Genomic DNA, 413,899 nt, shown 5'->3' on the forward strand with positions numbered 1-413,899 from the left:
AATAGGAGAAAGTTTACCGGGTGCTGCTCGTCCAATGCTGAATAAACTGGGTTTACTGCCCTGGGTTGAAAACTCGGCCTCTTTGACAAACAAAGGGAATTTATCCAGCTGGGGTGATGACAGATTAAGGGAAACTGACTTTATTCATGACCCTTACGGGTGTGGATGGCACCTTGACCGACAGCACTTTGAGCATAACCTGCGTAATGCCGCTGTCGAATCAGGCACGCTGTTGCTAAAAGAACGTTTATCTTCTGTCAGTGACAACGATAAGGGTATAGATATTCAAGCGGGGGCGTTCAAAATCTCAGCGAAGTGGATGATTAATGCCTGTGGTCGTTCACAATTTGTTGCCAGTCAGTTAGGTGTTGTCAGACAAAAAGATCCGCCTTTGTTTGCAATCTATACCTGGTGCCAAAGTGATAGCCCGGATACACGCAGTATGGTAGAAGCAGTGCCTTCCGGGTGGTGGTATACGGCTGGGCTGCCTGATGGTAAGCGAGTTGTGGCATTTTTTACTCTGGCACAACACGCAAAAATCTTGCTACGCGACAATAATCACTTTATATCAGCATTGAAAGAAACAAAACATATTGCCCGACAGGGTGTCTGGGAATATATATCAACAGCACCATTGCATATCATAGAAGCCACGGCAGGATATTTAAAACAGGCAGTCAGTGAGCGCTGGATAGCAGTGGGTGATGCCGCGGTATCATTCGACCCTCTATCATCACAGGGAATATATAATGCAATTTACACAGGACTCCGAGGGGCTGAAGCTGTTAATGCAGTATTAAACGATAATGACTACTCTTTACTCTACCAATATGATGAAAGAATCAAATTAATTCGTGATGCCTATCGTCAGGAAGTTAGTCAATATTATCGGCTGGAACAGCGGTGGTCTAAGCACCGATTCTGGCAAACTCATCAGGCAGAAAGAGCGTAATAGCTTCAAGTCGCGCCAGGGAAATAAATAAAGCAATAATAATTATCCACAATTCGTGAAGTTATATAAAGCTGGATATTAACAAGTGTCGTTATCTTGTTAATATCCAGGCAATCATCTATTTTATTAAAACCTCTACAGGTGACATTATGAGCGATGACAATGCTAAAGATATGGCAAGAAATAATCAGAGTATTCAGCCCGCCTCTGATAGCGCCGCAATAGAAGATATTCGCCGCATGTTTGTTGATGAAATACAGGTTCCACGTATCGTTAATAATAATCAGACGCCCGCCAAACGCGCCGCTTTTGCCAAGACGCATGGTACTGTTTCTGGCTCATTTCAGGTCGTTGATAATCTGCCAGAAAGATACCAGGTGGGTATATTTATACCCGGCAAACGCTATACGGCATGGGTCAGGTACTCAAGCGATATCGCACAAACCGCCGCAGACCTTAATTCTACAGTCGGTATCGGTATCAAACTTTTCGGTATTACAGGCAGAAAATCAATCGACCAGGAAGCAGATGGCAGCACGCTGGATTTTATCTTGCAAAATACCGAAGTGTTTTTTGCCTCCGATGCAGACGATATGGTTAACTTTAAGTCAGCCGCAATGAGTGGAAAACTGGACGCGTTCCTGGTCAATAACCCGGAAATGGCCGCTGTTCTGGATAGTATGGATAAAAAAGTTGATACCCTTTTAGGTGAGCCACTCTGGAGTTGTGTCCCCTTTAAATTTGGCAATGACTATTGCAAATTTAAACTCCATGCAAGAACGCTTCCAAGTTCAAATCATGTAGCCAATTTTGGAGGTATCAATTATCTCGCAGAAGATTTAGCCTATAGATTAAGGAATAGCGAGATTAAACTCGATTTTTACGTGCAACTGCGTAATAACCCGGCGAAACAATCTCTTACTGATGCCCGGAACCTATGGGATGAGCGCGAGGCGGTACCCTATAAGGTCGCCACATTAACGCTTTACCAGCAGGATATAAGAACCCGACAACAGCAAGAATACGGCGAGTCATTATCCTTTAACCTCTGGCGAACCCTACCGGAAATGGAACCTGTGGGAAGTATCGCTGAGGCCAGAAAAGTGATTTATCAATCATCGGCCGAAGTACGCCGAAATGTGAATGGACAAAGTATCGGGGAACCGGATAAACCAAGAGCCTCTCAACTTGCCGGTATGCCTGTTTTTACCCCTACTCTTGACACCCCCTGGCCGATTGGGACATTAGGGAATAGCAGCGAAGATTTCAGCAGCTTTGGCCCGCACACCATACAAAAGAATCACTTCACCACTAAATTTCCAGAAATAACAATAAGCGCTCGCGATACATTATACCCTATATATGTAAATGACAGAGGTAATCTGTCAGGTAATCCTTTGATGCAAAGAGGGATTATCTATGTAAATTATCCCTATGGTTCCAGCACCATAAGGTTACTCTTTGAAAAGCATAATATGAAGAATGTTAGTTTTGATTTAATCGTCGCACGTGGAATCAGTGAGAGTTTAATGACAATATCATCTTACCAGGATACCAAACTTATTGAATCATCCGAAACGGGCGACATTAACGCGCGTGTAACGATACAGCCAGCAAACGGAAGTTATTTTAACGTACTGACATTTAAGATTAATAATGGCGTATTTGCGTTTTCATTAAATAACTTCGTAATGACTTATGCATAATAAGTCACGGTTGTTAAGCTAACTCAATAGAGAAGAAGGTCTTTATATTGAGTAAATTATTATACTGACAGATTACGCCTCCATAAAAATGGAGGCGTAATCATTTCTTGTCCTGATCCGATAAACATGCAGACTCTCTTCTTTACTCATCAGGCTAATTTTCATTTTGATGCCGACTTCAATGCCTTCGGCTGACTCGATTCATGCCATCAAAACTGTGAAGGCGTTCATAACTTCAACGCAAAGGTATTTAAAAGGTATTATCAAGTGGTACTATCCAGACGTACCTTACCTGCCATGAAGGATTTAAAAATGAAAATAACAGCCAAGCTGTCGTTCATGATGTTTGTTGAGTGGTTTATCTGGGGAGCCTGGTTTGTCCCACTGTGGTTATGGCTTAGCAAAAGCGGCTTTACCGCCGGGGAAATCGGCTGGTCTTACGCCTGTACGGCAATTGCGGCTATTTTGTCACCTATTTTGGTGGGTTCACTGACGGACCGTTTTTTTTCGGCTCAAAAGGTTCTCGCTGTCTTAATGTTTGCGGGTGCAATCCTGATGTATTTTGCCGCGCAGCAAACCACTTTTGCAGGGTTCTTCCCACTATTACTGGCATATTCTCTCACCTATATGCCAACCATCGCCCTTACCAACAGCATCGCTTTTGCTAACGTGTCGGATGTCGAGCGTGATTTCCCGCGCATTCGCGTGTTGGGCACCATTGGCTGGATAGCATCCGGCCTGGCCTGCGGCTTTCTGCCACAAATGCTGGGCTATAACGATATATCCCCGACCAATATTCCTTTACTTATTACCGCGGGTAGTTCAGCCGTGCTGGGGGTTTTTGCCTTCTTCTTACCCGACACGCCGCCAAAAAGTACCGGCAAGATGAATTTCAAGGTGATGCTCGGGCTGGACGCACTGATCCTGCTGCGGGATAGAAACTTCCTCGTCTTTTTCTTCTGCTCTTTCCTGTTTGCCATGCCGCTGGCGTTTTACTACATCTTTGCCAACGGGTATCTGACAGAAGTGGGGATGAAAAATGCCACCGGCTGGATGACCCTCGGACAGTTCTCCGAAATCTTCTTTATGCTGGCTCTGCCGTTCTTCACTAAACGCTATGGTATTAAGAAGGTGTTATTACTTGGTCTTATTACCGCGGCTATTCGTTATGCCTTCTTTATCTTCGGTGGAGCGGAAGAGTACTTCACTTATGGTCTGCTGTTCCTGGGTATTTTGCTGCACGGGGTCAGTTACGACTTCTACTACGTTACCGCCTATATCTATGTTGATAAGAAAGCCCCTGTACATATGCGTACTGCAGCCCAGGGCCTGATAACTCTGTGCTGTCAGGGGTTTGGCAGCCTGCTCGGCTATCGTCTTGGCGGAATGATGATGGAAGACATGTTTGCCTATAAAGAACCGGTTAACGGTCTGACCTTCGACTGGGCGGGCATGTGGACTTTCGGGGCAATAATGATAGCCGTGATAGCCGTACTATTTATGATTTTCTTTCGCGAATCGGACAAAGACATCACAGCAATTAACGTCGACGAACGCGATAATGCGCTGACAAAAGGGGAAGTAAAATGAAAGCAGAACGTATCCTTGGTGCCCTCTACGGGCAAGCATTAGGAGATGCGATGGGTATGCCGTCTGAGCTGTGGCCAAGAACGCGCGTTAAGGCACACTTTGGCTGGATTGACCGCTTTCTCCCAGGGCCTGAAGAGAATAATGCGGCCTGCTATTTTCAGCGCGCAGAATTTACTGACGATACCTCAATGGCACTTTGCCTTGCTGATGCACTGCTGGCTCGCGATGGCCAAATCGATCCAGACCTGATTGGCCATAATATCCTCGAGTGGGCGCTGAAGTTTGACGCCTTCAATAAAAATGTCCTTGGACCAACGTCAAAAATTGCGCTGAATGCGATTCGCACCGGAAAACCGGTCGCGGAGCTGGAAAATAATGGTGTGACCAATGGCGCAGCAATGCGTGTCTCACCGCTGGGCTGTCTGTTGCCAGCGCAGGATCTTGATACCTTTATTGATGAGGTAGCCTTGGCGTCAAGCCCGACGCATAAGTCGGATCTGGCCATTGCCGGGGCCGTGGTCGTCGCCTGGGCTATTTCGCGAGCTATCAACGGCGATAAGTGGGCCGATATCGTGACATCTCTGCCCGCCATCGCCCATTACACTCAGCAAAAACGTATTACCACCTTTAGTGCATCCCTTGCGGCACGCCTTGAAATAGCGCTTAAAATTGTACGTGAAGCCAACGGCGTGGAATCCGCCAGCGAACAGCTCTATCAGGTCGTCGGGGCAGGAACCAGCACGATCGAGTCAGTCTCCTGCGCCATTGCCATGGTTGAACTGGCACAAACGGATCCTAACCGCTGCGCCATCCTGTGCGCCAACCTTGGCGGCGATACCGACACCATTGGCGCGATGGCAACCGCTATCTGCGGAGCGCTTCATGGGATCTCGGCGATAGATCCGCAGTTCAAAGCAGAGCTGGATGCGGTAAACCAGCTTGATTTCACGCGCTATGCCACAGCACTGGCTACTTTCCGTCAGCAGCGGGAGGCGTTATGAGCAGTCCCCGTTTACACAATTTGTTACCCACATTAGCCACCCGTCACCCCGTCACCCTGGTGGGGGCGGCTGTGATTGACGTGATTGCCGATGCTTATGCCCTGCCATGGCGGGGTTGCGATATTGAGCTTAAGCAGCAAGGCGTTAATGTGGGAGGTTGTGCGCTAAATATTGCCGTAGCCCTGAAGCGCCTGGGCATAGAGGCCAGTAACGCCCTGCCTCTGGGTCAGGGGGTATGGGCAGAGATTATTCGTAATCGCATGGCGAAGGAAAATCTGCACAGCCTTATCGATAACGCAGATGGCGATAACGGCTGGTGTCTGGCGCTGGTAGAACCCGACGGTGAACGTACCTTTATGTCTTTTAGCGGCGTGGAAAATCAGTGGAATGCCGACTGGCTGGCACAAGTAAACGTACCGCCCGGAAGCTTTATCTATTTTTCCGGTTATCAATTAGCTTCACCTTGCGGTGAATTACTGGTGAGCTGGCTGGAGAGTTTAGAGGAGGTCACGTCCTTTATCGATTTTGGTCCGCGAATTGGCGATATCTCGCCTGCATTGATGACCCGAATTATGGCCTGTCGACCATTGGTATCCCTGAATCGTCAGGAAGCAGACAGTGCCGCGGAACGCTTTAACCTCTCGCCGGATATTGAAACATTTGGCACCGAATGGGTTAACCGTTTTGCATCAAAGCTTATCGTGCGTCACGATAAAGACGGTGCCTGGTATTTCACCCAGACGTCGGCGGGCCAGGTCAACGCCTTTACGACGACCGTGGTTGATACCATTGGCGCAGGTGACAGTCATGCAGGCGGTGTACTGGCAGGGCTGGCATCAGGCTGGTCGCTGGCAGACGCCGTACTATTAGGCAATGCGGTAGCGGCCTGGGTCGTCGGGCAGCGTGGAGGCGATTGCGCCCCCACGCGTGAAGCACTATTCCTCGCACACAAAGACGTATAGGTCGCTGCGGCAATAGCTAATGCTGTATTCAATGGGCCGTTGCTGTTGATCGAGAGCAATCTGTTTGATCACCAGCACCGGTACCGTACTTTCCATTTTTATATGTGACTGAAAGTCGCTATCCGGCATGCGAGCACTGACCCGCGAATGGGTCCTCTGAGGGAAAATGCTCTGACTGCGGAAATAGTCATACAGCGAAACACCAATCGCATCAACATCATGAATTAAATTGACGGGCACCCAGGACTCTTCAATCGAAACGGCATCTTCATCGACATAGCGAATACGCTTAAGCAGAAAGACATCGCTGTTTGCCGCAATGGATAACTGCTGCGCCACATCATCCGGGCACTTCACCACCCGTTTATTAACCCACAGGGTATCCGGTTTTTTACCCCGCAATACCACTTGCTGAGAAAAGCCGCGCGCTTCTTTTAAAGAGTATTCGAAAATATTGTTTATCTGGGTTCCGTATCCTCTGGCGCGGGTCACCACCCCCTCTTCTTCCAGGGCCTGCATGGCTTTGCGTACCGTAATACGCGATACGCCAGTTAACTGACTCAAATCGCGCTCACCGGGCAAAATATTGCCGTGCTCTAAAAGCCCGCTGCGAACGGCATTTTTTACCGTTTCCGCAAACTTTATATACAGCGGGGTGTTATCCACCGCTGCGATCCGCTCGTTCAGTTGTGCAATAAGCCGGGTATGCGCTTGTTCCATTTGTCTTTTTCCGGGCCGGGGGTCAGCGCTTAGTATACTACTATTACCACCACTGATGAAAATGATGTACCGGGCCAATACCCTGCCCCACTTCCAGACTATCGGCTTGCGCCAGCGCCCCGGAAAGCCAGCTTTTGGCCTGCTGGATGGTCGTTATCCAGTCAGGATGGCGTGGCCGTAGGGCGGTCAGGGCGGCAGAAAGCGTACAACCGGTACCGTGGGTGTTTTTTGTCACCACGCGCGGGGCGGTAAACCGCTGCTCTCCGCTGGCCGTAAACAGCCAGTCCGGGCTTTCGCTGTCCGTCAGATGCCCGCCTTTCAGCAGTACCGCCTGACAGCCCAAGGCTAATAATGCTCTGCCCTGCTCTTTCATCTCATATTCATTACGGGCATGAGGAGCATCAAGCAAAGCGGCGGCTTCCGGTAAATTCGGGGTGATCAGTGCGACTTTGGGAATCAAGTGTCGCCGCAGGCTATCCACCGCTTGTGGCGCCAGTAGCGGGTCACCGCTTTTCGCCAGCATCACGGTATCCAGCACGACGTTGGTGATTTGATAGCGGGTGAGTTGAGCGGCAACTGTCTCAACAATATCGGCCTCAGACAGCATACCTATTTTCACCGCATCAATACGTACGTCACTTAATACCGAGTCTAACTGAGCGGCAACAAATGCGGGTTCAATACGATAGAGGGACTGAACGCCCTGAGTATTTTGCGCCACCAGCGCCGTGATAACGCTCGTACCATAAGCGCCCAGGGCAGAAAAAGTCTTCAGATCGGCCTGAATACCGGCACCGCCACTGGGATCGGTACCTGCGATGGTCAGGGCATTAATCCGTTTCATACTTCTTCTCCCATCACTGACAGGGCATCAAGCAGACCAACGGCAAAACTGCCCAGCCCCTTGTTCTGACGAGCGGCCAGTGAACCGGCCTGTTTCATAAAACCGCAGCCTGCGGCAATATTATCCAGCCGGTCTCCGGGTAAAGCACAACAAGCAGCCACCACCGCTGAGAGCGCACATCCCGTTCCGACCACACGGGTCATCAGAATACTGCCCCCGGTTAGGGTTCGGATACGTTCGCCATCGGTCACGTAATCAACTTCTCCCGTCACCACCACAATAGCCCCCGTTTGCCGGGCAAGCGTCTGCGCCGCAGGGAGGGCACTGAGGGCACTATCCGTACTGTCCACACCTCGCCCACCGCCACTTAAACCCGTGAGCGCAATGATTTCCGAAGCATTACCGCGGATAGCAGCAGGTTTTTGCCCAATAATCTGCTGGCAAAATTGGCTCCGGAAGGTCAACCCACCCACAGCAACCGGATCCAGAACCCAGGGAGTCTCTGCCGCCAGCGCGCTATCAATAGCCCGTCGTATCGCCTGCGTCTGAAACGTGGTTAAAGTGCCGACATTAATCAATAAGGCATCAGCGATAGCCGCAAATTCTTCGGCCTCATCAGGGTCAACCACCATCGCGGGTGAAGCGCCCAACGCCAGCAATATATTGGCGGTAAAAGCCTGAACAACATCATTGGTTATGCAGTGAACGAGCGGAGAGTTGCGACGAAAAGTCTGTAAAACAGCTAAGTCGAGCGGGTCAGGTTGCATCATTTAAAGCTCCTGTCCGGCGTGAAAGAAGGGACACCGGACAGGTATCTGACTTCCCTACGCTGGCATTATCCAGATCAGGTGGTACGGGTATTTCTCAGCCTTCACTAGGAAGGGCACCCCGAGTCATTTAAATCAAAATCAAAAACTTGCGATTAATGTTCCTCATTAATCCCTAATCAGGATAATGCCAGCGGAAGGTCAGACAAACAAGCCCTAAAATGCAGATGTGTACCATGTTGTGTGCCAGATTGTGTGACACCAAACGAATATGCCACCGCGGTTCTGGACATAAAAAACCGGGATTGTCCCGGCAGATGTTTACAGTAGAAAAACATTATCAGGTTGCACATCGGTAATAAGACTCACTAATTGAGCGGAACTGTTCAGTGACACGCTCTATTTAGGTCACAAGTCTTGGCGATATCCCAGTGATGAGCATGAAGTTACGTTTTTTTATTCCGAGCACAGTTTTTAAACAAGCTGGTCAGTTCTGGTTTTTGGTCGGGAAATTCAAGGATTGATTTTCTGGGGCTTTCATCTTGTCAGCCGTTACGGTCATCATTCTTCATTTCCCTCAGTATTAAAAAGGTAGATCTTCTTCGTATTCCAGTTATGGCTGAGATGTTGGTATTGTTGTCGATAATAGATGTGAGGGAACATGCCGAGGTTTGGCCTCAGCCATGTACTCGTCATTAGTTCTGACAGTCACACCGTCTCGCATATCCTGTGTATAACGCGCCGCCAAATAGACGTAACGGAAACTATGTAAAGTGCCATCATCGTTGCGGTGAGGGGCGTAGTCTCCTTTCAGGCTGTTAATAAACGCCTCAGTGATGACACCGTGTTCATCAAAGATTTGAACTTCCTGAGCCACCGCATTATTAATATTGGTGCCAGCATTGCCGTTGTCGTCGTTAGACTCAACATCAGCTTGCTGCCCAACAACAGGCGTGTCACTGACAACGGGCAGGCTAGTATTCTGACCAGCGGATTCGTCTGCGGGTTGGTTAGTGGATGCGTCAATAGGTGCCTGCATTTCGGATTTGCCATTCTCCTTTTTCTCCTCGGTTTTGGGTGTGACTTTCTCGCGGGTTTTCATCGCAAGAAACTCCTCTACAGAAGTAGCAGTATAAATATTACTCGTACCTTTGCGCTGTTCGATGGTCAGTAATCCCAAACGTTCGAGTCGGGCAGTACGCCGTGTCACCGTTTTCACATCACAGTCAAAGCGATCTGAAATCGTTTGTCGGGTTTGGTAGCACTTCATTTTTTGGTAACGAAACGTGAAGAAGAAGCCCCACCAGGCCAAATCATCACCATCGATCTTCTCAACCGTCCCAGCAGGAGTACGCACATTTTTACCCAGCATCCCAAGGATCTCATTTGGGATCATGGCAAATTTTCCGCTTACCTCGGATTCGTTGTTATTTTTTTCTGTCTCGTTGCCCATCGTATTCTCCTTCAATGGAATTCTTCATGTTTATTTGGATGCGTTCTGCCTCTGCATCCACGATTTTATTGATAAATGTTGCAATAGGTGTTCCGGTACGGCGGCACTCTTGCATAAGTGCGTCCATTGTTGAGTTGCTAAACGTCAGTTTCATGACGTTCCTCCTGTTCGTCGGATATAGAAAATCAATTCTGCTATAAGAATTGGTAGTCTTGTGACTGTCATTCTTATGTTGTGTTCCCTGTTGAGGCTGTCGGTTCCTCGTCCCGTTCTTGCAGAATTTTTGCCGTGTTTCTACACATGGTTACGATCATACTCGCTAATGGAATTCCACGTTTTCTGGCTTTTTCTTGAAGCGCTAAGTGCATCGGCTCGTCCAAATTAATTTTCATTGCTCATCTCCTTTATAGACAGGCAAAAAAATTCGCCAGCGATCGCAAAAAGCGAACTGGCTTAAGGTATGAGTAATTAATTAAAGGCTGTTGTTCGGTGTGATAACTGCCGAGAAGTTACCCGCGACGTTATAACCGTGTTGTTCCAGGTTCTCTACACCGTGGGTGGCAACCAAAAACATGATCACCTGCTCGGGCGTTACATCTAGATTGAATCTCTCACGGTACAGACTGCGGTATGCCTGCAACACTGGGTTCAGAATCTCGATCAGGGATTGACCATTAGCAAACTGTCGGGATAGGGGGTTGAGGATCATCTTGACCGTGCTGGCACTTTTCGCCTTCTTCTTTTCCCGTTTCAGGATATGAAGTGCAACGGCAAGTTGCGGGTATTTAGCATGAGCTACATCTGCGCCACCATTACGGGAGATGAAACTCCATAACGCTGCTTTGGTGTACATTTCGTACATGATGGAGTCAGCAATCTGTTCGCCAGTCATAGTGGAAGGGGTAACACGTTGGGATGTAGATTTGTTCATTGGGTTCCTCCGTTGGATTGATATTATCGGAGGGTCATTTTGTACCCATTTGGTCAGGAGCCATCACAGGGCTGCGATGAAACCTTAATTTGTTAAGAACAACGTTATCAGTGATCATTGTAAATAGCAAGCACTTATTTTTTAAATAAAAAATTTCGCTATACTAATATCACACATAAATACCTTCAACGTCAATTGTTTTTAAGTGGCGCTAAACGAGCCATATCGCTCTCTGCTGCGTCCTTCCCATACCCACTATCATCTCTATTACCAGAGGTGTTACAGTGCTTCTTAGGTCGCTCTCGTTAAAGATTTTCGGGATGTGTGACATGATTTTCAGGGGGCTTATCTGCCTCCACCCCACCTCGTCGGCGCAACTCGACTCTCGCCTATTGCTCGTGACAGGTTTCCAAAATTACTACCGCGCCGTTGGCTTGCTTCCCAAAAAAGTTAAAGACTCCCCCAAGAGATTCATCATTCTATGATGGAGCGATTGGTTAGGGAGTGTTGCCTAGTGGCTGGCTTGTCCAGACAGTAGGCTTACACACTGGTGTTGGGTGCTTTAGCGGAGCGTTATACAAATCAACAAAACAACAAAAAGAAGAACCTAACACCCTAAAAGATTTTTTCTTTAGTCCTTTGCCTCTCTTCTTTTAAGGTCTATTAAAGAACGTGATGTAGTTGTAGGTTTATTATAGTTCTATTTTAGGGACACCATGCTGCCCCACCACTAGGGGCACAATAGTATCTCACCCCCAAGGACATAATTGTGTCCCACCCAACCTAAGACACTATGCTGTCCCCACTGCAACAGTGATGAAATCTGACAAAGACAACCCCACTTGCTGGTTATAACAGGTATAGGATGCCATCGGTTGGCTGCCCTCTCTCCGTCACCGTTACCATAACTCGTTAGTCAGCCAGTAAACCCAAAAATAAATCAGCTTAAATCCTCTTCAATTGCTCGAAAATTGCCTGTTATTCACCGCGTTAATGTTGATTTCCGTACGGACTATCATATAAATTCTGTGCACTAGATGAGCGATGGATATGCCGAAAATCCAAGAAATACAAGGTGTTGACAAATCTATCGAGTGGTATCAAGTGATGAGTTGTTAGACAGGGTGACATCCCCCCGCTCTCAGTTGATGTAAATTTTGCGACGGAAAAAATTACGTGAGCGCCTCAAGTCCAAAAATAAAAGGCCGCCGAATGTCACCACTCCAATTAACAACTTTGCTTTTGGCTGGGTACGGGAAAAAGAAACAGCTAAGCAGGTTCACTACCATTGTTGGATTGCTCTTCCCCATCGACAGATACAACGATTGGGTGGTCGAACATATGGCATCGGCAACGCGATTATGGAAATTTGGTGCCAACTGACAGGTGGTGAAGATACGCTGGTCGAACTCTTAGGCAAGGATGAACGGTTCCCGACCCACTATGTTATTGAACGAGATAAACCGGAAAGTCTGGAAGGTGTTTATTACTGGGTATCCTATCTGGCAAAGGTGCGGGGTAAATACTAAACAGGAAAAGGAGATCTCGTTCATTCAACTTCACAATTAGGCAACAAAAAAGTCAGCGATCAGAATCCTTAGCCAGACACATCATAAGCAATACAGATGGTTAGATAGTGACTATTATTGCAATTAGCTATTCAGTACTTGCTCTGACCCAGAGCTTAATGGTCGGTTTTATCATTGTTTGAAAATCAAGCTAAAACAAATTCATGCCATACGCTGAATTAATAAATTATGATATGTTATCAATCAAGAATGAAAAAATGTGAAAAATCAGCAAAAATAATGACATACTTAATTAATAAAAAGTTGGGTGTTACTCCCCCCAACTTTATTATTAATAACACAAATTGTTAGTGAACTTTAACGATAAGGCTGCAATTTTTTTCCATGCAATGATTCTTCAGTAAAATAAATCTCAGGAACCAAAATACCCTCTGCATAAAGTGAGAATGGCATGAATGTTTTTCCATAATCACCAAATAAATTCGCCTGATAAACCAGCCCCATATTTTTGAAATTAACTTCAATTTTTTTATCTACTAAATTACGGATTATTTCATCTTGATCTTTTGTATAATGACGATGAATCCATCCTCTTAATTTTATTCTTGTATCAAGATCTAACTCTACCATTACACTATTTAAATGCTCTAGCTTTATAATATTAGTGAAATCTACATCATAACCAGCGAGCATTAAAAAATGATAAAGCCGGAAAGACGATTCATAAAATTGCCGAGAGCTCATATTCCCAGAAAAAATTCCCGCAAACTGACTATGTAAACCACTTTCACTAAGTCTGTACTCGAGGTTGTAATGCCCAGATGGATGACGATGTACTTTAAGACTAATCTTGCTAGCTAAAAATATATTTGTATTAGGGATTTCTTTTCCAAATCGAGATGCAAAGTTCGCATTTAAATTTTCTAAATTTTTTTTAATTACCGACTTGAAATATTCAGGGTATTCCTTGTGTTCTGAAAATTTCAGATCATAACAAAGCGCTGATCCACTTTTATGTCCAAAGGAATAGCTTACTGTATTTTTAACGGCACGCATTCGAGAGTTAGAGTTTAGGTTAACGTCATTTTTATAGTCAAACAAAGGATAGGCTATATCATTAATGACTGCGGATAACATAGTGATATGATCAGGTGATAAGATAGGTTTCATTATATAGCTCCATAACATTATACAATACGCATACATACAGCTCTTGCTGTGACTATGTCTATCTCACGTCTGTATGCACAAAATATGGGCTACAGTATTGAAACGGGGGCACGATAGAGCTCATCCGTGGCTCCATCATATGGCTGCTCATCCAGAAAAACAAGTTTTTTATTTATGTTGTTATTAGAAATCTACGAAGTAAATTTTCACTTTCTATTTATTTTGGTCGAATAGAAATGGTATGTTTTTTGCTTACTCTAAGTTGGAATTTTTAAAATGGGTACTATGATTCACTTACCTCATTGGCATGCCAGTTACGTTTAATTGTCCGTAAACTCAAACATAATTCAAGCGCTGCTTTGGACTGACTCAGCTATTTTGCTTTGGCCTCCTGCACTCGCTTAAGTTTTTCCTTTGCTACCGGATGACCTAACTTCTTATCCTCCGCTTTAGCCAGAAATAAACATCAGTGGCTAAAAACTGATATCGGAAGAACAGTCAAACTTCATTCTTGATATTCATAACAGTTCTTGTACTAATTTTATACAGCTCAGCTACAGCACGAATAGTTAGCCCATCGTTGAGAGACTTTCTAACAGCTTGGCGGTCAATCGATTTACCCTTACCCCGTCCAGTAATGCGCCCCGCTGCCTTGGCAGCCTGATACCCTTCTGCCTGGCGTTCTAGCATCGTCTCTCTTTCCATCTGAGACACAGCCCCAATGATACTGAGCATAAGGTTGCCAAATTTATTCTTAACAAACTCCCGCTTGCCATCCTTCTCTACTACTTCACCAGTGATAAATCCTTCTTTATGGAATTTTACAGCAACCAATTTATTGCTGAGTTCATTAACTGTGTTTAATAGGTCAGCAGTATTTCGGCACAATCGGTCGATAGAATGAATATGGAGTACATCACCATCCCGAACATAGCTCATCATGTCTTTGAATGCTGGGCGGTCAGTATTTTTCCCACTTGCCTGGTCTTCAAAAATCTTATTAAGAGTTACCTCAGCTAACTGACGATCTGAATTTTGTTGTGTTGTACTTACTCGAATGTAGCCAATGTTTTCCATGTTTCAGCCTGTTGTAGTTTGAGCGGCTAAAACAAATTACAACAGCGTATTACTTTAATCAATGCAAATTACAACAAAAAATGGCTGTTTTGGTGCATTTTCCTTGTTGTAAAATAGCAAGGCTTATTGCAACGGCAGGTCGTTAGCAATGTTGGGGATTTTCAAAAAATATGCTCTCCTATCGATGCTCTGTATAAGTTCATATGAGGAGAAATAAAAAGTTGCTGCGCTATAACTCACTTGTACTCTCTCCGCCGGAGGCCATACAGAACGCCCAGAGTGACTTTCTTTGTAGCATCGCACCTATGTTTGGTGGCATGTTCAGGGCTGTGAAAAGAGCGATGGAAGTGTTGATGTAATCTATTAAGATATTTGAAAATAATAAGTGATTTTTTTCAATCGGCGGGATTGTCCGCCAAGCAATTCTGAGAGTTTTACTGCAGATATTTTTTCGGCGGGACATATAAACAGGGGGGTATTACACAATTCCCTCGGGCAGAGGTCAGGGCTAGGGAAAGCTACCCCTAAGAAGTCTTACTTGAATATGGGGTACGTAAATTTTAGTGAGGCCAGCACAACAGTAAAAAATTACATCACGGATGTATTACAACCAACTTAGACCCCACCAATTTAATGGTAATTTGATGCCGAATGAATCAGAACTATTATGCTATAAAAACTCTAAGGTCGTTGCCAGTACTGCTTACCGCTATATTCACAACACCTAATTATATGTAACGGTTAACGGAAAGTCGGCTATAAATTTTTAGCCGACTTTGTTAATGATTGATTTCATATAAACTGGTAGATAGGAAAAAGTCATCCAACATAGCACTATTTTACACTCAAGAGTCTATGTTTTACTGGGTTCAGTCTTTTCAAACAATAATTTCCCAATCCACCAAATTGATTGACCAAAATTGGATATTAGCTGTTCACCTTGCCTCAGGAATGAATTACTGGAGTCAATACCCGCAAGCTCCAAGGCTTCCCCTATTTTCGAGCTAGTAGGATGAGCATCTCCTACTCGCATATCGTACGCCCCTGCTATGGGAGCAAATACTTTTCGAGCTTTCTCGTGTCCAACTTTTTGAGCCAATACGTCTTCAAGAAGTTTATTTGACCCCAGTTTATCCTTATTGGCGTGTGTCGAAAGTTTGCGAAGCTCGCGAACATCTAACCGATCAGAAAAAATACGTACGAGTTCTTTTGCTAACCTTAAAAGGGACGCTTGATCTTTGCTTGCGAAGCGGGAAATGTGCCTCATAGCCTCATTACAATCGATTTCATGTGTGAAAAGCGGAACGTTGAAAACTTCTCTAAAACCACTTTCAAGCAAATCTATGACTTTGAAAAATAGCACTTCCACCGCATAGGTAGATGCAGGGTTAGCTTTCATCTGAGCATCCAAAAGCTCGCTTGAAACCTTCCCATCAGGAACAACATTATGAGCTGCCCATATGTGCTGCTCCCACGCTGGAAGGCGAGCTACATCATAAGCATAGATAGTTATTAAATCGGAAGGATTTATGCCGAAATGAGTTGAATAGCCAGAAGTGGAGACGATCCCTCCAGTTGCTGCTGAATACCATTGAAGTGAAAAGCCTCGAAGATTAAGAAGTTCGTTGATTATGCTGGAGCGAAACCACAACCATCTCCCAACATCTTCATTATTTAGTTCGACTGATGCCAAACGAGTTCCATCTGTTTCAACGATGAAGGCTGGAAGGTTTTTATCAGAATCTCCTCTTACGCGAGTGCTAATCTCATGATGTTCAATCCACTCATCTCGCCAGAACTCGCCCTCGATTCGAACACCTTTATAACTTCCTTCTCGGCCTTGAGATTTTTCATAATCGGTATTTTCGTTAGTTTCAGGTCCCATCACGGGTGCATCTTCATCTTCGTCGACATCAGTTCTCCATGCTCGGAACGTAGCCCAGCTACCACCAAACACGTCATTGATTTCGTCAATCCGTAACTCATATCTTCCACCATCACGCTGCTCTTGGTGGCTTTCCAAATTTGCATATTGGCTAGTTTTAAGAGAAGCTATATTTTCTACTCTTTGACGGTAGTAAGAAAGTCGTAACGATAGATTCCTAGCTGCTAAGTAATCGAGCAAAAATTCTCTTTTAATTTCGATTGAATTTTGTTCACCATCTTTATCGAGAACTTCACGAGCGACAACTACAAAATTTTCTTCCGGTCTGACCCATTGTTCTCCCTCTTTAATGAGGCGGAGTGCTGCAACAAGGTCAGGATTGAGTATCCACTGCCTTCTTCCAACCACTGGCAGAGGCAGTTCCAAAACTAAGTGAATACCAATCGGATCTTTATCATCATATTGATACTCATCAATCGCAGAATAAGACCCATCCTCGTATGCGTAAGGAGCTATCGTTGTGCTAATCCCGATTTCCCCCCAGCTTAAGTCTTCGGCTACTTCTCGATTCTCTGGTGGGAATGCGACTGAGCCACATCCAAAAAACTCACTGGTGTAGCCGATATCCTTGACATTTCTTTGCTCATTATTTGATGATTGCCGCAAAGGTATCCAAGTTGATTTGGAAAACGTACGTCGAGTCTCTTTTTGTTGAAGAATCCAATCTTTATCCATCTGTCGTTAATCCCTCATGAACATAACTGAATAATCAAACGTTCCGCATTCGATATGAGTAGCAAGTTATCCCTAGCTTCCAAATATCGTTGAGTACTGCTTTTTACTAACCAATTGTATCAATTCGGACGCATATAGAAACATAACGCAATAAAAAATCACATGTGCGATTTTTCTTAAGAGCGAGCCTTTGGACGTAAAGTGATTAAACTCTAAAATCTCGATGGCAGTCCTAACATTACGCTAGTGTTTTCTTTTTGCCGAGTGTGATTTTTGAGGGGGATTGCTTGATAGTAGTACCCATGAATTATAATACCGTGCTGGTGGTATGCGGGGATATTTCTATGCTAGCTATGACTAAGATAAGGGGACTGATATCTTTGTTACTGGAGAGGGGACATCCGGTGAACATCATAGAGAATTATTACCAGCATATTGTTTAGTCTTATAATAATATTATGTGAATACACCATATTATTATAAGGCAGCAACATGATTTGGGCAGTGTACATATCTGATAAACCACACTCGAAAATTAATTTTCCCATTGGCATGGAACAAGGCGTTTGGGGTGTAAAGGAAGCGAAGAAGGGGACTGTTCTTAATATTAAAAAAGGTGATCTAGTCGCCTTTGTTTACTCAATTTCTTGGCTAAAAGCGGAAGGTGCACCACCTCCTGGTTTCTCTCGCGTAGGGAAAGAGCAACTGCATAATTTCCGTGGGTTAGTGAAGAAACTCATTATCGGAAGAGTTACAAAGGATTTCTATACTTCCACTGAAATTGTCTGGCCTGATGATGATTATCCATACCGATTCAATTTTGAAATTGTGCAGGATTATGGTGAGAATATCTATTTTGGTACAGAATTCTTCAATGAAGCATTCGTTGAAGCTGTACGTTATTCTGCCTGCACACAGGGTTCTATTACTCTAGCCGATTCGATAGATCAACTGATGGATATTCCCTACGCCGTGGATGAACAATCTGGCGAAGAGTTATCTTCTGAGATCTCAGGGCATGAAGGTAGAGTGATCACGAGGTTGCATCAGTCCCGAGAAAGAAACGCAAAAATTGTTAAACAGAAAAAAGATCAGGTAATTAAAAAAACCGGTAAGCTGGAATGTGAAGTTTGTTCAATGGATTTCAGTAATGTGTACGGTGAATTAGGTTTAGGTTTTGCTGAGTGCCATCATATCAATCCTTTAAGTTTTAGGGATAAAAATGAAGAAACTAAACTTTCTGATCTTGCGATTGTTTGTGCAAACTGTCATCGAATGATCCATAGAAAACGCCCATGGCTAACGCTTGATGACCTCAAGGGGATTTATGAAAAGCAAAAGTCTTGAGGATCTGCAGGAAAAATTAGCTGACTTTGCCAAGGTCAGAAATTGGGATAAATTCCATTCCCCCAAAAACCTTTCAATAGCACTGTCAGTTGAAGCCGCCGAATTAAATGAAATATTCCAATGGCTAACAGAGGAAGAAAGCAAGAATCTCAATCTTAAACAGTCAATGCAGGCCGAGCAAGAAGTGGCTGATGTTTTCTTATACCTGCTTCAACTTTCAGGAAAATTAGGTATAGATGTCATTGATGCTGCTTATAGAAAACTTGAACTGAATAATAAAAAATATCCAGTAGAAGCCTGCTTTGGCTCAGCAAAGAAGTACACTGAGCTTTAATTCATCGAGTGGTTACAGGATACTTTTTGCTTACAGTGACAATTATTATCCACGTTGAGATAGAAATTTTTAAACTTGGCGGGTAAAAGTATTCGGGAGATATCCCCTAGTTCCGTTAGCCAAGTAATCTACTCAAGGATGATAATGTCACGTATGCATACCTACCTTTATCTTCAACGAGGATAGACAAATCAATATCGTTTGATTGCATGGCGTAGGGCTTTGAACGCTTTCGGCTATTTGTCGGATCGGGGGCAAAGAGGCAGAAAAAACTGCCTCTGAGGGATCTTACTTGAAGCTCTTAAGCGTATACTGATATGACATGTCATTATAGTCAGCATGAAGCTCACTGATTTTAAGACCGGAATCATCAACCGTGAATGCAACGTTGAATGGGACATCACCCGTCCCACTCCAGCGATTTGAGGATTGCCCTGATTCTCGCCAAATCACGTAATCATTAGAGAGTTTGCAGTCAAAGGAAAACAGTTGATTGTCCGCTGGGCGACGATACGAAACAGTGTACACGCCAGCAATATCAGTCTTCACTGCTTTCATCGTATTGACTTCGCGCCCAAACAATCCGGCTATTGTTGCCCTACAGATTTGTTAAGCCGTAAAAGGCTTAGTGTCAGCAGAAGCCTTATTTACTGGAGCAGCCCGTTTTACTTTAGGCGTGGCAGGGGAAGTAAACTCCGCACTTGTTGATGCTTCGCTGGTATCAGATAAATAAACCTTAGAGTATGACATCCATACAATCCCACCAAAAATTGCTAAATAAAATAGCCTTTTATACGGTGATATATAAGGATCACTGACTCCACATGAGGGACATTGCTTTGCGCTACTGGAAACATTATGTCCGCATTCCCTGCACGTTTTCATCGCCATGTTCGTCCTTAATCATTCACTTCAACAATCCAGCGACCGCCACGATCTTTAATGATGTACTGATAGGTGTCGTCGCAGAACACTTTAAATGAGTTACTAAAGTGAGCAGGGAAAACCCCAGTTACTACGTCACACTTGTAATCTGCTGATTCAATTACTGCTTTAGCTGCCGCCTTCAATTCAGGTGAGCCAGTATTTGCATATGCATTTCCCACCATCAACCCCACCACTACCAGAAGTATCTTTTTCAAAATCTGTTCCTTACTCAATTTTCAGAAGAAAAGTCGCGCTCATTTTCAGTGGCTTTACCGATCAAATGCACATAATTGATCGATTTTATCGATCAATATAGGGGTAAATAAATCATATGCTCAGGATATTCTTGGGGGGAATTTCAACGAGGAGAAGAAGAATGAGAGGCTACAGACGGGCTTTATTGCTAGGACTACTAGTGTCCTTCAATGCTATGGCAGGAAGAATAACGATGAATGCCCCAGAGCAATCTACCACCGCTAATGGGCAAACCTTGTGTGTGTACAGCAACAGCATCTACACCTTCACTCATGTGAAGAAGTCGAAGAAATGCCCGTATACCAAAACGTTCAAAACGGAGGATGCAGAGTAGTTTTCTAGATTTTAAACACAGTGCCTATGCCTCATTAGCTTCTTTCCAATCCCATACCATTAAAATTTTGTGGCGAGCATCTAACGGAATTGAAGCAACGACATGATTAGCTCATCAAGATGAATGAAAAAAGAAACTGACTGGGGTTACGTTGTTGGACCTCTTTTTCTATTTTTATCCGTGTAATGGACTAAAAAACTTCTTCGTTGAGTTTAAGAAATCAGCACCAAAACAAATTTATCATTTTTTTTCATCTCATTGACAACGCTTCAAGGCCTTATGTGGCGTGGACTTACAGGAACTCACATTCCACGACATGATTTTTTCGCCAAAATCAATACTTGTTCTAAACGGATTCCTTACTAGAATACTCGACATGTAGGGATTTGTGCTTTCATAAAAACTACATGTAGTGCCTACGTTGAAATTATAGACGTAAAAAAACCGGATTCGCTTTCGAGAACCCGGCTTATTAAAAAGCATGACTAATACGAGTTTGCAGACTCATATGAATCTCTGCCTTGCCTTCATTTTTCACGGCTTGATTGTGCCAGGCAAAGAGGATCATGTAAACCTTAAAATGAACGCTCATTAAGGAGCAATACATGACTATTTGTAAACAGTCCCATAGATATGACAGTATTTTCATTAGCTTACCTCATGATCAAGGTGGCGAAGGTCGTCATAAATGCTGTGGATGTGCTTATAACCAAGGTTACCGCGCTGGCTTAACTCGCACAGATCAAATTTGGGTAGATTTGGCTGCTCTACCTGATAGCCAAGCGGGAACCGTTCGCCATAAAAGTCCTCAAGCTGCATATGCTGACGGGTATCGTGATGGTGTGCGTGAATCCTACCGCCACGCTGGTTAAAGTTGAATGAAGGGGCTTCCTGCCCCTTCCTATTTTAAGGAATAGAAATGGATAAGCGTTACCAAGTATTCGTAAGCTCAACTTTTACCGATTTGGAAGAAGAACGGAAACACGTTATACAGACGCTGATGGAAATGGATTGCATCCCAGCTGGAATGGAATTGTTTCCGGCAATCGATGAAGGTCAATGGGAATTCATAAAAAAAGTAATTGACGACTGTGATTATTACTTGCTGATCATTGGTGGTCGTTATGGTTCTGTCGCAGAGGATGGATTAAGTTACACCGAAAAGGAATTCGATTACGCTGTCTCAAAAGGTTTACGTGTCGTTGTTTTAGTACACGAGAATCCTGACAATCTTCCTTTAGCAAAATCGGAAAAGGACTCTAAACTCAGGGAAAAATTAACATCTTTCATCGAAAAGGCTTCTACAGGAAGATTACGAAAATCATGGGCAACTGCTAGCGATCTTCCGGGATTAGTTGCATTAAGTATGAGCAAAACTATTAAAACTTATCCCGCTACAGGCTGGGTTCGAGCAAATCAAACCACAAAAGAATCCGATTTAAGAGCACTAATTCAATTACAAAAAGAAAATGAAAGTATTAAGTTAGAACTCAATCAGTTAAAGACACAGCATACAAAAGTAGAAGATCTTAACCTTGCTGATTTCGAGAGTATCTTCAATTTCAAATGCCAAACTACATATATACAGAATGCTCGTGAAAGGAGCTCAACATGGGATGCTAGGATGTCATGGAAAGAGATTTTTACTATCATATCTCCCTATCTCACACAACATCTTAATGAATCTATTGTATCAAGAAATATAGGTGATGTAGCTAAAGAAAAAGAAAACCAAAGCGGAAGTACACCTAAGATTATATCTCAAGATTTAAAGACGATATCAATCCAATTACAAGCATATGGACTAATCAAGGTTGAAAGTCTTAAGACAACAGCAGGAAGATATGACTTATTTTGGAGTTTAACCAAACGAGGCCACGATGAAATGATGCAGCTCCGTACGATAAAAAATAGATTCAAGTAATATAACCAAAAACTCCCCTATTACGCCCCAATTCTTCGGGGCTAATTTTTAATCAGCATCAAGCGAAACTATGAATAATATTACGGCAAATTAACGTTGTAATATGTAAAATCTATTTCCAGCATAGGCCGTCAACAACATAAGTAACTGCGGATAGTGGGAACGTATGCAAATAGCGACGGGTAATCCCTGTACCGCTCTTTTCATGTCCCACCACCTGCTGCAAGTGCTGCAAATTACTAACCCAGCCAGCTAAGCAGGTCGAAATCATTGTGTGTCTAAAACTATGTACCAACCGCCGCTGCCCATAATCATCCAAATACGGAATGCCAAGCTGGTCACGGACATCAGCCAAAACTTTTCCGATCTTCGGCATGTTCTTGCCCGACACTGGCGAGAAAATTTTCTCCTTCCACTGCCGATTAACAAAATCAAGAAACCCCCACTCTATCAACTTGGGATGTATGGCAACCTGCCGCGTAGCATTTTCGGTTTTCCCTTGCCCATCTTCCGCAATCAGAAGATAGTGTCTCTGACTGTCATCGTCATACCTGATCTGTGACTTCTCGAGCTTTGCTATCTCCCCCCTTCTGGCTCCAGTGTATGCCAACAGCAAGATGACCCACTTCTGCCAACCATCAGGTTGCTCAAGCGCCCATCCAACAAATTTTTTCATCTCCGTTTTGTTGTAAGCACCAAATCTCGTTTTCGATGGTGCAGCAACAACACCGTCAGTTGGTGACTTATCTAAAATGCTTTTATTGTCAGTAAGGAAGGTTTTGAATAACGACTTGTAGATTTTAAGATGCTTATGGATGGCCTCAGCTCCCACTAAGTCATTGGCTGGTACGTCATCACATTCAATTAGTTGCTGAATAGTCATTGAGCGATATGGCTGAACAACACGCTTGGGCAGATTCTCGATGACTTCCATCACCTGCTTAATGTCCTGCTTAGTAATGGTCATGACATCAGTTGATGCGCCTAAGACGACAAGCAACACCTCCATAAATCGCTCATTGGCTTGGGTAATGGCCTTAGCCCAGTTGCGACTCTTTTCTTGTTTATACATACCCCATGCGTCAGCCAGAGTTAGCACTTCCTTGGGTTCGGCTTGTTTCTGGGATTCATGAACAACCGCAGGTACGACACCCTCTCGGTATTCCTGTATTACGCTTGGTGGCGTCCCATTGCACTCACCAATAAAAAATTGTTGTGCCAGCCAATGTGCATTCTGCTGCTTTAAGCTGTCACCAAAATAAGAAAGACGCTTACCAAACTGATCCGGCCTGATAACTCCCCGCTGAACCAACGGAATGACAGGTAGAGCAAAAGACATAAGTAATTGCGCCTGAGCGTGGCTGTCGGTCTCAAGAGATTTACGAAAGTATTTATTATCAGGCAGACGGAAGCTGACGTAGTAGATTCCGTTACGGATGATGGTGTGATTGATAGAAGTGTGTGCCATTTTGTTTGTCTCAGCGAGTGACAACATAACAAAATGAGGATAAAAAAATCGGCAAGCCTTTGATTTATCTCTGGAATAATCGCCAGGACTACGCTGGCATTATCCAGATCAGGTGGTACGGATATTTCTCAGCCTTCACTAGGAAGGGCACCCCGAGTCATTTAAATCAATATGTTGTGACTGAAAATCTGTGAATCACAGAGCGGAATAATGCCAGCGGATAGTCAAAGATACAACCGCTATAAATATTCATTCTACCGCTTTATCAACGAATTAAGTTCTCCGTTCATTTTTGGCTAAATACATGGCCTTGTCGGCATACTCAAGTAACTGACGCTCATCGATACCATGCTGTGGATAGAGCGCGATTCCGATACTGGGGGCAATGTTCAAACTGTGGCCTTTAAGGCTAAAAGGCGAATTGAAAGTATTAGCTATCTTTTCAGCTACCATAGCAGCATGTTCAGGTACCATTATCCCCTGCAGTAAAATCACAAATTCATCGCCTCCGACACGCGCAACGGTATCGGATTCACGTACACATAGCCTCAGGCGCATAGCAGTTTCCTGCAGCAGTAGATCGCCAATACCATGACCCAGCGTATCGTTAACCTGCTTAAATTTATCAAGATCGATGTACAACAGGGACAGATGAGCCTGGTTTCGTCTTGCGGTGGAAAGCGCAACTTTCAGCCTGTCATACAACAAGCCCCGGTTCGGCAGGTCGGTGAGCTGATCGTACTGCGCCATATGCTGCAGCCGGGCCTGTAATTGCTGACGCTCAACGGCTGTGGCAATTTGCGTCGAGACAAACTGCAGTAACTCTCTATCTTGCTCGCTGTAGCACACACCGCCCGGATAGCTTTTAACAACCAGTACGCCAATGATACCTCTATGAGATTTGAGCGGCACGCCCAGCCAGCACAATGGCGGCATACCATAGGAAATGTGCAGATCTTCCTGACGGGCAGTCATCGTTTCTGAGGTATACAGCAGAGGCTGCCCCGTCTCAATCACCTCAGAGTAAAAGGTGCCGGGGATCAGCGTGAAAGAGTCAGGCGTCGCCATAAACTCATCCACATGATAGGGAAAACTCAGTTGCCCGGTTTCATCGTCGTAAAGCGTGACGGAAAAATTGTCGACGGGAAGCAGCGTGCCGACTATCTCATGAATACGCTGGAATAATTTTAGTAAATCTTCGGTCGTGTGTACCGCTTCAGAAATAGAATAAAACGCAGACTGTAACGATTCAGAGCGTTTGCGCTCCGTGATATCACGGGCAACACCAATACGCAGTTGCTGGGCGGCTGACCAGCATGCTGACCACATGATATTGACTATTTGCCCATTTTTATGAACGTAGCGGTTCTCAAAATTAAACTGAGGATTGCCTGACATTACCGCCACGACCGAGTGTCTGGTGAGTTCTCTGTCTTCAGGCAACATCAGGTCAAACATATTTTTGCCAGTCATTTCTTGTGGCGTATAACCGAAAATACGTTCGCATGACGCACTCACATAAACGATATTGGCATTCGCATCGACTGCAAAAACGGCATCCAGCATGATATCAATAAAACTACTCAACGGTGCGTGCGGGTTCGATTCCATAAAGAGATTAAAACCTGAGTATAAGAATGAATACGACTTACTTTTACGCCAGATGTCTGTCGTCCATTAACACACATTGCCATGCCTTGTACTAGTGGTTAGAAGATAGTATATGAACAGGCTAACATTCAATGAAAAACTTAACCGTTCAAGCTGAGGTTGTATCCACTAAACCGATGAGTTGCTCAATAGCTGGCTCATCCATATAATTAGCGCCAATACAAAGAACGTTATCTCCCTTCTTCCGAAGAGACAGCTTCATGGTTTGCACCTATTTCAAGAAATCTGTCACCAGACGCAGCTCCGCGCAATCGAAAGATGAAGCGTTGTTCGGAGCCTAATCAGAAGCGATTCGCTTCTTAAACACTTCATCAGATAGCCAATTCTTTGACGTATACAGCGTCCGTTTTGTGCTACCTGATAGTCAGCGTTTATGGGTTATCCACAGCGGTTTATCCATCACTATTGATGTTTTAAGCATCGATGACGGATTATTGAATGACCCATGAGTATCGAAACATGACGCAGCACTCTCGCTGGAAAAAGGACGTTATCCTTTTCTTTTCCGCCCAAACCACCTCGTTGTTTGGTTCGTCTATCGTACAATATGCCATCATTTGGTATATCACACTGACCACCTCTTCCGGGCTGATGATCACCCTTTCCACTCTGTGCGGCTTTTTACCTCAGCTGCTGATTTCGCTGTTTGCTGGCGTGTGGGTAGACCGCTATAACCGCAAATATGTCAGCATGATTTCCGACGCGGTTATTGCCCTCGTTACCCTGCTGTTAGCCGTTTCATTTATGCTCGGCTACAACCCGCTGTGGCTGCTGTTTGCCGTATTAGTAGTGCGTTCCTTTGGAACAGGGATCCAAACACCAACCGTGAATGCCATTATTGGGCAGATAGTCCCCAAAGCGTATTTACTGAAGGTTAATGGCATTAACAGCACGATTAACTCACTGATTATGCTGTTTTCTCCTGCCGTCAGCGGCGCGCTATATGCCATAACCTCAATCGAAAAAATCTTCTTTATCGATGTGATAACCGCCGCCATTGGTTTAGCTATCATGTCAGTGCTGAAGCTCGCCAGACTCTCAAATGAAAATCTTCACGGCAAATCCAGTATCAGCGCAATAGGAGAGGGTTTTCGCTATTTACGTAATAACCCATTTGTTAGCCATCTGATTTTGTTCCTGATTGTAATGATGATCCTCATCAGTCCTGCGGCCTTTATGACGCCGTTAATGGTAAGCCGCTCATTTGGTCCGGAAGCGTGGCGACTGGCAGTAAATGAGATGTCATTCAGCGGCGGAGCTATCGCAGGCGGTTTACTCATTGCTGCATGGGGGGGATTTGAACGACGCATACTCACCACACTGCTGGCAGGTGCGGCCTATGGCTTGCTGATGATTGCACTCGGCTGTGCACCGATATTTACCGTTTATCTGCTGTTTAACTTTATGATTGGCATCACCATGCCATGCTTCAACGCCCCCGTCACCGCGCTACTACAAGAGAAAGTTGAGCCAGAAATGCACGGACGTATTTTCAGTCTGGTACAGGTTGCCAGCTGCTGTTCACTCCCGTTAGGTATGGCACTGTTTGGCCCTCTGGCCGACCATTTCCGTATTGAGCATCTACTGATTCTGTCCGGTAGCTTAGCGCTGTTGCTCTGTATTCAACTTTTTTTGAAACGCCAGTTAGCTGATTAATTGAGCATCCCCCACAGGGGCGTCTGGATAAACTGACTCATCCAGACGTCCCTGATGGAGCGCTTACCTTTGTATCAAGCACGTTTAAAGAAAGAATAAAGACGCCAGCCTGGTGCCCGGATATGACAAAAAATGAATGTTGAACGATTATCGTTATAGTTTAAACGGTTCATCAACGAAGAAAAAATTCCCCGCTAAAATATTGTACAAAAGTACGAAAATAATATACTTATGGCCTTCGACACTTGGGTAACTCACTCAATTACCACATAAATAGTTGGGTTAAGCAGCATGTCTTTGACCGAAAACATGAGTACAATCCGTATTTCTACTGCCCTGCTGATTCTGTTAGCGCTGCTTACTGCCTTGGATGCAGTCGCAATAGATATGTATCTCCCGGCCATGCCCGCTATTGCGGGATCCTTGCAGGTAGATGCCGGACGTATCCAGCAAACCTTAGTCGTATTTCTCGCCGGGCTGGCCATTGGCCAGGCCTTGTATGGCCCTTTACTCGACAGTTATGGCAGACGCATGCCCTTAATTGCCGGGATGCTACTTTTTATTCTCGGTTCCGCTCTGGCGGCGCTTTCTGACTCACCGGAAATGCTTACCGCTGCACGCTTTATTCAGGCTCTCGGGGCGGCTGCCGGTCTGGTGACGCCTCGTGCCATTGTCAGTGATGTCTGCACCGTCTCCGAATCGGCAAAAATTTACTCCATTCTGATGCAGGTGATGATGGTCGCGCCGATCCTCGCACCCCTGATTGGCGGTCTGGTACTACAGACGGCAAGCTGGCACGCCATTTTTTGGCTATTAGCGCTATTCGGTGTTATTGCCCTGCTCTGGTGTCTGTCTGGTTTACCGGAAACGCTCCCGGTGGAACGTCGTGTCCGACTGGACGGGAGATCGGTATTACGGAGCTACGCGAATATGCTGGCACACCGGGATTTTATGGCATACACGCTGGCGGGCAGTTTTATTCTCGGCTCACTTTTCACCTATATCAGTGCCTCAGCATTTATTTTCACCCATGATTTTTCCCTGAGCCCGGCCACCTTCAGCTATCTGTTTGCTCTGAACTCAGTGATGTTAATTTGCGGAGGTTTTCTCAGCAATAGTCTGTTAACACGCGGATATAGCGAAAAAACACTTACAGTGGCGGGTATTATGGTTCACGGGCTCGCCGCCGCCAGCTTGTTGCTTCTTGTCTTGAGCGGTACAGCCTCACTGATAGCCTATGCCCTGCTCATTGCCCTTGCGATAGGTTCTCTCGGCCTGGTTTTTGGCAACCTGACCGCGCTTACCATGCAACATGCCCAACAGCAGGCAGGCATCGCCTCATCCATCATGGGTTCAGTTCAGTATTTCCTGTCGTCTATTATCGGGCTTATCTATAGCAAATTAGTTTTCGGGCTGGAGAGTTTACCTCTGGTGATGCTGGCCTGCAGCATTATTGCGGTGATTTTTGTCTTAAAAGTAAAAACAAAACAATAAATGCCGGCTGTCATCAATGGCAGCCAGTACGCTCTGTGATTTTGTATTGATCCCCTTTTAGCTGTTTATCAGAACTCATGATTAACCGTTTTTTATTTATTAATTGAAATGCCAATTACTCTCATTGCCATTATCGTTATCAGTAGGGGTTATTATTGTCTCCGATACTGGCGCGTCTTTTTTATTTATTAATGGACTCAGTATGAAAAAAAATAAACTCACTCTCGCAATCCTCTTCTCGGTATCTATGCCAGCACTTGCTCAAAACGAGACGATGGTGGTGACAGCGAGTGGCTACGAGCAAAAATTAACCAATGCACCCGCTTCTATTTCTGTGATTGGTCAGGATGAGCTCACGAGAAAAAACTATAGCGACCTGGGTGAAGCCCTTAGCGGTGTGGAAGGGGTTGATGTGCGTGGTGGTACCGGGAAAACCGGTGGGCTGGATATCTCTATTCGTGGTATGCCCAGCAGCTATACGCTTATTCTGATTGATGGCATACGCCAGAGCGCCAGCTCAGATACCACACCGAATGGTTTTGATACCCTGAATACCGCCATGATGCCGCCACTGTCAGCGATTGATCATATTGAGGTGATTCGTGGCCCAATGTCTACGCTCTATGGATCCGACGCCATGGGTGGTGTTATCAACATTATCACCAAGAAAAATACTCAGGAATGGCACGGTGGTATTAACCTCTCACACTCCGTGCAAGAACATAATAAATGGGGTGATACTTCTACTATCGGTATTTATACCAGCGGCGCGCTTATTCCAGATACACTGGATGCCGTGTTACGCGGCAATTTTGAACACCGCCAGGGTTCAAGCGTCACCAGCCTGAGTGACAGTGGCGCCAATACGCGCGTCCCCTACCCAACCAAAAGTGATAACTACTCTGTTGGTGGGCGTCTGAACTATCACACCAGCGATAGTAATACGCTGTGGATTGACGGTGAAACCTCACAGCAAAAATACGACAATCGCGAGGGCCAGCTAGGCCCTGTCGGTATCAGTGGCGGTGGCTATGATCCCGAATTACGTTTTAAGCGTAATAAAGTCGTCGCGGGTCATGATACTGACTTATCCTTTGGTCGCTGGAGTTCTAATCTCTCTTATACCGTGACAGAAAACAAAGGCCGTCTGTTAACCCCCCGTGTACTCTCTGAGGCAAATAGTGCTCTCGCAGGCCAGGCCCGTGAGTTAAAAAATACCAATACTATTTTTAATACCAGCCTGATTGCTCCCCTTGGCGATAGCCATTTGCTGACACTAGGGGGTGAATACTGGGATTCTCGCCTGAAAGACGGCATCGTACTGGCAGACAACGGGGAAACCTTCAAACAAAAAACCTGGTCCCTGTTTACCGAAGATGACTGGCAGCTCCTTGAGCCTCTTTCCCTGACCTGGGGAGCGCGGTATGAAAAACACGACAGCTTCGGCGGACATATCAGTCCTCGTGCTTATTTAGTCTGGAACGCTTTGGATGACTGGACGATAAAAGGTGGTGTCAGTACGGGCTATAAAACACCCTCCCTCTCTCAGTTACACAGCGGCGTGAGCGGTGTAGGCGGTAACGGATTAGAGACCACCATTGGTAATCCTAATCTGAAACCAGAAACCAGCATTAACTACGAAACCGGGTTATATTATGAGAATGACAGTCAGGTAAAAGCAAATATTACCGGTTTTATCAGTAATTTCCGTAATGCTATTGAAACTGTTCAGCTGAACGACTCAACCAAATCATATCAGAATGTGGGGAAAGCGATAAACCAGGGGATTGAGTTTGCGAGTTCATTCCCGGTGGTTATCCCTGAACTCACCATGAATGTGAATTACACCTGGACTCACAGTAAACAACGTGGCGGAGACAACCCGGGCGCACCTCTGACAAATACTGCCCGTCATGTCGCCAATGCGAAACTATCGTGGCAGATAAATGACGCCTTCACGTCATGGGTTGCGGCGGAATATCATGGTAAAACGCCACGCTATACGACTAATCCCGATAATCTTAGCCCAGTAGAAAAAATCGTCTATGACAATCGTGGCGCCTACCTCAAAGCCTGGACGGTAGTGAATATGGGCGGCGCATACCGTGTTACACCGCAGTTAACCGTTAACGGCACGATTAATAATCTGCTGGATAAAGATTTCTCGAAAGTTGACCTTTATCAGTCAGGCCGCAGTAGTGTTTATGCGGGAGATTACTTCCAGACGCTGGCGTCTACCACCGGCTATGTGATGCCCGGACGTAATTACTGGGTTTCACTGAACTATACGTTCTGATAGAAAACACGCCCGCAGGCCGCTTATTCAGCTTGCGGGCTATGTACGATGGCGTGAAATACCGCGCGGATCAAATCTTCTGCCAGCAATGTTTCCGGCTCATCCAGAATACCACGCACCAGCCAGGCATCAATAAATGAGACGGCTGCGCGCGCTTTATCAGGGGTTAACTGTAAATATTCAACCAGCAACGCTTCATGGACATGTAACCAGCGCATGGCACTCGGCCGTAAAAGTGGGCGAGAGACTGCGGCAACATACAGCTCATATTCGGTATTCAGACGCGAACGCTCACTTAACGTCCACAGTACAAAACGCGTCAGGATCTCCTCAGTCGTTCCCGTTGTGTTTTGCTGCAACCAATTTTGAGTGCTGACGCGAAACTCTTCAACCGCCAGCTCCATCACCGCCATAAGTAAGTCATCTATAGAGCGAAACTGGTAGGTGGTGGTTCCCAGTGAAACCCCCGCTTCTGTCGCTACCGCCCGATGAGTACAGGCCTGTAACCCTTCATTACGGATAACCTCAGTAGCAGCTCGGATGATCCTCTCTTGTGTGACTTCACTTTTGGAATGCGACATAAACCGCCCTTGTTGAATACCATAAAACTACACCAATGATAATACTCTATTTTAAAGATAGCGGGCACGAGCGAAATCATCTGCGCTATCCCCTAATTCTCGCTAAAGAGGACTACGAGTGATAAGTAAACTGAACCATTCTGTACAGTTGCCTTGACAGGGTATCTAAAATATTAGATATTGAGGTTCTCATATACAAGGAGGTAGATATGGCTTTGAAATTCTATGAAAGTCCATTTCATGCGACATTTGATACTGAAGTGGCGAGTAAAATGGCCATGAAAATGGACTTATCCATCATGATTACAAACCTAATCAAAGAAAAAGGTTGGACACAAAAAGAAGCTGCAGAAAAACTCGGTATCAATCAGTCCCGCGTATCAGAGCTGAAAAATGCCAAAATAGAACTGTTCACTATTGATGCAATGTTCGATATGTTAGACGCGTTGGGTTTCAGAGCTAAAATGTCTATACAAAGCTTGCATCAGGCATCGATCGCAATCACCGAATCTGAAACAACGAGTTAGTTTTTTTTACAGCGCTCAGCCTCACGGACATCAGCCATAAGATCTTTAAGTCTCTTTTCAGCAATCTGTTGGGCTTTACGATCAACACCATTGGTCGTTTTTTTAAAGAATGTAAAACAACGACCGTATCAAGATACTTAGCGATATAAATACATCGATAAGCAGGACTACCATTTATTTTTAACTCAATAATACCCATACCAACACTCTCTAAAAAGTCTATTGGTAACTGAGGATCTTGTCCGTACTGAATAAGACGTAAATCTTTACCAAACTGAACCTGTATATCCAGAGGCAGGATTTTATATTCTCTTTCAGCAGCATTGTTCACAAATGCAAACTTTTTCAATGACATCTCCTTGTCAAATTATCCGTTACTTTTTTAGTATAAGATAAAAAGACAGCCTTAATGACTAAAATAACTTTACTAAATACTTCGATTTATTTTATTTAGATAACGACGATATAATTAAAAACATAGTCATAAGAATGTTAATAAAACCCAGTCTTAATTATCACCTGCCTCTGAGTAATGGCTACCTTTAACATGTTTTCGAAACAAGAAACTGACTATTTCTGGAATAAAAAAATGCTTCGACTAAGGTTAACGTTGTACAACGTTTGTATGGAACAGGTCTTCAATATCATCATGACCAACAAAAAACAGCCATAACCAACTGAAAAAAGAGCACTCTTATGACAGCAATAGATATGTTTTGGGTCGGCATCGGCGGAGGAAGTGGCTCACTTCTGCGCTGGTGGGTGGGGAAAATGACCGGTGAGCGTTATCAGGGTAATTTTCCTCTCGGCACCTTTATTATTAATATTTCAGGCGCTTTTATTATTGGTTTTTTAAGTACGCTGTTCGTCATTGACTGGCATGACCGCTTCGGTTCATTTCTTCATGCCGCAATTTTAACCGGTATTCTCGGGGGATATACCACATTCAGTAGTATGCAGCTGGATGCGGCAAAACTGGTGCAGACCAAGCAACAGGCGCTCGCTCTGGGTTACTTATTACTTTCTGTTGTGACCGGTGTTGCCGCTGCGGCAGCAGGCGTCTGGCTGGCAATGTAAGGAGCCCGCATGAATATGGCTATTCTGATTTTTGTCGGCGGCGCGCTGGGCGCAATGTGTCGTGAATTACTGATGCTGGGTGTTCCCTCGCTCAGTGACGGTTTTCCTCTGGATATTTTTGCGGCCAATATCATTGCCTCGTTTTTACTGGGCATCACCGCGGCATTACTACAGCGTAAACGTATCAACCAGTATGTGAATGCGCTGGTAGCAACCGGGATAATGGGCGGATTATCCACATTCAGTAGCTTTGTCTATGGCGCGTTTGAAGTCATGACATCTCCCGGGTTATTACTCATCGGCGTCGGCTATTTAATTATCAGTATTATCGTCGGCTTTCTGGCTGTCATCGCGGGGCTGTATCTGGGAAACTGCGTCAGACCTGGCACCGAGTAACTGCCAGAGCAGTTACTCGGGAGCAGAAACTTAGAACCAGGCTTCCCACATAGCCCCTATATTAAAGGCATCAAGACGCGTATTTTCCGTATCATTGGTGGTGGCTGCGGTATGTTTGTTATCGACTTCGCCACCGGTGACATAGAAGCGTAACATCGGTCTGAAATCCGTGCCCATATCGATAGAGACGTTCTGAGAAAGCGTCAGTTTCCAGCCCTTATTATCCCCGCCTGTTTTGTAGTCCACATGCTGATAACCGGCTTCAAGCCAGGTGGAATAGACATCGTTCCAGAAATGCATTGGACGCACGATCAGACCATAGTTACGGCGGTTCTCATCTTTATGATTACTGCGGTCATAGTCGTGGAAGGCGGCCAGATAGGTGACTGAGGTTTGTGGGGTAAATTTGTAGGTTCCCTCAATGCTGGTATAAACAGTGCGTAAATCACTGGTTTTATAATAGATGCTGTTATCTGACTTGTCCGAATAGCGGGTAACCCATTTATTCTCGATATTTTCCCCGCTATGACCGAGGACCACAGCCGTTTGCCAGGCAGTGAGCCTTTCCTGGCTTTCAATGGCCTTAGAATCAAAACCATAGTTGGTATACAGTTCAAAATCGATAGGCCCCAGCTTGATTCCGTGTAATTTTGAGGTCACCGCATAGTGGCCGTTATCGCCGGTTCCTGAGCTGCCGGTGCAGGTAATACGCGACGGGTTAGACTCGTCGGCAATCACTTGTGGGCTGCAGGACTCGACTGAGCCCACGCCCGCCACGTCTAACTTAACGCCGCCCAGGTCGAGATTTTTGACCCCGGCACCCTGTCCGTCATGCGTCATCCAGAAGTAGTCGTTAATACCCTGCTGAGGCCGCTGATGGAAATCACGCCCTGCCCATAAATATGCATCAGGTTGAGATTCAAACAGATTGGTTACCCCGGCATAGGCTTTTTTCAGGTTAACTTCATCCCCCCAGTGGTCGAGCATCACCACCACATCCCATATCGCCCCGTTATTCCCTTTGAAAGCCTTCGAAAGCTGGAATTCCCCACCGTTGCCCTCATTGCCCAGACGGCCGATAGCGGAAGAACCATTATATGAGCCATCCACACCGACATATTTCATATCACCGGTCTGAATCTGTGCCCCATATCGCGCATAGGCATTAAATTGCAAACCATAGGGAATGGCCGTATCCGGCGTTGGCGGCAGTACGGAAGAGGTATCAACGACATCGATATTTTTAGTTTGCACTAAAGTCGCATCGAGTTTTTCCTGTCGTTCAGCCAGTGCTTTTTCTACCGCCTGAGCGACGATTTTATTTAACTCTTCAGAGCTAATAGTAACTTGTGTGGTTCCTTGAGCAAATACAGATATCGGACATAACGCAGCGATAACCGCCATCGTTAATGGAAGCTGTTTAAATATTTTCATCGCAACCTCTATTGATTAAATTATTATTCAGACAATAGCTATTTCGTTCAGCCGAGCAGAATTATTGCTCCATGGCTAAAATAATTTTTATAATATATAATGCAGGGTATTAAAGTTAAGATTCAGCCGTAATCATCTCTCCATTGATAGTGGATAATAAAAGATTATTTGTATTAGTAATATTAACGCTGATAAAGATGAATAATTTCTTCTGATAACTCTCTGGCTAATAAAGATGTCATTAAATGGTCTTGAGCGTGAACCATAATAAGCGTCATTGGCTGTTTTGCCTCACCTGCATCCTGCTCAATCAGCTTAGTTTGCATATGATGAGCCTGACGAGAAAAGGTATCAGCCTCAAGGAGTAAACTCTTTGCTCGCGCAATATCGCCGGTACGTGCAGCCTGAAGCGCTTCAAAACACAGGCTTCGCGATTGTCCGGCGTTAACGATAATTTCCATTACCGCCTGTTCTAAATCTATCATTGTTTATTCCCGTGTTAGTCAAAACCATTATTCGCTGCGGTACTGGCAAACCAGATACCACTTTGTTTTATTGTTCGTTTCTGGCTGGCCAAATCTAATTGAATAAATCCATAGCGATTCTTATAGCCATTACACCATGACCAGTTATCAATAAATGTCCACATATGATAACCGAGGCAATTTGCGCCTTCACTGATTCCTTTATGCAGCCATTTCAGATGATCGGAAACAAAATCTATCCGGTACTGGTCGTTTATTTTTCCGTCCTGGAGAAATCGATCTTCATTTTCCACGCCCATACCATTTTCAGAAATAAAACAGCGAGGGTTACCATAATTAAGGCGCAAATTAGTCAGAATATCGTAAATACCGGGCTCATAAATTTCCCAGCCACGATAAGGATTCATTTTACGGCCGGGCATTTCATAGCTGTCAAATAACCATTCAGGCATAAAAGGTGACACCGGGTTAACCGCACTATCACGGCATTTCACGCGGCGGGGCTGATAGTAATTAATCCCCAGAAGGTCTATTTTCCCTTCTGCAATCAGCGCCTTATCCCCTTTCTGGCATGCAGGAACCTGGTCATAATCACGTAATAAATCAATCAATTGTGGTGGATACTCACCGCGTAATACCGGGTCAAGGAAGCTACGGTTAAACAATAAATCCGCGTATTCTGCCGCTTTAACATCAGCAGGATTCTGCGACCGTGGGTATGAAGGCGTCAGGTTAAGCACTATCCCTATTTCCCCATCATACTGACCTGCACGATAAGCTTTCACCGCCGTCGCGTGCGCCAGAACCGTATGATAGGCAACCGTTGCTGCACGCCGGAAATCCACCACATTGGGATAATGGAAATCATACAGATAGCCACCTTCCACCGGGACAATAGGCTCATTGAAAGTAAACCAATGCTTTACCCGGTCTCCGAACAGTTCAAAACACACTTCGGCATAATGTTTCCAGGCCTCAATCACCGCGCGGTTTTCCCAGCCGCCAATTTCTTGCATTGCCATCGGCATATCAAAATGGAACAGCGTAATAAAAGGCGTAATATCCTGCGCTAACAGTTCATCAATGACATTGTTATAAAAAGCCACCGCCTCAGGGTTCACCTCGCCAATACCATTCGGAATTAATCGCGCCCAGCTCAGTGAAGTACGGAAACTGTTATGGTTAAGTTGCTTTAGCAAGGCAATATCTTGCTGCCAGTGACGATAAAACGTCGATGTCTCATCCGGACCCACCCGCTTGTGAAAACGTAAGGGTTCGTTAGCGTACCAGGCATCCCAGGTCGTAGGGCTTTTGCCACCTTGCAGACTGGCACCTTCGGTTTGTAGCGCGGAACTCGCACTGCCCCACCAGAAATTATCTGGAAATTGATATTTCATTAACAGAGTCTCTTATCGTTATGGATTAGTACGAACGGCGTCTGAAATCGGCGGTGCATCGCTGACCGGGCTTCCTGCCGTTTTTAACAATGTATGCTCGTAAGCGCGCAGGAATGGCAGATAAATTAGCGCGGAAACCACCATACATATCAGACACATTACTACAGGACTAAAGGCCCAGTTGGCGGCCCAGGAAGCACCTATCGGCGCAGGTGTGGTCCATGGAGTCAAGGATACAACTTGTGCAAGCCAGCCTAATTGCGTTGCGGTGTAAGCCAGGATGGCATTGATTAACGGCACGCAAATAAAGGGAATAAACATAATCGGGTTCATAATGATTGGCGCACCAAACAAAATGGGCTCATTGATGTTGAAGAAGCTAGGAACCACGCCCAATTTACCAATACTGCGTAAATGCGCCACGCGGCTACGTAATAACAAGAACGCCAGCGGCAGAGTCGAGCCGACGCCACCAATTAATAAGTAGTGATCCCAGAAACCTTGTAAATAAACATGCGGTAAGCTTGCTCCAGCGGCCAGTGCCGCCTGATTTGCTGCAAGGTTAGTCATCCAGAATGGACTCATAATACCTGTGACAATCAGTGAACCGTGAATGCCTGAGAACCAGAAAATCTGACATAGCAACACTGAGAGCAATATTGCCGGCAGTGAATCTGATGCAGAAACCAGGGGTTGCAATAAGTGCATAATCGCTTCCGGAATGATCATGCCACTTTGCGATTCAATAAACAGGTTGAGCGGATGCAGCGTTGCCATAATCACCAATACTGGGATCAGAACTTCAAATGACCGTGCAACTCCGGTAGGTACCTCTTTCGGTAACCGAATAGTAATCTTATGTTGTTTCAGTGCTGCATAAACGCGGGTGGAATAAATCGCCGTAATTAAGGCGGTGAAAATCCCCTGACCAGAGAGATACTGGGTGGAGATTTTACCGTCAGCAAAAGGTGCAGCTACCAGTAAAAATGCCATAAATGCCAGTAAACCACACATCACCGGGTCGAGATTAAACTGCTTCCCGAGACTGGCCCCCACCCCCACAGAAATAAAGAAGGTCATGACCCCCATGCTGAGGTTAAAAGGCAGCATCAGCTGTTCACGGTAGGTTTCAGAAAAATCCAGCCAGGCACGTGCAAATCCCCAGGTCGTGTCAGCGGCAAATGGCGGGAAGATAAAAACCAGCATAAACGAGCCGATTATCATAAAAGGGAGAGCCGCAGTAAAACCATCACGGATAGCAATAACGTACTTTTGCTGCCCCAGACGCCCCGCGAGCGGGGTAATAGTCTGCTCAATAGAAGCAACCATCGAATGATAGAGAGAACTCATGTGAATACCTTTTTAGTGGGTCGCGTTAATAAGCGACAGAGCATAGTCCAGCACGTTATCGCCACGCTGCATTCCGTAATCCATCATATCAATGGCCTGGACAGGAATACCGTGGGCAGCCGCCTTTTCTGAAAGCATACCTAGCATATATTTCACCTGCGGCCCGAGCAGAACCACCTGATAGCGCGGGAACTGGCTATCAAACTCTGAGACACCAAAAGCCTCTATCTCAACCGGGATCGCTCTTTCTTCGGCTACAGTCCGCATTTTTCTGACCAGCATGCTGGTGGACATGCCTGCGGAACAACACAACATAATCTTGTACATCTACATCCATCCTTAAAAGGTAAATAATATTGCGAGAAACAAATATGACATCATACGGAAACCGTTTTCCATACGCTGTGAATGGATCTGTGACAGCCATCAAAGTCCATTCTGTATGGGAATTATTTATTTGATGAATGTCGCAACTTTAGGCGATGGACATCTATTTTGGATAGTTACGGAAATTCGGTTTCCATGATAATTGGAAACGACTATACTCAAAGCGTTACTATCAGCGGGCCCGAGCCGTATTGAGGAATGAAAGACCAGGGCTATAGCCTGCCAGGAGAGAATTATGTCTACAATCAACGATGTATCACGTCTGGCTGGGGTGTCTAAAGCCACAGTCTCACGGGTGTTGAGCGGTTCACGTGGCGTTAAAGAAGCCAGTCGTCTGGCGGTACTCAAAGCCGTAGAAGAACTCAATTACCGGCCAAATGTTATCGCCCAGTCCTTGTTAAGCCAGTCAACGGGTTGTATTGGTGTTATTTGTGCACAAGAAAATATCAACCAGACCACCGGTTACCTGTATGCGCTTGAAAAACATCTCAGCCAGCATCAAAAACATCTGTTATTGCGTTTTGCCAATAACAAAACAGAAGTGATGCAAGCCCTGGACGAACTGTCCTGCGGGCTCTGTGATGACGTGTTGATTATCGGCGCTCGTTTCCCACTCAATCTGACTGATGACAGCGTTATTCTGGTCGACTGCATGGATATGGATGCCACCAACAGTATCCATTTTGATCATGCCTTTGCAGCAGAAACAGCCTGTAATTATCTGATTAAAAATGGAAAAAGAAAAATAGCCTTGATCAATACCGCAACCAACGGTTATGTCGAGGACGTACTGCTGGGCTATAAACGCGCGCTGGAAAACAACTTCCTGCCTTTTAACCGGGACCTGATATTTATGGACTCTTCCTCTTCATCCGTCGCATTACAAGAGTTGCTGAATAACAGCGCAACGCGTAATTTTAATGCCCTGTTAGTCGCGGATGAACAAGAAGCCCAGAACGTGATTCCCCAGTTGCAAGCGTTTAATAAATCTGTACCCGATGACATTATGGTATTTAGCCTTGCCGGATCTCTGCATTATCCAGGGATCCCGACTATTCCGGCGATTGAATATTCAATGGATGCGATGGCAGCAAAAATAGTGGCATGGCTCAATCAGAAAACCAAAGACGTACTGGGTTCTTATACTCTGCGTGGGGATTTGATTATTCCTGATATGCCGGGTAGAAAATAGTTATTGAGTGTCCTGGCGCAGTTCTCCCTGCGCCACCCTTCCGGGTTATCAGTCCGATTATCTGCCGCCTCCGTTTCTGTTAAACAAGATGCTAACGTATGCTGTATCACAAAACCATTATCTATTATCAACCACTATAGCGTAAAATATGACGGTTCAGATTAATATGGTTTTCCAGGAGCAAACAGGCAGATTTATCATGAAAAAATATGAAGAGCTGGTTCAGGATATTATCAGTAAAATTTGCCAGGGTGTCATTACGGTAAAACTGTTATCAGAAAGAGAAATTTCTGAAAAATATGAAACCTCGCGTTTTACTGTACGTAAAGCGCTGGCTAAATTAGAAGCCATTGGGGTTATCAAATCTAAAGTGGGTTCGGGTTATTATGTTAACACGGCTATTATTGGCAAATCCCTTATTTATAATTCAATTACTGAGAATAAATTCGGTGAGATTTCATACAAAAAGATCAAGCTGAATAAACGACTGCCTACGCCACATGAAATGCAAGTATTTTCAATCACCGAAAATGATTATCTCTGGCATATAAAAAGACTACGTTTAGTTCACGGAATAGTGACACAAATTGAAGAGACGATTCTGCCAGTCAGTATTTTTTCACATATTTCAAATGAGGTTATTGAAAACTCTCTGCAGAAACATGTGCTGTCGCTGGGATTAGAAATTGAGAGTTATCTGACCACCTACCGAGCAATTAACTTATCAAAAGAAGATGCCATTCTGCTCGACTGTAAACGCTCTGTTGCGGCGATGAATATTACCAACCGTGGTTTTTTGAAAACCGGAGAGGTTTTTGTGGTCAGCGATATTATTGATATCAATTACCAGTGCACTTACCACACTCAATTCAACTCAGAAAGTCTTAATTATCGCGGTGAATAGGGTCGCTAAATTGCGACCCTTTATTTTCTTAAGGCGTATGGATCGTGCCATCAGGAAGTCGGGATTGCGTCCATTCGTGTGGACGATACTCAACCGGATATTCCTTAGCTACTGCTAAATCCATTTCCACACCAATACCGCTGAGCTCTGAAGCGTACAGGTATCCCTTTTTCGGTTCAGCCGCATTTTTAAATACCCGCAAAGTATTAGGCTGATAGGTGACATGCTCCTGGATAGCGGCATTATGCAGATGGACATTAAGATGGGTATTTACCGCAGCACCGATAGGGGTCATATCCGGTGGGCAATGCCAGGCCACACGCACACCAAAGGTTGCACATAGATGCGCTAATTTCAGTGCCGGTGTAATACCGCCAATCTGTGAGACATGGCAGCGAATAAAATCGACTCTGCGATTAATAATCAGCGCCTTCCACTCTTCAGGGTTATTAAATAACTCCCCTAATGCGAGTGACACGCTTGACTGGCTTCGAATATTATCCAGCCATTCTGTTTGATTAGGGGGAAGGATATCTTCGATAAAATAGGGGCTGTACTGCTCGACGCGTTTAGCAAACTGTACTGCCTGATTAGGGAATAATCTTTCATGCACATCATGCAGGATATGGAATGATTTCCCGTATTTTTCACGTAACTGCTTAAACATCTCCAGCGTGTTGTCCATATACTGGTCTTGATCGAAGTAAGAACCTTCTGTCGGCGTTTCAGCGGTATGAATATCTACCGGAACGCCGCCATAGAAACCAAGCTGACAACGAATATGCTTATAGCCTTCCGCCAGATACTTATCCACTTGCTGATACAAACCTTCCATCGTATCGCTGGTGGCATGAGTATAAACCTGGATAGCATCCCGTGATTTCCCACCCCATAGCTGATGCAAAGGCATATTCGCTAATTTCGCCTTAATATCCCAAAGCGCCATATCAACCCCGGACACCGCATTATTGATAACCGGTCCGTTGCGCCAGTAGGCATTAACCATCATCATTTGCCAGAGGTCTTCAATATTATTGGCGTCCCGGCCTAACAGTAATGGTTTTATATATTCATCCACCATTGTTTTTACCGCTAAAGGACGCTGCTGAAAGGTTGCGCAGCCAAATCCAGTGACGCCAGATTCTGTCTCAACCACAACGGTAATCAAGTTATGGCGATCGGGCCGGGTAATGATGCATTGAACGTTTGAAATCGTATTTGGGTTCACTTTTAACCACCTCAAGCTTACTGAATATATGCATGAAACAGTGAAACAATGCAGATTTCAAGCGCTAGTTCTCACTTAAAATTAACTGGTTCGTTCCTATTTAGGATTGCGTCATAAAAACGTACCAATCGTGAAAAATAGTCTGATTTTCTTATTTCGCACGGATTAATGTGATATTCATCACTGTTTTGTCGATTGGATAATTACTGGCAATGGCTAATATGAGCGAATAAACAGAACAGCACCAGGATAACTATGATGGCATTGTCAGAGACCAATACAGCGAAAGCTGATGCGTTTAACGCAAAATTAGTCACACTTACCGCCGCATTAGGCGGTAATCAAAATATTGAAAATATTACTCACTGCATGACGCGACTGAGATTCAAACTGATTGATGAATCACTGACCAACAAAGCAGAGCTTGAAGCTATTGACGGTGTAAAGGGCGTGGTAATTGCTCAGGGGCAGACTCAAGTCATTATTGGTGTTGAGGTAGAGAAGTGGTTCAATGCCCTGTCAGGCATCCACGCAGCAACTGACGAAAAAGTCGAATCTAAGATAGTACAGAGAAAAGGTCAGTTATTTCAGAATGCCATGCGTATTGTTGCCGGTATTTTTGGCCCAGTAGTTCCCGCCATTGCCGGTTCAGGCATGTTAATGGGGCTGCTGTCAGGCCTGATTGCCACCAATGTTATCTCTGAAACGTCCGATACAGTATTCTTTTTCCGGTCTATCTCGGTCGCGGTGTTTTTCTTCTTACCAATGCTGGTTGCCTTCTCGGCCGCAAAAGTCTTTAAGGTCAACGAATATATTGCCCTGGCGGTTGCAGCAGCCATGATGGCACCAAAGTTACTGGATAAAGCGACGCAGCTTAAAGCTGATGGCCTGGCACCGGAGCTTTCAGTATTTGGTTTTGTCCCAGTCGAACTGCTTAACTATGGCGGTGCTATTGTCCCTGCTATTCTGGCCGTGTGGGTGCTATCCAAAATTACGCCCTTTGTGGATAAATTTGTGCCTTCCACTGCAAAGCCCGTATTCACACCTTTACTGGCTTTTACCGTCACTTCGACCGTAGTGCTGTCCTTTGTGGCACCGGCAGGCATCTGGTTCAGTAATGGCGCGGGCTGGGTGGTGAGTTCCCTGCTTGATATCTCCCCGACCCTGACAGGATTTGTCTTTGGTCTGACCCGCCCGATTACCATCGTCTTTGGTATTCACCACAGCATGACGCCTATCAGCCTGAATAACTTTGCGCTCTATGGCAAAGACCTGCTAATGCCGATTATGTGCTTAGGCAATATGGCGATTGCCGGAGCAACGGTTGCCGTCTGGTATAAGCAGCGTAAACTCGCAACCAAAGAACAGTCTTCTATTACGCTCGGTTCCGGAGTGACGGCGATTCTGGGTATCACTGAGCCGGCATTATTTGGTGTTCTGACTAAATATACCAAAGCCTTAGTGATGGCGAGCATCGCGGCGGGAATATTCGGAGCCATCTCGGTGACGCTGGATACGCACTTAACCAGCTATATTTTGTCCTCCGTATTTAGTTTGCCTGCCTATTTAGCCGGTGGCACACAGAACTTTATTCAAGCTATTCTTGGCGTCTGCGGTGTCTTTGCTCTGGCATTTATACTGACCGTTATGTTTGTTAAGGTAGATAATAAATAATCCGTATTACCGCCGTAAATCAATAACCCCTGACATGTAAGAAGTCAGGGGTTATTTTTTAGAGTTAATTTGTTTTACCCAGAGCATAACAACCCAAATAATTAAGGTTCCTTACAGGTGATACATTCACCGGGGTGACTGGCATTATGACAGGTATAAAAATAACATTGATGATAGCCTGTGGCATAATTTCTTAGTTTATTTGAATATTATTATATGAATAAAAATGAAACATAGATTCTGTCTATGTTCATCGACTACGCATGAATTAAATATTCGTAATAACACAAGTCATTTTTGACACTGCATCAATAATACCAATATATTATAATCAACAGGTATCTTATGAACTGTACTAAACCCTCGTCTTTATTTTTACTCTTAACCGTATTACCTTCTGTCAGTTATGCGGTAATTGATGAACCACTTGAAGAGCAAGCCGTAGAAAAAGCGGCTCAGCAACCGCAGAAAGAAACAGCAGAACCATCAAGATTTACTATTTCCAGTAATACCTTTTTAGAAATTGAAGAATTCAAGGGTTATAAAGTTAATGATAAAAAAGTCTTTGATAAAATTAGCCCGGTAGTACAAGTCGCGATTCAACCCACAGACTCAAGATGGAGTTACTTTATGGAATATAAAGTAACCATGCGTAACTACACGACTAATTTTAACTCTGAACAGACATCCTATAACCGGAATCGTTTATTATTACAGGCTAACAGGATTTTATACAAAACGGATGAGGCTAATCTGAATCTGAGCTTCGTTTACCGTAAAGAATCTCATGACGTTAAAAGCGGTATGCCGGCCAAAAACTCGTACCACTCATACTGGTTAATTCCTGGCGGTAGCTATAACTTTACCGAACAATTATCTTTCGTATTCTGGGATGCGGTTTACTACTATGATAATGCCTTCTCAGGCCCCGGTTATAATGACTGGGAATGGGAAAGCGAACATGGTTTCCAGTATAAGTTTAACAGCCAGATCCAGGCCAAGTTAATGTACTACCGTGACCAGACCTGGAACAGTCATGGTGACACAACATGGGAGCAGAGCCAGATCCGTGGCTATTTCCCAACCACAATTAATGAACAGTGGAATATTCAGCCTTACTTCCGCTATTACCTTAATGAAAAGAGTTACAACACGGTGACCGGACAAACTACTAACCGCGCTGATACTGGCGGTCTGCGTTTAGGTCTGATTGTAAACTATAATCTGACGCCTAAAACCACGCTGTGGACTAACCTGGCATGGGAACAGACTCAGTGGGAGCACTCAAAAAATAGCCCGCAGGTTCAGCTCACGCATGGAAATGATAATACCCAGGACCTGCGCCTTTACGCGGTGGGTATTCGTCATACCTGGTAGTCCCTTCAGCAAAGAATAATATTACCCGGGTGTGATTCCCGGGTAATAAAATCACTCTGCGGTTACACCGGCATAGGCTCGCGCCAGTTTCCCCTTTCCGCTGATAATCACAGCCGACTCACTGGCATCAATAAATGCCGACTCTCCTGCCACCAGCTGTATTGTCTGTTCGCCATCACTCAGGCTCGCCTCACCTTCAATACAGAACAGAATCGCAGGATTTCCGGCAGGCAGAACCGTACCGCGCACTTCCAGGGTATATACAGAGAAAGCGAAGTCATCAACCGGAACCGGGAAATGAGCAGTCTGGCCGTCACTCACCGGAGCCGTCAGCCACTGCGCGGCAAGTTTTTCTTTAAAGGCGACATTGGCGATTAATTCAGGGATATCAATATATTTCCCCGTCAATCCAGCACGTAATACATTATCCGAGTTAGCCATAATTTCCAGACCTATACCTTCAAGATAGGCATGGGGGGTTTCAGCAAACAGGAACATCGCTTCGCCAGGCATCAGTTTGATTAAATTTAACAGTAGAGGTGAGAATAACCCGCAGTCGTCCGGATAGTAGGTAGCAATATTACGTAGCTGGTCCCATGGCTCACCCTGAGTATCAGCCATTCGCTGTTTTAATCGTGCCAGAGCATGGGCTTTCTCATCCCCTTCCATGGCCAGCAAGGCGGTGAATAACTGACGAAGGGTATCAGCTTGCGGTTGCGCCAGAAAATCAACAATAGCTGGATGGGCATCAGCCAGTGGCTGGAGTAGATTCGTAATCTCAGTGAAATCACGAAAACCATTCAGCGCAATAAAGGGAGTCAGGGCATAGACCAGTTCAGGTTTATGGTTAGCGTCTTTATAGTTTCTGGTTGCCGCATTACGCGGAATACCGGCAATGTCCTCTCTGGCAAATCCAGCTTGTGCCGCCTCCCGGCTAGGGTGTACCTGAACTGACAGTGGCTGCCCGGCGCACAATACTTTAAATAAAAAGGGTAATTCACCAAAACGCCTGGCAACCGCTTCACCCAGGCTTTTCACTGTATCTTCCGCAATGATTTCCTGGAGTGAACGCGAATATCCCCGGCTGTCGTTAATCATTGAACTGCCGTTGGGGTGTGCTCCCATCCATAGCTCTGCCATCGGCTTATTTCCAGGATTGGGTATACCATACAACACGGTTAATGCCGTTGTGCTGCCCCAGGCGTAATGCTGCACTTTATTAATCAGTTTTAGCATGATTTTGCCTGTGCTCTGAGGGCAAGCCAGGCGGCGCCACGCATACCGCTGCTATCTCCATGCTGTGCTTTGGCGACTGGCGTTGAAAAAGTATCGGTGAAGACGAGGGGTGCAATTTCCTGGTCAATATGTTCAATCAGAATCGACTCATTGGATAAGCCTCCGCCGATGACAATAATGTGTGGGTCGAGGGTATTAACGATAGTGGCCAGTAAGCGCGCCAGTTGATTGCGAAAACGCGTAATCTGCTCCCGCGCCATCACATCACCGGCTTTAGCCAGAGCAATGACTTCAGGCGCGCTGTGCGTAAGACCCGATAACTTGAAATAACGCTCCGCAAGCCCAGTGCCGGAGACAAAAGACTCACTACAGTTGTCTCTGCCGCAGTAGCAAGTTACATCCGGCCCGTCTCGCTGCGGGCTGAAACCTGGCAGAGTAATATGGCCGCATTCAGCAGCATTGCCCCAGGCGCCGGAATAGAGCTGCTGATGGATAGCAATACCCCCGCCGCAACCCGTGCCTAGCGTGATACCAAAAACCACCTCATGCCCCTGCCCTGCGCCATCACAGGCTTCTGACAAGGCAAAACAGTTGGCGTCATTGGCGATAATCACCGACAGTCCCAGGCGAGTTTCTAAATCTGATTTCAGATCCTGCCCGTTAAGTACCAGAATATTGGAATTTTTAATCTTGCCATTAATAGGTGAAATGCTGCCAGGCAGTGCAATTCCAATGGCAAAAGTTGCATTAATCTCCTCAATATCATGCTTAATAACTGCAATAAATTCCTCAAGACCATCAAGAAATGAATAATAGGTCTCTTTTTCTGTTTCTTTGCGATAACGACCGAGTTCGACACCTGTACCATCAATAACGACGGCGGCCATTTTAGTACCACCAATATCCAGCCCCAGATAAAGCATATCATCTCCAGATAATTAAGAAGTAACCCAGATAAAAAAGAGTCTGTTTATTATATTTTATAGTATAAAGGCAAAAGAGAGGCCCTGCATTATCTATGTGCAGTAAACAGACTCAATCACGGGTAATATTAGAAATTATATTTAAATCTTACGCGCATACCATAGCGGTCTTTATCATCATGTGTTTCATCCACATTAATACGCGACCAGTAGGCACCTAAATAAACATCAAAGTTATCCATATCCATCACGTCACGAATACGGTAAGAAGTATGAACGGTATTAATATCATACTTGCCTAACAGGAAATCACTGACATTGCTGGCATCCACATTATTAACGTTGAACTCTTTAATATCATTTTTGGCATAAATATAACCCAGTTCAAAATCATGCCAGAGCGCGTTAATACCGGCACTGAAATCTTTCTCACCGGTGGCATCCATATAGGCGGTGCTTAGATTAACGATCATCCCGTCATCAGGGTTGGTTTTTTGTCCGTTCCAGCTGAAGGTAGCACCGTAACCATTACGTTTAGACTGGTTAACAAACTGACCATTGCTATCGGTATAACCGTAGGCATTATTAACGACGTTACTTTCCATTGCGATGGCTGCGGTGACATTATCCATCATCAGAGCGACAACCGGACGCAGGTAGATAACATTTTTCTTACTTTCAAGCGAATTGCCGTGATAATCGCTATTCTGGAACAGGGTTGTACCATCGCGGGACGAGGCATTCAGCTCAAGATAGAGTGGCCCGGTGGTCTGGCTTAATAATAATGCCCCGCCAGAACTACGGCCCCGGCCTTCTTTCATCATATAGATATAGCCGTAACCATCTTCATACAAATCATTGGCCGTATTGCCAGAATACTGGATATAAGTATCCTGGTTAAGCGGGAACATATCAAAGGCCTCATAGCGGCCGAGTTTAACTTTCCAGTCTTGTTCCTGGCCAAAGAAGAATGCCGCATCATCAAGTTTCATAGTGCCGGACAAGTCGGCCAGCGGCTGAACGGTAAAACCAGCAAACTGGTTATTCGTCGATTTGCGGTAGCCATCAAGCCCCATTAAAATACGGCCATTCACATCCCAGCGCTCGGCATTTCCTGGCTTCCAGTCTTTACCTGAACTGGTTTTTAAAGATGTTAATTGCCCGGTTCTGCTCGCTGCATCGACATTAAACTCAACGTCACCATATAATTTAAGGCTGCCTTGCGGAGTATCGAAGGTAATTCCGGAAATAGCAGGTGCAGAGAGAACCAGTAGGCTACAGAGAGTAAGCTTATATTTCATCATTAATTCCTTTATTATTTTTTAGATATACCAACAGAGATATAAGCGCATCATAAAGATGCAAGCTTATATTTAATAAATACTACATTTTATTTTTAGAGAAAATATTTTTGCGATAATGTAATAAACTCAGAAAAATTCCCGCACTGAGTTAAATTCTCAATGACATCATCATCAAGAATATTCGTCAGATAATCATAAATAACCATGCTGTCGACAAAAGCATCTTCACTTATCGCCAGCATAAAGACCATTTTTACATTCTTACCCGGATCCCATTCAATACCCTCCGGGAATATCGCTACGGTAACCATGGTACTTAAAGCGACCAGTCCTAATGGATGTGGAATAGCAATTTTATCAGCCAGTAAGGTTGTGGCACGCTCTTCACGTTCCAGAACCGATCCTAAATACTGCTTATCCACGCGGCCTTTCGATTCTAATTTTGAGCAAAGAAAATTAATTAATGATTCTTTGGTGTGCTCATTATTGTCAAATACAAAAAAATGCTCTGCTGAAAAATAGTTTACCATCGCTGTCGGAGGCGTATTGTCAGCAGTCAAAAAGTATTTCATATTTTCTAGCTGCCATCTTTCAGGTAGCGGGGGTAAATAGATAACCCGTTTAGTCTTCTCCTCAATCGCACTGACCAGGCTAATGACAATGCTTTCATCGATACAAGGCATCGCTTTGTATTGCTCCACTGAGATACAGCGTGCAATCGCAATATTAGGATACATTCTGATTATTTTTTGACAGACAATACGGGTTGCCGCACCACCCTGATCGCTGACCACCAGCGCACCGATCGTGTTATCTTTATCCAGCAGATGCGTCTCCTCCAGAATCGCACCAATATGCATCACCAGATAACCTATTTCGTCATCACTGATTTTTCCGCTAAATAAATGATCCAGTTCACTGAAAGCCGTCAGGGTCATCTCATACATCAACGGATAATGACGCTTAATTTGTTCAATTAATGGGTTAATAATGGTGATGCCATTATTAACCCGAATGCGCATCGCCTTAATATGGTTAAGCAGATTTTTACGTGACAAGTCGTCGTAGCTGACATTGCAAAACCACGATGAGCTGACATAGCTCAGAAAGTGATTCATGATGGTTCGTTCAATCTCGTACAGCCCTTGCTCAGGTGCATTCTCAAATACCGTTGAGCAAAAAGCAGTCAGATTCATCGACATATAGTCAATTTCACTCTGTGGAACGCCGCTCACCGCGTCCCCCAGCAGTAATGGCAGAATATCCCCTGCTATACGTTTGAGATTGGGTTCACAGGCATCAAATTCATAATCCAGTAACCAGTTTCCCCGGCGAATACGCTCACAGGTAATCCCGCAAATCAGGGTGAAAAAACGTAAATTAACATCGCTCATCACCAGCCCGTGCCCTACCACGTAGTGGCTCAGGATCTGCTTGATATCAGACACTCTGACCGTCGAGTCAAAGATCTCCTGATAATCCTCTTCCGACTCTTTTGCACGTAACAGGTGATCGTAAGCACAGCGACGCAAGGCGATTTCACTGCCGGATAATCTGAATTTATCGGCACCTTCACTGCTGATGCTCAGGTCATAAAGGGCAAAGTGACGCTTCAATAGCTGAATATCATTTCTCAGACTATAGATACTGATAAACCAGGTGGACTCTAGCTCTTCCAGTGAGATCTCCGCATCCTGACGCAGCAATAGCGCCAGTAACGTGCGGCGACGCTCCGTGTTAGAACGGTTCTCTTTCCAGGGACTTTGCGACTTTTCAAGCAGCATTTGATGCCCGCTCAGATTATCAACCTGAATCGAAAATCCTTTTTTACGGCAATAAATGAGACTGTTTCCTGATTCAGCAAGAATATCGTTTAACGCTTTTAAATCGCTGCGGATAGTCCGCGTAGAGACATCCATCTCTTTTGCCAGGGCAGCTTGTGTCACGCTCCCCTGTGCAATCTGGACGAAAATATCTCTGACTCGCTTGTTGGTAAACAGTCTCATGTTTTTCTCTTTACTCGATTTCTACGTACAACGTCTGTATATCGTTCGGTTTGAGCGTCGCTCTCACCTGAGCCGGTGTTGTCTCATCCAGTAAGACATAGCGGGCTTTGCTCAGTGTCGGTATCGCGACCCGGCTATCAAGGCTTGGGTTGTAGAACCGGACGATCAACCCTTCTCCCTGTTCAGCACATTTAACGACACTCACCAGTGCATCCAGAGGTCCGGTAGGAAGCTCTAGCAAACTATATTCCTGCGGATAAGTACGCTCTTCATCACTCAGGCAGAAACGCAAGCGGCCATTAAGGAAATCGCTATCCTGATAAATCGGGAAGGACGTCAGGAACGCTTTAGAAACCCTGGCATGCTGGGCCTCATCAAACGCCCCTTGATAAACGCGCCATCCGAAATTAAAGGATAGTGGCCCTAGTAACTGAGCATCCGGTGTCGCGATAACCGACTCACCCGACGCGCGGCCTGGACGATAGAGCAAGTTCTCTTTACCCATAAAGCCAAACGACCGGAACAGGGTAATGGCGATGGTATCAAAGTTATCACCGACAATTTCATATTCCCGTACGCCATTGGTGTGGAGGGTGAAACCGTGTTCGTCATCATGCAGGTTAACGAAGCTTTGCATCGGTTCGATAGAAATCGGTTTTTCGTGCCAGTTCTCTGCTTCCCAGACCTGCAAGGCATTGCTTAACTGCACCGGACGCGCGATGACACCAAACAGCTGATCGGCGTAGGAAACGTTAGCCATAATATCGGTTGCGAAATGGACGCACAAACGGTGGCTCAGCACCTGGTTATCCACATCAATGGCAAAACGGATCATATCGTCTTGCTGCAATGTGATACGTGCCGTCACCTTCATGGTAGCGGTCGCAATACCTTGCGCTCTCTCTTCCAGATTACCCGGAACCTTAAGCTCATAACCAAGCAATAAGGAATGATTCAGATCGTTACGCTCACAGCTGAAGGATGTCAGGCAATCTTCAGAGGTGATAATCATATCGCCACGCGGTGGCGAGTAGTTATAGGAGTCGCCGTCATCACCATTTTCGACCAGCAACATCTGGCGCGTATAGCGTTTACCAGTAGATTTCTGGGTAATGGAGACTAATCCGTTTTCTTCCAGTTCAATACGGTAGAAATCGTTCTCAATTGCCTGAGCATTATCCTGCACCGACTGACTGGCACCATCTGCATTAAAATCAAGAGACCAGCGGGTGTATCCCAGAGCAGGTAGTAGCCCACTATTCACGGTAATTTTGGTGCGATACACCTTCTCAGGTTTATGGTAAGGCTTGCCCGGATTCAGGCGAATCGTCTGGTTCAGCACATAGCTGGTCAGGTCTGTCTGCTCTTCGATGATATAAGGCAGCGCATTACCCGCCGCATCACGCAGAGTGAACGGGATCCCCGGTAACCAGGCCTCAAAAGTGACCTGCGGTGCAGCCTGGTTAGTCATTGGGTTAAATACCGTGAAGGTATAATCGTGCTCACGCGGGGTACGAATAGCAATCAATCGGGTATGTAACTCCAGCAGGTTGGCCGCCAAATCACGCGCCTGCTTATAACGGAAGAACACATCCTGGTTGGTATCATCGCTATTACAGCCGCCAATACTGTCGTGGGCGGCGTTGTAGAACATCAGTTTCCAGATATCCGCGACAATCCTCGACGGATATTCATGGCCAAGGCTACGGCTGATAGCCAGTACCGGTTCAAGGGTATTCACCAGTAAGGCTTCAATCTCATTGTTCAGCAGCTTCAGATCGGCCCGGCAAGAGAAAATGGTTTTGTGTACCCGGGAGTGTTTGCCTTCGGTTAATTCTCCCTGTAACACACGAACGTCGCCGCCCGTCTCTTTTTCCAGTGCTTCAATAAATGTCAGAGGACTGCTTATTTGGTAGTGGCGTTCGGTATCGCAGGCATTGAACTGCTCGACCAGTGCTGGCAGATTTTCCCGGACCGGCGCCTGGTCAAAACCATGCGGATAAAGCACATGAGTACGGTCGCTACGCGCTTCAATGGGTGCCATTTTTTCATTCAAAAAATTTGCCATAGTCGCAGGCGTTTCATCCAGCGGACCGCCATAGTGATAACCCCAGGGCATCTGTACCGCAAAGACCTGGTCACCGTTATCACCCTGCCAGATAAATTCCGTTTCCCGCAACGTATTATCGGCAATACCGCGCCAGAACAGCGCATGGTTAATACCAAACTGTTTATAAATCTGGGGCATATTTCCACCCTGACCGAAACAGTCAGGAACATAACCCAGTGCCATATTATGGCCGGCATCAGTGGCGACTTTAATTCCGTACCACAGGTTACGTATTACCGACTCCTGATGAATAACCAGTTGGTCGGTCTGTGTATACCACGGACCGGTCAGCAAACGTTTTTCTGCAATAAGCTGATATAGAACTTCTTTATCTTCAGGTGCCCATTGCAGGTAACTTTCAATTAACGCACTTTGCGCATCCAGGAGGTAACAGGGAAAATCATCATTATTCTCCAGTATCCGTATCACATTTTTAATATGATTAAAAAGATAGATACGTGAACGTGATGTCGTGAAATACCACTCCTGATCCCAGTGAGTATGACTGTAAATATGGACGACTTTATTTTTCATACAATTTCTCCCTTCGCGCAAAGTGCAGCGATTAATCAAATTTTATTTCAATTTCTTCAGTGGCTTTATTCTGGCCTGGCTTAGCAGTCGCTTCGTCTTCATTAAAATTCACCAGCATATTTGCGCCAAAGGCAATCACTGCAGCACCGACGAAAGCACCGATAAAATAAGCCCAGGAATTACCCACAGTGAAACCACCGTATAATCCACCCAGTGGCGGCATAACAGGATAAGCTTTTAATAATGCAACAGTGACAGTACCCAGAACACCGGCCAGCACATTCAGCGGAATTAAGCGTGCAGGATTTTTTAGTGTAAAAGGTATCGCCCCTTCAGAGATCCCGAGAATGCCCATAATAACGGAACCATTACCGGCTTCTTTCAGTGTCTGACTGTAGTTTTTCGGACGTAAGAAGCGGGCCGCAGCATAGCCAAGAGGAGGAATAATAATGGCTACGTTGACCAGAATGGCTGGCAGGTAAACGCCGCTTAAGAACAGGACGTTAGCTGTACCCCAGGCCGCTTTGTTAACCGGGCCACCGAGGTCAAAACAGATCATGCCACCGAGAACCGCGGCCAGCACCAGCGTACTGGTACCATCTTCGGTCATCTCTTTAACCCAAGTCATTAAGGCGGCATTTAACCAGCTCAGTACATCGCCCAGCAGCAGCAACATCACCAGGACTTGCAGGCCAACGGTGATAAACGGCAGAATAATCAACGGGACAGAACTGGCCGCTGAACCGGTAATACGAATTTTACGCGATACCCACTCAGCAGAGTAACCCGCCAGTAAGCCACCGACGACAGCACCGAGAAAGCCAGAACCGGTCAGTGAGGCGATTAAACCGGCAGTAAAACCAGCGGAAAGTCCTTTTTTCCCGGCGATAGAATAAGCAACGTAGGCTCCCAGCACATAGTTCATCAGACCGATGATTTTGAATCCAATATCCTGGGTCAGGTACAGCCAGTTTTCCAGACCGGTACTGTTTGCAAAAGCATCAAGGTTAGATTCGCCAATAGCGAGGCCAATAATCTTGGCCACCGCTACCATCAGTGAACCGGCAATAATGACAGGCAAGGCGTAGGAAATACCTGTCATAAGATGATTCTTTATATCTATCATTATTTTTTTCATGAAATCACCTAGTCTATTTACTCTGACGTGCCTCAACGGCCGCCACGCATTTCGTGATAACATCAGAGGCATGGCTTACGCATTGCCCGATCTTTACCCGAATAATAATTTTCCCTGCAAAACGCTCTTCTTCCTCAATTGAACGGTCTGCGGCAATAAGTACAAAATCTGCCGCTTCAATTTCAGCGTCAGATATTTTATTTAAAATACCCATCGCACCTTGTTGCTCCATTTTTACCTGATGACCTAAACGGGCACCTTCTTTTTCCAGCGATTTAGCGGCCATAGGCGTATGTGCTAAACCTGCAATACAGGATGTAACGCCAACAATATTCATGCTTCTTCCTCAATTGCGATACGAGACTTCATATATTGGAATAACTCTTCTTCATCATTAATAGCGAATAATTGTTCTCTAAACTCGTCATCAACAATTTCGCTGGCAAGACTATTAATTATTTGTAAATGCAATACTTTGGCACCGGCTTCCGGAACTAACAGACCAAAAATAATTTGCACGGGCTGGTCATCAAGACTTTCCCAGTCAATCGATTTGGCCAGGCGAATAAAAATCACCCCGGCATGAGAAACATTGGCGGTTTTAGCATGGGGAATGGCAATTTGATTTTCAAAACCAGTGGAATATTGATTTTCACGATCCCAAAGATCCGCTTCTATTTTATCAATATCTTCGGCCCAGCCTTGAGTGACGGCATGCGACGCCAGGAAACGAAAGATCTCCTTTTTATCTTTGAAACTCTGGTTTAAAAAAATATTGTCTCTGGCAATGAGCATATCGGTACCTCTGGTCCATGTATTACTTCAATTAAGTTGATTGAGATACTAAATCTTATTTTGTCGATAAACAGACAGGCGTTTTCCGCCTCAAGGAGGAAACACTTTCTATCAAACAGATAAAAAGAGCGAGCCAGATCATAAAACGACAAAAGAATGTGACGTGAGTCATGCTTTTGAACGGGAAAAGAAGAAATTAAGGAATGAAATATTGGGATCTTTAGCCGGAAAAATAGGTTTTTAAAGGAGGGAGATTCTGAACAGGAACAAGAAATCAGCTCAGATAAACGCAAAACCGGCGATGAATTATCTTCACCGCCGGTTTTGTCAGGTTATAAAATTATCAGGATAGCGGGTGACACGTACTCAGCTTGCCTCAGGTAATTTGCTTCACTTTTCCTAACAGGAAAATATAGTTGAGCATACCCAAACCTAACAATATGGCTGAAAAAATCAGCGCCCAGGTAAAGTTACCCGTAGTGGTAACAATAATACCGGTAATAATCGGACCAAATGCACCGCCGAAATTCGAGATGGTATTTTGTAACCCTGCCACCGTTGAGACCATATTATTAGGTGCAACATCACCCGGTAATGACCAGACTTGCGAGGCAGCAATAGCCGTTCCTGAACGTGCAACACAGAGTAAGATAACCGTGAGAACCACAGAGTCAGTTAAAGGTGCAAAGCCTACGCAGAGCGCTAAAGCCATACCCAGAATTAAAATAGATTTACGGGTAAAAGTCAGCGAGTAGCGGCCGCTGCTGTGCATTCTGTCAGATGCCCATCCTGCAGTTATTTCAGCCACCATGCCGCAGAGCAAAGGTAACGCAGCCACAAAGCCCATGGTCAGCAAATCCATGCCCTTCTCTTTTACCAGATAGGCTGGCAGCCAGGTAATAAAGAAGTAGGAGGTATAGTTAATTGTGAAGAAACCAAGGCACATCGCCCAGATTGATTTATAACGCAGCAGCTGATACCAGCGCATCGCAGGCTCGCCACTGTGTTTTTGCGCCTGGCCCGCACGAATATAATCAATTTCTTCCTGATTGATCATTTTATGTTTTTCTGGCGTGTCGGTATAAAACACCAGCCAGAAAAGCACCCAGATAATGCCCAGAGATCCGAAAATGATAAAGGTAATACGCCAGTCGAACATGACAATCAGCCAAACGATGAGCGGCATTGCCACTGCCCCACCAAATTTTGATGCGCTGTCAAACAGACCTGAAACAAAAGAACGCTCTTTATCCGGGAACCAGCGAGAAGCGATCCCCGCATTACTTGGATAAGCTGCGGCTTCTCCTGCGCCTAAGATAAAACGCATGACCAGTAATGATTTAAACCCTGTCGCAACACCCATCATGGCAGTTGCAACTGACCACCAGCCCACAGCCCAGCCCAGGGTCTTTTTCTGGCCAATTTTGTCTGCCAGCCACCCGGCAGGGATTTGCAATAATGCATAGGTCCAGAAGAACCCGGACATTATCCAGCCCATTTCTTCTGCGGTTAAACTAAATTCAGTGATCAGTGCCGGACTGACAGCAGCAATAATAGCGCGGTCTAAGTAGTTAATCGCAATCGCTGCCCACATCAATGCGGCAACAATCCACCGCACTTTTGACTTTTTACGTAACGTAGTGTTCATTTTACTGGCCTTAGTATTTATTAATATGGCTTTAGCCTGATTAATTCGCGTTATCTGAGGGTGCAGAGTAAATGCTGCCGACAAGCATAAATAAATGCTGTGATTCGGCAGTATTTAATAAAACAGATAACATTAAATCTGACTATGTTATCGCGTCAGACTTTCATGGCGTCCATGTTATTCATTACATAGATAGGTTTTTTATTATGAACCAGTAGATTAATGATATTTTCAACACACTGCTCACCAATAGCTTGTACTGCGCCCTCGGTATAGCCAGCAATATGCGATGTACCAATAAAATTATCGAGCGTAAATAATGGGTGTTGTGTTAATGGCTCTTCAACAAAAACATCTGATGCACCACCTGCAATAAGACCCGTAGATAATACCGTATAGAGGTCACCTTCGTTAACGATGCCACCGCGAGAAAGATTTAATATAAACGCAGATTTCTTCATCTTCGAAAGTGTAGTGATATTAAATAAATTATCCGTATCCTTGGTGAGTGGCATATGAATAGTAATAAAATCACTGCGTGAAATCAGCTCATCAAGCGCGACGAGTTGTACATTATGCTGTTTTGCAAAGTTAACATCCGGGTAAGGATCATAGGCAAGGATATCCATATTGAAGCCTTTCGCTCTCAGAGCAACTTCTTTACCTATATTCCCTAACCCCAGAATACCTATGGTTTTTTTATACACATCGGTTGCAAAAATTCTTGGCCATAGTCCCTGTTTTGTTTTCTCATAAGCCTGAGGCACCTGACGTGCGGCACTCAGCAGCAATGAGAAAGTGAAATCAGCTACTGCATGCTTATTGGCGTTAGGGACATTGGTTACCCAGATATTTCTTTTTTTCGTCGCCTCTAAATTAATATTATCAACACCGACGCCATGTTTACAGACAATCCTTAAATCTGGTGCATATGAAAGAAACTCATCATTGATATCAGTAAAGGCAACGATTAAAGCAACGGTGTCGGATAAATGCGGTTTAAGTTCCTCAAGCGAGATATCTGCCGGGAACGATAAAAATTCAAATCCATTTTTTTCTAACTCGGCTATCGGAGCATTATCATACTTAGCAAATGAGGGTGAGGTAGAAATAACTTTCATGATCATTCCTTTTTACACCTTTATGTAGATGTATAAAATTAATGGGTAACTTGTTTACTCTGGCAATCGACCTGTCAGGAAATATATTTATTAATAACGGCTTTAATATCGTTTAAATTTTCCGGACTGAATCTAATTGGGTAGCGACTCTCACCAACATCATGCCCCATCAGCGTTAAGGCTTTTTTCACCGCCGCAGGAGAGAAGACAATTTTATAAAGATCGGTTCTTAAACCAGTGACACTTTCCTGGGCAAGACGTGAAGCTTCAATATCTCCCAGCTTGAATTGTTTCCAGATCTCATTAATTTCTTTCGGGGCAACGTTTGCCAGGCCAGAGATACAGGCAGAGCAACCATCAACGAATCCTTGATGGATCAGCGAATCAGGGCCATTCAGGACATTAAAATTCTCAATGCCACGCGTCGCTGCCAGAAAACCACTCAGGCTTTCATAGCTACCGGCACTGTCTTTGATACCAATAATATTCGGGTGTAGAGCCAGCTTTGCCGCAGTCTCCGGAAGGATGGTGTTACCCGTACGCGCAGGAATGTTATACATAAATACCGGCACATTCACTTCATCGGCAATTTTTGTATAGTGATAGATAAGCTCACCCTGGCTTAACGGGACAAAAAATGGCGTGATAACCGATACCGCATCGACGCCCAGTTTCGCGACTTCTTTACCAAGGGCGATGGTTTTCTCTGTCGAGATTTCCCCGATATGGGCTACCAGCGATGCGCGCCCCGCCACTTCATTCACACAGGTTTCAGTGACGGCTAATTTTTCTGCCGTTGACAGCACAAAAAATTCGCCATTGGTACCATTACAAAAAATACCATTACCGCTGTCGATTTGACGATTGACCTGTTTTTTCATGCGCTCAGCACAAAATTTACCGTTGTCGTCAAATGTGGTTACGACTGCCGTTAATACACCTTCAATTTTATTTTTCATGGGCTAATTCTCTATGATTAATGTGTAGGATAAAGAGTCTGGTAGATAGCCGCGACATCAGCATGGCTGACGGTGCAAGGAGCATTATTCATTAAACGTTTTACATTCAATGCCGCATCGCTCAGCGCAGGAATGTCGCTTGCCGGAACACCCAGCATTTCAAGATTGTCAGGAAGATTTAATCGCTTAACCAGTGCAGCAAAGTAATCGACCAGTGCGTGTGATTTTTCTTCCTGGCTCAGGGAGGTATCAGCGTTAGGGATCAGATCCCAGACAATCGCAAATTTCTCAACCGCATGGGGGCGAACAACACGCATACATGGCGCAAGTAAAATAGCGTTAGCGATACCGTGCGGCAGATGATAGGTACCACCCAGCGGGTAAGATAAAGCATGAACCAAGTGGGTTCCTGCATGGGCAATAGCTGCCCCACCGTAGTAAGAAGCCCAGAGCATTTCTAATTTGGCATGCATGTTTCCAGGCTCATTCACGGCTGTTTCTAAGTTCCTGAATAGCTTATACATTCCCATTAATGCCACATTATCGCTGACCGGGTTAGCAATAGTCGCTGTGAAGCATTCAATCAGATGACACAGAGCATCAATACCGGTTGAAGATGCAATATGAGCAGGCATGCTGCTGGTGAGTTCAGGCAGCAACAATACATAGTCCGGCAATAAAACCGGAGAAATAATCCCTACTTTGGTCTTTTGCTCTGGAATCGCCAGAATGGCATTAGGGGTAGCTTCAGATCCAGTGCCTGCCGTCGCGGGAACCAACAGTGAAGGAAGACGAACGGTGGGCTTAGTTCCTTCCAGTAATGCGCTTAACTTCGGTGACTCAGGGTGACAAAGGGCTGAAAGTAACTTAGCGACATCCAGTACACTACCGCCACCGACGCCAACCACTAAGTCAAAAGACAAATCTCCAAGTACAGTAAGCAGTTGTTCAACGTCATGCTGGGACGGTTCGGGCGGCACATTATCGATAACAAATAGTTCACGGTTATCTTCTTCCAGAACCTCACGGATCTGTTTTGCCGCTTCCAGCCGGGAAATATTCCCGTCCGTTACCAGTAAAATATGTTGAGTTCCCGCTATCAACGGTCTGATTCCGGGTATGGCACCCATACCGCCGATCACTGTACTGTTTATCGTAACCACATTTTACTCCTGTCTCTTTTACGGGGATGGATTACGCCCTTCATGAATCATTCAGAGCATCCTATGCCTGAATTTATAATTTATTCGTAAATAGAAAAAATTGATCTTGCTCACATATAATCAATGATGATTCAATATAATCATATCCAGACAGTTGAAAGACGGAGTGAGGATGGAAAAGTTTAAACAAGGCAGAGAGGTGGTTATTGTTGCTGATGACTTCACCGGTGCCAATGATGCTGGCGTGAGTCTGGCAATGAAGGGGAAAAAAGTCAGTGTCGCTTTTCATTCATCCTTTAGTGAATCTACCGATGTGCTGGTTATCAATACTGATTCGCGAGCCTTTACAACAGGTGAAGCAAAAGAGGCTATAACGGGTATATCAGCGCGCATAAAAGACGCTAACTGGTTGATTAAAAAAATAGATTCAACACTGCGTGGCAATATCAGCATTGAGGTTGAAACACTGTTAGCGCTGAGCGGAAAGCGCCAGGCAATCATCGCACCTGCCTACCCTGCTGCCGGGCGAATCACCCGTAATGGTCAATGTCTGGTGCACGGAATACCGGTTAATGAAACGGAATTCGCCAGCGACCCAAAGACTCCCGTGTGCCTGGCTGATATTGGCGAAATCCTGGCTGAACACAGCACCAGGAGCCGTAAAATAGTGACACCAGACCAGTTAGCCCAGTCACTGAAGCAGGGAATCGAGCTAATCATTGTCGATGCTGCCAGTGATGATGATCTGGATATGATTGTTTCTGCTGCGTTTAATTGTGAATTTACTCCTCTGCTTGTCGGTTCTGCCGGGCTCTGTGATGCCTTCGCGCGCAGTCAAGCCTCAGTAAAACACCAGCAGCTGCTGGCAGTTATTGGCTCAATGAGCGAAATCGCTCAAAAACAGATTCAGTATGTGGCCAATATACCTGGCGTAACGAGAATTCTGATTGCCACCGATGACATTCTCACCGGGGCGCTTGAGGGTTATATCCGCCAGATAACCGCCGCTATTCACGGGGGTAATCACTGCATCGTCTATACCTGTCCTGACCATGACTCACGTCATCAGATAAGTGTGCTCTGCGAACAGCATCAGCTCTCTGCTATTCAGCTAGGAGAGAAAATCTGTCTGAGATTAGGTGAAATCACCCGCAGCGTACTTGAACAATCGAGCCCTGACGCACTTTACGTATCAGGAGGCGATGTCTCTATGGCCGTCGCCCATGCTCTCGGCGCGACAGGGTTTGAAATTACAGGCTGTATCGCACAATGCGTGCCGACTGGCAGATTCACAGGCTGTAGCTGGCAGAAACCCGTTATGACTAAAGCAGGGGGATTCGGTAAAGAAGAAACCCTGCGTGACGTTTTATATTTTATCGAGGAGAAAGTGAGTGACTAAAATTATCGCTGTAACTATGGGTGATCCTGCAGGCATTGGCCCGGAAATTATTATTAAATCTTTAACCGAAAGTGAGTTATCTGGTTCACCTGTTGTCGTGATTGGTTGTGCAAAAACACTACAGCGTATTCTGGAAAAAGGCGTTACCGGTTCCGCGGAGCTACGGGTCATTAATACCGTCAGTGAGGCGCAGTTCACACCCGGTGTTATTAATATTCTCGATGAACCTCTGGCTGACCCTGATGCGCTTGTACCGGGTGTTGTCCAGCAACAGGCGGGCGATCTGGCATTTCGTTGTGTTCGCCGTGCTACTGAACTTGCTATGGCGGGTGAAGTTAAAGCTATCGCCACTGCCCCGCTGAATAAAGAAGCCTTGCATCTGGCAGGCCACCACTATCCGGGTCATACCGAGTTACTGGCACATCTCACCAATAGCCCTGATTATGCGATGGTGCTCTATACTGATAAGTTAAAAGTGATTCATATCACGACACATATTGCATTGCGCAAATTCCTTGATACTCTCAACCAGCAGAGAATCAAGACCGTTATTAATATCGCCGATACCTTCCTTAAGCGGGTCGGATATACCCAGCCGCGTATTGCGGTAGCGGGTGTTAATCCTCATGCGGGTGAAAATGGTCTGTTTGGTGATGAAGAGATTAAGATTGTCGGTCCTGCAGTGGCGGCCATGAAAGCGGAAGGCTTTAATGTCAGCGGGCCTTGTCCGCCGGATACGGTATTTATGCAATGCCATGAAGGGATGTACGATATAGTAGTTGCCATGTACCACGATCAGGGGCATATTCCGTTGAAACTTCTCGGTTTCTACGATGGCGTGAATATCACCGCAGGATTACCTTTTATACGTACTTCGGCCGATCATGGCACAGCATTCGATATCGCCTGGACCGGTAAAGCGAATCCTGAAAGCATGACGGTCTCTATCCAATTAGCGATGCAGATTTCATAGGAAAAGCATGAAGGGATATAACCGATTAGAGCAGATAATGGATTTCCTTAAGGGACATAATCTGGTCACTGTTGATCAATTAGTGGCAATCACCCAAGCCTCTCCGGCAACGATCCGTCGTGACTTGATTAAACTCGATCAGGAAGGCGTTATCAGCAGAGCACACGGTGGTGTCACGCTCAATCGGTTTATTCCCTCTCAGCCTACCACACATGAAAAAATGCACCGCAGCCTGGCGGAAAAACATGCCATCGCCAGTGCGGCGGCAAGTTTTGTCAAAGCCGGTGATGCCGTAGTCTTAGACGCAGGCACGACCATGATTGAGCTGGCTCGCCAGCTTACTCATCTGCCATTACGTGTTATTACCAGCGATCTGCATATCGCACTGTTTCTTTCTGAGTTTAAGCAGATCGAAGTCACCATTATTGGTGGCCGTATCGATGATTCAAGTCAGTCATGTATTGGTGAGCATGGCAGGCGTCTGTTGCAGAATATCTCACCGGATATTGCTTTTATTAGTTGTAATAGCTGGGACATTTCGCGCGGCGTGACTTCACCTACTGAAGAAAAAGCGGCGCTTAAACGCGATATGATAACTAACGGTAAACGGCGAGTACTGCTGGCAGATAGCTCAAAATATGGGGCATGGTCGTTATTTAACGTCGCTCACCTTAATACCCTGACGGATATTGTCACTGATAATCACCTGGATGAAAGTATTCAGCGTCAGCTTGGCGAACTGGGGATTGGCCTGCGTTTTGCCTGAGTAAGCAGCGAGAACAGGTAATATCTTCCCAGCTCTCGCTTTACTCATAAATCAAAAAGACGGGTAACTTAAGCAGATTGCTCAGGTTTTGCCGGTTTCAGACGCTGGGTTAAACCGCGTAAGAAATAGCGCAGGAACTGGTCACCACATTCGCGGTAATTCTTATGGTCAGGGTTGCGCATCATCGCCGTGATTTCCGGCATAGAAATGCGGAACTCCTGCTCAGTCAGAATGGCCAGCACATCGTCTGATTTCAGCTCGAAAGCAATACGCAGTTTTTTGAACACAATATTATTCGTCATTTTACGTTCAATTTTTGGCGCAGGCTTGCCTTCTTCTTTTCCGCGACGGAAATAGATAAGGCCGTTAAGAAATTGCGCCATAACGATATCCGGACAGTGGCTGAACCCCTCTTCATCTTCTTTCTTTACCCATGTGGCTATCTGGGCAGGCAGCACCTCGGTATCGGTTAACGCCAGAATAGAAACGATTTTATCGTTGTTCAGGTTCAGCATGTAGCGCACATTGCGCAAAACATCATTATTTAGCATGGAGCAAGTTCTCGATATTTAAAACGGGCAGTATATAGATCTGCGATGATATTGTAATGAAAACCGCAGCTGTTTTTCTGTTAGCGTAACGTCACACACAGCAAACTTAGTCGTCTTACAGGATGGAATAGTATTGAAGATCAGGAAGTTTACAGAATCTGACCGCCCCTTTTTACAAGAAATCTATCTCCAGGCACGCCGCAAAACATGGTCCTGGCTGGATGCAAACCAGTGGAAGCTGGAGGATTTTGATAACGTCACACAGGATGAGTCAATCTGGGTGGCCGAGCTGGCAGGCAAGCAGGTAGGATTTGCTTCGGTCTGGACTCCGGATAATTTTCTGCACCATTTATTTGTCAGCCCCGAGGCGCAGGGTCATGGTGTGGGAAGCGCACTATTACAATACGTTCAATGTCAGTTCACTGATACGGGCTCCCTGAAATGTTTGCTCGATAATCGTCATGCTCTGATCTTTTATCAGCGTCATGGCTGGCATGTTGAAGCCCAGGGTGAAAGTCCTGACGGGCGATACTGCTTGATGCATTATTCGCTACCCGCGTGACTTTCCATTGCTGATGTAGAGTGCTAAGCAGCGGGAACCATCGGCTCCCACTGTGATTCTGACGTTTCGTTATACCGCGCGGAAGGCAATCTCACCCGGAATGATTTCACCGTTCCAGTACAAGTCTGCCGCAATACGTCCCGCTAATTGACGATAAAGTTCGGTAAACTCGCTTTCCGGGCGACTGATAACCGTCGGCGTACCGGCATCAAGATCTTCCCGAAGCGAGATATGCAGCGGCAGTTGTCCCAGCAGTTGGGTATGATACTGCTCAGCCAGTTTTTCAGCACCACCGGTACCAAAGATAGCTTCATGGTGCCCGCACTGACTGCAAACGTGCATACTCATATTTTCCACAATACCCAGGACAGGCACTTCAACTTTCTCGAACATCACGATGCCTTTTTTGGCATCAATCAGCGCAATATCCTGTGGTGTTGTGACGACGACGGCCCCGGTAACCGGAATATTTTGCGCCAGCGTTAGCTGAATATCACCGGTGCCTGGCGGCATATCGATAACTAAATAGTCCAGGTCCGGCCACAGGGTTTCCTGGAGCATCTGCATCAGCGCTTTACTGGCCATAGGTCCGCGCCAGACCATGGCGTTTTCGTCAGTGACCAGATAACCGATGGAATTCGTTGCCAGCCCAAAGGCTTCAATCGGCGCCATATGCTTACCGTCGGGCGAACTCGGGCGCTGGTGCTCAGTACCGAGCATATTGGGAATAGACGGGCCGTAAATATCCGCATCGAGGATACCGACTTTTGCGCCTTCAGCCGCCAGTGCCAGCGCAGTATTCACCGCGGTGCTCGACTTACCGACGCCACCTTTACCTGAGGTGATAGCGATAATGTTTTTCACACCATTAATGCCCGGCTGGTTTTTTACTCGCTTCAGGGTGGCTATTTTATGGTGCAGAGACCATTCAATGGTTTTGGCACCCGACAGCGTTAATAAATCATCACTACAACTTTGCTTCAGCGCTTCAAAACCACTGCGCCAGGCAAAAGGTAGCTGCAATTCAATATGCAGCGTGCCATTGAGCATAACGATGTGGTGTAGGGCGTTAAGCGTGGTGAGATTATGCTTTAAGGTCGGGTGTTTAAAATTAGCCAGGGTTCCGGCAACAATAACGTTCAGTTGCTCTGGGGATAAGCTGGATGGTGGTTGCGAATTCATCCCAACTCCTTAGGGTTTTATCAGACATTGCAATCCCCTAATCATACCAGAAAGCGTGACCGCAATTCATATTGACGCTGGATTTTGCTAAACAATTGCCAATCCGGTAATATCAAAACCCCTTTTCTATTCAGAAGATGCAATTCCTACTATGGCTCAAACCGCGAAAAAAATATTGGTAACGTGCGCCCTGCCGTACGCAAACGGCTCAATCCACCTCGGTCACATGCTGGAGCATATTCAGGCTGATGTCTGGGTCCGTTACCAACGAATGCGCGGCCACAAGGTAGACTTCATCTGCGCCGATGATGCTCACGGCACCCCAATTATGCTGAAAGCACAGCAGTCAGGTATCAGCCCTGAGCAGATGATTACCGAAATGAGCGAGGAACATCAGACTGATTTTGCTGGTTTTGATATCAGTTACGATAACTATCACTCCACGCACAGTGAAGAAAACCGTGAGCTTTCTGAGTTAATTTACGGCCGCCTGAAAGAAAACGGTTTTATTAAAAACCGCACTATTTCGCAGCTTTACGATCCGGAAAAAGGCATGTTCCTGCCAGACCGTTTTGTAAAAGGCACCTGCCCTAAATGTAAAGCGCCGGATCAGTATGGTGATAACTGCGAAGTGTGCAGCGCCACTTACAGCCCTACCGAGCTGATTGAACCGAAATCGGTTATTTCTGGCGCCACACCGGTGATGCGTGATTCAGAGCACTTCTTCTTTGACTTGCCTGCATTCAGCGAAATGCTGCAAGCCTGGACCCGCAGCGGTGCCCTGCAAGAGCAGGTGGCGAATAAAATGCAGGAGTGGTTCGAGTCTGGTCTGCAACAGTGGGATATATCCCGCGATGCACCTTACTTTGGCTTTGAAATTCCGGATGCACCGGGCAAGTATTTTTACGTCTGGCTGGATGCCCCTATCGGCTACATGGGCTCATTTAAAAACCTGTGTGATAAACGCGGGGATACCACAAGCTTTGATGAATACTGGAAACAAGGCTCTGATACCGAGCTGTATCACTTTATCGGCAAGGATATCGTCTATTTCCACAGTTTGTTCTGGCCTGCAATGCTGGAAGGAAGTCAGTTCCGTAAGCCGACCAACCTGTTCGTTCACGGTTATGTGACGGTAAATGGCGCGAAGATGTCTAAGTCGCGCGGCACCTTTATTAAAGCCAGCACCTGGCTGAAACACCTGGATGCCGATAGCTTACGTTATTACTACGCCGCCAAACTGACGCCAAATATCGATGATATTGACCTGAATCTGGAGGATTTCGTTCAGCGCGTTAACAGCGATATTGTGAATAAAGTGGTTAACCTTGCGTCACGTAATGCCGGGTTTATCGCTAAACGTTTTGACGGTCAGTTAGCTGCTGAAGTAGCCGATCCTGAGCTGTATAAAACCTTCACTGACGCAGCAGAAAGTATTGGTGAAGCCTGGACTAATCGGGAGTTTGGTCGCGCAATACGTGAAATTATGGCCCTGGCTGACAGCGCTAACCGTTATGTGGATGAACAAGCCCCTTGGGTGGTTGCCAAGCAAGAAGGCCAGGATGCTAAGTTGCAGGCTATCTGCTCAATGGGCATCAACTTATTCCGCGTGTTAATGACCTATCTGAAGCCAGTACTGCCTTCACTTAGCGCACGCACTGAAGCGTTCCTGAATACAGAGCTGGTGTGGGACGGTATCTATAGCCCGTTAATCAATCATAAAGTTAATACGTTCAAAGCACTGTATAACCGTATTGATATGAAACAGATTGAAGCGCTGGTTGAAGCCTCCCAGGAAGAAGTCAAAGCCCTGTCAACGCCTGTAGTCAGTGGTCCGCTGGCCGATGAGCCAATTCAGGAGACTATCAGCTTCGATGACTTTGCCAAAGTCGATCTGCGTATCGCGCTGATTGAAAATGCTGAGTTTGTTGAAGGCTCTGACAAGCTGCTGCGCCTGACGCTGGACCTGGGTGGTGAGAAGCGTAATGTCTTCTCGGGTATCCGTGCCGCTTATCCTGATCCGGACACGCTGAAAGGCCGTTTAACGGTGATGGTTGCCAACCTGGCTCCGCGTAAAATGCGCTTTGGCGTCTCGGAAGGCATGGTTATGGCCGCAGGCCCTGGCGGTTCAGATATCTTCCTGTTAAGCCCGGATAGCGGCGCACAGCCGGGTATGTCAGTTAAATAAGACGCGAACCGGCAGGGTGAAATGCCCTGCTATATAAGACTTGTATCTGATGCCGGTAACCTGAGGGTTACCGGTATTTTTTTAGCGGCCGATATGTTGGAGAATCTCTACAAGCGAATGGTTCTTTTGCAGGAATACTTACAAATGTACTACGGCTATCAATAAGAAAAGTGAAGATCTTTTTATTTCAATAACCTCAAGAAAATTTTAATTTAACAGTGATTAAACACTTTTTTGGAACAGCGCCTCCCGATAACAATTTCATTTTTGGTTTAATGACTTTATTATTTCAGAAGCGAAGTGTGACATTAACTCGTCACTGTGTGATGACAATAACGAAAAACGGGGTAATTCGGAGATAAGACGCTTTCTGGTTGGCTCGAAATAGTCGGGGACATTTGGCCCTGTTTCTGTACAGCAAATGGCAAATCCCCATAAGATATCGAGTATTTCAACCGTAAGTAAATCATCTGCACTATCAAGAATTTCTAATATAAATGGAAGAGCAATAAATCCTGCTGGCGCCATAGAAACATGCTGATGACATAGTCCGCACCAAAGCTTATGACTGGCGATCTTTGCTACCTCCTGATCATCAGATGCTAATTGTATTAATAGTTCAGGAACATCGTTTGCGGGTCCATATGCTGTATAGGATGAATTCCAGTTAATTGCACGAATTCTATCTTCCAGTGATACATTATTCATAGGTAATTTCCTTTACTATTAATTCGGAAGGTTAATTGATTCTGCCTATGATGGTGGTATTATTGCGCCCGAAATCAACGATTCTGATACAAATCCCAGCGATTCCCATAGAGGTCTTCAAACACCACCACGGTTCCGTACTCTTCCTCGCGCGGCTCTTCACAGAAATGGACGCCTGCGGTTTTCATCGCTTTATAATCCCGCCAGAAATCGTCGGTCTGAAGGAACAGAAATACTCGTCCGCCACACTGATTACCGATAAAAGCTTCCTGTCTGTCATTTGAGGCACGGGCGAGTAAGAGATTACAGTCACTTTCCGGATTTGGCGTGACGACAACCCAGCGTTTACCGGGTTGGGGTGTATCTTCAACAAGGGTAAAACCGAGCTTAGTGGTGTAGTAGTCAATCGCCCTGTCGTAATCATCGACGACAATAGCCACATAGCCCATACATTTTTTCTGTGTTCTCACCACCCACTCCTTTCGTTAAGAAAACCCAACCCGTTTGTCCGGCACCTTCATCCTTAACCAGATAATACCACACAGCATATTTATCAGGTGAAAGGGCCTGCCCCACCAGACATCCAGGTTTGAAGACATCGCGAGAAACCGTGAAGATTTTTCTCCGAGGCAGTTAACACTTTTTAACGATGCAACCTGAAAAAGCGTGAGTGAAAGCAACCTCTGGATAACTGCTTTCTACTCGGGAACAAAATTAGTGTAAATGATTTGTTAAACCGATGATGAATGACCCTCATTCCTAACGAGATAAGGTCGCCTGGGTAGACACGGATAGCTCTGCCACATTCAGACAAGGTCATGATTAGGTAACTCACTGTATTGTCGATATAATATCATGGAGGATTTTGATGGTGATTAGTACACGGATGTTAGTGACATTTTGTATCTATATTTTTGGCATGCTGTTGATAGGGGTAATGGCATTACGTTCGACCAAAAATTTTGATGATTATATTCTCGGTGGACGCAGTCTGGGTCCATTCGTAACCGCCCTTTCCGCTGGAGCATCGGATATGAGCGGCTGGCTGCTGATGGTGCTACCGGGCGCAATTTTTCTCTCGGGGATTTCAGAAAGCTGGATAGCCATCGGACTGATATCAGGTGCATAGTTCAACTGGAAGCTGGTTGCCGGACGTTTGCGTGTACACACCGAGTTCAATGATAACGCTCTGACACTGCCAGACTATTTTTCCAGTCGTTTTGAAGATAAAAGCCGCATTCTGCGTATTATCTCCGCCACGGTGATCCTGCTATTTTTCACCATTTATTGTGCTTCAGGGATTGTAGCAGGGGCCCGTCTGTTCGAAAGCACTTTTGGTATGACCTATGCAACGGCCCTGTGGGCAGGTGCGGCAGCGACGATAGTTTACACCTTTATCGGTGGCTTCCTTGCCGTGAGCTGGACCGATACCGTGCAGGCCGGTCTGATGATTTTTGCGCTGATCCTGACACCGGTGATGGTCATTATTGGCGTGGGAGGATTTGAGGAGTCGCTGGAGGTCATCAAACAAAAGAGCATTGAGAATGTGGATATGTTCAAAGGCCTGAATTTTGTGTCCATCGTCTCCTTGCTGGGGTGGGGTCTGGGTTACTTCGGTCAGCCGCACATCCTGGCGCGCTTTATGGCGGCCGAGTCTCACCATAGTATTACTCATGCGCGCCGCATTAGCATAGTCTGGATGATCTTGTGTCTGGCCGGTGCCGTAGCAGTGGGTTTCTTCGGTATCGCTTACTTTAATAGCAACCCGGTACTGGCAGGTACAGTTAACCAAAACGCTGAGCGTGTATTTATTGAACTGGCACAAATCCTGTTTAACCCCTGGATTACCGGTATTCTGCTATCGGCAATCCTTGCCGCGGTCATGTCAACATTGAGCTGCCAGTTGCTGGTGTGCTCCAGCGTCATTACTGAAGACTTATACAAAGCATTCCTGCGTAAAAATGCCAGCCAGAAAGAACTGATATGGGTTGGGCGCATGATGGTGCTGGTTGTGGCGCTTCTCTCTATTGCACTGGCAGCGAATCCAGAAAACCGCGTTCTTGGCCTGGTGAGCTATGCCTGGGCAGGCTTTGGCGCTGCATTTGGCCCGGTAGTTCTGTTCTCTGTGATGTGGTCGCGTATGACGCGTAATGGTGCGCTTGCCGGGATGATTATGGGTGCGGTAACGGTTATTGTCTGGAAAGAATTTGCCGGGTCAGGTCTGTATGAAATTATTCCAGGCTTTCTATTTAGCAGAACTGGCATTGTGGTCTTCAGTTTGCTGGGTAAAACACCGTCAGCCGCAATGCGAAAACGCTTTGCCGAAGCGGATGCACATTATCACTCTGTAGCACCACCACGTATACAGATCGAGTAACCTGCTCATTCTTTCATCGTGACAGCAGTATAAAGCCCCGATCAGTCCAATAAGACTATAGACTCAGAGCGCAATATACCCTGAGCTGAGGGTATATTAGAGGGGAAACATAATTCTGTTTCCCCTCTCTTTTGTCGTCTAAATGTCTATTATCTGAATGATTCAACTTTTACCAGCCCCCACCATTATGCTTAGATACATGACATTTATCACAGAACGTAAATTATATAGGATAACAGATAATCTATGCGTGACAATGAAATGTATATGTGTCATAAAAAACATGCTGAAGTATTATAATACTGCCATAAAACACTATGATTTCATTGCCATCTATTGTCTCAGAAAATACTTGGATCGTTTACCGATTGCCAGAACAGGTACTTAATTTCAGGAAAAAACAATTAATACAGAAGGTAAAACCTTTAGATAAATTACGCCTGAAAACTTTGATTATTTCTATATTATTCATTATATAAAAAACTATAACTAAAAAATTCTCACCATTACTAATACGTGTCGTAAGCCATCACTTATTAAAACCCATCCACTTGAAGTGGTAATCTATTTATATCCCACAATATGGTGAGGTAGGGCTAAGTCTAATAGCTATAAATTATATAAATAACGAAGGGTTGGTAAAAGCATTAAGTATTCAATATGATGGTAATGAAATAATTTATAATTTTGGTGAACAAGAAAGTTCATCAGATACTTATATCGTATCACGAGAAAATTATCAAACTATTGAATTTACCCGAGCATCAGATGGGGCAGTAAACATTGAAATATCATCCAGATGAAGATAAAAATACCTTTAGAAAATGATGTTTATCAAGGCAGAATTTCATTGCAAGCACAATATTGGGTTCAAAGAACGAAAACAGGAATATTTTAGTTAACTATCTCCATCTTAGAATAACGTCTTTGCAATAGCTTTCAGTATATACCGACGTAACGGATAAATATCGCAATTAAGTAAAGAACAATCATCTAAAACCATATACTAAAGGATTTTGAAATGTGTATAGTCAATAATAACTTAAGCGACATTGTCAACATAGATATCATGAGTGATAAAGTAAAAAGAGGAACACACTCATTTTTAGTCGAGAGAGAAAATGCATCTTCATTAACATTTTGTTTTTCAAATATCAATCTACCTGAGGGTGCATATATTGAATTTGAATATGGAAACAAAAATATAAAAAGAGAAATTCCCCACCTACATAAAAATCCTGTGATTAAAATTCCTGGCCCACGTGTTGATATCAAAATTATATTACCCAAAGAGATACATTTAACAGAGAATTTTTCACTGGTTCTCGACACTGTAGAGTACGAAAATAATGTCAGAATGATGACGGCTGAAAATGATCGAAACCTCTATATGTGCCTTCAGGGAACCGGGATGGCTGAATATGCATTGGCTAGTGCAGCAGTGAGAGGTAATGATGCATACACATGCATATTACTCGGTAATTCTAATCTCATATTAACGGGTCGGAATACGCCATACTTAACATCAGGTTTTTTGATTAAGGGTGAAATATGGTTGAACTGGTTTAATCAATCTTGTGATCCTGAATCACCGATCAATGAACCTGTTCGTTTAAGACTAGGTGATATTAAATCAAAGTTTTATTCTGAAGATGATAAAGCGGGTTTCACATTCATATCTCTGGATGATTTTGATTATTTAAACTCTAATGTCAAAATATTATTTGGTGGATTGAAATTAAGTGAACAAGATCCAGTAGAAGGAGAAGCTATTTATATCCCTCAATATGGGGAAAATGGATTATGCCCGATGTATATTACTCATGAACATAATGATGAACCCATAAAAATACTAGAGATTCCTGATTACTGGAGCCCTATAGTATATAATTCAGGAGAACAAGCGATATCATCAGGTTCTCCGATTATATCAAGAGAAAGTAATCAGCTTGTCGGATTACAATATATATCTAAGAACGCAGTGAACATAATTATGCCTGCTCAATATTTACACTGGACATTAAACATTATTATTCACATCGAACCTACTTTAATGACATGGGAAGATAATATTTCAGTTATTGGGTTAGGTAAGGTTTCATCTTTTAATTTTGAGTTAACACCCACTACTACATTCGATATTTCAATACCAATTGATCTGGATCAAAATGGAATGATTATACCTTTCGATACGGTAAAAATAGAAAACTATAATGATTACTCACTAATACAAGTAGAGGCTATCGATTTAATTACTAATGAAATATCTCCATTAACATTCAAGGGCAGCCTGGTCAAAGATGATTATCAAACCAACATTAATGATAATACTATTAATGGAAATGCGTCCCTGAAAATCCATAGTTTTGATCCTGAGATAACAAGATTTTTAAGATGCTGGCTAACGTTCAAAGTATCTGATACAAGATACAATATAAGAAATTACGTTATTAGATTTATTCTTAGCCCTTATGACTTAAATGATATTCCCTTTGATATAGAAAATGCCACTCTTTTAGATTTCAATATTGACAGAAATAATAAAAACTCAATCACCCATAATATCTGTGAATACGATCGATATGGATTTGTTGCATTCGATGGTGATGTAGGTCCCCTATCTCTGGTTTGGGCTGAAAACGGCTATTCGACCGTACGCTCTATATTAAAAAACTCATCAGGTGACGATATATCAGTGCTCTTTAGAGGTACTCGTCAAACAGATTGTGTCACGCACTCAATGAATTCAGCTGCTGCATGCGCATCCCAAGATATATTTTCCAGATTAGTATTGGAATACTATCCGGAAGATAATGAAAATATAATATTTGAAAATGAAATTTATCAAGGCATAATTGCATTACAAGCACAATATTGGGGGGAAGAGCAGGACAGTATAAATATTTTGGTTAACGTTTCCCTATCTTAAAATAAAGTCTTTATGACGGATATATAAATTAGCCGATAAAACGGATAAACAAATAACAGCTCGCTTACCCTAAACAGAACACCTGACAATACATCAGGTGTTCTGCCTTGAATAAATTAATTCGTACCTGGACTCGTTAACACTTTCTCGTGACTAGACTGTCGTGGTTTCTCCGACACGTTTATCCTTAAGGAAGATAAACATCATTCCCAGCCAGATAATCCCCCCCAGCAGGTTAATCAGGTTAAAAGGCCCTGCCCCGCCTGACATATAGGCATGCTTGCTGAGCTCGATACCCACAGTAAAGATAAACATCTGGATCATGCCCATGGCGGCCGCCACGGTTCCTTTACTCATTTCGCTGGAAAACAGCGTCAGGCGAACCAGCCCGGCATTCGCAATACCGATCCCAAAGGCATAGATACTCAAACCGGCGGTCATCCACAGATAAGCATGTGAAGAAATAACCGTTGCTATTGCCGCCACCGCCAGGCCCGGCACAATCCACCAGCCGCCCATAATGACCAGGCTTCGTACGCTACGGCGGGAGGTTAATTTCGCCAGTACCAGGTTGCCGGTAATCAGTGCGCCAAAAATAGGTACCTGTAATAAGCCATATTCATAGGTACTGAGTTGTTCGCCGCTGATAATAATCACTGGCGACTGCGCAATCCAGGTGAGTAGCGGCAGGCTGACAAAACCCAGTCCCAGCGAACCGGCAATAAAGCGGATATTTTTCAGGACTTGCTTATAGTCATGCCATAGCGCAGGAAACGAAAGCTTTTCACCCAGACGGGTTGCGGTTTCCGGCATCGCTTTATTCAGGCCAAAGAACGATATCGCGCCAAGGACAGCGAACAGGATAAACATCGTTTCCCAGGGGGCCACATGCACCCACACCGCACCCACCAGCGGCCCTAACAACGGAGCAATCAGCGCGACGTTAGCCATTAGCGCCGTGATTTTTATGCAAACGGCCTCTTCAAAAGATTCCTGAATAGCGGCATACCCCACAGCGCCAATAAAACAGAGGCTGATGCCTTGCAGAAAACGCAGTACGGTAAACTGTTCAATATTTTGCGCCAGCAGTGTCGCGAGGCACGTGACGATAAACCATACCACGCCCACTAACATCACCGGGCGTCTGCCGATACGGTCCGAAAGAGGCCCTAGCAGCCATTGTAAAAACATCCCCCCTGCCAGATAAGCGGTCATCGAGGTCGGAACCCACTCAATACCCGCCTGATACTGCTCCACGACTGCCAGCATTCCCGGCTGGATCATGTCGTTGGCGATATAGGTCGAAAACTCATAAAGCACCAGGCATAGCGGAAACAGGAGCGCCTGACGCCCCAGGGATTTGTTAGCTGTCTTATTGTTTGGCATTGAAAACTCAGAAGGTAAAAAATATGCAGTGTCGCGAAACGCGCTGCATAGATTATAATGGAAGCCGTTAAAATACATTTTGTGGTTCAGCCAGCAAATGATAACTCATTTCTGTTAAGGTTTTATTAAGCTAATAAGAATATTTTGCTGTTATCATCCTGTCAGGGTAAAAAACCAGGATAATGCTGCTTTATCTTAGCGGGCGACACTTCTATATTCAGTCGTTTTAGCCTGAGTTACCGCCGGACACCTTTGCTGGCCCTTACTAACTGCCAATGTTTATGCGGCTATGGCGCACGTGATGCCATTTGGCCTGCTTGTTTAGGAACAGAATATATTATGATGGAAACTCTCGATCAGTCGCTGTTTTTATGGATCAATGCGACGCCTGATTCGCCCACATGGCTGTTGAAGCTGGCGACATTCACCGCCAAAGACTTGATTCTGATTGTACCAATTCTGAGCGCAATTTTCTGGCTATGGGGCTCAGCAGGCCAGATGAAAGCCCGCCGTCAGCTGGTTATCAAAATCTCGATAGCGATAGCCACAGGCCTGCTGTTGTCATGGTTGATTGGTAAAATTTATCCTCATGACCGTCCTTTTGTCAGCGGCATTGGCTACAACTTCCTCTCCCATAAAGATAACTACTCGTTCCCAAGTAATCATGGCACGATAGTCTTTACCTTTGCCCTCGGCTTTTTATTCTGGCACCGCTTACGTTCCGGTATTGCACTGATGGCTGTCGGCGTGGCTATCGCCTGGTCACGCGTCTATCTCGGTGTCCACTGGCCGCTGGATATGGTAGGTGGATTCCTGGTCGCCCTGCTTTCTTGTGCCCTGACCCAGCTGATTTGGGCTGGATGTGGTTCCTTTATCTATCACCGTCTGCACCAGCTACACCGAATCATCTTTGCCCCTTTTATTCGCAAAGACTGGATACGCGGCTAACTGTCATTAAAAGTCATTGCGGCCAGAATATGCTATCTTCCAGTCTGAATTTGATTTAATCGATTCAGGCTGGAGTCCGATGTCTGTAAAATCACAACGACTCGGCTGTTCATTTTGACCCGGTTTTCCGGGTTTTTTCATGTTTAGAGGGCACTATGGAAACCCGACGCAACGGTCGTATTACTCGTCTGATGCAGGCACTAAAGCAGGCAGATAAAATACATCTGAAAGATGCCGCCGAATTATTGGGGGTATCAGAGATGACCATTCGTCGCGACTTAAGCGATAATGACGGTCCCCTGGTGTTACTGGGTGGCTATATTGTCATTGAACCACGGGGTACCAGCCACTACTTGCTCAACGATCAGCAAGCCTTGAAAACCGCTGAAAAACGCCATGCAGCTAAACTGGCAGCTGACTATGTTCGTCCCCATCAAACACTTTTTTTCGATTGCGGCACCACGATGCCTTACATTATCGAAGAACTTGATGATGCGCTGCCCTTTACCGGCCTGTGCTATTCACTGAATACCTTTCTGGCCCTGCAAAAAAAACCGCTCTGTCGGGTAATTTTAAGCGGCGGAGAGTTTCATTCCAGTAATGCTATTTTTAAGCCGATTAATTTCCAGGAATGTCTTAACAATCTCTGTCCTGACATCGCTTTCCTGTCTGCCGCAGGCGTTCATACCCGCCAGGGAGTGACCTGTTTTAATCTGGATGAGTTGCCGGTTAAGCAATGGGCTCTGGCCATGGCACAGCAGCGAGTGTTGGTGGTGGATGACAGCAAATTTAATCAGGTTCGCGCCGCTTGCATGGGCCCTCTGACGTCATTTGATACTGTCATCACCAATAAAAGACCCGCTGAAGCCTTTGTTGACTATGCTGCAGCGGGAGATCTTAACCTGGTCTGGTAGGGTTATCAGGAAAACCAGCTACCGAACCAGCCATGGAGCTTCATCAATATGAAGTCCCAGATCCGACCAAAGAAACCGGCCTCTTCAACGGATTCCATCACCAGCAACGGACGCTGCTCAACCACATTACCGTTCAGTTGGAAATCAATCGTTCCGACCACTTGTCCGGCTTTCAGAGGAGCTGTCAGTTGCGGTTCACTCAGTGTGTAGCTAGCCCTGAGGTTTTTCAGCTGACCACGCGGAATAGCGACTGAACCACCTTCCCCGGCACCGAGATTAACTTCACTCTTATCGCCAAACCATACGCGTTGAGTCACAAAGGTCGCATTAGGTTTGATGGGTGTTACCGTTTCAAAGAAGCGGAATCCCCAGGTCAGCAGTTTTTCACTTTCATTAAACCTGACACGGTCAGTTTTCGCCCCTAATACCACCGAGATCAGACGCATATCACCTTGAGTGGCTGAAGCCACCAGATTATAACCCGCACCAGCAGTGGTGCCGGTTTTCATGCCGTCGACATTCAGGTTAGTGCTCCACAACAGGCGGTTGCGGTTTGGCTGTTTAATATTATTGAAGGTGAACTCTTTTTCTTTATGTATAGCGTATTCTTCCGGCACATCGTGGATCATGGCTCGAGCCAGAGAAGCCATATCACGTGCGGTACTGAACTGCCCAGGTGAGTCAAGACCATGCACCGTTTTAAAGGTGGTATTAGTCAGTTTCAACTGCTGGGCGTAATTGTTCATCAGGCTGATAAACGAATCCTGACTGCCTGCCACATAGTCAGCGATAGCAATACTGGCATCGTTTCCGGACTGAATGATCACCCCTTTATTGAGGTTTTCTACCGAAACCTGATCGCCCGGTTTCAGAAACATTAAAGAGGAACCACGAAGTTCAGGATTACCCGTCGCCCAGGCATCTTTGCCTACAGTGACGATATCATTGAGATGTATCTTGCCGTTTTTCAGCGCCTGACCAACAACATAGCTGGTCATTATTTTTGTCAGACTGGCCGGATCAAGTTTTTCGTCAGCACCACCTTCTGCTAGCACCTGACCACTTGAGTAATCCAGTAAGATCCATGCCTTTGCTTCAATTTGCGGGGCATCGGCTACCTGAATAGCACTCAATGCCGGAGCTGTGACCAACAGTAAGGTCGTTCCCGCGACAACAGCGCGTATCATTGCGGGCATTTGCAAGCTCTTCATAAAACCACCTGAATATCCATTTTAAATAATGACGGCACGCGCCGCCGCGAAACCTATTCCAGGATGTGAGTAATAACCCAGGTACTCGCTAAAATAAACGGTAGCCTTGGTAAAGTTTATTAAGTTTATGCTATCTCGCGTTCACATGCCCCTGTTGTTGTTTATTTTTTCGCGCTTTATCACCCTGATACGGCATATTGATTGACTGTTACTTTCAGCAGGCTGACATCGGGCAGGAGTTAAGCCATACTCAGACTTCACTCATCCAAAGGAAAGATCATGATTACTGTTTGGGGAAGAGATAATTCTACGAATGTAAAAAAAGTACTCTGGTGCCTGGAAGAATTGAATTTACCCTGCCGTTCCATTCCCGCTGGCGGCCAGTTCGGTCTGACTCATGACGCTGAGTATCTGGCGATGAACCCTAATGGCCTGGTTCCTTGCCTGCATGATGATGCTCACGGACTCACGCTGTGGGAATCCAATACCATTGTTCGTTACCTGGCAGCCGAATACGGTGCGGGTTCACTGTGGCTGAATAGCCCGGCGGCCCGGGCTAAGGGTGAAAAATGGATGGACTGGACTGCGACTACTCTCGCAGGCCCCCATCGCGATGTTTTTATCAGTCTGGTACGTTTTTCGCCTGAGCAGCAAGACCCGAAACTGATTGAAAAGGGTATTGCTGCATGTAATCAACAATTTGCCATTGTTGATGCGGAACTGGCGCGGACAACCTGGCTGGGTGGTGACACTTTCGGACCTGGCGATATTGCTCTCGGCCCTGCCATCTATAACTTATTTAGTCTGAATATTGAATGGGATAGCGTTCCCCATTTACAGCGCTGGTATCAGCAACTGACGCAGCGTCCGGCATTCCAGAAAAAAATCATGATTGGCATTAGTTAATCTTTATTAAAGGCTGATTCAGAGACCTTTTGAGCGATTGAATCAGCTTTTTTTCGCCCCCTCCATGTTTAAAAATCATTTATTTTTATACGGTTAAATCCATCATACAGTCTCACTCTCTTCAAGAGGTACTGGCATATTTTCTACGGATATAGCTGTCAGGTAGAGGGGTATGTATAATCCCCCCCCATTGTGAGCAATGTACAGAATAATAAAATGGCAAAGATTGGATTTTTATCGTTAGGCTGTCCAAAAAACCTGGTGGATTCTGAGCGGATCCTGACGGAACTTCGGACTGAAGGCTATGAAGTTGTCCCGAGTTATGATGATGCCGATATGGTTATCGTCAACACCTGCGGCTTTATTGACAGTGCAGTACAAGAATCTCTGGAAGCTATCGGAGAAGCATTAAAAGAGAACGGTAAAGTGATTGTTACCGGTTGTCTGGGTGCGAAAGAAGATCAGATTCGTGAGGTTCATCCTAAGGTGCTGGAAATTACCGGCCCTCACAGTTATGAGCAAGTACTGGAACATGTCCATCACTATGTTCCTAAACCACAGCACAACCCGTTCCTGAGTCTGGTACCTGAACAAGGTGTGAAACTGACACCCCGTCATTATGCCTACCTGAAAATTTCTGAAGGCTGTGACCACCGTTGTACCTTCTGCATTATCCCATCGATGCGCGGTGATTTAGACAGCCGCCCAATTGGTGATGTGCTGGCAGAAGCGAAACGCTTAGTTGAAGCGGGTGTTAAAGAGTTGCTGGTTATCTCTCAGGATACGTCAGCTTACGGTGTTGATGTTAAACACCGCACCGGGTTCTGGAATGGTGCGCCGGTCAAAACCAGCATGGTCAGTCTGTGCGAGCAGCTGTCTAAACTTGGCGTCTGGACACGTTTACACTATGTCTATCCCTACCCGCATGTTGATGATGTGATTCCGTTGATGGCTGAAGGGAAAATTCTGCCGTATCTGGATATCCCTCTCCAGCATGCAAGCCCGCGTATTCTTAAGTTAATGAAACGCCCGGGTTCAGTCGATCGCCAGTTGCAGCGAATCAAACAATGGCGTGAAATTTGCCCTGAACTGACCCTGCGTTCAACCTTTATTGTTGGCTTCCCGGGTGAAACGGAAGAAGACTTCCAGATGCTGCTCGATTTCCTGAAAGAAGCGCGCCTTGACAGAGTCGGTTGCTTTAAGTACAGCCCGGTTGAAGGTGCAAAAGCCAATGAGCTGCCAGATCCGGTACCGGAAGACGTTAAAGAAGAGCGCTGGAATCGCTTTATGCAGCTTCAGCAGCAGATCTCTGCCGAGCGTTTACAAGAGAAAGTCGGTCGTGAAATTCTGGTGATTATCGATGAAGTCGACGAAGAAGGTGCGATTGGCCGTAGTATGGCTGATGCTCCTGAAATTGACGGCGCAGTCTACTTGAACGGAGCCACTAAAGTGAAACCGGGCGATGTAGTACGCGTTAAAGTCGAAAACGCCGATGAATATGACCTGTGGGGTTCACTGGTCTGATAAATCCCGCTCCTTTCCTGCTGGCAGGAAAGGAGCGTATTAGCCTTTCAGTTTTGGATCAAGAGCATCGCGCAGCCCGTCACCCAATAAATTAAAAGCCAGTACCGTCAAAAATATCGCCAGACTTGGAAAAATAGCCACATGCGGTGCTATAACCATATCGGCTCGTGCTTCATTGAGCATCGCTCCCCATTCTGGTGTCGGGGGCTGCGCGCCGAGTCCTAAGAATGACAGGCTTGCAGCAGAGATAATCGATGTCCCGATACGCATGGTAAAATAAACCACTATCGATGAGACCGTACCAGGTAACAGATGACGGAAGATAATAGTTGCGTCTGAAGCCCCGATACTGCGCGCGGACTCAATATAAGTTTGCTGTTTCAGTACCAGGGTATTACCCCGAACCAGACGGGCAAAGGCAGGTATACTAAAGATGGCAACAGCGATGATAACATTAGTCATACCGCTGCCCATCACTGCCACTACTGCAATCGCTAGCAGAATGCCCGGAAAGGCAAATAATACATCACAGACACGCATGATAACGCGGTCCCACAGCCCTTCATAATACCCCGCCAGTAAGCCAAAAAAAGTCCCAATCATGGCACCAATCAGCACCGAAAAAACGCCCGCGGCTAATGATATACGCGCCCCAACCAGTACACGGCTAAAAATATCTCGCCCTAGCGAGTCGACACCAAACCAGTGGCTTAGCGACGGGCCAGCGTTGAGCTGATCGTAATCGAAATAGTTCTCCGCATTGTAAGGCACAATCCATGGAGCAATCAGGGCGATAATAATCAGGAAGATAATAAATGCCCCTGAACTCATCGCCACCGGCTGGCGGGAGATACGCCGTAAGAAGGTCTGCCAGGGAGTATTCATCCTCCCGGGTTTCACGATGGGCATCGCGTTAAGAATAGCCTGGCGCCGCCAGTTAAACAGTTTCATCCTGAACGATACCTGATGGTCGGGTTAATGGCGGCATAGAGCAGATCCACCACTAAGTTAATCACAATAAACTCCAACGAAAATAGCAGGACTTCGGCCTGAATCACCGGATAGTCACGCATTTCAACTGAGTCCACCAGTAACCGGCCAAGCCCTGGCCAGTTAAATACCTTTTCAATAACTATCGACCCGCCCAGCAAAAAGCCAAACTGCAACCCCATCATAGTCAGTACCGGGATCATGGCATTACGCAGGCCATGCCGAATAATGACCATGGTTTCGCTCAGACCTTTAGCACGAGCGGTACGAATATAATCTTCCTGCAAAACCTCAACAAATGAGGCGCGGGTAAAACGGGCCATCACTGCGGCGACGGCTGCACCCAGTGCCAGGGAAGGCAAAATATAGTGCTGCCAGCTGTCTGCTCCGACTGTCGGCAGCCAGCCTAGCTCAACAGAAAACACCTGCATCAGCAGCATGCCTAAAGCAAAAGCCGGAAAAGAGATACCCGATACAGCAATAATCATACTCAGCTGGTCCGGCCAGCGATTACGCCAGACCGCAGCAACAATACCAATCATCAGCCCAAACAGGGTCGCCCACGCCATGCTGGCAAGCGTCAGCAGTAATGTCGGCATAAAACGACTGGCTATCTCTTCCGTGACCGGACGCTTTGAGACCAATGAAGTACCAAAATCTCCCTGAAGAATATTACCCATATAGTGAAAAAATTGTGACCATAACGGTTTGTTCAGGCCTAACTCTTCACGAACCAGTTCAATAACTGCGGAATCCGCTTCAGGTCCGGCGATAATACGTGCCGGGTCACCCGGTAACATATGAACGAATAAAAACACAATCACGGCTACAATCAGCAGTGTCGGAATCAAGCCAAATAGACGTTTGAGGAAATAGTTAAACAATATCGCCTCTGTAATACAGGGGGCAAAGCAACCTACTTTGCCACAGAAAAAAAATAATGGATGACGCTCCGCATCATCCATCCTGTTACCGCATAACGGTAAAAATTACTTCAAATCAGCTTCATCAAAACTAAAACCGGTATCAGGCATCATATAAAATCCGGTTAAATTTTTGCTATGTGCTGAGACGAGCTTCTCAACCACCAAAGGTACCCAGGGAGCCTCTTTCCAGATAATGTCCTGAGCGTCTTTATAGAGTCTGGCTTTCTCTTCAGGCTGGGTTGTTTTTAACGCCGCCGCCAAATCGCTGTCAACCTGTGGGTTACTATAAAATGCAGTATTAAACAGCGTTGGTGGCCAGTTGGTCGCAGCAAATAACGGTGATAACGCCCAGTCAGCTTCTCCGGTTGATGCCGTCCAGCCGGTATAGAACATTCTGACGCCACTCTCTTTCTGCCCTTTACCTTCAACTTCAGCTGCACGTTGCCCGGCATCCATTGCGGTCAGTTTTACCTTAATACCGACCTGAGCCAGCTGCTGCTGAGTGAACTGTAACACTTTTTGCGCGGTACTGTGATTATGAGAAGACCAAAGTGTTGTTTCAAATCCATTCGGGTAGCCAGCTTCTGCTAATAATTGCTTCGCCTTGGCAGGGTCATAAGGCCAAGGCTTAAACTGAACGGAGTAGGCAATCGCTGGAGGTACAACCCCCTCGGCCGGTGTAGCATAACCTGCGAAGGCAACTTTTACCAAAGCATCACGGTTAATCGCATAGTTAATGGCTTCACGAACTTTCGGATTATCAAAAGGTTTTTGCGTCACATTCATACTGATGTAACGCTGCATAATTGACGGCGATGCCACAAGGTCAATTTTGCTATTTTTCGCTAAGATGCCGGCTTGTTCATAAGGGATCGGGAAGGCAAATTGCGCTTCACCTGTCTGGAGCATCGCTGCACGGGTATTGTTATCAACAACAGGTCGCCAGGTGATGCTATCCAGTTTTGGTAAACCCGGCTGCCAGTAATCGGCAAACTTTTTCACTTTAACAAAGTCAGTCTGATTCCAGGTCTCCAGCTGATACTGCCCTGTTCCTACCGGGTGGAAACCAATATCTTTCCCGTATTTTTGCAGCGCGGCTGGGGAGATCATCGCCGTCGCCGGGTGAGCCAGGACATTAATAAATGCCGAGAAGGGTTGCTTTAAGGTTATTTTCACCTTGTGGGGATCAATAACTTCGGTGCTATCAATCAAACGATAGAGGTTATAACGTTTAAGACGATTATTGGGATCACTGGCACGATCAAGGTTGACCTTCACGGCTTCAGCATTAAAGTCAGTTCCGTCCTGGAATTTGACACCCGATCGCAGGACAATAGTATAGTCGAGGCCATTTTCAGACACGCTATAGCTCTCAGCCAGCACATTGGTAAACTTCATATCTTTATCAAGTCCGAACAGCCCCTGATAAAAAGACTTCGCCACCGCCTGTGACAGCGTATCGTTAGCATCATAAGGATCCAGCGTCGTCAGGTTAGATCCCACCGCCACCACAATGTCTTTAGCAGCAAACGCAGGGGCCGCAATAAATACCGAGGCAAGCCCCGCTGAAATTAACCATTTTTGCGTGTTACGAATTTTCATTATTCTTCTCCAGGGCTCTTTAAACACGATTTTCACTACTACCGATAGTGTGCCGGGCAACAAAATGCCCAGGGGCTATTTCAACTAAGGGAGCGATATAGGGTTCATCTCCGAGATCCCGTGCGGCACTGGGAGTGTCATCTGACACGAGTACGGGTTTACGCCCCCGAAAGGAGGGATCGGCAACCGGTACTGCAGCCATCAGTTTACGGGTATAGGGGTGTTGCGGGTTTTCGAACACCGCTCGGCGAGGGCCTATTTCAACAATTTGCCCAAGATACATCACTGCCACTCGGTGGCTGATTCGTTCCACTACCGCCATATCATGAGAGATAAACAAAAAGGCAATACCAAATTCTTGCTGTAAATCGAGTAATAAATTAATAATCTGGGCACGAATAGAAACATCCAATGCCGAGACTGACTCATCAGCGATAACCACTTGAGGATTCAACGCCAGAGCTCGGGCAATGCAAATACGTTGACGCTGACCACCGGAAAATTCATGTGGATAACGCGAGGCATATTCCGGTAATAAACCGACCCGCTCCAGCAGCCTGGCCACTCGCTGTTCAGCCTGCTCAGGCGACATCACTTTATGCACCAGCAAAGGCTCAGCAATCGAATACCCCACGGTTTGTCGGGGATCGAGAGAGGCATAAGGGTCCTGAAAGATAATCTGAATATTTTTACGCAATGACTGCATATCGGCATTCGAGAGATTATCGATTCGCCTTCCATCAAAGGTAATTGTGCCACTCTGGCTTTTGACCAGGCGTAACAATGAACGTCCGGTCGTCGACTTGCCACAACCTGATTCCCCAACCAGCGCTAAAGTTTCGCCGGGACGTAAGTCGAAACTCACCTTTTCCACCGCATGTACTTCACGCTTGATACGGTTAAAAATTCCGCTATGAATAGGAAAGCGTGTGACTAAGTCCCGAACCTCAAGAATAGGTTTGGCCCCCGCCGGAATCGTATCCTGTGGCGGAAAGGTAATATATTTGTCGGCGTCATCCGGAGAGATTACCGGAAATTTTTGCGGCAGTGAGTGTCCCGTCATCGACCCGAGACGAGGTACCGCAGCCAGTAATGACTGGGTATAACGATGCTTTGGATGACGGAAAATTTGTTCGACCGTACCGCTTTCAACTGCCTGACCCCGATACATAACTAATACGCGATCGGCAATATCCGCGACCACCCCCATATCATGAGTGATAAAAATCACCCCCATCTGCATTTCATCTTGCAAAACGCGGATCAGCTGCAAAATTTTTGCCTGAATGGTGACATCCAGAGCAGTTGTCGGTTCATCCGCAATCAACACCGCCGGACGACATGACAGAGCCATGGCAATCATTACGCGTTGACGCATTCCACCCGAAAGCTGATGTGGATAACGCTTCAGTATCTCTTGAGCATCGGGAATACGAACTCTTTCCAGCATCAGTCTGGCTTCTTCCAGTGCTCTTTTGTGCCCTACTTTCTGATGTAACTGGATTGCCTCTGCTATTTGCACCCCAACAGGAAAGACCGGATTAAGCGAGGTCATCGGTTCCTGAAAGATCATCGCAATATCAGCACCCCTGACATTACGCATCTGGGCGTTACTCATTTTGCGCAAATCGGTCACTTGTTGATTTCTACGGCGCAGCAATAACTGTTCACAGGTCATCTGGCTGCCTGACTCACTCAGAAGGCGCATCAAGGCAAGGCCTGTGACAGATTTACCTGAACCCGATTCTCCGACAATAGCCAGCGTTTCACCACGGCTCAGTGTAAAGGAGAGATTATTTACGGCCGGAGTAAGCTGACCTTGTTGCTCAAAGCTAATCGTTAAATCTCGTACTGAGAGCACGTGCTCTGTAGCAAGGGCATGACTATGCGGCATCCGTTTTCCTTATCACTATAAATATCTGTTTTGCCTCAGCGCCCGCAAGCAAGCTGCCCGTATTAACAGAAACAGAGTGTTTATCCATAAAACCATGCTCAGAGGTTTGTTGCAAACTTAGCAGCATGGATGGCAACCCACCGGATAAATTCATTTCTGTGACCAGGATTAGAATCGATAGCTATAAAAAGACTAAAACCGTGATTCAGATAGAATAAGTGGCTACTGTTTGCAGTGTACTATCACTAAAAGTTGAATCAATGCACATTTATGCATTTGTAATCCTGGATTTGTTGTTTTATTGGACAACGTATCTGGATTCAGTACCTACATGCGAGACAGCATTTCTCGCTTACAGAAACGGCTAAGGAGAGGTATCGTGGCTAAGGTTCTACAACTATCATCGCTGGCTTTATTGATTGCATTCAATGTGAATGCGGCAACGGTTGATTTACGGGTCATGGAAACATCGGATATTCACAGTAACCTGGTTGATTTTGATTACTATAAAGATAAACCGACTGAACAATTTGGCTTAGTCCGTACTGCGACACTGATTAAAAATGCTAAAAATGAAGCTGCCAACGCAGTTTTAGTGGATAACGGTGATTTAATCCAGGGTAGTCCGCTCGCTGATTATATGGCAAACAAAGGCTTGAAAAAGGGCGAGTCTCATCCAGCCCACAGCCTCATGAATACTATGGGCTATACCGTGGGTAACTTTGGTAACCATGAATTTAACTTTGGATTAGATTATCTGCAAAAAGCGATCGCGGGAGCCCATTTTCCCTATGTGAATGCCAATATCGTCGATGCCAAAACCGGTAAAAACTACTTTAAGCCCTATATTATTGTCGACACGCCAGTAAAAGATCGTGACGGTAAAACACATAATCTAAAAATTGGTTATATTGGCTTTGTACCGCCACAAATTCTTATTTGGGATAAACAAAATCTGGAAGGCAAAGTGGTGGTTAATGACATCACAGAGACGGCCAAAAAGTTTGTTCCGCAGATGAAAAAAGAAGGCGCTGATCTCATTGTCGCCATTCCTCATTCAGGTTTTTCACAAGAACCTTATAAAGCAATGGCAGAAAATTCGGTCTATTACCTCAGTGAAGTTCCGGATATTAACGCCATTATGTTTGGCCACTCCCATGGTGTGTTCCCGGGAAAAGAGTTTGCCGGTATTAAGGGCGTTGATGTTGAAAAAGGCACCGTAAATGGTGTTCCTGCGGTGATGCCCGGCCAATGGGGCGATCACCTGGGTGTCGTTGATTTAGTGGTTAATAATGATGACGGTAACTGGAAAGTGGTTGATGCCACAGCCCATACTCGTGCGGTTTACGATAAGGCCAATAAAAAAGCCTTAGTCGAACGCGATGAGGCGCTGGTAAAAATTATTAATGAGCAGCATGAAGGCACCCGTGACTTTGTCGGTAAGCTCATCGGCAAAGCCTCGGAAAATATGTATAGCTATTTAGCGCTGGTTCAGAGCGATCCAACCGTACAAATCGTCAATGATGCTCAGACAGATTATACCCGGAAGTATATTCAGGGTGACCCTGACTTAGCTGACTTGCCTGTATTATCCGCAGCCGCGCCTTTTAAAGCGGGCGGTCGTAAAAATGCACCAGCCGAATTTATTGAAGTTGAAAAAGGTGATTTAACCTTCCGTAACGCGGCAGATCTCTATCTCTATCCGAATACTTTAGTGGTGGTTAAGGCAACCGGTGCCGATGTTGTTGAATGGCTGGAATGTTCTGCGGGTATGTTTAATCAGATAGACCCACAATCCACAGCCACGCAAAGTCTGATTAACTGGGATGGATTCAGAACTTACAACTTCGACACCATCAGCGGCGTGAATTATCAAATCGATTTAACTCAACCAGCAAAATACGACGGTGACTGCCAGACAGTTAATAAAGATGCGAATCGAATTAAAAATGTTACCTGGCAAGGTAAACCTATCGATCCGAAAGCAACATTCCTCGTGGCAACCAATAATTACCGGGGATATGGCGCTAAGTTCGCAGGCACCGGTGATGACCATGTAGTGTTTGCCTCACCGGATGAAAACCGCTCGATTTTAGCGGCTTATATTGCTAAAGAATCAAAAGAAAAAGGTGAAATCAGTTCTAAAGCTGACAATAACTGGTCCTTCACCCCGATTAAAACAGATAAAAAATTAGATGTTCGCTTTGAAACCTCGCCGAGTGAAAAAGCAGCAGCGTTTATTAAAGAACATGCCCAGTATCCTATGAAACAAGTAGGAACGGATGAAACTGGCTTTGCCATTTATCAGGTGTCTCTGGGTGAAAAATAATCATTAAAATCTCTTGTAAGCCTGCAACATTGGCAGGCTTACTACTTATACCAAATGAATTATCTATTTTCAGCCTCCCTTTATTAAAATCGTAATAAAACCAGTTCAAATAAATAAAACAAATATAATATTCATTGTTTTTTATTTCCCGAGAAAATAATCAAATATCTACTGATAGGTATGAGCCTTTCTTGATACCATTAAAGAATAAAATACTTATTATACTGCCAATTGACTCAGTCACCATATGATTCAATTCACATGCTATAATAAAAATCATTACACAGCATATTTTTTCCGCTCGTTAATTATGATTATTTTAATAGCACATGGCATTAATAAATTCAGAGAGTATTTTATGTTGCATAATGACCAGGAATATATATCGAAGACTTCTTCCCTTTATCGCGATTATCAAATCAATGACTCTGTATCAGATAAACAAGCAGAAGTCTCGCCGCTAACATCAAAAATAAAAGGAGCGGCAAACTCAAATGAATCCTTAGCCTCTATGACAGTTCACTTTTCTCCTGAGGAAGGCCAGGTCAGATCTTCACACCGCCCGAAGGGATGGTTGAAGTATCTTATTATAGGTGTGTCCGTTCTTGCCGGTACAGCAGCCCTCGTAGCTGGCGCATTAACTTTTTTATCCAGAAGAGAAGGCAATGGAAATCAGGTAGGATGCATAGCAGATGCAGAATTTCTGCCCCAGATCCTGATAAAGATGCCCTGTTTACCATCATCCGAAAGATTATCCATGCCTGGTACCGATGTTCAGATATCCAGTACAACGGTGGTTCCATTCAATAACACTGAGGTAAAAAATAACTCATCCGAGCCTTATTCATATTACAAAAACATTTATGGAACGAAGGTTCTATCCAATATTACTGAGACAAAAAATAGCTCATCTAACTCTGACTTGGATTACAGGAATCTTAATACAACTGATACTTCAGTCAATAGTATTTTGACAAAAAATAACGTAACTGGTCCTTACGTAGGTATGTTTGCAATGACGACATTCAATAATACTGATGCCACCTCTATTCCTGATGATCAGATCTCCAGTACGACAGAGGTTACATTAAATAGAACTAATCCTGCACTTGAGTATGATGGTAATATCTATATAATTAACGAAAGTGGTGAAGAAATCTCCATTGGAACTTTATTACCAAAACGTTTAGAGGAAAGTCCTGATGAGATATCCAGGGCTGATTTTTTAAAAACCATTCCTAGAGATATATATTATCCACTTGGAAAAAAAATGTATAATAATATGAGTGAATTTTATAAAAATGAAATCGATAATATTATATCATCAGTATTCAATGGCAGCGAGGAAGATAAACATTTTGCTGCCAGACGCTTACTTGATACATTTAAAAATTATTCCATATTAGAATATGAAGTAAAAGAAAGACATAATTTTCAGGAAAAATTATTACCTGATGAACATATTGAAAAGACATTAATACATAGAAAACGTGTCTCTTCACTTTTAGCCGCTGATGTAATCATTAATAATAAGTCCAAATTTCACTATATGGTTAACAGAATGTTAGATGATACAGAATATACTGAGCAGCAACTTCTTGAAATGGAGCATAACACTAACCAATTCATTCGCATGACAATACCTCAATAATCTTTGTTAGTTTCGGCGACAAACATGTCTTGACGATATCGCTTGTCGCTTCTTTCCATAGTACAGAATATAACAATAGGTCATACCGATCCGACCGGATATATGCGCTAAAAAACGCCCCAACAACGAGTATACGGGCTAGCCCTTTATCCAGGTCTGCTGTATTCGCATTATGACTGGTGTGCCGATCTATCTGGTCTCACTGGACGAAAGCGACCATTGATATATGACTATCGGTAGACAGTAAAGCCAAATGGAGCCATGAATTTCAGACTCCGTTTTTTATCAGGACTATTAAATAAATGCAGCGGCAACATTTTTTAACTCAGCCAGTGCTTCTGGCTTATCATTTTGAACGATAACTTTATTAATTCTTAGTATTATGACTTTAATGACATCGGTATTTTTAGTCAGATTCTTTTTTCTATTGCGTCATTGATTTCTGACAATTGATTGACATTTATTTTTATTGATATTCTTTTTGAGGATTTTTCCTTAGCAAAATTATCATTAAGAAATCTTGATAGTCCAGCTTGCTCGTAACCCACGGAATTTAAATCATTTATTAAAAATGAAATGATATCAATATTTCTCCGTACCTTACTCACCCTTGATAATTAATGCTTCTTTATATCCTGAGGAAATATCGAGAAAAACAATCACCCAATGAATTATTTACATAAAAATACCACGCACCATAATAAAAATTTTCATTATTAATTATCTAGCATTTAATAATAGACATTTATGAAGTAATGAAGCTTAATTGATATTATTCCTCAACAACATCATCTATCGTCATGTTTATTGATTATCGACACAACAAATAGACTTCCCGAGAAAACACAGGGTAATCAAAAACACAAATTAATCCATCATCAATAAAACATCAGACATTGATGATAACTTCACCACCAAAATGTCAGTTACATCTGATAACATATCAACCAGGAGTATATTTTATGCCACATAATGCCCTGTCAAATATATCACTAAGTTCTTCTTTGTATTCTATATACCAAGTAGCTCCCCAAGCCTTGGTTAATCTACCCGCTAACCAGTCATTTACATCAAAAATAAACACGGCAGCTCACTCAACTCAAGCCTTCGCCTCAGCGAGAGCCTATTCAGGCTACTCCTCCTACACTTCCCAACAAGCCATTATCGCTAATCCTGTTGATCCTGGTTTCAGCGTTGCTTCAAAGGGGACTCATGAAGCTCAGAAACCACTTTCACCACAAGATTTAGTAAACAATCGTTTTATACTGCAAAGTGTTAACGGTACGCCATTCGTCGCTAAAAATAAGGAAAAAATCCCCGAACTGAGTTTCGATGAAAATCTGCAAATGTCCGGAGTCATGGGCAACTATTTTTCTGGTAAAGCAACACTGAGTGGAGACCAACTTAAAACGGAAGGTTTAGCCATGACCAGAATGTTATCCCATAACCCTCAACTCAATGAACTTGATGTGCAGTTTGATAAAATGCTGAATAAAGGTGCGAAAATCAGTTTTGATGGCTATGAGTTGACGCTAAAAAACAATGAATACACTCTGATCTGGATGCAGGCTGCGCCTCAATACTTCAGCTACTAGTTCCAGCGGCAGGCATATTTTCACAATATCGCCTGCCGTTTGCGATAACGAGCAAATGATTGTTATGCCCGCAATCATTCGTAGTCCACTATTTTCTGTCATAATGACGCTTTGCTTTGTTAGCTACCGAGGAATCAACAATGGAACAGACTACCGGACTTATCCCCCTGGAAACTGCGCTGGAAAAGATGTTATCGGGTATCTCAGCAGTAACCGAAACGCAGACCTTAAGTTTACTCCAGGCAGCAGGACGCATTACTGCTACACCGGTTATCTCCCCTATTGATGTTCCTGGTTTTGATAATTCAGCGATGGACGGTTATGGGGTAAGAATCTCGGATCTTGAATCCGGAGGCGTGTTATCGGTTGCAGGTAAAGCCTTTGCAGGCCAGCCATTTACCGGCCTCTGGCCTGAAAAGAGCTGTATTCGTATTATGACGGGTGCACCTATCCCGCCAGGAACTGAAGCCGTAATTATGCAAGAAGAAGCCGAAGTCACTGAGCATGGTGTACGCTTTCCTGTTTCTGTCCGCCCGGGTCAGAATATCCGCCGTCGTGGGGAAGATATTGTTGAAGGAGCCGCTGTCCTTAATGCCGGAATTAAACTGAGCGCTGCTGAACTGGCGATGATTGCCTCACTCGGCATCAAGGATGTTGAGGTATTTCGCCCGCTCAAAGTCGCCGTTTTCTCGACCGGCGATGAGCTGCGCTTGCCGGGCGAACCCCTTGCGGAAGGGCAGATTTACGATACCAACCGCCTGGCGGTCCATATCATGCTGTCACAACTCGGTTGTGAGGTGACAGACCTCGGCATTATTCCGGATAACGAACAGGCTTTACGCGCTGCCTTCCAGCAGGCTTCTCAGCAAGCGGATGTGGTCATCAGCAGCGGCGGCGTCTCCGTAGGTGAAGCCGATTATACGAAACAGATCCTCGAAGAACTGGGCGAGATAGGCTTCTGGAAACTTGCTATCAAGCCGGGTAAACCCTTTGCCTTTGGCCGTCTGAGTGATAGCTGGTTCTGCGGGTTACCAGGAAATCCGGTTTCAGCCGCAGTCACTTTTTATCAGTTAGTTCAACCACTGCTGGCACGACTCAGCGGACAAACGGGCCTGGCTCTCCCCGCCCGACTACGCGTACGGACAGCAGAAAAACTGAAGAAAAGTCCGGGCCGACTGGATTTCCAGCGCGGTATTCTTAAAACAAATGATCAGGGCAACCTTGAAGTTCACAGCACCGGGCATCAGGGCTCGCATATTTTTAGCTCTTTCAGCCAGGCGAACTGTTTTATCGTACTTGAGCGGGAACGTGGTCATGTCGAAGCCGGTGAATGGGTAGAGGTAGAACCTTTTAATTCACTGTTTGGGGGCTAGGATGGAAGAGCTGACTGATGCTGAAATGCTGCGTTATAACCGCCAGATAGTACTGCGGAATTTTGATTTTGACGGACAGGAAAAATTGAAAGGCTCCCGGGTCTTCGTTGTCGGTCTCGGTGGTTTAGGGTGTGCCGCAACGCAATATCTGGCGGCGGCAGGTGTCGGGCATTTGACTTTGCTCGACTTTGATACCGTGGCTCTGTCCAACCTTCAGCGTCAGACCTTGCATCATGATATCGATATCGGTCAGCCTAAAGTCCTTTCAGCCCGAGAGTCGCTGACGGCGATAAATCCGCATATACAAATTGAGATTATCAATGGCCAGTTAACGGAGCTGCAGCTACACCAGCAAATTTCCGGGCACGATATTGTGCTGGACTGTACCGATAATATTGAAATCCGTCAGCAGCTTAATCGTGGCTGTTTTGCGCATACCGTTCCGCTAGTTTCCGGAGCGGCCATTCGCATGGAAGGGCAGATAAGCGTCTTTACTTATCAACCCGGCACGCCTTGTTACCGCTGCCTGAGCCGGCTGTTTGGTGATGCGACTCTGAGTTGTGTTGAAGCTGGCGTGATGGCGCCTCTGGTGGGCGTAATTGGCTCACTACAAGCGATGGAAACGATTAAAGTTCTCACTCACTTTGGTACCCCGCCAACAGGCAAGATAGTGATGTATGACGCTATGACTTGCCAGTTCAGGGAAATGAAGCTGATGCGCGATCCACAATGTGATGTCTGCGGAAACAACGAGCCTGCCCATTGACTCTGTGAAGAAAAAAGCGTTGTATTTACAACGCTTTTAAGTCGCTATTCGCTGTCCATATCACACAGCTGCCATCTGACAGAACTGACCCCTTTTTCAAGGCTGATCCGACTGACCAGGTTTTCTAGCTGGTCAGTTAATTTAGGGGGTCCGGTGACTTCTGCATTAACCTCCATTTTGGAAGGCGGTACCAGATCTTCACTATGAAGTGACTGCAAACGCAGACCACTGTTTCCCAGGCTGTGTAGCATCAGGCTGCGTACCTGTACCTCATCCTGTGCCTGGCAGATAATACGTACTTTGTAGTGCTGAATAACCTCGCTCGCCGGGATAACCGACTGCCGGTTAAACCCCGCCGCCAAGTCACGTAATAATATATTGGCACACAATACGACCAAACTGCCTATCGCAGCTTCGAGCAATAGTCCCATACTACACAGCACACCAATTGCGGCAGTACACCACAGTGTGGCGGCAGTATTCAGCCCACGCACATTTAGCCCGTCTCGCATAATCACGCCGCCCCCCAGGAAACCAATACCCGAGACCACATAGGCGGCAACTCGAGGTGCATCAGCCGTCATTCCCGGGACAGCCTGTGTCATTAAAACAAATAAACAGGCTCCCGTACTCACCAGGGCATTAGTACGAAGTCCGGTGAGACGCTGACGTAGCTGACGTTCACTGCCAATCAAAGCACCCAGTACCAGTGCAACGGCAACGCGCAGTAAAAATATTTTCCAGTCCATGATAATACTCACTCTACAGAGCAATAATTGCCTGTCCTCGAGGCAATTTAAATGAAGTGACATGGATTACAGCAGGCATGGACATCACCTGATGGCAATATCGCAATTTGACGGAAGGAAACTGAAGACAAGGATCCTGAGCCTTAACACGCAGCTAAGACAGAACCCGAATTAATGAGGTTATCTTAGAGCACGTACCTGTTGTAATCGTCCGGGACTTATGTCCAATGCAGTAACCCTCTAAAGTAAAAAAGCTAATATGAGTCAGGCAGGGATAACTCCCTGCCCTCTGTCATTCACTAAATCGTCAGCATCACTTTGGCAATCTGAAAATAGATAATCAGTCCGGTACCATCGATAAGCGTCGAGATAAAGGGGGCCGAAACCAGTGCTGGGTCGATATTAATACGGCGTAATAGCATCGGAATTATCGAGGAAACCACCGCACTCCAGATAGTAATCGCAATCAGCGTTAAACTGACAACCGTCATCACCTCAAAACCGACACCCAACGTCCATGCCCGAATGAAGCCTGCAGTACCTATCGTCAGGGCGATTAATATCGCAGCGGAGACTTCTTTACGCAGAATCGCACCTAAGTCTTTCAGACCGACCTCACCGAGCGCCATTGCTCTGACCAAGGTTGAGGTAATTTGCGTTCCGGTATTTCCCCCGGTACCAATCAATAACGGAATAAAGAACGCCAGGGCAATCGCCGTCTCCAGCTGATCTTCAAATGATTTAATAACTGTTCCGGTATAAGCTTCTGCCACAAAGAGCAGTAATAACCAGACCGATCGTTTGCGCCACAGGGTAAAAATACTGTTTTCCAGATAAGGAATATCCAGAGGTGATGAAGCCCCCTGGAGCTGACTGTCTTCAGTCCCCTCATCTTCTTTTAGCTCAGCAATTTCCTTTGGCCCTAATATGCCAACAATTTTGCCATTATTAAGTACCGGAATATAACTCACCGCAGTCTGTTTTAAAAAAACGCTGGTTTCATGACGCGGTTTATCTATTAACAGAGAATGCTTAATCCCTGTCATTAAATCGCCGATCAAGGCATCTGTATTCGCGTCCAGTAAACTTTTTACTGTCACCAGACCTAAAAGATAACCGTCATCGTCGACAACAAATATTTGCGGGGCAATATATTCACTGTCAATATCAGAAAAGAATTTTTCACGTGCGGTATTTACATCGGTCACAGCTGAGAGAGCCAGATAATTCTGCGTCATATAGGACGCAATATCGTGGCTTTGCTGTGGGGTATTGTCTGCTGTACAGGCCAGAGACTGAGCGTTGTTGTGCACTACGTCTGGAGTTGAAAAGGTCATGATTAATTTCCCCGATTACTGTTTTATAATAAACAGAACTCATCTGGGGCGAAGCAAGATATGAGAGTGCTAACGCTATCTCCATGTCTCGGTTTTAGCACTGTACAACGTATCCCCTGAATATCAGGAGGAAGTTACCTGGGGTTATACCTTGACTCGATATAACCTGTCCTAATCTTGGGCGTCTCTCGACGTCGTCAGATCAGTAACCTATGTTTGTACAGGAGCCTCGCCTAACGAGATACTGCAAAATCTTCGCGGCAGATTCTATTCCAATCTATTTCCAGTGCAATACAAAAGGTTAGTGTCGTTTAGTATTCATTTATATTTCCCGGGAAATAAATGAATAGATGAAAAACCACAACACAAAATTAACGTTTTCATCCTGAGTTTAACAATTTATTTATCCTGATTAATCAGGAGTATCCTCTGAATAGGGAACATAAATCCTGGAAATGATTATCCAGGATTTATCACCGCCACTCTCAATGGAGAGTGGAATAACCCTCATCACTATTAAATGAAGAAAAATTTGGATCGCTGTAACGCAGGCGATGGGGTTTATCCACCCGACCAAACATATCAGGAAGGCTGGATTTATGTTCAGGTAAGCTGAAAGATGATGGCGGTTGTCGCCATTGATTCTGCCCTTCTCCTGAATGTTGTATTGCGTCCGTTGTCTGATTCTTCTCCGCCTGCCACTTCAGTGCGAAATCGGCTTTCGCACTTGCTCCCAAGCTTGTAGAGCAAAACAGTAGTATCACTATCCATAGTTTATTCATCTGTTATCCCTTACTGGCATTTATCAGCATGCAAAAGCGCTGCCATTCACAACGCATTAACAGCATAATATTTCACCCGTTAAGATAATTTCAAAAAACAATCCACAAAAGAGTCAAATTAATGGCTGAAAGCACTAAATAAGCGGTCATTTATCATCAGATAGCACTTATCATTTATTGGCTGTTGTTGATTTGTTCACATAATGATAGCATCTTCAATCTAGCCATTTAGACGGCTAGATTGATAAATACGCAACAGGAAAGGAAAATCGTTATGTGGCAAGAAAGACTGGCGCAATTAGTCACTACCTGTCATTGGATTGGTGCCAAAGGCTGGGCACCGGCAACGGGCGGAAATATGTCTATTCGTCAGGATGTTGAGTGGTGCTGGCTGAGCGAATCAGGCCGTGATAAAGGCACTCTGACAACGGAAGACTTTCTGCAGGTCGATATCGCCAGTAATCTGGCCCCTTCCGGACGTAAACCCTCGGCGGAAACCGGCTTACATACGCTAATTTATCGTCTGTTTCCTGAGGCGAATGTCGTGCTGCACGTTCATACGGTTAATGCCACCGTTCTGTCACGTATTGAGAAACGCGACGTGCTGAATATTCATGGCTATGAAATGCAGAAATCGCTCGGCGGCCAGACCAATCATCTTGATACTCTGCCGATAGCTATTTTTGAAAACTCTCAGGATATTGATGGCTTGTCGAAACATATTGAACAATATGCACAGCAGCATCCCCTGCAATATGGCTTCCTGTTACGCGGGCACGGTCTGACCTGCTGGGGTAAAGACGTCAGCGAAGCGCGTCGTCATCTTGAAGGACTGGAATTCTTATTTGAGTGTGAGATGCAGCGCCGTCTTTACGAGCGCGATTAGTCCCGACGATTTTTAACCGGTCACTGAATGTGACCGGTTTTCACAATATCAGGCATTAACGGGCGTATTCGCCATAAACTCTTGCAGCTGCTGCCAGTCTACCAGACCTGCATCTGACCCCAGCCCTGTCGCCACCAGTGCCGCAACCGCGGAACCAATCTGACAAGCTTCTTCAACAGAATGGCCTTTTGCCAGAGCGGCGATAAAACCGCCGCAATAGCTATCGCCACAGCCCGTGGTATCGCTCGCCACTATCTGATAAGACGGGATACGCACCACCGATCTCTGTTTAAATAACAGTGAGCCCTGCGCACCATCTTTAAAGATACAACAGCCAGCGCCCAAGTCATGGAAGAAGGCGGCTATCTCAGCCGGATCGGTTAAACCAGAAATATAGGCGGCCTCTTCCAGCGCAGGCATAAAGTAGTCAACGTAGGGCAGTAATGGCCGTAGCAGTTCCAGCGTTCCCGGATTTGGCGCGATTAAATCGAAACTGGTCGTGATGCCACGATCATGAGCTGCTTTAAGCAACTTAGCGCTTTGTCCCTGATCCATCGCGGCCAGTAATCCCGTTCCACCGTGATGGAGAAAACGGCAGTCGAGTATCTCGTCAAAGCTTTCTTCACTGACAAAAAGCTCATCTGAAGCCCCCCGGCAATGCAGTGCCGGACGCTCACCATTGGGTCTGACAGGTAAGATAGTCGCTGAAGTTTCTTTATTTGAAGTCCGCTGAATTAATGAACAGTCGATACCCAGACGCTGATAAGCGCCCAGAATAAACTCGGCTTTTTCATCGTTCCCCAGACAGGCAACGGTTGACGTGCGGATACCCAATTTCGCCGCATTAACCAGTGCCCCGGCAGCGGTTCCAGCCGGATTAAGCCGAATTTGCTCGATAAACTGTACGCCACCACCGGCAGGGATTTCGACCACCGGTCGGCCTGCAATATCCAGAATGGTCAGGCCGACAAAAACCGCATCAAATTTACTCACAGATGACCTCAAACATGTTGCTGACGCAGACGGGCTTGCCAGAACGAGACCGCCAGCGCCACGACTAAAATAATCCCCACCAGAGCATCTTTAACCAGATAGTTAAGGCCCATTAGGTTGAGTCCGTTATTCACGATCGCCAGGAATAATACGCCGCCAAGCGTACCGCTCATACTGACACGTCCCTGCCGGTTAAAGGCAGTTCCAATAAACACCGCGGCAATAGAGTCCATCAAATAGGACTGCCCTGCCAGCGGCGTAAACTGTCGCAGGTTAGCTGAAAGGATAATCCCCCCGACCGCACACAGGGTTGAAGCAATCACCAGCACCCAAAAGAGTGTGCGTTTATCGGCAATACCCGCGATGCGGGACGCTTCACTGTTCTGCCCGACAGCGCGAACTTGTTTACCAAACAGGGTACGCTCGGTTAATAGCCATGCGGCCAGCCATATCACCAGCACGATAATAACCGGGATCGGGATCCCCAGGACATCGCCCACGGCCAGGTTATGGTACTCCGGCGCCATACGTCTCATGGCAATCGCGCCACCACCATCGGTATAGATACGTTCAACGCTGCTGGCGATAAACCATGTTCCCAGGGTCGCAAGGAAGGGTTTAATACGACAGACAATGATTAAAAAGGCGTTGACCAGCCCGATAGTCATGCCCCCGAGTAAGGCAAACATAACCGCCATTTCCCAGGGAAGATGCCAGGTTTTCAAAGCGATTAATGCCATCATGGCACCAAAATCAATCGCGACGCCGACGGATAAATCAATAGCCCCGGCACTGACAATCAGCGTCATCGCCAAGGCAACAATCAGTAAAATGGCACTACCCTGTAGTAAATTGCTCCAGTTATCCAGGGTCAAAAAGACCGGGTTGGACCAGCTAAATAACAGAATAAACGCCAGCGTGACCAGAGCAAAGCACAGGCGCGACAACCAGGCGCGCAGATTGCTCCCCCGCTTATCTGTCGTGACCGTAGAGGTTACTGACAGGACTGAAAGTAACTTCATTATGACTTTCCTCTATGCTGCATTGCCGAGGCGGCTAAGACCACTAAGATAAGCACTCCTTTGATGGCACCCATCCAGAAAATATTGACACCTAACAGACCCAGACCGTTTGATAAGGCATTAACCAGTATCGCGCCCAGCAATGCTCCCCAGATAGTCACCACACGACGACGTGAAAAAGCGCCGCCAAGGAAAGTGGCAAGCACCATCTCCATCAACAGTGGCGTTGCAGTCCCGCTCGAGCTACCCGATCCTTGAGCCAGTAGCGGGAAGACCGCCAGTGCAGCAGCAACCGCGGCTATCAGCCAGGAGGCGAGGATCAGACGGCGGACATTCAGACCCGACATCTGGGCCATATCTTTGCCGCCACCGACAGCCTGCAAATGCTGACCAAAACGGCTGTGATGCAACAGAACCTGGAAGCCAATAAAAACCACGACCAGATAGATAAGCGCATAAGGCACGCCAAACAAACTGCCGTCACGAAAGCCCATCATCAGCGGGTCATCAACGCTAATTCGACGCTGGCCGGTGAGCAAGTTGGTGATACCCGTAAAAGCGACGGAAGTGGACAGTGTTGCCAGGAGTGGCGGCAGCCCGGCGGCCAGCACCAGCAAGGCGTTAATACCACCGCAAACCAGGCACGCGATAACAAGACCGGCTAGCATCAGCGGCCAGGGCAACATCCACTCCATCATGCCAAGGCTCAGTAGTGCGACGCCCAATACCGCGATAGCAGGTAACGAGAGATCGATCCCGCCAGAGACCACATCATCGCCACCTGCGGCAATCACGCATACCAGGCCAAAGCTTAAAATCGCCAGCGGGACACTTTGTACCAGCATACGGCTGATATTTTCCCAGCTTAAGAAGTAAGGCGACTGGATACTGAGCCAGATTATGAGTAAGGCGAACAGCAGCAGTGGAATTTTTTCAAACAGCCCGCGCAAGGAACGCGAGCCGAGTTTTTGGGTTACAGTACTCATTGTGGTTGTTCCTGCCCACCATTGATCGTTGCCAGTAACATATCAAGCGTCAGTCCGGTGGTAGATAAATCAGCGACTAAGGCACCACGCCACATCACCAGAATACGATCGCACAGACCCAGCAGTTCACTGGCGTCGCTGGAAGAAACCAGGACCGAACGTCCTTGCTCTGCCAGCTGGCGAGTACGTTGATAGATATCACTGCGGGCGCCAATATCCACCCCAAGCGTGGGCTCATCGAGAATAAACAGTCGGGCATCGGTTCCCAGCCAGCGCGCCAGAATCACTTTTTGCTGATTCCCGCCGCTCATATGACGAACCGGGATCAGTGGTGAACCCGGGCGGATACTTAAACGTTCAATCCAGTCACGGGCTTTCTGTAACGCTTTACCGCGATGTTCCCAGCCAAGCGTGGCGTTATCTTTCATCGAGGCAAGGTTAATATTGTCGGCAGCAGAAAAAGGAAGTACCAGCCCCTGGTGACGGCGGTCTCGCGGCACCAGCGCCATACCCGCGCGGATCGCCTGGCGAGGAGTGCGTATGCGACAAACCTTACCATCAATGGCAATCTCACCGCTTTTCGCTTTATGCAGACCATAGAGCGAGTCGATAAGGATATCTCGTCCGGCACCTAACAGCCCTGCGACACCGACGATTTCACCGCGCTGAATCACAAAGTTTATATTTTTTAACTGCTGACCATCGTTCAGGGAGCTGACGGACAACAGGGGGTGGTCAGTGACCGCAACATCATGACGCTGTTCACGCACAGCATAGAGCTGCTCTATCTCACGGCCGACCATCATTCTGATCAATGCATCCGTATTCTGTAAGAGCTCACGGTCAGGATAACCGACCACTTCACCGTTACGCAGTACGGTTCCCGCATCACAGAGCAAAGCAATTTCGTTGAGATAGTGAGAAATATAGAGAATGGCAATACCTTGCTCTTTTAAACGCAATATCGCGTCAGACACCAGGCTTGCTTCATGCACTTCAAGGGGGGCAGTAGGTTCATCAAACACCACAAGCTTAGCGGCGCCATCAATCAGCGCACGGGCAATTTGTACCAGCTTACGTTCAGCCAGGCTTAACTGGCTAATAAGACTGTCCGGATCGATGGCAATTTGCCAGGTATCCTGGAAAAACTTGCGGGTGGCTTCGCGCATTTGCTTACGGTTCAGCAGGCCTGCCTGAAGCACCGACTCTTGTCCCAGAAACACCGATTCGGCGACAGTAAAATGAGGGATAAGATTGAGTTCCTGATGGATAACCCGAATACCCTGGGCTTCTATCGCCGCTGGTTTACCAAGAGGAAGTGCCTCGCCGTCAAGGGTTGCGCTCCCGCCATCAGCCTGATAGACCCCGGCAAGGATTTTGATCAGCGTTGACTTGCCTGCGCCATTTTCGCCGATCAGACCGTGGATTTCCCCCGGCTTGATCGTCAACGTGACCGCGTTGAGCGCGGCCACGTTTGCGAAACGTTTACTAATGCGGTCCATAACCAGACCGCGTTGCGTATTTTCGCTATTCACTACTTCAATTCACCATAACCCAGTTTTTCATGTACCGCTTTTGCTTCTTCCGGGCCATTTACAGGAACAACCGGAATAAAGGTTTGAACCGGCAGTTTTTCCCCGGCAAAGTAACGCGCGACGTTTTCAGCAGACGTCTTACCGATAAGGCCTGGCTGCTGTGCGACGTTCGCTACAAACGGGCTGTCTTGCTCTGCCATGATTTCCAGAGTTTCAGGGCCTGCATCGATTGCGGTAACTTTGACATCTTTATCGCGGCCGGTCTCTTCCAGGGCCTGAACAATACCGATGGCTGGCTGATCCCAGCAAGCAACGTGGATAGCATCCAGTTTGCCTTTAGGATACTGACTTAACAGTTCCAGGGTTTTCTTACGGGCATCTTCCGGTGAGTTAGCAAATTGTTCTGCCAGTTCTGGCTGAATAATTTTAATATTCGGGTAATCATTCAGAACATATTTCCACTGATCGTAACGGATACCACAAATACGTAATGCGCTGGAGAAGGCATTAAAAACGGCCACATTCCCTTTACCGCCCAGAGCATCAGCCATATTTCGGCCAATTGTTGAACCCAGGGTGTAGTTATCAGAGGTGGTGTTATTCACAGACTCAGGCGAAACGTGGTCAACGGTAAACACCGGAATACCCGCTTCACGCAGCGCTTTGAATTTTGGTTCAACGGCGCTGTCACCGAGGATACTGATAACCGCATCGACTTTACGCGACAGCAGAATATCGTGGTTATTGGCATGAACCTGATTGTCACGACCGCCATCAACAGCGACAACTTTACCGCCCAGTTTTTCAACTTCCGCGCTGGCACCTTTAAAGGCTTCACGATCCCAGAAGTGCTGAGTCCCCACTACAGCAACACCAATGGTCTTTCCTTGCAAGGACAAAGCATCAGCAGCAAATGTGCTGGCTGAAGTCACAGACAGCAGGCCCACTGCCGCAGCTAATAGCGTATTCTTAAACTTCATTCTGGTAGTTATCCTATATTCATCACGAGTTGAAACACACAATGACAACAACAATGGGCATGCCCAAATAAAAAATAGTTATAACTTATATTCACATAGTCATATCACTAAGTCACCAGAGAATTAACACTTATGACATAAAAAAATCCTGATAAAACAGGTTACAAGGACAAACAGGCAGTAAAAGAAAATGGTTATGCTATTTTTTTTGAAACAAATCTCATTCCTGAGAAATAATATTAAAGCCCGTAAGGAACATCATCTGTCGATAATAAAAACTGCCTTTAAAGATAAATACCAAATCATTCTCTAAAATATTCCTTTTTTGACGTCATATTTCACGCATAAATTTAAGCTATCTTTTCAACACGCCGTGATTATGATGTGCCTTTGGTATTAGAAAACAGAGTATCAGCATGAAAACGGAACATCAGTTGGCGGTAATGCACTGGGGAACCTATCGGGTTACCACCGAAGGTGAACGCATCGCTTCAATTTCACCGGTTGGCTGGGATAAAAACCCTTCGCTTATCGGTCAGTCGCTTACCGAGTCGGTCACCGGTAATTCCCGCATTCGTCGCCCGGCGGTCCGTTCAGGTTATTTAACCGGTGGCCCTGCTTCTCGCGAGGGGCGTGGTAAAGAACCCTTTGTTGAAGTTAGCTGGGAGCAAGCCATTGCCCTGGTCGCGCAAGAAATGCGCTCCGTTCAAAGTCGCTGTGGGAATGAGGCTATTTTTGGCGGTTCTTATGGCTGGGCCAGCGCCGGGCGTTTCCATCATGCTCAAAGTCAGTTGCACCGTTTTCTGAAAGGTTTTGGTGGCTATACTGCCAGTACTAACACCTATAGTAGTGCAGCAGGTGAACGTATCCTGCCGCATATTCTCGGCCCGCTAAGTCCGTTACACCATCAGCATACCCACTGGTCGGTACTGGAAGAGCACTGTGAAGTGTTTGTCGCTATCGGTGGCCTGCCGGTACGCAATGCCCAGGTTAATGGCGGCGGTGCCAATGACCATATGCTTAAGCACTGGCTGGAACGTCTTAACCAGAAAGGGGTTAAGTTTATCAATGTCAGCCCGGTCAAAAACGATCTCAGCGCCGTGCCTGATGCCCAATGGCTAGCCGTTAAACCCGGCACTGATACCGCATTACTGCTCGCTTTGTGCCATACATTGATTAGCGAATCGCGCCATGACCAGGCCTTTGTGGACAGTCATACCGTCGGCTTTGAACCCTTCCGTGCCTATCTTCTGGGTGAAACTGATGGCAAGGCTAAAACGGCTCACTGGGCTGCGGGTATCACCGGGCTTGATGAGCAGGTGATTATCGACCTGGCGCGTACGCTCTCTAAAAAACGCAGCATGGTGAATATCTCCTGGTCGATTCAACGCGCTCGCCAGGGGGAGCAAGCCTACTGGGCGACCGTCGCACTGACTGCTCTGCTCGGGCAAATCGGTACGCCGGGTGGTGGGCTGGCGTTTGGCTATGCCTGTACTAACCTCGCCGGGGCGGGTCGCGTCTCATTTTCAGGCCCACGTTTACCGGCCGGGAAAAATAAGATAAACAGCGTTATTCCTGTTGCGCGCTTGTCCGATATGTTGCTGCATCCGGGTAAAGAGTATGAGTTTGATGGCCAGCACCTGAATTACCCGGATATCCGTCTGGTGTACTGGGCCGGGGGCAATGCGTTCCATCATCATCAGGATCTGAACCGTCTGGTCGAAGCCTGGCGTCGCCCTGAAACTGTGATAGTTCATGAACAATACTGGACCGCTCAGGCAAAATTCTCTGACATCGTATTCCCCGTCACTACCTCACTGGAGCGTAATGATATCGGCAGTGCCGCCCATGATGGCTTTATGATTGCCATGCGTCAGCAGATCCCTGCGGTAGGAGAAGCCCGCGACGATTACAGGATTTTCTCAGACCTCGCACATGCGCTCGGTTTTGGTGAAGAGTTCACTGAAGGTCGTAGCGCTGAAGAGTGGCTGCCGGAACTCTATGAAACCTCCAGAGGCAGAGCAGAGAGCGATGGTATTACACTTCCCGCTTTTGAGGACTTCTGGGATCAAGGTAAGCTGGAGTACGCTGCACCACAAAAACCACAGATTTTTCTGTCTGACTTCCGTGCATCTCCGGAAGATTTCCCGCTCTCCACCCCTTCAGGCAAGATTGAACTTTATTCCAAAACGATAGCAAGCTTTGGTTATCGTGAATGCCCGGGTTATCCGTTCTGGGACGAAGAAGAAGCCAGCTTCCAGGCACAACAGGCACAAGACTGGCCGTTACACCTGTTATCCAGCCAGCCACGAACCCGACTGCATAGCCAGTACGATCACGGGACTGTCAGTCGCCAGACCAAGATAAAGGGACGTGAACCCCTGTGGATGAATCCACAGGATGCCGAGCTCAGGGGCGTCAGTGAAGGAGATGTGGTGCGGGTATTTAATCAACGAGGTGCCATCCTCGCCGGGATCCATATCAGTTCACAGATTATCCCGGGCGTAGTGCAAATATCTACCGGTGCCTGGTACGATCCGTTAGATCCTGCAACCCCAGGATCGCTGGATAAACACGGTAACCCGAATGTCTTGACTGAAGATCAGGGAAGTTCGCGTCTGGGACAAGGCTGTAGTGCGCAAAGTTGCCGGGTCGAGATTGAATTATGGCACGAGGAACTACCGCCAATAACTGCCTTTGATCCACCCGTATTCGTCACTGTTAAATAATATTTATCCGGCAACCGATATTCCTATTATATTAATAGGAATATCTTCCGTAAAAAATACCCAGTACTTAATAACGTACTGGGTATCAAAATTAAATTTCTAAAAAATCAACCACCCCATTGTGCAAATGATACATACTACCGACAATCTTGATTTTGTTCTCCTCCTCTAACTTTTTTAATACCGGGCTATTTTTTCTGATATCCTCAATTGTCATTTGAACATTTGTTTTTGCAACGGCATCAACAAATTCATCATTACTTCCCGAACGTTCCCCCTGATAATCTGTTTCAGATATCGCCGGTTTGATTTTTTCCAGCAATCCGGTGAGATTACCTAACTCAGCATTATCAATAGCGCCCCTGACTGCACCACAAGAAGTATGTCCCATCACTAGCACGACTTTGGCCCCGGCAACGGCGCAGGCAAACTCCATACTTCCCAGTATGTCGTCATTTTGAATATTTCCGGCAATACGCGCATTAAAGATTTCCGCAATACCGGAGTCGAAGATAATTTCTGCTGGCGCCCTTGAGTCAATACAACTTAAAATAACTGCCGCCGGATACTGACCTGTTTTGCTATCCAATTTTTGGGCAACATAATCATGCTGTGCCATTTTTCCTTCACGGAAGCGGATATTCCCTTCTTTGAAGTTTTGGATTATTTCATCCGGTGTCATCTTGTCGCGTTGTTCTTTAGTCAGGGTTGAGGCAAAGCCGATTGAGGGTAAAGTGACACCACTGACGCCTATCACTGCTAATGCTGATAATCCAGCTGAACGTTTTAATAATGAACGGCGTGATAATGTAGACTTATTCATACTCTCACCTTTAATGACATTATTTGGGATTGGATAATCAGGCAATATATGACTTGCAGCAGTCAGGACGGCATTCCTTTGCCTTATTGATTATTCTCCATTAATTTTTACCGAACGCTTTTAGTATTATAAAAACCCTCGCCAGAACGGCGATTTTACAGAACAGCATTGCTGCTATAACAGACTAAGTCACTTGAATAGTTTATATTTAATTCACCTCCTGCTTTAATAAAGCATACCCGAAACGGGCTTGTAGAGTGGAATTAATATAAAGCTAGCACAAATTATTTTATCGATCCATATAATTCAACAGCAATTGAAATTAATATTTATTTCAGGAAGCAACTACCACCATTAATACAATAAACAAACCCAGAAACTTTAATATTATTATTGTGATATATGATACCCAGGAAACAATAATAACTTTTAGCGTGCATTAACAGGAGTGTATTAAATAAAACTTCCCAGAAAGACTGTAGTTTTTACCTTACCAGGTTCACCTTCAACTTGAAAAGGAATAAACTGAAGCCATTAACCGGGAGGAGATAAAATGAAACTGGAAAAAGGGATTGCTGAACTGGTACAAGGGTTTATCCAAAGCGGACGCCCTTCTGTCAGGGGGCAAGCTCTCGAAGACCGTCGTCAAGGCTATATCAGTAGCACCGTCTTAGCGGGCGAAATAGAAAACCAGGTTGAGGTTAAAGACATTGAACTGGAAGGCCTGATATTACGTATTGTTTCACCGCTGAATGCCACCTCACCTCTGCCCGCGGTTGTCTATTTCCATGGCGGGTGCTTTGTCAGCGGAGGGTTTGCAACCCATGATAACCAGTTACGCCAGCTGGCAAAACAGGGTCAGTGTCGGGTCATAGCGGTTCAGTATCGGCTGGCGCCAGAACATCTGTTCCCGGCGGCTCATGATGATGCCGAAAAAGGGGCTAATCTGGTCTGGAAATATGCTGATAAGCTCGCGATTGTTAGGGAAAATATTACCCTTGCCGGTGACAGTGCGGGAGGAAACCTGGCATTAGTCACCGCGCTCAGGCTGAAAGCCGCTCAAGTCTGGCAACCTCGTCAGGTTATCTTACTGTATCCAATGCTTGATACCTCTGCCCGGTTTGCCAGTTACACCCAATATGGTGAAGATTACATTATTACCCGTGACACACTGGTCACAGGATATGAACTTTACCTGGTTCCAGGCGATGAACAGCACCCTGATGCCAGCCCGCTGTGGCGCGATGATTTTAACGGTTTACCTTATGTTCATATTATTACTGCCCAATACGATCCGTTAGCCGATGAAGGCGAAGCCTTATATCAGCGTATGCTGGAACAGAACGTCGAGGTGACCCATCAACGCTGGTCGGGTGTTATTCACGGTTTCTTTCAGCTGGCAGGTGTCAGTCTGGCTGCACGCGAAGTGATGAGAGATGTGGCACGGCGGGTAAACTCCCCGCTTATTTAGTTAACCCAAAGACAGACACGATCGAGGTATTCCCTCGATCGTGTTCAGTATTATTTTAATTTTTGACAGCCGGGCACCACATCAACTGTTCTTTCAGGCTTTGTGTCTTTGCCGGAAACAGCGCCAGCACGCGACGATAGTTTTCTGCATGCTGAGGATAACCGCGAACAGATTGCAACATTACGCGAAGCGCACTGTCCCAGACTATTCCCTGTAAATCACTGTACGGCCAGAGATCTGACTCGCAAATAAAAGGCACCAGGTAATCAATTCCCAGCTTAACGCCTCGCCCATCGCGAACAGTATTCCAGCGATCGAAATCAATATGCTCGGCATAGCGGTTAAGCAGCAAGTGAGCCTCAAGATTAAACAAAGAGTAGTGGAACGGTATAGTACGCTCCAGCTCCATGGTCTGTTTACCATCCTGATCAATCTGGGCTGCCATACGCTGTGTAATACCTTGCTCGATGATCCGGGCCACTAACCCTCTGTCGCCGTAAAATAATGCATTGACTGCACGCTGGGCGTCATACCAGGTTCCGTGATTGTTATGCCAGACATATTCCGAATGCCCTATCTCGCTGTAATACATCCAGTGGTTAAAATCACGAAACCACTGGTGCAAACCAATAATATCATCGGTATCCAGCACCCCTTCACTACTGATAAGCCCGATAGTATCAATGACCATCCACAACAGCCGAGTGTCGATTAATCCCGTGCCGCGCCCGGAAACAATCCCTGGAATAGCCTGGCCATAATTTAAGTGGGGATTCATTCGTGTTTCAGTATTTAAAAACCAGCACCGAATTTGCTCTGCGGCCGCCTGAGCATATTTTTCCTGCCCGGTAAAATATCCGGCCAGTCCCAGGGTAAGACAACGTTCGCACATGCGAATAATACGAGCCGTATCCGTGTCATTATTTTCACACTGTGGGTTCGTATGCCCGTCCCGACGAATATAAGGTAAACCGTTAGGGCGGCGAGGATTAGGCCACCAGTATGTCCCCAGGCTGTAATAATCATTGGCACAACCGCTGACCGGTCTGAGCTTTTTCTCAATCACCGTTTCTGGTGTAACTTGTAACAGCGTATTGGCATCGGTGATAAGCTGATTTAGCGCCATCTTCAACGGGGAAAAAGGCTGTTTAAGGCTCGATCGTGCATTATCGAGACAATTTTCATCAAGTGTATACAACTTCATTGCCACCGTATTTATTCCCCTGCTTTTTTGATACGCATGCCATTATCAGCATTGAAAACATGGATACCTGAAAGCTTCGGTTGCAACCAGATGGTCTCACCTTCACTGACCTCGAGTCGCTGCTTAAACACCGAGGTAAAGGCACCTCCTCCGGTATTACAGAACAACTGCATATCAGAGCCGGTATTTTCGATAGCGGTAATTGTCGCGGCCAGGGCATCCTCACGCGGCTCATTCACCACGTTAACTTGTTCAGGACGAATAGCATAAACAACCTTTTGTCCCTGAGTCACATCCAGCCCCTGTGGCAGCGCCAGTAATGAGCCATCTTTCAGACGTAAATGCGCCTGAGAGCCTTCAAGTTGTACCTCGCCATGAAGCTGATTTATTTCCGGGGACCCGATAAAACCGGCAACAAACAGGTTTGCAGGCTGGTCATAGAGTTCCAGCGGTGTCCCTGCCTGTTCAATATAACCATCGCGCAGCACGACTATCATCTGGCCCATCGTCATAGCTTCAATTTGGTCATGAGTAACATATACAGAAGTCGTTTTCAGTCGACGATGCAATTCACGGATTTCACCGCGCACCTGAGTACGTAACTTGGCATCGAGATTCGACAGTGGTTCATCAAATAAAAATACCTGCGGCTGACGAACAATTGCCCGGCCCATAGCCACACGCTGACGCTGACCACCGGAGAGATCTTTTGGCAATCTTTCCAGCAGCGGTTCCAGTCCCAGCAAAGAGGCGGCATCAGTGACTTTTTTATTAATTTCGGCTTTATTCACCCTGGCCATTTTTAAAGCAAAACCCATATTTTCGCGAACCGTCATTTGCGGATAGAGCGCGTAACTCTGAAAAACCATCGCAATATCACGTAGCTTGGGTTCAACATCCGTGACGTTTTTATCATTGATATGCACCTCTCCCCCGGTTATCTCTTCAAGACCGGCAATCATGCGTAGCAATGTTGACTTACCACAACCACTGGGGCCAACCAGGACACAAAATTCACCATCAGGGATGGTTAATGAAACACCCTTAATGACCTGGGCATCACCATATGATTTACGAACACCGTTCAGTACAACAGATCCCATAATGCGCTCCTTATCCTTTAACCGCGCCGGACATAATTCCGCGGTTAAAATGTTTTTGCAGGCCCAGATAAACGATGATGCTCGGCAGCATCGCCAGTAGGGTAATGGCAATGAAAATATTCGGGGTGATACTCTCATCGGTACGTAAAGTGCCTAAAATCACCGGTATCGTGTTCAGGCTGTCCTGATTAACAACAATCAGTGGTAACAGATACTGGTCCCAAATCATGATGAACCCGAAGGTCACAACCGTACCCAGAGCAGGCTTCACCAGAGGCAAGATAACGTGGAAGAAAATCTGCCATTCGTTACAACCATCGATACGTGCGGCCTCTTCCAGCTCTTTGGGGATAGCTGACATAAACTCGCTCAGCACAAAAATGGAAAAAGCCCAGCCAACAATCGGCAGGATCATGCCGAGATAACTGTTATAGATAGAGACATCAAGCAATGGCAGACGCCAGTTGATAATCATATACAGCGGGATAGCGATAACTTCTTCCGGTAACATCATGGTTGACAGAATCACCAGACTTACCACTGCAACGCCGCGAAATTTCTTACGCGCCAGGGCATAGGCAGCTAGTGCACTCACAGATACCTGTAAAATCGTTCCGAAAAATACGACCACCATGGAGTTCAGCAGATAGCGCCAGACGCCGATGTCCTGCCAGGCAAAGATGAAGTTTTCCAGAGAAAACTCATTCGGCCAGGCGAGCAGTTCACCAGGTTTAACCGGCGCGCCGCTGAAGGCTGTCGCAACGATTCCCCAAAAAGGTCCCACAAAAACAAAAAGCAGTACGGCATAGATGCACCAGCGCCCTGCTATATCCCAACGTTTACCTAACATTTCAGCTCCTTAGTAACGTGCGATACGTTTTTTTAGCGTCAGATGGCAAATAGTCAAAATGACCGTAAAGCTAAACAGCAGGAACGACACCGCAGAAGCGTAGCCATAATCAAACTGTTCGAAACCGAGCTTATAGATATGGGTCATAATCATTTCTGTGGAGTTAGAGGGCCCTCCGCCTGTCGTGGCGTACACTTCGGCAAAGACTCGGAAACCACGAATAAAGGAGAGCATTAATACCACTGATAAAGCGGGGATCATGCCAGGCAAAGTGACATAGAGCAGACGGTTCCACCAGCTGGCACCATCCACGTTTGCAGCGTCATAAAGATCCCGACTAATGCCTGCTAGTCCGGCGATAAAGATAACCATGTCATAAGGTATCGCTTTCCAGATATGCAGCAGCATGATTATCCATATCGCCTGATCGGTACTGGCAAGGAAACCCTGATCCTCTATCCCAAACCAACTCAAAAATTGGTTCACAACGCCATTCGGTGTTGGGTTGAATAAAATCCGCCACATTTCAGCGACGATTGCCGCGCTGGTTACGGCAGGTAAAAAGATGGCGGTACGGATAAAACGTAAGTGCCGTGCCGGGCCTTCCAGTAACATCGCCAGAAAGAAAGCGCAGAATGCGGCAACAAACATGGTGACCACAACATAGAGCAACGTATTCAATACCGCTGCGTGCAGAGCCTGGTCAGCAAAAGCACGGGCAAAATTTTCAAAGCCAACCCACTCATCAGGCTGGTTAAAGTTCACCTTATAGAAGCTCATTACCAGCCCCTGAATCATGGGGATGAATTTGAACCAACTAAAGATAACCAGTGCCGGTGCCAGAAACAGCCATGGGATCAGCGCACGCTTCCGCTTTGGCGTCAGCCAGCCTGTTTTAGCGGAAGATGTGGCTCCGGTAACCGAAGCCGATTTTGTGTCATGCATACTCATGCCTCTTCGCCTCACTTAGCCAGCACGTCTTGCTTTTCCAGCTCGCTATTCACTTTGACATTAAGCGCATCGAGTTCCTGCGCAATATTGCCAGTACAGTTAGCGAGAATACGGTTAAAGCCCTCAGCGGTTATCTGGCGTACCGGTGTCCAGTTCGGAATTTGCGGCACATAGCGGCCCTGGTCGTTATAAAGGCTGGCAAAAGTCGCCCAACGGTCATCCTGATAGACCTCTTTAACGTCGACATCTTTATTTACTGCCAGGCGGACTACGGGAATATTTTTCGATCCTTTACCCATCCCGATTTCCTGGCCTTCTTTCGAAATCATGAATTCGATAAATTTGCGCGCATCTTCTTTCTGTTTACTGCTCTTCATCAGAAAGACGGTGGTACCTTCCGCCAGGGTGGCGGAATTTTTCGGGCCTTCGAGGGTGACAACTTCGTACTGGTCTTTACCCGGGTCTCGGTCAAATACTGCAATATGGTAGGGCCCGGTGAAGAACATGCCGACCTGTCCGGAACGGAATGATGGAATGACATCCGCAGTAGTGGCATTAATCGCCCCGGGCTGGGCGACTTTTTCGCAGATCATGGTACGGATAAAGTTCACCGCCTCTGCGACTTCTGGTGTATTGAGAGTTGCGGTAAATTTACCCTCTTTTTCAGAAACGTAATCACCGCCCGCCTGCCAGATAAACGGGGTCAAAAACCAGCTGGCGTAACCACGGGTTGTTGAGGCCGGAACGTTAAACCCGTAAGTATCATTTTTACCGTTACCGTCAGGATCCTCCTGGGTGAAGGCATGCGCGAGTTTCATGACATCTTCCCAGGTTTTCGGTTGTGGGTAGCCTAATTTTTCGCGCCAGTCTTTACGCACGAACAGAGCAAAGGTTTGCGCAGAGGTCGGTACGCCATAATGTTTACCATCGATATAACGCGTGCTTTCCCAGGCCGTAGGGTAAAGATTATCGCCACCAGCGATAGACTTGGGGTCTATCTCATCAACAATACCTAACTGAATAAATTGCCCGAGTGAGGCAGCATCATTGAAGATAAGGTCAGGTAACGCATTACCCGCGGCGGCACGCGCCAGGCGCTGCTCAAAATCCGTAGTGGCATTAAAATATTCGATTTTTATACCGGTTTTCTTCTCAAAGGCTTCCGCTTCTTGCTGATAAATGTTTTTAGAATCGTTACTGGCTCGGATCCAGACATTGAGCGTGGAAGCAGCAAAACTTTGCCCAACGCCTAATCCCAGTGTCGAAATGAGTAACAGTGAACGTAATCGATTCGTAGACATGGCTCCATATCCTTTATTGTAGGGTAAAAAGGTAAACAAAAAATACTACTTGCCGATATTTTTCGGCAGATAACTAATAAGGGAAATAAAAACATTTATTTTTATTTCCCTTATTCCGCCAATCCTATTTCAGTAGATTTAATTATTTAATAGAAAGGAATCTTGCAATGCAATCAAACAAAAACGAAATAAGATTTTAAAATTAAAAAACTTGATGCACATCACTACAAAAAATATTAAAAAAAATATTAAAAATTAAAATACCAATAAAATCAGCAAGTTGAAATTTAACACAAAGAATGAAAAATAAGGTTGTTTTATTTAAAACAAGCAATTGTGTGATTCAAAGCACAATTATACGGGTGTTTTTTAGCCAAATCAGTAAACAAGACTAGCATCACAAAAAAAAACTTTACGGCACTTAAACTGCCACAATCAAATTTGAAACAACGTTTCCCTTTGATGAAAAATACTATTATTTAAATTCATACAAACATCGAAAAATATATCATTCGTGAATATTAATATGTTCAATATTTATACTTGAGGATCATTTTCATGTCCCGATTATCAAATCGCAGTGCTTTATGTCTGGCTTTCATATTATCCGGAACCAGTGCCGGATTATATGCCGCAGAGGCCGGCCCTTATGTTATTGATAATAAAGATTTAAGCTTGAGCCTTGAACAAATTCGTGCAGGTAACCCGCAGTTTATTAAAGCGGAAAATGCGTTACTCAAAAAAGCGAATGCCGCACTTGATCAACCGTTGCTCTCTGTGATGGATAAAACCTTGCTGGCTGCCAGCGGTGATAAGCATGACTACTACAGTTTCCCTCCTTACTGGTGGCCGGATCCTTCTAAAAAAGATGGTCTGCCTTATATTCGTAAAGATGGACAGACTAATCCCGATGCAAACAGCGACGCCACTGACAAAAAGCGTCTGGTGAAGATGAGTAATAATGTCTATAGCCTTGCTCTGGCCTGGTATTTCACTCAGGACAAACGTTACGCTGAAAAAGCGACTGAGCAAATCCGAGCCTGGTTCCTGGCACCAAAAACTCTGATGAATCCCAATCTGGATTATGCTCAGGCAATTCCGGGCATTAACACCGGACGCGGTATTGGCATTATTGACAGCAGAGCACTGGTCGAGGTGGTTGACGCAATTGAGTTGCTTCGTCCATCAGGTTTAATTAGTGACAGTGAATATAAGCAACTTCAGCAGTGGTTTGGCAATTTTTATAACTGGATGACCACCAGTAAAAATGGCATTGAAGAAGATAACTGGCATAACAACCACGGTACATACTACGACCTGCAGGCCGCCACTTTTGCCCTGTTTAGCGGTAAGACCGAAGAGGCCAGACAACGCTTAAATATTACGCAAAACCGACGGATCCCAAGCCACTTTGATAACCAGGGTCGCCAAATGGGCGAGCTGGAGCGCACACGTCCATGGCACTACAGTAATTTTAATCTCGAGGCTTATAGCCAGTTAGGAAAATTAGGCGAAAAAGCCAAGGTTGATGTCTGGAATCATCAGATTGATAACCGCAGTCTGCTCAAAGGCTATACCTATATCGCTGACTTCGTGAACAGCGATACCCCTTGGCCCTGGAAAGATCTGGATAAAACAGACGATAAAAAAGCGCTGTTTAACCTCTCCAGAGCGGCTAAAGCCTGGCCTGACAACGCCTCGCTCAATGCAAAAGCCCAATATTTACAGGCTAAGTACCCTGAAGATATTACCATTCTGATTGCACCACTACCGGTGAAATCTGCGGGCGGAGATAAAAAATAATGATGCAATTCAACGGGCAATGGCCAAAAATTGCCTATCGTGCTGCGCATAGCGGCACTGTTGAACAGCTGATGACTGAATATGCACCGGTGCTTGATGCGCCGGTACACATTCCGCAAAGCGGCATTGCCAGCTGGAATCTGTACTATTTTTGCCCGCACCACAGCGTGCGACTTATTTGGGACAAAAACGAACCGACCCGTCATTGCTGCCCGGTAGATGGCGAAGTCTTTAGCGGTGAACCTTATGATAGCGCGTGGTGGCGAGTGATGAATGGCCATAATGCCAGCGCTTGCTATCATCTGGGTTTATTGTGGAAGTTAACCGGTGAGCCTCGTTATGCTAAAAAAGTGGCAGAGATATTACTCGGATACGCTGAGTTCTACCCCGACTACCAGGTGCACGGCAATATTCCACATAATGGCCCGGGGAAAATGAATGCCCAAACCCTGTGCGAAGCAAACTGTATTCTTGATTTGGCGCTAGGTTACGATTTTATAGCCGATACCCTAAGTGCTGAACAACAGCAATTTATCACGACCCGGTTACTGCGCAGCGCGGCTGATTTTCTCCGTCAGCACCGCAGCCCGCAAATTCATAATCATGAAGTGAAGATCAACGCGGCCCTGGCGATTCTGGGCTTTATTCTTAAGGATGACTCGCTACTTAATCTCGCAGTCAATGAGATCTATGGACTGCGCTGGCAGCTTGAGAATGGTTTATTAGCAGAAGGATTGTGGTTTGAAGGCTCCGTCCATTACCACTTTTATGCACTTCAGGGCTTTTTTGCGTTTGAAAAAATGGCTTATGGGAGTCCATGGAGTCTGATTGAGGGTCCGTGGTATCAAAAGATGCTGGATTTCCCACTGTCACTATTGCTGGCGGATGGGACGTTCCCGCGCCTGAATGATTGTATTGCCGGACAAGAACAGCTACATCATAACGATATTTACGAGTTTGCCTGGCATATCTGGCAAGATCCTCGGTATGCCGCGGTACTTAACTTTACTGATGCCGGTAAAGACACTCTCGAAGCGTTACTCTGGCGCGATGTTCCATTGCAGACACAAACAGCATCGCTGGTACCGACTGGTTCTTTTTTCGCGCCGGGTGCCGGGCTGACAATGTGGCGCCGCCCTGATAAAGATGAAGTGATTCTGATTAAGCATAGTCCCTATGGTGGAGAGCACGATCATTACGACCGGCTCAGTATGCTGATATGGCAGGACAGCTTTCCACTGCTACCCGACTTAGGGACTACCGGTTATGGGGCCCGAATGCACTATGACTACTACAAAAATAGCGCCACGCATAATACGCTGACGGTGAATCAGAGTAATCAGCCGCCCACGCATCCTGAAGTACTGAACTGGCATCAGGGAGATGACTACCACTGGCTTGACTGTGAAGCGGACTGGCGGAAATCTCCTCCCGCGTTAAACAGCCATACTCGCGTGGAATGGGATACGAAAGCCTGGCGTGATATTCGCTTTCGTCGTCGTTTATTATGGATAGAAGATGTATTAATCGACTTATCGACGGTTGATAACCCTCATGGCCAGCAACTGGACTGGACCCTGCATTTATCGGCAACAGCGCTCGATCAGAGTGGTGTCTCTGCTATTTTTACCGATACAGGACCTCTCAAGGTCATGCGTGATACCACCGTAATGCAATTGCAGCATTGCCAGCCACGTCACTTTTCCCACACACAAGGAACGCTTGCACTCTGGCTTGCTGGCTCTGCAAATACGGAATTATGGCAAGGATATGCGCCGAATAATCCTGCGGTGACTGACCTCAGTTATCTGGTATTACGCAATGACAGTCCGCAGGCCTGGTTTGCCGGTATCTGGGACTTTAATAGCGACAGCCCGCTTATCGAGGTGAACGTACAATATATGCCCGATCACACTACTCTGGATTTTCAACGAGCTGAATATAAACAGCAAATTATCATTTATCACGACCCAAGGTTATTACCGGAAAGTAAGATATCCACTCTTATCAGGCCGCTATAAGTTATATTTTCCTGTTACGTCGGCGCTTCGGCGCCGTTTTCATTTAATTAAATAATTAGAAATAAATTTTGAAATGATGTTTCTTTTTGATACCAATCAGCATTGATTACATTCCCGGAAACACAGTAAGGTAGTTCATCCATAAATCTAATACTGAAGGATGATTATGACCCGATTATCCCCCCGAAGTGCATGGTACCTGGCTCTCATACTATCTGGTGTACATAGTGGATTATATGCTGCTGAGTCAAACCCTTATATTATTGATAATAATGACTTAGCGCTCAGCCTGGAACAAATTCAAGCCGGTAATCCTCATTTCCTGAAAGCCGAAAGTGCTTTGATTCAAAAAGCTAACACCGCACTTAATCAGCCTTTGCTCTCGGTTATGGATAAAACACTGGTAGCCGCGAGCGGCAATAAACATGACTACTACAGCTTCCCGCCATACTGGTGGCCGGATCCGACGAAAAAAGACGGTCTGCCCTATATTCGCAGAGACGGGGAGAACAACCCTGATGCCAGCAACGACGCCACAGATAAAAAGCGTCTGGTGAGAATGAGTAATAATGTCTCTAACCTCGCACTGGCCTGGTATTTTACCAAAGATAAACGCTACAGCGAAAAAGCGGCAGAGCAAATTCGCGCCTGGTTCCTTAACCCTGCTACACGTATGAATCCTAATATGGCTCATGCCCAGGCAACGCCAGGAATGAATACTGGCCGCGGAACGGGCATCATTGATACTCGCGTGCTGGTCAATGTTGTCGATGCTATTCAGTTATTACACTCATCAGGTGCAATTAAAGAGAGTGAATATAAGCAGCTACAACAATGGTTTGGCGATCTGTATTACTGGATGACGGTCAGCCCTAATGGACTCAAAGAAGAGAGCGGAAAGAATAATCACGGAACCTGGTATGATCTGCAAGCCGCCACTTTCGCGCAATTCAGTGGCAAGACTATTAACGCTAAAGAACGCCTGAATATCACGCAAAACCGTCGAATTCCTAATCATTTTGACACTGAAGGCAAGCAGGTGCGTGAAGTCGCCAGAACTCGCTCGTGGCACTACAGTAACTTTAATCTGGACGCCTATAGCCAGATAGCCAAACTCGGTGAAAAAGTCCATGTTGATATCTGGAATCACAACGTCGACAACCATAATCTCCACAACGGCTATCGGTATATCGCAAGCTTTGTAGACAGTAAAACGCCGTGGCCATGGAAAGATATGGATAAAATGGACGATAAAAAAGCCCTGTTAAGTCTGTCCAGAGCGGCAAAAGCCTGGCCGGACGACGTACTACTTAACGAAAAAGCACGCTACTTACAGGCTAAATATCCTGATGATATTACTATTTTGGTCGCTCCCTTACCGATAAAAACTGGTAATAGAGCTAATCACTCATAGAATTGATTCTTAAAAAATACCCAATAAACGCTATGCCCGACGGGCATAGCTGCGATAGCATTTTACCAACATAATGTTTACATTACCTCCCTAAAAACCGTCTTAATATCTGTGCCTTTTCCCCTCTTTTTTTCATGCAAAGGCCATCGTTTTTCTCAAGAAGAAACGTGTCAGCACAAGGTATTTCCTGCCAATAGGATCTAAAAAACCATTATTAATAACTAAATGTAATAGTTATTAATGTTATCAATCACCTTGATTACACTTGTTTACTATCGATTGACGATAGGCTGACAAAAATTGATTGAGATCATCTTAATTTACTCCGTGTTTAGTAATATGCCCTCGGATTTTTCTTGTACAGAATTTCCTCCCCTGTTTAAGGGGAGGCCTTTTTTACTTCAACTGCCTGGGAACGATACTAACAGGTATTAGCACTGATAATTTCGTTTATGTATGGTTTAATATCCTGTAGATGAAATTATTAATATCTTATTTATACTACTCCAGAAAACACTCATCTATTTGATTAATAATGAAATAATCAAATTCTCAGAAATACTCTCAAGACACTAAAAATTGATCGTTTGTCAGATATATTCCCTGTACCGGGCGATATGCCATTGTTAAAAAATTGATCTGGCACCAAAAATGATAAACGCTATTCATTCTCAAACCAGGGTTCCAGTGGGTCTTCAAACGACAACCAGCTTGCCAGGCCCGTAGCCATTTCCGCATCCGTAAGTAAAGCGTCATTGAGCTGCACCCGTAATGACTGTTCATCCATATCAATACCGATAAAAACCAGCTCCTGGCGAGCGTCACCGACGCCATCCAGCCAGTTATCCTGGATCAATGCCAGGGACTCTTCATCACTCGGCCAGCTCGCTCTCGGCACACTGGCCCACCATATTCCACCGTAGCCCTGACGAGCGACGCCTCCTGCCTGGGACCAGGTTCCTGCATATTCAGGGCGACTGGCTAACCAGAAGTAACCTTTAGAACGCACTACATTACGCAGATTTTTTTCCATAACTTCCGAAAAACGCAGTGGATGGAAAGGACGGCGAGCCCGGAAGACAAAACTGGTAATCCCGTATTCTTCGGTTTCTGGTTGATGTTCACCGCGCAATTCCTTTAGCCAGCCGGGAGCTTGGGCTGCCTGCTCAAAATCAAATAGCCGGGTATTGAGCACTGCATCCAGAGGGATCTTGCCAAAATGAGAAAGCAGAATATTTGCCCGGGGGTTCAGAGAGTGGAGAATAGCCATCAGGCGGGTTGTTTGTGACTGTTCGAGTAAATCAACTTTGTTTAATACCAGCACATCACAAAACTCAATTTGTTCAATTAGCAGATCGACAACACTCCGTTCATCTTCTTCTCCCAGTGATTCCCCCCTGGACTGAAGACTGGCATTTGACTCGTAATCGTTCAGAAAATTAAAACCGTCTACGACGGTTACCATGGTATCAAGCCTGGCGATAGCGGACAGGCTATCTCCCAGCTCATCCGCAAAGGTAAAGGTCTCTGCTACCGGAAGCGGTTCTGAAATACCGGTAGACTCAATCACTAGCTGATCAAAGCGCCCTTCTTTGGCCAGACGACTGACTTCCAGCAACAGATCTTCCCGTAAGGTACAGCAGATACAGCCGTTGCTCATTTCTACCAATTTTTCGTCAGTTCGTGATAATTCAGCCCCACCGCCCCTCACCAGGGCAGCATCGATATTGACTTCTGACATATCATTGACTATCACGGCGACACGCCGATTTTCGCGATTATTTAAAATATGATTGAGTAAGGTGGTTTTACCCGCGCCAAGAAAGCCTGACAGTACGGTGACCGGTAAGCGGGTATCCGCTTGAGCATTGATGATGATTTCCGACATTTGCAACTCACTTAATTGTTATAATATAACACTTCACGCATGTGTTATATTATAACAATTACAAAAAGACAATAGCGCGATAGCTCTATTTATCAGAGTCCTGTCGGGTGAGTCTGAGTGAGGGACTGAAGCAGAAGAGCAAAAATGACAGCCAGCGGCTGCCATTTTTACCTGGGGAAATTATTTACGCCCGCTTGCGGGATTTCATACTTTCCAGCATCACCGCAGCAATAATAATCACGCCTTTCACGACTTGCTGGTTGTAGCCAGAAATATTCATCAGGTTCATCAGATTCGAGATAATACTTAAAATAAGTACCCCAATAATGGTGTTGACCACATTGCCGCGACCACCCGCCAGACTCGCGCCCCCCACGACCACAGCAGCAATGACATCCAGTTCAAAGCCCACCGCCAGTACCGGTGAACCCACGCCGGTACGTGTTGAAGCCAGTAAGCCCGCCATGCCTGCGGCAAAACCACTGAGGGCATAGACGGCAAATTTATACCAGCCAACACGAATACCTGCGAAGCGGGTCGCCGTTTCATTAGAGCCGATAGAAATCACCAGGCGCCCAAATGTGGTGTATTTATAAATAAAATGCGCGGCAAGAGCGAAGATGATCAGGATATAAACAGGCTTCGGCAGTCCCAGAAAGTAGCCGGTACCAAAATCGACCAGCGCCATATCATCAATAAAGACCGGCTGACCTTTGGAGACAATCAGGGACAGACCTCGGGCAATCGTCATCATCGCCAGAGTGGCAATAAAAGGAGCGATATTAAACGCAGTGACCAACACCCCAGAACCGGCACCGACCAGTGCGCCAATAAACAGACTGGCAAAAACGGCGGGCCAGAGACCAATTTCCGGGATTAAAATCGCGACCGCAACCGAAATAAGCGCCATGATTGAACCGACGGACAGATCGATTCCCCCGGTGAGAATAACAAACAGCAAACCTAATGCTGCCAGACCCAGTGGCACACTCTGACGCAATACGTTGGTGAGATTATCGCCGCTGTAGAATTTATCTGATAAAAATCCGGCAATCACCAGCATCAGCAGAAAAACCATCAACGTTGAGTTGTTCATTAAAAATGTCAGGATCCCCTTTACGGCTGAAGGGGTGGTTGTCGTTTGTGATGTTGTGACCTTTTCCATTATCTGGGTTCCCCATTCAGACTAAAGCGCGTTTCGGAATTGCGTGTTTCATAATATTTTCTTCCGAGATTTCATCTCCGGTAAGTTCACGGGTGATACTGCCCTCACTCATGACATAGACCCGATGAGAGAGATGAATCACTTCCACCATTTCAGATGAAATCAAAATAATCGCGTAGCCACGTTTGGCCAGCTCATGAATAACGTTATAGATTTCGACTTTAGCGCCGACATCAACACCACGGGTGGGCTCATCAAGGATCAGCACGTCGCAGTCGGTATTAAGCCATTTGGCAATAACCACTTTTTGTTGATTGCCGCCACTGAGACTGGACAAGGGGTCTTCTACAGAACCCAGTTTAATTTTCAGCTTATTGCGATACTCTTCGGCGAGTTTTTTATCTTTACGATGGCTGATGATACCGAGGCGATAACAGACGTCTTTCAGACGGGAAATAGAGATATTCTCGCGAATACTTTGCGCCAGAATAGCTCCTTGCTCTTTACGGCTTTCTGGCACGAGTCCAATACCATGGTTCATTGCATCCACAGGATGATGAACCGTAATCGGCTGACCATTTTTCTTGATAGTGCCAGTGGCCATACGGTCTATACCAAATAAGCAGCGTGCTATTTCAGTACGTCCTGCACCGACGAGTCCGGCTAACCCGATAATTTCACCTTTACGCACATGAAGATTAATATCGCGCAGCAGAGTACGAGTGGATAAGTTTTCTACCCGTAAAATCTCTTCGGTCTGAGGGGTATTAAGTTCAGGGTAGAGATTCTCAAACTTACGCCCTACCATCGCGGCAATAATATCGTCTTCCGTACAGATTTTAGGGTCAAGATCGCCCATCGACTCACCATCTTTAATCACACTGATGGCATCAGCTATCATAAAAATCTCTTCCAGTCGGTGAGAGATATATAGAATCGTCACTCCCTGGCCTTTTAACAGTTTGAGCTGGCTGAACAGAATGCTAATTTCACGTTCGGACAATACCGCGGTCGGTTCATCCAGAATAAGAAACTTAACGTCGCGGGCCAGCGATTTCGCAATTTCAACCATTTGCTGGTAGGCGACACTCAGGTTACCGACTTTCTCTTCCGGTGAAATATCAAACCCCAACTGGCTTAATACTTTGCTCGCTTTATGATTAAGCTCTTTCCAGTTGATGATTTTTTTGCCCAAGGTTAAATCATCAAGAAAGATATTCTCGGCAACCGTCAGATCAGGCGCTAAAGCCAATTCCTGATAAATAATGCCAATTTTATGTTCGCGGCTTTGTCCGGGAGTGGTGAAATGCACCTCCTCGCCATTAATCTGCAACGTTCCGCCGTCTTTGACATAAATACCGGAAAGGATTTTCATTAACGTTGATTTACCCGCGCCATTCTCACCGACAATGGCGTGAACATCCCCGTGTTTAACTTTCAGGCTCACATTTCGCAGGGCATGAACCCCGCCAAACCGCTTTTTTACTTTGTCGATGACAATTGCATATTCTTGCATCTGGCATGCCTCATTGACGCTGTTTTAACATTGCGGGCAGGAGGAATTCCTGCCCGCAATGGCGAATCAGAAAATAGAGTCTTTGTTGTAATATTTACTGACGTTATCTTTGGTTATCAGAATTGACGGGATATAAACGTAGTCAGGGAAATCTTTCGTTCCGGCCTGGTATTTATCAATGACATCCATAACGGTATTCGTCAGCAGATCGGGGTTATTTGAGGCAGTAGCCTGAATATCACCACGCTGAATGGCTTCCAGACCTTTTTTATAGCCATCGTGCGAATAAACGCTGACATTTTGTAATTTATTAGCAGCTTTCAGAGATAATACTGCACCCAGCGCCATATCATCCATTTCGCTGTAAACGCAGTTAATTTTATCGCCATGGGCAACAATCAAGTCTTCCATTGCTTTCAGACCGCCCTGCTGATCCCAGTTACCCCAGCCCTGGCTTAATATATTCACTTGGGTATGGTTATATTTACGCAGCTGGGCTTCCATTACGCCGCGGAAGAAATTAGTACGACGCGCTTCGCCAACCAGGTTCCCCTGGTTACCACTAATCACGACACAGTTCAGCGGCTTATCACCAAACTTGTCGACTGCAAACTCACCGATTAAAATATTGTTTTTCGCATTGTTCGCCTGAACACGCGTTACCACTGGCGCATCGAGAGAAATATCACTGTCCAGTACGATTACCGGAACATTTTTACTTTTGGCAATCTGGGCAATACGCTGACCGGCTTCCGGGTCCTGCGGGTTCAGTACCAGATAGTTAATTCCCTGTGCCAGCATATCTTCCACATCAGAGATCTGCTTATTCAGATCGCCACGGGCATCGGTGGTGATGAGTTCATAGCCGTGATCTTTGGCATGGATTTTCATGTATTCAGTCAAACCATTAAAAAACGCGCCGTTCAGGGTACGGTTGGCAAATCCAATTTTCACTTTGTCTTCAGCCTGTGCGGTAGCCGTTGCTGTGACTGAAACCAGTGCCAGTGTGACGCCCCAAACGAGTTTTTTTATTGTCATCTTGTTTTCCTTATTGTGAGATACAGAGTGTTGCCTGTGATAGAAAAATCGAGATTCAATTCATTAAAATCAGTCGCGTGCCTCAACCTGTTGACGGTAGAGTAAACGCCAGTGCTTTAAGCGGTGTTGTAGTAGTTCAAAACGGGATGCATCGGGTAGATAACGATGTCGCTCTGGCGGTTTCACACACACGGTTTGTTCGTCTGCGCCGGTTGCCAGCTGTGCAAGACGCGCAGCCCCCAGAGCCCCGCCAGCTTCACTCCCTTCATGGGTGATAATCAGCAAATTCAGCACATCAGCAATTAATTGCGCCCAGAAAGGACTGCGCGCTCCGCCGCCGACCAGGGAGCATTGCTTCAGCTCGGTTCCTGCGTCATTGAGTACCCGTAATCCATCCGCCAGGCCAAAGGTCACCCCTTCAATGACGGCATAACCGAGATGAGCCCGGGTTGTTGAATGTTTCAGGCCGCTGAATGCCCCTTCAGCTAACGGATCGTTATGGGGCGTACGTTCACCGGAAAGGTAAGGCAGAAAAAGTGGGGCCTGTTCACGCTGATCTTCACTGAGCTGTTCAACTTCTGCCATCAGCGTGCTTTCGCTACACCCCGTCAGCTGACAGATCCAGCGCAGAGCACTCGCCGCCGTTAGCATGACGCTCATCTGATGCCAGCGATTGGGCAAAGCATGACAAAAAGCATGTACCGCGGACTGTGGATTAGGACGGTAGCAGTCGTTAACCGCAAATAACACGCCAGAGGTACCAAGGGAAATAAAAGCATCCCCGGTATTAACAGCGCCAATACCCACCGCACTTGCCGCGTTATCACCACCGCCACCGGCAATGATGACGCCTTCTTTCAGACCCCATCGTGCGGCGATATCGGCTTTTAAGATGCCGCTAACCTGCGATCCTTCCACCAGAGCTGGCATCATGTCGCGGTTTAAACCACAAGCCGCAAGTAAATCATCTGACCAGTCACGACGCGCAACATCCAGCCACAATGTGCCTGCGGCATCCGACATTTCGCTGACCATTTCACCGGTCATGCACCAGCGTAAATAATCTTTCGGCAACAGCACATGTGCCGTTTGAGCAAATATTTCGGGTTCATTTTCAGCAACCCATAGCAGCTTGGGTGCCGTAAATCCGGGCATTGCCAGATTACCGGCAATGTCATGCAACTGAGGTGCCTTGCGCGTCAGAGCCTCGCACTGCCGGGCGCTACGGGTATCATTCCAGAGAATGCAAGGCCGCAGAACGTCTCCCTGTTTATTCAGTAACACGGCACCGTGCATCTGTCCGGACAGGCCAATAGCGCGGATCTCAGACCAGCGATCGCCAATCTCACCGCGTAACTGCTCTACTGCCTGGTTAAGTGCCAGCCACCAGGCTTCGGGCTGTTGTTCTGACCAGTGAGGATGAGGCCGCTGAACGGTCAATGGCGCACCGGCAATTGCCAGGATGGTGCCATTGTCATCAAGCACCAGCGCTTTTACCTCAGAGGTTCCGGCATCAATGCCCAGATACATAGCCAGCCTCCTCCAATTGGGCGACGGTATCGCGCATTAGTCGGGCAAAACGTGGGTCACTCGCAAGTGGCCCGAATAATGTTTCATCGGAGGTAAAGCGCGCCAGGGCATCATCCGCATCCAGCAAGGCATGCATTGCTTCTTCATTCAGAACTCCATCCTGGTAGGTATAAGGCAGCTCCCCCCGGTGCCAGCGTTGTAAGAACAGGAAGAACAGTGCAGGTAAGACGGCAGTCGCACGCGGCTCGGCACCACGCTGATAGCATTCCACTAGCGTGGGCGTGATAAAACCGGGGATTTTCGATAACCCGTCAGCCGCTACACGCTGGTTGGTATCCTGAATATACGGGTTGCTAAATCGGGACAGAACCACATCCCGGTAGGCTTCCAGGTCCAGCGGACTCGGCGTTAAAGAAGGGATCACATCCTCGGTAACGTAGTCCCATGCCAGCTGGCGAATGGCATCGGTTTGCGTGCTTTCATGAATATAAGACTGCCCTTTTAGCGTACCCGCCCAGGCAATGCAGCTATGGCTGGCATTGAGAATACGAATTTTAGCCTCTTCCCATGGCAGAACCGACGCCACCATTTCAACGCCGACATTTTCCAGTGCCGGACGTCCGGCGATAAAGTCATCCTCAATCACCCACTGAATAAAGGCCTCTCCCATCACCGGCACACGGTCTTCTATGCCCATGTTTTCACGCACCCGGTCAGCAATATCTGCAGTTGGGCGCGGAGTAATACGATCGACCATGGTGTTTGGCGAAGTGGTGTGCTGCTCTACCCACTGGCGGAGTTCGGGATCGTCACTTAACCGCAGGAAGGTCAGAAAACCCGCCCGGAAACGCTCGCCGTTATGACGCAGGTTATCGCAGTTCAGCAAGGTCACGGGCTGACCATGCTGCTGGAGTCGTGCCCGTAATACGCGGGCCAGTGCTCCATAAATAGTACGGGCTTCACCCGTCAGATCTGCCTGAATATCAGGATGACGCGGGTCAAGCTGATGGTCGGTATCAAGGTAGTAACCGCCTTCAGTAACGGTAAAAGCGATCACTTTGGTATTTTCATCAGCCCCCTGAGCCACAATGGCGCTGAGCTCCTTATCCCAGGGCAGCACTTTTTTTACTGAAGTGATGGTTTCATAGCGACGTTCACCTTCCGGGGTCACGGTTTCCAGCTGGTATTGCCCCTGTTGCTCAGCTAAAGCCGTGAGAAGAGGTTCGGCATCATTGCGAATATTACCGAGGGCAATATGCCAGCGGTCATCTCCCTGCTCCAGCAGACGATGCAGATACCAGGCCTGATGAGCGCGGTGAAAAGATCCCGCGCCCAGATGCATCCAGTAATACGGTTTTGATGTTGTCATTCTCTTCCCCTTAACATAAACAAAAGTGAGCAATTATTTAATTGGCGGGCAATTATTCATGCAGGGAAATTTAAATGAATAATTGCCCTGTTACTGAGCAATGGATCACAAAACGAAAGATTACACTGTCGGTGCCAGGGAGTTGATTACGCTATAGTGATGCCAAGGCTGGCACTTAATCAGTAGATTTCATGATGGGCAGATGAGACAGAACCGGGTAAAAAACTTCGCTATTCTTGATATCAGATGCATTACTATGGCGAAAATTAGCTGACCAGCGTGCTGGTAAGAAACGGGGCGAGTGATGACTAAAAATGATAAAAAACAGGACATGGCCGCCAGAGCCGCCTGGATGTATTACATCGGCGGACAAACGCAAAATCAGATTGCGGATGTGCTGGGGGTATCGCGACAGGTCGCGCAACGTCTGGTAGCCGCTGCTTCAGAAATGGAATTAGTACAGGTACGGATCTCTCATACTGTGGCCCAGTGTGCTTCCCTCGCTGAACAGATGAAACAGACTTTTGGTCTTACCCGCTGCCAGGTGGTGCCTTCGGCAGGACTGCCAGCGGAAACGGTTCAGCATATGATAACGGTCTCAGCCGCAGAGGAAATAGAGTGGGCAGTGCAGCCTGAGCAACCACAAATCATCGCCCTCGGTTCAGGGCGAACATTACGCGGCGCGGTGAAAGAGATGTCTGAGATTTCGCGGCCACAGCACAGCTGTCTGTCACGTATTGGCGCTATCGCCAGCGATGGTTCCTGTACGCTATACGACGTATCTCTCAGTCTGGCGGAAAAAACCTCGGGGAAATATTTTATCCTGCCTGCTCCGCTATTCGCTGACAACCAGGAAGACCGGGAAGTCTGGTGTAACCATCGGATCTATAAACTGATTAATGAACAGACCGCCCTGGCGGATGTTACCTTTATCGGTATTGGTCATATCTCTTTTGAATGTCCGTTATATACCGGGGGCTTTATCACCGCTGAAGATGTGCAGCGTCTGCTAAAGGCAGGCGCCGTGGCCGAAATCAACGGCCATTTTATCGATAACCAGGGTAACAGACTGCCCGATGTTCTGGATAGCCGCTGCACCAGTATTGCGCTCCAGCGCTCTCCTGCCCGCCAGCTAACTGCTTTTGCAGGAGGGGAGGATAAATTTGAGGCAGTTCAGGCAGTACTACGCGGGAAATGGATCAATGGTCTGGTGACTGATGAAACAACGGCTGAACGTTTACTGCTGGATAATACTTAGCCTGGAAGTGATAAAGCCATTTTCGGTGGCTTTATCACTTATTTTCCGACCTGTTCAGCTCCCCGTAGTCATCAGTATTTCATCAACAAACTGTTTTGCCCGAGGAATATCAGACTCGTCAACATGCTCAATGATTAACGGAATATTCGGGTGATTTTTTGCCAGCAGCTGTAAATATTTCTCATAATTCAGTGAGCCTAATCCTGCCGCAGGTAGCTCTATCGCCCCGGCCCCACGGAAACTGTTATGTTCTGCCGCACCGTCACCAAATTTTTCAATGATGACATCGGTTCTCTTACAGTCTTTGGCATGAGCAATTTTAACTTTGCCGTCGAGGACATTAAAAATACTCTCTAATGTTTCATCAATCGCATCAATATTATTTTCGTCAAAATAGTTTGTCGGATCGAGTGCCAGGGCAAGTCCCGGATGATCAATATCACGCATCAGACGCGCCACCTGGCTGACGGAGCCAATAATATTATTCACGTAGTTTTCGACTAAAAAGACGGCACCATGCTCCCAGGCAAAGACCGCTAATTCGTGGGCAATAGTCTTAAATTCCTGGTACGCTTCTTCGCTGCTATTTTTTTCATCATATAACCAGTCACTTTCCAGATTATATGTCCCGGTCTCACTGATAACATAAGGCGTGCCAAAGTCCCGGGCGTATTTGAGGATCTCTTTGACTGCAGCTATATTCTCTGCCCGTTTAATCGGGTCGGGGTGAACCAGGTTGGTATACGCCGAAATAGCGACGATCGGTAAATTCGCCCGTCGGAAGGCATTCCGAACCTGATGCGCTTTGGCTTTAGTTATATGGTTACGCCGCAGATCAATATCTTTAAACTCAAGATCAAGTTGAACACAGCCCATCCCCGCCTGCTTAATTTTGCTGATAGTTTCTTCCAGGGTATAAGGATAATAGCCAGTAAAAATGCCGACATTAATCATGTGTATTCTCCTGTATTTCGCTAAGATAGACGGTTCTTTCTTGTTCGATAGAGAGATAACAAGCTTCGATGCACGCCAGGGTGCCAAGATTATCCTGAGCGCTGATTGCCGGAGCGGCACCTTGTTCAATGGCACAAAGTAAATTCGCCATTGTGCCGATGAAGGCATCCGGGAACCACTGGTGATTCCAGTGCGGTGTTAACCATTGTTCCGGATAATCGGGAAGTGCCAGCCTTAAAGTACTGCCGCAGTATTCTGGTGGTCGACGGTGCCAGCCAAAATCTCCCTCCGCCAGACCTGAGGTGCCTTCCACGCGCCAGTTAATATAATTATTTTTGGCGCAGGGCTCTCCGGGCCAGGCCCAGACATCATCCAGGCTGGTGGCAATCAGGCCATTAGCATACTGGAAGGTATACTGGGTAATGCCATCAGTATGCGGAAACGGGGTTCTCGGGTCAGTGCGACAAACTGCCGTCACTTTTACCGGGTCACCAAATAACAGGCGGAAGGCATCAATATGATGGATCCCCATCGCGAACAGTTCGAGTTTATTATATTGCTGCAAAAACTGTTGCCAGTCAGGAATCGCCCGCATATCAATACTGGCAATAACGGTATCGCCGATTAATTGATTATCGATAATATGCTTTAATGCCCTGATTGCCGGGTCATAGCGCATATTTGAATTAACCGCTATCGGTATTCCACTCTCTTCACTCAGACGGACGATTTCTCGCCCTTCAGCCAGAGACATCGCCAGCGGCTTCTGGCATAAAATACCTTTAATATGGCTGAATGCGGATTTATTTGTACAAATAAAACGGACAATATCTAACTGGATATGCGGTGGCACCGCAATATCAATAATCTCTATTTCAGGGCAGCAAACCATCTCCTGCCAGCTGGAATACACCTTATCTATATTAAAATTATCCGCCAGGCGCTGACTTTTTTTATTATCCAGAGAAGTAATTCCCTGAACTGTAAAACCTGCTTTTTGATAGGCCACTAAATGGCAGTGTTCAACAATAAATCCGGTACCAATAATACCGATACGATAATCTTTACGTTGCGGTAATTGCGGCTCTGCCGCCTGCTCTAATACACGAACTAACGACTCCATAATATCCCCCAGCTCTGGTTATTCTGCAATCATGTGCTTCCCGAGGTTAATTTAATTCGGGAACAACCTTATCCTGTATCTGCTGGCGGCGTGCCACATAAGCAGGCAATGGCTTAACACCCGAGTGTTCAGCAAACCAGGCAAAGGGATCTGTGCTGGCCGTCAGGGCAAAATTAGCCCAGGGATTAAAGGAGCCGGAACGGATAATCACTTTGGCTTTATAGGCTAGTTCATGACAGAGTTTTTCATGGCTGGCCTCCGTGAAATCGGCCCCTGAGCCGGTAAAAATGTCCTGTAACTGATGATAAAGCTCCGGGTTACAGTCACGAACTTCCCGGGCAAACTGGATATTTTCGACAAAGACTTCATGCCGAATCGCCCGTAAAATATCGGTCACATCGGGAATACCGGGCCAGAAACCGAGGTCTATACGGTTAGCCTGGGGAGGTATAGGGAATCCTGCATCAGTCACCAGAATAATGTCGGTATGGCCGAGTGTTGCCAGCGCGGCCGCTAATTGAGGGTGTAGGATACGTTCAGGTCTCATTGTTCTCTCCGGGTCTATTTTATTTAATAACAGCGAGAAAATGTTCCACTTCTTGACGGTTTTTATAGGAAGGTACCGTCTCCCAGTCACAGCAACAGAGTGCTGCGGTTGCATTGGCAAAGCAGACAGCCTGTTCAATGGGCAGGCCTTCACTTAAGGCGACGGCTAATCCGGCATTAAAGCTGTCTCCGGCACCGTTACTGTCTACCACCTCAACCTTGCAAGGCGGGATCTCCAGCGTACTGTTGCGCGTAAAAACGGCGCTGCCTGCATCACCCAGGGTCATCACCACATGGCCACAGCCGGTTTCCAGCAACAAATCCGCTATTTCACGGTTACTACGGGTATCATCGGGAGCCAGACCCAGGGCAACACGCGCCTCGGTTTCATTCGGTGTAAGATAATCAATAGTACTGAGATTTTTACCGCGTAAATCACAGGCCGGAGCGGGATTAAGAATAGTAATTTTATTGTGCTGTTTCGCACTTTTCAGCCCGTAAAGCGCAGTTTCAAGTGGGATCTCAAGCTGCGTCAGTACCACGCGACTCTCTAAAAGCTGCTCAAGTGCGGCATCAACCAAGGCAGGGCTAAACAGTTTATTCGCCCCCATATCGACCACAATCACGTTACGCGCTTGCTGGTCTTTAATGATTAACCCGGCCCCCGTAGGGAGTTCATCGCTAACCGTCAGCGCACGGATATCAACCCCTTCCTGCTGCATCAGTTCGATAAATTCACGGCCAAAGACATCGTCACCCACCACACCTGCATAGGCAACCGTCGCTCCGAGGCGTGCAGCCTGTACCGCCATATCGGAACCCTTGCCACCCCAGGTCTGGCGGAAATCACGCCCGATTAAGGTTTCCCCTGCCAGCGGAATACGGTCAGCTGTCATCACCAGGGCTTTGGCATAACTGCCAAGAATAAAAATGCTCATCATGGACTCCTCTTTAAATCTGACAGAAGCCTGACACCCCACCATCAGTGTGGTGGGGCTGTTATCTTACTTAGTAAGCGTTAATATCACCTGTCAGCCCTTTTACTATTTCCGGCCCTGAGCTGGTTCCTACCAGTTCAGCACCCGCTTCAAACATCGCTTTCATTTTTTCCAGCGTGTTGACCTTACCTGATACTTTCACTCGGCAAGGTAACTGAATATTCGCTTTGAGAAGTCGAACATCTTCTACGGTCGCTTCACAGCCACCTTTGCCCCAGCCGCTTGACTGTTTTACCCAGTCAATGCCCGCTTCAAAAGCATATTGGGTCGCTTTAATTTTCATCGCCTCTTCGGTGATAAAACCAAATTCCAGCATCGCTTTCACTTTCATCCCGAGATCATGGGCAATGTGAGTGACTGTTTTTAGTTCTTCAAAATAGTGGTCTTCCATTCCGCCCAGCAGGTAGCCAGGGTTTGGCGGAAAATCGAACTCATCAGCCCCCTCTTTGGCCAGTTCACGTACCACCGCTACTTTCATCGCTAAGGTGTCATTCGCCATCGGGAAATTAAGCGTTGTCGCCACGCGTACGCCGCTACCTTTCAGAACTTCTTTACCCAGTGCTACCCAGCATGGCGCTATCATCGCTGCATCAAACTGATATTCCAGACACATCTCCAGGTGTTTGATAACCCCTTCGCGTGTTAAGTCCGGATTAACATTGGTGAACTGAATTGCCCTGGCGACTTGGCGCGGATCGTTAAAATCAATCATGAATCTCTCCCGTCTGGTAAGTGAATAACCTGTTATGGCTGAATGTCGATGACATGACTTTAGGCGTTTCAGCCCGGGGGAGTGATAGGCAAAAATCCCTTAAACATGGATGAAATTTTCACGCTACTGGAAATGTGAGAAGGCTCAAAAAATCAACAGTCGACCACTTTATAGTGGATGCAGGATCGTCAGGATGCTGCCACGATAAATGCTAAGTCCAAATCATGATAAAGGCGGAAACAGATGTCAAAGCAGATTAAGCGAACCCGGGTGATTGCCAACTGGTATCGGGGTTCTGACGAGTTTTCTGCCCTGATGAACTACCGTATTTTGCGTGCCGGACATATCGATACCGGGGCAGATTTTCATGTTCAGCGCCAGTCAGTTGTCGGACATGAACTGATTTTTTGCCTGCAAGGATCGGGGGTTATTCGCCTTGAAGACCGGCTTTACCCGGTACAAAAGGGCCAGTTAGCCTGGCTCCCGGTACGCTGGCCGCATGAGCATTATGCCGATAAACAGCACCCCTGGGAGATCCTCTGGTTACGCATAGAGGGTTCAAAACTCAATAATATCATGCAGATAATGGATGTTCCTCAACACCCTATTTTTCAGTTTGAGGACCCTGATAAAATTATTGAAATTTATCACCATATCTTTTCACTGATGAACAGCTATACCCTGGTGACGGATGCCCAGTGCGATATGCTGTGTAGCCAGCTGATTTTTACCCTGCTTGAGAACCGCAATAACGAGGTAATTCAGTCACGTATCATTACTCATCGGGGTTTGGGGAAACTGCTTTATCAAATTCATAGTCACTATAACGATGACTGGGATATCGAAAAATTTATGCACTACTGTCAGGTGAGTAAATCGCAGCTATTCCGCCTGTTCCGGACAACATTCGATCAAAGCCCGTTGAAATGGCTGAAAAATTATCGCTTAACCCAGGCCCGACGCTTACTGGTAGAAACGCAGGAAAATATCAGCGCCATTGCGCTCCAGGTGGGGTATCACGATCCGCTGCATTTCTCGCGTGATTTTCATCGGGCTATTGGTATGTCCCCCAGCGCCTTTCGTAAACAGGAACAGTTAGCGCCATCAACAGAGTAGCGGTAGGTTTAAAACCGGCGAGTGTTATACTCCTGTTATTATTTTTAGATTCGAATCACAAGAAAGATGATTAATAAAATTCTGGTCAGTGCCTGCCTGATGGGCTTTAAAATCCGCTATAACGGCAGTGAAAAAGCCCAGGTGATTAAAACCCTGGCACGCTGGGAGCAGGAACAACGTCTGGTGGTTCACTGTCCTGAACTGGCCGCCGGGTTACCCACGCCCAGACCACCCGCAGAAATTTTTTCCGCAGATGGTAATGACGTGATGCAGGAACGCGCGCGGATCATCGAAAATACCGGCCAGGATGTGACCGGGCATTACCAGCTTGCGGCCTGGATGGCACTACGCGCAGCACAAGAGTCCGGTTGCACCGTCGCGTTATTAACTGACGGCAGCCCGACATGCGGCAGCCGGTTTATCTACGATGGTTCTTTCACCGGCCAGCGAAAATCAGGTATGGGTGTGGCAGCCGCCCTGCTCACCAAACACGGAATCACTGTTTTTGCCGATACCCAACTCGAAGAGTTGATTGCCTGGGTTGAGGAGAGAGAACGCTATCTTTGATTAAATATTTTAAGTATTAACCCCAGAAAAAATCTGTTTCCCAGTCCTGTGGAAAGCCCGTTTCAACCCTATAAATCTTCGCCGTATCATTTTCTGCAAAGAGTTTCATGATTTCGGCTTTTAAATTGATACCTTCCATACCGAGCGTCTTTATCATCTTGTGCATCATGCAAACTGTCAGATAAGGACGATTCTGCCGGGCTACCCAGAAGGGAGGAAGATCCGTAAATTGAGGATGAATATTATTATGATACTTACCACGATAATTTTTAGCATACAGTTCCTGTTCTTGATTAAAGGAAAACTGTATTCTCTTTCGTATAGAATCTATAAGATCTGTCCCTTTTTTGGTATAAAAATAGGTATTATCCAGATACCAGAAAGGATTATTTCTGCAGGAAGAAAGGGTATGATCAAGTCGACTTCTGAGTTTTATCTCAAGCCGTGCAATAATACCAAATAACAGCACTCGTAATTTTTCATCAAACCGATATAATTCAAGCCCGTATTCGAAATACTCATCCTTTCTATAGAGTTTCCCATCCCGACTTTCTACATCTAACAGTGGATGAAGATATATTTTAAAACGATAATAACTTATCTGGCTCAGTATATTTTCAGCTTCATCTTCGTCATGAAATCCTAGTTTTTTAAGTTTCAGGTCGTTAACCAAGTCAGCGGGTGTGCGATATGGCTTATTGTAAAGCCTTGTCTGCATTGCATAATCATCCATGAAAAGGCAAAAAAAAGCCCACTAACTCCCCCGAAGGGTAGTTGCAGGCGTTATTAGCGTTAATATGACCCTATTTGCAAGTTGCGTCAACAGGTACCTCCTCTAAAATGATATCCACATCGCCATAATACAAACCAGAATTAAAAAATCGACCCGCCTATATCCTAAAAGATGAAGTGATGACTATTTGGTACTCGTCACACTCTCCAGAGAATGCAATAAATCCGCCAGACGATTATCTAACGCAAGCAGTTTTTCATCTGACAGTGCGGACAGAATCTGTCGTTCGTTCTCAACGTGCTTTTCCACCGCGCGATCAATCAGCGCCAACCCCTCATCCGTTAACTGCACCAGCATGCTACGGGCATCCTCGGCATTCACCTGTCGAACAATAAAACCCCGTGATTCCAGACGCTTAAGACGATGCGTCATGGTACCCGAGGTAACCATCAGGGTTGAAAATAGTTCGGTTGGCGTCAGCATATGAGGTGCACCAGCCCGGCGTAGTGCCGCCAGCATATCGAACTCCCACGAACTCAATTCAAACTCAGAGAAGGTTAACTCGAGCCGCTGTGCAAGGAGGGCTGCACAGCGATTAAGTCGTCCAATCGGCCCCATCGGGCTACAGTCTAAATCCGGGCGCTCGCGTTTCCACTGGGCAAGAATGTTATCTACCGCATCTTGTTGGGACGTGTTTTGATCGCTCATTTATCTTGACTTCAAGTTAATTTATCGACAAGATTATTTTATCTTGAATTAAAGACAAATACAAAATTATGCGCAATTCCTTCTCTCTGACTTACTGGCGTGACGTACTCCTGACGGCAATCGCCCCGGCTATCTGGGGTTCAACCTATATCGTGACGACCCAGTTTTTGCCGCCGGACAGACCTTTTACTGCGGCACTGATTCGGGTCTTACCTGCCGGTATTCTGCTCCTGCTGTTTATCCGCCGCCTGCCGGAACGTCGTGATATCGGGCGCCTGATTATTCTCAGCGCACTCAATATTGGCGTTTTCCAGGCTCTGCTCTTTGTCGCCGCTTATCGATTGCCCGGTGGACTGGCTGCGGTACTCGGTGCGATTCAGCCGCTCCTGATCATGGTATTGATTTGGGTTGTTGATAAGCATGCTCCTAAGCAAATTACCTTGTGGGGGGCACTGGCGGGCGTCGTCGGCATGGCGATGCTCCTGCTATCTCCTCAGACGGTTTTTGAACCTATCGGCATTGCCGCCGCATTACTGGGCGCAATGTGTATGGCATCCGGCGTCTGGCTGACGCGTCGCTGGCAGGTAAAATTACCCGTGATGGCGCTCACCGGATGGCAACTCGTTCTCGGTGGCATAATGCTGGCCCCTGCCGCATGGATTTTTGATGCGCCACTTCCGGTACTGACCCTTCCGCAGTGGGCTGCTTATGCCTATCTCAGCCTGGCGGGTGCCTTTGTCGCTTACGCGCTGTGGTTTCGTGGTATTAGCCGCCTGCCCAGCGTCGCGGTGGCATCATTAGGATTACTCAGCCCGTTAACCGCGGTTGCCCTGGGCTGGATAGTGCTTTCCCAGGAGATGAGCGGAGTAGCATTTATCGGACTTTTCATCGTTCTGGCCAGTGTATTAGTGGTACAGCGTACCTCTGCAAAAACCAAATAACGCTTCACGACTTATCATTTAACAAGGAAAAACAGATGACCCTTTCTGTGCATAACGCCATCACTTCACGTATTTCCATTGACCGTTTTATTCCTGATAGCCCTGTCGATGACAGTACGATTACAGAGCTGATACGGATGGCAACCCTGGCACCTTCAGCCTATAACATGCAGAACTGGCGGTTTATCGCGGTACGCTCAGAGGAAGGAAAGGCGCTGCTAAAAACGGCGGCATACGGCCAGCAAAAAGTCACTGATGCCTCGGTTGCCTTTATCGTTTGTGGTTTGCTCAATGCGCACCAACCCCTGGCGACCTTTTTGCAGCCAAGCGTTGAAGAAAATATCATGGCTCAGCATACCGCTGATGCATGGGTAAAACAGGCCGCCGCCAGCCATGAAAATGATGCAACGTTACAGCGCGATGAAGCTGTACGTTCAGCGTCGCTGGCCGCAATGACCTTAATGCTGGCAGCTCAGGGAATGAATCTGGATTCCTGCCCGATGGTCGGTTTTGATGAACAACAGGTGAGCCGTGATTTTGGTTTAGCAGAACATGAATTACCGCTGATGATTATCGTTGTTGGCCACGCCTTAGAAAGTAATAAGCCGCAAAAAATACGCAGACCGATTGAAACGGTTCTCTCCTTCGCCTGATAGTAGATATACCTCCCGGTAAAAGCGAAAAGTTAATCTGGCAGCCGCCACAGCAGTTTTTTATATCTGCCAGCCTGCCAGATTCACGTCATGACTTAGTTACCGACACCTTTTCAAACTAATGAACGATCTTGACCATTAATAAAATTTTTTAACACTTGGCTGGCAGCTTGAATATGCTGAATGATTTCACTTTCGGCCATTTCTGAATTGCTCTGTCGGCAGGCAGCTAAAATATTTTCATGATCGTCCTGGAATTTATGCGTATTGGCCAGTAATCGCCGCTGAAGGTATTCATATCTTTCTATCTGATTACGCAATTCATCAATCATTATTAATAGGCGTTTGTTTTTACATCCACTGTAGAGAAGGTCATGAAACTCATGGTTATATCGCCCCTGCATTTCAAAGTCAGAGGTATTACCAAGCAGTTTATGGACAAGTTCAGCCCTTGCCAGAATATCGCTATTCAAGTTGGGTACACTCTGGAAGAGCGCTTCTCCTTCTAACAAAGCGCGTAACTGATAGATTTCGTCAATCTCATCTCCTGAAAGCGTCCTGACAACCGCCCCCCGGTTTCTAAAAATCTCAACCATGCCGTCATGTTCTAACTGTTGAATGGCTTCCCGCATTGGGATCCGGCTAACAGAAAAATGACTCGCAAGATCTCTCTCAACCAGCCGTTGGCCATCAGAAAGCGTGCCGTTGTTAATCATTTTTCTCAACTCACCAGCAAGCATATCTGCGGTTGACTGACCTGTCAGACTCATCATTTTCTCCTTTACCTTATGGCATAATGGTATACCATGTGATGAATTAAGTCCAGAATCGATAACTTAAGCAGATTGGGAGTAGCAGATATGGCGCAGCGTGAACATCATTATCAGGTTAATGTTGAGTGGACAGGCAATAAGGGAGACGGAACGAAGTCCTATAAGGCATATAGTCGCGACTATGTCATTTCGGCAGAGAAGAAAAATCCCATTCAGGGCTCATCAGATCCGGCATTTCTCGGGGATGCCACCCGCTGGAATCCAGAGGATCTCCTTGTGGCCTCAGCCTCAGCATGCCATAAACTATGGTATCTGCACTTATGTGCTGAAGCCGGGATCAGTGTTTCTACTTATATTGACCGCGCTACAGGGACGATGGTTGAAGGTAAAAAAGGCTGTTTCACCGGGATAACTTTGAAGCCAGAAATCACTATTCGTTCTGGCGATGATATAAAACTTGCTCAAGAACTTCATCATCGCGCACATGAATTATGCTTTATTGCTAACTCACTTAACTTTCCAATATTATGTGAATCGGTAATCACGCATAGCATCGATTGATCGTTTATTCCGCTATCAATCTTCATCCAGGGATGGAGCTATTGGATCAAATGAAACTCATGGAAAATACCGACAAGATATATTCATTGGTTATCGAAAGTGCTTATGGCTTATCCATCGGGGCAGTATGGCAGCATATTCGCGTCGACTGCTCTGAGATTTCTGATGATTATCTGTTCAGAAAACAGATGTTCTTTGATTTTTTAACGCGTGCATTAACTGAGGGGAAAATTAAGTTAGCGACAAAGGGTGTATTTTTGTCAGGCTCAATTTCGGAGCAATTAAACCTATTTCAAACGGCCTGGCCCCAATATCCTTCTGACGATGAAGATGATGAACTGGATGAGTCCGGCATGTGGTTTTTCGTCAAGGCTCCTGCGGGCTTAGTCTGGTTAACGCCTGATGGTGAAGAAATATGGACCTAGTCAGTCAGACCAGGCCCTACCCGATATTGTTCTTAATGCTGCGCCAGTTGCCGGAAAAAATCAGGGTTATCCTGAATAGTGGCAAGCACTTTTGCGGCCAGCCCGGTTGGGTTACGTCTTTTAGTCTCCCAGCTTTTAATGGTATCGATACTGGTTCCCAGTACTTTTGCCATCTCACTTTGTGAAACATTAAGCTGCTCTCTGATAGCCTTCACGTCAGCAACTTTATAACGCGTCACACGGGAAGGCTCTGTAACCCCCTGCTTAATATCAACAGCTTCTTCAAGAGAGGCCTTCAAATCATCAAAAAAACTCATGCTACACCTCACCTTTCAGTAATATTGTTAGTTTCTTAAGTTCTGCTTTTTCAGCGTCGGTCAGGTTATCTTTGATACTCTTCGGGTATGCCATCATCAGATAGACAATCTCGGTAGTGGCAAGAAAATAGATAACTCTGGCGCCGCCACTTTTTCCTTGAGAACCTATCGCCATTCTTATTTTCCGTAAACCACCGGTTTTCGGTATCAAATCACCTTTATCCGGGCAGGCAATGAGTATTCGCTGGAGCTCCATCAACTCATCATCCGTGGCAATTTGCTTGATTTGACGAGTAAACAATGTTGTTTCAATAAACTCAATTCCATGTTCCGTATTGCCGCTTCCCTGCGTATTGATGTACAAGGTACACCTCCAGTATTGAACTATCCAGTAAAATAAAGTGTGTTATTTGTGTTGATGAAACCTGATATCTCACATTCTGAAGCCATCATGAGCACCGGTTGTTACTGATGACCATCCGGGAATAAAAATAACGCTAAGAAAAATAAGCATAATAATGTGATCCGTTTAAGTACTTGTGACTGAGTTATTCGGCGTAAATATAGGACTACCATTTTGACCAGATAGCATAGCCGCACTTGTTTTTCAGACTTATGCCAGCTCGCGATGATAAGCGCCACAAGCTAAATCCTTTTCTGTACCTGAGACGGCTGTTAATCTGTGTCATCAAGCAACAATGCTTATCACTCCTGACCTCAGGCAGCTTTTATGAAACAGATAACGATTAGCGATATGCAGCAACAAAGCGCGGCAGCAGCAAGTGCACCACGTTTACGCGCTCACCGGAACTTTCACCCTGAACTCAGCGATCCGGTACAACGCCTGGCGATTGCCATGGAACCCGGCACCTATATTCGCCCCCATCGTCATCCTCATACCTTCGAGCTGCTGCTCCCACTCAGCGGGCGCTTTCTGGTATTAAACTTTGACGATCGCGGCACGGTCACACAGCGTGTGATACTGGGTGAGGATTGTATGGCGCTGGAAATGGAGGCAGGCACCTGGCATTCGGTACTGTCACTTGATAACGGTGGCGTGATTTTTGAAGTGAAACACGGTGGCTACCAGCCCGTCGCAGAGCAGGACTCTGCCGTCTGGGCTCCCGCTGAAGGGGAAAAAGGAACGGCTGAGTTAATGGCATGGTACGCACAGGCCCAGGTCGGTGACGGCGGTTTTACTTTATAAGCGCCAGTTATCACTTAGCATCAGCGAGCAGCCGTTCGATATCTGCTCTGGCATTGACCAGAGCAGTCAGCCCCCCTTTCAGCCAGACGCCCTTCCCCGCAACCTCCAGCCTGGCGGCATGATCAAACTGATCAAAATCGACCGGATAAACCAGCGCCGGAATCTTTTTTTGCAGGCAATAGTACATAATTCCCGCACCACCGTGATGGATCACTAAAGCATAATGTGCCAGACAGGTTTCATAGTTGACCCAGGGCAGACGAATCACGTTTTCGGTTTGCTGAAAACGCGTCGACTCAGGGTCCCCCTCAGTAAAATGAAACAGATAGTCGGGTAAAGTGCGGGCCAGCTGCCGGATGGCATCCGCCATCTCATCTTTATGCCAGGCCAGATGGGTTCCTAATGTCACCAGAATATGCCGCCGCCCCGGAACAAAGTGAGGCTCGGGGCCTTCGTCTGGCGGGGTATAGAGCGCCGGGCCAATAAACTGAACGCTGTCGGGCCAGCTACGTGCAAACTCCAGCGATTTATCCCCTAAAGCCAGAATACACTGGGCAGAATAGGCACTTTCCGTTCCGTCAGGCCGGTAAAGCCGGGTTATTCCTGTCTGTCTGATAGTACGGTAAAACAACCAGAATATCGTCTGTTTAAACCAGCGTACTTTTTTACGGGCAATCGCCTGTTTCAGGCGCTGCCAGCGGTGGGTTGCCGGGGTGAGCCCTCCGCAATAAGAGGGTGGGCCATCACGGGTTTCCACTACACAAGGAGAAGGTAAGCTGGTCCACCAGGGAATATTCCATGCGCGTGCGACCTGACCGACGACAGGCAGTGTGAAGTCAGCAATGATTAAGTCAGGTGGCTGTTCCTGCTGGTAAAACGCATCAAGCTGAGCCGAAAAATCGGCCAGTAAGCTGACGGCATGTTTAAACTGCCGGTACAATTTTAGCGGACTACTTTTTACCGCATAGTCCGGGTTAGCTATCGCCTGTAATGGAGCATCAAAATCTCCGGGTAAAGCAAAACCTTGCAAACCTGCGCTGGTAATGCGCAATTGTGCTCCCTGAGTACTGATAATCCGCACCTCATACTCAGCGGCTAAAGCACGTCCCAAAGCAATAACCGGGTGTAAATGCCCGGAAAAAGGCGGTGCCAGCAAATCTATTCGCCGAACAGAGGAAGGGATTAATGCCAGTAAGGCTTTCATAGTCAGACCCAATGATTTCAGCGCGATACAAAGTTATTATTACTGAATACCCGATAACGGCGTGTGCGCCAGACAATGGTGCGGTTACAAACAGCATGAAGAAGATGTAGCGGCTGTAGCAGCTCTGAAATCAGCGATAGTAAGGGCCGGGACTGAATATCTGGCGTCAAGGCTTGCTGTACTTTCCGTAGCGCAAACTGACGAATAATCAGACATGCCAGAACCACTAAAGGATGAGAAACCGCCATCAATAACACGCCCCATAACAACAACGGGTGCAAACCCTGTAGTAGAAAAATCAGCAGATTGATCTTGAGTGATTTCTCACGCAATAGCAGTGTGGCAAACAGGAACCAGCGATGCATCTGTTGCCAGTATTTTTTGCCACTGGCTAAATCAGTATGAATTTTTACCAGGGCAATACTCTGCGTCAGCCGGATCTGGTGCTGGCTCAGCAAAGAAGCCAGAGCCAGATCGTCCGTCAGATGCCGCTGAATACGGGCAAAACCATCGACCTTTGCCAGTGTCTGGCGGCCGATCGCATAACACATACCATTGATGGTTAACGGCGGAAGATAAGGCAGCAAAGGCAAATAGGTCAGAGCTGAACTGTCATTAACAAACTGCGCTAAGAGTGCAGAATAAGGCTTTTTACTGGTTGCATAATAAGGCAAGGCGGTAACCAGATTATCCGTCCCGACTTCACTGATAAGCTGAGTGAATGCCTCAGGGGAGAGTATCGCATCGTCATCCAGCACCAGAATAATGTCATTGCTGACTTCCGGCCAGGCCCGTTCGAGCTTGAAAGCCTTCGGGTTCACGCCTTCTGGCGCAGCAGGACAGGACATGATGATGATGTTTCGCGCAGCTAGCTGCTGCTTTATCTGATTAACGGTCACCCTGGCGACCTCATCGTCATCATCAATCAGCCAGACAAAATCGGCCTGCTCAAGCGCAATCACATTCGCCTTCAACGTCGAACCCAGCGTCGGGTCACCGCTTAAAATAGGTTGTAGAATCGTCACCCGACCAGGTGATGCCTGAACCTCGCACCGGGTCGGGCGGCGAATAACGCGCAGTGTTAATACGACTTTTAGCAGTAAAATCCCAAGCCAGGCAACAAGAATCAACATCGGGTTTGCTCCTGATAGTATTTAACCAATATATCCAGCCCGTCTGATAAAGAACAAGAAGGCGGACCAAAATCCGTCAGCGCTGCGCTCACATCCAGTGTTTTTGAATAACCAAAGACTCCGACACCAAAACGCGTAATCGGTGGCATTTTTTTTATGCCCAGTAACCGGTATCCCCCTTCGATCACCCGGGCAATAAGCATCAACTGTTTAACTGAAAGTTTTTTTGTTGCCGCAGGAAGATTAAAGCGCTTAAGCACTTCCTGTAAGAACTGATTAATCTCGACCGGTTCGGCGTTAGAGAGGTTATAGACGGGGCGTAATTTCGGTAGCATAAGCGCTCTCAGCAGATAATCGCACAGGCTCTCAACAGGCATAATATCCCCCTGAGCCGGCATATCCGGTGAGGTTAATATCGGTAGTTGCTTGTTTCGTGCGGCCTTAAGAAGTGGCGGAAACAGCAGGCTATCTCCGACTCCAAAAACAGCGCAGGGACGCAAGATCGTCTTTTCACCCTGATAAGCCTGCACCCTCTGCTCACCCTCATATTTACTGCGGGCATACTCATTGGCGAAGTCAGGGCCAGGCGTTTGTTGCTCCGTCAGGCTAAACTGGTGCTGGTAGCGGTAGTAAACTGCGGCCGTAGAGATATATATCAGGCGAGGGTGACCGACCTTTTGGCAAAAATGAATAACCTGCTCGGTCGTCAGCACATTATCACGCCAGTACTCCTCGCGGCTTCCCCATGGTCCCGCTTTACCGGCGGCGTGAATCACCGCGTCGGGGGTAAAGTTCAGAGTATCCAGGTCGGCTAAATCAATCTGAGAATAACGAATACCGGTCAGTAGTTTTGGCTGTGGGCGTCGGCCGACCCCCAACAATTCAAGGTTATGATGTCCGGCAAAACGGCGCAGAAAAGCCTGACCAATAAAACCCGATGCCCCTGTAATAACGATTTTTATCATGGAGGGAGAATATCCTCTGCCTGCTGCGGATTAACGCCCATCTGTTTCAGAAACTGTTGCTGTAGCTGCAACAGCTCGGCCAGGCTTATCTTCTGATAGTCGATATTAAATCGCATCGCTACCCGGGCAATCAGATAGCTTAATGCCGGATAATGGCGATGATGCCAGTTGGGAAAAAGATGATGAGTCAGATGTAAATTAGCGCCGCCAAGCCAGTAGCCTAACCAGGCGGGACGAGCCTGCCAGTCAAAGGTGGTGGTGAAAACATGCTGATACCAGGTATGCGGCATATTTCCCACGGCTGGCGCTTCAAAAAAATGTGATTTTGCCCAATGGGTGCCAACAATCAGCATCACAAACAGCAGCGACGACACCATCTGGGATAGCAGATAGATAATCAATAATGTGGAGAAACTGAACTCGGCAGAGAGCACATAAGCGGGAATAACCAAGGCCAGTAAAAAATGCAGACATTTACTGATAAGAAAAATAGTCCACCCTTTCAGGCCTCGCATAGCCATTTTCGGCGTTACTCTGGTCTTACCGGCCCTGTCAAGCCAGTCCACCAGCCAGATATACCAGGGGAAGGTAAAGGCGGCAATTAATGGCCAGTACCAGTGCTGAAGACGCATAAAAGGTTTCCAGCGTTGAAAGGGCGTCTGGCGTAACAGGCCATTTTCATCAATATCCGGGTCATAACCCGAAATATTCGTATGCGTGTGATGAAAAATAACATGACGCACTCGCCAGCAGTCCGGATCTAGCCCCAGCGGAATCGACACTATCCGCCCCGTTAAGGCATTCGCCCGGGCAGACCGAAAGAAGGCATTATGAGAGGTATCGTGTACCACATTGATGACCAGCAGCATGGCACTAAAAATAAATCCCAGATACCAGCCGAACAGCGCCATACCAGAATGTTGTTGCAGGATTAACCCGTAACAGGTCAGACAAATGCCTAAGAGGAAGATCATTTTACCTATAGCCCATTTATCGGCAAAACGATTGTCCTGACGGGTACGCAGATACTGCTGTGCCGCCTGCATCAGCGCTTTATGCAATGCTAAATCATCTGCCTGATAAGCCAGCGGGCGTAAGGGAGTTCGGCTCATTCTTCAGATCTCTTTACGGGAGGCTGTCCCATCTGCCGTAAAAATCGACGCTGTCTAACTAACAGTTCCCGATAACCGATGCAGCGGTAATCCATGCCATAACACGTCGCAAGCTCACCAATAATCTCAGCAAGTGCCGGATAATGGCGATGGTTGAGCTGCGGAAACAGATGATGGGTTAAATGATAGTTAAGACCGCCAGTCAGATGGTGAAGCCAGCGCGGCGAGGCAACCCAGTCACAGGCTGTCGCGAAATTATGATGATACCAGCCATGCGGCATCTGTTTATTTTCAGGTGCCTCGAAAAACTCCGCTTCCGCCCAGTGCGTACCGAGTAATAAAAAGACTACCATCAGGGAAGCACACATCTGACTGAACAGATAAATCAGCATCGCAGTCCAGGGTGAAATACCGTGCTGTAGCCCCACCATCAAGGGGACCACCAGCACCAGTAATAGATGCGCGACTTTACTGCCAATAAATAATGCCCAGCCCTGCTTACCACTTAATAGTTTTTCTTGCCGGAGCGGCGTTTTATTTAACCGGTCTCGCCAGTCAAAAACCCAGGTTATCCAGGGGAGTGACAGCGCTGCAATCAACGGCCAGTACAGATGCTGGTAGCGCATATGACGACGCCATTGCTGGAAAGGGGACTGGCGGAAAATACCATTTTCTTCGGTATCTAAATCGTAAATTTCAATATTTGCATACTGATGATGGAATATCACATGCCGTACTCGCCAGTAATCGGGATCCACTCCCAAAGGGAGAGTCACCAGTCGACCGACAAACCGATTAATACCGGGACGACGGCTGAACGTATTATGGGAAGCATCATGATTGACATTCACATTCAATAGCATTGCCATCATGATGAAAATAAAGTAGCTGCAGGCAAAAAGCCACGACTGAGTGGTCATCAGCGTGATGCCATAACACAAGACTGATAGTCCAAGAAGAAGTAACGCTTTGCTCCACTGCCAGCCATCAGCATAGGCATGATCGTGGCCAAGATATTCTCGTGCCGCCTGCTGCAGGTGTTGATGGAAAGCCTGTTCACTGTCACGGGGATAGTGCAAGGGTTCAAGTTTATCAGACATCAGCGCCCTTCCTTCTTCCCCAGCCACACAACACGCTGATGCCGTGAAGCATTAGTCCCGATAAGGTCACTAACCAAAAAGTATGATTCCAGCCTGACCCTATAATCAGTAAACCCCATAACATCAGCGTGAGCCAAAACCAGCTCAATACTCCCCAGCGCTGCCCTTGGGAAATGCCTCCGAGGGCTACCGATCCAAAAGCCAGCAGAATAAACAGCGCAACCTGAGCAAAAGTGACATTCTGATAACCATAACCATAGAGCTGGATATAGCCTAATACCAGGGCGAACAGCAGCAGAGCACCACTGACTAACATCCATGCTGAGGCATAAAACTGGCGCTTTGCTCCTGTGCCTGAAGCGGCTTTGTGCCATAAGCGCCAGAAGGGACGATTACTGGCAATAAAAGGATTATTACTTGGCTGTTCACCTTTAACACCGTAATCATAGGGTTCGTCGGGTGCGACTTTAAAGGTGCCAAATAGCTTGTCCCAGAAAATAAAGCTTCCGCCATAATTGCTGTCCGAATAAGCACGGTCATTAATATGATGGACTCGATGATGTGTCGGGGTGACAAAGATCTTTTCCAGCCAGCCCAGATTCGGCTTCACCGATATATGATTAAAAAACTGCACGGTGTAGTGCAATATTGAGACGGTCAGAAATACCGTGAGCGGCACGCCCAGCCATGCCAGGACAATAAAGAAAGGTATCGATGTCAGCGAGGAGTACCAGGAGTTTCGCACTCCCAGCGATAAATTATAGTGATGTCCCTGATGATGGACGACGTGCACAGCCCATAAAACCGCCAGGCGATGATGCAGCCGGTGTAGCCAGTAAAACCCAAAGTCCCAGGCCAGAATTGCAAAACACCAGACCCAGACGGGTGAGGTTTCGGCAAATAAATTGAGGCTGAAGTGGCTGAGCACCAGGCTATAACAGAGCACCTCAAGGCCACGAAACAGCCAGAGCATAATATGCCCGGAGTTAAGGTTAAAAATCACCTCATGCCAGTCAACTTTTTGCCGGCTGTTAAATCTCAGTAGTAAGGCCTCGCCCAGTACAAAGAGTAACATCAGAATAACCGGAACAATTAACTCACTCACCAGGCTTCTCCTTTTGCCGATTCATTACCCAGCTCACCAGCATACCCGCCCCAGATGCCAGCACCACACCGCCGATCAGGTCGATAAACAGATGACGTTTTAACTGCAAAATAGAAAACGCGATCACGCCTCCCCAGAGTATAAACGCCAGAGTAAGAAAATGCTTCCGGCTCCTGGCTATCGCCCATACCGCCAGAAGCGTCAGAGCGACATGCAGCGAGGGAAAGCAGTTTTGTGCCGAGTCTACCGAAATTAACTGTTTCAATAGCACAGATTCAATACCCTGCCCGCTGTCCGGCGGGGTAACGAGGGTGGTGGGCCAGAGTAAATAAATCAGCCCGGCACCCAGCGCTGTCAGCTGCATCGATCGGGTCAGCCAGCGAACAGCCGTTAAAGGTGCCAGAAAATAGCCAGCCGGGATAATCAGGAAAAAAGACAAATAGGCCCAGATAGCTGAAGCTGAGAAAGGGATCTTATTATCAATCCATGATGGTGTGATGACCTGACCGGCGCTTTGTAGGTTATCGGTTAAATGATAAATAACACCGACGAATCCCCAACCCAGTAGTAGCTGCCCAGCCCGATAAAATCCATTTTTCATAGGTTAGCCTTGCGAATAATACGTCGCCGTTTGCTATCAAACTGCGGGATCACCGCGGCGCTTTCCAGCTTCCAGCACAACTTTTGCGTATCGACCCCTTGCTTATCGAGCATGGCAACCAGCGCCAGTTTACTGATTTCCAGCGCGTCGGGGGAACAATCTGCAAGCAGGTGCAAGGTCTGAGAGCCCTGCTGAGTCAGCCGATAATCGGCATTAAGCGGTAATGAGATGGCCAGCACACGGCTACAGAGATCGGCGAAGATAGTCTGCGGCTGCCCGTGGATATCGGCGAGTATCAGCTGATCGTCCTGGCGTCCTTCAATATGTTGAATAGCCCGGGCAGGATTACCACAGGGGCACTTTTCTTCCCTGGCCACTAATACGTCATCCAGCCGGTAACGGACTATAGGCTGCGTTTTCCGGGTAAAATCGGTAATAATCGGTGTAAAACGGTGCTCATCCAGCCACTGGGGTTCAATATGCAGAAACTCTTCATTAAGGTGCAAAACGCCATAGCGGCAGGTCGCTGCTAAAAAACCTTCGGTAGCCTGGTAAACCTCCCCCACCTCGCCGAAGACTTCAGTCAGTAACAGACGATCCTGATGTTCAAGTACCTCCGCGACAGAAATGACCTTTTTGACCTGTAGCCTGAGCTCGCCACGTTGCACACTCAAGGCCAGTTCACGTAGTACCTGGGCCGGAGCAACAATAATCGTCGGAGCCTGTTGTTCTAAAGGGTGCAAATGGGAAGAATACGGTTGAAACAAATCATAGTAAGCTAGGCTCAGCCAGCGATTATTGACACTCTGGTAGAGATTATTATTGGCACGTAAAAATAACGCTACTCGTTCCCCGGCAAACAGACCATCGGGCAGCATTTTAGCCAGCATACCACCCGCCCATAATTGCTGCTCTTCCGGGCTGACGACAAATAAACCCCGAACTCCGGAAGTCCCCGAGGATAATCCGACACTGAATTTCCCGACCTGGCGTGAAAAATCGCGATCTTTTTCACTTTGTATCGCGATATCAAGCAATTGCTGGCTACGCAGTCCCTGAGTATTCATCCGATCAAAATTTTTCATCATCAGCGACTTATCCATTAGCGGCCAGTCAGTCATTGGCGTATTCAGATAGCGGCTAAACCACGGGCTTTTCGCCAGTACCCGACGAGAAAAACGTTCTAACTGTCGCTGCTGATAACGTTCCAGGGCATCACGGCTGGTGAAATATTGACGACGGGTACGAAAATAGTGCCACAAGGTGCGGAGTAATGCGGTCATAAATCCCCCTCATGGCAGAGGCGAATCTGACATTTTCCCCCTGACCAGAGCTGATTAAGTCGAGCCAGGGTCTGGTAGTAAGCTTGCGAATCATCCATCAGTAAATTGGCCATACGCGAAGGGCCCCGCAGCGTCTGATAGCTTACCGGTGACCAGGCCGCATCACTGGCCAGTAATACCCAGCCGTCATCCGTTTCAATAAAGGCCCCCCAGTGCCCGGCTGCATGCCCGGGTAACGGTACCAGTAATACTTGCCCCTGGCTGCCGGGTAACTCATAACCCAGTTCAAACGGCATCAATTCTGAAGCCAGGGCAACCTGTCTGAAACTCTCAAAAAACTGCAGCGCCGTGTCGAATGTTTCAGGAATTAACCCCGGAATAAAAGCCTGTTTTAATGCGGCAAACCCACGCAGATGACGCGTTTTCTGCCAGCCCTCCCCGGAACAAATAAACCTGAGAGAAGAGAAATCACGGAGCCCGGCAATATGGTCAGCATGAAAATGCGAGAGGATCATGCCGTCAATATCCCCGCTGAGATAACCCTGTTCCCGGAGCTGAGAGACCAGAGACTCTTGCGGGTCAAAATAAACCGGCGTTACCCGGCGGTAGAGCCAGAATAACCCTGAGCGAGTATATTGCTCAAACCAGTTCGCATAGCCGGTATCCCACAACCAGCGTTTATCGCCTGCTTCCAGCAAATATGCCCGGGCTGGAAACTTACAGACCCGAAAACTGGCACCTTTCAAAGCCATACAGCCTGGATGGGTGCAATACCCCACTTCAAAGGTGGTTATTTTAGCCACGACGTCTCACTCCCTGACTGAGGTACGTAACCAGTCACCAGTACGCAAAATACTCTCTTCGAGAGAATAAAGCGGGCGATAACCCAGTTCATTAATCGCTAGCTGAGAATCAAGGGTCATATCAAAATAGACCGCCCCTACGCTATAGCGGGTTAGCATCGGCTCTTTACCGGTTATTTTCGCTACCTGCTCCATTCCTGCTGCAACCATCGCTAAGAGTCGATAAGGCACTGCCTGCAAGGTAACACCATAATTGAGCTGCTGATTTAAAATAGCTTCAACCATCTCAGCCAGCCGCTGTGGCTGCTGATTAGTGATGTTGTATATCGCTCCGGAAGGCAGGTTTGGCTGCGTAGTCGCCAGGGCCATGGCATGAACCACATTCAGGACGAAAGTCAGGTCAAGCAGTGCCATGCCCCCACCCGGCAAGCGCAGTACGTTATTTTTACCGCGGATATTCTGTAACAGGCGCGGAATAATCACCCGGTCATGGGGACCAAATAATCCGCGTGGTCGCAAGATAATATATTGGGTATCAGGATAAAGTTCTATGGGCTGTTGCAGGGCCTGTTCAGCAGCATACTTACTGGAGGCATAATGACTTGAGAAACGCCTGGCGCGATAGGTTTCGGGTAAATTATGGTGATGCTGAAAATCAAAATACACGGCCGGAGAAGAGATATGGACAAAGCGCCTGACGCCTTCGCGACCGGCAACTCGCGCCAGTTTCTCGGTCACGACTACATTCGTCTGGAAAAATTCTTCCGCCGTTCCCCAGGGAGATGATTTAGCCGCACAATGCCAGACCGCATCACAGCCGATGACCAGCGACAGAAAAGTGTCATCTGAACACTGAGTCAAATCCAGGGGAATAAAGGTCGCGCCAAGCGCCTGTAGTTCTGCGCCTGCCAGCGGGTCACGTCCTGTTGCTATAACGCTATTCCCTTGCTCCAGCAACCATTGTGCGGCATTACGCCCTAACCCACTGGTTGCGCCCGTCACCAGAATTTTCATGGCAGAATCACCATACCCGCTAATGTCAGCCCCGCGGCGGTACCAATCAGCATGACGGGTTTCCCGGGATTAACACGCCCTGTTGTCATGGCTTCATGCAAAGCGAAAGGCAGTGATGCCGCTACCTGATTACCGTGATGGCGATAAATATCAACCAGAACTTCATTCGGTACATGGAGGCGTTTACGCATATGCTCCAGCGCTAAATGGCTGGCCTGATGAGGAACGACGGTAGCAATCTCCGCGAGTGTCAGCTGGCATTGCGCCAGCAGCCGCTGGAAATACCCCTCAATAATCGATGAGGCATGACGGAATAAGGCCTTGCCCTGCATATGAAATAAGAAGTCTTGCTCTTCCATTCCGGCACGAGGATTACGACGAGTGCCTCCCGCACGAATTTCACAGAGTTCACTACCGGAAGGATACATTTCAATCAGGCTACCCAGCACCCGACTATCACCATTCCCCCGCTCAACGATGGCACAGGCCGCACCATCCCCGAAAATTAAAGAAGACTCTTCGTGATTCCAGTCAATACCGCGCGAAGCGATATCAGCGCTAACAATAGCAATGCGCCGATAACTGCCAGCATTCAGCAATCCGGTCGCGACTTGCAGAGCGGAAATAAAGCTGACACAGCTGCTGTTAATGTCAAAGCCCGCGATTCCCGGAGCAAGCCCGGCCGACTTCAGAATATGTATCGCGGTACAGGGCAATGCCTGATAAGGAATCGCCGACGCTGAAATCAGCAGGTCGATTGAGTCGGGATCAATAGCATGGCGCTCCAGCGCATTATGCAAAGCGGCAGCGCCAAGTTCAGCCTGACTCGCACTGTCACTGGCATGAAAACGGTATTCAATACCTGAACGCTGTTCCACGTACCCCGCGGCTTTACCCAGCTTTTTGTCCAGCATCGCTGACTCGACTTTGCCCGGTGGCAATGCGGTGCCAGTGGCAATGATGCTCAATGCCTGCGAGGAATGCGAATAAAGAGGAGTCGACATAGGCAGAAAAGGACCTTGGTTAGAGTAGCTATGGGTAGCATTCTATTTTTCAGCCCCGTGAGTGTCCATTGGTTTGCTCAGTCCCCCAGCAATCCAGGATAATGATTAGACAATTTCCCACCTTTATTTGCCTGTTTTATCCTCCCCGACGATTAACTTGAATTTCAAGGTATCGGATGCCGCTGCCAAAACCAGCGGCGCGTCGGTTTACTACTCTGCTGACCATAATGATGCTGAACCCGGTTGGCTACGAGCTCAAGTAGCAGGCAGAGAATAAAGTAGACCGCGGCAATAAATAAAAATACCTCGGTAGGATGAACCATACTGCGATTATTCACCTGCGTGGCCAGGAAGGTCAGTTCCCCTACACCAATAATATAAGCCAGCGAGGTATCTTTAATCAGGGATATCCACTGATTAATAAACGAGGGAATCATCATCCGCAGGGCCTGAGGAAGCACGATACAGCCCAGCGTTTGCCAGCGGGTCAGCCCCAGCGATAATCCGGCCTGCGTTTGTCCGACACCGATGGCAACAATACCGGCTTTTACAGCATGAGCCAGATACGCTGCGGAGATCAGTGCCAGAGCGCAAACAACGGTGGTAATTTCGGGGATATCAATCCCAAAGAGAATAGGTAACAGAAAATAGGTCCAGAAAATCAGCATGATAACTGGAATTGCTCTGAAAAAACCCAGTACTGAGGCCAGGAGTGCCACAGGTATACCACGAGACATGGCAAGCACAACCCCCAATACCGTTCCCAGTAAGGCAGAAACGATGCCCGCCAGTAAACTGATAACCACCGTCAACGCTGCACCACCAAGCGGACCGTCAGGCCAGGTTCCCAGCAACAGGTAGCGCAGATTATCTTGTATAATACTAAAATCCATCTCTTATCCTCTGGCCACCGAAGACCGCTGCTGACGCCACATACCCCACCCTTCCAGGACTGCAATAGTCAGAACATAGAGTATCGTCGCGACACCAAAAGCCTGAAAGGTGCGTAACGTTTCCGTTTCTACCTGACGAGAGGCATAAGAAAGCTCAGCCACCCCAATAGCCATTGTCAGCGATGAGTTTTTAATCACATTCATGTACTGCCCGAGTAGCGGTGGAAAGGCGATACGCAATGCCTGAGGCAGAATAATATAGCGAAGTGACTGCCAGCCCGTTAACCCTAGCGCCCAGGCAGCATTTTTTTGTCCGCTTGCAACGCCGCGGATACCTGCGCGAATTTCTTCGGCAATAAAGGAGGTAGAATAAAAGGTCAGTCCGATAAAACCGGCCAGAAATTCAAACGATGGCCATGAGAATAGCCCCATCTGATGAGGAGTGTTAAGCCATTGCATTAAGCTTCCAGGCAATAACTGACCGGCAGCAAAATACCAGAAAAAAAGCTGAACCAGCAGCGGTGTATTACGAAATAAAGAGCTGTAACCCGTTGCAATAATACGTAGCAGCCGGACCCGGCTATCGCGCATACCCGCAACCAGAAAACCGAGTAGCGTCGCCGCAATACTGGCACAAGCTGAAAGTGCCAGGGTAAGTAAAAAACCCTGCCATAGCCAGCCCAGGTACATTGGGCTAAGCAAGTCGTCCCAATTCATATGACGTCCTATCAAAAACGACTTGTCCGGATAGCCACTGACTACCCGGACGATATTAAACGATTACGCTTTTGGCTGCTCGGTCAGAGGGGCAATGCGGAAATCACCCCGCGGTTGGGCAGCTTTGGTATCCGGACCAAACCAGCGATCGTAGATAACGGTGGCCTGGCCGTTTTTCTCAAGTTCCAGCAGGGCGGCATCAACCGCCTCAGTCAGAGCAACCTCCCCTTTAGGGATGCCGACACCCTGGTACTCTTTGGTCAGACTGAATGGTGAAATTTCAAATGCTTCACGCTGTTCTGGCGACAAGTTACCTAATAATCCGACCAGTTTGGCATCATCCTGAGTGATCGCCTGCACATTACCATTACGCAGAGCAACAAAGGCCAGCGGAGTATCATCATAAGAGACCACTTTGGTATCCGGATAACGTTCACGCAGGGTGATTTCCTGAACGGTTCCTTTATCGGCACCGATGCGCAGTGGGCGGATGTCGTCCGGGGTTTTCAGTACGCCTTTACGGGCAATAAATTTTTGTCCGGTAGAGAAATAAGGCACGCTGAAATTGACCGCTTTAGCCCTGTCATCGGTAATAGTAAAATTCGCCGCAATCAGGTCAACCTTATTTGAGGATAGCAGTGGGATTCGGTTAGCCGGGTTAGTCGCCCGCAGTTCCACTTTGGTGCCTAATGCTTTACCGATAGCTTCAGCAACATCGACATCGTAGCCAACCAGTTTTTTAGTCTCAGGATCGATATAACCAAAAGGGGGATTACTATCAAAAACAGCAACCCGGACTACGCCTGCTTGCTTAATATCATCTAATTTATCCGCACTTGCAGCGGCTGAAAAGAGACCAGTCAAACTGGCTAACACGGTCAAAGTGGCAATATGCTGCTTCATGTACGGCTCCTGAAAGTGATTTATTCTGTGTTCAATAAACCTATCAGTAGTACATATAGATTTGTAAATAATATTAAAGGCTATGTATATAACAAGATGAGATAAATCCGAGAGGGAGAGGTTCACAGCCTGTTTAGCAGATAAACAATAACAAAAAACCCCAAGTTATTAACTAACTTGGGGTTTATGTTTGGTGGAAGCGTAGAGATTCGAACTCTAGAACCCTTTCGGATCGCCGGTTTTCAAGACCGGTGCCTTCAACCACTCGGCCACGCTTCCGTAATACTTTTTACTGCATCAGCCGCTTTTCAGCCACTGTTTAAATGTTGGTGGAAGCGTAGAGATTCGAACTCTAGAACCCTTTCGGATCGCCGGTTTTCAAGACCGGTGCCTTCAACCACTCGGCCACGCTTCCAACGAGGCGAACTATAAACATAGCCATACCTCATGTAAAGCACCAATTGGTTCAACCGCCTTAATTTTAGCCGTTTTTGTGTTGTTTGGTTGAAAGTGCAACAATGTGGTGAGGTTTGCAACACTTTCCATCCGTATACTGAGAAGTTTCTAAGGCTAAAAAGTATTTTCAGTAGAATTTGAGCATCGCCCTCTTTCCCTGCATGACAGATTTCAGCAAATAATCTGTGCATATTACTTACCAGGCTTACCAATAAAGATATATTTTTCAAAAAACTACCCCAGAATCCCGTCTGATGATTATCTCAGAGCCATAGCAGGTAAAGATGGGTAAAAAGGCTTTTTTGCAATAAAGCAGGGCATTATGCTCATCAACTATATAACACCTGCATAAAGAGAGAGTTTAACAATGGATCGCATTATTACCTCCTCGAATGACCGCGCGTCATTGTTGAGTACGCATAAAGTTTTGCGTAATACCTATTTTCTGCTCAGCCTTACTCTGGCATTTTCAGCCTTGGTTGCGACTGCCAGCACCTTATTACAGTTACCTTCACCGGGGCTGATTCTGACGCTGGTTGGTATGTATGGTCTGATGTTCCTGACCTACCGTCTGGCAGATAAACCATCAGGCCTGATTGCTACCTTCGCCTTTACCGGCTTCCTGGGTTATATCCTCGGTCCGATTCTGAATAGCTATCTGTCCGCAGGCATGGGCGACGTTATCGGAATGGCGCTGGCGGGAACCGCACTGGTATTCGTGGGTTGTTCAGCTTATGTTCTGACCACCCGCAAAGATATGTCCTTCCTCGGCGGAATGCTGATGGCGGGTATCATTGTGGTACTGGTTGCGATGGTCGCCAATATCTTCTTACAGCTGACAGCATTGCACCTTGTCATTAGTTCAGTATTTATTCTGATCTCTTCTGGCGCAATTTTGTATGAGACCAGCAACATCATTCGTGGTGGTGAGACCAACTATGTTCGCGCAACTGTGAGCCTGTATGTCTCTATTTACAATATTTTCATCAGCCTGTTGAGCCTCCTCGGATTTGCCAGCAAGGACTAATTGCTAACAGCACTTGCTGAAAGCATGACAAAACTGCACCCCAAAGGTTGCCGCAGGTAACTGAGTAAGGTGCAGTTTTTTATGGCACCTGAAATTTGTTACACTACTGGCGTTTTCATTAAAAAAACCGAGTTATTATGCTGATTTTTGAAGGGCAAGAAATTGCCACCGATGTCGATGGTTATCTGAAGCACAGCGAGCAGTGGAGCGAAGCGTTAGCAAAGGCGATAGCTGCCCGGGAAGGGATAACCCTTTCGCCGGAGCACTGGGAAGTGGTGCACTTCGTTCGTCATTTTTATCTGGAATTTAATACCTCACCCGCTATCCGTATGCTGGTCAAAGCCATGGCTGGCAAATTTGGTGAGGAAAAAGGGAATAGCCGTTATCTTTATCGCCTGTTTCCCAAAGGCCCGGCCAAGCAGGCAACGAAAATTGCGGGTTTACCGAAGCCGGTAAAGTGCATTTAATAGCGAACCTTAAATTCCGTCCAGTGCTGTTCGGGTTGATGCGTGGCTGAAAAGACATTATCAACCCTGGCGCCTCTTGGTCCCCCGGCATTCAGCCAGCTGAGTAACTTTTCAAGCTGGTCCGAAGAGCCACAAGCGAGGACTTCCACACTGCCATCATCCAGATTACGCGCATAGCCCGTTAAAGCCAGCTGCTGTGCTTCCCGCCATACGCTGTAACGAAACCCGACCCCCTGTACTCGCCCATATACTCGATACTTAACACATTGCTGTTGAGATCCTGTCATGACATTGTCTCCCACTCTGTTCACTGGTGATGTATGTTATACCGCGCTGTTTAATGATTGACTCGGGCAGGTGTGCTAACCTACGCGCCATTTTATTTTAATAGCATCAAGCTGGTTTATTATCCAGCTCGCATCCCTGTTTGTCAGAGGTTTCTCCGTATGACTGAGTCGACTGTTAATCATTATCCCCGTTTAGTGTTAGCCAAAGGACGCGAAAAATCATTATTGCGTCGTCATCCTTGGATCTTCTCAGGGGCAGTAGCCCGCCTTGAAGGGAAAGTCGGTTTGGGTGAAACCATTGATATTATCGATGCTCAGGGCAAATGGCTTGCCCGGGCTGCCTACTCCCCTGCGTCACAAATTTGTGCGCGTGTCTGGAGTTTTGATCGTAACGAAAAAATTGATACCGATTTCTTTATTCGTCGCTTAGAACAGGCACAAATTTGGCGGGAATGGCTCGCTAAACGCGATGGTTTAGACAGCTATCGTCTGATAGCCGGTGAGTCTGATGGCCTTCCGGGCATAACTATCGATCGTTTCTCTCATTTTCTGGTATTACAACTGCTCTCTGCTGGTGCAGACTATCAGCGCCCGTTGCTGGTTGAAGCACTGCAGAAGCTTTATCCGGAATGTTCTATTTATGAGCGTTCTGATGTCGCGGTGCGTAAAAAAGAGGGGCTTCCACTGACACAAGGACCAGTCAGCGGTGAACTCCCCCCTGCTCTGCTAGCGATAGAAGAGCACGGTATGAAACTCCTGGTTGATATCCAGCAGGGTCATAAGACTGGCTATTATCTTGATCAGCGTGACAGTCGCTTTGCTACCCGAGGCTATGTCGAAAATAAACGCGTACTGAACTGCTTCTCTTATACCGGAGGATTTGCTGTCTCCGCTTTGATGGGCAACTGTAGTCAGGTCGTCAGCGTTGACACCTCGCAAGAAGCGCTGGATATTGCCAGACAGAACGTTGAACTTAACCAGCTTGATCTCAGCAAAGCTGAGTTTTTACGCGATGATGTCTTCAAATTATTACGCAAGTATCGGGATAGTGGCGAAAAATTTGACGTTATCATCATGGATCCACCGAAATTTGTTGAAAACAAAAATCAGTTGTCTGGCGCCTGCCGTGGCTATAAAGATATCAATATGCTGGCATGCCAGCTTTTGAATCCAGGCGGTATTTTGATGACTTTCTCGTGTTCAGGGTTAATGACGACGGATTTGTTCCAAAAAATCATTGCGGATGCCGCACTTGATGCCGGCCGCGAACTGCAGTTTATCGAACAGTTCCGTCAGGCAGCAGATCATCCGGTTATTGCAAGCTACCCGGAAGGGCTGTATCTGAAAGGATTTGCTTGTCGCGTCATTTGACTTGAAAAATGGAAAGGATGCCATACATCTATCACAATATGATGTTCCGGGAGGTGAAAATGATTGCCACTAAATTTGGGATTGGCCAGCAAGTAAGACATGCTTTACTGGGTTACTTAGGCGTCGTGGTCGATATCGATCCGGAATACGCTCTGAGTGAGACCTACGAAGACTATCTGGCAATAAACAGCTCGCTACGAAATACCCCCTGGTATCATGTTGTGATGGAAAATGATGACGGGATGGCGGTACATACTTATCTCGCCGAAGCACAGCTCAGCGGTGAAGGTGAGCAGGAACATCCTGAACAAACATCGCTGGACGAACTGGCGGCATCAATACGCAGAAAGTTACAGACTCCCGGCCTGCGTAACTGAAAACCATCATGTCAGAAAATAAGAGATTCAGGTCTGGCTGGCCTGAACCTCTGTAATAAGCTCCGGTGACACCCTTTCATAACACAGTATTACGGCTATTTAGTTAATCCAAGACGCGGTATTTCTATTGCCGGACAATGATCCATCACCACATTCAACCCCGCCTCTTTAGCCAGTTGCGCTGCCTGCTCATTAATCACCCCAATTTGCAGCCACAGGGTTTTCGCCTTAATCGCAATCGCCTCTTGTGCCACACCAAAAGCAGCCTCAGAGTTACGGAAAACATCAACCATATCGACTTTATGCGGAATATCAGCAAGGGTCGCATAGACCTGTTGCCCCAATAAGGTCTGACCGGCCAGTTTCGGTGATACAGGAATCACCTTGTATCCCTGTTCGAGTAAAAAACTCATGACCTCATAAGAAGGACGATTAGCTTTGTCACTGGCACCCACCAAAGCGATGGTGCGTGTCGTACGCAGGATCTCTTCAATACTTAAGTCGCTCATCATGTCTCCTTTAAATGGCGAAACACACCACGCCATTGGTTAAACATCGCTCAGACCTTACAGGTCACTAGCGTTATTTAGTGTATATCATACACCTCAGACCGCTTTTTTAATTTCTTTCTCTTGCAGCATCAATCTCTTCCAGTAATCTATTCAATATTGAATATTCAAAATCAATCAGGAAAAAATCATGCATCTGACCACCCGTACTGTTTCAGAAAAAAAACATGTTGCCTTGGTTGCCCACGATCACTGTAAAAGTGCGTTATTGGCCTGGGTAGAACGTCATAAATCAGTACTTGAAAACCATACTCTGTATGCCACAGGCACCACTGGCAACATGATCCAACGAGCCTCAGGTCTTGATGTGAATGCTATGATGAGCGGCCCGATGGGAGGCGATCAGCAAGTTGGAGCGCTGATTGCTGAGGGCAAAATTGATGTGCTGATTTTCTTCTGGGATCCACTGAATGCGGTGCCTCACGATCCTGATGTCAAGGCGTTACTGCGCCTGGCAACCGTCTGGAATATACCGGTTGCCACTAACCTCTCGACAGCTGACTTTATTATTCAGTCACCAGGTTTTAATCAGCAAGTTGAAATTCAGATCCCCGACTATCAGCGTTACCTGACTGACAGATTATAAGCTTCAAGGACGATTGAGTACCGGCACGCCAAGTCGTTTTAACTCCTCAACAAATGAGGACGGTTGTTGTTTACTGAACAATAACCAGACACGATGGCGTGCCCGGGTTAGAGCGACATAAAGTAAACGACGTTCTTCTGCATCCGGAAAATCCTCTGGCTGAGGTAATAAAACTTGCTCAAAAATAGATTCTCGCACCTCGGCAGGGAACCCTTCTTTTCCGGCCTGTAAGCCAAGAACAATCACATAATCGGCTTCCTGCCCTTTACTGGCATGGATAGTCATAAAATCGATATTGAGTTTTGGCCAGCGAGTCGCCGCGTTACTCAGGCAGCCAGGGCGTAAAAATCGATAGCGTGCCAGAATCAAAATACGCTGTTCCGGTAAGGCATAACCACTCAGTTTATCCAGCAAGTTTTCCAGCTTATCGTCCACCAGCAGATTAACGGATTGTTTATCTCCTTTGGCCTTACTGGTGAGTGCTTTCTTTTGTTGCCAGGGATTCTGTTGCACCCACTGGTTTGCAATCTCACCAATACGACTATTAAAGCGGTAGGTGGTGTCCAGCATACAGGTTTCAGCTGCATTAAAGTGCTGACTAAATTCGCTGGTAAGTGATGTTTGTGCGCCGGCGAATCGATAGATAGCCTGCCAGTCATCTCCAACCGCATACAGCGAGGTATGGCTATTTTGCTTACGCAATGCACTCAGTAATGCAGCACGTTGTGGAGAGATATCCTGAAACTCATCCACCAGAATATGCCTCCACGGGCTGATAAACCGTCCTTTATCCAGTACATTTTGCGCCTGGTGAATCAAACCAGAAAAATCAATCTCACCGGCATTTCGCAGCGTCGTTTTCCAGCATTTAAGTAAGGGGGCCATTAGTTTAATACCGCGTGTAAAACGTGGTTGTAGCTCCTCACTTGCGCTGGCTATCATTTCGGATTGCGAGCCACCTTGCATCCTTATCAGCGATAACCAGCTGTCCAGTTTTCCTGCCAGACGCGTGATTAACTTTTGATCTTGCCAGTACTCGCCTTCAGGGACAGTCCAGTTCAGCTCCTCTTCCAGCCACTGACGCCAGCCTTTTGCCATGGCTTTTTTTTCACGGCACTGTTGCTGCCAGCAATCAGTTAGCAGTTGCTGACGCGCGGCTGTATCGCTCTCAAGCTCACTGACCTGCGGAATTTTTTTACTTCCCTGAGTAATAATATGTAAGGCAAGTGCATGGAAGGTTTTTACACTGAGTGAATCAGTATTGAGTCTGTCTGCAAGACGCTGTTCCATTTCTAAAGCAGCCTTACGTCCGAATGCCAGCATTAATATTTGTTCTTCAGCAACCTCTGAACGCTGTAAAAGCCAGCCAACCCGGGCAACTAATACGGATGTTTTACCGCTTCCGGCACCCGCGAGTACCAGCAATGAATCTTCGTCATTGACTACAGCTTGTGCCTGAGCGTTGTTTAAGGGGGCACTTTCTATATGCTCAAAGAAATCGGCATACTGCTCAAGCATCCGGCCGGTATAATTCGCATTAGATTGCTGGCGAAAAGTGTCGCCTTGCTCCAGCAGTCTCTGGCAGAGGCTTAAAGCCTCACGGCACTGAGCAAATTCATTCAGACGAATAATGGGTAACGGCATAGCGGCAAATGCCTGACGAACGCCCTGCTGTAATATCAGAAGATCCCGATGTTTAAGCCATTTACCCTGGTTTATCACGCGTTGAATATTTTCTTGTTGCTCGCTAAGAACCTCAGCGGCAACATGACTCATCTCTTCACTCCAGTTTTGCCAGGCATGATTGAGATGGGTAAAAAAACGTCGGGTTTCCTGCCATTCAGTACCGTGCAAACGAACAACCTGACTGTCTGGCAGGACAAACTCAAGTTCCCCCCAGACTAAACCTCTCTTACAGTTTATTTCAATTAACTGATTGAAAGGTATCAGGTATTCATGACTATCGCCTTTAACTTCAACTCCCGCTGGTAATAATTTCACCCGATTATAAGGGTGCTGTGCTAAATGTTTACCCAGGGAGGTTGCTCTAAGTTCCATGATTTGTCTTATCCTGAATAATGGGAGGTACTCGCTCAGTTTAACCACTGATGAGGTAACGCTCCAGGGTAAAAACGCGCTACTATTATTGTGGTTTATATACCGTGAATGATTCAAGTCGCAGGTAAGTCATACATTGCCTGCTTGAAGTATGACATGTTCCGTTATAGCAACAGGGAGTAATTATGCGTACTGTTCTTAATGTATTGAATTTTGTACTGGGTGGTTTTGCAACAACGCTGGGCTGGTTATTTGCCACCCTGGTTAGCATGCTGCTGATTATCACGTTACCTCTTACACGTTCCTGCTGGGAAATCACTAAACTGTCGTTTATTCCTTATGGTAACGAAGCGATTCATGTTGATGAACTGTATCCGCAGGATAGAAACGCCTTAGCCAATACTGGCGGTACCTTACTGAATATACTCTGGTTTGTTCTGTTTGGCTGGTGGCTGTGTATTATGCATATTTGTGTTGGTATCACGCAGTGTATTTCTCTGATTGGCATTCCGGTTGGCCTGGCAAACTTTAAAATTGCTGCAATTGCTGTCTGGCCAGTAGGGCGCCGCGTTGTTCCTGTTGAAGTGGCTCAAGCTGCACGAATTGCAAACGCCCGGAATCGAATTTATTAAGGTTTTTTTGTGCTTATTATGACCCCGCTGTTACAGCGCTACACATGGAGCAGTGCCTGGCTTTATAACCTGCGGATTTTTATTGCCCTCACGGGTACCGCAGTACTGCCATGGTGGCTGGGCGATGTACGCCTGACGATTCCTTTGACTCTCGGCGTCGTCGCCGCCGCACTGGCCGATCTTGACGACAGGCTTACTGGGCGTCTGCGTAATTTAGTCATTACCCTGATTTGTTTTTTTATTGCCTCAGCCTCTGTTGAGCTGCTATTCCCTTATCCCTGGTTCTTTGCTTTAGGATTACTTATCTCTACCAGTGGATTTATTCTGCTTGGCGGATTAGGCCAGCGCTACGCAACCATTGCGTTTGGCGCTCTACTAATTGCTATCTATACCATGCTGGGAACCTCCCTTTATACGCACTGGTATCAACAACCGGTTTTATTACTGGCAGGTGCCGTCTGGTACAATATTCTGACACTCGCAGGCCATCTGATTTTCCCTATTCGTCCCTTACAGGACAATCTGGCTCGCTGTTATGACAATCTGGCTCATTACCTGGAAATTAAAGCGACACTGTTTGATCCTGATATTGAACAAGAAAGCCAGACGCCGGTACTCGAACTGGCACTGGCCAGCAGCCAGCTAGTCACCACCCTTGAACAGACAAAAATATCTCTGCTGACCCGTCTGCGTGGCGATCGTGGCCAAAAAGGGACTCGCCGGACACTTCACTATTATTTTGTTGCTCAGGACATTCATGAACGCGCCAGTTCATCTCATGTTCAGTATCAAAAATTGCGCGATAAATTTCGCTATACCGATATCATGTTCCGTTTTCAACGCCTGCTGACCTTGCAGTCTCAGGCCTGCCAGCAGCTATCCCGCTCAATTCTGTTGAACACGCCTTATCAGCATGATGCTCGCTTCGAGAGAGTGTTCAGCCATCTTGATGCCGCATTAGATAAAATCAGGGCAACGCATAGCGCTTCACCTGAGCTCAAAGCACTGGGATATTTACTCACTAATCTTCGGGCGATTGATGCTCAGCTCGCGACTATTGAGTCGGAACAAGCGTTTGAGAAACCGCGCAATGAGAAAGAAAACCGGCTTTCCGACGACAGACTGACCGGGCTGGGCGATACCTGGCAGCGGCTATCTCGGAATTTTACGCCAGAGTCAGCGCTGTTCCGTCACGCCGTACGTATGTCACTGGTGCTGTGTATCGGCTATGCATTTATTCAGTTAACAGGCATGCAGCACGGTTACTGGATCCTGCTAACCAGCCTGTTTGTCTGTCAGCCTAATTACAGCGCAACACGTCACCGGCTGGCTTTACGTATTATTGGTACCCTACTCGGGGTCGCGATAGGACTACCTGTATTATTCTTTGTGCCATCTCTTGAGGGACAATTGCTGTTGATTGTCATTACTGGGGTACTTTTCTTCTCTTTTCGTAATGTTCAGTATGCCCATGCAACGATGTTCATTACCCTGCTGGTATTGCTTTGTTTTAATCTGCTGGGAGAGGGATTTGAAGTGGCATTACCCCGTGTATTCGACACTATTCTGGGGTGTGGGATAGCCTGGGCTGCGGTGAGTTTTATCTGGCCTGACTGGCGTTTTCGTCGCCTGCCACTGGTTATTAAGCGTACGTTTGACGCCAACTGTCGCTATCTTGATGCCATCCTTGAGCAATATCATCAAGGACGGGATAATCGCCTTGAGTATCGTATTGCCAGAAGAGATGCGTACAATAAAGGAGCCGAGCTGGCATCGGTCGTTTCAAATATGTCGAGTGAACCTCACGTAACCCCTGAACTACGTGAGATTGCATTTCGTTTATTATGCCTGAATCACTCACTAAACAGTTATATCTCAGCCCTTGGGGCTCATCGCGAGCAACTGACTAACGAGGCTATTTTACACCTGCTAGATGATGCAGTTTGCTATGTCGATGATGCACTGCATCACCTGCCAACCAACGACGAGCGCTTGCAAACAACGCTGAATGATATTACTACTCGAGTATCACATCTCGAGGCACGTCAGGAAACAAAGGAACCACTTGTGCTACAGCAAATAGGTCTTTTAGTAACGCTGTTACCGGAAATTTCTCGTCTGCAGCAGCAAGTATCTCAGTTATCAGACTAACGGGAGTGGCGTTGTTCATAACGACGCCACCAGTCCATTAATTCCAGACGCACACTGGGCGGTAGCACCGCCTCATGAACCCCACTAATTGCCCCTGCAAGTGCCAGTAATACCTTTACTCCCACGACTTTTTTCTTATGCTTTAACTTGATCCATGAACGCTTGGCGCCAAAAGACTTGAGTGTTTCTGAGTCATTAATCCCTGCTTCCCGCAGCATAATTTCTAGATTCAGACTGATATTCGGCAAATCTTTCAGACGGCTAAGAGACTTACGTTGTGATTTTTCCCGACGAGCACTTCTTAAAGCGCTGGAAGATAGCTGAATAAGCTGGTTAGTATTTCGCCAGAGTTCGTCATCGACACGAAAGTAATTAAGCTGAATAGGAACCCCGCGTTTAAAATATTGTAACGCCGGAGCTGACTTTTTTGTAAAGTAATCAGTACATTGCTCACACGCACGCAGATAAAGCTCACCGTCAGAAACCATCGCAAAAATCACACCATCAACAAAAAGGCTATAACCGCCAAATAATGGACGATAACCAATATCTCCCAAAGTTGAGAGATTCTCCTGAGATTCGCGGATTCTCGTATACGTTAACTCTTTCATTAATTTTCCTTATATATCAATAAGTAAAACAATCCTGATTCTACCTTTAACACTAATACCAAAAAATAATCGGTTCTTCTAACAAAAAATAAGTAACGTTGTAGTTCCAGGCAACGATATTTGGACATCTAACAGGTTTGGATAAAAAAATTGAGAAGCACACCGAAATTTTGGTTGATCTTTGCACTCGCCAGGATTACTGTATATTCATACAGTGACAGTACAGAGTGAGACCTTACTATGCGTTCATATGATTTCCCGACTTTATCCAACTCTGCTACAGCAACATCGACTTTTTCCGAAAGATCACAAACTTCTGTAGATATGCATGGCTTAATCAGTGAAATCGTTTATCGTGAAGACAAGCCTTGGGTAACCCATTGCATTCTGTTACCGCTCCTGCAACAACTGGGTCATCAATCCCGCTGGCAGCTCTGGTTAACACCCCAGCAAAAACTAAGCCGTCAATGGTTACAAGCTGCAGGATTACCCTTGAATAAAGTCATGCAAAGCCGTCAATGCACAGCCCCCTGCACTATCGATGCCATGGAAAGAGCGCTGCAGACAGGGAACTACAGTATCGTAATTAGCTGGTTAAATGAGGACCTGACTGACGAAGAGCATCGTCGACTGAGTGCTGCTGCTGAATCTGGTAATGCGCTAGGTTTTATTATGAGACCACAACATATTTCAGCCACCAGACCACAAAGTGGGATTAAAATTCATTCTAGTTTGTATCATTAAGTAAATTTCGGACAAGTCCTGAAACTTTTTTGTTTTTTATATTCAACAGACACACACAATAACTAATCGATTGAATATAAAGAAAATAATACAAAATAGCATGATACTAATTTGAACATTTAATAACCATAATTATAAATAAATGTGCGAAATTACATTTTTATTTTATTATTCAGGCAGACTTGATGCTTGTAAGTTTTTTACTACGTTGTAGAATTTATCTCGCCAGGGAGCTCTTCCATAATGCCGATACATCGGTTGATGTTACAATTTGAGCTTAACCCGGGCCGAAGGATTTTAACCGCAAGTTCTAAGGTGACTTAGAGCTCGTGGCCATTTTGGATGATAATGAGGCGCATAAAATGAAAAAGACAGCTATCGCAATTGCTGTAGCACTGGCTGGCTTCGCTACCGTAGCGCAGGCCGCTCCGAAAGATGATACTTGGTACGCGGGTGGTAAACTGGGCTGGTCTCAATACCATTCTACTGCTACTAATCCAAGCCTGCAGAACACTGGCTCAACTCAAAACGATCAGCTGGGTGCTGGTGCCTACGGCGGCTACCAGGTTAACCCGTACGTTGGTTTTGAAATGGGTTACGACTGGTTAGGTCGTATGGCTTATAAAGGTAGCAACGCTAATGGCGCATTCAAAGCTCAAGGCGTTCAGCTGACTACTAAACTGAGCTATCCAGTTCTGAACGACTTAGACGTTTATACCCGTCTGGGTGGTATGGTATGGCGTGCAGATTCCAACCTGAATTATGGTGCAGCTGGCCGCGCTAAAAACAACGATACCGGTGTTTCACCTGTATTCGCTGGTGGTGTTGAGTATGCTGTAACTCCAGACATCGCTACCCGTCTGGAATACCAGTGGGTTAACCACATTGGTGATAAAGACACCTTACATGCTCGTCCAGACAACGGTATGCTGAGTGTTGGTGTTTCTTACCGCTTTGGCCAGCAGGAAGCTTATGTTGCTCCAGCTCCAGCTCCAGCACCAGCACCAGCTGCAGAAGTAGAGACCAAACACTTTACTCTGAAGTCTGACGTTCTGTTCACTTTCGGTAAAGCAAGTCTGAAAGCTGAAGGTCAGCAAGCACTGGATCAGCTGTACAGCCAGCTGAGCAGCTTGGATCCAACTGACGGTTCTGTTATCGTTCTTGGCTTCACTGACCGTATCGGTTCAGAGCAGTACAACCTGAAACTGTCTGAGCAACGTGCACAAAGCGTTGTTGATTACCTGATTTCTAAAGGTATCCCAGCTGGCAAGATCTCTGCTCGCGGTATGGGTAAAGCAGATCCAGTTACTGGCAACACCTGTGACAACGTAGCACCACGTGCTAAACTGATCGAATGCCTGGCACCGGATCGTCGTGTAGAGATCCAGGTTAAAGGTATCAAAGACGTTATCGTTCAGCCTGCTGCATAAGCTGAGCTTCGTTTTGAAAAAACCCGCTAACGCGGGTTTTTTTTTATCTGATATTGGGGGAATAACACCCAAGTTTGTCAGTACCGCTACTCTTGTGAGAGCATAGCCTGAAGATCTTGTTTTAATGTTGAGATTTTACTTTCAACCTTTTCTTTGTGTTCAGCATCTTCAATTAATTGCACGATGGTTTCAGATAAAGTTTTATTCCGGCGCTGCGCTAATCCTGCCAGCCTTTGCCAGACGAGATATTCCAGATCGATGGATTTTTTACGTGTGTGCTGATGCTCAGCATTAAAATGACGTTTACGTCGGGCACGAATAGTCTGCTTCATCCGGTTTTCTAATCCCGGATTCATATGAAGTTCAATCCAGTCCTGGACTAAAACCGGGACATTCTCCAGAGCAAGGAGTTTTTCTACAGCCTCATGTGCTGCACTGGTTTCGAGATATCGCGTAATTAGCTCACCTTCACGATGTTTCTTCACCAAATATTTCCACTTCCAGCCGCTCTCGAGATTTTCCAACTGTTGATATTTCATTGTTGTCTCAGTGTGACCGTTTCACTCACATCAGAATAGCAGTTTTTGTCGTATTGTCTGAACTGAAAATAACTGTTCAGTGAAGGATAACGGGATGTTACTGCTTTATCCGTGTGCTCCCTCAGGGATTCTTGTATAATCACGCCTTTAAAATCTCATTGATGAATATATAGCGACTTTGACGACTCATCGACTTGACTGGCGTGCTCTCGTTCCTGATACAGATAGTTATCAGGAGATTTTTGCACAGCCTTATGACAACGACTCTGCACCATTCTCGAGTGTTCAAGCCCGATTAACCTATGGCATTGAACAGTTTCATCTTTCTGACTCATCAGCGATTATGCTGATTAAAGCTGCTGAAGAGACTGAGTACCTCAGCCTCATCGCTGCGGCCATTGAGGAGACTCGCACACAAGAAGATGCCCTTGCCGGTGGTCATTATAGTATAGAGGGAAATCAGGTCACTCTACGCCCTGCCACACAACCCGAAGATAACTTCGCGGCTCGAGGTGAGGTCATCATTGCCGACTGGGTAGAAAACGAGCAAATGTTTGGCTGCGTTCGCCAGTTTGCCGGTGAAATTAGCCTTGAACCCGGTCTGATACATCGTGCTAATGGCGGCGTCCTGGTCTTGTCATTGCGCAGTGTCCTTGCACAACCACTGTTATGGTTACGTCTCAAACAAATGATAGTGCAAGGCCGTTTCGACTGGATGTCACCCGATGAAACTCGCCCTCTGCCTGTTAAGATCCCATCATTACCACTGGATATCAAACTGGTACTGGTAGGGGATCGTGTTTCACTCGCTGACTTCCATGAGATGGAGCCAGAAATGGCTGCGGTGGCGATTTACAGCGAATATGAAGATAGCCTGCAAATTACCGAAGGTGAGGATGTCGCGCAGTGGTGCCAGTGGGTAGCCAGTATCGCGCTGCAAAAATCTCTGCCAGTACCTGCAGCCGATGGCTGGGTCCCTCTGCTCAGAGAAGCGACACGCTTTACCGGTGACCAGGAAATGCTTCCACTCTGCCCTGCCTGGATAACCCGGCAGTTGAGTGAAGTTGCCCCATTCTGTGAACAGACACAATTTAGTGCCGCAGAACTGGAGCAAATGCTGGAGCAGCGCGCCTGGCGAGAAGGCTTCCTGGCTGACCGTATGCAGGATGAAATTTTACAGGAACAAATACGTATTGAGACCGAAGGCGAGATGGTCGGTCAAATTAATGCGTTATCTGTGGTTGAGTTTCCAGGTCATCCGCGCGCCTTTGGCGAGCCGTCCCGTATTAGCTGCGTAGTACATGTGGGTGATGGGGAATTTACCGATGTGGAGCGTAAAGCTGAGTTAGGCGGCAATATCCATGCTAAAGGCATGATGATTATGCAGGCATTTTTAATGTCTGAATTGCAGCTTGAACAGCAAATTCCGTTCTCAGCCTCAATTACCTTTGAACAATCCTACGGTGAAGTTGATGGTGATAGTGCATCAATGGCTGAACTGTGTGCGTTAATCAGTGCACTGGCCAACGTGCCTATTTCTCAGCATATTGCTCTGACAGGTTCGGTGGATCAGTTTGGGCGCATGCAACCCGTGGGTGGCCTTAATGAAAAAATTGAAGGCTTCTTCCGCATTTGCCAGCAACGTAACTTTACTGGTCAGCAAGGTGTGATTATTCCGACCGCTAACGTACGTCACCTCACGCTTCATAAAGAGGTGCTGGAGGCCGTGGAACAAGAAAAATTCTCGGTCTGGGCGATTGACGATGTGGCCGATGCGCTGCCGCTGTTAACGACCTTTCCATGGGATGGCGAAGAGCAAAATACCCTGATGAATGCAGTTCAGGAGCGTATTGCTCAAATAATCGCTCCGGATGTACCACCTCGCCCCTGGCCATTACGCTGGTTAAATTGGTTTAGCCACAACTGATCGGACTTGTTGAGCGTACACCTGTACGCTAATCTGCGGACTTCATTATAAAAAGGCATACTTTAGACATGGTAGATAAACGCGAATCTTATACAAAAGAAGACCTTCTTGCTTCCGGACGCGGTGAGTTATTTGGTGCCGAAGGCCCACAACTCCCAGCACCTAGCATGCTGATGATGGACCGTGTGGTCAAAATGACCGAAGACGGCGGTAACTTCGATAAAGGCTACGTCGAAGCTGAGCTGGATATTAATCCTGACTTATGGTTCTTCGGTTGCCATTTTATTGGCGATCCTGTGATGCCTGGTTGCCTGGGCCTTGATGCCATGTGGCAGTTGGTTGGTTTCTACCTCGGCTGGTTAGGCGGCGAAGGTAAAGGTCGGGCATTAGGTGTAGGTGAAGTGAAATTTACCGGCCAGGTTCTGCCGACAGCGAAAAAAGTGACTTACCGCATTCACTTTAAGCGTATTGTTAATCGTCGTCTGATTATGGGACTGGCGGATGGTGAAGTTCTGGTCGATGGTCGCGTGATTTATACCGCTAACGACCTGAAAGTAGGTCTGTTTAAAGATACCTCTGCTTTCTAATCAATACTCTTTATCGATGAAGGCATTCACTGAATGCCTTCTATTTACTGAGTCTGCTGTTATTACTGAGTACCATAACTGTCTGTTCACTCAGTATACTTCCACATGACAGACATATCTGTTGTTAACGAGATCATTATTAAGCAGTCACTGCCCTGATTTCCATGGCTTCTCGCCAGCCTCCTAACCAATGCGATCGTTGATCGATGATTTGGTAAGGACACATCTCTTTAGAACGTCCGGTGATACCTGCTTGATAACCACGTTGGTGAGCCCGCTCCAGGCGATCTCGTTTTTGTCTCTTCATGCCTCGTTTCCCTCATTTTATTTGCAGGTGGAAATGAAAACAGTAATTGCACTGATTGCAATCACACCTAATGAATAGCGTGAAAAGAGCCCTCAGTCAACGAGTAAAATTCATACAATTGCAATAATCATCCTGTTCTTAGTTTTTTTTGAATTCTCTGTTTCGCTAACACCTGAGAAATTCAGGCAAAAAAAACGTGGCCACTCGGGCCACGTTTTGTATAGCTTTAAAAAGACTACTGACGACGTAAAAGTTCTGAAGCAATGCTCCGGGCTTCTTGCTGCCAGGCCTGAGCCAGAGTCTTAACCATCGCATCATAACCATCATCCTGCTGAGCGAGCTCGATACGGAAAGGACGGTTAATGATCTCATTGTTTTGTTTCAGCAACCACTCACCGCTGACGATAACCTTGCCGTCATAACGCCCATGGAAACCGGTAATATTTACCGTAAGAGCACTCTGCTCACTCGCCAGAGGTTGTGACGCCACAATCCAGCCAGGCATCGCCTGACTGAGGTTATTTATCAGCGAATTGCGTAATTGCTGATCCAGAGGACTTGCCCATAGATTATTTGTCGCAATCACATACTGTACATCCGAGGTCTGATATACCACGCCATCAGCAGCGAGGTAGTCAGCCAGGACTATCTGATCAATCCACAGTAGATTACTGCCTGTCTGACTCACTACCTGACTGGCGGGTTGTGCGTTAGCAGGTAACTGATAATAGACTTTACCGCTATTGCTGCTGCTACAAGCTGCCAGCATTAATGCTGCAATAACCATTAGCCACTTTTTCATTATTTGGCCCTTTTTGGCTGTGGATCGGGTTTATCTTTTGCTTCAAATACCAGCGCATTGCTCTTGTTATTCAATGTCCGCAATACAGGCTGAAGCTCTCGTAAAACCTGATCAAGACGCTGCATATCCGTTACCATCTTGTTATAAGCTGCGGAGCCCGGCTGGAAGCCCTGCATACTGCGGTTCAGCTCCTGTAAGGTCTTTTGCATATCAGCCGGAAGCTGCTGCATTGACTGGCTCGAAGTTAGCTTATTCAGATTATCTAACGTCTTCTGCAAGTTTTTCAGCGTTTGCTGGCTTTCATTAAGCGCCTTAGTCGCCTGCTGGATCATCGGATTCAGCGGCAGGTTATTCACTTTATCCAGCACATCCAGTAATTTTTGCTGTATTTGTGCCAGCCCCACGCTGATAGTTGGGATGACCGGATAACCATCTATCTCATTAGCTTCTTTCTCCAGCTTTTCATTTGGATAAAAATCAAAGTCGATAAACAGTGCGCCTGACAGCAAGTTACCGGTTTTCATTGAACCGCGTAACCCACTCTTAATGAGCCCCTGTATATTCTTCGGAATATTGGTTTCCTGACCGACGATGTTCTTCAGTCGTTCAGGCTCAATACGAATAAGTACCGGTGTGCGGAAATCACTGTCTAATTTTTGCTGCATTTGCTCAGTAAAGAAAGGAACTTGCGCCACGGTGCCTAAACGAATACCGCGGAACTCAACGGGTGCGCCTGGCGACAGGCCACGAATTGAGTCTTTAAACAGCATAATGAATTCAATATTTTCTTTATACAGCGAGTCCTGGATATCCTTTTGATCATCAAATAACTGATAATCTGCGCCAGTCTCTACCGGTGTCCCCCAGTCCAAACCCTCAGGGACATCAAAACTGACGCCACCGCTGAACAAGGTGGTCAGGGAGCCCATCTGAATACTCATACCCTGAGAAGAGAAGTCCACCGCAATGCCACTATCTTTCCAGAAACGAACATTAGTAGTAATGAGCTTGTCATTTGGCGCACCAATAAACAGCTGATAAGTAATCATGCGTTTACTGGCATCAAAATTACTGGTTTCGACTGAGCCGACCCGATAACCGCGGAATAAAACCGGATCGCCAGGATTAAGCTGTCCTGCTTTCTTACTGTCCAGTGTAATACGAATACCTTTCGCATCCGGTGGCGCAAGCGGAGGTGAATCCAGCAGAGAATACTGCTCTAAATGCTCACCGGTTGAACCTGGCTGTAGTTCAATGTAGGCACCTGAAAGCAAGGTTCCCAGTCCCGATACACCATCACGTCCAATTTGCGGTTTAACCACCCAAAATACCGAATCCTGGCGCAATAGTTTTTCCATACCAGAATTAAGCCGCGCGGTAATTCGGACATGATGTAAATCATCACTGAGTACGGCCGTTTCTACTATTCCGACATCAACACTGCGGCTTTTAATTGTCGTTTTCCCTCCCTCAATGCCTTCAGCATTGGTGGTTATCAGGACAACTTGTGGCCCCTGGTGGCTATAATGATAGAAAAGTATCCAAGCGCCTATCAGAGCCGTGACGATGGGGAAGATCCAGACGGGTGACCAGCTTTTGAGCTTGTGAATCTTGGCCTCACCTTTGTTATTCTCCATTTGTGGAGGACTCCTTATTTAAATCGTCGTCTTTGCTATCCCAGGATAAACGTGGGTCAAAGACAGCGGCTGAAAACATGGTTAAAATAACCACCAGTGAAAACATCAATGCACCAATATCCGGGTGAATATTCATGACTCCGCCCATCCTGACCAGCGCGGAAAGCACAGCAATAACGAATACATCAATCATTGACCAGCGGCCAACAAACTCAACCACCTCATAAATAAAATGCATCCTCTCCCGGTCTTTCTTTTGCGGACGTTTCGCATCCCAGCATAGCCAGCCAATAGCGATCATCTTTAAAGTTGGCACCATAATACTGGCGATAAATATCACCATCGCGACCGGATAGGAACCTTCACTCCAGAGCAAAATAACACCTTCCATTATCGTCGAGGCATATTTGCTGCCTAAAAAATCTGTCACCATAATAGGTAATAGATTAGCCGGAAAATAGAGCATGATAGAAGTCAGTAATAGTGCCACAGTCCACTGTAAACTATTTTTACGCCGTGCATGCCCTTTTGACTGGCAGCGCGGACATTCCAGCATATCGGCGGGAATAATCGCGGTGCAGCAGGTACAAGAACGCAGCCCCTGTTTCAAACCGGTTTCACCGATCACCAGTTTTTGACTCAGTACCGGTAACGGTTGAATATCATCCCATAACCAGCGTTTATCAACATACATAAAAGTCATCAGCTGCAAAATACAAAACAAGCACCAGGGAATAAAACTGCTTCCGATACCAATGTTGCCGTAGGCCATCAGTTTAACGAAGCTCACCAATACTCCGGCAAGAAATATCTCTGCCATGCCCCAGCTTTTCAGCTGAAAAAGAACCCGAGCCATCGATTTTTTGAGTACTAAAGGGAGTCTGACGCGGTTAACCAGCAGTAAAATAATGATGAGCAGTAACGTCGGAAATATCTGGACAAAAAGCAGAAAGAACGTGCCGAGGCTTGCATAGTCTTCATCGAATAAGACATTGGGTATTTGCAGTAATGTCACCTGGCTACTGATCCCGGCCACATTCATATTGACGAAGGGAAATAAATTAGCCAGCAATAACATAAATAATGCGACCAACGCATACACCGTTGGTCGTTTACGCGGAACGGACCACTGAGCCGTCAGCATCGTTCCACAACGTGGACAATCGGCTTTATGGCCATCTTCCAGTGCTGGCAGCCGCACCAGCAAATCACATTGGGGGCATAAAATATGTGATTTATGATGGTGCTCTGCACACATGGATACTCTCCTGGTTTTATTCGCCGTCTTTAAGCGATTCGAGATATTCCCAACGCTCAAATGCCTGCTCTAACGACTGCTCTGCGTTCGCAAGATCAGCCAGCACTTTTTGAGTCGTGTCATGAGGCTGATTGAAAAAATCAGCATCGCTCACTTTAGCCTGGAGAGCTTCAAGCTCTGCTTCAAGTTGCTCAAGCTTTTTCGGCAACTGTTCTAATTCACGTTGCAGATTATAGCTGAGTTTACTTGCTGCTCGTTTAACTGTTTCAGGCTTGCTTTCAGGACTACTCTGCGTTTTTGTCGCAGCAGCTGCGCGCAGAGGCTGGAAGGATCCTTGCTGGCCTTTGGCATCGAAATATCCACCGACGTAACGTCCGATTTTTCCTTGACCTTCAAAAATCCAGCACTCTGTGACTGTATTATCGACAAACTGACGATCGTGGCTCACCAGCATTACTGTACCCTGATAACCTTCAATCAGCTCTTCCAGTAGCTCCAGTGTTTCTACATCAAGATCGTTAGTCGGTTCATCAAGAATCAGTAAGTTGCTGGGTTTCAGGAATAAACGAGCCAGTAAAAGACGATTACGCTCTCCACCAGAAAGCGCACGAACCGGTGTCATCGCACGTTTAGGGTGGAACAAGAAGTCCTGAAGATAGCCTAATACATGGCGTGGTTTGCCATTGACCATGACTTCTTGCTTACCTTCTGCCAGGTTGTCCATCACCGTACGGTCCGGGTCAAGCTCGGTACGGTGCTGATCGAAATAGGCAACTTCCAGCTTAGTACCGCAGTGAACGCGGCCGCTATCTGCCTCCAGTTGACTCAACATCAGTTTCAGCAGCGTCGTCTTACCGCAGCCATTTGGCCCGACCAGAGCAATTTTGTCACCACGCATCACTTGTGCGCTAAAATCACTGACCAATGTCTTGCCAGCAACCTGATAACTGACATTTTCCATTTCGAAGACAATCTTACCTGAACGGCTCGCTTCTCCAACCTGCATCTTCGCACTGCCCATGACTTCACGACGTTGACTGCGCTCATTACGCATCGCCTTCAGGGCACGAACTCGACCTTCGTTACGGGTACGGCGAGCCTTGATTCCCTGACGGATCCAGACTTCTTCCTGTGCCAGCTTGCGATCGAACTCTGCATTTTGTAGATCTTCAACACGCAATGCTTCTTCTTTAGCCAGTAAATAAGCGTCGTAATCACCCGGATAAGAAACCAGTTTACCGCGATCCAAGTCGACAATACGGGTTGCCATATTGCGGATGAAAGAACGGTCATGCGAGATAAAAATAATGCTTCCCTGGAAGGTTTTCAAAAAACCTTCCAGCCAATCAATGGACTCAATATCCAGGTGGTTAGTCGGTTCATCCAGCAACAGAATACGCGGCGAACTCACCAATGCCCGACCTAATGCTGCTTTACGCAACCAGCCACCTGAAAGGGCCGATAGCTCAGTATCAGCGTCGAGTCCAAGCTGTTCCAGCACTTCATTGATACGGCTATCGAGCAACCACAGGCCCTGGTGATCGAGGATCTCCTGAATTCGCGCCATTTCATTGAGATTTTTCTCACTCGGGTCGCTCATCACTTTATGAGAAATATCGTGATAGGCTTTCAGATGCTCAGCCTGTTCTTCCACGCCTTCAGCGACGAAATCATAGACCGTACCCGCCACGTTACGTGGAGGATCCTGTTGTAAACGAGCCACAATGAGATCTTGTTCGTAAACCATGCGTCCGTCATCGAGCGGCACTTCACGGTTAAGGATCTTCATTAGCGTTGATTTGCCTGCACCATTACGGCCGACCAGACAAACGCGTTCATTTTCTTCGATATGTAATTCGGTATTATCCAGCAACGGCGCGTCGCTAAATGACAACCAGGCACCGTGCATACTGATTAAAGACATACTATGACTTCCGGGATTCGTGAGTGACTAACCAGCAATTATGGATCTGGCGATTACGTGCAAAGTCCTGCGACTGCGTTTTCTGGGTAATTTCTTGTGCAACTAACCCGAGCTCCGCAAGACCCGTTAAATTCATTTTAAAACCACGCTTATTATTGGAAAACATAATCGTGCCACCAGGACGTAATAAGCGTTTAAGATCTTTCATCAAGTCGAGATAATCGCGTTGTATATCGAAACTATCTTCCATACGTTTGGAGTTCGAAAACGTCGGAGGATCGATAAATATCAGATCAAACTGTTCGTCGCTTTCGCGTAACCAGCTCAGACAGTCTGCCTGAATCAAACGATGCGGACGCCCTGTTAAACCATTAAGCCGTAAGTTACGTTCTGCCCATTCAAGATAGGTACGTGACATATCAACTGTCGTGGTGGTACGTGCACCACCGAGACCGGCATGAACCGTCGCACTGCCGGTATAGGCAAACAGGTTCAGGAAGTCTTTCCCTTTGCTCATTTCACCTAACATACGACGTGCAATACGGTGGTCGAGGAACAGACCAGTATCAAGATAATCTGTAAGATTGACCCATAAGCGCGCGTCATATTCGCTCACTTCCATAAAGTCGCCTTTCTCACCCATTTTTTGATACTGATTTTTGCCCTTCTGACGCTCACGCGTTTTCAGAACTAATTTATTACCCGGCAGTTCCAGTACACTTTGTGTTGCAGCAATCACATCAAACAAACGCTGACGAGCTTTCTGAGGATCCACGGTTTTCGGTGGAGCATATTCTTGTACCACAACCCAGTCACCGTAACGATCGACAGCAACATTGTATTCTGGCAGGTCAGCATCATAGATACGATAGCAGCTGATCCCTTCCTGGCGGGCCCATTTATCGAGTTTTTTGGCATTCTTACGCAAGCGGTTTGCATAATCGTCAGCAATCTGACTGGCCGCTCCCGTGCTTCCTGGAACATGTACGGCAAGCGTATAGTTTTTCTGTACGCAATCAAGCGGGCCATTTTTCGCTTTAAACTGACGATCGGCACGCAGTTGCAGGCAGCTTAACAGTTCTGGTGAGGCGCTGAATAAAGATAAGTGCCAGCCACCAAACTGCTCTTTAAATCGGCGACCCAATAAATTGTGCAACGCAATCAGGGCCGGTTCACTTTCCAGACGTTCCCCATAAGGAGGGTTACTGATGAGTGTTCCGACAGGTCCTTCCGGTAATGGATTGGTCAGTTTAGTGACGTCTTTCATCTCAAACTGGATAAGATCTGCCAGACCTGCACGACGGGCATTAGATCGCGCATGCTCAATCACTCGTCTGTCATTATCAGAACCAAAGAAGCGAGAAGTATACTGACGAGCACCTTCGCGCGCCCGGCGTTGTGCTTCAGTTTTCACTTCTTCCCATAATTCATGATTATGCTTCGCCCAGTTCAGGAAGCCCCAGCGCTGACGCTTCAAGCCAGGTGCACGATCGGTGGCTATCATCGCCCCTTCAATCAGCAAAGTACCTGAACCGCACATTGGATCAAGTAGTGGCGTGCCTGGCTGCCAGCCTGAACGCATGACAATCGCAGCGGCCAGGGTCTCTTTAATCGGTGCTGCGCCAGTCTCATCGCGATAGCCACGCTGATGCAGCCCCTCACCACTTAAATCGAGAGCGATATTGGCCGTTTCTTTATTCAGCCAGACATTAATGCGCAGATCCGGTGCTTCACGATTAACATCAGGACGTGGCAAGTTTTTGCGGGTGAAAGAATCAACAATGGCATCTTTTACTTTCAGCGCGCCGTACTGACTATTACGGATAGTGTCATTCAAGCCACTAAAGTGCACCGCAAAGGTCGCTTCCGGCCCAAATAATGCCGGCCAGTCGATAGCCTGTACCCCGAGATAAAGGTCAAGATCGCTATAGACTTTACATTCCGTCAGCGGTAACAAAATACGTGATGCCAGACGGCTCCACATCAAGCTTTGGTAAAGAAGACGTGAATCTCCCTGGTAATGTACGCCGCCCTGCACAATTCTGCAGTTCAGCGCGCCTAAGCTTTCTAGTTCAGTTTTTAATAGCTCTTCAAGACCACGCGCCGTGCTGGCAAACAGAGAATTCATATCGTCACTTATCAAAAAAAAGAAAATTGTCCCGCATTATAGCTAATCCGCCACGCATGTCATAAAGTTGCCCGGGTTAATTTCTCTATACCCTGATTAATTCAATATTTTGGTGTGTAAACTTACGAAATCCACACCGAACAACTTACAATATGGCGGGTATATTGACAGAGGATCACATGATTAGCTTATCTCAGCTTCATATCTACCCGGTAAAATCGATGCGTGGCCTGGCACTTTCCCATAGCCAGATATCAGCCAGTGGAGCCGCTTTCGACCGCATTTTTATGATAACAGAACCCGATGGTACCTTTATTACTGCGCGCCTTTATCCGCAAATGGTACTGTTTACACCGGCTCTGTTACATGACGGACTTTACCTGAGCGCCCCCGATGGCAGTACAGCGACCATTCGTTTCGCCGACTTTACCTCCGCACCTGCACCCACTGAGGTTTGGGGAAATCACTTTACAGCACAAATAGCCCCGGCAGAAATAAACGACTGGCTAAGCGGATTTTTCCCTCGCCCGGTACAATTGCGTTGGGTTGGTGAGCATTTGACACGCCGTGTACAGCAGCATGAAGAAGTGCCCCTCTCCTTTGCGGACGGTTTTCCTTATTTACTGACTAACGAAGCGTCATTACGCGACTTGCAGAAGCGCTGCCCGGCCAGCGTCGCGATGAATCAGTTTCGCCCAAATCTGGTTGTCACGGGTATTCCCGCCTGGGCTGAAGACGGCTGGCGGGTTATACGTATCGGCGGCGTCACTTTTGATGTCGTGAAACCTTGCAGTCGCTGCGTGTTTACGACCATTAGCCCGGAGCGCGGACGTCGTCATCCAGGCGGTGAACCCTTGACAACGCTGCAAAGTTTCCGTACCGCACAAGGCAACAGCGAGGTTGATTTTGGCCAGAATCTGATTGCACGTCAGAGTGGTGTTATCCGTGTCGGTGATGAGGTGGAAGTGCTCGCCACTAAACCTCCACAAATATACGGTGCGGGTACTGTCGCGGAGACTGTGCCCGAGCGAACTGTCGCCAGTAATCTGGTGACCATTGATTGGGCTGGGAAAACTTTTCAGGGGAATAACCAGCAAATTCTGCTTGAACAACTGGAACAACAAGGGATTAAAGTCCCTTATTCCTGTAGAGCGGGGATCTGTGGTAGCTGCCGAATTCGCGTACTGGACGGTGAACTCCATGCGCTAAAAAAAGGTGCTGTTGCAGCTGACGGGACGGCTTTAAGTTGCAGCTGTGTACCGACAGGAAACTTGTCCCTCGAACCAAACTAAACTGCGTATTCAAGCCCCATATACTGGACGTCAGACTGGGGTTTCAGTCTGTCGTTCATCACTTTAATCACATCACCGAGCTGCATTGTTCGTCCGGCAAGATTCAGTTCGGTCTGAGCCAGTAAGCAAAGTGCTGCATTATCACCGGTTTCAATCACCAGCAGATTAACCTGTTGCCAGTTATCATTCAGCCAGGCACAAGCAGCTGCCCCCACTTCGGGTTGCCAGTCATTGCTATTATGCGTCACAAAATACCAGCTTTTGGGCATCTGTGGTTTTAGAAAACGGATAGCCACCAGGGCATTTAAAACCAGCTCAGCGCGTTGTTCATCACTTAATATTAAGTTACGGCAGGTTTCTTCAAAGGAAAAATATAACGCGGCATCGTCGACACAAAAACCTGATTTTTCAAAAGCATCGGGCGTTAACATTTTGCGGGGGAAACGTGAACGAAAAAGCATTCCATTAGCCAGGTCGAGCATCATTCGATCATGCTCTTCATCAAAATACCATAGCCAGTCATCGTCTGGTTTAATTCGCATTATGCTTTCCTTGTATTAAGCCCATTCCTATTGCTAATTGAATATTCGTCCTTAATAAAAAATTTCAAATATGTCTAAATAAGCACCAACTGATGAATATAAATCAACCAGGACTGAAAATAAAGTCCTGGTTCCTTGGAAGTGGCAATTATTTACAGATGCGTGACAATTTCTTTAATCAGTGACGGACCTTTGTAAATAAATCCTGAGTATATTTGTACTAAAGAGGCACCCGCCGCCATTTTTTCACGCGCCGAAATCACTGAATCAATACCACCTACACCAATTATCGGTAAGCGACCATTTAATTCCTGAGATAAGCGGCGAATAATCTCCGTGCTTTTTAGCTGAACCGGACGACCGCTCAGGCCCCCCGCCTCATCACAATATTTCATCCCCTGAACTAAACTTCTGTCCAGTGTGGTATTGGTTGCGATGACGCCATCAATATTATGTCTGACCAAACTATCAGCAACCTGGACCAGTTCTTCTTCAGTAAGATCCGGTGCAATTTTCACGGCTACCGGGACATATTTATGATGTAGTTCCTGTAACTGCTGCTGTTTAGTTTTAATACTACTTAGCAGCGAATCCAGCGCATCGCCATATTGCAGTGTACGAAGTCCTGGGGTATTCGGTGATGAGATATTGATAGCGATATAACCTGCATAAGGATAAATTTTATCCATGCAAGCCAGATAATCATCTTCCCCCTGCTCTACCGGGGTATCTTTATTTTTACCAATATTGATCCCTAAAATCCCATCAAAATGCGCTTTTTTGACGTTCTCTACCAGGTTGTCCACCCCCTGGTTATTAAAGCCCATACGATTGATCAGACCTTCTGCCTCAGGCAGTCTGAAAATTCGTGGCTTATCATTCCCCGCCTGTGGGCGTGGCGTTACGGTGCCGATTTCGATAAAACCAAAACCCAGAGCACCCAGTACATCGATACACTCACCGTTTTTGTCCAGGCCCGCGGCTAAACCGAGAGGGTTTTTAAAGGTCAACCCCATACAGGTTACAGGCTTTGATGGAAGATTCTGACGAATGATTCTTTCAAAAGGCGTACCACTGATACGACGAAGCTGTTGAAAGGTCAGATTATGAGCGCGTTCAGCATCGAGCTGAAATAGAGCTTTGCGAACGAAGGGGTAGAACATGACTTCTCCTGGATTCCCGGTATGCAGACCGGGGCAGTATTATTCACTATCTCCTGCCTGATTGGAATTGACTGAACGCAAAAAATACAGAATCACTCAATGAGATGCTCTGAATATCTTCTGTATGCACATTTTTGGGTTTTAAATGCTGGAAAAGTCATTTAGATAAAAACCGTCTCTCTGACAGAATTCAGTCATCGAGCTATCTACGGCAAGTATCTTTGCGAATACATCAGTGATTAGGAGACGTTATGCGAGTAATAACCCTGGCCGGAAGCCCCCGTTTTCCGTCACGTTCCAGTGCGTTACTGGAATATGCCCGTAAGCAACTACGCAAGCTGGATGTGGAGGTTTATCACTGGCATCTACAAAATTTTGCTCCTGAAGACCTTCTTTATGCGCGTTTTGATAGCCCGGCACTGCAAACACTGACCGAGCAACTGGCAACAGCGGATGGTGTTATCATCGCGACACCTGTCTATAAAGCTTCATTTTCAGGCGGCCTGAAGACATTGCTTGATTTGCTTCCTGAGCGGGCACTGGACAACAAAGTGGTACTCCCACTCGCCAGCGGTGGTACTATTGCCCATATGTTAGCGGTCGACTACGCTCTGAAGCCGGTCTTGAATGCACTGAAAGCGCAGGAGATTTTACACGGCGTTTTCGCCGACGATAGCCAGGTTACTGACTACCAGCATAAACCGCAATTCACCCCTGACCTGAAACTAAGGCTGGATGGCTCATTAAATCTTTTCTTACAGGCATTGCAGCGAAGAAAGATAAACGTTAGCGACTTATTAATTCAGCAAGTCATTACCAATGCTGAAGTACAAATAGCGTCATAGAGTAAACAGTCTGTGTTAATGACGCCGAATGCTTAAGTGTATGCTCTCTTATTAAGAGAGCCATTAAATTATAATCTGGATGATTGACTCGACTATTTAACAATCATCGAATGTAATCCTCATTATTCTTATACAGACCTATTAGTTGCCACATTAAAAATAACGCTGATTAAGCCGGGCATATAATTACTTTCATTAAATCCCCTTTGTCTGAAAAACTCCCAAATTATACAATAACTTACTCCCTCCACCTTCATAGAAAAACGGTTTAAAATAAAAACACAACTGTTCCAAATTTATTGGACAAATGAAATATTTATTAATTAAATTAAAAAAATAACATCAAGATCATAGTGGCTATCACCTCACATTAATGATAGAAATAAAGGTGTAGGCACTGCTGTTATCCGTACTGATATTAACCATTCAATTACAAGGAGTAATATAAATGCAAAATAAAACCATTATTATCATACCTAAAAAACCTCGTCCTATTCTTCTGCCACACCATCTGTAAGTAACACTATTCAGGCATCATTCGGTGCCTGAATAGTATTTATTAGTCGGTCAAGGTAACTCACCGGGGACAGGTGAAAAATATAAAAAGTTATGGCATATCAGCAGTATAAAATCGATTACTCAAAGCGATAACTGCTCTGACACTCATCAGGGAGGAAACCATGGATTATGGTAATTTGAAGCCAAAACTTTATTGTTCGCTCAGCATACAAGACGAAGTTATTATTGCAGTACGTGGTAATGAAGAATTCACAATAGGGCCACTGCCTTTCGAACATGATCTGACATTAAAAATACTGAACAGATTTAATGGTATGTATACTATTAAAGAGTTAGTAAATAAATATAATATTCAAGATACCGATTATAAGAAACTCCTTGAGTTAGTCGATGGCTTATCAGAATTTGGCCTTCTTTTAAAGAATCAGCAAGTTGATTTTGTTTCAGGAATAGAGTGTCTTCTTGAAGTAGAAGACTTACAAAACAAATTATTATACGAAATTTTATATAAAAATATTTTTTGGACCAAATGCCAGACACCTGAAGAAGTCCCTTTTAATGTATTTATCGGTCTGGCGATTGAAAACTATCATTTCCTCTATCGAGAAAGCTGGTTTGATGCCCCGATACTCTCATGGCAGGGTTCAAAAAATACGCGTGTATTAATGAATGAATTTTTTTGTGAGGAATATGGTCATGATGAACTTATCTTGAAATCACTCAATACCGTTGGAATTACAAGGGAGGAAATATTTAAAACAGTTCCGTTACCTGAATCCTTGGCGTTATGTAATACTCTGGCCTATTGGTCTGCAAATGACCCTTTGTTCTTTTATACCACGTTAGGTATTTTAGAAGGTAAAGATATCAAGCTGGATTCCTATGTTAACGCAATGGAAAATAACAGTATAGTCCCTACTGAGTTCATCTATTATATTAAAGAACATTCAATGATAAACCTGAATGCTGAACATGGAAATTTAGGCAGGGAGTTATTTAAAAATATTCCAGCAGTATCTCGTGCTGATGTAGATAGATTGAAAGCACAAACATATCTGTTTATAGACATTTATAATAAATTTTATTTATCAGTATGGCAGCATTATTCCTCCTGTGAACAACTATTACGTCTGATAAAGTAAAAGGATATCATAATGAACCTATCTCATCGTTTATTCGAAAAGCCGCGATTAAGATCCGGCGTAACATTCTCTGAGGGTGAACAAGAAATATTAATAGAATATCGTGACCAGAGTTGTAGTCTTCTCTATGATGAGATATCCACCTCAGACATGATTTCATTTTTATTAACAATACAGAAAGAAACATTTACCACTGAACAACTGAATCATCAGTATCAGACAACTCTTGGCGATATTAATGATTTACTCCGTGAACTGGACCGCCTCGGACTATTAGACGAAGGAAAAGAACCCTCTACTGATGAATATTGTACAGGGGAGGATTTTTATCATGTAAAACTACTGCCAATGGTTAGAAACTTGCAGTACGAACTAAATAGCTCTCCTTTTTATATAAGAATGCAAGAAGGAAAAATCACTCGTAATGAGTTAATCGGCTTTGCGATGGAGTATTATCACTTAGTAAAAATGGCTCCTGGTTTGATAGCACCGTCATTAAGTCAAATCGTTAATGAGCAAGCAAATAAACAACTTATTAAACTTTTTATTGATGAGTATGATCATGATGTCATGATGCTTGCTTCTCTGGAGGCTATCGGGGTTCCAAGAGAAACTATATTACAACGCCAGCCACTTGCCTCAACTTTTTCATCCTGTATAAGTCTGGGCGTTTATTCAAGACAACATTGTTTAAGCTTTTTTAGTGCTCTTTTTTTATTTGAAACTCCATCCACAGAATTTAATGAATTATTTGTTGATTGTTGTAAAAAACTAGACATTCCATCCGGGTTTTATAAACCCATCATTAAGCATTCTGATATAAATGAACAAGAAAGCCATGATACTATAACCGAGACGCTTTTAAAGACCATTCCCGTGATATCAAATGAAGAGCAGATCACAACACTAATTAATATCCATAGTCTGGTAGAGATGCTACATAAACAGGATCAGGAAATCGTTGATTACTATAGCCATCCTGATGTTGATTTATACCGTATTTTTTCTTAAAAAACTTCCCTTCCTATAAATTCGAATTAATTACAGACGCCATTCACAAGCGTCATGAATATGAAGAATATAGTTTCTGCTCCAAAGTGAGGGTATATTATGTCTAATGGACTAATTAAAAAACGACGTTATTCTGACTATATAAACCCTTACTGGGTCGAGACGTTATCAATAATGGAACTACCTGGAACATGGTCGAAAGCTGAAAATGAATATCTCTACGATAGTAATAATGTTTGCTGGCTTGATTGCGTCGCTGGGTTTGGCACTATTCCATTTGGACACAACAATCCTCATTTTATAAAAATATTAAAAAACCATCTATCGAAAAATATACCGTCAACTTTTCCTTTTGGTGCAAATTATCCCTCTGCAATTCTCGCAGAGAAAATAATAAATAGTTTCCCCCAAAGAGACAGCAAAGCACATTTTTCCTCTAGTGGTAGCGAGGCTGTTGAGACGGCTTTAAAAATGGCTATGTCATATACCAGACGCTCTAAGTTTATCTCTGTTGAGCGAGGGTATCATGGATTAACGCTGCAAAGCATGTTGCTTAATGGGTCTGACATTTGGGCACAGACACTACCTGAAAGAGAAAGTCATGTTTCTCTTGTCAGTCCAGGAGATATTGAATCCATTAGTCTGTTATTGCAAACGGGTGAATATGCTGCATTAGTGCTTGAGATATCTCAAGGGGTAGGAGGTGGATACACATGGGATAGTGAAGATTTAAAGCAACTGCACCACTTATGTCATCAGCATGGAACTCTTCTTATCGTTGATGAGGTTCAGACAGGCTGGGGGCGTAGCGGACATATCAGTACTTATTCACATCTGGCTTTTGGTTTATACCCTGATCTTATTATTTTTTCAAAAGGAATGACAAATGGCTTATTACCTCTGGCTGTAACAATAAGCACCACAGCTGTACATGCCAGCCTGTTTGGTCATAAAGGCTGTGCAAAAATTCATGGCTCTACTTATTCTGGTTACAGTGCAGGTATTGCTCTTGGCATTGCCTCATTCGATTATCTCGCCGATCATAATATATGCCAACAGGTTGTGATAACAAGTCAGTTATTACGTAAAGGGTTTCAAACTTGTGCTACAAAATATAATATCCCATTATCAATTGAAGGCATTGGATTACTTATAACATTAACCTTTAGCCACAATATACCAGACTTAGCCGGTTATTGCTGGGAATGTTACTGCAAAAATAACATTTTGGTTAATTATTCAGCTCATCGAGAGAATACACTGGTGTTAACACCACCGTTAATAATTAGTGAGGAATCAAGCTATTTTATTCTTGATGTATTTAATTCAGCGCTGTTGAATTATAGTGCAACCTATTCGAGGTTACTATGAAAGAAGCTCTCTGGTTTATAAGCCAGTATAGTCATCCCTATATAAACATAAAAAGAAGCGATATCTCGATAGATAATGACGTTATTATCATTGATACTAATTCTGATTTATTCAGAATAAAAACATCATCTTACAATGAAACTTTATTTATTGTTGAGTGTCTGATATCTCTTTCAAATTTTAAAAGCGCTAACTTTATGATTGCTCTCGGTAATAATGCTCTTGAAGAAGTCATTCATACGCTTTATACCCATGGGTACATATTTAACAATGATACAATACTAACCAGTGAAAAAGAAAAGAAATCTTTTCGATTGAAGGTTCACTCTTTATTAAAAAACTATACCACCGCTTTTTTGGAAACGATCTCAGCGAATAAAGAATCAACAAATATTGAAATACTCTTAACCATTAACTTATTAAAAAACATGTCAAATGAAAGAGTAGTCAGTGATGAAACATGGAGATCTGATAATTTTTATTTTATCTCTTTATGTATTCTGATGCAAAATGCAAAGAACAACAACCCTTATGGTTATACATTAATCAATGAATTCATGAATTCAATACTTGCATATTTAAACAGGCAGGACTACTCGCCAAATATTGTTATCAATTCTGATTTTATATATATTTACTCAAATAGAGACATTGAGTCTTGTCTTTATGCTTTTAAATCACTTTTAATATATTCCCTTGATCTGAATGCAAAACGGGCAGGCTATCAACTAAATGATTTTTATGAGACAGTATCAGGGATAAATTTTGCGTTGATGAGCGAAAATTTTATTCGTGAACATTCTATCCACGCAGGTGAATCTAATTTTCTCAAAGAACTTAAAAAACCAGAGAATCATGAGTTATTGGCCCCGGCCTGTTATATTCAGGAATATTTTATAAACTATCGATTTACAGAAACTATCGCCCCGATGATTTCAAAGCGATTAAATGATTCAATAAAAAAATCATTCACCCGATACTATGAAGAAGAGGTCGGACACGAAATTTACGAACTCGAAACCTGTATAAATCTGGGTGTGACAAAAGAGTATTTAGACAACCACCTTCCACTTCCTTTAACACAAGTTTTTTGTGATGCATTTACTTATCTGTCATCTTCAGAACTGTTGTCATATTTTACGTCAGTAATGATCACTGAAGGAATACCTGGAGAGCCTTCGCAAATAAATGATGTTTTAATCAATAGTACTATATTACAAGACTCCTTCAATGTTGCCTCAAGGAAACATGAACAGCTAAATATCGAGTTAGATCATCAATATTTATCACGATTATTCCTCTCTAACATTCATTCAATTGATAATGCCGAACAAAAAAAATCGCTTCATATCCTTGCATGGATGCTTGAATTAAATCATCGCGCATGGGAAGAGTTACATCAGCGTATTTATATTGAGCGTAAAGATTATTTGGAACCAGCTACCTTATGAATCCTGTTATTAATATTAATAAACCAGACATTGAAATTAAAAATGTTACTCAGTCTAAAAAGCGCATTGCTATCATTCTTAGCATTCATACATTTGAGCGTTTTTTATTCTTCTGTATATCTGTCGTGATGCCGCTTAATCTCTTCGGTGAAGGTGTAATTACCTCTTCTGATATGGGTTTATTTTATCTGCTTTTGTTTAGTTTTTATCGTGGAACGCCCGTTTTATTTGGCTATATCTCTTCATTTATACATAAAGAAAAAATTCTTTATGTCTCTTTGGTTTTAGAGGTTTTTTCACTTGTTTATATGAGCCAGACGGTGGAACTATCTCATATCTATTTTTTCTCTTTTTTTACTGGTACTGTCGGCGGTGCAACCACTATGATGATTATCAGTTTACTTGAAGAGGAAGATAAAAAATACAAAATAGAAATGCATAATAAAATTGAGCATGATATTTTCAATATCCATTTTATGTTAATTAATGCTGCAGCTTTTATAACGCCATTTCTTGCTTTGTTGTCGAGGAAAAATTATCAGATAGCAATTTTAATATCTGCGTCAATATCATTCATTTTATTAATAGCATTTATACTATTTAACAACAAGAATAATTTATCAAGTCCATTAAGCTCTGCTCCTCCCAAAATAAATCTTCACCATAAATTTGATTTTAATTTCCTCTACATCTGGCTCGCATGCGTCAGTGTCTGGGCCGCTTGCTCTACCTTTTATGCTATTATCCCCTCACTGGATTCTGTTTTTTTTGGTATGAAAGGCATAAACGTCTGGTTTTCACTGGATGCCGCTGCCGTGGTTTTATTTTTCTTTATTTTTAACCGGATAAAAATATTCACTAAAAACACGGCTCAGAACGCATTTATCGGAATGGCCATACTTGCCGCTGGATTATTTTTAATTCCATTATTCAAAGATAACTTTTTATATTGCTCTGTCGCGATAATAGTCATTTCGTTTGGAGGCTATATCGCATTTCCTCAACTATATGGATTAGCGGTAAAAACAGACTTTCAGGAACGGAAGGTGTTCTATCTTGGATTAATGGCACTTTCAGGAGCTGTCGGTGAAAGCTGTATGCATACATTGTTTTGGATTACGGGTAATGCCAATTTTTGCCTGCTTCTGTCAGCAGTATTCCTTATAACGACAGCAATTTTGATTAAACGCCGCGATATAAAATCTTAATTTTAACTGTCATTACTCTGAGCCCTCACTTATTACTAAGTGAGGGCTATTTTAATCAGGCTAATGCTTTCGTTATTTTCTCAAACAGATCGCCAGATAAATTATCCAGTCCTTTCAGTTGTTCCAGAGCGGCACGCATCATCTGCTGACGTTCAGCATCATAGCGTTTCAGACGAATTAACGGCTCAATCAGCCGGGAAGCGACTTGTGGGTTACGACTATTCAGCTCAGTCAGCATTTCCGTCATAAACTGATAACCACTGCCATCTTTAGCATGGAAAGCCGCCGGGTTATTGAGTGCAAACGCACCAATTAATGCCCGTGTACGGTTCGGATTGCTGAGACTAAATGAACGATGGTTTAACAGCTTACGGATATTTTCCAGGGTATCGCTCGCCGGGCTGGTCGCTTGCAGCATAAACCACTTGTCCATGACCAGACCATCCTGATGCCACTTCTCATCATAATGAGCCAGCAGCTCATCACGGCAAGGTAGCTCCGCTGCAACAGCCGCAGAAAGCGCAGCAATAGCATCGGTCATATTATCCGCTTCCTTGTACTGACGACGTACCAGGTTCAGAGCCAGGTCAGACTCACCAAATGCTAAATAACGCAGACAAGTATTGCGCAGGGCACGCTGACCAATATCACTGTGGTTCACCTGATAATGCTCAAGTTTGTTCGCGTTATATACCGCCAGTAACTCATCTGCCAGTTCGGTTGCCAGAGTGCGGGTCAGTGAACCGTGAACCTGAGCGATAGCCTGCGGGTTGATAACCGGGAACAGCTCAGCAATTTCATTTTGTGATGGAAGGGTCAGGATCTCACTCGCCAGTGCCGGAGAGATATGCTCATCAAGCAAAATAGCCCGGAAAGCATCAACGACATGAAGAGGTAAGGAAAGAGGTTGCCCCTGCTCACAGCGATTAACGTTGATTTTGATATACAGCGTCAGCAAGCTTTGTGCCGCATCCCAGCGAGAAAAGTCATTGCGGGCATGGCGCATCAAAAAGACTAACTGCTCGTCGCTCCATTTATAGTCCAGTTTTACTGGCGCGGAGAATTCACGCAGTAATGACGGCACTGGCTGGAAATAGACATTATCAAAAACAAAGGTCTGTTCTGCCTGAGTTACATTCAGAACATGGTGGACCGGGTGACCGTCCTTCTGCAATGGAATGACCTTTCCTTCGTTATCATAGAGTTCAATATCGAATGGAATATGCAGCGGAACCTTTTCCTGCTGCTCAGCAGTCGGCGGGGTCATCTGACTGATAGTCAGACGATACTGCTCGGTTTGTGGATCATAATCATCACGTACAGTAACAACCGGCGTACCGGCTTGGCTGTACCAGCGGCGGAAGTATGACAAATCAATATTTGAAGCATCTTCCATTGCCTGAACAAAATCATCACAGGTTGCAGCGCTGCCATCATGGCGCTCAAAGTATAACTGCATGCCTTTCTGGAAGTTTTTCTCCCCCAGTAGCGTATGTAGCATACGAATGACTTCTGATCCTTTCTCATAAACAGTCAGGGTATAAAAGTTATTCATCTCAATAACTTTATCCGGACGGATTGGATGAGCCATCGGGCTGGCATCTTCAGCAAACTGCATAGCACGCATGGTACGGACATTCTGGATACGATTCACTGCGCGTGAGCCGAGATCAGAACTGAACTCCTGATCGCGGAATACTGTCAGCCCTTCTTTCAGGCTTAGCTGGAACCAGTCGCGGCAGGTCACACGGTTTCCGGTCCAGTTGTGAAAATACTCATGGCCGATAACGCGCTCAATATCGAGATAGTCTTTATCTGTTGCGGTTTCTGCACGCGCCAGAACAAACTTGGAGTTAAAGACATTCAATCCTTTGTTTTCCATCGCGCCCATATTAAAGAAGTCGACAGCGACAATCATGTAGATATCGAGGTCATACTCAAGTCCGAAACGCTGTTCATCCCATTCCATTGAGGCTTTCAGAGAGGTCATTGCCCAGTCAGCGCGGCACAGATTGCCACGGTCAACAAACAGTTCCAGCGCAACATCACGGCCTGAACGCGTTTTAAAACTATCACGCAAAACATCAAAATCGCCGGCTACCAGCGCAAATAAGTAGCTCGGTTTAGGGAAGGGATCTTGCCACTGTACCCAGTGAAGCCCGCCTTCAAGCTCCCCCTCAGCGATACGGTTACCATTAGACAGCAAATAAGGGTATTTCTGCTTATCGGCAATAATTTTGGTGGTGAAACGCGCCAGTACATCCGGGCGATCCAGATACCAGGTAATATGACGGAACCCTTCAGCTTCACATTGTGTACAGAGGGCTTCACCTGACTGATATAACCCTTCCAGAGCGGTATTGGCTGCAGGGCTAATTTCATTAACAATCGTCAGATTAAAAACATCCGGCAGTGATTCGATAACTAATACACTCGACTCCAGATGATAATCAGTCCAGTCCCGCCCATCGACCTTGATGGACACCAGCGTCAAATCCTCACCATTAAGCCGCAGAGCAGCACTGGCTTCTCCCTGGCGAACAACGCGGCTTATCGCCGTTACTTGAGTCAGGGTGGCATCAAGAGAAAAGGTTAAATCAATATCAGTAATGGTAAAGTCTGGTGCACGATAATCGTGACGATATTTAGCTTGAGGCTGTTGTGTCATAAAAACCTTCTTATTCAGCCGTAGATAAACGGCATTCAGTCTGTTCCTGTTGCACTAATGTTACCACGCAGAATCTTTATCCAGCGAACGAAGAATGCTAAGTCGTTTCCACGCCCTGAAAGCTATTGCAGATATCGATACTCTTTTGCCTGGTAACCCGTAATCTCGCATCACTAAATAAAACGTTAAACTACCGCTACGTTAGCCTGTATCTACCCATTCCAGCCAGTGTGAGCGGGGAACGTATTGCATCACAGACCAGTCATAGCTTGAATTATTTTGGCTATATAACACCATAATAAATATTAAAAGTTTGGCTAAATCCAGCCTGCGGCACGAATTGCCATCGACCCTGTATGCCCGCTGTGTTGTGATCTTACTTCAATAAACAGATAATCAAGGTATACTCCCGGCTCATTATTTGCCTGTACTTGATGGAAACGCTCCTGTGAGAGGATGCTGAAACGCGCCATGACTCGACACGCTTCCCCAATATTACAATCGCTGCTGGATACTGATGCTTATAAGCTTCATATGCAGCAAGCCGTTTTTCACCTCTATGACGAGGTTGTCGTTACAGCGGAATTCCGTTGTCGCGGTGACGACCTGTTAGGCATTTATGCCGACGCCGTTCGTGAGCAAATTGGTTTTATGCAACATCTGGCATTGAGCCCGGAAGAATTTAACTGGCTTAAAGGATTACCTTTCTTTAAAGCGGACTACCTTAACTGGCTTAATCAGTTCCGCTTTGACCCTTCTCAGGTTGAGGTGACGAATAACCAGGGCCATTTGGATATCCGCTTAACCGGCCCCTGGCGTGAGGTGATTTTATGGGAAGTTCCCCTGCTTGCCATGATAAGCGAGGTTGCCCATCGCCATCGTTCGCCTGATGCCAGTATACACCTGGCGCTCGATCATCTGGAAAATAAGCTCAATGATTTTAATCGGTTAACCCAGAATATAGATTTGAGTGCTTTTCGGTTGATGGATTTTGGCACCCGCCGCCGTTTCTCACGTGAGGTACAACAGGCGATAGTCACGCGTTTGCGGGATGAGCCCTGGTTTGTCGGTACCAGTAACTATTCTCTGGCCCGTATCCTGAATCTGACACCTATGGGAACTCAGGCGCATGAATGGTTCCAGGCTCATCAGCAAATCAGCCCGACGCTGGCCAGTAGCCAGCGAGCTGCGCTGCAAGCCTGGCTGGATGAATATCCCGACAGTTTAGGCATCGCCTTAACAGACTGTATTACTATGGATGCCTTCCTGCGCGATTTTGACCATAATTTTGCCACGCGTTACCAGGGGCTACGCCATGATTCAGGCGATCCCTTCGCCTGGGGTGAAAAAGCGATAGCGCACTACCGCTCGCTGGGGATCGACCCAATGAGCAAGGTGCTGGTATTCTCGGATAATCTTGATTTGGCTAAGTCTGTAGAGCTGTACCGTCATTTTTCAGAACGTGTGCAGCTCAGTTTCGGGATCGGTACTCGCCTGACCTGTGATATTCCGCAGGTTAAGCCGCTCAATATTGTGATTAAACTGGTTGAGTGCAACGGTAAACCGGTCGCCAAATTGTCCGACAGTCCGGGTAAAACGATATGCCTGGATAAAGCCTTTGTGCGTGCGCTGCGTGAAGCCTTCAGTCTGCCTGAAGTCAAAAAAGCCAGCTGATTAATGGCAGGTTTTTGCGGTGTAAAATCCCCATAGCCTGCCATAACATGATTTCTTCATAGCAGACAGTGAATTCTTCTTGTCTGCTGACACACGACAAGTAATATAGATAGCCCCTTTCGGGCTAATTTTTTATTGACCATTAAATAGAGAGAAAACTATGAGCGTTGTGCCTGTAGCCGACGTACTCCAGGGCCGTGCAGCCGTTGACAGTGAAGTCACCGTGCGCGGATGGGTGCGTACTCGGAGAGATTCAAAAGCTGGTATCTCCTTCCTTGCCATTTATGATGGCTCCTGCTTTGATCCTGTACAGGCTGTTATTAATAATTCTCTGCCCAATTATAATGACGAGATACTGCACCTGACGACAGGCTGTTCAGTTATCGTTACAGGCACCGTGGTTGCTTCTCCGGGCCAGGGCCAGAGTTTTGAAATACAGGCACTTCAGGTTGAAGTTACAGGCTGGGTTGATGATCCTGATACCTACCCAATGGCCGCTAAACGCCATAGCATTGAGTATCTGCGTGAAGTTGCACACTTACGCCCACGGACTAACCTGATTGGTGCCGTTGCCCGCGTACGTCATACTCTGGCGCAAGCTCTGCATCGTTTCTTTGATGAGCAAGGGTATTTCTGGGTTTCAACGCCACTGATTACCGCTTCTGACACAGAAGGTGCCGGTGAAATGTTCCGCGTATCCACGCTGGACATGGAAAACCTGCCTCGCACCCCAGAAGGAAAAGTCGACTTTGATAAAGATTTCTTTGGAAAAGAGTCCTTCCTGACGGTATCCGGTCAGTTAAATGGCGAAACCTACGCTTGTGCCTTATCTAAAGTGTATACCTTTGGTCCGACTTTCCGTGCTGAGAACTCCAATACCAGTCGTCATCTGGCAGAGTTCTGGATGCTGGAACCTGAAGTGGCTTTTGCTAACCTGGACGATGCCGCGGGTCTGGCAGAAGCAATGCTGAAATACGTCTTTAATGCAGTACTTGAAGAGCGTATGGATGATATGAAGTTCTTCGCCGATCGTGTTGATAAAGAAGCTATTGAGCGTCTGCAGAACTTTATTAAGGCAGATTTCGCTCAGGTTGATTATACCGATGCCGTTGAAATCCTGCTGAATTGTGGTCAGAAATTTGAAAACCCTGTTTTCTGGGGTGTTGATCTCTCTTCCGAACATGAGCGTTATCTGGCAGAGCAGCACTTTAAAGCTCCTGTGGTTGTGAAAAACTATCCAAAAGACATTAAGGCCTTCTATATGCGCCTTAATGAAGACGGTAAGACCGTTGCTGCAATGGATGTTCTGGCCCCGGGTATCGGTGAAATCATCGGTGGTTCCCAGCGTGAAGAGCGTCTGGATGTGTTAGATGCACGTCTGGCAGAAATGGGACTGAATAAAGAAGATTACTGGTGGTACCGCGATCTGCGCCGCTATGGCACCGTACCGCACTCAGGCTTCGGACTTGGCTTTGAGCGTCTGATTGCTTATGTGACCGGTGTTCAGAACGTACGTGACGTGATTCCTTTCCCGCGTACTCCACGTAACGCTAGTTTCTAGTAATCAAACAGCCTGAATCACTCAGGCCTCTTACAGGTGCTCAGACCGTCGATAAAGAATTTATCACTCGGCGTTCTGGGTACCCGTATTCCCCTCTCTTTATTTAATCTCTAAACCGATTCTTTACCCGCTTTCATTCCCACTCTATCTGTAGTCAGACGTGGTACTACTCCTCTTCCTCTTTCTGCCTGCATTAAAAATACGACAAGTGACGGTGTTTTCTTTGCACATATTTTATTAATGATTGATATTTAAATGTCAATTTCAACCGTTTTCATATGTAACCTGGTTACAAGGTATTTCTTACAATTAGGGGGAAATAGACCATTTTGATGAACTGAGGGGCTGAATTTGTTTCACGATAAATACCGCACTTTTTGGCAATCTTTCCCCCTAAGCCACGCGTTCTTTTGCTTTCCGGCAAACCCGGATAGATCAACCTTATTTGATGCAAATCATGCTTATACAAATTAAACATAAGCAATTCATATATATACGTTAAGAAAAAATCCTCTCATTAATTATTAAGCCGAAGTTTGAATTAGTTCACAAAGTTCCATCAAATTCACATATTGTTACACATATTTTCCATCTGTTACTTAGTTTTGATATTTGTAGCACTTTCAGGCTAGCGAAACGATGTCATGGATGGAAAGATGCCTTCAGACACAGAAAGACACCAAACTCTCATCGGCAGTTTTGTAAGAAATTGTTGACGGCAGTGGCAGGTGTTCATAAAACCAATGAGGGTAATAAATAATGATGAAGCGCAACATTCTGGCAGTGATCATCCCTGCTATCCTGGTAGCTGGTTCTGTTAACGCTGCTGAGATCTACAACAAAGACGGCAACAAATTAGACTTCTACGGTAAAGTTGTTGGTGAGCGCGGCTTCAATACCAACGATGAAAACAAAGACAAGGGCACCAAAAAAGGCAGCAGCGATGCTTCCTATGGCCAGATTGGCTTCAAAGGTGAAACTCAGATCAATTCTGACCTGGTCGGTTTTGGTCGTTGGGAATACCGTGCTAAAGCAAGCAAAGAAGAAGGCAACCAGGATAACGTAACCCGTCTGGCATTCGCTGGTCTGAAAGCGGGTGAAGCTGGCTCCCTGAGCTACGGCCGTAACCACGGTATCGTTTATGATGTTGAATCATACACCGATATGGCTCCATCTTACTCAGGTGAAACTTGGGGCGGTAACGTTGATAACTTCATGAACAACCGTACCACGGGTGTTCTGACTTATCGTAACACTGACTTCTTCGGTCACGTTGAAGGTCTGAACTTTGGTATCCAGTACCAGGCTAAAAACGACCGTACTGACCCAACCAAAGCTAACGGCGAAGGTATCGGTTACTCAGCAGAATATAACTTTGCTGAAGGCTTTGCTCTGACTGGCGCATACAGCAACTCTAAGCGTACCGGCAATCAGCAAACAGACCTGGGTAACGGTGCTAAACACGCTGAAGCCTTTGCTTTCGGTGCTAAATACGATGCCAACAATATCTATCTGGCAGCAGCGTATGCAGAAACCCGTAACATGAGCAACGTGGCGAATGGCTTCCTGACAGCAGCTCCAACAGTCGCTGCTGGAAAAACTGAAAACTTAGAAATGATCGCTCAGTATCAATTCGATTTCGGTCTGCGTCCATCTCTGTCCTTCGTTCACTCTAAAGGCAAAGACCTGTATGAAGTTGGTGGTCAGAAAGTTAATGCTGAACTGGCTAAATACATCACTGTTGGTACTTACTACTACTTCAACAAAAACTTCAGCGTTTACGGTGACTACCGTATCAACCTGCTGAGCACCTCAGAAGCTGAGAAAACTGACGGTGGCTGGATTGGTTCTGACAACCAGGGCGTTCTTGGTGTAGCTTACCAGTTCTAATATCCGGCAAAATATTTGTCTGATGTGAATAAAAACAGGACGTAAGTCCTGTTTTTTTATGCCTGAAAAGCACAACAAACCGCTTAATAATTTCCCTTCATTCTTTTTTGTGCAAACGGTTGGCATTTAGTACAACTGCGGGTAACCTGATATTAATTTCTCCCGCTATCTCTATGGAACCCGTTATGTTTGAGAACATTACTGCTGCCCCTGCTGACCCAATTCTGGGCCTGGCTGACCTGTTTCGTGCCGATGACCGTGATAATAAAATTAACCTGGGTATTGGCGTCTATAAAGATGAAACGGGTAATACACCGGTTCTGACCAGCGTTAAAAAAGCTGAGCTTTATTTGCTGGAAAATGAAGTCACAAAAAACTATCTCAGCATTGACGGTATTCCCGCATTTGGTCAATGCACCCAGGAGCTGTTATTTGGTAAAGGCAGCCCGATTAGCGAAGCGAAACGTGCACGTACAGCACAAACCCCTGGCGGCACCGGCGCACTGCGTGTAGCTGCTGATTTTATCGCGCATAACACCTCTGCAAAACGTGTCTGGGTGAGTAATCCTAGCTGGCCAAACCATAAGAACGTTTTCGAGTCTGCGGGTCTGGAAGTTTGCGAGTACAACTATTACGACGCAGCTAACCATAGCCTTAACTTCACAGGTCTGATTGACAGCCTGCAAGCGGCACAAGCTGGTGACGTAGTGCTGTTCCACGGTTGCTGTCATAACCCTACCGGTATCGATCCAACTTTCGAACAGTGGCAGACACTGTGTGAGATGTCGCTGGAAAAAGGCTGGTTACCGCTGTTTGACTTCGCCTACCAGGGCTTTGCGCGTGGTCTGGAAGAAGATGCTGAAGGTCTGCGTCTGTTCGCAGCAAGCCATCAAGAACTGATCGTCGCCAGCTCTTACTCCAAGAACTTTGGTCTGTACAACGAACGTGTTGGTGCCTGTACTCTGGTTGCGGCTGATGCCGAAACCGTTGATCGCGCCTTTAGTCAGGTAAAAGCGACTATTCGTGCCAACTACTCTAACCCACCAGCACACGGTGCTGCGGTTGTCGCAACGATTCTGAGCAATGAAGCACTGCGTACCCTCTGGGAACAAGAACTGACTGAAATGCGTCAGCGTATCCACCGTATGCGTCAGTTGTTTGTGAATACCCTGCAAGAAAAAGGTGCCAGCCGTGACTTCAGCTTTATCATTGATCAGAACGGTATGTTCTCTTTCAGCGGCTTAAGCAAAGAACAGGTACTGCGTCTGCGTGAAGAGTTCGGCATCTATGCGGTGGCTTCAGGTCGCATTAACGTCGCCGGGCTGACGCCGGACAATATGTCTCCGCTGTGTGAAGCTATCGTTGCGGTGCTGTAATTAAATATACTGACATCAGATTGTCAGGACAAACCGCTGGCTACCAAAGGTGCCGGCGGTTTTTTATTAGCGAGGGTTCTACCAGACAGGTAGCTCATCTTGTAAAAAAGGATTATTCCGCCGCTCTTCACCCAGAGTAGACATCGGGCCATGGCCGGGAATAAAAGTAACGTCATCGCCTAAAGGCAGTAATTTACGTTTGATAGCGTCAATTAATGCGCCGTGATCCCCACGCGGGAAGTCGCTACGCCCAACCCCGCCTTTGAAAATAACATCCCCAGAAACCAGTAACCGGGAAACCGGATCAAAAAAGACAATATGACCGGGCGTATGTCCGGGGCAATGCAGCACTTGAAATGTCGTTTCACCAACGTTCACGCTGTCGCCCTCTTCCAGCCATTGGTCTGGAACTAAAGGCTGACATTCTTCAAGACCGAACATCTGACTCTGCTGCGGGAGCCCTGTGAGCCAGAATTCGTCTTCTTTTTGCGGACCAATAACAGGAACATGTAAATAAGCAGCCAGCTCCGCCGCAGCACCGACATGATCCAGATGACCATGAGTTAACAGGATCTGCGTGACCTTCACTCCCGTCTCTGTAATAGCGTGCTTAATCTGTTGCGCATCACCACCAGGATCGACCAGAGCTGCTTGCAGCGTCACCGGACACCAGACTAATGAACAGTTTTGGGCAAACGGGGTGACGGGAATAATATGGTAGTTCATGCTGCTCCATTACCGGCGGGCTAACACCGGCTTGTTGTATTACCAGTTTCTGACCGGTCCGGTATCAATATGTACGAAGTTACTGCGTGGATAATACCCTACTCCGCCTGCTTTCATAGAGAGTGCTGCTTTACGCACCTGACTTAATGCCACGCCGTCAATATGGAAGTCCATTGCCTGACCTTTGGTATGATAGCTCTTTTTCGCGACCCCACGGTGGTGGGCCCGCAGATCGTTATTAGTGTCAAGAGAGCGATAGCCGGAGATTAACTGGACGGGTTTTTTAGTGCCTAACAAGACTTGCAGCCGATACAGCTGATCAAACAACGCGGTATCAATAGTAGTCATTTTATTAGCACGATAGTCGCGGAAAAAATGATTTAACCGGCTCAGTTCATCTTTGATATAACCTTTACCATCAAAGAATTCCGCTTTAAGCGACTCACCAGTATTGAGATTATTAAGAGTCAGGATACGCGGGCGTGGAGTCGAAAGTGTAGCTAGCGCGGGGAACGGCAACAGTGATGCACCGAGAGCTACGCCACCCAGGGCTAATAGCTTGCGACGATAAGCGTCAAATTTATCCATTATTCAAAACCTAAAAAAATTATTGTGTATACCCGTCATACTTCAAGTTACGTGCAGGCTAAAATACCAGCAGTCTGCAAGAAAGCTGAAGTATGAGGAGTACATTTAATGCGCGTTTTTACGCGAGCACAGCAAACCATAACTGTCTGAGGTTTTGACGTCAAGACCGTATATCACGCAGTTTTGCCCGAGGAGCGAAAAGTCACTGGTGACTATTCGGCATCCTGGGCATCAATACCGTTATGACTTCGCCGCTTACTGTATAAGTAACCGAGCGCTGTTCACATTATGAGCGCCAACACGCGCCGCACTGTCATAGTTATAAATGTCAGCCCGGAAAGCAACATGCCCGTCTGCTCCACTAAATGCTGTTAAATAATAAAGCATTACCGGCACATTCTGACGGATAGAGATAAACGTGGTATTGCCTTTATCAACCGTGCCGGAGATACGCGAAGCATTCCAGCCAACATCCTGTAATAGCATGCCTGCCAGCTCTGAGGCTTTATTGACACGCACACACCCAGAACTCAAAGCGCGAGCCTCACGACGGAATAAATTGTGATTAGGTGTGTCATGCAGATAAATCGACTCTGAATTTGGCATATTGAATTTGTAACGACCCAACGCATTATGCTGTCCGGGCTTCTGCTGGAAGCGGAAGGGTAAGTTTCGCTCGGTAATGGTGGACCAGTCCACCATCCAGGGATCGATACTTTCGGCATCCCTGCTCCAGCCCTGATAGATACTGTAACCCTGGCGTTCAAGATAACCCGGATCCTGGCGTACCTTAGGCAGGATATCTTTACGGGCCAAAGATTGCGGTACATTCCACGGAGGGTTCACCACTACATTATTCAATGCACTGCTCATTAACGGCGTTTTACGATCGGGCCGCCCGACAATAACACGTGACTGCAAAGCCTCATTACCGTTGAGATAATAGACTAATGAGTAGTCAGGGATATTGACCATGATCCCGGTATCGACCTTATCGGGTAATAATCGCAAACGCTGAATATTTAAGGCGACAATCCCAGCACGTTGTTCGGGAGTCGCGTTCAACCAGAAGCGCGTCTGCGCACCAATAACGCCATCGGGCTCCAGCCCTTGCTGACGCTGGAACTGTTTGACACTCTCAACCAACTCCGGAGTATAGCCCTGAGTTTCGTCTATAATAAGTCCATTAACGGGGGCACTGACGCTACGCGCCAGGATTTCCCGTAATGCCGGAATATCGCCACTGAATTCACCAGGACGGAGCGTGACTTTACCCTGTAACTGCGGCCAGGCCGCTGTCGGCTGCATCAGGGCATGTAACGACTGCCGCAAAGTCATATATTGCGGGTTTGTAGGGGCTAATAAGGCGATAAATGCAGAAGCATTCCCCAGGCTGATAGCCGTCTGCCATTGAGTCACAATCCCTTGCGGCGGAGCTTTCGGCTTATAGACCGACCCCCCATACAACCAGCGCTCTCCCTCGGCGGGAATGCCCGAAATATAGTCCAGATATCCGAGCATCGCATCGGACAGGACAATATCACGTCCCAGCCCCTGTACGGAGGGATGCGTCAGTTGTTCAACCCAATAGGCAAATTGCGGCTGAATACCGGCAATCGCCACTTCCGCCAGTTGTTGCGAAAAGGCCTGCATTGCGCCCTCTTCCTGCCACATTGGCTGCATATCACGACTGGCGTAAAGTTCAGATAAACTATTGAGATAGAGAGGAGTGTAACCCGCAGGCAGGCTGGCAAGAATTTGCGCCCGACTTTGCTCAACCGTCAACGGTGTCACTACCGCGACCTGAGTATCGGCTGGTACCGGTAAGGTTTGTTCTGTCGTTGTCAGCATTTCGGCAAAGGCCTGTGAAACAGGAGCCAGCCCAAACAGCAGACTACAACCGATAACCATCCATTGAAGACTATTCACTTTTGCTATCAGCATCCAAGACTCCTTTCATTAATATGCCCGTCGTATTGCGCAGGATCTGTAACCTGAATGCTTCGAAGTGCTTACAGGTAGAGATCAGGCAACGGGCCAGTGATTCAGATAAATAAAAGTCGTCAGTACCTGTTCCAGTTAAAGGATATCAGGATTACCTTCAGTATAAGTCAAAGTCATTTAATCGTTCAAAGTAGATGACTAAGAAAACCTATATCTAGCACACTTTGGTTATGGAGTACTGAAAAATAAAGATAAATCAGCCTGTAACAGGTTTAAGCCAGGCGCGAATCATCTCGTAAACCTGCTGTTTATGCTGCCGTTGCCAGTTGGACGCCAGTAAATCGGTCTCAAACATCCAGGATATGGTGAAAGCATTCGATTTATGAAAGACACTCAGACTGACCAGAGTCACGTACAAATGTAATGCATCAATACCCGGACGCAGGGTACCTTTTCGTTCTCCAAGCAGAATAAGTTCGGTTAATAAATCACGTATAGGAAACGACATAGCCTGAATTCTGGCAGAATGCTTCAGGGTTTCGGCTTTGTTGAGATTCTCCCATTGCAGTAAACATTGTAGTTCGCGATGCCGGGAAAAATGACTTTCGATAAAATCATACAGCTGTAATATCCCCTCAACTGAACCTGTCTGATGGATATCCAGTTTCAGTTTAAGCTCTTCACTGCGTAGCTGCCCGAGAACAAACTCCAGTACCTCAATATAGAGATTCTGTTTGCTCTCAAAGTAGTGATAAATCATACGAATATTCACTCCGGCCAGGCCCGCGATGGCCTCAACACGCACACCACTGAATCCCTTATCGGCAAACTCCTGTAGCGCAATATCAAAAATACGTTGTCGGGTATTTTGCATCAACTGCTGCCGCTTAACCGCCACTCGTCGCTCAGTGGCAGTGAGTTCACCCTGATTGCTATCTGGCATAATTATCCTCCGTTTTTAGCGCTGATAAGGCTGCGTCAAAGCAGCGGGTGCGGTTTGTCGCCCGATCAATCCCGCTACCGCTATCAGTGCCAGTAAATAAGGCAGCATAATTAATAGCGCTGTAGGGACCTGGATCCCGAGCAGAGGAAGTTGAAATTGTAATGCACTGGCGGCACCAAATAGCAGACAAGCTAAAGCAGTACGGCCAATTTTCCAGTTGCCAAAAATAATGGCAGCAATCGCCAGATAGCCGGTGCCGTTAGTCATGCCTTCGGTGAAAGTGTGAATATTACCAATTGAAAGCAGACATCCTCCCGCCGCAGCCATCATCCCGGAAAAAATGACCGCACCATAACGCAGCCGAGTAACCGACAAACCAGATTGATCGACGGCACGCGGTGAGACACCAACCGCATTAAGAGAGACGCCTAATGCGGTTCGGCGCATAACCACCGCACACAACAGTAATACCAGTAAGCCAGGATAAAATAGCCATACCTGGTTTAAGACTTCAGTCCCTAATAAGGGAATATCGCGTAGCAACGGCGGCGACCATTTATCCAGACCTGGGATAACTGCATTTGACCGTGCGCCAAACATTTCCCGATAAGCCAGGGTTGTCGCTCCTAATGCCAGGATATTGATACCAATACCGGTGACGATTTGGTTGGCTCGTAATGTCACACTGAGAAAGGCCTGCAACAATGCCAGAGGGATCACTCCCAAGACACCAATCAGCAATCCCCATTCAGCACTGCCTGTCATACTGGCTCCCGCGACCCCAAGAAAAGCGCCAGTGAGCATCATGCCTTCGACGCTCATATTCAATACGCCAGCGCGCTCACTGATAAGCTCACCCGCAGAAGCAATCATTAACGGCGCTGCCAGTCTAATAGATGATGCGGCAAAAATGGCCAGCAGTTCCATACTCATACTTTTTCTCCTTTACGGGAGAGCCACAGAGTACTGCCCGCCAGAATCAGAATAACGATAGCTTGCACCACCAGCACTAACGCTGCGGGAACCTGGGCCACCATTTCCATATTAATGCCACCGGAACGCATAAATCCGAATAACAAGGCGACGATGAATACGCCCGTTATCGAATTACGCGCCAGCAGACCGACAACGAGCCCGTCAAAACCGTAACCCGAGGAGAATCCTGCTTTGAGCGAGTATTGATCCCCCTGTAACATTATCGCGCCTGCCAGCCCGCCTAAAGCCCCCGCAATCGCTAGTGCGGCCACCACAGTCCAGGTAATAGCGATTCCGGCGCGCTTAGCGGCCTGCGGATTATATCCAACAGCCCGGAGTGAAAAACCAAAACGGGTTCGCGAAATTACTGCCGCCACCACAATACCCAGTACCAGAGTGATGGCCAGTCCGAGATGTATTCCCAGTCCACTGTCCGGCCACAGCAGGGGCAATTGTGTGGTTTCGGGAATGGTCAGAGATTCCGGTAGCGTCCCTCCGCTGGTCATTGGCTGGCGCAGAAGGTCAACCGATTGCACACACCAGTAGAGTAGCCAGACGGCAATAAATGAGAGCAGTAACGTACTGATGACTTCATTAGTTCCGAGACGGGCTTTCAGCCAGCCCGGAATAGCCCCCCAGACGCCTCCTGCCAGGGCTGCGCATAGCATCGGCACCATCCAGGCTAAACCATAGGGCAGGCCCTCACAACCGCCGTACAGACTTATCGCGGTGGCGGTGATACCGCCTATGGCGATTTGCCCTTCGCCACCGACGTTAGTTAGTCGGGCTCGATTCGCGAGGACAAAACCGACACCTATCAGGGCAAATACCAGACTACGGTTAACCGACGCCCCGATAGCATAAGGTGAGCCCCAGGCTCCATCGGCAAATGCCTCCAGCGCTTCTGAGACCGGTACACCGAAGCTGAGGATCATGGCTATCGCCACGAATATGGCTGCCACAATAGCACCACTCATCACCAGTAAGGTGCGAATATGCGAGTGAGTGCGCCACTGGGCTGGCACGCGTTTTAGTAACTGATTATTCATGCCGCTTGTCCCGCCATCCATGCACCTATTGCCGCTCGATCGTGCTGTCCCCGCAGACTGGTGCCAATAATTTTTCCCCGATAGAACACCACGACCCGATCCGCCACTGCCAGGACTTCATCCAGCTCGGATGAAATCAGCAAAACACCCACCCCGCGATCGCGGGCATCCTGAATATGGCGATAAACCGCCGCCACGGCCCCAACATCCAGACCGCGTGTTGGCTGGGCAGCCACCAGCAGAACCAGAGACTCCAGCGTTAGCTCTCGCGCCAGTACCGCTTTCTGCTGATTACCTCCCGACAGGCCACCAAAAGAGACATCGATTCCCGCGGCACGGATATCAAAACGAGTTATCAGCGCCCGGGCAGCATCGCGCATTTTACGGCGTTGCAAAAAACCAAAGCAGGAATAGTGGTGCATATGATTAAGTAGCAGGTTTTCCGTCAGGCTCATCCCGGTAATACAACCTACGGCATGCCTGTCTTCCGGTACGATACCCACCCCAGCACGAGTCATTTGCTGCGGGGAAGCACCTGTCACCTCTTTTCCCGCAACATAAACTTGCCCGTCGCTAAGCGGTAGCATACCGGCCAGTACTGCACCCAGCTCACTCTGACCGTTACCCTCCACACCGGCTATCGCTACAATCTCACCGCGATTCACCACCATGGTGCAATTATCGAGTCGGGTAGCGCCCAGCTCATCCCGTACGGTGAGCCCGTTAAGCTGCAATACCTCGTCATTCAATGCATAACGTCTGGTATGCGGAGTCTCCACCACAGGAGTCAGGATCGGCATATTCACCTGCCCCGGACGTTCAATCATGGCGCGTACCAGACGCTCTATCTCCTGTGCAGGACAATCTGACGCCGTCACGACTCTGCCGCTCTGCAATACGGTGGCACGGGAGGCAATACGCTGAATTTCGGCCAGTTTATGGGTCACCAGTACCACCGCACAGCCCAGGCTTGCTACCCGCTCACATACCTTCAGTAACGCACTGATTTCAGCGGGTAGCAGAACTGCAGTAGGTTCATCAAGGATCAATACGCCGGGGTCACGCAGCAGACATTTGACTATCTCCACGCGCTGACGCTCACCGACCGACAAAGCAGAAATTTTGGCCTGCAAATCCAGACTCAGCCCGAGACTTTGCAAGGTTTCCTGAATTCGTCGCTGCTGCTGACCATAGTCAATCCATCCTCGTGCCTGCCCCAGTAGCAGGTTATCGAGTACCGTGGCATTATCGACCAGGCTGAAATGCTGGTGCACCATCGCAATACCCGCCGTCAGTGCATCTTGCGGTTTCAAAGGTTTATAGGACTTGCCTGCGCGAAACATCACGCCACTATCAGGCTGATGTACGCCAAAAATAACGTTACACAGCGTTGATTTACCGGCCCCATTCTCACCTAACAGGCAATGAACCTCTCCAGGTAGCAGATCCAGGCTGATACCGGATAATGCCTGGAAGGCACCAAAAAACTTATCAATACCCTGAAGTGATAGAGCAGGAACTGGCATGCCTTGAGCGTCAGCCATGGGGTTATCCCTCCAGCACTTTAATTTTGCCGCTTTGAATATCTTGTTTGATTTGCTTTAACCTGGCATCTATTTCCGGGGTCGAGCTGCAAACAATCATATCGGACGCCTGAGGTCCCATGCCGAGGCCAAAGACTTTGTACCCTGGTTGCCAGGTCTTGTTCTCCAGCTGTTCAATGGCGTATTGCACCTGATAACCGACACCGGTGACGCTATAGCCAATATAGAGTGGGTCAGTACCACAACGCTCGGTGTAGCTGCCAATAATATGGGTGTTTTTCTCACGGGCGGCCTGCTCCATGCCGCGCAGGCCGAGATTAAGAATATGATAATGAACATCAGCGCCCTGTGAGATAGCCGCAAGTGTTGCTTCATGGGCTTTAGAGACATCATCAAAATCGCCGCTGTAGCTGACAAAATTTTGTACTTTCGGATTGATGTATTGAGCCCCTTTACCGAATTCTTTTCCGGCATTAACAATAGATGGGATCTCCATGCCTCCCACGTAGCTAATTTTATCGGTTTTCGTCATCATCGCCGCCGCAGCGCCGGCAACAAAGGCGATTTCAGCCTGTTTGACGTCATACCCTGCCACGTTGGCTGGCATAGTCTGCATCTCATTGCCGCCGACAATCGAGAACTTCACCTTCGGGAACCGTTTGGCCACCTTCAATACTGCAGCCTGGGTTTGTCCGCCAACGCCAATAACCAACTGGTTTTTGGTCGCCAGGTTGGTGAGTGCCTGTTCCATATCGGCGTAATTGATATTTTCAATGATCTGGGTTTTTAGCTTATCGCCAAACGTCTTTTGTGAAGCAACGACTCCTTCATAACCGGACTCCATCCATCCTTTGTCCATTTTTGAACCCGGGATCAATACGCCCACGCGCATCGCGTCAGAGGCCATGGCCTGCTGGGATACCAGCGCGCCGGTGAGCAGAGTAAAAGAAACAATCATACGAATTGATAAGACAGATGGCATGCTGGAACCCCTGGAGTGTGTAGTGGAGTAAGTAAGTTCTTACTGAATGGATAATGCAAATTCAGTGCCAGCGCTGCGAAGAGTAAATAACCAAACGAATTAAAAAGAAGAGAGGCATCCTGGCATCTTTATTGCCTGTGTCATGAGGTAAGTAAGTTTTTACTGACTGGTTTTCATCAATTGCCCATCAGTTCAGTCAGTCAAAACGACAGGCTTTATTTAACCCCGAGAAAACGGGCCATCGCCCGACCAGGAGAACGCCTTATGACTATACAATCAATACGAGAAACGACGGGCGTTGCCGCGCCACTGGGGACTTTCACCAATACCCGCTGGCATAGCGATGAGACCCAGGTAGATATGGTGGTTCCCAGCCGTGCACCGGTTATTACCACCCTGTCCAGCGAGCCACAAAATCTCAGAATAGACCTGAACCATACGGCTATTATCATTATTGATATGCAAAATGACTTCTGCACAGAGACGGGCTGGGTTGACCATATTGGAGGCAATTTTGCCGCAGATCGTGCGCCAATTGCACCATTACAACGCCTGTTGCCGGTATTGCGCGAACAGCAAGTTCCGGTTATCTGGGTGAACTGGGGTAACCGGCCTGATTTGGCCAATATGCCTGCCAACCAGCATCATCTCTATAAACCGACCGGCACAGGAATTGGACTGGGAGAAGCCTTGCCGGGGCATGGTGCCCAGGTACTGCAAAAAGATTCATGGGCGGCAGCAATAGTGGATGAACTGGCTCCAAGCCCTGAAGATATCCTGGTCGATAAATACCGTATCAGTGGTTTCTGGGATACGCCTCTGGACAGTATTCTGCGTAACCTGGGCGTGCGTACCCTGCTATTTGCAGGCGTTAACACCGATCAGTGCGTACTGCATTCTCTGGCCGATGCGAACTTCCTGGGCTACGGCTGTGTGCTGCTGGAGGATTGCTGCGCGACCTCTTCGCCCGATTTTTGTACCGAGGCGACATTATGGAATGTCAAAAAATGCTTAGGTTTTGTCTCTGATTCAACACGCGTGATGGCGGCCATGCCGGGTGATGAGACGATGAAACTGGCGGTATAACATTGAATAAACAAACGGGCATGGAAGCCTCCATGCCCGTTCTCTTTTACTTAACCAGGATCAGGATGCATCCACTGACTCTGGCAGTGCCTCAGGCGCTACCGGAGGTGCAAAGCCACGAAGACCAACCACGTGAACATGCTCGGTGTTCTGGAACACTTTACGCACCAGTTTATAGGTCGTGCCTTTTTCCGGACTGATGTTCTCTGGTGCCGCAATGATAAGCTGCATCTGCAAGCGTTCACAGAGTTCAAACAGGGTCGCAATTGACTTGGCATCGAGACGCGCCGCTTCATCAAGGAACAGCAGACGACAAGGTGAGATATCTTTACCGCGTAAGCGGCTGGACTCTTCTTCCCAGCTTTGCACGACCATCACCAGAATCGACATCCCGGTACCAATAGCTTCCCCGGTAGACAACGCACCACTTTCCGCACGCAACCAGCCATCGGAGCCACGGTTAACCTCAACTTCCATCTCCAGATAGTTACGGTAGTCCAGTAACTCTTCGCCAATGGTTTGCGGTGTACGCTGGCCCATATCAATCTGCGGGTTAAGGCGCTGATAGAGTTTCGCCAGGGCTTCAGAGAAGGTCAGGCGATTACTGTTAAACAGATCCTGATGCTGCTCATGCTGTTCAGATAACACGTTGAGCAATGTAGAGTGAGCTTCACGCACATTCACATTCAACCGAACGCTATGAACCTGTCCGAAGGAGACACTTTGCAGACCCTGGTTCAGCATGCGAATACGGTTCTGCTCACGCTGGATGGTTTTGCGAATAATATTGGCCACACTTCGGGAACTGATTGCCAGTTTCTGCTCACGACTGGTCAGCTCTTCGGTCAGACGACTCAGCTCAATTTCCATCTGTTCAATGGCTTCAACCGGATCGTCGGTACGAATGATATCCTGACGGATACGCTCCCGGAGATGCTGATATACCGCAACAAAGAACTGAATTTTTCGTTCCGGACGTTTGGGATCTTCAGATAAACGTAAGACGTCACGCAGATGTTCGTTATCGGCAACGGCCAGGCGAAGCGCACCCAGCGCCTTATCCGACATCGAACGCAGTTCATCGGCTGACTGGTAGGCCAGTTCCCGACGATGCAAGCGACGTTCAACGCCGTTATCTTTCACCATCCGCATCACCGCGCACCAGCCGGCTTTGGCCGTCACGACCTGTTCACGAACTTCCAGATAGCTACGTTCCAGCTGCTTGAGCCTGCGGGTCAGGTTATTCATTTCCGCTTCGCAGAAGGTGAGCTGTTTTTCCAGCTGGTTACGGCGGGAACGGTTACTGTTCAGGCTAGCATGGAGTTCATCGCGACGAATACGCGCCCGCTCTTCTGCCCCGCTATCAGCGCGGACGCCAATATCCTGAAGCTCTTTATGCAGTTCTTTCAACAGCTCATTTTTGGTATCGAAAGCACTTTTCAATGACGCCAGTAACTGGTTGTATTGCCCCAGTTGCTGCGTGTGCTGGCGTAAAGTATCACGAGCACGGGCACGGTCACTTTCTGCCTGCGCCAGGCGCTGACGTAATTTTTCATTTAAATCACTGTTACCGTCGAGCATCGCGGCCGAATCACTGTAGCCAAAGTGTGCCCGACGCTGCACTACTTCAGTTAATGAGAAGGCACGCTGGCGCGCATCACGCTGTATTTGCTGGGCATGGGCATAATCGTCTTTCAGTTGCTCAAACTGCTCGGGGTCACTTTGCAGAACACTGACTACAGCTTCCAGTTTTATCAACTGATTACCGTGCTGTTGCATAAAGCGAGCCGCTTCTTCTGCTTCATCAAGGTGCGCCTGTATCTCTTCGCAGCGATCGACTAGCGTTTCATCACTTAGTACGCCAATACGTGGCAACAGGCGATTAAGCTGACTGACGCCTTCTTTCGCTTGTTCAAACTGTACGCGCTGATGCGCCGTTGCATTTTCATGCTGGCTGATAGCACGCTCAAGCTCACCACGACGACTGTTTAGCTGACGCAGTTCGACTTCAGGATCATCGTCAAAAGCCACACCTAAGTGCTGGCCGATAAAACGGCTGAATGAATGATGCAGACGCTGATTTTTCTGAACATCAAACGACAACGTGGCAAAGCGCTCAGCGAGCGTTTCACGTTCGCTATGCAGAGCTTCAATTCGATTCTCACGCGCAGCACGACCAAACAACGGTAACTCAGGCAAGCGAGAATAGCGCCACTGACGATCGCCGCTCTTAACCAGAACCGCGCTAGTTAACTCTTCAACGGTGAAGACGCTGTCATCAAAGGAAGACGGATCGCCTTCAATAAAATAGAGGTCCTCCGGGCAGTCTTCGAGGCTATCAAGATGCTCACGCACCAGTGACAGGTCAGGCACAACAATGGCATGACGAGACGGTCCATAGAGTGCGGAGAAATAAGGTGCGTCATCAAGACTGATATCGTCATAAATTTCCGACAACAGTACGCCACCAAAACGCTCTGCCAGGGCATTAAGACGCGGATCGCCCGCTCCACCTGGCTGGCTAAGCAGCTCAATTTCTTCATCGACCAGACGCTTGCTATTACCCACTTCGTCGCGCTCGACGGTCGACTCACGTTCCAGCTCCAGCAGTTGCTGCATGTACTCAGTCACTTGCTGGCTGGTTTCAAACTCTTCATGACTCTGTTCACACAGCTGATTAAGGCTGGTCTGGGCGGCAATCCATACCGGGGCACGCAAGTTCAGCGTCTTCACTCGCGCCTGGAGCTGTTCCAGTTCCTGACGCAGAGCTGCACGCTGTTCACTGGCTTCAGAAACGGTATGCTGGAGCGTACCTATACGCGCTTCCAGCTCATCATGCAGTGCTTCAAGATCTTGCGGGTCAATCTGCTTACCCTGACGCTTACAGAATTCATTCAGTAAGCGTTCTGCTTCTTGTTGATCGCGACGTCGCTGTTCCAGCTCATTTAAGCGCATACGCAGAGGCTGCACCTGATCTGACAAATGACGCTGGTTATGACTGTCACGAATCAGTTCACGCGCCGTTTCAAAGGCATCACCGCGGCTGACGGGTCCGTTAATTGCGCTAAGCAACTGATAAGCTTGTTCGAACTGGCTGTGTGCCGCCTCAGAAACACGAATTTTCTGTTCCAGAGACAACAGGGTTTCGGTTGCTTCTATCTCTTTTGCCTGGAACGTCTCTAACCATTCATCGGCGCTATGGAGAGTCAGGTCAGGCAGATGACACAGACTACGCGCGCGCTCCAGTGCTTCGAGTGCTTGTTGATATTGAATTGCGCGAGTTTGCTGCACATCCAGAGCTTGCTGGTAATCAGCAAGCTGACTTTTCAGCTCATCCACTTCCAGATCGGTTGCTTCAGTTCGTGCTTCATTCTCTTCTTGCTGTTCAATCGCCTCAGCAACAATCTCATTCTGCTCTTCCAGGCGGATCTGGAGCTCTTCCAGATCGCCTTCATAGCGCTCGATTTTCTCTTGCTGACGAAGGGCTGTTTGCACCAGGTTCAAGTTATCACTGGCTGCCTGATAGGACGCCTCGAGATCTTCTTCTGCGCCACTGTGTTCGCCCAGCTCACGCGCCATATCAACATGCTTATACTGCTCGGCAGCCAACTGCTGACGACTGATAAACAGTTCACGACGCCATTCCAGTGCTTTGTCGAGATGAACGCGTCGCTCATTGGCATGACGCATATAATCTGCGGCAACGTAATGTGTGGCTTCGGTGATTAAATGCTTAAATAAATCGCGGTCAGACTGGGTGACACGAATCGCTTCCAGTGTCAGTCGGTTCTCGCGTAGTGCCGCTTCCATATCCTGGAAAGCTTTGCGTACCCCACTGTTTTCCGGCAATAAATAATCACGCAGTGAACGGGTAATCGCGCTGGAGATCCCGCCATACAGTGAGGCTTCAATCAGTCGGTAATACTTACTACGATCGGAAGCAGTACGCAGACGACGCGCAACAATGCCCAAATCAAACATCAGCGAGTGATATTCGGTTATCGAGTTAAACGCTTTGAACTGAACATTTTCAATCGCCTCAACTCGCTCTTTTAGCTCATTCAGGTTCAGCACCCGAGCCTGACGCTCATTCAGCGTTTCGGTTAACAGCTGGGTCGGCTGAAATGAGTCAGGTAAACCTTGAATAGCAAAAGGTTTGATATCGACTTTACGATCACGACCAGCCACTTGCTGAAGACGCACCCCCACCATGACGCGCTGGTGACGGGAGTTGATCACATCCAGAACCGCATAACAGACTCCGGCTTTTAACTTACCGTGTAGTCCTTTGTCCCGGGAGCCAGAGGTGGCACCCGCTTCCGTGGTATTACGGAAATGCAGCAGCGTCAGGTCAGGGATCAGGGCGGTCACAAATGCCGCCATCGTCGTGGACTTACCCGCACCATTACCACCCGATAGGGTGGTGACCAGCTCATCAAGATCAAAAGTCCGGGCAAAAAAACCGTTCCAGTTAACCAGGGTCAGTGAGCGAAATTTACCGCGTTCAATCATTCCTGTTCATCCTCCGCGCTACCTGAATCGGCAACGACTTCTTCAGTTTCATCGTCGAGTTGTAAGCGATTCTCTATAGGCATCGCCTCGCCATCACGGATCATCCGTAACTGTGCCTCACGTGGATCATCGCCACTACGCACATCGGCACCAAAGCGGAATACGGACTCGGTGATACGAAACTTACTGCTGTCGTGTCCCATAAACCAGATCATACCCAGACGACGCAGACGGGTTAGCGATGCGCGGACTTTTTCCTGGAGTTTTTGACGATCCAGATCAGAGCCAGTAGAACGGTTATTCACAAGCTTAAGTAACTTACTCTCATCAGCCAGGGTCAGTAGTTCATCATACAGTTCAACCTGAGTGAAAATGCCTTCATTGGCCAGTCGTTCCGGGCTCAGATAGAGATAGCAGAGTATTTTTCCGACCATCATATCCAGTTCTGACAAGGTAGAACGGGGAATAAGGGTGCTTGAGCGGGGACGGAGATAGAAAAATCCTTCTGGGGCACGGATTAGTTCAACGCTATAACGAGCATAGAAGGGTTCCAGATAAAGCTGGAAGTCCATTAAAAATGCATGATTATCCAGCTCATCCTGGCTGATATGGCGTCCGGCACGCAATTGGCTATCGAGAGCCGGAAATAAAGAGTTCGCCAGCGCCTGTGCCAGTTTGAGTGGCATCGCTTGTTCAATATTTGTTGATGACATGCGCTTGTACCTTGGCTCCATAATCATTAATTGTTTGCCAGTTCGCTGGCAAACCTGTGAAATCAGCTTCCGCAACCCCTAAACGTACCGCCTGGTCGACCACGATTCGGGCAACATCAAAATGACGCGCTCTTGGGTATTGCACCAGGAACTCCTTCATTACCAGACCTAAATCCAGTGGGATCTGCTGAGTTTTATAGGCCTGGAGTGCGGCTTCAATCAGGGCAGCTAGTTGTTCACGTATTTCATTAAATTCTTCAAACTCCAGGCTATCAGGCAGCTCACCGGTCACCTCTTCATCGCGCAGAGTCATTTCTTCATCACGCATATCAAGCAGGCGTTCGGCACTGGCGTAGGTCAGTGCCCAGGGGGTGTCGAGATAGGTCTGTACTGACTGGCGTAAACGCTGGGCAAAGACGCGGTTTTTATCCATGTCGATGGCTGTACGAATAAATTTATGAACATGGCGGTCATAGCCAATCCATAAATCGATTGACTGCTGGCCCCAGCTGATAATTCGGTCAAGTTTTGCCTGCAGATCAAAAACCAGCCTGTCTATAAACTGTAAATCGTCATGGCCGACGGTAGCATCCTGAATTCGCAACAAATTCGCCTGCATTTTATCGCCAGCTGCTTCCAGAGTATCTTGCAGTTCACGCAGTGTACCTGAGGTTTCTGACAGTAAAAGTTCGCAACTGGAAATAGCGGCACGCCAGTCTTTATTGAGTAACTGAGCAATTTCATCTTTAACCAGCTGCTGTTGCTCATCCATAATCCGCTGTGTTAAATCGATACTGTCAAAAATTTCAGCAACGGAGTATTTCAGTGGCGCATAGACATTACGATGCCAGTGAATTTCATCCCCTTGCTCGTCAGCAGCATCTGCGGCGTGTTTGAGCTCACCTGCAACCACAGAAAGTTGCATCGAAAGTCGTAGGGTGGAGAATTCACGCTGACGGATATAATAGTCAGTGATCCCCATACCTAAGGGCGTAAGGCGATAGATCGCATGGCCATCAGACGCCTCGCTGACAAAGCGGTTAATCAAGCGCTGACGCACCAGATCGTTAATCGCATTGTTTGCCCTGACCGTAATGGTCTCGCTGGTTTGTTCAAAACCTTCACTCACGAAACGAAAGGCATCAACCAGCTCACCTTCACTCAATTCGCCATCCAGCCGCTCACCGTTCAAAGTGGCAATCGCCAGTAAAAATGTCAGGCGTTCGGTGGGCAGCGAGATAGAGAAATCATTCTTCCTGGCCCAGGTCACCAGTTCCGGTACGGTCTGGGAAAAACTACTCATAATTTATCCTTTGCTCTGCGGCTTAAACGCGGTGACATGAATATAGCGGCCAAAGCTGATATAAGGCTCTTGCCGACAATAACGCGTCTCAAGCGTCAGCAAATCATCGAATTTTTCTTTTTGATGCTGTTTATTACGCAGGTAATCATGAAACACCCGCACGCCGGTTTTTCCGGTAATTTCCCAGCCAATTTGCTCCAGCCAGTGGTAAACCTGTTCTGGCTGCAGCGGATTGTTGGGCGACAGTGTGCGCTTTTTCTTCTTCGGCATGCCTAGCTCAACATATTCAAGATTGCCGACCACCATATTATGCATCAGTAATCCGTTGGCATTGAAAAACATCAACGACAGAGTGCCCCCCGGGCGCAAGCAGTGCCAGAGAGACTCCAGTACCGCACGCGGATCGGCAACCCATTCTAATACAGCATGGAAGAGTAACAGATCTACCTGAGCGTCTAAATGCTGCGCCATATCCTGGGCAGGAGCCTGGATAAAATGCATCTGGTCACTGAGCCCCTGCTGCATGGCATGAGCTTTAGCCCGAGCTATCATTTCGCCAGAGACATCGCACAATGTCACTTGATGACCACGTTCGGCAAAACGGAGCGCAGTTTGTCCTTCACCGCCACCGGCATCAAGTACACGAAGACTTGGGGGTTGGGTGGCAAGGAACTTATCCAAGTCCTGCCAGAGAATCGCCTGTCGCAATTGGCCTTTTGTAGTGCCATAGATGTTGCGCGAAAATTTTTCGGCGATATCGTCAAAATTACGATCGGCCATTAATCCAGCTCCGTGGCAAAAAGGGTCACCTGACAAAACACTTATTTTGGCACAGCCCGACAGATAATGAACCCATTTGGTGTAATATCGCCAGAGTTTCCCTGCCAGATGGTTAAAAAAGGAGCCAGAGTTCATGTTTTTCGTGCTAAAAAAAGTGGTTGGTGGCTTACTGCAACCCCTCCCCTTGCTACTATTGCTGATGGGGCTGGCCATTATCCTGCTCTGGTTCACTCGCTGGCAGAAGACAGGTAAAGGTCTGCTTACCGCCAGCTGGCTGGTATTACTGCTGTTAAGCCTGCAACCCGTTGCTGACAGATTACTAAAACCTATTGAAGATACCTATCAGACTCGACTGCAAAATGACGGGGTTGATTACATCGTGGTGCTGGGAGGGGGTTATACCTGGAACCCGGACTGGGCACCAAGCTCGAATCTTTTCGCCAATAGTTTACCGCGGGTTACTGAAGCTGTCCGTTTGTGGAAAACACGCCCGGAAGCCAAATTAATTTTCACCGGTGCTGCGGCTATCGGTAATACCGTCACCACTGCAGGGGCCGGAGCTCGTGTTGCAGAAAGTCTGGGTGTGCCCCGAGCGAATATTATTACCCTTGACACCGCCCGGGATACCGAAGAGGAAGCGCAGGCAGTCTCAGAGATCGTCGGGCAGCAACCCTTTATTCTGCTGACTTCAGCGTCGCACCTGCCTCGCGCAATGATCTTCTTTAACCAGGCAGGTATGCATCCCCTCCCCGCACCGGCTAACCAGCTAGCAATCACTTCCCCGCTTAATCCCTGGGAAAAGATATTCCCCTCACCAACCTGGCTAATGCACAGCCATAGCGCGGTTTATGAAACGCTGGGGAGAATGTGGCAGGCACTGCGTGCTCCAGAAGAGTCTACAGGAAAATAAAGCCATAGTATGACCGGAACCGGCGTTATATGCCGGTTCAAATTTATTTTATTCTAAAAATAAAAGACGAAAACGCCAGGCTCACAAAAAAGTTAATACATCAACTCTGATACCAATATATTATTAATAGCCTCGTTTATTTCATGAAATCTCACCGGTTTTGTTAATAAAGGAACGTTTACAACCGGACTTTCATCACCATAAGCGCTAACAAAGATAAACGGAGTTCTCCTGTTAGGGTTTGGCACCTGACGAACGGCATAAAAAAGTTCAGCCCCGGTCATGACGGGCATCTGTAGGTCACTCAAAACGATATCATAGGTCTTACGTAATAATTTCTCATATGCTCGCTCTGGTGATGTCGCCGAATCAACAATATAACCAAAGTTATCCAGTAAGGTAACGAGCGATGTGCAGGCCATTTCATTATCATCCACAACAAGTAACCTTATATTATTCGTTGCATCACTGGGAGTTTTTATCATAGGTAGCTCAATCAGCATATTATCACCCACTTTGATGGGTAAACGAAGAGTGACAGTGGTACCTGTACCCACCGTACTCTGTATTTGAAGATAACCTTTAAGAACGCGCAGGATACCGTTAACAATGGCTAACCCCATTCCAAAACCAGGCACAGGGGTTTTATTATCACCAAGACGAACAAAAGGTTTGAAAATATACTTTAATTTATCCTTTGGGATCCCTTTGCCCGTATCAGAAACGATAATAACCAGCCATTTATCCTTTTCAATACAGTAATCAATCACCACCGTTCCTGAATCAGTATACTTAATTGCATTACTGACGAGATTCTCAACAAGTTGATTTAACCTTACCGCATCAGTAAATACAATTGCATTTACCTCATTGGTAATACTCACCTGCACGGTTTCTTTATTATATAGAGACATACAGGTTTGGACTGCTTCTGTTATGGCGGGTCCTAGTTGAAAATAGGTATTTTTAATATCAATGTAACCATTATCAATTTTGGCAAATTCCGTTAAATCTTTCATCTGTCGTTCCATTTTCGCTACAGCCATCACTAATCGCTGTAGCGCCCCTTTTCGTATTTTTTCACCTGACATATTTGTTACGACATCAATTGCAGAGATAATAATTTGCAACGAAGTTCGCAGTTCATGACCAACAATACCGAGAAAAGAATTTTTACTCGCAAACGCAGCCTTTTCAGATACCAGAAGTTGATGACTTTTACGTATAAAAAATACCATAATGATTAAAAGTGTAGTTAAAAGTATCGTCGTAACGATGAGCAGCCCCCATAGGTGTTTTATCTTTTTTTTATAATCGAGCAGAGCAGATGTTCTTTGCTCTACTTCAGCATGGTCTGCAATATTAAGTAGATTTTTAGCCATAGGTTTTATCTGCAAAATCACTTTCTTTATCAGGGCAATATCAGGATTTGAAGAAAAAATATTCTCATCGATTACAACTAACTCATTATAGATGACATTAATAGATTCGTCATATCCTCCCTGATAATATAATGGCGCTGTTGACTCGCTTTTATTGCGTATAATATTAATATGTGCAAAAAGTAAATCAAGTGAATACTCAGTATCTTCTGCGGAATATCCATTATTCAATAGAGCATAAAACTCATTAAGCTGAATGGAAAATTTAGCTATCGATAGTGTATAGTTTTCTTGTGCACCAGAGATAGAACATAGAGAATCCTCGGATAATAAATTATTATATTTCATAATACCAAACAGAGAACTCATCAGTGTTATTGATATAACAGAGATAGCAATATAATACCACCGACTCATTTCTTCACCGTTATCTCGTCAACTTGTCGAATAAATTGAGATAAGTATTTAGGTATATTTAACTCTTCATTATACTCATCAACAGGATAAACAATAAAATACGGGCCAAAATCTCTAACCCCAAGTTTTTTTCCATCCATTTCATCAGCCAACAATACGTTGTAGCTTTTAATATCATCCATAGAAATGAGAATTTCATAACCATCTAATGCGCGAATTTTAAATGCACTACCACTGACATCAATATAATTAAGCAAATCAATTATTCTGACTCCGCGAAAAGTTACTGGTTTCCCAGCGGGAGTCCATGGCGTTGTGGTTGTTATTTCACTTTGTGGAAGTCCGGAGAATTCCTCTTTAGTAAAAATGATTTCATTACTATCAATATTATTTTTAAACCTGATATCACCTATCTGTGCAGCAACTACCCCATTGAATAGTACAGTGATAAAAAATACAAATATTTTAACCATCGAAATATCCCTTAAAGAGCCTTGTCAATTAAATTTTTGCTTAAATAAATAAACATCCGAATGTACATATCATTATCAATTTGAAATATCTAAATTAAAAAATACCATTATAGCGGAATATTTTTTATTGTTTAATTCCTGAAGTGTTTATCAATATTTGATATAATAACCCCAGGTTTTATTGGTTTTTCGAATGGCCCAACAATATCATAATCATGAATCGCTTTTGAAATCTCATCATCTTTTATTCCAGCCAATTGGCCTGTCAGCACGATAATCATTGCATTATTTTTTGATGATTTTCGGATTGTTTTGATAAGTTCAAAACTACTTTCACTGCCAATAACCCAGTCGAGTACATAAGCATCATAAGGATTAGTTAAAATATGTTGATGCAGATCATTCAGACATTCAAATGAATCAACGCTATAAAAGTCACCACTGATTAGATTTTTAAGGTTTCTGGTAATGTCAGTATCATCATCAAGCAGTGCAATACGGTACAAGCAGCAGGGAATATTTTTGGGATATACTGTAATACTTTCAATACCTCTTCGGACATCAAACAGGTAATTATATTTGATATCACTGTAAGCCAGCACATGCCACTCTTCATTTATCTTCATAGCTGAAAAATCAGTGACGATTTCACTATTCTCAGGATAAAGTTGAATTTTACACTCATAGTCAAAACCACCAATGCTCCATACTGCCTGCTGAGTTTCTTTCATTCCTTTAGCATAAATATCAAAGAATAAACTCATATTCATACCGAGTGATTCAATAACATTAATTAATTGCTGAACTTCCCATTTTGCAGAACCAGTAAGTTTTTTATAACTTGCTGAAGTCGTTATTTTTAAGATCTGGCTTATATAACTATTGTGCTTTATTTTTGGTATCCCTTTCATTACTAAAACGTTTACTAAGACTTCAATCAATTTTTTATCATCAGCATCGTGCACTTGTTATACCTCACAACTTTTATAGTAGCTTATATTTTATTTCGTCAGTCGCATTCTAAAATTCGCTCAAATTTTTAATATAAAACTCATGGTCTTATTATCATTGTTTTACATAAAACGAAACACGCAATCCTAAAAGTTGGTGTTTTTATTGAATCATCAACCAGAAGTGTGTATTTTCATAAGCAAATTATTACCTGTCTTGTCAGAGGCATAATATTAGGGAGTTAATAGTTATCGCTTTGATACAACCAATAAAATACCAGACACCAACAGATATTATTGTCATATAAAAAATCAGCAAAGGATATATCGTGCGAAGTATAAACTTCAACCATGGATATTCAGAGCCTTACATCAGTTATTGTGCCCTATTAGAAATAATGAAGTCTTGTTTTCTCCATAAAATTAATATTTGCACTATGAATATCTACTCATTTAGGAGGGATTTTTTCTTCTCATACCATTTATTGAAAGGATATGATTATGTATCATGCTAATAATTCAGTTTCAAATTTACTCTGGTGTCTTTTGATAACACTTCGCACAATAGAGCATGAATATCCATTTACATCTGAAGCATTACGTCGAAAATTCATTCTGAACTGGATAAATACGACCAAAAATAACAATAATTTCCTGGATATTCCTTTTGATTTTACCATACTTATAGAACTATTAAAGAAAATAGATAAATCAACGTGCATGCTGGATATATTAAATACTTTATTTGAGCAATCTGATACCAACAAAATATCTTATTTATCAAATTTCCGAGCTGCATTTAATATTTTATTAAATAAGGACTGGCAGTATACTATCTGCCATGACCATGACAATATTATAACAGAAATAATGATTCGACGAAAAGGGTCGCGCAGATACGCATTACAGCTACTCGGCCCTGAAAAAGCATTTAATTCTGAGGGTGAAATGGTGAAACCGATTACATTCTATCTAATTTTCTCTCAAGAAGATTTAGAGCATATTGATGCAGAAAGAATTTTTTATAATGAAGGATATCAGGTGATTCATGTTAGCAAAGATATAGAACTAGCTAATAACAGAATGATCCGTACTCTCCATATTGGTCTGGCAACCCTTCTTGAAAATGACTGGAATCCACTGGATAAGAATATCTGGAAACCTTGCAAAATGTCCTTATCACAAATGCCCGATGACGTATTATTTCGACACAGATAAAAGAGGATTAACTGGCGGTATAGTAAAAATAATTTCTGAATATTTCTTCGACTAACTTCAACAATTCTTCATCTTCACTATTCTGAATCTGGAAAAGACGATCATCACCAATAAAATAAAAATCACAATTTTTGTAATATTTCACTCTCAATTTTTGGTCAATAGCACTGAATATACATGTTGTGGGAATATTAAACCCAGCAGATATATGCAATGCTGAAGAGTCGCAAGTATAAACATGCTGGGCAAAACGGATAATAGAAACAAAATCTATTTCTTGAGAAGAGTATTTTGATATATTCATATAATGTGGATGATCTATATCAGAAAATCCGAAAATTAACATATAAAATTTTTTATAAAGCATATCTACAATATCATAATGAAAGATATGTGGAATAATCCTCACAGAGGTACTGGCAGAGGGTGAAAATAATACATAATCTCTGACAGGTATTTTTTTAATAGCAAGACTATTTAACCATGTATTTGAAAGACAGGGTTTTGTTTCCTCAGATATAAGTAACCCATTCCTTTTATAAAAAATCATGCATTACCATTATATGGAAATCAGGCCAGTATAATTGATTTCGTTTATAATATTATTTGCCAAATGATATATTCCCTCAACATACAAGGGTGCAGTTTTAGGTCATGCAATTTTTATTTTTATATTTGGATTTAATTTTTATTGCATTAAGAAAAGAAATTCCAATAATAGAATTATCCAATGTCACTCCCCTCCCATTAATAACAGTAAGATACTCTACCTCACTATAGTTAACGGAAAATGGATATAATGCGGAATTATATATTTCAGGTGAGTTAGGATATAGCATATCTTTTGGGCATGATTATTACTGAGATCATAAGACGACAGAATCAAACCATCTGAACTCAACAGACTACCATTATAATGTAATAATTCATTCATTTTTTAACCTCAAAAATACTGACCGGCGAGAGAAAACTGCTAATACATAGCAACATCCTGACCTAACATAAAACTGTTAAGCAATAGGCCTCATATTTAAATAGTTGAGATAAAAATTCAGATAAAAAACGCTCATTTATATACGATCACACAAAATGATTTTCTATCTGAAGTCATCGCTATGTAAATAATGACTGCCGCTAATATCAAAATTGCAGAAACTGATTATTTTCTTGAAGTTATAAATTCGATATAGTTCAGTTTAAATAATATGATTAAGTTAGTATAATGTTTAAACCTAACTGTCGAATTGTTAAAATATAGAGGTGCAATTTAAAAAATACCAAATAGATTCAATGACAGAGTCGTGCTAGTTCTTTTTCACTCAGTGAGGTTACTTTCATCACCGTATCGATATCTAAACCATGCTGTAACATATTACGCGCAACGTCTCGTTTACCTTGCTCTAAACCTTGCTCTCGGCCTTCTTCTCGGCCCTCTTCTCGGCCTTGTTCACGGCCTTTTTTTATTCCATTTTGTTCCAGTTGCTGGGCAATGGTCATAAGTTCCTCCTCATGCTGCGGTACTCGTCCTGCAAGATCACGGATAAAAGCCTCCGCATTTGCCGAATCACCTGCATGAATAATGTAATGGATAAGTGAAGCTATCTGGGATGATGAAAGATAACCCGCCAGTAAAATGGTGCTGAGTTTATCTGTTATTTCAGCAAGATCCCTTCGACGAATATGTTTCTGAAGTAGCGTCAGCGCCGCCATACTGCGATGCTGCATAATTTCGTCATCAGGGATCAGTGTGATATCTACTAATGGAAAGTCACTACTGTAGAGTTTTAGTGCCTGAGCGGGGTTGGTAAACTCCTGCAACCAGTTAGTAGAATAGGGGTAAGGCGTTCGTTTACCGGCGTAGAATAATACCGGTATTACCAGCGGTAGCTTTTTATGCCCTGCGTCGAGGTGACGTTGCATCGCCGCCACCGCATAACGTATCAGACGAAATGCCATATGTTTGTCAGGGGTGGACTGGTGTTCAATCAGGATATGCACGTATCCCTCGTCACCATCAGAGGTTCTCATGCTGTAAAGCACATCGCTGAAATACTGCCGCAGGTTATCTTCCACAAAGGAACTGCATTCCAGTTTCAGAGTACTCAGATCGCAAATATCTCGCAGTGCTGCGGGGAGATGAAGTTCAATAAAGTCACGAGCAATTTCCGGCTGTCTCAGGAACTGCTGGAATGTTGCATCATGCGGGGTAGGCGTGCTGTTTTTCCTTTTCATAGACCCTGGCTCGGCATTGATTCACAGGGATGCTATAACAATCAAATTATTACTAATACCAATAAACACTTTTGCTGATGCGTCTATTCCAGTATGCCAGCGGCACAGTATACCAGGCATACCGTTGTTCGATAGCCTGGTTCTGGCACTCAGAGGATACGATGTTACTGTCCCATACTTAAGCGCACTCGCTCCAGATCTTCAGGGGTATCAACCCCGACACCAGGAACTTCTTTAGCGACAGCGACATGGATCTTTTCGCCATGCCAGAGTACGCGGAGTTGTTCGAGCATTTCTATCTGCTCCAGCGGACTGGCAGACCAGCTGACATAGCGGCGGATAAATCCTGCCCGATAGCCGTAAATACCAATGTGGCGTAAAAAATGTGAGCCAATTTGTTCGCGGCTGTGCATAAAACGCTCGCGATCCCAGGGGATAGTCGCCCGGGAAAAATAGAGCGCATAGCCCTGGGCATCCATAACCACTTTTACGGCATTCGGATTAAACGCTTCTTCCGCCGTTGTGATGGGAACGGCCAGGGTAGCCATTCCCGCTTCACTGGCAGCGACGTTATCCGCAACCTGTTTAATGATGACCGGCGGGATCATTGGTTCATCCCCTTGGACGTTTACAATCACGGTATCATCGCTGAAGCCACATTTTTCGATAACTTCAGCCAGACGCTCAGTGCCCGACTGATGATCGGGGCTGGTCAGGCAAACTTCCCCGCCCGCAGCTTCGACGGCATGTGCTACATCGATATTGTCAGTCGCAACGATAATTCTGTCAGCGCCTGACTCACGTGCGCGCTCCAGCACATGAACAATCATCGGCTTACCGTTGATATCTTTAAGCGGTTTGCCCGGTAGACGCGTTGAGGCGAAGCGGGCAGGAATAATAGCGACAAAACTCATGGGTGGATCTCATCAGAAGTTAACGTCCGCGCTTCATTTTCCAGTAATACTGGGATACCGTCACGGACAGGAAAAGCCAGACCGTCAGGCTTACAAATAAGCTCTTGTTTATCGTGACTAAAATGAAGCTTCCCGTTGCATACAGGGCAAGCGATGATTTCAAGTAAACGACTTTCCATAACAACTCCTGAGGGTATTCTCACAATACCCATAAATATACCTAAATAATTCGAATTGCTGGTGAGGACAATTCTAAAATAGCGTTAAGTATGACCGGCATCACTATCCGGGATGATTTCCCAGCCCTGACCCCAGATGTCTCGAAAGGCATCAGGGGCTCCACTCAAACGAATAGATGAAGCTGACTGCCAGAGAGCAAATTCTGTCAGTGCTGCTTGTAACCCTGTTAATAAACCTGTCGTTACCTTTATACCTTCTTCGAGGTAAAGGTTAATGATTTCCAGCTCACCTTGTTTACGATGCATTTTGGCATCGGTTCTGCCAACCAGCAGCCCTTTATACAGTAAGGGTAAAACAAAGTAGCCATATTTACGTTTTTCTGCCGGGGTGTAACACTCCAGCCGATAGGAAAAATTAAATAATATCTCTGCTCTGCGTCTGTCCCAGACCACTGGGTCAAAGGGCGACAGCACCGTACAATGCGTTGCCTTTAACTTATTATTCCGGGCTTTTTCTAATAAAGAATAGGCGCTATGGTGTACCAGCATGGTGCCCAGAGTATCCACATCGACCTGGCATAATTTGTCAGACTCAAGTTGAGCCATGAGCCAGGATTTTAATGGGATATTTTTCAGACGATAGTAATCGGCCAGCCACTCCGGGCGAAAGATGCCTAAACTACGCGCGCTGTTATCCAGCATCAGTTGTTCAGCAGACTGTTGTTCGAGGCCATGCAAAGCATCATCCCACTCCGGCATGACACGCTCAGTCAGGTCATAGACTCGCTGAAAATTACGTCGTTCAATGACCATCAGTTTGCCTGCAGTAAATAAGCCTTCGAGATGTTTTTTTTGCGGCTTCCACGACCACCAGCCACTAACACCTTTACTCTGTGCGCTAAAGTCTGCAGAACGCACGGGCCCATTTTGCTCAATATGTTTCAGTAATTGTTCGATATCTGCGGCATGTTGCTGCATCCATTCCGGTCGATACTTCCAGCCCATTTTTTCTGGATTCAGCATCCGGTGACGAATCAGCTTAAAATCTTGCCTGGGCAAAAAGCAGGCTTCATGCGCCCAGTATTCAATCAATTCACCCTGTGCAAGTGCCTGATTAAGTAATTCTGGCGGGTAACATCCGAGACGGCTAAATAATACCAGGTAGGGGCTGCGCGCAACAATATTAATAGTATCAATCTGCAGCAGTGACATGCGGGAAATGATGTTATTAACGGCCTGAGGCCCGACGGGCAAGCAGGGTTTGTACAGTAACCCTTGAGCTGCAAGATGTATATTTCGAGCAGCTTGAAGCGAAATTGCTGGAATAGTCACCTGCCGCTCCCTGTCATTAGTAGCCCGCTACGCATTACATCAAACCTCACTTGACCAGTTTAACCAGCGAATCAAGTAAAGCGGTGGCTGCAGGTACATCAAGATGAGCATCGACCGGAAGATACCACCAGTCAGACTCGCTATTTGCATATCCACGATATTTGACCGCATCTTTTTCCGTCATCAGTAACGCCTGACCAGGTTGAACCAAAGCGTTAATTTCAGCTTTACTCAGCGCCTGATGATCGGCCAGAGCTACTGTTTTTACCGGCATAATGCCAGCGCTGGCAAGCGTATTAAAAAAGCGCGGTGGATGTCCGATACCGGCCATAGCGACGACATTGGAGAGTTGTTGCAATGGCAGACGCCTGCCACTCAAAAGATGAATAGCCTCACCAGGAATGAGCTGCATTGCTATTTCATTAGCGCCTGCCGTTCCGCCATTAACAATCACGGCATCAACCGTATCAAGACGGGCAGAACGTTCCCGCATCGGACCTGCTGGCAACCACCAGCCATTACCAAACCGCCGGACACCATCAATCACAACAATTTCTTTATCCCTTGCCAGGGCATAATGCTGTAAACCGTCATCGGTGATGATGATCTGCGGTGATGCTGATACGAGTAACGCCTCGACTGCGGCACTACGCTTTGGGGCAACGGCGACACCCGCCCCGGTACGCTGGTAGATAAGAACCGGTTCATCGCCCGCTTCTGCAGGCGAAGTGTCAGAAGTCAGCACCAAGGGATATGAGGCGGCTTTACCGCCATATCCACGTGATACTACACCGACCTTGATTCCACGCTGCTGGAGTTGCTCTACCAGCCAGATAACCACTGGCGTTTTACCATTACCTCCGGCTGTGAGATTACCCACCACTACCACCGGAATCGGTGCCCGCCAGGACTTACGTAGCCCCAGCTTATAAGAAAGGCGAATAACTCCGCTGATCAGGCCGTAAATCCAGGAAAAGGGAAGCAGCAGTAAATAAAGCCGCGACTTCCCCGACCAGATACGTTCAATCATGCGCCGAACTGCATTTTATGAAGCTGAGCATAGATGCCTGGTTGCGCCAGTAACTCTTTGTGAGAACCACGCTCAACGATACAGCCATCTTCCACCACCACAATTTCATCGGCTTTTTCGATAGTCGACAAACGGTGAGCAATCACCAGTGAGGTACGGTTTTTTTGCAATTCATCTAACGCAGCCTGGATCGCACGCTCGGACTCAGTATCCAGTGCAGAGGTGGCTTCGTCGAGAACAAGGATCGGGCTATCACGTAACAGAGCGCGAGCAATAGCAATACGCTGACGTTGTCCACCGGAGAGCATAACGCCATTCTCCCCTATCACGGTATCGAGGCCTTTTTCCATTTTATTGATAAAGTCCATCGCATGTGCCATACGTGCGGCTTTTTCAATATCTTCCCGTGAATACTGTTCAGTACGGGCATAGGCAATATTATTGGCGATAGTGTCATTGAACAGGTAAACATGCTGAGAAACCAGTGCTACCTGATTACGTAGCGAGGCCAGCGTGTAATCATTAATTCTATGACCATCTATCAGAATCTCACCCTGCTGGGCATCATAGAAACGCGTGATCAGACTGGCGATAGTTGATTTTCCTGAACCTGATCGACCAACCAGAGCAACGGTTTTTCCTGCCGGAATCACTAAGTTGACATCGCGCAGCGCTGGAATGTCACGGCCTGAATAGGTGAAGGTTACATTGCGGAACTCGACATCACCTTTAGAACGCTCGATCACAAGTTTACCGCTGTCTTCCTCCTGCTCAGAATCCAGAATAGCAAACAACGTCTGGCAAGCTGCCATTCCGCGCTGGAACTGCGCATTGACGTTAGTCAGTGATTTTAATGGCCGCATTAAAGCAATCATTGAAGAGAAAACAACGGTGATCGTCCCTGCGCTTAGCGTCTCCATCACACTCGGGAAGCTAGCAGCATACAAGACAAATGCCAGCGCCAGGGAAGCAATAAACTGAATCACTGGATCGGCAATTGATGATGCGGAGACCAGTTTCATTCCCTGCTGACGCATGCTATTACTGACTTTATCAAAACGTTTGGTTTCCACTTCCTGACCACCAAAAATCAGTACCTCTTTATGCCCTTTGAGCATCTGTTCCGCACTGGTGGTCACATGACCCATGGTGTTCTGCATATTTTTACTAATATTACGGAACCGCTTTGAAACAAAGCCAATCGCTAAAGAAACTATTGGTGCCAGCACGATGAGGATCAGAGAGAGCTGCCAGCTATACCAGAACATCAAGATAAACAAACCAATAATCGATGCCCCTTCACGTACGACTGTCACCAGCGCACCAGAAGAGGAAGAAGCAACTTGCTCTGAGTCATAGGTTATACGAGATAACAGAGTACCTGTAGATTGCTGGTCAAAGAAAGAGACCGGCATTCCCATCATATGACTAAACAAACGGCGACGCATATGCATCACCACTTTACCGGATACCCAGGAAATGCAGTACGACGAAACATAGCTCGTGATGCCACGTAATACCATCAAACCAATAACCACTAATGGCATCCACTTCAGAACCGCGGACTCCGTTTTACCAAAACCGTCATCCAGTAAAGGTTTAAGCAAAGACAGCATGAACGTATCGCTGGCTGCATTAAGTACTAATGCAACTGCTGCTACAATCAGACCTGTTCTGAAAGGAGAAATCATTGGCCAGAGGCGACGGAAAGTCTGCCATGTGGAAAGATCTTTATCGTTAAGCATTAAATCGAACCAGCCTTATATGAAATAGCCGTACATTCTACTCATTATCACCGATGACGCCAAACCACTGATGATACCAACGGGGCATTATTTGCTCCCGGAACCCAAAAACTTGCCATTTTTCATGGTCTATAGAGAGTGTCAGTTGACCTGAATGGGGCGTATCGTACCACTGGTAGCCGTTGTTTTGGTAACGATTGACTATCTTAGCTGAAGGCAATCGCCACTGATTATAGCGTGAGGTGGAGGCAAATGCCGCCTTACCCGCAACCGCTTTTAACAATGCTTCAGTCGATGATGTTCGGCTTCCATGATGAGGAACCTGGATAAAATCCGCCTTCAAGTCTATATTTTCTCGTCTCAGCATGGCGAATTCTGCACTCGCCTCCAAATCCCCCGTCAATAACAAGCGATGATAACCGTCACTCACGCTGACTACACACGAATTATTATTCCCTCGCAGACCCGCTGAAAGCGGCGGCCAGTGAACTTTAAACTGTAGCCCTTCCCACTCCCAGTTTATACCGCGATAACATGGCAGATGATTATCCCAGCCTAATGAACTCCGTATGCTCACCGGGGGCAACAAACGCTGTAAACTTTTTAATCCGCCGATATGATCCAGATGTTCATGACTCAAGACAATTCCATCCAGTGTCAGGTTGTGCCATTTCAGCCAGGGAATAATAGTTTGAATAGCCGCATCGCCCTTAGCCCATACGCCTCCGGTGTCATAAAGCAATACCCTTTGATTACGAATAAGTGCGACGGCTAAACCGTGCCCAATATCCAGCATGGTCATCTGCCATACAGCAGGCGGCATTACAGAGCGTTGATGGCCAAGAGTGACTGACGTTACGGCGACCAGTAAAGCGGCTTTATAATGCTTCCAGGCTCCAGTACGCCAGCACACTACGCTAATCCAGCCGAAAAAACTTAAGCATAGCATCCGCTTTTCAACCCCAAGCCAGCCATTGGGTAAGGATGCCAACAACTGGAACAGAATAGCCAGTACTCTGTCAGCTACCTGCCAGAGATATTCTCCCGCCATTGAAACATCATTCAGAAATAATGCAGCAATCAGCAAGGGAACAATGATAAAAGAGACCAGTGGAACAGCAAATAAATTCGCCACCAGGGCACTGAGGCTGATGCCATGAAAAATTTGAATCTGTAATGGCAGCAGCAATAACATGATACCTGCCTGCAAATGCAGTAGTTGTACCGGATAGCGCAGATACCAGCCCCACCTTCTGACAACACCAGGCAAAGGTACCCACTGATACCAAAAAATCAGTACTGCTACCGCCAAAGCAGAAAGACAAAAACTGTCCGATAACAGTACCAGTGGATTATGAAAGAGTAGCCCTGCAATACAAAATAACCAGACATCCCATGATGACCATTTTCGGCCACTGATACGTAGTGAAGACCAGATTATCAACGCGAACATCGCACGTAATGCAGGCGGATTACTTCCTGATAACCAAGTATAACCTGCAGCGATGACGAGTGCGAAAAACAGCGGAAAACGAAAACCAATGAGATATGCAGGCATCACTATCTGACAGGCCCTGCCGATTAACCACCCTAGTCCGGCAGCCAGAGAGATATGCATCCCTGAAATGGCCATAAGATGTGCTGTACCGGTCTGATTAAGTAACTGTTTATGTTGTTCAGGCATCTCACTCCTGTCACCAAACAGGAGTGCCATCATAATGGCTTGCATAGGTAAGCGGTCAGTATGGCGTTGTACCGCAGACATCCACTGGGATTGCAGACTACAACTGTCAGAGAGAGTCTGAGCCGTTATTATCCGACCGCTAAATAAAAAACCCTGTGCGAGATAAAACCGCTGACTATCAAAGTTACCTTCATTTAACTGCCCATGCAGTGGGCGCAGTTTAACCGTGACTTGCAGATGCTGGCCTGCACATGCCGGAGCAGGTAACCCTGAACCATAAATACGTACTCCCGGCTGAGGGAACAGCAACCGACCAAACAGGCTTACTATCTTAGCTTCGTGATATTGCCGGCCATCACTTTTGACGATGACTATTTCAGCATTCACGGGGGTTGCCGGTATTTGCTGAAAAAAAGCCAGACTCTGAGCGGCTGACAAACAACCCCAGCAAAAGAAAAGGATAATCAGCCCAGCCTGACGAACAATTACTTTTTGGGCGGAGAGTAAGGCCAAAGCGATACCGAGCAGAGCTACTAACCAGACCAGGGAAGGAATAGCGGGAAGCCACAATAACGGAAGAAGTCCGGTAATGAGCGTCAGACAGACAGTTCTCAGCATAAACACACTCTTTTTACTCGCAGAGTCAAAAGCGTGCACGTTTAATAAACAGAAGTCTGGCGTAAAAAAAACGTTATGCGGCAGGCTGTCAGCAGATATTGATCATTTTCTGTGGGATATCATAGGTACGGATAGCAGTTCGCAATTCTTAACTTACAGGCAAAAAAAAACGACACCCTTGGGTATCGTTTTTCGCTGTAGTTAATACCGAAGCATTAATTACCGTAGAGATTGGCACGGTCGCGTAACTCTTTACCTGGCTTAAAGTGCGGAACATATTTACCTTCCAGCGAAACTTTATCACCTGTTTTTGGGTTACGACCGGTGCGAGGTGCGCGATAGTGTAAGGAAAAACTGCCGAAACCTCGGATTTCAATACGTTCACCTTGGGCGAGCGTAGAGGCCATATGTTCCAGCATCTCTTTAACTGCATCTTCCACAGACTTTGCTGGAATATGCGAGTGCTGGGTTGCAAGTCTTTCGATCAATTCTGACTTGGTCATGATTCCTCCAGTTTTATTAAATAAACTTACAGCTACCAATCGAACCAGGGCGACCAAAGTCGCCCTGTTATCTACTTTGCAAAAATATGCGGTAGATTATTCGCCTTTAGCTGCTTTAAATGCTTCAGCCATAGCGCTAGAGAAGTTGCTTTCTTCTGGTTTGTTATTAACAGAAGCAATAGCATCTTTCTCGTCAGCTTCGTCTTTAGCACGTACAGACAGACTAACGATACGGTTTTTGCGATCAACACCGGTGAATTTAGCTTCAACATCGTCGCCAACATTCAGAACCAGAGTTGCATCTTCAACGCGGTCACGTGACGCTTCGGAAGCACGCAGGTAGCCTTCAACGCCATCAGCCAGTTCAACTGTAGCACCTTTAGCATCAACTGCGGTCACTTTACCGTTAACGATAGTGCCTTTTTTGTTTACTGCAACATAGTTGTTGAACGGATCTTCAGCCAGTTGCTTAACGCCCAGGGAGATACGCTCGCGCTCTGCGTCAACTTGCAGAACAACAGCGGCGATTTCATCACCTTTTTTGTATTCACGTACTGCTTCTTCGCCTGTAACGTTCCAGGAGATATCAGACAGGTGAACCAGGCCGTCGATTCCACCGTCCAGGCCGATGAAGATACCAAAGTCAGTGATTGACTTGATTTTACCTTCAACGCGATCGCCTTTATTGTGGGTCTCAGCAAACAGCTGCCATGGGTTAGATTTACACTGCTTCAGACCCAGGGAGATACGACGACGTTCTTCGTCGATATCCAGAACCATAACTTCCACTACATCACCAACGTTAACAACTTTGGATGGGTGGATGTTTTTGTTGGTCCAATCCATTTCAGACACGTGTACCAGGCCTTCTACGCCTTCTTCGATTTCTACGAAGCAGCCGTAATCAGTCAGGTTAGTCACGCGACCAGTCAGTTTGGTACCCTCTGGATAACGTTTAGCGATAGCAACCCATGGATCTTCGCCCAGCTGTTTCAGGCCGAGGGAAACACGAGTACGCTCACGGTCAAATTTCAGAACTTTAACAGTGATTTCATCGCCAACATTCACGATTTCGCTTGGATGCTTAACGCGTTTCCATGCCATATCAGTGATGTGCAGCAGGCCGTCTACGCCACCCAAGTCAACGAATGCACCGTAGTCAGTAAGGTTCTTAACGATACCTTTAACTTCCATGCCTTCTTGCAGGTTTTCAAGCAGCTGATCACGTTCTGCACTGTTCTCAGACTCGATAACCGCACGACGAGAAACAACAACGTTGTTGCGCTTCTGATCAAGCTTGATAACTTTAAACTCAAGCTCTTTGCCTTCCAAATGCAGAGTGTCACGGACCGGACGAACATCTACCAGTGAACCTGGCAGGAACGCACGAATACCGTTCAGCTCAACAGTGAAGCCGCCCTTGACTTTGCCGTTAATAACACCGGTAACAGTTTCAGCGTCTTCGTAAGCTTTTTCCAGCGTGATCCAAGCTTCATGACGTTTAGCTTTCTCGCGGGACAGCAGGGTTTCACCGAAGCCGTCTTCTACTGCATCCAGAGCAACGTCAACTTCGTCACCAACCTGGATTTCCAGTTCGCCCTGGGCGTTTTTGAACTGCTCAGCCGGAATGGCGGACTCAGATTTCAGACCGGCGTCAACCAGTACGATATCTTTGTCGATAGCAACAACAACACCACGAACGATAGAACCCGGGCGGGTTTCGATTTCTTTCAGGGACTCTTCAAATAGTTGAGCAAAAGATTCAGTCATATTGATAATCTTCAGGATTCTTCAATTTAACGTCCATCTAGCATCATGCCGGATGGGGTTGTTTCACATGCCTGCACACAATCCTTTGCAGCAGGTTATTGGTATTGGTCGTTATTTCAAACGAGCGCCAGTTTACTCCTGGCGTATTCTAGCGATTTTTCAATCACTTGCTCAATGCTCATACCGGTAGAATCCAGTATTAAGGCATCCTGAGCAGGCACTAATGGCGCAACAGGACGGTTACGATCTCTATCGTCCCTGTCCTTTATCTCCACCAAAAGGCGCTCAAAGTTAACACTAATGCCTTGTTCCTGCAACTGTCGCATGCGTCTGTCAGCACGTTCTTCCGCTGAGGCATCGAGAAAAATCTTGACCGGCGCGTCCGGAAATACCACCGTCCCCATGTCCCGGCCGTCTGCAATCAAGCCGGGTAAATCGCGGAATGCGCGCTGGCGACGCAGCAAAGCCTCACGCACTCTTGGGAAGGCGGCTATCTTTGATGCAGCTTCAGCGACATCCTGGGTGCGAATTTCAGCGCTGACATCTTCACCTTCCAGAATCGTCCCCACCTGAGTCTCTGTTGAAACAAAACGAACATCCAGATGGGCGGCAAGCGGAACCAGCGCCTCTTCAGACTGGGTATCGACATGATGATGTAACGCTGCTAATGCCAGCACACGATATATAGCACCAGAGTCGAGCAAATGCCACTGCAGCGCTTTAGCCATAGCCTTACAAAGCGTGCCCTTACCTGCACCACTCGGACCATCAATCGTTATCACTGGGGCAATAGCCGTCATCATTTTTTCCTTTCGCCAGACTTGCAGAATATCAACTCAGGGTATTATAGCGTTGCAATCACCAAAATCGTTACTTTTCCTCGCAAATATCCTGGTAAAGTCAATCACATGCCGAAGAATTACACGATACGGATCAGGATAAAAACGAAAAATACTGAACAGAGTGCAACTTACAGAGGTTCATCGTGAAAAACTAAAAAGGGAAATGGCAAAACGCCATTTCCCTTTGTTCTCTGATTCGGATAACTGACTCACGCCAGAGTGCTGATCCCAGCCAGTTGTTCAAAATAATCCGGGAATGTTTTCGCGGTACATTTCGGGTCAAGAATCGTCACCGGGGTATCTGAAAATGCCACCAGCGAGAAACACATCGCCATGCGGTGGTCATTATAAGTACCAATTTCAGCAAACTTCAGCTGAGCAGGTGGTTTGACGGTAATGTAGTCTTCCCCCTCTTCAACTTCAGCGCCAACTTTACGTAACTCAATGGCCATAGCGCTCAGGCGATCGGTCTCTTTCACCCGCCAGTTATAGATATTGCGCAGTGTGGTGGTGCCTTTAGCGAACAGTGCAGCGGTAGCAATCGTCATAGCGGCATCAGGAATATGGTTCATATCCATATCAATAGCGTTCAGCTCACCACGTTCGCAGGCAATAAAGTCCTCGCCCCAGGTAATTTTAGCACCCATTTTTTCCAGCACATCGGCAAAACGGATATCACCCTGAACGCTGTTACGGCCAATACCTGTTACCGTCACTTTGCCACCTTTAATGGCGCCAGCAGCAAGAAAATAGGACGCAGAAGAGGCATCGCCCTCGACCAGATAAGCGCCAGGTGACTGGTATTGCTGGCCGCCTTTAACCACAAAACTCTGGTAATCACGGTTTTCAATAGTGATACCAAAAGTATTCATCAAATGCAGCGTGATATCGATATAAGGTTTAGAAACCAAGTCACCCTTAATGGTGATTTCGGTATCCTGCGGTGCCAGTGGTGCAGTCATTAACAGTGCGGTGAGGAACTGGCTTGATACGCTGCCATCAACCGTCACTTTTCCACCAATAAAACCACCGCGCAGATGAATTGGCGGGTAGTCAGTTTGTTCCAGGTAGTCAATTTGCGCGCCACCCTGGCGCAGGGCATCCACCAGATGACCAATCGGACGTTCTTTCATCCGCGGTTCACCCGTGAGCACAATATTATTGCTGCCAAGGCACAGAGCCGCCGCTAATGGACGCATTGCGGTACCGGCATTACCTAAGAATAATTCATGTTCGCCCGCAACCTGCAAAGGTCCGCCGACACCGACGACTTCACAACGCGTACGATCGGCGGAAAGCGTATAAGTGACACCCAGTGTGCTTAGCGCATTGAGCATATGTCGGACATCATCGCTGTCCAGCAAATTGGTCAGCACCGTGGTGCCATTCGCCAAGGCTGCCAGCAGCAATGCGCGATTCGAAACGCTCTTTGAACCAGGAAGATTAATGGTTCCGTCAACCAGACTGATAGGTTGTAATGTCAGGGATTCCAGCATGGACAAAATACTCTCAATACAGACAGAATAAAAACCCCGTAGGTCCGTATACGGGGTCAGATGCGATTAGCCTCGACGGCGTTCGAAGTCTACCATGAAGTCGGTCAGGGCTTTTACACCTTCCAGCGGCATCGCGTTATAAATGGATGCGCGCATCCCGCCCGCAACGCGGTGACCTTTCAGAGCATGCAGACCGGCAGCGAAGGACTCTTCAAGGAACAGTTTATCCAGAGAGTTATCTGCCAGCTGGAATGGCACGTTCATACGTGAACGATTGCTCGCAGCCACATCATTACGATAAAAATCGCTGTTATCAATCACGCCGTAGAGTAAGTCTGCTTTGGCCTGGTTGATTTTATCCATCGCAGCAACGCCGCCCTGCTCTTTCAGCCATTTAAAGACCAGACCAGAAAGGTACCAGGCAAAAGTCGGTGGCGTATTGAACATGGAGTCATTCTGATCAAGAACAGAATAATCCAGGATGGAAGGACAGGACTGATGAGCTTTACCCAATAAGTCTTCCCGGACAATCACCAGCGTCAGGCCAGCAGGACCAATGTTCTTCTGGGCTCCGGCATAAATCACACCAAAACGACTGATATCCAGTGGGCGCGAAAGAATAGTGGAAGAAAAGTCTGCCGCTACGACGGTATCACCGAAGTCAGGTGTTTCATCGATAGAAATACCGTCGATGGTTTCATTCGGGCAGTAATGCACAAATGCGCTGTTCTCAGAAACCTGCCAGTCACGCATTGGTTTAATTGCGCGCTTACCGTCAACCAGGATCTTCACATCATGGGCAACCGGCTGACAATATTTCTTCGCCTCTTTAATGGCACTGGCAGCCCAGTAACCGCCATCAAAATAATCTGCGGTGGTTTTATCGCCCAGCAGATTTAACGGAACGCCAGCAAATTGTCCGCGTCCGCCGCCATGACAGAATAGAATTTTATAGTTAGAGGGGATTTGCAACAAATCGCGCAGATCTTGTGCCGACTCTTCGGCAACCTTAATGAACTCTTTACTACGGTGGCTGATTTCCATCACCGAGGTGCCTAAACCTTGCCAGTCACATAATTCCTGCTGTGCACGACGAAGCACTTCGGTTGGTAGCATTGCTGGCCCGGAACTAAAATTGTATATCTGTGTCATTTCCCCTCACTACGCCTCGAACAATAAGTTTCTGTCAACTTATCGGTTTTATCACTCACCGATAGCTGGATGCAACGGTTAATCCGTAGCAAGGACAGAATCCAACAATAACCCAACCATACAATATCCCGACAAGCTAAAAAACGGCCCGATTTATGGCGGCAAAACAGCAACCTGCCCCCCTGAGAACCCTATAACCTCCCGGGATAAAACCGCAATGCCTGTAATACGAAAAAGCGACATTTCTTTACGTTTCAGTTAGCGCTTAACACCGTCCAAGAGGATAGCGTCGTCGCAGTAAAACACGTATTATCGTGCTCCTTGCGTACCACCTATAGTGAAAGTCATGACCCAAACCTTTATTCCTGGCAAAGATGCCGCTCTGGAAGACTCGATTGCCCGTTTCCAGAAACAACTGACTGACCTTGGTTTTAACATTGAAGAAGCCTCATGGCTGAATCCTGTTCCTAATGTCTGGTCAGTACATATTCGCGACAAAGATTGTCCTTTGTGCTTCACCAACGGTAAAGGTGCCACTAAAAAAGCGGCCCTGGCTTCTGCATTGGGTGAGTATTTCGAACGCCTTTCAACTAACTATTTCTTCGCTGATTTCTGGTTAGGTAATGCCATCGCTAACGGTGATTTCGTGCATTATCCAAACGAGAAATGGTTCCCCATTCCGGAAGATGAGCAATTGCCTGCAGGTATTCTCGATGACTACCTGACGGCATTTTACGATCCGGAGCAAGAGTTAACCGCCGGTATGCTGGTTGACCTACAGTCAGGGAATGAAGAGCGCGGTATCTGTGCCCTGCCATTCACCCGTCAGTCAGATCAAAATACCGTTTATATTCCAATGAATATTGTCGGTAACCTGTACGTATCTAACGGTATGTCCGCGGGTAACACGGCAAATGAAGCACGCGTTCAGGGCTTATCTGAAGTCTTCGAGCGCCATATTAAAAATCGTATTATTGCTGAAAGTATCAGCCTGCCAGAGATCCCTGCTGAAGTGCTGGCACGCTATCCGGGTGTGCTGGATGCTATCAACACTCTGGAAGCTGAAGGTTTCCCGATCCTTTCCTATGATGCTTCTCTGGGCGGAAAATATCCGGTTATCTGTGTCGTGTTGTTTAACCCGGCAAACGGAACCTGTTTTGCATCATTTGGTGCTCATCCTGATTTTGGTGTGGCGCTTGAGCGTACCGTTACCGAGTTGCTGCAAGGCCGTGGTCTCAAGGACTTGGATGTGTTTACTCCACCAACCTTTGATGATGAAGAAGTCGCCGAACATACCAACCTGGAAACTCACTTCATTGACTCAAGCGGTTTGATTTCCTGGGATACGTTCAAACAGGATGCCGATTATCCGTTCGTAGACTGGAGCTTCTCTGGTACTACCGAGCAAGAATTTGCCACCCTGATGGCCATCTTCAATGCCGAAGGAAAAGAAGTCTATATCGCGGATTATCAGCACCTTGATGTCTATGCCTGCCGTATTATCGTGCCAGGCATGTCAGATATTTACCCTGCTGAAGATCTGTTGCTGGCCAATAACAATATGGGCAGCCATCTGCGTGAAACTCTGTTGTCTCTGCCAGGCAGCGAAGCCACACCTGAAGAGTATCTCAATCTGATATCGCTGCTGGATGAAGAAGGTCATGATGACTTTACCCGAGTACGTGAGCTGCTGGGTCTGGCAACCGGTAAAGATAATGGCTGGTATACTCTGCGTATCGGCGAGCTAAAAGCCATGCTGGCTCTGGCCGGTGGTGACTTAGAACAAGCCCTGATCTGGACTGAATGGACTATCGAATTTAACTCGTCTATTTTCAGCCCGGAGCGCGCTAACTACTATCGCTGCCTGCAAACCCTGCTGCTGCTGTCTCAGGAAGAAGAACGTGAGCCATTGCAATATCATCACGCCTTCACCCGCATGTACGGGCCCGAAGCAGTAGAGGCCGCCGGTGCAGCTATCAGCGGCGAGGAGCCCTTCTATGGCCTGCAACCCGTTGATGATGAACTGCTTGCCTTCCCAGCACATCAGGCGCTGTTAAAAGCTTATGAGAAGTTACAGCGTGCGAAAGCGCGTTACTGGCAAAAGAACTAACAGGCTGTCGCTTTCAGGCGAGCCTGCCCATATATACTTGGCCAGAGAATCTTGATGAATGCCAGAACGCGCCGCGTTCTGGCATTTTTCTTACCCGCTTACAGATTTTATCCGCCCCGCACCGATCCGCGCCATACGACATCAGCCTGATACAGCAGCGTGTGATGTTCTTGTTCCCTCTGTGGTACTGAGCCTGCTTCACTCTGTCCGACCTCTGTCAGCCATTTCACCGCGTCACGGGCAAAAATATCCACCGGTTGCGCGAAAGTGGTCAGGTTGTAGGAAGCCCATCCCGCCTGCGGAATGTTGTCATACCCTATAACACATAAATCTTCTGGTATCCGCAGCGAAAAACGTAGCCTGGCTTCATCCATAAAACCGCAAGCCACTAAGTCTGTGACACAAAATACCGCATCCGGCCGCTGATGACGGGTAAGTAAACGCTGGGCGAGCAGTTGTCCACTTTCATACGATGTGTTTCCCATACGCTCAACCGTAACGGTTAACCCAGCCCGCTCTGCCGCTGCAACAAATGCCGATTCACGTTTCATCAGGCTCGGTGTGCCAGCCAGAGAGTTGGCAAACGCCAAATGCTGACAACCGGCACGCTGAAACGCCATGACGGCAGTTTCCGCCTCACGCATGGCATCCAGATTAATGCTAAGTGAACCAGGCAGAGTCTCATCGCGATTAATTAAAATAATGCTCTGGCCGTGTTTATAACACTGCTGTGTAATGGCGCTGTCCGGCATTCCGGAAAGAATAATAGAGGCATCAGCACGAAAGTTAATTGCCTGTTGCAGGGCACCAGATACGCTGTTATCGGAGCGATCGGTGTTAATCACCATCGCCACTTTTCCTGCATCCTGCAAAAACTGTGTTAATCGGCTCAGCAGCATTGCGCGATAAGGTGTGGCGATTTCAGACACAATCAGGCAGACAATACCGCTGCGATTACGTACCAATCCTCGCGCCAGATGGTTTACATGATAGCCCAGTTCCTGAGCAGCTTTCATCACCCGAGCCCGGGTCGCTTCCGATACGCTGGCACCCGGCGTATAGGTACGGGACACCGCCGATCGTGACACTCCAGCTCGGTTAGCCACGTCCTGCGCACTCACCACCGTTTTATCATTTTGCATACCACTTTCCTCTGTGCCTTCATGGCGAACAACGAGTTTGCCTCAAATTGCAACGCTGTGCAATTTTATCGGCATCTACAATGTTGCATTTTTGTGACACGCTCTGTCAATTGCATAACAAGGCATTTGACAGTCAATTTATTATTCATTACTAATTTGCACACACGTGCAAAAAGGTGTCGATGAAACACTACCCTACAATCCAAGGAGAACATCATGCGAGTTACATCAATAGCTATCGCGTTATCCCTCTGTTGCACCGCATTACCCTTTGCCGTTAGCGCGGCAGGCAACTTAAATGTCGTCTGCTCGGCAGATGTCGTGGTCTGTGAGCAAATGACGCGCATTTTCAGTGAAACAAATCCGGATATCAATGTCAGCATGGTACGTCTGTCCGCAGGGGAAGCTTATGCCCGTCTGCGCAGTGAATCTCGTAATCCACGGACTGATATCTGGTGGGCAGGTACGGGCGATCCACATATGCAGGCCGCTGAAGAGGGGTTAACGCAGGAGTATAAATCCCCCCTGTTAGCCGAGCAGCATGACTGGGCGCAGAAACAAGCAGAAAACTCAAACTACCGCACTGTAGGCATCTACGCAGGAGCTCTGGGCTGGGGCTATAACACCAAACTGGTGGCCGATAAAAAAATGAAAGAACCTCTGTGCTGGGCCGATCTACTCGACCCGGGCTTTAAAGGTGAAATTCAGATAGCCAACCCGAACTCCTCAGGTACTGCCTACAACACGCTAGCCACACTGGCACAGATCATGGGCGAAGATGAGGCTTTCGAGTACCTCAAGAAACTCAATGCCAATATTTCTCAATACACTAAATCCGGTTCAGCGCCGGTGAAATCAGCTGCCCGGGGAGAAACCGCTGTTGGCATCGTATTTATGCATGATGCAGTGGCTATGGAAGTGGACGGTTTTCCGATTAAGACAGTAGCGCCGTGCGAAGGCACCGGATATGAAATTGGCTCAATGTCTATCGTTAAAGGGGCACGTAACCTTGCTAATGCAAAAATCTGGTACGACTGGGCCCTGAGTGCGAAAGCACAGTCAAATATGAAGGATGCAAAATCCTACCAGCTCCCTTCAAACCGTGAAGCAGCGATTTCCGAATTTGCTCCTCGTTTCGAAAACATAAAACTTATCGACTACGACTTTAAAACCTACGGCGATTCCGCCAAACGTAAAGCCCTGCTGGGACGCTGGGACAAAGAAATAGGCGCAAACGCACAGTAATCCATGTCGATTTGGGACTGAAATGCGGTGGCCACGGCCTGATGTCCGCTTCAGACAGGTTTTCAGCTCGAGGTAACTCATGAATGCAAAAAATCGTCGCCTGCTCTGGGCATTAGCCTGCGGAGTATTAGCGCTCCTGTTATTGCCGTGGTACAGCCTTGAAGCTGGGTTTTTCGATAGCCGCTGGCTTACCCATTTATGGAGCGACAGTGCCAGTGCACCTGCGCTCTGGCAATTAAAAGAACATCCGTGGCTGGGTATTGTGCTGGTGCTGTTCGCGCTTTGTGGATTTTGTGGCTTTTTACCTTCGGCAGTGCGTAGCCGTTTATTACTTTTGTTCAGCGCGCTCGGTGTCCTGTTTTTGATTATTGAAGGTCACGCTATTGGCTACAGTGGCTGGAACTGGCTGTGGCTGGAAAATAACTTTGGTCCTCTGGAACAAGGTCAGCCTGCAATGGGTGCTGGCGCACTATTGATGCTGACAACTTTTCTGCTGTTCTTTTCCTTCGCGCTGGCCGAACGTGGCATTCTCAAAGGTGATGCATTTGTTGTCGCCTCACTCGTATTGTTAACAGCCCTGGTCAGCACATTTGTACTTTACCCGGTTCTGAGTATGTTTGTGATGTCAGTCCAGGATGTGGACGGTCGCTTTATGCCGGATGGTTTAATCAGCAATATGCAGGATCCCTCTATCTGGAGTCTGTCCTGCCTTGCCGGAGGGACTTGCGGTACAGCATGGCGTACATTGTGGCTGGCATTAATGACCGCGAGTGCCTCCACCTTGCTCGGGCTGGTATTTGCGTTAGCGGCTACACGCACTCCGTTGCCCTTTAAAAAAGCCCTGCGCATGCTCACTATTCTGCCGATTATTACCCCTCCTTTTGTTATCGGCCTTGCGCTTATTTTATTGTTTGGTCGTTCCGGCGTTATCACCGAGTCTATGGCGACGCTGTTTGGTATCGAGCCCAGCCGCTGGTTGTATGGTTTAACCGGTATCTGGCTCGCCCAGGTACTTTCATTCACCCCAATCGCCTTTATGGTGCTGATTGGCGTAGTAGAAGGTGTCAGTCCTTCACTGGAAGAAGCCTCACAAACCCTGCGAGCCAACCGCTGGCGTACCTTCCGCCGAGTTTCACTGCCATTAATGGCACCCGGACTCGCCAATGCTTTCCTTATTAGCTTTATCGAAAGTATGGCTGATTTCGGTAACCCAATGGTGCTGGGAGGGAGTCACGGCGTGTTATCGACAGAGATCTTCTTCTCGGTCGTTGGGGCACAAAACGATCCTAGCCGTGCGGCAGTGCTGGCGATGATCCTGCTGTGCTTTACGTTAGGTGCTTTTCTCCTGCAACGTCTCTGGCTGGGAGGGAAAAATTTCGCCACCGTCACCGGCAAAGGTGATGGCGGTAAACATGGACAACTCCCACGCCCGCTGCGCTTTGGTGTCTACGGTATGGTTATCCCCTGGGGCCTGTTTACGCTGGTTATCTACGGCATGATAATTATTGGCGGCTTTGTACAATCATGGGGACTGAACAACACACTCACCGTCGATCATTATATTCGTGCCTTCGGTATCAGTTTCAGCGAAGGCCATCTGATCTGGAGCGGTGTTGCCTGGAACTCATTCTGGACCACGCTTGAGATAGCGCTCCTTGCCGCACCGCTGACAGCAATGGTAGGCATGCTGACCGCCTGGCTGATTGTACGGCAGAAATTTGTCGGTCGTCAGACCTTTGAGTTCATGTTAATGCTCAGTTTCGCGATTCCTGGTACCGTTATTGGTGTCAGTTATGTGATGGCATTTAATCTCCCGCCACTGGAGATAACGGGCACTGCGGCGATTCTGATCGCCTGTTTTGTGTTCCGTAATATGCCGGTTGGCGTGCGCGGTGGAATCGCTGCCATGAGCCAGCTGGATAAAAGCCTCGACGAAGCCTCCTTAACCCTCGGTGCCAGCAGTTTCCGGACTCTGCGCAAAGTTGTCCTTCCGTTACTTAAGCCAGCAATCAGCGCGGCGCTGGTGTATGCCTTTGTCCGGGCGGTGACCTCGATAAGCGCCGTTATTTTTCTGGTTAGCGCGCAATACAACATGGCCACCTCCTACATTGTCGGGCTGGTTGAGAATGGGGAATACGGTGTAGCCATTGCCTATTCTACAGTGCTGATTGTCGTGATGCTGGTCATTATTGGTGTATTCCATTGGCTGGTAGGGGAGCGTCGTTTACGCCGCGCAACGCGTCCGGTAGACGTTGCTACAACGCGCCCTGCTTCTACCTCATTAACTCAGGAGAATGCCGTATGACAACCGTTCATGCAGGTTCCGTTGAATTTGTCCAGGTTTCTAAACGCTTTGCGGGTTTTGATGCTATCCCTGACCTGTCGCTTAAAGTAGAGCCGGGAACATTAGTGACGCTGTTAGGCCCATCCGGCTGCGGTAAAACTACCACGCTTCGGCTACTGGCTGGGCTGGAGCACCCGACTTCCGGGCAGATCCTGATTGGTGGCAAAGACGTGACGCATCAACCCGCCAATGAGCGCGATGTGGCGATGGTTTTTCAGTCCTATGCCCTGTTCCCGCATATGAATGCGCTCGACAACGTGATGTATGGCTTACAGGCTTCAGGTATCAATAAGCAAGAGGTACAGGATCGAGCCCGGGAAGGCCTGAAACTGGTAGGTCTTGAAAACCAGGGCCAGCGCTTACCCTCTGAATTGTCTGGTGGGCAGCAACAGCGTATTGCAGTGGCTCGCGCTTTAGTACTGGAACCGCAAGTGCTACTACTGGATGAGCCGCTCTCTAACCTGGATGAACGCTTACGCCGTCAGGTACGTACAGATATTCGGGATCTGCAACAAAGACTTGGCTTCACTGCCGTTTATGTCACACACGATCAAGAAGAGGCGTTAGCGGTATCGGATAAAATTATTGTCATGAAAGACGGTAATATTGCACAGCAGGGGGCGCCAGAAAGTCTCTACCACTCCCCTAATTCGGTCTTTATCGCGGATTTTATGGGCGAAGCCAATATCCTGCCCTGCGAGGTGGAACAAATAGAAGGTGCAGAAGCTCTGGTCAGACTCGGCAGTCAGCGTTACCGGGTACGCGGTAATGGCCTGCAGACAGGCGCGGCACAGATTTCGGTTCGCCCGCAGTTTATTACTTTACGTGATGGGGATGCTGGCGCATTGCCAGGTGAGGTGACGCACAGTACCTGGCTCGGTAGCCATATCGAATATGAAGTGGTCACTTCTCTGGGTTCGCTCTTTATTATTGATACGCAAATGGAACAGCGACGCCCTTTAACATCCCGTGTTTCTGTTGATTTTAAACCTCAGGGCTTGGCTCTGATTACTCGCTAATGTAAGGGTAGACAATGAGTGATACTGAACTTTATGCGCTAAAAGCACGCCTGAATTTAGCAGAAGAAGTGGCACGCGCAGGCGGAGCCAAAGCACTGGAATACTTTCATCAGCGAGATTCTCTGGTGGTGGAGACTAAATACGATTTACAGGATGTCGTTTCACGCGCCGACAGAGAAGTGGAACAGATGATAGACAAGCTAATCCGGGCGCAATTTCCGGACGATGGCTTTCTTGGCGAAGAATACGGCTTACAGGAAGGAAACTCCGGATATACCTGGGTTGTCGATCCGATTGATGGTACCAGCCCGTTTCTGAACGGTATGCCCAACTGGTGTGTGTCGGTTGCGGTATTGCATGAAGGGATACCCGTTATTGGTGTGATCTATGCGCCTTATTATGAGGAGTGTTATGTCGCGGCACTGGATCATGGGGCTACGCTGAATGGCCGCCGTTTACAGGTTGACCCTGCGCGAACGCTGCAAAACCATGTCACCGGATTTGGTGCCAATAGCCACGTCAGCCCGACAGAAGTCGGGAATATTCTCGCAGCGTTACTTGAGGCGGGCGGTAATTTTATTCGTATTGGTTCAGGTGCCTTAATGCTGGCATGGGTCGCCGCTGGCCGCGTGGTGGGATATTACGAGCCTTATATGCATGCCTGGGATTGCCTGGCGGGTTATTGCCTGGTAAAAGAAGCCGGTGGCTGGTATCACCCGTTTAATACCGAAGGTGAGCGCCTGCTTAAAGGTGCTCAAGTGCTGGCGGTAGCTCCCGGCGCGCAGGCCGATTTAAAACGTATCGCCGGGCTATAATCTCGTTTTCAATAGAGAACTTCAGCGCAGGATAATCCTTTCTGATCGGGGATTATCCGCCCTGTTCTGCCCACTACCGGGCGGGTTATTCCCCATAAAATATTGTCCACTGTAATATTCTTATCTGACTAACATCGTGCACTTTCGCCCCCCATAGTCTACTCTCTTTATTGCTTTGTATTATTATGTAGAGAATTGCTTTTATTCTGTCTATTTTTGGTTAATTTAAAGTGAAATCTTATTTATAAGCACCATCACAGATGTTGCAATAATATTGCATTACCACTCTAGGTTTGCGTTAAGCGCTATTCTTTTCAATTTTAATTGCAAACATTAAAAAATATTTTAACATTATTTATCAGTTACTTACTTGATAAAAATTTAATAACCACAGTGGTGAAGGGCTTATTGGCGGGGCTGGATATGATCTATATCAAACTTTGCACTATAATGCTTTGTTAATATGACCTCGCCGAATAAAAATAAGAGAGAGTTAGTGTGAAAGCTGACAACCCTTTTGACCTGATACTTCCTCCCGAGGTGGCGAAAGTTGCCGAAAATACGGGAGTATATAAAGCCACAAAACATCCATTAACGACGTTTTTCCTGGCGATTACCGCAGGCGTTTTCATTTCAATCGCTTTTGTTTTCTACATCACCTCAACAACCGGCGGAGCCGCTTTGCCTTTTGGTGTTGTAAAGCTGATTGGTGGCGTGTGTTTCTCCCTCGGACTGATTCTCTGCGTTGTCTGTGGGGCTGACCTCTTCACCTCTACCGTGCTTATTGTGGTCGCGAAAGCCAGCGGACGCATAACATGGATGCAGCTGGCTAAGAACTGGCTTAACGTTTATGTCGGTAACTTAGTCGGTGCGCTGGTCTTTGTGGCACTGATATTTTTTGCCGGGATGTATATGACGGCAGAAGGTCAATGGGGGTTAAATCTTTTACAAACCGCTGACCATAAAATGCACCATACTTTTATTGAAGCCGTCTGCCTGGGTATCCTGGCTAACTTATTAGTCTGTCTTGCGGTCTGGATGAGTTACTCAGGTCGCAGTTTGATGGATAAGATGTTTGCGATGATTCTGCCAGTTGCTATGTTTGTATCTAGCGGCTTTGAACACAGTATTGCAAATATGTTCCTGATTCCAATGGCGATTGCGGTACGCGATTTTGCCAGCCCGGAATTCTGGACCGCGGTGGGGTCTTCTCCTGAGAATTTTCCCCACCTGAGCGTTATGAACTTTATCACTGACAATCTGATCCCTGTCACCATCGGCAACATTATCGGCGGTGGTTTACTGGTCGGGTTGACGTACTGGGTAATATATCTGCGTGAGGGTGCTAAGCATTAATCTTAGCGTCGCAGGCAGGATGAAGAACTCCACATTTAGAAGGTAGGTGCTACATGTCCGATCTCAATGAAAAATTGGCCACCGCATGGGAAGGCTTTGCGAAAGGCGACTGGCAGAATGAAGTCAACGTACGTGACTTTATTCAGAAAAACTACACACCGTATGAAGGCGATGAGTCTTTCCTGGAAGGTGCGACAGACGCAACCACTACACTGTGGGATTCCGTAATGGAAGGCGTTAAACAGGAAAACCGTACTCACGCTCCTGTTGACTTTGATACCGACCTTGCTTCAACTATCACCGCCCATGACGCGGGATATATCAATAAAAGCCTCGAAACTATCGTTGGTCTGCAAACTGATGCGCCATTGAAACGTGCGATCATTCCGTTTGGTGGCATCAAAATGGTTGAAGGTTCTTGTAAAGTATACGGTCGTGAACTCGACCCAATGCTGAAAAAAATCTTCACCGAATACCGTAAAACCCATAACCAGGGCGTGTTTGACGTTTATACCCCAGACATCATTCGTTGTCGTAAATCTGGTGTTATCACCGGTCTGCCAGATGCTTACGGCCGTGGTCGTATCATCGGTGACTACCGTCGTGTTGCACTGTACGGTATCGACTTCCTGATGAAAGACAAATTTGCTCAGTTCACTTCTTTACAGAGCAAACTGGAAAACGGCGAAGACCTGGAAGCAACCATCCGTCTGCGTGAGGAAATTTCTGAACAGCACCGTGCTCTGGGCCAAATTAAAGAAATGGCAGCTAAATATGGCTACGACATTTCTGGTCCTGCGACTAATGCTCAGGAAGCGGTTCAGTGGACCTATTTTGGTTACCTGGCAGCAGTAAAATCTCAGAACGGTGCTGCGATGTCCTTCGGACGCGTATCAACCTTCCTGGATGCGTACATTGAACGTGACCTGAAAGCAGGCAAAATCACTGAGCTTGATGCTCAGGAAATGATTGACCACTTGGTTATGAAACTGCGTATGGTACGTTTCCTGCGTACGCCTGAATATGATGAGCTGTTCTCTGGTGACCCAATCTGGGCAACTGAATCCATCGCCGGTATGGGTGTTGATGGCCGTACTCTGGTTACCAAAAGTAGCTTCCGTGTTCTGAACACCCTCTACACTATGGGACCGTCTCCAGAGCCAAACATCACTATTCTGTGGTCTGAAAAACTGCCACTGAACTTCAAAAAATACGCGGCAAAAGTCTCCATCGATACCTCTTCTCTGCAATATGAGAACGATGATTTGATGCGCCCTGACTTCGATAACGATGACTACGCGATTGCTTGTTGCGTGAGCCCAATGGTTATCGGTAAGCAAATGCAGTTCTTCGGTGCGCGTGCTAACCTCGCGAAAACCATGCTGTATGCTATCAACGGCGGTATTGATGAAAAACTGAAAATGCAGGTTGGTCCGAAAGAATTGCCTATCATGGATAGCGTTCTGGACTATGACACTGTACTGGCTCGTCTGGACCACTTTATGGACTGGCTGGCAAAACAGTATGTCACTGCGTTGAATATCATCCACTACATGCATGACAAATACAGCTATGAAGCATCACTGATGGCTCTGCATGACCGTGATGTTGTTCGTACTATGGCATGTGGTATTGCTGGTCTTTCTGTTGCAGCTGACTCCTTGTCTGCGATTAAATATGCAACAGTAAAACCTATTCGTGATGAAGATGGCCTGGCGGTTGACTTCGAAATCGAAGGCGAATATCCACAGTTCGGTAACAACGACTCACGTGTTGATGATATCGCTGTTGACCTGGTTGAACGTTTCATGAAAAAAATTCAGAAACTGACAACTTACCGCAACTCAGTTCCAACTCAGTCAGTACTGACCATTACTTCTAACGTGGTTTACGGTAAGAAAACCGGTAATACCCCAGATGGTCGTCGTGCTGGTACTCCGTTTGGTCCGGGCGCTAACCCAATGCACGGTCGTGACCAGAAAGGTGCTGTTGCCTCTCTGACTTCCGTCGCCAAACTGCCGTTTGCTTACGCGAAAGATGGTATCTCTTATACCTTCTCTATCGTACCAAACGCACTGGGTAAAGATGACGATGTACGTAAAACTAACCTTGCGGGTCTGATGGATGGTTACTTCCATCATGAAGCGTCCATTGAAGGTGGTCAGCACCTGAACGTGAACGTCATGAACCGTGAAATGCTGCTTGATGCGATGGAGCATCCAGAGAAATATCCACAGCTAACCATCCGTGTATCGGGTTATGCAGTGCGCTTTAACTCTCTGACTAAAGAGCAACAGCAAGACGTAATCACTCGTACATTTACTAAGAGCTTCTAAGGTCTTTGCCTGAATAAAAGACCTGGAATAAGGATTTTGCTACAGTAGAGTCCTTAATAACAAAGAGGGAAAAACGTGGTTTTTCCCTCTTTGCATTTTTAAAATCTAACGAATTGATTTATTTATTATTTTTAAATTACTGGTGCTAGTATAAGTCAGTTATCCAACGGCAAGACTGAATAGCCTGCTTTGCCGATTATCTGTCTGACAGGTTATCGGCAAAACAGACTAAACATAAAAAATCGATTGTCGACTCGCAATGGGTCATAGCTGGAGAAACGCCGCAATGTCAGTTATTGGACGAATCCACTCTTTTGAATCCTGTGGCACCGTAGATGGCCCGGGCATCCGTTTTATCACCTTCTTCCAGGGCTGCCTGATGCGCTGCCTCTATTGCCATAACCGCGATACCTGGGATACGCACGGTGGCAAGGAAATCACTGTTGAGGAATTAATGGCTGATGTTGTCAGCTACCGTCATTTTATGAATGCCTCGGGTGGCGGCGTCACGGCATCGGGTGGTGAAGCCATTCTGCAAGCTGAATTTGTACGTGACTGGTTCCGTGCCTGTCATAAAGAAGGCATTCATACTTGTCTCGATACCAATGGCTTTGTCCGCCGTTACGATCCGGTAATTGATGAATTACTGGAGGTCACAGACTTGGTGATGCTCGACCTGAAGCAGATCAATGATGAAATTCACCAGAACCTGGTCGGTGTTTCTAACCAGCGTACTCTGGAATTTGCTCGCTACCTGTCGAAAAAGAATATCAATGTCTGGATCCGCTATGTTGTCGTTCCAGGCTGGTCAGATGATGACGACTCCGCCCATCGTCTGGGTGAATTTACTCGGGATATGGGTAACGTCGAAAAAATCGAACTGCTCCCCTACCATGAACTGGGTAAACATAAATGGGTTGCGATGGGCGAAGAGTACAAACTGGATGGCGTTAATCCGCCGACAAAAGAGACCATGGAACGCGTCAAAGGTATTCTTGAGCAGTACGGGCATAAAGTGATGTACTAACCCTTGAGGTTACTTACAGGCGCTCACAAGAGCGCCTGTTGCTTTTCAGGCATGTGCCACTGGAGTTGAATGCTGGCCTGTTTTGCTCAAGAGCAGCATCAGATACACCAGTGAAACGCCAGCAATAACGATAAATAGCAAGCTATCAGAGTAGCTCTGCATCAAAGCCGCTGTCAGTAAAGGACCTAACAAACTCCCCGCGGTGTAGCTCAACAACAGTGCCTGATTCATGGCAACTAACTGGTGATGAGTGACTTTCTCACAGGCCCAGCCCATGGCTACCGGATACAGAGTAAACCCCGCAGCGCCAAGAATACACAGTGACGGTGCCATAGCTGCGTGACTCAACATGCCAGCGCTGCCGACAACAATCGCGAACACTTGCCCACGTAAGATCAGCAGCCGTCCATATTTATCAGCCAGACGACCAATCGGCCACTGTGCAATTACCCCGGCACTGATCATCATCGCCATCCAAAAACCAATATCGGAATCACTTAATCCCTGATGATTCAGATAAAGCGGCATCAGGGCGTACAGCGACCCCAAAATCACGCCGGAGATAACACAGCCATGAACCCCAAGGCGCGCGTTACGCAAACGCAGCATTAAGCGCACTGTGGTACTTTCCTGCTGTGTCTGGCTGTTATTGATGATATGGGTAAACAACAGCGGTAGAATAGCTGCCAGCACCAATGCAGTGGCCCAGGGCAGTACGCTGACCAGCGCCGTCGGTAACTGACTGACAGCAAACTGTCCCAGCACCGTACCGATATAAGTCACCATCATGTAGGCCGCCAGTAAACGTCCTCTATTTTGAGTCGTACCACTGCACATCAAGGCACTTTCAACAATCACCCAGATCATCGCGCAGCCTACACCGGCAATAAAGCGGAATATCATCCAGCTCCAAGTACCCACGATTAAGCCTAGCCCGGCGCAGGCCAGGGCAAAAAGTAATACAGCCAGATAATAACTACGATTAAAACCAAGATATTTAATGACGCTCCCGGTCACCATCGCGCCCACCAGGTTACCCGTAAAGTAGGCTGAACTCACGATACCCACTTGCCATACAGGCAGGTTTTCATGCGCCAGCCAGAGTGGTACCAGCGTGTTAAGCACGGCTATTACGAGGGTCAATAGCATAAGCCCACAAAGTAATAACTTTATGGGGCGGGTATAGGTTGGCATGGATAAAAAAACCGTGAAGGAGTGAGCAATTGTGCGCATCATGCCACCAGAAAAATGATTGTCAATCCAGTGCTGGCGGGGGCTAAGAGGTTTTTGAGTATATCGATTTAAAAAATTCATCCTGCAACTCAAACTTAGTCCTGCAGGAAAGGTTATCCCTATGTTTTTAATAAAATAACACAAAAAGTATGGTTTTTTTTGAGACGAAAAATTTCATGGATCTTTGTGTGAAATTTTTTCATTTATTGCATTTTTTACTCTGAGATGGGGGGTATCACAAGATCAGTGAAACCAATGAAAGTGATACAAAAAAAGCGCCTACAGGCGCTTTTTTTAACAGGAAATCATCTCCTTTTGATAACTGACCACTGTGAGTGTTCAGCAGTACAAAAGATTAACCGATGTATTCCAGTCCTTTCATATAAGGACGCAGTATTTCAGGGATTTCGATACGACCGTCAGCCTGCTGATAGTTTTCCAGCACCGCCACCAGTGTACGACCTACTGCCAGACCAGAACCGTTCAGGGTATGAACCAGACGGGTTTTCTTGTCGGCTTTACTACGGTAGCGGGCTTGCATGCGGCGCGCCTGGAAATCCCACATATTGGAGCATGAAGAGATTTCACGGTAAGTATCCTGGGCTGGCAACCAAACTTCGAGATCGTAAGTTTTACGTGACCCAAAGCCGATATCACCACTGCACAGCAACACTTTACGGTAAGGCAGTCCCAGCAGTTGCAATACTTTCTCTGCATGGCCGGTCATTTCTTCCAGCGCATCCATTGAGTCTTCCGGACGTACTATCTGTACCATCTCGACTTTATCAAACTGGTGCATACGGATCAGACCACGCGTATCACGACCATATGAACCCGCTTCAGAGCGGAAACATGGGGTGTGAGCCGTCATCTTCAGCGGCAGAGATTCTTCATCGAGGATCTCATCACGTACCAGGTTGGTTAAAGGCACTTCGGAAGTTGGGATCAGCGCATAGTTGCTGGTCTCAGCTTCTTCATCCAGTGGACGGGTATGGAACAGGTCACCGCCAAATTTAGGCAATTGCCCGGTACCGTACAACGTTTCCTGGTTAACCAGATACGGGACATAGTTTTCACTGTAGCCATGCTGTTCAGTATGCAGGTCCAGCATAAACTGGCCCAGTGCACGATGCAGACGAGCAACTTGCCCTTTCATCACCACAAAGCGTGAACCTGTCAGTTTGACGGCACCAGCAAAATCCAGACCTCCCGCTAATTCACCCAACGCCACATGATCGCGAACCTCGAAATCAAATTTACGTGGTTCGCCCCAGCGACTGACTTCAACGTTGTCGCTGTCATCTTTACCCAGCGGAACGCAGTCATCAGGGATATTCGGCAGAGTCAGCGCAATGTCACGGATCTGCACCAGCAGAGTATCGAGTTCGGCTTTAGCTGCATCCAAATCTTCGCCCAGCTGGTTAACTTGCAAACGCAGCGGTTCAATGTCTTCACCGCGTGCTTTCGCCTGCCCGATGGATTTCGATCGTGCGTTACGTTCAGCTTGCAAATTTTCTGTTTGAACCTGCAATACTTTACGACGCTCTTCGAGCGTAGTTAACAGTTCTACATCCAGCTTAAAGCCTCGGCGTGCCAGTTTTTCAGCGACTGCGTCTGGCTCTGTACGCAGCAGATTGGGATCGAGCATGCTTATCCTGTGCTTATCGAATTGAATTATAGGGATGCGGCCACAGCCTGCGACCGCTTGATAATATTACTAACCTTACCGCAACGACTGCCTTAGCGATAGCGTTTTGTGGGGCTTTTCTGATCCAGCTCAGTTAACCAGGCTAGCTTTTCGCCAATCTTACCTTCAAGGCCTCTGTTGCTTGGATAATAATAACGCGTTTGTGCCATTTGTTCGGGAAAATACGTTTCACCGGCCGCATAGGCGTTAGTTTCATCATGGGCATAACGATAGCTCTGTCCGTAGCCCATTTCCTTCATCAGTTTGGTCGGCGCATTGCGCAGATGTACTGGAACCTCATAATCAGGCTGCTCGCGGGCATCCGCCATGGCGGCTTTAAATGCGGTATAGACGGCATTACTTTTTGCCGCACAGGCAAGATAGACTATCGCCTGGGCAATGGCTCTTTCACCTTCGGCCGGGCCCACACGGGTAAAGCAGTCCCAGGCAGCAATAGCTATCTGCATGGCGCGTGGGTCTGCATTTCCTACATCTTCTGAGGCAATCGCCAGTAGTCGCCGGGCAACATACAGCGGATCGCCACCGGCACTGATTATTCTTGCGTACCAGTACAGTGCGGCATCCGGCGCTGAACCACGAACTGATTTATGTAATGCGGAAATAAGGTCGTAAAAACGATCGCCTTTATTATCAAACCGGGCACTGCGTTCGCCGGCAACTTCAGTCAGCAGACTGACGGGCAAAGTGCGCTGGCCTTGAGCGTCAATTTCGGCCATATCAGCCATCATTTCGAGCGTATTCAGGGCGCGTCTGGCATCACCATTAACCAGTTGGGCAATCGCAAGCCGGGTCTCATCAGGTAAGACAAGATTCTGCTCACCATAACCCCGCTGTTTATCATTCATCGCCTGATCAAGCACCTGCTCTATTTCCTGGTCGGTGAGTGACTTGAGTAAATAGACGCGCGCGCGTGATAGCAATGCGGAGTTCAGTTCAAACGAAGGGTTTTCTGTTGTGGCGCCAATAAACGTCACCGTGCCATCTTCAATATGCGGCAGAAAGGCATCCTGCTGGCTTTTATTGAAACGATGCACTTCATCTACAAACAGAATGGTTCGGCGGCCACCATGACGATTCTGACGGGCACGTTCTATCGCCTCGCGGATCTCTTTCACACCCGATGTCACAGCCGAGAGACGTTCAACCTGAGCATCAGCGTAGTGGGCAATAACTTCCGCAAGCGTTGTTTTCCCGGTACCCGGGGGTCCCCAGAGGATCATGGAATGCAAATGACCCGCTTCAATAGCTCGGGGGAAAGGCTTGCCTTCGGCCAGCAGATGCTGCTGGCCAATATACTGTGCAAGATTTTCTGGCCGCATACGTGCGGCCAATGGCTTAAAGCTGTTTTCAGAGAAATCGAGCGACAGATTACTCACTGCAACCTCTACTTACGCTGATCGTCTATCGTTACGCCTGCTGGGGGGGTAAAAGTAAACTTACTCGCATCAACCGTTGCCGTTGGCTGGGCTTTTAATGCGTAGCTGCTACGCTGGTCGTCCTGTTCGATGGCGCTGAAGCTGTTAATCGCACCATTACGACCCACATTAATCGTGAACTGCTTAAGATTGCCCGCACCATTTTTAGGGGTCAGAACAAATTCATCCCCATTTTGCTTGATGTTGTACTGGCTCCAGTCAGAAGCCTGATTACGTGCAATCAGCATGAAAGGGGTATTACTGGTGACATCTTTAAGCCAGCTGGCACTCACCTGTTCAACGAACGGGTTATAGAACCACAATGTTTTACCGTCAGACACCAGAATGCTTTCATCCGGCTGTGTCATATGCCAGTTAAACAGGTTAGGACGTTTTACCCATAAATCGCCCTGTCCTTCCTGCACCGTAGCCCCACTGCCGTCCGTTACTTTTTGAGTAAAGCTGGCATGAAAGGTGCTAACTTTATCAAGACGACTCTGCAAGTCCCCTGCGGCATCGGCCCAGGCTGTACTGCCGATCATCGCGCTAAACAGTACACAGGCAGTAACTACTTTTTTCATTGTCTTCCCTCTGAATCCTTTTTGCCATCCGGTGATGGTATCTCTGTTACTCACTGTAGAGGATCCTTCGTGGCTACAACAGTAGGATACACCTATTTATACCCTTCTTTGCATAGCCACACCGTCACCTCACATTCGCAGCGTTATTCAAACGGTGGAGGTGCCAGAACCTCACGATTACCGTTATGCCCCTGCGGACTGACAATGCCCTGAGCTTCCATCTGTTCGACGATCCGTGCCGCACGGTTATAACCAATACGGAACTGACGCTGTACGCCGGAAATGGAGGCTTTGCGTTTTTCGACCACAAAAGCAACAGCCTGATCGAATAAAGGATCTAACTCTTCATCACCTTCCAGCCCACCGCCACCTTCGGCTCCCTCAGTCGCCGTAATGCCCGTGATATATTGTGGACGTCCGCGTGCTTTCCAATCCTGAACCACAGCATGAACCTCTTCATCACGCACAAAGGCACCATGGACACGGATTGGTGTGGTTGAGTTAGGCGCAGAATAAAGCATATCCCCCATTCCCAGCAGAGACTCCGCCCCTCCTTGATCAAGAATGGTGCGTGAGTCAATTTTACTGGAAACAGTAAAGGCGATACGGGTTGGAATGTTCGCTTTAATCAAACCGGTAATTACATCTACTGAAGGACGCTGGGTGGCCAGCACCAGGTGAATACCTGCGGCACGGGCTTTCTGCGCCAGTCGGGCAATCAGCTCTTCGACTTTTTTACCGACCGTCATCATCAGATCGGCAAATTCATCAACCAGCACCACGATATACGGGAGCTTCTCAAGCATTGGATGGCTAATTTCCATACTGTCACCCGGTTTCCAGAAAGGATCCGGAATTGGCCGTCCCATCTTTTCAGCTTCCAGTACACGCTCGTTATAACCCGCCAGGTTACGTACCCCGAGAGCAGACATTAACTTATAACGACGTTCCATCTCATTGACACTCCAGCGCAGCGCGTTGGCGGCGTCCTTCATGTCCGTGACCACTTCGGTCAACAGATGCGGGATCCCTTCATACACTGACAGTTCGAGCATTTTCGGATCGATCATGATAAAGCGCACTTCTTCAGGCGTCGCTTTATACAGCATACTGAGGATCATGGCGTTAACCCCGACCGACTTACCAGAACCAGTGGTACCCGCGACCAGTAAATGTGGCATTTTTGCTAAATCAGCCACCACGGGTTCGCCGCCAATATCTTTACCCAGCACCACGGTCAAAGGTGAACTGCTATCACGAAATGCCGGGCAGTCCAGGACTTCACGCAGATAAACGGTATGACGTTTTTTATTCGGTAATTCCAGGCCTACATATGGCTTACCGGGAATAACTTCTACCACGCGTACCGCGACCGTCGAAAGTGAACGCGCCAGATCGCGTGAAAGGTTAGAAATACGCGCCGCTTTTACCCCTGGTGCCAGGTCGAGTTCAAAGCGTGTGATGACAGGGCCGGGAGAATAGTCGACCACATCCGCTTTAATGCGGTAATCCGCCAGTCTGGCCTCAACCAGACGCGCCATTTGTTCCATGGCAAACGCATCAACAGGTTCAATGGTCGTTGGCGGTGATGACAACAAATTTAGCGACGGTAACGGTGTGGTTGGCTTTTGTAGCGGTCGGCTGTCACCATTTCGCATCAGGAACGGATGAATCAAACTTTGCTCAGCATCCGGCTTCGCCAGAGCAACCGGTTCTGACTGATATTGCTGTGCAGCAGTCGCCGAATGTACCGCTGCAGGAATATGACTCTGCGGCGCTGCCTGACTCGGCGCATTGTATGGGGTTGCGTGCGAGGTCTGCGGTGAAACAGCAGGCTCAGCAATAGGCGTGAATAATGGCTCCAGCGGGCCATCATCGACCAGCTCTTTCATCGGCGAATGAAAATCAAAGTCATCCAGTGAGAACGGTGTCGCATTCGATGATGCAGGCTGACTATAGCGTTGCTGTTGCTGTTGCTGTTGCTGTTGCTGTTGCCGGGCAGCAAACTGGCGTGATAACTCAGCTTCAACTTCAGCTGCCTCATCTCCTGTATTGTTGCCATAACGTTGCTGCTGCTGGGCAGCAAACTGACGTGAAAGCTCAGCTTCTGCAATTGCCTGTTCGTCTGATATTTCCTCGTCATCAGCATAGTCGCCATAACGCTGCTGTTGCTGGGAGGTAAACTGACGAGCCAGTTCACGTTGCTGTAATTCAAATTCATCATCAACATGGGCATCTTCTTGCACAGACTGCCCTTGTCGCGCCTGCTCTTCCGCCATACGCTGGGACGGCAGTTTAATACCATAGGAGGCCAGTTCACGACGGGTAGGCACACGAACTCGATTCGGCCGTGGAAGCTGTGGACCAATTCCCTCTTTGACCTGAGGACGTGGCGCGTCGCTGGCAATGCTGAATACCGGAGCAAAGCTACTCGCCGCCGCTGCTGTTTTCACCGTTTCAGCGACTGTGCTCGCAGGAACCGAACTCGCGGTAGCAACGGATACCGCCACCGGTGATGGCTCAGGCGTCGTCATGGACTGTTGCGGCTTAGGTGCTGAATAACGATACGGTTCAGGCTCAGGTATCGGTTGATACCAGGCAGCCAGCTGTTCGCGTTCACGCGCACGCTGTTGTTCTACCTCTTCAAAATGATAGAGCGGTGGACGCACATATTTAGCTTCTGCTGGAGGCTCAGGCGGGCTGATTTCAGGCTCGGCCACCACATCCGGAACACGATAATCATGCACTGGCTGCTCATAAACAGGGGGTACTGCCTGCTCAGGCGGCGACACAGCAGGGGCAAATTCAGGTTCAGGAGCTGACCACTGAGGTTCTGGTATCGGTGCTGGCTCTGGTGCATAAGAGCGGATTTCAGGCTCAGGTGCCGCAATAACCGTATCCATCATCGCTGCAGGCGCAAAAAGTGCGCTCTCTGCAGGCTGAGGCTCTGCATCAGGAAATGTTCTGGCGGGCTCAAGAGCGGACTGTCCACTAAACAGGGGATCATCGTCTACCGAGCGACCGCTAAATAACGGATCGTCTTGTGGCGATGAATCAGTGGCTGAATTGCCAGAAAATAGTACATCGTCTGTATCCGCACGGACGGCAGGGGCTGCAGCGACTTCGCCCTCTTCATCATCCATACGCTTGCCTGAAAACAACGCCTCATCAACATTAGTCCCATGGCGTGGCGTAAATTTTTGCGAGAGTTTCTGCTTACGCGATATCGCGCCTCGTAACAGACGTGTTTTACGGGAGGGCTGTTTTTCCGGCTCTGGCTCCTCATACTCGTCATCATCCTGCCAGGTATTGTCCCGACGGGTATGGTGGCTGGCAAAGGTTAAAATTTTAAGAGTAAAGCTGCCTATTTTTTCCGCAATACTGACCCACGACCAACCGGTAAACAATGTCAGACCCGCAGCCCAGATGCATAACAGAACGATAGTTCCACCGCTGCTATTCAGTAGGGGTTGCAGAGCCGTGCTCAGCAAACTTCCGATCACGCCACCAGAGGCAAAATACCAGATATCATCCGCGTTAATAGCCGCCAGTCCACAGGAAGTCAGAACCATGGCAAGTACGCCAATCAGACGGAGTGAAACCGCAAAGTAATCAACGAGATATTCGGCATTCCGCTGTTTCCAGGTAAACCAGCAAGCGCCGATGATAATTACCGGAATAGTATAGGCGATAACACCAAAGATGAAGAACAGCGTATCCGCCAGCCATGCACCGGGTATTCCCCCCAGATTATGGATAGGTTCATGCCATGCCGTTTGTGACCAGCTGGGATCAGAAGGATTAAAGCTGAGTAGTGAAGCCATCAGATAGATAGCAAACAAAGCGACAAGCACCAGCAACGCTTCAAGTAATCGGCGTCCACTGCTCAGTTTTGTTAATGTTACGTCTTTATCTTCAGTATATTCCTGGCTCAAGAAAGGCTCTCCAGGTTATCAAACTCAATGGGAACAACAGAACCGGGCCATACCGGGACTGTTGCTGTACGTATTCCCAGGAGTGTAACCAAAATACGCTAACTTTGCACCTGGCCAGTGTTACCGGGTTTTAATAACCAGACGATTACTCTGTTTCACTTCTTCCATTACGACGTAAGTACGGGTGTCATTTACGCCCGGCAAACGTAGCAGGGTTTCACCCAGCAATTTACGATACGCAGACATATCAGGCACACGTGTTTTGAGAAGATAGTCAAAATCACCCGATACCAGATGGCACTCTTGAATTTCTTCAAGCTTCTGTACCGCTGAGTTAAATTGTTCAAACACATCAGGGGCGCCGCGATTCAGTGTGATTTCAACGAACACCAGAAGTGATGCATCCAGATAGTGAGGATTCAGCAGCGCTGTATAGCCCTGAATGAAACCCTGTCGTTCCAGACGACGCACACGTTCAAGACACGGCGTTGGTGAAAGACCCACACGTTTTGAAAGTTCAACGTTTGAAATGCGTCCGTCTTTTTGTAATTCATTTAAAATATTGCGATCGATACGATCGAGATCTTTGCCAGGGCGCTTTTTACTGTCTACCATTATTATTGTCTCTCTCTAATTCCTTCCTTCACCTGACATAACCCTGATGAGGTTACTGTTCAGGGTGTACGTAAGAAGACCGATGCCTTATGGCTGTATCGCTATCACGCATGGCGTCTGTCCACGCCATGCGTAAATATCAATGACTCGGATAAATATGCATAGGAGGTATGAAAAACGGATAGTCCTTCTCACCCTTATGTATTTTCTTCTTAGAATGTTTTCGCAAATGCTTAGGGGATTGTCAAAGCAAAACATTTATTTTTAGTGAAACGTACCAAGTTATCTATTCTGCTAATGATTATTTGTGTTTTTACCGCCGTAATTCTGTACCAATTACAATGATTGTTTATGCAATAATATCGCCACATTCATAAATCTAATAGCCTTCCACAATGACATAAATTGCGGACAACTGGGTTCAGCACTTTTTTTACCGTCACGAATTCCCTACAATCGAAACTAAATATCGACAAACGTTCAATGAGGTTGTCATGGGCACGGCTAAACACAGTAAGCTCCTTATTCTTGGCTCCGGTCCTGCGGGCTATACCGCAGCGGTGTACGCTGCACGCGCGAATTTAAATCCGGTATTAATTACCGGTCTGGAAAAAGGCGGCCAGTTAACCACCACCACTGACGTCGAAAACTGGCCAGGCGATCCTAACGACCTGACAGGCCCATTGTTGATGGAACGTATGCATGAACATGCAAAGAAATTTGATACTGAAATTATTTTTGACCATATTTCAGCGGTTGATTTGCAGAATCGTCCATTTCGTCTGACCGGAGATAATGCTGAATACACTTGTGATGCATTAATTATTGCGACAGGTGCTTCTGCCCGCTACCTGGGTCTTCCTTCTGAAGATGCCTTTAAAGGCCGTGGAGTCTCCGCTTGTGCCACCTGTGATGGTTTCTTTTACCGGAATCAGAAAGTCGCGGTTATTGGCGGCGGAAATACCGCAGTTGAGGAAGCTCTTTATTTAGCTAACATTGCTTCTGAAGTTCATTTAATTCATCGTCGTGATAGTTTCCGCGCGGAAAAAATCCTTATCAATCGTCTGATGGATAAAGTGCAAAATGGCAATATCGTTCTGCATACCCACAAGGTACTCGATGAAGTACTGGGCGATCAGATGGGCGTCAACTCACTCCGTCTTCGCAGTGTTGAAGAAGACGGTGCTGAAGAAACGCTGGAAGTTGCTGGTCTGTTTGTTGCCATTGGTCATAGCCCGAACACCGCTATCTTTAACGGTCAGCTTGAGCTGGAAAATGGTTATATCAAAGTGCAGTCCGGTACCCAGGGTAATGCCACCCAAACCAGTATTCCTGGTGTTTTTGCCGCCGGTGATGTGATGGACCATATTTATCGTCAGGCCATTACCTCTGCCGGAACAGGCTGTATGGCAGCGCTAGATGCTGAGCGTTATCTCGACGCGTTAGCGACACAAAGTAAATAAATTTAATAATTTACAATAAAAGGCGTCCTTCCGGGTCGCCTTTATTCATCCTGCAATGTAAGATTACGCGTTGAAATTGTCCGGGAATTCCTCCTTTTAACTGCAATCTGGCACGCGATGAATAAGACCCGTCAACAAGAAATTAGCCGCTGGCTAAAACAACAAAGTATCATTTCCCGCCGCTGGCTCGCCCTGTCACGCCTGCTTGGTCTCGTGAGTGGTTTACTGATTATCGCTCAGGCCTGGATTATGGCCAATTTACTGCAATATATGATTATCGAGGGCATTCCTCGTGAAGCATTATTGCTGCCTTTTGTCCAACTGGCAGGGGTCTTTGTTTTGCGAGCCTGGGTCGTCTGGCTGCGTGAGAAGGTCGGTTATTATGCGGGCTTACATATCCGCAGAGTGATTCGTAAAAAAGTGCTCGATCGTCTGCATCAGGCGGGTCCCGCGTGGATCAAAGGTAAACCGGTTGGGAGCTGGGCAACGCTTATCCTTGAGCAAATAGAAGATATGCACGACTACTATGCGCGCTATTTGCCACAAATGACGCTAGCGACCATCGTCCCATTGCTGGTGGTGATTACTATCTTCCCAATCAACTGGGTTGCGGCCTTAATTCTGCTGTGTACTGCGCCATTGATTCCCTTGTTTATGGCGATGGTGGGAATGGGTGCCGCTGATGCTAACCGTCGTAACTTCCAGGCATTAGCCCGTCTGAGCGGGCATTTCCTCGACAGATTACGGGGAATGGAGACATTGCGCGTTTTTGATCGCGGAGCGGCGGAAACAGAAAATATTCGTGTTGCCAGTCGTGATTTTCGTGAACGCACGATGGAAGTGCTGCGCATGGCGTTTCTTTCTTCCGGCGTGCTGGAATTTTTCGCCTCATTGTCTATCGCTCTGGTCGCCGTCTATTTTGGCTTCTCTTATCTCGGCGAACTCAACTTTGGTCACTATGGTACAGGCGTCACCCTCTTTGCCGGGTTCCTGGCCCTGATCCTTGCGCCTGAATTTTTCCAGCCACTGCGAGATATGGGCGCTTTTTATCATGCAAAAGCGCAAGCCGTGGGTGCTGCCGATACGCTGATGACCTTTATGGATGCACCGCTGCAACACCCCGAGCAAGGTCAGCAAACATTACCCCAGGGCGTTGCACTGAGTATTGAGGCCCGGGAACTGGAAATTCTTTCGCCCGAGGGACACCTCCTCGCAGGTCCACTGACCTTTACGCTTGCCGCAGGCAGTCGAGTGGTGCTGGTCGGGCAAAGTGGTGCCGGAAAAAGTTCACTGCTACATGTATTATCCGGCTTTCTGCCTTATCGCGGAAGTTTATCCGTCAATGGTATTGAGCTGTCACAACTGGCTCCGGACGAATGGCGTAAATTACTCAGCTGGGTTGGGCAAAACCCGCAGCTACCGGCAGCGACACTGCGTGAAAATGTATTACTGGGTGCACCAGAAGCTGATAATACCCGACTGCAAACCGCCCTGGATAAAGCCTCTGTCACCGAGTTTTTACCCTTACTCCCTGCCGGAGTGGATACCGTTATTGGGGATGATGCCGCGCGTTTATCGGTAGGTCAGGCACAGCGTGTTGCACTGGCAAGGGCATTAATCAATCCTTGTCGGTTAATGTTACTTGATGAACCCGCTGCCAGTCTTGATGCCCATAGTGAACAACGCGTGATGGCGGCACTAGGGGATGCTTCAACCCAACAAACTACCCTGATGGTGACACACCAGTTAGATTATATCAGCGACTGGGACGAAGTCTGGCTGATGCGTGACGGGAAAATCATTCAGCAAGGCAGTTATGCTCAGTTAGCCACACAGGATGGCCCCTTTGCGGCTCTGCTGGCTCATCGTCTGGAGGAGATTTGATGCGCGCCCTGTTGCCTTATCTTGCTTTATATCGCCGTCATAAATGGCTACTGTCGATTGGTGTACTCCTTGCCATTGTGACTCTGTTAGCCAGTATTGGCCTGCTCACATTATCCGGATGGTTCTTATCTGCCTCCGCCGTAGTTGGCCTGTCCGGCGTTTATTTTAACTATATGCTACCGGCTGCGGGCGTTCGGGCCGGGGCTATCATTCGTACAGCAGGACGTTATTGTGAGCGCCTGGTCAGCCATGACGCCACTTTTCGGGTACTGGAACACTTACGTGTTACCACCTTCAGTAAGTTGATTCCTCTCTCACCTGCCGGGCTTGCGCGTTTTCGCCAGGGGGAATTGCTTAACCGTATGGTGGCAGACGTCGATACTCTGGATCACCTCTACCTGCGTGTTATTTCGCCGCTGGTAGGGGCTTTTGTCGTCATCGTCGTTGTAACGATGGGCCTGAGCATACTGGATGTCGAGCTGGCTTTGACTTTGGGTGGGATTTTATTAGCGACGTTAATTTTGCTTCCTCCGTTGTTCTATCGCGCAGGACGTCCTAGCGGCGAGAAGGTCACGGTACAGCGCGGACAGTACCGTCAGCAACTGACCGCCTGGCTTCAGGGTCATGCTGAATTAACAATTTTTGGAGCCGCTGACAGAGCGCGGGCTCAGTTGGATACGTCAGAACAACGCTGGCAGGAAGCACAGTATCACCAGGCATCGCTGAGTGCCTTGTCTCAGGCCTTGATGCTGTTGATCAGTGGTATCGCGGTGATCACCATCTTGTGGATGGCATCGGCTGGGGTAGGTTCACATGATGTTCCCGGTGCCCTGATTGCCTTATTTGTCTTCTGTTCTCTGGCTGCCTTTGAAGCCTTGGCTCCGGTCACGGGCGCGTTTCAGCACCTTGGCCAGGTGATTGCTTCTGCCTTGCGTGTCAGTCAGATTACCGAGCAAAAAGTCAGTGTTATTTTCCCTGACCAGCCACAAGAAAAACAGCCAGAGGCTGCGCTTGAAATTTGCAAGCTTAGCTTTACCTATCCAGGCCAGCCACAAGCCGTGCTGCAGGACATTAATCTGTCCATTGGTAACGGGCAGCATATTGCGATCCTCGGTAGCACCGGATGCGGTAAATCCACACTGTTGCAGCTGCTCACTCGCGCCTGGGACAGCCAGCAGGGTGAAATTACCCTGAACGGTATTCCACTCAATACTTTTGATGAAAGCACGTTACGTGCGGCTACCAGCATTGTTCCTCAACGCGTCCATCTGTTTAGCGCCACCCTACGTGATAACTTACTGCTGGCGGCGCCTCTTGCCACTGACGAACAACTTAGTGCCATTCTTGAACGTGTGGGTCTGGAAAAACTGTTACAGGATGATGGACTAAACAGCTGGCTGGGTGAAGGCGGACGTCAGTTATCCGGTGGGGAGTTACGTCGTCTGGCGATTGCCCGCGCATTGCTGCACAATGGTCCGTTGATGCTGCTTGACGAACCTACCGAAGGTCTGGATGCCGAAACAGAGCACCAGATGCTCACGTTGCTTGAAGACGTTACCGCAGACAAAACGGTTCTGATGGTGACGCACCGTTTACGTGGGCTGAACCGTTTTGATAGCATCGTTGTGATGGATAATGGCCGTATTGTTGAACAGGGACATCATGATGAACTGATGGCTTCTGGCGGGCGTTATTATCAGTTTCATCAACGTGTCTGACGCTGTCTGCTAGCTGGCCAGCAATACTTACTGCGGTATACGGAGCTATCAGGTTATGCAGCTACTGCAACTCTCTCCAGACTCAACGGCGTTTCCTGCTCCAGAGAAAGCCTTGCGTGAGCCAAATGGCTTATTAGCCTTGGGGGGAGATCTGCATCCGGCACGTTTACTGGCAGCGTATCAGCGCGGTATTTTCCCGTGGTATTCACCGGGTGACCCTATTTTATGGTGGTCTCCTGATCCACGAGCGGTACTTCCTCCGGAACAGTTTCATCTAAGCCGCAGTATGAAACGCTTTCATCGCCATTCCCCCTATCAGGTAACGATGAATACGGCGTTTAATCAGGTTATTGCGGGTTGCACCGACGACCGAACGGATGGCACCTGGATAACACCGGATATTATCGCTGCATACGGGCGTTTGCATCAGCTGGGCCACGCGCATTCTATCGAAGTCTGGCAGGACGATGAACTGGTGGGGGGGATGTATGGCGTTGCTCAGGGGGCATTGTTTTGTGCTGAATCAATGTTTAGTCGCCGTATTAACGCTTCCAAAACGGCTTTACTTGTTTTCTGCCAGCACTTTATTCATTATGGCGGCAAATTAATTGACTGCCAGGTACTGAACGAACATACCGCGTCGCTGGGTGTCAGAGAAATTTCACGCCGCAATTATCTTGACCTGCTGGATTCACTCCGTTCAGTGCCAATTGATTCCGGTTGCTGGCATAAACAAAATCTAGCGTAATATGTTTCGGCACAATTTATTTGAGGGTGTTATAATCAGCGCCGCCAAGTGAATTTTGCCTGGTGTCCCCGCTGCCTTTTAGGATGAGTAATTAAAGGGAATACCCTCGATATTTATCACCTCAAAAATTCAGTACCCCATATGATGTGGTATTTAACGGTTTGCGGGTGGCAGGCAAAATGACTTTGCTGGTGAATTCACCAACAAGACTTTACATGATAAGAGAACTTCGGCATTATCTTGCCGGTTCAAACTATGGTAGCGATACCTCAGAGGATTAGATGGCCAAAGAAGACAATATTGAAATGCAGGGTACCGTTCTTGATACGTTACCTAACACCATGTTCCGCGTAGAGCTGGAAAACGGGCACGTGGTCACCGCTCACATCTCCGGCAAAATGCGTAAAAACTACATTCGTATTCTGACAGGCGACAAAGTCACCGTTGAGCTGACCCCCTACGATTTGAGCAAAGGCCGCATTGTCTTCCGTAGCCGTTGATCGCATTTCCCGTCGCTTAACTTAACCGGACTCAAATATTGTTATTATAAAGTTCGGATTGTCTGTCAGTTAAGCTTCTAAGAATGCCGCAATAGATAATATTGCGGCATTCTTTTTAACGGCTCAGGGGCAGAATATCTGCCCCTGAATCATTAACTGGAAGCTATACTACTCCCTCACCTGTCATTTATTCATGGCTTTTACCTGACAAGCTCGACATCGGCGTCACACGGGTGACCGAAGCATTCTGTCGATTCTCCCAGAGAACCGTAAGCGCTCGTTGTAAGGCAATGAAAATAAATAATAAGATCCCAATGGCTATTTTAGTCCACCATGAGCTTAGCGTGCCATCGAAGTTAATATAGGTCTGAATCAAACCTTGTATAGCCACCCCAAATAGTGTCCCCAGAACGGTACCCACACCACCACTTAATAACGTACCGCCGATCACCACTGACGCAATCGCATCCAGTTCAACACCGATACCTGATAAAGCGTAACCTGCCTGGGTATAAATAGAAAAGACAATTCCGGCAAGCGTCGCCAGCCCGCTGGACAGCATATAAATTCGGATAGTGACACTGCGGGTTGATATTCCCATCAGGCTGGCAGACGTCGCACTGCCCCCAAGGGCATAAACCTGATTACCAAACCGAGTACGATGAGCAAGAAAAATACCGATGACCACCACAGCCAGCATAATTAAAGCGAGAATACTTAAGCGTCCGCCACCAGGAATTTTCCACGCAAGCGTTGAGAGAGTGTCATAGACCGGGCTATCAATCGGGATTGATTCTTCTGACATTAAATAACTTAAACCCCGCAGGAAAAACATCCCTGCCAGAGTAATAATGAATGCCGGAATTTTAAGGGCGTCAATCAATAGCCCCATAAACGCGCCGAACATACAGCCCATCACCAGTATCAGCGGAAAAGCAATGAACGGAGAAATACCCCATAACGTGATAGCTTTGGCTAAAAAAACGCCGGTAAAAGCAATAACTGACCCGACAGAAAGATCAATGCCGCCTGAGATAATCACAAAGGTCATGCCAACCGCAATAATCCCCAGAAACGCATTATCCGTAAGAATATTACAAATGACACGGGTCGACGCAAAAGCAGGGAACTGTGTCAGACAATAGATATAGCCGAGAATAAATACACCTATTGTGATAATCAGCGGTAAATTACGTTTTATCATGATTGTACATTCTCTTGATGAGGGAGATAAAGCGTGGCGACTGGGCAATAAGCACACACAGAACAACAACAGCCTTCACGACCTGATTCAACTCCGGCTGAAATCCTGAGAGCAGGATCCCGGTATTCATCCCCTGGATAATAAGAGCACCAATAACGGAGAGAAACATATTAAACCGCCCTCCCATTAATGCCCCACCGCCGATAACAACCGCTAAGATGGCATCCAGTTCTAACCATAATCCCGCATTATTGGCATCTGCACCGCGAATATCGGCCATCACGATAATACCGGCAATCGCCGCACAGACCCCGCTCAGCACATAGGTTAAACACACCACCGTTTGCGTACGGACACCGGCATTTTTCGCGGCCCGAATATTAATACCGGTTGCTTCGATAAACATACCCAGAGCGGTTTTACGAATAAACAGCCAGAACACAATCAAAGTGACTAACGCGATGATGACCGGGGTGGGAAATAACAAGAAGCTACCGCTTCCCAACCAAGCCAGAGACGGAGAAGTGAAGGTGACGATTTGTCCTGAGGTTATCAGCTGTGCAACACCACGTCCGGCAACCATCAGGATAAGTGTTGCCACAAATGGCTGGATCTTGAGAACAGATACCAGGATACCGTTCCATAATCCCGCCAGAACGCCCGAGCCGATGGCAGCAAGAAGAACCACTGGCAGACTATGTCCTGCCACTGTCATAGAAGCAGCCGTTGCTCCTGCGATGGCCATAATAGCGCCAACTGAAAGGTCAATTCCCCCGGTAGCAATGACCAGCGTCATACCAATTGCCAGCAAAGCAACCGGTGCTGCACGGTTAAGAATATCAATCGGGCTACCAAAAAGCCGTCCATCCTGCAAAGTAATATTAAAAAAGTGGCTTGAAACCAGGCTATCTGCGACTAACACCAATAGCAGAGCTATGACCTGTGGTGTTCCTTTGGGCCAGGTGAACCTTCCTTTTAGCGATGCGGACTGAAAAAGAGATCTCACGTCATTCTCCTTATGCCGCTATGGCATTCATAATGGCCGTAACCGAAAGCTCGGCTAAAGGGATCTCGGCAATCTGTTTGAGATCTCGCATGACAATAACGCGATCGGCATAACCCACCAGCTCTTCAAGCTCTGATGAAATCACCAGCAAGGCGAGTCCGTCTGCGCAGAGGGTTTCAATCAAGCGAATAATTTCCGCGTGTGCGCCTACGTCAATTCCCCTGGTCGGCTCGTCGAGGATCAAGAATTGGGGTTTAGTCAGTAACCAGCGGGACAGTAATACTTTTTGCTGGTTCCCACCCGATAGCAGCTCTATTGGCTGATCTGCATTCGGCGTCCGGATACCCAATTGCCGAATAAACCGCTCGGAGATGGCCTGCTGTTCTTTACGTGAAATGGGTCTCAGCCAGCCACGCTGGGCTTGCAGAGCTAAAATAATATTCTCACTCACGGATGCCGCCCCAATGATGCCATCCGTTTTACGGTCTTCAGGACAGAAGCCCATACCCATACGAGAGGCAGAGGACGGTGATCGGAGACTGACAGGCTTACCTTTTATCCAGGCATTACCGCTATCGGCAGGTTTAATACCAAAAATAACTTCAGCTGTTTCTGTTCGCCCTGACCCTAACAACCCTGCCAGGCCAACGATTTCGCCCGGCCTGACTTGTAGATCGAAGGGATAAATCGTGCCTTTTTTACCAAAGTTTTTGAATTCAGCAATCGGTTTATCACTGAGCAGGGTACGTCCGGCCCGCTGTAATGCTTTGGTATCCAGCTCCTTGCCTAACATCATTTTGACCAGTTCTATCTGCGGTAATTTTTCAGTTTCGTGGCAGCCAACAAATTCTCCATTACGTAGCACCGTAATGCGATCGCTAACCTCATAAACCTGGTCCAAAAAGTGGGTAACAAAAATCAGGCTGATCCCCTGAGCACGCAGCTGGCGCATCAGAGTGAATAGCATTTCGACTTCCTGGCTATCAAGGCTGGCAGTCGGTTCATCAAGGATTAAGACTTTGGCAGAAAGATCGATTGCGCGGCAGATAGCAACAATCTGTTGCATTGCCACCGAAAAGCGGTTGAGTGGCTCGCGAACATCCAGCGAAAAGCCATAATCGGCCATCAGCTGAGTTGCCTGGGCCTCCATTTTTTTTCGGCAAATAAAGCCAAAGCGCCGTGGCTCGCGCCCAATAAAAAGATTATCTGCAATCGACATATTAGGCAGCAGATTCACTTCCTGATATACCGTGCCGATACCTAACTGCTGAGCATGTGCGGTATCACGTGGGGAAATGACGTTACCGTCAAGCCAGATAGTTCCATGACTGGCATGATAGACCCCGGTCAATGTTTTTATCAGGGTTGATTTTCCGGCGCCATTCTCACCCAGCAAGGCCATAATTTCCCCTTTTCTCAGGCTGAAATTAACATTGCTCAGCGCTTTGACGCCGGGAAATATTTTACTGAGTCCTTCGGTACGCAGGATCTCTCCATGCTGCTCCGCAGTCATATTACTCTCCTCGCTACAGCCAGCCCTCTTATAAAAGAGGGCTGTACCGTCACACTTCATGCCACCCGGGGATATTTCAACCATGCTTCAAGTTGCTTGGGCGTTGATTTCAACATCCTGTAAAGTCATCCTTTATCATCAATTAAATAAAATCAGCTTCTACAAGCAACTCGAATTCTTCAGGAGATATATACTTAATATCCCATATTTTTCTTTTTCTCTAACTCTGCTGCTGCGGTATCAGGCAAATAGAGAATTGATTCTGTAATAATAACTTTTTCAGGTGTCACGCCGTCTTTTTTAAATTTCTCCAGCGCATCAAAAGCCGGGCCAGCCATATTAGGTGTCAACTCAACACTGGCGTTTGCATCTTTATCAAGCATTGCTTTATAAATATCAGGAACACCATCTATTGAACCGGTAAGAATATCACTTCCTGGTTTCAGACCAGCCTCTTTGATTGCCTGAATAGCCCCTATAACCATATCGTCATTATGGGCATAGACCATGCAAATATTCTTGCCATTATTTTCTGCTTTAATAAAACTCTCCATGACTTCTTTGCCTTTACTACGCGTGAAGTCACCAGACTGAGAGCGGATTATTTTAATATTAGGTGCGCTGGCGATAGCGTCTGCGAAACCTTTTTTACGATCGATTGCCACGCTGGCACCCACGGTTCCCTGTAATTCGACGACATTACAAGGCTTACCATCCAAGGTTTTGATCAACCATTCACCGATAAGTTTTCCTTCCAGTTCGTTATCTGCTGTGACGGTCGTCATATAGAGTGACTTATCTTTTACGTCAATAGACCTGTCCAGTAAAAACACTGGAATTTCAGATTCTTTTGCTTCTTTTAATACCGGTTCCCAGCCTGTTGCAACAATAGGCGCGATGAAGATAGCATCGACTCCCTGAGCAATAAATGAACGAACGGCTTTGATCTGATTCTCTTGTTTTTGCTGAGCATCGGCGATTTTTAACGTAATACCACGCTTCTCAGCTTCACTTTTCGCTACGCTGGTTTCCGCTGCCCGCCATCCGGACTCAGATCCAACTTGAGAAAACCCGACCGTTAAGGGAGCAGCGATAACCATAGACGACATTGCTGCGGATACTGCAGTAACTAAAACCAGGCGCTTCCACATAATGAATCCTCATGAATGATGATTAATATTGGCTTAAACGTGTTTTACAAATATAAAATAAAACAAAACAACTCATTATGATGTGTCACAAATCGCAAAAATTTAATAACATTTATATAATTAACTAATATTTATTCCGACATTAAAAAAGCAACTGGCCATATGGATTTTTATACCGTCATTTACCGCCTTAGAATTAATCAGATATTAAAAATATATTTCACATTAGTGAACCTAGGCCGATAAATAATAATCAAGATTGACTACGGCCCTAGTTGTCATTTAAACGGTATGTTTTGCTTTCTGTTTATATCTGTCAAAGATAACCGCCGCCAGCAGAATCAAACCGCGAACCACATACTGTGAGAAAGGTGAAATGTTAAGTAAGTTCATGGCATTCTCAACAGTGCCGAGAATAAGTACCCCAGCCACGACATAGGAAATTTTTCCGATACCCCCTTTAAGCGATACGCCACCCAGTACGCAGGCAGAGATAACAATCAGTTCATAGCCGATAGAGGTCATCGGCTGCCCGCTGGTCATACGCGAAGCCAGAATAATTCCCGCCGCCGCCGCCACTAACCCGGAGAGGACAAAAATAATAATCTTGGTACGTACCACCGGCACACCAGCAAGTCTGGCAGCTTCTTCATTACCACCAATCGCCAGGGTATTGCGACCAAAAGTCGTTTTGTTCAGTAAAAAACCAAAGATAATCAGACAACCTATCGTCAGCCAGATAGGAGCTGGAAGTCCAAACCACGTCTCGTAACCTAAGGCGAAGAAACGCTCATCTTCAATCCCAACCGCCTTGCCATCAGAAATAATATAGGCCAGTCCACGGACGATCTGCATAGTGGCAAGCGTCGTAATCAGGGCATTAATCTTCAGACGAGCAATAACAAACCCGTTGACCAGCCCACTCAGCATGCCGAGTAATAGCCCTGCCGAAACGCCCAGCCACAAACTTTCTGTCATATTAATAACGACAGCGGTGGTCACACCGGCACAGGCAATAACGGAAGCGACCGACAGGTCAAAATCACCCGACGCCAGGCAGAATAGCATGCCACATGCCACCATTCCTGACATAGAAACGGCCAGCCCAAGTCCCTTAATATTGACGAAGGAGGCGAAGTTGGGCACAAAAATCGCGCAAACAATAAACAACACGGCAAAGACCACCAGCATGCCGTAGTTATCCCAGATACGACCGAGGCTGAAGACCGATTTGCGGGTAGCAGAGGTCGATAATGTAGACATTTTTTGCTCCTTAATTATACGGGCTCACTCTGTTTCGGCATCGCCAGACTGAGTGCCTGCTGTTCACTGCCCTCGGAATGTAATAATTCCCCGGCTATCTCGCCTTCACGCATAACGATAATTCTGTCAGCCAGGCCAAGGACTTCCGGTAAGTCGCTCGAGGCAAATAGCACTGCGACCCCCTGCTTCGCCAGGGCGTAAATAACGTTATAGATTTCATGTTTTGCTCCAACATCAATACCGCGGGTTGGCTCATCCAGCAAAATCACTTTCATCTCTTCTGATAACCAGCGTCCCAGAATGGCTTTTTGCTGATTCCCTCCCGAGAGATTCATAATCAGTTGCTCAGCTGAGGGAGTTTTAATATTCAGAGCACGGATATGTTTATCCGCGTTGTCCGCTTCCCACTGTTTATTGATATAGAAGCCTGCACCGACAGACTTACGTCTGGCGCTGATGTTGATATTGTCACGTACTGAATGAACCGGAATTATTCCGTCGGCTTTGCGGTCTTCCGGACAGAGCATCATTCCCGCCTGAATTGCATCACCGGGCTGGGTTATATTGATATCTATCCCATCAATAGAAACCTTACCGCCAGTAATACGTGTACCACCAAATAACCCTTTCATTAATTCACTTCGCCCGGCACCCACCAGGCCAAATAACCCGACAATTTCACCCCGGCGAACGGTAAGCGAGATAGGCGTTCGTACTCCGGGTGCTTTAACATTATCGAGTTTCAGACGCACAGCACCCTGCTCACGCGGCTGCCAGCCATAAATATCCCCAAGTTCACGCCCGACCATCGCCTGTACCAGCGAGTCATGATTAACTTGCTCCATATCGGTGAAGGTGGTCACATAGCGCCCATCCTTGAACACAGTGATGGCATCGCTGAGGGCGAAAATCTCTTCCATACGATGGGAAACATAAAGAATAACCCGACCTTCTTTACGCAGTTCACGAATAACGCGGAACAGATTGTCAATTTCGCGGCGTGACAATGAGCTGGTGGGTTCATCAAAGGCAATAACCTTGGCATTGCGCGCCAGTGCCTTGGCAATTTCTACCATCTGCCACTGCCCAATAGATAAATATTTGAGCGGGGTATCAGGGTCAATATCTAACCCTAAATGTTCCAGTTGTAATCTGGCTTCGTAATTGAGCAAAGATCGATTCACAATCCCGCTTTTATGAGGTAACTGACCGAGATAAATATTCTCCGCGACCGTCATTTCAGGGATCAGGTGTAACTCTTGATAAATAATTGCGACCCCGGCATTAAGTGCCGCTGGCGTATCGGCAAACGTCACCTCTTCACCACGCAAAATGATGCTGCCTTGTGTAGGTGAATAGTTACCACTGAGGATTTTTAACAGGGTTGACTTCCCTGCACCATTCTCTCCCATCAGCGCATGTATCTGACCGGAATAACAGTCAAAACTGATATCCTGCAATGCCTTTACACCCGGAAAGGTTTTGCTGATACCCCGAAATGAAAGATAAGGGGTGTGTGGTGTTTGCTGTTGCATACTGTCTCCAAGTTTACGTCATCGGCGGGGAGACTCTCCCCGCCGAGCGGCCATTTATCTGGAAGCTATTTACCACCCAGCCCTTTCTTATCGAGCTCTTCCTTAAAGTTGTCCCTTGTAATCAGTACCACATCCGTTACTTCGGTGAATTTTGGCGGTTCAGCACCTTTAGTTACCCACTCATAGAGCATTTCGCTACTCTTATAACCATGCACATCGGGGCTTGGCAGCAGAGAGCCGTAGAAACCGGTAGCCTGTTTTTTCGAGAGTTCGCTGATAGCATCAACGCCATTAATGCCAATACCGACAACATCTGCGGCTTTAAATCCCTGTCCTTCGGTAGCACGCACACCACCCAGCACCGTGTTATCGTTCATACCGACAATTAACCAGTGTTTCACTTCAGGATGCTGAACCAGCATGGAGTTAGCGGCATCGAAAGCGCCGGGAATATCGTTTGATTTAGTCGGAACTTTATAAATTTGTTTTTCCGGGAAGCCTGCTGTTTTCAGAGCATCCATCGAGCCTGAAGTACGACGACGCGCGGTATCCAGCTCATCCGCAGTAATGGCCATTACTGCCGTATTGTTCACGTCCCAGCCACGTTTTTGCATCTCCTGATATAACTCGAGTCCCTGACGCTCGCCAATTTTAGTGGCAGCCATCATCACCAATGGCACCGTATCCATCGGTTTTCCTTTGGCGGTAACAAACTGGTCATCAACGGCAATAACCTTCATGCCGTAGCTATTCGCTTTCGCTACGATAGCGGAACCCAGTTTTGGATCAGGCGTACAAATTACAAAACCTTTCGCGCCACTGGCTGCCAGACTATCGATGGCATTCAGCGTTTTTTCCCCATCAGGAACCGCGATTTTAATGACTTCAAACCCAAGATCTTTTCCTGCTTTATCGGCGAATTTCCATTCCGTCTGGAACCAGGGTTCCTCAGGTTGTTTCACCAAAAAACCGAGCTTCATTGTTTCTGCGATAGCGGATTGTGACATAACAGCGGTCAGGCCAATAATCGCCAGCGCTTTAGTAAATTTGTGCATGGCATGCTCCAGCTTGCTTGTAGGGTTTTTCAAGTAAGTTCGATTTAAAACAATGCATTAGCACTTATGAGAGAATTCTCAGATGCTGGTAATAGTTTTAACGGAAAATTAATCGTCCATATTTGAGCGGAGTCACATGGCAGAAATACAGTAATTCAGTGCATGAATTCAGCGATTATTACCATAAAAAAAACCGGAATTGTTAATGAACTAATCAGGTAATGGTTGAATTATCCATATGATCAGCAATTTCTCTCGCTGTAATAATTCGAGTTACAGGTAAGAAATTAAATAACGTTAATAATCTTCAGTAATATTTTAAAAATAATAAACCCTACTGGCAGATGACTCTTCAAGTCGCTTTAATTCAACTTACTTATTCCTGTATCCCACAGGAATAAGAGCCTATCCCATTAGGCGTATATTGTTGCAGTCAGTTTGGACACGGACAGCGCGGAAAAACCGGAGCGTACACGAAGTACGTGAGGATTTTGAGCACTGCCCAGGGCCAAAATGACAAATAAAATAGCCTAATGGGATAGGCTCTAAGTAAGAAATAGTCAGGATGATTCATATCCGGCACGGAATTCACTCGGGCTTGCGCCCGTTGACTTTTTAAAAACGCGCGAAAAATAGAGCTGATCTTCAAAACCGATATTTCGCCCGACACTGGCAATCGGCATTCGGGTGGTACTGAGCAGTAGTTTCGCCTGACTGATACGCTGATCTTCACGCCAGCTCAGAATGCTCACTCCCAGCTGATGGCGAAAAAGATGTGAAAGACGCGAAGCGGAAAGACAGACATGCTGAGCAACGCTTGCAATATCAAAATCACTGTCTGCCAGATGCTCACTGATATAATGGCAGGCATCCCGCACCCGGTTATCCAGTGGCGGGTGTAGCGTGGCATTTAACATCTCCATACGTCGCAGCAGCAACTGTTCCAGCAGATTAATCGCCAGTAATTCTGCATAGCGCCCTTCAGTCTGTCCGGCATCGATAATCTGCTGAAAGAGGTCAGAAAAATCAGCAATTCGCTGTTCATCGGGACGATAAAAACCCGTTTGTGCAAAAATAGGCTCCCAGTTTAGCCACTCCTGCCAGTAAGCCCGAGGACGAAAATAGACCCACTGGTGATACCACTCTTTACTCTGTGGAACTCGTCCGTAGTGATGAATTTCACCTGGAGGGAACAGTAACATGTCACCCGGTTTACAGATAAAGCTCTGCCCCTGGTTGTTAATAATCCCCTCACCACGAATGGTTAAATTGAGAATATAACCCTTCATTCCCAGCGGCCTGTCGATGAAAAAATCAAGGGGGCCGTCGGCCTCTATGGGCGTTAGTCCGGCGACAAGATGAGCGTTAAAGGAGTAGCCCGGTAACAGGGGATCATTTTGTATTTCAGCCATCGTGATATTCGCTCCAGTAAGAAAAACAGAAACCATTTGTCCATATCCATTTTTCGCGCTCATGCGGGACACAATGGGAAGTCAGAAAAGCCTGTATTTCTCGATAACGTCGTGTTTCATCTGTGGCTACGCAATGTCCGGCCGCAGAACAGCACCTTTAAAGCATAATTAGTTTTACTATATTTTTGCCAAATAAATCCATATCGAATATTTGCACAGCATCACAGTTTCTCCCTTAACAGCAATTTAGTCCATAAGTTCAGCGGATACAGCCTGACTCTTTTTAGCTACAAAATTTACTGTTCATGCATGTCTGTTTACTGTGCTGGAGTAAAAAATGTCAATTGCATTGGGTCTGGATTTTGGCAGTGATTCTGTAAGGGCATTAGCCGTTGATTGTCAAAACGGGACTGAACTGGCCACCAGCGTCGAGTGGTATCCGCGCTGGAAGGACGGACGCTACTGTAATGCGGCTAAAAATCAATTCCGTCACCATCCTCTGGATTATATCGAATCCATGGAGCGAGCCTTAGTTTCGGTTCTGGCTGAGCTCTCTCACGAACAACGGGCCGCTATTTCAGGTATTGGCGTGGATAGTACAGGCTCAACGCCTGCGCCGATTGATGCCAGCGGTAATGTACTGGCGCTGAATCCAGAATTCACCGATAACCCTAATGCCATGTTTGTGTTGTGGAAAGATCATACCGCTGTTGAAGAGGCCGATGAGATAACTCGTCTATGCCACCAGCCCGATAAGGTTGATTACTCGCGCTATATTGGCGGTACCTACTCCAGTGAGTGGTTCTGGGCAAAAATCTTGCATGTCACCCGGGTGGATGCCGCCGTTGCTGAGGCTGCCGTATCCTGGATTGAACTCTGTGACTGGGTTCCAGCCCTGCTCTCAGGTACCACACGTCCGCAGGATATTCGCCGCGGACGCTGTAGCGCCGGGCATAAAAGTTTATGGCATGAAAGCTGGGGAGGATTACCGCCCGCCTCTTTCTTTGATGAACTGGATCCAATAATTAATCAGCATCTTAGCCAGCCGCTGTTCACTGAAACCTGGACTGCTGATATCCCTGTCGGCCACCTGAGCCCTGAGTGGGCTGCACGCCTTGGGTTATCTGAAAATGTCGTGATTTCTGGCGGAGCATTCGACTGCCATATGGGTGCAGTGGGTGCCGGAGCCCAGCCTAACACGCTGGTGAAAGTTATCGGGACATCCACCTGCGATATTCTGATTGCTGATTATACGACCGTAGGCGAGCGGGCAATCAAGGGGATCTGTGGTCAGGTCGACGGTAGCGTTATCCCTGATTTTGTTGGCCTGGAGGCCGGACAGTCCGCCTTCGGTGATATCTATGCCTGGTTTAGCCGCGTTCTCTGCTGGCCGCTGGACAGACTGGCGCAAGAACATCCTGAACTTAGTGAACAAATTAATGCCAGCAAAAAAGCTTTGCTCCCGGCGCTGACCGAAGACTGGGCAAAGCAGCCTTCACTGGAGCATCTGCCGGTGATCCTCGACTGGTTTAATGGCCGCCGCACACCCGATGCCAACCAGCGTCTGAAAGGTGTTATCACCGATTTAAATCTTGCGACCGATGCGCCCGCTCTCTTCGGTGGACTTATCGCCGCAACAGCATTCGGAGCACGCGCCATTATGGAGTGTTTCACCGAACAGAATATTCCGGTGACAAACGTCATCACGCTGGGCGGTATCGCACGTAAATCACCGGTGATTATGCAGGTCTGCTGCGATGTGCTGAACCGCCCGGTACAGATTGCCGCATCCGATCAGTGTTGTGCTCTGGGCGCCGCTATCTTCGCTGCAGTCGCCGCGGGCTACCACCCCGATATCTCCAGTGCCCAGAAAGCGATGGCCTGTCAAATCGAACGGACATTGCAACCTGTCCCTCAACGCGCTGAACAATTTGAACAGCTCTATCGCCGTTACCAGCAATGGGCCAACAGTGCAGAGCAACATTATCTTCCCCCAGTCCCTGCCCTTTCTGCTCGCGCAGACTAACCGGCTGTGGCCGCCCTTTAAGGATAAAACGATGACTATTTTTAATAATTATGAAGTGTGGTTCGTGATTGGCAGTCAGCATTTATATGGCCCGGAAACGCTGCGTCAGGTCACTCAGCATGCTGAACAGGTAGTGAAGTCCCTGAACACCGACGCAAAGTTACCCTGCAAGCTGGTACTCAAGCCGCTCGGTATCCGTCCGGATGACATCACCGGCATCTGTCGTGATGCCAGCCATGATGAGAGATGTGCCGGGATGATCGTCTGGCTGCATACATTCTCGCCGGCAAAAATGTGGATTAACGGCCTCACTATCCTGAATAAACCGTTATTACAGTTCCATACCCAGTTCAATGCGCAAATTCCGTGGGGCAGCATTGATATGGACTTTATGAACCTGAACCAGACCGCCCATGGCGGCCGTGAATTTGGCTTTATTGGTGCCCGCATGCGTCAGCAGCATAGCGTAGTGACCGGTCACTGGCAGGATCCGCAGGCTCATCAGCGTATTGGTTCATGGATGCGGCAGGCCGTTTCCAGACAGGATACCCGCTTACTTAAAGTAGCCCGATTTGGCGACAATATGCGCGAAGTTGCTGTGACCGATGGCGATAAAGTTGCCGCCCAAATTAAGTTTGGCTTCTCAGTGAATACCTGGGCCGTGGGCGACCTGGTTGCGGTGGTAAATGCCGTCAGCGACGGAGATATCAGTGCCCTGGTCGATGAATATGAACAAAGCTATCGCCTGACACCGGCGGCACAAATTCACGGTGATAAACGCCAGAATGTCATCGATGCGGCACGCATAGAGCTGGGAATGGAACGCTTCCTGAAAGAGGGAGGATTCCATGCTTTTACCACCACATTTGAAGATCTTCATGGCTTAAAGCAACTTCCGGGCCTCGCCGTACAGCGCCTGATGCAGAAGGGGTACGGGTTTGCCGGCGAAGGTGACTGGAAGACCGCTGCGCTGCTACGCATTATGAAGGTCATGGCGACAGGCCTGCCGGGCGGGACTTCGTTTATGGAGGACTACACCTATAACTTTGAGAACGGCAACGATATCGTCCTTGGTTCTCATATGCTGGAAGTGTGCCCGACTATTGCCACGGATGAAAAACCGATTCTCGATGTGCAGTTCCTCGGCATTGGCGGTAAAGAAGATCCTGCTCGTCTTATTTTCGCCTCCAAAACGGGCCCGGCCGTGAATGCCAGCCTGATTGATCTCGGTGACCGTTTCCGCCTGCTGGTGAACTGCGTCGATTCGGTAGAGATGCCTCATGCCTTACCAAAACTGCCGGTCGCCAATGCGTTATGGAAAGCGCAGCCAGACCTGCCAACAGCTTCTGAAGCTTGGATCCTCGCCGGAGGCGCACACCATACGGTATTCAGCCACGCGCTCGATCTTGATGATATGCGTCTTTTTGCCGAGCTGCATGATATTGAAATTGCGGTTATCGACAATGATACACAGCTCCCTGCGTTTAAAGACGCCCTGCGCTGGAACGAAGTGTATTACCACTTTAAACGTTAACTCAGGCAGCCCCTCTCTGAGGGGCTTCTTCTTTTAAGGAGAACATCATGTTTGAACAACTTAAACGCCAGGTTCTCAAAGCTAATCTGGCCCTGCCAGAACATAATCTGGTGACGCTCACCTGGGGTAACGTCAGTGCCGTCGATCGCGAGCAGGGAGTGCTGGTTATCAAACCTTCAGGCGTCGACTATCGCGCCATGAAAGCCGAGGATATGGTGGTTGTCAGTCTGGAAACAGGCAAAGTGGTCGAAGGGTCCAAAAAACCGTCGTCAGATACTCCGACTCATCGCCTGCTTTATCTGCGTTTTCCGAATATTGGCGGTATCGTTCATACCCACTCGCGTCATGCCACTATATGGGCGCAGGCCGGGCAAGCGATTCCGGCAACCGGAACAACACAAGCTGATTATTTCTACGGTGCAATTCCCTGTACCCGCAAAATGACCGATGACGAAATTAACGGTGAGTATGAGTGGCAGACAGGCGAGCTGATCGCCAGTATGTTTGATGAGCGCGGAATCGACCCGATGCAGATACCCGGCGTACTGGTTCATTCTCACGGGCCTTTTGCCTGGGGGAGCAATGCTGAAGATGCGGTACACAATGCCATCGTCATGGAAGAAGTGGCTTATATGGGGATTTTCTGCCGCCAGCTAAACCCTGAGCTACCTGCTATGCAGCAGACATTGCTGGATAAACATTACTTGCGCAAACACGGCGCAAAAGCCTACTACGGGCAATAATCCGGAGGACTGGTTAAGAACCTCAGGAGTATTGAGATTCTTAGCCAGCGTTGCCACCATCACCGCCTTTACCTCCATCACCCCCTTTGCCTCCTTCACCACCTTTGCTTCCTTTGCCACCCTTTCCTCCTAACCAACCATTAGCACCGTCAGCTCCATTAGCTCCGTTAGACCCATTGGTTTGATGTGATGGAACAGGTGTTTTTTGTGCATAAGAAGTCGACACTGTAAAAATTGAGGAAAGCAAAATAATTGCTATAAAACTTTTTTCCCTGTTCATTTCATTAGTCCTTTTTTAATCAAAACAAGATTAATCACCAATATGATTGCATTTTCAGAAGTAAAGTTCATAAACAGCATCCTAAACCAGATCAAAATCACAAAATATCTTCATGGAGATAGTCAAACAACAGGGAGAGAAAAGTGCGTCATAGAATGTAAAAATCGTTTCCGAAAACGAATATCCATGCGAATCAGAGTACTGACACTCCGCATCGTATCTGGCAGACAAAAACAGTTTTTTTGATATATTTCGCTATTCAGGTGGTAAACAATTTATCCGCTGTCGTTCAAGCAATCAGAAACCATAAATACAGTTCAATTTAATACGGTAATACTCAGGGAAGACCGTAGGTGCCACGGAAAAGGTATGTCTGATAAGAAAGCAAAAGGAAGCGCAAAAAGTACTCCAACTCCGCATGATCTGGTTTTTAAACAGTTTTTAACCCACCCCGATACTGCCCGGGATTTTATGCAACTGCATCTGCCAGCAGAGTTGCAAGCTATCTGTGATTTCAGCACGCTGAAACTGGAGTCTGGAAACTTTGTTGAGGAAGATCTGCGACCCTACTTCAGCGACGTACTTTATAGCCTGAAAACAACGGCCGCTGATAATTCGTATATCCATGTCCTTATCGAACACCAGTCCTCACCTGACAGGCATATGGCGTTCCGGTTACTTCGTTACGCAGTTGCTGCCATGCAACGTCATCTGGATGCCGGGCATAAAAAACTGCCGCTGGTGATACCCGTCCTGTTTTACACTGGTAAACGTAGTCCATACCCATATTCAACGCGATGGCTGGATGAGTTTAACCTCCCTGAACAGGCAGAAAGGCTCTACAGCGGCAATTTTCCACTGGTTGATATTACGGTGATACCTGATGAAGATATAATGCGCCACCGAAGTATGGCTGCACTCTCGCTGCTGCAGAAACATATTCATAGACGGGATCTCACAGAGCTGCTGGATAACCTGGCGACCCTGCTCGTGACAGAATACATGACAGGACAGCAGCTAGTTTCACTGATAAACTATTTGGTACAGGCTGGTGAAACACCTGATGCAGAAGCCTTTGTACGTGAACTGGCACAACGCGCGCCACAACATGAGGATGCACTAATGACAATTGCACAACAGCTTGAACAGAGGGGCATTGAGAAAGGCATTGAGAAAGGCATTGAGAAAGGCAAACTTGAAGTTGCCCGAACCATGCTGGATAACGGTCTTGACCATAACACCATCATGAAATTAACAGGGCTGACCGAAGAACACCTTGCGCATCTCCGTCACTGATTGTTCCCTGGTCTGCTCCCTGCCTGAAGAGCAGCTTATACTGATAAGACAGAGCAATATCTAGTTCAGCCTTCCACCCATAGCGATGGAATAACTTCGCCACTGGATAATTTCTGACGGGCTTTGTGCACCTCTACCCGCCAAAAGTTAAAAGCTTTTTATTTTAATTTAAAGAATGCCTGTTGTTTTAGTCTCGTCAATCCAGGTTCTGAATTCCTCGAGTAAATCATCATACAATTTTTCATCGCTGATCGAACCAAAATCGTCCATCGCAAAAAAATGGGTATTATCGACACGTCGGTCGGTGAAATCATCAAGGTTCTTAAGAATACCGTAGTTTGAACCACCCAGCCCCACGAACTTCCAGAAAATAGGATAGTTGGCGGAGCGGCGAATAGCATCCTTGATTGCCCGAGTTTTGCTTATTCCACCATCCGTAATAAAGACGATATAAACTGGAATCGTTGAATCTTTGAAATAATCGATAATTTCTTCCATCACTGGCGGCTCATTATTCGTGCCTCCCAGGCCAGGCAGATTCTCCCATGCTGAGCGCTTTCCCGTACTCTGAATGGTTCTAATATAATCGTCTAAATTATCCAGGGTAACATTAGGGTATTTTTTGTGTTTCTCACCAAAACCCCAGACATCCATTTCGCCATCATCATCAAACTGCGCTGCAAGAACAGCGATACGGTCTAATACGGACTGAACGTTACCCTTTTTAAATTGACCGCTCATTGAGCCGGATGCATCCAGAACAAAAGCCACCGCGGCTTCCAGTGTATCCAGTTTGTTTTTTGCCAGGCTAACAGTCGCCTTTTTCGCCAGGCTTATAAGGCGTGGAGATTTACTTTCAAGTTTTTTCTCCAGACTGATACGCGTTACTTCAGCGGGCTCTGGAGAAGGCTTAGCGACATCTACGCCAAAGCTAATCGCTAAGGGTTCAAGACCCCCATTAAAGCCCTGACCTAGTGCTCGAAGTTTCCAGGCCCCATTATGGCGATATACTTCAGCCAGAATGATCGCTTTTTCACTTCGTCCTTTCGTTTCAGTGTTAAATTCAGCAATGCCTGGTGCCTGTATGCTCAACAAAGTCAGGCCGCTAACCGTATCGTTACCGTCAATGACAACTGTAATGGCTATTTTGGCTATAGTGCCAGGAACACGATCCAGTGCTATTTCGACACTGGATTGTTGATGGCCGGTTACAAGCTTTACTGAACCTTCCGGGGATGACAGGTTATTATAAAAAATAAAATCCGTGTCGCCACTGACTTTCCCCTGAGCATTCAACATAAATAAGCAAGTATCTGGCTCGCCATTAAAACCTGTTGTTGTAGGATACAATAGGTTCAGTTTGATAAAGGAACCCTGCAAAGGAATATTTTGTCCGGATTGTAATTTCATCAATATATACCCTAAGTAATTCCTGAATTAATAACTGTAATCACTGCCACTTTAATTTGGGTGCAAGTCTGACTGCCAACGTGAATATTGATAATATTGCAGGAATAACAGCCTAATTGAACTACCATCCTTCCTCTTTGCCATACCTGACACCCTATAAAAAACCCGGCATCATCGCCGGGCTTTCAATCTTATAGCAAGTGACTTCTGTTAAGAGGCATTGATACCGTACTGGGCACAAACAGATCCCAGTCCACCGGCATAACCCTGACCGACAGCCCTGAATTTCCACTCGGCATTGTGGCGATACAGCTCACCAAACAGCATTGCGGTTTCGGTAGACGCATCTTCTGTCAAATCATAGCGAGCAACCTCGGTCTGATTATCATCATTAACCAGACGAATAAAGGCACCAGAAACCTGGCCAAAACTCTGGCGACGGGTAGTCGCATCATGGATGGTGACAACGAAGATAACCTTATCAACATCAGCCGGTACGGCATCCAGCTTAATTTTCAGCGATTCGTCATCACCATCACCTTCGCCGGTACGGTTATCACCGGTATGGGTTACTGAGCCATCTGAAGATGTCAGGTTGTTATAAAAGATAAAATCGGCGTCACTGCGAACTTTGCCATTTGCGGCCAGCAGAAATGCTGACGCATCAAGGTCAAAGTCCTGACCATCAGTTGAACGTGCATCCCAGCCAAGTCCCACCAGAACATTTTTCATTGTTGGTGCAGCTTTACTCAGGGATACGTTTCCGCCTTTGGAAAGAGAAACACTCATAAAATAACCTCTTCGATTAGTGATGGGTTTAAGTTAACAGTTAGGGGATTATTTCCCCTTGTTCTCTGAATCAGGTTGGCCTGGGAACATAATACTTGCAATGATCCCCAGTGCCAGGACACCCAGTACAACATACAGACTGGTCGTGGCAGCAATGCTGTAACCATGGTGCCAGATATGATCTGTTGCATTAAGACCTAATTTTGCGGCAATAAAGAACAGCAGTACGATAACGGCTTTTTCCAGATGAACCAGATACTGCTTCAGTGCCTCAAGTACAAAATACAACGTACGCAGACCGAGGATAGCAAACATCATTGCGCTGTAGACAATAAGCGGTTCACGACTGACAGCAATGATTGCCGGTACAGAGTCGAATGCAAACATGACATCAGAAAGTTCAACCACCGCCACACACAGGAACAAAGGAGTGGCATACAAAGCGGCTTTTTTACCTCGACCAATAGTCACGTCACTGTTTTCTGGTTTTGCCAGTTCGGCATCCACTTCTTTCTGATTCAACAGAAATGCATGACCTGTCAGTTTCGGCCAGATAGGAAAGAAGCGTTTAACCATGCGGTACGCCAAGTGCTGGGAGTAATCTTCAATTTCGTCGTTGTCATCACCACTTTTCAGCATCATGACCGCAGTCCAGGCAACAATGATAGCGAAAATAACTTCAACGTATGGCCCAAGGCTAAGCAGACTCGTACCAATGGCGACGAAAATACCCCTGAACACAATAGCGCCAATGACCCCCCAGTAAAGAACACGATGACGATAGCGATCCGGTACCGCGAACCAAGAGAAGATAGCCATCATGACAAACAAGTTATCAACGGATAGTACTTTCTCCAGAGCGTAACCTGTCACGAACAGGCTTGCGACTTCGGCACCATGATGGACATAGAGGAAACCGGCAAATGCCATCGCAACTGCAACCCAGAATACAGACCAGAGTGCAGCACTCTTTAGAGAGATTGGCTTGTCATGTCGGTGCATAAACAAGTCAATCAAGATGGCACCGACTGATAAAGCAATAAAAACAATGACGGTTTCAGTCGGGAAACCAATATGTGTTGAAACCATTATTTACCCTTAGGGATTGAGATCAGAGACCAAATTCAGCCGGTTCGAAGCCCAACGCGATAGCGATTTCACGCGCGGCAGTTTTCTCATCCGGATCAAAATTACCGTCACTTTTCGCCACAGCAATACCCACTCGTAGTGCAAGCTGAGCCGCTTCAGGCTGATCTTTTAATGCCAGAATATATTTCATGGTTTCGCCTTTACCAATTTCAACATCGAAATCAAAGCTCGAAACCAGCTTGTTAAAGAATTCGATAACCTCATTGGTATCAAAAACTTTTAGCTCTTCTGAAGAACGCAGAAAGCCCATCATTTTCTGTTTTTCTTCTGCGCTCACCCCGTCACTTGTTACGGCAATACGTGCACAAACGGCCACGGTTCCCTGCAAGAATTTTTTGTTTTTGAAGCGACTAACCTGGCGGGTCAGCTCATCCCGCCCTGAGCTAATGGCATTTTTTACTTTGTCGAAAAAACTCATACTGATTTCCTTGTTTGCTGTGTTATTTAGATCCGGCACTCCAGCGAAATCCCCAGCCGAATGCACGGTCCATTTCATCCTGACCTTTAAAGTACTGGTTAATACGCTCAACTTTAATGGTACCATTTTCATTGACGAGTCTGGCAATAGCACATAATGTGCGGCGATTCTCGCCTTCAGTCAAACGAGTCTCTATAGGTGGCTGCTCGGGAACATGAATGGTGACAACACCATCTGTTTTATCCCAGCTTGGAACCCCTTCATAAATAAAAGCATAAATCAGTACTTCACGGATATGCTTCCATTCACGGCCATTAATATGCAGCCATTCGCCATCAGAATCATCTCCAGTCCGGTCATCGCCCTTCAGTTGAACATAAGGCTCGCCGTGATAATCGCCAAAGGCATTGCCCAATGCCTGAATAACAGACTTATGACCGTCCTGAAGCTTAACAAAAGCCCCCAGGTCAAGATCGATACCTTTGGAACCGAACAGACCCCCAAACCCTGATTTTCCGCTACCACGGTGCCAGTTCAGGTTAATGCGAATTTCACCAAAGTTATCCCGCTTGGTCAGGCTGATAGCCGGCTTCTCTTTCGTCAGAGAGACTTTACTCAAGCTGATTTTCTTCTCAATCGGTGGAGGTGGAACAGCAGGAGTGGGTTCATCGGCAATATCTACGCCGAAATGTTCTGCCAGTGGTTTAAGCCCACCATTAAATCCCTGTGAGACAAAGCGGAACTTCCACTCATTATTACGGCGGTAAAACTCACCCAAAATTAAGGCTGCTTCCTGCCGAGCGCTTAATTCAACAACACCGCTAATCAGGCGCGTTGTACCCTGCTCTACGTCGATTGAAAGATTGCGAAGTCCGGAAACTGTCTGCCCACCGTCACAGGTTACGGTAAAGGCGACTTTCTGGACATCAGGTCTAAGCCGGTTCAATGCAACAGTAAAAGTAGCGTTCTGACCTTCGCTTACCAGACTGACAGAACCATCATTATTGCGAGGCTGACCATAGAAAACCATATCAGCGTCACCCTGCACTTTCCCATCGGCATACAGGCGAAATGCAGAGGCATCAACCGGAGAACCCGAGGCTATCCGCACCCTTAGCTCCTCTGCCGGGACGGGGGCATTTCCCCCTGGTGTCAGGTTCATTTACGGATAACCATTGAAATAATATCAGAGTGCATATCATCGATAGTACGGCCACGGCAGACATCGCCATGGGCAGTAAAGTCCCAATGACCATTATTACGGCGCAGCGATGAAGATTCTTTGCTGAGAGATACCGTCTGGTTCTTACTTAATGAAACCATATTTTGTTCCTTAAAATGGTAATGCCCGAGACAATAAAAATCATATATATTACTGTTAGATAAGAAAATCATATCATGATGATGTTGTCTGGCAAGGGATATTTTAGCTCGTTTTTATCCAGCTAGTTTTTAATTGTTTTACACTAAAAACAATTTATTACTTTAGAATATTAATCAACAAGATAGATAATTTTTATGTGCATAACTAAGAGTTTTCCATATAAATATGGACTCATATTATGATTGACATGTACCAATGGTATTTTTAAAATTAATCAACACTTTACTCATGCATTTCGATTCGAGTAATTATAAATGAAATGAATAAAAAATTTGCTTTATGGAAGGATTTTCGTCACAGCAAGACATAATAGAGAGTATTAAAACGTTCGCTCAAAAGAATAGGTTTAATATTACCGTTGTTGCTTCACACCCTAAGGAACGAAATGAATAAACCCGTTGTTCTCAGCGACCTCGATGACACACTGTTTCAGACGCGTCGAAAAATGGTTGATGAGCTGGCACTTGAGCCGTTTCGTACCGGAGCCATTGACAGGACTCTGAACCCACGAAGTTTTATGACGGAAGAGCAGTCCATAATGGTAGATTGGCTGCTGGAGCATGCCGAACTCATTCCTGTCACCGCCAGAGGAACTGAAGAAATCAGCCGTGTTCAGATCCCATTCCGCTCCTTTGCAGTCACAACCCATGGCGCCGTTATTTTGACACCGGGGGGAGCGCCTGACGAAGAATGGAAAGCCCTGATGCTCGACAAATTATCCCCCTACTGTGAAAGACTGATTTCTATGCAGCGCCTCATCACTGAAATGATGCAAAAAAGAGGGATCAATGCCTGGGCAAGACTTAATTTTGAGTATGGTGAAACACCTGTTTACCTGGTGATGAAACACCGGGACAGCACCCGTCTCAATGAGCTGAATGCTGTTGCTGATGAGATTGAAACCCTCTTCCCGACAGAAGGTTTCTATATCCATCGTAATAGCAATAATGTCGCATGGCTTCCGACGCCTGTAGAGAAAGGACTGGCAGTCAGTTGGTTGCTCGAAAAACTTCGCGCTGAGCGGGGTATTTTTCCTGTGATAGGTCTCGGAGATAGTCTGAGCGATCATCGTTTTATGAAACTGTGTACCTGGTTTGGCATTCCGCGTCAAAGTCAGTTTGCAGAGGCTATTTCACAGCGGATTTTTGGAGAGAAATAAGATGTCGTCACATGAAATATTATCAGGCTCTTACCTGCCCGGTGACGTGGAGTTTCTACTGAAGTCTGTCGAAATGGAAATGACCCCCGTTGAGCAAAAAGAAGAACTGATTCAGTCGGGGAAAAAGCATTACTCTGACATGCTCAGTCAGGAACCAGCCCCTACGCAATGGCACCTTGATTTATTTCATCGGGCACTGGAGCAGGGAGCAGAAAGACTGGCTAAAGAGGTCACGCAAATTGCCGTAGCTCTGGTCGAGCGTTTCACAGATGAACCTGTTGTTCTGACCAGTCTTGTCAGGGCTGGTGTCCCCCTGGGGGTTATGCTACACCAGGCCCTGCGAGATATGGGTAAAACCTCTTACCATTACGGTATCAGTATCATCCGCGATCGTGGAATTGATAGTGCAGCACTCGACATTATTGAAAAACGACATGGCACCAAGGGTATTGTGTTTGTTGACGGCTGGACAGGTAAAGGTGCTATCACCGGTGAGCTGGTACGCGCTCTGAAAGACCGTCCTGGCTATCCTGAACAGCCACGACTCGTAGTACTGGCCGATCCTTGCGGCTGCTCATGGCTTGCTGCCAGTGATGATGACTGGTTGATCCCTTTCGGTATTATGGGAGCCCCGGTATCAGGGTTGATTTCCCGATCCGTCTGGTCTTCCGAAGGATTACATGGTTGTGTAGTTTGCGACCATCTTAGCGAATATGAATGTAGCCAAATGCTGGTAGATACCGTATCTCGTTTTCGTCAGAATTTGCCGGCATCTTCGCTTCCCCCCCTAAACTGGAATTCAGAATCTACCAGCGCTTTATGGCAGACAAGCCGCAAGGTCATCACTTACCTGGCCGATACCTTTAACGTTGACAGTCTCAATCGTATTAAACCGGGTATCGCTGAAGCGACCCGGGCTGTTTTACGTCGAGTGCCCGATCATGTTTTTGTGCGTTCAATTGACGATCCTGACGTTGCACTTCTGGTGGGTCTTGCTCGTGACAAAGGAATAGCGGTTACAGAAATGGGTGATACCCTCGGCCAGTACAGGGCTGTCACTATAATCAAGAAAGTGCTCTGATAGGGTTCAGGCTCATAAAGCAGCTAAAAATAAAAAAAGAGACAGAAAGCGCTAGAATCAGTTGAAGAAGAAATTTGGATCCATTCAATAGAGTTTTAACCTACTTAAGAAGGATTTTCATTTGAGACGTTTACCCGTATATCTTCTACTCGACACCTCCGGCTCCATGCATGGTGAACCTATCGAGGCCGTTAAAAATGGCGTACAAACTCTGCTTACAACGCTAAAACAAGACCCCTATGCACTTGAAACCGCGTATGTATCCGTTATCACCTTTGACTCTCAGGCACGACAAGCCGTTCCCCTGACAGACCTTCTGAGTTTCCAGGTGCCGACATTATCTGCAAGCGGTACCACCTCGCTTGGCGACGCGCTTTCACTTGTAGCCAGCTCTATTGCACAAGAAGTTCAGAAAACAACAGCAGATACCAAAGGTGACTGGCGTCCTCTGGTTTTCTTAATGACAGATGGCGCACCAACCGACGACTGGCGAAAAGGCCTGAACGACTTTAAAAATGCCAGGACCGGTGTCGTAGTCGCCTGCGCCGCCGGGCATGATGCCGATACCAGCGTTCTCAAAGAAATCACTGAAATCGTGCTTCAACTGGATACGGCTGACAGTTCGACTATCAAAGCGTTCTTCAAGTGGGTCAGTGCAAGCATCTCTGTGGGCAGCCAGAAAGTTGAGTCAAATAAAAAAGAGGTGATTGGTCTCGATGACCTGCCGCCGCCGCCACCAGAAGTGAATGTGGTTTTATAATTTTATTGATTAAGGGGATGTTATGTCTGTCAGTCTGAGCAAAGGCCAAGCTGTTAGCCTGAAAAAAAATGAATTCGATCTTTCGTCTGTGACTATCGGCCTCGGCTGGGATATTAACGAGGAAAAGAAAGGTTTTCTGGGCGGTATCTTTGGTAAGAAGGAAGAAGAGTACGACCTTGATGTTATTGCATTTCTTTGCAACTCGGCCGGGAAAGTAAACGATCGCGGTAATGTAGAAAATGGCAAACCCACTCTGGTTAACGGCGATATTATCTTTTTCAACAGCCTTAAACATAAGTCAGGCAATATCTGGCTGACAGGTGATAACCGCACGGGTGCCGGTGATGGTGACGACGAGCAGATTATTGTCCGTTTGAATGCACTTGATGCTCAGTACGAGAAAATTGTATTTATCGTTCAGATATACAATGGAGAGAAGCTCAATCAGCACTTTGGGAAGGTTAATAATGCCTTTATTCGTGCCGTAGATGCGCGAAATATCGAAATGGCCCGATTCGACCTTTCCGGTGGCCCCGCCTTCACTAACCAACGCTCTATGGTATTTGCCGAGTTAATTCGCGAATCAACCGGCTGGAAACTGAAAGCAATTGGTGAGCCTTCTGCTTCCGATTCATTTGTCTCACATCTGAGGAATTACATCTGATGCGCCGCCTGCCTGTATATCTGGTTATCGATACATCCGGATCGATGCGCGGTGAATCTATCCATGCGGTTAACGTTGGTATACAAGCGATGTTAAACGCCCTCAGACAGGATCCTTATGCCCTGGAGAGCGTCCACATTTCCATCATTACCTACGATAATGAAGCCCGTGAGTATATTCCGCTGACACCTCTGGAAAATTTCCAGTTTTCAGACATCGTCGTACCCAGTGCTGGCGGGACATTCACGGGAGCCGCGCTGGAATGCCTGATGAAATGTGTAGACAGAGATGTCCGGCGTTCAGATGGCGATACGAAAGGAGACTGGCGTCCTCTGGTGTTCCTGATGACTGATGGTATGCCTTCCGATGCCTGGGCGTACGGTGAAGCGGTAAAAGCGATTCGCGGCCATTCGTTCGGTTCGATCATTGCCTGTGCTGTTGGCCCTAAAGCTGGCCATGAACACTTAAAACAGCTTACGGATAAGGTCGTCTCTCTGGAGACACTGGATTCCACTGCGTTTGCTGGTTTCTTTAAATGGGTTTCGGCCAGCGTTTCTTCTGGCAGCACAAGTGCGGGAGTCAATACGGGAACAGATACGCTTCCTCCTCCTCCACCTGAAATCCAGCTGGTACTCTGACGTGACTGAAGGTGTTGTTACTCCTGGCAGCACCTTCTTGTATAGCGCTATTTTCCGTTGGCTGTCACCCGCCATGCGAGGATTATTATGAGACGCCTTCCCGTATTTTTTGTTCTGGACTGTTCAGAGTCCATGATTGGCGAAAACCTGAAAAAAATGACTGATGGTCTGCAAATGATTGTCAGCGATTTAAGAAAAGACCCCCATGCGCTTGAAACAGCCTGGATTTCGGTCATCGCATTTGCCGGTATTGCTCGCACGATTGTCCCTCTCCATGAGATTGCCTCATTCTATCCTCCACGACTCCCTGTTGGCGGTGGCACAAGCCTCGGCGCTGCATTACGTGAACTGTCCATACAAATTGACACTCAGGTCAGGAAAACGACTCATGAAGTTAAGGGTGACTGGAAACCCGTGGTCTACCTCCTGACTGACGGTCGTCCGACCGATGATACAAACGCAGAGATAAAACGCTGGAAAGATAATTACGCTGGTAAAGTGAATCTTATTGCTGTTGGTTTAGGACCATCAGCAGACCTTCATATCCTGCGACAGCTGACAGAAAATGTCATGCTGTTCACTGAATCACGGGAAGGTGATTTTACTCGATTTATCAAGTGGATTACGGCATCGGTTACTGCGCACAGCCGGAGCGTCGGTGAAGAAAAACAGCCTGAGTTAAACCAGACAGAATACATCGTTCGCCTGGCGAAAGATGAGGTCATAAGGGCTTACGATGAAAACTGCGTGATGCTTACCGGCCGTTGCAGCAAAACACGTCGCCCTTATCTGATGAAATATGAACGCCCACCGGCAAAAGCGACGGGACTGGATTTCAGTTTGAATCTGAACAGTTTTAATATCGCGGGTTGCTACCCCATTGATGAGGACTATTTCGCCTGGTCTGCTCCTTCAGCGAGCGGGATTCAGGTCAATACCAGTGAACTGCATGGCGTACCGGGATGTCCGCATTGTGGCAATGCCAGTGCATTTGCAATGTGTACATGCGGTAAATTGCTGTGTATTGACGGTCCCGATGATGTGATTTGCCCGTGGTGTGAAAAAGGTCTGTCATTTAGCAATGAAGGCGGAAACTCGAACTTTGACGTAAGCCGGGGGAGAGGCTGATGGAACAGAGTCTATCACTGGAAAAAAAGATCCTTGCATTAATACTGTCAGAACGAAATCACACAGCTGAAGAAGAGCTCCTGAATGCGATTTCACAGGATCCCGGCTTATCTGCCCGGGTTGCAGATATTATTAATTGCATTGAAACCCTGATATCAAATCCAGCGGATCCAGGGCCGCACAATCATCGTTTGCAGGAAATAGTTACTCCGGTCTCAGATAACCCGGATGAGACTGGCCGGGAGAATTCCGACAATCATGCAGAAAAGCAAACTGAGCTTGAATCAAACCATGTTGATTCTCAACTGCCAGCAACATCCGAGGTTCAGCCTGATGAGCCTGTTCGCGAAAATATCATTGTTGAGGCTGAGGCTGAGGCTGAGGCTGACGTAACAGTAACATCAGTCGAGAGTCCACCTGACAGCATAGATACAGAGACTTTAAACACGAATAACGATCAAAAAGAAAAAAATGAATCTCATGAACCGCCGTCATGGGAACCGATGCCCTATTCCGAATTAGATACGCCGCCGACACTCGCGCCCGGGCAAATACCGACCGAACAACAACGCGCTCAGACTCCGGCTAAACGATTAGCTCCCCCTCAGGCAAGAGTTAATATCCTTAATGCACGGGCAGGTGAACCCTACTCTTCACAGGTTGCTATCTCTCTCGATAATGGCCAACAGGCAAAAATTATTGATGTCGCCTTTTCCAGGGATATTGGCCTCTCTTATGATAGAGAACAGCAATCGATCGAAGGTATACCGGGCGAAAGTGGGGATGTCGAAATAACAGTACACTGGTCATGTGATTCCCATGAACAGTGTGAAACCAAATCACTTTTAATCGTGAACCCTGACCCGCGTAGTCTCTGGAAAGTGTTAGAGCCCCCTTCAGATGCCCCCTATCAGAAGGTTCATCTTGATTGCGCCGGACTTATCAGCGGGGATATACGCATAGCGGCCTCAAGTCGAAGGGGACGATCCCACGAACATGCGGGCACTTTCAGAGATGATGATTTTTATATCAACCACAGCGACGAAACGGGATGGGCGATTATGCTCGTCGCAGATGGTGCGGGAAGCGCGATAAATTCTCGTGAAGGATCGCGCATCGCAGTTCAAACAGCGGGCAAGTATCTTTTCAATCAGCTCAGTGGACAGAAAGGATTAACGTTAAAAGACCATATAACGGCCTGGGGCGCGAGCGATCAACAGGCCACTATCAGCGCCATGCTTCATCATTTTAAGCAAGCGGCGACGCTCGCGGTCAATAGCATCCAGAATGAAGCTATTCATGCCGAACAAGCCGTAAAATCCTATTCCACTACCTTGTTAGCCACTATTTCTCTTCGCACTGGCACAGAACTGTTCGCCGCGGCATTCTGGCTTGGCGATGGTGCGATAGCGGCCTGTAGCCCTTCAGGTCGAGTCAGGATCCTCGGGACTCCTGATAGTGGTGAATACGCAGGACAAACGCGGTTTCTCGACCAAAGCATTATTGAGGACACCTCATTTACCGGACGAATCAGCGTGGGTAAATGGAATGATGTTGCGCACTTGATTCTGATGACTGACGGTGTTTCTGATCCCCTATTTGAGACCGATAACGGTCTTCGCAGTGACCAAAAATGGACCCGTCTCGTTGATGAGCTTGCCCCTATGCTTGCTGATGCCGAAACGGCACCTGACAGATTAGGTGACTGGCTGAACTTTTTCTCTCCTGGAAACCATGATGACCGCACTATTGCGGTGTTGTGGTAAGAGACACACTTCACTGGTTATTAAAATGGCAAATATTATTACATGTAAGACTCAGGACGGCCAGACAGTCCAGTATGTGGATGAAGTCATCGGTTCTGGTTCAATGAAAGATGTTTATTTTTCGCCTGACAAATCGTATGTGGTTGCCTTTTACCATAAGCCGCAAAACGATCAGGCCAGGGAAAGGATAGATATGATAACCAGTCGCTACAGGCAAAATATCTTTGAACAGCCTGGCGGTGAATACTGGAAAGACCTCTTTTGCTGGCCAACTCACGTTGTTGAGCATGGAGAAAAAATCGGGATTGTGGTGCCCACTTACCAGAACCATTTTTTCTTTAAGCATGGTTCAAAAAATAACGATTTTCTCGGTATAAAAGGCCGGGAGAAAGAAGGTAAATGGTTCGCCAGTGCAAGCAATCAGAATAAGTTCCTCGACCCGCGTGAACGAGGGAATACACTGACTTACCTTAAAATTTGTCTGCTACTGGCAAGAGCCGTCAGAAGGATGCACGCCGCTGGTCTTTGTCACAGTGACCTGAGCTATAAGAATGTCCTGGTAGACCCAGAAATGGGGCATGCCTGCATTATCGATGTGGACGGATTAGTGGTTCCCGGAAAGTTTCCGCCCGATGTTGTTGGAACGCCGGATTTTATTGCTCCTGAGGTCGTAAAAACCAGTCATCTGGCAAAAGAAGATCCAAATCGAATACTTCCGAGTATCACAACCGACCGACATGCCCTCTCAGTTTTGATCTATATGTATCTGTTTTTCCGGCATCCTCTCCGGGGTGGGAAAATTCATGATATGACAGATGAAATGCGTGACGAAACCCTGGCCATGGGCGAGAAGGCTCTGTTCATTGAACATCCTGGTGATAACAGTAATGCAGTAAAAATAAATCAAATCTCGCCGTTTGCTCTCCCCTGGGCAGACCCGAAAAAAATTCCTTACACCATCATGGGACCTTACCTGAGCCCCTTATTCGACAGAGCATTTATAGAGGGGCTACATGACTCAACAAAACGCCCAACCGCCGATGAATGGGAAAGTGCGTTGGTTAAAACGGTTGACCTGATACAACCCTGTCAGAACTCTGACTGCCAGCAGAAGTGGTATATATTTTCAGGCAAAACAAAACCCGTCTGCCCTTACTGCGGGACAGCCTATGCCGGGAAATTACCTATCCTCAATCTTTACTCCTCGCGAAAAGCAGGCAGTTATCGATCCGATGATCACCGGCTGATGGTATGGAGTGGACAGTCAATTTATGCCTGGCATGTCAATCGCCTCATCGCTCCCAATGAACGAACAACGGCCGACCAGAAAAAACGAGTGGGTTACTTTGTGTATCATAATGATCAGTGGTGGTTAGTAAACGAAGGTATCCAGGGATTAATGTCACTACCCGATAAGCGCCTTATCCCTGTGGGAGAAAAGATAGAGCTGAAAGATAACGCTCAATTTGTTCTCTCTCAGGAAGAAGGTGGCAGACTGGTCGTTGTACAGTTAGTCGATAATTAGCAAGCGAGCCAAACGCTGGACGGGAAAACCAGTGTCAGAAGTCAAAAAAAAGTCCTGACCGGAAGGTCAGGACTCTGTTGCCGCTTTTCAGCCCGTTAACGTCGTTCTGCGTTAGTGGGCAGCTTCCGGTTTAAGTTTCTGGGCACTGATAAAGTTATAGGTTAATTGCTGCTGCGGTTTATCCAGCGCAACGGTCACCTGCCCGCCATCAACCAGGCTACCGAATAGCAGTTCATTAGCCAGCGGTTTTTTCAGGTAATCCTGAACCACACGCGTCATAGGACGAGCTCCCATGGCGCGATCGTAGCCTTTTTCTGCTAACCAGTTACGTGCTTCCTGGCTGACTTCCAGTGAAACCCCTTTCTGATCCAACTGTACCTGGAGTTCAACAATGAACTTATCAACCACTTGCTGAATCACCTCGGTAGAGAGGTGGTTAAACCAGATAATGCCGTCAAGACGGTTACGGAACTCAGGCGTAAAGATCTTTTTGATCTCTTCCATCGCGTCAGTACTGTTGTCCTGGCGGATCAGACCAATCGACTTACGTTCAGTTTCCCGAACTCCGGCGTTGGTGGTCATTGCCAGAATCACATTACGGAAGTCCGCTTTACGGCCGTTGTTATCCGTCAGCGTTCCGTTATCCATCACCTGGAGCAGTAAGTTAAAGACATCCGGGTGCGCTTTTTCTATTTCATCAAGCAACAGAACCGAATGAGGGTGCTTGATCACCGCATCCGTTAACAGCCCACCCTGGTCAAACCCGACATAGCCTGGAGGAGCACCAATCAAGCGACTGACGGTGTGACGTTCCATATACTCAGACATATCGAAACGTAACAGCTGGATACCTAACGACTTGGCAAGCTGAACCGTGACTTCTGTCTTACCGACTCCTGTAGGGCCTGCAAACAAGAATGAACCTACGGGTTTATTCTCATGGCCAAGCCCGGCGCGGCTCATCTTAATCGCCTCAGTCAGAGCTTCAATCGCTTTGTCCTGACCAAATACCAGCATTTTAAGACGATCGCTCAGCCCTTTCAGGGTATCCCGGTCACTGGCAGAGACACTTTTTTCAGGGATGCGAGCAATACGCGCTACCACAGTTTCGATATCAGAGACGTTAACCGTTTTCTTACGCTTACTGGCAGGTAACAGACGGCTACGCGCCCCGGCCTCATCAATGACATCGATGGCCTTATCAGGCAGGTGTCTGTCATTAATATATTTTACCGCCAGTTCCACCGCAGCCCGAATCGCTTTCGCACTATAGCGAACATCATGGTGTGCTTCATATTTCGGTTTCAGACCATTAATTATCTGAACCGTTTCTTCAACTGTCGGTTCGGTAACATCTATTTTCTGGAAACGACGTGCCAGGGCACGATCTTTTTCAAAGATATTACTGAATTCCTGGTAAGTCGTGGAACCCATAACCCGAATCTTGCCGCTGGAAAGCAACGGTTTGATCAGGTTAGCCGCATCGACCTGACCGCCTGATGCTGCACCCGCTCCGATGATCGTATGAATTTCATCGATAAACAGAATACTGTTCTTATCCTGTTCCAGCTGTTTGAGTAACGCTTTGAAACGTTTTTCAAAATCACCACGATATTTGGTGCCAGCCAGCAATGAACCGATATCCAGGGAATAAAGCGTACAGTCTGCAATCACTTCCGGTACGGTACCCTGAACGATTCTCCACGCCAGACCTTCAGCAATCGCAGTTTTACCGACACCAGACTCGCCCACTAACAGCGGGTTATTCTTACGACGGCGACAGAGAACCTGAATCGCGCGCTCAAGTTCTTTGTCACGACCAATAAGCGGGTCGATACCACCTACTCGGGCAAGCTGGTTAAGATTAGTGGTAAAGCTTTCCAGCCGGTCTTCGCCACCAGCGGCTTCTTCACTCGCCGGACTTTCATTACTCGGCGCCTGACCTGGCTCATCTTTGCGCGTACCGTGGGACAAGAAATTAACCACATCCAGGCGGCTAACTTCGTATTTACGCAGTAAGTAGGCCGCCTGTGATTCCTGTTCGCTGAAAATCGCGACCAGTACATTGGCTCCTGATACCTCATTGCGACCAGAAGACTGGACATGGAATACCGCACGTTGTAACACGCGCTGGAAGCTGAGCGTCGGTTGTGTTTCACGCTCGTCCTGGCTTTCTGGTAAAACCGGGGTCGTTTGCTCGATAAAGGTTTCAAGTTCTTGCCGCAATGCAACAAGATCCACCGAACAGGCTTCAAGCGCTTCTCGTGCCGATGGGTTACTGAGCAGTGCCAGTAACAGATGCTCGACAGTCATAAACTCATGCCGACGCTCGCGCGCTCTGGCGAAAGCCATATTTAAACTGAGTTCCAGTTCTTGATTGAGCATAGAGACCTCCCCAAATATTGCCTGACTCAGGCCTTTTCAAGCGTACATAACAAAGGGTACTCATTGTCCTTCGCGTACTGATTCACCAGTGCCACTTTGGTTTCTGCTACCTCAGCAGTAAAAATGCCACAAATAGCTCTTCCCTGATAGTGAACCGTGAGCATCAATTGCGTCGCACGTTCTACATCATAAGAAAAGAACTTTTGTAACACGTCAACAACAAATTCCATTGGCGTGTAATCATCATTCAATAAAATGATTTTATACATAGAGGGTGGCTGCAGCTCTTCGCGCAATTTATCCTTTACTTCCTGGTCAAATTTCAACCAATCTTTTGTCTTGCCCATTCCAGCTATTCATCATTTGTTGTCGCCCGAAAACACATCAGGCAAGGTTATAAGTTGAGTTTACTATGCTTTTATCAATACATCGCCTAGTAAATATTTATGCTCATTTTACCCTATACGAGACCAATATCACATTACGAGCAATAGCGTTAACTGCTTCAAACTTTTAGACATTTAACCCGTAATCCCATCGTTCGATGCTTGACGGAACAGGCTGTTTATTCACATAGTAGCACCTTGAGCCTGTTATTTTTTGAACAATCGGCTCTAACCACCGATTCATTCTCTCACTATTACGTCTTACGAAGGATGCAGAAGTATGGGAACGGGTACCGTTAAATGGTTCAATAATTCCAAAGGGTTTGGCTTTATCTGTCCGGAAGAGGGTGGTGAAGATATCTTCGCACACTATTCCACCATTCAGATGGATGGTTACAGAACACTTAAAGCCGGACAAACTGTCAAATTTGATACTCATCAGGGGCCTAAAGGTAATCATGCCAGCCTGATAGTTCCACTCATGACAGACGCTGTTGCCTGAGTACACTCATCAATATCTTGAGCCTCTGGCGTAAAATGTCAGCCATATCAGGGCTGACATTTTATCCGCTCACCCTACTCTCTTGCCAGAGCATCAATCGGATTCAAACGCGCCGCGTTACGCGCCGGTAGCCAGCCAAAAAGTACCCCAATAGCCGTAGAACAACCAAAGGCAGTCAGTAACGCAACGGGTGAAAAACCTATCTCCCAGCCAGGTAGAACAAGCTGCAAGCTCATCGCTATCAGCAATGACAGCGAGACACCCAATGCCCCTCCGACTAAACAGACCAGCACAGCTTCAATTAAAAACTGCTGTAATACATCACTTGCTCTGGCCCCCACCGCCATACGAATACCAATCTCTTTGGTACGCTCAGTGACCGAAACCAGCATAATATTCATTACGCCAATCCCACCAACCAGTAAGGAAATCACCGCCACCAGCGTTAAGAACATCTGTAATGTACGTGTGGTCTTTTCTGCCGTTTTCAACAGGCCATCCATATTGTAGGTAAAAAAGTCTTGCTGGCCATGGCGTAAATTGAGCAGCTGATTAAGCTGTCGTTCGGCATCCTGGCTGCTATATCCCTCTTTAACGCGTACCGTAATCGAATTCAACCAGCGCTGGCCCATCACCCGATTCGCCATGGTGCTGTAAGGTAACCAGACGCGTAATACTTTACTGCTGCCAAACATCGACTGCTTCTCAGTGGCAACGCCAATCACCGTAGCGGGTACATTACCGACCAGAATAACTTCACCCACGACCTGGGTTTTATTAGGAAATAATTGACGCTTACTATTCTCATCAATCACCACCACCTGAGCACGTTCAAACATTTGCTCATTATTAAAAGCTGTTCCCTGGCTGATAGTCATACCGTAGACATTGAAATAGTCACCACTGACGCCGTTAACACTGGCTGCGACATCAACATTGCCATAACGTAATCGGAGATTACTGGAAATTGAGGCAGTGGCAGAATTCACCCAGGGCTGTTTAAGAATGGCGGTTAAATCGGCTTCTTTTAGCGACTGCTGAAATTGGGGATCGTCATCACCAAAATCTTTACCCGGATAGACATCAATCGTGTTAGTTCCGATCGCCCGAATATCAGCCAGCACCAGCTGTTTAGCCGCATCACCAATCACGACAATAGACACTACGGAAGCAATACCGATAATAATACCCAGCATCGTCAGCAGAGTACGCATTTTATTGGCGGCTAATGCCAGCCAGGCCATGCTCAATGCTTCACGAAAACGGCTGAATATTTGCTGAAATGATGTATTTTTTGCTAACTGCGGTTTGTCGGTGAAAGAAGCGCTATCCTGAGGTAAAGCAGGAGGATTGCGGACAATTTCACCGTCACGAATTTCAATAATTCGCTGCGCCTGGGCAGCAACCGTCGGATCATGGGTGACGATAATAACCGTATGCCCCTGCTGACACAGTTGTTTCAGGGTAGCCATCACCTCTTCACCAGAATGGCTGTCCAGTGCTCCGGTTGGCTCATCTGCCAGAATAACCTGCCCGCCGTTCATCAGCGCGCGTGCGATACTGACACGCTGCTGCTGGCCGCCTGATAGCTGCGAAGGCCGATAGTCAACGCGCTCACCTAATCCCAGTCGGGTTAACAGTTCAGTTGCACGTTGCTTACGCTGGGTTCGCGTTGTTCCGGCATAGACCGCGGGCACTTCGACATTTTGTGAAGCATTCAGGTGTGAGAGCAAATGATAGCGCTGGAAGATAAAACCAAAATGTTCACGACGTAACGTCGCCAGCTGATCTTCATCCAGTGTTGCAGTATCAACGCCGGCAACTTTATAGCTGCCACTGCTCGGTTTATCCAGACACCCCAGAATATTCATCAGAGTGGACTTTCCCGAGCCAGAAGCACCGATAATCGCCACCATTTCTCCGGCTTCGATGTTCAGGGTGATACCTTTTAGTACCTCCACCTGTTCTTCACCGGAAGGATAACTACGACGGATATCTTTTAGCTCGAGCAGGACACTCATGATGCGCCTCCTTCACTGAGTCGGCCTGTGACCACTTCTTCTCCTTCCTCAAGCCCCTTGATGACCTGAACTTGCGTATCGTTACGGATCCCGATAGTCACTTCGCGCACTTTGGTTTCCCCATTGCGCAAGATAGTCACGTTATAACGATTCTCCCCTACAGGTTCACCCAGTGCGGCCAGAGGAATAGTAATAATATCTTTCATTTCAGCCAGTTGAATATGAACTTGTGCGGTCATATCCAGACGCAGCAGGCCATTTAAATTCGGCACTTCAAAGCGGGCATTGTAGAAAATGGCCTCATTTACTTTATCCGGAGTCGGCAAAATATCTTTGATAACCCCTTCATAGCGTTCGGTGGGTGAACCCAGCACGGTAAACCAGACTTTTAATCCCGGTTTAATATGTATGACATCGGCCTCAGATACCTGAGCTTTTACCAGCATGGTGCTTAAATCGGCCAGGGTCAGAATATTAGGAGCCTGCTGGGCTGCAATAACCGTTTGTCCTTGCAGCGTGGTGATTTGAGTCACTTCCCCAGCCATAGGAGCAATAATACGCGTGAACTCAAGATTAGTTCGGGCACTACTCAAACTCGCCTGATTACGCTTAATTTGTGCGTCAATTGTCGCAATTTGCGCTTGCTTGACGGCTAAATCGGTCTTCGCTATATCCAGATCCTGTCGTGAAATCAGCTGTGTTTTTGCCAGTGCCTGCTGCCGGGAGAGAGTCATGCTCGCAAGCTGACTTTGTGCGACAGCCTGCTGACGCTGAGCGCGTAGCTCCATCAGTGTGGCATCAACCTCTTTAATTTGGTTTTCTGCCTGCTCGGGATCAATAACCCCTAACAGCTGATCTTTTTTAACCTTATCACCAATACTCACCGACAGCGTCTGAAGCTGTCCGCTAACCTGAGCACCTACATCAACTTTGCGCAGTGCATCCAGTTTTCCTGTCGCCAGCACGCTTTGTTGTAATGCGCTTTTACGCACAATTAATGTCTGGTACTGCGGGACAGGGGTATTCAGCACTGACCAAAGCCAAAAAACGCCTGCTACCAACAGCAGGAATAACAACCAATACAGTTTCTTTATATGTCTCTTATTTTTCATAAGCGTCCTAATGACATCTTTAACCATCAAATAAATTGATCAAAAAACAAACAAATCGTAGTTTTCTGTGAAGAAAGTAGCGTTTATTGAACGTTAGTATATAAACGCCATGCTGTAATTCCGGCCTTCATTGTCCTTTGAGCCTGTATTATGTCACACATTAATGTCCATTCAGTCCCTGGCAGTTTACCGAAAAATAGCTGGCAGCTTTTTATGTCACTCGCCCAAGGGAAATGGCAGCCAGGGCAATCATGGAATAATCCCACCTATCGGCGAAAATTTATCTTACGTTCATTAGCGATGCCCTTCAGAACGATAAAGCTAATGAAAAATCTTGTTAGTCAGCCTTTTCTTGCATCAATGCTGACAGCCCAGCCTGACTTACCTTGTCGTTTGCATCGCCCTTACCTTGCGGTCAATATTCCGCGCGCAGAAACTTTTAAAGCCATTGCTTGCCACTACAAGGATATTTCAGACATTTTTTCTGAGCAAATGCTCAAAGAAAGTTTTACTGAGCGGGGCTACTGTCTGGCGGAGCTTCAGGGAAAAAATAATGAGTCCTATTTTGTTAATCTCTCATCCTTTGATATGCAAGGAAAAGAAGGTGAAGTAACGTTAAATTTTTGCGATAGCGAACGCGTCATTCTGGCAAAATTAACCTTTACTCTTTGCCAGCACGATAACAAAAAAACCTTATTTATTGGCGGCCTTCAGGGTGCAAGATCTTGCGTTCCTCATGAATCTATCCAGCTCGCGACCAAGGCCTGCCACGGTTTGTTCCCCAAACGTTTATTGCTGGAAGCTGTCTGTACTCTTGCCGGATATTGTCATGTTGAGCAGATTCTGGCTGTCAGCAATAGCACGCATATCTATCGATCCTGGCGTTATGAGAAAAAGAAAAAACAGCTGATGCATGCCGATTACGACAGATTCTGGTTATCTATGAATGGGGAGTTACGTAAAGATGGTCTGTTTCTGCTACCTGCTGCTATTGGGCGTAAATCACTAGAAGATATTGCCAGTAAAAAACGGGCCGAATATCGCCGTCGCTATGAGCTGCTAAATAGCCTGACCCATAGCATTGACGGCCATTTTTAACGTAGAGCCTATCCCAGCAGGCAGGGGACAGGCTGTTATTCCGCACGGCCTCTGGCCAGCCATAGCACCCGTGAAAACATATTTTTCAGCAAGGACGGAATAGCACTCTCTCCACGCCGTCCTGCCTCCATCGCAATTTCAATCGCCAGGTCTGGTTTAGAAGAGCGGCTAATGGCTTTGGTGATAATACGCCGCGTATTCATCGGTACACCTTGTGGTAGCTGTGCAATCCGGTGAAAAACATCAGAAAAACCCTGACGGTACATAAAGTGTTCCATATCCAGGGCCGGTAACGCAGTCAAGTGATCGCGTAAACCTTGGGGGTTATCATCCACAATACTGCGTACCGTAGCGGCATATTTCTTTCCTGCCTCATCACCATCGACCAGGACATGCCACTCAATACCCATGCGCCGGGCAAATTTAAGCAGTGGCTTCAAACCTGACTGCGCAAATTCAATCACTCTGACGCCCTCGGTGTCAAAATGATGCCCGCACTGTCGCGCCAGCTCATTCATCATCCAAATTTCCGTTTCACCTTCAACCAATAGCCAGCAACGGGCAAACAGTGAAGAAGCGCGATTAAAACGAATATGAAAGGCAATTCGCCGGCTGTCTTCGGCACTCATTCCACCAGGCCCCAGACGCCAGGCCGCCACTTTTGATGACTCACGAACCAGACGACAGACCTGTTCTACCGGCGTGAGTGATAACAGTTCCCCGGAGTTGGTGGTGGTGATTTTTTGTAGCGGTAGCACATTCAATAAATTCCAGGCGACCGACAGCATAATGGGATGCAGGCGAGTTTCTGGATCCTCCACCAGCAACAAGGGCTGAGCGTCGCGGTTCAATAACACATTCCCTTTAGCCTGTAATAAAGTGGCGAACATTCCCAGTAAAATCAGGCGGTAAGCACGAGTATTTGGTTTATCTATCATGCGGTTAATCGCATCAAGATAGCGCCAGCCTTTTTTCTCATCATGGGTCTGGCGGCGAAGTAATCGCTGATGAGACTCTCCCCCCTGCTCAGAGAAATAGTGCTCCAGCAGCTGCACCATGGCGGACAGCCCTTTACGCACCTGAAGGTCGCTGAGATTTTGCGGATTAGCAACCAGCTCATGGGTTAAATAATCAAGCTGACGTGCGGTAATTTCAGTATCCGGCATTTTCGGGACAGTGTTGCTTTTCAGACGTCGCATAAAACGCGCATCTCTCAACCGTAATACCGGAATCAGGCTAATTAATTTCCTGGCTAATGAGTCAATATCACCCAGCGCTAACGGATGGCCTTGTTCATCAAGAAATGAACGTAATGTCAGCACCGAACCGTCATCACCCAGCTCTCCCTCTAAGCGATAGAAGATACGCTGAACATTATCGCTATCGGCAATCCATACCGGGGCCAGTCCCCGACAGCGACGACTATGACTGCTTCCTTCAGCCTGTTCTCTGAAGGTTAGAATAATATGTAAATGATTTTCCCGTCCCTGTTGTTCACCTGGCGGAAAATAGAAGTCGTTCTGAGTAAATTCATACAAGCGATTATCAGCAGCAAGAAGTAGCGTTAATGCATCCAGCAAACTCGACTTTCCCCAGGCATTTTCACCGATCAGGACGTTATTTTGCTCAAGCATTAACGACAATCGGTTAATACCCCGAAAACCCACAATTTCTATCCGTTCAAGAAACATAGCTTCTCCTGCTGTGAAAACTTCTTCCAGTATACCTGTCATCATCCAGGATACCTGGATCTTGCTATTATGACGAGAGTCGAATCACAGAGTCTGTCCTGGCACTTTTTTCTTGCTTGCTTGTCCTAGTCTGTGGCTTTCTATCATACCTGCTCTCGTCAATCTGACGCCTTCCTCTACCTCCAAACCGAGGTAAAGCCTGTTAACTCTGTCAATAGATAAGGAAAATGATGAAACAGAACGTAGCAACCTACCTTGCAAAAACACTTGAAAGTGCAGGGGTTAAACGCATTTGGGGTGTCACCGGAGACTCACTTAATGGCATCAGTGACAGCCTTAATCGTATGGGGACCATAAAATGGATGGCGACCCGTCACGAAGAGGTTGCGGCGTTTGCTGCTGGTGCTGAAGCGGCATTAACGGGAGAACTGGCCGTCTGTGCGGGTTCATGTGGACCCGGCAACCTACATCTCATTAATGGGTTATATGACTGCCATCGCAACCGCGTTCCGGTGCTGGCAATCGCCGCCCATATTCCTTCCAGCGAAATTGGCACCGGGTATTTTCAGGAAACGCATCCACAAGAATTATTCCGCGAATGCAGTCATTACTGCGAATTAGTCACTAATCCCGAGCAAATCCCACAAGTCTTAGCAATAGCAATGCGTAAAGCCGTGCTTAATCGGGGAGTCTCAGTGGTGGTATTGCCGGGTGATATCGCGCTTAAATGGGCGCCTGAGTCAGCCAGTACTGACTGGTATCCTGCACCTCAACCCATTGTTACTCCTCCGCTACAAGAGCTTGAGAAGCTCGCAGAACTGTTAAGTTCTGATGCCGATATCGCCCTGATGTGCGGAAGTGGCTGTGCTGGGGCACATAAAGAACTGATCCAGCTTGCTGAAAAACTGAAAGCACCGATTGTGCATGCTCTACGAGGCAAAGAGCATGTTGAGTATGACAACCCCTACGATGTCGGCATGACAGGCCTGATAGGTTTTAGTTCGGGTTACCACACCATGCTGAATGCCGATATTCTGGTACTCATCGGAACGCAATTCCCCTACCGTGCTTTCTACCCGACTAACGCCAATATTGTCCAGATAGATATTAATCCTGGTAGTATCGGGGCGCACAGCAAAATCGATATGGCTATCATCGGTGATGTCAAAACCACCCTGAGCGCATTGCTCCCCCTGCTTGAAGAGAAGACCGATCAACACTTCCTGGATAAAGCCAAAAAACATTACCAAAAAACACGTGAAGAGCTCGACGCTCTGGCACAACCAATACCTGATAAGCCTATTCACCCTCAATATCTGGCACAGCAAATTAGTCACTATGCCGGGGAAGATGCCATTTTTACCTGTGATGTGGGCACCCCGACTGTCTGGTCTGCCCGTTACCTGAAAATGAATGGTAAACGCCGACTGCTCGGTTCGTTTAACCATGGTTCAATGGCCAACGCTATGCCACAAGCATTAGGCGCTAAAGCTACCGCACCTGACCGCCAGGTGGTCGCCATGTGCGGTGACGGCGGCTTTAGTATGCTGATGGGTGATTTCCTCTCAGTGATACAGTTGAATCTGCCGATAAAAATTGTCATTTTTAATAATAGTGTACTCGGTTTTGTCGCCATGGAGATGAAAGCCGGTGGCTATCTGACCAATGGTACTGATTTACATCCTACCAACTTTGCCGCAATTGCCAGCGCCTGCGGAATCAAAAGTTTCCGGGTAGAACAACCGGAAGATCTGAATGCTGCCCTCGAGCAAGCTTTTGCTTTTGATGGCCCGGCCTTGGTCGATGTAGTGGTAGCAAAAGACGAGCTGGCTATGCCACCCGAAATTAAACTGGAGCAAGCAAAAGGCTTTAGTTTGTATATGATGCGAGCCATCATCAATGGACGCGGTGACGAGGTTATCGATTTAGCTAAAACAAATTGGTTCCGATGACACAACCCGCTACTCTGAACACCTGAATAGCTTTCAGGTGTTCATTCTAAGCCAAAAGGACTTTCCCATGATAGATTTGCGCAGTGATACCGTAACCCGCCCAAGCCGTGCCATGCTGGAACGAATGATGGCTGCCCCCACCGGGGATGATGTTTATGGTGATGACCCTACCGTTAATAAGCTGCAAGAGCTCGTCGCCCAGCTCAGCGGCAAAGAAGCCGCGCTGTTTTTACCAACCGGTACCCAGGCTAACCTGGTTGCGCTGCTGAGTCACTGTGAACGCGGGGAAGAGTATATTGTCGGCCAGGTGGCGCATAATTACCTTTATGAGGCCGGGGGTGCGGCAGTATTAGGCAGTATCCAGCCACAACCGATTGACGCTAACCCGGACGGCTCACTTCCGCTCGACAAAGTTGCAGCAAAAATCAAACCGGATGATATTCATTTCGCACGAACCAAGCTGCTGAGTCTGGAAAATACCCATAACGGCAAAGTGCTGCCACGTGAATATTTCCAGCAAGCCTGGGAATTTACCCGTGAGCATAATCTTGCCCTGCATATTGACGGTGCCCGACTGTTTAATGCCACTGTCGCCTACGGCTGCACACTGGAAGAAATTACCCGCTACTGTGACACCTTTACACTTTGCCTTTCGAAAGGTCTCGGAACGCCAGTCGGCTCACTGTTAGTCGGCAGCCATGACTATATTAAGCGAGCAAACCGCTGGCGTAAAATGACCGGTGGCGGTATGCGTCAGTCGGGAATTTTAGCGGCGGCAGGGCTGTTTGCTCTGGAAAATAATATCTCACGTTTACAAGAAGACCATGATAACGCGCACTGGCTTGCCGGCGAGCTGAAAGAGATAGGTGTGGATGTTATCCGTCAGGACACCAATATGGTCTTTGCACGTATGCCCGCTGAGCAGGCCAGCGAATTTGGTCAGTTTATGCGCGAAAGAAATATTATTATCAGCGCTGGCGCGAATATGCGTCTGGTTACGCACCTTGATGTCAGCCGTGCACAGCTGGCAGAGGTAGTTGCGCACTGGCGCACCTTTATCCAGCGCTAGACAGGAACTGACCATGACACAATCGAAAAGGATTTTGGTTCTGGGTGCCAGCGGCTATATTGGCCGGCACCTGATTGTGCAGCTGAGTGAGGCCGGGCACCAGGTTATCGCCGCTGCCCGGCACATCGATGCGCTAAAAAAACAGGCAAGATCCGGGGTAGAATATCACGCGGTCGATCTGCACGACCCACAGTTTCCGCTCTCACTGCTGGAGCAGGTCGATACCCTCTACTATCTGATTCACAGCATGGGTGATGGCGCTGATTTTGTCGCCCTGGAACAGCAGGCTGCCACACATCTCCGTAATGCGCTCAGACAACAGCCCGTTAAGCAGATAATATTTCTCAGCTCGCTACAAGTTAGCGGGAATCAATACTCTGGGCATTTACAAGCCCGACAGTTAACCGCTGAAATATTACGTGATGCAGGTATTCCGGTAACAGAGTTACGCGCAGGTATCGTGATTGGTTCAGGTTCAGCCGCCTTTGAAGTGATGCGTGATATGGTCTATAACCTGCCAGTATTAACCCCCCCACGCTGGGTACGCTCACGCACTACGCCTATTGCGCTGGATAATCTGCTTTACTACCTGGTACATCTGTTAGATATCCCCGCCTCAAGGCATCGGATACTTGAAGCCGCAGGGCCTGAAGTCCTCAGTTATCAGCAACAATTTAAGCGTTTTATGGCCGTCAGCGGTAAACATCGCCCGCTGATCCCCATTCCGTTTCCGGTGCGCTGGATCTCTGTCTGGTTTCTTAACCTGATAACCTCGGTGCCGCCAACGCTCGCCAGCGCACTGATTCAAGGCTTGAAGCATGACTTACTGGCGGATGACCGTCAGCTACGTGAACTTATTCCTCAGCCACTGATTTCCTTTGATGATGCGGTGCGTTCCGCACTCAATCATCAGCATAAACTTTCTGATGCCCTTAACTGGGGTAACGATCCTCAGGCTCTTAATCGCTGGCAGCCTGACTATGGCTTTTTTGCCCGCCAGGCAGGTTGCACCGTCACGACAGACGCAAGTCTTGAAGACCTGTGGAAAGTCGTCAATCAACTGGGCGGCGAACAAGGCTATTTCTTTGGTAATGCGTTGTGGAAAACACGTGCGTTTATGGACCGGATTATCGGTCATAAACTGGCAACAGGTCGCCCTGAAAGAGCGCTACTGGAAATCGGTGATTATGTTGATAGCTGGAAAGTGATTGTCGTCGAACCTCAGCAAGAACTGACGCTGTTATTTGGCATGAAAGCGCCGGGACTCGGGCGTCTGACCTTCCGACTTTCTGATGACGGACATCAGCGCAAGCTGGATGTTCGGGCATGGTGGCACCCGGCAGGTATGCCTGGATTGCTCTACTGGTTAGTGATGAGCCCGGCGCATCTGTTTATCTTCAGAGGAATGGCACACAAAATTGTCAATTTAGCGGAAAATAATTCTGCCTGAGATATCAAATAGCAGTCAATTATTCAGGATTTTCATTGCGTATAGTATTATTTCACGGAAAATACGTAACCTTAACTTCACCTATCTGAGTTGAGCAACATGAAGGTACTGGTCACCGGCGCTACCAGCGGTTTAGGTCGAAATGCGGTAGATTATTTGTGTGCAAAAGGCGTTAGCGTACGGGCAACCGGCGCCAATGCAGCCATGGGACCCTTGCTGGAAAAAATGGGGGCTGAATTTATTCATGCAGACCTCGCAACGCTTGTTTCTGCTCAAGCGAAAGCCTTGCTTGCCGGGGTTGATACACTCTGGCACTGCTCAAGCTTCACCTCTCCCTGGGGAACCCAGGAAGCCTTTGATTTAGCCAATGTCCGCGCAACCCGACGTCTGGGAGAATGGTCTGTGGCCTCAGGAATACGAAATTTTATCCATATTTCATCGCCCTCACTCTATTTTGATTATCACCATCGCCGTGATATCGAAGAAGATTTTCGGCCATTTCGTTTTGCTAATGCCTTTGCCCGCAGTAAGGCCAATAGCGAAGCGGTGATCCAGACTTTAGCGCAGTCGAATCCAGGCACGCACTTTACAATTCTGCGTCCACAAAGTTTATTCGGCGCGCACGATAATGTGTTTTTCCCTCGACTGGTCAATATGATGCGCCACTATGGCAGCGTTCTGTTGCCGCGGGGTGGAGAAGCCTTTGTCGATATGACCTATGTCGAGAATGCCGTGCATGCCATGTGGCTCGCCACGCAAACTACGCACTACCCTTCAGGCCGAACCTATAACATCACCAATAATGAGCCGCGTACACTGCGCAGTATTGTCCAGAAGCTGATTGATGAGTTAGGGATCCACTGCCGTATTCGCTCTGTGCCTTACCCGATGCTGGATCTGGTTGCCCGCAGCATGGAGCACTTTAGTAACAAGTCAGCTAAAGAACCGGTACTTACTCACTACGGCGTTTCTAAATTACATTTTGACTTTACGCTTGATATCAGCCGGGCAAAAACCGAGCTGAACTATCAGCCAATAGTCACGCTTGATGAAGGTATTCGGCAAACGGCATTATGGCTGAAAGATCACGGAACCCTGCACCGACGTTAACCCTGACCATACTTTTCCAGCAGCGCTTCAACAATCGCTTGCGTCTGTGCATCAGCCTGCCCGCTATAGTTTTGTGGGCGGAAATGCATCTGAAAAGCGGCAATAACCTGCTTTAGCTGCGCCTGTGTCATCTCAGGCGCTACCTGATAGCCATAGCGAGCCAGCAGATCCAGCAAATTAGCCTGATCGACGGGTTCAAAAGCAGCACGACCATTCAAATAGAAGGCCACACGATCCGGGGAAGGCCAGGCACCGATGCCGCGTTCAGCTAATCGCTGCCATGGGAATAATGGCCCAGGGTCGACTTTGCGCTGAGGGGCAATATCACTGTGTGCCACGATATTCTCGGGGGCAATCTGATAGCGTTCGATAATCTCCGGCAGTAATTTTTCCAGCACCGCTATCTGTGAGGGAGCAAAAGGATAAAACTGTTTTTTATCTCCATGCTGAGTAAAACCGCTATTTTCTAACTCAATGCCAATTGAGATATCGTTGATACGCTGACTTCCTCGCCAGAAACTGACCCCGGCGTGCCAGGCCAGCTGTTGTTCCGGAACCAGTTGCCAGATAACCGGTTTACCCGCAGACACAGGTGGCGTGGCAGGGATAAGATAATGCGAGCTGACATCAGGCCCTGTCAGGGTACGTAATGAGCCGTGAAAATGATCGGCAGTATAGTGAATAACCAGCATTCTGATGCGCGGGTAAGAAGCCTGGGCAGGATGCCGCAGGTCAATCAGGTATTCACCTTTATCCACTATCCCCTGCTGCCTGGCGCAGCCCGTCAGTAATATCATTAAACAACACACTATCATCCGTGAATACATTCCAGCCTCTCTATTATTCAGCCTAAGTGTTCAGACTTTACCGCCATTCTACCCTGTATAAAGGTGCCTGATTCTTAATTCCAGGCAATTTGATAGTCGTCACCGACATCCGGCACTATTTTGTGCTAATTTTAATGGACTAAATCTGTTTATTTTAAGATTTAACGCGCAAAGATTGCATAACTATTCTGTTAAAGGTACCCTTTTCGACTTCAATGAGCTATTCAACCCCCAAACTGCAACCCATGAGTATTCAACTAAACGGCGTTAACTGCTTCTATGGTGTCCATCAGGCACTATTTGATATCACACTACATTGCCCGCAGGGTGAAACACTGGTGTTGCTAGGCCCTAGCGGCGCGGGTAAGAGCTCGCTATTGCGGGTGCTTAATTTGCTGGAGATGCCACGTTCCGGCACCCTGAGCATTGCTGGTAATACCTATGATTTTTCAAAAGTACCCAGTGATAAAGCGATTCGTGAATTACGACAGAACGTCGGCATGGTGTTTCAGCAATATAATCTCTGGCCACATCTGAGCGTGCTGGATAACCTGATTGAAGCCCCTTGTCGGGTACTGGGTTTAAGCAAGGAAAAAGCACGCGCCCGTGCTGATAAATTGCTGGAACGTCTTCGATTAACGCCATATATGGACAGATATCCGCTGCATCTTTCCGGCGGACAACAGCAACGTGTTGCTATTGCCCGGGCATTAATGATGGAGCCGCAGGTGTTGTTGTTCGACGAACCTACCGCGGCACTGGATCCAGAAATCACGGCACAAATTGTCAGTATCATTAACGAGCTGGCAGAAACGAAAATCACTCAGGTCATTGTCACACACGAAGTGGAAGTTGCACGCAAAACAGCCAGTCGTGTTATTTACATGGAAAATGGCCATATTGTTGAACAAGGTGATGCGAGCTGCTTCAGCAACCCGCAGACCGAAGCGTTTAAATCCTACCTCTCTCACTGATGTTGAACGGGAAACGACAATGAAAAAAGTTCTGCTGGCAACACTGTTAGCTGCCGTTACTTTCTCAGCAAGCGCCGCGCAAACTCTGCGTTTCGCAACTGAAGCCTCCTACCCTCCGTTTGAGTCTATTGATGCCAATAACCAAATCGTTGGTTTTGATGTCGATTTAGCCAATGCGCTGTGTAAAGAGATTGATGCGACCTGTACTTTTACTAACCAGGCATTCGACAGCTTGATCCCAGGCTTAAAATTCCGTCGTTTCGATGTGGTTATGGCCGGTATGGACATCACTCCTGAGCGTGAAAAACAGGTTCTGTTTACTCAGCCGTACTATGACAACTCTGCGTTGTTTGTCGGTCAGACAGGTAAAAATGCTGATATCGCGGCATTAAAAGGTAAGAAAGTTGGCGTTCAGAATGGAACCACTCATCAGAAATTTATTACTGATAAACATCCAGAAATTACTACCGTCCCATACGATAGCTATCAGAATGCCAAGCTGGATTTACAAAGTGGTCGTATTAATGCCGTATTTGGTGATACTGCGGTAGTAACAGAATGGCTGCAAGACGGTTCCAAGCTGGCTCCAGTCGGCGATAAAGTCACTGATAAAGATTACTTTGGTACCGGGCTTGGCATCGCGATGCGCCAGGACAACACCGAGCTGCAAGCTAAGCTGAATGCGGCTCTGGAAAAAGTGAAGAAAGATGGTACTTATCAGGCCATCTATGACAAATGGTTCCAGAAGTAATCTATTCGATGAATGAATTTTTTCCATTAGCAAGTGCCGCCGGTATGACCGTCGGCCTTGCCGTTTGCGCCTTGATAGCGGGCCTTGCACTGGCAATGTTTTTTGCCGTGTGGGAGTCAAGCAAATATCGCGCGATCTCCTGGACGGCTACCGGCCTGGTGACAGTGCTGCGCGGTCTGCCTGAGATCCTGGTGGTATTGTTTATCTATTTTGGCTCATCGCAGATACTGTTGATACTGGCAGACGGCTTTACGCTGAATCTGGGCTTTACCTCGTTTCTGATTCAGGTGCCGATCACCGATTTTGATGTCAGCCCCTTCCTCTGCGGGGTGATTGCGCTATCCCTACTGTATGCGGCTTATGCTTCGCAAACACTACGTGGTGCGCTGAAAGCCGTTCCTATTGGACAGTGGGAATCCGGTCAGGCTTTAGGCCTGTCTAAGTCGGCGATTTTCTTTCGTCTGGTAATGCCCCAGATGTGGCGCCACGCCCTGCCGGGGTTAGGTAACCAATGGCTGGTATTACTGAAAGATACCGCGCTGGTTTCGCTGATAAGCGTCAATGACCTGATGCTACAAACCAAAAGTATCGCTACACGAACTCAGGAACCCTTTACCTGGTACGTAGTTGCGGCGGCAATTTATCTGGTTATTACGTTGTTCAGTCAGTACATATTGAAACGTATTGACCTGCGTGCAACGCGTTTTGAACGGAGGCCTAACTGATGCTCGATTTCCTGCCTGAGCTGATGAAAGGTCTGCATACCAGCCTGACCCTCACCGCGGCATCAATTATTCTGGCATTAATGATGTCACTGGTTTTTACCGTCATTCTGACGCTAAAAACACCGGTTCTGAACCTGCTGGTACGTGGCTATATCACGCTATTTACCGGCACGCCATTGCTGGTACAAATATTCCTGATCTACTACGGTCCGGGACAGTTCCCCTCTCTTCAGCACTATCCGTTGATTTGGAGCTTACTGTCTGAGCCCTGGTTATGTGCGTTAATCGCTTTGTCACTCAACAGTGCGGCCTATACCACGCTGCTGTTTCACGGAGCCATTCGTGCCATTCCCGAAGGTCAGTGGCAGTCTTGTAGTGCTTTAGGGATGAGCAAGAAAGATACGCTGGCTATTTTGTTACCTTATGCCTTTAAGCGTGCGCTTTCCTCTTACTCTAACGAAGTGGTTCTGGTTTTCAAAAGTACCTCACTGGCTTATACCATAACGCTGATGGAAGTGATGGGCTATGCCCAGCAGCTGTACGGTCGTACTTATGATGTATCAGTATTTGGCGCAGCAGGTATCGTCTATCTGGTGGTCAATGGTTTACTGACGTTGATGATGCGCTTAATTGAACGCCGGGCACTGGCATTTGAACGCAGAAACTAAGCAAACAAATATGGCCGAATAAAACGAGGATTTATCCTCGTTTTTTTTCGTCAAAAATTAAATAATAATACATCTATATTGCATATAAATTCATTTAGTGGCATGGTTATCTTATGCCGGTAACGGCAATTTATAATTATATATACCCACTGGAGCCATCCCAATGAAGAAGTTACTGTTAGCCGCCCTATTCGCCACAGTTGCCGTCAATGCTAGCGCCGCTGACAAAATCAACTTTGCTTCCTCAGCAACTTATCCTCCTTTTGAGTTTATGGATGCGAATAACCAAATCGCCGGTTTTGATATCGATCTGGCGAAAGCTTTATGCACACAGATGAAAGCTGACTGCACCTTCAACAACCATGCTTTTGACAGTCTGATTACTTCCCTTAAGTTCCGCAAATATGACGCTGTTATTTCAGGTATGGACATCACCGCTGAGCGCGCTAAACAAGTCGCCTTCACCAACCCGTACTATGATAACTCTGCCGTCGTCATCGCTAAAAAAGGAGTCTATAGCTCTTTTGATGACCTGAAAGGCAAACGTATTGGGATGGAAAATGGTTCGACTCACCAGAAGTATATCCAGGATAAACATCCTGAAGTAAAAACAGTCTCTTATGACAGTTATCAGAATGCTTTTATTGACCTGAAAAATGGCCGTATCGATGGAGTGTTTGGTGATACAGCCGCTGTCAATGAGTGGCTAAAAACCAGTCCGGAATTGGGCCCTGTAGGCGAGCATACCGCCGATCCTGAATACTTTGGTGCCGGTATGGGTATTGCTGTTCGTCAGGATAACCCAGAGCTGCTGAGCAAACTGAACACCGCTCTGGCGGCAATTAAAGCAGACGGTACCTATCAGAAACTTAATGATAAATGGTTCCCGCAATAATAAAGATAAGTGCATACCCTCGCGGGTATGCACTCAATTACGAGCCTATCCCTTGTTACGCCGAATCAGCAAGGTCAGAACCTCATAATGGGCAGTATGAGGGAACATGTCGAAAAGCTGAACTTTCTCAAGCTGGTAGTCCGGCAACATAGCAATATCCCGCGCCATGGTTTCAGCATTACAGCTGGAATAGATAATAAATGCCGGTCGCATCGCACTTAAGTAATCACAGAGTGCGGGTCCGATACCGCGCCGGGGCGGATTAACCAGTACCAGGTCAGGAATATCTTGCTGGCCCACAGCAAAGGCTGTCGAATCGAGCGCCTGAAATTGAATATTGTTCAACCCCAGTAACTTTGCTGAACGCTGAGCACAAGCAATAGCTTGCGGAGCGATTTCAATGCCGGTCAGTTTCATATCCGGTGTTGCACAATGCAGCCCGAAGCCCCCGACACCACAAAACAAATCCCACATATGATTAACCGGCAACGCCCGAATCCAGTCCCTGGCCGTTGCATATAATTCTGAGGCAACCTGTGGATTGGTCTGGAAAAAGCTTTGCGGGCGAATAAACAAAGGCACATGATTAAACTCTTCTGCCAGGGCCTGTTCTTCAGTGAGCGGGATCTCTTGCTCCCCTTCCATTATCGCCATATGTACTGGCTGAATATTGGCTGAAATCACTTTTAGCTGAGGTAACTGGGCCTGTAATTCAGGTAATACCCGGCGCAAAGCATCCATTTTTGCCTCAGATCGCAAGACAAAACGCAACATTATGCCGCCATCTAACTGACTCTCCGTGATCAGGATATATTTTAACTCTCCCCGCTTACGGGCGACGTTATAGGGAGTCAAACCTGCCCTGGCAATAAAAGGCTTAAGGGCGTTAAACACGGGGGTAAATGAAGGCGGATACAGCGGACAATCCGTCAGATCCTCAGGCACACCATTGCGATGTAACATCCCGAGTAGTGGCTTTTCGACACTTCCGCTAACCACCATTTTGGCTTTATTACGGAATGCCTGTTCAGCACCACTAACAGGCAGGCACCACTGCTTAACCGCGACACCCTGCAATAGTTGCTGAAGATTATCCATCTTCCTGGAGAGCTGGTCAGCTATCGGTTGTTTAAGCCACTGACAGGAGTGACAGCGGTCCGCGTCATAAAGCGCGCAATCCATAATAAAACCCTGAAGAAAAGCGAGGGCGCAGATTGTAGCATTCTGCGCATATTAGCGCCTGAAAAAAAGCCGGCTGCGACGTGGGACAAACAATAAAAAGAGTACCAGTAAGTCAGGTAATTTCTGAATAAACAGAGAGCGAAGAATTTCGCGCTGGGTTTCGCCTGCAATACTGAACAGTTCCGGATAACCAAAACCCAGAGACGCCGCCCATAAATACCCTGTGGCAATAATCTGAGTCAGTAAAAATATCCAGCGTCCCCAGTTAAACCCCTTGATGATAGAGACGGCACAATAAAGCTCGGCCACCAGCATGAAGATACTGCCAAAAAAAATCAGCCGTAATGCCCAGGTTTGCATACCGCGATAAAAAAAATCCATAGCTCCGGAAAAACCGAGCATATTAAACAGCAACACCAAATCGAGGCAACGGGTAGTAATTATCCCGATAGCGGCAATCAGAACAAATGTAGGAGTATTCAGTCTGGCGTGTGGGCAACGCTGTTTTTTTATCATGTCCACAAACTTCAGCTCCTTAACCTTACAAGTCGGCAATTAAAAGACAGCGCGACAAGCAGAACGTTCTGAGTATTAGTCACTCAAAATACAATTTTGTACTATTTTTGCGACAGATATCATCTGATTAAGCTGAATAAACGCGTTACCTGCTATTTTTTATGGCTTATCACACAGCGTTCAGCCAACAGAATCAGCGCCGTGATTCTGTGAATTGATGCGAGGGAACTAATGCAGAAAATGCATTTTAGCCTCGGGATCGCCCACCTCTTCTTCCGTCACAAACAGCAACTGATTAGCGCAGGCTTCAAGAATAACCATCGAAATTTGCTCTTCGCTTTGTTTGATAAAAGCGGCAAATTGTTCACGCGTGATACCGACAGAGGCATTCAACGACTGGCATACCACCAGCTTGGGCAAGTTATCGTCCTGAATATCCAGGAACGCTTTGACTGTCAGGGAGCTGGCATTAATCGATGAAATATCGGCTGCCAGAGGTAACAAGGCTGAAGGTTTAACTTCTGCCAGAGCAGAGAACAAAACGATATTATCGAGGAGGTCGATTTTTGCGTCATATACACCGTCAAAATTCTGCATATGGGGCAAATGTAATGCCTGACAGGTATCGCACTCAAAGAAACTGACGCCGTTTTCATCCAGCCAGCGGCGTAGCACGTCCAGAGTAGGAACAACAAGTGAATCCATAACCGCAAAAACCTCATACCTGTATAATAAATTACTTAATATGGTACGCAAAAATAGCCGTTCTTGCTATTAATAAGCAGTATTGGCACCTTAACCACCCGTTTTAAGGCGGTAATCAGGCTGCGCTTGCTGTTCTATCCATTCGATCATCAGTCTGGCAATATCAATGCCGCTGGTTTTTTCAATGCCTTCCAGCCCCGGTGAAGCGTTTACCTCCATCACCAGCGGGCCGCGGTTAGCCCGTAAAATATCCACCCCGGCCACTTCCAGACCCAAGGCACTGGTGGCTTGCAGTGCAACCTCTCGCTCTTTTGCCGTAATTGTCACCGGTCGAGCAGTACCACCACGATGTAAATTCGAACGAAAATCACCCGGTTTCGCCTGCCGTTCAATCGCCGCAACCACCGTATTGCCTATCACCAGGCAACGAATATCCCGACCTTCGGCCTCTTTAATATACTCCTGCACCAGGATATGCGCATTAAGCCCGCGAAAAGCGTCAATCACACTTTCTGCTGCCTGCCGCGTTTCCGCAAGCACCACACCAATACCCTGCGTACCTTCCACCAGCTTAACCACCAGCGGCGCACCGCCGACACGGTTAATCAGGTCATTAGTATCATCAGGTGAGTGAGCAAAGCCGGTCACAGGCAGATCCAGACCTTGTCGGGCCAGCAACTGTAGCGAACGCAGTTTATCCCTGGCACGAGTAATCGCGACTGATTCATTTAATGGGTAGCTGCCCAGCATTTCAAACTGGCGTAATACCGCGGTACCGTAGAACGTCATCGCAGAACCAATGCGGGGTATCACAGCATCGTAATGCGGTAACTGCTGCCCTTTATAGTGCACAGAGGGTGCCAGAGGGTCGATATTCATATAACAAGAAAGGGGGTCGATAACATCCACTAAGTGACCACACCGTATCGCTGCTTCGCGTAATCGCCTACACGAATAAAGTGTTCCATCCCGGGACAAAATAGCGATCTTCAATCTGTACCTCTGCGTAACAGAATCAACATGAACGTGGCCGTATCATACCACCCCCATCAGATTTCAACGACCCGTTAACATCCGGATGAAGACTTCAGTGCGGCAATGAGTTGTTGTGTGGTAGACGTCAGATGCATAGGATCATATACCGCATAGAGATCGGCCGGGATCGGATTTGTGGGACGACGAAAAACCACACCAGGCCAGCTCATCTGAGCATAACTATCAGCAATTATCGTTAAACCAAACCCAATACTGACTAAGGCCAGTACTGTCTGTGGCTCGACGGCTTCTCTGACCACCCGAGGCGTAAATCCGGCTTCACGACACACTCGCTGCAGGAACGTCCAGTCGGAGTGAACCGCTGTCATGGTGACAAAAGCCTCCTTTCGCAGCTGAATAATATCGATAGTTTCTTGCTGAGCCAGCGGATGGTTTTCAGGAAGAGCGACCATAAAAGTCGCTTTGTGCAATCTTTCACTTTGTAGCCCACCAGGAGGCGAGGTTTCCATGCGCCAGATCCCGGCATCAATCTCTTTACGTTCCAGCAGGACCAACTGGTCTCCCGGCGATTTTTCACAGAAGGTAAGATCGATAGCCGGATAGTCAGCGATAAATTGCTGCAAACCGTGCCGTAACCCTCCCCAGATAGCCGTGCCAACAATGCCAAGATGAACACGCCCCCCCTCACCCCGACCAATTTTTTCCACTCTTGCCAGCGCCAGGTTCGCATTCTCCAGTAGCTGCCGGGTTTCTTCCAGCAACACCTGCCCGGCATAAGTCAGTGCTACGTGCCGGGAATGGCGAATAAACAGCAGCGTGCCGAGCTGGGATTCAAGCTCTTTGATATGGAAACTGAGAGGAGGCTGGGACATATTGAGTCGAGCGGCCGCTTTACCGAAATGGAGCTCTTCGGCTACCGCCTGGAAATAACGCAACAGTTTAAAATCGGTACGATAGATGCGTTGGGAATTTTTCATGGGACTCCTCTATTAGCAAGCCCCATAAATTACCATTCTATACAGGTGTTGTAAGCTTTAACGCGTTATTGTGTCGCTCTGTTCGAAGAATCAGTCTCTTTTACATGGTTATCACGGAAAGAGAACTGGAAAATCACGGCCAGTACCAGTGCATAACCGGCAAACACTAACCAGATAGTATTCCAGTCTCTGACTCCGTCGTAGGTAAAGTAGTCGACAATATAGCCGCTGAAAATAGCGCCGAAATAGGCTCCGACACCATTCACCATGGTCATAAATAACCCCTGGGCGCTAGCGCGAATACGCGGGTCCACTTCTTTTTCCACAAACACTGAGCCGGAGATATTAAAGAAGTCAAACGCCATACCGTACACAATCATCGACAGCAGCAGTAATACGAAACCGAAGGCCGACGGATCCCCCCAGGCAAACAGGGCGAAGCGCAACACCCAGGCAATCATACTGATCAGCATCACCTTTTTGATACCATAGCGACGCAGGAAGAATGGAATAGTCAGAATAAACAGGACTTCAGATATTTGCGAGACGGACAGCAGTAACGAAGGATACTGCACCACAAAACTGTCGGCGAATTGCGGCTGACGCGCAAAATCATGCAGGAAAGGATTGCCAAAAGTATTGGTGATTTGCAGAACTGCACCTAGCAGTAGCGCAAACATAAAGAACACAGCCATGCGCGGGTTTTTAAACAATACAAACGCATCCAGTCCCATACGGCTTACCCAGCCGCGGGAGACCTGTTGTTTCACCACTTCGACGGTCGGTAATGTCAGCGCGTACACAGCCAGCAGACCAGAAGCACTGGCTGCCAGATAGAGCTGGATATTGCTCAGTTCAATCTTAAACAGACTGACTGTCCACATCGCGGCAATAAAACCGACTGTACCAAATACCCTTACTGGCGGGAAGTTAGTCACGGTATCCAGCCCGGCTTTTGCGAGGCAGGCATACGAAATGGTATTCGACAAAGCAATAGTAGGCATAAAGGCCAGAGCGTTACCGAGCATCGCCCAGAACATCAGGTCAGGCTGGTTAATACTGGCAGCCCAAACCAGGGTCGCGGCACAAACCAGGTGGCATAATGCATAGACCCGATTTGCGGCCAGCCATTTATCGGCAATGATCCCCACTAGCGCGGGCATAAACAGCGCCGCTAATCCTTTAGTACTGTAAACCATTCCTACATCAGCCCCGCGGAACCCAAGGGTGTTAATCATGTAGGAGCCGAGGGTAACCAGCCAGGCACCCCAGATGAAATACTGCAAGAACAGCATAATTCTCAAACGAAGCTTAGTCGCCACGGATGTTACCCTCGGATAGTCAAGTCAGGTTCAGGAAATCTTACGGAGGAAACCGCAAATCAGGTTGATAAAGTTCTGGCGCGATAATGCCGCCGCTTTCAGCGTTTGCTCATGGGAAAGCTGAATATCACCCAGACCTTCCGCAAGATTGGTAATAGCCGATACTGCGACGACTTTTAATCCACAATGGCGGGCACTGATAACTTCTGGTACCACAGACATTCCGACCACATGACCGCCAATGATTTGCATCATGCGGATCTCTGCTGCAGTTTCAAAGTTCGGACCCGGGTAAGAAACGAAGACACCTTCATGCAGAGGGAATTTCTCTTCGGCGGCAACTTGCTGCAAAATGTGGCGATAATCGGCATCGTAAGCGTTTGCTAACGAGAAAAAGCGTTCACCAAAACGTTCGTCGTTAGGGCCCACGGTTGGCGTACCTGGCATAGTATTGATGTGATCGTTAAGCGCGACCAGGCTACCAGGCTCCACTTCCGGACGTAAAGAACCGGCAGCATTGGTAGAGAACAGGATTTCACAGCCGAGCAGCTTAAAGGTACGAATAGCGCTCGTCATCACTGACATGCCACGGCCTTCGTAGAAATGACCACGACCTTTCATACAAGCAACAGGCACACCCGCCAGAACCCCCACGACCAGCTCACCGGCATGACCATGAACAGTGCTGACCGGGAAACCAGGCAGTTCATCGTATGAGAAAACGACAGGTTGTTCGATTTTTTCTGCCAGTTCACCCAGACCTGAACCAAGGATAAACGCGACCCGAGGCACAAGACCATTCAGACGTGAGCGGATAATGTCCGCGGCATAAAATGGCGAGTTATCAAAAGCGGTATTTGTCATCATTCAGCCCTTTTCAGATTATCGTTATATACCCGACACCATTCGAGTGGCCTGTCGGCAACTTGATGTCTGTCGGGTATAACTGGTTCAGTTATAACGATATATCCACAAGGTGAACCAATACCGTTTAATGATACGATTGATAGGGAAATTGTATCAATAGGTTAATTGACGGTAACGGACACAACTAGCGGGTTGCCCATCCCTGGCGATGGAGATAATCAAGGATAAAAGGACGACTCTCTTTTACCAGCGTACGTTTGATATGCTCGCTCCAGTTATCCTGACGCGTATTCGTCGTACGTTGCTGGTAATACTCCGCAAGGAGTGCGTCGTATTTTTCCAGTTGCTGATGATTTAATGGCTGGTACTGATTTTCATGAACCAGCATTTCTACTGGCATACGCGGCTTACTGTCAGGTTGTTCTGCAGGCCATCCCATACACAGGCCAAATAGCGGCAGGACATGTTTTGGTACCTTGAGTAACTGGCCTACCGCTTCAATATTATTCCGAATTCCGCCGATGTAAACCGTACCCAGTCCTAATGACTCTGCCGCAATAACAGCATTTTGTGCCAGTATTGCCGTATCAACGACACCAATCAGCAGTTGTTCTGCCAGTCCAGGCTCCGCTTGCGGGCAAATCTCGAAATTACGCTGGAAATCGGCACAAAATACCCAGAACTCGGCGGCATCGGCAACATGTTGCTGTCCTCCCGTCAGTGGAACTAGCTGAGCGCGCAGTGCAGGGTCAGTTATGCGAATAACCGAGCTGCATTGCAGAAAACTGGAGCTGGAAGCCGCCTGGGCACTGGCGAGGATCGCGGCACGTTGTGATTCTGTGACAACCCCAGCCCGAAAGCGGCGGATAGAACGGTGGGCACAGAGTAGGTCAATAGTCGGCGTCATGGTTTTTCCTGATGATGCGGCCTGCAAATATCGGGCTAGTCTACCTCCTCCCGTCTCTGGATCAAGAGTGAACAAGGGGTCGGGTGGTAGGATAATATTTCCGTTATCGCCTATACTCTGGTCATTAAGATAGCCTGTACATATCAAACTAACAGGTAAAGCCTTCTTGGCAAATGACCGGCCAGGCGGCATCATAGTAGCCATCTGCCGGTCTGTATCGGTTAACAAATTGAGGAAGAAACATGTTTGCTGTAATTTTTGGTCGTCCTGGTTGTCCGTATTGTGTCCGTGCTAAAGAACTTGCTGAAAAACTGACTGCGGATCGCGATGATTTCAGTTTCCGCTATATCGATATTCATGCTGAAGGCATCACTAAAGCCGATCTTGAGAAAACTGTCGGTAAACCGGTTGAAACCGTTCCACAGATTTTCCTTGATGAAAAACATATCGGCGGTTTCACTGATTTTGAAGCCTACGCAAAAGAGCACCTTGATTTGTTCAAAAACGCGTAATCCGATCTGCTATACCCGTTATCATTCAAACGCTGTTATCTGCGACCTGAATCGTGACGGGTACAGGTGAGTCAACAGGCTGTTGACTCACCTGTACCTCCGCCTGCAACATTATTCCCGTATCCTCCCATCTTGTTATCCATTCCCTTTACTGTTCAAAAAAACGCCTGTTGATGTGTGTTATTCCGGTTGGTTGCTGGGATATAGTCAACTAGACTAGTAACAGGAATACTTCAGGCATAAAGACGTATGCATCATCATATTTGATGAATATTCATGCTATTGATACTTAACGGAGTATCATAAGTAGTCTGTCCGTCTTAAAAACAAAATAAACACATTATTTTCAAACAGATAGTGGAATAAGAAATCAAACCGTGAATATAAACGTGGCTGAGTTATTAAGTAACAATTACATTTTGTTATTGTTTGTCGTTCTGGCGCTGGGGCTTTGCCTCGGTAAGCTACGCTTTGGTCCGATACAACTGGGAAGTTCTATCGGGGTGCTGATCGTTTCATTACTTCTTGGTCAGCAGCATTTTACGATTAACACGGAGGTACTCAGTCTCGGTTTTATGCTGTTTATTTTTTGTGTCGGTATCGAGGCTGGCCCTAACTTCTTCTCAATTTTTTTCCGTGACGGTAAAAACTATCTCATCCTCGCCCTGGTGATGGTCGGCAGTGCGCTGCTTATCGCACTGGGTCTGGGCCGGTTATTTGGCTGGGATATCGGCCTCACCGCCGGGATGCTGGCTGGCTCCATGACCTCCACTCCGGTTCTGGTCGGTGCGGGTGATATTCTGCGCCATTCCGGTATGTCGGGCGTCCAGCTTGACTCAGCGCTGGATAATTTAAGCCTGGGTTATGCCCTGACTTACTTAATTGGCTTAGTGAGTCTGATTGTTGGCGCACGTTATCTGCCTAAATTACAGCATCAGGACTTACAAACCAGCGCGCAGCAGATTGCCCGTGAACGAGGCCTGGATACTGACTCCAGCCGTAAAGTCTACTTACCTATTATTCGTGCCTATCGTGTCGGACCTGAACTGGTTTCCTGGATAGACGGTAAAAATTTACGTGAACTGGGCATTCATCGTCAGACGGGCTGTTATATCGAACGCATTCGTCGTAACGGTATTCTGGCGAATCCGGACGGTGACGCCGTATTACAGATTGGTGATGAAATTTCTCTCGTTGGCTACCCGGATGCCCACTCACGCCTTGATGCCAGTTTCCGTAACGGGAAAGAAGTTTTTGACCGCGATCTGCTGGATATGCGCATTGTCACCGAAGAGATTGTGGTCAAAAATCATCATGCTGTCGGTCGCCGCCTTGGCCAGCTTAAACTAACCGATCAGGGCTGTTTCCTGAATAGGGTTATTCGTAGTCAGATTGAGATGCCAATTGACGATAATATCGTGCTCAATAAAGGCGATGTTCTGCAGGTAAGCGGTGATGCCAGGCGTGTAAAAAGAGTGGCCGAGCGCATTGGCTTTATTTCCGTCCACAGCCAAATCACCGACTTACTCGCCTTCTGTGCTTTCTTTATTATCGGCCTGATGGTCGGCATGATTACCTTCCAGTTCAGTAACTTCAGCTTTGGCATCGGTAATGCAGCAGGCTTACTCGCAGCAGGCATCATGCTGGGCTTCTTACGTGCTAACCACCCAACTTTTGGCTATATACCGCAGGGCGCACTCAATATGGTCAAAGAGTTTGGCCTGATGGTGTTTATGGCAGGGATTGGTTTAAGTGCCGGTAGCGGAATCAGTAATGGGCTGGGCGCTATAGGCGGACAAATACTGATTGCTGGTCTGATTGTCAGTCTGGTGCCGGTTATTCTCTGTTTCCTGTTCGGAGCCTATGTGTTGCGTATGAATCGCGCCCTGTTATTTGGTGCCATGATGGGCGCACGAACCTGTGCCCCGGCGATGGAAATCATTAGCGACACGGCTCGCAGTAATATCCCGGCGCTGGGCTACGCAGGCACCTACGCTATCGCCAATGTTCTGTTAACCCTGGCGGGAACCCTGATAGTGGTCATCTGGCCCGGATAGTACAAATAATTAGACATTTTTTATTTATCTGGCGAACTTTTTAGCAGCCTGCCAGTCTTAATTAATGCCACTGCTTTTCTTTGATGTCCCCAATTTGTGGAGCCCATCAACCCCGCCCATTCGGTTCAAGGTTGATGGGTTTTTTGTTGGCTGAAATTCTAGTTGCGCATCATTATTCAATTCTGCGCTGCTTCCTCTGGTACAACCGCCAGGACTATTTTGCGTTGTACGATATGGCTAATACCCTGCTCAACCAGCATATCCTGTATACCCGGATTCGTTGCTCCGGTATCTGAGTAGAGATGTTAATACAGCTAAAAATATCCTGAGATAAGAATTAAAAACCGCCTGTCTGGCAAATGTACAAATGTACTTATCCTTGGTAATCTACTCTCCCCTTTCTTCATTTACTGGTCGTCTTTCATGTCAGCAACGCAGAGAAAAGCCTTAAAACTGCGCACCTGGGCTCTGTTTACCTTCTTCTTTCTTCCCGGCTTAGTTATCGCATCATGGGTGACCCGAACTCCGGCTATCCGTGACACGCTTGATGTCTCTACCTCCGGGATGGGTATTGTCCTGTTCGGTCTGTCGATTGGCTCGATGGGTGGAATTTTATGTTCTGGCTGGCTGGTTAAACGTTTCGGAACCCGCACCATCATTCGTAGTGGCATGATACTGATGGTCATCGGTATGCTGGTAATGAGTCTGGCATTATTCTTAGCCAGTCCGTTCCTGTTTGCATTCGGGCTCGCGCTGCTGGGGTCTGGTCTGGGTTCTGCCGAAGTTGCCATGAATGTCGAAGGGGCGATTATTGAAAGTCTGATGAAAAAGACCGTTCTGCCAATGATGCACGGTTTTTTCAGTCTCGGTACCCTGGTTGGTGCCGCCATCGGTCTGACCCTGACGGCCTGGAATGTTATCTCCTGGGCCCACTTATTAGTGATTGGTTTACTGGTCATCGCACCCATTGCTATCGCACTAACTGTCGTTCCTCATGGAACGGGTAAAGACTCCCCGACAGATGATACAGCCAAAGAAGTGGTTGCCCATCGTCCATTTTATAAAGATACCCAACTGTTGTTGATTGGTTTTATTGTGCTGGCTATGGCATTTGCTGAAGGTTCCGCCAATGACTGGCTCCCTCTTCTGATGGTTGATGGTCACGGATTTAGCCCGACCTCCGGCTCACTGATCTATCTTGGCTTTACCCTGGGGATGACTATTGGCCGCTTTACCGGCGGCTGGTTTATTGACCGTTATAGTCGCGTAGCCGTTGTACGTGCTTGTGCCATCATGGGTATTCTCGGTATCGGGATGATTATCTTCGTCGATAACGACCTGATGGCGGGTGTTTCGGTTCTGCTGTGGGGCTTAGGTACATCACTTGGCTTCCCGCTGACCATTTCGGCTGCCGGTGATACCGGGCCTGATCCCGCAACGCGTGTCAGTGTCGTTGCCACCTCAGGATATATCGCATTCCTGGTCGGGCCTCCTCTGCTTGGCTTCCTCGGCGAACACTACGGATTGCGTTACGCGATGCTCGTCGTTCTGAGTCTGATGGTTATCGCCTCACTGGTTGCCAAAGCGGTTGCTAAACCACAATCTTCAGCGACCAGTGATGAAGGGAAAGTATCATGAGTATCAAGATTATTGCAGTCGATATGGATGGAACCTTTCTCAATGATGAGAAGCAATATAACCGGGAGCGGTTTGCCAGCCAGTACCAGGAAATGAAAGCCCGGGGTATTCGTTTTGTGGTTGCCAGCGGGAATCAGTATTTCCAGCTCGCCTCTTTCTTTCCTGAGATTGCCGACGAAATATCCTTTGTCTCCGACAATGGCGCCTGGGTCGTCAGCGAAGGAGAAGATTTATTTAATGCCGAACTTAGCCGTGAAGAGTTTTTAACTGTTGCCGACCACCTGCTGACGCAACCGCATCTTGATGTCATTGTTTCTGGTAAACAGTGCGCTTATACCCTGAATAGCTACAGCGATAGCTTCAAACAGCTTGCAGCCCATTTCTATCATCGCTTACAACTCGTCGATGATTTTTCAAATCTTGATGACTGTCTGTTTAAGTTTGCCATTAACTTACCGGACAGTCTGCTGGATGACACTATGGAGTCCCTGACGGATAAGCTGAAGGGCATTGTCGTTCCGGTGACCAGCGGCCATGGCTCTATCGATTTGATTATTCCCGGTGCACATAAAGCGAATGGCTTGCGAATTTTGCAAGAAAGATGGGGTATCAAAGACAGTGAAGTGGTGACATTCGGGGACGGCGGCAATGATATTGAAATGCTGCGTCAGGCCGGGTTTAGTTTTGCAATGGCGAATGCGCCGGAAAAAATTAAGCAAATTGCCCGTTACCAGACTGACCACTGCAATGAGCAAGGTGTGCTGAACATTATTGATAAAATTCTGAATAAAGAAGCACCTTTTCATTAGTTCTGGGAAAACAAGAAAGAATGGCTATCAAGATAATACCGGCTACAGCAGAGGATTACCCCGCGCTTACAGAACTCTGGGAAGCATCAGTGCGCGCAACGCATGATTTTCTGACTGAAACGCACATTAGTACACTGCGCAAGCAGATTCAGAATGTCTATATGCCGCAGCTACCACTCTGGATGGCGGTAAATGAAGCCGGTATCGTGCTGGGGTTTATTGCGTGCCACGAGAGACGTGTCGAAATGCTCTTTGTTTCGCCACAAAGTCGTGGGACAGGTACTGGAAAGGCTTTGATGCAATACGCTATTACAACGCTTGCAGCCAACGAAGTCGATGTTAACGAACAAAATCCGCAGGCGGTGGGGTTTTATTTACATATGGGGTTTGAATCGGTGGGGCGTTCAGAACTGGACGGTGAAGGTAACCCCTTCCCACTGCTACATCTCAGACTCCGTCAGTGCGGCTGATGCTATTGACTCTCCAGACTATCAGAATGGTGATAAAACCATTCTGATAGTCTGTGAGCATTCCAGCAACCTCTTGTCTCAAATGAGACCACGCTCTGCGCTGAATTTACGGAATAGTTCCAGCGTTTCTTCACTCACATGGTGTTCCACACCTTCAGCATCGATACGCGCCGTTTCGGGGCTCACACCTAAGGCAAGAAAGAAATTTTCCACAATACGATGACGTTCCCGACTTTGCTGTGCCAGTTTTTCGCCTTCCGGCGTTAAAAAGACACCACGCCACGGGATCTGCTCAATCAAACCCGCTGTAGCCAGTCGTTTTAACATCTTGGCGACTGTTGGCTGAGAGACTCCCAGACGTGCTGCCATATCCACCTGGCGCACCTCACCGACTTCATTTATTAAATCTGAAATTAGCTCAACATAATCATCAATCAGCTCACGACGATGGGCCTCACGTACTTGCCGGAAGCCTTCAACATGCTCCTCAATATTGGGTAATGGCATAACTTTTTCGTTATTTTTTTGCCCTGCCCTACGGCTCATAATGCTTCCTCTTCCAGTCACTTCAATATCGTCGTATGACGACGCAAGGCACTATTGTAAACCAGCATCGCATATCTACAAAAAAAACCCAAAATAGCCATAGCTATATAATATAGCCCATGCTATATCTGTATGTATTGCAGTCGCACTGTTTATCCGGTTATCGTTATCCGGCATAGCTAGCCCACAATCACATCGGGGGCACTTATGAACACATTAAAGAGGCATTTGAGCATGTTTATCAACTCACCTTTCCAGAACAGACTGATGTTGCTGACCGCTATCTGCAACTATCTGAGTAACAAAAACGTTCGTCAGCAAGACGAAGAAAAAGCGTAACGTCGGGCAGCACTCAGGCCCGACGGGCTTTCATCCCGGTCTTTTTATTCTCAAACACTGCCGTTGCCAGACTATCCTGCGTTATTGCTATTCACACTTCACCGCCTGTCGTCAATTCGAACATAACCGTCTGACTTTAGTCATCAGCATACCTCTCTGACTTAGCTGATAATGACAGAAATCACCTGTCTGTCACCTTACCTGACAATATTATGACAACAGATACGGATCTTTCGATTGCCGTAACAGCACTAAATTTATACTCATACCGCTTATTTTTACGCCAAAAAAAACACCCTGTCAGCAAAAGCTCACAGGGTGATATCTTTTTTTCATCCGCTTGGCTGCGGATACTTCATTTCATCAGTAAAGATGAATTAGAAGCTGTAACCTGCGCCAACAATCCAGGTACCAACGTCAACGTGACGAATACGGCTCTGCTCATAAGAGAAGTCCAGAGCTACGTTTTCGATTGGGTTGAACTGCAGACCAGCACCGTAAGAGAAGCCGTAGTCGCTGTTTGAGCTACGATCGAATACGTTTTGAACAGTCTGATATTTACCGTGACCCAGACCGATAACACCGTAAGCACTTACCCAATCATTCAGACGGTAAGCTGGACCTGCGGTAACACCGTAGTATTCACCTTTTGAATAAACACCACCACGGGTAGCGTCTTTTTCGATGTAGGTCAGAGAACCGATGTAACCCAGCGCGCTCTCGTTTTCATAGCGATACTTCAAGTTGAAGCCTTTCGCTTTGTTCAATTTGCCCTGCATGTCGCCCTGAGCATAACCCGCGGTTACAGTGCTGGTTGCTGCTGAAGCGGTGCCTGCAGAAAGAGTTAAAGCGAAAGCCAGTGCTGAAAGACATACAATTTTTTTCATAACAACCTCAAAAAAGCTCGAATAGGTCCAATTAAAACTTAATATTAAATATACCAAATTTTTTGAGAAACTCTTCGTAATTTGTGTTGTCTAAGGGCGCTCATGATGTAACATAAAGTTTCCATTAACAATTATGTTACTAAATTATCGAGTTTTTTTTAATTTTTCCTGGTTATTATCGGGCGATTACAAACACATGACATTCAGATGAATCTGAATTCAATTTGCCGAAAATATGACCAAAAAAACAATCAACCCGGCTAAATGACATTAATTCTCATTAATTAATGTCATGGTTTTACCGACGAATCATATACAGTGGCTGACTTACTATTTTTGCTACCGATATACCTTGAATAATTCATGACGCTTAATTTATGGCATGCACCACCTGAATCATCGGAGTTGCCTGCAAACACGTAGTGAAGACGGGTATCAATCTGAACAGGATAAAAATGCAACTTACTGCCGACAAAATGCCGCGCTGGTTACCTATTCTGGTACTGCTTATCGCCATGATCTCAATCCAGGGGGGAGCTGCACTCGCTAAGACGCTCTTCCCGCTGATTGGCCCGCAGGGCGTGACAGCGGTGCGTCTTGGGCTGGGTACACTTATACTGGTGATTGTCTTCAAACCCTGGCGTCTGCGTTTTAGTCCGGAGCAGCGTTTACCGCTATTCTTTTACGGTCTGGCACTTGGTTCAATGAACTATCTGTTCTATTTGTCGCTAAAAACGATCCCTTTAGGTATTGCTGTGGCACTGGAGTTTACCGGTCCGTTAGCGGTTGCCTTATTTGCCTCCCGCCGAGCCGTGGATTTTATCTGGGTTATTTTGGCTGTCGTCGGTCTGTGGTTTCTTCTGCCACTCGGCAAGGATATTGCGCATGTTGATTTAGCCGGAGCAGCCTATGCTTTAGGTGCTGGCGCCTGCTGGGCGGTTTACATTATCGCCGGACAAAAAGCCGGGGCTGAGCATGGTCCTGCAACCGTTGCAGCGGGCTCCTTGATTGCTGCAATCATTTTTGTCCCCCTTGGTGCACTGGAAGCCAGTAGCAGTATATTGACCTGGGCAGTACTCCCCATCGGACTCACTATTGCTGTTCTCTCCACGGCCTTGCCTTACTCACTGGAAATGATTGCACTCACACGCCTTCCGACACGTACTTTTGGTACTCTGATGAGCGTGGAACCCGCGCTTGCTGCACTCTCAGGTATTATTTTTTTGGGAGAACACCTGACCCTTATTCAGTGGACTGCTCTGTTCTTCATTATAGTGGCGTCAGCAGGCTCGACTCTCACCATAAAACCCGAATCAAAAATTACCCGCGTCGACGTCAATGAATAAATTGATGAGCAGAGAAAAAAGCGTACAAAATATCACCAGCGATAACATTCACTTACAATAATTAAGGTAATCTTAGAGCCAGCCCAAAATGTATTAATACGGGCTGGCGCATTGTAATAAAAACATCAGATCAATATTCACAACAAATCAAAATTATCATTAATAATAATCAATCCTATTCACACCAATAAACCACTTCACAAAAAATAAATAAATATCAAACGGTTACTTGATGAGACATTAAACATTGCGTTCATCAAAAAATATCCTGACACTATAATCATAATGTAAGAATAGCCGTTTATTTTTATCAACTTAATGCCAATCAGTAAAAACTATTTATTTGATAGGGCGAATCATCTCAGCAAGCTGAATTCAGCTGCTATACTTGTTCCTGTTAAATTTATTCATGCATCACAATCTAGAGGACAAGAAATTATGAGCACCGCTAAACTGGTAAAAAATAAATCGACTCCCCTGCTGTATACCCGCAATGATGTTAAAGATAGCGATAAGAAAGTCGCTATCGAGCAACTGAACCAACAGCTTGCTCTTTTCATAGACTTGTCACTGATTACCAAACAAGCACACTGGAATATGCGTGGCACCAATTTTATTGCTGTTCATGAAATGCTTGATGGATTCCGTACCGCACTGGTTGAACACCTGGATACTATGGCTGAGCGTGCCGTTCAACTCGGCGGCGTCGCCTTAGGAACCTCTCAAGTGATTAACTCAAAAACGTCACTGAAAAGTTATCCACTAGAAATTCATACCGTTCAGGATCATTTAAAAGAGTTGGCGGATCGTTATGCTATCGTCGCCAATGGCATTCGTGCTGCGATTACTGAAGCGACAGACGAAGATACGGCAGATATTTTCACCGCGGCTTCCCGCGACCTGGATAAATTCCTCTGGTTCATTGAATCAAATATCGAATAATCGTAAATCGTTACGCATTTACTCCCTCTTCCTCACGGAAGGGGGACGCACAATAATAGTGCACGAATAGCACAATCAGCCTAACAAATGTTGCAGATTTGTAATTGAGACCTCATAAAAACGTCAAATATGGATTGTTTTCACCCCTCGTTTCGCGGTAAAACTAGTTTCTGTCGTAATCTCTAGTTTATTGCACCAAGATAAAGCACCATTCCAGTGCATCATCATGAGCTTGCAACCTGTATAGTACAATGTTACAAATTCGCATCCTTGCAAAACAGCAAGTTGTAAATCTGGCACGAATATTTCATGGTGTGCAGGCTTACGTAGGGGATTGCCCCATTCAACAAAGGATATGCTATGAAGTCGATTTTTAAAGTGTCTCTGGCTGCACTCACTCTTGCCTTTGCAGTTTCTTCCCACGCTGCTGACAAGAAATTGGTCGTTGCGACTGATACCGCATTTGTTCCTTTTGAGTTTAAACAAGGTGATAAATATGTCGGTTTTGATATCGACTTATGGGACGCTATCGCTAAAGAATTAAAAGTAGATTATGACCTGAAACCTATGGATTTCAGCGGTATCATCCCTGCCCTGCAAACCAAAAACGTTGATGTTGCTCTGGCCGGGATCACTATTACCCCTGAGCGTCAAAAAGCTATCGACTTCTCTGATGGTTACTACAAAAGTGGTTTGCTGGTGATGGTTAAAGCAGACAACAACGACGTGAAAAGCGTTGCCGATCTTGACGGCAAAGTTGTCGCAGTAAAAAGCGGTACCGGTTCAGTAGATTATGCTAAGGCTAATATCAAAACTAAAGATCTGCGCCAGTTCCCGAATATCGATAATGCCTATATGGAACTCGGCACCAACCGTGCTGACGCCGTTCTGCATGATACCCCTAACATTCTCTATTTCATCCAGACTGCTGGCCAGGGTAAATTTAAAACCGTAGGCGAGTCACTGGAAGCCCAGCAGTATGGTATTGCCCTGCCTAAGGGTAGCGATGAACTGCGTGTGAAAATCAACGCCGCGCTGAAAACGCTGAAAGAAAACGGTACCTACAACGAAATTTATAAAAAATGGTTTGGTACAGAACCAAAATAACAATAATTTATAAAGCAGCACCTGAGGGGCGTTTTTCGCCCCTTATCATTTGAATCACGGTAAAGAACAGGAATACATCATGCAGTTTGATTGGAGTGCCATTTGGCCAGCCATTCCCCTTCTATTTGAAGGCGCCAAAATGACTCTGTGGATCTCGATCCTTGGGTTATGCGGTGGCTTAGTAATAGGTCTGGTAGCAGGCTTTGCTCGTATTTATGGTGGCTGGATAACCAACCATATCGCCCTCGTATTTATTGAAGTCATTCGTGGCACACCTATTGTTGTGCAAGTCATGTTTATCTATTTTGCCCTTCCTATGGCATTTGCTGACTTGCGTATCGACCCCATCAGTGCGGCAGTCGTCACCATTATGATCAACTCCGGTGCCTACATTGCGGAAATTACCCGTGGTGCGGTACTGTCGATTCATAAAGGTTTCCAGGAAGCAGGTCTGGCTTTAGGCTTATCTAAACGTGAAACAATTCGCCATGTGATTATGCCCCTGGCGCTGCGCCGTATGCTGCCACCATTAGGGAATCAATGGATCATCAGTATCAAAGATACTTCACTGTTTATCGTCATTGGCGTAGCTGAACTGACCCGTCAGGGACAGGAAATTATTGCCGGTAACTTCCGTGCGCTGGAGATTTGGAGTGCCGTTGCGGTCTTCTATCTGATTATTACTTTGATGTTGAGCTTCGTGCTGCGTCGCCTTGAAGGAAGGATGAAAATCCTGTGATTGAATTTAAAAATGTTTCTAAGCACTTTGGAAAGACACAAGTGCTGCATAACATCGACCTGAATATTACCAAAGGCGAGGTCGTGGTTATTATCGGCCCAAGTGGTTCGGGTAAATCAACCCTGCTACGTTGCATCAATAAACTGGAAGAGATAACCAGCGGTGATTTAATCGTCGATGGCCTGAAAGTTAATGATCCAAAAGTCGATGACCGCTTGATTCGTCAGGAAGCTGGTATGGTTTTCCAGCAGTTTTACCTGTTCCCGCATCTGACGGCGCTCGAAAACGTCGCCTTTGGCCCTCTGCGCGTCCGTGGTATGACAAAAGCACAGGCTGATGAACTGGCAAAAGAACTGCTGGCTAAAGTGGGTCTGGCTGAACGTGCGCACCACTATCCTTCTGAACTGTCAGGCGGACAACAGCAACGTGTTGCTATTGCTCGTGCTCTTGCGGTTAAACCGAAAATGATGCTGTTTGATGAGCCAACCTCAGCGCTTGATCCAGAACTGCGTCATGAAGTATTGAAAGTTATGCAGGATTTGGCAGAGGAAGGGATGACAATGGTTATTGTCACTCATGAAGTCGGTTTTGCTGCTAAGGTTGCTTCACGCTTAATCTTTATTGATAAAGGCCGAATTGCTGAAGATGGTGACCCACAACAGCTGATCGACAATCCACCGAGCGCACGTCTGCGCGAATTCTTACTGCACGTGGGTTAAATTGCTGCTTGAGAGCGAGTCTGGCGACTCGCTCTTTTTTTAAGCTGACTTTATCAAGCGGTGGCTCGGCGCTTAACCCAGCGAGCACGCTGCTCGTCATTCAAAAAGCTCCAGGCAATAAAACGGCTCTGCTTCTGCCCCTGCGCCATCTCTTTTTTAACGACTTTAACAACACCCGCTTCCTGCATCACTCTATAGAGCGCAGGCAAATGCTCACCTTTGGAGACGAGTGAGGTGAACCAGCGAACTTGAGAGCCAAAATTCCGACTTTCGTTAATCATCCGGCTGACAAAAGCCACTTCCCCGCCTTCGCACCATAATTCTTGCTGACGACCGCCAAAGTTCAAACTCGCCTGGGTAGTCTGACCCAGATTCCGTCGCTTACGTTCATTTTCCTGACGAGCACTTTGCGCAGAGTCGTGGAAAGGCGGATTACATAAAGTCGCATCGAAGGATTCATTTTTATGAATAATACCGGTAAAAATGTGCTCGCTCTCTTTCTGGCGGCGTAAACGGATCATACGCTGTAATGCCGGGTTAGCCTCCAGAATACGTGCAGCATTGCGCAATGCCTCACCGTCCGTCTCTGAGCCCGTAAAACGCCAGCCGTACTCATGCTGACCAATAAGCGGGTAAATACAGTTGGCCCCAACACCAATATCCAGTACCGACGCCTCTGAAGGAATTATTCCCTCATTATCTTCCGCCAGCAAATCTGCAAGATGGTGAATATAATCAGCACGTCCGGGTACAGGCGGGCACAGAAAACCCTCTGGAATATCCCAGGTATTAACCTGATAGAAACTGGCCAGTAATGCCTGATTTAGCGCCTTAACGGACTCAGGGTTCGCGAAGTCAATAGTGGTCTCACCATGAGGCCCCTGACGTAAAAAAGCGCTCAGTCCCGGGCTGGTTTGTGTTAACTCGGCAAAATCATAGCGATTCCGGTGGCGGTTACGAGGGTGCAGACCGGGTTTAGTCGCAGCAGGGGTTTTCATCAAAGCTTCTCCTAGTGTGGGCGCGTAAGATACTCTGCTCTTTAGTTCGGGTAAATACCCTAAATAATTCCAGTCACAGGTAGTACTCGTTCAGACGGCCTCTAAACGGCATCAACAATGACAGTTCCCCTGGCAGCTCAGGAGTTATTTGAACAGTATAGAGGCAGGTAACCCGGATGTTTTTCTTCTGCTGGCACCTGCTGCGCTACAGCTTTCTCCTGATATAGTTTTATTTATTGTTATACCTTTTGATAGTAGTTTTCAGTAAGAATGTACCCTCTGCCTTTAATGTAACCTTTATTTATTAACCTCATAATATGCCCAGCAACGGCTGAACGACTGATACCTAACATTTCTGCTATCTCTTGCTGCTGAATCAATGTATTTGTTTTTAATAATTTTAATATTTGTTTCTCTCTGTTAGTCATATTAGCCACCTCCTTATGTTTAACATTATCACTTAATTAATGTACGTTATTGTTTTGTCTTTTTATTTAAAAAATCACAATCAAAAGCATTGCAGACTCTGGATATATAAAAATTGCTGATAAATATAAATTGTCGTAATGAACATGTCATTACTTATTCATTTTAATATATTATCTAAGAATTTAATTTATCCAAATGATGCTAACCAATAAATAGGGAGGCAGCATACAAATTCATGTAACATTACGTACTACTGCTATTCTTATTTCAATAATGAATGTCAGAGCAATGATAACCCAGCATCATAAATTCATACTCAGCGCGCATGGATACAACACATTGATAATCATCAATTTTAAAATAATGGGGATAATTTAACTATATTACCGGTAATCTTAATAAGAAGAAATTCGGTGCGATAACCCTGCGCGCAAATACTCTATCATTATTTATATAACTGGCAAACACTCTCCGTAACAGTCAAATAAGATAGTCAAAAAAACTGAACCAGGCCATCAAATATATTATATTTTCAATCTCACATTACAATAGTAGTATGACTTCACAGATGAAAAACATTCCACCTGTAATGAGCCCTCCCCTTTGAGATAACCCTCCTCTACTGTCTTAAAGGTTATTTACCCTTGTAGTGTTCCATAATGCCCGTTGTCCCTTTTTGCCCACCTTCATCATGGTGGGCTTTTCTTTTGCATTAGCCACAACAGTAATATATTTCATTCATTGAAATTACCTCTCAAAGCAACAGGCAAATACCATATTGACTTATTAAAAAAATAGATAAAAATCGATGGGAATGGTACCAGAAAAAAAATATTCGTTAAATAGCTTTTAATTTCAATGAGTAACCAGATAGTCAAAAAAACTGAATCAGGTCATCAAATATATTAGATTTTGCATTCTATTATTGAATGGCAATATAACTCCATCGACGAAAACAACGTCACTTGAATGAAAAAATAGTACGGAAGGAATAGATGATGAAAATGATTAAATATGCAGCTACAGCTCTGATTCTTACTTCCCTCTCTTTTGGTGCTATGGCGACTGTGCACTCAGTGACTTCCGCTGAAGCGCAAAATCTGCAAAAGTCAGGTACGGTTGCAGTGACAGGGGCTTCAACTCTGGACTCGCTGGAAGCCAAACTGGCAGCTAAAGCTCAAGCAGCGGGTGCCAGAGCCTACTCTATTACCTCCGCTAACACGGATGGAAAAATGAGCGGTACAGCAGTAATTTACCAGTAAACCACGTTCCACCCTTGAGGTCGCAGTTTGTTGCAACTCTAAGGCCTGCTCCACCCTGATACTACCCTTGTTACCTTTATTGCCCATACTCTTTATAAGTATGGGCTTTTTTTTATTCTCTTAAAAATGACTAACCCGATAGTCTCAACATTATCGAAATATTGTTAACCTGTCACCTGCCCCCCCTTTCTTCCTTCTTTATATTCTCACTCACTGCGCTCAATAATAATAAGACAATTCCAATTGCTAACCACTCACTAACGCAAACACATCAAAAATAAAAAAATAACATGGCGTAAATAAACAACGTGGAGAAGTATAGAAATGTAATACCGCGTCATTTATATATTTATAGAATATATATTTAAATAATCACTCCATTTAAATCAGCAACTTACAAGACATCAAAAAAATTGAATCATGCAATCAAATAAATTTAATTTTCCTCGAAGTTATTTAATGCCACTATTATTCCATCGACGCAAATGACGTCACAAAATTTAAAATACAATAAAAGGAATAAATCATGAAAACGATTAAATATACTGCTGCAGCTCTGGTTCTTTCTGTTGTTTCTTTTGGTGCAATGGCCGCTGCCCAGCCAGTAACTTCTGCTGAAGCTCATAATTTGCAGCGTATGGGAAGTGTAGCCGTGACCGGTGCTTCAACTCTGGACTCTCTGGAAGCAAAACTGGCTGCTAAAGCTGAAGCTGCAGGCGCAAGCTCTTACGCTATCACTTCAGCTGATACCGACGGTAAAATGAGCGGCACTGCGGTTATCTATAAATAATAAGACTTATCCCTTAAGGTTGCCATTATCCTCTCAGCCTTAACGAAAGAGTGTTATGCAAAAAAACCACCATTGATATTCATGGTGGTTTTTTCTTTTTATCGCAATAATTGAAGTATGGGGATATTTTTTGTGTATTAGAAGATATCGCTCAGCCTGGCCATTCCCTGATCAAACGTTTCCACTTCTCCCGTTGCCAGCAAACAACAAGCCATTTGTATTTTCAATGATTCAGGAATGGCTTCGACGCCCGCCAGACAACGCTCAATCCAGCGTGCGGTGACTTCAGGATCTTTGCTTTCCGGTAAAGTGACCTCATTACCTGTCATACCTTGCTGTCTTTCACTCAGAATATGCGTTCCTTGCTTATTAACCAGCGCAATTTGCGGGCAACGCAATGGATTAGCATACACCTCCCCTTCGGTACCATGCATGACTAATGCACGGCCACCGATATCCGAGAAGAAAGTCCCGACTTTGGGTAAATATTCAGGATGGGAGACACTGGACAGACGTAATGCAGCATCCTCCGCAAACGGCGTCGCTAATTTTGCCAGGGTATGGGCGCTATTACGGACCCCCATTTGCCAGCGAAGTGCCAGTTGCTTTTCCATTGGCGGGCAGAAGGCACCGATGGGAATATACACCGGGTGCTTCGATTCAAGCTGGGCCTGAGCCTGCCCGGCATACTGAACCGGATGAATGCCCAACAGAGTAAAGACAGTTTCGGTCAAGACCCGGGTTGGATCCACGCTTATCCCATGTACGACAACGGGATAACCTAACTTACACAGTAGCATCGCTAGCAGCGGTGTTAAGTTAGCTTGTTTACGGGCGCCATTATAAGAAGGAATAACGACTGGCATCAGTTTGCCCGCAGGCGGAGTCAAACTGATGACCTGCCGCTGCATAGCAGCATAAAAACCCCGAAGCTCTTCTTCACCTTCCCCTTTGATACGCAGGGCAATTAAAATGCCCCCTAACTCAAGATCGGGCACTTCACCGTTAAGCATCTTGCCGTACAATTCATGTGCGGTAGCATAATCGAGATCTCTGGCATGGTTTTTCCCACGACCCACTTCTTTAATAATCTTGCGATAGTCCATGCAGACTCTCCTTATTATTTTTTGCCCACATTTTTACGCCGCCCCCGTGGTTTTGATTCAGGCGTCGTCGTTATCAGTTTGAATTCAGGCACAGCCGGCTGTATCAACGGGAAGACAGGCAGCGCCGCCAGTAACCGCTCACCATAGCGTTTACTGAGCAAACGACAATCATAAATAACTATCTCACCATAGCAGGCGTGGCTGCGAATTAAACGTCCTACTTGCTGTATTAAGTTAAAAGAGGCGCTGGGTAAGCTTTGCACTTCAAAAGGATAACGGTTAAGACTTTTTAGCCATTCACCTTCGGTAAGCACAACCGGGCTGTCTACCGGAGGAAAAGCAATTTTATGAATATGTACCTGAGTGAGTAATTCACCTTTCAGGTCAAGTCCCTCAGCGAAAGATTGCAGACCAATCAGAACACTGGTTTCCCCTTGTTCGATACGCTTACGATGCAATTCTACCAGCCGATAGCGCGGCTGATCCCCCTGAACCAGTAGCATTAAGCGCAGATCGGCAACATGGGTTAAAAATTGCTGCATAGCACGTCCGCTGGCAAACAGCACCAGCATCGCTTTATGCTCACCATTTTCCAGTTCAGCACGGAAAAATGCTGCCATTTCAGCAATATGTTCAGTTTCATTGGCCATCACGGGTTCAAAACGCATTTTAGGGATAACGATTTTACCCTGCTCAACATGGTTAAACGGCGAGTCGAGTGCAATAAAGCGATCGCCCGCTTTTTCACTCAGACCGGTCATCTCCTGTAAGCGGTCAAAGCGATTGAGTGAACGCAATGTTGCAGAGGTGACAACCACATGAGGCACCTTTCGCCAGAGGAGTTTTTCCAGCTGATTACTGACCCGAATACCGACACAGTGAAAAATAAGGTGGAACTGCCCTTCCCATTGTTCACGGGTCAGCCATTTTGTCACAGGTGCACCGGAGGCCTGTTCCATTGAGGCAAGTTTCCAGAGTTTACTTTGCGCTTCAAAATAGCCCAGCGCCCGGTTCATCTGTAACAGAGCACGATACAGACGCACAATATCGTGCTGGGCAGTTTTCTCACTTAAATCATTAAGCAGCGCCTCAGATAAACTCCGCAGCCCTTCCATCAGCTTTGCCAGTCGGAGGCAAATATCCGTCACTTGTTCGGGCAGCTGCCCCATTTCAAAACGATAATCTCCGATCTGACCTTCAGGTAACCAAGTCGATGCACAGGTATTAAACGCTTTCAGGAGCTCGTTAATTTCCTCGCAATGGAGTGCCAGACGCTCTGCTCGCGCCAGTGGTGGCGGGCTTTTCGGGCGAAACTGCGTCATACAGGTTTCTACCAGTTTACTGAACAAATCAAGCTGCAACAGACTATGGCCGGCCGTGATTTCAGCGCTCATCTCTAATGCGTCACGCGCAACATCCGCCAGATGATGCCCTTCATCCAGCACCAGTAGCATATTTTTGGCTTCGGGTAATACCGCATCACTTTCCAGGGCGGCCATCACTAAAGCATGGTTTGCTACCACGACTTCGGCATCATCAATTTCCCTGCGCGCGAGGAAAAAGGGGCAAAATTTATACCAGTGACAATTGCGCCCCAGGCAGCTGGCTTTGTCGGTACTCAGTTTACGCCATAGCTCATCGCTGATGACCTCATCAGTATGATCCCGCAGTCCATCCCATTTAAAGTTATCGAGGCTGGTTTGTAGTTTAGCGCAGCGCTGTTGCTCTTCTTTACTGCTCGGGGCAAGCTCATCTTCAAGAAATGCCAGCAAATCACTCTGGGTTTGATTATCAGTCGCCAGTGCTGAAAGATTTCTCGGGCAGACATAGCGTCCGCGGCCAAACGCAGCGGTGAATTTTAAATCCGGAATGATTTTACGTAGCAGCGGTAAGTCTTTACTGAAGATTTGATCCTGTAGAGCAACGTTCGCGGTACTTACTACCAGTTTTTTTTGCTCTGAACGCGCCACAGCAATACCCGGAATCAGGTAAGAGAAGGTTTTACCTACACCCGTCGGGGCTTCAATGGCTAAATGACGTCCTTCATCCCCTGCCAGCGTTTTAGCCACTTCAGCTATCATCTGGCGCTGGGGAGCCCGCGGAATAAAATCCGCTATCTGCTGTTGCAAGCCCTTATACCAGGCACCTATTTGCGCTTTCTGCGCGGACGACAAAGCCATGAACACCCTACTCACTGTATAAACAACCACTATTGTTTCATTTTTCGGGGCCTGACTGTAGCTTTATTTATACCACCTACCGCTTAAGAGCAAACAGCCTGCTGATTATCAATCGGCTTGACCCATGACAAAGCAGAGCCCGTTTTCCTGTCGCTATAATCGTGGCTCTTTTATTCTTCCCAAATAATTCGAGTCGCTTGTCGCGCCGCATTTATCAGCCGTCAGAGCAACTTGAAGTATGACGGCTATACAGGTAACTCGCAGTGGACTATCAATTAAATATCGACTGGGCTGAATTTTTAGCCACTTACTGGCAAAAGAAACCGGTTATTCTTAAAAATGCCTTGCCTGGTTTTATCGATCCTATTAGTCCTGATGAACTCGCGGGCCTGGCGATGGAAAATGAAATCGACAGCCGCCTGGTCAGCTTTACCGACGGTAAATGGCACGCCAGCCACGGGCCTTTTGAAGAGTTTGATAACCTGGGTGAGAGTCACTGGTCGTTACTGGTCCAGGCGGTAAACCACTGGCACATGCCTGCGGCAGAACTGATAAAACCTTTTCGGGCGTTACCTGACTGGCGTCTTGACGATCTCATGATCTCCTTCTCTGTTCCGGGAGGTGGCGTCGGCCCGCATATCGATAATTACGATGTGTTTATCATTCAGGGCATGGGCAGTCGCCGCTGGCGAGTGGGTGACAAACTGCCTATGAGACAGTTTTGTCCACACCCTGCTTTGCTTCATGTCGACCCGTTCACACCGATTATTGATGACGATTTAGCACCTGGCGATATTCTCTATATTCCACCAGGCTTTCCACATGACGGTTATAGCCACCAGACCTCTCTCAACTATTCGGTCGGTTTTCGTGGCCCGAATAGCCGGGACTTGATAAGTAGTTTTGCCGACTATGTTCTGGAAAATGATTTTGGCGGCGATCACTACGAAGATCCTGAACTCAGATTGCGTGATAATCCAGGCCGCATAGAAGCGAGTGAAGTGGATAGAATCAGAAGTATGATGACCGTTCTGATTCAGCAACCTGAAGCCTTTAATCAATGGTTCGGAAGCTTTATTACCACGCCTCGCCATGAACTGGATATCGCTGCCGCAGAGCCGCCTTATACCGCAAGTGAAGTCGCGGCCGCTTTACGCGAGGGCGAAGAGCTGATTCGTCTGAGTGGATTACGCGTACTGGAAATTGAGAACGCCTGTTTTGTTAACAGCGAACCGCTGGAAATCAGCCATCAGAAAGCTGCCAGCGCGTTATGTTGCTTTACCCGTCTAAGCCGTACAGAACTGGGTGATGCTCTGGAAGACCTGCAATTTATTAATCAACTCACCGCCCTGATTAATCAGGGATACTGGTATTTTGATGACTAATTAAAGCTTGATTGAAGCGTGTTACTCAGCACGCTTCATAAAAACCCCTCCAGACAGGCAGATAAACAGGAATAGCTCCCATTAAGCATTAAAAGGTTCATTTACTCCCCAATTTCCCTTTATAATCGCGGTATCAAGCGATGGAGCAAAAAATGAAATTGTCGAAAATTGTGCTGGTAAGCGGAATGGTTGTTATGGCTCTGGGCGGGATCAGTGGAGTTATGCTGGCCGGTTATATCATTATTGTGCGTGCGGTTTAATAACCCACGCGGCGATACCCCATAACTACAAGCCCCCTCTGAATTCTGTCTGCTGATTAGATATAAGCCATACCCAACGGGTATGGCTTGTCAGAAACTTACTCTAAAGTAAATTCACCCTGTTTCACTTGCTCTGAATCCAGACCAACAAAGACATTAAATTTGCCCGGCTCTGCGGCAAATTTCATTTTTGCATTCCAGAATTTCAGTGCATCGATATCAATCGGGAAGCTTACCGTCTGACTTTCACCGGGTTTTAACGTGACCTTGGTAAAGCCCTTCAGCTCTTTAACCGGGCGGCTCATTGAAGCAGTAACATCTTGCAGATACATCTGCACAACGGTAGCGCCTTCAACTTTACCGGTGTTAGTCACGGTCACGCGAGCATCCACGCTGCCATCAGCTTTCATAACCGGTGAAGACATTTTCACATCAGACAGAGTAAAACTGGTATAGCTCAGGCCATAACCAAATGGATAAAGCGGCCCTGTAATTTCATCAAAATAACGTGAAGTATACTTGTTAGGCTTCTCAGGATTGAAAGGCCGGCCGGTATTCAGGTGATTATAATAAGTAGGAACCTGCCCTACTGAACGCGGGAACGACATCGGTAATTTGCCCGATGGATTATAGTCACCGAAAAGCACGTCGGCGATGGCATTACCGCCCTCGGTACCACTGTACCAGGTTTCCAGCATCGCATCGGCTTGCTTGTCTTCATTCACCAAGGCCAGTGGGCGTCCATTCATCAGCACCAGTACCAACGGCTTACCGGTAGTTTTCAGGGCAGTAATCAGGTTACGCTGGCTAAGGGGTAAAGTCAGATCGGTACGGCTGGAGGCTTCATGCGCCATGCCCTGGGCTTCACCCACCACGGCGACAATAACGTCCGATTTTTTTGCTACTTCAAGGGCTTCATCAATCATCTGCTGTTCAGAACGCGGGTCTACGACAACGGCAGGTTCATACTGATTAAGAAACTCAACAATCGCTTTATCATTGGTAACGTTCGAACCTTTGGCATACAGCACGGTGCCCTCAGGTCCGATAGCATTTTTGATGCCCTCTAATGCCGTCACGGATTGCGCAGCAACGCCCGCCGCTGACCAGCTACCCATAGCGTCACGTTTACTGTCAGCTAGCGTTCCAATGACCGCAACCTTGGTATTTTTGTTTAACGGCAGAGTTTGTTGCTCGTTTTTCAGCAAGACCATACTTTCCCGGGCAACGCTACGTGCTTCTGCGCGATGGAGACGACTTTCCGCGTTGGTGTCAACCGGATCAGAACCGACCGGCCCAAGATGACTGTAGGGATCGTTAAACAGACCCATATCATATTTCACATTCAGAACGTGCCGTGCTGCATCGTCAAGATCGGCCATTGAAACTTCACCGCTCTTCACTAATTCTGGTAAGTATTTGCTGTAATACTCGTCGCTCATACTCATATTCACGCCAGCTTTCAGCGCTACGCGTACCGCATCTTTAGGGTCACTGGCTACGCCGTGTTTAATCAGTTCTTTAATCGCACCGTGATCGGAAATAGTGATGCCGGTAAACTTCCAGTCATCACGTAAAACCTCTTTCAGTAACCAGGTATCTGCGGCGGCCGGAGTCCCATTCAGGGAGTTAAGTGCCACCATCACACCACCACTACCGGCATCAAGGGCAGCTTTGAAAGGCGGCAGATAGTCATTAAATAAACTCTGCATGCTCATATCAACGCTGTTGTACTCTTTACCACCTTCCACTGCGCCGTAAGCGGCAAAGTGTTTAACACTGGTCATGACCGAGTGGCGGTCTGCCGGGCTTTTACCCTGCATAGCTTTAACCATGGTGCTACCCATCACCGAGGTCAAATAGGTATCCTCACCAAACCCTTCAGAGACACGGCCCCAGCGAGGATCGCGGGAAACATCAACCATCGGCGCCCAGGTCATATTCAGACCGTCATCAGCCGCTTCATAGGCTGAAACACGTCCAACGGTATTGACGGCATCAAGGTTAAAGGACGAAGCCAATCCAAGGCTTATCGGAAACACGGTACGCTGCCCGTGCAGAACATCGTAGGCAAAAAAGAGAGGAATTTTCAGGCGGCTTAATTCCATAACCTGATCCTGCATAACGCGAATATCCTGACGCGTTACCGTATTGAAAATAGCCCCAACCTGACCGACCTTGATCATCTCGCGAATATCTTCTTTCGGCGTGCCGGGGCCGACGCTAATTAAGCGTAGCTGACCAATTTTTTCATCCAGCGTCATTTTCTTAAGTAAATCGGTCACAAATGCATCACGCGCTTCGGGGGTTAATGGATGCTGGGTAAGCATCTCATTGGCCAGAGCTGGCTGCAGAGCCAGACTTACTGCAATACCTACAGAACAGAGCCATTTCATCGGATTTATTCTCTTCTATCCATGCTACGTTGAGGCCTGCAGTTTGCCACATTGCCAGCACAGGAAGAAGGGCAAAGCTCCGACTCTCTGATGTTTTAGGTGTGATTTAGCATTGCAACTGGCTTTTTCAGCGCTATGCTAAACAGTCATAATTTTATGCCTCACAAGGAGTGGACATGTCTGTTCGAAATACTGTTGATAATAAGACATTGATAAAAGACCTTACCAGTCAGGTTGGTTCGCAGCATGTATTAACCAGCCCGGCCAAAACAGCCCGCTATCGTAAAGGTTTCCGCTCCGGGCAAGGCGATGCTCTGGCCGTGGTCTTCCCGGGATCGCTGCTGGAATTATGGCGCGTACTCAGTCTCTGCGTGGCGGCTGATAAAATTATTCTGATGCAGGCGGCCAATACCGGTCTGACGGAAGGTTCGACCCCCAATGGTAATGACTATGACCGTGAGATAGTGATTATCAGCACCCGTCGTCTGGATAAACTGCAGTTACTGGGTGAAGGTGAGCAGGTACTTGCTTTCCCGGGCAGCAGCCTGTATCAACTGGAAAAAGCACTGAAACCTCTTGGTCGTGAACCACACTCAGTGATTGGTTCTTCCTGTATTGGCGCTTCCGTGATTGGCGGGGTATGTAATAACTCCGGTGGCTCACTGGTACAACGTGGCCCAGCCTATACCGAGATGGCGCTCTATGCGCGGATTAACGAGCAAGGTAAATTAACCTTGGTTAACCATCTGGGGATTGATTTAGGGACCACCCCGGAGCAGATCCTCGGCAAACTCGACGACGAACAGATTAAGCCCGAAGATGTGAAACATGATGGTCGCCAGGCTTCAGATAGTGAATACGCACAGCGCGTACGTGATGTCGAAGCCGATACCCCCTCACGTTTTAATGCCGATCCGGGTCGTCTGTTTGAAGCCTCAGGTTGTGCGGGTAAACTGGCTGTTTTCGCCGTCCGTCTGGATACTTTCCCCAGCGAAAAACAAAATGAAGTCTTTTATATCGGTACCAATAATCCCAATGTTCTGACCGAAATCCGCCGTCATATCCTCGCTAACTTTAAGCATTTGCCGGTCGCGGGTGAATATATGCATCGTGATATTTACGATATTGCCGCGGTTTACGGTAAAGATACCTTTATGATGATTGATAAACTCGGCACCGACAAAATGCCGCTGTTTTTTAATCTGAAAGGACGCGCTGATGCGCTACTGGAGAAGGTGCCCTTTGTGAAGCCTTATTTCACCGATCGCTTTATGCAACGCCTTTGTTCTCTGGCCCCGGCACATTTGCCGCTGCGCATGAAACAATACCGGGATAAGTATGAGCACCATTTACTGCTGAAGATGTCGGGTGAAGGTATTCAGGAGGCGCGTGACTGGCTGAATCACTATTTTCAAGAAGCCGAGGGCAACTTCTTTGTTTGTACAGCGCAAGAAGGGGCGAAAGCGTTTCTGCATCGTTTTGCCGCAGCCGGAGCGGCTATTCGTTACCATGCGGTCCACGCTGATGAAGTTGAGGATATCCTGGCGCTGGATATTGCCCTGCGTCGTAATGATACCGAATGGCTGGAGCAGTTACCGCCTGAAATCAGTGATAAAATCAGTCACAGTCTCTATTACGGACACTTTATGTGCCATGTATTCCACCAGGATTATATTGTCAAAAAAGGGGTCGATGCTCACGAATTAAAAGCACAGATGCTCGAATTATTAAGTCAGCGTGGAGCACAATATCCGGCAGAACATAACGTCGGACATTTATATCAGGCTCCCGAGGAGCTGGTGCAGTTCTATCAGAGTAATGACCCGACCAACAGCATGAACCCGGGCATAGGGAAAACCAGTAAATATAAAGGCTGGGCGGAATGTGGTTGCTCACATTCTCACGATGGCGAAGCGACTGCCGCGAAGTCCACGCATTAATCATTAACGACAGCAATGTGCCAAGCGGGGTGGTGACGTAATCACCCCGCATTTTTTTGCGTCAATAACGGACTACATCAACAATTAACCGCTAATTACTGGCTGTTTGTAAGCTTTTGGCGCGTTTATAATTCAGCGCTTCCTGAGGAACCGGAGTGACTTTCCCGGTTTCAAGCCAGGTACGCAGACGACTGGCATCAGCAAAGTGGGTCTGTTTTCCAAATGCATCCAGTACTACCAGCGCCACCGGACGATTATTAATCACGGTACGCATCACCAGACAGTGACCGGCATTATTAGTAAAACCGGTTTTGGTCAGCTGAATCTTCCAGTTTTCACGAAACATCAGATGATTGGTATTACGAAAAGGTAACGAGTAAGCAGGGTTACTGAAAGTTGCGGTATCTTCTTTCGTGGTGCTGAGCGTTCCGAGTAGAGGATACCCCTTCGAAGCGACCAGGAGCTTAGTCAGATCCCGGGCAGTTGAAACGTTGTTGATTGATAACCCCGTCGGTTCAACAAAACGCGTTTTCGTCATTCCTAAGCTTTTTGCTTTGGCATTCATCGCCCGGATAAAGGCCGCATAGCCCCCAGGATAATGGTGAGCAAGACTTGCAGCCGCTCTGTTCTCTGATGACATCAACGTCAATAACATCATATCTTTGCGGCTGAGTTCGCTATTAAGGCGAACACGAGAATAAACCCCTTTCATTTCGGGAGTCTGGCTGATATCCACCTTAATCTTTTCATTCATGGGTAATCCGGCATCAAGTACTACCATCACCGTCATCAGTTTGGTAATAGAGGCGATAGAACGTACGTTATCCGGATGGCTGGAATATAAGACCTTATTGGTCTGTAAATCGATAACCATCGCGCTACCAGACGCAATTTCTTGCTCAAGAACCGCTTTTTGGACAGTGGATTTAGCCGCTTCTACCTGCGAGGCAAAAGGCGCTGTCATCATGAGGGCCAGGCTAAACAAAGATAAACGGATTTTTTTCGGCATGGTGACACTTCTGTGAAAATGTTCAAAGTAACGGCCCGCGCTTGTGTATTCGCCGAAATGGCGTCCCGTGGCGGTGCGTAGAAAATAATACTCTGACACCAAGTAACATCGCCAGCTAAGAATTGAGCCAGCCTCGCAAACTGGAGGATATTTTGTATATCTTTGTATCTGAATAGAATGTCTGCGGTAATTTTTCAATCAGTGTTGCCGTGGTAACAGGAGGTCAGTAGTCTATAATCACGAATATTCTTTCGCTGATGGAGATCTCCCGGTTCCATGGATATCAATGGACTTATTGCACAATATGGCTACCTTGCCGTTATCGTCGGCAGCATTGCGGAAGGTGAAACCATCACGCTGCTGGGCGGTGTGGCCGCTCATCAGGGGTTGCTGAAGCTGCCCTTAGTCATTGCGGCAGCGGCGTTTGGCGGTATGGTAGGCGATCAGATACTCTTTTTCATCGGCCGCTACTTTGGTCAGTCTATTCTGGCGCGCTTTCCGCGTTATCAGGATAAGATTGAGAAGGCACAAGCGCTGATCCGACGTCACCCTTACTTATTTGTGATTGGCTGCCGGTTTATGTATGGTTTTCGTATTGTCGGGCCAGTCATTATTGGCGCCAGCAGGCTCTCTCCCGGTATCTTTATCGTACTGAATATTATAGGAGCCATCGCCTGGGCATCAATATTTGTGAGTCTGGGTTATCTTGGCGGCGAAATTATTTATCCGTGGCTTGAGTATTTAGACCACCATGTAAAGTATGCCGTCTGGGTTATTATTGTTCTGGCCATTGTAGTCGCCATGAGATTCTGGTTTAAATCACGTAACAAAAAACGTTAATCACTGTGGTTTGATGTAAATAACGAACCATGCTTTAATCTGAACTTCGGCGAAAATTTAAAAATTGTCAGTCGAAGTTCAGATATCTATCATTAAAAGATAATAAACCATCGTTCGGGAACCCGGCCTAACAAAATCACATCTTGATTTTTCGATATAATATAAACTTGATTCATAATATGTATCTTTGATTCATAGTCCGCATTACTTGTTATATAAAGGGTTGCATCGTCAAATGGAACCCTATCGGGTATATAAATATTCGGGGACCAATTTCCATTATAAAGATCAATATGGATGTGGCTGTTTTTTTCTAACGCCTCGCTAATCTGAAGTTCTGCTATGCTTTTACCATTGATAAAATTCAGTTTTATAAAATCATTACTTATAGATATCTCCCTTTGCATTTTCATTGAAAGATACCCAGGGTCTGCGACATCATTAACCTTATACAAATAATCAATGCCCCAATCATCGGCATGATCTTCACCTGAAAAAGCTTGTTTAAATTCTACCGATTGCTCCATCGTTCTGTTCCAGACATTCCCTGCAAACCATGTACAATTTGTAACCGGAGTATACACACCTTGTTGTCCGGCCCCTGGAGACATATTAAAATTCTTAGCTATTTCAGTACTTTCTTCATTTAGTTCAGATATTATTTCATTTTCAAGAGCAGCAAATTGTTCTGGCGTTATTTTTAAACAAAATTGATAGGCAAAGCCTCTTTCTGGACGATCGTTACTTTTATTTTTAGTAAAACCAAGACCCTCATGATACCCATATCTATGGCTATTTGAATTAGTCACATTTTGGCTTTCAAAAACAATAATCCATGCATGTCCTAAGCTCCCCCCACCCAGAATCTGATTTAATGCTTTTACCACTGCTTTTGCTCTGGCATTTCTGTCATCGGGGTAGGCGGACGCAGCCTCATCGGCAATATCGCAAATTGCGTCCAGATCTGTAGGCTCAGGCTTTCGATTAGAACGCAGACAAATTTGTGGATAACCTACAGAAGGATCGCCTTGCGGCATAATATGCGATTCATCTTTTAGATTAGTTAATGCTTTCGTTAAAACAAACCCATTAATATCACTCATAATTAATAACTCCATCTCACTAAACATTCAGAGGATATACATCCTAGAAATAATTAATAATAAAACACAGAGAAAGAATTAAACACGTAATGACCTCTATCTTTATTACCGAAAGATAATAATCATTTTTGATCATAATAAAGTTTCACGCATAAAAGGATAGACAGTATAGGAAAACGAGTAACGCGCAATGAAATAATAGAATTTCAAACTCTTGCTGAGTCTAATAATTTCCAAGTATAAAAACAAAGATACCTGTCACAAAACACTTAAAATGCAGATTAATTTAAATAGACTATTTAATGACATCAAAAGGATTCTGCGTGAGGTAGCAGTCTCTTACGATCATTTGCAGAAAAAATAGGATCAGCTTACTGATACAAAAGAAAAAGTGTAGAATAAGCGGCACTATGCAGGAGTCTAAATGACCATTAAAGAACATGATTTTCGCAAAATTGATTTAAATTTGCTGATTGCATTTACGGTACTGTTTCGTGAACAGAGCGTCTCCCTGGCTGCGGATAAACTGCACCTCGGGCAGCCTGCCGTCAGTGGTGCCTTAGCGCGCCTGCGAGAAATGTTTGACGATCCGCTGTTTATTCGTAGCGGTCATCGTATGCAGCCTACGGCACGAGCCTGCGAACTACATCGTGAATTAATGCCCCTGCTCGAACAGCTACAAAGTACCCTGTTTCATCCTGGGGAGTTCACCCCCAGCGCCGCGACCACCAGCATCACGCTGGGGATGAGCGACTGGCTGGAAATGTGGTTAATGCCGACGCTACTGCCCGCGTTAAAACAGAGCGCTCCGGGTCTGCATATTCATGTCGTCACCAGTACACCGCTGACCGATATGCAACAGCTGGAAGGGGGAGAACTGGATATGGCGCTCAGCGTCACCCAGCACAGCGCCCGCTGGCTTGAGAAAAAACCGCTAGTCGAAATGCCCTACCAGGTGCTGTGGAACCCACAGCTGATTAATGTCACTACGCCGTTAACTCTTGAGGATTATGTCGCCTGGCCACATATTCAGCTCAGTAATCGTGAAGCGACCAGCAGTCTGTTAGACCGTGCGCTGGATAAACAAGGTATGACCCGTCATATCGATTACACCACCGCCCATTTTGCTTCTCTGCCAAGTCTCGTTCAGCAAATGCCGGTGATGGCTACACTACCCGCGGCATTAGCGGCCCGATGGCAGCAAGATTTTGCGCTACAGAGCAGCCGATTGCCGCTGGACGTTCCCATGCTTGAGGTCGCTTTGCTCTGGCATCAGCGCCACAATAGTGATACCACTCTGATGTGGCTGGCTGAGACTATCCAGCAGCTGGTCGCAGAAACTGAGACGCTGTTATAGTTTGCCAATAACCTGGGCAATATCAGCGGCACGTTTAAGCGTGCGAATTTCGGTAAATAGCTCCGTCGCCTCACTGTACTCTTTACGCAAATAGCCTAACCACTGTTTAATACGTGCCACATGATACATACCCGTATCACCCTGTTTTTCTAACTGGCTGTATTTTTTCAGTAATTTCACCACCTCCTGCCACGGCATCGGGGGTTCGCGGTATTTAATCACTCGGCTTAAATTGGGAACGTTAAGCGCGCCACGACCAATCATTACCGAGTCACAGCCGGTCGCGGTCATACAGTCCTGAGCGCTTTGCCAGTCCCATATCTCACCGTTGGCCACCACCGGGATCGACAGGCGCTGACGAATTTCACCGATCGCCGCCCAGTTGATTCGCTCGGCTTTATATCCGTCTTCTTTGGTACGCCCGTGTACGACCAGTTCGCTGGCTCCCGCCTGTTGAACAGCATCGGCAATCTCAAACTGACGCGCCCCGCTGTCCCAGCCCAGGCGGATTTTGACCGTGACGGGTAGCTCAGCCGGTACTGCAGCCCGCATGGCTTTCGCCCCCTGATAAATCAGCTCTGGATCTTTAAGCAACGTAGCCCCACCGCCACTGCCGTTGACCAGTTTTGACGGACAACCACAGTTTAAGTCCACACCCCAGGAACCCAGTTCCACAGCACGAGCGGCGTTTTCAGCCAGCCACTGGGGATGCTGTCCAAGCAATTGTACGCGCACCAGGGTTCCGGAAGGTGTCCGGCTGGCGTGATGAAGTTCAGGGCATAATTTCAAAAAGGATTTAGCAGGTAACAGTTGATCAACTACTCGCAAAAATTCGGTGATACAGAGGTCGTAATCATTCACCTCCGTCAAAAGTTCCCGCACCAGCGAGTCAAGAACACCTTCCATTGGCGCCAGCAGTACACGCATGAATTTATCCAAAAAAGAGGAGCCTGAAAGGCTCCTTATATAACGGTCAGAGAGGACAATATAGCATTTCCTCTCTGTTTTTATTGGCTCATCAGGCTGAAGCAGGTTTCCGCGGAGCACGACGACGCGCGTTATCACCCGCAGGTTTTGCACCACCTTCACTACGGCGTGGCGCATGCTGACGGTCACCGCTGGAATTACCGTTTGAGCTACGGCGAGGTTGTCCGCCTTGAGGACCTCCACGTCCGCCATGACCACGACCACCGCCGCCACGCTGCTGACGACCGTTAACGATAGGTTCAGCCGCAATAGACGGGTCAACGTCATAGCCAGGCAAAGCCATACGCGGAATTTCGCGTTTTAATAAACGTTCGATATCACGCAGTAATTTGTGTTCATCGACACAAACCAGTGAGAGTGCTTCACCCGTTGCCGCCGCACGTCCGGTACGACCGATACGGTGAACATAGTCTTCCGGCACGTTCGGCAACTCATAGTTAACCACATGAGGCAGTTCTTCGATATCGAGACCACGGGCAGCAATATCCGTTGCCACTAGCACACGAATACCGCCATCTTTAAAGTCAGCAAGCGCACGAGTACGAGCGCCTTGGCTCTTATTTCCGTGAATAGCAGATGCCGTGATACCGTCATGCTGTAGCTGCTCAACCAGGTGGTTAGCGCCGTGTTTGGTACGGGTAAAGACCAGCACCTGTTGCCAGTTACCGGCACCAATCATCTGTGACAGCAGCTCCCGCTTACGCTTTTTATCAACAAAATGGACATGCTGGGTAATTTGCTCGGAAGCGGTATTGCGGCGGGCAACTTCAACTTCTTCCGGGTTGTGCAACAGTTTCGATGCCAGAGATTTAATGTCATCGGAGAATGTTGCTGAAAACAGTAAGTTCTGACGACGAGCAGGCAGTTTTGCCAGCACGCGACGAATATCGTGAATGAACCCCATATCGAGCATACGGTCAGCTTCATCCAGAACCAGAATCTCAACGCTGTCGAGTTTCACGGCATTCTGATGTTCAAGATCCAGTAAACGACCGGGAGTCGCAACCAGCACATCAACGCCACCACGCAGTTTCATCATTTGTGGGTTAATACTCACCCCGCCGAAGACCACCAGCGAACGAATATTTAAATACTGGCTGTATTCACGCACATTCTCACCAACCTGAGCGGCAAGCTCACGGGTTGGCGTGAGGATCAGGGCTCGTACCGGACGACGTCCCTTCTGTTGCGGCGCGCTATCCAGCAGACGCTGCAACAAAGGAAGAGTAAAACCTGCCGTTTTACCGGTACCCGTTTGAGCACTGGCCATCAAATCACGCCCTGCTAATACCACCGGAATTGCCTGGCGTTGAATTGGCGTAGGCTCGTTATAGCCCTGCTCTTTCACCGCACGCAAAATATCGGCGTTCAGGCCGAGAGAATCAAAAGACATAGGAACTCCAGAACCGCCCTGACCGCTTTCACGGTGTAGTTTCCAGGGGGAACATCAGGCACCAGCAGTACGCTGGTGAAAGAAAGGGGCACAAACCACGGTGCCGACTGCGGACACTATAACATTTTTTGTGATCTTACGCATATATTCTCATTCCACAGCCATCAGCCACAGAATCATCATCGGAGTGGGTAGATAAGATAAATTGACTCAGCTTAATGAAAACAATGTCTTGATTATTAATAAACCTATATCAAAAAATAATAGTCTGTACACTGAAGATTATTGTAGATAACCCAGCATAACACTTTACTATCATTAGTAACAAAACGTGGCACCTCTGTGCCACGATGATTTAAATATGTCCTGAATATATTGCGTCAGCTTAAACTTCAGGGCTGGGATGATATAGCAATGTCTTTAGCTACCTTCCCCCAAAGAAATAACTCTACATAGGTTTCGGGTATTTTTAATATCGCCTCTCGAGACCCTCCGAAAGGTGTTTTTTCCAGCCATGCGTTTTTGAGTTCATTTGCTATCGTTGCTATCAGACACCTTTCCGGGCCGGCACTATTGCTAAATTTTTCATTTAAGGTCGCAAAAATATTTTCTATCGGGAAAGGCCGCCCGGATTCACAGTTAAACCGTAAACCCTCGCGACAGAATGTCTCCGTTGATACTTGACTGTGTTCTTGATGTAGGGTTACACGGGGCCCTCCGGGACTATCAGAATATGAACGAACAACATCCCTTACCCTCTTTTCCAATGAGAAAATGCTCTTTCTTATCGTGTGTTCTTGAGAGTCAGACAGTGTGGCAGTCTTCTTATAGTCAAGCAGGGCAACAAAAGTCTCTCGCTGTTCGTAGCAAAAATTTGGATCATGTCGAACAATACAGCTTTTAATCGCTGACCGAAGATCGAAGGTGTTTTTATTGGTGAATAGAGCGCTGATAAAACCCTTAGTAAAAAAAAAGTGATTTTGATCTTCTATTGATGCAAGCGGGTTATAGGTGTTTTTTTTCAGAATGGCATTATCACCTAATTTTTGAGTCAGCTCCTCATAGTTATCTTTGAAATTGGAATGATCGCGATTATTCCAATAGTTATTTATATCTGTCAGCATTTGATTGTATGAAGATTCTAAATTTAACCCAATCATTAACGTTTCCCTTTGCCCACACTAAAAAGAGGGTTACTATAAGAATTGAGTAGTTTATTTCTTTCAAAAAATGACTATACGCATCAAGTCACAGATATGTTGGCTTAACTCTGCTTCTTTGTTTTATCTCATCATCGTTCATCGCACCCATCGGGACGGCTAACTCACGTATCTAAAGCATCAGCAAAAGAAGCACCACAGGAGTTGGACAGGTCAGGTAAATATACTTACTCTTAATGAATCAATTTCTTGATTTTTAAGAAATCGGCATCAAAAAAATGGTGGTCTGTTTATCACGGATTACTACAGAGGTATCAGTCAGAAAAGATTCAGGTTATCTCTCTGCTAAAGGAAAGCATGCGATGAACAGTAAAAAAGTGATTGTTGCCATTATCGTTGTAGCAGTCATTCTGGCAGCTGGTTCTTGGGGCTGGAAAACCTATCAGAACCAGCAAACTCCCCATCTGACACTGTACGGTAATGTTGATATTCGTAGCGTTAATATGAGTTTTCGGGTCACCGGACGTCTGGCTGCTCTGGATGTGGATGAAGGAGATATTATCAAATCAGGCGAGCCGTTGGGGTTGCTGGACAATGCCCCATTCCAGATTGCTGTTCGTCAGGCACAAGCCAATGTTGATGCAGCTCAGGCACAATATGACTTAATTATTGCCGGTTATCGTGACGAAGAGATTGCTCAAGCGGCAGCCCAGGTCGACAGCGCCCAGTCGGCCTATGACTACGCACAAAGTTTCTATCAGCGTCAGCAAGGTATGTGGGCAACGCGTGCGGTCTCTGCCAATGATTTACAGAATGCACGTGTCGCCAGTGAACAAGCCAAAGCAGCCTTAACTGCCGCGAAAGATAAGTTACGTCAATACCGCAGCGGGAATCGACCGCAAGAAATAGCCCAGGCTCAGGCCGTCCTTCAACAGGCTAACGCTCAACTGGCACAGGCCCAGCTTAATTTACAAGATACCACGCTGCTTGCTCCGGCAGATGGCACGATTCTGGTTCGCAGCGTCGAGCCCGGGACGCTGCTTAATGCCGGTAGCACCGTTCTGACTCTGGCCCTGACGCGCCCGGTATGGATACGCGCCTATGTCAGTGAGGCTAATCTTGGTCAGGCGCAACCCGGACGAGAGGTACTAATTTATACCGACAGTCGTCCTGATAAGCCCTATCACGGGAAAGTCGGTTTTGTCTCACCGACCGCAGAATTTACGCCAAAAACGGTTGAAACACCGGATTTACGCACCGATCTGGTGTATCGCCTGCGGGTCATTGTTACTGATGCCGATGATATTTTACGTCAGGGTATGCCCGTCACCTTAGCCTTTGACGACGGTACGGCCCATGGCCAGCACTGATAACCTGATTCGTTTGCAAGGGGTGGCCAAGAGCTTCCCCTCACTTCAGCATCCCGCGGTTTACAGTCTCGACTGTGAAATTTATGCCGGAGGTGTAACCGGGCTGGTGGGGCCGGACGGTGCGGGGAAAACTACGCTCATGAGAATGCTCGCCGGTTTGCTCGCGCCCTCTACAGGTCAGCTATCCGTTGCCGGGTTTGATCCAATTAAAGACGATCGCGCTTTACACGCTATTCTCGGTTATATGCCACAAAAGTTTGGTCTCTATGAAGATCTGACGGTGATGGAAAATCTGACGCTCTACGCAGAATTACGTGATGTCGCAGACGACGTCCGGGAAGCCACCTTTCAGCGGCTATTAAAATTTACCTCACTGGAACCTTTCACCGAGCGGCTGGCAGGAAAACTGTCCGGTGGTATGAAACAGAAACTCGGTCTGGCCTGCACTCTGGTGGGGCAGCCTAAAGTATTACTGCTTGATGAACCCGGCGTGGGCGTTGACCCTATCTCCCGGCGCGAATTATGGCAGATGGTGCACGAACTGGCCGATGAGGGCATGCTGATCCTCTGGAGCACGTCTTATCTTGATGAAGCGGAACAGTGCCGGGAAATTCTCTTAATGAATGGCGGTAAGTTACTTTATCAGGGGGCACCGCAAAAACTCACCCAGAAAGTGGCTGGTCGTTCATTACTGGTTAGCCATCCCGGTGAGAATAATCGTCAGCTGATGCAACGTTTACTCAAACTTGAACAAGTGACAGATGCCGTGATTCAGGGTCATGCGGTTCGTTTAATGCTGGCCAGAAATACCGGAATTGACGAACTATCTCAGGCTATTGATTTGCCCGGCTTACAAATCATTGAGACCACGCCACGGTTTGAAGATGCCTTTATCGATTTACTCGGGGGGATGGCGCTTAATGAATCTGCGCTGGGAAATATGTTGCAACCCTTGCCACACAATCCCGATGAAACAGTGATTGAAGCCAGAACGCTAACGAAGAAATTTGGTGATTTTGCTGCCACTGACCATGTTTCCTTTGCTGTTAAGCGGGGAGAGATTTTTGGCCTGCTTGGGCCGAATGGCGCCGGTAAATCGACAACCTTTAAGATGATGTGTGGGTTAATGGTGCCCAGCTCTGGAGATGCACAAGTTCTGGGAATGGACTTGAAAAAAAGCTCCGGTAAAGCACGCCAGCATCTGGGCTATATGGCGCAAAAATTTTCCCTTTACAGTAATCTGACTGTGATGCAGAACCTGCTTTTTTTCTCCGGTATTTATGGTCTTCGCGGAAAAAAACAGTCAGAAAAAATAGAGAATATGTGTGAGGCTTTTGCCTTTCATGACATCGTAAATAGCGTCACCGAGTCTCTGCCACTAGGATTTAAACAACGTCTGGCACTCGCCTGCTCGATGATGCACGAGCCAGATATTCTGTTTCTTGATGAACCCACATCAGGCGTCGACCCTATTACTCGCCGTGAGTTCTGGCTGCATATTAATAGCATGGTTAACAAAGGCGTCACCGTGATGGTGACGACTCACTTTATGGATGAGGCAGAGTATTGCGATCGTATTGGTCTGGTTTACCACGGTAAGCTTATCGCGACCGGTACCCCGGATGCGCTGAAACAGCAGATTGCAGACCAGGAAACGCCCGACCCGACGATGGAACAGGCCTTTATCGGACTGATTGGTCAGTGGGATAAGGAGCACAGCCGTGAGCCGTCATAATCCTCTGCTGTCATGGCGACGTGTACGCGCGCTTTGCATCAAAGAGACCCGACAAATTATTCGCGATCCCAGCAGCTGGCTGATTGCGGTAGTTATTCCTTTGCTCCTGCTGTTTATCTTCGGCTATGGTATTAATCTTGACTCCAGCCGTTTACATGTTGGTGTTCTGGTTGAGCAACAAAATGGTGACGCCATTGATTTTACCCATACTATCAGCGCCTCTCCCTTCATTCAGCCAACGATCAGTGATAACCGTCAGCAGCTGACTCAGCTGATGCAAGCCGGTAATATTCGGGGTCTTGTGGTTATTCCCCCCGACTTTAATCAGAAAATGGCGCGTCCTGGCGATACCGCCCCTATCCAGATAATCACCGATGGTAGCGAACCTAATACCGCTAACTTTATTCAAGGATATATGGAAGGTATCTGGCAAATCTGGCAGCAACAACGCGCGGAAAACCGAGGAGAGGTATTTGAACCCTTAATTGAGGTACAGACTCGCTACTGGTTTAACCCTGCGGCGATTAGTCGACATTTTATCATCCCCGGGGCCATCACGATTATTATGACGGTGATCGGCGCTATTTTAACCTCGCTGGTTATTGCCCGGGAATGGGAGCGTGGAACGATGGAGGCTCTACTTTCGACACAGATAACCCGCACCGAGTTATTGCTGTGCAAATTACTGCCCTACTATATTCTGGGTATGCTGGCGATGACGCTGTGTATGGCAGTCACCGTATTTATTCTTGATGTGCCCTGGCGCGGATCGCTGTTATTACTGTTTGTCACCAGTAGTCTGTTTTTACTCAGTACTCTGGGAATGGGACTATTGATTTCGACCCTGACGCGTAATCAGTTTAATGCAGCCCAGGTCGCGCTTAACGCGGCTTTCTTACCCGCTATCATGCTATCGGGTTTTATTTTTCAGATAGACAGTATGCCTGCCATTATTCGTGCAGTGACTTATATTATTCCTGCCCGTTATTTTGTCAGTACCTTGCAGAGTCTGTTTCTTGCCGGAAACGTCGCATCCATAATGATTATTAACACGCTGTTTTTGATGGCGGCCGCGGTGATATTTATCGGCCTGACGGCTTTAATGACTAAGCGTCGGCTCGAGTAGGAGAAGAGATGTTTTATCGTTTATGGACCTTAATCCGTAAAGAACTACAGTCACTGTTACGTGAGCCTCAAACACGTGCGTTATTAATTATACCCGTTCTGGTTCAGGTTATCGTATTTCCTTTTGCAGCGACGCTCGAGGTTACCAATACCCGTATTGCTATCTTTGATGAAGATAATGGTATCCACTCTGTTGAGCTCACCCAACGTATTGCTAAGGCGAGTGCTTTTAGCGAGATACTATTATTAAATAGCATCGCAGAAATCACACCAGTCATTGATAATCAGAAGGCGCTGCTGGTCATCCGCTTCCCGGAGCATTTTTCTGGTAATTTGACACAGCTTCACCCTACAACCTTGAATATCGTGCTGGATGGTCGTAACTCAAACAGCGCTCAAATAGCGGCTAATTATATTCAGCAGATAGTTAAAGAATACCAGCAAGAATTAGTAGCCGGTCAGCCGAAATCCAATAACAGCGAACTGATTGTCCGTAACTGGTATAACCCAAACCTGGATTATAAATGGTTTGTGGTGCCCTCTTTAATCGCACTGATAACCACCATTGGTATTCTAATTGTCACTTCACTTTCAGTCGCCCGTGAACGTGAGCAGGGAACGCTGGATCAGTTGATTGTTTCGCCGCTCGCGACCTGGCAGATTTTTATTGGCAAGGCTATTCCTGCTCAAGTAGTGGCGCTGGGCCAGGCCACTATTGTATTAGCGGTGGGTATTTGGGGTTATCAGATCCCCTTCTCAGGTTCACTGCTGCTGTTCTATTTCACCATGATTATCTATGGTTTTTCACTGGTAGGGTTCGGGCTGCTGATTTCGACACTCTGTTCAACGCAACAGCAGGCTTTTATTGGCGTGTTTGTGTTTATGATGCCAGCCATTCTGCTATCAGGATATGTTTCTCCGGTCGAAAATATGCCCGTCTGGTTACAGGATATCACCTGGGTGAACCCTATTCGGCATTTCACCGATATCACTAAGCAAATCTACCTGAAGGATGCGGACTTTGGAGTTATCTGGCATAGCTTGTGGCCGCTACTGGTGATAGCGGCCACAACGGGATCAGCGGCGTACTGGCTGTTTCGGCGAAAAATTGCCTGATTTCTCTTTATGGACCAGGGAATAAATAGCGGGACCCGCTATCATCGCCAGACCTGCGATACTCAGTAATAAAGGACTGTGTACCACTCGTGATAGCAACCAGAGGGCTATCAACGCGGTTCCGAAATACCAGGTGGTGGTTAACTCTTCGAGAAAATCACCAATATCCCGTAGCGTACCGCTACGAAAGCGTTGAAAGGCAAACATCAAAATTACAGTGACGATGTAAAGCAGACACAGTCCAATCCCGACCGGGATCAAGGAGGCCGTTTTCCAGCCAACCAGCAACGCACCGATAACCGCAAGATGCAGCATAATCTGCCAGCAACTTAACCCGGTTGTTACTCGTATCCGTTGTTGCCACTTCATATTCTCTCTCCTGCATTCTTTCTCACTGATATTCAGAGTACGCGAGTGTACGGAAAAATCATCCACATGCGTCCCTTTTGTGACAAAAATTACATTTTATTTACCAAAAAAGTGAAAAATATGGCGCCGGACACAATATAAAGAACAAATTTCACTCGTTTTCACAGCTGTTATCGCACTGGATCTCCCCTTCTCATCGCTCTTTAAGCCAACAGGTCCCCCTGATTCGCGGGAAATGACGACAATCCCTGTAAGCCATCGGCCATCGCTCTGACTGGCCCGGGCAGCTAAATATCAGAAATATTTTATTACTTATTAGCATAACGATAATCTTCAGATTATATTTTTCTGCTACACAAGATGATTAATGCAGTTGCCGCTATTAGTTTTTATTTATCAATGTAATAATAGTTAATGGCCTGGCGGAGTGGAACATAGCAATGAATGAGAGTGAGAAACAAAGTAGTAGTTTATTTGATAATGACCCCATTCTTTATGCTACATGGCTTTATTATCAGGATGGTCTCAGTCAAACCGAGGTTGCCAATACGATGGGGATCTCAAGAGTCACTGTCGTAAAGTATCTGCAAACTGCCCGTGAAAAAGGTTATGTTAATATTAGTCTTGACGCCAAGTCATTTTCATCTATTGAACTGGCTATCAATATAAAAACCAAGTTTAATTTATATAATGTTATTATTATTCCTGATAGTCATCAGGATAATGACAGCATAGATAATGCCGCGCGTCGTGAGCATCTGGCTCGCGCTGGCGGTATGTATTTGAGTCAGGTTGTCGAGGATAACGATCTGTTAGGTGTGGCATGGGGACGAACCATTCATAGAATGGGGCATATTATGTCACCTAAACCCTTAAATAATGTCACAGTATTACAAATGCTCGGTTCAATGCCTGCTCAGCCTGATTTTACGACGATTGAGTCTTCGTCATTGATTGCAAACAAATTTTCTGGCAGTTGCGTCAATCTTCATGTCCCGGCAGTGGTATCAAGTGCCTCACTGGCAGCGGAATTACAGGCTGAACCTATCATTCAGGCGAACTTCTCCGCATTGAATAAATGTAATAAAGCATTGTTTGTCGTCGGTAATGTGCAGGATGATAATCCGTTGATCCGCAGTGGTGTACTCTCTAAAAATGAGATGCGGATTTATCGTGAACTCGGTGCTGTCGGGGTTATCTGTGGTCGTTTTTATGATAAAGATGGCAATCACATTCCTGCTGAAGTCGACCTGCGCATTTTAGGGATCAGCCTGGCTCAGCTCCGCAATATTAAACGTCGTATTTTCCTTGCTGTAGGTGAAGAAAACTTTACGGCAACTCTCGGGGCAATTCGTGGCGGCTATGTTTCTGACCTGATTATTGATGAAGCAACAGCGTACTATCTTAAAAACTGTCAATCATAGCCATAAGAAAAAGGATTTCTTGTATAAGAAATCCTTTTTCTCAGCCTGCATTTTAATTTTATTAGTCAGCTATTGGTTTTTAAACCATAGGTTTTAAATTTATCATTAACACGCCGCATTTCAGCAGCCGATAGTACCGGGACATCCGCGGTTATCGAAAGTATTTTTAAGTACATATTTGCCAGAACCTCTACTTCATTTGCCAGCCATAATGCTTTTTCTAAATTGACTTCCATAGTAATCATACCATGGTGCTGCATCAGTAAAGCTTTGCTGGTTTTAATTCCAGACTCAACACTGTCAGCCAGCTCAGAACTACCAAAAGTTGCATAAGGAATACAGGGAACGGTGTTGCCCCCCGTAACAGCAACCATATAATGAATTGCCGGAATAGCGTGATTCAGAATTGAAACCGCTGTGGCATTCACGGCATGGTTATGTACCACGGCATTCAATTCCGGACGAGCATGATAACAGGCAAGATGAAATAGCCACTCGCTCGAAGGGACTTTATTCGCTTCTGCTTTCCCTTCATAACTGACAAAAACAATCTGGTCGGGGGTCAGTTTATGGTAGGCCACACCGCTCGGCGTAATCAGTATACCGTTCTGGTAGCGAGCACTGATATTTCCGGAAGTCCCCTGGTTAAGCCCGAGGCGTGACATTTCAAGACAACTATCAATGATTTCTTGCGCTAAACGCTCTCTGTTCATGGCAAAAACCTTATCAGGTGAGTGATTGAGGGAGCCAGGATCCCTCAATACTAATTAATCATGCTCAGGAAAGAGCGCTCGCAATGCGGATTCATTCGCCTGACAGACACCACGTTCAGTAATCAGCCCGGTGATTAATTCTGCTGGCGTGACATCAAAGGCAAAGTTTCCACAAACGGTGCCTTCAGGCGCCGTATTTACCCAGCTACGTTTGCCGGAAGCATCAATCCCATAAACATGAGATTGCTCTTCACCACTGCGTTCCTCAATAGGGATCTCTTTTACGCCATCATATACGGTAAAATCGATAGTCGGCGACGGCAGGGCCACATAGAAAGGAACATTATTTGCCTTCGCTGCTAACGCCTTAAGATAAGTACCAATCTTATTGCATACATCCCCCCGGGCAGTGGTTCTGTCGGTGCCAACAATACACATATCAACGTCACCATGCTGCATTAAGTGCCCACCGGCGTTGTCAGCAATCAGGGTATGCGCCACACCATGCGATCCCAGTTCAAAGGCCGTTAGTCCGCCTTGATTACGTGGCCGTGTTTCGTCTACCCAGACGTGAATATCAATCCCCTCTTCATGCGCCATATAAATAGGTGATAACGCAGTTCCCCAGTCAACCGTTGCCAGCCAGCCAGCATTACAGTGGGTCAGGATATTTACCCGCTCACCTTTCGGCTTACCGGCGGCAATTTTACGAATAATTTCCAGACCATTACGGCCTATACTCTTACAGAGTTCAACATCTTCATCGGCGATTTCACTGGCAATACGGTATGCCGCAGCCTGGCGCTCGGTTTCCGGTAACTCGCTGAGCTGAGGACAGATTCGGTCGAGTGCCCATTTTAAATTAATGGCTGTCGGACGGGTGACGACCAGAGTGTCATAAGCATGTTGCAGGTTTTCATCACTGGCATCCTCTTTCATGGCCAGTGCCACACCATAAGCGGCCACAGCACCAATCAGCGGAGCGCCACGGATCCACATATCTTTAATCGCTGTCGCTGCCAGTTGCAGAGAGGTCAGTTGGATAACTGCCAGCTCAAAAGGCAGCTTGGTTTGATCGAGGACTTCAACCGTATAACCATCCTCTGCAAGCCAGACCGAACGGTAGTGGGTTCCTTTAATCTTCATAAATACCTCTTAACACGCGGATGCATAAAGTTTGAGTTGTGTAAAATTGGTATGCACAGAGGCATTAACAATCAGTTCCCGGGCCATTTTTAATGCTGAGCGCTCACATTGTGCTCTGAGACTGGCATCCATAATGGTTTTAAAATCAGCGACGCCAGCAAAGCCAATAATACGGCGGTTCATTTCCAGCCCCGCATTGACCAGGGTGTCTTCTAATAATGTTTTGAAAAAGTCATCCTGGGCGCGCTGCAATAACTTATACCCATGGCGCTGATACAGAGTATGGGGATAAGCTTCACCACTTTGCTTATCACTCCAGAGCTGACGGAATACCTGCTCAAATACCGACCATGTTTGTTCAATTTGCCCTAATAACCAGACCTGGTAATCCTGACGACGACGGATATCAGGCTGCAGTCCAGCTTGAGAAAAATAGGCCAGATACAGGTTGCCGATGTAATTACCAATATCAAATGCCATTGGCCCCATAAAACCGAATTCAGGATCGATCACTTTGCTATCAGTTGCCGAAACCATGATTGAGCCAGAATGCAAATCTCCGTGTAACAGAGCCTGGGCTTCAGTCATAAATTTGTATTTATATTTCATCGCAATATGAATAACATCGACATCCTGCCAGAGGGCATGAACATCGTCATCCAACTGCGGAGAGGTCCAGTTATTTCGGGTTGCATCAAAATAAGGTTCAGTGAAGATTAAATCTTCAGTAATTTTGCAAAGTTCATGGTTGTTAGCAAAGTTTGCTACTAAAGCTTTCTTCTCTACCGCATCCATACCGATATCCGAAGTATGGAATAATGTTTTTGCCAGGAAATACCCTATCTCTTGCTCAAGGCCAGGCTGTTTCTCACCCGCAATCAGTTTCTTTCTTAAAATAATATGATCGGCAAGATATTCCATCGCAAAAATGGCCATCTGTGGATCATAAAAATAGACCTCTGGTACCAGAGCATTTCCGGCATATTTGTATTCTTGCAATAAAACATTATATTCAAAAAATGCCCTATTAATGGAAAGCTTCCAGCTTTCCCCGGCAGCACGAACATAGGGTAATGCCTGTTTGACGATAATCGTTCGTTCGCTACCGGAGACAATAAACACCAGATTTAAATTACCATCACCCACTTCTGTGACCGTCCAGGATTCAGGCAAACCACCCAAAATTAAATCCTGCGGTAATTTATCACTTAAATAGTCAGGTAGGGTTTCACATGTTTGAGGCATGTAGCCATCAGGTATAGTGTTTGTCATAATACCACTCGACTTAATCATCAAAAATTAAACTGATTAAAGTGGCCATTAATATGGCCACTTATTGGTTATGGCTGAGGCATCCACGCTGGCATTAAAACAGATGACTTTGAGAATTCCGGATTTTTAGCCAGTAAGTCATCCATATTTTTAATATCATTGGCTTTCAGCGTTTCCTGGGTAATTAATACCGGTGGTACGGTCACTAATGGGGGAACTTCCTCACCTTTAAGCAACATAGCCAGAGCGCGAACACTCACTTCTCCCATCACTGACGGGTTAGTGGTGGCCGTTGCTACCCATGCACTTCCCGGTTCACGCATTGCCTGAATATCTGAATTCGAGATATCAGCGCTATAGATTTTAACGTTTTTGGATAAACCGGCTTCATCAACGGCAATTTTGGCTCCTTTGGCAAATTCATCATACGGGGAGAAAATCACTTTAATATCTGGATTCGCACGCAGAACCGCAGCAGCCTGATCGGCAACCTGGTTTGGAATAGGGTTGCTCATGGTTCCGAAGCGAGCCACTTCAACAATACCCGGGTTATCTTTTTTCAGGGCCGTGAAGACTTCGTCCCTTCTGTCGAGAGGCGGAATACCCGGAACATACACGTAGGCCGCTTTCCAGTCTTTACCGTTATCTTTCATCGCCTGCTCAAGAGACAGTTCAGCAATTAACTGGTCATCCTGGTTAATCTGTGGGATAGCCGGGTTTTGTGCATTGATATCAAAAGCCACAACCTTGATACCATTTTTAACCGCCATATCTGCCAGATCTTTTAACGAGTCGGTGAAACCGTGCTGCAGAATAATACCGTCATAACCTTTCATGATGGCTTGTTCCAGCTGACTACGCTGGAGTGCCGCATCCTGGCGTGCATCATAAACATCGACTTTAAATCCTAATGCATCAGACTGGCGCTTAACCCCTTTCAGATAGAGTTCAGGGAAATCGCCCTGCGACAGATATCTGACATGAGCAATGCGTTTTTGCTTACCTTCAAAGGGTGCTTTAGTTTCAGCATGAACACCCGCCGTGCTCATTACGCCCAACATAACCGTACATAACAAACCAAATTTCTTGATACTTTTCATTATGGTGTCCTCTATTATCGGCGATTTTTGGATAATCCAAAGGTGAACATCAGCGCAGCAACCAGTACCAGACCTTTAATAAAATCCTGGGTATAGTAAGGCGTATTCAACATCGTTAAACCATTAAGCAGTACTCCGACAAACAGCGCACCGATAGCAGAGCCCTGCGCATTCGGTCTTGCGGCTCCCAGTACCGCATAACCAATCAGTGCTGCCGCAACCGCATCCATTAGCAATGAGTTACCGGAGCTCACATCACCGCGACCAATACGTGCTGCCAGCAAAATACCGCCAATGGAGGCAAATACACCGGATAACACATAGGCAACGTAGCGATAGAATTTGACTCTGGCACCCGCCAGTCGTGATGCCTGTTCGTTAGAGCCAATCGCATACATCACGCGACCATGACGCGTTCTTTCCAGGAAGAAGTAAGTCACGACCGCCAGTACCAGCATGATGACAACGGGTACCGGAATAATGTCAAACAGACGAGCCCGGCCAAGGAATAAGAAAGCTTCAGTAAAGTTACCTTGTGCTGTTTCACCGTTACTGAGCGTCATACCCGTAGAAATAGAACGCCCTTCGGTCGGAATAAGCTGCAGGCCTAACAGCAGGAACATCATTCCCAGCGTGGTCAGCAGATCGGGGATGCGCATCTGCACGGTTAAGAAGCCATTAATTAAACCGACAATGACCCCAACGCCTATCGCTGAAACAATGGCCAGTGTGGTTCCGCCATCAAAGACCACCATCACATAACTGGCCGTCATCATCGAGAATGCCGCGGTAGAACCAATAGAAAGATCAAACCCATTAACGGCCAGTGTCGCTGTCACACCTAATGCCAGAATGGCCACAATCGATACTGATTGCAGGATAATCATCATATTTATGGTGCTGATAAATGCAGGTTCCGCGAGTGAAAATATAATAAACAGCGTCACCAATAATACGATCAGACCATATCTGATCGCTATTTCACGTGTATTTTTCATTAACCCTTCCTTCAGGTGCTTATTATTCAACGATGTCTTTTTCTGGTGCAGCTGCTATTTGTTTTATGAGTACTGGCATTTCTATTTTATCTACGCGATGAATTCCAGCTAGATTATTATGATTAAACACAATAATTCTGTCGGCGATCTCCAGCGCTTCTTCTATATCGGTACAAACGGCAATAGTGGCTCTGTTTTGTGCGGTATTTCTTAATAACTCACCAATCTGTCGGCGGGAAGATATATCTACGCCCTGGAAGGGTTCATTTAATAATAGAGCCTGGCAGTCATCGAGCGTCCAGCGAGCAATAATTGCTTTCTGTTGATTACCACCTGATAAGGTCGACATTAATGCCTCTGCATCGGTGTATTTAACATGAGTCCGCTTAATCGCTGCTTCGACGGTAGTTTTTTCTTGTTGACGGTTGACGATACTCCCCCGACAGAATTTGGCGAGAAATGGCAGGCTGACATTCTGCTCAATAGTAAAGTCCGGAATAATTGCGTTATTGCCGCGGTCTTCCTGCACCATAAAAATACCATTTTCAATAGCATGTCTTGGATTCTTCGCTGACCAGGACTGACCATTAAGCAGAATTTCGCCCTCATGAAATGGCTGCATGCCAAAAATGCCTTCCACCACTGAAGTACAACCCGAAGATAACAGCCCGGTCAATACCACCACTTCTCCGGTTTTGAATTGCAAATCAAAAGGGAGTGAGGTTTCAGTTAAACGCACACCTTTAAGGCTTATGACTTCTTTATTACCCGCCACGTACTGATGGCGGATCTCGCCGACGGCATGCCCGAGCATCGAGTGAACGGCACCATCATAATCCAGCGGTTGTTCAAACAGGCCGACAATACGACCTTCACGCAGAGTGGCAATTTTTGATGCTAACGTACGCAAATCGGACATACGATGCGAAATATAAATAATGGCCACATTCTGCTCACGCAACTTTTTCACCGCACGAAACAGATTAGCGGCCTCTTTATCTGACAGACTGGAAGTCGGTTCATCCAGAATTAATAACCGTGGTTTTTCTGAAACTGCGCGGGCAATAGAAACCAGCTGCCTTTCAGCTTGCCCTAATTCAGAAACCGGCTGATCCAGAGAAAAACTTAATCCGAGATTATCGGCAATCTCTTTGGCTTGCTGGTGTAATACTTTTTTATTAATAAAATGTGGAATTCGACCATCACATAATCTGTCCAGTAACAGATTCTCCGCAATAGTCAGATCCTGTACAACGCCATCATTAATAATTTGGTGAACAGTGATGATTCCGGCTTTGCGTGCTGCCTGCGGGGTATTAATCTGACACTCTTCACCATTGATATATATCGCACCCCGATCGGCGGTATAGATACCACTGAGTATTTTGACTAAGGTTGATTTTCCTGCGCCATTCGCCCCCATCAAGGCAAGGATCTCTCCACCTTGCAGAGTTAAATTAATCTCATGCAAAACAATGTTGGTGCCAAATTGCTTCTTGATGCCGCGTATTTCAATCATGTTGTTTTGTTGTGCTGACATCACAAGCCCTCATCTTTATGTTCACATACGGTTTACATATGTAAAATATGACACTACAAATGTAAACAGTCTGTGACTAAGATAACAATTCAACTTTAATCCCTTCGGGCGGCGGGGAATTGCGTGGAAGCGTGAAGCGAGTCATGTTTTATTTGAGTGAGAGTAGAAACAAAGATGAATAATGATGAAGGAAAGGTATGCGCATAAGACGCATAAAAAAGCCACCGCTGAGGTGGCTATAGAGTTGTTGCTTTATCGATAGTGCTGTAGCAGGGTAACCGCAATATTATCGATTAACGGCGGTTACCAAAAATACGCAGCAGCATCAGGAACAGGTTAATAAAGTCAAGATACAGGGTCAGCGCGCCAACGATGGAATACTTACGCATCATACTGGTATCGCGAGTATCAATTTGTTCGCCGATATTTTTCAGTTTCTGTGTGTCATAAGCGGTCAGACCAACAAACACAATCACCCCAATGTAAGTAATTGCCCACATCAAAGCGTCGCTTTTCAGCCAGAAGTTGACCAGAGAAGCGAGAACAATACCGATAAGTGCCATAAACAGCATATTACCGAAACCGCTTAAATCACGTTTTGTGGTGTAACCATAGATGCTCATGGCACCAAACATACCACCGGCAACCACAAAGGTACTGGCGATGGAAGACGCGGTATAGGCGAGGAAAATACTCGACATCGTCAAGCCAGTCAGCGCGGAATAGAGCATAAACAGTGAGGTGGCAAGCCCGGGGCTTAGCTTATGGATCATGCCTGAAATAACGAATACCAGTGCCAGCTGGGCAATGATCAGGCCAAAGAAAGTGATATTACTTGAAAAAACAAACTGCATCACTGCAGGTGAGTTTGCGGCATACCAGGCGATAAAAGCGGTCAGTAATAAACCGCATGTCATCCAGCCATAGACTTGAGCCATAAAGGCTTGAAGACCAGTATTAGCACGCTGAACAATCGTATCATTGGAACGTGGAAATCTGTCCATGATGTATCCTCTAAAGAGTAAAGTCTTGATTCGGGCATAACGCCCATCTGCGGTATAATATTAACACATCTTGAGCGGGATGATATTTACCAGCGATTCGCCGCATTATCGTCGCTTTCTTTGGCCTCAATCCAGCGTCCGCCTTCCTGCGTCGCTTCGCGTTTCCAGAAAGGAGCGCGAGTTTTCAGGTAATCCATAATAAATTCAGCCCCGGCAAAAGCTGCGTCACGATGGGACGAACTGACACCAACAAAAACAATCTGCTCTCCCGCATGAAGTTCGCCCACACGGTGGATAACCGTAACCCGCTGTAATGGCCAGCGCCCTCTCGCCTCAGTGATAATTTCTGCAAGCGCTTTTTCGGTCATACCCGGATAATGTTCAAGCGTCAGACCGCTGACGGTGTCGCCGAGATTATGATTACGAACCTTACCGGTAAATGTCACTACGGCACCATCATCGTCACACTCAGCTAACCATTGATATTCGTCGCCGACCTGAAAATCATGCTGGCAGACCAGAATACGGGTATTATTCATTCAGCCTCCGGTTACCGGTGGGAAAAATGCCACTTCATCCCCATCAACTAAAGGGGTATCGAAGCTCACCAGGGTCTGATTGACTGCTGCCAGTAATTTTCCTGATTCCAGAGCCAGTTCCCAGCGACTCCCTTTCCCGGCGAGAGAGGCGCGCAGTTGCTCAACATCCGTATAGCAGGATTCAAGTTCGACGCTATCGCAGCCGGTTAACTCCCTAACCTGAGCAAAAAAAAGCACTTTAATCATGGGGATCCACCTTAAAATCACCGGACTTACCGCCGCTTTTTTCCAGCAAACGTATCGGGCCAATGACCATGTCTTTTTGTACTGCTTTGCACATATCATAAATGGTTAAAGCCGCCACCGAGGCCGCGGTTAACGCTTCCATTTCCACTCCGGTTTTACCACTCAGACGGCAAACCGATTCAATACGTACCCGGGAGTGTTCTGGCTGCGCCTCCAGTTTAACTTCGAGGTGCGTCAGTAATAAGGGATGGCAAAGCGGGATCAGTTCCCAGGTGCGTTTTGCGGCTTGGATCCCGGCAATACGTGCGGTAGCAAAAACGTCACCTTTATGGTGCTGCCCTGAGATAATCATCTCAAGGGTGCTAGCCTGCATGCTGACGAAGCCTTCGGCACGCGCTTCGCGTACGGTTTCTGCCTTAGCGGAAACATCGACCATTTGGGCTTCACCCGCGGCATTAATATGAGTCAGTTGTGACATAGTTTAATTCTTTATATGAGGATGAAAGTTACAGGGACGCTGACGGGCATCAAGCTGCTGCATAATGATATTTTCCCATGCGGTACGACAGGCATTGGTCGAGCCTGGCATAGCAAAAATTAACGTCCGGTTCGCCATACCCGCTATTGCCCGGGACTGAAGGGTCGAAGTGCCAATATCTTCATAAGAAAGCATACGGAACAACTCGCCAAACCCGGCAATATCCCGATCAAACAGCGGCTGTAATGCTTCAGGCACTTGGTCATTTTCAGTAAAACCTGTACCGCCGTTAATTAACACGACCTGAACGCTTTCATCCGCAATCCACTGGGATACACAGGCTCGTATGCGATAGAGGTTTTCTTTTGTTATCACATTTTCAAGAACCTCATGACCGGCCTCAATTGCCGCATCACGCAGATAATGTCCTGACGTATCATTGTCCTGAGTACGATGACCGGACACCGTCAAAATAACAATTCGTGCGGGAATAAATTCTGTACTCACCTGACTCATGAATTTTCTCCTGGCAGCGTAACTTAGCCGCCGATAAATGACAGATTCTGGGTGATACCCGTATGGCCATCAAGCAGGAAGTGGGTCTGTTTTTTCTGTGCCAGGGCAGCGCTAATACGCGCTTCAAGCTCGGTCTGCTGGTCGTCTTCTGCCAGTAAATCACGCAAAGCAATACCCTGCTCGCCGAACAGGCACAGATGTAAATTACCGATAGCTGAAACACGTAACCGGTTACAACTGCTACAGAAATCTTTCTCATACGGCATAATCAGGCCAATTTCCCCTTGGTAATCAGGGTGACAAAAAACTTGTGCCGGGCCGTCACTACGCTGGCGGATCTGATGTATCCATCCCCGGGATAGCAAAGTATCACGCACCACTTTTCCCGAAACATGATGTTTCTGGAACAGGCTACGCCCTTCCCCGGTTTCCATCAGTTCAATAAAACGTAGCTGAATGGGGCGATCTTTGATCCAGTTCAGAAAGGTATCTAGCTGATGGTGGTTTACATCGCGCATTAGCACAGCGTTGACTTTAACTCGCTCAAAACCCGCCTCAAAAGTGGCATCAATGCCAGCCATCACTTGATGAAATTTGTCTTGTCCGGTAATAGCATGAAACTGACGTGCATCCAGACTATCGATACTGACATTCACAGCGGTAAGGCCAGCTTCACGCCAGGTTTTGATATCACGAGCCAGACGATAGCCGTTAGTGGTGACAGCCAGTTGACGAATAGTGGAATTTTCACGAACGGCCGCAATGATATCGCTGAAATCACGTCGTAAAGAGGGTTCACCGCCGGTCAGACGCACTTTCTCTGTTCCCATACTGGCGAACGCACGCGTCACCCGACGTATTTCATCCAGGCTGAGGAAACTTTTGTTTGCTACACCCTGGGGCTTATAGCCATCGGGCAGGCAGTAGCTACAACGAAAGTTACAAACATCGGTAATAGATAACCGCAAGTAATAGAACTTGCGTGCAAAAGCATCGGTAAGTTGAGTCACTGAATACACCTTTCCAAAATACGGGAGATGCAGTCATTTCTTCCTGCACCCTGGTGGCTGAAATTGCCACGGCCAGGGCACCTTATCGTCGGACTTAGGTACCAAGGCTTGAGTGTGTCTTTGAGATAGTAACCTGACAGAATGCCTTGTGCTATCTCATATTTCGCTATATAAATAATTATATAGCGTTGAAATTCCTCAATTTTAATAAAAAGAATAGTCCCAAATGCGGGTATTCAGATTGATATACATCATTAAGAGTAGGCTGAGATCGTTTTTTTGTGGTTTTTGCACTAGCTTATGCGTGTTTTATGCCTTCTAATCTGTCTCGCATATGTCTGCACCGGACATAGCGTTAGTCATATAGCCTCACAGGCGAGCCACTTAAAAAGGATGAGTATGCGTAATCGTACGCTGGCGGATCTTGATCGGATTGTCGCCTTGGGTGGAGGACACGGGCTGGGCCGCGTGATGTCCTCTTTGGCGTTTCTCGGTTCCCGGTTAACCGGGATTGTCACTACTACCGATAACGGCGGTTCAACAGGACGTATTCGACGTTCTGAAGGCGGTATCGCCTGGGGCGATATGCGTAACTGCTTAAATCAGCTCATCACCGAACCTAGTATCGCTTCAGCAATGTTTGAATATCGTTTTGCTGGCAACGGTGAGTTATCCGGACACAACCTTGGTAACTTGATGCTTAAAGCGCTCGACCACTTGAGCGTACGGCCTATGGAAGCCATCAATCTTATTCGTAATTTACTGAAAGTAGATGCCTTTTTAATCCCCATGTCCGAGTATCCGGTCGATTTAATGGCAACGGATAGCCAGGGTAATGCTATCTACGGTGAAGTGAATATTGATAATCTGGCCGAGCCACCGCAGGATTTGATGCTTTACCCAAAAGCACCGGCAACACGTGAAGCTCTGGATGCCATTACAGAAGCTGATTTGGTGCTAATAGGTCCAGGCAGTTTTTATACCAGCCTGTTACCTATTCTGTTACTTGAAGAGATGGACCAGGCATTACGTCGCACCTCCGCCCCGGTCGTCTATATCGGTAATCTCGGCAAAGAACTGAGCCCGGCAGCGGCAAGCCTTTCTCTGAACGAGAAGTTAGAGATAATAGAACAGCATGTTGGTAAACGCATTATTGATGCGGTGATAGTCAGCCCGCAGGTTGATACCAGTCAGCTGAATAACCGGTTGATTATTCAGCAACCGCTGGAGGCCTGCGATGTGAAGTATCGCCATGACCGCCAGCTGTTGCGTGCTGCTATTGAGAAAACGCTACAGCAGCTAGGTTAACGCTTATGAGATAGAGATAAACAAAGCACGGAGCTGCTGCAATTTATCACGTACCTGAGCCGCTTCCTCAAACTCAAGGTTTTGCGCATGTTTCAGCATCTGAGCTTCCAGTTGCTGAATTTTCTGCTGCAAGGCCTTCGGCGTCAGAACCACTTCATCGTCTTCTATCACGCTGCGTGCTTTGGTTTTCTGACGGCCTTTGGTTTTTGCCATCCCCTCACCCAGTTGCAGGACGTCCACGACTTTTTTGTTCAGTCCCTGCGGGATTATTCCATGCTCTTCGTTATAGCGCTGTTGTTTCTCACGGCGACGTTCTGTTTCGCTTATGGCTTTTGCCATTGATGCAGTAATTTTATCGCCGTACAGAATGGCTTTACCGTTAATATTACGAGCAGCACGACCAATGGTCTGGATTAAGGAACGTTCAGAACGAAGGAAACCTTCTTTGTCAGCATCAAGAATCGCTACCAGTGAGACTTCAGGCATATCCAGCCCCTCACGGAGTAAGTTGATACCCACCAGAACATCAAACTCTCCCAGACGTAAGTCGCGAATAATTTCCATACGCTCTACGGTATCGATATCTGAATGCAGATAGCGCACTCGCTCACCATGCTCTTCCAGATACTCAGTCAAGTCTTCTGCCATGCGCTTGGTTAAGGTGGTAACCAGTACGCGTTCATTAATCTGCACGCGCTGACGGATTTCTGACAGTAAATCGTCGACTTGTGTCCCCACCGGCCGGACTTCAATTATAGGATCAAGCAGGCCAGTAGGACGCACCACCTGTTCGACAACATCACCGCCCGATTTCTCTAGTTCATAGTTACTTGGCGTGGCAGAAACATAGATAGTCTGCGGGGCAAGCGCTTCAAACTCTTCAAATTTTAACGGCCGGTTGTCCAGAGCTGATGGCAGGCGAAAACCGTACTCAACCAAATTTTCTTTACGCGCGCGGTCGCCACGATACATGCCGCCAATTTGCGGAATAGTAACGTGGGATTCATCAACAATTAACAGGCCATCAGCCGGAAGATAATCAAACAGCGTCGGCGGTGGCTGGCCGGGGCCGCGGCCGGACAGATAGCGGGAGTAGTTTTCAATCCCGGAGCAATAACCCAGTTCGTTCATCATCTCTAAATCAAACTGCGTTCGCTGTGAGATGCGTTGTTCTTCCAGTAGCTTATTCTGTTCCAGCAGCGTTTTTTTCCTGTCCACCAACTCCACTTTAATGTCTTCTATCGCTTGAACGATACGTTCCCGCGGCGTGACATAGTGGGATTTAGGGTAAACGGTAAAGCGCTGGATAGTGGAGTCAATATGCCCGGTAAGTGGGTCAAATAACGAAAGTCTTTCGACTTCTTCATCAAACAGTTCAACCCGCAGAGCCAAATCGTCTGATTCAGCGGGGAAAATATCAATAACTTCACCGCGCACCCGAAAAGTGCCCCGCTGAAACGCCTGATCGTTGCGAGTATATTGCAGGTCGGTCAGACGGCGTAAAATTGACCGCTGATCGATAATCATGCCCTTTGTCAGGTGCAGCATCATCTTCAGATATAAATCAGGATCGCCGAGACCATAAATAGCGGACACTGAAGCCACTACCACCACGTCCCTGCGCTCCAGAAGGGCTTTGGTTGCCGAAAGCCGCATCTGTTCGATATGTTCGTTTACCGAGGCATCTTTTTCGATAAAGGTATCTGAGCTGGGAACATAAGCTTCTGGCTGGTAGTAATCGTAATAGGAGACAAAAAACTCCACGGCGTTTTCAGGAAAGAACTCTTTCATTTCGCCATAAAGCTGTGCTGCCAGCGTTTTATTGGGCGCCAGCACCATTGTCGGACGCTGCAAATCAGCAATGACATTCGCCACGGTGAAAGTTTTACCCGATCCGGTTACACCCAAAAGTGTCTGATGTGCGAGACCATCTTCCAGCCCCTCTTTGAGTTGACGAATGGCATCAGGCTGATCGCCTGAAGGGGTAAACGCAGAATGAAGTTTGAACGCTTTACTCATGGAGAGACTACCTGCTGAAGAAATGCGCGAGCCAAGAGGTCATTTTACCTGCAAGAGGGATTATTTCCAGAAAAAACTGTATATAACACCAGCCCCGCCATTCTAATTGTTGATAAAAAAGACAATGGCAGTTTGTATTTTAACCACTTTAAAGTGGTTACTGAACAAAATTAGAATGAAGTCAGGTTATCCCCAGTTTTTTTTGCCTTTTAACATTTGTCAATAGAGGGTCTCTCAGACCATTACGTTTGATGTCAGATTTATGACAGTTATTGATTTTATTTAACTTATTGAATAATATAATTTATATTATAAAGGCGGCTTTCGCAGCAATTTAGATGAAACCCGCGTCCGAGCTCGCTTCAATCTAGTTTTCTAACCCTAATGCACAGGGTTATCCACAGGAATAGTGGATAACTAAGTCAAGCCCTTATCCTTCGCCGCCTGCGAATCCTTCCGATTTTTTTTATTCTCGACCAAAAAAAAATTTTCGGTAATTTTTTTCGCTTTTACAATTCGATTTTTCGTGGGTTTTAGCCACGTTAATGGGGTGTTTTCTCAGCATAGATTGTGTCGAATTTAATCGTATTTTTCCGCTCGCCTTCCTGGCTCCGGAAATCCAGCCAAAAGGCACAATGATAGTATGGTTTTATGTGCGTAAGAGTAATAAACGCTCTATAATCCTGTCTGAATGAAAAATATCGACCAATGGGAAAGAATTCTTTTAACTTTTCATCTATTGCCGGGAGATCTTATGCAGGAATACATTTTCTTTAAAAAAAACAATAAAATCATTGCATTGGAAGGTAATGATAAAGAAAAACACTCTTTTTTCACGCAAGATGGGTGGGAGAAGCTATATGAAGAGATATCCGCATCGGATGCCGAAAGCGCTCTCGCAAGGCTCGCAGACATCCGAAAAGATGAGGTGGCAACGGAGCATGCTTTTATCACCGGGTCGGCATTCAGTAGTCTTCTGGCAGCCATACTGAAGTAGTGCTCCTCGGGGCATTTTATCGCCCTTTCTCATTCTTTACCTGAAAATGGGATTAAGTGGGTCAGGTCAAAATAATGTCCCAATTTGATTATCTTGGTTAGGCTGCCAAATCCGAGAATGAATGCAATCTAAAAGTTAGCATCATTAAAAAAGCAGATATTTTTATGATAGATTTTAAAATTATTAACTGTAACCTTAAATGGAGTAACACATATCAGTAAAATTATTACATTAGGATTAAAAAGAATAAATTATGAACGATATAACTGACAGCTCCACAATATCACCACACACTGTAACCCCTACCTCAATGCTATTTTCAGACAAAGATGAAAATAAAACCATAAAGAATATTGTCAACGTCAGAAATGAACCTGTCGAGTTTATGGATCTCCCCATCGAATTAAAGCAAAAAATTGCTTTTAATCTGGATGGGTTCAGTTATGCAAACTTACATTTAACCTCTAAAAGAATGCATCATGAACTCACCTCACTTAAAGAAATACCTGTAAAATTAAAAAGATGCTCGGGTGAATTAAAATCATCCTATGAAAAAATGTATATTAAATCAATTAGACAAATGGTTAGAAATGAAAAAAAAGACGATATCCTCCAGTGTCTAAAGCGCATTTCTATTGGTAAATGCTGTACAAGCTCCAATAATATATCTATTGCCACCAGATATGAATCCAACTGCACTCTACCCGGTAAACACTGGAGTGGTAATATTTTATCACACTGCGGAGTCGAAATAATGAAGCTTTCAAATAATAGATTAATACCGGGAATAATGTTAAGACAAGAAAATGCTTCATCAGGCTTATCTACAAACCGAACTGTAAGTCTGAGTTTTAGAGAAAAAGACCTTAACGACAAAACCATTGAACTTATATTCCATGCATTCAATACTATATTTAATGAAGAAAGTTCCAACGACCGCCTCCTGGTTGCACTCAGTGCAATAAAACTAAGAAGTTATTTGTGCCGAAAACCACCAGAAGGCGTGGATAAAAACAAAATAGTCATGTGCACGTCTAATTACCCATCCTTACATGCAATAGGTTGTATTATTTTTCATTATCTTATAGGAAAGTGAAATGAGTAAAAATTAGTCACAAACGCCGTCCTTATACGGACAATATAATACAGTGTATTTTCGCCAACTCAGTTAGCTTGAAGAATAACGGATATATTCAATAACTCTCCTGAGGATAGATCAACGATGCCAGATTAAGATAATCACCAAGATTTGTCTCCACAGCCAGTTCCTCCAGCCAAGGGATCTCCCCCAGCAATGGTGCAGAGATCCGTTGCTTAAGGGTTGCAAGGTATTCGGTATGCCATTTCCCCTGCGGCTGGATATCATTTGCTATCCAGCCTGCAAGCCTGAGCCCTGCGGCTTCTACCGCTTGGGCGGTAAGCAACGCATGGTTTATACACCCCAGTTTAATCCCTACCACCAGAATTACCGGGAGTTGCTCTGCCTTAACCCAATCGGCAAAGGTCTGAGTTTCCGATAAGGGGGTAAACCAGCCTCCCGCACCCTCAACCAATACCCAATCAGACTGAGCGGCTAAGTACTCCAGGCCTTCAGACATGACCGGGAAGTGAATCGGTCGTTGCTCATGGGCGCTGATGATATGCGGTGATGTCGGCTCGATAAAAGCAAGAGGGTTAATCGCCTCATAGGGCAACTTCAGACTACTTGCCCGCTGTAATGCCAGAGCATCGTCATTACGAATTCCCTCAGCTGTTATCTGACTACCTGAGGCGACGGGTTTATAGCCAGCAGCATGATATCCTGCACTTACCGCCGCCTGTAACAATGCACAACTGGCAACCGTCTTACCCACTTCCGTATCAGTACCGGTAATAAACCACTTATTCGTCACGTTCAATTACTCCGGAAATTATTTGCCAGCTCAGGGGATAACCGGCTTGATGTTGCGGCCATACGGAAGCGAGGCGTTGTAACTGACTACGTGTAGTCAGCTGTTGATGGCGGCCGTGATGTAAATGCGTTGCCCCTACTCCCTTAAGTGAACGCATAGCACTGATAACATCAGGAAAATACTGCGTTATAGGGTGACATTGCAGGTGCGAGTCCCAATGGCGGCAAGCCTGCTCAATGTCTTCTATTGTCATAAAAGTATTAACCGGCTGGCGATCGTCCACCGCTTGCCAGGCCTGACGCAACTCGATAAGTGAACCTGAAGCCAGGGTAGTAAAAGCAATACAGCCGCCAGGTTTAGTTACCCGATAAAGTTCAGACAGCGCTTGATGAATATCAGAACACCACTGGAGTGCAAGGTTACTCCAGGCTAAATCCACACGCTTATCCGCCAAGGGAATAGATTCGATATCCGCTTCAATAAAGCGTTCTGCTGACTGTTTCTGCTGACAGGATTCCAGCATCGAAGCCGATAAATCGAGAGCAATTACCCGGCTACCACGACTCTGCCAGACGCGGCTATACCAGCCAGTACCGCATCCTGCATCCAGTAGACCATTTGCCCGCCGTGAAGAAACGCGTTCCAGTAAAGCATCTCCTGTGAGTCGTTGCAGTTCAGCAAACTGTTCATAGTGATTAGCCGCCCGACTAAAGGCAGCTGCAATAGCCGCTTTATCAACTTGCTGCGTCATAAAGTGCCTCCAGCAAACGTTCAATATCCTCGTCACTGTGTGCTGCACTCAGCGTGATACGTAAACGGGCGCTGCCTTGAGGAACGGTCGGTGGGCGAATAGCGGTTAGCCAGATTCCCTGTTCACGTAATCGGGCGGCCATCGTCAGGGCTGCCTGATTATCACCGATAATTAGCGGCTGAATCGCGCTATCGCTGGGCAGTCGCTGAAAAGGCAGGGCTGAAGCGCCGTCGCAAAAACGTCTGATATTACTCTGTAGTCTTGCGCGTAAATCATCGGCCTGGCGAACAACCTGCAACGCTGCGCGTAGCGTGGAGGCTTGAGCCGCAGGCATCATGGTGCTGTAGATGAGATGCCGGGCATACTGCAGCAAATAATCGGCGATTGTTACATGGCACAATACCGCAGCCCCACTGACGCCGAATGCCTTACCAAAAGTCACCACCAGTATATGCGGCTTAATCTGCTGAGCCTGGCAACTACCACACCCCTCATCACCAGCAACCCCAATACCATGGGCATCATCAACCATCAACCAGGCCCCTGCTTGCCGGGCCTGATTTGCCAGCTCGGTCAGAGGGGCTCTGTCGCCGTCCATACTGAATATCCCTTCCGTCATCAGTAATGTTTCGCCCGTCACGCGCGGCGTTAACAGATGCTGGAGTGCAGAGATATCATTGTGCTGAAAACGTTTAAACTGTGCAGAGGACTGCATCGCCGCTTCCTGCATTGAGGCGTGGCAAAGCTTATCGGCAACCAGCAGATCCGCTTTCTGTCCGAGGGCGCTGATAACCGCCTGGTTCGCGCTATAACCAGAGATAAATAGCAGTGCCCGGTCAAAACCAAGCCATGCTGCCAGTTCTTGCTCAAACAGCTGATGCTCCTGACTATAGCCAGTAATATGCCCGGAACTGGTACTTCCCACTCCCCATTGCGCTGCGCCCTGCTGCCAGGCGGCAATCAGTGCAGGATGCTGACTCAGACCGAGGTAATCATTACTGGAAAAATTCAGGTAGGGCCGTCCGGCGAACTGAATCTCTCTCCCCTGATGTCGCTCATAGGCCTGGCGACGGCGAAACAGCCCTTTTTCCTGCTGTTGCACTAAAGCGCTATCAATACGTTGCTGCCAGCTCATTACACGGCCGCATTGTAGTAGTGTTCAGTGTCTGCATTCACCCACTGCCGAGTGAGATGTTGCTGTTGTTCATTATCCCCAAGCTCAGTGGCGGTATGCTGCGGGTTAATGCCCAGCTTACGGAACAGACGTAGATCGCTATCTTCTTCCGGATTGGTGGTAGTCAGTAGTTTACAGCCATAAAAAATCGAGTTTGCTCCGGCCATAAAACACATTGCCTGGGTTTGTTCACTCATCTGCTCCCGTCCTGCTGACAGACGGACATAAGAGCCCGGCATCATGACCCTTGCCACAGCAATGGTACGAATAAAATCAAAAGGATCGACATCATCATTATCGGCCAGCGGCGTGCCTTTGACTTTGACCAGCATGTTAATGGGTACGCTTTCGGGTGGCGCAGGCATATTGGCAAGCTGTAATAACAGCCCGGCACGATCCTTCACGGTCTCCCCTAATCCAAGGATGCCTCCGGAGCAAACTTTAATCCCGGCTTCGCGTACTTTATCCAGGGTATCAAGGCGTTCCTGGTAGGTGCGAGTAGTAATGATATTGCCGTAGAATTCCGGCGAGGTGTCCAGGTTATGGTTGTAATAATCCAGCCCGGCTGCAGCCAGCCTTCCCGCCTGGGAGTTATTCAATGTTCCGAGGGTCATACAGGTTTCCAGTCCCATCTCCCTGACGCCCTTTACCATTTGCTCAAGATAGGGCATATCGCGCTCATGGGGATTTTTCCAGGCGGCCCCCATACAAAAACGGGTTGCTCCGGCGCTTAATGCCTTGCGGGCAGAATCCAGTACCTGCCCCACCTCCATCAAACGCTCAGCTTCAAGACCGGTTTTATAGCGAGCACTCTGCGGACAGTATTTACAGTCTTCCGGGCAAGCTCCCGTTTTAATCGACAGCAAAGTGCTGACTTGAACTTGCAGGGGATCAAAGTGCTGACGATGAACTTGTTGCGCTTCAAACATCAATTCCATAAAAGGTTTTTCAAATAAAGCGGTGACTTGCGGCATTGTCCAGCAAGAGTTGTGAGCCATTAAGTCTCTCCGAAAGGTGTTATTATTCATCAATTGCAGCTACACTTGTAAACCTAAATGTTTTTTAAATGGTTTACAAGTCGCGCTATGACACCTGCTGATTTATCGTTCGATCAACGCCATATCTGGCACCCCTATACGTCCATGATCCAGCCATTACCGGTCTATCCGGTGGTATCAGCCCATGAGTGCACTTTAATGCTGAGTGATGACACCCCTCTGGTTGATGGTATGTCCTCCTGGTGGGCAGCTATCCATGGCTATAATCATCCGCGTCTTAATCAGGCGATGAAGGCGCAAATTGATAGCATGTCGCATGTGATGTTTGGCGGTATTACCCATCCCCCGGCTGTCGACCTGTGCCGTAAACTGGTGGCGATGACGCCGGATACACTGGAGTGCGTATTTTTAGCTGACTCCGGCTCAGTGGCGGTTGAAGTAGCGATGAAAATGGCGCTGCAATACTGGAAGGCTAAGGGTGAAACCCGGCAGCGTTTCCTGACGTTGGGCGGCGGGTATCATGGTGATACTCTCGGCGCGATGTCAGTTTGCTGTCCGGAAAATTCGATGCACAGTTTGTGGCAGGGTTACTTACCTGAACAGCTGTTTTCCCCGGCACCGACTTGCCGCTTTGATGAACCATGGGATGAAAGAGATATTGTGCCGTTCGCCCGTTTAATGGCGGGTTATCGTCAGGAGATTGCGGCGATTATTCTAGAACCTGTGGTTCAAGGTGCCGGGGGCATGCGTTTTTATCATCCACAGTGGTTACGCCAGATCCGCCGGATGTGTGACCGGGAAGGTATTTTGCTGATTGCCGATGAAATTGCCACGGGTTTTGGGCGAACCGGCAAACTGTTTGCCTGCGAGCATGCTGGCATTACCCCGGATATTCTCTGCCTGGGTAAAGCGCTTACTGGCGGCACTATGACGCTTTCCGCGACACTGACCACGCGCCAGGTCGCTGACACCATCAGCCAGGGTGAGGCGGGCTGTTTTATGCACGGCCCGACCTATATGGGTAATCCTCTGGCCTGTGCGGTCGCCAGCGAAAGCCTCTCGCTGCTGGAAAATGGGGACTGGCAACAACAGGTTGCCCGCATTGAACAGAGACTGAGAACTGGGCTCAACCCGCTGGTAGAAAGCCCGTTAGTAGCCGATGTGAGAGTGCTTGGCGCAATCGGGGTAGTGGAAACAAAATATCCGGTTAAAATGGCTGAACTGCAACGCTTCTTTGTAGATCAAGGCGTCTGGATCAGGCCGTTTGGTCAGCTGATTTATTTAATGCCGCCTTATATTATTAGCGATGCTGAACTGGATAAATTAATGACCGCGATTGCCCGAGCAGTAGAAGAAACTGCCTTTTTTCAAGGCTATTCTTAAAAACCAACCCTCTCTGATTTAGAGAGGGTTGTATATCCGTCATACTTTCAAGTTGTCTGGGTATTCCGCCGAGTCACACAGTTTATCTATGCTCATCGACGGGCTGAACTTAGCGCCAATAAGCAACTCGAATTATTTTAGGTATATATAAATAATATAACACTAGTCCGATAATTAGTTATGAAGGCCGATTAAGACGCATATTCCACACTGCGTTTAATGAGTTAATCAAAACTGGATCTGGTTCATTAATACTTATACCATAACCGACATTCAACCCCATAGCATAAACAGTAACATCAAGAGGCTCTACAGTATCGGGGATGTGACGAATATACTCCTCCCCTCGTTTATTGATTGAAATATCATTTTTCAACTCAATATTTGTATCTCTTGGATATTTATCGCAGATACTCTCAGATATTTCTTTTGCCTTTCCTTGTTCAAACATATTCGTTACTGCAGTGACTGCTACCCCCAAAGCAAAGAGCCGCGCATTCTGATTATCACGCAAGCTACTGTTTATTGAGGATTGAAGGTTCTCAATAGCCATTGCTGAATTGAACAAAGAAGACTCTTTATTGATAATGTGTAACTCAACAGAGGTGTTTTCTATACTACTGATAGCCGTAGCAGGGTGATTGTTTAAAGGTGCCCTTTCAGAATAAGAGCCGCTACCAATACTGACGTTATTTGAACTACCGGATAAACTTCCAATCATACTATATCCTTTTATATGTACTACGTTAAGAAACAAGTAAATAGTACATCTATATATGTACTATTTATTTCAAAATTCACCTTTTATTTCAGTACATTAAATTAGCGTAAAAATCATTATTTTTTATATCTCGAGTGATAGCAGTTTGACTTCAACCTGCTGAAGAGACTAATAAATGTGTGCAAAGACCTTTTGTCAAAACGAATAGGGAGCAAGACCCACGGACAGACAACAGCTTCAGAGATAGCAGACCAGGAAAAAACCCAACATATCCGAACAATTCACCTCGTGCCAGGGCTCAACGACCACAAAATACATGAGTATTCTGCTGACCTGTCTAAAGGCGCTTTCATCCTGAGCAGTATCAAGGTATTTTATGCGCGCATTGGATTATGACTCAGGCATTTGGCTATGATGCCAGCCCATCGATGAGTCATTAATCGCACCCTTTTATTGTATTGTGCCTGCTTGTTGTCTGATAGTGGGCCTTAAGAATCGCCCTTTTCGCATATAGCAGGAGCAACCTTGAACAGATTTTCTTTTTCGCGTGGAGCCGCAGCACTGGCTTTTACCGTCGCATTAACGGCCTGTAGCTCTACTCCGCAGGAAGACAAACCGTCAACCCAGGTAGCTCCGGGGACACAATCACGTCCAATTCTTAATGCAGCAGAAGCACAAAACTTTGTTGCCGCGCGTTATTTTGCCTCAATGAACCCAAATGAAGCGCCCTGGACACCTGAAGCTATTCGCCTGCCACAGCAGCCTGATTTTATTGTCGGACCTGCAGACAGTACCGGTGTAACACATCATTCTATTCAGGCCGCGGTTGATGCCGCTATAATCAAACATAGCAGCCAGCGTCAGTACATCGCTATTCTGCCGGGTGAGTATGAAGGCACACTGTATATACCTGCTGCCTCCAGTAGCATTACGCTGTACGGCACCACCTCAAATCCAGCGGATGTGAAAATAGGTCTGACACTCGACTCTGAAATGGACGCAGTGACCTGGCGTAAAACCGTTAACCCTTCAGGGAAATATATGCCGGGCAAACCGTCCTGGTATATGTTTGATAACTGCCAGAACCATAAAGGGGCTACCGTTGGTATCATGTGTTCTGCCGCTTTATGGTCACAAAATAATGGCTTACAGCTGCAAAACCTGACCGTACAAAATACCCTCGGCGATAGCGTTGATGCCGGTAACCACCAGGCCGTTGCCCTGCGTAGTGACGGGGATAAAGTTCAGCTGAACAATGTGAATATTCTTGGTCGTCAGAATACCTTCTTTGTGACCAACAGCGATGTTCAGAACCGCATCCTGTCGGGTAAACAACCTCGTACCCTGGTAACGAATAGCTATATCGAAGGCGATGTGGATGTCGTTGCGGGCCGTGGTGCGGTGGTGTTTGAAAATACCGAATTCCGCCTGGTTAACAGCCGTACTCAGGAAGGCGTGGTGTTTGCTCCGGCGACAGAACCTAACCTCTACTTTGGTTTCCTGGCAATCAACAGCCGTTTCAAAGCCTCGGGTGATGCCTTGTTAGGCCGTTCATGGGATATCGAAACGGCCGGCGTTGCCGCGAATGGCCAGGTCGTTATCCGTGACAGCGTGATTTCTGAAGGCTTTAATCAGGCACGTCCGTGGGGTGATGCTCTGAATTCACAGCGTCCGTTCACAGGCAATATCGGCGCTAAAGACGAGCAAGGTAATTTTAGCCGTGACTTAAATGCAGCGGGTGCAAATCGCCTGTGGGAATATAACAACCGTGGTACAGGTAGTACCGTTGTTGCTGAATAATCCGCACCGGATATAACTGGTGGGGTTGAATAAGTGAGTGATTTACACCCTGTGGGCAGCATGCCAACAGGGTGTTTTTATAACTTAGTGAGCGTAAATCGCCACCCACATTGGGCCCTGCCCTACTGCATAACGCCCTTTCTCTTCCAGTAAGCCTTGCTCTTGCGAGATACCATAGACGGCAACATGGTGAGATTTCTGTCCCACGGCAACCAGATACTTACCGCTATTATCGATATTAAAGCCGCGTGGCTGTGCTTCGGTTGGCTGATAGCCGACAAGTGACAGTACGCTACCATCTTCAGAGACATCATAGATGGTGATAAGGCTCGAAGTACGGTCGCAGGCATACAGATGGCGACCATCCGGAGTGATATGAATATCCGCAGCCCAGCGAACATCGCTGAAATCTGGTGGCATCATTTCTACCGTCTGAACGCACTCGATAGCGCCGTTTGGATCCTTCAATTCCCAGGCATTCACTGAACTGTTCAGTTCATTGACGCTGTAGGCATACTGATGATTTGGGTGGAAAGCCATATGACGAGGGCCGGCACCTTCAACAGTGGTCACTTCTGCCGGGGTCTGAGCGACCAGATGTCCGTCATCAGACAAAGTGAACAGACAAATTCTGTCTTGTTTCAGAGCAGGTACCCAGAGAGTGCTGTTATCCGGCGAGATATTGGCTGAGTGACAACCTTCCAGACCATCAACGATATCGACTGTTGCGCCCGGTAAACCGTCATTCTCAAGGCTAATCACCCCGACGTTACCCGCATTATAAGAAGCGCTGAACAGAAAACGTCCGCTACGGTCAGTCGAGATATGGGTCGGGCTGCCCGGCAGAGGTGCTTCACCTGCCTCTGTTAGCCTACCGTCATCGGGTGTGATACGGTAAGCTATCACACGAAATTCAGGGCGTACACCCACATACAGGAAGCGCTTATCCGGGCTGACGACCATTGGCTGAACCTGGCCTGCAACATCGACTACTTGCAACAGGGTGAGTGAGCCATTGGAGTGAAGTGTCCAGACATGAATCTGCTGGCTTTCCGGGCTGGCGGTATAGACCGTCTGTTTCATAAGTTTATTCTTCTCCATGCATCGTAAGTCATAGTCACAAAATTAGCGCATTTTTAGAGACAGGTAGTCATTTTGCACCAGGTTGCGAACTGTGTAACATCGTATCAACTTCTTAAATCATAACAGGAACTTTTAATGCGTTATCACGTAATCGCTCTTGATCTCGACGGCACCCTGCTGACATCGCAGAAAACTATCTTACCCGAGTCACTGAAGGCCCTGAGTGACGCCCGCGCCGCAGGCGTCAAAGTTATTATTGTCACCGGCCGTCATCACGTTGCTATTCATCCTTTTTATCAGGCTCTGCAACTTGATACACCTGCTATTTGCTGTAATGGCACTTATTTGTATGATTATCAAAATCAGCAAGTACTGGCTTCCGACCCGGTGCACCCGCAACAGGCGGATCAACTTATCTCTCTGCTCGATACGCATCAGATAGAGGGATTAATGTATGTTGATAATGCCATGCTTTACCCCGAAGATTCTAAAAAAATTCAGGCACATGTCGCACGGACCAGTACCTGGGCACAATCCCTACCTGAGTCACAGCGCCCGGTATTTAAAAATGTCCCTTCTTTGCGCCAGTCAGCTACCGAAGCCGAGGCTATCTGGAAATTTGCTCTGATTGACTCTGATGTACCCAAGCTGCGCCAGTTTACTGAGACAGTTGAATCCAGCCTTGGCTTAACCTGCGAGTTTTCATGGCATGACCAAGTGGATGTCACTCAGCGTGGCAACAGTAAAGGGGCGCGTCTGGCACAGTGGGTAGCACAGCAAGGTCTGACGATGGATCAGGTTATTGCCTTCGGTGATAACGACAATGACCTGAGTATGCTGGAAACGGCAGGACTAGGTGTGGCAATGGGCAATGCGGCTGACGCCATCAAGGCCCGAGCCAAACTGACTATCGGCAATAATGAGCAACCGAGCATTGCCGAGACACTGTATCGCTACGTCCTCTAGTCAGGTCATAATCGCGACGCTTTTTATTTGAGCATACAGCCAGAGTCCGGGTTTGACCGCAAGTTCATCCCGGGCCCACGGGCTGATTCTGGCCCACAGAATACGCGACCCCGCTTCCAGCCGAACGTCCACCTGCCCTTTTTCATCCAGGCATTCAGCCACCCTTACCCGCAATACATTACGGATACTGCTTTTTACCGGCGGTTCAAGCGCCAATGAGATATCCGATGCCTTGATACGAATACGTAGCGCAGAACGGGGAGGTTTATCCAGTTTATTCACCCACAGGTGCTGACCATCCAGCGCCAGAGCCGTCATCGCGTAATGAGGATGATGCTCCACCACCTGAACATTGAGTATGCTGCTTTGTTGCTCCTGAGGTAACCAGGGGTGCATAACACTGCTGCTCCAGACTTCCTCCAGGTCACCAAAAGCCTTCACATTGCCGCCATCGAGGATCAGGACTTTGTCAGCCAGATGCAAAATTTCCTCCAGCGAATGGCTGACATAAAGCATGGGAATATTAATTTCACGCGCCAGGCGCTGAAGGTAAGGAATTAATTCACGCTTGCGTGGAATATCCAGTGACGCCAGCGGTTCATCCAGCAGCATTAATTCCGGGGCTGTCAGTAATGAACGCCCAATAGCAACACGCTGTTTCTCTCCTCCCGACAAACTGGACGGAAAACGGTCGAGTAACTCACTAATTCCCAGTAACTCGACTAAGTTGTCGAATTTTCCCGCCATGCTTTTTGCCATACCGTATTTCAGATTGCCGCGTACTCGATAGTGGGGAAACAGGCGCGCATCCTGAAAAACATAGCCAATACGGCGCTTCTCCGGTGCCAGATAAAATGATTTATCGGCATCCATCAGCACACGGTCATTGAGCACAATACGTCCTGCCTCAGGACGAGTTAACCCACTGATAGCATTGATCAATGAGGTCTTTCCTGCACCAGAAACACCAAAAATCGCGGTGATACCCTTGCCGGGTAGCTCTTCATCCAGGTGTAAACGGTGGCTACCCAGAGTCTGGGTAAAATTCAGCATCAGCATCGTTTATCCTCCCAGACGCTTACGGCTAATACGGGCCAGCCATTCAGCCACCAGTAATGAGATCATCGCCAGTCCAATCGCTATCACACATAAACGCCAGGCTGCATGTTCGCCACCAGGGGTTTGAATCAGGGTATACATTGCAGAAGGCAAGGTTCGGGTTTCACCAGGAATGTTTGAAACAAAGGTAATAGTGGCGCCAAACTCGCCAAGCGAACGGGCAAATGCAAGCACTGTACCTGCGATAATACCTGGCAGGGTTAATGGCAGCGTGATAGTCAGGAAAACACGCCATCGTCCGGCCCCTAAGGTACGGGCGGCTTGCTCAAGACGTAAATCAACACCCTCCAGCGCCAGACGGATAGCACGTACCATCAGAGGAAATGACATCACCGCTGCGGCGAGTACTGCTCCGCGCCAGTTAAACGCAAAAGTAATGCCAAACCAGTCATAAAACCAGGCGCCAATCACCCCGCGTCGCCCAAAGCTGACCAACAGTAAATAACCCACCACCACAGGAGGCAAAACTAACGGGAGATGGATAAGGCTATCCAGCAGAGCTTTACCTGGAAACTGGCAACGCACCAGAATCCAGGCAACGAAGATCCCTAAAGGGAGGCTAAACAGCACCGCAACGGAAGAAACTTTAAGGCTGAGCAGTACGGCTTGCCATTCGGGATCTGTCAGTATCATTATTTAGTTGTAAATCCATATTGTTGGAAAACTTTAGCGGCTTCAGGTCCCTGCAGATATTTATAGAATGCAGAAACAACCGGTGTGTCATGGCCTTTTACGATAGCGATTGGATATTCAACCTTTTGATGCGTATCTGCCGGGAACACTGAGACAACTTTAACGCCTTTGCTGGCAACAGCATCAGAACCATAAACGATACCCAGTGGCGCTTCGTCGCGTTCGACTAATGCCAAAGCACTGCGTACATCTTCCGCTGGCGCTAATTTACTGGAAAGAGTATCCCAGGCACCCAGTTTCTGAAGCGACTCTTTGGCATAAATTCCCGCAGGCACATGGTCAGGATCCCCTACCGCCAGACGGCCACCATCAAGCAGTTTCAGCCAGTCGGTTTGTGCATTAATCGTGATATCGCCCTGTTTGCTGGCTTTCGGAGCGACCAGCACCAGAGTATTTTCCAGCAGATTGGCACGCGTATCCGCTTGAATGCTGTCTTTTGAAACCGCGTAGTCCATCCACTTCTGATCGGCTGAAATAAATAAATCAGCCGGCGCACCCGCTTCAATCTGTCGTGCCAGAGTAGAAGAAGAGGCAAAAGAAGAGACAACATCGACTTTATGCTCTTTATTATATTGCGTGGCAATATCTTGTAAGGCATTGGTTAATGATGCGGCAGCAAATACCGTGACTTTATTGCTATCCGCGAACGCCTGACCTGCCAGACTCACCGATAGTGCAGTACCCAGTACGAGTTTAACCCAACCCTTGTTCATCGTTTATCTCCGTTTATTTCGTTATGTACTGTAAAATATAACGACTAGTGACGTAAACATACAAACATTATCGACCAGAATATTTTGCTCTTTAATCAATTAATCGAGAAGACGGACATCTCAGAACGGAAAAACTGCCGATAAGGTGCTAATGATTGACGGGGGAAGTCATACTGTGGCGGGGAGATATTCTTCGTCACAGGATTGAGCTGTACCACGCACAGTGGTACCTCAGTGAATAGTAATCATTACCCTGTGACGACTTAACGATTAAACAGCGCCAGTTCGATTTTGTCTGTTGCGCTCTTTATTTGCGCGGCTAATTTTTCGGGGCCGATGGCATTAAGACGAGGTGTTAATGTTGAAATGCTCACCACATAAGCAGGTACGCCGGAATTATCAAAAACTGGTACCGCCGTACACGAAATACCTCGCTCATTTTCTTCGTTATCGACTGCGAATCCTTGTTCACGGACCCGTTGCATCTCCGCTAAGAAATGAGTTTTATCCGTGATTGTTGTCGGCGTTAATTGACGAATAATGCAGGTATTACGCAGCCAATAACTCTCCTGATCCTGGAGGGTTGAGAAGGCTAAAAAAACCTTCCCTGCCGCGGTGCAATACATTTCGCCATACATTCCTACATAGGTATGCGTGCGAAACGATGAAAATTGCGGTTCAAGTTTATCGCGAAAGACAATTTTGTCCCCTTCGCGAGACAGCAGATTAATCGTTTCATTAACTTCATCCATCAGTGAGATTAGCGATGCTCGCGCGACACCGATCAGTTCAGAATTTAATGCACCATGGCCCACATGAAGCATTTTTAACGTCAGTCGATATGCCCGGGTTGAAGGATATTGTGCTACATATCCCATTGATTCGAGCGTCGATAAAATTCGGTGTGCTGTAGTTTTATTTAACCCAGTTTGGCGAACAATTTCATGAAGTTGAGCTCCATTCGGATAGTGACTAATAAACTCAAGAATGTTTATCGATTTAATCAGCGACTTCAATTGCTCACTCATGACGCCCCCCTAAGATAACACACTGCATTGCTTCAAATTTTTATAGTAATGATACTCATTCTACCTGAAAGCTGCTCTGTAAATAAACTGATGTTGCCAGCTCTCGCTGGCAACATGCCATATTTTAGGGCTATTTTTGTGTTGCTAAAATCTCGGTGATAATAGCGTCACCATTTTCATCGGTGAATGTTTTCCAGACAGGTTTTGCCTGTGTCTGGAATGCTTGCATATTCACGTCACGATTAACCTTCATACCGTCTTTTTCCAGGGTGCTAATCATTTCTTCTTCTTTCTGCACGCTCATTACACGCTGGAGATCAATGGCTTCTTTAGCAACATCAGTGATGATTTTTTGCTGTTCAGGTGTCAGTTTATTGAATTTTTTCAAATTCATAGCAATAACCAGCGGCGAGTAAGCATGCTGAGACAGACTGAGATAGTCCTGAACTTCAAATAATTTAAATGATAGCGTGATACTGATAGGGTGATCCTGCGCATCCACAACACCCGATTCTAATGCGGTATACAGTTCTGAAACAGGGATCTGTTGTGGGCTGGCCCCCATTAGCTTAAACATATCATTCAGTGCTTTGGCATTATTCACGCGCATCTGTAACCCTTTCAGATCCTCTGGGTTTTTAATAGGGCGTTTTGAATTCGTGATATTACGGAAACCATTTTCAGGGTATCCCAGTCCTTTTACGCCATATTTTTCCATTTTTTTAAGTACATCCTGACCCGGTTTACCATCGAGTGCCAAATACGCACTTTCACGCGTCGGGAAAATATACGGCAGTTCAAATGCAGCTCCATCCGGAATTAAACCTGACCAGTTATTTATTCCCACCATCGAGATATCGACAATGCCAGAGCGCGTGCCGTCAATCATCTGTTTATCACCGCCAAGTTGCCCTTGCGGAAAGAGGTTGACGATAATATCTCCATTTGAGCGCGCTTCAACTTCTTTTTTGAAATGCTTCGCGAGATCTTGTTGAAGATCTGATTCAGGAGCCGCATGAGCAAATTTCAATGTCACAGCGGCAGATGCAGGTAAAGCAAATAGGGATAATGCGGTCAACAAGCTTGCTATTGTTATTAATTTTTTCATCACGTAATTACTCCAGTATTAGCCAATAACGAATTGCATCGGGAAAATAATAATTTGTGGAAATATCACGAATAAAATGAGCAATAAACAGTACGCAAAAATAAAGGGTAAAGCACCGCGTGTTGCTTGTGACATTGGAGCTTTTGCTACGCCACAGACAACATTCAGAACCGTACCGACTGGGGGAACAATTAAACTGATAGAACAGTTAATAATAAACATTAAACCAAAATAGACCGGGTCAATACCCGCAATATTAATGACCGGCATTAATAACGGGACAAGAATCAAGACCATTGGACTTAAATCCATGACCATACCAATCATGAAAACAATCAGCATAATAACGGCCATCAGCAAACGAGGACTGTCTATAAGAGGCTCTAATAGTCCGGCTAATTGCTGTGGTAATTGTGCAATAGTAATTAACCACGCGGCAACCATGGCACACCCAACCAGGAACATGACCATTGCCGTTGCCCGGCCAGCCGTCAGTAATACAAGGTAAAATTTTCGTAGATTTAATTCACGGTAAACAACGGTGGAAATAAAGATGGCATAGACCGCCGCCACAACCGCGGCCTCCGTTGGCGTAAATATCCCAAAACGGATCCCACCGACAATAATAATCGGCAACATCAATGCCCATAAACCATCACGCAGTGCCGCACGTTTCTCTTCTTTAGTCGCTTTCTCTTTTACCGGGAGTGATTCTTTCCTGACAATAAAACTCCAGACAATCGTCAGGGTGACCCCCATTAAAAGACCGGGAACAATGCCGCCTAAAAAGAGGTTTTTAATCGAAATACCGCCAGCTACGCCGATTAAGATTAACGGTAATGATGGCGGAATAACGGCAGCAATAATACCACCAGAAGCCAGCAGTCCCATTGATGAGGATTCAGGATATTTTTCGGCTTTCATCATCGGATATAGGATACTGACTAATGCTGCCGCATCCGCAACCGCAGATCCTGATAGCCCGGCAAGTAATACCGAGGTCATAATGGCAACATAGCCTAATCCCCCTTTTCGGTGCCCGACATAGCAACTGGCAAGGCGAACAATACGTGTTGATAATCCACCCGCTGACATCACTTCGCCGGCAATCAAGAAGAAAGGAATCGCCAGTAGTGCAAAATTATCCACACCATTGATCAACGATTGAGCTAATATATCTGCGCTAAAAACATCTAAATGAAACATCAGCGCAATAGCTGATAGCAATAATGCAAATGCAACCGGCAGACGCAGCAAGATGCCAACAATCAGAACACCAAGAAAAATAAATAACGTCATGCTGGTCTCCTTATGATTTTTCTAATAGCCAGTCAGGAAAGAAAATACGAATAAATGATAAAATAATCATTAGTCCGCCAGATATTGTTCCCGCCAAATAAAATAACCCCGAAGGCAGGCCTGTGAGCTGCGAAATATCATCCCAGTTTTGTAGCATCTGCTCATAAGAACCAATAAATAGCATTGAGACACATAGCAGAATAATTGCCCAGCAAACACGGCGCAGAAAAGGAACTAAACGCGGCATTAAACGGTCAGTAAATTCGGTAACCGCCAGATGCTCATCACGCTTAAGTACCACAACTGCGCCCAGCATAACGACCCAAACTAATCCAAGACGGGAGATCTCAACCGATTCTCGTAATCCGGAAGAAAAACCGTAGCGCATAACGACATTAGAAAAGACCAGTATCACCATTATTATAAGAATCAATGCAATAACAGCATCGATTATGTTCCATAATCCCCTGATGATTGCCTGCATAATGGCTCCTTCTATTCAATAAGGATTAAAGTTGAGTGATTTGTTGCCAGATACCATCATTAATCTCGATGCCACCTTGCGCCTGATGCTTATCAATAAAAGCCTGAACTTCAGAACCCGCAATCATCACTCGACCACTTTCTGCAGGTTCAGAGGCCATCACATAATCACGAATACGCTGCATTTCATGTGCAAATACATCGGGAGCCATTGTTTTATTCACATCAATGGCAATTAAGAATTGAGATACGCCGAATTCTGCTTTACGGTCTTCCGTTAATGCTGGCACAGAATAGCCGCCGCTCACTGCGGTAAGTAACATATCGAGGATGACAGACATCGATGAGCCTTTCCAAAAACCCATAGGTAATAGTCGTTTGTTTTTCCAGAGTAAATGAGGATCGGTGGTTAAATTACCCGCATCATCAAAGCCGCCAGCAACCGGGAGTTCTTTGTCTGCCAGTACGTAATTTTGTAGCTGACCATAGGAATACTGGCTCATAGAGCAATCCACCAGCATCGGTGGGTTGCCTGGCATTGAAAGGATCAGAGGGTTCGAGCCAATGCGGTGATCTTTCCCGCCCCATGCAGGCATAACTGCAACAGAGTTAGTCGAGGCTATCCCGGCAAATCCACGACGCGCCATTTTTAATACATATGCCCCGCCTCGCATCCAGTGGTTTGAATTGCGCATGGCAACCATACCAATACCCGATTCTTGTGCCAGAGTCATCGCGCGTTCGGCACAAATCAGTCCGTTTAAAACACCCGGACCAAAATGGCAATCCCACTGCTCCAATGCGCCAAATTGTTGGACGCATTCAGGCTCAGCATTCAGTTGAATATGACCTTGATCGACTTGTTCAATAAAAACAGGGAAACGATTTATACCATGAGAATAAGTACCTTCATTGGCCATTTCAACAAAGCCAGACGCTAATTGCTCCGCGCGTTGTTTATTCATTCCACGTTTTAATAAAATACGCTGATATTCGTTTTTTAATGCGCTTAAACTGACTAATGGCATATCATCATCTCCGGTTTTTATTTCACCGAAGTATTAGCCAGCTTGTTTACTTTTAATATCATCAAATAATAGATTTGTGAGCATAACTGTTAAAAATGAAATAATTGATGGTTTTTGTTTCGCATTGCGGAATGTTGTCGATTATGAACCGATTAACCATAACTATTTGAAAAGAATTAGTTATTTTTTAAATTAATTGAAAACAGGTCATAGAAATGGCAAAGGTTCAGTGGGTAGCTGGCTCTGCCTGGCAGTTCCTTAAGATTATTTACACGATGAATACCATAGAACAGGCACACAACCAGTTCAGGCAACTAGCTAACAATAAGGGAACGTTCCGGAATGAAAATACTCTGCTGAAGTGATTTTATCGGGGGGAATAAATATCCGGAAAAAATGGACAATGCCAACCCGGATCTGGAATTTGGCATTGTCACAATTAGCAATTTATTTTGAGACCCGTTCAGATAAAATAATCACGTTGTACTTATTTTTTAACGTGATACAGAATCATAAACGCTCTCAAAGAGCCGGGCGTAAATAAATAGCGAACGGCGTTTTATTTTTCCCGATGACCAATATTTGAGAAAGCGTTAAAGGCTTCCCCTAATAAATAGATGGATCCCAGGATAACGGTCATCACTACCGGCACCAGAATGGCGACTAAACCTAAACTCTTCAGTAATTCTATCATTGCTGTCTCCAGTAAAAGTGCATCTTATTATTCTATCGTGGGTTGTGGTAAATGTACGATCCTTTTGTGCCATTTATACACAGATTGACTATAGTAGCTCTCCCCTTTCCCTGAAATGGAGAAGCTATGCAAGCTGAAATTCTGTTAACCATGAAGCTACAACAACGTATCTTCGCCGATCCTCGCCGAATAAGCCTGCTTAAGCAGATAAAACAGACAGGCTCTATCAGTCAGGGGGCTAAACTTGCGGGTATTAGCTATAAAAGCGCCTGGGATGCTATCAATGAAATGAACCAGATGGCAGAACATATTCTGGTGGAACGTGCGACCGGTGGTAAAGGCGGCGGTGGTGCTGTCGTTACGCGTTACGGTGACCGTTTGATTCAACTCTATGACTTACTAGGGCAAATTCAGCAAAAAGCTTTTGATGTATTGCAGGATGACTCCCTGCCACTGGACAGCCTTCTGGCTTCTATTTCTCGCTTCTCGCTGCAAACCAGTGCGCGTAATCAGCTGTTTGGTACCGTGGTTAAACGTCATTACGAACAAGTCCAGCAGCAAATAGAGATCCTGCTGACTGACGGCAAGACACGAGTTAAAGCCGCTATTACGCGTCAGAGTGCCGATAGACTGGCGCTGACTGAAGGAAAAGAAGTTCTGGTATTAATTAAAGCGCCCTGGATCGAACTGACCACCCATCCTTCAGAACTGACAGCCACAGACAACCAGCTGGCGGGAAAAATTACCACGATTGAGCAAGGGCAAGAGCAAAGTGAAGTTCTGATCCAGTTAGTGGATGGTCAAATCCTGTGCGCCACTTTACCTAATAGTCATTTACAGCAGCAGGCTCTGGAAGAAGGCTCTGAAGTGACGGCATTTTTTAATGCCGATCGGGTCATTATCGCCACGCTATGCTAAAAGTTAACCAGTGATTGACATTGCGGCCGACAACTCGTATTCCTGTCAGTAATTGCTGCAATAATTGGAATAACATATGTCTTCGTTGCATATTTCGCAAGGCACGTTTCACCTTAGCGATACTAAAACCTTTAACCTTAATAGTCTGACCATTAACGCCGGAGAAAGCTGGGCTTTCGTCGGGGCAAATGGCAGCGGTAAATCAGCCCTGGCACGCGCGCTGGCAGGTTCTTTACTGTTACAAAAAGGCCAGCGTAACTGCGATTTCAGCCGAATTGCCCACCTGTCTTTTGAACAATTGCAGAAACTGGTGAGTGATGAATGGCAGCGTAATAACACGGATATGCTCAGTCCCGATGAAGATGATACCGGGCGTACAACCGCGGAAATTATTCAGGATGAAGTGAAAAACATCGAGCGCTGCAATAAGCTGGCAGCGCTGTTTGGTATCAGCCATTTACTGACGCGGCGCTTTAAATATCTCTCCACAGGAGAAACGCGGAAAACGCTATTATGCCAGGCGCTGATGTCCGAACCAGAGCTGCTTATTCTCGATGAGCCTTTTGACGGCCTGGATGTACAGTCACGCCAACAGCTATCTCAGTTACTTGAGGATCTTAGTGCGCAAGGCTATACCCTGGTACTGGTACTCAATCGCTTTGATGAAATCCCGGACTTTATCCAGTATGTCGGCGTGCTTGCCGAGTGCACTCTGACTGAAATCGGTGAAAAGCAGTCCCTGCTCGAACAGGCTCTGATTGCACAGCTGGCACACAGTGAAACGCTGGATGGACTTGCTCTTCCACAAGCTGACCACACTGACTCAAGTTATGGATTATCAGCAGATCAGCCTCGTATCGTCCTTAACAATGGCGTGGTGGAGTATAACGACAGGCCTATTCTTCATAATCTGTCATGGACGGTCAATCCTGGCGAACACTGGCAGATTGTCGGCCCTAATGGCGCGGGTAAATCAACGCTACTAAGCCTGGTAACGGGCGATCACCCGCAAGGTTACAGTAACGATTTAACCCTGTTTGGCCGCCGCCGGGGCAGCGGAGAAACTATCTGGGATATTAAAAAACATATTGGTTATGTCAGCAGTAGTCTGCACCTCGACTATCGGGTCAGCACCACGGTACGCAATGTCATTCTGTCTGGCTATTTTGATTCAATCGGTATCTATCAGGCTATTTCTGAAAGTCAGCAAAAACTTACCCGTGAATGGCTGAATATTATAGGAATGAATAATGCCACCGCTGATGCTCCCTTCCACAGCCTTTCCTGGGGGCAGCAGCGACTGGCGCTGATTGCTCGTGCCTTAGTGAAACACCCTACCCTACTGATTCTGGATGAACCGCTACAAGGTCTCGATCCGCTTAATCGCCAGTTAATCCGCCGGTTTGTCAATATTCTGATAGGAGAAGGCACCACTCAGTTGCTGTTTGTATCTCACCATGCTGAAGATGCACCTGACTGTATCACTCACCGCCTGACATTTGTTCCGGATGAAGATAAATACCGTTACCAGATAGATAATCTGGCTTAATCGGAAACCCCGGCTACTACAGCCGGGGTCTGCTTGTTAAAAGACAATCCCGCCATACGCAAAACCAGACCTTTAAATATCAAAAAACAATTTTAATTTCATGGCGTTTGAGAATCCGCTCTCAACCTTCTCATCTTTTATTTTATTAATTCGGTCTAAAAAAGCAGTATCACTGACATATATCGACAGGGAATGGCGATATTCAATCCATAGGGAGCAATACAGTGAAATATTTAACTCAGTTTGTGGCCAGTCATAAAAAGAATAAGCAAGCAGGCATTTTTGCCGTCTGTTCCGCACACCCATTAGTCCTGGAAGCAGCCATACGCCATGCAAAGGCGACACAATCCGTCTTATTGATAGAAGCAACATCTAACCAGGTCGATCAGTACGGTGGTTATACCGGCCTGACACCGATGACTTTCCATCACCTTATTGAACAGATAGCGAGTCACTACCAGTTTCCCCACTCTCAAATAATTTTGGGTGGCGATCACCTCGGGCCTAATCGCTGGCAGAACCTCTGCGCAGAAGAAGCAATGATGCATGCCGGGGAGCTGATTCGCCACTATGTGGCTGCTGGCTTTAAGAAAATCCATCTTGACTGCAGTATGTCTTGCGCAGATGATCCGGCGCCATTAACTAATGAGATTGTCGCTGCAAGAGCCGCGAGGCTAGCACTGATAGCGGAAAAAACCTGTCAGGAACAGTACGGTTTCTCTGATCTGGCCTATGTTATCGGAACAGAGGTTCCCGTTCCGGGGGGAGCAGATGAAACCTTATCAACACTGACCCCCACCACGGTCCTGGCGGCAAAAGCCACTCTTGACGCGCATCGCGATGCTTTTAAACAGCAGGGTTTAACCAGTATATGGCCGCAAATTATAGGGCTAGTGGTTCAGCCTGGTGTCGAATTCGACAGTAGTCATATTATTGATTATCAACCTGAGAAGTCACTGCTCCTCAGTCAAATGATCGAAGAATCTGACACTATGGTATTTGAAGCACATTCCACCGACTATCAGACACCACAAGCTTTGCAGCAACTGGTTCAGCATCATTTCGCGATTTTAAAAGTCGGGCCAGCTTTGACTTTTGCATTACGTGAAGCCCTCTTCTCTCTGGCAGCTATTGAGCAAGAATTACGCCCCACCTATGCCTGTTCAAATCTGAGGCAAGTGCTGGAAAATATCATGCAGAAGTACACTGATGACTGGAAACACTATTATCTGGGGGATGACGACGCTTGTCGTATCGCACGAAGTTTTAGCTACTCTGACCGCATTCGTTACTACTGGCCTGACCCGGATATTGACCAGGCCTGTGGCCGTTTAATCGCGAATCTGGCGAATGAACCTATTCCCCACCCTTTAATCAGCCAGTATCTGCCGCTTCAATATCCAAAGGTCCGTGAAGGCCTTATTTCAGCCACACCCCATGAACTCATTATCAGCCATATCCAGGATGTTTTACGCCAGTACCATGCAGCCTGCCAGGGAGCATAACAGAGCTATTAATCGGCCGATAAGGAAAATCAGATATGCCAGACATTGTATTAAGCCGTATTGATGAACGTTTGGTTCATGGCCAGGTTGGTGTCCAGTGGGTGGGTTTTACTGGCGCGAATCTGGTTTTAGTGGCGAATGATGATGTTGCCGAAGACCGGGTTCAACAGCACCTGATGGAAATGGTTCTGGCACCGGGGATTACTGTTCGTTTCTGGTCCCTGAAAAAAGTTATCGACAATATTCATCGTGCAACTGACCGCCAGAAAATTTTACTGGTTTGCAAGAGTCCTGAAGATTTTCTGACATTACATCAGGGCAATGTCCCGATAACACCTATCAACGTCGGCAATATGCATTATGCCGAAGGTAAAAAACAAATAGCGAGAACGGTCTTTGTTAACGCTCAGGATATTGCCGCCTTTCATGGCCTGAGAAAAGCCGGGGTGCGGTGTTTTATTCAAGGCGTGCCTACTGATTTAACTCAGGATCTCTACACCTTACTTTGAGGTATTTTCTATGGAAATTAGCTTATTACAAGCATTTGCATTAGGAATGATCGCCTTTATTGCTGGTCTGGATATGTTTAATGGCCTGACACATATACATCGCCCTCTGGTTCTCGGGCCACTGACAGGCATGGTCCTTGGCGATTTGAATAGCGGAATTCTGGCTGGCGGGACACTGGAATTAGTCTGGATGGGGCTTGCGCCACTGGCGGGCGCTCAGCCGCCGAATGTCATTATCGGTACGATTATCGGTACCACTTTCGCTATTACCGCGGGTGTCAAACCAGAAGTTGCGCTGGGGGTGGCCGTGCCCTTCGCTGTGGCAGTGCAGATGGCAATTACATTTTTATTTTCCATCATGTCCGGCGTGATGGCGCGCTGTGACTATATGGCCGCTCGTGCCGATACAGCGGGTATCGAACGCATTAACTATCTGGCTTTACTGGTACTCGGGATCTTCTATTTTCTGTGCGCCTTCCTGCCGGTTTGTTTTGGCGCAAAACACGCAAAAACAGTTATCGACATCATCCCTGTACGCCTGATAGATGGTCTTGCCATAGCCGGAGGGATAATGCCGGCAATCGGTTTTGCGGTACTGCTAAAAATAATGATGAAAAACGCCTATATACCCTATTTCATTCTTGGTTTTGTCGCGGCGGCCTGGCTAAAAATGCCCGTATTAGCTATTGCGGCTAGCGCACTGGCTATGGCGCTGATTGATTTTATGCGCAAAGACATTCCCGTCTCTACAGCGAAAGAGGAGTTCAAAGATGGGATCTGATACTCAGGCTTTACCTGATACTGATGTCGAAAAAAACTCTGTTGCTGATAATAGCGACAATGCCTATGAAGACCAAACTCTTGGTGCTGAGCTAACGAGAAGGGATCTGAACCTTGTGGTATGGCGTTCCTTACTATTACAGGCCTCTTTTAATTATGAACGTATGCAAGCTTCTGGCTGGCTTTACGGTCTGTTACCTGCTTTAAAAAAGATCCATATTAATCAGCAAGATCTGGCTCGGGCAATGAAAGGACATATGGGATCCTTTAACACCCATCCGTTTCTCGTCACCTTCGTTATCGGTATCATTCTGGCGATGGAGCGTGCAAAACAAGATGTTAACAGTATCCAGAGCACCAAAATTGCGGTGGGTGCTCCGCTGGGTGGGATTGGCGATGCCATGTTCTGGCTAACCTTACTACCGATTTGTGGCGGCATTGGTGCCAGTCTTGCCCTGCAAGGCTCGATTCTTGGCGCGGTGGTATTTCTGGTACTGTTCAATACCCTTCATTTTAGTCTGCGTTTTGGCCTTGCCCACTATGCCTATCGCCTGGGCGTGGCGGCTATCCCACTGCTTAAAGTCAGTACCCGTAAAGTTGGCCATGCCGCATCCACGGTTGGAATAACCGTCATCGGCGCTCTCGTCGCCACCTACGTGCATTTATCCACAACACTTGAAATAACCGCGGGCAATAAGGTGGTTAAGTTTCAAGTCGATGTTGTCGATAAACTTATGCCGGCTTTTCTTCCCCTGCTATACACCCTCACCATCTATGGGCTAGTACGCCGTGGCTGGAGCCCTTTAAAGCTTATCGGGCTCACCGTTGTATTGGGGATTACTGGAAAATTTTTTCACTTCCTGTAGTCACAAGAGATAATGATAAGTCAGGGAAAACAATATGATAAGTATCATTCTTAGCGGTCACGGTGGATTTGCCACTGGGTTAGAAAAAGCGATGAGGCAAATCGTCGGTGACCAGCCACAAGTCATCGCTATCGATTTTACTGAAAGCACCTCTCCCGCCCAGCTAAACGCTCAGTTTGAACGAGCATTGGTCGATCTTGATGAGCGAGAAGGGCTGATTTTTTTGACTGATTTACTCGGAGGAACCCCCTTCCGTCTGGCCTCTATTCTGGCACTGGAGAAAACAAATCGTGAAGTGATCACCGGCGTAAATTTACAACTTTTATTGGAAATGGTACTGGATCGTGAGGTGCTGAATAGTGAGGAGTTTCGGCAAAAGGCTCTGGAATGCGGTCACCGGGGGTTAACTAGCCTGGTCGATGAAATGGAACGTTATCACATGCATACACCAGATGAGGACGAAATATGAATGAAATAGATCCATCTGCCGTTTCTGGCTCATCGTGCTGGACCGAAACAGAAATCCGCCAGCAACCTGAGTGCTGGATTCAGGCGTTGAATAATATTGAAATCCTGCGCCACAGAATAGATACCTTTCTTAAGCCACTGTTACAACAGCCTGATTTGTGTATTATCCTGACAGGTGCAGGCAGCTCTGCTTTTATCGGAGAGAGTGTTGCACCCTGGCTATCACAGTATAACGGGAAAGATTTTATATCAGTGCCCACCACTGATATCGTCGTTCAGCCTGCTGACTCTCTGTCGCCCGATAAACCAACACTGCTTATCTCGTTTGCACGCTCAGGTAATAGCCCCGAAAGTATTGCCGCCATAAATTTAGCCAGTCAGTTCATCAAACAATGTCATCATCTGGTCATCACCTGCAATGAAACTGGCCGCCTGTATCAAAATACGCTGAAAAATAATAATGCACTGGTGCTACTGATGCCCCCAGCAACTCATGACCGTGGTTTCGCGATGACCAGCAGTTTTACGACGATGATGGCAAGCTGCCTGGCAGTTTTTGCTCCTGATATTATCAATATCCGCCGTTTTCAGGATGTCGCCACCCAGTGCCAGCAGATAATTAGCACACAAGGTAACTTAAATGAGGCGGTATTTGGTGACTTACCTTTTAAACGGGTTGTCTATCTTGGCAGTGGCGCCTTACAAGGTCTTGCACGGGAATCAGCGCTGAAAGTATTAGAGCTTACTGCGGGTAAGCTGACTACATTTCACGATACCCCGACAGGCTTTCGCCACGGGCCAAAATCGCTGGTCAATCACGAAACCCTGGTGGTCGTTTTGATTTCCAGTCACCCATATACCCGTCAGTACGATCTCGATCTGCTGGCTGAACTGCGCCGCGAGCAGCAGGCTATGCGTATCGTTGCAATTTGCACGGCCACCAGCCCGGAGATTATCGCAGGCCCCTATATTCAGTTACCTGCTTCCCGGCACCTCATTGATATCGAACAGGCTTTCGGTTTTCTGATCTATGCCCAGATTTTTGCGCTTCATGAATCCATCAAAGCAGGTATCACTCCAGATACGCCTTCCAGAAGTGGGACAGTAAACCGGGTAGTCCAAGGTGTGATTATTCACCCCTGGAGAAATACCGAGGATTACCACGGGGAGAAAAGTAACCGTTTTTGAAATAGTCAGGAACTAAAGCTCAGTGAAGGATTGTCCCTTCAACTTAATTTGCTTGCAAATAAACCAACTCCTATAATAATTCCTTTAAATTCATTACCAAAAAATCTATTAACAGTAGCCCCGGGACAGGAATCATTATTGTGTAAACGATACCACGTCTTAGCGAGTGGTCACATTTCCCTCATTTTTCCTGTGCTATATTGAAGTTAAGCAGATGTTGTCTGGAGAGTTCAAAATGCGAGTTTTAGTTACAGGTGGTAGCGGTTACATAGGCAGTCATACCTGTGCGCAATTACTGCAAAGCGGGCATGACGTTATTATTCTGGATAACTTGTGTAACAGTAAGCGGAGCGTCGTCGCAACCATTGAAGCACTCGGTGGTAAACACCCGACTTTTATTCATGGTGATATTCGCGATGGTGCCCTGCTGGCTGAAATTTTCCACGAACACCGCATTGAGGCGGTGATTCACTTCGCTGGTCTGAAAGCTGTCGGTGAGTCCGTCAGCAAACCTCTCGATTACTACGAGAATAATATCACCGGGACATTATCTCTGCTTTCGGCCATGCGAGCGGCGAATGTGACTAATTTTATTTTTAGTTCTTCTGCCACTGTCTATGGCGATCAGCCTCTTATTCCTTATGTTGAAAGCTTCCCTACCGGAAAGCCTGCCAGCCCTTACGGTTATAGCAAGCTGATGGTGGAACAAATTCTTACTGACTTACAACGTGCTCAGCCAGACTGGAGCATTGCCCTGTTGCGCTATTTCAACCCGGTTGGTGCCCATCCGTCAGGCGATATGGGAGAAGACCCTCAGGGCATTCCCAATAATCTGATGCCGTATATTGCTCAAGTTGCCGTCGGTCGTCGCGACTCACTGGCGATATTTGGTAATGACTATCCAACCGAGGATGGGACAGGTGTACGGGACTATATCCATGTGATGGATCTTGCCGACGGGCATATTGCTGCAATGGAAACACTCAGCGGTAAACCCGGCGTACATATTTATAATCTCGGGGCAGGTGTCGGTCACAGCGTTCTGGATGTGGTTAATGCGTTCGGTCAGGCCTGCGGAAAACCCGTGAAATATCATTTTGCACCACGCCGTGAGGGTGATTTGCCGGCTTACTGGGCTGATGCCTCGAAAGCCGCCCTGGAACTGAACTGGCATGTTACCCGCAGCCTGCAAGAAATGGCTGACGATACCTGGCGCTGGCAGTCACGTCATCCGGAAGGTTATCCGGGTTAGAGAATATCAATGGCGCAGTTTATTCAGGTAGATGACCCACACCGCGCCAAGCGCCCCTGGCAGGGGCGCAAGACGTTCTTTCTTACCCGGTAATCTGCGCACAACGCGCAAGTGACAGAAGGAGCCCGTGAATGTTAAATGATGTCATACCTCTTGCCCCAGATGGTCACCCTTTCAATGTCATAACTCTCCGTAATGCCAATGGTATGGTGGTCTCAGTGATGGACTGGGGCGCCACCCTACTTTCCTGCCAGGTGCCGATGAAAGACGGTACTGTGCGAGAAACAATGTTAGGTTGCCCTTCTCCCGCGGATTACCCGCACCAGTCGGCTTATTTAGGGGCAACAGTCGGCCGTTATGCCAACCGCATTGCTGATAGTCGGATATCTCTCGGGGATAGGACCATTAATCTTAGTCCCAGCCAGCCCCCTCATCAGCTTCATGGTGGAATCGAAGGGTTTGATAAACGCCGCTGGTCGCTGATGTCATACAATGAGCATGAAGCTATTTATAACCTGACCTCGCCAGAGGGCGATCAGGGTTTCCCCGGTACATTGCAGGTTACGGCACGTTTTGTGCTTAAAGAAGATAACCGTATCAGTATTAAGTATCGCGCCACGGTCGATAAACCTTGTCCCGTCAGTCTGACGAATCACGCTTACTTTAATCTCGACAGCCAGCACCATGATGTTCGTCAGCACCGATTACAGATCTTCGCTGACGACTACTTGCCCGTTGATAGTCAGGGGATCCCGGCAGGTGAAGGAAAACTGAAACCGGTAGGTGGAACGCACTTTGATTTTCGCAATGCAAAAACCATTGCCAGAGATTTTTTACAAGATGCTGACCAGCAGGCAGTGAAAGGTTATGACCATAGTTTCTTATTGCAGGCAAAAGGCAATCTTGAGCTGGTCGCGGCTAAAGTCTGGTCTGCCGATGATCTATTGCAAATGACGGTCTACACCACCGCACCTGCATTACAGTTCTACAGCGGTAATTTTCTTGAAGGCACCACGGCCAGAGACAAGATTAGCTATCACGCCTATGATGGCCTGGCGCTGGAAAGTGAGCATTTACCCGATAGTCCAAATCACCCGGAATGGCCTCAGCCGGACTGCTGGTTACTGCCTGGCGAAGAGTATGTGAGCATTACGGAGTATCAATTTCAGTCGCTCTAGTGTTTTTTAGCGAATAAATACGTGCGATTTTTCGTCGAATTGCTGGTTTTCCCGCCAGAGTAAGCTAAAAATAGATTATCCCTTAATAACGGCCTTACGCTCAGGCCGCTTTTTAGCTATGTTATGGGGTAAATATTTCGTCTTGCTGGCGGCTTTCCTTGCCTGTCAGCAAGACCCGAAGAATTGTTATTCTTTATCTCAAGCTCAATAGGAGTTGATTATGGCTGTAACTAAGCTAGTTCTGGTTCGTCACGGTGAAAGTCAGTGGAACAACGAAAACCGTTTTACCGGTTGGTATGATGTTGATCTGTCTGAAAAAGGACAAACCGAAGCTAAAGCTGCTGGTCAGTTGCTGAAAGACGAAGGCTATGCTTTCGATTTTGCTTACACTTCAGTGCTGAAACGTGCCATCCACACGTTATGGAATATTCTTGATGAGCTGGATCAAGCCTGGTTGCCAGTTGAGAAGTCCTGGAAACTGAACGAACGCCATTATGGTGCTCTGCAAGGTCTTAACAAAGCTGAAACCGCTGAAAAATACGGTGACGAGCAAGTTAAACAGTGGCGTCGTGGTTTCGCAATCACTCCTCCAGCACTGGACAAAGATGACGAGCGTTTCCCGGGTCACGATCCGCGTTATGCTTCACTGACTGATGCAGAACTGCCAACTACCGAAAGCCTGGCACTGACCATCGAGCGCGTGATCCCATTCTGGAATGAATCTATCCTGCCACGTATGCAATCTGGCGAGCGCGTTATTGTTGCTGCTCACGGTAACTCTCTGCGTGCCCTGGTTAAATTCCTGGATAACCTGAGCGAAGATGAGATCCTTGAGCTGAATATCCCAACTGGCGTACCTTTGGTTTATGAGTTTGATGAAAACTTCAAACCACTGAAACGTTACTACCTGGGTAATGCTGATGAAATCGCAGCAAAAGCAGCAGCTGTAGCAAACCAGGGTAAAGCGAAGTAATTCGTTTTCCGGTCTTAGCGTTTGAGTCTTAATAGAAACACCTGATGCAGCCTGTCAGGTGTTTTTTTTGCCTTACGGCAAGAATTCCGTTTCAGCAGGCAAACTGGCCAGGATTTGGGGAAGTGCTTTTTTAAAGGCATCAAAATCAGCAAAAATACGTTCCTCACTCAGAACATGAGGAATAATATGTATTGATTTCATGCAGTCAACCTGGCAATCGGCTAATCCCACCATATAAACCTGAATTCCGAGAGCCTCTATATCTGTCATTACGTCCTGCAAGGCATATAAACCCGACTGGTCCAGATAGGAAACCTGCTCCATGCGTAAAACCAGTATTTTACCCCGGGTGATACTGGCGGCAGTGACCCGAAACGCATAGACAAAACCAAAGAACAGCGGGCCGGTGACATGTTTAATTAATAAATGCTCACGTAAAGGCTCCGGGATCGTTATTTCATCACCCCATAATTCCTCTTCAGCAAGCGTCAGAACGGTATTTTTTTCCGATATAGAGGCCACTTTCACCATAAAAATAAGTGCCGCCACGATCATGCCTGCACCAACAGCCGTGACCATTCCGGCAAAAATAGTGAGAACAATCACCATCAGCATAACAAGCACGTCACTACGTGGTGCACGCAGCATATGGGAGAGGCTGCGATAGTCAATAATCCCTAAACCCGCACCGACCAGGATCCCCGCCAGTACTGCATTAGGAATATATTGCACGATGCCGGAAAACCCGAGAAGCACCAGCAATAAAAACAGACCGTGGATAATGCCAGAGCTACAGTGCCTGCCACCGGCTCGGACATTTATTGCAGTACGAACAAATGCCCCGGCACCGGGTAAACCGCCAAATAAGGCAGAGGTCATATTGCCGATACCCTGGCCTATCAGTTCCTGATTACTCTTGTGTCGAGTTTTAGTGATGTTATCGGCCACAAGTGACGTCGTGAGTGAATCAATAGATCCGAGGAATGCGAGCTGCAAGGCAGCCCAAATAAGTAATTTACTCTCAGACCAAGTAAAATTTGGAAGGGTCAAATGGGGTAACCCTGCGGGCATCTGGCCAATTATTGGCACACTTAATCCTGCAACAACGGAAAGTATCGTCAGCCCAACCAGAGCGATTAGCGAAGCAGGTAACTTCTTTATAAAACGTGGCAGAACGAAAATCAGAATAATGGTGAGCGCTGCCAGAAGCGCGGCTGCCGGGTTAAATCCGGAGGAAAGCGAGCCCAGAGAATAAATAATTACGACCGGGTCAGAGGCAGGTGAAACCATACCAAGCAGCGGGAAAATCTGTTGGGTTAGAATAATAATACCGATCCCTGTCATCAGACCTGAAATAACGGGATAAGGCAGAAAACGAATAAACTGTCCTAAGCGTAAAATACCAAATAGCATCTGAAACAGACCTGCCAGTAAAAACACCGCCAGCACATTAGGTATATTAATCTCCCCCGAAGGAAGGGTATGGGTAATAACAATCGTCGACGCAATCAGCGTCATGGGTGCCGTAGGGCCGGATATCTGAACAGGAGTTCCACCAAATAAAGATGCCAGAATACCGACAATAATTCCGCCGTATAAACCGGCCTCCGCCCCTAAACCCGAAGCAACCCCGAAAGCCAGGCAGAGTGGTAATGCAACCACACCTGCCGTCAAACCACCGAATATATCACCACGTGTCGTACGGAATCTCGCAAGCATGACTATCTCCCGAACAGGTTTATAGGTTTGGTTGCAAAAAGATATTGCCAGATCTGGAATAAACTGTGGCAGCAAACGGAGGATAAACTGAGGGTGGGATTCAAATCGTTCCGACGACGCAGACTGCTCTGCCCGGAATTGAACTGATCCACATGATACTTGTTTAACAGTATCAGCATCCGTGCGGGTTACCCCGGCGGAACAGTTTTCTCTGCTGGTTGCCTGAATACAGACATCACATCATTGTGCCAGCTGTCTGCCATTGATAGAGCAGACTTAAAAACATTTTTTACATTACTCCGTATTGAAATATTGTCAATCGGGTTATTTACAGTTCCAATTACCTTAAAAAATTAAATTTATGTGGCGTAATCATATTTTTTAAGAGAGTTCAGAAAACTTACTGGAACTTTATTTCCCATTAGAATTTCAAATTGAGTGGGTTATTTTAGCCATTTTCTGATGCGCCCACGCGCATTAGTATAGGGAGAAGAGGTATTAAATTGAATCATCCGTCCTTTAGTCCATTTTTCATACCAGACTATTCCATAAAGCTCTTCATTTGACCGACTGGTAATTGTTTCAACCAGTTCAGTTTTCACCTGCGTTAATTGTTCAATTAATTCAGTCCAGCTTAAATCTGCATAATCAGTATAAAATTTCTCGGCCAGTAAACCGAGTTGGTTCCATTTGAAGCCTGTTTCAGGAAAATCTACCGGGAGACCCAGGTCATCCTGATGTAACCATTTCAGTACCAGCCGATTCCAGCCGAGCAGATAGGACACCAGACAGCCGGGACTCATCTGCGTTCCTGCTACATGGCCTGGCATAGAACATTCATTCGCACGGCTCTCAGGGACTCGCGCTAAGTCAGTATTAAGCCTGTCGAAGGTAATGGAGATAGCTAATAATAGTTCACTCTTTGATGTCGGTACCGCCATAACAATTCCCCCCTATTCGATTTGAGTACCTGCCGTACCACAGAAATATAAAAGTATTCATGGTAATGTGATCCTCTCAATCTATACCCGTGATTTTATTATTGAGATTTGACGTAAAGCAGATTACAGCTAAAAAACGCTTTTCTTAAAAGGAAATACCATGCGCCAGAGAACTATTGTTTGCCCGGTGATTCAGAATAACGGAGCCTATTTGCTGTGTAAGATGGCTAATGACAGAGGCGTTTTCCCTGGTCAATGGGCACTGCCGGGTGGCGGGATGGAAACGGGCGAAACCATGGAGCAGGCTCTAAGACGTGAAATAAGCGAAGAACTCGGCGATAAGCTTGAGATAACCAGCATCACGCCATGGCGCTTTAGGGATGACACTCGAGTCAAAACCTATGCCGATAAACCGCCTGAAGAAATTTATATGATTTATCTGATCTTTGACTGTAAGAGCGCAAACCGTGAGATTACTTTTAATGAGGAGTTTCAGGAAATCGCCTGGGTGGCACCCGAAGAGCTGAAAACGATGAACTTAAATCAGGCCACTCGCGTCACCTTTGCCGAGAAAGGGCTAATTTAAGAGGTACTCTCCCTGTCACAATACAGGGAGAGTCTGGTGCAAACGTATATTAATTACGGCGTGCTTTAACCGCAGCAGCCAGCTGGCGTAACACCACTTCAGTGTCTTCCCAGCCAATACAGGCATCGGTCACACTCTTGCCGTAGACTAGAGGCTCGTTGCTTTCAAGGTTCTGGTTACCTTCAACCAGATGACTTTCAATCATCACGCCAACAATCGCTTTTTCACCGGTTGCAACCTGCTGACTAACATCATCGCTGACAGTCAGCTGTTTCTTAAATTGCTTACTGCTGTTGGCATGGCTGAAATCAATCATCACCAGGGGGTCAAGACCGGCTTTAACCAGGCCTTCTTTCACTTCAGCGACATGTTTTGCGCTGTAGTTGGGTTCTTTACCGCCACGCAGAATAATATGGCAGTCTTCATTACCACTGGTACTGACAATGGCAGAGTGACCCCATTTGGTCACCGACAGGAAACAATGCGGCGCGCTGGCTGCGTTAATAGCGTCAATAGCAACCTTAATGGTGCCATCAGTACCATTCTTGAAACCCACCGGGCAAGACAGGCCAGAGGCCAGCTCACGGTGAACCTGAGATTCCGTGGTACGAGCACCAATGGCTCCCCAGCTCATCAAGTCAGCGAGATACTGCGGGGTGATCATGTCCAGAAACTCACCCGCTGCTGGCAGGCCGCTGTCATTGATTTCCAGCAGCAGCTGGCGAGCAACACGTAGGCCATCATTAATTTGATAGCTGTTATCCATATGCGGATCGTTGATTAGCCCTTTCCAGCCCACAGTGGTACGTGGTTTTTCAAAATAGACTCGCATCACGACTTCTAAAGTGTCCTGTAGTTCTTCACGAATTGCCAGTAAGCGAGCGGCGTACTCTTTCGCAGCTTGGGTATCGTGAATAGAACAAGGACCAATGACGACCAGCAGACGGTCGTCTTTACCATTCAGAATATTGTGAATAGCACTACGAGCCTTGGAAACGGTTAAGGCTGCTTTTTCCGTCGCCGGGAATTTTTCCAGTAAAGCGACAGGAGGTAACAGCTCATTGATTTCTTTAATACGTAAATCGTCGTTCTGATAATTCATAATAATTCCGTCGGAGTTCGGGGACATTGCTTCATTGCAGTACCTTCAATCTAACGCGCAGCGCTAAGAGTGTAAAAGGGAATTTACACCCTGGAGGGAATATTTTTTATCGGCTTTAAATACATTACGGCAGGATAAATATGGCGTGACAGAGAGGATGATGATGACGGTATGACGTCAGGCAGAAATGCAGCCTCGCCTTATCTTCTGATAAGACGAGGCTGAAAGTGATTACGAGAGAATGCGTGAGCCGCGCTGGCTTGCGCTTTTACTCCACATCCGCCATCCGTTCACGGCAACAAACATCAGCAGCAGATACTCGAGCGACATCGCATAGACGCCTTGCAGGGCGAAAATAACAATACTAATAATGTTAACAATCACCCACAGGATCCAGTTCTCCACATATTTACGGGTCATCAGGATCATGGCCGCTATCGAGAGGACCATCATGCAGGAGTCCCAGAACGGGAAGGCATCAGGTTCCAGTACCGGTTGTGTTACATTCATTCCCAGACCTTGCATAACTGAAACTGCGATGCGCGTCAGGAAAGCAAATACCGGATCGATATAGACAGTCATCAGGCCAATGGCGATAACAATGGCTGCCAGCCAGCCTAAAGCTTTCGGCAATGTGAGCCAGCGAATGTGTAACGCGGCCTGATTATCACTGCCTTGCCGGGACCAGGCATACCAGCCGTAGATATTCGCCCCAAAGAAAAATAGCTGGAGCAATAAGCTGGCATACAGTTGAATCTGAAAGAAGATAATGGCAAACAGGGTAACGTTAATTAACCCAAAAGCGTAGTTACTGATTTTTTCCAGGCTCGCCAGCCAAATGCATAATAATCCCGCTACTGTGCCTATCGCTTCGATCCATGATAAATCATACCCTCCCGCCCCAATAGGGATGTGCACAAGTATGTTCTGTGTACTAAGAAAATCCATAGTTTCCTCAATGCGTAGTATTACGCGTTACCTTTTACAGAAAGACGCAGCTCGGCTGCAAAATCAAGCATGCGATTTAACGGCAGTAGGGCCCTTTCTCGCAGTTGCGGATCAACATGTATTTCATGCTCCATTCCTCCCAGCTCCAGGCTGTCAGAGATGGCTTTAAGGCCGTTCATTGCCATCCAGGGGCAATGCGCGCAACTCCGACACGTTGCTCCCTCACCTGCCGTCGGGGCTTCCAGTAATGTTTTTTCAGGACATTCCTGCTGCATGCGGTAAAAGATACCACGATCGGTTGCCACAATGAGCCGTTGATGTGGCAGCGTTTTTGCTGCATTAATCAACTGGCTGGTTGACCCTACCGCATCGGCAAGAGCGACAATGGACTGGGGCGATTCCGGGTGCACCAGTACGGCGGCATCAGGATAGAGCGCTTTCATCGTCACTAATGCCTGAGTTTTAAACTCGTCGTGAACAATGCAGGTACTTTGCCAGCACAAAACATCAGCGCCGGTCTGCTGTTGGACGTAGTTACCCAGGTGGCGGTCTGGCGCCCAAATGATTTTTTGCCCCAGACTGTCTAGATGCTCGATTAACTCAACGGCAATGCTTGATGTCACGACCCAGTCAGCACGTGCTTTCACTGCCGCAGAAGTATTAGCGTAGACCACAACGGTGCGGTCCGGGTGTTTATCACAAAATGCGTTGAATGCCTCTATAGGGCAACCCAAGTCTAGCGAGCATTCTGCCTGTAACGTTGGCATCAGAATGGTTTTTTCCGGACTGAGAATTTTTGACGTTTCCCCCATAAAACGCACACCAGCGACCAGCAAGGTTGAGGCACTGTGCGCCGCACCAAAGCGAGCCATTTCAAGGGAGTCAGAGATACAGCCGCCGGTTTCTTCTGCCAGTGACTGAATTTCCGGGTCGGTATAGTAATGTGCCACCATCACTGCATTACGTTCTTTCAGTAAACGTTTTATTTTCTGACGGTAAAACTGTTTTTCATCCAGGCTGAGTACGGCAGGTTTCGGCGGGAAAGGATAGATTTCGATTTCTGGTTCGAACATCGCTGACATAATATCATCTCGTTTTGCCGGCTTAACTAAATTCATCAGTCCGAGCCAGTTAATCCAATAAGACACTCATTTTGTTTTGTATGCTAAACAAAATGTAAAATTAAGCAATGCATTTTGTTACTTTTTAGACAAAGAAAGGCGAAGCGCCTGGAGTGAAAGGTTCTGGATAACAAAAAGGCGCCTTTAGGGCGCCTTATTACATTGGTGGGTCGTGCAGGATGACTCGGCCTGCGGCCTCACCCTTCGGGCCGTTGCTGCGCAACGTTATTACGCTTCGCTTCACCCGAACCTGCTGCAGGTTCGAACCCCGCCCGAATCGCACATAGCAAAAAGGCGCCTTTAGGGCGCCTTATTACATTGGTGGGTCGTGCAGGATGACTCGGCCTGCGGCCTCACCCTTCGGGCCGTTGCTGCGCAACGT

The 413,899-nt window shown here is 46.8% G+C and carries 362 protein-coding genes, 2 tRNA genes, 2 other RNA genes, 5 pseudogenes and 3 riboswitches (1 of these 374 cut by a window edge); of the genes and pseudogenes, 154 read left to right on the plus strand and 217 right to left on the minus strand.

From position 1 onward, the window contains the following. From M2387_RS05415 to M2387_RS05435, 5 genes are all read left to right on the plus strand, one after another. A protein-coding gene (locus tag M2387_RS05415) for a tryptophan 7-halogenase (RefSeq protein ID WP_259047663.1) crosses the window boundary here: on the plus strand, positions 1-952 show its 3' portion. 152 nt of this gene lie to the left of the window's left edge; the window shows 952 of its 1,104 coding nt (coding positions 153-1,104); its start codon lies beyond the left edge, outside the window; the stop codon is at positions 950-952. A 149-nt stretch (positions 953-1,101) separates the two neighbouring features. Next, positions 1,102-2,658, plus strand: coding sequence for a catalase family protein (locus M2387_RS05420; RefSeq protein ID WP_259047664.1), 1,557 nt, complete (start codon positions 1,102-1,104; stop codon positions 2,656-2,658). A gap of 312 nt (positions 2,659-2,970) precedes the next feature. Continuing rightward, positions 2,971-4,248 carry a nucleoside permease gene (locus M2387_RS05425; RefSeq protein WP_259047665.1) on the plus strand — a complete coding sequence of 426 codons (1,278 nt, stop codon included), beginning with the start codon at positions 2,971-2,973 and terminating at the stop codon, positions 4,246-4,248. Then, entirely contained in the window at positions 4,245-5,249 is a 1,005-nt protein-coding gene (locus tag M2387_RS05430) for an ADP-ribosylglycohydrolase family protein (protein ID WP_259047667.1), read from the plus strand. The genes M2387_RS05425 and M2387_RS05430 overlap by 4 nt, the downstream gene beginning before the upstream one ends. Continuing rightward, the gene (locus M2387_RS05435) at positions 5,246-6,211 is read left to right on the plus strand and encodes a PfkB family carbohydrate kinase (protein ID WP_259047668.1); all 966 of its coding nucleotides are present in this window, start codon (positions 5,246-5,248) and stop codon (positions 6,209-6,211) included. Before M2387_RS05430 ends, M2387_RS05435 begins: the two co-directional genes overlap by 4 nt. Here M2387_RS05435 and M2387_RS05440 read toward each other — a convergent pair. The 7 genes from M2387_RS05440 to M2387_RS05470 all read right to left on the minus strand — a co-directional run bounded on the left by M2387_RS05440 (position 6,185) and on the right by M2387_RS05470 (position 10,926). Continuing rightward, positions 6,185-6,931, minus strand: coding sequence for a GntR family transcriptional regulator (locus tag M2387_RS05440; RefSeq protein WP_259047669.1), 747 nt, complete (start codon positions 6,929-6,931; stop codon positions 6,185-6,187). The genes M2387_RS05435 and M2387_RS05440 overlap by 27 nt on opposite strands. A gap of 43 nt (positions 6,932-6,974) precedes the next feature. After that, on the minus strand, positions 6,975-7,775 hold the full coding sequence (thiD, locus tag M2387_RS05445) for a bifunctional hydroxymethylpyrimidine kinase/phosphomethylpyrimidine kinase (protein ID WP_259047670.1): 801 nt from the start codon (positions 7,773-7,775) through the stop codon (positions 6,975-6,977). Next, positions 7,772-8,542 (minus strand): hydroxyethylthiazole kinase, encoded by a 771-nt coding sequence (gene thiM, locus M2387_RS05450; protein ID WP_259048301.1) that lies wholly within the window; start codon positions 8,540-8,542, stop codon positions 7,772-7,774. Before thiM ends, thiD begins: the two co-directional genes overlap by 4 nt. Positions 8,543-8,579: 37 nt before the next feature. Continuing rightward, positions 8,580-8,676, minus strand: a riboswitch (TPP riboswitch). A gap of 479 nt (positions 8,677-9,155) precedes the next feature. Further along, entirely contained in the window at positions 9,156-9,995 is an 840-nt protein-coding gene (locus M2387_RS05455) for a hypothetical protein (protein WP_259047671.1), read from the minus strand. Continuing rightward, positions 9,970-10,149, minus strand: a complete 180-nt coding sequence (locus M2387_RS05460; protein ID WP_259047673.1) for a hypothetical protein — start codon at positions 10,147-10,149, stop codon at positions 9,970-9,972. The genes M2387_RS05455 and M2387_RS05460 overlap by 26 nt, the downstream gene beginning before the upstream one ends. 73 nt (positions 10,150-10,222) lie before the next feature. Next, complete coding sequence (locus tag M2387_RS05465; RefSeq protein ID WP_259047674.1) at positions 10,223-10,387, minus strand: hypothetical protein; 165 nt, start codon at positions 10,385-10,387, stop codon at positions 10,223-10,225. Positions 10,388-10,467: 80 nt separating this feature from the next. Then, positions 10,468-10,926: a hypothetical protein gene (locus M2387_RS05470; RefSeq protein WP_259047676.1), complete on the minus strand. Its 459-nt coding sequence runs from the start codon at positions 10,924-10,926 to the stop codon at positions 10,468-10,470. A 1,157-nt stretch (positions 10,927-12,083) separates the two neighbouring features. On the opposite strand from M2387_RS05470, the gene M2387_RS05475 reads away from it, so the two are divergent. Beyond that, entirely contained in the window at positions 12,084-12,455 is a 372-nt protein-coding gene (locus M2387_RS05475; RefSeq protein WP_310572757.1) for a YagK/YfjJ domain-containing protein, read from the plus strand. Between the two features lie 357 nt (positions 12,456-12,812). Here the strand turns inward: M2387_RS05475 and M2387_RS05480 are convergent, their stop codons facing one another. The 3 genes from M2387_RS05480 to M2387_RS05490 form a co-directional block, all read right to left on the minus strand. Next, complete coding sequence (locus tag M2387_RS05480; RefSeq protein ID WP_259047678.1) at positions 12,813-13,625, minus strand: hypothetical protein; 813 nt, start codon at positions 13,623-13,625, stop codon at positions 12,813-12,815. Between the two features lie 498 nt (positions 13,626-14,123). Next, a complete protein-coding gene (locus tag M2387_RS05485) occupies positions 14,124-14,702 on the minus strand; it encodes a recombinase family protein (RefSeq protein WP_259047680.1) in 579 nt (192 codons plus the stop codon). An 853-nt stretch (positions 14,703-15,555) separates the two neighbouring features. Next, positions 15,556-17,322 (minus strand): hypothetical protein, encoded by a 1,767-nt coding sequence (locus tag M2387_RS05490; protein ID WP_259047681.1) that lies wholly within the window; start codon positions 17,320-17,322, stop codon positions 15,556-15,558. Between the two features lie 492 nt (positions 17,323-17,814). Between M2387_RS05490 and M2387_RS05495 the strand changes: the two genes are divergently transcribed. Both M2387_RS05495 and M2387_RS05500 read left to right on the plus strand, forming a co-directional pair. Further along, the gene (locus M2387_RS05495; protein ID WP_259047683.1) at positions 17,815-18,669 is read left to right on the plus strand and encodes an HNH endonuclease; all 855 of its coding nucleotides are present in this window, start codon (positions 17,815-17,817) and stop codon (positions 18,667-18,669) included. Continuing rightward, positions 18,650-19,003, plus strand: coding sequence for a nucleotide pyrophosphohydrolase (locus M2387_RS05500; protein ID WP_259047685.1), 354 nt, complete (start codon positions 18,650-18,652; stop codon positions 19,001-19,003). Before M2387_RS05495 ends, M2387_RS05500 begins: the two co-directional genes overlap by 20 nt. A 288-nt stretch (positions 19,004-19,291) precedes the next feature. Here M2387_RS05500 and M2387_RS05505 read toward each other — a convergent pair whose 3' ends face one another. Beyond that, positions 19,292-19,561 (minus strand): hypothetical protein, encoded by a 270-nt coding sequence (locus M2387_RS05505; RefSeq protein WP_259047687.1) that lies wholly within the window; start codon positions 19,559-19,561, stop codon positions 19,292-19,294. 341 nt (positions 19,562-19,902) lie between these two features. After that, positions 19,903-20,145, minus strand: coding sequence for a hypothetical protein (locus M2387_RS05510; RefSeq protein ID WP_259047689.1), 243 nt, complete (start codon positions 20,143-20,145; stop codon positions 19,903-19,905). Between the two features lie 979 nt (positions 20,146-21,124). Between M2387_RS05510 and M2387_RS05520 the strand changes: the two genes are divergently transcribed. Both M2387_RS05520 and M2387_RS05525 read left to right on the plus strand, forming a co-directional pair. Further along, entirely contained in the window at positions 21,125-21,391 is a 267-nt protein-coding gene (locus tag M2387_RS05520) for a hypothetical protein (protein ID WP_259047693.1), read from the plus strand. A 47-nt stretch (positions 21,392-21,438) separates the two neighbouring features. Further along, positions 21,439-22,443, plus strand: coding sequence for a DUF4062 domain-containing protein (locus tag M2387_RS05525; protein ID WP_259047694.1), 1,005 nt, complete (start codon positions 21,439-21,441; stop codon positions 22,441-22,443). A 112-nt stretch (positions 22,444-22,555) separates the two neighbouring features. Here the strand turns inward: M2387_RS05525 and M2387_RS05530 are convergent, their stop codons facing one another. Together M2387_RS05530 and M2387_RS05535 are read right to left on the minus strand one after the other, a co-directional pair. After that, positions 22,556-23,911, minus strand: a complete 1,356-nt coding sequence (locus M2387_RS05530) for a tyrosine-type recombinase/integrase (RefSeq protein ID WP_259047696.1) — start codon at positions 23,909-23,911, stop codon at positions 22,556-22,558. Between the two features lie 273 nt (positions 23,912-24,184). Next, positions 24,185-25,522 (minus strand): sensor domain-containing protein, encoded by a 1,338-nt coding sequence (locus tag M2387_RS05535; RefSeq protein WP_259047697.1) that lies wholly within the window; start codon positions 25,520-25,522, stop codon positions 24,185-24,187. A gap of 519 nt (positions 25,523-26,041) precedes the next feature. Between M2387_RS05535 and M2387_RS05540 the strand changes: the two genes are divergently transcribed. From M2387_RS05540 to M2387_RS05550, 3 genes are all read left to right on the plus strand, one after another. After that, positions 26,042-27,238 (plus strand): MFS transporter, encoded by a 1,197-nt coding sequence (locus M2387_RS05540; RefSeq protein ID WP_259047699.1) that lies wholly within the window; start codon positions 26,042-26,044, stop codon positions 27,236-27,238. Positions 27,239-27,547: 309 nt separating this feature from the next. After that, positions 27,548-28,732: a multidrug effflux MFS transporter gene (locus tag M2387_RS05545; protein ID WP_259047701.1), complete on the plus strand. Its 1,185-nt coding sequence runs from the start codon at positions 27,548-27,550 to the stop codon at positions 28,730-28,732. A gap of 202 nt (positions 28,733-28,934) precedes the next feature. Further along, positions 28,935-31,028 (plus strand): TonB-dependent receptor, encoded by a 2,094-nt coding sequence (locus M2387_RS05550; RefSeq protein ID WP_409039425.1) that lies wholly within the window; start codon positions 28,935-28,937, stop codon positions 31,026-31,028. Positions 31,029-31,051: 23 nt separating this feature from the next. On the opposite strand, the gene M2387_RS05555 is transcribed toward M2387_RS05550, so the two are convergent. Continuing rightward, positions 31,052-31,609: a TetR/AcrR family transcriptional regulator gene (locus tag M2387_RS05555; protein WP_259047703.1), complete on the minus strand. Its 558-nt coding sequence runs from the start codon at positions 31,607-31,609 to the stop codon at positions 31,052-31,054. A gap of 209 nt (positions 31,610-31,818) precedes the next feature. Here M2387_RS05555 and M2387_RS05560 point away from each other — a divergent pair, with 209 nt between their 5' ends. Then, positions 31,819-32,136, plus strand: coding sequence for a helix-turn-helix domain-containing protein (locus M2387_RS05560; RefSeq protein WP_259047705.1), 318 nt, complete (start codon positions 31,819-31,821; stop codon positions 32,134-32,136). On the opposite strand, the gene M2387_RS05565 is transcribed toward M2387_RS05560, so the two are convergent. Continuing rightward, entirely contained in the window at positions 32,111-32,485 is a 375-nt protein-coding gene (locus M2387_RS05565; protein WP_259047707.1) for a type II toxin-antitoxin system RelE/ParE family toxin, read from the minus strand. The genes M2387_RS05560 and M2387_RS05565 overlap by 26 nt on opposite strands. A 347-nt stretch (positions 32,486-32,832) precedes the next feature. On the opposite strand from M2387_RS05565, the gene crcB reads away from it, so the two are divergent. Together crcB and M2387_RS05575 are read left to right on the plus strand one after the other, a co-directional pair. Then, the gene (gene crcB, locus M2387_RS05570; RefSeq protein ID WP_259047709.1) at positions 32,833-33,213 is read left to right on the plus strand and encodes a fluoride efflux transporter CrcB; all 381 of its coding nucleotides are present in this window, start codon (positions 32,833-32,835) and stop codon (positions 33,211-33,213) included. A gap of 9 nt (positions 33,214-33,222) precedes the next feature. Further along, positions 33,223-33,609: a CrcB family protein gene (locus M2387_RS05575; RefSeq protein WP_259047710.1), complete on the plus strand. Its 387-nt coding sequence runs from the start codon at positions 33,223-33,225 to the stop codon at positions 33,607-33,609. A 30-nt stretch (positions 33,610-33,639) separates the two neighbouring features. Here M2387_RS05575 and M2387_RS05580 read toward each other — a convergent pair whose 3' ends face one another. The 5 genes from M2387_RS05580 to M2387_RS05600 form a co-directional block, all read right to left on the minus strand. Further along, positions 33,640-35,043, minus strand: a complete 1,404-nt coding sequence (locus M2387_RS05580; RefSeq protein WP_259047711.1) for a carbohydrate porin — start codon at positions 35,041-35,043, stop codon at positions 33,640-33,642. 182 nt (positions 35,044-35,225) lie between these two features. Continuing rightward, on the minus strand, positions 35,226-35,528 hold the full coding sequence (locus tag M2387_RS05585) for a PTS lactose/cellobiose transporter subunit IIA (protein WP_259047712.1): 303 nt from the start codon (positions 35,526-35,528) through the stop codon (positions 35,226-35,228). A 14-nt stretch (positions 35,529-35,542) separates the two neighbouring features. Then, positions 35,543-36,925, minus strand: a complete 1,383-nt coding sequence (locus tag M2387_RS05590; protein WP_259047714.1) for a glycoside hydrolase family 1 protein — start codon at positions 36,923-36,925, stop codon at positions 35,543-35,545. A gap of 18 nt (positions 36,926-36,943) precedes the next feature. Next, complete coding sequence (locus M2387_RS05595; RefSeq protein ID WP_259047716.1) at positions 36,944-38,275, minus strand: PTS sugar transporter subunit IIC; 1,332 nt, start codon at positions 38,273-38,275, stop codon at positions 36,944-36,946. Between the two features lie 12 nt (positions 38,276-38,287). Beyond that, positions 38,288-38,602, minus strand: a complete 315-nt coding sequence (locus M2387_RS05600; protein WP_259047718.1) for a PTS sugar transporter subunit IIB — start codon at positions 38,600-38,602, stop codon at positions 38,288-38,290. Between the two features lie 295 nt (positions 38,603-38,897). Between M2387_RS05600 and M2387_RS05605 the strand changes: the two genes are divergently transcribed. Both M2387_RS05605 and M2387_RS05610 read left to right on the plus strand, forming a co-directional pair. Next, positions 38,898-39,854 carry a LacI family DNA-binding transcriptional regulator gene (locus M2387_RS05605; RefSeq protein WP_259047720.1) on the plus strand — a complete coding sequence of 319 codons (957 nt, stop codon included), beginning with the start codon at positions 38,898-38,900 and terminating at the stop codon, positions 39,852-39,854. A 199-nt stretch (positions 39,855-40,053) separates the two neighbouring features. After that, positions 40,054-40,758, plus strand: a complete 705-nt coding sequence (locus tag M2387_RS05610) for a GntR family transcriptional regulator (protein ID WP_259047721.1) — start codon at positions 40,054-40,056, stop codon at positions 40,756-40,758. A 28-nt stretch (positions 40,759-40,786) separates the two neighbouring features. Here M2387_RS05610 and M2387_RS05615 read toward each other — a convergent pair whose 3' ends face one another. Further along, entirely contained in the window at positions 40,787-41,986 is a 1,200-nt protein-coding gene (locus tag M2387_RS05615; protein ID WP_259047723.1) for an enolase C-terminal domain-like protein, read from the minus strand. A 255-nt stretch (positions 41,987-42,241) separates the two neighbouring features. Between M2387_RS05615 and M2387_RS05620 the strand changes: the two genes are divergently transcribed. Both M2387_RS05620 and M2387_RS05625 read left to right on the plus strand, forming a co-directional pair. Then, positions 42,242-43,660: a PTS transporter subunit EIIC gene (locus M2387_RS05620; RefSeq protein WP_259047725.1), complete on the plus strand. Its 1,419-nt coding sequence runs from the start codon at positions 42,242-42,244 to the stop codon at positions 43,658-43,660. 345 nt (positions 43,661-44,005) lie between these two features. Next, positions 44,006-45,037 carry an OmpG family monomeric porin gene (locus M2387_RS05625; RefSeq protein WP_259047727.1) on the plus strand — a complete coding sequence of 344 codons (1,032 nt, stop codon included), beginning with the start codon at positions 44,006-44,008 and terminating at the stop codon, positions 45,035-45,037. Between the two features lie 51 nt (positions 45,038-45,088). Here the strand turns inward: M2387_RS05625 and manA are convergent, their stop codons facing one another. The 12 genes from manA to M2387_RS05685 form a co-directional block, all read right to left on the minus strand. Next, the gene (gene manA / locus M2387_RS05630; RefSeq protein WP_259047729.1) at positions 45,089-46,273 is read right to left on the minus strand and encodes a mannose-6-phosphate isomerase; all 1,185 of its coding nucleotides are present in this window, start codon (positions 46,271-46,273) and stop codon (positions 45,089-45,091) included. After that, positions 46,267-47,196, minus strand: coding sequence for an ROK family protein (locus tag M2387_RS05635; protein WP_259047731.1), 930 nt, complete (start codon positions 47,194-47,196; stop codon positions 46,267-46,269). Before M2387_RS05635 ends, manA begins: the two co-directional genes overlap by 7 nt. A 128-nt stretch (positions 47,197-47,324) precedes the next feature. After that, positions 47,325-48,500, minus strand: coding sequence for a carbohydrate porin (locus M2387_RS05640; protein ID WP_409039426.1), 1,176 nt, complete (start codon positions 48,498-48,500; stop codon positions 47,325-47,327). Positions 48,501-48,592: 92 nt separating this feature from the next. Continuing rightward, positions 48,593-50,506, minus strand: coding sequence for a BglG family transcription antiterminator (locus tag M2387_RS05645; RefSeq protein ID WP_259047733.1), 1,914 nt, complete (start codon positions 50,504-50,506; stop codon positions 48,593-48,595). 10 nt (positions 50,507-50,516) lie between these two features. Further along, on the minus strand, positions 50,517-53,150 hold the full coding sequence (mngB, locus tag M2387_RS05650) for a mannosylglycerate hydrolase (protein WP_259047735.1): 2,634 nt from the start codon (positions 53,148-53,150) through the stop codon (positions 50,517-50,519). A 31-nt stretch (positions 53,151-53,181) separates the two neighbouring features. After that, positions 53,182-54,360: a PTS fructose transporter subunit IIC gene (locus M2387_RS05655; protein ID WP_310572758.1), complete on the minus strand. Its 1,179-nt coding sequence runs from the start codon at positions 54,358-54,360 to the stop codon at positions 53,182-53,184. Beyond that, positions 54,302-54,625, minus strand: coding sequence for a PTS fructose transporter subunit IIB (locus M2387_RS05660; RefSeq protein WP_259047736.1), 324 nt, complete (start codon positions 54,623-54,625; stop codon positions 54,302-54,304). Before M2387_RS05660 ends, M2387_RS05655 begins: the two co-directional genes overlap by 59 nt. Next, the gene (locus M2387_RS05665) at positions 54,622-55,083 is read right to left on the minus strand and encodes a PTS sugar transporter subunit IIA (protein WP_259047739.1); all 462 of its coding nucleotides are present in this window, start codon (positions 55,081-55,083) and stop codon (positions 54,622-54,624) included. Before M2387_RS05665 ends, M2387_RS05660 begins: the two co-directional genes overlap by 4 nt. 376 nt (positions 55,084-55,459) lie before the next feature. Further along, positions 55,460-56,731, minus strand: a complete 1,272-nt coding sequence (locus M2387_RS05670) for an MFS transporter (protein WP_259047741.1) — start codon at positions 56,729-56,731, stop codon at positions 55,460-55,462. A 155-nt stretch (positions 56,732-56,886) separates the two neighbouring features. Then, on the minus strand, positions 56,887-57,852 hold the full coding sequence (locus M2387_RS05675; RefSeq protein ID WP_259047742.1) for a phosphoglycerate dehydrogenase: 966 nt from the start codon (positions 57,850-57,852) through the stop codon (positions 56,887-56,889). Between the two features lie 74 nt (positions 57,853-57,926). Beyond that, complete coding sequence (locus M2387_RS05680) at positions 57,927-58,811, minus strand: dihydrodipicolinate synthase family protein (RefSeq protein WP_259047745.1); 885 nt, start codon at positions 58,809-58,811, stop codon at positions 57,927-57,929. 17 nt (positions 58,812-58,828) lie between these two features. Further along, a complete protein-coding gene (locus M2387_RS05685) occupies positions 58,829-59,974 on the minus strand; it encodes an iron-containing alcohol dehydrogenase (RefSeq protein WP_259047747.1) in 1,146 nt (381 codons plus the stop codon). 172 nt (positions 59,975-60,146) lie between these two features. On the opposite strand from M2387_RS05685, the gene dtnK reads away from it, so the two are divergent. Genes dtnK through M2387_RS05700 form a run of 3 tightly spaced genes read left to right on the plus strand, consistent with a single transcriptional unit; the run spans position 60,147 to position 63,112 of the window. Then, a complete protein-coding gene (gene dtnK, locus M2387_RS05690) occupies positions 60,147-61,373 on the plus strand; it encodes a D-threonate kinase (RefSeq protein WP_259047748.1) in 1,227 nt (408 codons plus the stop codon). Beyond that, positions 61,366-62,346: a D-threonate 4-phosphate dehydrogenase gene (locus tag M2387_RS05695; protein ID WP_259047749.1), complete on the plus strand. Its 981-nt coding sequence runs from the start codon at positions 61,366-61,368 to the stop codon at positions 62,344-62,346. Before dtnK ends, M2387_RS05695 begins: the two co-directional genes overlap by 8 nt. A gap of 7 nt (positions 62,347-62,353) precedes the next feature. After that, positions 62,354-63,112, plus strand: coding sequence for a DeoR/GlpR family DNA-binding transcription regulator (locus M2387_RS05700; RefSeq protein ID WP_259047750.1), 759 nt, complete (start codon positions 62,354-62,356; stop codon positions 63,110-63,112). A gap of 68 nt (positions 63,113-63,180) precedes the next feature. Here M2387_RS05700 and M2387_RS05705 read toward each other — a convergent pair whose 3' ends face one another. Continuing rightward, entirely contained in the window at positions 63,181-63,663 is a 483-nt protein-coding gene (locus tag M2387_RS05705; protein WP_259047751.1) for a YehS family protein, read from the minus strand. A gap of 133 nt (positions 63,664-63,796) precedes the next feature. Between M2387_RS05705 and M2387_RS05710 the strand changes: the two genes are divergently transcribed. Next, positions 63,797-64,225, plus strand: a complete 429-nt coding sequence (locus M2387_RS05710; RefSeq protein WP_259047752.1) for a GNAT family N-acetyltransferase — start codon at positions 63,797-63,799, stop codon at positions 64,223-64,225. A 69-nt stretch (positions 64,226-64,294) separates the two neighbouring features. Here the strand turns inward: M2387_RS05710 and apbC are convergent, their stop codons facing one another. Continuing rightward, positions 64,295-65,407 (minus strand): iron-sulfur cluster carrier protein ApbC, encoded by a 1,113-nt coding sequence (gene apbC, locus M2387_RS05715; RefSeq protein ID WP_259047753.1) that lies wholly within the window; start codon positions 65,405-65,407, stop codon positions 64,295-64,297. 151 nt (positions 65,408-65,558) lie between these two features. Between apbC and metG the strand changes: the two genes are divergently transcribed. Then, positions 65,559-67,595, plus strand: a complete 2,037-nt coding sequence (metG, locus tag M2387_RS05720) for a methionine--tRNA ligase (protein WP_259047755.1) — start codon at positions 65,559-65,561, stop codon at positions 67,593-67,595. A 261-nt stretch (positions 67,596-67,856) separates the two neighbouring features. Here metG and M2387_RS05725 read toward each other — a convergent pair whose 3' ends face one another. Together M2387_RS05725 and M2387_RS05730 are read right to left on the minus strand one after the other, a co-directional pair. Then, positions 67,857-68,303 (minus strand): hypothetical protein, encoded by a 447-nt coding sequence (locus tag M2387_RS05725; RefSeq protein WP_259047757.1) that lies wholly within the window; start codon positions 68,301-68,303, stop codon positions 67,857-67,859. Between the two features lie 74 nt (positions 68,304-68,377). Then, the gene (locus M2387_RS05730; protein WP_259047759.1) at positions 68,378-68,773 is read right to left on the minus strand and encodes a VOC family protein; all 396 of its coding nucleotides are present in this window, start codon (positions 68,771-68,773) and stop codon (positions 68,378-68,380) included. Positions 68,774-69,171: 398 nt separating this feature from the next. Between M2387_RS05730 and putP the strand changes: the two are divergent. Together putP and M2387_RS05740 are read left to right on the plus strand one after the other, a co-directional pair. Continuing rightward, positions 69,172-70,680, plus strand: a pseudogene (gene putP / locus M2387_RS05735) (sodium/proline symporter PutP). A 1,021-nt stretch (positions 70,681-71,701) separates the two neighbouring features. Further along, positions 71,702-73,609 (plus strand): hypothetical protein, encoded by a 1,908-nt coding sequence (locus M2387_RS05740; RefSeq protein ID WP_259047761.1) that lies wholly within the window; start codon positions 71,702-71,704, stop codon positions 73,607-73,609. 153 nt (positions 73,610-73,762) lie between these two features. Here the strand turns inward: M2387_RS05740 and M2387_RS05745 are convergent, their stop codons facing one another. Further along, complete coding sequence (locus M2387_RS05745) at positions 73,763-74,995, minus strand: MFS transporter (protein WP_259047763.1); 1,233 nt, start codon at positions 74,993-74,995, stop codon at positions 73,763-73,765. A 339-nt stretch (positions 74,996-75,334) separates the two neighbouring features. Between M2387_RS05745 and ybjG the strand changes: the two genes are divergently transcribed. Continuing rightward, complete coding sequence (gene ybjG / locus M2387_RS05750) at positions 75,335-75,943, plus strand: undecaprenyl-diphosphate phosphatase (protein WP_259047765.1); 609 nt, start codon at positions 75,335-75,337, stop codon at positions 75,941-75,943. A gap of 155 nt (positions 75,944-76,098) precedes the next feature. Next, entirely contained in the window at positions 76,099-76,857 is a 759-nt protein-coding gene (deoR, locus tag M2387_RS05755; RefSeq protein ID WP_259047766.1) for a DNA-binding transcriptional repressor DeoR, read from the plus strand. A gap of 5 nt (positions 76,858-76,862) precedes the next feature. Here the strand turns inward: deoR and dacC are convergent, their stop codons facing one another. Continuing rightward, positions 76,863-78,053, minus strand: coding sequence for a serine-type D-Ala-D-Ala carboxypeptidase (gene dacC / locus M2387_RS05760; protein WP_259048308.1), 1,191 nt, complete (start codon positions 78,051-78,053; stop codon positions 76,863-76,865). Positions 78,054-78,347: 294 nt separating this feature from the next. Here dacC and M2387_RS05765 point away from each other — a divergent pair, with 294 nt between their 5' ends. Together M2387_RS05765 and rimO are read left to right on the plus strand one after the other, a co-directional pair. Continuing rightward, complete coding sequence (locus tag M2387_RS05765) at positions 78,348-78,974, plus strand: glutathione S-transferase family protein (protein WP_259047768.1); 627 nt, start codon at positions 78,348-78,350, stop codon at positions 78,972-78,974. Between the two features lie 216 nt (positions 78,975-79,190). Continuing rightward, entirely contained in the window at positions 79,191-80,498 is a 1,308-nt protein-coding gene (rimO, locus tag M2387_RS05770; protein ID WP_409039427.1) for a 30S ribosomal protein S12 methylthiotransferase RimO, read from the plus strand. A 39-nt stretch (positions 80,499-80,537) separates the two neighbouring features. On the opposite strand, the gene gsiD is transcribed toward rimO, so the two are convergent. From gsiD to gsiA, 4 genes are all read right to left on the minus strand, one after another. Then, on the minus strand, positions 80,538-81,449 hold the full coding sequence (gsiD, locus tag M2387_RS05775) for a glutathione ABC transporter permease GsiD (protein WP_259047772.1): 912 nt from the start codon (positions 81,447-81,449) through the stop codon (positions 80,538-80,540). Continuing rightward, positions 81,446-82,372, minus strand: a complete 927-nt coding sequence (gsiC, locus tag M2387_RS05780) for a glutathione ABC transporter permease GsiC (protein WP_259048310.1) — start codon at positions 82,370-82,372, stop codon at positions 81,446-81,448. Before gsiC ends, gsiD begins: the two co-directional genes overlap by 4 nt. 105 nt (positions 82,373-82,477) lie before the next feature. Then, positions 82,478-84,016 carry a glutathione ABC transporter substrate-binding protein GsiB gene (gene gsiB / locus M2387_RS05785; RefSeq protein ID WP_259047774.1) on the minus strand — a complete coding sequence of 513 codons (1,539 nt, stop codon included), beginning with the start codon at positions 84,014-84,016 and terminating at the stop codon, positions 82,478-82,480. Between the two features lie 19 nt (positions 84,017-84,035). Next, entirely contained in the window at positions 84,036-85,910 is a 1,875-nt protein-coding gene (gene gsiA / locus M2387_RS05790; protein ID WP_259047775.1) for a glutathione ABC transporter ATP-binding protein GsiA, read from the minus strand. 331 nt (positions 85,911-86,241) lie between these two features. Between gsiA and M2387_RS05795 the strand changes: the two genes are divergently transcribed. The 5 genes from M2387_RS05795 to moeB all read left to right on the plus strand — a co-directional run bounded on the left by M2387_RS05795 (position 86,242) and on the right by moeB (position 93,624). Next, complete coding sequence (locus M2387_RS05795; protein WP_409039428.1) at positions 86,242-88,239, plus strand: bifunctional 2',3'-cyclic-nucleotide 2'-phosphodiesterase/3'-nucleotidase; 1,998 nt, start codon at positions 86,242-86,244, stop codon at positions 88,237-88,239. A gap of 358 nt (positions 88,240-88,597) precedes the next feature. Next, positions 88,598-89,890 carry a hypothetical protein gene (locus M2387_RS05800; RefSeq protein ID WP_259047778.1) on the plus strand — a complete coding sequence of 431 codons (1,293 nt, stop codon included), beginning with the start codon at positions 88,598-88,600 and terminating at the stop codon, positions 89,888-89,890. A 962-nt stretch (positions 89,891-90,852) separates the two neighbouring features. Further along, positions 90,853-91,485 (plus strand): META domain-containing protein, encoded by a 633-nt coding sequence (locus M2387_RS05805; protein WP_259047780.1) that lies wholly within the window; start codon positions 90,853-90,855, stop codon positions 91,483-91,485. A gap of 140 nt (positions 91,486-91,625) precedes the next feature. Further along, positions 91,626-92,858 (plus strand): molybdopterin molybdotransferase MoeA, encoded by a 1,233-nt coding sequence (gene moeA, locus M2387_RS05810; protein WP_259047781.1) that lies wholly within the window; start codon positions 91,626-91,628, stop codon positions 92,856-92,858. Between the two features lies 1 nt (position 92,859). Next, positions 92,860-93,624, plus strand: coding sequence for a molybdopterin-synthase adenylyltransferase MoeB (gene moeB / locus M2387_RS05815; protein WP_259047783.1), 765 nt, complete (start codon positions 92,860-92,862; stop codon positions 93,622-93,624). 44 nt (positions 93,625-93,668) lie between these two features. Here moeB and M2387_RS05820 read toward each other — a convergent pair whose 3' ends face one another. The 3 genes from M2387_RS05820 to M2387_RS05830 form a co-directional block, all read right to left on the minus strand. Then, positions 93,669-94,373, minus strand: coding sequence for an MgtC/SapB family protein (locus M2387_RS05820; protein ID WP_259047785.1), 705 nt, complete (start codon positions 94,371-94,373; stop codon positions 93,669-93,671). Positions 94,374-94,672: 299 nt separating this feature from the next. After that, positions 94,673-95,710, minus strand: a complete 1,038-nt coding sequence (locus M2387_RS05825) for a magnesium transporter (RefSeq protein ID WP_259047788.1) — start codon at positions 95,708-95,710, stop codon at positions 94,673-94,675. A 72-nt stretch (positions 95,711-95,782) separates the two neighbouring features. Continuing rightward, positions 95,783-95,958, minus strand: a riboswitch (M-box (ykoK) riboswitch). Between the two features lie 237 nt (positions 95,959-96,195). After that, positions 96,196-96,492: a hypothetical protein gene (locus M2387_RS05830; RefSeq protein WP_259047790.1), complete on the minus strand. Its 297-nt coding sequence runs from the start codon at positions 96,490-96,492 to the stop codon at positions 96,196-96,198. Between the two features lie 274 nt (positions 96,493-96,766). Here M2387_RS05830 and M2387_RS05835 point away from each other — a divergent pair, with 274 nt between their 5' ends. After that, positions 96,767-97,378 (plus strand): methylthioribulose 1-phosphate dehydratase, encoded by a 612-nt coding sequence (locus M2387_RS05835; RefSeq protein ID WP_259047792.1) that lies wholly within the window; start codon positions 96,767-96,769, stop codon positions 97,376-97,378. 48 nt (positions 97,379-97,426) lie between these two features. Here the strand turns inward: M2387_RS05835 and M2387_RS05840 are convergent, their stop codons facing one another. The 5 genes from M2387_RS05840 to M2387_RS05860 are packed head-to-tail and all read right to left on the minus strand — an operon-like array spanning position 97,427 to position 102,894. Continuing rightward, positions 97,427-98,371 (minus strand): carbohydrate kinase family protein, encoded by a 945-nt coding sequence (locus tag M2387_RS05840; RefSeq protein ID WP_259047793.1) that lies wholly within the window; start codon positions 98,369-98,371, stop codon positions 97,427-97,429. 8 nt (positions 98,372-98,379) lie between these two features. Beyond that, complete coding sequence (locus M2387_RS05845) at positions 98,380-99,393, minus strand: ABC transporter permease (protein ID WP_259047794.1); 1,014 nt, start codon at positions 99,391-99,393, stop codon at positions 98,380-98,382. Further along, positions 99,393-100,379 carry an ABC transporter permease gene (locus M2387_RS05850; protein ID WP_259047796.1) on the minus strand — a complete coding sequence of 329 codons (987 nt, stop codon included), beginning with the start codon at positions 100,377-100,379 and terminating at the stop codon, positions 99,393-99,395. The genes M2387_RS05845 and M2387_RS05850 overlap by 1 nt, the downstream gene beginning before the upstream one ends. Then, positions 100,376-101,881 (minus strand): sugar ABC transporter ATP-binding protein, encoded by a 1,506-nt coding sequence (locus M2387_RS05855; protein ID WP_259048312.1) that lies wholly within the window; start codon positions 101,879-101,881, stop codon positions 100,376-100,378. The genes M2387_RS05850 and M2387_RS05855 overlap by 4 nt, the downstream gene beginning before the upstream one ends. A gap of 32 nt (positions 101,882-101,913) precedes the next feature. Further along, a complete protein-coding gene (locus M2387_RS05860) occupies positions 101,914-102,894 on the minus strand; it encodes a sugar ABC transporter substrate-binding protein (protein ID WP_259047798.1) in 981 nt (326 codons plus the stop codon). A gap of 416 nt (positions 102,895-103,310) precedes the next feature. Between M2387_RS05860 and M2387_RS05865 the strand changes: the two genes are divergently transcribed. Next, entirely contained in the window at positions 103,311-105,623 is a 2,313-nt protein-coding gene (locus M2387_RS05865; protein ID WP_259047800.1) for a molybdopterin-dependent oxidoreductase, read from the plus strand. A gap of 91 nt (positions 105,624-105,714) precedes the next feature. Here the strand turns inward: M2387_RS05865 and M2387_RS05870 are convergent, their stop codons facing one another. After that, positions 105,715-106,446 (minus strand): carbonic anhydrase, encoded by a 732-nt coding sequence (locus tag M2387_RS05870; RefSeq protein WP_259047802.1) that lies wholly within the window; start codon positions 106,444-106,446, stop codon positions 105,715-105,717. A gap of 553 nt (positions 106,447-106,999) precedes the next feature. Here M2387_RS05870 and M2387_RS05875 point away from each other — a divergent pair. Beyond that, complete coding sequence (locus M2387_RS05875) at positions 107,000-107,917, plus strand: alpha/beta hydrolase (protein ID WP_259047804.1); 918 nt, start codon at positions 107,000-107,002, stop codon at positions 107,915-107,917. A gap of 55 nt (positions 107,918-107,972) precedes the next feature. Here the strand turns inward: M2387_RS05875 and M2387_RS05880 are convergent, their stop codons facing one another. Genes M2387_RS05880 through M2387_RS05900 form a run of 5 tightly spaced genes read right to left on the minus strand, consistent with a single transcriptional unit; the run spans position 107,973 to position 113,326 of the window. Beyond that, on the minus strand, positions 107,973-109,121 hold the full coding sequence (locus M2387_RS05880; RefSeq protein WP_259047805.1) for an alginate lyase family protein: 1,149 nt from the start codon (positions 109,119-109,121) through the stop codon (positions 107,973-107,975). 11 nt (positions 109,122-109,132) lie between these two features. Then, positions 109,133-110,224: an ABC transporter ATP-binding protein gene (locus M2387_RS05885; RefSeq protein ID WP_259047807.1), complete on the minus strand. Its 1,092-nt coding sequence runs from the start codon at positions 110,222-110,224 to the stop codon at positions 109,133-109,135. Between the two features lie 10 nt (positions 110,225-110,234). After that, positions 110,235-111,074, minus strand: coding sequence for a carbohydrate ABC transporter permease (locus tag M2387_RS05890; RefSeq protein WP_259047809.1), 840 nt, complete (start codon positions 111,072-111,074; stop codon positions 110,235-110,237). Between the two features lie 9 nt (positions 111,075-111,083). Further along, positions 111,084-112,019, minus strand: coding sequence for a carbohydrate ABC transporter permease (locus M2387_RS05895; protein WP_259047811.1), 936 nt, complete (start codon positions 112,017-112,019; stop codon positions 111,084-111,086). A gap of 17 nt (positions 112,020-112,036) precedes the next feature. After that, entirely contained in the window at positions 112,037-113,326 is a 1,290-nt protein-coding gene (locus tag M2387_RS05900) for an ABC transporter substrate-binding protein (RefSeq protein WP_259047813.1), read from the minus strand. Between the two features lie 558 nt (positions 113,327-113,884). Between M2387_RS05900 and M2387_RS05905 the strand changes: the two genes are divergently transcribed. From M2387_RS05905 to M2387_RS05915, 3 genes are all read left to right on the plus strand, one after another. Continuing rightward, positions 113,885-115,129, plus strand: a complete 1,245-nt coding sequence (locus M2387_RS05905) for an alginate lyase family protein (RefSeq protein WP_259047815.1) — start codon at positions 113,885-113,887, stop codon at positions 115,127-115,129. After that, the gene (locus M2387_RS05910) at positions 115,129-117,150 is read left to right on the plus strand and encodes a heparinase II/III domain-containing protein (protein WP_259047817.1); all 2,022 of its coding nucleotides are present in this window, start codon (positions 115,129-115,131) and stop codon (positions 117,148-117,150) included. The genes M2387_RS05905 and M2387_RS05910 overlap by 1 nt, the downstream gene beginning before the upstream one ends. 166 nt (positions 117,151-117,316) lie before the next feature. Beyond that, positions 117,317-118,564, plus strand: coding sequence for an alginate lyase family protein (locus M2387_RS05915; RefSeq protein ID WP_259047819.1), 1,248 nt, complete (start codon positions 117,317-117,319; stop codon positions 118,562-118,564). A 661-nt stretch (positions 118,565-119,225) separates the two neighbouring features. Here M2387_RS05915 and zigA read toward each other — a convergent pair. The 6 genes from zigA to dalD form a co-directional block, all read right to left on the minus strand. After that, positions 119,226-120,452, minus strand: a complete 1,227-nt coding sequence (gene zigA, locus M2387_RS05920; protein WP_259047821.1) for a zinc metallochaperone GTPase ZigA — start codon at positions 120,450-120,452, stop codon at positions 119,226-119,228. A gap of 184 nt (positions 120,453-120,636) precedes the next feature. Next, the gene (locus tag M2387_RS05925) at positions 120,637-121,548 is read right to left on the minus strand and encodes an ABC transporter permease (RefSeq protein WP_259048314.1); all 912 of its coding nucleotides are present in this window, start codon (positions 121,546-121,548) and stop codon (positions 120,637-120,639) included. Positions 121,549-121,633: 85 nt separating this feature from the next. After that, a complete protein-coding gene (locus M2387_RS05930; RefSeq protein ID WP_259047823.1) occupies positions 121,634-123,133 on the minus strand; it encodes a sugar ABC transporter ATP-binding protein in 1,500 nt (499 codons plus the stop codon). Positions 123,134-123,199: 66 nt separating this feature from the next. Next, on the minus strand, positions 123,200-124,165 hold the full coding sequence (locus tag M2387_RS05935) for a substrate-binding domain-containing protein (RefSeq protein WP_259048315.1): 966 nt from the start codon (positions 124,163-124,165) through the stop codon (positions 123,200-123,202). Between the two features lie 75 nt (positions 124,166-124,240). Beyond that, positions 124,241-125,701: a xylulokinase gene (gene xylB / locus M2387_RS05940; RefSeq protein ID WP_259047824.1), complete on the minus strand. Its 1,461-nt coding sequence runs from the start codon at positions 125,699-125,701 to the stop codon at positions 124,241-124,243. Then, a complete protein-coding gene (dalD, locus tag M2387_RS05945; protein ID WP_259047825.1) occupies positions 125,685-127,070 on the minus strand; it encodes a D-arabinitol 4-dehydrogenase in 1,386 nt (461 codons plus the stop codon). Before dalD ends, xylB begins: the two co-directional genes overlap by 17 nt. Positions 127,071-127,374: 304 nt before the next feature. Between dalD and M2387_RS05950 the strand changes: the two genes are divergently transcribed. Then, a complete protein-coding gene (locus M2387_RS05950; protein ID WP_259047826.1) occupies positions 127,375-128,328 on the plus strand; it encodes a sugar-binding transcriptional regulator in 954 nt (317 codons plus the stop codon). A gap of 54 nt (positions 128,329-128,382) precedes the next feature. On the opposite strand, the gene M2387_RS05955 is transcribed toward M2387_RS05950, so the two are convergent. The 5 genes from M2387_RS05955 to deoC form a co-directional block, all read right to left on the minus strand. Further along, the gene (locus M2387_RS05955; RefSeq protein WP_259047827.1) at positions 128,383-129,282 is read right to left on the minus strand and encodes a sugar phosphate isomerase/epimerase family protein; all 900 of its coding nucleotides are present in this window, start codon (positions 129,280-129,282) and stop codon (positions 128,383-128,385) included. Then, entirely contained in the window at positions 129,275-130,405 is a 1,131-nt protein-coding gene (locus M2387_RS05960; protein WP_259047829.1) for a Gfo/Idh/MocA family protein, read from the minus strand. Before M2387_RS05960 ends, M2387_RS05955 begins: the two co-directional genes overlap by 8 nt. A 46-nt stretch (positions 130,406-130,451) precedes the next feature. After that, positions 130,452-130,952 (minus strand): D-ribose pyranase, encoded by a 501-nt coding sequence (rbsD, locus tag M2387_RS05965; protein ID WP_259047830.1) that lies wholly within the window; start codon positions 130,950-130,952, stop codon positions 130,452-130,454. 19 nt (positions 130,953-130,971) lie between these two features. After that, complete coding sequence (locus M2387_RS05970) at positions 130,972-131,889, minus strand: ribokinase (RefSeq protein ID WP_259048317.1); 918 nt, start codon at positions 131,887-131,889, stop codon at positions 130,972-130,974. A gap of 70 nt (positions 131,890-131,959) precedes the next feature. Continuing rightward, positions 131,960-132,661 carry a deoxyribose-phosphate aldolase gene (gene deoC, locus M2387_RS05975; protein WP_259047832.1) on the minus strand — a complete coding sequence of 234 codons (702 nt, stop codon included), beginning with the start codon at positions 132,659-132,661 and terminating at the stop codon, positions 131,960-131,962. A 255-nt stretch (positions 132,662-132,916) separates the two neighbouring features. Here deoC and M2387_RS05980 point away from each other — a divergent pair, with 255 nt between their 5' ends. Continuing rightward, positions 132,917-133,777 (plus strand): helix-turn-helix transcriptional regulator, encoded by an 861-nt coding sequence (locus M2387_RS05980; RefSeq protein ID WP_259048319.1) that lies wholly within the window; start codon positions 132,917-132,919, stop codon positions 133,775-133,777. Positions 133,778-133,843: 66 nt separating this feature from the next. Beyond that, positions 133,844-134,344, plus strand: a complete 501-nt coding sequence (locus M2387_RS05985) for a 2-thiouracil desulfurase family protein (protein WP_259047834.1) — start codon at positions 133,844-133,846, stop codon at positions 134,342-134,344. A gap of 16 nt (positions 134,345-134,360) precedes the next feature. On the opposite strand, the gene M2387_RS05990 is transcribed toward M2387_RS05985, so the two are convergent. After that, complete coding sequence (locus M2387_RS05990) at positions 134,361-135,062, minus strand: Abi family protein (protein ID WP_259047836.1); 702 nt, start codon at positions 135,060-135,062, stop codon at positions 134,361-134,363. 198 nt (positions 135,063-135,260) lie between these two features. Further along, positions 135,261-135,785 (minus strand): MarR family winged helix-turn-helix transcriptional regulator, encoded by a 525-nt coding sequence (locus tag M2387_RS05995; protein WP_259047838.1) that lies wholly within the window; start codon positions 135,783-135,785, stop codon positions 135,261-135,263. Positions 135,786-135,853: 68 nt separating this feature from the next. Between M2387_RS05995 and M2387_RS06000 the strand changes: the two genes are divergently transcribed. Next, the gene (locus M2387_RS06000; RefSeq protein ID WP_259047840.1) at positions 135,854-136,726 is read left to right on the plus strand and encodes a DMT family transporter; all 873 of its coding nucleotides are present in this window, start codon (positions 135,854-135,856) and stop codon (positions 136,724-136,726) included. A 35-nt stretch (positions 136,727-136,761) separates the two neighbouring features. Further along, complete coding sequence (locus M2387_RS06005; protein WP_259047841.1) at positions 136,762-137,379, plus strand: nitroreductase family protein; 618 nt, start codon at positions 136,762-136,764, stop codon at positions 137,377-137,379. A gap of 113 nt (positions 137,380-137,492) precedes the next feature. Here the strand turns inward: M2387_RS06005 and M2387_RS06010 are convergent, their stop codons facing one another. Further along, positions 137,493-138,152, minus strand: coding sequence for a GntR family transcriptional regulator (locus M2387_RS06010; RefSeq protein WP_259047843.1), 660 nt, complete (start codon positions 138,150-138,152; stop codon positions 137,493-137,495). An 87-nt stretch (positions 138,153-138,239) separates the two neighbouring features. Between M2387_RS06010 and M2387_RS06015 the strand changes: the two genes are divergently transcribed. Both M2387_RS06015 and M2387_RS06020 read left to right on the plus strand, forming a co-directional pair. Continuing rightward, positions 138,240-138,713 (plus strand): OsmC family protein, encoded by a 474-nt coding sequence (locus M2387_RS06015; protein WP_259047845.1) that lies wholly within the window; start codon positions 138,240-138,242, stop codon positions 138,711-138,713. Between the two features lie 50 nt (positions 138,714-138,763). Beyond that, entirely contained in the window at positions 138,764-139,138 is a 375-nt protein-coding gene (locus M2387_RS06020; protein WP_259047846.1) for a DUF596 domain-containing protein, read from the plus strand. A 32-nt stretch (positions 139,139-139,170) separates the two neighbouring features. Here M2387_RS06020 and nadS read toward each other — a convergent pair whose 3' ends face one another. Both nadS and M2387_RS06030 read right to left on the minus strand, forming a co-directional pair. Beyond that, the gene (gene nadS / locus M2387_RS06025; RefSeq protein ID WP_259047848.1) at positions 139,171-139,455 is read right to left on the minus strand and encodes a NadS family protein; all 285 of its coding nucleotides are present in this window, start codon (positions 139,453-139,455) and stop codon (positions 139,171-139,173) included. 1 nt (position 139,456) lies between these two features. Beyond that, a complete protein-coding gene (locus tag M2387_RS06030) occupies positions 139,457-139,819 on the minus strand; it encodes a type II toxin-antitoxin system RelE/ParE family toxin (RefSeq protein ID WP_259047850.1) in 363 nt (120 codons plus the stop codon). Positions 139,820-140,185: 366 nt separating this feature from the next. On the opposite strand from M2387_RS06030, the gene M2387_RS06035 reads away from it, so the two are divergent. After that, positions 140,186-140,662: a WbuC family cupin fold metalloprotein gene (locus M2387_RS06035; RefSeq protein WP_259047852.1), complete on the plus strand. Its 477-nt coding sequence runs from the start codon at positions 140,186-140,188 to the stop codon at positions 140,660-140,662. A gap of 10 nt (positions 140,663-140,672) precedes the next feature. Here the strand turns inward: M2387_RS06035 and M2387_RS06040 are convergent, their stop codons facing one another. From M2387_RS06040 to M2387_RS06115, 16 genes are all read right to left on the minus strand, one after another. Further along, complete coding sequence (locus tag M2387_RS06040; RefSeq protein WP_259047853.1) at positions 140,673-141,866, minus strand: glycosyltransferase; 1,194 nt, start codon at positions 141,864-141,866, stop codon at positions 140,673-140,675. Between the two features lie 17 nt (positions 141,867-141,883). Beyond that, positions 141,884-142,999 carry a glycosyltransferase family 2 protein gene (locus M2387_RS06045; protein ID WP_259047855.1) on the minus strand — a complete coding sequence of 372 codons (1,116 nt, stop codon included), beginning with the start codon at positions 142,997-142,999 and terminating at the stop codon, positions 141,884-141,886. Then, positions 142,993-143,964 (minus strand): NAD-dependent epimerase/dehydratase family protein, encoded by a 972-nt coding sequence (locus M2387_RS06050; protein WP_259047857.1) that lies wholly within the window; start codon positions 143,962-143,964, stop codon positions 142,993-142,995. Before M2387_RS06050 ends, M2387_RS06045 begins: the two co-directional genes overlap by 7 nt. After that, entirely contained in the window at positions 143,961-145,076 is a 1,116-nt protein-coding gene (locus M2387_RS06055) for an acyl-CoA desaturase (RefSeq protein ID WP_259047859.1), read from the minus strand. Before M2387_RS06055 ends, M2387_RS06050 begins: the two co-directional genes overlap by 4 nt. Continuing rightward, positions 145,073-146,176: a fatty acid desaturase family protein gene (locus tag M2387_RS06060; protein WP_259047860.1), complete on the minus strand. Its 1,104-nt coding sequence runs from the start codon at positions 146,174-146,176 to the stop codon at positions 145,073-145,075. Before M2387_RS06060 ends, M2387_RS06055 begins: the two co-directional genes overlap by 4 nt. Further along, positions 146,169-147,281: a sterol desaturase family protein gene (locus M2387_RS06065; RefSeq protein WP_259047862.1), complete on the minus strand. Its 1,113-nt coding sequence runs from the start codon at positions 147,279-147,281 to the stop codon at positions 146,169-146,171. The genes M2387_RS06060 and M2387_RS06065 overlap by 8 nt, the downstream gene beginning before the upstream one ends. Beyond that, a complete protein-coding gene (locus M2387_RS06070) occupies positions 147,274-147,882 on the minus strand; it encodes a phosphatase PAP2 family protein (RefSeq protein ID WP_259047863.1) in 609 nt (202 codons plus the stop codon). Before M2387_RS06070 ends, M2387_RS06065 begins: the two co-directional genes overlap by 8 nt. Next, the gene (locus tag M2387_RS06075) at positions 147,879-149,165 is read right to left on the minus strand and encodes a F390 synthetase-related protein (protein ID WP_259047865.1); all 1,287 of its coding nucleotides are present in this window, start codon (positions 149,163-149,165) and stop codon (positions 147,879-147,881) included. The genes M2387_RS06070 and M2387_RS06075 overlap by 4 nt, the downstream gene beginning before the upstream one ends. Continuing rightward, positions 149,162-149,968 carry an MBL fold metallo-hydrolase gene (locus tag M2387_RS06080; RefSeq protein WP_259047867.1) on the minus strand — a complete coding sequence of 269 codons (807 nt, stop codon included), beginning with the start codon at positions 149,966-149,968 and terminating at the stop codon, positions 149,162-149,164. The genes M2387_RS06075 and M2387_RS06080 overlap by 4 nt, the downstream gene beginning before the upstream one ends. 6 nt (positions 149,969-149,974) lie before the next feature. Beyond that, positions 149,975-150,982, minus strand: a complete 1,008-nt coding sequence (locus tag M2387_RS06085) for an NAD-dependent epimerase/dehydratase family protein (RefSeq protein WP_259047869.1) — start codon at positions 150,980-150,982, stop codon at positions 149,975-149,977. After that, positions 150,979-151,986: a 3-oxoacyl-[acyl-carrier-protein] synthase III C-terminal domain-containing protein gene (locus M2387_RS06090; protein WP_259047871.1), complete on the minus strand. Its 1,008-nt coding sequence runs from the start codon at positions 151,984-151,986 to the stop codon at positions 150,979-150,981. The genes M2387_RS06085 and M2387_RS06090 overlap by 4 nt, the downstream gene beginning before the upstream one ends. Before the next feature lie 164 nt (positions 151,987-152,150). Then, entirely contained in the window at positions 152,151-152,879 is a 729-nt protein-coding gene (locus tag M2387_RS06095; RefSeq protein WP_259047874.1) for an amino acid ABC transporter permease, read from the minus strand. A 3-nt stretch (positions 152,880-152,882) separates the two neighbouring features. Beyond that, on the minus strand, positions 152,883-153,596 hold the full coding sequence (locus M2387_RS06100) for an amino acid ABC transporter permease (RefSeq protein WP_259047876.1): 714 nt from the start codon (positions 153,594-153,596) through the stop codon (positions 152,883-152,885). Positions 153,597-153,659: 63 nt separating this feature from the next. Beyond that, complete coding sequence (locus M2387_RS06105) at positions 153,660-154,499, minus strand: ABC transporter substrate-binding protein (RefSeq protein ID WP_259047877.1); 840 nt, start codon at positions 154,497-154,499, stop codon at positions 153,660-153,662. 191 nt (positions 154,500-154,690) lie between these two features. Next, positions 154,691-154,778 (minus strand) — tRNA-Ser (locus M2387_RS06110). Between the two features lie 48 nt (positions 154,779-154,826). Beyond that, a tRNA-Ser gene (locus tag M2387_RS06115) sits at positions 154,827-154,914 on the minus strand. 408 nt (positions 154,915-155,322) lie between these two features. On the opposite strand from M2387_RS06115, the gene yccA reads away from it, so the two are divergent. After that, positions 155,323-155,982 (plus strand): FtsH protease modulator YccA, encoded by a 660-nt coding sequence (yccA, locus tag M2387_RS06120; RefSeq protein ID WP_259047879.1) that lies wholly within the window; start codon positions 155,323-155,325, stop codon positions 155,980-155,982. 137 nt (positions 155,983-156,119) lie between these two features. Further along, positions 156,120-156,449 carry a sulfurtransferase TusE gene (gene tusE / locus M2387_RS06125; RefSeq protein ID WP_259047881.1) on the plus strand — a complete coding sequence of 110 codons (330 nt, stop codon included), beginning with the start codon at positions 156,120-156,122 and terminating at the stop codon, positions 156,447-156,449. On the opposite strand, the gene yccX is transcribed toward tusE, so the two are convergent. Then, on the minus strand, positions 156,446-156,736 hold the full coding sequence (yccX, locus tag M2387_RS06130; protein WP_259047883.1) for an acylphosphatase: 291 nt from the start codon (positions 156,734-156,736) through the stop codon (positions 156,446-156,448). The two genes, tusE and yccX, sit on opposite strands and share 4 nt — an antisense overlap. Positions 156,737-156,895: 159 nt before the next feature. Here yccX and rlmI point away from each other — a divergent pair, with 159 nt between their 5' ends. Together rlmI and hspQ are read left to right on the plus strand one after the other, a co-directional pair. Further along, complete coding sequence (rlmI, locus tag M2387_RS06135) at positions 156,896-158,107, plus strand: 23S rRNA (cytosine(1962)-C(5))-methyltransferase RlmI (protein WP_259047886.1); 1,212 nt, start codon at positions 156,896-156,898, stop codon at positions 158,105-158,107. Positions 158,108-158,166: 59 nt separating this feature from the next. Next, positions 158,167-158,484 carry a heat shock protein HspQ gene (hspQ, locus tag M2387_RS06140; protein WP_259047888.1) on the plus strand — a complete coding sequence of 106 codons (318 nt, stop codon included), beginning with the start codon at positions 158,167-158,169 and terminating at the stop codon, positions 158,482-158,484. Positions 158,485-158,579: 95 nt separating this feature from the next. Here hspQ and M2387_RS06145 read toward each other — a convergent pair whose 3' ends face one another. Beyond that, positions 158,580-158,993, minus strand: coding sequence for a CoA-binding protein (locus M2387_RS06145; RefSeq protein WP_259048321.1), 414 nt, complete (start codon positions 158,991-158,993; stop codon positions 158,580-158,582). A gap of 190 nt (positions 158,994-159,183) precedes the next feature. Between M2387_RS06145 and mgsA the strand changes: the two genes are divergently transcribed. Beyond that, a complete protein-coding gene (gene mgsA, locus M2387_RS06150; RefSeq protein WP_259047890.1) occupies positions 159,184-159,639 on the plus strand; it encodes a methylglyoxal synthase in 456 nt (151 codons plus the stop codon). Between the two features lie 3 nt (positions 159,640-159,642). Here the strand turns inward: mgsA and helD are convergent, their stop codons facing one another. Then, positions 159,643-161,697 carry a DNA helicase IV gene (gene helD, locus M2387_RS06155; RefSeq protein ID WP_259047892.1) on the minus strand — a complete coding sequence of 685 codons (2,055 nt, stop codon included), beginning with the start codon at positions 161,695-161,697 and terminating at the stop codon, positions 159,643-159,645. A gap of 185 nt (positions 161,698-161,882) precedes the next feature. On the opposite strand from helD, the gene M2387_RS06160 reads away from it, so the two are divergent. Together M2387_RS06160 and yccS are read left to right on the plus strand one after the other, a co-directional pair. Continuing rightward, positions 161,883-162,329 carry a YccF domain-containing protein gene (locus M2387_RS06160; protein WP_259047893.1) on the plus strand — a complete coding sequence of 149 codons (447 nt, stop codon included), beginning with the start codon at positions 161,883-161,885 and terminating at the stop codon, positions 162,327-162,329. Positions 162,330-162,347: 18 nt separating this feature from the next. Further along, positions 162,348-164,480 carry a YccS family putative transporter gene (gene yccS / locus M2387_RS06165; RefSeq protein ID WP_409039533.1) on the plus strand — a complete coding sequence of 711 codons (2,133 nt, stop codon included), beginning with the start codon at positions 162,348-162,350 and terminating at the stop codon, positions 164,478-164,480. Here the strand turns inward: yccS and M2387_RS06170 are convergent. Beyond that, positions 164,477-165,091, minus strand: a complete 615-nt coding sequence (locus M2387_RS06170) for a TfoX/Sxy family protein (RefSeq protein WP_259047894.1) — start codon at positions 165,089-165,091, stop codon at positions 164,477-164,479. The genes yccS and M2387_RS06170 overlap by 4 nt on opposite strands. Positions 165,092-165,331: 240 nt before the next feature. On the opposite strand from M2387_RS06170, the gene sulA reads away from it, so the two are divergent. Together sulA and ompA are read left to right on the plus strand one after the other, a co-directional pair. Further along, complete coding sequence (gene sulA / locus M2387_RS06175; RefSeq protein ID WP_259047896.1) at positions 165,332-165,835, plus strand: SOS-induced cell division inhibitor SulA; 504 nt, start codon at positions 165,332-165,334, stop codon at positions 165,833-165,835. A 362-nt stretch (positions 165,836-166,197) separates the two neighbouring features. Then, positions 166,198-167,265, plus strand: a complete 1,068-nt coding sequence (gene ompA, locus M2387_RS06180; RefSeq protein ID WP_259047898.1) for a porin OmpA — start codon at positions 166,198-166,200, stop codon at positions 167,263-167,265. 86 nt (positions 167,266-167,351) lie between these two features. On the opposite strand, the gene matP is transcribed toward ompA, so the two are convergent. Continuing rightward, positions 167,352-167,804: a macrodomain Ter protein MatP gene (gene matP / locus M2387_RS06185; RefSeq protein ID WP_259047900.1), complete on the minus strand. Its 453-nt coding sequence runs from the start codon at positions 167,802-167,804 to the stop codon at positions 167,352-167,354. 178 nt (positions 167,805-167,982) lie between these two features. Between matP and M2387_RS06190 the strand changes: the two genes are divergently transcribed. Further along, on the plus strand, positions 167,983-169,731 hold the full coding sequence (locus M2387_RS06190; RefSeq protein ID WP_259047901.1) for a Lon protease family protein: 1,749 nt from the start codon (positions 167,983-167,985) through the stop codon (positions 169,729-169,731). Positions 169,732-169,799: 68 nt separating this feature from the next. Then, complete coding sequence (gene fabA, locus M2387_RS06195; RefSeq protein WP_259047903.1) at positions 169,800-170,318, plus strand: bifunctional 3-hydroxydecanoyl-ACP dehydratase/trans-2-decenoyl-ACP isomerase; 519 nt, start codon at positions 169,800-169,802, stop codon at positions 170,316-170,318. Positions 170,319-170,457: 139 nt separating this feature from the next. On the opposite strand, the gene rmf is transcribed toward fabA, so the two are convergent. The 6 genes from rmf to rlmKL all read right to left on the minus strand — a co-directional run bounded on the left by rmf (position 170,458) and on the right by rlmKL (position 178,374). Further along, entirely contained in the window at positions 170,458-170,625 is a 168-nt protein-coding gene (rmf, locus tag M2387_RS06200) for a ribosome modulation factor (RefSeq protein ID WP_259047905.1), read from the minus strand. Positions 170,626-170,860: 235 nt separating this feature from the next. Continuing rightward, positions 170,861-171,427 (minus strand): membrane integrity-associated transporter subunit PqiC, encoded by a 567-nt coding sequence (pqiC, locus tag M2387_RS06205; protein WP_259047907.1) that lies wholly within the window; start codon positions 171,425-171,427, stop codon positions 170,861-170,863. Further along, entirely contained in the window at positions 171,427-173,064 is a 1,638-nt protein-coding gene (gene pqiB / locus M2387_RS06210; RefSeq protein ID WP_259047909.1) for an intermembrane transport protein PqiB, read from the minus strand. Before pqiB ends, pqiC begins: the two co-directional genes overlap by 1 nt. Further along, on the minus strand, positions 173,054-174,322 hold the full coding sequence (gene pqiA, locus M2387_RS06215) for a membrane integrity-associated transporter subunit PqiA (protein ID WP_259047911.1): 1,269 nt from the start codon (positions 174,320-174,322) through the stop codon (positions 173,054-173,056). Before pqiA ends, pqiB begins: the two co-directional genes overlap by 11 nt. A 16-nt stretch (positions 174,323-174,338) precedes the next feature. Next, on the minus strand, positions 174,339-176,246 hold the full coding sequence (locus tag M2387_RS06220) for an ABC transporter ATP-binding protein (protein ID WP_259047912.1): 1,908 nt from the start codon (positions 176,244-176,246) through the stop codon (positions 174,339-174,341). A 1-nt stretch (position 176,247) separates the two neighbouring features. Continuing rightward, positions 176,248-178,374 carry a bifunctional 23S rRNA (guanine(2069)-N(7))-methyltransferase RlmK/23S rRNA (guanine(2445)-N(2))-methyltransferase RlmL gene (gene rlmKL / locus M2387_RS06225; RefSeq protein WP_259047915.1) on the minus strand — a complete coding sequence of 709 codons (2,127 nt, stop codon included), beginning with the start codon at positions 178,372-178,374 and terminating at the stop codon, positions 176,248-176,250. Between the two features lie 179 nt (positions 178,375-178,553). Between rlmKL and M2387_RS06230 the strand changes: the two genes are divergently transcribed. Next, entirely contained in the window at positions 178,554-179,666 is a 1,113-nt protein-coding gene (locus tag M2387_RS06230; RefSeq protein WP_259047917.1) for a YcbX family protein, read from the plus strand. Here the strand turns inward: M2387_RS06230 and M2387_RS06235 are convergent. Next, a complete protein-coding gene (locus M2387_RS06235; protein WP_259047919.1) occupies positions 179,663-180,208 on the minus strand; it encodes a cell division protein ZapC in 546 nt (181 codons plus the stop codon). The genes M2387_RS06230 and M2387_RS06235 overlap by 4 nt on opposite strands. A 152-nt stretch (positions 180,209-180,360) precedes the next feature. Then, positions 180,361-181,371, minus strand: coding sequence for a quinone-dependent dihydroorotate dehydrogenase (gene pyrD / locus M2387_RS06240; protein ID WP_259047920.1), 1,011 nt, complete (start codon positions 181,369-181,371; stop codon positions 180,361-180,363). A gap of 251 nt (positions 181,372-181,622) precedes the next feature. Here pyrD and ssuE point away from each other — a divergent pair, with 251 nt between their 5' ends. From ssuE to M2387_RS06270, 6 genes are all read left to right on the plus strand, one after another. Continuing rightward, positions 181,623-182,216: an NADPH-dependent FMN reductase gene (ssuE, locus tag M2387_RS06245; RefSeq protein WP_259047921.1), complete on the plus strand. Its 594-nt coding sequence runs from the start codon at positions 181,623-181,625 to the stop codon at positions 182,214-182,216. A 680-nt stretch (positions 182,217-182,896) separates the two neighbouring features. After that, complete coding sequence (locus tag M2387_RS06250) at positions 182,897-183,877, plus strand: iron-containing redox enzyme family protein (protein WP_259047922.1); 981 nt, start codon at positions 182,897-182,899, stop codon at positions 183,875-183,877. A 12-nt stretch (positions 183,878-183,889) separates the two neighbouring features. Continuing rightward, positions 183,890-184,888 (plus strand): thiaminase II/PqqC family protein, encoded by a 999-nt coding sequence (locus M2387_RS06255; RefSeq protein ID WP_259047925.1) that lies wholly within the window; start codon positions 183,890-183,892, stop codon positions 184,886-184,888. Positions 184,889-184,987: 99 nt separating this feature from the next. Beyond that, positions 184,988-186,259, plus strand: coding sequence for a class-III pyridoxal-phosphate-dependent aminotransferase (locus tag M2387_RS06260; protein ID WP_259047926.1), 1,272 nt, complete (start codon positions 184,988-184,990; stop codon positions 186,257-186,259). Continuing rightward, positions 186,256-187,710: a hypothetical protein gene (locus tag M2387_RS06265; protein WP_259047928.1), complete on the plus strand. Its 1,455-nt coding sequence runs from the start codon at positions 186,256-186,258 to the stop codon at positions 187,708-187,710. Before M2387_RS06260 ends, M2387_RS06265 begins: the two co-directional genes overlap by 4 nt. Beyond that, complete coding sequence (locus tag M2387_RS06270; RefSeq protein WP_259047930.1) at positions 187,707-188,918, plus strand: MFS transporter; 1,212 nt, start codon at positions 187,707-187,709, stop codon at positions 188,916-188,918. Before M2387_RS06265 ends, M2387_RS06270 begins: the two co-directional genes overlap by 4 nt. 55 nt (positions 188,919-188,973) lie before the next feature. Here M2387_RS06270 and pepN read toward each other — a convergent pair whose 3' ends face one another. Then, a complete protein-coding gene (gene pepN / locus M2387_RS06275) occupies positions 188,974-191,586 on the minus strand; it encodes an aminopeptidase N (RefSeq protein ID WP_259047931.1) in 2,613 nt (870 codons plus the stop codon). 317 nt (positions 191,587-191,903) lie between these two features. Further along, positions 191,904-192,059, minus strand: a complete 156-nt coding sequence (locus M2387_RS06280; RefSeq protein ID WP_259047932.1) for a hypothetical protein — start codon at positions 192,057-192,059, stop codon at positions 191,904-191,906. On the opposite strand from M2387_RS06280, the gene pncB reads away from it, so the two are divergent. From pncB to M2387_RS06300, 4 genes are all read left to right on the plus strand, one after another. After that, on the plus strand, positions 192,058-193,260 hold the full coding sequence (gene pncB, locus M2387_RS06285; protein WP_259047933.1) for a nicotinate phosphoribosyltransferase: 1,203 nt from the start codon (positions 192,058-192,060) through the stop codon (positions 193,258-193,260). The genes M2387_RS06280 and pncB overlap by 2 nt on opposite strands. 160 nt (positions 193,261-193,420) lie before the next feature. Beyond that, positions 193,421-194,821, plus strand: coding sequence for an asparagine--tRNA ligase (gene asnS / locus M2387_RS06290; RefSeq protein WP_259047935.1), 1,401 nt, complete (start codon positions 193,421-193,423; stop codon positions 194,819-194,821). Positions 194,822-195,580: 759 nt separating this feature from the next. Beyond that, positions 195,581-196,711: a porin gene (locus M2387_RS06295; RefSeq protein WP_310572759.1), complete on the plus strand. Its 1,131-nt coding sequence runs from the start codon at positions 195,581-195,583 to the stop codon at positions 196,709-196,711. 185 nt (positions 196,712-196,896) lie between these two features. Next, positions 196,897-198,087 carry an amino acid aminotransferase gene (locus tag M2387_RS06300; RefSeq protein ID WP_259047936.1) on the plus strand — a complete coding sequence of 397 codons (1,191 nt, stop codon included), beginning with the start codon at positions 196,897-196,899 and terminating at the stop codon, positions 198,085-198,087. 78 nt (positions 198,088-198,165) lie between these two features. On the opposite strand, the gene M2387_RS06305 is transcribed toward M2387_RS06300, so the two are convergent. The 8 genes and pseudogenes from M2387_RS06305 to M2387_RS06340 all read right to left on the minus strand — a co-directional run bounded on the left by M2387_RS06305 (position 198,166) and on the right by M2387_RS06340 (position 206,838). Then, positions 198,166-198,813 carry an MBL fold metallo-hydrolase gene (locus M2387_RS06305; protein ID WP_259047937.1) on the minus strand — a complete coding sequence of 216 codons (648 nt, stop codon included), beginning with the start codon at positions 198,811-198,813 and terminating at the stop codon, positions 198,166-198,168. A gap of 39 nt (positions 198,814-198,852) precedes the next feature. Beyond that, positions 198,853-199,401 (minus strand): YcbK family protein, encoded by a 549-nt coding sequence (locus M2387_RS06310; RefSeq protein ID WP_259047938.1) that lies wholly within the window; start codon positions 199,399-199,401, stop codon positions 198,853-198,855. Between the two features lie 255 nt (positions 199,402-199,656). Beyond that, positions 199,657-201,234, minus strand: a pseudogene (gene ldtD, locus M2387_RS06315) (L,D-transpeptidase); the annotation flags it as partial. A gap of 367 nt (positions 201,235-201,601) precedes the next feature. Then, complete coding sequence (locus M2387_RS06320; protein ID WP_259047940.1) at positions 201,602-202,288, minus strand: TetR/AcrR family transcriptional regulator; 687 nt, start codon at positions 202,286-202,288, stop codon at positions 201,602-201,604. Positions 202,289-202,303: 15 nt separating this feature from the next. Beyond that, complete coding sequence (locus tag M2387_RS06325; protein WP_259047941.1) at positions 202,304-203,221, minus strand: ABC transporter permease; 918 nt, start codon at positions 203,219-203,221, stop codon at positions 202,304-202,306. Continuing rightward, positions 203,218-204,312 (minus strand): ABC transporter permease, encoded by a 1,095-nt coding sequence (locus tag M2387_RS06330; RefSeq protein WP_259047942.1) that lies wholly within the window; start codon positions 204,310-204,312, stop codon positions 203,218-203,220. The genes M2387_RS06325 and M2387_RS06330 overlap by 4 nt, the downstream gene beginning before the upstream one ends. Beyond that, on the minus strand, positions 204,309-205,856 hold the full coding sequence (locus tag M2387_RS06335) for an ABC transporter ATP-binding protein (RefSeq protein ID WP_259047943.1): 1,548 nt from the start codon (positions 205,854-205,856) through the stop codon (positions 204,309-204,311). Before M2387_RS06335 ends, M2387_RS06330 begins: the two co-directional genes overlap by 4 nt. Positions 205,857-205,860: 4 nt before the next feature. Continuing rightward, positions 205,861-206,838 (minus strand): BMP family protein, encoded by a 978-nt coding sequence (locus tag M2387_RS06340; protein ID WP_259047944.1) that lies wholly within the window; start codon positions 206,836-206,838, stop codon positions 205,861-205,863. Between the two features lie 264 nt (positions 206,839-207,102). Here M2387_RS06340 and M2387_RS06345 point away from each other — a divergent pair, with 264 nt between their 5' ends. Continuing rightward, positions 207,103-207,924, plus strand: a complete 822-nt coding sequence (locus M2387_RS06345; protein ID WP_259047945.1) for a cysteine hydrolase family protein — start codon at positions 207,103-207,105, stop codon at positions 207,922-207,924. Positions 207,925-207,984: 60 nt separating this feature from the next. Here the strand turns inward: M2387_RS06345 and mukB are convergent, their stop codons facing one another. Genes mukB through cmoM form a run of 4 tightly spaced genes read right to left on the minus strand, consistent with a single transcriptional unit; the run spans position 207,985 to position 215,232 of the window. Beyond that, a complete protein-coding gene (gene mukB, locus M2387_RS06350) occupies positions 207,985-212,436 on the minus strand; it encodes a chromosome partition protein MukB (RefSeq protein ID WP_259047946.1) in 4,452 nt (1,483 codons plus the stop codon). Continuing rightward, the gene (gene mukE, locus M2387_RS06355) at positions 212,433-213,149 is read right to left on the minus strand and encodes a chromosome partition protein MukE (protein WP_259047948.1); all 717 of its coding nucleotides are present in this window, start codon (positions 213,147-213,149) and stop codon (positions 212,433-212,435) included. The genes mukB and mukE overlap by 4 nt, the downstream gene beginning before the upstream one ends. After that, the gene (mukF, locus tag M2387_RS06360) at positions 213,130-214,452 is read right to left on the minus strand and encodes a chromosome partition protein MukF (protein ID WP_259047949.1); all 1,323 of its coding nucleotides are present in this window, start codon (positions 214,450-214,452) and stop codon (positions 213,130-213,132) included. The genes mukE and mukF overlap by 20 nt, the downstream gene beginning before the upstream one ends. 3 nt (positions 214,453-214,455) lie before the next feature. After that, a complete protein-coding gene (gene cmoM, locus M2387_RS06365; protein ID WP_259047950.1) occupies positions 214,456-215,232 on the minus strand; it encodes a tRNA uridine 5-oxyacetic acid(34) methyltransferase CmoM in 777 nt (258 codons plus the stop codon). A gap of 133 nt (positions 215,233-215,365) precedes the next feature. On the opposite strand from cmoM, the gene elyC reads away from it, so the two are divergent. Beyond that, the gene (gene elyC, locus M2387_RS06370) at positions 215,366-216,142 is read left to right on the plus strand and encodes an envelope biogenesis factor ElyC (protein WP_259047951.1); all 777 of its coding nucleotides are present in this window, start codon (positions 215,366-215,368) and stop codon (positions 216,140-216,142) included. A gap of 92 nt (positions 216,143-216,234) precedes the next feature. Here elyC and M2387_RS06375 read toward each other — a convergent pair whose 3' ends face one another. From M2387_RS06375 to M2387_RS06385, 3 genes are all read right to left on the minus strand, one after another. After that, on the minus strand, positions 216,235-217,941 hold the full coding sequence (locus M2387_RS06375; RefSeq protein ID WP_259047952.1) for an ATP-binding response regulator: 1,707 nt from the start codon (positions 217,939-217,941) through the stop codon (positions 216,235-216,237). Beyond that, positions 217,938-218,414 carry a putative pterin-binding protein gene (locus tag M2387_RS06380; RefSeq protein WP_259047953.1) on the minus strand — a complete coding sequence of 159 codons (477 nt, stop codon included), beginning with the start codon at positions 218,412-218,414 and terminating at the stop codon, positions 217,938-217,940. The genes M2387_RS06375 and M2387_RS06380 overlap by 4 nt, the downstream gene beginning before the upstream one ends. Before the next feature lie 131 nt (positions 218,415-218,545). Further along, the gene (locus M2387_RS06385; protein WP_259047954.1) at positions 218,546-219,379 is read right to left on the minus strand and encodes a helix-turn-helix domain-containing protein; all 834 of its coding nucleotides are present in this window, start codon (positions 219,377-219,379) and stop codon (positions 218,546-218,548) included. A gap of 486 nt (positions 219,380-219,865) precedes the next feature. Between M2387_RS06385 and M2387_RS06390 the strand changes: the two genes are divergently transcribed. Beyond that, positions 219,866-220,582, plus strand: coding sequence for a hypothetical protein (locus M2387_RS06390; RefSeq protein WP_259047955.1), 717 nt, complete (start codon positions 219,866-219,868; stop codon positions 220,580-220,582). 7 nt (positions 220,583-220,589) lie between these two features. Here M2387_RS06390 and M2387_RS06395 read toward each other — a convergent pair whose 3' ends face one another. The 13 genes from M2387_RS06395 to serC all read right to left on the minus strand — a co-directional run bounded on the left by M2387_RS06395 (position 220,590) and on the right by serC (position 236,079). After that, positions 220,590-221,132 (minus strand): glycosyltransferase family 9 protein, encoded by a 543-nt coding sequence (locus tag M2387_RS06395; protein ID WP_259047956.1) that lies wholly within the window; start codon positions 221,130-221,132, stop codon positions 220,590-220,592. Between the two features lie 737 nt (positions 221,133-221,869). Then, on the minus strand, positions 221,870-222,814 hold the full coding sequence (locus M2387_RS06400) for an Rpn family recombination-promoting nuclease/putative transposase (RefSeq protein ID WP_259047957.1): 945 nt from the start codon (positions 222,812-222,814) through the stop codon (positions 221,870-221,872). A 164-nt stretch (positions 222,815-222,978) separates the two neighbouring features. Beyond that, the gene (gene kdsB / locus M2387_RS06405) at positions 222,979-223,728 is read right to left on the minus strand and encodes a 3-deoxy-manno-octulosonate cytidylyltransferase (RefSeq protein WP_259047958.1); all 750 of its coding nucleotides are present in this window, start codon (positions 223,726-223,728) and stop codon (positions 222,979-222,981) included. Then, complete coding sequence (locus M2387_RS06410) at positions 223,725-223,907, minus strand: Trm112 family protein (RefSeq protein WP_259047960.1); 183 nt, start codon at positions 223,905-223,907, stop codon at positions 223,725-223,727. Before M2387_RS06410 ends, kdsB begins: the two co-directional genes overlap by 4 nt. Positions 223,908-223,991: 84 nt before the next feature. Further along, a complete protein-coding gene (locus tag M2387_RS06415; RefSeq protein ID WP_259047961.1) occupies positions 223,992-225,239 on the minus strand; it encodes a winged helix-turn-helix domain-containing protein in 1,248 nt (415 codons plus the stop codon). Between the two features lie 46 nt (positions 225,240-225,285). Further along, entirely contained in the window at positions 225,286-226,269 is a 984-nt protein-coding gene (gene lpxK / locus M2387_RS06420; RefSeq protein ID WP_259047962.1) for a tetraacyldisaccharide 4'-kinase, read from the minus strand. Beyond that, positions 226,266-228,014 (minus strand): lipid A ABC transporter ATP-binding protein/permease MsbA, encoded by a 1,749-nt coding sequence (gene msbA, locus M2387_RS06425; RefSeq protein ID WP_259047964.1) that lies wholly within the window; start codon positions 228,012-228,014, stop codon positions 226,266-226,268. Before msbA ends, lpxK begins: the two co-directional genes overlap by 4 nt. Before the next feature lie 37 nt (positions 228,015-228,051). Further along, positions 228,052-230,316 (minus strand): DNA internalization-related competence protein ComEC/Rec2, encoded by a 2,265-nt coding sequence (locus M2387_RS06430; protein WP_259047966.1) that lies wholly within the window; start codon positions 230,314-230,316, stop codon positions 228,052-228,054. A 215-nt stretch (positions 230,317-230,531) separates the two neighbouring features. After that, positions 230,532-230,819: an integration host factor subunit beta gene (gene ihfB, locus M2387_RS06435; RefSeq protein ID WP_259047969.1), complete on the minus strand. Its 288-nt coding sequence runs from the start codon at positions 230,817-230,819 to the stop codon at positions 230,532-230,534. A 96-nt stretch (positions 230,820-230,915) separates the two neighbouring features. Next, positions 230,916-232,589: a 30S ribosomal protein S1 gene (gene rpsA, locus M2387_RS06440; protein ID WP_259047972.1), complete on the minus strand. Its 1,674-nt coding sequence runs from the start codon at positions 232,587-232,589 to the stop codon at positions 230,916-230,918. Between the two features lie 116 nt (positions 232,590-232,705). Further along, positions 232,706-233,389, minus strand: coding sequence for a (d)CMP kinase (cmk, locus tag M2387_RS06445; RefSeq protein ID WP_259048326.1), 684 nt, complete (start codon positions 233,387-233,389; stop codon positions 232,706-232,708). Positions 233,390-233,640: 251 nt separating this feature from the next. After that, positions 233,641-234,924 carry a 3-phosphoshikimate 1-carboxyvinyltransferase gene (gene aroA / locus M2387_RS06450; RefSeq protein ID WP_259048327.1) on the minus strand — a complete coding sequence of 428 codons (1,284 nt, stop codon included), beginning with the start codon at positions 234,922-234,924 and terminating at the stop codon, positions 233,641-233,643. 69 nt (positions 234,925-234,993) lie between these two features. Beyond that, positions 234,994-236,079, minus strand: coding sequence for a 3-phosphoserine/phosphohydroxythreonine transaminase (serC, locus tag M2387_RS06455; RefSeq protein ID WP_259047973.1), 1,086 nt, complete (start codon positions 236,077-236,079; stop codon positions 234,994-234,996). Positions 236,080-236,425: 346 nt separating this feature from the next. Here serC and ycaO point away from each other — a divergent pair, with 346 nt between their 5' ends. Beyond that, positions 236,426-238,189 carry a 30S ribosomal protein S12 methylthiotransferase accessory factor YcaO gene (gene ycaO / locus M2387_RS06460; RefSeq protein ID WP_259047975.1) on the plus strand — a complete coding sequence of 588 codons (1,764 nt, stop codon included), beginning with the start codon at positions 236,426-236,428 and terminating at the stop codon, positions 238,187-238,189. Positions 238,190-238,296: 107 nt separating this feature from the next. Here ycaO and M2387_RS06465 read toward each other — a convergent pair whose 3' ends face one another. Continuing rightward, complete coding sequence (locus tag M2387_RS06465) at positions 238,297-239,331, minus strand: LacI family DNA-binding transcriptional regulator (RefSeq protein ID WP_259047977.1); 1,035 nt, start codon at positions 239,329-239,331, stop codon at positions 238,297-238,299. Between the two features lie 216 nt (positions 239,332-239,547). Between M2387_RS06465 and M2387_RS06470 the strand changes: the two genes are divergently transcribed. From M2387_RS06470 to pflA, 7 genes are all read left to right on the plus strand, one after another. After that, on the plus strand, positions 239,548-240,576 hold the full coding sequence (locus tag M2387_RS06470) for an ABC transporter substrate-binding protein (protein WP_259047979.1): 1,029 nt from the start codon (positions 239,548-239,550) through the stop codon (positions 240,574-240,576). A 79-nt stretch (positions 240,577-240,655) separates the two neighbouring features. Further along, on the plus strand, positions 240,656-242,881 hold the full coding sequence (locus M2387_RS06475; RefSeq protein WP_259047980.1) for an ABC transporter permease: 2,226 nt from the start codon (positions 240,656-240,658) through the stop codon (positions 242,879-242,881). Then, entirely contained in the window at positions 242,878-243,939 is a 1,062-nt protein-coding gene (locus M2387_RS06480; RefSeq protein ID WP_259047982.1) for an ABC transporter ATP-binding protein, read from the plus strand. The genes M2387_RS06475 and M2387_RS06480 overlap by 4 nt, the downstream gene beginning before the upstream one ends. 14 nt (positions 243,940-243,953) lie before the next feature. Next, positions 243,954-244,754: an inositol monophosphatase family protein gene (locus M2387_RS06485; RefSeq protein WP_259047984.1), complete on the plus strand. Its 801-nt coding sequence runs from the start codon at positions 243,954-243,956 to the stop codon at positions 244,752-244,754. Positions 244,755-245,252: 498 nt separating this feature from the next. Further along, positions 245,253-246,110 carry a formate transporter FocA gene (gene focA / locus M2387_RS06490; RefSeq protein ID WP_259047986.1) on the plus strand — a complete coding sequence of 286 codons (858 nt, stop codon included), beginning with the start codon at positions 245,253-245,255 and terminating at the stop codon, positions 246,108-246,110. Positions 246,111-246,163: 53 nt separating this feature from the next. After that, complete coding sequence (pflB, locus tag M2387_RS06495) at positions 246,164-248,446, plus strand: formate C-acetyltransferase (RefSeq protein WP_259047988.1); 2,283 nt, start codon at positions 246,164-246,166, stop codon at positions 248,444-248,446. A 286-nt stretch (positions 248,447-248,732) separates the two neighbouring features. Beyond that, a complete protein-coding gene (pflA, locus tag M2387_RS06500) occupies positions 248,733-249,473 on the plus strand; it encodes a pyruvate formate lyase 1-activating protein (RefSeq protein ID WP_259047989.1) in 741 nt (246 codons plus the stop codon). Positions 249,474-249,518: 45 nt separating this feature from the next. Here the strand turns inward: pflA and M2387_RS06505 are convergent, their stop codons facing one another. From M2387_RS06505 to lrp, 6 genes are all read right to left on the minus strand, one after another. Then, on the minus strand, positions 249,519-250,667 hold the full coding sequence (locus tag M2387_RS06505) for an MFS transporter (RefSeq protein WP_259048330.1): 1,149 nt from the start codon (positions 250,665-250,667) through the stop codon (positions 249,519-249,521). Between the two features lie 394 nt (positions 250,668-251,061). Further along, positions 251,062-252,354 (minus strand): serine--tRNA ligase, encoded by a 1,293-nt coding sequence (gene serS, locus M2387_RS06510; RefSeq protein WP_259047990.1) that lies wholly within the window; start codon positions 252,352-252,354, stop codon positions 251,062-251,064. Between the two features lie 92 nt (positions 252,355-252,446). Beyond that, positions 252,447-253,790 (minus strand): replication-associated recombination protein A, encoded by a 1,344-nt coding sequence (locus M2387_RS06515; protein ID WP_259047992.1) that lies wholly within the window; start codon positions 253,788-253,790, stop codon positions 252,447-252,449. 8 nt (positions 253,791-253,798) lie between these two features. Beyond that, positions 253,799-254,410, minus strand: a complete 612-nt coding sequence (gene lolA, locus M2387_RS06520; protein ID WP_259047994.1) for an outer membrane lipoprotein periplasmic chaperone LolA — start codon at positions 254,408-254,410, stop codon at positions 253,799-253,801. Positions 254,411-254,553: 143 nt separating this feature from the next. Next, positions 254,554-258,345, minus strand: a complete 3,792-nt coding sequence (locus tag M2387_RS06525) for a DNA translocase FtsK 4TM domain-containing protein (protein ID WP_259047995.1) — start codon at positions 258,343-258,345, stop codon at positions 254,554-254,556. A 120-nt stretch (positions 258,346-258,465) separates the two neighbouring features. Continuing rightward, positions 258,466-258,960: a leucine-responsive transcriptional regulator Lrp gene (lrp, locus tag M2387_RS06530; RefSeq protein ID WP_002439523.1), complete on the minus strand. Its 495-nt coding sequence runs from the start codon at positions 258,958-258,960 to the stop codon at positions 258,466-258,468. A 494-nt stretch (positions 258,961-259,454) separates the two neighbouring features. Between lrp and trxB the strand changes: the two genes are divergently transcribed. From trxB to infA, 5 genes are all read left to right on the plus strand, one after another. Continuing rightward, a complete protein-coding gene (trxB, locus tag M2387_RS06535) occupies positions 259,455-260,423 on the plus strand; it encodes a thioredoxin-disulfide reductase (protein WP_259047997.1) in 969 nt (322 codons plus the stop codon). Positions 260,424-260,540: 117 nt separating this feature from the next. Continuing rightward, a complete protein-coding gene (gene cydD / locus M2387_RS06540; protein WP_259047999.1) occupies positions 260,541-262,307 on the plus strand; it encodes a heme ABC transporter permease/ATP-binding protein CydD in 1,767 nt (588 codons plus the stop codon). Then, positions 262,307-264,025, plus strand: coding sequence for a heme ABC transporter ATP-binding protein/permease CydC (cydC, locus tag M2387_RS06545; protein WP_259048001.1), 1,719 nt, complete (start codon positions 262,307-262,309; stop codon positions 264,023-264,025). Before cydD ends, cydC begins: the two co-directional genes overlap by 1 nt. Positions 264,026-264,080: 55 nt before the next feature. Further along, a complete protein-coding gene (gene aat / locus M2387_RS06550) occupies positions 264,081-264,773 on the plus strand; it encodes a leucyl/phenylalanyl-tRNA--protein transferase (protein WP_259048003.1) in 693 nt (230 codons plus the stop codon). Between the two features lie 281 nt (positions 264,774-265,054). Beyond that, positions 265,055-265,273 (plus strand): translation initiation factor IF-1, encoded by a 219-nt coding sequence (gene infA, locus M2387_RS06555; RefSeq protein WP_002211347.1) that lies wholly within the window; start codon positions 265,055-265,057, stop codon positions 265,271-265,273. 187 nt (positions 265,274-265,460) lie between these two features. Here the strand turns inward: infA and yjfF are convergent, their stop codons facing one another. The 8 genes from yjfF to araC all read right to left on the minus strand — a co-directional run bounded on the left by yjfF (position 265,461) and on the right by araC (position 275,412). Next, on the minus strand, positions 265,461-266,477 hold the full coding sequence (gene yjfF, locus M2387_RS06560) for a galactofuranose ABC transporter, permease protein YjfF (protein WP_259048008.1): 1,017 nt from the start codon (positions 266,475-266,477) through the stop codon (positions 265,461-265,463). Beyond that, positions 266,464-267,483 carry a galactofuranose ABC transporter, ATP-binding protein YtfT gene (ytfT, locus tag M2387_RS06565; RefSeq protein ID WP_259048010.1) on the minus strand — a complete coding sequence of 340 codons (1,020 nt, stop codon included), beginning with the start codon at positions 267,481-267,483 and terminating at the stop codon, positions 266,464-266,466. Before ytfT ends, yjfF begins: the two co-directional genes overlap by 14 nt. A 10-nt stretch (positions 267,484-267,493) precedes the next feature. After that, entirely contained in the window at positions 267,494-268,996 is a 1,503-nt protein-coding gene (locus M2387_RS06570; RefSeq protein ID WP_259048011.1) for a sugar ABC transporter ATP-binding protein, read from the minus strand. A gap of 194 nt (positions 268,997-269,190) precedes the next feature. Continuing rightward, a complete protein-coding gene (gene ytfQ / locus M2387_RS06575) occupies positions 269,191-270,147 on the minus strand; it encodes a galactofuranose ABC transporter, galactofuranose-binding protein YtfQ (protein WP_259048013.1) in 957 nt (318 codons plus the stop codon). 282 nt (positions 270,148-270,429) lie between these two features. Beyond that, a complete protein-coding gene (gene araH / locus M2387_RS06580; RefSeq protein WP_259048015.1) occupies positions 270,430-271,410 on the minus strand; it encodes an L-arabinose ABC transporter permease AraH in 981 nt (326 codons plus the stop codon). Positions 271,411-271,424: 14 nt separating this feature from the next. Continuing rightward, the gene (gene araG / locus M2387_RS06585; protein ID WP_259048017.1) at positions 271,425-272,945 is read right to left on the minus strand and encodes an L-arabinose ABC transporter ATP-binding protein AraG; all 1,521 of its coding nucleotides are present in this window, start codon (positions 272,943-272,945) and stop codon (positions 271,425-271,427) included. Between the two features lie 65 nt (positions 272,946-273,010). Continuing rightward, positions 273,011-274,000, minus strand: coding sequence for an arabinose ABC transporter substrate-binding protein (locus M2387_RS06590; protein WP_259048019.1), 990 nt, complete (start codon positions 273,998-274,000; stop codon positions 273,011-273,013). 560 nt (positions 274,001-274,560) lie between these two features. After that, on the minus strand, positions 274,561-275,412 hold the full coding sequence (araC, locus tag M2387_RS06595; RefSeq protein WP_259048020.1) for an arabinose operon transcriptional regulator AraC: 852 nt from the start codon (positions 275,410-275,412) through the stop codon (positions 274,561-274,563). A 337-nt stretch (positions 275,413-275,749) separates the two neighbouring features. Between araC and M2387_RS06600 the strand changes: the two genes are divergently transcribed. Genes M2387_RS06600 through araD form a run of 3 tightly spaced genes read left to right on the plus strand, consistent with a single transcriptional unit; the run spans position 275,750 to position 279,715 of the window. After that, complete coding sequence (locus tag M2387_RS06600) at positions 275,750-277,438, plus strand: ribulokinase (RefSeq protein WP_259048023.1); 1,689 nt, start codon at positions 275,750-275,752, stop codon at positions 277,436-277,438. 31 nt (positions 277,439-277,469) lie between these two features. Continuing rightward, entirely contained in the window at positions 277,470-278,972 is a 1,503-nt protein-coding gene (araA, locus tag M2387_RS06605; RefSeq protein ID WP_259048024.1) for an L-arabinose isomerase, read from the plus strand. Between the two features lie 47 nt (positions 278,973-279,019). Then, complete coding sequence (gene araD / locus M2387_RS06610) at positions 279,020-279,715, plus strand: L-ribulose-5-phosphate 4-epimerase (RefSeq protein ID WP_259048025.1); 696 nt, start codon at positions 279,020-279,022, stop codon at positions 279,713-279,715. A gap of 40 nt (positions 279,716-279,755) precedes the next feature. Here the strand turns inward: araD and M2387_RS06615 are convergent, their stop codons facing one another. Next, positions 279,756-279,995 (minus strand): hypothetical protein, encoded by a 240-nt coding sequence (locus tag M2387_RS06615; RefSeq protein ID WP_259048026.1) that lies wholly within the window; start codon positions 279,993-279,995, stop codon positions 279,756-279,758. Between the two features lie 369 nt (positions 279,996-280,364). On the opposite strand from M2387_RS06615, the gene M2387_RS06620 reads away from it, so the two are divergent. Continuing rightward, positions 280,365-281,291, plus strand: a complete 927-nt coding sequence (locus tag M2387_RS06620; protein ID WP_259048027.1) for an Rpn family recombination-promoting nuclease/putative transposase — start codon at positions 280,365-280,367, stop codon at positions 281,289-281,291. 168 nt (positions 281,292-281,459) lie between these two features. Here the strand turns inward: M2387_RS06620 and M2387_RS06625 are convergent, their stop codons facing one another. From M2387_RS06625 to M2387_RS06650, 6 genes and pseudogenes are all read right to left on the minus strand, one after another. Next, the gene (locus tag M2387_RS06625) at positions 281,460-282,701 is read right to left on the minus strand and encodes a vWA domain-containing protein (protein ID WP_259048028.1); all 1,242 of its coding nucleotides are present in this window, start codon (positions 282,699-282,701) and stop codon (positions 281,460-281,462) included. Between the two features lie 210 nt (positions 282,702-282,911). Further along, the gene (gene terD / locus M2387_RS06630) at positions 282,912-283,490 is read right to left on the minus strand and encodes a tellurium resistance membrane protein TerD (protein ID WP_259048029.1); all 579 of its coding nucleotides are present in this window, start codon (positions 283,488-283,490) and stop codon (positions 282,912-282,914) included. A 48-nt stretch (positions 283,491-283,538) separates the two neighbouring features. Next, a complete protein-coding gene (gene terC / locus M2387_RS06635; protein WP_259048031.1) occupies positions 283,539-284,579 on the minus strand; it encodes a tellurium resistance membrane protein TerC in 1,041 nt (346 codons plus the stop codon). Positions 284,580-284,601: 22 nt separating this feature from the next. After that, the gene (locus M2387_RS06640; protein WP_259048032.1) at positions 284,602-285,057 is read right to left on the minus strand and encodes a tellurite resistance TerB family protein; all 456 of its coding nucleotides are present in this window, start codon (positions 285,055-285,057) and stop codon (positions 284,602-284,604) included. Between the two features lie 22 nt (positions 285,058-285,079). Continuing rightward, positions 285,080-286,219 (minus strand): TerD family protein, encoded by a 1,140-nt coding sequence (locus tag M2387_RS06645; protein WP_259048033.1) that lies wholly within the window; start codon positions 286,217-286,219, stop codon positions 285,080-285,082. Beyond that, positions 286,216-286,332, minus strand: a pseudogene (locus M2387_RS06650) (tellurium resistance protein TerZ); the annotation flags it as partial. The pseudogene M2387_RS06650 and the gene M2387_RS06645, both read right to left, overlap by 4 nt. 494 nt (positions 286,333-286,826) lie before the next feature. Between M2387_RS06650 and M2387_RS06660 the strand changes: the two are divergent. The 8 genes from M2387_RS06660 (at position 286,827) to M2387_RS06695 (ending at position 295,162) form a co-directional block, all read left to right on the plus strand. Beyond that, positions 286,827-287,600 (plus strand): HAD family hydrolase, encoded by a 774-nt coding sequence (locus tag M2387_RS06660; RefSeq protein ID WP_259048034.1) that lies wholly within the window; start codon positions 286,827-286,829, stop codon positions 287,598-287,600. 1 nt (position 287,601) lies between these two features. Continuing rightward, entirely contained in the window at positions 287,602-288,681 is a 1,080-nt protein-coding gene (locus tag M2387_RS06665) for a cysteine protease StiP family protein (RefSeq protein WP_259048036.1), read from the plus strand. Between the two features lie 121 nt (positions 288,682-288,802). Continuing rightward, positions 288,803-289,441, plus strand: a complete 639-nt coding sequence (locus tag M2387_RS06670) for a vWA domain-containing protein (RefSeq protein ID WP_259048037.1) — start codon at positions 288,803-288,805, stop codon at positions 289,439-289,441. 22 nt (positions 289,442-289,463) lie between these two features. After that, on the plus strand, positions 289,464-290,105 hold the full coding sequence (locus tag M2387_RS06675) for a TerD family protein (RefSeq protein WP_259048038.1): 642 nt from the start codon (positions 289,464-289,466) through the stop codon (positions 290,103-290,105). After that, a complete protein-coding gene (locus tag M2387_RS06680; RefSeq protein WP_259048039.1) occupies positions 290,105-290,743 on the plus strand; it encodes a vWA domain-containing protein in 639 nt (212 codons plus the stop codon). Before M2387_RS06675 ends, M2387_RS06680 begins: the two co-directional genes overlap by 1 nt. A gap of 87 nt (positions 290,744-290,830) precedes the next feature. Then, positions 290,831-291,871: a TerY-C metal binding domain-containing protein gene (locus M2387_RS06685; RefSeq protein ID WP_259048040.1), complete on the plus strand. Its 1,041-nt coding sequence runs from the start codon at positions 290,831-290,833 to the stop codon at positions 291,869-291,871. Beyond that, complete coding sequence (locus M2387_RS06690; RefSeq protein ID WP_259048042.1) at positions 291,871-293,637, plus strand: PP2C family serine/threonine-protein phosphatase; 1,767 nt, start codon at positions 291,871-291,873, stop codon at positions 293,635-293,637. Before M2387_RS06685 ends, M2387_RS06690 begins: the two co-directional genes overlap by 1 nt. 25 nt (positions 293,638-293,662) lie before the next feature. Next, on the plus strand, positions 293,663-295,162 hold the full coding sequence (locus M2387_RS06695) for a helix-hairpin-helix domain-containing protein (protein WP_259048043.1): 1,500 nt from the start codon (positions 293,663-293,665) through the stop codon (positions 295,160-295,162). Between the two features lie 111 nt (positions 295,163-295,273). Here M2387_RS06695 and clpA read toward each other — a convergent pair whose 3' ends face one another. Beyond that, a complete protein-coding gene (clpA, locus tag M2387_RS06700) occupies positions 295,274-297,547 on the minus strand; it encodes an ATP-dependent Clp protease ATP-binding subunit ClpA (RefSeq protein WP_259048044.1) in 2,274 nt (757 codons plus the stop codon). A gap of 26 nt (positions 297,548-297,573) precedes the next feature. Next, on the minus strand, positions 297,574-297,894 hold the full coding sequence (gene clpS, locus M2387_RS06705) for an ATP-dependent Clp protease adapter ClpS (RefSeq protein WP_259048045.1): 321 nt from the start codon (positions 297,892-297,894) through the stop codon (positions 297,574-297,576). A 319-nt stretch (positions 297,895-298,213) separates the two neighbouring features. Here clpS and cspD point away from each other — a divergent pair, with 319 nt between their 5' ends. Next, positions 298,214-298,435, plus strand: coding sequence for a cold shock-like protein CspD (gene cspD, locus M2387_RS06710; protein ID WP_259048047.1), 222 nt, complete (start codon positions 298,214-298,216; stop codon positions 298,433-298,435). A 74-nt stretch (positions 298,436-298,509) separates the two neighbouring features. Here cspD and macB read toward each other — a convergent pair whose 3' ends face one another. Together macB and macA are read right to left on the minus strand one after the other, a co-directional pair. Beyond that, positions 298,510-300,456, minus strand: coding sequence for a macrolide ABC transporter ATP-binding protein/permease MacB (gene macB, locus M2387_RS06715; protein ID WP_259048049.1), 1,947 nt, complete (start codon positions 300,454-300,456; stop codon positions 298,510-298,512). After that, positions 300,453-301,568, minus strand: a complete 1,116-nt coding sequence (gene macA, locus M2387_RS06720) for a macrolide transporter subunit MacA (protein WP_259048050.1) — start codon at positions 301,566-301,568, stop codon at positions 300,453-300,455. Before macA ends, macB begins: the two co-directional genes overlap by 4 nt. Positions 301,569-301,718: 150 nt before the next feature. On the opposite strand from macA, the gene M2387_RS06725 reads away from it, so the two are divergent. Then, positions 301,719-302,666 carry a VirK/YbjX family protein gene (locus tag M2387_RS06725; protein ID WP_259048052.1) on the plus strand — a complete coding sequence of 316 codons (948 nt, stop codon included), beginning with the start codon at positions 301,719-301,721 and terminating at the stop codon, positions 302,664-302,666. Between the two features lie 35 nt (positions 302,667-302,701). Here M2387_RS06725 and M2387_RS06730 read toward each other — a convergent pair whose 3' ends face one another. After that, a complete protein-coding gene (locus tag M2387_RS06730; RefSeq protein WP_259048332.1) occupies positions 302,702-304,357 on the minus strand; it encodes an ATP-dependent endonuclease in 1,656 nt (551 codons plus the stop codon). Between the two features lie 230 nt (positions 304,358-304,587). Between M2387_RS06730 and poxB the strand changes: the two genes are divergently transcribed. The 4 genes from poxB (at position 304,588) to M2387_RS06750 (ending at position 309,938) form a co-directional block, all read left to right on the plus strand. Further along, on the plus strand, positions 304,588-306,309 hold the full coding sequence (gene poxB / locus M2387_RS06735) for a ubiquinone-dependent pyruvate dehydrogenase (RefSeq protein WP_259048333.1): 1,722 nt from the start codon (positions 304,588-304,590) through the stop codon (positions 306,307-306,309). 67 nt (positions 306,310-306,376) lie between these two features. Continuing rightward, positions 306,377-307,378: a low-specificity L-threonine aldolase gene (gene ltaE, locus M2387_RS06740; RefSeq protein ID WP_259048053.1), complete on the plus strand. Its 1,002-nt coding sequence runs from the start codon at positions 306,377-306,379 to the stop codon at positions 307,376-307,378. A 13-nt stretch (positions 307,379-307,391) separates the two neighbouring features. Beyond that, positions 307,392-308,828 carry an SDR family oxidoreductase gene (locus tag M2387_RS06745; protein ID WP_259048055.1) on the plus strand — a complete coding sequence of 479 codons (1,437 nt, stop codon included), beginning with the start codon at positions 307,392-307,394 and terminating at the stop codon, positions 308,826-308,828. Positions 308,829-308,927: 99 nt separating this feature from the next. After that, positions 308,928-309,938, plus strand: a complete 1,011-nt coding sequence (locus M2387_RS06750; protein WP_259048057.1) for an NAD-dependent epimerase/dehydratase family protein — start codon at positions 308,928-308,930, stop codon at positions 309,936-309,938. Here M2387_RS06750 and M2387_RS06755 read toward each other — a convergent pair. After that, positions 309,935-310,765, minus strand: a complete 831-nt coding sequence (locus M2387_RS06755; RefSeq protein WP_259048058.1) for an N-acetylmuramoyl-L-alanine amidase — start codon at positions 310,763-310,765, stop codon at positions 309,935-309,937. The two genes, M2387_RS06750 and M2387_RS06755, sit on opposite strands and share 4 nt — an antisense overlap. A 245-nt stretch (positions 310,766-311,010) precedes the next feature. Here M2387_RS06755 and artP point away from each other — a divergent pair, with 245 nt between their 5' ends. From artP to M2387_RS06780, 5 genes are all read left to right on the plus strand, one after another. Then, positions 311,011-311,739: an arginine ABC transporter ATP-binding protein ArtP gene (artP, locus tag M2387_RS06760; protein ID WP_259048060.1), complete on the plus strand. Its 729-nt coding sequence runs from the start codon at positions 311,011-311,013 to the stop codon at positions 311,737-311,739. Positions 311,740-311,758: 19 nt separating this feature from the next. Next, complete coding sequence (artJ, locus tag M2387_RS06765) at positions 311,759-312,490, plus strand: arginine ABC transporter substrate-binding protein (RefSeq protein WP_259048062.1); 732 nt, start codon at positions 311,759-311,761, stop codon at positions 312,488-312,490. A gap of 8 nt (positions 312,491-312,498) precedes the next feature. Further along, entirely contained in the window at positions 312,499-313,215 is a 717-nt protein-coding gene (gene artQ, locus M2387_RS06770) for an arginine ABC transporter permease ArtQ (RefSeq protein WP_259048064.1), read from the plus strand. Continuing rightward, a complete protein-coding gene (gene artM / locus M2387_RS06775; protein WP_259048066.1) occupies positions 313,215-313,883 on the plus strand; it encodes an arginine ABC transporter permease ArtM in 669 nt (222 codons plus the stop codon). The genes artQ and artM overlap by 1 nt, the downstream gene beginning before the upstream one ends. 163 nt (positions 313,884-314,046) lie before the next feature. Then, positions 314,047-314,778: an arginine ABC transporter substrate-binding protein gene (locus M2387_RS06780; protein WP_259048068.1), complete on the plus strand. Its 732-nt coding sequence runs from the start codon at positions 314,047-314,049 to the stop codon at positions 314,776-314,778. A gap of 45 nt (positions 314,779-314,823) precedes the next feature. Here M2387_RS06780 and rlmC read toward each other — a convergent pair whose 3' ends face one another. The 8 genes from rlmC to nfsA all read right to left on the minus strand — a co-directional run bounded on the left by rlmC (position 314,824) and on the right by nfsA (position 322,250). Then, positions 314,824-315,960: a 23S rRNA (uracil(747)-C(5))-methyltransferase RlmC gene (gene rlmC / locus M2387_RS06785; RefSeq protein ID WP_259048070.1), complete on the minus strand. Its 1,137-nt coding sequence runs from the start codon at positions 315,958-315,960 to the stop codon at positions 314,824-314,826. Between the two features lie 51 nt (positions 315,961-316,011). Next, a complete protein-coding gene (locus M2387_RS06790; protein WP_259048336.1) occupies positions 316,012-316,476 on the minus strand; it encodes a YbjO family protein in 465 nt (154 codons plus the stop codon). A gap of 228 nt (positions 316,477-316,704) precedes the next feature. After that, complete coding sequence (locus M2387_RS06795; RefSeq protein WP_259048071.1) at positions 316,705-317,181, minus strand: YbjN domain-containing protein; 477 nt, start codon at positions 317,179-317,181, stop codon at positions 316,705-316,707. 90 nt (positions 317,182-317,271) lie between these two features. Next, positions 317,272-318,174, minus strand: coding sequence for a 30S ribosomal protein S6--L-glutamate ligase (gene rimK / locus M2387_RS06800; protein WP_259048072.1), 903 nt, complete (start codon positions 318,172-318,174; stop codon positions 317,272-317,274). 74 nt (positions 318,175-318,248) lie between these two features. Next, positions 318,249-319,154: a LysR family transcriptional regulator gene (locus M2387_RS06805; protein WP_259048073.1), complete on the minus strand. Its 906-nt coding sequence runs from the start codon at positions 319,152-319,154 to the stop codon at positions 318,249-318,251. Positions 319,155-319,219: 65 nt separating this feature from the next. Continuing rightward, the gene (locus M2387_RS06810; protein WP_259048074.1) at positions 319,220-320,476 is read right to left on the minus strand and encodes a nucleoside permease; all 1,257 of its coding nucleotides are present in this window, start codon (positions 320,474-320,476) and stop codon (positions 319,220-319,222) included. 30 nt (positions 320,477-320,506) lie between these two features. Beyond that, positions 320,507-321,340: a xanthosine phosphorylase gene (gene xapA, locus M2387_RS06815; protein ID WP_259048338.1), complete on the minus strand. Its 834-nt coding sequence runs from the start codon at positions 321,338-321,340 to the stop codon at positions 320,507-320,509. A gap of 187 nt (positions 321,341-321,527) precedes the next feature. Further along, positions 321,528-322,250, minus strand: a complete 723-nt coding sequence (nfsA, locus tag M2387_RS06820; RefSeq protein WP_259048075.1) for an oxygen-insensitive NADPH nitroreductase — start codon at positions 322,248-322,250, stop codon at positions 321,528-321,530. Between the two features lie 242 nt (positions 322,251-322,492). Between nfsA and M2387_RS06825 the strand changes: the two genes are divergently transcribed. The 6 genes from M2387_RS06825 to M2387_RS06850 all read left to right on the plus strand — a co-directional run bounded on the left by M2387_RS06825 (position 322,493) and on the right by M2387_RS06850 (position 327,736). Next, the gene (locus M2387_RS06825; protein ID WP_259048076.1) at positions 322,493-322,762 is read left to right on the plus strand and encodes a GrxA family glutaredoxin; all 270 of its coding nucleotides are present in this window, start codon (positions 322,493-322,495) and stop codon (positions 322,760-322,762) included. Between the two features lie 377 nt (positions 322,763-323,139). Continuing rightward, positions 323,140-324,819 carry an aspartate:alanine antiporter gene (locus M2387_RS06830; protein ID WP_259048078.1) on the plus strand — a complete coding sequence of 560 codons (1,680 nt, stop codon included), beginning with the start codon at positions 323,140-323,142 and terminating at the stop codon, positions 324,817-324,819. A 146-nt stretch (positions 324,820-324,965) separates the two neighbouring features. After that, positions 324,966-325,115 carry a hypothetical protein gene (locus M2387_RS06835; protein WP_259048079.1) on the plus strand — a complete coding sequence of 50 codons (150 nt, stop codon included), beginning with the start codon at positions 324,966-324,968 and terminating at the stop codon, positions 325,113-325,115. 127 nt (positions 325,116-325,242) lie between these two features. Continuing rightward, positions 325,243-326,457 carry an MFS transporter gene (locus M2387_RS06840; protein ID WP_259048080.1) on the plus strand — a complete coding sequence of 405 codons (1,215 nt, stop codon included), beginning with the start codon at positions 325,243-325,245 and terminating at the stop codon, positions 326,455-326,457. Beyond that, complete coding sequence (locus M2387_RS06845) at positions 326,454-327,266, plus strand: Cof-type HAD-IIB family hydrolase (protein WP_259048081.1); 813 nt, start codon at positions 326,454-326,456, stop codon at positions 327,264-327,266. The genes M2387_RS06840 and M2387_RS06845 overlap by 4 nt, the downstream gene beginning before the upstream one ends. A 26-nt stretch (positions 327,267-327,292) precedes the next feature. After that, positions 327,293-327,736 carry an acetyltransferase gene (locus M2387_RS06850; protein WP_409039537.1) on the plus strand — a complete coding sequence of 148 codons (444 nt, stop codon included), beginning with the start codon at positions 327,293-327,295 and terminating at the stop codon, positions 327,734-327,736. 78 nt (positions 327,737-327,814) lie between these two features. On the opposite strand, the gene mntR is transcribed toward M2387_RS06850, so the two are convergent. Next, entirely contained in the window at positions 327,815-328,282 is a 468-nt protein-coding gene (mntR, locus tag M2387_RS06855) for a manganese-binding transcriptional regulator MntR (RefSeq protein ID WP_259048083.1), read from the minus strand. A gap of 207 nt (positions 328,283-328,489) precedes the next feature. Between mntR and mntS the strand changes: the two genes are divergently transcribed. Beyond that, complete coding sequence (gene mntS / locus M2387_RS06860) at positions 328,490-328,621, plus strand: manganase accumulation protein MntS (RefSeq protein ID WP_259048084.1); 132 nt, start codon at positions 328,490-328,492, stop codon at positions 328,619-328,621. A 377-nt stretch (positions 328,622-328,998) separates the two neighbouring features. Here mntS and ompX read toward each other — a convergent pair whose 3' ends face one another. Beyond that, positions 328,999-329,508: an outer membrane protein OmpX gene (gene ompX, locus M2387_RS06865; RefSeq protein ID WP_259048086.1), complete on the minus strand. Its 510-nt coding sequence runs from the start codon at positions 329,506-329,508 to the stop codon at positions 328,999-329,001. A 455-nt stretch (positions 329,509-329,963) separates the two neighbouring features. Between ompX and rhtA the strand changes: the two genes are divergently transcribed. From rhtA to glnQ, 5 genes are all read left to right on the plus strand, one after another. Further along, positions 329,964-330,854 carry a threonine/homoserine exporter RhtA gene (gene rhtA / locus M2387_RS06870; RefSeq protein WP_259048087.1) on the plus strand — a complete coding sequence of 297 codons (891 nt, stop codon included), beginning with the start codon at positions 329,964-329,966 and terminating at the stop codon, positions 330,852-330,854. 438 nt (positions 330,855-331,292) lie between these two features. Continuing rightward, complete coding sequence (gene dps / locus M2387_RS06875) at positions 331,293-331,796, plus strand: DNA starvation/stationary phase protection protein Dps (RefSeq protein ID WP_259048088.1); 504 nt, start codon at positions 331,293-331,295, stop codon at positions 331,794-331,796. A gap of 360 nt (positions 331,797-332,156) precedes the next feature. Further along, a complete protein-coding gene (gene glnH / locus M2387_RS06880; protein WP_259048089.1) occupies positions 332,157-332,903 on the plus strand; it encodes a glutamine ABC transporter substrate-binding protein GlnH in 747 nt (248 codons plus the stop codon). Between the two features lie 79 nt (positions 332,904-332,982). Further along, the gene (glnP, locus tag M2387_RS06885; protein ID WP_259048090.1) at positions 332,983-333,642 is read left to right on the plus strand and encodes a glutamine ABC transporter permease GlnP; all 660 of its coding nucleotides are present in this window, start codon (positions 332,983-332,985) and stop codon (positions 333,640-333,642) included. Beyond that, the gene (gene glnQ / locus M2387_RS06890; RefSeq protein ID WP_259048091.1) at positions 333,639-334,361 is read left to right on the plus strand and encodes a glutamine ABC transporter ATP-binding protein GlnQ; all 723 of its coding nucleotides are present in this window, start codon (positions 333,639-333,641) and stop codon (positions 334,359-334,361) included. Before glnP ends, glnQ begins: the two co-directional genes overlap by 4 nt. Positions 334,362-334,414: 53 nt before the next feature. Here the strand turns inward: glnQ and rlmF are convergent, their stop codons facing one another. Together rlmF and M2387_RS06900 are read right to left on the minus strand one after the other, a co-directional pair. Continuing rightward, the gene (rlmF, locus tag M2387_RS06895; RefSeq protein ID WP_259048092.1) at positions 334,415-335,359 is read right to left on the minus strand and encodes a 23S rRNA (adenine(1618)-N(6))-methyltransferase RlmF; all 945 of its coding nucleotides are present in this window, start codon (positions 335,357-335,359) and stop codon (positions 334,415-334,417) included. A 251-nt stretch (positions 335,360-335,610) separates the two neighbouring features. Beyond that, positions 335,611-335,787 (minus strand): annotated as a pseudogene (locus M2387_RS06900) (winged helix-turn-helix transcriptional regulator); the annotation flags it as partial. 999 nt (positions 335,788-336,786) lie between these two features. On the opposite strand from M2387_RS06900, the gene bhsA reads away from it, so the two are divergent. Both bhsA and ybiJ read left to right on the plus strand, forming a co-directional pair. After that, the gene (gene bhsA, locus M2387_RS06905; RefSeq protein WP_259048341.1) at positions 336,787-337,050 is read left to right on the plus strand and encodes a multiple stress resistance protein BhsA; all 264 of its coding nucleotides are present in this window, start codon (positions 336,787-336,789) and stop codon (positions 337,048-337,050) included. Between the two features lie 526 nt (positions 337,051-337,576). Next, positions 337,577-337,840: a DUF1471 family protein YbiJ gene (ybiJ, locus tag M2387_RS06910; RefSeq protein ID WP_259048093.1), complete on the plus strand. Its 264-nt coding sequence runs from the start codon at positions 337,577-337,579 to the stop codon at positions 337,838-337,840. A gap of 137 nt (positions 337,841-337,977) precedes the next feature. On the opposite strand, the gene ybiB is transcribed toward ybiJ, so the two are convergent. Together ybiB and dinG are read right to left on the minus strand one after the other, a co-directional pair. After that, positions 337,978-338,946, minus strand: coding sequence for a DNA-binding protein YbiB (gene ybiB / locus M2387_RS06915; RefSeq protein WP_259048094.1), 969 nt, complete (start codon positions 338,944-338,946; stop codon positions 337,978-337,980). A 14-nt stretch (positions 338,947-338,960) separates the two neighbouring features. Further along, positions 338,961-341,126, minus strand: a complete 2,166-nt coding sequence (dinG, locus tag M2387_RS06920) for an ATP-dependent DNA helicase DinG (protein ID WP_259048096.1) — start codon at positions 341,124-341,126, stop codon at positions 338,961-338,963. A 263-nt stretch (positions 341,127-341,389) separates the two neighbouring features. Between dinG and M2387_RS06925 the strand changes: the two genes are divergently transcribed. Together M2387_RS06925 and M2387_RS06930 are read left to right on the plus strand one after the other, a co-directional pair. Then, positions 341,390-342,511 carry a ribosomal protein uL16 3-hydroxylase gene (locus tag M2387_RS06925; RefSeq protein ID WP_259048098.1) on the plus strand — a complete coding sequence of 374 codons (1,122 nt, stop codon included), beginning with the start codon at positions 341,390-341,392 and terminating at the stop codon, positions 342,509-342,511. 152 nt (positions 342,512-342,663) lie between these two features. Further along, a complete protein-coding gene (locus M2387_RS06930; RefSeq protein WP_259048099.1) occupies positions 342,664-342,771 on the plus strand; it encodes a hypothetical protein in 108 nt (35 codons plus the stop codon). 98 nt (positions 342,772-342,869) lie between these two features. On the opposite strand, the gene bglX is transcribed toward M2387_RS06930, so the two are convergent. After that, positions 342,870-345,167 carry a beta-glucosidase BglX gene (gene bglX / locus M2387_RS06935; protein ID WP_259048100.1) on the minus strand — a complete coding sequence of 766 codons (2,298 nt, stop codon included), beginning with the start codon at positions 345,165-345,167 and terminating at the stop codon, positions 342,870-342,872. Positions 345,168-345,343: 176 nt separating this feature from the next. On the opposite strand from bglX, the gene dld reads away from it, so the two are divergent. Next, positions 345,344-347,107, plus strand: coding sequence for a D-lactate dehydrogenase (gene dld / locus M2387_RS06940; protein ID WP_259048101.1), 1,764 nt, complete (start codon positions 345,344-345,346; stop codon positions 347,105-347,107). Between the two features lie 91 nt (positions 347,108-347,198). On the opposite strand, the gene pbpG is transcribed toward dld, so the two are convergent. Continuing rightward, positions 347,199-348,116: a D-alanyl-D-alanine endopeptidase gene (pbpG, locus tag M2387_RS06945; RefSeq protein WP_259048102.1), complete on the minus strand. Its 918-nt coding sequence runs from the start codon at positions 348,114-348,116 to the stop codon at positions 347,199-347,201. A 276-nt stretch (positions 348,117-348,392) separates the two neighbouring features. On the opposite strand from pbpG, the gene M2387_RS06950 reads away from it, so the two are divergent. After that, positions 348,393-348,956: a DedA family protein gene (locus M2387_RS06950; RefSeq protein WP_259048103.1), complete on the plus strand. Its 564-nt coding sequence runs from the start codon at positions 348,393-348,395 to the stop codon at positions 348,954-348,956. Positions 348,957-349,048: 92 nt separating this feature from the next. On the opposite strand, the gene M2387_RS06955 is transcribed toward M2387_RS06950, so the two are convergent. Then, entirely contained in the window at positions 349,049-350,059 is a 1,011-nt protein-coding gene (locus M2387_RS06955) for a hypothetical protein (RefSeq protein WP_259048104.1), read from the minus strand. Positions 350,060-350,483: 424 nt separating this feature from the next. Between M2387_RS06955 and M2387_RS06960 the strand changes: the two genes are divergently transcribed. Beyond that, positions 350,484-351,416, plus strand: coding sequence for a LysR family transcriptional regulator (locus tag M2387_RS06960; RefSeq protein WP_259048105.1), 933 nt, complete (start codon positions 350,484-350,486; stop codon positions 351,414-351,416). Here M2387_RS06960 and dusC read toward each other — a convergent pair. From dusC to M2387_RS06975, 3 genes are all read right to left on the minus strand, one after another. Further along, entirely contained in the window at positions 351,411-352,343 is a 933-nt protein-coding gene (gene dusC / locus M2387_RS06965) for a tRNA dihydrouridine(16) synthase DusC (RefSeq protein WP_259048106.1), read from the minus strand. The genes M2387_RS06960 and dusC overlap by 6 nt on opposite strands. Before the next feature lie 91 nt (positions 352,344-352,434). Continuing rightward, positions 352,435-353,796 carry an ATP-dependent RNA helicase RhlE gene (gene rhlE / locus M2387_RS06970; protein ID WP_259048107.1) on the minus strand — a complete coding sequence of 454 codons (1,362 nt, stop codon included), beginning with the start codon at positions 353,794-353,796 and terminating at the stop codon, positions 352,435-352,437. Between the two features lie 392 nt (positions 353,797-354,188). Further along, complete coding sequence (locus M2387_RS06975) at positions 354,189-354,956, minus strand: hypothetical protein (protein WP_259048109.1); 768 nt, start codon at positions 354,954-354,956, stop codon at positions 354,189-354,191. Between the two features lie 362 nt (positions 354,957-355,318). On the opposite strand from M2387_RS06975, the gene hlyD reads away from it, so the two are divergent. From hlyD to M2387_RS06995, 4 genes are read left to right on the plus strand one after another with little or no spacing between them, the layout of a single operon-like run. Beyond that, a complete protein-coding gene (hlyD, locus tag M2387_RS06980) occupies positions 355,319-356,326 on the plus strand; it encodes a secretion protein HlyD (protein WP_259048110.1) in 1,008 nt (335 codons plus the stop codon). Beyond that, complete coding sequence (locus tag M2387_RS06985) at positions 356,313-358,061, plus strand: ATP-binding cassette domain-containing protein (RefSeq protein ID WP_259048111.1); 1,749 nt, start codon at positions 356,313-356,315, stop codon at positions 358,059-358,061. Before hlyD ends, M2387_RS06985 begins: the two co-directional genes overlap by 14 nt. Beyond that, entirely contained in the window at positions 358,048-359,187 is a 1,140-nt protein-coding gene (locus M2387_RS06990) for an ABC transporter permease (protein WP_259048113.1), read from the plus strand. Before M2387_RS06985 ends, M2387_RS06990 begins: the two co-directional genes overlap by 14 nt. 8 nt (positions 359,188-359,195) lie before the next feature. Then, the gene (locus M2387_RS06995) at positions 359,196-360,302 is read left to right on the plus strand and encodes an ABC transporter permease (RefSeq protein WP_259048114.1); all 1,107 of its coding nucleotides are present in this window, start codon (positions 359,196-359,198) and stop codon (positions 360,300-360,302) included. On the opposite strand, the gene M2387_RS07000 is transcribed toward M2387_RS06995, so the two are convergent. After that, positions 360,264-360,671, minus strand: a complete 408-nt coding sequence (locus M2387_RS07000) for a YbhQ family protein (RefSeq protein WP_259048115.1) — start codon at positions 360,669-360,671, stop codon at positions 360,264-360,266. The genes M2387_RS06995 and M2387_RS07000 overlap by 39 nt on opposite strands. A 440-nt stretch (positions 360,672-361,111) precedes the next feature. On the opposite strand from M2387_RS07000, the gene M2387_RS07005 reads away from it, so the two are divergent. After that, positions 361,112-362,095 carry a sugar-binding transcriptional regulator gene (locus M2387_RS07005; protein WP_259048116.1) on the plus strand — a complete coding sequence of 328 codons (984 nt, stop codon included), beginning with the start codon at positions 361,112-361,114 and terminating at the stop codon, positions 362,093-362,095. Positions 362,096-362,160: 65 nt separating this feature from the next. On the opposite strand, the gene M2387_RS07010 is transcribed toward M2387_RS07005, so the two are convergent. The 12 genes from M2387_RS07010 to moaA all read right to left on the minus strand — a co-directional run bounded on the left by M2387_RS07010 (position 362,161) and on the right by moaA (position 372,657). Continuing rightward, positions 362,161-362,808, minus strand: a complete 648-nt coding sequence (locus tag M2387_RS07010; protein ID WP_259048118.1) for an L-fuculose-phosphate aldolase — start codon at positions 362,806-362,808, stop codon at positions 362,161-362,163. A 54-nt stretch (positions 362,809-362,862) separates the two neighbouring features. After that, on the minus strand, positions 362,863-363,954 hold the full coding sequence (gene mtnA, locus M2387_RS07015) for an S-methyl-5-thioribose-1-phosphate isomerase (protein ID WP_259048119.1): 1,092 nt from the start codon (positions 363,952-363,954) through the stop codon (positions 362,863-362,865). Positions 363,955-363,963: 9 nt separating this feature from the next. Next, positions 363,964-365,199 carry an S-methyl-5-thioribose kinase gene (gene mtnK, locus M2387_RS07020; protein WP_259048121.1) on the minus strand — a complete coding sequence of 412 codons (1,236 nt, stop codon included), beginning with the start codon at positions 365,197-365,199 and terminating at the stop codon, positions 363,964-363,966. Positions 365,200-365,294: 95 nt separating this feature from the next. Beyond that, entirely contained in the window at positions 365,295-366,326 is a 1,032-nt protein-coding gene (locus tag M2387_RS07025; protein ID WP_259048122.1) for a substrate-binding domain-containing protein, read from the minus strand. Between the two features lie 14 nt (positions 366,327-366,340). Beyond that, on the minus strand, positions 366,341-367,324 hold the full coding sequence (locus M2387_RS07030; RefSeq protein ID WP_259048124.1) for an ABC transporter permease: 984 nt from the start codon (positions 367,322-367,324) through the stop codon (positions 366,341-366,343). Positions 367,325-367,346: 22 nt separating this feature from the next. Beyond that, complete coding sequence (locus M2387_RS07035; RefSeq protein WP_259048126.1) at positions 367,347-368,864, minus strand: sugar ABC transporter ATP-binding protein; 1,518 nt, start codon at positions 368,862-368,864, stop codon at positions 367,347-367,349. Between the two features lie 293 nt (positions 368,865-369,157). Next, positions 369,158-369,868 carry a Bax inhibitor-1/YccA family protein gene (locus tag M2387_RS07040; protein WP_259048128.1) on the minus strand — a complete coding sequence of 237 codons (711 nt, stop codon included), beginning with the start codon at positions 369,866-369,868 and terminating at the stop codon, positions 369,158-369,160. An 86-nt stretch (positions 369,869-369,954) separates the two neighbouring features. Further along, the gene (gene moaE, locus M2387_RS07045) at positions 369,955-370,407 is read right to left on the minus strand and encodes a molybdopterin synthase catalytic subunit MoaE (RefSeq protein ID WP_259048129.1); all 453 of its coding nucleotides are present in this window, start codon (positions 370,405-370,407) and stop codon (positions 369,955-369,957) included. Next, a complete protein-coding gene (gene moaD, locus M2387_RS07050; protein ID WP_259048130.1) occupies positions 370,408-370,653 on the minus strand; it encodes a molybdopterin synthase sulfur carrier subunit in 246 nt (81 codons plus the stop codon). After that, positions 370,646-371,131: a cyclic pyranopterin monophosphate synthase MoaC gene (gene moaC, locus M2387_RS07055; protein WP_259048132.1), complete on the minus strand. Its 486-nt coding sequence runs from the start codon at positions 371,129-371,131 to the stop codon at positions 370,646-370,648. The genes moaD and moaC overlap by 8 nt, the downstream gene beginning before the upstream one ends. Before the next feature lie 3 nt (positions 371,132-371,134). Continuing rightward, positions 371,135-371,647 (minus strand): molybdenum cofactor biosynthesis protein B, encoded by a 513-nt coding sequence (gene moaB, locus M2387_RS07060; RefSeq protein ID WP_259048134.1) that lies wholly within the window; start codon positions 371,645-371,647, stop codon positions 371,135-371,137. A gap of 23 nt (positions 371,648-371,670) precedes the next feature. Beyond that, the gene (gene moaA, locus M2387_RS07065; RefSeq protein WP_259048135.1) at positions 371,671-372,657 is read right to left on the minus strand and encodes a GTP 3',8-cyclase MoaA; all 987 of its coding nucleotides are present in this window, start codon (positions 372,655-372,657) and stop codon (positions 371,671-371,673) included. Beyond that, a riboswitch (molybdenum cofactor riboswitch) is annotated at positions 372,648-372,785 on the minus strand. Its footprint overlaps the gene before it by 10 nt. Positions 372,786-373,056: 271 nt before the next feature. Between moaA and M2387_RS07070 the strand changes: the two genes are divergently transcribed. Then, entirely contained in the window at positions 373,057-373,965 is a 909-nt protein-coding gene (locus M2387_RS07070; RefSeq protein ID WP_259048137.1) for a gluconeogenesis factor YvcK family protein, read from the plus strand. 3 nt (positions 373,966-373,968) lie between these two features. On the opposite strand, the gene uvrB is transcribed toward M2387_RS07070, so the two are convergent. Beyond that, complete coding sequence (gene uvrB, locus M2387_RS07075) at positions 373,969-375,984, minus strand: excinuclease ABC subunit UvrB (protein WP_259048138.1); 2,016 nt, start codon at positions 375,982-375,984, stop codon at positions 373,969-373,971. Positions 375,985-376,738: 754 nt separating this feature from the next. Here uvrB and M2387_RS07080 point away from each other — a divergent pair. Both M2387_RS07080 and M2387_RS07085 read left to right on the plus strand, forming a co-directional pair. After that, on the plus strand, positions 376,739-376,981 hold the full coding sequence (locus tag M2387_RS07080; protein WP_259048140.1) for a hypothetical protein: 243 nt from the start codon (positions 376,739-376,741) through the stop codon (positions 376,979-376,981). 253 nt (positions 376,982-377,234) lie between these two features. Beyond that, the gene (locus tag M2387_RS07085) at positions 377,235-378,077 is read left to right on the plus strand and encodes an F-box protein (RefSeq protein WP_259048141.1); all 843 of its coding nucleotides are present in this window, start codon (positions 377,235-377,237) and stop codon (positions 378,075-378,077) included. Between the two features lie 97 nt (positions 378,078-378,174). Here M2387_RS07085 and bioD read toward each other — a convergent pair whose 3' ends face one another. The 4 genes from bioD to bioB are packed head-to-tail and all read right to left on the minus strand — an operon-like array spanning position 378,175 to position 381,796. Next, positions 378,175-378,873, minus strand: coding sequence for a dethiobiotin synthase (gene bioD / locus M2387_RS07090; protein ID WP_259048142.1), 699 nt, complete (start codon positions 378,871-378,873; stop codon positions 378,175-378,177). Further along, positions 378,863-379,624 (minus strand): malonyl-ACP O-methyltransferase BioC, encoded by a 762-nt coding sequence (bioC, locus tag M2387_RS07095; RefSeq protein WP_259048144.1) that lies wholly within the window; start codon positions 379,622-379,624, stop codon positions 378,863-378,865. The genes bioD and bioC overlap by 11 nt, the downstream gene beginning before the upstream one ends. Further along, positions 379,608-380,759, minus strand: a complete 1,152-nt coding sequence (gene bioF, locus M2387_RS07100) for an 8-amino-7-oxononanoate synthase (RefSeq protein WP_259048146.1) — start codon at positions 380,757-380,759, stop codon at positions 379,608-379,610. Before bioF ends, bioC begins: the two co-directional genes overlap by 17 nt. Then, on the minus strand, positions 380,759-381,796 hold the full coding sequence (gene bioB / locus M2387_RS07105; RefSeq protein WP_259048147.1) for a biotin synthase BioB: 1,038 nt from the start codon (positions 381,794-381,796) through the stop codon (positions 380,759-380,761). The genes bioF and bioB overlap by 1 nt, the downstream gene beginning before the upstream one ends. Positions 381,797-381,883: 87 nt before the next feature. Here bioB and bioA point away from each other — a divergent pair, with 87 nt between their 5' ends. Further along, a complete protein-coding gene (gene bioA / locus M2387_RS07110; protein WP_259048148.1) occupies positions 381,884-383,179 on the plus strand; it encodes an adenosylmethionine--8-amino-7-oxononanoate transaminase in 1,296 nt (431 codons plus the stop codon). Between the two features lie 178 nt (positions 383,180-383,357). Here bioA and M2387_RS07115 read toward each other — a convergent pair whose 3' ends face one another. Then, a complete protein-coding gene (locus M2387_RS07115; RefSeq protein ID WP_259048149.1) occupies positions 383,358-383,900 on the minus strand; it encodes a hypothetical protein in 543 nt (180 codons plus the stop codon). A gap of 525 nt (positions 383,901-384,425) precedes the next feature. On the opposite strand from M2387_RS07115, the gene M2387_RS07120 reads away from it, so the two are divergent. Next, positions 384,426-385,700: a putative acyl-CoA thioester hydrolase gene (locus M2387_RS07120; protein WP_259048150.1), complete on the plus strand. Its 1,275-nt coding sequence runs from the start codon at positions 384,426-384,428 to the stop codon at positions 385,698-385,700. Positions 385,701-385,784: 84 nt separating this feature from the next. On the opposite strand, the gene pgl is transcribed toward M2387_RS07120, so the two are convergent. After that, on the minus strand, positions 385,785-386,783 hold the full coding sequence (gene pgl, locus M2387_RS07125; protein ID WP_259048151.1) for a 6-phosphogluconolactonase: 999 nt from the start codon (positions 386,781-386,783) through the stop codon (positions 385,785-385,787). 135 nt (positions 386,784-386,918) lie between these two features. Here pgl and M2387_RS07130 point away from each other — a divergent pair, with 135 nt between their 5' ends. Continuing rightward, positions 386,919-387,749: a pyridoxal phosphatase gene (locus M2387_RS07130; RefSeq protein ID WP_259048152.1), complete on the plus strand. Its 831-nt coding sequence runs from the start codon at positions 386,919-386,921 to the stop codon at positions 387,747-387,749. Here the strand turns inward: M2387_RS07130 and modC are convergent, their stop codons facing one another. The 8 genes from modC to yiaK all read right to left on the minus strand — a co-directional run bounded on the left by modC (position 387,750) and on the right by yiaK (position 395,220). Further along, positions 387,750-388,808 carry a molybdenum ABC transporter ATP-binding protein ModC gene (gene modC, locus M2387_RS07135; RefSeq protein ID WP_259048154.1) on the minus strand — a complete coding sequence of 353 codons (1,059 nt, stop codon included), beginning with the start codon at positions 388,806-388,808 and terminating at the stop codon, positions 387,750-387,752. 3 nt (positions 388,809-388,811) lie between these two features. After that, a complete protein-coding gene (modB, locus tag M2387_RS07140) occupies positions 388,812-389,501 on the minus strand; it encodes a molybdate ABC transporter permease subunit (protein WP_259048155.1) in 690 nt (229 codons plus the stop codon). Beyond that, entirely contained in the window at positions 389,501-390,274 is a 774-nt protein-coding gene (gene modA, locus M2387_RS07145) for a molybdate ABC transporter substrate-binding protein (protein ID WP_259048157.1), read from the minus strand. Before modA ends, modB begins: the two co-directional genes overlap by 1 nt. Before the next feature lie 263 nt (positions 390,275-390,537). Then, positions 390,538-391,302, minus strand: coding sequence for an IclR family transcriptional regulator (locus M2387_RS07150; RefSeq protein ID WP_259048158.1), 765 nt, complete (start codon positions 391,300-391,302; stop codon positions 390,538-390,540). Between the two features lie 130 nt (positions 391,303-391,432). Beyond that, a complete protein-coding gene (locus tag M2387_RS07155) occupies positions 391,433-392,410 on the minus strand; it encodes a TRAP transporter substrate-binding protein (protein WP_259048160.1) in 978 nt (325 codons plus the stop codon). Positions 392,411-392,428: 18 nt separating this feature from the next. Then, positions 392,429-393,709: a TRAP transporter large permease subunit gene (locus M2387_RS07160; RefSeq protein ID WP_259048161.1), complete on the minus strand. Its 1,281-nt coding sequence runs from the start codon at positions 393,707-393,709 to the stop codon at positions 392,429-392,431. A 10-nt stretch (positions 393,710-393,719) separates the two neighbouring features. Further along, entirely contained in the window at positions 393,720-394,193 is a 474-nt protein-coding gene (locus tag M2387_RS07165) for a TRAP transporter small permease (RefSeq protein ID WP_259048162.1), read from the minus strand. A 25-nt stretch (positions 394,194-394,218) separates the two neighbouring features. After that, positions 394,219-395,220 (minus strand): 3-dehydro-L-gulonate 2-dehydrogenase, encoded by a 1,002-nt coding sequence (gene yiaK, locus M2387_RS07170; RefSeq protein WP_259048163.1) that lies wholly within the window; start codon positions 395,218-395,220, stop codon positions 394,219-394,221. A 260-nt stretch (positions 395,221-395,480) separates the two neighbouring features. On the opposite strand from yiaK, the pseudogene M2387_RS26010 reads away from it, so the two are divergent. Then, a pseudogene (locus M2387_RS26010) lies at positions 395,481-395,704 on the plus strand (IS256 family transposase); the annotation flags it as partial. A 75-nt stretch (positions 395,705-395,779) separates the two neighbouring features. On the opposite strand, the gene M2387_RS07175 reads toward M2387_RS26010, so the two are convergent. Next, complete coding sequence (locus tag M2387_RS07175; RefSeq protein ID WP_259048165.1) at positions 395,780-395,914, minus strand: AcrZ family multidrug efflux pump-associated protein; 135 nt, start codon at positions 395,912-395,914, stop codon at positions 395,780-395,782. A gap of 126 nt (positions 395,915-396,040) precedes the next feature. Here M2387_RS07175 and modE point away from each other — a divergent pair, with 126 nt between their 5' ends. The 11 genes from modE to gpmA all read left to right on the plus strand — a co-directional run bounded on the left by modE (position 396,041) and on the right by gpmA (position 407,100). Then, a complete protein-coding gene (gene modE, locus M2387_RS07180; RefSeq protein WP_259048167.1) occupies positions 396,041-396,832 on the plus strand; it encodes a molybdenum-dependent transcriptional regulator in 792 nt (263 codons plus the stop codon). A gap of 76 nt (positions 396,833-396,908) precedes the next feature. Next, complete coding sequence (gene modF, locus M2387_RS07185; RefSeq protein WP_259048169.1) at positions 396,909-398,381, plus strand: molybdate ABC transporter ATP-binding protein ModF; 1,473 nt, start codon at positions 396,909-396,911, stop codon at positions 398,379-398,381. A gap of 224 nt (positions 398,382-398,605) precedes the next feature. After that, positions 398,606-399,886: a tagatose-bisphosphate aldolase subunit KbaZ gene (gene kbaZ, locus M2387_RS07190; RefSeq protein WP_259048171.1), complete on the plus strand. Its 1,281-nt coding sequence runs from the start codon at positions 398,606-398,608 to the stop codon at positions 399,884-399,886. Between the two features lie 35 nt (positions 399,887-399,921). Next, on the plus strand, positions 399,922-400,395 hold the full coding sequence (agaV, locus tag M2387_RS07195; protein ID WP_259048173.1) for a PTS N-acetylgalactosamine transporter subunit IIB: 474 nt from the start codon (positions 399,922-399,924) through the stop codon (positions 400,393-400,395). A gap of 10 nt (positions 400,396-400,405) precedes the next feature. Further along, positions 400,406-401,176: a PTS N-acetylgalactosamine transporter subunit IIC gene (gene agaW, locus M2387_RS07200; RefSeq protein ID WP_259048174.1), complete on the plus strand. Its 771-nt coding sequence runs from the start codon at positions 400,406-400,408 to the stop codon at positions 401,174-401,176. Beyond that, positions 401,166-402,041, plus strand: a complete 876-nt coding sequence (gene agaE, locus M2387_RS07205) for a PTS N-acetylgalactosamine transporter subunit IID (protein WP_259048175.1) — start codon at positions 401,166-401,168, stop codon at positions 402,039-402,041. The genes agaW and agaE overlap by 11 nt, the downstream gene beginning before the upstream one ends. 34 nt (positions 402,042-402,075) lie before the next feature. Further along, a complete protein-coding gene (gene agaF, locus M2387_RS07210; RefSeq protein WP_259048176.1) occupies positions 402,076-402,510 on the plus strand; it encodes a PTS galactosamine/N-acetylgalactosamine transporter subunit IIA in 435 nt (144 codons plus the stop codon). Further along, entirely contained in the window at positions 402,507-403,697 is a 1,191-nt protein-coding gene (locus tag M2387_RS07215; protein ID WP_259048177.1) for an SIS domain-containing protein, read from the plus strand. The genes agaF and M2387_RS07215 overlap by 4 nt, the downstream gene beginning before the upstream one ends. Before the next feature lie 235 nt (positions 403,698-403,932). Continuing rightward, positions 403,933-404,949 carry a UDP-glucose 4-epimerase GalE gene (gene galE / locus M2387_RS07220; RefSeq protein ID WP_259048179.1) on the plus strand — a complete coding sequence of 339 codons (1,017 nt, stop codon included), beginning with the start codon at positions 403,933-403,935 and terminating at the stop codon, positions 404,947-404,949. 131 nt (positions 404,950-405,080) lie between these two features. Continuing rightward, entirely contained in the window at positions 405,081-406,127 is a 1,047-nt protein-coding gene (galM, locus tag M2387_RS07225) for a galactose-1-epimerase (protein WP_259048181.1), read from the plus strand. Between the two features lie 220 nt (positions 406,128-406,347). Next, positions 406,348-407,100 (plus strand): 2,3-diphosphoglycerate-dependent phosphoglycerate mutase, encoded by a 753-nt coding sequence (gene gpmA / locus M2387_RS07230; protein ID WP_259048183.1) that lies wholly within the window; start codon positions 406,348-406,350, stop codon positions 407,098-407,100. A 72-nt stretch (positions 407,101-407,172) separates the two neighbouring features. On the opposite strand, the gene M2387_RS07235 is transcribed toward gpmA, so the two are convergent. Both M2387_RS07235 and M2387_RS07240 read right to left on the minus strand, forming a co-directional pair. Continuing rightward, positions 407,173-408,819 (minus strand): SulP family inorganic anion transporter, encoded by a 1,647-nt coding sequence (locus tag M2387_RS07235; protein ID WP_259048185.1) that lies wholly within the window; start codon positions 408,817-408,819, stop codon positions 407,173-407,175. A 443-nt stretch (positions 408,820-409,262) separates the two neighbouring features. Continuing rightward, positions 409,263-409,760, minus strand: coding sequence for a ClbS/DfsB family four-helix bundle protein (locus tag M2387_RS07240; RefSeq protein ID WP_259048186.1), 498 nt, complete (start codon positions 409,758-409,760; stop codon positions 409,263-409,265). A gap of 160 nt (positions 409,761-409,920) precedes the next feature. Here M2387_RS07240 and nudI point away from each other — a divergent pair, with 160 nt between their 5' ends. Continuing rightward, positions 409,921-410,346 (plus strand): nucleoside triphosphatase NudI, encoded by a 426-nt coding sequence (gene nudI, locus M2387_RS07245; RefSeq protein ID WP_259048188.1) that lies wholly within the window; start codon positions 409,921-409,923, stop codon positions 410,344-410,346. A 49-nt stretch (positions 410,347-410,395) separates the two neighbouring features. Here nudI and aroG read toward each other — a convergent pair whose 3' ends face one another. From aroG to M2387_RS07270, 5 genes are all read right to left on the minus strand, one after another. Further along, complete coding sequence (aroG, locus tag M2387_RS07250) at positions 410,396-411,448, minus strand: 3-deoxy-7-phosphoheptulonate synthase AroG (RefSeq protein ID WP_259048190.1); 1,053 nt, start codon at positions 411,446-411,448, stop codon at positions 410,396-410,398. A gap of 231 nt (positions 411,449-411,679) precedes the next feature. Next, a complete protein-coding gene (gene pnuC / locus M2387_RS07255; RefSeq protein ID WP_259048191.1) occupies positions 411,680-412,396 on the minus strand; it encodes a nicotinamide riboside transporter PnuC in 717 nt (238 codons plus the stop codon). A 20-nt stretch (positions 412,397-412,416) separates the two neighbouring features. Then, positions 412,417-413,481 (minus strand): quinolinate synthase NadA, encoded by a 1,065-nt coding sequence (gene nadA, locus M2387_RS07260; protein ID WP_259048342.1) that lies wholly within the window; start codon positions 413,479-413,481, stop codon positions 412,417-412,419. Between the two features lie 199 nt (positions 413,482-413,680). Further along, a non-coding RNA gene (locus M2387_RS07265) (RtT sRNA) lies at positions 413,681-413,805 on the minus strand. Positions 413,806-413,836: 31 nt separating this feature from the next. Beyond that, positions 413,837-413,899, minus strand: a non-coding RNA gene (locus tag M2387_RS07270) — RtT sRNA; the annotation flags it as partial.

The sequence above is a fragment of the Klebsiella sp. BIGb0407 genome, assembly GCF_024807845.1.
In the GTDB taxonomy this organism is placed as follows: domain Bacteria; phylum Pseudomonadota; class Gammaproteobacteria; order Enterobacterales; family Enterobacteriaceae; genus JGM124.

Bases quoted from the DNA above. Each gene is read 5' to 3' on its own strand.
- M2387_RS05420 (WP_259047664.1), top strand. From the start codon at position 1,102: ATGAGCGATGACAATGCTAAAGATATGGCAAGAAATAATCAGAGTATT.
- M2387_RS05425 (WP_259047665.1), top strand. From the start codon at position 2,971: ATGAAAATAACAGCCAAGCTGTCGTTCATGATGTTTGTTGAGTGGTTT.
- M2387_RS05430 (WP_259047667.1), top strand. From the start codon at position 4,245: ATGAAAGCAGAACGTATCCTTGGTGCCCTCTACGGGCAAGCATTAGGA.
- M2387_RS05435 (WP_259047668.1), top strand. From the start codon at position 5,246: ATGAGCAGTCCCCGTTTACACAATTTGTTACCCACATTAGCCACCCGT.
- M2387_RS05440 (WP_259047669.1), bottom strand. From the start codon at position 6,931: ATGGAACAAGCGCATACCCGGCTTATTGCACAACTGAACGAGCGGATC.
- thiD (WP_259047670.1), bottom strand. From the start codon at position 7,775: ATGAAACGGATTAATGCCCTGACCATCGCAGGTACCGATCCCAGTGGC.
- thiM (WP_259048301.1), bottom strand. From the start codon at position 8,542: ATGCAACCTGACCCGCTCGACTTAGCTGTTTTACAGACTTTTCGTCGC.
- M2387_RS05455 (WP_259047671.1), bottom strand. From the start codon at position 9,995: ATGGGCAACGAGACAGAAAAAAATAACAACGAATCCGAGGTAAGCGGA.
- M2387_RS05460 (WP_259047673.1), bottom strand. From the start codon at position 10,149: ATGAAACTGACGTTTAGCAACTCAACAATGGACGCACTTATGCAAGAG.
- M2387_RS05465 (WP_259047674.1), bottom strand. From the start codon at position 10,387: ATGAAAATTAATTTGGACGAGCCGATGCACTTAGCGCTTCAAGAAAAA.
- M2387_RS05470 (WP_259047676.1), bottom strand. From the start codon at position 10,926: ATGAACAAATCTACATCCCAACGTGTTACCCCTTCCACTATGACTGGC.
- M2387_RS05480 (WP_259047678.1), bottom strand. From the start codon at position 13,625: ATGAAACCTATCTTATCACCTGATCATATCACTATGTTATCCGCAGTC.
- M2387_RS05485 (WP_259047680.1), bottom strand. From the start codon at position 14,702: ATGGAAAACATTGGCTACATTCGAGTAAGTACAACACAACAAAATTCA.
- M2387_RS05490 (WP_259047681.1), bottom strand. From the start codon at position 17,322: ATGGATAAAGATTGGATTCTTCAACAAAAAGAGACTCGACGTACGTTT.
- M2387_RS05495 (WP_259047683.1), top strand. From the start codon at position 17,815: ATGATTTGGGCAGTGTACATATCTGATAAACCACACTCGAAAATTAAT.
- M2387_RS05500 (WP_259047685.1), top strand. From the start codon at position 18,650: ATGAAAAGCAAAAGTCTTGAGGATCTGCAGGAAAAATTAGCTGACTTT.
- M2387_RS05505 (WP_259047687.1), bottom strand. From the start codon at position 19,561: ATGAAAGCAGTGAAGACTGATATTGCTGGCGTGTACACTGTTTCGTAT.
- M2387_RS05520 (WP_259047693.1), top strand. From the start codon at position 21,125: ATGACTATTTGTAAACAGTCCCATAGATATGACAGTATTTTCATTAGC.
- M2387_RS05525 (WP_259047694.1), top strand. From the start codon at position 21,439: ATGGATAAGCGTTACCAAGTATTCGTAAGCTCAACTTTTACCGATTTG.
- M2387_RS05530 (WP_259047696.1), bottom strand. From the start codon at position 23,911: ATGGCACACACTTCTATCAATCACACCATCATCCGTAACGGAATCTAC.
- M2387_RS05535 (WP_259047697.1), bottom strand. From the start codon at position 25,522: ATGGAATCGAACCCGCACGCACCGTTGAGTAGTTTTATTGATATCATG.
- M2387_RS05540 (WP_259047699.1), top strand. From the start codon at position 26,042: ATGACGCAGCACTCTCGCTGGAAAAAGGACGTTATCCTTTTCTTTTCC.
- M2387_RS05545 (WP_259047701.1), top strand. From the start codon at position 27,548: ATGAGTACAATCCGTATTTCTACTGCCCTGCTGATTCTGTTAGCGCTG.
- M2387_RS05550 (WP_409039425.1), top strand. From the start codon at position 28,935: ATGAAAAAAAATAAACTCACTCTCGCAATCCTCTTCTCGGTATCTATG.
- M2387_RS05555 (WP_259047703.1), bottom strand. From the start codon at position 31,609: ATGTCGCATTCCAAAAGTGAAGTCACACAAGAGAGGATCATCCGAGCT.
- M2387_RS05560 (WP_259047705.1), top strand. From the start codon at position 31,819: ATGGCTTTGAAATTCTATGAAAGTCCATTTCATGCGACATTTGATACT.
- crcB (WP_259047709.1), top strand. From the start codon at position 32,833: ATGACAGCAATAGATATGTTTTGGGTCGGCATCGGCGGAGGAAGTGGC.
- M2387_RS05575 (WP_259047710.1), top strand. From the start codon at position 33,223: ATGAATATGGCTATTCTGATTTTTGTCGGCGGCGCGCTGGGCGCAATG.
- M2387_RS05580 (WP_259047711.1), bottom strand. From the start codon at position 35,043: ATGAAAATATTTAAACAGCTTCCATTAACGATGGCGGTTATCGCTGCG.
- M2387_RS05585 (WP_259047712.1), bottom strand. From the start codon at position 35,528: ATGATAGATTTAGAACAGGCGGTAATGGAAATTATCGTTAACGCCGGA.
- M2387_RS05590 (WP_259047714.1), bottom strand. From the start codon at position 36,925: ATGAAATATCAATTTCCAGATAATTTCTGGTGGGGCAGTGCGAGTTCC.
- M2387_RS05595 (WP_259047716.1), bottom strand. From the start codon at position 38,275: ATGAGTTCTCTCTATCATTCGATGGTTGCTTCTATTGAGCAGACTATT.
- M2387_RS05600 (WP_259047718.1), bottom strand. From the start codon at position 38,602: ATGTACAAGATTATGTTGTGTTGTTCCGCAGGCATGTCCACCAGCATG.
- M2387_RS05605 (WP_259047720.1), top strand. From the start codon at position 38,898: ATGTCTACAATCAACGATGTATCACGTCTGGCTGGGGTGTCTAAAGCC.
- M2387_RS05610 (WP_259047721.1), top strand. From the start codon at position 40,054: ATGAAAAAATATGAAGAGCTGGTTCAGGATATTATCAGTAAAATTTGC.
- M2387_RS05620 (WP_259047725.1), top strand. From the start codon at position 42,242: ATGATGGCATTGTCAGAGACCAATACAGCGAAAGCTGATGCGTTTAAC.
- M2387_RS05625 (WP_259047727.1), top strand. From the start codon at position 44,006: ATGAACTGTACTAAACCCTCGTCTTTATTTTTACTCTTAACCGTATTA.
- manA (WP_259047729.1), bottom strand. From the start codon at position 46,273: ATGCTAAAACTGATTAATAAAGTGCAGCATTACGCCTGGGGCAGCACA.
- M2387_RS05635 (WP_259047731.1), bottom strand. From the start codon at position 47,196: ATGCTTTATCTGGGGCTGGATATTGGTGGTACTAAAATGGCCGCCGTC.
- M2387_RS05640 (WP_409039426.1), bottom strand. From the start codon at position 48,500: ATGATGAAATATAAGCTTACTCTCTGTAGCCTACTGGTTCTCTCTGCA.
- M2387_RS05645 (WP_259047733.1), bottom strand. From the start codon at position 50,506: ATGAGACTGTTTACCAACAAGCGAGTCAGAGATATTTTCGTCCAGATT.
- mngB (WP_259047735.1), bottom strand. From the start codon at position 53,150: ATGAAAAATAAAGTCGTCCATATTTACAGTCATACTCACTGGGATCAG.
- M2387_RS05655 (WP_310572758.1), bottom strand. From the start codon at position 54,360: ATGCCTCTGATGTTATCACGAAATGCGTGGCGGCCGTTGAGGCACGTC.
- M2387_RS05660 (WP_259047736.1), bottom strand. From the start codon at position 54,625: ATGAATATTGTTGGCGTTACATCCTGTATTGCAGGTTTAGCACATACG.
- M2387_RS05665 (WP_259047739.1), bottom strand. From the start codon at position 55,083: ATGCTCATTGCCAGAGACAATATTTTTTTAAACCAGAGTTTCAAAGAT.
- M2387_RS05670 (WP_259047741.1), bottom strand. From the start codon at position 56,731: ATGAACACTACGTTACGTAAAAAGTCAAAAGTGCGGTGGATTGTTGCC.
- M2387_RS05675 (WP_259047742.1), bottom strand. From the start codon at position 57,852: ATGAAAGTTATTTCTACCTCACCCTCATTTGCTAAGTATGATAATGCT.
- M2387_RS05680 (WP_259047745.1), bottom strand. From the start codon at position 58,811: ATGAAAAATAAAATTGAAGGTGTATTAACGGCAGTCGTAACCACATTT.
- dtnK (WP_259047748.1), top strand. From the start codon at position 60,147: ATGGAAAAGTTTAAACAAGGCAGAGAGGTGGTTATTGTTGCTGATGAC.
- M2387_RS05700 (WP_259047750.1), top strand. From the start codon at position 62,354: ATGAAGGGATATAACCGATTAGAGCAGATAATGGATTTCCTTAAGGGA.
- M2387_RS05705 (WP_259047751.1), bottom strand. From the start codon at position 63,663: ATGCTAAATAATGATGTTTTGCGCAATGTGCGCTACATGCTGAACCTG.
- apbC (WP_259047753.1), bottom strand. From the start codon at position 65,407: ATGAATTCGCAACCACCATCCAGCTTATCCCCAGAGCAACTGAACGTT.
- metG (WP_259047755.1), top strand. From the start codon at position 65,559: ATGGCTCAAACCGCGAAAAAAATATTGGTAACGTGCGCCCTGCCGTAC.
- M2387_RS05725 (WP_259047757.1), bottom strand. From the start codon at position 68,303: ATGAATAATGTATCACTGGAAGATAGAATTCGTGCAATTAACTGGAAT.
- M2387_RS05740 (WP_259047761.1), top strand. From the start codon at position 71,702: ATGTGTATAGTCAATAATAACTTAAGCGACATTGTCAACATAGATATC.
- M2387_RS05745 (WP_259047763.1), bottom strand. From the start codon at position 74,995: ATGCCAAACAATAAGACAGCTAACAAATCCCTGGGGCGTCAGGCGCTC.
- ybjG (WP_259047765.1), top strand. From the start codon at position 75,335: ATGATGGAAACTCTCGATCAGTCGCTGTTTTTATGGATCAATGCGACG.
- deoR (WP_259047766.1), top strand. From the start codon at position 76,099: ATGGAAACCCGACGCAACGGTCGTATTACTCGTCTGATGCAGGCACTA.
- dacC (WP_259048308.1), bottom strand. From the start codon at position 78,053: ATGCCCGCAATGATACGCGCTGTTGTCGCGGGAACGACCTTACTGTTG.
- M2387_RS05765 (WP_259047768.1), top strand. From the start codon at position 78,348: ATGATTACTGTTTGGGGAAGAGATAATTCTACGAATGTAAAAAAAGTA.
- rimO (WP_409039427.1), top strand. From the start codon at position 79,191: ATGGCAAAGATTGGATTTTTATCGTTAGGCTGTCCAAAAAACCTGGTG.
- gsiD (WP_259047772.1), bottom strand. From the start codon at position 81,449: ATGAAACTGTTTAACTGGCGGCGCCAGGCTATTCTTAACGCGATGCCC.
- gsiB (WP_259047774.1), bottom strand. From the start codon at position 84,016: ATGAAAATTCGTAACACGCAAAAATGGTTAATTTCAGCGGGGCTTGCC.
- gsiA (WP_259047775.1), bottom strand. From the start codon at position 85,910: ATGCCGCATAGTCATGCCCTTGCTACAGAGCACGTGCTCTCAGTACGA.
- M2387_RS05795 (WP_409039428.1), top strand. From the start codon at position 86,242: ATGCGAGACAGCATTTCTCGCTTACAGAAACGGCTAAGGAGAGGTATC.
- M2387_RS05800 (WP_259047778.1), top strand. From the start codon at position 88,598: ATGTTGCATAATGACCAGGAATATATATCGAAGACTTCTTCCCTTTAT.
- M2387_RS05805 (WP_259047780.1), top strand. From the start codon at position 90,853: ATGCCACATAATGCCCTGTCAAATATATCACTAAGTTCTTCTTTGTAT.
- moeA (WP_259047781.1), top strand. From the start codon at position 91,626: ATGGAACAGACTACCGGACTTATCCCCCTGGAAACTGCGCTGGAAAAG.
- moeB (WP_259047783.1), top strand. From the start codon at position 92,860: ATGGAAGAGCTGACTGATGCTGAAATGCTGCGTTATAACCGCCAGATA.
- M2387_RS05820 (WP_259047785.1), bottom strand. From the start codon at position 94,373: ATGGACTGGAAAATATTTTTACTGCGCGTTGCCGTTGCACTGGTACTG.
- M2387_RS05825 (WP_259047788.1), bottom strand. From the start codon at position 95,710: ATGACCTTTTCAACTCCAGACGTAGTGCACAACAACGCTCAGTCTCTG.
- M2387_RS05830 (WP_259047790.1), bottom strand. From the start codon at position 96,492: ATGAATAAACTATGGATAGTGATACTACTGTTTTGCTCTACAAGCTTG.
- M2387_RS05835 (WP_259047792.1), top strand. From the start codon at position 96,767: ATGTGGCAAGAAAGACTGGCGCAATTAGTCACTACCTGTCATTGGATT.
- M2387_RS05845 (WP_259047794.1), bottom strand. From the start codon at position 99,393: ATGAAGTTACTTTCAGTCCTGTCAGTAACCTCTACGGTCACGACAGAT.
- M2387_RS05850 (WP_259047796.1), bottom strand. From the start codon at position 100,379: ATGAGTACTGTAACCCAAAAACTCGGCTCGCGTTCCTTGCGCGGGCTG.
- M2387_RS05855 (WP_259048312.1), bottom strand. From the start codon at position 101,881: ATGGACCGCATTAGTAAACGTTTCGCAAACGTGGCCGCGCTCAACGCG.
- M2387_RS05860 (WP_259047798.1), bottom strand. From the start codon at position 102,894: ATGAAGTTTAAGAATACGCTATTAGCTGCGGCAGTGGGCCTGCTGTCT.
- M2387_RS05865 (WP_259047800.1), top strand. From the start codon at position 103,311: ATGAAAACGGAACATCAGTTGGCGGTAATGCACTGGGGAACCTATCGG.
- M2387_RS05870 (WP_259047802.1), bottom strand. From the start codon at position 106,446: ATGAATAAGTCTACATTATCACGCCGTTCATTATTAAAACGTTCAGCT.
- M2387_RS05875 (WP_259047804.1), top strand. From the start codon at position 107,000: ATGAAACTGGAAAAAGGGATTGCTGAACTGGTACAAGGGTTTATCCAA.
- M2387_RS05880 (WP_259047805.1), bottom strand. From the start codon at position 109,121: ATGAAGTTGTATACACTTGATGAAAATTGTCTCGATAATGCACGATCG.
- M2387_RS05885 (WP_259047807.1), bottom strand. From the start codon at position 110,224: ATGGGATCTGTTGTACTGAACGGTGTTCGTAAATCATATGGTGATGCC.
- M2387_RS05890 (WP_259047809.1), bottom strand. From the start codon at position 111,074: ATGTTAGGTAAACGTTGGGATATAGCAGGGCGCTGGTGCATCTATGCC.
- M2387_RS05895 (WP_259047811.1), bottom strand. From the start codon at position 112,019: ATGCATGACACAAAATCGGCTTCGGTTACCGGAGCCACATCTTCCGCT.
- M2387_RS05900 (WP_259047813.1), bottom strand. From the start codon at position 113,326: ATGTCTACGAATCGATTACGTTCACTGTTACTCATTTCGACACTGGGA.
- M2387_RS05905 (WP_259047815.1), top strand. From the start codon at position 113,885: ATGTCCCGATTATCAAATCGCAGTGCTTTATGTCTGGCTTTCATATTA.
- M2387_RS05910 (WP_259047817.1), top strand. From the start codon at position 115,129: ATGATGCAATTCAACGGGCAATGGCCAAAAATTGCCTATCGTGCTGCG.
- M2387_RS05915 (WP_259047819.1), top strand. From the start codon at position 117,317: ATGACCCGATTATCCCCCCGAAGTGCATGGTACCTGGCTCTCATACTA.
- zigA (WP_259047821.1), bottom strand. From the start codon at position 120,452: ATGTCGGAAATCATCATCAATGCTCAAGCGGATACCCGCTTACCGGTC.
- M2387_RS05925 (WP_259048314.1), bottom strand. From the start codon at position 121,548: ATGAACAACTCAACGTTGATGGTTTTTCTGCTGATGCTGGTGATTGCC.
- M2387_RS05930 (WP_259047823.1), bottom strand. From the start codon at position 123,133: ATGCAAGAATATGCAATTGTCATCGACAAAGTAAAAAAGCGGTTTGGC.
- xylB (WP_259047824.1), bottom strand. From the start codon at position 125,701: ATGTATCTGGGCATTGATGCCGGAACCTCTGAGGTAAAAGCGCTGGTG.
- dalD (WP_259047825.1), bottom strand. From the start codon at position 127,070: ATGACAACATCAAAACCGTATTACTGGATGCATCTGGGCGCGGGATCT.
- M2387_RS05950 (WP_259047826.1), top strand. From the start codon at position 127,375: ATGACTAAAAATGATAAAAAACAGGACATGGCCGCCAGAGCCGCCTGG.
- M2387_RS05955 (WP_259047827.1), bottom strand. From the start codon at position 129,282: ATGATTAATGTCGGCATTTTTACTGGCTATTATCCTTATACCCTGGAA.
- M2387_RS05960 (WP_259047829.1), bottom strand. From the start codon at position 130,405: ATGGAGTCGTTAGTTCGTGTATTAGAGCAGGCGGCAGAGCCGCAATTA.
- rbsD (WP_259047830.1), bottom strand. From the start codon at position 130,952: ATGAGACCTGAACGTATCCTACACCCTCAATTAGCGGCCGCGCTGGCA.
- M2387_RS05970 (WP_259048317.1), bottom strand. From the start codon at position 131,889: ATGAGCATTTTTATTCTTGGCAGTTATGCCAAAGCCCTGGTGATGACA.
- deoC (WP_259047832.1), bottom strand. From the start codon at position 132,661: ATGATTGATTTTAACGATCCGCGCCAAGTCGCCAGGGCAATTCAGTTC.
- M2387_RS05985 (WP_259047834.1), top strand. From the start codon at position 133,844: ATGATTAATAAAATTCTGGTCAGTGCCTGCCTGATGGGCTTTAAAATC.
- M2387_RS05990 (WP_259047836.1), bottom strand. From the start codon at position 135,062: ATGCAGACAAGGCTTTACAATAAGCCATATCGCACACCCGCTGACTTG.
- M2387_RS05995 (WP_259047838.1), bottom strand. From the start codon at position 135,785: ATGAGCGATCAAAACACGTCCCAACAAGATGCGGTAGATAACATTCTT.
- M2387_RS06000 (WP_259047840.1), top strand. From the start codon at position 135,854: ATGCGCAATTCCTTCTCTCTGACTTACTGGCGTGACGTACTCCTGACG.
- M2387_RS06005 (WP_259047841.1), top strand. From the start codon at position 136,762: ATGACCCTTTCTGTGCATAACGCCATCACTTCACGTATTTCCATTGAC.
- M2387_RS06010 (WP_259047843.1), bottom strand. From the start codon at position 138,152: ATGATGAGTCTGACAGGTCAGTCAACCGCAGATATGCTTGCTGGTGAG.
- M2387_RS06015 (WP_259047845.1), top strand. From the start codon at position 138,240: ATGGCGCAGCGTGAACATCATTATCAGGTTAATGTTGAGTGGACAGGC.
- M2387_RS06020 (WP_259047846.1), top strand. From the start codon at position 138,764: ATGAAACTCATGGAAAATACCGACAAGATATATTCATTGGTTATCGAA.
- nadS (WP_259047848.1), bottom strand. From the start codon at position 139,455: ATGAGTTTTTTTGATGATTTGAAGGCCTCTCTTGAAGAAGCTGTTGAT.
- M2387_RS06035 (WP_259047852.1), top strand. From the start codon at position 140,186: ATGAAACAGATAACGATTAGCGATATGCAGCAACAAAGCGCGGCAGCA.
- M2387_RS06040 (WP_259047853.1), bottom strand. From the start codon at position 141,866: ATGAAAGCCTTACTGGCATTAATCCCTTCCTCTGTTCGGCGAATAGAT.
- M2387_RS06045 (WP_259047855.1), bottom strand. From the start codon at position 142,999: ATGTTGATTCTTGTTGCCTGGCTTGGGATTTTACTGCTAAAAGTCGTA.
- M2387_RS06050 (WP_259047857.1), bottom strand. From the start codon at position 143,964: ATGATAAAAATCGTTATTACAGGGGCATCGGGTTTTATTGGTCAGGCT.
- M2387_RS06055 (WP_259047859.1), bottom strand. From the start codon at position 145,076: ATGAGCCGAACTCCCTTACGCCCGCTGGCTTATCAGGCAGATGATTTA.
- M2387_RS06060 (WP_259047860.1), bottom strand. From the start codon at position 146,176: ATGTCTGATAAACTTGAACCCTTGCACTATCCCCGTGACAGTGAACAG.
- M2387_RS06070 (WP_259047863.1), bottom strand. From the start codon at position 147,882: ATGAAAAATGGATTTTATCGGGCTGGGCAGCTACTACTGGGTTGGGGA.
- M2387_RS06075 (WP_259047865.1), bottom strand. From the start codon at position 149,165: ATGACCGCATTACTCCGCACCTTGTGGCACTATTTTCGTACCCGTCGT.
- M2387_RS06085 (WP_259047869.1), bottom strand. From the start codon at position 150,982: ATGAAAATTCTGGTGACGGGCGCAACCAGTGGGTTAGGGCGTAATGCC.
- M2387_RS06090 (WP_259047871.1), bottom strand. From the start codon at position 151,986: ATGTCGACTCCTCTTTATTCGCATTCCTCGCAGGCATTGAGCATCATT.
- M2387_RS06095 (WP_259047874.1), bottom strand. From the start codon at position 152,879: ATGGATTTTAGTATTATACAAGATAATCTGCGCTACCTGTTGCTGGGA.
- M2387_RS06100 (WP_259047876.1), bottom strand. From the start codon at position 153,596: ATGAATTGGGACGACTTGCTTAGCCCAATGTACCTGGGCTGGCTATGG.
- M2387_RS06105 (WP_259047877.1), bottom strand. From the start codon at position 154,499: ATGAAGCAGCATATTGCCACTTTGACCGTGTTAGCCAGTTTGACTGGT.
- yccA (WP_259047879.1), top strand. From the start codon at position 155,323: ATGGATCGCATTATTACCTCCTCGAATGACCGCGCGTCATTGTTGAGT.
- tusE (WP_259047881.1), top strand. From the start codon at position 156,120: ATGCTGATTTTTGAAGGGCAAGAAATTGCCACCGATGTCGATGGTTAT.
- yccX (WP_259047883.1), bottom strand. From the start codon at position 156,736: ATGACAGGATCTCAACAGCAATGTGTTAAGTATCGAGTATATGGGCGA.
- rlmI (WP_259047886.1), top strand. From the start codon at position 156,896: ATGACTGAGTCGACTGTTAATCATTATCCCCGTTTAGTGTTAGCCAAA.
- hspQ (WP_259047888.1), top strand. From the start codon at position 158,167: ATGATTGCCACTAAATTTGGGATTGGCCAGCAAGTAAGACATGCTTTA.
- M2387_RS06145 (WP_259048321.1), bottom strand. From the start codon at position 158,993: ATGAGCGACTTAAGTATTGAAGAGATCCTGCGTACGACACGCACCATC.
- mgsA (WP_259047890.1), top strand. From the start codon at position 159,184: ATGCATCTGACCACCCGTACTGTTTCAGAAAAAAAACATGTTGCCTTG.
- helD (WP_259047892.1), bottom strand. From the start codon at position 161,697: ATGGAACTTAGAGCAACCTCCCTGGGTAAACATTTAGCACAGCACCCT.
- M2387_RS06160 (WP_259047893.1), top strand. From the start codon at position 161,883: ATGCGTACTGTTCTTAATGTATTGAATTTTGTACTGGGTGGTTTTGCA.
- yccS (WP_409039533.1), top strand. From the start codon at position 162,348: ATGACCCCGCTGTTACAGCGCTACACATGGAGCAGTGCCTGGCTTTAT.
- M2387_RS06170 (WP_259047894.1), bottom strand. From the start codon at position 165,091: ATGAAAGAGTTAACGTATACGAGAATCCGCGAATCTCAGGAGAATCTC.
- sulA (WP_259047896.1), top strand. From the start codon at position 165,332: ATGCGTTCATATGATTTCCCGACTTTATCCAACTCTGCTACAGCAACA.
- ompA (WP_259047898.1), top strand. From the start codon at position 166,198: ATGAAAAAGACAGCTATCGCAATTGCTGTAGCACTGGCTGGCTTCGCT.
- matP (WP_259047900.1), bottom strand. From the start codon at position 167,804: ATGAAATATCAACAGTTGGAAAATCTCGAGAGCGGCTGGAAGTGGAAA.
- fabA (WP_259047903.1), top strand. From the start codon at position 169,800: ATGGTAGATAAACGCGAATCTTATACAAAAGAAGACCTTCTTGCTTCC.
- rmf (WP_259047905.1), bottom strand. From the start codon at position 170,625: ATGAAGAGACAAAAACGAGATCGCCTGGAGCGGGCTCACCAACGTGGT.
- pqiC (WP_259047907.1), bottom strand. From the start codon at position 171,427: ATGAAAAAGTGGCTAATGGTTATTGCAGCATTAATGCTGGCAGCTTGT.
- pqiB (WP_259047909.1), bottom strand. From the start codon at position 173,064: ATGGAGAATAACAAAGGTGAGGCCAAGATTCACAAGCTCAAAAGCTGG.
- pqiA (WP_259047911.1), bottom strand. From the start codon at position 174,322: ATGTGTGCAGAGCACCATCATAAATCACATATTTTATGCCCCCAATGT.
- M2387_RS06220 (WP_259047912.1), bottom strand. From the start codon at position 176,246: ATGTCTTTAATCAGTATGCACGGTGCCTGGTTGTCATTTAGCGACGCG.
- rlmKL (WP_259047915.1), bottom strand. From the start codon at position 178,374: ATGAATTCTCTGTTTGCCAGCACGGCGCGTGGTCTTGAAGAGCTATTA.
- M2387_RS06230 (WP_259047917.1), top strand. From the start codon at position 178,554: ATGATTAGCTTATCTCAGCTTCATATCTACCCGGTAAAATCGATGCGT.
- M2387_RS06235 (WP_259047919.1), bottom strand. From the start codon at position 180,208: ATGCGAATTAAACCAGACGATGACTGGCTATGGTATTTTGATGAAGAG.
- pyrD (WP_259047920.1), bottom strand. From the start codon at position 181,371: ATGTTCTACCCCTTCGTTCGCAAAGCTCTATTTCAGCTCGATGCTGAA.
- ssuE (WP_259047921.1), top strand. From the start codon at position 181,623: ATGCGAGTAATAACCCTGGCCGGAAGCCCCCGTTTTCCGTCACGTTCC.
- M2387_RS06250 (WP_259047922.1), top strand. From the start codon at position 182,897: ATGGATTATGGTAATTTGAAGCCAAAACTTTATTGTTCGCTCAGCATA.
- M2387_RS06255 (WP_259047925.1), top strand. From the start codon at position 183,890: ATGAACCTATCTCATCGTTTATTCGAAAAGCCGCGATTAAGATCCGGC.
- M2387_RS06260 (WP_259047926.1), top strand. From the start codon at position 184,988: ATGTCTAATGGACTAATTAAAAAACGACGTTATTCTGACTATATAAAC.
- M2387_RS06265 (WP_259047928.1), top strand. From the start codon at position 186,256: ATGAAAGAAGCTCTCTGGTTTATAAGCCAGTATAGTCATCCCTATATA.
- M2387_RS06270 (WP_259047930.1), top strand. From the start codon at position 187,707: ATGAATCCTGTTATTAATATTAATAAACCAGACATTGAAATTAAAAAT.
- pepN (WP_259047931.1), bottom strand. From the start codon at position 191,586: ATGACACAACAGCCTCAAGCTAAATATCGTCACGATTATCGTGCACCA.
- pncB (WP_259047933.1), top strand. From the start codon at position 192,058: ATGACTCGACACGCTTCCCCAATATTACAATCGCTGCTGGATACTGAT.
- M2387_RS06280 (WP_259047932.1), bottom strand. From the start codon at position 192,059: ATGGCGCGTTTCAGCATCCTCTCACAGGAGCGTTTCCATCAAGTACAG.
- asnS (WP_259047935.1), top strand. From the start codon at position 193,421: ATGAGCGTTGTGCCTGTAGCCGACGTACTCCAGGGCCGTGCAGCCGTT.
- M2387_RS06295 (WP_310572759.1), top strand. From the start codon at position 195,581: ATGATGAAGCGCAACATTCTGGCAGTGATCATCCCTGCTATCCTGGTA.
- M2387_RS06300 (WP_259047936.1), top strand. From the start codon at position 196,897: ATGTTTGAGAACATTACTGCTGCCCCTGCTGACCCAATTCTGGGCCTG.
- M2387_RS06305 (WP_259047937.1), bottom strand. From the start codon at position 198,813: ATGAACTACCATATTATTCCCGTCACCCCGTTTGCCCAAAACTGTTCA.
- M2387_RS06310 (WP_259047938.1), bottom strand. From the start codon at position 199,401: ATGGATAAATTTGACGCTTATCGTCGCAAGCTATTAGCCCTGGGTGGC.
- M2387_RS06320 (WP_259047940.1), bottom strand. From the start codon at position 202,288: ATGCCAGATAGCAATCAGGGTGAACTCACTGCCACTGAGCGACGAGTG.
- M2387_RS06325 (WP_259047941.1), bottom strand. From the start codon at position 203,221: ATGAGTATGGAACTGCTGGCCATTTTTGCCGCATCATCTATTAGACTG.
- M2387_RS06330 (WP_259047942.1), bottom strand. From the start codon at position 204,312: ATGAATAATCAGTTACTAAAACGCGTGCCAGCCCAGTGGCGCACTCAC.
- M2387_RS06335 (WP_259047943.1), bottom strand. From the start codon at position 205,856: ATGGCTGACGCTCAAGGCATGCCAGTTCCTGCTCTATCACTTCAGGGT.
- M2387_RS06340 (WP_259047944.1), bottom strand. From the start codon at position 206,838: ATGCCATCTGTCTTATCAATTCGTATGATTGTTTCTTTTACTCTGCTC.
- M2387_RS06345 (WP_259047945.1), top strand. From the start codon at position 207,103: ATGACTATACAATCAATACGAGAAACGACGGGCGTTGCCGCGCCACTG.
- mukB (WP_259047946.1), bottom strand. From the start codon at position 212,436: ATGATTGAACGCGGTAAATTTCGCTCACTGACCCTGGTTAACTGGAAC.
- mukE (WP_259047948.1), bottom strand. From the start codon at position 213,149: ATGTCATCAACAAATATTGAACAAGCGATGCCACTCAAACTGGCACAG.
- mukF (WP_259047949.1), bottom strand. From the start codon at position 214,452: ATGAGTAGTTTTTCCCAGACCGTACCGGAACTGGTGACCTGGGCCAGG.
- cmoM (WP_259047950.1), bottom strand. From the start codon at position 215,232: ATGGCCGATCGTAATTTTGACGATATCGCCGAAAAATTTTCGCGCAAC.
- elyC (WP_259047951.1), top strand. From the start codon at position 215,366: ATGTTTTTCGTGCTAAAAAAAGTGGTTGGTGGCTTACTGCAACCCCTC.
- M2387_RS06375 (WP_259047952.1), bottom strand. From the start codon at position 217,941: ATGAGTCGGTGGTATTATATTGCTATCTCTGTTATATCAATAACACTG.
- M2387_RS06380 (WP_259047953.1), bottom strand. From the start codon at position 218,414: ATGGTTAAAATATTTGTATTTTTTATCACTGTACTATTCAATGGGGTA.
- M2387_RS06390 (WP_259047955.1), top strand. From the start codon at position 219,866: ATGTATCATGCTAATAATTCAGTTTCAAATTTACTCTGGTGTCTTTTG.
- M2387_RS06395 (WP_259047956.1), bottom strand. From the start codon at position 221,132: ATGATTTTTTATAAAAGGAATGGGTTACTTATATCTGAGGAAACAAAA.
- M2387_RS06400 (WP_259047957.1), bottom strand. From the start codon at position 222,814: ATGAAAAGGAAAAACAGCACGCCTACCCCGCATGATGCAACATTCCAG.
- kdsB (WP_259047958.1), bottom strand. From the start codon at position 223,728: ATGAGTTTTGTCGCTATTATTCCTGCCCGCTTCGCCTCAACGCGTCTA.
- M2387_RS06410 (WP_259047960.1), bottom strand. From the start codon at position 223,907: ATGGAAAGTCGTTTACTTGAAATCATCGCTTGCCCTGTATGCAACGGG.
- lpxK (WP_259047962.1), bottom strand. From the start codon at position 226,269: ATGATTGAACGTATCTGGTCGGGGAAGTCGCGGCTTTATTTACTGCTG.
- msbA (WP_259047964.1), bottom strand. From the start codon at position 228,014: ATGCTTAACGATAAAGATCTTTCCACATGGCAGACTTTCCGTCGCCTC.
- M2387_RS06430 (WP_259047966.1), bottom strand. From the start codon at position 230,316: ATGCTGAGAACTGTCTGTCTGACGCTCATTACCGGACTTCTTCCGTTA.
- ihfB (WP_259047969.1), bottom strand. From the start codon at position 230,819: ATGACCAAGTCAGAATTGATCGAAAGACTTGCAACCCAGCACTCGCAT.
- rpsA (WP_259047972.1), bottom strand. From the start codon at position 232,589: ATGACTGAATCTTTTGCTCAACTATTTGAAGAGTCCCTGAAAGAAATC.
- cmk (WP_259048326.1), bottom strand. From the start codon at position 233,389: ATGACGGCTATTGCCCCAGTGATAACGATTGATGGTCCGAGTGGTGCA.
- serC (WP_259047973.1), bottom strand. From the start codon at position 236,079: ATGACACAGATATACAATTTTAGTTCCGGGCCAGCAATGCTACCAACC.
- ycaO (WP_259047975.1), top strand. From the start codon at position 236,426: ATGACCCAAACCTTTATTCCTGGCAAAGATGCCGCTCTGGAAGACTCG.
- M2387_RS06465 (WP_259047977.1), bottom strand. From the start codon at position 239,331: ATGCAAAATGATAAAACGGTGGTGAGTGCGCAGGACGTGGCTAACCGA.
- M2387_RS06470 (WP_259047979.1), top strand. From the start codon at position 239,548: ATGCGAGTTACATCAATAGCTATCGCGTTATCCCTCTGTTGCACCGCA.
- M2387_RS06475 (WP_259047980.1), top strand. From the start codon at position 240,656: ATGAATGCAAAAAATCGTCGCCTGCTCTGGGCATTAGCCTGCGGAGTA.
- M2387_RS06480 (WP_259047982.1), top strand. From the start codon at position 242,878: ATGACAACCGTTCATGCAGGTTCCGTTGAATTTGTCCAGGTTTCTAAA.
- M2387_RS06485 (WP_259047984.1), top strand. From the start codon at position 243,954: ATGAGTGATACTGAACTTTATGCGCTAAAAGCACGCCTGAATTTAGCA.
- pflB (WP_259047988.1), top strand. From the start codon at position 246,164: ATGTCCGATCTCAATGAAAAATTGGCCACCGCATGGGAAGGCTTTGCG.
- pflA (WP_259047989.1), top strand. From the start codon at position 248,733: ATGTCAGTTATTGGACGAATCCACTCTTTTGAATCCTGTGGCACCGTA.
- M2387_RS06505 (WP_259048330.1), bottom strand. From the start codon at position 250,667: ATGCCAACCTATACCCGCCCCATAAAGTTATTACTTTGTGGGCTTATG.
- serS (WP_259047990.1), bottom strand. From the start codon at position 252,354: ATGCTCGATCCCAATCTGCTGCGTACAGAGCCAGACGCAGTCGCTGAA.
- lolA (WP_259047994.1), bottom strand. From the start codon at position 254,410: ATGAAAAAAGTAGTTACTGCCTGTGTACTGTTTAGCGCGATGATCGGC.
- lrp (WP_002439523.1), bottom strand. From the start codon at position 258,960: ATGGTAGACAGTAAAAAGCGCCCTGGCAAAGATCTCGATCGTATCGAT.
- trxB (WP_259047997.1), top strand. From the start codon at position 259,455: ATGGGCACGGCTAAACACAGTAAGCTCCTTATTCTTGGCTCCGGTCCT.
- cydD (WP_259047999.1), top strand. From the start codon at position 260,541: ATGAATAAGACCCGTCAACAAGAAATTAGCCGCTGGCTAAAACAACAA.
- cydC (WP_259048001.1), top strand. From the start codon at position 262,307: ATGCGCGCCCTGTTGCCTTATCTTGCTTTATATCGCCGTCATAAATGG.
- aat (WP_259048003.1), top strand. From the start codon at position 264,081: ATGCAGCTACTGCAACTCTCTCCAGACTCAACGGCGTTTCCTGCTCCA.
- infA (WP_002211347.1), top strand. From the start codon at position 265,055: ATGGCCAAAGAAGACAATATTGAAATGCAGGGTACCGTTCTTGATACG.
- yjfF (WP_259048008.1), bottom strand. From the start codon at position 266,477: ATGATAAAACGTAATTTACCGCTGATTATCACAATAGGTGTATTTATT.
- M2387_RS06570 (WP_259048011.1), bottom strand. From the start codon at position 268,996: ATGACTGCGGAGCAGCATGGAGAGATCCTGCGTACCGAAGGACTCAGT.
- ytfQ (WP_259048013.1), bottom strand. From the start codon at position 270,147: ATGTGGAAGCGCCTGGTTTTAGTTACTGCAGTATCCGCAGCAATGTCG.
- araH (WP_259048015.1), bottom strand. From the start codon at position 271,410: ATGTCTACATTATCGACCTCTGCTACCCGCAAATCGGTCTTCAGCCTC.
- araG (WP_259048017.1), bottom strand. From the start codon at position 272,945: ATGCAACAGCAAACACCACACACCCCTTATCTTTCATTTCGGGGTATC.
- M2387_RS06590 (WP_259048019.1), bottom strand. From the start codon at position 274,000: ATGCACAAATTTACTAAAGCGCTGGCGATTATTGGCCTGACCGCTGTT.
- araC (WP_259048020.1), bottom strand. From the start codon at position 275,412: ATGGCTGAAATACAAAATGATCCCCTGTTACCGGGCTACTCCTTTAAC.
- M2387_RS06600 (WP_259048023.1), top strand. From the start codon at position 275,750: ATGTCAATTGCATTGGGTCTGGATTTTGGCAGTGATTCTGTAAGGGCA.
- araA (WP_259048024.1), top strand. From the start codon at position 277,470: ATGACTATTTTTAATAATTATGAAGTGTGGTTCGTGATTGGCAGTCAG.
- araD (WP_259048025.1), top strand. From the start codon at position 279,020: ATGTTTGAACAACTTAAACGCCAGGTTCTCAAAGCTAATCTGGCCCTG.
- M2387_RS06615 (WP_259048026.1), bottom strand. From the start codon at position 279,995: ATGAACAGGGAAAAAAGTTTTATAGCAATTATTTTGCTTTCCTCAATT.
- M2387_RS06620 (WP_259048027.1), top strand. From the start codon at position 280,365: ATGTCTGATAAGAAAGCAAAAGGAAGCGCAAAAAGTACTCCAACTCCG.
- M2387_RS06625 (WP_259048028.1), bottom strand. From the start codon at position 282,701: ATGAAATTACAATCCGGACAAAATATTCCTTTGCAGGGTTCCTTTATC.
- terD (WP_259048029.1), bottom strand. From the start codon at position 283,490: ATGAGTGTTTCTCTTTCCAAAGGCGGAAACGTATCCCTGAGTAAAGCT.
- terC (WP_259048031.1), bottom strand. From the start codon at position 284,579: ATGGTTTCAACACATATTGGTTTCCCGACTGAAACCGTCATTGTTTTT.
- M2387_RS06640 (WP_259048032.1), bottom strand. From the start codon at position 285,057: ATGAGTTTTTTCGACAAAGTAAAAAATGCCATTAGCTCAGGGCGGGAT.
- M2387_RS06645 (WP_259048033.1), bottom strand. From the start codon at position 286,219: ATGAACCTGACACCAGGGGGAAATGCCCCCGTCCCGGCAGAGGAGCTA.
- M2387_RS06660 (WP_259048034.1), top strand. From the start codon at position 286,827: ATGAATAAACCCGTTGTTCTCAGCGACCTCGATGACACACTGTTTCAG.
- M2387_RS06665 (WP_259048036.1), top strand. From the start codon at position 287,602: ATGTCGTCACATGAAATATTATCAGGCTCTTACCTGCCCGGTGACGTG.
- M2387_RS06675 (WP_259048038.1), top strand. From the start codon at position 289,464: ATGTCTGTCAGTCTGAGCAAAGGCCAAGCTGTTAGCCTGAAAAAAAAT.
- M2387_RS06680 (WP_259048039.1), top strand. From the start codon at position 290,105: ATGCGCCGCCTGCCTGTATATCTGGTTATCGATACATCCGGATCGATG.
- M2387_RS06685 (WP_259048040.1), top strand. From the start codon at position 290,831: ATGAGACGCCTTCCCGTATTTTTTGTTCTGGACTGTTCAGAGTCCATG.
- M2387_RS06690 (WP_259048042.1), top strand. From the start codon at position 291,871: ATGGAACAGAGTCTATCACTGGAAAAAAAGATCCTTGCATTAATACTG.
- M2387_RS06695 (WP_259048043.1), top strand. From the start codon at position 293,663: ATGGCAAATATTATTACATGTAAGACTCAGGACGGCCAGACAGTCCAG.
- clpA (WP_259048044.1), bottom strand. From the start codon at position 297,547: ATGCTCAATCAAGAACTGGAACTCAGTTTAAATATGGCTTTCGCCAGA.
- clpS (WP_259048045.1), bottom strand. From the start codon at position 297,894: ATGGGCAAGACAAAAGATTGGTTGAAATTTGACCAGGAAGTAAAGGAT.
- cspD (WP_259048047.1), top strand. From the start codon at position 298,214: ATGGGAACGGGTACCGTTAAATGGTTCAATAATTCCAAAGGGTTTGGC.
- macB (WP_259048049.1), bottom strand. From the start codon at position 300,456: ATGAGTGTCCTGCTCGAGCTAAAAGATATCCGTCGTAGTTATCCTTCC.
- macA (WP_259048050.1), bottom strand. From the start codon at position 301,568: ATGAAAAATAAGAGACATATAAAGAAACTGTATTGGTTGTTATTCCTG.
- M2387_RS06725 (WP_259048052.1), top strand. From the start codon at position 301,719: ATGTCACACATTAATGTCCATTCAGTCCCTGGCAGTTTACCGAAAAAT.
- M2387_RS06730 (WP_259048332.1), bottom strand. From the start codon at position 304,357: ATGTTTCTTGAACGGATAGAAATTGTGGGTTTTCGGGGTATTAACCGA.
- poxB (WP_259048333.1), top strand. From the start codon at position 304,588: ATGAAACAGAACGTAGCAACCTACCTTGCAAAAACACTTGAAAGTGCA.
- ltaE (WP_259048053.1), top strand. From the start codon at position 306,377: ATGATAGATTTGCGCAGTGATACCGTAACCCGCCCAAGCCGTGCCATG.
- M2387_RS06745 (WP_259048055.1), top strand. From the start codon at position 307,392: ATGACACAATCGAAAAGGATTTTGGTTCTGGGTGCCAGCGGCTATATT.
- M2387_RS06750 (WP_259048057.1), top strand. From the start codon at position 308,928: ATGAAGGTACTGGTCACCGGCGCTACCAGCGGTTTAGGTCGAAATGCG.
- M2387_RS06755 (WP_259048058.1), bottom strand. From the start codon at position 310,765: ATGTATTCACGGATGATAGTGTGTTGTTTAATGATATTACTGACGGGC.
- artP (WP_259048060.1), top strand. From the start codon at position 311,011: ATGAGTATTCAACTAAACGGCGTTAACTGCTTCTATGGTGTCCATCAG.
- artJ (WP_259048062.1), top strand. From the start codon at position 311,759: ATGAAAAAAGTTCTGCTGGCAACACTGTTAGCTGCCGTTACTTTCTCA.
- artQ (WP_259048064.1), top strand. From the start codon at position 312,499: ATGAATGAATTTTTTCCATTAGCAAGTGCCGCCGGTATGACCGTCGGC.
- artM (WP_259048066.1), top strand. From the start codon at position 313,215: ATGCTCGATTTCCTGCCTGAGCTGATGAAAGGTCTGCATACCAGCCTG.
- M2387_RS06780 (WP_259048068.1), top strand. From the start codon at position 314,047: ATGAAGAAGTTACTGTTAGCCGCCCTATTCGCCACAGTTGCCGTCAAT.
- rlmC (WP_259048070.1), bottom strand. From the start codon at position 315,960: ATGGATTGCGCGCTTTATGACGCGGACCGCTGTCACTCCTGTCAGTGG.
- M2387_RS06790 (WP_259048336.1), bottom strand. From the start codon at position 316,476: ATGATAAAAAAACAGCGTTGCCCACACGCCAGACTGAATACTCCTACA.
- M2387_RS06795 (WP_259048071.1), bottom strand. From the start codon at position 317,181: ATGGATTCACTTGTTGTTCCTACTCTGGACGTGCTACGCCGCTGGCTG.
- M2387_RS06805 (WP_259048073.1), bottom strand. From the start codon at position 319,154: ATGAAAAATTCCCAACGCATCTATCGTACCGATTTTAAACTGTTGCGT.
- xapA (WP_259048338.1), bottom strand. From the start codon at position 321,340: ATGACAAATACCGCTTTTGATAACTCGCCATTTTATGCCGCGGACATT.
- nfsA (WP_259048075.1), bottom strand. From the start codon at position 322,250: ATGACGCCGACTATTGACCTACTCTGTGCCCACCGTTCTATCCGCCGC.
- M2387_RS06825 (WP_259048076.1), top strand. From the start codon at position 322,493: ATGTTTGCTGTAATTTTTGGTCGTCCTGGTTGTCCGTATTGTGTCCGT.
- M2387_RS06840 (WP_259048080.1), top strand. From the start codon at position 325,243: ATGTCAGCAACGCAGAGAAAAGCCTTAAAACTGCGCACCTGGGCTCTG.
- M2387_RS06845 (WP_259048081.1), top strand. From the start codon at position 326,454: ATGAGTATCAAGATTATTGCAGTCGATATGGATGGAACCTTTCTCAAT.
- mntR (WP_259048083.1), bottom strand. From the start codon at position 328,282: ATGAGCCGTAGGGCAGGGCAAAAAAATAACGAAAAAGTTATGCCATTA.
- mntS (WP_259048084.1), top strand. From the start codon at position 328,490: ATGAACACATTAAAGAGGCATTTGAGCATGTTTATCAACTCACCTTTC.
- ompX (WP_259048086.1), bottom strand. From the start codon at position 329,508: ATGAAAAAAATTGTATGTCTTTCAGCACTGGCTTTCGCTTTAACTCTT.
- rhtA (WP_259048087.1), top strand. From the start codon at position 329,964: ATGCAACTTACTGCCGACAAAATGCCGCGCTGGTTACCTATTCTGGTA.
- dps (WP_259048088.1), top strand. From the start codon at position 331,293: ATGAGCACCGCTAAACTGGTAAAAAATAAATCGACTCCCCTGCTGTAT.
- glnH (WP_259048089.1), top strand. From the start codon at position 332,157: ATGAAGTCGATTTTTAAAGTGTCTCTGGCTGCACTCACTCTTGCCTTT.
- glnP (WP_259048090.1), top strand. From the start codon at position 332,983: ATGCAGTTTGATTGGAGTGCCATTTGGCCAGCCATTCCCCTTCTATTT.
- rlmF (WP_259048092.1), bottom strand. From the start codon at position 335,359: ATGAAAACCCCTGCTGCGACTAAACCCGGTCTGCACCCTCGTAACCGC.
- bhsA (WP_259048341.1), top strand. From the start codon at position 336,787: ATGAAAATGATTAAATATGCAGCTACAGCTCTGATTCTTACTTCCCTC.
- ybiJ (WP_259048093.1), top strand. From the start codon at position 337,577: ATGAAAACGATTAAATATACTGCTGCAGCTCTGGTTCTTTCTGTTGTT.
- ybiB (WP_259048094.1), bottom strand. From the start codon at position 338,946: ATGGACTATCGCAAGATTATTAAAGAAGTGGGTCGTGGGAAAAACCAT.
- dinG (WP_259048096.1), bottom strand. From the start codon at position 341,126: ATGGCTTTGTCGTCCGCGCAGAAAGCGCAAATAGGTGCCTGGTATAAG.
- M2387_RS06930 (WP_259048099.1), top strand. From the start codon at position 342,664: ATGAAATTGTCGAAAATTGTGCTGGTAAGCGGAATGGTTGTTATGGCT.
- bglX (WP_259048100.1), bottom strand. From the start codon at position 345,167: ATGAAATGGCTCTGTTCTGTAGGTATTGCAGTAAGTCTGGCTCTGCAG.
- dld (WP_259048101.1), top strand. From the start codon at position 345,344: ATGTCTGTTCGAAATACTGTTGATAATAAGACATTGATAAAAGACCTT.
- pbpG (WP_259048102.1), bottom strand. From the start codon at position 348,116: ATGCCGAAAAAAATCCGTTTATCTTTGTTTAGCCTGGCCCTCATGATG.
- M2387_RS06950 (WP_259048103.1), top strand. From the start codon at position 348,393: ATGGATATCAATGGACTTATTGCACAATATGGCTACCTTGCCGTTATC.
- M2387_RS06955 (WP_259048104.1), bottom strand. From the start codon at position 350,059: ATGAGTGATATTAATGGGTTTGTTTTAACGAAAGCATTAACTAATCTA.
- M2387_RS06960 (WP_259048105.1), top strand. From the start codon at position 350,484: ATGACCATTAAAGAACATGATTTTCGCAAAATTGATTTAAATTTGCTG.
- dusC (WP_259048106.1), bottom strand. From the start codon at position 352,343: ATGCGTGTACTGCTGGCGCCAATGGAAGGTGTTCTTGACTCGCTGGTG.
- rhlE (WP_259048107.1), bottom strand. From the start codon at position 353,796: ATGTCTTTTGATTCTCTCGGCCTGAACGCCGATATTTTGCGTGCGGTG.
- M2387_RS06975 (WP_259048109.1), bottom strand. From the start codon at position 354,956: ATGATTGGGTTAAATTTAGAATCTTCATACAATCAAATGCTGACAGAT.
- hlyD (WP_259048110.1), top strand. From the start codon at position 355,319: ATGAACAGTAAAAAAGTGATTGTTGCCATTATCGTTGTAGCAGTCATT.
- M2387_RS06985 (WP_259048111.1), top strand. From the start codon at position 356,313: ATGGCCAGCACTGATAACCTGATTCGTTTGCAAGGGGTGGCCAAGAGC.
- M2387_RS06995 (WP_259048114.1), top strand. From the start codon at position 359,196: ATGTTTTATCGTTTATGGACCTTAATCCGTAAAGAACTACAGTCACTG.
- M2387_RS07000 (WP_259048115.1), bottom strand. From the start codon at position 360,671: ATGAAGTGGCAACAACGGATACGAGTAACAACCGGGTTAAGTTGCTGG.
- M2387_RS07005 (WP_259048116.1), top strand. From the start codon at position 361,112: ATGAATGAGAGTGAGAAACAAAGTAGTAGTTTATTTGATAATGACCCC.
- M2387_RS07010 (WP_259048118.1), bottom strand. From the start codon at position 362,808: ATGAACAGAGAGCGTTTAGCGCAAGAAATCATTGATAGTTGTCTTGAA.
- mtnA (WP_259048119.1), bottom strand. From the start codon at position 363,954: ATGAAGATTAAAGGAACCCACTACCGTTCGGTCTGGCTTGCAGAGGAT.
- mtnK (WP_259048121.1), bottom strand. From the start codon at position 365,199: ATGCCTCAAACATGTGAAACCCTACCTGACTATTTAAGTGATAAATTA.
- M2387_RS07025 (WP_259048122.1), bottom strand. From the start codon at position 366,326: ATGAAAAGTATCAAGAAATTTGGTTTGTTATGTACGGTTATGTTGGGC.
- M2387_RS07030 (WP_259048124.1), bottom strand. From the start codon at position 367,324: ATGAAAAATACACGTGAAATAGCGATCAGATATGGTCTGATCGTATTA.
- M2387_RS07035 (WP_259048126.1), bottom strand. From the start codon at position 368,864: ATGTCAGCACAACAAAACAACATGATTGAAATACGCGGCATCAAGAAG.
- M2387_RS07040 (WP_259048128.1), bottom strand. From the start codon at position 369,868: ATGGACAGATTTCCACGTTCCAATGATACGATTGTTCAGCGTGCTAAT.
- moaE (WP_259048129.1), bottom strand. From the start codon at position 370,407: ATGAATAATACCCGTATTCTGGTCTGCCAGCATGATTTTCAGGTCGGC.
- moaD (WP_259048130.1), bottom strand. From the start codon at position 370,653: ATGATTAAAGTGCTTTTTTTTGCTCAGGTTAGGGAGTTAACCGGCTGC.
- moaC (WP_259048132.1), bottom strand. From the start codon at position 371,131: ATGTCACAACTGACTCATATTAATGCCGCGGGTGAAGCCCAAATGGTC.
- moaB (WP_259048134.1), bottom strand. From the start codon at position 371,647: ATGAGTCAGGTGAGTACAGAATTTATTCCCGCACGAATTGTTATTTTG.
- M2387_RS07070 (WP_259048137.1), top strand. From the start codon at position 373,057: ATGCGTAATCGTACGCTGGCGGATCTTGATCGGATTGTCGCCTTGGGT.
- uvrB (WP_259048138.1), bottom strand. From the start codon at position 375,984: ATGAGTAAAGCGTTCAAACTTCATTCTGCGTTTACCCCTTCAGGCGAT.
- M2387_RS07080 (WP_259048140.1), top strand. From the start codon at position 376,739: ATGCAGGAATACATTTTCTTTAAAAAAAACAATAAAATCATTGCATTG.
- M2387_RS07085 (WP_259048141.1), top strand. From the start codon at position 377,235: ATGAACGATATAACTGACAGCTCCACAATATCACCACACACTGTAACC.
- bioC (WP_259048144.1), bottom strand. From the start codon at position 379,624: ATGACGCAGCAAGTTGATAAAGCGGCTATTGCAGCTGCCTTTAGTCGG.
- bioF (WP_259048146.1), bottom strand. From the start codon at position 380,759: ATGAGCTGGCAGCAACGTATTGATAGCGCTTTAGTGCAACAGCAGGAA.
- bioB (WP_259048147.1), bottom strand. From the start codon at position 381,796: ATGGCTCACAACTCTTGCTGGACAATGCCGCAAGTCACCGCTTTATTT.
- bioA (WP_259048148.1), top strand. From the start codon at position 381,884: ATGACACCTGCTGATTTATCGTTCGATCAACGCCATATCTGGCACCCC.
- M2387_RS07115 (WP_259048149.1), bottom strand. From the start codon at position 383,900: ATGATTGGAAGTTTATCCGGTAGTTCAAATAACGTCAGTATTGGTAGC.
- pgl (WP_259048151.1), bottom strand. From the start codon at position 386,783: ATGAAACAGACGGTCTATACCGCCAGCCCGGAAAGCCAGCAGATTCAT.
- M2387_RS07130 (WP_259048152.1), top strand. From the start codon at position 386,919: ATGCGTTATCACGTAATCGCTCTTGATCTCGACGGCACCCTGCTGACA.
- modC (WP_259048154.1), bottom strand. From the start codon at position 388,808: ATGCTGATGCTGAATTTTACCCAGACTCTGGGTAGCCACCGTTTACAC.
- modB (WP_259048155.1), bottom strand. From the start codon at position 389,501: ATGATACTGACAGATCCCGAATGGCAAGCCGTACTGCTCAGCCTTAAA.
- modA (WP_259048157.1), bottom strand. From the start codon at position 390,274: ATGAACAAGGGTTGGGTTAAACTCGTACTGGGTACTGCACTATCGGTG.
- M2387_RS07150 (WP_259048158.1), bottom strand. From the start codon at position 391,302: ATGAGTGAGCAATTGAAGTCGCTGATTAAATCGATAAACATTCTTGAG.
- M2387_RS07155 (WP_259048160.1), bottom strand. From the start codon at position 392,410: ATGAAAAAATTAATAACAATAGCAAGCTTGTTGACCGCATTATCCCTA.
- M2387_RS07160 (WP_259048161.1), bottom strand. From the start codon at position 393,709: ATGACGTTATTTATTTTTCTTGGTGTTCTGATTGTTGGCATCTTGCTG.
- M2387_RS07165 (WP_259048162.1), bottom strand. From the start codon at position 394,193: ATGCAGGCAATCATCAGGGGATTATGGAACATAATCGATGCTGTTATT.
- yiaK (WP_259048163.1), bottom strand. From the start codon at position 395,220: ATGCCATTAGTCAGTTTAAGCGCATTAAAAAACGAATATCAGCGTATT.
- M2387_RS07175 (WP_259048165.1), bottom strand. From the start codon at position 395,914: ATGATAGAATTACTGAAGAGTTTAGGTTTAGTCGCCATTCTGGTGCCG.
- modE (WP_259048167.1), top strand. From the start codon at position 396,041: ATGCAAGCTGAAATTCTGTTAACCATGAAGCTACAACAACGTATCTTC.
- modF (WP_259048169.1), top strand. From the start codon at position 396,909: ATGTCTTCGTTGCATATTTCGCAAGGCACGTTTCACCTTAGCGATACT.
- agaV (WP_259048173.1), top strand. From the start codon at position 399,922: ATGCCAGACATTGTATTAAGCCGTATTGATGAACGTTTGGTTCATGGC.
- agaW (WP_259048174.1), top strand. From the start codon at position 400,406: ATGGAAATTAGCTTATTACAAGCATTTGCATTAGGAATGATCGCCTTT.
- agaE (WP_259048175.1), top strand. From the start codon at position 401,166: ATGGGATCTGATACTCAGGCTTTACCTGATACTGATGTCGAAAAAAAC.
- agaF (WP_259048176.1), top strand. From the start codon at position 402,076: ATGATAAGTATCATTCTTAGCGGTCACGGTGGATTTGCCACTGGGTTA.
- M2387_RS07215 (WP_259048177.1), top strand. From the start codon at position 402,507: ATGAATGAAATAGATCCATCTGCCGTTTCTGGCTCATCGTGCTGGACC.
- galE (WP_259048179.1), top strand. From the start codon at position 403,933: ATGCGAGTTTTAGTTACAGGTGGTAGCGGTTACATAGGCAGTCATACC.
- galM (WP_259048181.1), top strand. From the start codon at position 405,081: ATGTTAAATGATGTCATACCTCTTGCCCCAGATGGTCACCCTTTCAAT.
- gpmA (WP_259048183.1), top strand. From the start codon at position 406,348: ATGGCTGTAACTAAGCTAGTTCTGGTTCGTCACGGTGAAAGTCAGTGG.
- M2387_RS07235 (WP_259048185.1), bottom strand. From the start codon at position 408,819: ATGCTTGCGAGATTCCGTACGACACGTGGTGATATATTCGGTGGTTTG.
- M2387_RS07240 (WP_259048186.1), bottom strand. From the start codon at position 409,760: ATGGCGGTACCGACATCAAAGAGTGAACTATTATTAGCTATCTCCATT.
- nudI (WP_259048188.1), top strand. From the start codon at position 409,921: ATGCGCCAGAGAACTATTGTTTGCCCGGTGATTCAGAATAACGGAGCC.
- aroG (WP_259048190.1), bottom strand. From the start codon at position 411,448: ATGAATTATCAGAACGACGATTTACGTATTAAAGAAATCAATGAGCTG.
- pnuC (WP_259048191.1), bottom strand. From the start codon at position 412,396: ATGGATTTTCTTAGTACACAGAACATACTTGTGCACATCCCTATTGGG.